This window comes from Streptomyces sp. Xyl84 (genome assembly GCF_059731885.1).
The window spans coordinates 914,049-1,369,685 of the sequence record NZ_AP029182.1; the positions used below are offsets into that span (position 1 = coordinate 914,049).

Below are 455,637 nucleotides of genomic sequence, written 5' to 3' on the forward strand. Positions count from 1 at the left end.
GCGCCCGCGCGACCTGCACCCGTTCGTGCCGCTGACCGGTGCCCGGCACCACGCCCCCTCCACCCCGGGCGACCTGCTGTTCCACCTGCGGGCCCGGCGCATGGACCTCTGTTTCGAGCTGGCCCAGCTGATCGGCGAACGCCTGCGCGGCGCCGCCACCGTGGTGGACGAGGTGCACGGCTTCAAGTCCTTCGACGAACGCGACCTGCTCGGCTTCGTCGACGGCAGCGAGAACCCGGAGGGCCGGCCGGCCGCCGACGCCGTCCTCGTCGGCGAGGAGGACCCCGGTTTCGCAGGCGGCAGCTACGTCGTCGTCCAGAAGTACCTGCACGACCTCACGGCCTGGAAGGCGCTGCCCACCGAGGAGCAGGAGAGGGTCATCGGCCGCTCGAAGGCGGACAACGTCGAGATGGCCGACGACGTCAAACCCGCCGACTCCCATGTCGCCCTCACCACGATCACCGGCGAGGACGGCACCGAACACAAGATCGTCCGGGACAACATGCCCTTCGGACGGGTCGGGGCGGGCGAGTTCGGCACCTACTTCATCGGGTACGCGCGCACGCCCGCGGTGACCGAGCAGATGCTGCGGAACATGTTCCTCGGCGACCGGCCCGGCGTGCACGACCGGATCCTCGACTTCTCGACCGCGGTCACCGGCTGCCTCTTCCACGTACCCACCGCCGACTTCCTCGACGATCCGCCGCCCGCGCCGGCGGCCGCAGCCTCCGTCCCGGAGGGCTCCCCGGGCATCGGCGGTCTCGAAGGGCGCTGACGTCCTGGTGTGCACCGACGAGGCCGAGGAGCGGCGCCGGGCAGCGGCGGGGCGGCCTGCCGCCGCCGGTCGCTGCCGGCGCCGGCCGGGGTGACACCCCAGCGCCTCGCCGCCTCGGTCGAGATCGTCCTGCCCGCGCCGGCCGCGGGGTGGCTGTGGCGCACCAGGCGCTGAGACGGACCCGCGGGCGCAGGGCCGAGCCGGATCGGCCGGGGGTGCGCCCGGGCGGAGGAGGCGGGCGTCAGGGCTGCCGGACTCGCGTGCCGGGCGCCGGGCGGGACGGCTGCGCGTAGGGGGCGCTCGGTCGCGTGCCACGGCGTCGGTCCGGCGTCCGTCACGTCCGCTCCCGGGCCCCCGGACGCCGACTGAGAGTGCGCGGGCCGGGGTACCCGGTGGCCCGTCCTGCCGGCCTCGGGGCGAAGGGATTGTGGTCATGGCTGACGACACGAGCGGCTCCGTCCGCGACGAGGCGCGGCCCGCGGACCCGCAGGCACGGGCCTACGCGGACCCGGCCCCGGTGGGCCTCGCCGGGTTCGCGCTCACCACGCTGCTGCTGTCCATCATCAACACCGGCCTCCTCAAGGAGAACGGGGCGATCCTCCCGGTGCTCGCCGTCGCGGCGTTCTACGGCGGCATCGCGCAGTTCGTCGGGGGACTGTTCGAGTTCCGGCGCGGCAACACCTTCGGCGCGACGGCGTTCATGTCCTACGGCGCCTTCTGGCTGACCTACTGGTGGCTCGTGCAGCACCTCGCCGTCGCCGGGGACGTGCACAACGCCCTCGGGCTCTACCTGCTCGGCTGGGGCATCTTCACCGCCTACATGGCGGTGGCCGCGCTGCGGGTCAGCCTCGCCGTGCTGACGGTGCTGGTGCTGCTCACGCTCACCTACATCTTCCTGGCCGTCGGGGCGTTCCTCGGCGGGGCGCCGCCGCACGTGATGACGCAGGTCGGCGGCTGGCTCGGCATCGCGACCGGGCTCACCGCCTGGTACGCCTCGGCGGCGGCCGTCATCAACGCCACGCACCGGCGGACGCTGCTGCCGACCGGCCCGCGCTGAGAAACGGCCCCCGGCCGGGCGCACGGCGGCGGCGCGACCCCTCGTACGCCGGGGCCGGGGCGCCCCGGCGTACGAGGGGTCGTGGCCCGGGTACGGGGGCCGGCCGGGACACAGGCCGGCCCCGGCCCGGACGCGGGACCCGGCCTGGACACAAGACGGCCCGGGCCCGGCCAGGGCGCAGGACGGACTTGATCCGGGTACGCGGCGATCGGGACCGGGGCGCTCGCGGCGGCAGCGGCCGGTGCACCTCGCGGTGCACCGGTCCGGCGGGGCGTACCGCGCGCCTACGCCACCGCCTCCGCGCCGTCGGTGACGGGCCCCGCCGCCACCGGCCCGGCCGCGACCGGCGGTGCGCCGGCCGGCTGCTGCTCCCCTTCCGTGGACGGGTCCCCCTCCGTGGACCGGTCCCCCTCCTGCGGCTCTCCCCCGGGCCGCTCCTCCGCCCGCTGTCCGGCCTGGTGGCGCTGCTGGGCGAACTGCGTGCGGTACAGCTGCGCGTAGCGGCCGTCCGCCGCCAGGAGTTCGTCGTGCGTGCCGCGTTCGACGACCGTGCCCGCCTCCACGACGAGGATGAGGTCGGCCGCGCGCACCGTGGACAGCCGGTGGGCGATCACCACCGCGGTGCGGTCCGCCAGGGCCTCGGTCAGGGCCTCCTGGACCGCTGCCTCCGAGGTGTTGTCGAGGTGCGCGGTGGCCTCGTCGAGGATGACGACCCGCTGGCGGGCCAGCAGCAGCCGGGCGATCGTCATCCGCTGTCGCTCGCCGCCGGACAGCCGGTAGCCGCGTTCACCGACGACGGTGTCCAGGCCGTCGGGCAGCGAGCGGACGAGGTCGTCGAGGCGGGAGCGGCGCAGGGCGTCCCACAGTTCTCCGTCGGTGGCGCCGGGGCGGGCCAGCAGCAGGTTGGCGCGCACCGAGTCGTGGAAGAGGTGGCCGTCCTGGGTGACCATGCCGAGGGTGGCGCGCAAGGTGGCGGCGCTCAGGTCGCGCACGTCGACGCCGCCGATGCGCACGGCGCCCTCGTCGACGTCGTACAGGCGCGGCAGCAGTTGGGCGATGGTCGACTTGCCGGCGCCGGAGGATCCCACGAGGGCGACGGTCTGTCCGGGTTCGGCGCGGAAGGAGACGCCGTGCAGGACCTCGGCGCCGCCCCGGGTGTCCAGGCTCGCGACCTCCTCCAGGGAGGCGAGGGAGACCTTGTCGGCGGACGGGTAGCCGAAGCGGACGCCGTCGAACTCCACCGCGACCGGGCCCTCGGGCACCTCACGGGCGTCCGGCTTCTCCTCGATGAGCGGCCGGAGGTCGAGGACCTCGAAGACCCGCTCGAAGCTGACGAGGGCGCTCATCACCTCCACGCGCGCCCCGGCGAGCGCGGTGAGCGGCGCGTACAGACGGGTCAGCAGCAGGGCGAGGGAGACGACGGCGCCCGGCTCCAGGGTGCCGCGCAGGGCGAACCAGCCGCCGAGCCCGTAGACCAGGGCCAGGGCGAGCGAGGAGACGAGGGTCAGGGAGGTGATGAAGGCGGACTGGGCCGTCGCCGTGCGGATGCCGATGTCGCGGACCCGGCGGGCGCGGGCGGCGAACTCCGCCGATTCCTCCTCGGGGCGGCCGAAGAGCTTGACGAGGGTGGCGCCGGGGGCCGAGAACCGCTCGGTCATACGGGTGCCCATCGCCGCGTTGAGGGTGGCCGCCTCGCGCTGCATGCGGGCCATGCGGCTGCCCATCCGGCGGGCCGGGATCACGAACACCGGCAGCAGCACGAGGGCGAGGAGGGTGATCTGCCAGGACAGGGTGAGCATCACGGCGAGCGTGAGCAGCAGCGTGACCACGTTGCTCACCACTCCGGACAGGGTGTTGCTGAAGGCGCGCTGGGCGCCGATGACGTCGTTGTTGAGGCGGGAGACGAGCGCGCCGGTGCGGGTGCGGGTGAAGAAGGCGACGGGCATGCGCTGCACGTGGTCGAAGACCGCCGTGCGCAGGTCGAGGATGAGCCCTTCGCCGAGTGTCGCGGACAGGCGTCTGCCGAGGATGCCGAGCGCCGCCTCGGCCACCGCGATGGCCGCGATCAGCAGGGCGAGGTGAACGACGGTGGCCCGGTCGCCGCGCGAGACGATCGCGTCGACGACTCGTCCGGCCAGGACCGGGGTGGCCACGGCGAGCAGGGCGGTCACCACTCCGAGGGCGACGAAGCGGGCGATGCGGCGGCGGTGGGGGCGGGCGAAGGCACCGATGCGGCGCAGCGTCTGGCGGGCGAAGGGGCGGCGCTCCTGCTGGGCGTTCATCACGCTGTGCAGCTGCGTCCAGGCGGTGGTCTCCATACTCATGAGGAGAACCTAGGACCTCAAGCAACGTTGAGGTCAACACCGGGCCGCGGGGGCGGGGGCGCACGGGCGCGCCCGGGACGCCGGCCGGTTGGCTCCCGGGCTCCGGCGGCGTGCGCCCCGGGCACCGGTCAGGTACGAACTACCCTTGCGCATGGGGCAGGATGAGCGGTCGCGCATCCGAAAATCGAGCAGGTGATCACGTGACGCAGCATCGCCCACGGCCGTGGACGGCCACCCATCGTGCAGACGCTCTGCGCGGAGGCGGCCGGTGAACCGCGCCGTGACCCTGGACGATCTGGTCCTCGCCGGGATCTCGGTGGCGGCGGGGGTGGCGGTGGCCTTCCTGTCGCGCACGCTGCTGCTCTGGCTGGCCCGGCACGCCAAGCGGACCCGCTGGAGCGGTGACGACGTCATCGTGGACGCGCTGCGCACGGTGGTGCCGTGGGCGGCCATCGCGGGCGGCGTGGCGGGTGCGGCGGCGGTCCTGCCGCTGACCCGGGCCACCCGGCACCATGTGCACCAGGCGCTGACCGTGTTCCTGATCCTGGTGGTCACGCTCTCCGCGGCGCGGGTGATCGCCGGGCTGGTGCGGACGGTCACGCAGTCACGCTCCGGGGTGGCCGGGTCGGCCACGATCTTCGTCAACATCACCCGGATACTGGTCCTGGCGATCGGTTTCCTGGTGATGCTCCAGACCCTGGGCATCTCCATCGCCCCGCTGCTCACCGCCCTGGGCGTGGGCGGTCTCGCGGTCGCGCTGGCCCTGCAGGACACCCTCGCCAACCTGTTCGCCGGGGTCCACATACTCGCCTCCAAGACGGTGCAGCCGGGCGACTACATCCGGCTGAGCACCGGCGAGGAGGGCTATGTGGAGGACATCAACTGGCGCCAGACGACGGTCCGCCAGCTCTCCAACAACCTGGTCGTCATCCCCAACGGGCAGCTCGCCAAGACGAACATGACCAACTTCACCCGGCCCGAGCAGCGGCTGACGATCCTGGTGCAGGCGGGCGTGGGCTACGACAGCGACCTGGAGCACGTCGAACGGGTGACCCTGGAGGTGGTCGCCGAGGTGATGCACGAGATCACCGGGGCGCTGCCCGAGCACGAGCCCGCCCTGCGCTTCCACACCTTCGGGGACTCGCGGATCGGCTTCACCGTGATCCTCGGCGTCGGCGAGTTCAGCGACCAGTACCGGATCAAGCACGAGTTCATCAAGCGGCTGCACCGGCGCTACCGCCGGGAGGGCATCAGCATCCCGGCCCCGACCCGGACGGTGGCGCTCCAGCAGAGCCCGGTGGTCATACCGCAGCCACGCGGCGCGGGGGACGGCGCGGTCTCGGCGTAGGAGCCGGATCCGGACGGGGTGCCCGCGCGGACGGGTCCTCGCGCGGAGAGCGTCCGGGTGGGTGCCGCACCGGCCGGCGCGCGCACGGAATGGGATCCGGACGGGGTGCCCGCACGGCCGGGGTCGCGGGTGGGCGCCACACCGGCGGGGTCCCGCACGCAGAGGGTGCACGCACGCAGGGGGTGCCGCATGGGCGGGTCCCCGCGCGAACGCGATCGGGCGGTGCCGCGGGGGCGGGATCCGGCCCGTCGGCCGTGTGGCGGCCGGATCCGGCGCGGACCCCTGTCGAGCCGAGGCCGATCACGAGATATCTTGATGTCGAGCAATGTTGCAGACGTGGAGCGGAGCACCCGGTGACTGACTCGACCATCATCTACACACACACTGACGAGGCCCCGGCCCTGGCGACGTATTCCTTCCTGCCGGTGGTCCGGGCGTACGCCTCGCAGGCGGGTGTGGCTGTGGAGACCCGTGACATCTCGCTGGCCGGGCGCATCATCGCGGTGTTCCCCGAGTACCTGAACGAGGACCAGCGGATCCCCGACGCGCTGTCCGAGCTGGGCGAGCTGGCCAAGACGCCCGAGGCCAACATCATCAAGCTGCCGAACATCTCGGCGTCCATCCCGCAGCTCAAGGCCGCCGTCGCCGAGCTGCAGGGCCAGGGCTACGCGCTGCCGGACTACCCGGACGACCCGAAGACCGACGAGGAGCGCGAGATCCGCGCCCGCTACGACAAGGTCAAGGGCTCTGCGGTCAACCCGGTCCTGCGTGAGGGCAACTCCGACCGCCGCGCCCCGGCCTCGGTGAAGAACTACGCCAAGACCCACCCGCACCGCATGGGTGCCTGGACCGGCGAGTCCAAGACGAACGTGGCGACCATGGGCGTCGACGACTTCCGCTCCACCGAGAAGTCCGTCGTCATCGCCGAGGACGGCGCGCTGCGCATCGAGCTGAAGGGCGACGACGGCTCCACCACGGTGCTGCGCGAGTCGGTGCCGGTGCTCGAGGGCGAGGTCGTCGACGCGTCCGTGATGCGGGTGGCCGCGCTGCGCGAGTTCCTCACCGCGCAGGTGGCCCGGGCCAAGGCGGAGGGCGTGCTGTTCTCCGTGCACCTGAAGGCCACGATGATGAAGGTCTCCGACCCGATCATCTTCGGTCACGTGGTGCGCGCCTTCTTCCCGAAGACGTTCGCGAAGTACGGCGAGACGTTCGCCGCGGCCGGCCTGACCCCGAACGACGGTCTGGGCGGCATCTTCAAGGGCCTGGAGAGCCTGTCCGAGGGCGCCGAGATCAAGGCGTCCTTCGACGCCGAGCTGGCCGAGGGCCCGGAGCTGGCCATGGTCGACTCCGACAAGGGCATCACCAACCTGCACGTGCCCTCCGACGTGATCGTGGACGCGTCCATGCCGGCCATGATCCGCACCTCGGGCCACATGTGGGGCCCCGACGGCCAGGAGCACGACACCCTCGCCGTCCTGCCGGACTCCTCCTACGCGGGCGTCTACCAGGCCGTCCTCGACGACTGCCGCGCCCACGGCGCCTACGACCCGTCCACCATGGGTTCCGTCCCGAACGTCGGTCTGATGGCGCAGAAGGCCGAGGAGTACGGCAGCCACGACAAGACGTTCGAGATCCCGGTCACCGGCACGGTCCGCCTCGTGGACCAGGCCGGCGAGGTCGTGATCGAGCAGGCCGTCTCGGCCGGTGACATCTTCCGCGCCTGCCAGACCAAGGACGCCCCGATCCGCGACTGGGTGAAGCTGGCCGTCACCCGCGCCCGCGCCACCGGCGACCCGGCCGTCTTCTGGCTGGACGCGACCCGCGCGCACGACGCCAACCTGATCGCCAAGGTCGAGCAGTACCTGCCGGAGCACGACACCGAGGGCCTGGAGATCAAGATCCTGTCCCCGGTGGAGGCGACCAAGCTGTCGGTGGAGCGCATCCGCCGCGGCGAGAACACCATCTCCGTCACCGGCAACGTGCTGCGCGACTACCTGACCGACCTGTTCCCGATCCTGGAGCTGGGCACCAGCGCCAAGATGCTGTCGGTGGTCCCGCTGATGGCGGGCGGCGGCCTCTTCGAGACCGGCGCCGGCGGTTCCGCGCCCAAGCACGTGCAGCAGCTGGTCAAGGAGAACTACCTGCGCTGGGACTCCCTGGGCGAGTTCTTCGCGCTGGTGCCGTCCTTCGAGCAGTACGCCGAGGCCACGGGCAACACCCGGGCCAAGGTCCTCGCCGACACCCTCGACCGCGCCACGGCGACCTTCCTCAACGAGGACAAGTCCCCGACCCGTCGCGTCGGCGGCATCGACAACCGCGGCAGCCACTTCTACCTCTCCCTGTACTGGGCGCAGGAGCTGGCCGGGCAGACCGACGACGCCGGCCTCGCCAAGGCGTTCGCGCCGCTGGCCGAGGCCCTCGCGGCGAACGAGCAGAAGATCGTCGACGAGCTGATCGCCGCCCAGGGCAAGCCGGCGGACATCGGCGGCTACTACCAGCCCGACCCGGCCAAGGCCGCCGAGGTGATGCGTCCGTCGGCCACCTGGAACGAGACGCTGGCGTCCCTCGGCTGACCCGGGTGACACCCCGGACCTGACGGTCCGCCCGCTCCGCCCCGGCCCGCACCACGCGGGCCGGGGCGGAGCCGTCCGCGGCACCCGTACGGAGCGCACCGGGACGACCGGTGCGGTGCCGTCACCGCCCCGGCAGCGACGCGGTCACCGCCACGCGCCGACGGACGCGCCGCGCGCCGGGACCACGGGCACGCGGCCGGACACCAGGAGGGACGCGGACACCGGGAGGGACGCGGACACCGAACCGGCCGCGGCGCCGTCGGCGGAGGCGGTGCGCACCGTCACCGGTCCCCCGCACGGCCGCACGGCTGGAGCACTCCCACGCGACAAGCGCTCCCGTCGCGGTGAGGGTGGATGTATGACGCAGGAGATCACGACGCCCTCACCCGACCGGGTGGCTCCGCGGCCCGCCGCCCGGGTCGTGCCGATCACCGCGGAACCTCCGGCCCCCTCACCGCCCCCGGTGCGGGAGTGGCCCGCACTGGACCTGGACGGCCCGGAGTTCGACCCGATACTCGCCGCGCTGATGCGCGAGGGACCGATCACCCGAATACGGCTGCCCCACGGTGAGGGCTGGGCGTGGCTGGCCACCCGCTACGACGACGTGAAGCTGATCACGAACGACCCGCGGTTCAGCCGTGCCGAGGTCACCGGCCGCCAGGTGACGCGGCTGGCCCCGCACTTCAAGCCGCGTCCCGGTTCGCTCGCCTGGGCCGACCAGCCCGACCACAACCGGCTGCGCAGGGCGGTCGCCGGCGCATTCACCGTCGGCGCGATGAAGCGGCTGCGGCCCCGCGCGCAGGAACTCCTGGACGCGCTCCTGGAGCCGGTGCTGCGCGCCGGACCGCCCGCGGACCTGGTGGAGCGGGTCCTGGAACCCTTCCCGATCGCGGTGGTCGCGGAGGTGATGGGGGTGCCGCCCGCCGAACGGGAGCAGGTGCACACCTGGACCCGGCAGATCATCTCCATGTGCGGGGGCGCCGATGCCGCCGACCGCGCCAAGGAGGGCATGTACGGGTGGATCGCGCGGACGATCCGGGCGCGCCGGGACAGCGGCGGCCAGGACGTGCTGTCGCTGCTGGGCGCGGCCGTGGGGCGGGGCGACATCAGCGAGGACGAAGCGGTAGGCCTGGCCGGGCCGCTGCAGATCGGCGGCGAGGCCGTCACCCACAACTGCGGGCAGATGCTGTACCTGCTGCTGACCCGGCCGGAGCTGATGGGGCGGATGCGGCAGCGGCCCGCCGGGCGCGGGGCGGTCCTGGACGAACTGCTGCGCCACATCCCGCACCGCAGCACCGTGGGCCTGGCCCGGATCGCCCTGGAGGACGTCGAGCTGCACGGCGTGCGCATCGCCGCGGGTGATCCCGTCTACGTCTCCTACCTGGCCGCCAACCGTGACCCGGCGGTCTTCCCCGACCCGGACACCATCGACCCCGACCGGGACCCCAACCCGCACCTGGCCTTCGGCAACGGCCCGCACTACTGCACCGGCGCGGTCCTCGCCCGGCTGCAGACCGAACTGCTCGTGGACACCCTGCTCGACCGGCTGCCGGGGCTGCGGCTGGCGGTGCCGCCAGGCGACGTCGTCTGGCGGCGCAGGACGATGATCCGCGGCCCGCAGAACCTGCCGGTCACCTGGTGAGGACCGTCCCGGGCGTCCCCGCGCGGCTCACGCCCGCAGCCACTCGGTGACCACCACGTCCGACCCCGTGCGCAGCCGCAGCGCGAACGGGCCGGCGGGCGGCGCCTGGGAGGCGAAGCGGCCCAGGTCGTCGGCGGTGAGCCGGGCGCCGGGCCGGGGGCCGTGCAGCACCTCGATCCGGGCCGGCTGCGGCGGCATCACCTGCCCCAGCAGGCCGTCCCCGCTGACCTCCACGTCGACGGTCAGGTCACCCGCCTGGAAGGTCAGCATCCGCGGCACCTCCCCGGAGCCCCTGACCGGAAGGGCGTCGAGCAGCGAGTCGAAGGTCAGCTCGGCGATCCGGGCGTCGAGGTCGTGCAGCGCGTAGGCCTCCACGGCGAGTTGGCGCAGCTCGTCCGGGACCGGGTCGAGGACGGCGGCGGCCTGCCGCAGTTCCTCCTCCAGCAGGCCCTGTGCCGCCTCCGTGACGTCACCGCCCTCGCGGTCGTGGTCGTGGTTGCCGGTGCGGTCGTTCACGAGGTCCCCCGTGCGTCGTCGAGTCGTGCGCGCAGGCGCCGCAGGCAGCGCTGGCGCAGAGGTCCGATGCTGCCCACGGCGACACCGAGCGCGGCCGAGACCTCCTGGTAGCTGGGCGGCGGCGAGGCCATCAGGACCCGCAGCAACTGGCGGCAGCGGTCGCCGAGTCTCTCGAACTCCTGCCACAGCCGCCGGATCCGCTCGCTCTGCGCCGCGGCCTCCTCGGCGTCGAGCAGCGACTGCTCGGGCGCCCCGACCTCGCTGACCCCGTCGAGCAGGTGCGGGTCGTCGGTCACCGTCAGCCGGCTCAGGCTCCGCAGCGTCCTGAGACATTCGTTGCGGGCGGTGCTCGCCAGCCACGAGCCCGCCTTGTCGGGTTCCCTGATCCGGCCGAGGTGCTGGGCGAAGCGGAACCAGACGGTCTGGTACACCTCGTGCCCGTCGGCGTCGGAGAGCCGGTGGGCGCGCACCACCGACCAGACCAGCGGGCTCAGCCCCTCCACCAGTGCTTTCCAGGCCGCAGCGTCACCGTCGACCGCGGACTGGACGAGCACGCCGACATCTGCACGGTCCACCGATCCACCCCTCGTGTACGGCCTGTCATCGTACGCCGTGGAGGGGAGCGTTCCGGTTCTCATACCGGCGGAGCCGGCCGCCGGACGGGGACCGGCCGCCAGGTGGGCGGGCGCAGCGCCGGTACGTGCGCCCCGCGCACCTCCGCGTACTCCCGGTTGGCGGCGAGGAGCCGGCGGCGGGCGGCTCTCGGGTCGCGTTCCCCGTGGGCCGTCATGTGGGCGGCGACCATGGCGGCGGCCACGGGGGCGGCGAAGGAGGTGCCGCTCCAGTGCGCGTACCCGTCGAACATCACCTGGTCCGGCTTGGCCGGGGTCCTGTCGCCGTCCTCGCTCAACAGGCCCGCGTGCCGGGGCCACTGGCAGGTGCAGGCGTACCGGAAGCCGAACCGGCAGGCGTCGTAGGTGGAGTGCCGGTAGACGTACGGCACGGGCGTCTCGAAGCCGGTGAGGGCGCTGGTGAGGCGCTCACCGGGGGCGTACGCCTTCACCCAGTGGCCGTGGTTGCTGAAGCAGGCGCCGTGTTCGCCGTCGCCGCGCAGCGCGCCGACCGACAGCACCGAGTCCTCGTAGCCGGGCCGGTCGGCGTAGGCCGCGGGCCAGAACGGCGTGGCACTGGAGTTGTTGCCGGCGGCGGCGACCAGGAGGGTGCCCCGTTCGCGCAGTTCCCGCATGAAGGCGTCCACGCCGAGCAGGCCGTCGGTGCGGCCGTTGGAGGTGCCGGCGGAGAGGCTGATGATGTCGGGCCAGCCGCCGGCGTCGACGGCCTCGAACAGCCGGTGCCCGAACTCGGACTCCAGGACGGCGCCGGCGTCGTTGAGGCTGCCCCGGACGGTGATGTCGGTGTTGGGGGCGACCGCGGCGACCAGTCCGGCGATGAACGTGCCGTGCCCGACGTACTGTTCCAGGACGCCGTCGTCGTCGGTCTCCCGGACCTGGCGGTCGCCGCGGACGCGGGCCAGCAGCGGCACGGCGCCGTGGTCGTGCATGAGTCCGGTGTCGACGACGAGGACGTCCACGGCGGTGTCCGCGTCGTACGGGGTCCGGTCGGGGGCGGGGTTGGTGCCCGCGGCGCGCGGTGCGGGCACCGGCTCGTCGCCGGGGCAGGCGTTGACCGCGATGGACACCACGTGGTTGCGGCTGACCAGCCGCCGTCCGGCGCGTCCCTCGTGCTCGCGCAGGGCACGCAGCGCGTGCGCGACGGCGAGGTCGCCGCCGGGGTCGCCCTCCCCGGGGTCGCCCACCTGGATCCGCGTGACGCCCGTGCGGTTGGCCGGGGGGCCCGCCCGGCGCACCCGGTCGGCGGTCAGGTCGGGCGCCGCGGCGAAGTGGGTGCGCACCGTGTCCTCGACCAGGTGGGCCTCCTCGCCGTCGCGGGCGAGGACCACGCCCTTCTCGTAGAGGAACTCGGCGGAGTCGTCCGGGCCCATCGCCAGCGGGACGTGGGGCATCGAGCGCTGGATCTGCGCGAACTGCTCGTGGAAACGCTGTGGTGCCATGGCGCGCGTGTCCTCCCGTCGGGACGGTGTCGTCAGTCAGAGCCGCGGGGGCCCCGGTTGATACAGCGGGCGGGGTGCCAGAGCCCTGGGACGCGGTTCCGGGGCCGCTCGAGGACCACTACCATCCGGTAGGTGACAGCGGGAAGCGAATCGGTGCTCGACCTGCTGCCGATGGTGTTCGCCGACCCCGGCGAGGCGCTGGCGCGGGCCCGTGCGCTGCTCGACTCCCGTCCCTCGTCGCTGCACGCGTCGGTGGCGCACCAGGTGATCGGTATCTGGCAGCGGGACTTCGGCGATCTGCGGCTTGCCCTGCGGCACCTGCGCCGGGCCCGGGACCTGGCGGCGCGGGCGGAGTCGGCCGAGCGGGAGGCCGACGTGCTGGCCACGCTCGGGGTGGCGCTGGTGCACGCGGGGCGCACCCGGCAGGGGCTCGCGGCGTTCGAGCGGGGTGTGGCGCGCGGGACCGGGCACACCCGGGCGCGGGTCAGGTACCGGCGGGCGTACGTGTGGTGGGTGCTGGGGCGGCACCGGGAGGCGCTGGAGGACGTGCGCCGCGCGGTGGGGGTGCTGCGCCAGGCCGACGACGTGATCTGGACGGCGCGGGCGCTGACGCTGCGGGCCACCGTGCACCTGGCGCTGGGCGCGGTGGAGCGGGCGGACGCCGACTTCACCGCGGCCGAGGCGCTGTGGGACACCACCGGCCAGGAACACGACAAGGCGGACGCCGTGGAGAGCCGCGGTCTGGCGGCGTTCCGCCGCGGTGACGTGCCGGCGGCGCTGCGGCTGCTCGACGAGGCCGAGGAGCGGTACGCCAAGCTGGGCACGCCGACGTTCATGCTGAACATCCGGCGCTGCGAGGTGCTGATGGCGGCCGGGCTGGCGCCGGAGGCGCTGGCCGAGGCGGACGCGGCGATCGCCGAACTCGACCGGCTGGGCGGGCAGTCGACCCGTAAGGCGGAGCTGCTGCTGGCGGCGGCGCGCGCGGCGCGGCTGGCCGACGACCCGCACACGGCGATCACCCGCGCGGCGGAGGCGGTCCGGTTGTTCGGCGGGCAGCGGCGTGCCTGGTGGGCGGCGCACGCCCGGCTGGTGCTGCTGGAGGCGCGGGCCGCCACCGGGCGCCGGTCCGGGCGGCTGGTCGCGGACGCGGCGGCGGTGGCCGGGCAGCTGGCGGCGTTCGGTTCGCCGGCCGCGCCCGAGGCGGCGCTGCTGGCGGGCCGGATCGCGCTCGCCCTGGGCCGCTCCGCGGAGGCCGAGCGGCATCTGGCGGTCGCCGCGCGCAGCCGGCGCGGCGGGCCGCCACTGGCCCGGATGACGGGCTGGGCCGCGCAGGCGCTGCGGGCGCGGGCGGCCGGCTCGGGCCGGGGTGTGCTGGAGGCGTGCCGGCGCGGTCTCGACGTGCTCGACGACCACAGGATGACGCTGGGCGCCTCCGAGCTGCGGGCCCGGGCGACCGCGCAGGGCGCCGAACTGGCCGCGCTGGCCCAGCAGGCGGCGCTGGCCTCCGGCAGCCCGCGGCGGCTGCTGGTGTGGAGCGAACGCTGGCGGGCCACCGTGCTGGCCGCTCCGCCCACCCGGCCGCCCGCCGATCCGGCGCTGCTCAGCGGTCTGACCGCGTTCCGTGAGATCGCGGCCCGTGCGCAGGAGGCCCGGCAGGACGGTCATCCGGTGACCGCCCTGGAGCGCGAGCAGCGGCGCCTGGAGCGCGAGATCCGTTCCCGCACCCTGCACCTGCGCGGCGAGGCACCGGGCGGCGGTGACCGCTTCGCGCCCGCCCGGCTGCTGGAGCGGCTCGGGGACGGGTACCTGGTCGAACTGGCCGTGCTGGACGGGCGGGTGCACGTGCTGCTGTGCGGGCAGGGGCGGGTACGGCGGTTCGAGGCGGGGCGGCTCGCGGACGCGGTGACGGAGGCCGAGCACGTGCAGGCGGGCCTGCGGCGGCTGGCGCACCCCGGCGCGGCGGCCCGGCTGCCGCTGGTGGAGGCGGCCGGCCGCCGCCTGGAGGAGCTGCTGCTCGGCCCGGCCGCCCGGCAGCTGGGTTCCGGTCCGGTCGTGGTGGTGCCGCCGGGTTCGCTGCACCGGGTGCCGTGGGCGCTGCTGCCGTCGCTGCGCGAGCGGGTGCTGAGCGTGTCCCCGTCGGCGGGCAGCTGGCTGCGGGCCCGCGAGACCGCGCCGCCGCCGGTCGGCCGCCCGGTGCTGGTGCGCGGCCCGGGGCTCGCGACCGGCGGCGCCGAGGTGGCGGAGCTGGCCGGCCGGTACGGGACGGCGACCGTGCTGGAGGAGGGCGCGGCGCACGTTTCGCGGGTGCTGCGGGAGCTGGACGGTGCCGCGCTCGCGCACATCGCCGCGCACGGCACCTTCCGCGCGGACAGCCCGCTGTTCTCGTCGCTGACGATGGCGGACGGTCCGCTCATCGTGCACGACTTCGAGCGCCTGGACCGCAGCCCTTACCGGATCATCCTGTCCTGCTGCGACACGGCCCGGTTCGCCTCGGTCGGCGCGGACGAACTGCTCGGTCTGGTCACCGCGCTGCTGCCGCTGGGCACGGCCGGGGTGGTGGCGTGCAGCGCGCCCGTCAACGACGAGGCGGTGGTGCCGCTGATGCTCGCGCTGCACAAGGGCATCGGTGCCGGGCTCTCCCTGGCCGAGGCGTTGCGCGACGCCCGGGCCGCCGTGCCCGGCGACGCGACGCACCAGGCGACCGGGTGGGCGTTCTCCGCGTTCGGCGCCGCCTGAACGGGACCGCCCGGCGGGACGGGCGGAGCGCCGGGCGGGGACGGCGGCGGACGGGCCGGTCCGGCCGGCGCCGCGGTTTCAGGGCCGGCCGGACCGCCGGGCGCGGTCCGCGTGGGCGGCCCAGTCGAGGATCGGGACGGCCGCGCCGGCCGCCTCCTGGCCCCGGCAGCGGGCGTGGTGGCGGCGGGCGGTCCCGGCCAGGTCGAGGTGGGTGCCGAAGGCCGGGTGCGCGGTGAGGCGCCGGGCGTGGTCCCACAGGGCGGGGTGGTCCGCGACGCGGTGCACGGCACGGGCGTCGAGGTGGTGGCGGTGCACGGTGTCGAGCTGGACGAGGGTGACCCACAGCGTCACGTCGGCGGCGGTGAGCCGGGGGCCCGCGACGTGGTCGTGGTCCCTCAGCCGGTGCTCCAGTTCGTCCAGGGCGCCGAACAGGACGTCGAGCGCCCCGGCGCGTTCCGCGGGATCGCCGTCCGCGCGCCCGGCGCGCTGGGCGGCCTCCTCGACACCCTGCGCGCACAACCGCTCGACGGCCTCGACGTCGTTCCACGGGCCGGCGTCGGCGTCCGCATCGGCGCCGCGGGGGTACAGGGCGGCGCGGCCGTCGCCGAAGTGACGGTCCAGGTCGCGCGTGATGTCGGGGGCGTGGGTGCTGACGATCCGGCCCGACCAGCCGTCGCTGAGGACCGGCGCGAGGGCCGGTCCCGGGTGGCGGTGGGCACTCGCGTCGTAGAGCGGGCGCAGGGCCGAGTGCCCGCCGTCCGGGCCGTCCGGCACGGCCGGCAGGAACGTCACCGGACAGCTGTCCCCGATACCGAGCAGGCTGTGCGTGACGGCGATGGCCAGTCCCTGCGGGCAGGCCGTGGACAGGTGGAGGCGGTAGCGGCCGGGCACGGCGTAGTGGCCGCTGCGCGCGTCCCGGCCGATGCGCCCCCGGAAGGCCGGTGCGGGGCGGGTGGCGGGACGGGCGGCCTGCGGTGTGACGGACATGGGTCTCCCCGGGTACGGGCACGCGCGGGCGCACGCGCCGCGGAAGCGGTGTGGAAGCGTGGAACCGGGCCCCGGCCCTGCGGACCTGGGGCGTCCGGCTCAGCGGAGGGCGCCGAGGGCGCTGAGCGGGGTGGGGGCGGCGAGCACGCCCGAGGCGGTGGCGCGTGCGCCGAGGGCGCTGCACACGCGCAGCAGGTCGATGTGGCGGCGCGAGGTGAGCAGGGGCGAGGCGAGCGGCGGCCCGCCGAGCGGGGAACGCGGGCTGCCCGGGAGCGCGCCGGGCGGGGAAGGCACGCCGCGCGGGGGCAGGCCACGCGGGGGCGCGCCGGGCGCGGGCGACGGCCGGGACGTACGGCTCGCACGGCCGGTCACCGGCTCAAGGCGCCTCATGATTCCCTACCCGTTCACTAGGATTCCTCTCTGGAGTGTCGGGCCGCCCGGAGCCGCAGTCAAGGGGGCGTCCACCGGGCGGCGGGTGCGCGCCGGTTCCGGGCTCTCCCCAGGGAAGCACCGCACCCGGACCGCCTTGGTCCGAGCGGCTGTTCCGGTCCCGGACCGCTCCGCAGGGCGGCGCGGGAGTCCGTCCCCCGCTCGGCTACTGTCGGCGCCACCCCCGTTCACTCCGCGATCCGGCCGGCCGAGCCGCGGCCGGTTCGTCCCACGGAAGACGCGAGACGCCCACGCATGCACACGCCATCATCGACACCGGAAGCGGAACGGGCCGGCGGGACGTCCGTCCGGATCGGCGCCCTCGTGCCGCTCACCCGGCCCGGCTGGACCGAGGCGGGCCGGCACCTGCTCGCCGGCCTCGAACTGGCCGTGCGGGACGTCAACGACGCGGGCGGGATCGCCGGAAGGCCCCTCGAACTGCTGGTCCGGGACACCGCCGCCGATCCCGGCAGGGCCGCGGAAGCCGTGGACGAGCTGGCCCGCCTGGGCGTGGCCGCCCTGGCGGGCGAGTACCACAGCGTCGTCGCCCGTGCCGCCGCCGCCAGGGCCGACGCCCTGCGCGTGCCGTTCCTGTGCTCGTCGGCCGTTCTCGACGCGCTCACCGAACAGCCCACGGACTGGGTCGCGCGGCTGCCCCCGGCGCAGTCCCACGGCTGGCGGATCTTCGCGGACTTCCTCCTCGGTGCGGGCCACAGCCGTATCGCCGTGGCGGCCGAGCCGAGCGTCTACTGGGCGTCCGGCACCCGCATCCTGCGGGACCGTCTCACCCCGCGCGGCGGCACGGTCGTCGAACTCGACGTGCGCGCGCTCACCCCGGCGGCGCTGTGCGACGGACTCGCCGGCAGCGGCGCGACGGCCCTGCTCCTCCTGGCCGGCCACCCGGAACCGGCGGTGCCCCTCGTCCGGGCCGTACGCCGTGACCCGCGCCTGGCCGGTGTCCTGATCGGGGCTCCGGCCGGGCAGCCGGAGTTCACGGGATGGGCGGCCTCGCTGGGTGAGGACGGCGCCGCGGTCCCGTTCCTGCGCTACCTGCCCGAGCGCTTCGGCCCCCTCGGCGCACGCGTCGGGACGGCGCTGCGCGAGCGGTTGGCCGCCGCCCCGTCGTTCGTCGCCTTCGAGGGCTACGACACGATCGCCGTCCTCGCCGACGTGCTGCGCTCCCACGGCCCGGACGACCGGGCGCGCACCGTCGCGGCCTGGCCGCACGTCGCGGTCGAGGGCACCCGCGGGCCGATCCGGTTCTCCCGCGCACCGGGCATCGGCGTGTGGCAGTGGCAGTGGGCGCCGGTCCAGGTCGTCGACCGGGACCCGGCGGAACCGGACCGCTTCCGGATCCTCCACACCGGCTGAGGCGTTGCCGGCGAGGAGCGAGCCCGGCAACGGCCGGGAGGCGGTTCCGGACACCTCCGGAACCGCCTCCCGGGCCCCGGGCGCGGCCCTCGCCGTGAGCCGGGGTCGCGCGGGCCGACCGGATCACCGTGCCGCCGGCCGCCCCGCGCCTTGCCCTCCCAGGCCGCTATCGCAGGACGGTGATCCGGTCGGCGGCCGGGGGCGCGATCGGGCTGGTCGCCGACGAGTTGGCCGTCAGGTAGTCGTTGAACGCCTTCAGGTCGTCCGCGCCGACGAGCGGGTTCCTGCCCTTGCCGAGTTCGGTGAAGCCGTCGCCGCCGCCCGCGAGGAAGGAGTTCATGGCCACCCGGTACGTGGCGGCCGGGTCGATCGGCGTCCCGTTCAGCCGGACGGAGCCGGTGACGACGCGGGCCGCGCCCGACCGGGTGAGGTCCAGGGTGTAGGTGAGTCCCCGCGAGACCTGAAGGATCTTCGGTGAGGCCTCGTTCGGGCCGCTGACCTGCTGCTGGAGCGCGGTGACCAGCTGAGCGCCCGTGAGGTCGACCAGGTTCACCGTGTTGCTGAACGGCTGGACCGTGAAGGCCTCCCCGTACGTCACGACGCCGTCGCCCTCGCTCCCGCTCGCCTTGTGGACGAGGTCGGAGCGGATGCCGCCGGGGTTCATCAGCGCCAACGCGGCCTCGGGGTCGAGCGACTTGGCGTGCGCGAGCTGGGCGTCCGCGATCAGGTCGCCGAGCGGGGATTCGGGAGTGGTCGCCCCCCGTCCGTCGATGTCGCCGGAGATGTAGCCGACGGGCCGGTCGGCCACCGGCGCGGCCAGCGCGTTCCAGCGCGAGATGAGTGCCGTCATGTCGGCGGCCTTCGGCTGGGTACGGCTCACCACGTGGTTCGCCGACTTCACGCCGGTACGGACGATGTCCTGCGTACGGCGGTCATAGGTCAGCGTCGTGTCGGTGTACAGCTTGCCGTACGAGGACGCCGAGGTGACCATGCGCGGCCGGCCCGACGGGTCGGGGATCGTGCACACGTACGCCTGGTGCGTGTGGCCGGTGACCAGGGCGTCGACCTTGGGCGTGATGTTCTTGGCGATGTCGACGATCGGCCCGGAGATGCCGTCGCCGGCGCCCGGGGAGTCGCAGTCGTAGTCGTACGAGGCGGAGGCGGGCCGGCCGCCCTCGTGGATGAGCGCGACGATCGACTTGACGCCCTGCCTGTCGAGGACGTCGGCGTACTTGTTGACGGTCTCGGCCTCGTCGTGGAACTTCAGGCCCTTGACGCCCTCGGCGGTGACGATGTCCGGCGTGCCCTCCAGTGTCACGCCGATGAAGCCGATCTTGACGCCGTTGTGCTTCCACACCCAGTAGGGCTTGAGGATCGGCTTGCCGGTCTTCTCGTCCGTCACATTGGCCGCGAGATACGGGTAGTCGGCGCCCTCGAAGGTCCGGCCGGGCTCGTAGCAGCCGTCCTTGGGGTGGCAGCCGCCGTTCTGCATGCGGGCGAGTTCCGTCGCGCCCTCGTCGAACTCGTGGTTGCCGACGCTCGTCACGTCCAGGTCGAGCTTGTTCATCGCCTCGACGGTCGGCTCGTCGTGGAACAGGCCCGACAGGAGGGGGCTCGCACCGATCAGGTCACCGGCCGCGGCCGTGACGCTGTACGGGTGGCCCTTGCGCGCCGTACGCAGCGAGGACGCCAGGTACTCGACGCCACCCGCGTCGGTCTTCCTCGTCGTGCCGTCCGGCCCGGTCTCGGTGACCTGCCCGGAGGAACCGGCGGGCGGCTCCAGGTTCCCGTGGAAGTCGTTGAACGACAGCAACTGGACATCGACCGTGGGCCCGCCGTGCCCGTGGCGGTGGGCTGCCGGGGCGCCGTCCGCGGGCGCGGCCGCCGCGCTCAGCGCACCGGCCGTGACCAGAGCCGCCACGGCTCCGAGTATCCGGTGGGCGCGGCGTCTTGGCCGGATCGGGTGGGTCATGGGCTCCCCTGTGTGAGTACGAGGCTGTTCAGGCTGTGCGGAGCCTATGTTCAACGCGCGTAGCGCAACAGGGGGTCACTGATCACGAACAGGTTGCACCGGGCTTCCCGCACAAGACACGCCACTCCCCGGGGGGGCCCGGGGAGTGGCGCCGTCCCGGCTCTCTGTTCCGCGGCCGGAGGGCTGGAGGGCCGACGGTCGGCGAGAGCGCTGGTGCGGGGCGCATTGAGACGGCGTACAGAGCGTCTTCAGAGCGGGCGGAAACAATGGCCGGACACGAACGCTGCTCGGCCGTCGGGAGAGTTATGTCCGCCGTACTTGTGCACCCGCAGGCGTCCGACACCCTGTCCGCCACCGGGTTGAGGGCGATGCTCCAGGAGCTGGAACCCGGGTCGGTGTCCCTGGTCGGCTCGGCGGCCGACGCGGACGTCGTCGTGTACGCCTCGCACGCGGTGACCGGCACCGAGCTGAGCCGGCTGCGGGAGCAGGCGGAGCGGTGCCGCGCGAAGCACGTCCTGGTGGTCGGGGAGATACCGGCCATCTGCCTGCACAACCTGGTCACCTGCCGCATCCACGGGGTACTGAGCCGGGCCGAGACCGACGGCGCGCTCATCGACCGCGCCGTGCACTGCGCGCACAACGGCGAGGGGATCTTCCCGCCGTCGCTCCAGGGGTCCCTGGTCGTTCAGCTCGGCCAGCTCCAGGAGAAGGTGCTGGAACCGGCGGGCCAGACCCTCATGGGGCTCAATCCGCGCGACATCGAAGTGCTGCGGCTGGTCTCGGAGGGGCTGTGTACGAGCGAGATCGCCGTCAAACTCGCCTACTCGGAGCGCACCGTGAAGAACTCGGTGCGCTCCGTCATTTCGCACCTGGGGGCCCGCAACCGCGCGCAGGCGGTGGCCCGGGCGCTCCGGGAGGGCCTGATCTGACCCCGTCCCGCGAGCCCGTCCGGGCCTTCCCGCCCGCGGGCCTCCCGGCCGGCCGTCCTGCCCGGTGGCCCTCCCCGCCCGGTGGGCCCCGGTCAGGAGCCGCACGGGCGGGCCCCGGCCGGAAGCCCTCAGCAGTCGCCCAGCAGGCGGCTGCACTCGGCGCCCCCGGGGGCGCCGAGTCCCTCGAAGACCTCCTGGGCGGACCGCCACGCCTCGCGGGCGCCCGCCCGGTCGTCGGTGGCCGCGCGCAGCCTGCCGATCCAGACCAGCGCCTGCGCGTGCCGGTAGCCGTCGCCCAGGCTCTGGTACAGGGCGTCGGCCCGGTGCAGGTACCGCTCGGCGTCCCGGACGCTGCCCCGGGTCAGGTACACCTGGCCGAGGTGCATCATGGCGTCCGCCTCGCCGCGCGGGTAGCCGGACTTGTGCCAGTGGCCCATCGCGCGTTGCAGCGCGTCCGTCGCACGGCCCGGGTTCCCGGCCGCCATCAGGGCGCGGCCCAGCGCGCTGAGGGCCCAGGCGGTGCCCCAGTGGTCGTCGGCCCGCTGGTAGGCGCGGCGGGCCGTCTCGTAGGCGTGCGCGGCCTGGGCGGGGCGTCCGGTCCGCAGGTACAGGTCGCCGAGCGGCACGAGCACGGTGCCCAGTTGCCAGTCCTCGCCCGTCCGCTGGAACTCCGCCGCCGCGCGGACCAGTTGTTTGCGCGCGCGGCGGTAGTGGCGCAGGTACAGGTGGGCGAGGCCGGAGGCGGCCCGGATCTGCGCCTGCCCCTCGCGGGACTGCGCCCGGCGCGCCGCCGAGGCGCCCACCCGGAGCGAACGCAGCCACAGGGACCAGTTCTTGTGCAGGTAGAACCAGGAGGTCAGGGCCACCGGGATGCGCCAGGCCAGGTCGTACTGGCCGCAGTTCAGCGCCAGTTCGCTGATGGCGACCAGGCTGTGCTGGTGGGCGGTGAGCCAGCGCACGGCGCCGCGCCGGTCGGTGGGGCCGCCGGTGGACCAGGGGGTGGGCTGGGCGGGCAGGAGGTCCCGCACCGGGCGCGGCGCGATCAGAGCGCTCGCCTCGCCGACCGCGTGCAGCGTCCAGCGCAGCAGGCGCAGGCGGGCCCCGGCGAGTTCCTCCTCGGTGAGCAGCGCCTCGGCCTCCTCGCGGGCGAACTCGCCCAGCAGGTCGTGGAACCGGTAACGGTCCGGGCCGGCCTCGGTGAGCAGGGTGTTCGCGGTCAGCTCGGCGAGGATCGCGGCCGACTCGCGGGCGGAACGGTTCAGCAGGGCGCCGGCCGCCCGGAGGTCGATGTGCGTGCCGGGGAACAGGCCCAGCAGGCGGAAGGCCTCCCGCGCCCGCGGCGACAGTTCCTCGACGGAGGCGCGGAAGACGGTGCGCAGGTCGACGCCGGTGTCCGGCAGGCCGGAGGAGAGCACGTCGAGCCGGTTGCCGCCGGCCCGCACCCGCTCCAGCAGTTCGCTCAGCGGCATCCCCGGGCTGCTGACCACGCGGTTGCCGATGACGGCGACCGCGAGCGGCAACCCGGCGCAGTACCGGACGAGTTCGTCCGCCGCGGCGGGTTCCGGGCGGGTGCGGCCGACGCCCGCGCAGGCGTCCAGGAGCTCGCGGGCCCCTTCGTGGCTCATCGGTCCGAGGAAGAGGGCGTGCGCGCCGTTGCGCACCACCAGGGTGTCGAGGCGGCGGCGGCTGGTGACGAGTGTGGCGCAGCCCGCCCCGGTCGGCAGCAGCGGCAGCACCTGCTCGGTGGAGTGTGCGTCGTCCAGCAGCACGAGGAGCCTGCGGTCCTTGGTCAGGGACCGGAACAGGGCGGATCGGGCGGTGCCGGTGAGCGGTATCCGGTCCGGGGCGACGCCGAGCGCCACGAGGAAGTCGTAGAGCGCCTCGCCCGCGCTGAGCGGCGGCGCGCCGGGGTGGAACCCCCGCAGTTCGACGTGGAGACAGCCGTCGGGGAACTCCTCGAGGGTCCGGTGCGCCCACTCCATCGCCAGCGTCGTCTTGCCCGTACCGGCGCTGCCCGTCACGAGACACAGCCGCGGCCCCTCCCCGGCCGCCGTCAACACCTCCCCGAGCCGCGCCAGTTCCCTCTCCCGCCCGACGAACCGCCCGGCTCGCGGCGGCAGCTGGCGCATGTCGGCCCCGTGGCCGGAGCCGGCCGCCGGTGCGTGCGCGGGGGCTTCGGGGGGCGAGGAGGCGACGGGGGCGACGGGGGCGGCGGACCGGTGAGGTGCGGCGCATTCACCGGATGCGGCCGGCGCCGACGCCGGTGCCGCCGGCACGCCGGGCGCCGCCGGGCCGGCCTGTCCGCCGAAGACCGCGGGCGCGGCAGGCGTGCCGGGCAGTCTTGCGCCGGCCGGCCCGGGCACCCGTAACGCGCTGCCCTCGCGCAGTTGCCGGTACAGCTCGCGCAGCCGGGCCCCGGGCCGCACCGCCAGCTCCGCGCGCAGACGGCGGTCGAGGCGTTCGTAGAGGCGCATGGCCTCGTCGCGCTGGCCGCCGCGTTCGAGCGCGGTCATCATCAGGGCGTGCGCGGACTCGCGCAGCGGGTGGTCGCGTATGACCTGCGTCAGCTCCTGGACAACGATGTCGGTGCGGTCCAGGCCCGTCATCAGCCGCGCGTAGTCCTCGACGGCCGACAGCCGCAGCGCGGTCAGCCGTTCCCGCTCCGCCTGCGCGAACGGCCCTGGCACACCCTGGAGCGGGGTTCCGCGCCACAGGTCGAGCGCCGCGCGGAACTGCCGGGCGGCGGCGTCGGGATCGCGGTCGCGGAGGGTCCTGGCCAGCGCGCACAGGTCGAGGAACCCGGTGCTGTCCAGGTGGGCGGGCGGCAGCCGCAGGCAGTAGCCCCCGGCGACCGTGGCCAGCACGCCGTCGGTGGCGCGCTGCTTGTGCCCGGGGTCCAACTGCTTGCGGAGGGCCGCGATGTACGTGTGCAGGTTGCCGCTCGCGTTGCCGGGCAGTTCCTCGCCCCACACCGCGTCCATCAGCTGTTCCTTGGAGACCACGCTGCCGCAGGGGCTGGCGAGGCGCACGAGCACCGCCTGCCGCAAGGGCGGCCCGGAGCTGTGCCGGACCCCGTCGACCTCGACGGTGAGGGAACCCAGGACGCCGATCCGCACCGCTGTCGCCGGCGCATGTGCCGTGGTGGCCGCGGTCCCGCTCGCGCCGGTCGCCGCCTGAGCATCCCTGAGCCGGTAGGCCACGCGCATCCCCCATCGTCGCGTACGAACGGACGGTGGCGCCGCAACCAGGCGTCCGCTCTTACCGTGAGCAGGCCCGCGCCGGTCACGCGCGGGCCTCACGCCCTGGCGATGCTGGTCGTGCACCTGCCAGGAAGAGGTGCTACCACTGTTAGCAGGAACTAGCCTACCAGGCCCGTCACTTGATCCCCCTGTTCCGCGCGATCCGGGTGATGCGCGCGCTCCGTGCGATCCGGCAGCCGCCTCCTTCCAGATGATCCGTCCGGTCCCGCCCACGTGATCCGCCGGGCCCCGCTCACGTGATCGGTTCCGTCCCCCTCACCGCCGACAGGATGTGCGGCCAGGCGGCCGCGCCGAGCGCCGCGTCGGACGCGGGGTCCCCGCCGAGCGCGTACAGCGGCTCCCCCGCCAGGGCCGGCTCGCCCGGCAGCAGCGGATGGTGGCCGGCCCGGGGGGCGCCGACCACCGTGGCCTCACGTCCGTGCGCGCGCAGCCTGCGCTGAAGCTCCCCGGCGTACGTCAGCGACGGCCACATCGCGTCCGCCCCGCCCGCCACCAGCACCACCCGCGCCGCCGTCCGCTCCACCGGGATCGCCGCGGCGGCCGCCCGCGCCGCGAACGTGCGCGCGCTGTGCTCGTACAGCGCCCGGAAGGCCGCGGGCCCCGGTCCGCCCGGTTGCGGCAGATACGCCGTGTCGTAGGGGGTGAACGCCAGCGGCGTACCGCCGTGACGCCAGGAGGAGCGGAAGGGGTACGCGCGGCCGTCCGTGCCGGGGCCGAGGTTCGCCCACACCACCGAGGTCGGCGAGAGCGCCACCACCGCCGCCACCCGCGGATCGTGCACCGCGAGCAGCAGCGCCGCCTCCGCGCCCTTCGACTCGCCCAGCACGCTCACCCGCCGCGCCCCGCGCCCGGTCAGCAGGTCCACGGCGGCCGTGAAGGTCTCCAGGCCGACCTCGCAGATGCCGGGCGGCTGGCCGGGGCCGCCGAACCAGCGGACGGACAGCGCCGCCAGCCCCTCGGCGGCCAGCAGCCGGCACCGCTCCCCGGCGATCTCGCCGCCCGAGCCGCCGAGCACCAGGACGGCCCTGTCACTGCCGCCCTCGGGCTCGACGAGCACGCCCTCCCACGGCTCGGTGAGGGCCAGGGTGGTGAGGTTTCCCGGTGCCGCTGCCCGGGCCCGTTCCGCCGCTCCCGCTCCTCCGGACATCAGGCGAGCTTCGGCATGACCTGCGAGGCGAACAGGCGGAGGCTGGGTTCCATCGTCGCCAGCGTCTGGCCGCCGAAGTCCACCTGCCACAGCATCGTGTCGGCGTGCAGCTGGGACGAGAGGTGCTGCGCCCGTTCCAGCACCTGCTCCGGGGAGCCGACGACCGCCGTGCCCACGCTGCGGAAGTCGTCGATGCGCATGGTGCGCAGCACCTGGCCCATCGCCTCGTACGTCGGGTAGTCCTTGGAGGTGGTGCCGCTCCAGTCCTCCGCTGACTCCGCCCACACCGTGAGGTATTCGCGCAGCAGCGGATCGGCCACGCGGTAGGCCTCCTCGTCGGTCTCGGCGACGAACAGCGGGACGCTGACGGCGACCCGCGGCCGGGCGTCAGGGCCGTGCGTCGAGCGGAAGGTCTCCAGGTAGACCTCGACCATCTCCCGGGTGCCCGCCAGGGCTTCCTTGTGCGGCGGCGGCGTCACGAGCAGTCCGAAGCCCTGCTCGCCGATCCAGGCGAAGCTCTGCCGTGAGCGTACCGCGGCCACCCACACCGGAGGGTGCGGGCGCTGCTCGGGGCGCGGCAGGCTGGTGGCGCGGCGGAAGGCGAAGTACGGGTTCTCCTCGTCCACCGACTCCTCGGTCCACAGCCTGCGTACGGCGGTGACCGTCGCCTGGAAGCGGGCCCGCGACTCGTCCATCGGGATGCCGAACGCCTCGAACTCGTAGGGCAGCCAGGCACGGGCGTAGCCGACGTCGAGGCGGCCCCCGCTGATGGCGTCGACCATGGCGGTCTGGGCGGCGATCTGGACCGGGTGGTGGAAGGACGCCTGGATCGCGCCGGTCATCAGCCGGATGGTGCTGGTGCGCGCGGCGACGGCGGACAGGAAGCCGAGCGGGTCGGGGCAGTAACCGCCGTAGTCGCGCAGGTAGTGCTCGGTCATCTTCACGTAGTGCAGGCCCTCGTCCTCGGCGATGCGCGAGAGCGTCAGCACGTCCCGGAAGTAGTCGCGCGCCGAGCGGACCGCGGGTCGGCAGTCGGGCAGCAACGAGATGCCGTGCTTCATGGTCAGCCTCCGATGGTAGTGACGCCGGCCGTTCGTCCGGTCGACGAGGGTTCCCGCCGCGAACGGGCCAGGAGCAGGAAGGTCCACCGCGCGCCCGCCAGCGGCAGGACGAGCGCGACGGCCTGGAACAGGGCCGTGTCGACCGCGGTGGTGAGGAGCGTCGCGGCGGGGGCGACGCGCGGGGAGCGCCGGGCCTGCGGTCCGCGGCAGCCCAGTGCCGCGAGCAGCAGGGCGCAGCCCCAGCCGGCCACCGGGCCCGCCCGGTCCAGGGCGGTGGCCACCGCGACCCCGAACACGGCGGCCTGCTCGGCCCAGGCCGCGAGCAGGCCGAGCGCGAGCGGTACGAGAGGCGGCCAGGTTCCGGCGCCCGGGAGCGCGGACGCGTGGCGCATCCAGGCGCTGCGTTGCAGGGCGGCCCACTGTGAGACGGGGGGCTGTGCGTCCGTGTCCCGCCGTACGGCGGCGAGTTCGCCGAGCGTGCCGCACAGCAGGGCGGCGCAGGCCAGTTCCCCGGCACCGACGAGCAGCCCGCCGGGCAGCAGCTGCCAGGCCCGGCCGCAGAGCCGGAACGGGTCGCCGGCGCCCCGCGGCGAGGTGAGCGCCCACCATGCGCCGGTCAGCGCGAGCGCGGCCAGCGGCGGAGCGAATCGCGCGGCCCACCGCGCGGCCGGCGAGCGTGTGTCCGCGCGGCCCGCCGTACCCGCGCGATCGGCCAGGCCCGCGCGGACGGCCGGGACCGCCCAGCAGGCGAGGACCAGCAGCGGCGGTACGGCGCCGGCGGTCACCGTGCGCCCTCCGTCCTCGCCCGCGACACGGCCCGGTGGTGCAGCCAGGCGCGCAGGTTGAACAGCACGTGGCCGAGTACCGGCGCAAGCACGGTGCCGGTCACGGCCACCGCCACGGTGGCCGCCAGCGACAGGGGGAGCTTCGCCAGCACCTGGTTCCAGCCGAAGAACAGGTGGGCCAGGCCGAAGGCCAGCACGCCCAGGGCCAGTGCCGCCAGGCGCAGCACCGGGGCGTGGGCGCGCAGCGCCACGTCGTACCAGACGCCGCGGAACACCGTCTCCTCCACCACGGCGGCGGACAGTGTCCACGCCGGACCGGCCGGCAGCCGCCGGTCCTTCGCGCTGGGCCGCCACGCCCCGTCGCGCTCCTGCCGGGACGGGGCGGCGACGGCCTCCCGCCCCGGCGCGGCGCCGGGCCCGCGCCCGGGTCCTTCGCGCCCCGTGGCGCGCGTCCGCGCCAGCGCCCGCAGCACCGCCCGGTCGCCGGCCGTCGCCACCAGCGCCACCGCGCCGCCCGCGGCGATCGCCGCGGCCACCCGCCACGGCTGCGGCAGGGACGGCGCCGCGCGCCACAGCACGGCGGGTCCCTGGACCAGCAGCCCGCCCGCCGTGACCGCCGCGCCGAGGGCGACGTAGACCGGGAGCATCGGCGTACCCCGGTCGTCGAGGTAGCGGTTGTGCACGGCCCCCGCCAGGTTCAGCGTCGCGAGTGCGCAGAGCGCGAGGCCGGTGAGCAGGTAGAGCCGCAGCTCAGGGGTAAGGGTGAGGGGCAGCACCGTGGAAGCCTCCGTAGGCGGCGAACCGGGGGTGGGCGGCCGGTGGTGCGGCCGGCAGCGGCAGCACCAGGGTGCCGGTCGAGAACACCCGCACCACGGTGAAGCCCAGCGCGCGGACGTCTGCGGTGGTCAGGTCGGCGAAGTACAGGTCCTTGCCGCCGGCGCGGTAGGCGTCGACGAGCGCGGCGATCTGCTCGCGCCGCGGCCGGGTGTCGTCAGCCGGCAGATCGCTCGCGGCGGCCTCCTCGCAGGCGGCGAAGCGGTCCTCGACCTCCTTGGCGCCTCCGGCCGCCGCGTAGCTGCCGACGTTGGCCTCCAGGTCGTAGAAGTCCTCCCGGGCCTCCTCCGCCGGGCCGGGTCCGGCAGGGCCGTGGTCGATGCGCTTCTCCACCGCGAGCCATCCGGCCAGCCACCGCACGCCCGCCGCCTCCAGCAGCGCCCGGTACATCGTGTCGGCCAGCCTGGTGCCGCTGCCGAGGCCGACCGCGATCTGCGGCACGAGGCCAGGGGGGCGCCGCAGCAGGCAGGCCACCGTGAAGCCGGGCAGGTCGGGGTTGGTCAGCAGGTGGAACTCCGGCGGGAGGTCACCGCGCGGGAAGGCCTCGCGCACCAGGTCGTCGATGATCCGGGTGCGCCGGTCGCCGCGTATGCGCACGCTGGGCCGGGTGCCGTGCCAGTGGCCGATGGCCGAGTCGATCTGCACGGCCTCCGAGAGCGCGGCGGCCAGCGCCGCGTCGGGGTCGGTGTGCGCGGCGGCGCCGGTGGTGACGGCGGGCGCCAGCCAGGGTTCGTCGTCGCGCGGCACGTAGCCGAGGAAGTACCACTGGGCGGGGATCAGCCCGCTGAACCGCCCCAGCAGCGAGGGGAGCCGCACCCAGCCCATCTCGGCGTCCGGGTCGAACCGGTCGAAGAGGAAGCCCTTCGCCCGGTGCTGTTCCGCGGTGAAGAGCGTCAACTGCTCCTCGGTCGGGACCCGTTCGCCGGCCGCGGTCAGCTCCCGGTGGCTGGCGTAGCGCACCGGGAAGCGGTCCTCCAGGGGCGCGACGTTGCAGGCGTAGCGTTCGAGGGATTCGGCGAGCACCCGGATCCGCGCCTCGAACGGCTCCGTGCCGAAGCCGCCGAGGTGGAAGCTGCCGGCCTTCGGCGCGGGCAGGTCCTGGAGCAGGTGTACGCCGGTGAGGTCGGCGCTCGCGATGATCATGCGCGGGTCGCTGCGGCTGCGGGTGAGGTGGTCGAGCACCGGGACGATGCCGCACAGCCCGCCGTGCACACGGCGGCGGAGCGCCTCGGCGCGCTGCATCTCGTCCTGCCGGACGTTCAGCGCGAGCGGCACGGACGACGGCTCAGACATCGAGCCACGCCCTCGGGTCGTAGTACAGCGGGGAGTCGTCGCGTTCGGCCACCGTGCCGCAGCCGACGCAGCCGGGCAGCGGCAGCACCTCGTTGTAGGCGATCTCCATCGTCGGAAGGTGCATGCCCAGCACCTTCTCCACGGTGAACGCGGTTCCGGTGTGCAGGTAGTTGACGGCTTCCAGGGCCAGGTGGGAGGCGAGCAGCGAGGTGACCGGCGCGGCCACCGGCGGGGTGCCCGGGCGGACGGCGCCGCGGGCCAGGGCCTCCTTGTAGCGCACGTAGGACGCCTTCTCGCGCAGGTTCATCACCACGCGGGTCTCGAAGCACTCGTAACAGGCGGAGCGGCCCGGCACCACGGTGGGGCCCGCGAAGACGTACGGTCCGTCGACGGCGCCGTGCAGCCAGGTGATGCCGAGCCGGGCGGCGAGCCGGTTGAACACCTGGAAGCGCTGCGGGTCGATCACGGTGGCGGTCAGCACCGCGTACGCGCCGCGCCAGGGTTCGAACTCGTCGGCGAGCGCGCGCAGTCGCAGCCCGTCGTGGACGACGGCCGGGTCGACGCCCGCGAGCCGGCGCACCAGCGGGTCGTCCGCGTCCGGGCGCACGACGGGCAGCCCGTGCCCGTCGCCGAGCGCGTCACGCACGGAAGCGGTCACTTCCGGATCGCCCAGGAGCAGCACCTGGGTGGCGTGCTCGGCCGGTGCGGTCCGGCCGAGCGCGGACACGTCGTCGAGGTAGGCGTCGAGCGCGCTGCGGGGCTCTTCCCGCAGCACTCCCAGTTCCGCGAGGTGGCCGGTCAGGGCCTCGACCTCGGCCGGGGTGACACCGTGGCGCACGGCGAGTTCCGCGGGGGACGCGGTGCCGTCCAGGCCGGTGACGAGGGCGAGCAGTTTCCCGCCGCCGCCCTCGTCCGTGACGGTGCGGGACTCCATGTTCCATATGCCCGTTCGGAACTCCACGATGTCCGGACTGTGCCCGATCACCGTGACCGATCGGCTTACTCGGGGATTCTTTCCCGTCACCGAGAAACCTCCAGTCCGTAAAGGTGAGTTGTTCGTTCGGTCGAATGTCGTGCGGACCGGATGACGGACCGGATACGAATCACAGGGGAAGGCCGACAAGAATGGTGTGGAGCAGGGTCTCCAGCACTCCGTCGATACCGAGGGCGGCGTTCGCCTCGTCGTCGTAATAGCCGGAGAAGTCGGTGGCGGCCAGGTGCGCTCCGGTCACCGCGAGGTGGATGTTCTGTGACAGCGCGCCGCACTCGTGGAAGACGAAGCGCATGCCGCGCGGCCCGTACTTGCGCATGGACCGCCAGGGGCGGGCGACCAGCAGGATCACCGCGGCGGCGTCCCGCGGGTGCGGGCCGCCCGGGGCGTCCTGCAGCGCGTCGAGCAGCGCGGACAGGCCCTCCGGTCCGGTGTGGGCGGCGAGCGCGTCGCGTTCCGGCAGGTAGCGGTGGACGCCGGGCGGCACGCCGTCCACCCGGGAGGCGGCCACCCACACCTGGACCGGGCGCAGTCCGCCGGCGCTGGGCACGGCGTGGAAGGCCCCGGCCAGGGGCACGCCGTCGGCGGTGCGGACCTCGGCGTCGGCCGTGCGGCCCGCGCCGTGCCGCAGCAGCGCCGCCAGCTGTCCGGCGGCGAGCGGTCCGGCGGCGAAGTCCCGTTCGCTGCGCCTGCGTTCGACCACCTCGGTCAGCGGCTCCGTGAGCGGCGCCGACGGCGGCAGGGCGGTCAGCGCCTCGGCCGGCACCTGCTCGGCGCCCTGGTGGGCCCAGCACATCGCGAGCGGGTCGGAGGAGTACGCCGAGATCGACAGCTGTGTCTGACGGTCCCACCGCCGCAGGCGGGAGGCGACCAGGAACTCCTCGGCGACGCGCGGCAGCCGGGGGTCGTCGGCGTTGTCGGCGCGGAAGGAGTGCGTACGCAGCCCCACGCCGCCGGCCTCGGGGGCGCGTGAGCGGCGCGCGGTGGCCAGCACGGCGGCGCGGGAGAGGGAGGGCGAGGCGGAAACCGGGTCGGTCACGGGCACTCTTTCCTCAGCACGGACGATCCTTCTTCGAGAAGACCTACGAGGTGCGCCGGGCCGTCTCGCGGACCTGCGCCCAGGCCGGCGGTACGGCAGCGGACGGACCCGGGCGGGGACCGGGGCACTCGGCCGCCGGCCCCCGCCCGGCGATCACGGGGCCGAGACTCAGCCGCGGCGGCGCACGACGGCGCCACAGCAGGAGGAGCAGGCACCCGGCACGACGACCTCGCGGTCGTCGCGCTTCTCGCTGGCGGTGGTGGTCGTGATCTTCATGGGGACCTCCTGTTGGTGAATGCCCGGTAAAGGCTTTCCAAGGAAAGGACCAAGGGCTTCCCATGTGGCCGGCGATGAAATGCACCGACCTGGTTCCAGCCCTTGCCATGCACGGCCGGGAAAGCCGTGAGGCGCTCCGGCCGCCGTCAGGCAACCACAGCCCGCGGCGGGCGAACAATGGGCCTTGGGTGCATCGGATTCTGCACCGATGAACAGTGTTAGCAGCGGTGGTCGGAAAGATTGAATAGCTGACGGTGCCGGCTTCCCCGCCCACCGGAAGGAGAAAGATGACGACCAGCGCGCGCAACTCGCACGCGGACGCCCCCGGAGCTTCCCCGGACGCTCCCGAAGCACCCTTCGGTCCCGAATGGGCGGCCGACCCGCACCCCGCGTACGCGCGGCTGCGCGCCGAGGGGCCGGTGCGGCGCGTCCGCGTCCGCGAGGGCCTCGAACCCTGGGTGGTCAGCCGGTACGCGGACGTCAAGGCGATGCTGGGCGACCCGCGTCTGAGCACCGACCCGGCCGTCGCCGCGGATTCCGTGCGCGAGGCCATCGGCCGCGGCCGGCCCGAGGAGAAGGTGTCGCTGCTCGGCCGCCACCTGCTGAGCACCGACCCGCCGGAGCACACCTCGATGCGGCGCCTGATGTCCCGGGCGATGACACCGCGGCGCACCGCCGCGCTGGAGGAGCCGGTGCGCCGTCGGGCCGGGGCGCTCCTCGACGCGGCCGCCGGCCGGGACCGCTTCGACCTGCTCGACGAGTACGCCGTGCCGCTCGCCGTCGACGTGGTGTGCCGGCTGCTCGGCGTGCCGGAGGAGATGACGGAGCCCTTCCTCACCTGCGCGCGGTCGTTCTCCCGCGCCGAACTCGACGAGGGCGACGCCTTCGCCGAGGCAGCCGACGCGCTGGGCGAGCACCTGGTGCCCTGGCTGCTCGGCGCCCGCGAGCGCGGCGGCGACAGCCTGGTGGGGCTGCTGGCGTCGGGCGAGGGCGAGGAGGAACTCGACCCGCACCGGCTCATCGACGTCGTCTACCACCTGTTCTTCTCCGGCTACGAGTCCAGCGCCTACTTCGTGTGCAACACCGCCCTGCTCCTGCTCACCCACCCCGAGCAGCGCCGGCAGGTGCGGGAGAAGCCGGAGCTGATGGAAGCGGTGGTCGAGGAGGCGCTGCGCCTGGAGGGCTCGGTGAAGGTGCCCACGTGGCGGTTCGCCAACCAGGACTTCGACCTGGCGGGCGCCCCGGTGCGGCGCGGGGACGCCGTGCTGGCGCTGCTCAACTCGGCGGGCCGCGACCCCGAGGTGGTGGACGACCCCGACAGCTTCCGGCTCGACCGTCCCTCCTGCCCGCACCTGGCGTTCAGCCACGGCATCCACCACTGCCTGGGCGCCGCCGTCGGCCGGCTGGAGAGCCGCGTGGCCCTGTCCGCCCTCTTCGGGCGCTTTGCCGGCATACGTCTCGCGGTACCGGCCGGGGAACTCTCCTGGCGGGACAACCTGATGATGCGCGGGGTGACCGCGCTGCCCGTCGTGCCGGGCCCGGACGGGGGGATCGCGCCGTGACCGCCGTCCCCGCCCTCCGCTCCACCTGGGTCAACCGGGGCCACGAGGCGTTCCCCGCGACCATGGCGGACCACGAGCACGCGGCGCTGGGCGAACTGCTCGCGCTGTACAACCCGATCGGCGGCCCCATCACCAAGGTCTTCACCGAACTCGGCGGCCCCGGACCGCTGCACAGCAACGTCGCCACCGCCTCGTTCAGCAGCATCGACCGGCTGCTGCGGCGGCTGACCGGCGTGCCCTCGCTCGACCCCGGCACCCAGGACAGCATCAGCGCGGGCGGCAAGGGCTACTCGCTCTTCGACATGTTCGCCTCCAGCGCGGGCGAGACCGTCGAGCGGGTGATCGGCTCACTGCGCGGCACCGGCGACACGGAGCAGCGCTTCGGCACGTACGACGAGCTGCGCAGGGCGGGCGTGCCGTGCATGGCCCCGGACCGCATACCGCTGTTCTCCGCCGCCCAGTACGCGCGCCCCGGTTTCCTCTACGAGCCGTTCACGCGCGCCACGCCCGTCAGCTGGAGCCGCGGCCACCGTCTGGTCTCCGGCGACGAGGTGTGGGTGCCGACCCAGCTGGTGGAGCTGGTCCACCTGATGGAGCCCGGCGAGGCGTCCATCGGCTACGCCTCCTCCGGCGGCCTCAGCAGCCACGTCACCCGGGAGGCCGCGATCTACCACGGGGTGCGCGAGCTGGTCGAGCGCGACGCGACCAACCTGCGCTGGTACCTGCGGGTGCCGCCGGACCGGGTCACCGTCACCACCGCCCCGCGCAGCCACCGCCTGCGCACGCTGCTCGCGGAACTGGCGACGCACAACGAGCCGGTGGAGCTGCTCCACCACTCCCTGGACATCCCGGAGATCCCCGTCTTCACCGCGCTGCGCGTGGAGCCCTGGCGGCACCGGTTCGCGTTCTGCGCCGGCGCCGGTGCCGACCTCGACGCGGAGACGGCGCTCGCGGAGGCCATCGGGGAGTTCGGGCAGTCCGAACGCATTCTGCGCTCCTCGTTCCTCGCCCCCGACCGCCCCGTCTCGCAGCTGTTCGCCCGCCAGTTCGGCATGGCCCCCGACGCGCCGCTCACGGACATGCTCACCTACGTGCAGGCCATGGGCTACTACGGCAACCGCGAGCTGCGCGGGCTGCTGGCCGCACACCGCCACGGCGGCGAGGAGGTCGCCCTCGCGGACCTCGGCGCGGCGCCGCAGCACCACGGGGACGGTCCCGCCGACGCCGCCCGGCTCGCCGCGCTGTGCACCGTGCTCGAACGCCACGGCATCGACCCGGTCGTCCTCGACCGCACCCCCGAGGGGCTGTCCCACCTGCGGCTGATGCGGGTGTTCGCGCCCGAGCTGACCCAGCCGTTCCTCCAGTCCCGCCCGATGCTCGGCCATCCCCGCTTCGGGCGGGTGCGCGACCTGCTGGGGGACCGCTCGCCGCTGACCGGCGAGCCGCAGGCGTCCCCGCCCCTGCCCTACCCCTGACCCGCGCCGCCCGCGCCGGCGCGCGCGACGGCCCCACGAGCTCCGGCCGGGACCCTCCGGCCGGGGGCGCGTTTCCACGCGCTGTTTCCTGTCCGACCGTCAGACCGACACGAGGGAGCCAGGTACGTATGAACCTGTCCACCGCTCAAGTGCCCACGGAGAAGTGGAGCACCAACCCCGAGAGCCAGGCCCTGCTGGCCGCGTCCTGCTGCTGCTCTTCCGTCCTGTGCTGCTGCTGCTGCGGCGTGGCGACCGGCATGAGCGCGGTCCGCACCACCGAGGCGGAGCTCGTCCCGGCCGGCCGGTGAGACCACCGTGCGGGCCCCCTCCCCGGGGCCCGCACGACCACGCCGGGCACGGCATCCCGCACGCCCCGTCCGGCCCCCGGTCCCAGCCGCCCACCCCGCAGAAGGCACCCATGACCTCCTACACGCTCAATCCCCACCTGCGTTTCCTGCGGCGCACCGACGACGAGGTGCTGATCAGCCGCGGCAGCCGCTCGATCCACTCGGAGCTGCTGCGCGACGACGCGGGCGGCGGCGTCCTCGCCGACCTCCTCGAACGGCTGCGCACCCCGGCCGACGCACAGGCGCTCACCGAATGGGCCCGCGAGCACGCGCCCGGTGCGCGGCTCGACATCCCCGCCGTCCTCGCCCACCTCGCCGGCAAGGGCATCGTGGTCCCGGCCGGCGCCGACCCCGCCCACACCCATCTCCGTACGGTGTTCCCGGCCCCCACGGGTACGCCGGAGCCGTCCGTTGCGGTCACGGTCGTGGGGGACGGCGCGCTCGCCGCCACCCTCGTGCGGCAGCTGTCCGCCTCCGGTCTCACGGCGGCCGGTGCCACGGTCCGCGAGGCACCGCTCCCGGCACCGGACGAGGTGCCCGAGGAGCTGTTCGCCGGCGCGGGCTTCGTCGTCGTGGCCCTCGACCGGCCCGACTCGACCCTGCTGCACGCCCTCAACGACACGGCGCTGCGCGGCAAGACACCCTGGATGCCGGTGTACTTCGACGGCGGCGAGGGCGTCGTCGGCCCGACCCACGTGCCCGGCGAGAGCGCCTGCCACCTGGAGTTCGAGCTGCTGACCGACTCCTCCGTCGGCTTCAACGGCCACGTCCTGGAGCTGCGGCACGGCGCCGACGCGTACGGCCCGACCGCCGCCGCCCCGCCGCACCAGCTGGAGATCGTCTCCGGCCTCGCCGTCGAGGCGCTCCTGGCACACCTGGCGGGCGGCGAACGGATCACCGCCGCGCGCGCCGTGCGGTTCGACTTCGAGCGCATGGAGATCGACTACCAGGACGTGATGCGGCTGCCGCGCTGCCCGGCCTGCGGCCCGCAACGCGCCCCCTACCGCAACCCGTTCCTGTGACAGGAGCCACCATGGAGACCGCGTTCCCCCCGGCCGGCCGGGGCGGCGTACCGCTGGACGAGACGCCGGTGCCGGACCCGGCCAAGACGCTGGTGCTGCGGCCCTCACCGTCCGCCGCACACCAGCAACGGCTCACCGCCCGCACCCCCGACCCGGCGGAGTTCTTCCACGTCAACTCCGCCCTGTCCCCCACCGGCGCGCACAACACGCCGCTGGACGAGGACCGTCTCCACGAGGTCATGACGTGGTTCCACGGCAGCGCCTTCGCCCCGCACGAGGACGAATGGGACCCGCACGAGGCGCAGGCGGGCGGCGCCGTGCTGCCCGCGGCCGCCGTGCGCGCGGCCTGGAACGTGGAGCTGCCCGGCTCGCTCGGCGAGGACGGCGACGAACTGCTCTACGGGACCGATCTGATGCTCCTGCTGCACGGCAGGCTCTACCGCTGGTTCCCCGGCCGCGACTGGCTGTTCACCGACTCCCGGCACCCCGAGGAGAGTGTCGCCGCGATCCGGGACTGCCTCCTGCCGTCGCACGCCTCCCGGGGTCCTGGGGCCGAGGCCCTGCTGTTCGTGGTGGGCGTCGCCCCGCGCCTGACCGCTCTGCAGGGGCCGCGCGGTTACCGCAGGATGCTGGTCACCGCGGGCCGTCTCACCGACCGGCTGACGCGCGCGGTCGCCGAAGCGGTCGGCGCGGCCCCGCCCGTGCTCCTGGACTTCTACGACGACCGGCTGCACCGGCTGCTCGGCCTCGACGGGGTGGAGCGAGCGGTGCAGGCCGTCGTGCCGCTGCCGTGGCCGGACCGGGCGGAACAGCACTCGCCCCGTGCCGCCGGCGCACCCGGAGCGCCCGGACTACCGGGAACATCCGACGCCCCCGACACCCATGACGCACCCGACGCAGGAAGCAGCCGATGACGACCGCCGACGAGCTCGACACCCTGCTGGCCGGCCTGTCCCGACGGGACCGCGACGCGGTCGCCGCGCTGCTGCGCCCCGCGCTGCGGGAGCGCGAGCGCACCGGCGACCGCGCGGCCCTCGACGTCGTGTCCATGGCCCACCGGGCGCTGAACGCCCCGGAGACCATGGCCGACAAGGTGAGCGCACGCGCCGCGCCGGCCCCGCAGGTGCTGCCGGTGCGCGCCGGACGGGCCGAGGTGGCCTTTCCCGGCGAACTGCCCAAGCTGACCCACCTGTTGCAGGACGTGCTGGCGGCCCGCGCCTCGCGCCGGGACTTCGCGGGCCGGCCGCTCGCCCTGGAGGACGTCGCCGGCCTGCTCGCCCACTCCTACGGCGTCCGCGGCACCACCGCGGCGTACAACAGCCCCTCGTTCCCCACCCGTTACGCCCCCAGCGCGGGCGGCGTCCAGTCCACCGACATCTACGTGATCGTCAACGACGTCACGGGCGTCGCGCCGGGCGCGTACCTGTACGCCCCGCAGGACGGCGGCGCGCTGCGCCTGCTCAACCGGGGCGACATGCGCCGTCTCGTCGTCGAGGCGTGCCCGGACACCGAGTGGATGTACAGCGCGGGCGCGGTGCTCGTCCTGGCCGGTTCGCTCTCCCGCGGCCGGTGGAAGTACGGCGACCGCTCCTACTGCTTCGCCCACCTCGACGCCGGGTTCGTCGGCGAGAACCTCTATCTGTGCGCCGCCTCGCTCGGCCTGCGCATCTGCGCGGTGGCGGGCTTCGACGCGGACCGTGTCGGCGGCGTCCTCGGCCTCGACGGCAAACAGGACATCCCGCTGCTGCTCATGCCGGTCGGCACACGCGCCTGACCGGGCCCCTCCGCGGCCCCCGCCCGGCCCCCGATCCGCCCCCGCGGCCCTGCACTCCCCCGCCAGGGCCGCGGGGGCCTTGCCGCACGCTCACCCCGCACCCCCGCTCACCCCCGCCTGGGGCACCCTCCGCCGGCCCGCGGCCCACCCCTCACACCCGCCCGGCGGCCCCCCTGCGCGAGCCGCCGCCCACCGCTCACCCCCGCTCCCCGGCGCCCTCCCCGAGCCCGGTGGCGGACGCCGCCGTGCGCTCCTCGCCGGCCTTCTCCTCCAGGCGTCCGCGCCGCACCAGCACCAGCGACAGCAGGCAGCCGAACAGCAGCACCCCGGCACCGCTGTACTCCGCCACGTGCAGCCCCCGCACGAAGGCCTGGTCGGCCGCGTGCGCCACCTTCGCGGGCAGGTCGGCCCCACCGAGCCGGGTGCCGCCGGCGAGCCGGTCGACGTACCCGGCGCGCTCGCCCGCCGGGACACCGAGCGAGGCGAGCCGGTGGCCGAGGTCGCGGTTCATCTGCGCGGTCAGCACCGAGCCGAGGACCGCCACCCCGATGACCCCGCCGAGTTCCCGCAGGGTGTTGCTGGAGGCCGACGCGAGCCCCGCCCGCTCGGCCGGCACCCGGGCGAGCGCCGTGGCGGTGATGGGCGTGAGCACGAGGCCCATGCCCAGGCCGATCACCGGCAGCAGCCACCAGTACGAACGGAACGAGGCGTCCGCGCCAAACCGCGCCATCATGGCCATCGCGAACGCCGACACCAGCAGCCCCGCCGTCATCGGGTACCCGGCGCCGAACCGCCCGGCGATCCAGCCCGCCAGCGGGGTCACGGCGGCCACGACCACCATCGCGGGCATGACGACCAGGCCCGCGCCGGTCGCCGACCAGCCCAGCACCTGCTGGAGCCACAGGCTCAGGAAGTACAGCACCGAGAACATGCCGAGGTAGAGGAAGAGGCCGTTGAGCAGGGCGCCGGTGAACAACCGGTCGCGGAACATGGCGAGGTCGAGCATGGGGCTGCGCACCTTGCGCTCCACCAGCACGAACAGCGGCAGCGCGACAGCGGCCAGCACATAGCCGCCGACGACGTACGGGTCGGTCCAGCCGCGCACCGGACCCTCGATGGTGGCGTACACCGCCGCGCCGGTCATCAGCACGCCGAGCAGCTGCCCGGCCGGGTCGAGCCCGCGGCCGGCACGGTCGGCGGACTCGGGGACGAGCAGGAGGCCGCCGACGAGTCCGATCAGCGCGACCGGCACGTTGAGCCAGAAGACCCACGCCCACCCGAGGTGGTCGACGACGGGCCCGCCGACGATCGGGCCGACGCCCAGGCCGAGCCCTGAGACACCGGCCCAGATGCCGATCGCCACGGCCCGTTCGCGTTCGTCGGTGTAGATTTGGCGGATGATCGACAGCGTGCCGGGCATGAACGCGGCGGCCCCCGCGCCCTGCAGCACCCGGCCCGCGACGAGGACCCCGACATGACCGGCCAGCGCGCACACCGCCGAGCCCGCCCCGAACAGCAGCAGCCCGGCCAGGAACACCTTGCGGCGCCCGAAGAGGTCACCGATCGTGCCGGCCGTCAGCATGAGCGCGGCGAGGCTGAGACTGTAGCCGTCGACGATCCACTGCAGGTCGCTGATGCCCGCGTCCAGCTCCCGCTGCAGACTGGGCAACGCCACGTTGACGACGGTATTGTCGAGCATCGCCATGAACAGGGACACGCACAGGACGAGCAGCGCCGCCGTGCGGCGGCCGCGGCTCAGCGGGGCTCCGGCGGTGTCCGGCGCGGGTGCGGGCGCGCTCACGCTGCGGGGGTCGGGATGAACGGCGGGCATGATCACTCCAATACGTCTGCGTCGGCCGGGCGCCGTACGCGCCCGGCACTCGGTGGGAACGGGATGAGGTCATCGCGATGACGCGCCGGTCACCCGGGGGCACCGCCCGTCGCGCCGTGCCCCTGTCGGCCGCGGCGATCACGCGCTGCGCCCGGGAGCTGATCGAGGACGACGGGCTGGAGTCCCTGTCGATGCGCCGGCTCGCCGAGCGCCTGGACACCCAGGCCGCCTCGCTGTACCGGCACGTGCACAACAAGGAGGAGCTGGTCGACCTGGTGGCCGACTCGCTCTTCGGCGACTTCGAGCCGACCGTCGAGCACGGTCCCGACGACGACTGGCGCTCGTACCTGACCCGGGTGGCCACCACCTACCGCGCGTTCCTCCTGGACCACAAGGACGCCGAGCGCGTCGTGGCCGGCCGGTTCGCCGTCGGCAAGAACCTGGTGCGGCTGATGGAGCCGATGCTGGAGACGCTGCGGACCGCCGGCCTGAACGAGCGCGACTCCGCGTACGTGCTGTACCTGGTGGTCGTCCACGTGCAGGGTTTCGTGCTGCACGAGAAGGCACCGCTGTCCGCGTCCAACGCGGCGGGCCTGAGCCGGGAGCTGGTCCTCACGACCACCCGTGACCTGCTCGAACACTTCCCGGACGAGGAGTTCGCGCGGGTCCGCGAGGCGGCACCGTACCTGGCCGAGCCGGGCCTGGACGCGCGGTTCCGCTACGGGCTGGACCTGCTGCTCGACGGGCTGGCGCTGCGGATCGCGGAGTCCGGCGCGGCGTGAGCCGCCCCGCCGCGCACCGGGCGATGCGCGGCGGCAGCGGGTCATCGGCGCCATCGCCGGTTCTGCCGCCGCTCCTGCTGCGCCTGTGCCCGGGCCTGCTCCCGGGCCTGCTGGCGTTCGCGCTGCGCCCGGTCGCGTTCGGCCTCCTCGGCGGCGCGGCGCTCGTCGCGCAACTCCTCTGCCTGGCGCCGGAGTTCGTCGCGCTCGCGCTGCTCCACGTCACGGCGGGCCCGTTCCTCCGGATCGCCCTGCCACGGCCACCTCATGGTTCCTCCCCACCTGAACCCGTGTCGAACTCAAGCCGACGCCGTGTCGCGCTGCTGCCGATCGATGCCGACCAGAGGGGTCTGTCGTGCTCGTGGAACCGAGGCTAGCATCATGTGCGAACAGTGTTAGCAGGCTCGGTGCGAACGTCTCGAATCCGCCGCCCAGGAGGCACTCCATGACCCCGTCGAACGGATACGATCAGGCCCAACTCCCCCCGCACGTAAGGCTGATGAGCCTGGTCGCGGGCAAGTGGATGGCGCAGCCGATCATCGCGCTCGCCGAACTCGACGTCGCGGAGGCGCTCGCGGACGGTCCCCTGGACACCCACGGTCTCGCCGCGCGGGTCGGCGCCGACGCCGACGCCCTGGAGCGGATCCTGCGCGCCGCCGCCTGCCTGGGCGTGGTGGCACGCGACCCCGACGGCGGGGGCTGGCGCACCACGGAGGTGGGCGAGAAGCTCCGCGCGGGCGTGCCCAACAGCCTGCGCGACTTCGCCCTGTTCATGGGCGACCCGGCGACGATGGCCTCCTTCGCCGCGCTCACCGACACCGTACGGGGCAACGGCCCCGGCTTCGACCGGGTGCACGGCCGCCCGTTGTTCGAACACCTGGAGCAGGCACCCGAGTTGGCGCGCCGCTACCAGGGTGCCTGGGGCCCGCTGACGGCGGAACTCGCCGAAGACGTGACGAAGGACTACGACTTCAGCCGCTACCGGGTCCTCGCCGACGTCGGCGGCGGCAACGGCGAGCTGCTCGCCGGGCTGCTCACCGCGCTCCCCGAGGCCCGCGGGATCCTCATCGACCGCCCCGACGCCCTGGACACCGCGCGCGCCCGGCTCGCCGGCGGTCCCCTGGCCTCCCGGATCACCTTCCGCCCGATCGGTGAACTCCCGGCCGGCGCCGACGCCTACGTGCTCAAGAACGTGCTGCACTGCTACGGCGACGACGCCTGCGCCGAGCTGCTCGCGGAGGTCGCCGCCGCGATGCGGGGCCGGGAGGACGCGCGGCTGGTCCTGATCGAGACGGTCGTCGCCGAGGACGACCGGTTCGACTGGGCGAAGTTCATCGACATCGAGGTGATGGCGAACAACGGCGGACGCGAGCGCACCCGCGCCGAGTGGCACGCACTGCTCCGGCGGGCGGGCTTCGCACTCACCTCGGTGACGCCCACCACTCCGCCGCAGAGCGTGATCGAGGCGCGCCTGGCCTGACGGTGGCCGAACACAGCCTCACCGGACTCAGGGCCGGTCCGGCAGCCCCCCTCATGCGAGAAGGGCCCTCGCGGACTCTCGCCCGCGAAGACCCTTCACACCGTCGGGACGACAGGATTTGAACCTGCGACCCCTTGACCCCCAGTCAAGTGCGCTACCAAGCTGCGCCACGTCCCGGTGCGTCCGTACGGTGTCCCGTGTGAACGCGCGGGTCAACACTACCGCACGCGCGTGACTGCTCTCAGCCGGTGCGGGTGCCCGCGCGGGGGGCGGCTTCGCCTGCGGGCTCGGTCTCGGCGTCGACGTCGTTGGCGTAGGCGAGGAAGTCGTCGACCATGCGGTGGAACAGGGTGGCGAGCCGGCGCAGTTCGTCGGCGGACCAGCCGGACAGGGCGGCCTCCATGCCGCGGGCACCGACCTCGCGGACCCGGGCGATGGCGTCCCGGCCCTGCTCGGTGAGCCGGATGCGCTGGGCCCTGCGGTCGTCCGGGTCGGGGACGCGGGTGACGTACCCGGACTTCTCCAGTTGCTGCACGGTGCGGGTGACGTGGGAGGCTTCCACGCCGAGGCGGTGGGCCAGCTCGCCGGGCCGCAGCGGCTCCGAGTCGGCGATCTGGCGCAGCAGCGCCACCGCGGCACGGTCCAGCGGGACCCCGGCCAGGCCCATCAGCTTCTCGTGCTGCCGGGCCCGCGTGCTCAGGTACGTGATCCGGGTGAGAGCGCGCTCGATCTCGGCCACTTCGGGCGAGACGGGTCCGGGGGGCGAGGATGCTGTGGACATACCCCCAGTTTACCATATCGTTGCGTTACTCAACTAATTCGCGAGTGCACGCGCGGTGAGCGCCCACCGCCGGCCGGTCCTTCCTGCGCCGTCGCCCCACCACGGCGCCCACCCCGGACGCCGTGCCCCCGCACTCCCCCGGCCGCGCCGGGGAAGCTTCCCGAGCGCAATCACGGTGGCGGCCGGCACCGCGCCCGCAGGACGGTCCCCCGGGACGTCCCCGCCGTCCCCGGGACGCGGGGACGGCATCGCCGGCGGCCGGCCCGGACACGCTGGGCGGCAGGTGATCACGGCACGTGGTCACGGAACGACAGCCCGGAGGTTTCCATGATCCGACGGACCCTCACCGGCGGCCTGCTGGCCACGGTCGCGATGCTCGCGCTCGTGCCCGCCGCCGCCGATGCCGCCCCGGCCGCCCCCGCCCCGCGCGCCGCGGCCTCGGCGACCGCCCCGAACCCGCTCCCCGGCCGGGCTCTCCCGCCCGCACACCGCGTCAACCACACGGCCACGCACAGGCGTTCGCACCACCCCCTCGGCCGGGTGGTCACCCACCGCGCGTCGCTGAACGTCCGCTCCGGCCCGGGCACCCGCTACCGCGTGATCGGCGTACGGCACGCGGGCCGGCTGGTGGCGCTCAGGTGCCGGACGTACGGGTCCCGGGTGCACGGCACGCACCAGTGGTACCGGCTCGCCCACGTACGCGGCTACGTCTCCGCCCACTACGTACGGGTGGTGCGCGGCACCGTGCCGTGGTGCTGACGCGGCTCGCCGCACGCACCCGGTGACACGACCGCCCGGCGCGGGGACCCCGTGGCCCCCGCGCCGGGCCCGCGCCGCGCCGGGGCCCGCCGGACGCGGCCGCGCGCCCCGGCGCACCCGGACGCGGCCGCACCTCCGCACGCCCCCGGCTCACCGTCCTCACACCTTCCGGATGTGTGGCGGCACGCCGGGCCAGGGAAACCATCCGAACATCCGGGGTGAAACACCCGAAGCGGGAACGGAGTCGGGAGCAGCGAGATGCGGCAGCCCCAAGAAGCGGCAGCGTCCCCCGTGCCGCTGGTGGCGACCCTGCGCGAACTGAGGGACCGTACGGGCCTGAGCCTGGCGGCGCTCGCCACGCGCACCCCCTACAGCAAGTCCGCCTGGCACCGCTACCTCAGCGGGGCCAAGCACCCGCCCCGCTCGGCCGTGGAGGCCCTGGCCCGTCTCGCGGGCGCCGACCCCGCCCCGGTGCTGGCCCTGTGGGAAGCCGCGGACGGCACCGGACCCGCCGTACCCGCCCAGCGCGGGGCCGCCCAGGGCGGGGCCGCAGTACCGGGCGCGCCCGGCGGGTCCGGCCGCCCGCCCGTCCGGCGGCGCCGGCTGCCGCTGCTGCCGGCGCTCACCCTGCTGACCGCGGCCGCCGCGGTCGCCACCGCCCTGGCCGCGTCCTCGCGCGGCGCCTCGCCGGGCTCACGGGCGGCGTTCACCCCCATGCGCTGCCACGGCCGCTCCTGCGAAGGCGCGTTGCCCGGCGCCTCCGCCTGCGGGCGGGACGCGCAGACCAGGAGCACCGTGTCCGACGCGACGTACACGGTACGGCTGCGCTGGTCACCGTCCTGCCACACCGCCTGGTCGCAGGTCGGCGTGCGGGGCGCGGTGGCCCGGGAGATCTCCGTACGGGCCGGTGAGGACGTGCTGTCGGCCGCCTACCCCGCCGGGGACACCGCGAGTGACACCAGTCCGATGCTGGCCGCCTCCTCGCCGCGCGGGGTGGAGGCGTGCGCCGAGGTGAACGGTGAGGTGGCCTGCACCGGCCTGGACGCCGATGCGGGCGGTGAGCCGTGATCCGCGCCCGGGTGCCCGGCGCCGCACCGGTTCGCGGCCCGTCGCGGCCCGTCCCCGCGGGCGCTGCCGCCGCGGGCGACCCCGCCGCACGGAACGCGGCCGCCCGGCCTGCCCGGCGGCCGGCGCGCGGGCGAGGGGCCTACTTGATGACCGCGTTGGCCACCACCACGATCAGGCCGAACAGGGCGTCCACCACGCCCGTGGCCAGCACGATCGCCCAGCGGCGCCCCGCCCATCGCGCCGAGAGCAGCCCCAGCACGAACAGCAGCGCGATGTTGAAGACGAACGCCGGATACTCCACTCCCTCCGCGGACCACCAGCCCCAGCCCGCGCCGGCGAGGATCAGCACCGTGGGCAGCATGGCCACGACCAGCGGCCACTCCGCGGCGAGCGCCCGCAGCGCCTCGCCGCGCCGGCGCGGACCGCGCTCGGCGATGTAGTGGGAGTAACCGTGCGCCAGGGCCGAGGCGAACGCGGTCACCAGCAGCCAGGCCGCGTCGTAGCGGCGGGCGCCCGGCGAGCTGTGCCCGTACTCGGTCAGCGCCGCGACCATGGCGCTGGCCACCACGGCGCCGTAGACCCCGCCGAAGAGCAGGAGGGACCGCGTGTCGTCGTGCGCGGGCCGTCCGGGGACGGCCGTCGCGGGGTCCGCCATGGGCTGCTCGCTTCCCGGGCGTACGAGGACGGATCCTCCCCACGATCACCCGAAGCACCGGCCCCCGCCACTCCACGGCCGCCTGCACCGCATCGCTGCGGCCACCACACCCCGCCTCCGGCCTCATGGGGTCCCCACCCCGCGACGAAGTGTCCGGGCGTCCGGGCCGATCCCCCACACTCTGTCCAGATCGCCGGGGCGCGGGGGCCCATTAGGGTCCGTGCATGGACCGCAGCTTCGTTCTCCACGTGCCCGGTGTTCTCGATGCCGAGCTGACTCCCGAGCCGCTCGCCCCCGGGCAGATCGTCTCCGGCTCGCCCGAGGTGACCGGGAAGGTCGTCTGGGAGTCGGCGGACGGCCGTCAGGCGCGCGGGATCTGGCAGATCACGCCCGGGGTCGTCACCGACACCGAGGCGGACGAACTGTTCGTCGTGGTCAGCGGGTCGGCGACCATCGAGGTGGAGGGCGGCCCGACCCTGCGCGTCGGCCCCGGGGACATGGCGGTGCTGCGCGAGGGCGACCGTACGACGTGGACGGTGCACGAGACGCTGCGCAAGGTGTACGCCGTCAACCTCTGAGCGGGGACGCCCCGGAGCCGGCGGGACCCGGGGGGCGCGCAGCACCGGGCGGCGGGACCCGCCCGGGTCCGGCGCGGGTCGTGACGCGGGCCGTCTGCCTGCGGCGCGGGTCACCGGGCGGCGGGCTGCGCCGGCAGGCCGGACACGTGCCGTGGCGAGACGGTCCCGGTGACGGCCCGGCGCGCCGCCGCTCTCACGCGCCGCGCCAGACGTTCGCGAAGGCGGCCTCCTCGATGGCGCGGCGCCGGCGCACCGCCTCCAGCTCCATCACGGCGTCGTGCACGGTGGCGAGCACGGTGAGGACCGCGTCGTCGGTGACCGCCGGCTCGTCGGGGGTGATCTCGTCGCGGATCCCGGCCGCCGCGGCCAGCGCCAGCAGCACCGGCTCGTCCGCGGCCCAGCGGAACGCCGCCCGCCGCCGCGCCTCGGTGTCGCCGAGGACGGTGCGCGAGCCGCGGAAGGGCAGCCGGCGGGTGCGCTCCCACGTCACCTGCCCCTCCTCCTCCAGCGCCGCCAGGTAGGCCGGGGCCAGGCCGCGACCGCGCCGCCACAGCCAGTCCGGCAACGATTCGTAGGGGGCCTCGCGCAGGAGTGCGGCGGCGGCCTCGTCCAGGAGGCGGTCACCGAGCCGGGTTCGCGGCCGGGGCAGGATCCGGCCGCCGCCGTCCAGCCCGATCGCCTCCGCCCGGAGCAGGTCGTACGCCTCCGCCCCCGCCAGGGCGAGCGCGAGGTCCCCGCGCTCCACGGGCCGGGCGGACGCCACGTCCAGGGCGACGATCATCAGGTCACGCGGTGTGCTCATGAGGCTCCCCGTCGAAGGGCGTGTCCGGCCCCGCGCCGCCGGGCGACCGGCGCGGGACGTGGCGCCTGGTGATGCCGTACCCGGCCGACTGTAGCGCGGCGGGAGCGGCTGGGAACGGGGAGCGAGGCCGGGCGAGGGAGCGGACCCGCACCGGCAGGCGGCACGGGACCGGCGGACGGGACCGGACCGGCAGACAGGGCCGGACCGGGCCGGACCACGGATCCCGCCGGAGCCAGGGCCCGCGCCGGGCCGGGCCGGCCACGGTCAGGTCCGAATGTTAGAACAAAGTATTGACACCGCGCTGCCGCGAGCCCTACACCTGGGGACGGCGGGCTCCCGGCCCCGCCCGCCCTCCCCCGACGGGGTCGATCCCTACCCGCCGTGTCCCGGCCTACCCCTGACGCGGCCGAAGACCTGCCTGCGCCGGCCCGCCCCTGCGCCCCCGTCCCTCCGCCCCTCCTCCGCCGACCGCCCATCGCCCATCGCCCCCCGTTATCTTTTTCGCGGTCCTGCAAGAGGGCCGCTGGCCTCCGGGCCCGGCATGACTGTTGCCCCCTGTCGATCGGATGACCTGGGGGGTGGTGTCACCGGGTCCGAGGGGTGCCGTCGGAGACGCTGATCAGAGGTCCGACCACCGTCCTGCCGGGCGCAATGCCCGGCCGCTCGCGGGCGGCAGGTCTGCATAACGTGGCTGCGCGAGAACGGCTCCCGACCCTGGGGCCGGCACGCATCGACGCATGTGGGGGCACGGTGATCAGCATCGACGGGGTGGACGTCTTCCTGGGCCTGGACGTCGGCAAGCAGACGCATCACGGACACGGTCTGACCCCGGCCGGGAAGACGGTCTTCGACAAGGCGTTGCCGAACAGCGAACCAAAGCTGCGGGCCGTCTTCGACAAGCTCAAGACCAAGTTCGGCACCGTCCTGGTGGTCGTGGACCAGCCCGCCTCCATCGGCGCCCTGCCGCTGACCGTCGCCCGGGACACCGGCTGCCAGGTCGCCTACCTGCCCGGCCTGGCAATGCGCAGGATCGCCGACCTCTACCCCGGCGAGGCCAAGACCGACGCGAAGGACGCCGCCGTCATCGCGGACGCCGCCCGCACCATGCCCCACACCCTGCGCACCCTCGACCTGACCGACGAGGCCACCGCCGAGCTGACCATGCTGGTCGGCTTCGACCAGGACCTCGCCGGCGAGGCCAACCGCACCTCCAACCGCATCCGCGGCCTGCTCACCCAGTTCCACCCCAGCCTCGAACGCGTCCTCGGCCCCCGCCTGGACCACCAGGCCGTCACCTGGCTCCTCGAGCGCTACGGATCCCCGCAGGCCCTGCGCAAGGCAGGCCGCCGCAGGCTGGTCGAGATCGTCCGTCCGAGGGCACCGCGGATGGCCGAGCGGCTGGTCGACGACATCTTCACCGCACTCGACGAACAGACCGTCACCGTCCCCGGCACCGGCACTCTCGACGTGATCGTCCCGTCGCTGGCGAAGTCGCTGGCCGCCGTCCACGAACAACGCCGGGCCCTTCAGGCCAGGATCGAAGCCCTGCTGGAGGCCCACCCTCTTTCCGAGGTCCTGACGTCGATGCCCGGCATCGGAGTCAGGACCGCCGCAGTCCTCCTGACCACCGTCGGTGACGGCAGCAGCTTTCCCACCGCCGCCCACCTGGCCTCCTACGCCGGCCTCGCCCCGGCAACCCGGCAGTCCGGCACGTCGATCCATGGTGAACACGCCCCCAGAGGCGGGAACCGGCAGCTGAAACGGGCGATGTTCCTCTCCGCGTTCGCAGCCCTCCACGATCCCGCCTCCCGCACCTACTACGACCGCTGCCGAGCCCGCGGCAAGACCCACACCCAGGCCCTCCTCCGCCTCGCCCGCCACCGCATCAGCGTCCTGTTCGCCATGCTCCGCGACGGAACCTTCTACGAACCGAGGAACCCTCGACTCGCTTGACGAAAGACATAGAGGCACCCCCCCCCGCCGACCGCCGACCGCCTGAACGGAGCCCCGCCGTGCGCCTCCTGAACGGAGCCCTCCCTTGAGCGTCCGCATCCCCGGCCTCACCTCGGGCGGAGTCCGGCACCCCTGCGCCGTGGCCGAGGCGGCCGAGCGCCGGGTGCGCCGCCCGTTGGCCGGGAACAGCGGACGGCTGCTGATCGTGGCCGCCGGCCGTCCCGCGCGCGGCGCGCCCGGTGCCGGGGAGCGCGGCCTCGCCCTGGCCGACCGCGCCGGGCTGCCGGAGCGCCTGTGCGCGCCCCTGTCCCGGCCCGGTGTCGACGGAGTGCGCGCCTGCGCCGACATACTGGAGGACCTGCTGCTCCTCGGCGCACTCGACGGCAAGGTGGTCATGGGCTGCATGAACCGCGGTGGTCCGGCGGGCGCGTCCTTCGAGACGGACGACCGCTTCACCGGCGAGCGCGCCCGCGACGTCGCCCGGCTCCGCTTCGGCGCCGGCGAACTGCTGCCGCGCATCGACTACGACGGCCCCGGCTCGCCGGCCGCCACGGAGTCCGCGGCACGGACGGTGGACGAGATGGCCGTGGCGCGCCTGCGGGTGTTCGTCGAGCCGTTCATCTCGCGCCGGGTGGACGGCAGGATCGTCGACGACCTGTCCGCCGGGGCCGTCACCCGTCCCCTCGCCATCGCCTCCGGCCTGGGCGGCACCTCCGCGTGCACCTGGCGGAAGGTGCCGGTCACGGCGGACCCGGACGACATGGCCGAGGTCCTGGCGACCTCCACCCTGTCCGCCGTGCTGCTGGGCGGGAAGGTCGGTGACGACCAGGAGAGGTCCTACGCGCGCCGGCGGAAGGCGCTGCGGCTGCCCGCCGTCCAGGAGCTGGTCGTGGGCCGTTCACCGCTCTGCCCCGCGAAGGGCGGTGCCGAGGACGCGGTCGACACCGCCGTGAGCCTGCTGTGACGAGGAGGGACCGCACCCGATGACCCGCACGCCCCCGCGCCCCGGACCCACCGGGCCCGACCGACCCACCGGATCTGACCGACCCACCGGACCGGACGAACCCACCGGCTCCGCAGACCTCACCGGACCTGACGGCCCGGCCGGCCCGGCAACCCCGACCGGACCTGACCGACCCACCGGCCCCGCCGGCCCCACCCGATCTGACGGCCCGACCGGCCCGGCGAGTCCGTACCACCTCCGGGCCGGCCGGGCTGCCCACGGCCCCTACGCGGTGCACGTCACCCCCGAGTCCGCCGGCTGGGGCCACTGCTCCCTCCGGGTCCTGGAGCTGGCGCCGGGCGGCTCGCACACCTTCGACACCGGCGACAGCGAGTGGATCGTGCTGCCGCTGAGCGGGGGCTGCGCGGTCGCCTGCGCCGGCGCCTCGGGCCACGACACGTTCGCGCTCACCGGCCGGGCGAGCGTGTTCAGCGGCGTGAGCGACTTCGCCTACGTGCCCCGGGACGCCCGGACGACCGTCTCGTCCGCCGGCGGCGGGCGCTTCGCGCTCACCGGCGCCCGCTGCACCCGGCGCCTGCCCGCCCGCTACGGTGCGGCCTGCGGTGTTCCGGTCGAACTGCGCGGCAGCGGCCCGTGCTCCCGCCAGGTCAACAACTTCGCCGCCGCGGGGGTGTGGGACTGTGACGCCCTGATCGCCGTCGAGGTGCTCACCCCGGGCGGCAACTGGTCGTCGTACCCGCCGCACAAGCACGACGAGCACCGGCCCGGCGCGGAGTCGCTCCTGGAGGAGATCTACTACTTCGAGTTCGCCGGCCACGACGGCACCCCCGGTCTGGGCTACCAGCGGGTCTCCCCGTCGGGGCCCGGCCGGGACACGGACGTGCTGGCCGAGGTGCGCGACGGCGACGTGGTGCTGATCCCGGACGGCTGGCACGGTCCGTCGATGGCCGTGCCCGGCCACCACATGTACTACCTCAACGTCATGGCGGGCCCCGGCACCGAACGCGCCTGGCTGATCCGGGACCACCCCGACCACGCCTGGATCCGCGGCACCTGGCCCGGACAGCCCGTCGACCCGCGACTTCCCCTCTACTCGGCACCGGAGCAGACCCCGTGACCCACAGCCACCCCTCCCGTCCCGGCCCCGGCCACAGCCCCGGGTCCGGCCCCGGCACCCGCACCTGCCGTCTGACGGTCGCCCAGGCGCTGATCCGCTTCCTCGCCGCCCAGTACACCGAGCGCGACGGGGTACGGCAGCGGCTGATCGCCGGCACCTGGGGCATCTTCGGCCACGGGAACGTGGCCGGGATCGGCCAGGCACTCGTCGAGCACGCGGACGTGATGCCGTTCCACCAGGGCCGCAACGAACAGGCGATGGTGCACGCGGCCGTCGCCTTCGCCCGGCAGCGCGGCCGGCTGTCCGCCCAGGCGGTCACGACGTCCATCGGCCCCGGTGCCACCAACCTCGTCACGGGGGCGGCCCTGGCCACCGTCAACCGCCTGCCCGTCCTGCTGCTGCCCGGCGACTACTTCGCCACGCACCCCGCCGACCCGCTGCTGCAGCAACTGGAGCACCCGACGGCGGCGGACGTGTCCGTCAACGACACCCTGCGCCCGGTCTCCCGCTTCTTCGACCGCGTCACCCGTCCCGAGGCGCTGGTGCCGTCCGCGCTGAACGCCGTGCGCGTCCTGACCGACCCGGCCGAGACCGGCGCCGTCACGCTCGCGCTGCCGCAGGACGTCCAGGCGGAGGCCCACGACTGGCCGGAGGAGTTCTTCGCCGAACGCGTGTGGCGGATCCGGCGGCCCGCCCCCGACCCGGCCGAACTCGCCGACGCGGTCGCGGCGATCAGGTCCGCCGCCCGCCCGCTGATCGTCGCGGGCGGCGGCGTCCACCACAGCGCGGCCGAGGACGCGCTGCGGGCGCTCGCCGACGCCACCGGCATCCCGGTCGCCTCCACGCAGGCCGGCAAGGGCTCGCTGCGGTACGACCACCCGGCCGACCTCGGCGGGATCGGGCACACCGGCACGGCGGTCAGCGACGACCTGGCCCGCAGCGCCGACCTCGTCATCGGTGTCGGCACCCGCTACACGGACTTCACCACCGCCTCCGGCACGCTCTTCCAGCACCCGCACATCCGTTTCGTCAACCTGAACATCACCGCGTTCGACGCGCACAAGATGGCGGCGGCCACCCTCGTCTGCGACGCGCGGGCCGGTCTCGCCGCGCTCGTCGACGCGCTGGCCGGGCACCGTGTCGACCCCGCCTACGAGGGCGAGTACCGCGCCGGGAAGGAGCGGTGGCAGCGGGTGACGGAGGCCGCCTTCGCCGCCCCCGACGACAGCGCGGTGCCCACGCAGGCCCAGGTCCTCGGCGCCCTGGACGCGGTGGTGGGCGACGAGGACGTGGTGATCAACGCGGCCGGTTCGCTCCCCGGCGACCTGCACAGACTGTGGCGGGCCCGCTCACCGCGCCAGTACCACCTGGAGTACGGCTACTCCTGCATGGGCTACGAGATCCCGGCCGCCGTCGGCGTGCAGCAGGCGGCGCCGGACACGCCGGTGTGGGCCCTGGTCGGCGACGGCACCTACCTGATGATGCCGACCGAGATCGTCACGGCCGTCCAGGAGGATCTGCCCGTCAAACTGCTGCTGGTCCAGAACCACGGGTACGCCTCCATCGGCGGCCTGTCGGAGTCGGTGGGCGCCGAACGCTTCGGCACCGCCTACCGCCACCGCGCCCCCGACGGCTCCTTCACCGGCGCCCCGCTCCCGGTCGACCTCGCCGCCAACGCCGCCAGCCTCGGCATGGACGTCCTGCGCGCCAAGACCGTGGGCGAGCTGCGCGCGGCACTGCGCACGGCTCGCGCCGCCCACCGCCCGACCTGCGTGTACGTCGAGACGGACACCGGCACAGCGGCGGCGGCTGCCGCGCCGCCCGCCGAGGCCTGGTGGGACGTCCCGGTGGCCGAGGTGGCTGCCCGCGAGGCCGCCGTCGAGGCCCGCAAGCGCTACGAGCAGGAGGTCACCGCCCGCCGCCGCCCCCTGTAGGACGCCGGCTCCTCCCCCGCCCGCCATGTCACCCGGCCGCGGCCGTGACCGCGGGCCCCGCCGCCGGTTGACCAGGTGACCGGTCGGATCGGTGAGGCACGGGAGGACGGCGGCATGGACAGCGGTACGGAGGCGGGTACGGAGCACGGGTTCGTCAGCCGGCGGCGTTTCCTGGAGGCGTCGGCCGTCTCCTTCGCCGCGGTGTCCCCGGTCGCGGCGCCCGCCGCCCGGGCGTCCGCCGCGGACGGGGACACGCGGCTGCTGACGTACCGGGAGGCGACCGGCGGGTCGGTCACCGCGCACGCGGACGGGCAGGTGCTGATCGCCGAGGTGCAGGGCGTGCTGTGGCGGGTGCCGCGCGCGGGCGGTGCGGCCGAGCGGCTGACCGGCTGGGAGCTGGAGGCGACCCGCCCCGCCCTGTCACCGGACGGCCGGAACCTCGCCCTGTGCGGCTACGCGGACGGCGCCTTCCACCTGTGGACGATGCGGCCCGACGGCAGCGGGCTGCGCCGGCTCACCGACGGCCCGTGGGACGACCGCGCGGTGGCCTGGTCGCCCGACGGCACGCGGCTGGCGTTCTCCTCCGAGCGCGGCGGCGACCCGGTGGCCGGCGGCTCGTTCGGCCTGTGGACCCTCGACGTGGGCAGCTCCCGGCTGACCCGGGTGACGAGCGGCCCCTTCGAGGACTACGACCCGGCCTGGTCGCCGGACGGGCGGACGCTGGTGTGCGTGCGCGCCGCCCACACGCCCGACGGCGGCAACGACGGCGGGCTTTCCCTGGTCCGGGTGTCCCTCGCGGACGGCACGGCGCGGCCGGTGCGGACCGTCACCACGGGCCGTCTGCTGTGCCCCGCGGTGTCCCCCGGGGGCCGGATCGCCTGGCTGCGGCTGTCCGGTGCCGGCGGCCCGCCGTCCCTCCCGCCGTCCCGCGCGGAGCTGCTGGTGGACGGTCAGGTGGTCGCGGCGGGCGAGGACCTGGCCGCGGCGCCGCCGTGCTGGCTGGGCGAGGACCGTCTCGTCCACGTGGCCGACGGGCGCATCCGGATCCGCACCCTGACCACCGGCTCCGTCACGGACATCCCCTTCACCGCCCGGATGCCGGTGCCCGCGCCGCGCCGCCGCGGCGTGCGCCGGACGGCAGAAGGAACCGGTTCCGCGCCGGTGCGCGGGCTGCACCGGCCGGTGCTCTCCCCCGACGGCAGCCAGGTGGCGTACGCGGCGCTCAACTCGCTGTGGCTGCGGCCCGCCGGCGGCCCCGGCGCACCGCGCGAGCTGGTCCGGGCCTCCGACGTGCACTACGTGCAGATGCCGGCCTGGTCCCCCGACGGGCGCTCCGTGCTGTACTGCACCGACCGCGACGGGCTGCCCGCGGTGCGCAGGGTCCGCGTGGACGGCTCGGCGGACGAGGCGGTGACCGGCACCGGACGCCTGTCGCCCGCGCCGTCGCCGGACGGCACGCACCTGGCCTGCCTCGACGTCACCGGCGGCCTGCTGGTGCGGGACCTGGCCACCGGCCGGGAGCGGACCGTGGCGCGTCCGCTCGCCACCGACGGCCCGCCCGGCGCCCCCACCTGGTCACCGGACGGGCGGTACGTGGCGTTCTGCGACCGCAACCGGCTCAACCACCGCTTCCGCGAGGGCTACAACGTCATCCGTGTCGTCGACGTCCGCACCGGCACCGAGCGCCGCCACCTGCCCGCCGCGCACCAGTCGCTGTCGGACCGGGTCGCGGCCGGGCCGGTCTGGTCACCCGACGGCCACGGGATGGCGTTCGTCGCCGAGTCCGTCCTGTGGCTGCTGCCGGTCACGCCCGACGGCACCCCCGCGGGCCGCGCCCGCCGGCTCACCGACGAGCCGGCCGACCATCCGAGCTGGGCGGCCGACTCCCGCACGCTCCTGTACCTTTCGTGCGGGCGCCTGCGGCTGCTCCGCCTCGACGACACCCGCACGCCGGTGCGGGCGCGCACCCTGCCCGCCGCGCCGCCCGCCCGCCGCCGTGCGCCCGGCGGACGGGAACCGCTGCGCGTGCACGCCGGGCAGTTGTGGGACGGCACCGACGGCGGACCGCGCCAGGACGTGGACATCCTGGTCCGGGGCGAGCGGATCACCGCCGTCGAACCGCACCGCGCCCGCCGGCCGGGCCACCGCACGCTCGACGCCTCCGCCCACACGGTCCTCCCCGGCCTGTTCGACAGCCACACCCACCCCTACCAGGCCACCTACGGCGCCCGGCAGAACCTGACCGCGCTCGCCTACGGCATCACCACCACCGCCTGCATGGGCGGTCCGCTGTACGAGACGGTACGGCTGCGCGAGGCGACCGGTTCCGGAGCCTGCCTGGGCCCGCGCTCCCTGGCCTGCGCCGAACTGATCGACGGCTCCCGCACCGCCTACAGCATGGGCCGCGCCCACCGCACCGAGAGCGGCGTGCGGCGCACACTGGAGCGGGCCGCCGCCCTGGACGTCGACTTCGTCAAGACCTACGTACGGGCCCCCGGCCGGTACATGGCGCTGGCCGCCGAGGCCGCGCACCGCCTGGGCGTGCCGTGCGGCAGCCACCTGTGCGCGCCGGGCCGGGCCGCGGGCCAGGACCTGACCACCCATCTCCAGGCCACGCAACGGCTGCCGTACGGCCATGCCACCACCCCGCTCGGCCACATCCACCAGGACCTGGTCGAGCAGTACGCCGACGGCGACTTCGCCATGATCATGACGCCGTTCAGCGCGCAGTTCCTGCTCGGCGCGGATCCGGCGCTCGCCGACGACCCCCGGGTGGACGTCCTCATGCCGCCCTGGGACGTGGCCGCCGTCCACGAGCGTGCCCGCACCCGGCCCACCGGCCCTGAACTGGCTGCGCTGTCACTGGAGTTCGAGGACTACCGGCGGCTGGCCGCGCACGGTGCCCGGCTCGCCCTGGGCACCGACTCGCCCCTGGTGCCGGTCGGTCTCTCGCTCCACCTGGCCCTGCGCGGACTGCACGCCCACGGTTTCACCGCGGCGCAGGCCCTGCACACGGCGACCACCGTCCCGGCCCGGCTCTTCGGCCTCGCCCGGGACCTCGGCACGGTCGAGGCGGGCAAGCTGGCCGAGCTGACGGTGGTCGGCGGCGACCCGTTCACCGACTTCGCCACGCTCGTCGACACGGTCGCCGTGGTGCGGGGCGGTGTGCCTCACCGCCGTGCCGACCTGGTCGCCCGGCGCCGCGGGACCGCTCAGGCGCGGGCGTAGCCCGTCACAGACGCGGCCCACGAAGAAGGCGAGGGCCTTCCCGGACCGGTCCGGGAAGGCCCTCGCTCAGTGCTCCGCGGAGCCTGTACGGCGGGAGGGGGCGGGGTCTCAGACCCAGTCGTCGCCCGCGGTGATCTGCCAGTACGTGCCGGTGTTGATGCGCACGGCGACCTTTCCGTCCGTGGTGTGGACCCACAGGTCGGCCTTGGCGTCGTTGTCGGCGTCGGCGAAGAGCAGCTCTCCCTTGGGGCGGCCGAGGAAGTTGCTCCAGCCGGCGCTCCAGTCCTTGCCGCCGTCCCAGTACGTCCCCGTGTTCGTGCGCACGGCGATCTTCCCGTCCGTGCCGTGCACGATCAGATCGGCCTTGCCGTCACCGTTGACGTCCGCGAAGTACAGCCGCCCCTTGCCCTCCTGGCCGAGGAAGTTGCTCCACCCCGCGCTCCAGTCCTTGCCGCCGTCCCAGTACGTCCCCGTGTTCGTCCGCACGGCGATCTTCCCGTCCGTGCCGTGCACGATCAGATCGGCCTTGCCGTCACCGTTGACGTCCGCGAAGTACAGCCGCCCCTTGCCCTCCTGGCCGAGGAAGTTGCTCCACCCCGCGCTCCAGTCCTTGCCGCCGTCCCAGTACGTCCCCGTGTTCGTCCGCACGGCGATCTTCCCGTCCGTGCCGTGCACGATCAGGTCCGCCCTGCCGTCACCGTTGACGTCCGCGAAGTACAGCCGCCCCTTGCCCTCCTGGCCGAGGAAGTTGCTCCACCCCGCGCTCCAGCGGACGCCGTCGTTGAACCGGTAGTAGGGGTCGCCCGGCTTCACCGCGATCTTGCCGCTCTTGGCGGTGCGCACGGTGATGACGCCGTCGGCGCCCAGGACGACGAGGTCGCTCAGTCCGTCGCCGTTGACGTCGGCCGCGTACAGGACCTCCCGCAGGCGGTCCCTGGCCTCCTTGGCCCATGCCTGGACCGCGCTGTCGTCGACCCGCCCGGACACCGCGCCGGTGCGGGTCTCCGCCGGGTCCTGGCCGAAGCATCCGCCCTGCCAGGAGCGGCTGTTGACGGCGACGAGCTCGACCGTGCCGTCCTCCTTCTCCCGGAGCAGCGGCCCGCCGGCGTCACCGGCGCAGATCGCGTCCCCGTTGCGGCCGGTGATCGTCAGCTGGTCGCTGTCCGCGGCGTCGACGCCGAAGACACCGGTGTGCTGCTTGAGCGGTGACCACTCGGTCCTGGTGCGGCCGAAGCCGACGGCCTTGAGGGTCTCCCCCGCGCCGGCCGGCGTGGTGGCGAAGGCGACCGGGGTGATGCCCGTGGTCGGCTGCGCCAGCCGGGCCATGACCAGGTCGCGTCCCTGGTACGGCACGAGTTCGGTGATCTCGGTGACGAGGCCGCCGGTGGCCGTGAGGTCGGGGCGGCCGACCGTGACCTTGGTGGCCTTGGCGGGCTTCCCGGCGGCGGGAACGGCGCCGGAGGCCGGGTCGTCCACGAAGCAGGAGGCCGCGGTGACGACCCACCGGGGATCGACCAGGGCGCCGGAGCAGGCACGTTCGCCGTCGCCTATGTCGATCCGGGCGGTGAAGGCGTAGGCGTTGTCGGCGGCGTCGCCGGTGACGGCCTGGGCGTTCGGGACGGTGAGCGCACCGCACGCGACGGTGACCGCGAGCAGAGTGCTCGTCAGGGCCGCGCGAGAACGGGATCTTGACATGGTGGAGCCTCCCCGGAGGTCGTACGAAGTGCTGACGGATGGACGGACCAGGACGTGCTGACGGCGGTCCGCGGACGCGTGCGTGCGGGACGCGGCCGGGCGGGGGCCGCCGCCGGGAGCATCCGCCGGAGGCGGATCGTGCCGGGAAGGCGGATCAGCCGGTGACGCGGATCTCGACGAGGACCGAGCGCAGGCCCGTGTCGCCGGACTCGCCGACCGGGGTGAGGTCGTTGGCGGGCGCGTTGACGACCGTGTTCTTGCCTTCCGCGGTCAGCGTGGCCTTCACCGGGTGGTTCTGGGTCCAGATGCTGAACGTGTCGGGCAACTCCAGCGTGAGGTAGCCGGACTTGGCGTTGGTCTTGAAGCAGAAGAGGCCCTTGCGGGACTCGATCGCGATGTTCGACGCGCCGCTGCACTCGTTCAGGGACGTCACGTCGGTGAGCCAGACGTGTCCGTCGCCGCGCTTGAGGGTGACCCCGCGGTCCTGCTGCACCTGGGCGGCGCCCGGGTAGTCGAAGTCCTCCACCAGACTCGGCACGTCGCCCGCGGCGGTGCTCGTGGCGGCGGACGTGGTGGTCTGCGGAAGGGCCAGCGCGGTGGCGCCGAGGCCCATCACCAGGGCGGCCGTCAGACCACCCAGCAGCACCTTGCGGGCGGGGGTTATCGCCATGGGTTCCTCTCAGAGTGCGGCGTGCGGAGCGTATGTGAAGGCGGAGTAATCGCCTCGTCGAGCTGAAGTAAAGCACATGTAAGATCCGTAAATAAGTGTGCTCCGGCGTCACCACCTGCGGTTATAGGGCTTCCTGACGTACTGCCACCACCTGCCGGCAGCCGCGGGGCCTGGCTGCTCCGTCTTCCGCGAGAGCCCGGGGACGAGGGACATGGACTCCTGTGTCCGGCCCCGCCAGGGGTGTTCCGCCGGAGTCCGGTCACCGATCCATGAAGGACCGTCAGGTGAAACAACCATCACGCCCGATACGACCCGGGCACAGCCGCAGACCGCGACGGGGCGGGCCGGCGCGCGGAGCGGGCCTGCGGGCCGCCTGCGCGACCGTACTGTCCGTCACGCTCACGGGAACCCTCCTGAGCGCCTCCCCGGCCGTCGCGGCCGACCCCCAGCCGGACGCCAACCGCGGCCTGGTGGTCGGATACTGGCTCGGGGGCGGCACCGGCATCAAGGAAGCGGCCGAGAAGGCGCTCGTGGGCACGGACGACGACGTCCGGCAGTTCCTCACGGACGCGCCCGCGATCCAGGAGATCGACGACCGCGTGGACGTCTCCCGCGTGGTGAACGCCGGCGGACCCGCCGTGCGGGAGGCCGCGAAGAAGGCGCTGGCCGGCACCCCGGCCGATGTCGAGACCTTCCTCGACGAGGGCTGGAAGACGGCGGACGAGCAGGACCTGCGGGTGCAGGCCACCCGGGTCGTGAACTTCGGCGGCCCCGGCGTCCAGGACGCCGGCAAGAAGGCCCTGCAGGGCACCTCCGCGGACCTCAAGCAGTTCCTGCGGATCGACCAGTACAAGGCGCAGCAGACCGACGAACGCGTCGAGGTCAGCAAGCTCTACAACAGCGGCGGCCCGAACGTGAAGGCCGCCGCCAAGCTCGCGCTGCGCGGCACCCCCGACGACGTCGTCGAGTTCCTCGAGGTCGGCCAGTTCGTCGCGCGCAACCGCGACCAGGAACGCGCCACGATCGAGCAGCTGATCGAGCAGGCCGAGAAGGCCGGCAAGCAGGCCGAGCGCGCCACCGACGAGGCCGAGGAGGCGTCCGGCAAGGCCATCGCCGCCGCGGCGCTCGCCGAGGAGGCCGCGCAGAAGGCGGCCCAGGAGACACAGGCCGCGAAGAACGACGCCCAGCGCGCGTCGCTGAAGGCCGGTCAGGCCGCCGACGCCGCCCGGGCCGCGGCCGCCGCCGCGCAGCAGGCGATCGGCGCGGCCGACGCGGCCAACCGCTCGGCCCGCAGGGCGTCGCTGGCCGCGGCGCAGACCGCGAACGCGGCGGCGGCGGCGGCCGAGGCCGCGAGCCGCGCCTCGAACGCGGCGTACGCCGCGAGCAAGGACAAGAACAACGCGCAGGCCGCCCGGGACCGGGCCGCCGAGGCGCGCAAGGCGGGGGCGCTGGCCAAGAAGTCCGCGCAGGCCGCCGAGCAGGCCGGCAAGGCCTCGCTCGCCGCCGCGGACGCGGCGGCCGCCTCCCGCAGCGCCACCGGGAACGCGAACAAGGCGGCCGCCGCGGCGGACGAGGCGGCCGACTACGCCGAGGCCGCCGGAGGCAGCGCGGCCGAGGCCCGGGCCGCCGCCGCGGAGACCCGCCGGCACGCCGCCGAGGCCAACCGCGCCGCCAACGCAGCCGAGGCGCTGGCCCGCAAGTCGGCCGCGGCGGCCATGGAGGCCCGTGACGCGGCGAACTCCGCCGCCGCGCACGCGAACAGTGCCGCCGACGCGGCCGACGCGGCCGCCGAACACGCCGGTGAGGCCGCCGACCAGGCGGCGGAGGCGGTCAAGCAGGCCGCCGCCGCCAAGGCCGCCGCCGACGACGCCACCAAGGCGGTGGCGACCGCGCAGAAGACCTTCGACATCGCGCGGGAGGTCGAGACCGAGGATCTCAACACCCGCACGAACGCGGGCGTCGAGGCCGCCATGACGCAGAAGGCCTCGGCCGACGGCTTCACCGTCGACGTGTCCCGCTCGGTCATCGAGGGCCAGGCGATCACGGACGACACCCGGGCCCTGGCCGCCGAGGCGGCCCAGCCGGGGGCGGACCCGGCCGCGCTGGCCGCCAAGGGCCGCGCCGTCGCGCTGCGGGCGATGAAGTACTTCGGTTCCTGGCGCAAGGACGCCGCCGCCCAGGCCCTGTCCGGCACCGATGCCGACGTGGTCGAGTACCTGCGCACCGGCTGGGACAAGGCCGTGGCCGACGAGACCCGTCAGCAGGTCGCCGACCTCGCCACGGACAGCCCCTACGAGGCGGTGCGCACCGCCGCCGCCGAGGCCCTGAACGGCACCGACCAGCAGATCCGCGACTTCTACACCACCGGGCAGCACCAGGCCGCCAACGCCGACTACCGCGTCGCCGTCACCAAGCTCGCCAACGACGGCGGGCCCGGTGTCAAGGAGGGCGCCAAGAAGGCCCTGGCGGACGGGGGCACGCAGGCCCTGCTCGACTTCCTCGACAAGGGACAGTACGAGGCCCAGCAGGCCGACGAGCGGGTGGCCGCCACGCAGCAGTACAACGCGGGCGGGCCCGAGGTCAGGTCCGCGGCCAAGATCGCCCTGGCCGCCCCCGCCGACCAGCTCCACCAGTTCGTCGAGGCGGGCCAGTTCATGGCCGCCCGCAAGGACGCCCTCGCCGACACGCACGTCGCCCAGATGCAGCGGCTCATCGCCGAGGGCCAGGAGATCGCGGCCACCGCCCGCAAGAACAGCGCCCTCGCCGCGCAGGCCGCCGCCGAGGCGCAGCACGCCTCGGCCGACGCCGACAAGGCCAAGAAGGACGCCGAGCAGAGCGCCAGGGACGCCGCGGGTTACGCCGCCGACGCCGATGCCGCCGCCGACCGGGCCGAGACCAGTGCCCAGCAGGCCAAGGCGTCCGCGACCACCGCACGGGCCGCCGCCGACCGCGCCGCCCGGGACGCCGCCGCGGCCGAGGAGTCCGCCGCGCAGGCGGAGTTCTCCGCCGACTACGCGCGCACCTCCGCCTACGAGGCCAAGCAGGCGAGCGACCGGGCCCAGGCCGACGCGGTGGCCGCCGGGAAGAGCTCGGAGGAGGCCGGCAAGGAGGCCGCCGCGGCCTGGAAGGACGTGGTGACCAAGCGCCAGGCCGAGGAGGCCGAAGCGCGGCGCGCCGCCGCGGAACGGCGCAAGAAGGAGGAGGAGAGCAAGCCCAAGTGCTACATCCCGGTCAACCGGGACAGCCTCCCGCCGTGCGCGCTGGCCGGCCAGGAACTCGTGTTCCCCACGATCGACCCGACGATGAAGGAGTTCGCCTGGGAGATCCTCGGCCTCAACGACGCCAAGGACTGCGCGAAGAACCCCAGTCTCGGCAAGTGCGCCCTGGCGGCCATGAACTTCCTGCCCGTCGGCAAGCTCAAGCTCCTCAAGAAGTCGGTCGAGGGCGTGGAGGGCGCGATCGACAGCAGCCGTGCCGCGCGCATGGCCCAGAAGTGCGCCGAGTGCTTCCTCGCGGGCACCGGGGTCCTCATGGCGGACCGCTCGGTGAAGGACATCGAGTCCGTCCGGGTCGGCGACCGGGTGCTGGCAACGGACCCGGTGACCGGGCTGACCGGCCCGCGCAGGGTCACCGACCTGATCGTCACCGAGCACGACAAGTACTTCACGGAGCTGGGCGTCTCCACCCCGCGCGGCCGGGAGAAGCTGACTGCCACGGAGGAACACCCCTTCTGGTCGCCGTCCGAGGGCAGGTGGACGGCGGCGGCCGACCTGCGGCCGGGCATGACGCTCAGGACCGACGGCGGGGACACCGTCACGGTCCGGGACAGCCGGTTCTACAGCGGCTTCGCACGGACCTACAACCTCACGGTCGAAGGCCTGCACTCGTACTACGTGCTGGCCGGCGGCACCCCCGTCCTGGTCCACAACAGCCGGTGCCTGATCGCCGACGTCCTCGGTCCCAAGGGTGAGAAGCTGTGGCTCCCCAAGGGCCGCAAGGCCGTCGCGACGGCCAACAACCTCAAGGGATGGGTGTACGAGATCAAGAAGAGCGAGGCCGTCGCCAACGGGCTCAGCGACAAGGTCACCTACGTCCGGGTCATGGATCCGGTCACGAAGGGCAAGTTCCAGTACCCGAACGGGTACGTGGAATACTTGAACGCCGCGGGACAGACCGTGCACCCGCTGACCGGCCGGGCCGACATCGCGAAGTCCGATCCCTACTACCACATCCCGATCCCGTGATCTCCATCGAAGAACTGTTCACCGGCACCGCGGACGTCACGCGGGCGGATCCCTTCGACTGGGACCCGCTGCGGGAGGAAGCCGCGCTCCAGGAGGTGCACCTCCTGGACTGCAGGGTGTCGCCTCCCACGGGCCGTGCGGGACTGCTCCTGGACATGCGCACCGCCCTCCAGTACGACACGGGCAACGCCGCTCTCCTGGTGGTCCGCGGACTGCACACGTTCCGGTGGGTGGAGGAGCCGCTGGAACGCACGCTGCTCCCCTTCGCCATCATGAACAGCGTGCCCTCGGTGGCCAGGAGGCAATGGCGGATGGACATCGGCCTCTTCCCGGACGGTGAGCTTTCCCTCTCCGGCACGGCGGCCGAGTTCCATCTCCTGCAGGCCGCGGGGATCCCGGAGGGCCTGCCGGACTACTCCGAGCACCGGCTGGACGAGATCCGCGCGGATCTCCCCTGGTGGGATTCCGGCTGCACGGTCCTGCAGTCGTCCACCACGAGCACCACCTGACGGGAACGGCGGGGGTGGGCATCTGGCCTCCGGCCGGGTCGCCCACCCCCGTCCGTCCCCCGCGGCCGCGTCAGGAACGGGTCAGCTCGGCGGCCAGGCGGCGCAGGGCCGTGCGGTTGGCGCGCCGCATCACGGTCCGCACCACGGGGGCCAGCAGCCGGTCGGCGAGCGGAGCGCGCCGCCAGGCGTACGTGAACGTGACGCGGCTCGCGCCGTCGCCGAGCGGCTCGATGGTGTAGGTGCCCTGGGCCAGCCGCCGGCCGGCCGCGCTGACGTTGCGTTCGACCAGGCGCCGCGGGGCGTCCGCCTCGACGGTCTCGATGGTCACCTCGGTCCTCGCGCCGGCCAGTGCGGCGGTGACCGTGGCGCGGGACCCGACACCCCGGGCCGGGCCGTCGCAGCGCCAGCCGGAGAGGTAGTGGTCGGTGAAGCGCTCGTGGTGCGCCATGACCTCGAGGAACTCGTAGACCTGCTCGGGCGTCCGCGGCACGCCGATCGACACGGTGACAGGCTGCATGGGCCCCACCGTAGCGGCGGGCCGGGCCCGCGGATACGGGCGTGACGCGGCGAACGCTCCGTCCGGCCCGTTTTCCGGAAACGATCGAGGGCCGGTCCCGGATTGCTCCGGAATCGGCCCCGACCTGCGACTCCTACGAGTCGGGACGACAGGATTTGAACCTGCGACCCCTTGACCCCCAAAAAACCGACGCCCAGTTCGTTCCGTCCATCCAGTCCACACGATCCGGCGAACGTCCAGGTCAGCGGTGTGCCGTTCAGTCTGTGCGACAGCGTGTGTGACACGGTCACACCCTCGGGAAGTACTCACCAAAGGTCACGAGAAGGACCAGGAAGGCTGCGCTTGGCATGGTTGATTCTCGGGTCATCAAAGCGCGTAGCGCCCGCTTAAATGATCTACGTGGCCTTGCGTCGGGCCTCCCGACTTACTGCGCGCGAAGGTCGCCAGGTCCTTGCCACTGCGGGAGCACCGTCGTGAAGCCGTATTCCTTGGCTACCTGCTCAAGCTCGGTCGTCCACGGCTTGTCGCGAAGCACTTCGTTGAATGCCAGCATGGCGAAGTGGAAGATCCACAGGCAGTACAGGGGGCACTGCACCATCTCCTCGTGGATCGGCTTCTGGCTGACCTCGAAGGAACCCTCGCCGGTGTCTCGGAAGAACATCTGGGCGCCGGTGAGCGTCGGGTGCGTGAAGCGGGACTCGACCGTGTAGAAGCTCCACACGTTGGTCAGACCGTAGCCTTTGATGAGGGTTTCGATCTTCGCCAGGCGCTCGTTCGGATCCGCTGGGATGGTCTTGTTGACCACCTCTACGGTCTCCGCCATCACCTTGTAAGCGTCCTTGTAGCGGTCCTTCATCCCATCCGCCTTCAGAGCCTTCGCAAGCTGGATCTGATCGCCGCGGAGCTTACGGTTGTAGATGTCACCTATCCGGTCGCCTTGATCGGCGCACCATCGGAGGGTGACCGCGTACTCCAGTGCGCTTCGCCGGTTCGGCGATGCCGCCCCACACGCGCCGGCCGTGTGCAGGGTCAGGATCGCACGGACCTGATGCGCCACATTGAAGAAGAGTCCCCAGCCGATGACTGCCGCTCGGTTCATGGGATCGATGTGTCTGTGGAGATCGCTGGAGATCACGTTTTCGAGACGGAGCAGGCCGTCCCTCGCATCAGGTTCAGTCACCGCGTCATCATCGCGAACCAGCGACCGCCACCGCTATGAGGTTCCCGAAAGCGGTCAATGCGTGCGCTCGTTGTCAGTGGCTCGGAGATGGCGAGGCCGTCGATGAATGTTGTGGCGTCGTTCCCTGGGCGTTCGAACCTTGAGAGAACAGGCCCAGCCAAGCACCCAGTATGAGAAGTCCGACCACGATGATGCCCGTGGCCGACTTTTTCGCCGACTTCGCCTTGCCCGTAGACCGGTTCACCCAGTGACCGGCCCGATAGTACTGACCAGGACGCCCTGCCACCTGTACACCTCCGAAACCATCTGTACGACGGACTGCCCGCCGCGGTCACAGAGTGTCGCAGTCCCGTGCAGGGCTCGGCACCAGATAGGTCGAGACTGTCTGATAACCGACACCACCCATGTCAAGATCGCATCCCATCAGCCGAGAAGTTCCCCGAGCTTGTCCGAGCCGGCCCTGAGGCTCTGCGGGTCGGGGTGGACGTAGACGCCCTTAGTGAAGGACAGGCCGCTGTGCCCGGACCAGGCGGAGACCACGGTGGTGGGAACGGCATTGTTGGCCATCCAGGACAGGCAGGCGTGGCGAGCATCGTAGAGACGAACTCGATGGACGCCGGCTTCCTCCATGAGCCGGTGCGCTCGACGACGGAGCTGATCGGTCTTGAATGGACGGCCAAGCTCATCGACACCGACATAGCCGCTGTCCTCGTAAGATCCCCTGCTGCCAGGCGCTCCTTCGCCTGGAGCGATCGAAACTGCACCAAAGCTCCCCGCACCGGACTCGGCAGCGGCAGACGCGTCGGCCGTTGTGTGTCTTGGGCTCCTTCTCAACGACGATATTTCAGGTCATCTCACCAACTGTCTCGCTTCCTTCTGATCAATCTAGTTGGCCAGTTGCGGCGCCGAGATGGGACGGATGCTGGGTTGGGAGTGGCAGGGCGAGCTTCTTCGAGCGTTCGCAGCCGCTGCCAGGCGGTCTCCCATGCAGCGGCTTGTTCTTCGGGAAGACCACACGCTTGCAGATAGATGCCTACCGTCTTCCACGACCTGGGCATGGTCTTCCGGTTGAGCAGCGCACTGATGGTCCCGGGCGAAACGGGTGAGGCGGCTCGCCGACTCACCTCCGGGATGGTCCAGCCGTTGACTGCTCTGACGCTGGCCAGTGCTTCGATGAAGGCTCGCGGTGTGTGACAGTTGTCCGGCTGAGGCCAGAGCGCGTCAGTGGCGCGGTAGGCCCGGACGGCAGCGGCAGGATCGAAAGCGGGGTTGTCCGCCAGAATGATGCGTCCCGCTGCGTTGCGGGCGCGTCTCTGCGGAATGGGTCGCCCTTGCGCCGCGAGATTGCGTCTGAGCTGCTGGTAGATGGCGTCTAGGTCCAACTCACGAGCAGGACCACGGATGCCCTCGCGGACAAGGCGCAGGAGTTCTCCTGTGAAGGCTGTGTACGTTTCGCCAGGTGGAGCCAGGGCTACGCCGTTCTCCGGCGAGGCCGCCAAAAGGTAGCTTCCATCAACCTCAGCCTGGTCGGCCAGGAGATCCTGCCCGCTCATCGTTCCGAGGGCTCGACCACTCATGCAGCAATCAAGGATGATCACGTGTCGCTGGGCTCGCGAATCCATGAGGATTTCGCGGAGTGCCTGGTACGGAACTCCTGTGTGGCTGCGACCCTGCACTGAGCCTGGCAAACCCAGGAAGAGTTCACCCCGACCGTCGAGAAGGCCGTGCCCTGCGAAGTACACCAGGAGCGTGTCCTCGGCCTCATCGGCCGCGCGGCTTATCGGGTCGAGCAGGTCATGGGAGGTACCGGGTTCAGCCACGACCGTGCAGTGCCCGGGGGGCAATTCCCACGAGAGTGGGCTCGCCAGGACCGCCGCAAGATCCCTGAGATTGTTCACCACGGCCGGCAGGGACTCAAGCTTCGCGTAGGAGCTGACGCCCGCAAGAACGGCCCGTGAGAGAGCTGGGTCGGGTAGTGCACTCATGACGGGGAAGAGGTCTCGTCCGTCTGCTCCAACGCGTCCACCAGCCGACGGACCTCATCCTCGGTCGCGTCCGTCAGACTGATCTCTACAGCGCCACGCCTGATGATGATCTTCGGAGGCCGGGGGCGGGTCTGCCGCCAGGTCACGAGGGAGAGAGCGAACGATGCCGCACTCCACCCGTTGCTCGTGATCAGTCCAAGACTGTCGATCAGACCACCCATGGATCCGGGTGCCGCAGCCTCTGCGTGCAGCGAGACCGTAGCCGTTCGCCGAACGGCCGGCTCTTGACGCAACCATCCATCTAGCGACCGAAGCTCTTCCTCTTGTCGCTCGCTCTCGATCCGAATCACAACGTGCATTCATCCCCCTGACCGTGGTCGCGATGAACCTCCCACAGCGGCATCCTGCCCTCTGAGCGGCGTAGACCACCTGCACAACCGGACACTTTGGCTGATGCCATACGGTGATGGCTGATCGCCACCAGGGCTTCACGACAGCGCGTGGAAACAATCAAGGGCCCTGCCTCACCGTGGTGAAACAGGGCCCTCATCTGCGACTTTGGAGCGAACTCCTAGTCGGGACGACAGGATTTGAACCTGCGACCCCTTGACCCCCAGTCAAGTGCGCTACCAAGCTGCGCCACGTCCCGACGCGCTCACGTGCGGTGACCCGCGTGATCGCGTGAACGTCACTTTACCGCACGTCGGGGGCCGAGCCGAAGGGGGCGCTCGGGCGGGGCGGGCGGTGGGGGGCAGAATCGCACCATGAGCAGCACACCCTCCGGCCGGGCGGCCGGCGCACGTGACCGGGACAGCGAGGGGCGGGCGCGCAACGCCCGGCCCCGGGACGGCCTGGGGCGCCCCCTGCCCTACGGCGCCGACGGGGTGCCCCGGCAGCCCGAGGGCCTGGTGCGCACGCCCGCGGAGACGGTCGCGGAGGCGCAGGAGCTGCTGGACTCGGGCAGGCCGTTCCACGCGCACGAGGTGTTCGAGGACGCCTGGAAGTCGCGGCCCGCGCAGGAACGCGGTCTGTGGCGCGGGCTGGCCCAGCTGGCGGTGGGGCTGACCCATGCCGCCCGGGGCAACGTCACCGGCGGCGCCCGGCTGCTGCGGCGCGGGGCGGGCGCGGTGCGGGAGTGGACGGCGGACACGGGCGAGCGGGAGCCGCACGGCCTCGACCTGGCCGGTCTCGTCGCCTGGGCGCAGGAACTGGCCGCCGCCGTGGAGAGCGGGGCGGCGGCCCCCGTGGACGCGGCCGCACGGGCACCCCGGCTGAGGCGCGGGGCGTAGGCGGAAACCCGGCGGTGGGCGCCGGTGGGACCGGAGGCGGCGGGCCCAGCGGGGCGGCGGGCGCGGCGGGGCGCGGGGCGGGCTGCCGTGCGTGGGACCGGATGGCCGGTGTGCGGGCGGGCGGCCGCCGCGTCGGGCCGGCGGTGCGTGCGCCGGGCCGGTGTGCCGGGACGCCGGTGTGGTGCGGGCAAGGGTGTACGGGGGGCCGCCCGTGCCTGCGGACCGGGCGGCCGGTGTGCGAAGGCCGGCCGGTGCGCCAGGGCCGGGAGGCCCGGGCGTGGGGGGGGCGGGTGGCCGGTGCGGGGGTCGTCGGTGGCCTGCGGCAGACTCGGGGCGTGCGGAAGATTCATGTCATCGGTATCGGTGCGGGCGACCCCGACCAGCTCACGCTTCAGGCGGTCAGGGCGCTGCGCGACACGGACGTGTTCTTCGTCCTGGACAAGGGCGAGGTGACGGCGGACCTGGTGCGGCTGCGCCGCGACATCCTCCGCACGCACCTGCCGGCGGGCGGCTACCGGGTGGTGGAGGCGCGGGACCCGGAGCGGGACCGTGCCGCGGACGGCGCGGCGTACTCCCCGGCGGTCGGGCAGTGGCGCGGCGCCCGCGCCGGCATCTACGAGCGGCTGATCGCCGAGGAGCTGGGTGAGGACGCGACCGGCGCGTTCCTGGTCTGGGGCGACCCCGCGCTGTACGACAGCACGCTCGGGATCCTCCAGGAGGTGCTGGCGCGCGGGTCGGTCGCCTTCACGTACGACGTCGTGCCCGGCATCAGCAGCGTCTCCGCCCTGGCGGCCCGCCACCGCACCGGGCTGAACCGGATCGCCCGTCCCGTGCAGATCACCACGGGCCGGCGGCTCGCCGAGGGGTTCCCGGAGGGCGTGGACGACGTGGTGGTGATGCTCGACGCCCACCGGACGTTCCGGCGGTACGCCGACCAGGACATCGACATCTACTGGGGCGCGTACCTCGGCACCCCGGACGAGATCCTGGCCTGCGGCCCCATCGCCGAGACCGCCCCGCGCATCGAGCGGCTGCGTGCCGAGGCCCGGGAACGCAAGGGCTGGATCATGGACACGTATCTGCTGCGCCGCAGGCCGAAGGGGTAGGGGCGCCCGCGGCGGGGGCGGGGGTGCGGTCCGGGTGCCGCCGGGGCGTGCGGCGGCCCACCTCGTGCTCGGCCAGGGTGCCCACCTCCCAGCCGGCGTCGCGGCAGGCGGCGATCAGGCCGGGCAGGGCGCCGAGCGCGGCGTGCCAGCAGCCCGGCGCCGAGGCGTGGTCCGTGTCGTGCAGGAGGACCGTGCCGCCGCCGCGCAGGTCCGCCCGGACGCAGGCCCGCACGGTGTCCGCGGTGGCGTCCGCCGTCCAGTCCCGGCCCCAGGCCGACCACAGCACGGGCCGCAGCCCGAGGCGCCGGGCGGCCGTCCAGCGGCCCGCGGTGAGGATGCCGTAGGGAGGGCGGTACCACAGGGGCCGCCGGCCGGTGAGGTCGTGCACGACGCGGACCGCGCGCGCGGTCTCCCGCAGGTCCCGGCCGGGGGCGGGCAGCCACGGGCGGCTGTGGGTCCAGCCGTGCACACCGAGTTCGTGCCCGCGGGCGGTGACGGCGCGGGTGAGCGCGGGGTGGCGCGCGGCGCTCTCCCCGAGCACGAAGAAGGTGGCGCGCACGCCGAGCCGCTCCAGGGCGTCCAGGAAGTACGGCGTGGTCTCGGGGTCGGGGCCGTCGTCGAAGGTGAGGGCGACGTGGTCGGGCCTGCCGTGGCCGGCCAGGCGCGGGAAGCAGCGGGAGCGCAGGCGCGGCAGCCACGTGGCGGCGGGGACGATGTGCGCGGCCGCCACGGCGGACACGACGGCCGGCACCGCGAGGGCCGCGGCCGTGAGCGGCGGGACACCCGCGGCCCGCGCGCCGGCGCCCCCGGCCCCGGTCCCGGTCCCATTCCCGCGCCGTCCTGTTCCCCGGTCGCTCACCCGGCTCACCCGAACCGTGCGGCCAGGCGCCGGTACAGGCCGGGCGCGGCGCCGCGGACCCGGCCGGGCAGCCGGGTCCAGCCGGGGACGTAGACCTCGTCCCGCCCGCGCGTGACCGCCTCCCAGACGGCGTCGGCGACCCGGGCCGCCGGCACGGGCCTGGGACGCGACCGGCGGTACGGTACGCCGCGGCGGTCGAAGAACGGGGTGTCCACCACGCCGGGCACCACGTGGCTGATGCCGACGCCGGTGCCGCGCAGTTCGTAGCGGACGGCGTCGGCGAAGGCGCCCAGGGCGGCCTTGGCGGCGGAGTAGACGGCCTCGTCGCGCACCCCGACCGTCCCGGCCAGGGAACCGATGATGACCACCCGGCCGGCGCCCTGTCCCACCATGTGCGGCAGCAGCAGCCGGACCAGGTGCACGGTGGCGAGCACGTTGACGTCGAACACCTCGTCGATGGCGGGCTGCGGCATCGTGCTGAACGGTCCCGCCCAGCCGATGCCGGCGCCGGCCACGAGGAGGTCGACCCGGCCGACGCGGTCGAGTGCGAACTCGGCGAGCCGGCGCTCGGCCCCCGGCCCGGACAGGTCCGCCGGATAGGCCAGCGCGGAGGTGCCCCGGGCGACCTCTTCCAGCCGTGCGCGGTCGCGCCCGTTGAGCACCATCCGCCAGCCGCCCTCCGCCGCGAGCCGCCGCGCGACGGCCGCGCCGATCCCGGAGGAGGCGCCGGTGACCAGCGCGCCCCCGCCCGTGGGCGTGCCGTCGGCGCTCCTGCGGCGCTCGGCGCCCTGCGTCGCCGGTGCCCCGGCGCTCGTCCCGGAGCCGGACCGTGGGCGGGAAGGGGCTTGGGTCATGGGGGCGCACCTCTGGATCGACGGGCCCGGGGCCGCCGGTGCGGCCCCGGTGGTCCGGGACGGCCATGCCGGGCGTGGAGTATCCCGGCGGCCGGGTCCGAAACGCGGGACGGGCTGGGGCGTGTCGGTTCGTTTGACTGCGGTGGGTGAGGGTTACTCACTTCCAGTGTCGTCCGAAACGCCCGCGCCGCCACCGCTGCCCGCCGCCCGGGGTCCCGTGACCGGGGCCGGGCGGGAGCCCTCGGCCGCCCCGGGGACCGGCCCGGCCGCCGCCGGCGGTCCCGCCCCCGCACAGGGCTCCGTCACCGGGGCGGGGCGGCTGCTCGTGGTGAGCGCCAGCATGGGATCCGGGCACGACACGGTGGCCGCGGAACTGGCCCGCCGGGCCCGCGCCGCCGGCGGCCGGGCCGAGGTCGTCGACGTGCTGGAGCTGCTGCCGCTCGGCCTGGGCGCAGGGCTGCGCGCGGGCTACCAGGGCGCCGTCCGGCACTGTCCGTGGGTCTACTCCGGTGTCTACGACCTCTTCCTGCGGCCCGGTCCCCGGCCCCGCCCGAGCGGCACGCCGCTGGCGCGGCTGGCGGGGGACGCGCTGATGGCGCTGGTGCGCGAGACGTGCCCCGACGTGGTGGTGTCCGTGTTCCATCTGGCGGCCCAGCTCACCGGGCATCTGCGGGCGCGCGGGACGCTGCGGGTGCCCAGCGCGGTGGTCGTGGTCGACTTCGCCGTGCACCGCCAGTGGCTGCACCCGGGCAACGACCTGCACCTGTGTCTGACGGACGAGGCCGCGCGGGAGGTGCGCCGGGGCCTGGGCCGTCCGGCGCGGGCGACGGGGCCGGTGGTGGACCCGGCCTTCTTCGCGCGGGGGGCGGGGGCGGCCGAGTGGCGGGACCGGTTCGCGCGGCAGGCGCCGGGACGTCCGGCGGTGCTGGTCTCCGCGGGTGCCTGGGGGGCGGGTGCGCGGCTGCCCCGTACCGCTCGGCTGCTCGCGGCGCACGGTTTCCTGCCCGTCGTTCTGTGCGGGCGCAACGAACGGCTGCGGCGGGCCCTGTCCGGCGTGCCGGGTGTGCTGACCCCCGGCTGGGTGACGGACATGCCGGAGCTGCTGCACGCCTGTGCCGCGCTGGTGGACAACGCGGCCGGGCAGACCGCCGTCCAGGCGCTCGCCGCGGGCCTGCCGGTCGTCGGCTACCGGCCGCTGCCGGGGCACGGGGCGGAGGGTGTCCGCACGATGGCCGGTCTCGGGGTGTCCGACCACGCCGGGGACGAGATGGGTCTGGTGCGGTCCCTGGCCCGCCTCACCGCGCAGGGTCCGGAGCGGGAGCGGCGGATCGCGGCGGGGCGCGCGCTGTTCGGGACGGACGCGCTGACGGAGGTCGTACGCCTGCGCGGGTGACCGCAGGCCCGGCACCCGCGCCTCCTCGCCCCCCTCTCGCCCTCCCCGTCGTCCTCACGCGGGCTCACGCCGTCGTCCTCACGCGGTCACGCTCACGCCGTCGCCGTCCCGGTCCCGCCGGAGCGGACACGGTCCGGGCGCCTCACGTGGTCCACGTCCCCGCGGTCCTCGGCGTCCTCGCCGGGCGTGGCGGCGAACCGGGCGTGGGCCACGGGTGCGGCCGTGTCGGGGGAGACGGCGACCCGCATGCCCGGCAGGCTACGCCTGGAACAGGGACATGCCGAGCAGGAGGGCGCAGACGAACAGGGCGGCCGCACCGACGACGGCGACCAGGCGGGAGTGGCGCCGCAGCGAGGTGCGCAGACCGGGACGGCGCGGGGGCACCCGGTGGACGGTGGTGTTCCAGCCGGTGTCCATCCCCGGGACCTGCGGGTGCGCGGCGGCCCGGTCGGGCACCGCCCGCCCGGGGCCCGGGTGGGGCGCGGCGGCGGGGTAGGGCTCGTGGGCGAGGCCCGGCTGCTCGGGCGGCAGCGGTTCCGGTGCGCCGCGCCAGGCGCCGCTGCGGAACCAGTCCGCCGTCTGCCGGGCCGTGGGCCGCTCCTCGGGGCTCTTGGCGAGCAGGCTCAGCAGGTACGCCTCGAAGGCGGGGGGCAGCGCGGCACCGCGCTGGTGCGGGGGTACGGGCGGGGAGTCGACGTGCTGGTACAGCAGCCCGGTGGCGGTGTCCGACTCGAACGGCGGGCGGCCCACGGCCAGTTGGTAGAGGACGCAGCCGAGCGAGTACATGTCGGAGGCCGAGGACGCCGGGGTGCCGATGGCACGTTCGGGCGCCAGGTACAGCCCGGTGCCGACGATCTGGCCGGTCGTGGTGAGGCCGGCCGACGGATCGTCGACGAACCGCGCGATGCCGAAGTCGCCGATGCGGACGGTGCCGTCGCGGTCGCTCAGCAGATTGCCGGGCTTGATGTCGCGGTGCACGATGCCCTGGGCGTGCGCGGCGGCCAGGCCCTCGGCCGCCTGCTCGGCCACCTGGGCCAGCCGCTCGGGCGTGAGCGGGCCCCCGGCGGACAGCTCCCCGGAGAGGCTGTCGCCGTCGACCAGTTCCATGACGAGGAAGCAGCGGTGCTCCCAGGTGCCGAAGTCGAGCGTGCCCACCACATGGGGGTGGTTGAGCCGGGCGGAGGTCTGCGCCTCCAGCCGGAAGCGCGCCTCCGCGGAGGCGTCGGCCAGGTCGCTCAACAGCAGTTTGACCGCGACGGGCCGGCCGAGCACCTCGTCCTGGGCCCGCCAGACCTCGCCCATCCCGCCCCGCCCGATGACCGCGTGGAGCCGGTACCGATCCGCCACCAGCACCTGTAGACCGCCCTCAATCCCCGTAGCCACCAATGTCCCCGCAATCCCCCCGCACGAGCCCCGCCCCGCGGGCGGGCACGGCCGCAGCCGGGCACCGCTACCGGGGCGCGGCAACCGGCCCATCTTAACGATCACTTGGCCTTCCGCCGACCGGCGCCTTACCTGCGGCCACGGCCGACGGATCACGACGATCGTGACCTGCAGGGCCCTTACGGGTGAAAAGCGGAACATCCCACTTCGTACCAGTATGTAGAACTGATCATGTATGTCATCGTCGCCGTGACCCACTGATCCACTCAGGAAGGGTGAGGACGACCTTGGACCCACTGACCTGGCTGCTCATCCCACTGGCGACCGCGATCATGGCCGCCCTGTGGGGCTGTTGCGCGGGGCGCACCCGGCGCGCCGACGACTGGACCAACGTGCAGCGCTACGACCGTCTGCGGGCGGCCCTGGCCCGCGCGACCGCCTCGGCCTCCACCACCCCGTCGGTCCCCTGCCGCTGACGGGACCCCTGGGGCCGGTCGTCCGGATCACGCCCTAGCCGAGCAGCAGCTGCACTCCCCCGACGACCGTCGCCGCGATCACCAGCCGCTCGAAGAGCCGCTGGTCGATCCGGTCGGCGGCCCACCGGCCGAACACGGCGCCGGGCACGACGAAGACCACGAGCACCGCGTCCAGCAGCAGCGAACGGCCGTCGATCAGCCCGAGACCCACGCTGAACGGCACCTTGGAGACGTTGACGATCAGGAAGAAGAAGGCCGACGTCCCGAGGAAGCCGAGCTTGCGGAAGCCGGCCGAGAGCAGGTACATCGACATCACCGGCCCGCCCGCGTTGGCGACCATGGTGGTGAAGCCGCCGAGGACACCGTAGGAGCGGGCCTTGAGGCGGCCGGCGCGGGTGGTGACCGCGCCGGGTTCCTCCTGCTGCGCGGCCGCCCTGCGCCGCACCACCGTGACGGCGGCCATCAGCAGCAGGATGGCACCGATCGAGATCCGCACGACGCCGTCGTCGGCCCGCAGCAGGAACAGGGTGCCGACGACCACTCCGGCCGCGACCGCCGGGAACAGCCGCCACAGCGTGGGCCAGTGGGCGTGCCGCCGGTAGGTCAGTACGGCCAGCACGTCTCCGGCGATCAGCACCGGCAGCAGCACCCCGGTCGAGGCGCGCGCCGGGAGGACGGCCGCGAAGATCGCGAGGCTGACCGTGTTGGCCCCGCTGACGGCGGTCTTGGAGAAGCCGGCCAGCAGGGCCGCGGACGCCAGCGCGGCGAAGGCCCAGCCGGATATGTGCCACAGAGTCATCGTGTCCATGCGGAGACCGATGGTAGGTCCGGGCAGGATCCGGTGGTAAGCGGCGTCTCGCCAGGTGGTCCCGTGACCTGCGGGGCGCGGGCGGCTGAGGTGAGTGAGGTGTCGAGGTGACGCAGGCTCAGGCGGCCGGTGCGCCCGCCGCGGAGCGCTCGCGTCGCGCCGTCACGGCGTCGCGCCGTCACGGCGTCGCACCGTCCCGACCACGCCGTCCCGCTTCCCCGCCGCCCCGCGTCAGGCGTACCGCGCCCGCAGTTCCCGCTTGAGCACCTTCATGCTGGGCCCGAGCGGCAGCGCGTCGGTGAACTCCACGCGGCGCGGGTACTTGTGGCGGCCCAGCCGCTCCTTGGCCCACGCGGTGACGGCGGCGGCGTCCGCCCGGGCGCCGGGGGCCGGGACGACGACCGCGCACACCTCCTCGCCGTGCAGTTCGTCGGGCAGGCCGATGACCGCGACCTGCGCGATGTCGGGGTGGCGCAGCAGCACCTCCTCCACCTCGCGCGGATAGACGTTGTAGCCGCCGCGGATGACGACGTCCTTCTTGCGGTCGACGATGCTGAGGAAGCCCTCGTCGTCCTTGGTGCCGAGGTCACCGGTGCGGAACCAGCCGTCGACCAGGGCCTCGGCGGTGGCCTCGGGACGGCCGAGGTAGCCGGAGAAGACGTTGTGGCCGCGGACGACGACCTCGCCCAGTTCGCCCGGGGGCAGGAGTTCGACGCGGTCCTCGGTCTCGGCGCGGGCGATCTCCACGTCCACGCCCCACAGCGGGTGGCCGATGCTGCCGGGCTTCGCGCCGAACACCGGCTGGTTGACGGCGGCCGCCGGGGAGGTCTCCGACAGCCCGTACCCCTCGTAGATCTTCGCCCCGAACGCCGCCTCGAACCGTTCGAGCACCGCGACGGGCAGCGAGGCTCCGCCGGAGACGCACACGCGCAGCTCCGGCAGGACGTCGGCGCCGGCCGCCGCGGCGGCCAGGGAGACGAACATCGTGGGCACGCCGTGGAAGGTGTTGACGCCCTCCTTCACCATCAGCTCGATCGCGCGGGCCGCGTCGAAGCGGGGCAGCAGGACGAGGGTCGCCCCGGCCCGCCAGGTGGAGTTCATCGACACCGTCTGCCCGAAGGCGTGGAAGAGCGGCAGCGCGCCGAGGGCGACGTCGTCGGGGCGGATGTCGTTGGCGTCGAAGGCGTTGACGGTGGCGTTCATCACCAGGTTGAAGTGGCTGAGCACGGCGCCCTTGGGGACACCGGTGGTGCCGCTGGTGTAGAAGACGACGGCGGGGTCGTCGGCGGACCGGGTGACGTAGGACGCCGGCGGCTGGGCGTCGGCCGCCAGTGCCTCCAGTTCGGCGCCGAGCGTGACGACCCTCACCCCGGCGGCGCGGGCGGCGGCGGTGCCGGTCTCCGCCTGCGCCGGATGGCACAGGAGCAAGGCGGCGCCGCTGTCCTTCAGGACGTGCTCGGCCTCGGCCGCCGAGAGCAGCAGGTGGACGGGGACGACGACCGCGCCGGCCGCCGCGATCGCGTAGTACGCCTGCGGGAACTCGGCGGTGTTCGGCGCCATCAGGGCGACCCTGTCACCCGGCCGGATCCCGAGCCCGGCGAGCGCCCCGGCCTGCGCGCGGGCCCGCTGCCACACCTGGGCGAAGGTGAGCCGCAGGTCGCCTTCGACGAGGGCGGTCCGGTCGGGGCGGCGCCGGGCGTTCTCGGCGAGGATGGCGGCGACGGAGAGGGTTGCCATGGGGGGTACTTCCTTACAGGTGCGGCTTCGTTGCTGCGGTGGGGGGGCGCGGCGTGTTCCGGCGCGGGGGTACGGCCGGTTCCGTCGCGGCGCCGGGGGTTTCCGGCACGCGCGGGGGTGCCCGGCACGGGGGCCCGGAGACGTGCCTGCCGGCCGGGCGGGTCTAGGGACGCTCGACGAGCAGGGCGCTGCCCTGTCCCACGCCCACGCACATCGTGGCCAGGCCGCGGGCCGCGCCGGTGCGGTCCATGCGGTGCAGCAGCGTGGTGAGGATGCGGGCGCCGGAGCAGCCGAGCGGGTGGCCGAGGGCGATGGCGCCGCCGCTCGGGTTGACCAGGTCCTCGTCGATGCCGAGCTGGTCGACGCAGGCGAGGGCCTGGGCGGCGAACGCCTCGTTGAACTCGGCCTCCTCGATGTCGCCGATCCCCCATCCGGCGCGGGCCAGCGCCTTGCGGGTGGCGGGGACGGGGCCGATGCCCATGACGTCGGGGTGGACCCCCGCGGAGGCGCCGGCGACGTAGCGGCCCAGGGACCGCAGGCCCAGGTCGTTCAGCGCCTCCTCGCTGACCAGGAGGAGACCGGCGGCCCCGTCGTTCATCGGGGAGGCGTTGCCCGCCGTGACCGTGCCGTCCGCGCGGAAGACGGGCTTCAGCCGGGCGAGCTTGTCGTAGGAGGTGTCCTCGCGGATGCACTCGTCGCGGTCGACGACCGTACCGTCGGGGCGCTTCACGGGCAGGAGTTCGGCGTCGAAGTGACCCTCGGCGCGTGCCCGGGCGGCGCGCCGGTGGCTGCGCAGCGCGAACGCGTCCTGGCGGTCGCGCGCGATGCCGTACCGCGCGGCGACCTGCTCGGCGGTCTCGCCCATGGAGAGCAGCCCGTGCAGGTCCTTCATCGCCGGGTTGACCAGGCGCCAGCCGAGCCGGGTGTCGTACGTCTCGATGCGGTGCGGCAGCGCCTCGTCCGGGCGGGGCAGCACGAAGGGGGCGCGGCTCATCGACTCGGAGCCGCCCGCGAGCACGACGTCGGCCTCGCCCGCGGCGATGGTGCGTGCGGCGGTGGTGACGGCCTCCAGGCCGGAGGCGCAGAGCCGGTTGACGGTGGCGCCGGGCACGGACTCGGGGAGCCCGGCGAGCAGGGCGGCCATCCGGGCGACGTTGCGGTTGTCCTCGCCGGCCTGGTTGGCGGCGCCCCAGTAGACGTCGTCGACGCGGGCCGGGTCGAGGGCGGGCACGCCGTCGACCAGGGCGCGGATCACCGCCGCGGCGAGGTCGTCGGGGCGTACGGAGGACAGGGTCCCGCGCAGCTTGCCGATCGGGGTGCGGCGGGCGGCCGCGAAGTGGACGGGACGCACGGCAGGACTCCTCGAAGGGCTCGTACGGCCGGACGGTACGCGCGGGGTCACCGCTCGTTCCCGGACGACCATTAATTAGCACTGCTAGTTTCGGACTATAGACCGCGGACCGGCCCGCTGGGAAGATCCCCTCCGGGCCCGCCGACGCCGCAGGAGGAGACATGGCCGACACCCGCGAGCACGTCCTCGCCGGAACCCGGGGCACCCTGTGCGTCCACGAGTGGCCGCATCCGCGCCCGCGCTTCCTCGCGGTGCTCGTCCACGGCTACGGCGAGCACGCCGGGCGCTACGAGGAGGTGGCGGACGTGCTCCGCGGGCTCGGCGCGGCCGTCCACGCGCCCGACCACGTGGGGCACGGGAAGTCGGCGGGCGAGCGCGTGGTCGTCGAGGACTTCGAGGACGTGGTGAGCGACGTGCACGCCGTGGCGGACCTCGCCCGGTCCGCGCACCCGCGCCTGCCGCTGGTCCTGGTCGGCCACTCCATGGGCGGCCTGGTCGCGGCCCGCTACGCCCAGCGCCACGGCGGCGAGCCGGCCGCGCTCGTGCTGTCCGGCCCGGTCATCGGCGCCTGGGAGCTGCCCGGGCGGCTGCTCGCCCTGGACGAGATCCCCGACCGGCCGATCAGTCCGGCGGCGCTCTCCCGGGACCCGGCGGTCGGCGCGGCGTACGCGGCGGACCCGCTGGTGTGGCACGGCCCGATGAAGCGGCCGACGGTGGAGGCGTTCGCGCGCACCCTGCGGACCGTCGCGGAGGGCGGTGACGTCGGCCGGCTGCCCGTGCTGTGGCTGCACGGGGACGACGACCGGCTGGTGCCGCTCGCCGGGAGCCGGACCGGCGTGGAAAAGCTCACCGGCGGCCCGGCCGGGGCCGGCGGCGACCTGACCGAGCGGATCTGTCCCGGGGCCCGGCACGAGGTCTTCCTGGAGACCAACCGGGCGGAGGTCTTCGCGGACGTGACGGCCTTCCTGGACCGGGTCCTGCCCCGCTGAGGACCGCCCACGGGGGCGTCGTGACCGGGACCGTCCGCGGGGGCACCTGTCCGGTTTGCGGGAGCACGCGCCGGGCACCCGCTCGGTACCGCCAAGACGACCCCACGAGGGAGAACCACCGCATGACTGTCGTGAAGAGCACGATTCCCGAGTCGGCACGCCAGGTCACCGGGGAGGCACTGCAGAGCACCCTGGTGGATCTTCTCGGGCTCTCGTTGATCGGTAAGCAGGCGCACTGGAACATCGTGGGACCCCGGTTCCGCTCGATCCACCTGCAACTGGACGAGGTGGTGGCGGCGGCCCGCGAGTTCGCCGACACCGTCGCGGAGCGCTCCTCGGCGCTCGGCCTGCCTCCGGACGGCCGTCCGGAGACGATCGCCTCCGCGTTCACGCTGCCCGGCCCCAAGGACGGCTGGGTGCGCGACACCGACGTCGTCGAGGTGATGATCGAGGCGCTGGAGGCCGCCATCGCCCGGCTGCGCGAGCGCATCGAGGCGACGGAGAAGCCCGACCCGGTCACCCAGGACCTGCTGATCACGATCACCGCCGAGCTGGAGAAGCAGCGGTGGATGTTCGCCGCGGAGAACGTCTCCCGCGACGACTGAGCGGTGAGGGCCAGGGGCCACGATGAGTGACACCACGCGCGCCGTCCGCGCGCCCGGCGCCGGGGAGAAGGACGAGAAGGACGACCGGCGCGCGGGGGCGGTGCTGCGGGAGCTGGTCGGGCGGCACGGCGAGACCTTCGCGCAGGAGGCCGGCATCACCCTGAGGGACACCCCGCAGCCGCTCTACCGGCTGCTGGTGCTCGCCGTGCTGCTCAGCGCCCGCATCCGCGGGTCGGTCGCCGTCGCGGCGGCCCGGGAGCTGTCCGGCGCCGGACTGCGCGACCCGCGCCGCATGGCCGCCGCGGGCCGGCGGGCGCGGGTGGACGCGCTGGGCCGCGGCGGCTACCGGCGCTACGACGAACGCACCGCCACCCAGCTCGGCGAAGGCGCCGAGCTGGTCACCGGACGCTGGGGCGGTGACCTGCGCCGCCTGCGCGCGGAGGCCGACGGCGAGGTGGCGGCGCTGCGCGGACTGCTGCAGGAGGTACCGGGGCTCGGTCCGGCCGGCGCGGACATCTTCCTGCGGGAGGTCCAGGGGGTGTGGCCCGAGGTCGCCCCCTTCCTGGACGCCAAGGCGCTGTCCGGCGCCGAACGCCTCGGTCTGCCGCCCGACCCGGGCCGGCTGACCGCCCTCGCGGGCGGCACGGCCCCGGAGGTCCTCGCGGCGGCACTCATACGCGCGGCGCTCGACAAAAAGGCGGCCGGCTCAGCCGGCTGACCAGGCCGGGCACGCCCTGCGGCCGCACCGGCCCCGGACAGGCGCCTCAGCCGCGCGGCAACGGCAGGCCGAGGAGGCGGCTGATGGTCCGCAGGACGCCGTTGTCGTTGTTGGAGGGCGCCAGGTGGCGGGCCCGGCGGATCACGTCGGGGTGGGCGTTGGCCATGGCGAAGGACCAGTCGGCGGCGTCCAGCATCTCCAGGTCGTTGAGGTAGTCACCGAACACCAGGGTCTGCGCGGGCGTGATGCCCAGGTCCCGCTGGAGACGGCGCACCGCCGCGCCCTTGTCGGCGGTGCGGTTCATGACGTCGACCCAGTGCTCGCCGGAGACGACGACCTGGTGGGTGGCGGCGAACGGTGCCAGGGCCGGGGCGGTGGTGCGCTCGGCCGCTCCGAAGTCGAAGACGGCCACCTTGATGACGTCGTCGTCGACGGCGGCGGCGTCCGCCACGACCTCGTGCCGTACGTAGTACTTGCGGACCTCCGCGAGGAACGCCTCGTCGGACCGCTCCACGTAGGCGGACCGCTTGCCGCAGATCACGGCGCCCACGTCCGCGCCCCTGGCGGCCAGCTCCCGCACGGCCGACACGAGCCGGGCGGCCACGGCGGGCGCCAGCGGGTCCGAGCTGAGTTCCTCGCCGTCCCGGACGACGTACGTGCCGTTCTCGGCGATGAAGACCATGCCCTCGTCCGCACCGGCGAACTGCTCGGCCAGCGTGGCGTACTGGCGTCCGCTCGCCGGGCTGAACAGCACACCGCGGCGGCGCAGCTCGGCCAGGACCGGCCACAGGCCCGCGGGCATCCGTTTGGCGTCGTCGAGGAGCGTGCCGTCCATGTCGGTGACGATCAGCCGTATGCCCGCCGGTCCGGCGGGGTCCCCGGGGCGGCTGCCGGGGACGGTGAGCAGGGGCGAGGGAGTGGTGGACATGTCCCGGTTCCTGTGGGGGCGCGGGTGCGCCGGACGGGTGGCGGAGCGGCGGGAACAGCCGGAACGGCTCCCCCCGCCGACCACCGAGACAAACACGTCCCCCCGCCGCCGGGCAAACGCCGCCGGCGGCCGGCCGGAGTGCCGCCGGGCCGCGACGGCCGCGGCCCCGGGCGGGCGGGTGCGTCGATTCCCGGGACAGGGTGATCTTCGCGCGGCACAATGGCGGGGACTGCGCGGCCTGCGCCGTGCCGTCGGCGGACATGCACCAGCGGACAGGAACCAGGAGTGCGGACGTGAGCGAGAGCAGCACCCCGACGGGCGGGTCGCCGAGGCTGAACACCGGGGTGGCGCACAACGCGCGGGTCTGGAACTACTGGATCGGCGGCAAGGACAACTACGAGGTGGACCAGCAGGTCGGCGAACACGTGGCCGGCATGTTCCCGGTGATCCGCGAGGTCGCGCGCGCGGACCGCGAGTTCCTGGGGCGGGCGGTGCGCTTCCTGACCGCCGAGCGCGGCATACGGCAGTTCCTCGACATCGGCACCGGGCTGCCGACCGTCGACAACACCCATGAGATAGCCCAGCGCCTGGCTCCCGAAGCGCGCATCGTGTACGTCGACAACGACCCGATCGTCCTCGCCCACGCGCGCACCCTGCTGACCAGTACCCCCGCGGGCGCCACCGCCTACATCGACGCGGACGTGCACGACCCGGAGGCCATCGTCGAGCGGGCCGCGGCCACGCTGGACCTCGGCCGGCCCGTCGCCGTGATGATGCTCGGCATCCTGAACTTCGTCCTGGACACCGACAAGGCGCGCGACATCGTCCGCCGTGTCATGGCGGCGGTCCCGTCGGGCAGCTACCTGGTCCTCACCCACCCCACCGTCGACGCCGACCTCGGCGGCGAGGGCAACGTGGGTGCCATGGCGTTCTGGAACGAGAACGCCACTCCCCCGATCACCGCCCGTCCGCGGGCCGAGGTCGCCGCCTTCCTGGACGGTCTCGACCTGGTCGAGCCGGGTCTGGTGCCGTGCTCGCGGTGGCGGCCCGGGGCCGAGGCCCCCGCCGTGGTGCCGCAGTTCGGCGCGGTGGCCGTGAAGCCCTGACCCGGGCGGCGCGGCGGCACCTGCGCCGCACGCCCCGAGGCAGCCCCATGGAGTACGTATGACCACCCTCGCCGACCCCGTGCCGGGCGGTCGCCCCGGCGAAGTGGAGCGGGCCGGCGCGCTCGCCGGTGAACTGGCCGGGCGGGGCGTGCACGGCGTCGTCCTGGCCTACGTGGACACCGCCGGGATCACCCGGGTCAAGACGGTGCCCGTCGCGCGGCTGCCCGACGCGGTGGCGTGGGGCGTGGGCATGTCCCCGGTGTTCGACACCTTCCTCTCCGACGACTCGGTCGTCACCACGGACGTCCTGGGCTCCCCGGACGGCGACCTGCGGCTCTACCCCGACCTCGACCGTCTGGTGGCGCTGGCCGCTCAGCCCGGCTGGGCCTGGGCGCCCGTCGACCGGATCACGCAGGACGGCGCACGGCATCCGGGGTGCGGCCGTACCGTCCTGCGCCGGATCACGGCGCACGCGCGGCGGCGGCACGGGATCACGTTCAAGGCGGCCGTCGAGATCGAGTGGGTGCTCGGCCGGGGGACGGCGCCGCGGGGCGCGTTCGAACCGGCCGTCTCCGGTCCGGCGTACGGAGCCGTCCGGCAGGTCGAGGTGAGCGACTACGGCGCCGACCTGCTGGCGGCGCTCGCGGCGCAGGACGTGGAGGTCGAGCAGTTCCACCCCGAGTACGCGGCCGGGCAGTTCGAGGTGTCGGTGGGCGCCCTGGACCCGGTGGCGGCGGCCGACCGGAGCGTGCTGGTGCGGCAGACCGTGCGGGCCGTGGCCCAGCGGCACGGGCTGCGGGTCTCCTTCGCCCCGGCCGTCCTCGCCGAGGGCGTCGGCAACGGCGGGCACGTCCACCTGTCCGCCTGGCGGGACGGCTCCAACCTGCACGCCGGCGGCACCGGCCGGTACGGCATGACGGCCGAGGCGGAGTCCTTCGCCGCCGGGCTGCTCGCCCGCCTGCCCGCGCTGACGGCGGTGACCGCGCCGAGCCCCGCCGGCTATCTGCGGCTGCGGCCCTCCCAGTGGGCCGGGGTGTTCACCGCGTGGGGGCGGGAGACCCGCGAGTGCGCGCTGCGCGTCGTCACCGGGACGCTCGGCGTGCGCGAGCGGGCCTCGAACCTGGAGGTCAAGCCGGTCGACCTCGCGGCCAACCCGTACCTGGCGCTGGGCGCCCTGATCGCCGCCGGTCTGGACGGCATCGCCTCCCGCGCCCCGCTGCCCGAGGAGACCACCGGCGATCCCGCGCGGCTCGACGCGGCGACCGCCGCGGCCCGGGGCGTACGGCGCCTGCCGGTGTCCCTGGCCGAGGCGGTCGAGGCGTTCCGCCGGGACACCCTGCTGCGTGACGCCCTCGGGCCGGTCCTGGCCGACGCGGTGACCGCCGTGCGCCGGGGCGAGATCGCGGCCGTCGACGGACTGGACGACGAGCAGGTGGCCGCGGCCTACCGCTGGAGGTACTGAATGGGCGGGCCGACGGACGCGGGCACGGATGCCGGTACGGGCGCGGGGACGGACGCCGGAACAGGCACGGGTGCGGGGACGGTCCCGGGAACAGGCGCGGACGCGGGGACGGTCGCAGGTACGGGCGCGAGGACGGGTGCGGGTGCCGGGCGGATCGGCGAGGTGCTCGGTGCGCTGCCGCTCGTGGACCACCACTGCCACGGCGTGGTCACCGCCGGTCTGGACCGGACGGCCTTCGAGTCCCTGCTCACCGAAGGCCCCGGGTGGCCGGACAGCGGCATCTCGGCCTTCGACAGCCCGGTCGGCGTGGCCGTGCGCCGCCACTGCGCCCCGGTCCTGGACCTGCCCCGGCACGCCCCGGCCGCGCAGTACCTCCAGCGCCGGGCGGAGCTGGGCGCCGACGAGGTCAACCGGCGTTTCCTGAAGGCCGCGGGCACGGCCGTGCTGTGCGTCGACACCGGCTACGCGCCCGAACGGCTGACCACCCCGGCCCAGTTGGCGGAGCCGGCGCGGGCGGCGGCCTACGAGGTCGTACGGCTGGAGAGCGTCGCCGAGGCGGTGGCCGCGGGCGGGGTGGAGGCGGGCGAGTACGGCGCCGCGGTGCGCGCGGCCGCGCAGGAGGCCGTACGGCGGCCCGGGGTGGTCGCGGTGAAGTCGGTGGCCGCCTACCGCACCGGATTCCTGCTGGACCCGGCCCGCCCCACGGACGAGGAGGTCACGCGGGCGGCGGCCGGGTGGCTGACCGGGTCCCGCGGGCGCCCCGGCGGGCGTGCGGGCCGGCGGCTGGAGGATCCCGTGCTCGTACGGCACCTGCTGTGGACGGCCGTCGACCTCGGGCTGCCGCTGCAACTGCACACCGGGTTCGGCGACGACGACCTGCGTCTGCACCGCGCCGATCCCGCGCTCCTCACCGACTGGCTGCACCTGACGGCCGGCACGGTCCCCGTGATGCTGCTGCACTGCTGGCCCTACCAGCGGCAGGCCGCCTACCTCGCCGCCGTCTTCGAGCAGGTGTACCTCGATGTCGGCCTGGCCCTGCACCACGTGGGTCCCGCGCGGGCCGGTGCCGTCCTGGCCGAGGCCCTGGAGATCACCCCGTTCCGCAAACTGCTGTACAGCTCCGACGCCTGCGGTCTGGCCGAGTTCCACCACCTCGGCGCGGTCGCCTTCCGGCAGGGCATGACGGGGCTGCTGCGGGAAAGGGTGGAAGCCGACGAGCTGAGCCTCGCCGACGCGCTGCGGATCGCCCGCTGGACGGGGCGGGACAACGCCCTGCGGGTCTACGGGCTCGCCGGAACTCCCCATCCGGAACCACTGAAAGTATGATCAAACAATGTCTGACATGACCGAGATCACGCCCGGTTGGCTGACCACCGATGAACTGGAGTCGGCGCGCGCCCGCATGCCGATCCTGTACGTCGAGGCGGTGCCGGTGCGCGTCGACGACAGCGGCGAAGTGACCAGCATCGGCCTGCTGCTGCGCATCGGCCCGGACGGGACGGTCAGCCGGACCCTGGTCTCCGGCCGGGTGCTCCACCACGAGCGGGTACGGGACGCGTTGCTGCGCCATCTGGAGAAGGACCTCGGGCCGGTGGCGCTGCCCCGGGTCCCGGCCTCGCTCCAGCCGTTCACCGTGGCCGAGTACTTCCCGACGGCGGGCGTCACGCCGTACCACGACCCGCGCCAGCACGCCGTGTCGCTCGCCTACATCGTCCCGGTCGCCGGTGACTGCCGGCCCCGGCAGGACGCCCTGGACCTGGTGTGGTTCACGCCGCAGGAGGCGGCCTCCGGGGCGGTCCAGAGCGAGATGCCGGGCGGGCAGGGGGTGCTGCTGAAGCAGGCACTCGCTCACGTGGGGCACGCCTGACGCGCACCGGACCGTGACGGTCACCGGCACCGGGGGCGGCCGCCCCCGGCCGCACCGCCCGGTGCGCCGCGGACGGACACAGGTGGGCGGTGACGGGTGGACGGTCGCCGGCGGGCGGTCACCGGCCGGCGCTCACAGGTGGGCGGCGCGGTGGGTGGGGCGGCCGTTCACCACGGTGAGCACCACCGGGAGCCGGGCCAGGTCGGCGTCGGCGACGTCGAGGGGGTTGTCCGCGAGGACGGTGAGATCGGCCCGGTGCCCGACGGCCGGCCGGCCCGCCAGGTCCTCCTCCCCCGCGACCCACGCCGGAGCGAGGGTGATGCCCTGCAGCGCCTGGAGCGGCGTCAGCGCCTGCTCGGGCCCGTGCGGCGGCAGGGAGAGGTCGCCGGGACGGCGGTGGCGCGCGCCCGCCATGACGCCCAGCGGCGGGAAGGGCGCGATGGGCCAGTCGGAGCCCAGGACGACCCGTGCACCGGCCTGCCACAGGTCCCGGCAGCGGAAGGCCCGCGAGGCACGCTCCTCGCCGAGCCGCCTCGACCAGTTGTCGGTGTGGTCGGCGCGGGTGTACTCGCAGCAGTGGGTGGGCTGCATCGAGGCCGCCACCCCGAGCCGGGCGAAGCGCGCCACCGTGTCGTCGGGAACGGTCTCGATGTGCTCCACCCGGTGGCGTACCGGCGCCCCGCCCGCGGCCTGCGCCTTCTCCACCGAGTCCAGCACGTGCCGCACCGCCGCGTCGCCGATGGCGTGGGTCGCCGTGGGCACCCCGGCCCGGTGCAGTTCGCCGACCACCCGGCTGTACTGGTCGGGGTCGGGCCAGAAGGCGTGCACGGACTCGCCGTGGCAGTCGGGACGCTCCAGCCAGGCGGTGCCGTTGTCGATGGTGCCGTCCATGAACATCTTGACCCCGGCGACCCGCCACAGGGTGCCGCCGGTGCCCTGGAGCCGGACGAGTCCGGCCACCGCGTCCGCGTCGGCGCCCGGCTGGCACCAGGGCGCCACCCGAAGCCGCAGCGGCAGGGCGTCCTCGGCCTCCAGCGCGCCGAGGATCGCCAGGGTCGCGCCGTTGGCGTCCATGGCGTGACCGCCGGTCAGGCCGGCTGCCGCCATCTCGCGCAGCACCTCCCCGGTGCGCGCCCGCACCTCTTCCTCCGTGGGCTTGGGCGCCACTGCCTCGACGAGTTCGCAGGCGGCGTCCTCCAGCAGCAGACCCGTGGGACGGCCCGCGTCGTCGCAGACGATCTCGGCGGCCTGCTCGAACCGCCGGGGCCCGTCGACGCCCGCCAGTTCCAGCGCCCGGGCGCTGGCCAGCACGGAGTGGCCGTCGAACAGGTCGATCAGGGCGGGGACGCCGTCGAGGACCGGGCCGAGGGAGGCGGCGCCGACGGGCGCGTCGCCGAAGGCGTTCGGGTCCAGGCCCCAGCCGTGCAGCCAGGCCCCGGGCGCGAGCGTCGCGGCCCGCTCGGCGAGCGCCGCCCGTACGGCCGTCAGGTCGCGGCAGCCGGAGAGGTCCACGCCCATGGTGCGCTCGGCGCCGGAGACGGGGTGGATGTGCGCGTCGGTGAAGCCCGCGGTGACCACCGCGCCCTTCAGGTCGATCACCGTGGTCGCCGGTCCGGCCAGCGCGCGGACCTCCCGGTCCTGCCCGAGGTGCGTGATGCGTCCGCCGCCCGCGGCCAGCGCGGTGTGCGGCAGGAGCGAGCCCGTGCCCGGGTCGAGCAGCCGGGCGGAGAGCAGGACGAGATCGGGAGACACGGGGTCGCTCCTTCGGAACTGGTGGTGCGGGGGGCGGTGCTGAGGTGCGGTGGTGCGTGCTGGGGCGGCCGGCCGGGCGTCAGGATCGCGCCGCGGCGGCGTCGCGAGGTCCGTCCTCGCGCTACGGCTCCGTACGGGAAGCAGGCCCGGTGTCCGCTGGGGCCGCCGCTTTCCCGGCCGGGTGGACGAGGGTGCCCGCCGGCAGGCCCAGGGCGCGTTCCGCCGTGGCGGCGGCCATACCGCTCACCGCCGGCCTGCGCCTGGAGACACGGGAGTTGGCGTGCGCCCCGAGCCCGTCGAGGACGACCAGGATCTGCACGACCGCGACCAGCACGTCGTCCGTGCGGAACTCGCCCGCGGCGACTCCCTCCCGGATGACGTCCCCGAGCCGTCCGCGCCAGGCGGCCTCCTGCTCGTCGACCCGGTCGCGCAGCACCGGCCGGTAGCGGCTGAGGTGCCGGGCGTTGATCCACAGCCGGCTCATCGCGTCGTAGGCGTCCCCCACCGTGCGGGCGAGGAAGCGCGCGAGGTGCTCCGTGGGCGTGCCCTCGGGCCGCTCGGGCGGGATCAGGGTGTCCAGTTCGCCGGTCGCGGCGCTGCCGAAGGCCTCGGCCACCAGGTCGTCCGCGGACGGGAAGTAGTGGCTGATCAGGCCCGGACGGACGTCGAGTTCCTCACCGATCCGGCGCAGGGTGATGCACTCCAGGCCCTCGGTCAGCGCGATCGCCGCGGCGGCGTCGACGATTTCCGCACGTCGCGTGGCCGGGTCTTTGCGAATTCGTTTACGGCTGACGCTTGACGACATACCGCGGATGTTATTGAGTGACCGACCAATAAGCAAGCCGCCGTCAGCCCCTCGGAGTGACAATGGTGTCCACGACCCCCGGCCCGAACCCGGACGTCGACGACTGTCCCGGTCCACCCCCGTCCGCGGAACGTTCCGCCCGGGTCGAGGCGCACGGCATCGATCACATCCCGGACAGCGAACGCCGGGGCCGTCCACGGGAGTTGTTCTCCGTGTGGGCCGCTGCCAACGTGAACTACCTCAGTCTGGTGGTCGGCGGCGCGCTGGTCCTGACGGGCCTGAGTCTGTGGCAGTCGCTCGCGGTGATCGTGGTGGGCAACGCGTTCTGGCTGCTGACCGGCGTCCTGGCCGTCTCGGGGCCCGCGGCGGGCACGCCGAGCGAGGTGATCACCCGGGCGATGTACGGGATCCGCGGCAACCGCGTCAACAACGCCGTCGTCGGCTGGCTGATCTCCGTCTGCTACTTCGCGCTCAACCTCGCCGCCGCCGCGACGGCCGCCTTCTCCCTCGTCGGCAAGGCCGGCCTGCCGGTGAACACCGGCGTCGAGATCGTGATCGTGGTGGCCGTCGCGGCGCTGACGCTGACCATCAGTGTCTACGGCCACGCGCTGATCATGAAGCTGTACCTCCCGATCACCCTGGTCCTCACCGCGGCCTTCATCGGTGTGGCCGTCGCCGTGACCGGCCACACCGACTTCTCCTACGTCCCCGATCAGCCGCTGACCGGCCGGAGCCTGTGGGCCGCCGTGCTCGCCGGGGTCGCCCTCGTGGCCTCGGGTCCGCTGTCGTACACCACCAGTGCGGACTTCTCCCGCTACCTGCCCCGCACCACCTCCGCGAAGGCGATCGTGGGCTGGACGGCCCTGGGCGGCTTCCTGCCGGGCACCGCGGTGTGCGCGCTGGGTGCCTTCGCCGCGACCGCGGTCGACATGACGGACCCGCAGAGCGCGCTGCAGAAGATCCTCCCGTCCTGGTTCGACCCGGTCTTCCTGCTGGCGCTGATCCTCGGCACGATCGCCGTCAACGCCCTGACCGCCTACAGCGCGGGCCTCGCGCTCCAGGCCGTGGGCGTGCGCATCCGCCGCTCCCTCAGCGTGCTCGTCGACGGCGCCGTCTCGGTCTCCCTGACGCTGCACGCGCTGCTCGTGTCCGACTTCCTCGACACCGTGAACAACGTCCTGCAGCTCACCGTCGCGCTGCTCGGCCCCAGCATGGCCGTCTACGCCACCGACATCCTGCTGCGCCGCAACCGCTACGACGGCCCCGCCCTGATGGACGAGACGCCGGGCGGCCCCTTCTGGTACACGGGCGGCGTGAACCGGGCGGGCGCCGTCGCGGTCGTCGCGGGCACCGCCGTGGCCTCGCTGTGCGTGAACACCCTGTACTACACCGGGCCGGTGGCGACCGCCCTGGGCGGCGTGGACCTCGCCCTGCCGGTGGGCCTCGTGGTCGCCGCGGTGCTCTACGCCGCCCTGACGCGCGGGACGGCGGGCCTCGCCCGCACGCGCTAGACGGCCGGCCCGAAGCCCTGTCCGGCAGGCCCAGGCCGGAAGTTCCCCGCAGAGCCCCCGCCGGTCAGGGCCGTCGCCGGTGAGGCCGTCGTCGTTCACGGCCGTCAACGTTCAAGACCGTCGACGTTCAAGGCCGTCGACATCCACGGCTTTCGATCAAGGCCCTCGATGTTCAGGGCAGCAGCCGCTGTTCCTTGGCGACGGCCACGGCGCCGGCGCGGGTGTCGACGCCGAGTTTGTCGTAGATGCGCCCCAGGTGCGTCTTGACCGTCGCCTCGCTCAGGAAGAGGGCCCTGGCGATGTCCCGGTTGGTCAGCCCCCGGGCCAGCTGCCCGAGGATGTCGCGCTCGCGGTCGGTGAGTCCGGGGCGCGGGCTGCGCATGCGGGCCATGACCCGGTGGGCGACGGGTGCGGACAGGGCTGTGCGGCCGGCGGCGGCGCTGTGGATGGCCGTGAACAGCTCGTCGGGGCGTTCGGCCTTGAGCAGGTAGCCGGTGGCCCCCGCCTCGATGGCGCGGGTGATGTCCGCGTCCGTGTCGTACGTGGTCAGGACCAGGACGTGCACCCGGCCGCCGGAAGCGGCGGTGATCCGGCGGGTGGCCTCGACGCCGTCCATCCCCTCCCCCAGCTGCAGATCCATGAGGACCACGTCGGGGGTGAGCTTCGCGGCGAGCGCGACGGCCTCCGCCCCGCTGTCCGCCTCGCCCACCACCTCGATGCCCGGGGCGCTGCCCAGCAGGGCCCGCAGACCGGCGCGGACCACCGCGTGATCGTCACAGAGGACGATCCGTACGGCCCCGGCGGACTCGGCGGGTCCGGCGGACGTGCGGGGCGCGGTGGAGGGGCGGGGCGAGGCCGTTCCGCCGGGGTCGGCGCTTTCGCCGGGTCCGGTGGATCCGCCGAGGCAGATGGATCGGTCGGGACCGGTGGATCCATCAGGTCCGGTGGAGCCGGCGGGGCCGGTGGAGCCGTCGGGGCTGGCGGATTCGTCGGGTCCGGTGGATCGGTCGAGTTCGGTGGATCGGTCGGGTTCGGGGCGGGTCACGGTGCGGGGACCTCCACTGTGCTGGGGGTGGGACGGAGGGGTACGGCGGCGGAGACGACGGTGCCGTCACCGGGCGCCGACTCGACGGTGAGGGTGCCGCCCAGCTGGCCGACCCGGGCGCGGATCGCGGGCAGGCCGTGCCCCCGTACCCCGGACGCCCGCTCCGGCAGGGCCGAGGTGTCCAGGCCGCGGCCGTCGTCGGCCACGTCCAGGCGGACCTGGTCCTCCAGGTAGGTGAGGGTGAGGGCTGCCCGGGTGGCGCCGGAGTGCTCGCGGACGTTGGCGAGGGCGCCCTGCGCGATGCGCAGCAGTGCGGACTGCACCCGGTCCGGCAGGCCGGACGGTCCCGGGGTGCCGTCGACGAGGCAGGTCACGGTGCGTTCCGCCGTGCTCTCACGGGAGGCGAGGCCGCGCAGCGCCGCTTCCAGGCCGCCGCCCTCGGCGAGATCGGCCGGGGCCAGGTCGTGCACGAACCGGCGGGCCTCGGTGAGGCTGCTCTCGGCGATCGCGGCGGCCGTGCGCACATGGGCCTGCGCCTGCCGCGGGTCGGTGTGCCACACCAGGTCTGCTGCCTGGAGGAGCATCCGCTGACTGGACAGGCTCTGGGCGAGGGTGTCGTGGATCTCCATGGACAGCCGCTGGCGCTCGGCGAGGGTGCCCTCGCGGCGCTCGGTGGCGGCCAGTTCGCGGCGGGTGCGCACCAGGTCGCGGATCAGGGCGGCCTGGCTGGCCGCCTGCCGGTCCATGTGGGTGAGGACCGCGGTGGCCAGGAGGGCGACGGCCGGCGGTGCGACCACCAGGTCGACGTCGACGCGGTCGGCCAGCCGCACCTGCGCGACGACCACGAAGAGGGTGAGGAACGCCACCAGCGCGTACGCGGCGCGCGCGGGGAGGATCCGCAGGGCGGTGTAGAACAGCGGCACAGCGCACCAGGCGAAACTGGGTGCCAGGGCGACCAGCACGGCCCACACCGCGACCAGCGCGCCCAGCCACAGCAGGGCCCTCCCGGGCGGTCGGCCGGGGCCGCGGACGGACCCGGCGGAAGCCGCCGGTACCACTGATGCCACCGAAGCACCCGATGCCACCGAAGCAGCCGGAGGCGCTGATGCGGCCGAAGCAGCCGAAGATGCGGCGGACGGCCCCTGGAGCGCGGGGCGAGCCCCTCCGGGGTGGGCCGCCGCCGCCCCGGCCGACGCGGCCGTCGTCCTGGGCACCGGGGCGGCCGCCCCCGCCGCCGTTCGGCGGCCGACGACGTAGAGCAGGGCCAGCACACCCGCCAGCGCCAGGACGGCGGGCACCTGGGGCTGGGCGCCGTGCCGCTGCACGTAGCGGGCCAGGGCGGAGAGCAGCAGCAGGAAGAACGCCAGATGGATGACGAGCGCGAGCCTGCGCGCCTCACCGTCGGCGCTCTTCGGACGGGCCGGGGAGGTTCGGCTCCTGGACGGCATGGACGGCATGGGCTGCTCCTCCCGGCCGGGACTTCGGGACGTACGGACTTGGCTGCCGAGCTGGGCGAGCACCGACATTGTCGCCCCGGCCGCACCCGCCGGGGTCAACCGATCGGATGACCCCGGTGTCCACCGTCCTGCTCGCCGGGACCAGCCGGTACGCCGACGGGTGCGCGGTGCGGGCGGGGTGAGGCTGGAGGCACAGCGCAGGAAGCGCTGCGCCCCCCGCACCGCGGGGGCCGGGCCGCGACGCCGGCCGGGCCAGCCGGGGCGGGAGGGACGCGAGACTACCGGGGAGTTGCCCGCATGCAGCACAAGGCCAAGAAGTTCTCCACCCGCGCCAAGCTCGTCACCTCGGTGGCGGCCGTGGCCGCGGTCGGTGCCGGTGTGGCCGGCGCGGTCTCCGCGTCCGCCGGCACCCCGGCCGCCGCCCCGGCCGCGGCCGTCGCCGCGGTGAAGGGGAAGGCCACGACCACCAGCACCCACCTGACGGTCGACGCCGCCACCGACGCGGCCGAGGCGGCTCTGAAGGCCGCGCGGAAGGAGGGCCAGCGGGTGAGCGTCGCGGTGGTGGACCGCAACGGCAACACGATCGTCACCCTGCGCGGCGACGGTGCCGGCCCGCAGTCGTACGAGTCCGCGGTGAAGAAGGCGTACACGGCGGTCTCCTGGAACGCGCCCACCTCGCAGCTGGTCAAGCGCCTGGAGTCGGCGCCCACCCTGAAGGACATCCCGGGCACCCTGTTCCTGGCGGGCGGCGCCCCGGTGGCGTACGACAACGCTCCGATCGCGGGCATCGGTGTGGCGGGCGCGCCCTCCGGTGACCTGGACGAGAAGTTCGCCCGGGCCGGCGCCGAGGCGATCGCCGACGGCCGCTGACCGGGTCGCTCGTCCCGCCCGGATGAGCGGCGGCCCCGTCCGGGGCCGCTCGGTGGCGGCGCACGGGGTCCCCGCCCCGCGCGCCGCCACACTGTCTCCGGGCCCTCGCCGTCCCGTCGTCACCGTCACCCCGTGGAGGAGTTCCGCCGTGGCCAAGAAGTCACTTTCCCCTGCCGACCGCGCCCTGCTGGAGGCCGCGCGCGGCGGCGACGTCCCCGCCGTCCGCGCGGCCCTGGCAGCGGGCGCGGGCCTGGAGGCCCGCGACGAGGAGGGCCGCACGCCACTGCTGCTGGCGGCCCTCGCCGACCAGGTGCCCGCGGCCGAGGTGCTGGTCGGGGCGGGCGCGGACGTGAACGCGCAGGACGACCGGCAGGACAGTGCCTGGCTGGCCACCGGGGTGACCGGCAGCGTGGCGATGATGCGGGCGCTGCTGCCCGGCGGCCCGGACGTGAGCCTGACCAACCGGTTCGGCGGGGTCTCGGTGATCCCGGCCGCCGAACGCGGACACGTGGCGTACGTGCGGGCGGTCCTGGCCGAGACCGACGTCGACGTGAACCACGTCAACCGGCTCGGCTGGACGGCCCTGCTGGAGGCGGTGATCCTCGGCGACGGCGGACGCACCCACCAGGAGGTCGTGGAGGTGCTGCTCGCGGCGGGCGCCGACCCGCTGCTGCCGGACGCCGAGGGCGTCACGGCCCGCGTCCACGCCGAGCGCCGCGGCTTCCGCGGGATCGCCGCCGTGCTGCTGGCGGTCGAGGGGCGGACGGCCTCGCGGGGCGAGGAGGCCGGCGCGTGAGGCGGCGGCGCCCGGCGGCCGTCGGGTGCGCGCTCCTCGCGGCCGTGGCCGTGCTGGCCGGGTGTGCGCCGGACGGTGCGGCCGGCTCCCCCGCCGTGCCCGCCCGCTCGGCCGCACCGCGAACCGGACCGGGACCGGGCCACACGGGCGGTCCGGATCGTTCCGCCGCCCCGGCCGCACCGCTGCCGCACGGGGCCCTGCTGGTGACCGACTTCGGCGCCGACACGGTGACCTTCGTCGACCCGGCACGGCACGGGGGCGCGGCCGGCATCGGCTCGGTGACGGTCGGCACGGCCCCGTACGGCATCGCGCTCGGCGACGACGGCACGGCCTGGGTGGCGACGGCCGAGGGTGTCGCGGCGGTGGACACCCTCACCCGGCGGCGCGTCGCGCTGATTCCGTACCGAACGGACACGGGCCCGGTGACCACCGGGGAGTACCGGGGCGGCGGCATGGGCATCGCGCTGTCGCCGGACGGCGCGCACGTGTACGCCGGGGTGAACGTCCCCGGCGGCGACGGCGCCCTGGAGGTGATCGACGCGCGGCGCCGCGCGGTGGTGCGGACCGTGCCGGTGGGACGCCGTCCCTTCGACGTGGACGTCTCCCCCGACGGCCGCCGCGTCTACGTCACCGGTCACGACTCCTTCGACGTCACGGCCGTCGACACCGGCACCTGGGCCGGACGCCGCATCGAGGTGGCCCCCTACGGCACCGAAGGCGGCCTCGGCTCCTGGCTCAAGCCGCACTACGCCGCCGTACGCCCGTCCGACGGCGCCCTGCTGCTGCCCTTCGAGGGCGAACGCCTCGCGGTCGCCGACCCCCGCACCGGGCGGGTGCGCATCGAGCCGATGACCGCCGGCACCCACCAGCACGGCGTCACGGCCGGTGCCGACGGCACGCTCTACGTGGTCGGCACCGGGCCGGTCGATCCGTCCCGGGACGGCGGGCCGTCCCTGACCGTGCGCTCGCCCGGCGGCCACGAGCGCGTCATTCCGCTCGACGGGCCGCACGAGGACGTCGCCCTGTCGGCGGACGGACGCACCGCCTACGTGTCGGGCGGTTTCACCCGCGCCGGGTACTGGGACGGCCTCAGCGCCGTCGACCTCGGCACGGGCCACGTCACGCGCCTGGCGGCCGGTCACCGCCCGCTGGGGATCGCCGTGCTGTAGCGAACGCGCGGTGCAGGTCGTGCAGCCGGCCGGCCAGCGCCGGTGCGGGCCCCCGCACCTCCAGGCCGGGCACCACGTCCAGGACGGGCGTGCAGCGCACCGGGGACGGCGGCACACCGAGGTCGGCCAGCCACCGCGTCAACTGCGCGGCGGAGTGGGCGTACACGACGGGACCCAGGCCGGCCCAGCCGTGGGCGGCCGCGCACATCGGGCAGTGCTCGCCCGAGGTGAAGACGGTGGCCGCGGCCCGCTCGTCCTCGGTGAGGTGGGCCGTGGCCCAGCGGACCAGCTCGAACTCCGGGTGCCGGGTCCGGTCGCCGAGGCTACGGACGCGGTTGCGGTCCTCCGCCAGGACCCGCCCGTCGGCGCCGACCAGGAGTGAGCCGAAGGGCTCGTCCCCGGCGCGCAGTGCCTCGGCCGCCAGCTCGACGGCACGTTCCAGGTGGGGCATGTCGTCGGCCGTCGGTGCGGCCGGGTCCCTGCCCGGTCCGGTGGGGCGGGTTTCCCGTTCGGTCGGGTTCACGGCTCTCCTTCAGGCTGCGGTGGGGGCGCCCGTGACGCGGCGCTCGCCGCCGTTGCGTTCCTGCCAGAGCCGGTACACGTCGACGGCGGCGTCGCGCGGCTCGTGCCGCATCGGCAGCCGGCGCTCGTCCCAGTCCTTGGCGAACTCGTCGTAGAAGGTGTCGAGTTCGAAGTACTTGCGGTCGTCCACGTAGTGCGGCTCGTAGGCGTCCCGGGTGGTGAGGAAGACGACCTCGTCGGGCGAACAGTAGTAGAGCGCCCCGAGGCACATCGGGCACGGCTGGGCGAGGACGTAGATGGTGGTACCGACCAGGTGCTCGGTGCCGAGCCGGGTGCACGCCTCGCGGATGGCGAGGATCTCGGCGTGCGCGGTGGGGTCGTCGGTCTGGGCGACCCGGTTGGCGCTCTCGGCCAGGATCTCGCCGTCCTTGACGATGACGGTCGCGAACGGGCGTCCGCCCTCGGTGACGTTGCGGCGGGCGATGTCGATGGTGTGCTGTGCGAAGTCCATCGGGGGTGTCCTTCCGGTCCTTGGGGGATGAGCGGCGGGCCGGGGCGGGCCCGCGGGGGCGGCCGGTGCGCCCCTGCCCGCCGCTCGGGTGGGACGGGCGGGGTCGTCAGAAGGGCTTGGTGGGCAGGTACTTGCCGTCCAGGGTGATCACGGCACGCTCGCCGCCCTCGGGGTCGGCGACCTTCTTCACGTCCAGCCGGAAGTTGATCGCGGAGATGATGCCGTCGCCGAACTGCTCGTGCACGAGTGCCTTGAGCGTGGTGCCGTACACCTGGAGCATCTCGTAGAAGCGGTAGATGGTCGGGTCGGTGGGGACGCCGCCGGGGATGGAGCCGCGGGTCGGGATGGTCCGCAGCAGCATCGCGGCGTCGTCGTCCAGGCCGAGCAGTTCCGCGACGGCCTCCGCGGCCTGCTCGGGGAGGGCGTGCTGGCCGAGCACGGCGGCGGTCACGAAGGCGACGGAGAGGCCGGCCGCGTCCGCGATCTGCTGCCAGCTGAGGTCCTTGCGGGTCTTGGCCTCGACCGCGGCGGCGGCGAGTGCCTGACGGGCGGCGGGGTCGAACTGGGCGTGCACCATGAGGGAAGGTCCTTCCTGGGTTCAAGGGTGGGGGAACACCCGGTCGGCCGCGAGACGACGACAGCGACGGCGACGGCGACGGCATCGACGGTGACCGGGACGCGGAGGGGCGGGCGGGGTCCACGGGGCGTTCGCCTGCCGCGGGGCCCGGCCGGGGTCAGGCCGCGGACGTGGCGGAGCGCGGGTCCGGGGCGGGGTGCGGCGCCGTGGGCCGGGCCGGGACGGAGTGCGGCTGCGGGGTGACGGTCTCGACGGCGCCGGTGGCGATGTCGTAGACCCAGCCGTGGGTGGTGAGGGTGCCCTCGGCCAGGGCGCGGGCCACCGAGGGGAGGGTGGCCAGGTTCGCGAGCTGGGCGAGCACGTTCTGGCGCACCAGGGCGGCGACGTCACCGCGAGCGGGGGTACGGGCCCGGGAGGCGTCCGCGTGCCGCAGCCACCGGTCGACCGCCGGGACCCCGCTCAGGTCGTGCGCCTCGGCCAGCGCGGTCATCGCACCGCAGCCGGCGTGCCCGCACACCACGGCGTCGCGGACGCCCAGCACGGCGACGGCGTACTCGATGCTCGCCGCGACCGCGTCCGGGCCCGGCGCGTGGGCCGGGACCAGGTTGCCCGCGGTGCGGACGACGAACAGCTCGCCCGGCTCGCTCGTCGTGATCAGTTCCGGGACGACGCGGGCGTCGGAGCAGCCGATGAACAGCGTGTGCGGCGCGTGGGTCCCGGCGAGGTGGGCGAACAGGTCCGCCTTGGCCGGGTGGATGTCCCGCTGGAATCGCGTGACGCCCTCGGTGAGGTCGCGCATGGGTCACTCCCTTCGTGGATAGCGGCCCGTCGGGCTCGATGCATCCACCTTGCATGACCTGTGCCTATAGCGTCCAAGACGCATCACTCATGACTTCTATCGGTCATATCTATAATCGTGCTCATGGCTCTGGAACTGCGACATCTGCGCTACCTGCTGGCCGTCGCCGAGCACGGCAGCTTCACCCGCGCCGCCGAGGAGCTGCGCATCTCCCAGCCGACGCTGTCCCAGCAGGTCAGGCAGCTGGAAAGGACGGTGGGAGTGCAACTGCTCGACCGCACCGGCCGCAGCATGCGGCTCACCGACGCGGGCGAGACGTACGCGCGCCACGCCCGGCGGGCCCTGCGGGACCTGGCGGCCGCCCAGCGTGCCGTCCAGGACGTCCAGGACCTCACCCGCGGCCACCTGCGCCTGGCCGTGACGCCGACGTTCACCGCGTACCTGGTGGGCCCGCTGGTCGCCGAACTGCACGGGCGCCACCCCGGAATCACCCTGGACGTCAGGGAGATGACCCAGGACCGCATCGAGTCGGCGCTCCTCGCCGACGACATCGACCTGGGCATCGCCTTCGCCGGCGCCCACCTGCCCGGCATCACCGCGGCGACCTTGTTCACGGAGACCCTCAGCCTGGTCACCGGCGCGCACCGCCCGGAGGACGGACCGCCGGCGCCGCTCCCCGTGCACAGCCTGATGGAGCATCAGCTGGCGCTGCTGAGCGGTGACTTCGCCACCCGGGGGCACATCGACGCCCATCTAGAGGCCCACGGCGTGCGCCCGCGCATCGCGGTCGAGGCCAACTCCATCCAGGCCCTGGTCGAGATCGTGCGCCGCACGGCGATCGTCACGGTGCTGCCCGACGCCATCACCCACGACCACCCCCACCTCACCCCGGTGCCCCTCGAACCGGCCCTGCCCGCGCGCACGGTCACCCTGCTGCGCCGCGGGGGCGGTTACGAGAGCGCCGCCGCCCGGGCCTTCACCCGCCTCACCCACGCCCTGGTGCGCGCCCGCGGCTACGCCGACGCCCGCCCCTGAAGGACCCGCGGCACCCATGAGGATCCCGGGACTCGTCCCGGCCGGACGACCCGCGCGTCTCGCGCCTCTCACCTGACCAGGAACTTCACCGGCCCGAAGCGATCGGCGCCGCTCTCGAAGAACCGATCCGCCTCACTACCCGGAGCGGCCGCCCCCTCGCCGCCGCAGCCCGCCCACACCTGTCGCCGGACGGCCACGACAGCGGATCCGCGCCCTGCACGGGCCACGTCAGGGCGGCCCGCCGGGCCGCCCTGAACACCGGGCGGGGTCTTCCTCGCACCCCCTCGGAGATCCCTGGTCAGCAGGGCTTCATGGAGCTGCCCTTGTCGTTGATCCAGTCAGGCAGGCTGGCCCAGTGCTCCCTGGGACCCATCTTCATCACGGCGCCCCCGTAACCCTCCTTCTCGTAGAGGCAGTAGTTCCCGCCGGTGTTGTTGACGAAGGACGAGATCTTGTTGTCCATCACGGGGAACCCCTCCTTGAGGATGTCCGGCACGCTGAAGCTGGGCCCCACCAGCGCCACGCCGTACCCCTTGTAGTTGTTGTCCACCCAGAAACACACATTGGCGGCGATCTGCTTGCTGCAAGAACCGTCACCTTCACCGATCCACTGGTACTGGACGTCCGCCAACGACGATCCCGCGAACCCGAGGCCCAGGGCCGCCGCGGCGGCTCCGACGACGCCGATACGGGCGATACCCCTGGAAATCCTGGCCATGTCATCTCCGATTCACTGACGCGATACGCCCACCCGTCAGCGTGCGGTGCCCGTCGAGATCCGTACCGGCCTCCGGCCACCCGCGGCGGGTGAACCCTACGTACGTGCAACGGAGTTCGGGACGCGCAAGGTTCAGTGGCCTCCGTTCCCGACGGCCACAGGACCACGTCCGGCGGTGCGGCGCTCCCGGCACGTCCCGGCGTGCTGCGCGCCCCGCGCCCTGTGCCGGGCCCGATGGCCCTCACCCGCCGGCACCGGCCCAGGAGCCCGGTCCCCGACGCGCCCCCACCGGTCCCCGGAAAATAACGAGGACCGGCTTCGGATCGCTCCGAAACCGGCCCTGATCTGCGACTCTCGCGAGTCGGGACGACAGGATTTGAACCTGCGACCCCTTGACCCCCAGTCAAGTGCGCTACCAAGCTGCGCCACGTCCCGTTGCCCGTTTGACCTGGGGTTTCCCCTGGCCGAACGCGCAGGAAAACCATACCGCACTCGGGTCGGTGGTCGCGCACGCCTTTTCCCGCGGGCGGGGCACCGGGGCGTCGCCTCGGGACGCCGGGGCCGTCGGCCCGTACACAGCACACGTCCGGGAACAGGCGTCCGGGAGCGCGTGCCGGGGGGCACGTGTCCGGCAGCACTTGACCTCAAGTTTGCTTGAGGTTGCACGATCGTCGCCATGACCACCACCGAAGAACGCGGGCGCACCCACGGGTACGCCGACCTGCCCCGGCTGATGGGGCTGATGACGGGTGACGAGAAGCACGGGCCCGCGGCCACGTCCACGCTGGACGTGCTCTGGGTCCTGTACGACCGGGTGCTCCGCGTCGGCCCGGGGAGCGAGGACGATCCCGGGCGCGACCGGTTCCTGCTGTCCAAGGGACACGGCCCGATGGCCTACTACGCGGTTCTCGCCGCCCGGGGTTTCGTGCCGGTGGAGTGGCTGCCGGGCTTCGGCTCCTACGTCTCCCCGCTCGGACACCATCCGGACCGGACCCTGGTGCCGGGCGTGGAGATCGGCAGCGGCTCGCTGGGGCACGGGCTGCCCCTCGCCGTCGGCACGGCCCTCGGTCTGCGCGCCCAGGGGCTGGACGAGCCCCGGGTGTGGGTGCTGACCGGCGACGCCGAGCTGGACGAGGGGAGCAACCACGAGGCGATCGCCTTCGCCGGTCCGGCCGGACTCGAACAGCTGCACACCGTGGTCGTCGACAACGGCTCCGCGAGCCATGCCCGGCCGGGCGGGATCGCCGCCCGTTTCGAGGCCGCGGGCTGGTCGGCGGTGACCGTCGACGGCCGCGACCACGAGGCGCTGTACGCCGCGTTCACCGCGCCGCATCCGGGCCGCCCGCACGTGGTGGTGGCGCGGGTGGAGCCGAAGACCCCCTGACGCGGCCACCGGGCGCTTCCCGGGCGCCACGGCCGCCTCACGCACTCTGCGGCCTCCCGGCCTCTCCGGCCCTCCGAACCCGCTCCGGCCCTCTCGGACCTCCCCGGCCTCCCGCGGCTACCGGGCACGCGGCCGCCCTGTGCCCCGTGCCCTCTCCGCCCCTCCCCCGCCTCCCGTCCCGACACAGAAGGACCCGATCCCCATGGACACCATGCGTGACCGTTTCGCCCCCGTCGTCTCCCGTCTGCTCGACGAGGATCCACGGGTGGCGGTCGTCCTCGCCGAGATCGGCAAGGACGCGTTCGCCGCCGCCCGGCAGCGGCACCCCGACCGGGTGATCAACGTGGGCATCCGCGAGCAGCTCCTCGTCGGGGCCGGGGCGGGCCTGGCGCTGACCGGTATGCGGCCGGTGCTGCACACCTTCGCCAGCTTCCTCGTGGAGCGCCCCTTCGAGCAGGTCAAACTGGATCTGGGACACCAGGGGGCCGGCGCGGTGCTGGTGAGCGCGGCCGCCTCGTTCGACTGGCCCGCCGGCGGCTACACCCACATGGCGCCCGGTGACGTGGCCCTGCTCGACACCCTGGACGGCTGGACGGTCCACGTGCCCGGGCACCCGGACGAGGCCGAGACCCTGCTGCGGCACGCGGTCGCGGCGGGAGAGGACAAGGTGTACGTACGGCTGTCCGTGCAGTCGAACGCGCACGGACGACCGGTGGACGGCGAGCACTTCGTGACGGTGCGCGAGGGCCGTTCCGGGGTCGTGGTCGCCGTCGGGCCCCTGCTCGACGCGGTGCTCGGCGCCACGGAGGGCCTGGACGTCACCGTGCTGTACGCGACGACCGTGCGGCCCTTCGACACGGCGGCCCTGCGCCGGGCCACCCGCTCGGCCGGCACCGACGTGGTCCTCGTCGAGCCGTACCTGGCGGGCACCTCGACGGCGGCGGCGAACGACGCGCTCCACGACGTCCCCCACCGGGTCCTGGGCCTGGGGGTGGGCCGCGCCGAACTACGGCGGTACGGCACCGTCGAGGAGCATGCCGCGGCGCACGGCCTGGACGCCCCGTCCCTGCGGGAGCGGATCTCCACGTTCCTCGCGCCGGGCGCCGGGAACGCCTGAGCGGCGGGCGCCGCGGCCGCCGGGGCGGCGGGCTCGGAGAGCGCCGCGGTCAGCTCCGCGCCGGATGTGCCCGCCCGGCCCGCGGCCCGCGTCCGTCGGCGCGTACGAGGCCGCGTATCGCGGGGACCGCGAGCAGCGCGACCGGGACCACGAGGCTCATCACCGCGGACACCAGCAGGACGTGCCCCGCGCCGAGCAGGGAGGCGGACGGTCCGGCGAGGGCCTGGCCCACGGGCATCATGGCGAGGGAGCCCGCCACGTCGTAGGCGTGGATGCGGTTGAGGACGTCGGAGGGGACCTGCGTCTGGACGCTGGTCGCCCACATCACGCCCCAGAACGCCTGTCCGGCTCCCGCGACGGCGGCTCCCGCGGCCATGCACCCCACCCCGAGACCGGCTCCGACGGCCGCCGGGAACCAGACGAACGCGAACAGGGCGACCGCCCCGGCGCGCAGCATCCGCCGCGGGCGCAGCCGCAGCGCGAGGAACCCGCCGACGACGGTGCCCGCGCCGAGGGCGGAGTTGATCAGGCCGTAGGCTCGGGGGCCGTGCTGCTGGACCACCTCGGTGGCCACCAGCGGGACGGTCGGCCCCCACACGGCGATCATGTAGAGGCACCAGATCGCGATGACACCCCACAGCCACGTCCGTGCTCGGAACTCCCGCCAGCCCTCGGCCAGGTCGGCCTTGAAGGTGCCCTGCCCGTGACCGGCCGCAGGCCGGCTGCCGGGTCTCGGCGGCGGCAGTCTGAGCAGCAGCAGGCACAGGGCGCTGATCGCGTAGGTGGCTCCATGGGCGGCGAAGACCCCGCCGGGCGAGGCGAAGCCCACGAGGAGGCCGGCGACGGCGGGGCCCGCGAGCTGGGCGGCGGACTCGGCGATCCGTATCGCGCCGTTGGCGCCCTGGATGTCGGTGGCGAGGCGCGGCACCGTACTGGCCACACCGGGCTGGAAGACGGCGCCCGCCACGCCGTTGACCACGCCGATGAGGCAGATCTCCCAGAGCACCACGTGCCCGGAGAAGAACAGGACCGCGGCTGCGGACTGGGTGCCCAGGCGCACCAGGTCGGCGCCGATCATCAGTCTGCGGGTGCTGAAGCGGTCGGCGATGACGCCGCCGAAGACCACGAGCCCGGCGAAGGCGGCCGCGGTCGAGGCCATGGCGAGGCCCACCGCGCCCGCGCCGTACCCGTGCTGCAACAGGCCCGCGGCCAGTGCGACAGGCAGCATGGTGTCGCCGAGCCGGGCGACGGCGCGGGCGACGAAGAACAGCGCGAAGTCCCGCGACCAGACCGGCCGCGCCGCACCGACCGCCGGCCCAGCCCCGGCCGGCGCACCCACCGCAACGCCTGCCGGACCGTCCGCCCTGGCCGCCACCGCCGTCTCGGCGGTCCCCGCCGGTCCCGCCGCCTCGGCTGTCCCCGCCGTCTCCTCCCCCGGCGACGACCGCCCTGACGCCCCTGTCATTCCTTCGACGCTCCCCTCCCCGGCCGGCGCCGCCGCGCCTGCGGCGCAGCGGGGGGCGAGGCCCCCTCCCGCGCCCGCCCTCCCCGTCCTGCGGATCATGCCACGGCCCACTGACAACGCCCGAGGGGTTTTTCACCCCTGGGCGGGCAGCCCGAGTCCGGGGTGGGCCTCCAGGAGCCGGTCCGGGGCCGCCTGGCGCCAGGAGTCGGCGAGGATGTCGCGCAGTTCGCCCTCGTCCTCCAGTGCCGCGAGGCGGACCCTCACCCAGGCGAACTGGGCCTCGTGACGGGCGATCCAGAACTTCCCCGGCTCCGCCAGGACCAGTTCGTCGCGCTCGTCCTTGGGACAGCGCACGGCGACGGAGGTCTCGTCCTCCGGCAGCGTGGCGAACATCTTGCCCGCGACGCGGAAGGTGGGCATGCTCCAGGCGGTCTTCTCCGTCGTGTCCGGCAGGGACAGGGCGATACGGCGTACGTCTTCGGCATCCTGCATGTCCGGCACGCTAGCCGCTCCCAGTGACAGTCACCCCGGCAGCGGACCGGCCGCTCGCAGCCGCTTGCAGTAGATCGTCGTCGGGCGCAGTGTCCCCGCCGGGTCTTCCGCGTAGTCCGGGATCACCCCGACCCGCGCCCAGCCGGCCGACCGGTACAGATGCTCCGCCGGGCTGCCGGTCTCGGTGTCCAGGTGCAGCAGGGTGATGCCCGCCGCCGCGGCCGCCTCCTCCGCGACGGCCAGCAGCCTGCGGCCCAGGCCCTGGCCGCGGGCGCGCCGGTGCACCATGAGCTTGACCAGCTCGGCCCGGTGGCGGCTGTTGGGTTTGTCGGGGAAGGCGAGGCTGACGGTCCCGGTGACCCGGCCGTCCGTGTCGTACGCCGCCCACACCGCCAGCCGGCCCGCCGCCACGCCGGCCGACCGCTCCTGCCACCAGGCGACCGCGTCGGCCCGGCCCAGGGGTGCGAGGAAACCGACGGAGGCGCCGCCCGCCACCGTGTCGGTCAGCAGCTCCGCCAACTCCTCCACGCGCGCGTCGAGTTCGGCGGCGTCCAGCCGGGCCGTGGTCACCGTCACGGGCGCACCACCGCCGCCCCGGACCGCGTTCTCCACGCCTTCCGTCCTTTCCGCGTTCTGGACGCCTTGCGAGTCCTGGACGCCCGCCGGGGCCGCGGCGCCTTCGAAGTCCTCCACGTGTGCCCTCTCCGCCATGTCCGGGAAGCTACCCCGGACAGGAAACACCCGTGTTACGGAACGCTCACCGCAGGAAGCAGGAGGCAGAAGGCAGGAGGCAGATGCGGCGGCAGGAGCGGCAGCGGAGGCGGGCGCAGGTAGCGGGGGCGGGCCTCTCCTGAGACCGCACCGCTAGGTCCTGTCGTCACATTCCCGTCGTCCGCCCGGAGGGCGGGCCTCGCGGCGTCAGGTGCGTGCTCTCGGCGTGCCGGGCCCAGACCCTCGTACTGGACGTACTCGGGTCCGGGCCCGGTGCGGCGAGAGTGCGTGCATGGCGTCGCGATGCAGGCGGGAATGTGACGACAGGGCCTAGTGTCCGGCCGCCTCTCCCAGCGCGTCCAGCACCGGGCGGATCAGCGGGTGCTCCTCGGCGCCCCGGCGCACCGCGGCGAAGACCCGGCGCGTGGGCGCCACACCGTCCACGGGGCGCACGACCACGCCCGTCAGGTCCATGCCGCGCAGCGCGGAGCGCGGGACGAGGGCCACGCCCGCGTCGGCCGCGGCGAGCGCGACGACCGCCCGGAAGTCGTCGGAGGAGTGTTCGAGGCGGGGCTGGAAGCCGGCGCTCTCGCAGGCCAGGACGACCACGTCGTGGCACGGATTGCCGGGGTAGGGGCCGATCCAGGGGTCCTTCGCCAGTTCCGCGAGCGGGATCTCGGAGGTGTCGGCCATGCGGTGGGTGACCGGGACGACCGCGTCGAACGGTTCGGCGTACAGCGGGACGTGGGTGAGGCGGGGGTCGTCGGCGGGCGGCGCCCCGCGGTACTCGACGGCGACCGCCACGTCGACCTGCCGGTCCAGCACCATGGGCAGGCTCGCGTCGCCCTCCGCGTCCTGGACCCGGATCCGGATGCCGGGTGCCGTCCCGGCCAGGCGGGACACGGCGGGCGCAACGACCTCGGCGATGCCGGTGGCGAAGGCCGCGACCGTGACGGTGCCGGCGTCGCCCGACCCGTAGGCGGCCAGTTCGGCCTCCGCCCGCTCCAGCTGGGCCAGCACCGCGTTGGTGTGGTTCAGCAGGATCTCGCCCGCCGGGGTCAGCCGTACGCCCTTGGCGCCGCGTTCCACCAGCCGGTGGCCGGTCTCCTGCTCCAGGGCGGTCAGCTGCTGGGAGACCGCCGAGGGTGTCAGGTAGAGCGCGGCGGCAGCCGCCGTCACCGTACGGTGGTCGGCCACCGCCCGCAGGATGTGCAGCCGCCGCGCTTCGATCATGGGCCGATTATCGCAAGCTCACCGCTCACCGGACACGCGGGCCCGGTCAGCGGTCTGCCCCACCGGCCCGGCCGCCCGACGGGCCCGACCGGCCCAGCCGCCCGATCCCGTCGGCCGCCCGGTCCCGGCCGGGCGCCGCGGGGGCCGGTGGGGCGCCGGGAGCGGCGTCGGCTTCGGTGAGGCCCGGCGCCCCGGTCGCCCGGCCGGGGGCCCGGTTGTCCTCCCGGCCGACCAGCCGCCCGGCGACCCCGGCGGCTGCGCGGCGGCTGCGCTCCGCTCAGCCGCCTCCGCTCAGCCCCCTCCGCTCAGCCCTCCAGCTCCGCGCGAGCCGCGACGAACGCGTCCACCGCGCGGTTCACGTCGGCCGTCGAGTGCGCGGCGGAGAGCTGCACCCGGATCCGGGCCTGCCCCTGCGGCACCACCGGGTACGAGAAGCCGATCACGTACACGCCCCGCTCCAGCAGCAGCTCCGCCAGCCGGCCCGCCTTCGCCGCGTCGCCGATCATCACGGGCGCGATGGCGTGGTCGCCGGGGAGGACGTCGAAGCCCTCCGCGGTCATCCGGGAACGGAAGAGCGCGGTGTTCTCCGCCAGCCGCACCCGCAGGTCGTCGGCCGACTCCAGCAGGTCGAGCACCTTCAGGGAGGCCGCCGCGATCACCGGGGCGAGGGTGTTGGAGAAGAGGTACGGCCGCGAGCGCTGGCGCAGCAGGGCGACGATCTCGGCGCGGGCGGCGACGTAGCCGCCGGACGCCCCGCCGAGCGCCTTGCCGAGGGTGCCGGTGATGATGTCGACGCGGTCCATGACGCCGTGCAGTTCGGGGGTGCCGCGTCCGCCGGGGCCGACGAAGCCGACGGCGTGCGAGTCGTCGACCATGACCATCGCGCCGTAGCGGTCGGCCAGGTCGCAGATCTCGTGCAGCGGGGCGACGTAGCCGTCCATCGAGAAGACGCCGTCGGTGACGACGAGCTTGCGGCGCGCGCCGCCCTCGTCCGCCTCCTTCAGCTGCCGCTCCAGGTCGGCCATGTCACGGTTGGCGTAGCGGAAGCGGCGGGCCTTGGACAGGCGGATGCCGTCGATGATGGAGGCGTGGTTGAGGGCGTCGGAGATGACCGCGTCCTCCGCGCCGAGCAGCGTCTCGAAGACACCGCCGTTGGCGTCGAAGCAGGAGGAGTACAGGATCGTGTCCTCCTGGCCGAGGAACGCCGACAGCCGGGCCTCCAGTTCCTTGTGCACCTCCTGCGTGCCGCAGATGAAGCGCACGGAGGCCATGCCGTAGCCCCAGCGGTCCAGGGCCTGGTGGGCGGCGGCGACGACGTCGGGGTGGTCGGCGAGGCCCAGGTAGTTGTTGGCGCAGAAGTTGAGGACCTCGCCGGGCCGGCCGCCCGCGGTGACCTCGACGGTCGCCGACTGGGGGGTGCCGATGACGCGCTCGGGCTTGTGCAGACCGGCGGCGCGGATCTCGTCGAGGGTGGCGCGCAGGTCGTCGCGGACGGAGGTGAACATCCAAGACTCCATGGGGGTGAGAGGGCGAGTGGGCCGAAGGGGGGCGCCCGGGCCGGGGCGGCGGCGCGCGAAGGCCCGGAGGGCTGGACACGGTCGCTGCGCCGGGACAGGCTCCCCGCGGGGTGCGGAAGCCTTGCCCGGCCCAGGCTCCCGTGCCCTGGAGGCGGACCGGGCCGGGGGTCAGGCGGTCCAGTCCAGGATGACCTTGCCGCCCCTGCCGCTCGCGGCGTCCGCGAAGGCCGCCTCGAAGTCGGTGTGGCCGTAACGGCCGGTGATCACCGGGGCGAGGTCGAGGCCGCCCTCCAGCAGCACCGACATGGCGTACCAGGTCTCGAACATCTCCCGGCCGTAGATGCCCTTGACGGTGATCATCGACGTGACGATGCGGGCCCAGTCGACCGGGAACTCCTCGGACGGCAGGCCCAGCATGGCGATCCGGCCGCCGTGCGTCATGTTGGCGATCATGTCGCGCATCGCCTCGGGACGGCCGGACATCTCCAGGCCGATGTCGAAGCCCTCGCGCAGGCCGAGCGCGCGCTGGCCCTCGGCGATGGTGGTCCCGGCGACGTTGAGCGCGAGGCTCACGCCGATCTTGCGGGCCAGTTCCAGGCGCTCCTCGCTCACGTCGGTGATCACGACGTTGCGCGCGCCGGCGTGCCGCGCGACCGCAGCCGCCATCAGGCCGATGGGCCCGGCACCGGTGATCAGCACGTCCTCGCCGACCAGCGGGAAGGACAGAGCGGTGTGCACGGCGTTGCCGAACGGATCGAAGATCGCGGCGATGTCGAGGTCGACGGGGACGCGGTGCACCCACACGTTGCCGGCCGGCAGGGCGACGTACTCGGCGAAGGCGCCGTCGCGGCCCACGCCCAGACCGACGGTGGCCCGGCACAGGTGGCGGCGCCCGGCCAGGCAGTTGCGGCACTTGCCGCACACCAGGTGGCCCTCGCCGCTGACCCGGTCACCGGTCTTGATCTCGGTGACGTCGCGGCCGGTGGCGACGACCTCGCCGACGAACTCGTGACCGACCACGAGCGGGGTGCGGATGGCCTGCTGCGCCCAGCCGTCCCAGGCCCGGATGTGCAGGTCGGTACCGCAGATGCCGGTCCGCAGGACCTTGATCAGTACGTCACCGGGCCCGACGGCGGGCTCGGGCACGTCCGCGAGCCAGAGCCCGGGCTCCGCCTTCTCCTTGACCAGCGCCTTCACGCAACGGCTCCTGTGAGTCGGGCCCGGCCCGGGTCCGGCGCACGCCGAAGGGACCCGCATCCGGGACGAGGGGGTGGAATCACCAGGCAATCTGCCGTACGCGGGGTGCGCCGGTCCATCGAGGATTTCTTAATCACGGCCACAGCTTTCCTTCACGCCGTCCGGAAGCGGCCCACGACACGGCCGGGCCGTCGGGGTCCCTGACCGGTTCAGCCCGGCGGCGGACCCCCGCGATCCCTGACGGTTCCGCTCGCCGGCGGACTCTCGGGGTCGCTGACGGGTTCAGCCCGGCGGCGGACCCCCGGGATCCCTGACCGGTTCAGGCCGGCGACAGGCCGTCGGGGCCGTCCACCGCCTCGCGCCGCCGCAGCCGCCGGCTCAGTTCGTCCGCCGCCGCCTTGATGGTGCCGAGTCCTTCCCGGCCCCACGGCCGCGGCTCGACGTCGACGACGCACACCGTGCCCAGCACCATGCCCGCGCTGTCGAGGAGCGGGGCCCCGAGGTAGGACCGGATGCCGAACTCGTCGACGACCGCGTTGCCCGCGAAGCGCGGGTAGTCACGGACGTCCTCCAGCACCAGCGCCTTGCCCCGGGCCAGCACGTGGGGGCAGAACCCGTGGTCGCGGGCCAGGCGGCGGCCCAGTTCGCGTCGGATCCCCTCACCTCCCGCCGCCTCGCCGGGACCGGCCGGTCCCACCGCTGCGACCGGCGCCGGCGCGTCCACGTCCAGGACGTCACGGGACGGCCGGTGCAGGCCGGCGAAGAACTGTCCTTGCTCGCCGGGGAAGTTGACCATGGCGTAGGGCGCGCGGGTGCGGCCGGCGAGCCGGTCCGCGAAGGCGTCGAGAGCCGGTTCGGCCCGCTCGCCCAGCCCCAGCCGGCGCAACCGCCGGGCCCGGGCGGGCCCTTCCTTGTCCTCCGGGGTGAGCAGCAGGCGACCTGCCGGGCGGGGCGGGTCGTAGGTCATGACCGGGCTCCGGCGCTGCGGGCGTGTGTCGGGTACGGGCGTGTCATGTACGGGCTCCGGGACGGGGTGCGGTCGGGCATCACAGGTGGGCGCCGTGGCTCGGCGCGGGCGCGGGCGCGTGGGAGATGAGGTGGCGTACGAGGGTCAGCAGGGTCTGGACGCCCGAACTGGAGATGCGGGCGTCGCAGCGCACGACGGGGATCTCCGGGTCGAGGTCGAGCGCGGCGCGGACCTCCTGCGGGGCGTAACGGTGGGCACCGTCGAACTCGTTGACGGCGACGATGAAGGCGAGGCCGCGCCGCTCGAAGAAGTCGACGGCGGCGAAGCACTCCTCCAGGCGGCGGGTGTCGGCGAGGATCACCGCGCCGAGGGCGCCCTCCGACAGCTCGTCCCACATGAACCAGAACCGCTCCTGGCCGGGTGTGCCGAACAGGTACAGCACGTGCCGCGGATCGAGGGTGATGCGTCCGAAGTCCATCGCCACGGTCGTCTCGGCCTTGTTCTCGACGCCGTCGAGGCTGTCCGTGTCCGCGCCCGCCGTCGTGAGCAGCTCCTCCGTGCTGAGCGGCGCGATCTCGCTCACGGCGCCGACGAAGGTCGTCTTGCCCACCCCGAACCCGCCCGCCACCAGGATCTTGAGCGCGGTGGGGAAGGGATCGGTGCGGCCCTCGCGGCCGTCCGCACGGCCGTCGTCGTAGTCAGAGCTGTCGTCGTAGTCCATCGAGCACTGCCTCCAGAAGAGCCCGGTCGGTGGGGTGGTGGTGGGTGACGGGCGGTTTGGTGGTCAGGGCGCCGCAGTCGACCAGGTCGGAGAGCAGCACTTTGGCCACCGCCGCCGGCAGCTTCAGGTGGGCGGCCACCTCGGCCACCGAGACCGGGCACAGGCACAGGTCGAGTGCCTGGCCGTGCTCGGGTCCGAGGTAGCCCAGAGGCGTCACCCCGGTCGCCATCACCTGCGACATGAGGTCGAGCGCGACACTGGGCCGGGTACGGCCGTTGCTGACCGTGAAGGGGCGCACCAGCCGCCCGGCCGCGTCGTCGAGCCAGGGCCCGTCACCGGCCGTCGCCGCGCTCAAGGCCTCAGCGCCGGGGGTTCGGCGCTGTGCTGCCGGGGCGCGGTCACCAGGTAGGGGCGGACGCTCTTGACCAGCATCGCCATCTCGTATCCGAGCACCGCCGCGTCGGCCTCCCGGCCGGCGAGCACGGCGAGGCAGGTGCCGGATCCTGCGGTGGTGACGAACAGCAGGGTCGAGTCGAGTTCGACGACGACCTGCCGTACGTCGCCGCCGTCGCCGAAGCGGATGCCGGCGCTGCGGCCGAGGGAGTAGAGGCCGGAGGCCAGCGCGGCCATGTGGTCGGCGCTGTCGGGGTCGAGGCCGTGCACGGACTTGACCAGCCCGTCGCAGGACAGCAGGACCGCGCTGGTCGTGTGCGGTACGCGCTGCACGAGGCCGCTCATCAGCCAGTCGAGGTCGGAAACATGGCCGGTCGGCGCATCGCTCGCCATGGTGGATCGACTCCTTGGGGTACGAAGGTCTGCGGGACCGCCGGGGGCGGGGGTAGGGGCGAGAGGGGGAGCGGTGAGGGGTGCGGGGGTGGTCATCCGGCGGGTGCGCTCCCGTCGTGGCGTACGGCCGGTGACGCGGGCTGCGGCCGAGCCGGTGACGGCGGGACCGGTGACGCGGCCTGTGACGGGCCCGGGTCCGGGGGCGGCGCGAGGCCCGGTCCGGGTGAGCCGTCGGGTTCCTCGTCCGCGGGCGGATCCTGCGGTGCGTGCGCGCCCGCCGGGGCGGACCCACGCAGCTCCGGCGAGGCCCACGGCTCCGGGGAGACCCACGGCTCCGGGGAGACCCACGGGTCCGGGGAGGCCGCGGCGGACGGGATGCCGGGACCGGCCGGGGATACCGCGTCCGGCAGGAGCGGAGCCCGGCGTTGCCGGGTCTCGGCGAGTCCGATACCGCGCTGGAAGGCGGCCATCAGACCGGGGTCGTGGCCCGCGACGTCCTCGCTGTCCTGACGGGGCGCCGCCGGGCCGCCGCGCAACTGGGGCACGATGTGCTGCTGCGCGCGGCGCCGGGGCAGCTGGGGCGGCAGGTCCATGGTGCCGCGCACCATGCCGTCCCCGCGCGGAACGGGCAGGGTCCCCGCGTGTTCGGCGACGGCGGCCCGGTCCTCGGGACGGATGCCGGGCACCGCCTCCGCCGGGTTCGCCCGCCCCTGCCCGGCACCGCGCCGCGGCAGGGGCGCGGGCCCGTCGCCCCCGCCGGGCGGGGCGTACGGCCCGGCCGCGGAAGTGCCGTCGGCCCGGGACGGGAGAGCCGAACGCGGGCGACCGCCCCCGGGCGGTACGGGGGTCCCGGAACCCTCCTGCCCGGGCGGTACGACGGTCAGGCTGCTGCCGTCCTGCCCGGAGGACGCGGTGGGTGCGGCGGGCGCGAGGGCGTCCTGCCCGGAGGGCGCGAAGGCCACGCTGCCGTCCTGCCCGGCCTGCCCCGAGGCCACCAGGCCGTGGGGCCCCAAGGGAGCAGGGACCGCGAGGGCGTCGCGTCCAGAAGGCACGGGCGCCACGCTGCCGTCCTGCCCGGGCGGTACGGAGGCCGCCGAGGTGTCGTGCCCGGGCGGCACGACGGTCAGGGCGGCCTCGTGTCCGGAGGGTGCAGGGTGCGCGTGGGCGGGAGGCGCGGCGGGAGCGGTCGGGTACGGCGGCGGTACCGGAGCCTGCGGCCCTCCGCTCGCCGCGTCCGCTCGCGCCTCGGCGCCCGGTGGCACGTCCGCACCCGGGAGCCTTTCGGCACCGGCTCGCGTCTGCGGGTCCCGGGGAACCTGCGCACCCGGCCGGACCCCGGCCCCGCCGTCCGGGGCGGCGAGTGCCGGCCCCGCTGACCCGGCCCCCGTCCCCGCCTCTCCCGCTGCTCCTGCCCCGGTCTCCGCACCGAGCAGTGCCTGCGGCACCACGAGCACGGCCTGCACACCGCCGTAGATGTTGGTCTGCAGCCGGACGGTGATCCCGTGCCGCCGGGCGAGCTGGGACACAACGAACAGCCCGATACGGCCGTCCGCGAGCAGGCTGGCCACGTTGACCTGGTCCGGGTCGGCCAGCAGGGCGTTCATCCGCACCTGTTCGCCGACCGGCATGCCCAGCCCCCGGTCCTCCACCTCCACGGCGAGCCCGGAGGTCACGAGGCCCGCGCGCAGCAGGACCTGGGTGTGCGGTGCGGAGAACACCGTGGCGTTCTCGACGAGTTCGGCCAGCAGGTGGATGACGTCGGCGACGGCGTGGCCGCGCAGCCGGCCGTCGATCGGCGGGACGAGCTTGACCCGCGAGTACTGCTCGACCTCGGCGATGGCGGAGCGCAGCACCTCGGTCATGGAGACGGGGTGGCTCCACTGGCGGCGGGAGACGGCACCGCCGAGGACGGCGAGGTTCTCGGCGTGGCGGCGGATGCGGGTGGCGAGGTGGTCGACGTGGAAGAGGCCCTTGAGCAGCTCGGGGTCCTCGATCTCGTTCTCCAGCTCGTCGAGGATGGAGATCTCGCGGTGCACCAGGGACTGCAGGCGCCGGGCGAGGTTGAGGAAGACCTCCAGCTTCTGTTCGCTGCCCGCCTGGCTGGAGAGCTGGGCGGCCTGCACGACGGCGGTGACCGCGCCCTCGTGGACGCGGGCCAGGTCAGCGGCGAGCAGGTCGAACTCGTCGGCGTCGGCGGGCGGATTGCCGCACGGTGTGCGCTGCGGCGGGGCCTCGCCGTGCCGCAGGGAATCGACGAGCGCGTGCAGGTCGGCTTCGCGGCGCGCGGTGCTGCGGCGCAGCGCGCCGAGACGCTCGTGCACGGACCTGGCCGCACGCCCGGCGGCGACGGCGGCGGCCGCGATGCCCGTGAGCGTCACCGCCAGCGCCCCGGCGAGCACCGCCCACAGGGCGGGACCGGGCCGTGCGCCGGTGGAGCGCACCGTGAAGAGCACGGCCGCGCCCGCGCCGAGTGCCACCGCGACCGGCGGCAGCACCGCGAGGCGCAGCAGTCGGGGCCGTATGCGGGTCTCGGGCAGCGAGGGGACGGGGCGGGCGACCGGCCGTCCGTGCCGTCCGCCCTCACGGCGGTCTGCACGGGCGGCCGGTGCGCGGAGGTGAGACATCTGTTCCTCGTACTGGTCCGTCGGGCCTGGGGGCTCGCGCGGGGGCGCGAGCGGGCATGTGCCATCGCTGTGCCGGTCGGCCAGGCCATGGAGAGCGCCTCTACGTCGTCCGGCGGACACTCACAGTAGTCACCGATGCATCATGTGCGATGAGCAGTCGGCGAAATCCCCCGGGGAGCGTCCCGCTCTGGTATGAGGCGTCGTACGGCAGACCGAAAACCCGGCCTCGGCGCCCGGCCCGCGGCCGGAGCGTCGGCTGTCCGGTGCCGCGCCGCAGGGCCCGGCCGTGGTCCAGTCGGCCGCGGCGGGCCCTGTCCAGGCGGAGGACCGCAAACCCGCCGGATTGGTCTAGTCCCATTTTGGTCCAGACCATTGACCCACCCGGTGCGCGGGCGCTATCCCATACGCATCAACTCCTCTCCCCCGTAAGGGAATCGGCGAACTCCCCACCTCCTCACACCGGGACTGACATGAGACTCATGCGTTCCTTCCGCGCGGTCCTCACCGCGGCCGTCACCACGGCGGCCTCGGTCGGCCTCGCCCTGACGGGCACCGGCACGGCACAGGCGGCGACACCGCTGCCCGCCCACGTCTTCGCCCCCTACTTCGAGGCCTGGACCGGCGAGAGCCCGGCCGCCCTGGCCGCCCAGTCCGGTGCCAAACACCTGACGATGGCGTTCCTCCAGACCGCCTCCAAGGGCTCCTGCACGCCGTACTGGAACGGCGACAGCGGCATGCCGGTCTCCTCCTCGACCTTCGGCAGCGACATCAAGACGATCCAGGCCAACGGCGGGGACGTCATCCCGTCCTTCGGCGGCTACACGGCCGACACCACGGGCACCGAGATCGCCGACAGCTGCACCGACGTCCAGCAGATCGCCGCCGCGTACGAGAAGGTCATCACGACCTACGACATCTCACGGCTCGACATGGACATCGAGGCCGACTCCATCGACAACGCCGCCGGCATCGACCGCCGCAACAAGGCGATCAAGCTGGTCCAGGACTGGGCGGCGGCCAACGGGCGCAAGGTGGAGTTCTCCTACACCGTGCCGACCACCACCCACGGCCTGGCCGACAACGGCGTCAAGCTGCTGCAGAACGCGGTGAGCAACGGCACCCGGGTCGACGTCGTCAACCTCATGACGTTCGACTACTACGACAACCAGTCCCACGACATGGCGAAGGACACCCAGACCGCCGCCCAGGGCCTGGTCGACACGCTCGCCCAGCTCTACCCGAACAAGACCTCCGCGCAGCTGTGGAGCATGGTCGGCATCACCGAGATGCCCGGCGTCGACGACTTCGGACCGGCCGAGACCTTCAGCCTGGCCAACGCCACGACGGTCTACAACTGGGCCGTCTCCAAGGGCATCAACATGCTGTCCTTCTGGGCGCTCCAGCGTGACAACGGCAGTTGCGCGGGCGGCGCCGCCGCCGACAACTGCTCGGGCATCCAGCAGAACACCTGGGACTTCTCCCACATCTTCGAGCCGTTCACCAGCGGCAGCACCGCCCCGGCCGACGACTTCTCGGTGACGCTCGGCTCCTCCTCCGGGACCGTGACGGCGGGCCAGTCCACCACCGCCACGGTGAAGACGGCCGTGACCAAGGGCAAGGCGCAGACGGTCAACCTGAGCGTCAGCGGCGCCCCCGCGGGTGTCACCGCCTCGCTCAGCCCGGCCTCGGTCACGGCGGGCGGATCCGCGACGCTGACCCTCGCCACCACCTCGGCCGCGGTCTCGGGCACCTACACCCTCACCGTCACCGGTTCCAGCGCCTCCGGCAGCCACTCGGCGACGTACGCGCTGACCGTCACCGGCGGCAACGGCAACCAGTGCACCGCCGCCCCGTGGTCGAAGTCCGCGGTGTACACCGGCGGCCAGCAGGTCTCGTACAAGGGCCACAACTGGAAGGCCAAGTGGTGGACGACGGGCGAGGAGCCCGGCACCACCGGCGAGTGGGGCGTCTGGCAGGACCTCGGCGCCTGCTGATCCCCGCCCCGCACATGAGCTGAGCGGCCCGGAGTCCGCCCCGACGGGCGCGGTCCCCGGGCCGCTCGCGCGCGCCACGGCTCTCGGCGGCGCCGGACCTCGACGAGACCAGCAGCACCGGGCCTGCGCCGGACGAGCACCGCCGGGGCTTCGCCGGATCAGTACCGCTGGGCCTTCGTCAGGCGTGCCGTCAGCTTCTCCTCCTCCGACCGGCGGCTGAAGGCGATCGGCTGCTCCTTCTTGCCCGGTTCCAGGTCCTGCGCCCCGACGTACCGGGTCTCGGCCACCTTGCCGCCGGCGTCGACGAAGTCGATCTGAACGGCGTACGACGCCTTGCGGTCGGTCTTGTTGGTGATGGTGACCAGGACGGCGAGCACCCCTCCGGTGCGGTCCCTGGGCAGCCCGGTCACACCGACCTCGGAGACGGCGTTGCCCCTGCCGTGCACGCCCTTCAGTTCCTTCTCGGCCGCCGCGGCGGAGCGGGCGGTGTCCGCCGACACCGACGCCTCGAACGCGGAGGCGCGCGCCTCGGCGGAGGACGCCGCCGCCGAGGCCGACGCGCGGGCGGAGGAAACCGCCGCCGACGCGGACGAGGCGAGCGCGGAGGGCAGCGTCCCGGCGGAGAAGGACGCCGTGTCCGGCGCGCTCGGGGTGCGCGCGGACCCCGAGCCGTTGCCGTTGCCGTTGCCGTTGCCGCCACCGCATCCGGTCAGCGTGCCGGCCGCCAGCATGCAGGTCAGTACGGCCACCGCCAGGGCGATGGGGCGCGGCCCGGCGAGGCCTGCGCGAGGCGGGAGATGCATGGCCCGTCCTTCGGGTGGGGGGAGTCCTGACCTCATCGTCGGCGCTGTCCACGCGGCGCGCGACCCGGCCGCCGCCGGCCCGGTGACACCGGACCCCGCACCCCCCGTCCGGGCGGGCTCAGTTCTTGCGGGCCACGATGATGTCCCGGTTGATCGCCTGGTCCACTCGGTGGACGAAGCCCTGGTACGCCTCGGAGTCGCGGACGGTGAACCCGTGGCCGGCGAGGATCCCGGCCAGTTGCTCCCGCCCGGCCACCAGCGTGTTCCAGGAGATGCCGATGGCGCCGCCGGGCCGCAGCAGGGGCTCCCACACCGGGACGGCCGCGGCCAGCAGGTCGACGGGGCTGCGCGACAGCCGGCCCGCGTTGCCGCCGCCGTGCGGGCGGCTGCCGTGCTGCACGCCGTACGGGGCGTCGGTGACGATCAGGTCGAACTCGCCGCGGCGGAAGAAGTCACCGCTTCTGAGCGTGTCCGCGTTGACCACCGTGACGTCGATGGTGCTGCCCTCGCGGTACAGCTCCTTGGACGCCCCGAGGCCGACCTGCAGCCGCCGTCCCAGGGTCGCCTTGTTGCGGCGGACGGTCCCCGTCTCGGCGTGGTGCTTGAGCCTGCTGTTCTTCAGCCAGGTGCGGAAGAACGCCGAGTACGCGTCGAAGTCCTTGGGGTCGATGTCCAGCCCGCTGGCGTCCATGCCGTACATGACCGCCTGGTTGAGCGTGGTGCCGCGGCCGCACATCGGGTCGAACAGCCGCATCTCGCCGGTCAGCAGCCCGCCCGGCGTGTCCGTCGCCAGCGCGGTCACGTTCACCAGGAGCCGGGTGAAGTCCTCGTTCGTCTTGCCCGCGTACTTCTGGATGGTGAGCAGGTCGCTGCTGAACAGGTCGAGGGGCTTCTTGACGACCGGGCGCAGCACGTCCGGCTGCTCGACGGCGAAGAGGGCGTACAGCGAGGACAGGTTCGACAGCAGGCGGACCGCGGTGTCCGACAGCGGCTCGGCGGTGAAGGTGACGTAGGGCACGCCGCCGATCTCGGTGACGGCGACGTCGTGGACACCGCCGTCGATCACGGTCTCGCCGAACGCCCGGAGTTCCGCCATGGCCAGGGCGGGCGCGGAGCGGGCGTACACCCGGTTGTGCGAGGGCGAGACGAGAAACCCGTACCTGCTCATGTGCTTTCGGATCCTGCTTTCGAGTGGCTTCCGGCGACGGCCGCGGTGGTACTGACACCCGGGGTGCGGCCCTGCTCGGAGCCGGTCGGTGACGCACCGACTTTACCCGAGCCGCCCGGGCCGGGGCGGGGGCACCGGCCCGGGCGGACCCGGTCAGCCGCGACGGGCGAAGGTGCGCTCGAAGCGGTGGAAGGCGGTCTCCTGACGCCACTCGAGGCGGGCCTTCAGGCTGGAGTCCAGCAGACGGCGGCAGGCGGCGCCCGGCCGGTCGACGCCCGGCCGCGTGCCGCGGCAGGCGGCCGCGGCCACGTACCCGGAGCGGGTGGGGTTGCCCCGCCACAGGCTCGCGCCCGGTGCGAAGGCGTACTCCAGGGAGGCGCGCGCCAGGTCCTTCAGCTCCGCGTAGCCCAGCGCGTAGGTCCGGGCGGCGTACGCGTACTCGTGGGTGATGTCGATGCGGCTCACGCCGGGGTCGTCGGTGGCGAGGACGACCGGTACGCCGTAGCGGCGGTAGGTGCCGAAGGGGTGGTCGGCGCCCTTGACGCCGAGGATCTGGGCGTTGCTGGAGAAGGGCACCTCGACGGCGGTCTCCCGGGCGGCCATGGTGCGGGCGGTGCGCTGCCAGTCGTCCTCGTGGACCAGGTCGACGCCGTGGCCGATGCGTTCGGCACCGGCGACGTCCACCGCCTCCTTGATGTGGAACTTCAGGTCCTCGGGCTTGACCAGGCCCGGCCACAGTTCCCCGGCGTGGAGGGTGAGGTGGGCGTGCGGGTAGACGCCGCGCAGGTACTTGAGCATGCGCATCTGCAGGCTGTAGTTGCGCAGGGAGCTGTCCCAGTCCTCGGGCTGGACCAGGTTGACCGCGACGTAGCGGTGGTCGCGCTCGGCCAGGCGCATGCCGAGCGCCATCTGGGTGAAGACCCGCACCGGTGAACCGCCGCGCGAGACCTGGGAGATCCAGCGTACGGTCAGCGCGCAGCCGGGCCGTGCCGCGGTGGTGCCGCAGTGCTCGGTGGTGCGGAACTCGGCGTCGGAGTCGTCGGTCTCCCTGCCCGCCTCGGCCACCAGCCGGTCGAGTCCGCCGCCCGCCGCGAGCCTGCGGTGCAGGGCGGCGAGGTCGTCGTCCCAGCCGACCTGGTCGGCGAGCTTCTTCGCGCTCTCCGAGGCGGGGGTGACCATGGTCTCCAGGTAGAACTGGTTCTGGGCGGCCGCGTGGTCGGCCACGTCGGCGAGCAGCTTGCCGCGGTGCCGCCAGGACACCTCGCCGAACTTGCCGAAGGTGTCGAAGAAGTGGTCGTGGCCGTTGCCGCCGGGCGGGAAGTCCTGCATGGACCAGGCGCGCACGATCGCGTCGCGGAAGGCCTTGTCGGTGCGGGCGTCGGCGGCGGGGCGGGTGCCCGGCCCGCAGGGCGGGGTCCTGGCCGTCATCGTCGCGGTCTCCACGCACAGCCCGTCCTCGGCGGCCAGTTCGATGAGGTACTCCGTGGTGACCGCGCCGGAGAGGTGGTTGTGCAGGTCGCCGCCCTTGGGCATGCGCTCGAAGAAGCGGCGCAGAGCCTTGGGGTCGCGGCGGATCGAGCGCAGGTACGCGTCGGTGGCGGCCTCCGCCGGGGGCGTGGGCGGTCGTACGGCCGCGGTACCGCCGTCGGCCCGGGCGGGCAGCGGGCGGGCGACGGCGGGCGAGGCCGGGGACACGACGAGGGCGGACAGCGCCGTGAGGCACACGAGACCTGACGTGGCCAGGCTCCTGCGTCGGCGCCCGGACCTGGTGGGTTCGGTATTCACGCCTGCATCATCACGAGCCCGGGCGGCCGGGGTCCGGCGAGCGCGCGGAGATCCACTCGACAGGGTGACGGGGTGTCGGATGCGCGCGGCCCGCCCCTTCGGAGGCAGGGGGCCTGCTTCCTGTGTGCGCCGTGCCGGAAGGCGGCCGCGGCCGGCGGTCCCCCGGCGTTGTCAGTGGTGCTCCGTAGAGTGGAACCACCATCCGAACGGACCGGATTCCCTGCCGGGTTGCGCGAGCCCGGCATGCGACGTCCACCGGCGGAGGAGGGCGTTCCGTGCTGTGCGCGGCGACCGTTCGTCACCGGTTCACGCAGACGCCCGACGACTTGACCAGGCCGAGACACCAACAGGCATGCCTCCACGGAGGAAGCCGCTTCCCCCAGGGCACCGCACGCGGCCCGCGGGGAAGACGAACGGAAGGGAACCGACGCGATGAGCGCAACGGTGAAGGACCGCCTCAAGAAGCACTTCGTGAACCACGTTGCTCTCGTCATCGACAAGTCCGGTTCGATGAGGGGCCATTCGGAGCAGCTCATCCGCGTGGTGGACGAGTTCGTGAAGGGGTTGCAGGAGGAGTCCGACCGGCTCGGCCACGAGACCCGGATCAGTCTCTACGCCTTCGACCACCTGGTGGAGAACCTGGTGTGGGACATGGACGTGAAGCACCTGCCGTCCATGCGCGGCCTGTACACGGTGGAGAACGGCGCGACCGCGCTGATCCAGGCGTCCGTGAAGGCGCTGGACGACCTCGGCCACATATGGGAGGAGTACGGCGAGCACAGCTTCCTCCAGGTCGTCGTCACCGACGGCGAGGAGAACGCGTCCGGCGCGGACACCACGGGCTCGCGCCACGATCACCTTCCCGACGGCCGCGCCGTCCTCGACACCTGGCGCGACCGGATCACCCGGAAGATGAACAGCCTCCCCGATCACTGGACCTCGGCCATCATGGTGCCGAACTCCCTGGCCAAGCGCACCGCCCAGCAGTACGGCTTCCCGACGGGCAACATCTCGATCTGGGACGCCGACTCGGCGCAGGGCGTCGAAGAGGCGATCGGCACCGTCAAGTCGGCCGCCACGAGGTTCCTGCGCGACCGCGAGCAGGGCGTGCGCGGAACCAGGAACCTCTTCGCGATGGGGCAGGACCTGAGCACGGACGACGTGAAGTCCAGCCTCCAGTCCCTCGGCGCCGGCAAGTACGTGCTGATCCCGGTGGACCGGCAGACGTCGATCCGTGACTTCGTCACCAGTGCCGGGCACCCGTACCGGACCGGCTGCGCCTTCTACGAGCTGTCCAAGCGGGAGAAGATCCAGGCCGGCAAGAAGATCGCCGTGGCGGAGAAGGACCCCGCCACCGGCCGGACGACCGGGAAGGTCTTCACCGGCCCCGCGGCCCGGCAGCTCCTCGGCCTGCCGCAGACGGAGGTCACGGTGACCCCCGGGAGCAACGCGGCGTACACCGTGTTCGTCCAGTCGACCTCGGTCAACCGGAAACTGGTCCCCGGGACCAAGCTGCTCGTGCTCCTGTAGGAGGCACGGGTCCCCCGGGCGGGAGGGCGCGGGCCGGCCCGGGGAGATCCGCGCGGGTGCGCCGTCCGGGCGCTCCTCACCCTCGGACGGATCGGCCCCGGATGCGGACGTCGATCCGGGGAGGGCGGACGCGGTCACCGAGCCCGTCCCCGGCGGGCGTCACCTCTCGCCCGCGAGGTCCAGGTCGCCCTTGCTCGTCTCCGCGATGTCCTGGGCGATCCGGGGACGGCGCCACGGGTGCGCGATCGGCCCGGACACCGCCCGCCACCACGCCTCGCCCGGCAGCTCTCCGGCCGGCTCGAACGGCTCGCCCGGCCGCGGGAACGCCACCGCCTGGCCGGCCTCCTCGGCCGCGTCCTTCGTCCACTCCCCCGGCTCCGCCCACGGGTGCGGTGCCAGGTTGAAGGTGCCCCAGTGGATCGGCAGCAGCACACCGCCCGGGCCGCCTCCCTGGAGGTCCAGGTGCGCCCGCACCGCTTCCGCGGGGGTCATGTGGATGTCGGGCCAGAACTCCGCGTAGGCGCCGAGCTGGATCATCGTGACGTCGAAGGGGCCGTGGTCGGCGCCGATGTCCTTGAACCCGTCGAAGTAGCCGGTGTCACCGCTGTGGTAGACGCGGTGCTCGTCGCCCGCGACGGCCCAGGAGGCCCACAGGGTGTGCTGGGTGTTGCGCAGGCCCCGGCCGCAGAAGTGCCGGGCGGGGGTCGCGGTCAGGGTGAGTCCGCCGACCTTGGTCGCCTCGTGCCAGTCCAGTTCGCGCAGGCGGCCGGCCGGGACGCCCCAGTGTTCGAGGTGGGCGCCGACGCCGAGCGGCACGGCGAAGAGGGTGTCCGTGCCCGCCAGCGCCTTGATCGTGGGCATGTCCAGGTGGTCGTAGTGGTCGTGGGAGATGACCACCACGTCGACCCGGCCGAGCGCGGCCAGCGGCAGGGGCACCGGGTGCAGCCGGCGTGGGCCCGCGAAGGGGAACGGGGAGCAGCGTTCGCCCCACACGGGGTCGAAGAGCACCCGGTGCCCGTCGATCTCCACGAGGACGCTGGAGTGCCCCAGCCACGTCACCCGCAGTCCGGTGGCCGCGGGGCGGGCCAGGTCCGCGTAGGTGGTGGCGTGCACCGGGATGTCGCCCTGCGGGGAGCGGCGTACGCGCTGCTCCTTGTCGAAGTAGAGCTTGGCGAAGTCCCACGGGGAGCCCGACGGCCGCGTCCGCGCCTCGCCTCCGGGATTCTGGAAGACGCCGTCCTTGAAATGGGGGGAGCGGCGGATCCGCGCCATGCGCGCCCCGCCTGGGTCCACACCGAAGGCCTCGGGCCGCAGGGCGCGCAGCCCGGAACTCGAGGGACGGAAGCCGGCCACGTTACCTCCAGGTGGGGTCGGTCAGGTTTTCCATTATGGAGGGCCGCCGGGCGGCTCACCGGCCGCCCGGGGGCCGTCACGGGCAGCCGGCCGGGCACACACCTTGCCCGCACGGCAAGACCCATTAGGGTGACCGCGTGGCGAGAATGCGGTTGAGCGTGGCGGAGCGGCGCGAGGAGTTGCTGCGGGCCGCCATCGGCCAGATCGAGGCACGGGGTGTGGCGGCCGTGCGGATCGCCGACGTGGCCGCGGTGCTCGGCGTGAGCAACGCGCTGGTGCTCTATCACTTCTCCACCAAGGAGAACCTCGTGGCCGCCGCGTTCGCCCGGGCGGCCGAGGACGACCTCGCGCACCTGCGCGCGCTGCTCGGCCGGCGCACCACGGCGCTGCGCAGGCTGCGCGCCGCGCTGCGCTGGTACGCGCCCACCGGCAGTGCCAAGGGCTGGCGGCTGTGGGTGGAGGGGTGGGCCGCCGCGCTGCGGGAGCCGGCCCTGCGGAAGGTGGCCCGGGACCTCGACCGGCAGTGGAAGGCGGCCCTCACCGAGGTCGTGGCCCAGGGGGTGGCCGCAGGCGAGTTCCGCTGCCCGGACCCCGAGGGCACGGCCCTGCGCCTGACGGCCCTGCTGGACGGCCTCGCCGTGCAGCTGACCTGCTACGGCGGTACGGTCTCGCGCACCCGCGCCCTGGAGTGGGTCGACGAGGCCCTGGCCCGCGAACTGAACGTGGAGCGGCGGGCGTTGACCACCGCGGCGCGCTGACCGCCCACCGCCCGCCCCGGCCCGCCCCTGCGGGCGCCCACCTCGTGACGCGGCCCGGCGGGCGCACACCCCCTGGAACGGCACCCCCGGGAAACGGCCGGCGCCCCCGTCAGGCCACCGACGCGATCCGTGTCCTGATGTCGTCCGGGGACAGGGTGCCCTTGGCCGTCACGTCGTCCCCCGAGGACTGACCGCGCAGCCGGCGGCCGATCCACGGGACCAGGTACTCGCGGGCCCAGTGGACGTCGTCGCGGCGGATGTCCAGGGTGCCGCGCGGCGGCAGCGGCGGCCAGGGCTGCTCCGGGTCGGCCGGGACGTCGACGCCGAGGACCTGGCCGGCCCGCAGCGCGACGCGGGTGTGCCCCTCGGGAGACAGGTGCAGCCGGTCGTGGTCCCAGGCCCGGCGGTCCTGCACGGTCTTCAGGGACCACAGGTCGAGCACCGGGCAGCCGTACCGGTCGGCGATGGCCCGCACATGCCCGTTGTACGTCGCGATCTTGCCGCGCAGGTGCTTGAGCACGGGCACGCCGCGGGTGTCGAAGCCGGTGGTGACCATCACGGTCCCGGCCGCGGAGGCGAGCCGGGCGACCGCCTTCTCGAACCGCTCGGCCACGTCGTCCGGGTCGGTGCCGGGACGGATGATGTCGTTGCCGCCCGCACAGAAGGAGACCAGGTCGGGGGCCAGCTCGACGGCCCGCGGAACCTGGTCCGCCACGATCTGGTCGAGCAGCTTCCCGCGCACGGCGAGGTTCGTGTACCGGAAGTCGCCCTCGGGTCGCCGGTCGGCGAGCAGGACCGCGAACCGGTCGGCCCAGCCGACGAACGCCCCGTCGGGGCCGGGGTCTCCGACGCCTTCGGTGAAGCTGTCCCCCACCGCCACGTACGACCCGATCACTGATCTGCTGTCACTCTTCGAATCGTCTGCCACGTCGGCCCATGATTCACCTTCCAATGTGACCTACGCGACCGTAGGCAGGGGTTGACGGTCGGTGAGAAAGGCCACTTCAACATCATCTCGCACACGGGAATACGGGCGGCGACGGGAAGCACACGGCGGTCCGCGGGAAGAGAACGGGGTTCTCGACGACCGGCATCGAAGGCCCGCCCCGCCCCCCTCGATGACCCACGTCACCCCGCCCCCGCGCACGATGTTGCCCCAGGCAGCCATGTCGTATCGTCGGGACCGCGCCCGCCGACGCGCCGTGCGGCGGGGCCGAGAGGGAGGAGTCCCCGTGACGCAGCAGGTCCCGTCGACCGAGCCGGAGCTGACCGGAGTGCGCAACTTCCGTGACGTGGGCGGACTGCCGACCGTGGACGGGCGGCGGGTGCGGCACGGGGTGCTGTTCCGCAGCGGGCATCTCGCGCACGCGACCTCCGAGGACGCCGCCTTCCTCGCCTCCCTCGGCCTGCACACCGTCTTCGACTTCCGCAACGCGGCCGACAAAAAGCTGGAGGGGCCGGACGTCGAGCTGCCCGGCGTGCGCAACGTGAGCATGCCGCTGAGCGACCCGGCCGACGGCGCCGAGTTCTGGAAGATGGTCCGCGACGGCGACCTCGACCAGTTGCGGGCGATCCTGGACGACGGCAAGGGCGTCGCCCGGATGACCGCCTCCTACCGCACCATCGTCACGCAGCGCACCGCCGAGCACTCCCAGGTGCTGCACGCGCTCGCCGAGGACAGCCTCCCGGCCCTGATGCACTGCGCCGCGGGCAAGGACCGGGCCGGACTGTCGATCGCCGTGACGCTGCTCGCCCTGGGCGTGGAGCGGGAGGCGATCACCGCGGACTACCTGGAGTCCAACGCCCGGCACCGCCGCTACAAGGTGCGCCGCAGCGGCTCGTCCGCCGCGGCCTACTCCCCCGAGGTGATGGAGCTGCTCAGCCCGCTGTTCGAGGCGCGCGCCGAGTACCTGACGGCGGCCCTGGAGACCATCGAGGAGACCTGGGGCGGGGTCGACGCCTACCTGGAGCGGGGGCTGCGGCTCGCCCCCGCGACCAGGCAGCGGCTGCGCGAGCGGCTGCTGGACTGAGAACTCCGCACAGAACGGGCGCCCGGCCCGCGACGCATGGCACGCAGGCTCGCGGCGTTGCCGCAGCTCTGCGCCCGGTGGCGTGCGGCGGGCCGCGTCACTTGGCGCCGACCTCGAACAGCAGCCACACGAAGGCGGCGAAGAGGTGTCCGACGGCGATGTAGATGATCAGCCGGACCCAGAGGGCACGCGGGAACTTCTCCTCCATGTCGGTCATGACATCTCTCCGGTGTGTGGGCCCAGGCACAGCGCGGCCGTGGGACTCTGCAGCAGGGTGTGGACGAAGAGCAGCTCGAGCCCGTCCGGGTCCTCGGCGGCGATGCGGTGCGGGGTCAGCGAGTCGAAGTGCGCGCTGTCCCCGGGGGCGAGCAGGTGGGTGGTGTCGCCCAGGCGCAGCCGCAGCCGCCCCTTGAGGACGTACAGCCACTCCTCGCCGGGGTGGACCCGTACGATGTCGCCCTGGGAGCCGTACGGCACCCGCACCCGCAGGGTCTGCATACCGCGCCCGGAGGAACCGGCCTGGTAGTAGGTCCAGCCGCCGGCCCGGGTGGGTTCCATGTCCGCGCCGCGCACGATCGCGTCCCGGTCGGCGACGCTCTCGCCGAGCAGTTCGGAGACGGTCGTACCGTAGACACGGGCGAGTGCCAGCAGCATCGGCAGTGAGGGCTGGCGCTGTCCCGTCTCCAGGCGGGAGAGGTGCGCGGGCGACAGCCCGGCGGCGCCGGCCGCGGCCTCCAGGGTGAGGGAGGCACGGCGGCGGAGCGCGCGCAGCTGGGGCGCGACGGTGGGCAGGTTCTCGGCCTGTCCCGCCGGTGGCCCGGACTCGGGAGTGCTCATGCCTCCATTGAGCCGCAGGCTTGCCCCTGGGGCAAATTTCTTGCCTCAGAGGCAAACCGCACGGCGCCGCCGTTCTCCGGAGCGCCTACCGGTTGGCCACCGCCTGCTTGACCAGCGTCTTTCCGAAGTCCCACATGAGTCCGCCACCGTGCGCGTCGTCCATCACGGCGGTGAAGGCGTCCACGAACCGGTCGACGTCCTGCTCGCCGATGACGAGCGGCGGGATCAGCTTGATCACCTCCAGGTGGTCACCGGAGACCTGGGTGAGGATCCGGTGGCGCTGGAGCAGCGGGACGACCACCATCTGCGCGAACAGGCCCTTGCGGGCGGCCTGGAGCATGGTCCAGCGGCCGCGCAGCTTCAGCGACCTGGGCCTGCCGAACTCGATGCCGATCATCAGGCCCCGGCCGCGGACGTCGGCGAGCAGTTCGTACTTGTCGGTCAGCGCCGCCAGGCGGGACCTGAGCAGGTCGCCGGTGGCCCGCGCGTTGGCGACGATCTGCTCGTTCTCCATGACGGACAGGACGGCGAGGCCCGCGGCCATGGCCTGGGCGTTGGACCCGAAGCTCGCCGAGTGCACCAGGACCCGGTCGATGGAGGAGTAGACCTTCTTGAAGATCCAGTCCCTGCCGAGGGTCGCGCTCACCGGGACGTAGCCGCCCGACAGGGCCTTGGCCACGCACACCAGGTCCGGCTCGACGCCGTCCTCGTGCTGGTAGGCGTAGAAGTCGCCGGTGCGGCCGAGGCCGGTCTGCACCTCGTCGGCGATGAGCAGGGCCTTGTGCCGGTGCAGCAGCTCCTGCGCGGCCCGCAGGTAGCCGGGCGGTGTCTCGTGCACGCCCTTGCCCTGGATCGGCTCCACGATCAGGGCGGCCACGTCGCCCTTCTTCAGCTCGCGGGCGAGCGCGTCCAGGTCGCCGAGCGGGACCGCGGTGTCGGGCAGCAGCGGGGCGAAGCCGTCCCGGAAGCCCTCCTCGCCGTTCACGGACAGCGAGCCGGTGGTCAGCCCGTGGAAGGCGTGCTCGCAGTGCAGGATCCGCGGTTTCCCGGTGGCGCGGCGGGCGAACTTGAGCGCGGTCTCCACCGCCTCGGTGCCGCTGTTGCCGAAGAACACCCGGTCCAGGTGCGGGCTGTGCGTGAGCAGCCGCTCCGCCAGCAGGCCGGGCAGCGGCTGGCAGTCGAAGCGGGTGAGGTCGGCGAGCTGGGCGTCCAGCACGTCGTGCAGGGCCTTGCGGACGACGGGGTGGTGCCGGCCGAGGCCCATCACCCCGAACCCGGCGAGCATGTCCAGGTAGTCGTTGCCGTCGGCGTCCCAGAAATGCGCGCCCTCGGCCCGTTCGTAGACCTTGTCGAAACCGATGGTGTGCAGCATGCGCGGCAGCTGGTGGTTCAGGTGCTTGCTGTGCAGCTCGTAGCGCTCGGCGCCGCGCTCGGCCAGGAGGGCGCCGAGGTCGAACTCCGTGGTCATTCAGTTTTCTCCTTGACTGCCATGACGTCCCCGGCCGCGTCGGCGGCCTCGCCGGGCGCGGCGGGTTGCTGCGCCGGTACGGTCCCGGTCGCCGCCGGTACGGTCCCGGTCTGTTCCCGTGCGGCCAGGGAGGCGCTGATCCGTCCGGCGATCTCGACGGGGGTGAGACCGATGTCGGCCAGCACCTCCGCGCGCTTGGCGTGCGCGAGGAACTGCTCCGGGATGCCGAACCGCCGCACCGGTACGTCCACTTCGGCGTCACCCAGGGCCAGCGCCACCGCGGAGCCGACGCCGGCGGCGCGGCTGTTGTCCTCGACCACGGCCACCAGCCGGTGCCCGGCGGCCAGGCCGGGCAGCGCCGGGTCGACGGGCTTCACCCAGCGGGGGTCGACGACCGTGCAGCCGATGCCGCGCGCCCGGAGCAGCTCGGCCGCCCGCAGGCACACCGGCGCCATCACGCCGACGGCCACCAGCAGCACCTCGGGCCGCTCCGCCCGGTGCAGCACGTCCATGCCGCCCACCCGGTCGACGGCCGGGATCCTGGGGCCGGCCGACTCCTTCGGGAAGCGCACCAGCGTCGGCGCGTCGTCCACGGCGACCGCCTCGCGCAACTGGGCGCGCAACTGGTCGGCGTCGCGCGGCGCGGCGATCCTCAGCCCGGGCACGACCTGGAGGACGGACATGTCCCACATGCCGTTGTGGGAGGCACCGTCGACGCCGGTCACCCCGGCGCGGTCCAGGACGAAGGTGACGCCGCAGCGGTGCAGGGCCACGTCCATGAGCAGCTGGTCGAAGGCACGGTTGAGGAAGGTGGCGTAGACGGCGACGACCGGGTGCAGGCCGCCGGTGGCCAGGCCGGCCGCCGAGACCGCGGCGTGCTGCTCGGCGATGCCGACGTCCCACACCCGGTCGGGGAACCGCTCGGCGAACTTGCCGAGACCCACCGGGTGCAGCATGGCCGCCGTGACGGCCACGACGTCCTCGCGTTCCTCACCGATCCGCACGATCTCGTCGCCGAACACGGACGTCCAGGACGGCCCGCCGGACGGGGCGAGAGGGGCGCAGGTGAGCGGGTCCATCGCGCCGACGGTGTGGAAGTGGTCCTCCTCGTTCGCGAGGGCCGGTTCGTAGCCGCGGCCCTTCTCGGTCAGGCAGTGCACGAGGACCGGCCCGTGGAAGCGTTTGGCGCGGCGCAGCGCCGACTCCAGGGCGCGCAGGTCGTGGCCGTCGATCGGGCCGAGGTACTTCAGGCCCAGGTCCTCGAACATGCCCTGCGGGGCGAAGGCGTCCTTGAAGCCCTTCTTCGCGCCGTGCAGCGACTCGTAGAGGGTGCCGCCGACGACGGGTGTGCGCTGGAGCACGTCCTTGCCCCAGGCCAGGACCTTCTCGTAGCCGTCGGTGGTGCGCAGGGCGGCCAGGTGGTTGGCGAGGCCGCCGATGGTCGGCGCGTAGGAGCGCTCGTTGTCGTTGACGACGATGATGAGCGGCCGGTCGCGGGCGGCGGCGATGTTGTTGAGCGCCTCCCAGGCCATGCCGCCGGTCAGCGCGCCGTCCCCGATGACGGCGACGACATGCCCCTCGCCGCCTCGTACCTGCCGCGCCTTGGCGAGCCCGTCGGCCCAGCCGAGCGCGGTGGAGGCGTGACTGTTCTCGATGACGTCGTGCTCGGACTCCTCGCGGGAGGGGTACCCGGACAGGCCGCCCTTGCTCCGCAGCTTGGAGAAGTCCTGACGCCCGGTCAGCATTTTGTGCACGTAACTCTGGTGGCCGGTGTCCCACAGGATGCGGTCCACCGGTGAATCGAAGACCCGGTGCAGGGCGACGGTGAGTTCCACCACCCCCAGGTTGGGCCCGAGATGACCGCCGGTCCTGGCCACCGCCTGCACCAGGAAGTCACGTATCTCCTCGGACAGTTCGCCGAGTTCCGCCTCGGACAGCGCCTTCAGGTCACGTGGTCCCCGGATGTTCTCCAGAATGGTCACGCTGGGCCCCCTCTCGGTCCGTGCCGTACGTCAACTCACCGTCACGGTCGGTGTTCCCGTGGCGGTCGGGGCGTCTGCCGCGACGCCGTCGGCCTCCATCCGCTCGGCGAGCTTCATCGCCTCTTCGATCAGGGTCTCCACGATCTTCGACTCGGGCACCGTCTTGATGACCTCGCCCTTGACGAAGATCTGCCCCTTGCCGTTGCCCGACGCCACACCCAGATCAGCCTCACGCGCCTCACCGGGACCGTTGACCACACACCCCATCACGGCCACCCGCAACGGAACCTCCATACCCGTCAGCCCCGCCGTGACCTCCTCCGCCAGCTTGTACACATCCACCTGCGCACGCCCGCACGACGGACACGAGACGATCTCCAGCCCCCGCTGCCGCAGCCCCAGCGACTGAAGGATCTGCAAGCCGACCTTGACCTCCTCCACCGGAGGCGCCGACAACGACACCCGGATCGTGTCACCGATCCCCTGCGACAGCAGCGCACCGAACGCCACCGCCGACTTGATCGTGCCCTGGAACGCCGGACCCGCCTCCGTCACACCCAGATGCAGCGGATACTCGCACTGCTCCGCCAGCTGCCGGTACGCCTCGATCATCACGACCGGATCGTTGTGCTTCACCGAGATCTTGATGTCCCGGAAACCATGCTCCTCGAACAGCGACGCCTCCCACAGCGCCGACTCCACCAGCGCCTCCGGCGTCGCCTTCCCGTACTTCTGCAGCAGCCGCCGGTCCAGCGACCCCGCGTTCACCCCGATCCGGATCGGCGTCCCACGGTCCTTCGCCGCCTTCGCGATCTCCCGCACCTGATCATCGAACTTCTTGATGTTCCCCGGATTCACCCGCACCGCCGCACACCCCGCCTCGATCGCGGCGAACACGTACTTCGGCTGGAAATGAATGTCCGCGATCACCGGAATCTGCGACTTCCGCGCGATCGTCGCCAGCGCGTCCGCATCGTCCTGCGTCGGACACGCCACCCGCACGATCTGACAGCCCGACGCCGTCAGCTCCGCGATCTGCTGCAACGTCGCACCGATGTCCGACGTACGCGTCGTCGTCATCGACTGCACCGACACCGGGGCCCCGCCCCCGACGGCCACCGGCCCGACCTGGATCCGCCGCGACACGCGTCGCTCGGCGACCGGCCGGGCCGGTACCTCGGGAAGGCCCAAGGAAACGGCCGTCATCGTGTCAGTCCCGGTTTCCGGAGACGGTCTCGCGCATGGCGCGCAGGGACTCCTTGAGGGACCCCATGGTGGCCAGGACGGCGGTGGGCTCGTAACCGCAGTGCGCCATGCAGTTGGCGCAGCGCGGGTCCTTGCCGCGGCCGTACTTGTCCCAGTCGGTCTTCTCGATGAGTTCGCGGTACGTCGGGACGTAGCCGTCGCTCATCAGGTAGCAGGGGCGCTGCCAGCCGAAGAGCGAGTAGTTGGGGATCGCCCAGGCGGTGCACGGGAAGTCGACCTTGCCCTCGAGGAAGTCGAGGAACAGCGGCGAGTGGTTGAGCCGCCAGCGCAGCCGGTTGCCGCCCGAGAAGGCCTTCCTGAACAGCTCGCGGGTCTGCTCGACGCCGAGGAAGTGCTCCTGGTCGGGCGCCTTCTCGTAGGCGTAGGCGGGCGAGATCATCATCTCGTCGACCTTGAGGTCGTCGTTGAGGAAGTTGAGGACCTCGATGATGGTCTGCGGGGTGTCGGTGTTGAAGAAGGTGGAGTTGGTGGTCACCCGGAAGCCGCGCCGCTTGGCCTCCTTGATGGCCGCCACGGCCTCGTCGAACACGCCTTCCTTGGCCACCGACTCGTCGTGCCGCTCGCGCAGGCCGTCGATGTGCACGGCGAAGGCGAAGTAGGGGGACGGCTTGAACTTGTCCATCTTCTTGCGCAGCAGCATGGCGTTGGTGCACAGGAAGACGTACTTCCGCTTGGCCACCAACTGGCGCACGATCTCGTCGATGTGAGGGTGCATCAGGGGCTCTCCGCCCGCGATGGACACCATCGGCGCACCCGACTCGAGCACCGCGCCCACGGCCTGGGCGACCGGCATGCGCTGCTTGAGCACTCCGGCCGGGTGCTGGATCTTGCCGCAGCCCTCGCACTTGAGGTTGCAGGCGAAGAGCGGCTCGAGCTCCACGATCAGCGGGAACTTGTCCCGCTTGCGCAGCTTCTGTTCGGCCAGATATGTAGCGACCTTGATGGACTGGCGCAGTGGCATGGCCATCTGGCTCACCTCCTGGGGAGCAGCACATTACGGTGCCATTCGAAGAAAGTAGGAAGGACGGCGCGGAGAACGCGGACGGCGGATATGCCGCCGCGCACCGTGCCGATGCGTACGAGTTCGTGTTCCGGGGCGTCCACGACCACCCGGACGGCCGCGACCGGGCGCTCGCCGGCGCGGACGGCGGTCAGCAGCGTGGCCGCCGACTCCATGTCGACCGCGATCGCGCCGGTGGCGCGCAGATCGGACCGCTCGGGACCGCGCACCACGTGGTCGGAGCCGGTGACGGGTCCGGTGTGGACGGTGCGGCCGGGCAGCGCGCGGGCGAGTTCCTTCACCAGCAGTTCGGTGCCGACGCAGGCGACGGTCCCGCGCGGGTCCCGGGTCTCCTCGGCGACGACGAGGTCGCCGGGGTGCATGCCCGGCGCGAGGCCGGCGCAGAAGCCCGTGGCCAGCACGGCGGCCCGGGCCAGCGCGGGCCCGGCGAGGGCCCGGGTGACGGAGCGTTCCGCCGCCCGGGGGCCCATGCCGGTGCGCAGGATGTCCACCGGCCCTTCGGCCTGGTGCCGCTCCGGCCCGCCCCCCGCGCGCCGGCCCGCCCGCCGCGCGCCGCGGTCGCCGCTGCGCAGGGCGAGGTGCTCGATGCCGAGCGCGCAGGCGATCAGCAGCGGGTCCGGGGCGGGCTGGGTGCTCATCAGCTGCCCTGCGCCTCGACGCGGGGCCGGTCGCCCGGCGTCTTGCCGGCGAAGGGATCACCGTGGACGTAGCGGCCGAGCGCGGTGAGCGGGAACACCTGCCGGTACAGGTGGTAGTTGATGGAGAAGTCCCAGGGGAAGCCGGTGCCGGTGAAGTACGGTTCGTCCCACGAGCCGTCCTCCCGCTGGGTGCCGGCCAGCCACTGGATGCCGCGCTCGACCGCCTTGGACTCCCGCTCCCCCGCCGCGAGCAGGGCCATCAGCGCCCACGCGGTCTGCGAGGCGGTGGAGGCGCCCTTGCCGCTCCACTCCCTGCTGTACCGGTAGGAGCGCAGGTCCTCGCCCCAGCCGCCGTCGTCGTTCTGCACGCGCTCCAGCCAGGCCACCGCGCGGCGGATCGCCGGGTGGGAGCCGGGCAGGCCGGCCGCGGTCAGCGCGGGTACGACGGAGCCGGTGCCGTAGATGTAGTTGACGCCCCAGCGGCCGAACCACGAGCCGTCCGCCTCCTGTTCGGCGAGCAGCCACTGGATGCCGCGCCGGGTCCGCGGGTCGTGGGACAGGCCCTCGACGGCGAGCATCTCCACCACGTGCGCGGTGACGTCGGCAGAGGGCGGGTCGATGACCTCGCCGAAGTCGCAGAACGGCAGGCGGTTGGGGAAGGGGCTGGTGTTGTCGACGTCGAACGCGCCCCAGGCGCCGTTCTTCGACTGCATCCCGAGGTTCCAGCGCACGCCCCGGCCGATGGCCTTGTCGACGCGTTCCGGGTCGTGGTGGCGGACCCGGCGCAGCGCGAGGACCACCTCGGCGGTGTCGTCGATGTCGGGGTAGTTGTCGTTGTGGAACTCGAACGCCCAGCCGCCCGGCGGCAGTCCGGGGCGGCGCACCGACCAGTCGCCGGGGCGCACGATCTGCTCACCGAGCATCCAGTCCGCGGCCTTCACCAGCTGCGGGTGGTCTGCGGGCAGACCGGCGTCGGCGAGCGCGATGGTGGCCAGGCAGGTGTCCCACACCGGGGACTGGCAGGCCTCGATCATCCGGGCGCCGTCCTCGCGCCGGACCGCGAAGCGGTCCAGCGACTCCAGGCCCGCGCGCATCACCGGGTGGTTGAGGTCGTAGCCCATCAGGTGCAGGGCGATGACGGAGTAGACGGCGGGCGGCTGGATGCCGCCCCAGCAGCCGTCGTTCTCCTGCCGTTCGATGATCCAGCGCACGGCGGTGTTCATCGCGGCCCTGCGCAGCCGCTTCGGCGCGACCTTGCGGAAGACCTGCAGGCCCTTGTCCAGGCGCTGGAAGACGCCGTCCCAGCTCGCCGCCGGGGCGAGCGGCCGGGGCGGGTTGGGGCGCCGCGGGTCGGTGTGCAGCTCGTCCAGCGGGAACGGCGCGGGGCGCACCGGGCGCTTGGCCGAGACGATGGTGAGCGGCACGATGGTCTGCCGGGCCCAGCAGCCGAAGTCGTAGATGTTGAGCGGCATCCAGTCGGGGAACCAGATCAGCTCCGGCGGCATCTCCGGCAGGTCTTCCCACTTCCACCAGCCGAACAGGGCGAGCCAGATCCGGGTGAAGACGCGGGAGGCGGCGATGCCGCCCTGCGCGCGGATCCAGGCCGACGCCTTCGCCATGTGCGGCGCGTCCGGCGCATCGCCGGCCAGGCGGAGGGCGACGTAGGCCTCGATGGTGGTGGACAGTTCGCCGGGGCCGCCGTAGAAGGTGGCCCAGGTGCCGTCCTCGCGCTGCTCGCCGCGGATGAAGAGCGCGGCGGCGCGGGTGGTCTCCTCGTCGGCGATGTTCAGGAACTGGCGCAGGAGCAGGTCCTCGGCGTCCATCGTGACGTTCGTCTCGAGGTCGCCCTTCCACCAGCCCTCGGCGTCCTGCTGCGCGAGCAGGAAGTCGGTGGCACGCCGGGTGGCGTGTGCGGCGGCTTCTTGTACCCCGGCCGTCACGGGGGTGGTGAGTACGCTTTCGCTGGCCGCGGCAGCGCGGGTCGGCAGTGCGGCCCCGGTGCTTCCGTCGGTCGTCGCTGTCATGGCTTCCCCTTCGTGCAGTCGTGCAAGTCGTGCTGCTGTGGGTCCGCCGTCGACCGGTGCCTGAAACCTTTCGGCACCGGCCGGCGACTACGCGAGGGTGGTTCCGATAGTGATCATCTCTTTCGTACGACGACGAAGTCGGCGAGCGCCGTGAACGCGGACCTGACCCGGTCGGGCATGTTCACGGAGTCGAGGGCTTCGATGGCGATGGTGTGCTGGCGGCGCGCCTCCTGGGCGGTCCACTCCCGGCCGCCCGCCTCCTCGATGAGCGCGGCGCGGGCCGCGAACTCCTCCTCGGAGAAGTTCGCGAAGTCGCTGCTCTTGGCGTCGGCGGCGAGGATCTCGCCGAGCCGCTCGGAGGCGTCGCCGCCCGCCGCGAGTGCGGCCACCACCGGCAGGGACTTCTTGCGCTGGCGCAGGTCGCTCCAGGTCTGTTTGCCGGTGGCCTCCGGGTCGCCCCAGATGCCGAGGAGGTCGTCGACGGCCTGGAAGGCCAGGCCGAGGTGGTGGCCGTACTTCTCGAGCGTGTCGGCGGTCGCGTCGTCGGCGCCGCCGAGCACCGCGCCGATGGAGCAGGCGCAGGCGAGCAGGGCGCCGGTCTTGTTGCCCTCCATCTCCAGGCACTCGGCGACGCTGACCCGGTCGCGGTGCTCGTAGGAGATGTCCTGCGCCTGGCCGTCGATCAGGGCGCGGGTGGCGGTGGTCAGGCGTCGGGCGGCGCGGCCGGCCTCGACGGTGCCCAGCTCCAGCAGGACCTCGTTGGCGAGGGCGAACAGGGCGTCGCCGACGAGGATGGCCTGGGCGGGGCCGTGCACCTTCCAGACGGTGTCGCGGTGGCGGCGCTGTTCGTCGCCGTCCATGAGGTCGTCGTGCAGCAGGGAGAAGTTGTGGACGAGTTCGACGGCGACCGCGCCGGGCACTCCGGCCTCGGGCGCGGCGCCGGTGACCTCGGCGGAGAGCACCGCGAGGGCGGGGCGCACGGCCTTGCCGCCGTCGCCGTCCGCCGGGTTGCCGGCGGCGTCGATCCAGCCGAAGTGGTAGGCGGCGACGGTGTCCATCGGAGGGGCCAGGCGGTCCACGGCCTCCCGCAGGACCGGAGTGGCCAGGGTCCGTCCGCGCTCCAACAGCGCGGTCACGTCCACCGCGGTCTGCCGAGCGGCCGGGGGCACAGTGGGCACAGTCTCTCCTCTTGTCGCGGTACCGGCGGTGCGGGGACCCGCGGTGGGCTGGTGGGCGGCCTTCACCGGATCCCCCCTCGCTGGGCGGCGCCGGTCTCTCCCGGTTGTCGGCCGGGACCCCGGGGGGTGTCCCCGGGGAAGGTGCGGGGGGCCGCCTCCTGCGCAGCGAAGAGGCGGCTCGGGCGGGGCCGGCCCAGGGCGCGCAGGGCGGCGTCCGCCGCGCTCACGCCGCTGCGGACGGCGCTCTCCATGGTCGCGGGCCACCCGGTGGCGGTCCACGCGCCGGCCAGGTACAGGCCGGGTGCCTTGGTGCGGGCGCCGGGGCGCAGCCGGCCCACGCCGGGGACGGGGGCGAACGTCGCCGTGCGCTCCCGGGTCACGAAGAAGTCCTTCACCTCGGCGCCGCGCGCCCGCGGCAGCAGCCTCCGCAGCTCGGGCAGGTAGCGCTCGCGCAGTACGGCGACGGGGGCGTCGATCTCGTCGTGGGCCACCGACTGGGACAGGGCGAGGTACTGGCCCTGGCGCAGTCCGGAGGCCTCGGTGCGGTCGAAGACCCACTGCACCGGTGTGCCGAGGGCGGCGACGAAGGGCCGGGCGAGGACCTTGCGGTCGTAGACGACGTGCACGTTCAGGATCGGGGCCGTGCCGATGTCGAGCAGCCGTTCGGGGGCGTCGAGGGCGCCGGGCGGCAGCAGGCCGTGGGCCTCGCGCTGGGGCACGGCGAGGACGACCGTGTCGGCCTGGAGCGTCTCGCCGGGAACCTGGACGCTCCAGCCGCCGTTGTCGTTGGTGGAGACGGAGGTGACGCGTGTACGGACCTCGGTACGGACGCCCGCGGAGTCGAGCGCCTTGCGGGCGAGGCGGTCGTGCAGTTCGCCCAGCGGGACGCGGGCCCAGCCGATGTCGGCCGCGCCCGGGTCGGACAGCAGACCGGTCTTGAACACCATCGCGGCCAGCCCCAGTGAGGCGTCGGAGGCGACCGCGTTGAGGGTGGCGACCCCCACGAGGTCCCACAGTGCCTCGACGGCACGGGCCGACTGGCCGTGCTCGGCCAGCCAGCTCCCGAAGTTCTGGGAGTCCAGGGCGGGGTCGGCCGGGTCCAGTGCCTTGAGGGCGAGTGCGGCGCGGCCGACGCGGGCGCGCTCGGCGAGCGAGAGGTGCGGGTAGGTGGCCAGGCTGCGCCCGAGGTGCAGGGGCACGGGCAGTGCGTCGCGGCGCAGTCTGCCGAGCCGGCGTCCCTCGGGTCTGCCGGCGTCGAGGACGGGCACGTCGAGCCGGTCCTGCAGCGGGGCGAGCGCGGCGCCGTCGATCCGTTCGAGGAACCAGCGGTAGGCGGTGCAGCAGCGCAGGTAGACGTGCTGTCCGTTGTCGACGGTGAGGTCGCCGCGCCGGAAGGAGAAGGCGAGGCCGCCAAGGCGCGGCCGGCCTTCGATGAGCGTCACGCGCACCCCGGCGTCGGCGAGCGCGAGCGCGGCGGTCACCCCGGCGAGGCCGCCGCCGACGACGACGGCGTGCCGCCCCGGCACCGCCGCCGCGAGTGGTCCGCCCGGTCGCGTCCCGTCCGTCATCGTGCGCCCTCCCCTGTCCGTCCGCCGCGGTGGGCGCGTGCTCCCCGGCCTGCCGTCGCCGTCAGTGACGCCGTGGGGCGGTGCGGGGTTGCCCGCGGTTCGTCGCCCTGCTGCTGTTCGTGGTCGGCCGGGGCCATCAGGCGCGCCTCCTGACGGCCTGCCGGGTCACGTGCCGGGTGTCCAGGCCGGACAGGCCGCGCACGGCGACGTAGGCCTTCTCCCGGCCGGGCAGGGAGACCCGGCCGCGCAGCACGGCCTCGGGTTCGCGTGCGATGCGGTCGAGCAGGCGGCGGTAGATGCCGGCCATGGCGGCGACGCAGGCGCCGCTGCGCCGGTCCAGCATGGGCAGCAGCTGGTAGCCCTCGGCGAACAAGGCGCGGGCGCGGCGCACTTCGAAGTGGACGAGGCCGGCGAAGTCGGAGCCCTCCGGCGGGGTGGGCCCGTCGAAACCGGCCGAGCAGCCGAACTTGGCGAGGTCGTCGGCGGGCAGGTAGGTGCGGCCCCCCTCGGCGTCCTCGCGCACGTCGCGCAGGATGTTGGTCAGTTGCAGCGCCAGGCCCAGCGTGTCGGCGTACTCGGGGGCGCGCTCGGCGCCGCGCGCGCCGGGCTCGGTGCCGAACACGCCGAGGGAGAGCCGTCCGATGGCGCCGGCGACGCACCGGCAGTAGACCTTCAGGTCGTCCCAGGTCTCGTAGGTCTCGCCGCGGACGTCCGCGAGGACGCCGTCGATGAGTTCGTCCAGGCCGCCGAGCGGGATCGGGAAGGTGCGGGCCGCGTGCGCGAGCGCGACGGCGACGGGATCGGTGTCGTCGTCCTCGACCGCGCCGTCGCGGATCCGGCCGAGCAGGACCCGCGTGTCCTGGAGCCGGGCTTCCTTGACGTCGTCCGCCAGCGCGCCGTCGCCGATGTCGTCGACGCGCCGCGAGAACGCGTACAGCGCCGACATGGCGCGCCGCTTGGGCGCCGGCAGCAGCCGGATGCCGTAGGCGAAGTTGCGGGCCTGCTGTCCGGTGACGGCCTCGCAGTAGCTGTAGGCGGCGAGTACCGGTGCGGACGCGTGCTGTTCCGACTCCACGGCCCGGATCACCCCTCTCCTCGCAGAGTCACGCCCACCTCGCGCAGCAACTGGACCTTGCCGGGCTTGGGCGGGCCGGGAAGTACGTCGTGTTCGGCGGCGGCGATCGCGCGGAGCGCCGCCCTCCCCCCCGCCACGAACCCCGCGAGCAGCAGCTTCAGCCTGCCGTGGACGCTACCCACCAGGGGGGCGCCTTCATTCAGGAGTTCACGGGCGCGTTCGGCTTCGTACGCGACCAGTGCGCGCACCGACGCGCCCGCGGTGGGCGTGGCGAGGTCCGCCTCCTGGACGTGAAAGCGTTTCATGTCCGAGGCGGGCAGATAGATGCGGTCGCGTCCGAGGTCCTCCGCGACGTCCTGGAGGTGCTCGACGATCTGCAGGGCGGTGCAGACCGCGTCGGAGCGGCGGATCCGCTCGGGGGTCGAGGTGCCGGTGACAGCGAGGACGAGACGGCCGACGGGGTTGGCGGACAGCTCGCAGTAGGCCAGCAGGTCGTCGTAGGTCTCGTACCGGGTGACGAGCTGGTCCTGGCGGTTGGCGGCGATCAGCCCGAGGAACGGCTCGGGGGTCAGTGCGCGGCGGCGGACGGTGGGCTGCAGGCGGCGCAGCAGGGGGTGGCGCGGGGTGCCGTCGAAGACGCGGCGCAGGTCGGCCTCGAAGGCGTCCAGGAGGACGAGGCGGTCCTCGGCCTCCTCGGGCGGGACGCCGAGCAGCCGTGCGTCGGCGCCGCCGGGGGCCAGGTCGCCGTCGCCGATGTCGTCGACCAGACGTGCGAAGCCGTAGACGGCCATCAGGTCGGTGCGCCAGGCGCGGGGCAGGAAGAACGGTGCCACGGGGAAGTTCTCACCCGCGGCCTTGTCGAGTGTGGCGCGTTCCGGGTCGAGCGCCGTGGTCGCCCCGGTCATCGTCCGCTGCCCGGCGCATGGACGGCACATGCTGCGGTGAGCAGGGGAGTTTCCGTAGCCATTGCCGTCACATCTCCCGTTCTACACTGCCGACCCGACACACACTATTTCGGACACGCCGCCCGGCCCTCCGGGCAGCGGCCCTGGCGGAGGGTGTCGCGCATTATCTCCCCACATGCCGCTTTCCGGGACCGGTACAGCTTACGTTGTACAACGATGCGGGTCGCAGGGGGGGTGTCCTGCACATCACAACAACACACCGATCCCGTTCAAGATTCCTAAGCGGCGTAGGAGTTGACGGTTCCTTTACGGACGAAGGGGCCCCGCCGGAAGAGTTCCGGCGGGGCCCCGCCACCGCGTCGTCTATTTACCCGTGAACTTCTCGTACTCCTTGAGCACCTCGCCGGTGGGCCCGTCCATCCGCAGTTCCCCGCGTTCCAGCCACAGCACCCGGTCGCAGGTGTCCCGGATCGACTTGTTGTTGTGGCTCACCAGGAACACGGTGCCCGCTTCCTTGCGCAGCTCGCGGATGCGTTCCTCCGAGCGCTGCTGGAACTTGCGGTCGCCGGTGGCCAGCGCCTCGTCGATCATGAGGACGTCGTGGTCCTTGGCGGCGGCGATGGAGAACCGCAGCCGCGCCGCCATGCCGGAGGAGTACGTCCGCATCGGCAGCGTGATGAAGTCGCCCTTCTCGTTGATGCCCGAGAAGTCCACGATCTCCTGGTAGCGCGCCTTGATCTCCTCGCGGGACATCCCCATGGCCAGGCCGCCGAGGATGACGTTGCGCTCGCCGGTGAGGTCGTTCATCAGCGCCGCGTTCACGCCGAGCAGGGACGGCTGGCCGTCGGTGTAGACCTTGCCCCTCTCGGCCGGGAGCAGGCCCGCGATGGCCCGCAGCAGGGTGGACTTGCCCGAACCGTTGGAACCGATCAGACCGATGGCCTCGCCGCGGTAGGCGACGAAGGAGACGCCCTTGACGGCGTGCACCTTGCGCACCCCGCGCGCCGAGTCGTCCGAGCCCCGCTTCAGGATCCGGCTCAGGGCCGCGGTGGCGCTGCCCCTGCCGCTCTTCGCGCCGTTGACGCGGTAGACGATGTGCAGCTCGTCCGCGATGACGGTGGGGATCCGGGACCCGCCCTCGCGCGCGGTGTCCGGGCCGCTGTTGTGCTCAGCCACGTCCGTACCTCTCCTCGGCCTTCCAGAAGTACACGAAACCGCCGGCGAAGAAGACCACGGCCCACAGCAGGGCGACGGCCCAGACGTGCGGCGGGAGGTGCGAGGCACCGTAGCCGTCGATCAGCGCGAAGCGCATCAGGTCCATGTAGACGGCGGCAGGGTTGACCTGCATCAGCCGGATGAACCACTCCGGCCTGCCCTTGAGCATGCTGTCGATGGAGAACATCACGCCGGACGCGTACATCCAGGTCCGCATGATGAACGGCATCAGCTGGGCGAGGTCGGGCGTCTTGGCGCCCATCCTGGCCACGATCAGCGACAGGCCCGTGTTGAACAGGAACTGCAGCACCAGCGCCGGGACGATCAGCAGCCAGGACATGGCGGGGAGGCTGCCGAAGGCGATGACCATGACGAACAGCACGATCATCGAGAACAGCAGCTGCTGGAGCTGCTGCAGCGCGAAGGAGACCGGCAGCGAGGCCCGCGGGAAGTGCAGCGCCCGCACCAGGCCCAGGTTGCCGGAGATGGCGCGGACGCCGGCCATGACCGAGTTCTGCGTGAAGGTGAAGACGAACACGCCGGTGACCAGGAACGGCAGGTAGGTGTCGTGCGACAGGCCGCGGTTGGCCTTGAGGATGACACCGAAGATGAAGTAGTACACGGCCGCGTTCAGCAGCGGCGTCACCACCTGCCAGAGCTGGCCGAGCTTGGCCTGGCTGTACTGGGCGGTCAGCTTCGCCTGGGAGAAGGCGAGGATGAAGTGGCGCCTGCCCCACAGCTGGCGTACGTACTCGATGAGCGTGGGCCGGGCGCCGCTGACGGACAGGCCGTACTTGGCGGCGAGCCGGTCCGCCGGAAGGCCCTCGTCGGGCGGCGAAGCCGCGCCGAGGGCGACAGGGCCGTCATGCGTTGTCTCACTCACAAGGGAATACTTTCGTCTTCGAGATGCGCAGCCTGTGCGGATGGACGGGCATGGCACGGGCACCGGCCGGGTGCGGCCGGTGCCGCCGGGCAACGAGCTTGTCAGATGACCGGCGGCCGGCCCAGCCGGGTGAGCCGCCACACGGTACGCCACCGCATGGGCCGGCGCGGTCCGCACGGCGTGGCCCAGCCTTCCCGGAACCCGCCGAACCAGGCCTTCAGGGCCGGGCGCGAGGGGCGCCGGGCGAGGGTGAGGAGCATCCACACCCCCAGGTAGACCGGGACGAGCGGGGCCGGCAGGTTGCGGCGGGCCAGCCAGACCCGGTTGCGGGCGACCATGCGGTGGTAGACCGCGTGCCGCGAGGGCGCGGTCGTGGGGTGGTACAGCACCATGTCGGACCGGTAGCCGATCATCCAGCCCGCGTCGAGGGCCCGCCACGCCAGGTCGGTCTCCTCATGGGCGTAGAAGAACTCGTCCGGCAACCCGCCGACCTCGGCGAAGACCTTCGTGCGGACGGCGTTCGCCCCGCCCAGGAAGGTGGTGACCCGGGAGGAGCGCATCGGGTCGGAGGCCCGCAGCCGCGGCACGTGGCGGCGCTGGGTGAGGCCGGTCTCGGGATCGGCGATGCGGAAGCTGATGATGCCCAGCTTCTCGTCGGCGGTGAAGGCGCGGCGGCACAGCTCGGCGGTGTCGGTGCGCGCCAGCAGACCGTCGTCGTCGAGGAAGAGCAGGATGTCGACGTCGGTGCCGCCGGGGCCGAAGGCCTCGATGCCGACGTTGCGCCCGCCGGGGATGCCGAGGTTCTCCGGCAGCTCGATCGTCCGGACGCCCTCGGGGACGTCCGGGACGGGCGAGCCGTTGCCGACGACGACGACCTCGACGGGGTCGCCGTCCTGCTCGGCCACCGAGTCGAGCAGCGCGCGCAGCTCGTCGGGGCGGTTGCCCATCGTGATGACGACGGCCCCGACCTTCGGCGAGGTGGCCATGCCGCTCACCGCAGCCTGCTGGAGGCGAGGACGGACACCAGGTGCAGCAGGGTCTGCAGGAGCGCGATGCCGGCCAGGACGGCCGTGCCGAGCCGGGTGAAGAACAGGTCGCCCCGTATCTGGTCCACGATCGCGAGGACCAGGATCAGCAGGGACGCCTCCATACCCAGGATCAGCCGGTGGAACTTGAGCGCGGCGGCTGCCCGGCGGGCCAGCGCCACGCCGGAGGAGCGCGGTTCGGCGGCGCTCTCCTTGACCGGGGGCAGTCCGCCCTGGTGGCGGGCGACGCCGACCAGGTCCGTCTCCGCCTTGATCAGGATGGCGCCGAGCGCGGCCAGGGTGCCCAGGAAGGCCCACAGCCAGTCGATCCGTCCGCTCCCCCACAGGTCGGCGGCGCGCAGTCCGAGGCCGACCAGGACGGCCGCGTCGGTCAGGTAGGCGCCGACCCGGTCCAGGTAGACCCCGCCGAGCGAGAACTGCTGCTTCCAGCGGGCCACCTCGCCGTCGACGCAGTCCAGCAGCAGGTAGAGCTGGACCGCGACGACGCCGAGCACCGCGCCCCACACGCCCGGCACCAGCAGGGCCGGGGCGGCGAGGACACCGCACACCGTCATCAGGTACGTGAGCTGGTTGGGCGTGACCTTGGTGTTCACCAGGTAGCGGTCGACCCGCAGGGACACCTCACGCATGTAGAGGCGTCCCATCCAGTGCTCACCGCTGCGCCGGTCCTTGACCCCCACGGGGTGCACGACCGGTCTGAGTTCAGCTACCGATGGCCTTGACATAGTCGGCGTAGGCGTCCTTGATCTGTTCGGTCTTGAGGTCGAGGTGTTCGAGGATCGTGTAGCGGCCGGGACGGGTCTCCGGGGCGAACTCCACGGCACGGACGAACTCGTCCACCGTGAAGCCGATGTCCTGCGGCAGCACCGGCAGCCCGTGCCGGCGCAGCACCCCGGCCATCAGCGCCGACTCCTCGACGGCGCCCCGCAGGTGCATCGCGAAGGCCGCGCCCATCCCGCACTGTTCGCCGTGGCTCGCGGCGCGCTGGGGGAACAGCAGGTCGAAGGCGTGGTTGATCTCGTGGCAGGAGCCGGAGGCGGGACGCGAGTCGCCCGAGACGGACATCGCGACGCCGGTGAGGACCAGTGCCTCGGCCAGCACCTGGAGGAAGCCGCCGTCGGCGATGCCGCCGGGGTGGCGCAGCACCGCCTCGCCCGCCTGCCGGGCCATGGCGGCGGCCAGGCCGTCGATCTTCTCGCCGTTCACCCGGTGGGCCAGTTCCCAGTCCGCGACCGCGTTGATGTTGGAGACGGCGTCGCCGATGCCCGAGCGGACGAAGCGGGCCGGGGCCTCGCGGATGACGTCCAGGTCGATGACGACGGCGATCGGGTTGGGCACGCCGTAGGAGCCGCGGCCGGCGTCGTTGTCGAGGGTGGCGACCGGGGAGCACAGGCCGTCGTGCGCGAGGTTGGTGGGCACGGCCACCAGGGGCAGGCCGACGCGGGCCGCCGCGAACTTCGCGCAGTCGATGATCTTTCCGCCGCCCAGGCCGACGACGGCGTCGTAGTGGCCGCTCTTCATCTCGCCGGCCAGCCGGATCGCGTCGTCCAGGGTGCCGCCGCCGACCTCGTACCAGGTGGCGCCGGGCAGGGTGGGGGCGACCCGCTCGCGCAGCCGGGCGCCCGAGCCGCCGCTGACGGCGACGGCGAGCCGGCCGGAGTGCGAGACCCGCTCGTCGGCGAGGACGCAGGCCAGGTCGTCCAGGGCGCCCGGGCGGATGTCGACGGCGACCGGCGAGGGGATCAGCCGGGTCAGTAGCGGCACGCGATCTCCCGTCCCCTGGCGAGGTCGTCGTGGTTGTCGATCTCGACCCAGTCGACCTCGCCGATCGGTGCGACGTCGATGCGGAAGCCGCGGTCGACCAGCTCCTGGTAGCCGTCCTCGTAGTAGAGCTGCGGGTCGCGCTCGAAGGTGGCCTTGAGCGCGTCGGCCAGGTCGGCGGCGGCCTCCCCCTCGATGAGGGTGACACCGATGTACTCGCCGGTCGCCTCGGCGGGGTCCATCAGCTTGGTGATGCGCCGCACACCGGTGGCGGGGTCGACGACGACCTTCATCTCCTCGTCGGCCAGCGTCTTGACGGTGTCCAGGGCGAGGATGATCCGCTTGCCGTCGCCGCGGGCGGCGAGCAGCGTCTTCTCCACGGAGACCGGGTGGACGGTGTCGCCGTTGGCGAGGATCACGCCGTCCGCGAGGGCGTCACGGCCGCACCACAGCGAGTAGGCGTTGTTCCACTCCTCGGCCTTGTCGTTGTCGATGAGCGTGAGCTTGAGGCCGTACTTCTGCTCCAGGGCCGCCTTGCGCTCGTACACGGCCTCCTTGCGGTAGCCGACGATGACACCGGCCTCGCTCAGACCGATCTCGGCGAAGTTGGCGAGGGTGAGGTCGAGGACGGTGAGCCCGTCGGAACCGTCCTCTATGCCCGCGGGCCCGACCGGCACCAGCGCCTTGGGCAGGGTGTCGGTGTAGGGGCGCAGACGCCGTCCGGCGCCGGCCGCCAGCACGAGGCCGATCATGCGGGTTCTCCTTCGTCGTGTACGGCGGGCGCGCCGCCCTTGTGGGCGGCCACCCAGAAGCGGATGCTCTCGGCGAGCACCACGACGGCCACGAGCACGGCGATGACCGTGAGCGCGGCCTTGAACTGCGCGGCGGTGAGCAGCGCCGCCAGTACGGTGACGAGCAGCGTCCGCCCTTCCTGCCCCCCGATGGCGCGCACCAGACGGGCCGGCGGCGCTCCGGCGTCACCGCGGATGCGGTACACCGTGTCGTAGTGATGGTAGGCGACGGCCGCCACCAGCCCGAAAGCCGCCGGCAGGGCCCCGTGCACGTCGGCGCGGGCCGCCAGGACCAGGACGGTTCCGTACTCCGCGGCCCGGAACAGCGGCGGGACCAGCCAGTCCAGGGCACCCTTGAGGGGGCGGGCGAGGGCGAGCGCCGAGGTGAGGACGTAGACCAGGGCGCCGGCGACGGGCCACAGGCCGCCGAAGCCGGTGAGGGCACAGCAGGCCACGACGGCGACGCCGCCGAGCAGGGCGACGGCGGGTGCGGTGACGGCGGGCAGCCCGCGGGCGGGCCCGCGCAGGGCGCGGGCGAGGCCCGCGCCGAGCGGCCCGTTGTCCGCGAGGTCCGCGAGCGCCTGCGCGGCCCGGTCGGTGCGGCGTGCCTTGCGGGTCACCGAGCGCAGCACGCGGCCCGCCGTGGTGTACGTCGCCGCGAAGGCGCAGCCGGCGAGCAGGACGTAGAAGGTGATGCGGGGGGTGGTGGCGGCCGTCAGGACGGCGATCAGGGCCCAGCGTTCCCCGATGGGCAGGACGATCATGCGGCGCAGCCAGACCGTCCAGCCGACGCTGTCGAGCTTGTCGGAGAGGGCGGCGGTGGGGCTGGTGTTGGCGGTGGCGTCGTGGTTGGCCTCGTTGAAGGAGAAGTCCACGACGTGCCGGCAGGTCTGCAGGACCATGGCGCCCAGCGCGAGGGCCCATACGTCGTCATGGCCGCCGCCGCGGGCCGCGCCGAGGGCGAGTCCGGCGTAGTAGGCGTACTCCTTGGCCCGGTCGAAGGTGGCGTCGAGCCAGGCGCCGAGGGTGGAGTACTGCAGCGAGTAGCGGGCGAGCTGGCCGTCGGTGCAGTCCAGGACGAACGAGGCGATGAGGAGCACGCCGGCGGCGACGAAGCCGGCGCGGGTGCCGGTGGCGGCGCAGCCGGCCGCTATGAGCGCGGTGAGCAGGGAGGCGGTGGTGACCTGGTTGGGGGTCAGGCCGCGGCGGGCGCACCAGCGGGCGATGAAGCGCGAGTACGGGCTGATGAAGAACGTGGTGAAGAAGCCGTCGCGGGCCTTGACGGCCGACTTGAGGCGGACGGCCTCGTCGTCGACGGCGGCGACGGCCTGCCGCGCCTCGTTGCGGGCCTGCGGGTCGGCCGGGACGACGGCGACGAGACTGCCGAGTTCGGGGTGGTGCACGGCGGTGCCGTCGGCGCGCAGGGCGGCGACGACGCGGTCGGCGACGCTGTCCACGGCGAGCGCGGTGCCGCCGCCCGCGGTGTTCTCCCGGGCCAGGGCGCGGACCAGGGCCTGGCGGCCGGCCGGCTGCGCGGTGACGGCGCCGGGGACGGCGGCGAGCGGGAAGCGGGGGTCGGTCAGGCCCAGGCGCAGGGCGTGGGTGTGCCCGACGAAGCGGGCGTCGACGACGGCGACCCGCTCCTCGCTCGGCACCCGGGCCAGCACGGCCTCGGCGTCACCGACGTCGGCGGCGGGGCGCACGTCGAAGCCGAGGGCCCGCAGATCGGCCTCGATCGACGATCCGGGGACCGGCTGGCCGGTGAGGATGGCGGTCGACAACCGAACTCACTCCCTGGTGCCGACGCGGGGGCGCCGGTCATGTGCATGGTGGAGGGGTGCCGCTTGCCCCGGGGCGGCCGGGCGGCATGTCGGCAGAGGCTATCGGATGCCGGGAAGCCCGCGTTCACCGCCCGTTCACGGGCCGATCGACGTCATCTGCCGCAGCCTGCGCCGAGATCATCATCGGTGATCGGGGCGCCGCCTCACAAACTCCGCACCAGATCGGACATTCACCGCGAACGCGCGGCGCGGGCGGTGCGGGGACGGCGGGGCGAGGGACGGAAGGGGGCCGGGCGGCACGGCGGGCCACGGCTGAACGGTGGGTGGGCGGTGGTGGCAGGCGGTTGGCGGACGGTGCGGGAGGCGGCGGGCGGGGCGGCACCGTCCCGGCCGCCGGGCGCCGGGCCGGTCACGGCATCGCCGCCCGCCGCGGGGCCGCCCGCCGTCCTGCCACCCCCGCGCCGTCTGCCCCCCGCCCGGCGACGCGCCCGCCGACACGCGGTGCCGCCTCTGCCGAAACGTTCTGACCTGCGGATCGTTTGCGCAGGTCAGGGCACATGACAACGGTGTTCAGTGCCGCGTTGCCCCATACCCCCCACCCGTAGTTGACTGGGTCCCGCCCGGCGGGGATCCGGGCGGGACCCACGAGGACGGAGAGGCTGATGGGGGCCGGTCACGACCACGGGCACGCGCACGGCGCCACCGGCACGGCGGCGGCCGCCCACCGCGGCACGCTGCGCATCGCGCTGTCGATCACGCTCGCCGTCATGGTGGTGGAGATCATCGGCGGCGTGCTCGCGGACTCCCTCGCGCTGGTGGCCGACGCCACCCACATGGCGACGGACGCCCTCGGCCTGGGCATGGCGCTGCTCGCCATCCACTTCGCGAACCGGCCGCCGAGCGGAAACCGCACGTTCGGCTACGCCCGCGCCGAGATCCTGGCCGCGCTCGCCAACTGCCTGCTGCTGCTCGGAGTGGGCGGGTACGTCCTGTACGAGGCGGTGCAGCGGTTCGTGCAGCCCGCCGAGACGCACGGCGGGCTGATGATCGTGTTCGGTCTGATCGGCCTGGTGGCGAACTCCGTCTCCCTGGCCCTGCTCATGCGCGGCCAGCGCGAGAGCCTGAACGTGCGCGGAGCGTTCCTGGAGGTGGCCGCGGACGCGGTCGGCTCGCTGGCCGTGATGGTCTCGGCGGCGGTCATCCTGCTCACCGGCTGGCAGGCCGCCGACCCGATCGCCTCCCTGGCCATCGGCCTGCTGATCGTGCCGCGCACGGTCAAGCTGCTGCGCGAGACCCTGGACGTGCTGCTGGAGGCGGCCCCGAAGAACGTCGACATGGACGACGTGCGGGCGCACATCCTGGCGCTGGACGGCGTCGAGGACGTGCACGACCTGCACGCCTGGACGATCACCTCCGGGCTTCCGGTCCTGTCCGCGCACGTGGTGGTCAGTTCCGAGGTACTGAGCGCGGTCGGTCACGAAAAGCTGCTGCACGAACTGCAGGGCTGCCTCGGCCACCACTTCGACGTGGAACACTGCACCTTCCAGCTGGAGCCCGGCGGGCATGCCGAGCACGAGGCGCGTCTGTGCCACTGAGCGCCCTTTCGGCCCCCGGTCCGCCGGGGTGCCCGGACGGTTCCGGTGGCGTCCGGCAGGGCACGATCAGTAACCGGGTCCCTCTTGCGGTGACCGTCCGGTGACCGCCGCGCCCGCCCCGGGCGCGGTGCCGCGGGGACATGCGGGTACCCGGGAAGTGCCGGGAGTGCCGGTTCCGTGCGGCAGACTTGGGGCTCGAGGACCGATGCGAAGGATGGGTATGCCGATCACACCTGCCACCGCGACGCACAGCTCGTCGAACGGCACCGCGGACGCGATCTTGCTGGAACTCGTCGACGAGGGCGGCGTGACGATCGGCACCGCGGAGAAGCTCGCCGCGCACCAGCCGCCGGGGCAGCTGCACCGCGCCTTCTCCGTGTTCCTCTTCGACGAGCAGGGCCGCCTGCTGCTCCAGCAGCGGGCGCTGGGCAAGTACCACTCCCCCGGTGTGTGGTCCAACACCTGCTGCGGCCACCCCTACCCCGGCGAGGCGCCCTTCGCGGCGGCGGCCCGGCGGACGTACGAGGAGCTGGGCGTCTCCCCGACGCTGCTCGCCGAGGCGGGCACCGTCCGCTACAACCACCCGGACCCCGCGTCGGGCCTGGTGGAGCAGGAGTTCAACCACCTCTTCGTCGGCCTGGTGCAGTCCCCGCTGCGGCCGGACCCGGAGGAGATCGCCGACACCGTGTTCGTGGCGCCCGGGGAACTGGCCGCGCGGCACGCGCGCGACCCGTTCTCCGCGTGGTTCATGACCGTGCTCGACGCGGCCCGCCCGGCGATCAGGGAGCTGACCGGCCCCGCGGGCTGGTGAGCCCGGCCGGGGTCCTCGCGGCCCCTTTCCCGGGGTGTAGTCAATACACCTGGGGCGCGGGGGTGAGCGGCAGGGCGGCCCAGATCACCTTGCCGCCGCCGGCCGTGTGCTCGACGTCGCAGACGCCGCCCGCCTCCCGCGCGATCTCGCGGACGAGCAGCAGCCCGCGGCCGCCGGTGCGGCCGTGGTCGGTCTCCAGCGCGGTCGGCCGGTAGGGGTGGCCGTCCTCGACGGAGACCCGCAGCCAGTCGGCACCGACGGCGACCTCCACGGCGAGCATCGGCGACAGCACCGCCGCGTGCCGGACGGCGTTGGTGACCAGCTCGGACACGATCAGCAGCAGGCCGTGGACCAGGTCGCCCGAGGCGGGTACGCCCTGGCGGCGCAGCAGGTCGCGCACGGCGTGCCGGGCCTGCGGCACGGAGGCGTCGACCGCGGGAGCGGTGAACCGCCAGACACCCTCGTACGGCATCGGGGCCGGCGGGGGCGGCGGCGCGCCGTCCAGGGGGGCCGGCGGAGGCGGCGGCACGCCGTCCAGCGGGGCCGCTGTACCGCCTGCTGGGCGCGGGCCGTCCCCACGCCCGTGGTCGTCCATCGTCCGGTCGCCACCCTCGCGCTCGATTGTCACCACACGACGAGTGTTGGTACCGCGGCGCGCGACCCCAAGGACTGAACGCAAGTCGGCCGGTTCCCGGCCCTTTCCGATCGTTTCAGTCGTCCACGGCCCCGACCTGGACCGGTTCTGCTCGACCGGCGCCGCGTTTGCGAACTTTTCGGGTTGTACGGGTTCCCTCCGCGGCCCGGCCGTGATCGAACGCGCGATCGAGCCGATAGCATCCGGCCATGGAGCCGCAGCTGCTGCACGACGTCACCGACGCGGTCGCCACCGTCGTCGTCCACCATCCGGCCAAGCGCAACGCGATGACGACGGCCATGTGGCGGGCGCTGCCGCCGCTCCTGGACCGCCTGGCGGCCGACCCGGGCGTACGGGTGCTGGTGCTGACGGGCGCGGAGGGGACGTTCTGCGCCGGTGCGGACATCTCCACGCTGCGCGAGTCGCCCGCCGAGGCGCAGGAACTCGCCGTGCTCGCCGAGGAGGCGCTCGCCGCCTTCCCCAGACCGACCCTGGCCGCCGTGCGCGGGCACTGCGTCGGCGGCGGCGCGCAGCTCGCGGCCGCCTGTGACCTGCGGTTCGCCGAGGAGGGCGCGCTGTTCGGGGTGACGCCCGCCAGACTCGGGATCGTCTATCCCGCCTCCGCGACCCGCCGGCTGGTGTCCCTGGTGGGCCCGGCCACCGCCAAGTACCTGCTGTTCTCCGGCGAGCTGATCGGCGCGCGGCGGGCGCTGCGCACCGGGCTGGTCGACGAGGTGCTGCCCGAGGGCGGACTGGACGACCGTGTCGCGGAGTTCACCCGCCTCCTGACCGTGCGCTCGCCGCTGACGCAGGCGGCGGCCAAGGAGTTCGCGGACGGCCGCACGGACCGCGACGCCCACTGGGCCGCCCAGGCTCGCGGCAGCGGCGACACCGCCGAGGGCGTCGCCGCGTTCCTGGAACGCCGGGCGCCGCGCTTCACCTGGAGTGCCGAGTAGGGGCGGGGAGCGCGGGCCGGGGCATGGCGCGCGTGCTCTACCGGAGGTAGGGGCGGCTGTCGGCGCGGAACTTCTCCACGAGGTGGGCAGGGGCCTTCTGCGGGGAGCCCGCGTCGTAGGGCGGCTGGGGGTCGTACTCGGTGAGGAGCTGGACGGCCTGGGCCGTCTCGTCGCCCGCGATGCGGCCGAGCAGGGTGAGGCCCATGTCGATGCCGGAGGAGACGCCCGCGGCGGTGACGTACTTGCCGTCGGTGACCACCCGCTCGCCGGTGGGCTGGGCGCCGAGCGAGGCGAGGTGGTCGAGGGCCAGCCAGTGCGAGGTGGCGCGCCGGCCGCGCAGGAGTCCGGCCGCGCCCAGCAGCAGGGAGCCGGTGCACACGGAGGTGGTCCAGGTGCTGGTGGCGTCGGCGGCGCGCAGCCAGTCGAGGAGGGCCGCGTCGTCCATCCGCGCCCGCTGTCCGGGACCGCCGGGAACGACCACGATGTCGGGGGACGGTACGTCGGCGAGGGTGCGGTCGGCGGTCAGGGCGAGGTTCCCGGTGTCCGTGCGCACCGGTCCGGTCCGCTCGGCGACGAAGACGGTGTCCGCGCCGGGCAGGCGGCCCAGCGTCTCGTAGGGGCCGACGGCGTCGAGCGCGGTGAAGCGGTCGTAGAGGACGATGGCGATCTGCATGGTCTTCCCTTCGGTGAGCCGCACGGTGCGGCCGCGGCCGGTGAACGGCCGGGGGGTGCGCGGCGGACGGTCGGCGGGCCGCACGGGGAGCGCGGGGAGCGCCGTGGAGAGGAGGTCAGATGCTGGCGTGCGCCGGGCGGAAGCGGCGCCGGTACTCCGCCGGTGACGCGCCGAGCGTGCGCAGGAAGGCGCGCCGCATGGCCTCGGGCGTGCCGTAGCCGCTGGCGCGGGCGATCTGCGCGATGCCGTCGGCGGTGTCCTCCAGCAGCCGCCGGGCGTGTTCCAGGCGGACCCGGTCGACGTACCGGCCCGGGGACATGCCCGTCTCGGCCTGGAAGGCGCGGGCGAAGTGGCGCGGGGAGAGGGCGGCGCGGGCGGCGAGCGCCTCGACGGTCAGGTCGCCGGCAGGGTGCTCGGTGATCCACTGCTGGACGTCCCTGAGCGGCTCGCGGTGGGCGGTCTGCGCGGTGAGCTGCGCGCTGAACTGCGCCTGGTTTCCGGGTCTGCGCAGGAAGACCACCAGGTGGCGGGCGACGGTGAGCGCGGTGTCGCGGCCCAGGTCCTCCTCGACGAGCGCGAGGGCCAGGTCGATGCCCGCGGTGACACCGGCCGAGGTGGCCACGTGGCCGTCCCGTACGAAGATCGGGTCGGCCTCGACCCGGACCGCGGGATGGTCGCGGGCGAGTTTCGCGCAGTACGCCCAGTGCGTGGTGGCCCGGCGCCCGTCCAGCAGACCCGCCTCGGCCAGCAGGATCGCGCCGGTGCACACCGAGACCAGCCGGGCCGCGCGCGGGCCGTGCGCGCGCACCCACTCGACCAGGAGCGGATCCGGCCGACGGGTGCCCTCGCCGCCGGGGACGAGGAGGGTGTGCGCCCGGGGCGCGCCGGTGAGCGCGGTGTCCGGTATGAGACTCAGGCCGCTGGAGGTGCGCACCGGGGCGCCGTCCAGCGAGGCCGTACGGAGCCGGTAGGAGCCCGGGGTGTGCTTCTCGGCTCCGGCGAACACCTCCAGGGGGCCGGTGACGTCCAGGCTCTGCACGCCGTCGAAGAGGACGACGAGAACGGTTCGCTGCGCCATGCCGTCGATTCTGGGCGGGCGCGACGGTGGCCGCAACGACGGGTTTCCCACCTTTCCGGCCATGCGGCCGCCGGGCCGGCCGGGCCGCGGGCGCCCGGTTCCGCCGTGGCGACGCGCCCGCCGGGGACCGCCCTGATCCCCGGATGTCGGTGCCGCCTGCCACAATTGCGGCGCAACCCGAAGTGGAGAAGGCGGTACCGGAACGTGACGACACCCGGGTCCCTCGCAGCAGGGTCCATCGAAGGCAGGATCGCCGAGGAACTCGGCGTCAGGGAGCGGCAGGTCAGGGCCGCCGTGGAGTTGCTCGACGGCGGTTCGACGGTGCCCTTCATCGCCCGCTACCGCAAGGAAGCGACCGAGATGCTCGACGATGCGCAGCTGCGCACGCTCGAGGAACGGCTGCGCTATCTGCGGGAGCTGGAGGACCGGCGGGCCGCGATCCTGGACTCCGTGCGCGAGCAGGGCAAGCTCACCGGTGAACTGGAGGCGCGGATCCGGGGCGCCGAGACCAAGGCGCGGCTGGAGGACATCTACCTTCCGTTCAAGCCGAAGCGGAGGACCAAGGCGCAGATCGCGCGGGAGGCGGGCCTGGAGCCGCTGGCCGACGGCCTGCTGGGCGACCCGGGCGTGGAGCCGCTGGCCGCGGCGGCGGCCTTCGTGGACGCGGACAAGGGGGTGGCCGATCCGCAGGCCGCGCTCGACGGGGCCCGCGCGATCCTCACCGAGCGGTTCTCCGAGGACGCCGACCTGATCGGCGAGGTCCGCGAACGCATGTGGACGCGCGGGCGGCTGGCCGCGAAGGTGCGCGAGGGCAAGGAGGAGGCGGGCGCGAAGTTCGCCGACTACTTCGACTTCGCCGAGCCGTTCACCGAGCTTCCCTCGCACCGGATCCTGGCGATGCTGCGCGGCGAGAAGGAAGAGGTCCTCGACCTCGTCCTGGAACCCGAGGAGCCCACCGACGGCCCGTCGTCGTACGAGGCGATCGTGGCGCACCGCTTCGGCATCGCGGACCGCGGCCGGCCCGCCGACAAGTGGCTCACCGACACGGTCCGCTGGGCCTGGCGCACCCGGATCCTCGTCCACCTCGGCATCGACCTGCGGCTGCGGCTGCGGACGGCCGCCGAGGACGAGGCGGTGAACGTGTTCGCGGCCAACCTGCGTGACCTGCTGCTGGCCGCCCCGGCGGGCACCCGCGCGACGCTGGGCCTGGACCCGGGCTTCCGTACGGGTGTGAAGGTCGCCGTGGTCGACGCGACCGGCAAGGTCGTCGCCACGGACGTCATCCACCCGCACGTCCCGGCCAACAAGTGGGACGCGGCCATCGCCACGCTGGCGCGCCTGGCCCGGGAGCACGCGGTCGAACTGGTCGCGATCGGCAACGGCACGGCGTCCAGGGAGACCGACAAGCTCGCCGGTGACCTGATCACCAGGCACCCGGAGCTGAAGCTCACCAAGGTGATGGTGTCCGAGGCGGGCGCGTCCGTGTACTCCGCCTCCGCGTACGCCTCGCAGGAGCTGCCCGGGATGGACGTGTCGCTGCGCGGCGCCGTGTCCATCGCGCGCCGGCTGCAGGACCCGCTGGCCGAGCTGGTGAAGATCGACCCGAAGTCGATCGGTGTCGGCCAGTACCAGCACGACCTGTCCGAGGTGAAGCTGTCCCGCTCCCTGGACGCGGTGGTCGAGGACTGTGTGAACGGTGTCGGGGTGGACGTCAACACCGCGTCCGTGCCGCTGCTCTCGCGGGTCTCCGGCATCACCGGCTCGCTCGCCGAGAACATCGTGGCGCACCGCGACGCCAACGGCCCGTTCACCTCGCGCGCCCAGCTGAAGAAGGTCTCGCGGCTCGGTCCGAAGGCCTACGAGCAGTGCGCGGGCTTCCTCCGCATCCGCGGCGGCGACGACCCGCTGGACGCCTCCAGCGTGCACCCGGAGGCGTACCCGGTGGTGCGCCGGATGGTGAAGACCACCGGCCAGGAGGTGGCCTCCCTCGTCGGGAACACGGGTGTGCTGCGCTCGCTGCGGCCGGCCGACTTCGTCGACGACACGTTCGGCCTGCCCACGGTCACCGACATCCTCAAGGAACTGGAGAAGCCGGGGCGCGACCCGCGGCCCGCCTTCAGGACGGCCACCTTCAAGGAGGGCGTGGAGAAGATCTCCGACCTGTCCTCGGGAATGGTCCTGGAAGGCGTCGTGACGAACGTGGCGGCGTTCGGCGCGTTCGTGGACGTCGGTGTGCACCAGGACGGTCTGGTGCACGTGTCGGCGATGTCGAAGACCTTCGTCAAGGACCCGCGGGACGTGGTCAAGCCCGGCGACATCGTCAAGGTGAAGGTGCTGGACGTCGACATCCCGCGCAAGCGGATCTCGCTGACCCTGCGCCTGGACGACGAGGCGGCGCCGCAGGACCGTCAGGGACAGGGCGGCGGCGGTGAGCCGCGCCGGCGCGGCGGCCGGCCGCCGCAGCAGCGCCAGGGCCGCGGTGGCGGCGGTGGCGGTGGCGGTGCGGGCGGCTCGCGTCAGGCGCCGGCGCCGGCCAACAGCGCCATGGCGGACGCGCTGCGCCGGGCCGGTCTGCTGGACTCGGACAAGGGCCGTAGCTGACGTACCGCGGGCCCGGCCCCCGCGTGGTGCGGTGGGCCGGGCCCGGTGGCCGCGTCGCGGCGGTCCGCCGTCCGGCGCGCGTCACTGCCGGGGACGCGCGGGCGGGACGGGCGCCGTGGACGGGGCCGCTATCGCGGAGTCTGGCCGGGCGGCAGCGCGGAGTGCGGCCGTGGGGAGGCGTTCCGCGCCCCGGGGCCGGGCTCGAAGGCGCCCGACGGCTGCCCCGTCCGCATCACCTGGTCGAGTTCGCGCCGTATGCTCGTGGCCGCGTCACGGACGCGCGCGGGTACGTCACCGCGCTCCGCGACCAGCTGGTGGTAGATGGGGGCGTCCTGGAACATGGGCAACCATGCCTTTCTGTCTGCGGCTTCACTCCGGTGGGCAACGGTTGCCGAGTGTAAGGCCCCCTGGCCGAGGCGCCCGTGGCCGCCTCCGGGCAGGTACCGGACAAGGGCGTGCCGACCGGGCCGGGTCCTGACCTGACGGGATCCGGGTCCCGGCCTGACGACCGGGCCCGGGTTCGCGCCGTCACCGACGCCCGGGCCGCCGAACCTCTGGGGCGTGTTTCGAAAGTGGCGCTGTCCGCCCGGAGGGCGGGCCCCGCGGCGTCCGGTGCGTGTGATCGCGAGGCGGAGGGTCGTCCTCGTACCGGGCGTACGTGGTCGATCCCGGCAACGCGGCGAGCGCGCGTGCCAGGCGTCGCGGGACAACACACCACCTAGTGTTCCGTCACCTTGCCATCGGCCACTTCCAGGTGGCGGGTGGTCCGCACCGCCTGGAGCATGCGGCGGTCGTGGGTGACCAGGAGGAGGGTGCCCTCGTAGGCGTCGAGGGCGGACTCCAGTTGCTCGATGGCCGGCAGGTCGAGGTGGTTGGTCGGCTCGTCCAGGACGAGCAGGTTGACGCCCCTGCCCTGGAGCAGGGCGAGCGCGGCCCGCGTGCGCTCGCCCGGTGAGAGGGTCGCCGCGGGCCGCAGTACGTGGTCCGCCTTCAGGCCGAACTTGGCGAGCAGGGTGCGCACCTCCGCCGGTTCGGTGTCCGGGACCGCCGCGCGGAAGGCGTCCAGGAGCGACTCGGAGCCGTGGAACAGGCGGCGGGCCTGGTCGACCTCGCCGACCAGGACTCCGGAGCCCACGGCCGCGTGCCCCGCGTCCAGCGGGAGGCGGCCGAGCAGGGCCGCCAGCAGGGTGGACTTACCCGCCCCGTTGGCCCCGGTGACCGCCACCCGGTCCGCCCAGTCGATCTGGAGGGAGACGGGGCCGAGCACGAACGGGCCGCGCCGCACCTCCGCGTCGCGCAGGGTGGCGACGACCGCGCCCGAACGGGGGGCCGCCGCGATCTCCATGCGCAGCTCCCACTCCTTGCGGGGCTCCTCGACGGTCTCCAGGCGTTCGATCATGCGCTGGGTCTGGCGGGCCTTGGCGGCCTGCTTCTCGCTGGCCTCGCTGCGGAACTTGCGGCCGATCTTGTCGTTGTCGTTGCCGGCCTTGCGGCGGGCGTTCTTGACGCCCTTGTCCATCCAGGCCCGCTGGGTCTGCGCGCGCTCCTGGAGGGCCGCCTTCTTGTCGGCGTACTCCTCGTAGTCGTCGCGGGCGTGCCGGCGGGCGACCTCGCGCTCCTCCAGGTAGGCCGCGTAACCACCGCCGAAGAGGTTGACCCGGCCCTGGGCCAGGTCGAGTTCGAGGACCTTGGTGACGGTGCGGGTGAGGAACTCGCGGTCGTGGCTGACGACGACCGTCCCGGCGCGCAGGCCGGTGACGAAGCGTTCGAGACGTTCCAGGCCGTCGAGGTCGAGGTCGTTGGTCGGCTCGTCGAGGAGGAAGACGTCGTAGCGGGACAGGAGCAGGGAGGCGAGTCCGGCGCGGGCCGCCTGGCCGCCGGACAGCGACGTCATCGCCTGGTCCAGGTCGACGGCCAGGCCCAGCGAGCCGGCGGTCTCCTCGGCCCGTTCGTCGAGGTCGGCGCCGCCCAGGCCGAGCCAGCGCTCCAGGGCGCTCGCGTAGGTGTCGTCCGCGCCGGGGGCGCCGTCGACGAGGGCCTGGGTGGCCTCGTCCATGGCCCGCTGGGCGTCGGCGACGCCGGTGCGGCGGGCCAGGAACTCCCGGACGGTCTCGCCGGGGCGGCGCTCCGGCTCCTGGGGCAGGTGGCCGACGGTCGCGGTCGGCGGGGAGAGAGTGAGTTCGCCCTGCTCGGGGGTGTGCAGGCGGGCGAGGATGCGCAGCAGCGTGGACTTGCCCGCGCCGTTGGCACCGACGAGACCGATCACGTCCCCGGGCGCGACGACGAGGTCGAGCCCGGAGAAGAGCGCGCGGTCGCCGTGTCCGGCGGCGAGGTTCTTGGCGACGAGGGTGGCAGTCATCAGACCGCCGATCTTAGGTCCTCCCGTTCCGGTCGTGCGGGCCCGCGGCGGCCGGGACGGGCGGGCGGGGCCGGTCCTGGCACCGTCGGCTACGGTCCCCGTATGGACACTGGAGTGAACGGTGACGTGGTGGTGGTCGGCGGCGGGGTCATAGGACTGACGACCGCCGTGGTGCTGGCCGAGGGCGGCCGGCGGGTGCGGGTGTGGACGCGGGAGCCCGCCGAGCGGACGACCTCGGCCGTCGCCGGCGGTCTGTGGTGGCCGTACCGGATCGAGCCGGAGTCGCTCGTCGGTGACTGGGCACTGCGGTCCTTCGCCGTGTACGAGGAGCTGGCGGCCCGGCCGCAGGAGACCGGCGTGCGGATGGTCGAGGGAGTGCACGGCGGGACCCGGCCGGAGCAGCTCGGGCCGTGGGCCGCGCAGGTGCCCGGACTGCGCCCGGCGCACCCCGGGGAGTACGCGGGGACGGCGCTGTGGGCGCGGCTGCCGCTGGTCGACATGTCGGTTCATCTGCCGTGGCTGCGGGAGCGGCTGCGGGCTGCGGGCGGTGCGGTTCAGGAGCGGACGGTGACGGACCTGGCCGCCGTGGACGCCCCGGTGGTCGTGAACTGCGCGGGGCTGGGCGCCCGCGACCTGGTGCCGGATCCGGAGGTGTATCCGGTGCGCGGTCAGCTCGTCGTCGTGGAGAACCCGGGGATCACGACCTGGCTGACCGCCGTCGACGACGTCTCGGCGTCCTCCACCTACTTCATTCCGCAGCCGGGCGGTCTGCTGCTCGGCGGTACGGCCGAGGAGGACTCCTGGTCGCGGGAGCCGGATCCGCGGGTGGCCGAGCGGATCGTCGCACGGTGCGCGGCGCTGCGGCCGGAGATCGCCGGTGCGCGGGTGCTGGAGCACCGGGTCGGGCTGCGCCCGGCCCGCCGCTCGGGTGTGCGGCTGGAGCGGACGGCGCTCGCGGACGGGCGTGCGCTGGTGCACAACTACGGCCACGGCGGCGCCGGGGTCACCGTGGCCTGGGGCTGTGCGCGGCAGGCGGCCGGGCTTGTCCTCCCGGCCGCCTGACCTGCTCGTCGCCGCCGCTTCAGCGCCGTGTCACCGCCCGGGCAGCGGGTGCGCGGGGCGCTGTGCGCGTACGCCGTCCAGCGGCCGGGGCGCCGGGGCGGACGGCGTCACGGCGGTGGCGGACGGGGTGCTGCCCGCCGTGGCGGCGGCGAACGCCGCCGCGCCACCGGCCAGCGGGACCCTGGCCGAGGTGTGCGCCAGGTCGAGGGTGAGCGTCGGGGTGGTGGACGGCGGGTCGATGAGGTCCTTGTCGGTGCCCGCGACGATCAGCGCCAGGCGGTGGCCCCGGGGCACGACGTGGTCGGTCGGCGCCAGGTCCAGGGTGAGGGTGTACGCCTTGCCCGGGACCAGCGGGCCGCCCTTGCCGTCGGGGGTGTGGTGGCCGAGGTCGGCCCAGCCGCGGCTGAGGACCGTGAAGCCGACCTGGGTCGTCTTCGCCGCCGTCTCCTTGTAGCAGGCGCTGTCGCCCGCCGTGCTCGCGCCCCAGCAGGTGCGGTCGGCGAGGGTGGTGATGCCCTCGGCGGCGTCGGCGTAGTCCCGGATGGTGTCGGGTCCGAGGTCGACGAGGACGGCGGACAGGTGGGCGCTCGTGGTGGTGGACGTCGCTCGGACGGTGACCTCGGAGGAGCCGGACAGCCGCAGGTCGCGGCGGAGCGGCCCGGTGACGAACCCGGCCTTGTCCGGGGTCGCGGTGTCGATCCGCGCGGCCCAGTCCGTCTCGCTCAGCTTCGGGTCGTCGGTGAACGTCTCGGTGCCGTGCGCCGGGCGCAGGCCGAGGCTGCCGACGCCGGCCCGGGTGCCGGGCGCGGGGCGCAGCGTGGCCGTCGCGGTGCCGCGCGGCGGCCAGACGGCGGAGGTCACCCACTGGTCGGGCCGGCGTTCGATGTCGGCCATGGGCTCGCGGTCGACGCCGTTGCGGTAGCCGAGGAGTTCGTGGTCGAACCAGCGGTGCAGGGTGTCGACCCAGGCGCCGCGGCGGTAGTCGAAGGGGTCGACGTGGCCGGTCTGGGAGAGCCAGATCTTGCGCTGCACGCCGTTCTTCGCGAGGGCGTCCCACCACTGGCCGAAGTTCTTGGTGCGCACGTTGAGGTCCTGCATGCCGTGGACGAGGAAGACGCTCGCCCTGACCTTGGCCGCGTCCTTCACGTAGTCGCGCTCGGTCCACAGGGGCGTCCAGTCGCCGGTGCGCGGGGCGCCGTCGACGAGCTTCTTCTGCACGGCGGCGCAGTGGGCGTGGGCGGCGTCGCTCTCCACCGCGTCGGAGAGCCAGTCGGGGCCCGAGCCGTACAGCGGGGCGCCCTGGGCGAAGTAGTAGTCGTACCAGGAGGAGATGGCGCTGATCGGCACGATGGTCTTCAGGCCCTGGACGCCGGTGGCGGCCACGCCGTTGGCGATGGTGCCGTCCCAGCTCTTGCCGATCATGCCGGTCCTCCCGTCGGTCCAGCCGGCCTCGACCGGGGTGGAGCCGGTGCGGGTGGTGTAGGCGCGGGCCCGGCCGTTCAGCCAGTCGACGACGGCCTTGGCGGACTGGACGTCGGAGCGGCCGCCGACGTCGACGCAGCCGTCGGAGCGGTTGGTGCCGGCGAGGTCGACGCCGACGACGGCGTAGCCGCGGGGCACGAAGTAGTTGTCGTAGAACAGCGGCATCTGCACGACGCGGCCGTCGGCGTCGTAGGTCTTCAGCTGGCTCTCGTTGCCGCGCCCGCAGCAGGAGTAGTACGGGCTGGCGTCCATGATGACGGGCACCTTCCGGCCCTGCAGGGCCGCTTCGCGGGGCCGGACGATGTCGGCGGCGACGCGGTCGCTGTGCCCGTCGCCGTCGCCGTCGAGGCCGGTGTCGACCCAGACGGACTCGCGGACGGCGTTCGTGTAGGAGTAGACGGGGCGGCTCTCGCGCGGGGCCGGGCCGTCGTGCGGCGCGGCGTGCGCCGCCGGGCTGAGGAGTGCGGTCGCCAGGACGGCGACGACCGTCAGGGCGATCGATCTCCAGGTCGTCATGCGCGTGCTGTTCGGCATGAGCGGGACGGTACAGGGGGCAACTGCCGTGCAGAAGGGGGAAACTGACGTGTTGCCGGGGCGGAGGGGACAGCAGGGGCGGAAGGGGCACCGCGGGGGTGCGGGAGTGCACGCGAGTGCCCGGCCGCGCACGGGAGCTGCTTCCCTCGTGACGGCCGAATGGCGATCATGTGACAGCAGTGACCATGGACATGCCTGGGTCGCCGGGGACTCAATAGGCTCCGAACAGACTTCGTTCCCCTAGGACTTGGAGCTGACGTGCACCGCAGAATCATCGTGCCGGGCACTCTGGCGGCGGCCTCCCTGTTGCTGGCGATCCCGGCGTCGGCCGCGAGCCACTCCCCCGGCGCACCGGGCATCGGCGACCCCTACTACCCCGACTACGGCAACGGCGGCTACGACGTCTCCCACTACGACCTGCGGCTGACGTACCAGCCCGCGACGGACGAGCTGGAGGGCACGGCGACGATCTCGGCGCGCACCACGCAGGACCTGTCCAGCTTCGACCTGGACTTCCTGCTGGACGTCAGCGAGGTACGGGTCAACGGGACGAAGGCGGCCTTCACCACCGCGCGCCAGCACGAGCTGGTCGTCACACCGAGGAGCCCGCTGGCGAAGGGCACGCCGGTCACGGTGGTCGTCCGCTACCGCGGGGTGCCGTCGACGAAGAGCGCCTACGGGTTCTCCACCTGGCACCGCACCCCCGACGGCGCGGTCGCGGCCGACGAGCCCGAGGCCGCCTGGTGGTGGTTCCCGAGCAACGACCACCCCAGCGACAAGGCCACCTACGACGTGTCGGTGGCGGTCCCGGACGGCACCCAGGCGATCTCCAACGGCACCCTCCAGTCGGTCTCCTCGAAGCTGGGCTGGACCCGCTACAACTGGCGCCAGAACAAGCCGCAGGCGACCTACCTGTCCACGCTGGCGCTCGGGAAGTTCGACATCACCACCGGTACGTCCGAGGGCGGTGTCCCGGTGATCAACGCCTACAGCAAGGACCTCGGCGACAACGACGGGGCGGCCCGCGCGAGCGTGGAGCGCACCGGGGAGCTGGTCGACTGGCTGAGCGGCTATTTCGGGCCGTATCCGTTCAGCTCGGCGGGCGGGTACGTGCCGAACACGACGACCGGGTACGCGCTGGAGACCCAGTCACGCGTCTACTACAGCCCGAAGCAGTTCGCGAACGGCTCGAACACCTCCGTCGTGGTGCACGAGCTGGCCCACCAGTGGTACGGGGACAGCGTGTCCCTCAAGGGCTGGAAGGACATCTGGATCAACGAGGGCTTCGCGCGGTACGCGCAGTGGCTGTGGTCCGAGCACGAGGGCGAGGGCACCACGCAGGAGCTGGCGGACTACGTGTACGCCTCGCACCCGGCCGACGACGCCTTCTGGACGGTGAAGCCGGGTGACCCGGGTCCGGACAACCAGTTCGACGCGGCGGTCTACGACCGGGGGGCCGTCGCCATCCAGGCGCTGCGCAACGCGATCGGCGACCGGGCGTTCTTCGCCCTGCTGAAGGGGTGGCCCCAGCAGCACGCCTACGGCAACGCCTCCGTGGCCGACTTCCAGAAGTACGCCGAGCAGGTCTCCGGCAAGCCGCTGGCCGCGCTCTTCGACACCTGGCTGTTCCAGCCGGTGAAGCCGGCCGCCCCCGCCGCGCGCGCGGCCTCCTTCGCCGCGGCACCGGCGGCGGCCCCGGCGCAGCCGAGGTCGTGGAAGAAGATCGAGGCGACGAACTCCGTCCACGCCAGGTGAGCACCGGCCGGACCGCTGCGCACCGGCGCGGTCCGGCCCCTGGACGGTGGCCGTGCGGCCGGGCCCGGCCGAACCTGCGGCGAGCCGGGCCCGGCCGGCCTCGATCACCTCGCACCGGCCGGGACGCCGGGTGAACCGCTACTTCGTGAGGGAGGGGGCCTCGGCGGACTGCTGTGTGACGCGGCGGCGGACGCCGAACCAGCCGCCGACCAGGAGCACCGCGATCAGCGGGATCAGGAAGAGGGTCTTGCGGCCCACGTCCGGGTCGTTCCACATCAGGCCGAGGCAGGCCAGCAGGAAGGCGATCGTGGCGATCTCGGTGACCGGGCTGCCGGGCAGGCGGAAGTGCGGCCGGTCGACCAGGCCCGCCTTCGCCCGGCGGACGAAGACCAGGTGGCAGATCATGATGATCACCCAGGTGCTGACGATGCCGAGCGAGGCGACGTTCAGCACGATCTCGAAGGCCTGGCTGGGCACCAGGTAGTTCAGGCCGACGCCGAGCACGCAGACCGCGCAGGTCAGCAGGATGCCGCCGTAGGGCACCTGGCTGCGGCTCATCACGCGGGTGAACTTCGGCGCCGAGCCCGCCATCGCCATGGAGCGCAGGATGCGGCCGGTGGAGTACAGGCCGGAGTTCAGCGAGGACATGGCGGCGGTGAGGACCACCAGGTTCATGACGTCACCGGCCGCGGGGACGCCGATCTTCGACAGGACGGTGACGAAGGGGCTCTCGTCGCCCGAGTAGACCGAGCCGGGCAGCAGCAGGGCGAGCAGGACGACCGAGCCGACGTAGAACAGGGCGACCCGCCACATGATCGAGTTCACCGCGCGCGGGACGACCTTCTCGGGCTCGGCGGTCTCGCCGGCGGCGACGCCGACCAGTTCCAGGGCGGCGTACGCGAAGATCACGCCCTGCATGACGAGGACCACCGGCATGGCGCCGTGCGGGAGCAGTCCGCCGTGGTCGCTGATCACGCTGAGGCCCGGTGTCGCGCCGTCCACCTTGTGCTGGGTGGCCAGCAGGAAGATGCCGATCAGCATGAACGCGACCAGCGTGGCCACCTTGACGATCGCGAACCAGAACTCCATCTCACCGAAGATCTTCACCGAGATCAGGTTCACGGTGAGGACGACGGCGAGGGCGATCAGCGCCAGCACCCACTGCGGGACGGGCGTGAAGAAGCTCCAGTAGTGCGTGTACAGCGCGATGGCGGTGATGTCGGCGATGCCGGTCGTCGACCAGTTCAGGAAGTACATCCAGCCGGCGACGTAGGCGCCCTTCTCGCCGAGGAACTCGCGCGCGTACGACACGAAGGATCCGGACGAGGGGCGGTACAGGACCAGCTCGCCCAGGGCGCGCACGACGAAGAACGCGAAGACGCCGCAGACCAGGTAGGTCAGCGCCAGCGCCGGTCCCGCCGAGTGCAGCCGGCCGCCGGCGCCCAGGAAGAGGCCGGTGCCGATCGCGCCGCCGATGGCGATCATGTTGACGTGGCGGTGCTTGAGGTCCTTGCTGTAACCGGCGTCGCCCGCGTCGGCGGGGGTCGCGGTCGCCCGGGGACGGTCGGCGACCTGTTCCGTGTGCACGGAGTCCTTGCTCACGCGGTGGTATCCACTCTCTGGGGGCCGAGCGGGGTGCGCCCGGGTGTCCGTACGATTCCGGCGTGCACCACTGGGTACGCGGTACAGACCAGGCAAGCAGCTTCCCAGAGAGATCAGCTGCCATGCGATGGCGTACGTCACAGAGGGGGACTTCTCACACTATCCACGCAGATCGGTCACCCGCTTTCACACGACTGGTGAGACAGCGATACTGCTGCACATGACGACGACCGACACCGGCGAGCCGGTCCTCACCATCGACGAGCTGGCCGCGCGGGCCGGCGTCACGGTGCGCACGGTGCGGTTCTACGCCGGCCGGGGCCTGCTGCCGCCGCCCGCGATCGGTCCGCGCCGGGTGGGCCACTACGGCCGGGACCACCTCGCGCGGCTGGCGCTGATCGAGGAGATGCAGCACCAGGGCATGACGCTCGCGGCGATCGAACGCCATCTGCGCCTGCTCCCGCCCGGCCTCAGCCCGCACGACCTGGCCGTGCAGCGCGCGGTGGTCGCCTCCTGGGCACCGGAGAGCATGGAGATGCTCTCACGGCCGGAACTGGAGCGGCGCGCCGGCCGGCCGCTCACCGACGAGGACGTGGAGCGGCTGGCGGCGATGAGCGTGCTGGCGCGGGAGGACGACTCCTTCCGCGTCGACGCCGGGCTGCTGCGGCTCGGGGTGGAGCTGCTCGACGTACCGCTGTCCGAGGAGACCGTGCTCGCGGCCCGTACGGCGCTGATCGACCACGCGCGGGCGGCGGCGCGCGAACTGTCGGGGCTGCTGCGCGACGCGGTGGCCGAACGCGGCACGAAGGACGTGAAGTCCCTGTCCGCCCATATGCACCCCTTGGTGGTGCAGGCGCTGCTGACCACCTTCCAGCGGTCGCTGAAGGAGGAGCTGCGGGAGTGGGTCGGCTCCCCCGAGGCGGACGCCGGGCCCGGGCCCCGGGCCGGTGAGCATCGAGCCGAGGCCCGGGCGGACGAGGCGCGGGAGGCCCGGGCGGAGGATGCCCCCAAGGAGGGCGCGCCGCCGGGCACGCCCTCCGCCTGAGCCGTGGCTCAGCGCTGGTCGGTGAAGGTCTCCCCCCTCTCCGCCTTGGCGACCAGCAGGGCGGGCGGGGTGAACCGCTCGCCGTAGCGCTCGGCCAGTTCGCGCGCGCGGGCCACGAAGCCGGGCAGACCGGTCGCTCCCCCGGTGCCGCCGTCGTAGCCGTTGATGTACTGCAGGACGCCCCCGGTCCACCCGGGGAAGCCGATGCCGAAGACCGAGCCGATGTTGGCGTCGGCGACGGAGGTCAGGACGCCCTCCTCCAGGAGGCGGACCGTGTCCAGCGCCTCGGAGAAGAGCATCCGCTCCTGCATGTCGCGGAACGGGATCTCGTGCCCCGCCTTGGTGAAGTGTTCGCGCAGGCCCGGCCACAGGCCGGCGCGCCGGCCGTCGTCGCCGTACTCGTAGAAGCCCGCGCCGCCGCTGCGGCCGGTGCGGCCGAACTCGTCGACCATGCGGTCGATGACGGCCTCGGCGGGGTGCATGACCCAGGTGCCGCCCGCCTCCTCGACGGCCCGCTTCGACTCGCGCCGGATCTTGCGGGGCAGGGTGAGGGTCAGCTCGTCCATGAGCGAGAGCACCTTGGCCGGGTAGCCGGCCTGGGCCGCCGCCTGCTCGACGGAGGCGGGCTCGATGCCCTCGCCCACCATGGCGACGCCCTCGTTGATGAAGTGGCCGATCACCCGGGAGGTGAAGAAGCCGCGCGAGTCGTTGACGACGATCGGCGTCTTGTTGATCTGCCGGACCAGGTCGAAGGCGCGGGCCAGGGCCTCCTCGCCGGTGCGCTCGCCCTTGATGATCTCCACCAGGGGCATCTTGTCGACGGGCGAGAAGAAGTGCAGCCCGATGAAGTCGCCCTGCCGCTGCACGCCCTCGGCGAGTGCGGTGATGGGCAGTGTGGAGGTGTTGGAGCACAGCAGCGCGTCCGGGGCGACGACGTGCTCGATCTCCTGGAACACCTTGTGCTTGAGCGCCGTGTCCTCGAAGACCGCCTCGATCACCGCGTCACAGCCCGCGAGGTCGGCGGCGTCGGCGGTGGGCGTGATGCGGGCGAGCAGCGCGTCCGCCTTCTCCTGGCTGGTACGGCCCCGGGAGACGGCCTTGGCGCACAGCTTCTCGGAGTAGCCCCTGCCCTTGACGGCGGCCTCCAGGGAGACGTCCTTGAGGACGACCTCGATGCCCGCGCGGGCGCAGGCGTAGGCGATGCCCGCACCCATCATCCCGGCGCCGAGCACGGCCACCTTGCGGACCGGGCGGGGCTCGACGCCCCGGGGGCGGTTGGCACCGGAGTTGACCGCCTGGAGGTCGAAGAAGAACGCCTGGATCATGTTCTTCGAGGTCTGCCCGGCGGCCAGCTCGACGAAGTAGCGGGCTTCGATGACCTGGGCGGTCTCGAAGTCGACCTGGGCGCCCTCGACGGCGGCGGCCATGATGTTGCGCGGCGCGGGGTAGGGCGCGCCGCCCGTCTGCTTGCGCAGGTTGGCCGGGAAGGCGGGCAGGTTGGCGGCGAACTTCGGGTGGGACGGGGTGCCGCCGGGGATGCGGTAGCCGGGCCGGTCCCAGGGCTGGGCGGACTCGGGGTGGGCGTCGATGAAGGCGCGGGCCTTGGCGAGCATGTCCTCGCGGGTGTCGGCGACCTCGTCGACCAGGCCGTTCTCCAGGGCGCGGCGCGGGTTGTACTGGGTGCCCTGGAGGAGCACCTTCAGCAGGGCGTCGGTGATGCCGAGCATCCGGACGGTGCGGACGACTCCGCCGCCGCCGGGCAGCAGGCCGAGGGTGACCTCGGGGCAGCCGATCTTGGAGCCCGGGGCGTCCAGGGCGACGCGGTGGTGGCAGGCGAGGGCGATCTCGTAGCCGCCGCCGAGGGCCGCGCCGTTCATCGCGGCGACGACGGGCTTGCCGAGCGTCTCGATGCGGCGCAGGTCGCGCTTGATCGCCATGCCGCCGTCGAAGAGGTCCTGGGCGGTCTCGGGGGTGACGCGGATCAGGTCGCGCAGGTCGCCGCCGGCGAAGAACGTCTTCTTGGCGGAGGTGACGATGACGCCGCGGACGGTGTCCTTCTCGGCCTCCAGACGGTCCGCGACCGCGGCGAGCGAGGTGCGGAACGCCTGGTTCATGGTGTTCGCGGACTGGTCCGGGTCGTCGAGGACGAGGGTGACGACACCGGTGTCGTCCTGTTCCCAGCGGATGGTGGTGGACTCGGTGGTCATGAGGAGGGGCTCCAGGTGATCCGTCGGGAGGGGGTCAGATGCGCTCGACGATGGTGGCGATGCCCATGCCGCCGCCCACGCACAGGGTGGCGAGGCCGTACCGCTTGTCCTGGCGCTCCAGTTCGTCGACGAGGGTGCCGAGGATCATCGCGCCGGTGGCGCCGAGGGGGTGGCCCAGCGCGATGGCGCCGCCGTTGACGTTGACCTTGTCCAGGCTCAGGCCCATGTCCTTCACGAAGCGCAGCACGACCGCCGCGAAGGCCTCGTTGATCTCGACCAGGTCGATGTCGTCGATGCTCAGGCCGGCCTTGGCGAGCGCCTTGCGGGTGGCCGGGGCGGGCCCGGTGAGCATGATGGTGGGCTCGGAGCCGGAGACGGCGGCGGAGACGATCCGCGCCCGCGGGGTGAGGCCGTGACGCTCCCCGACCTCCCGCGAGCCGATGGCGACCAGGGAGGCGCCGTCGACGATGCCGGAGGAGTTGCCCGCGTGGTGGACGTGGTCGATCTTCTCCACCCAGTGGTACTTCTGGAGCGCCACGGCGTCGAAGCCGCCGAGTTCGCCGATGTCGGCGAAGGACGGCTTGAGCTTCGCCAGCGAGTCGGCGGTGGTGCCGGGGCGCGGGTGCTCGTCGTGGTCGAGGACGGTGAGGCCGCTGCGGTCCTTCACCGGCACCACGGAGCGCTCGAAGCGGCCCTCCTTCCAGGCGGTGGCCGCGCGCTCCTGGGACAGGGCCGCGTACTCGTCCACGTCGCGGCGGGAGAAGCCCTCGATGGTGGCGATGAGGTCGGCGCCGATGCCCTGGGGCACGAAGTTGGTGGCCAGGTTGGTCATCGGGTCGTTGAACCAGGCGCCGCCGTCCGAGGCCATCGGCACCCGGGACATCGACTCGACGCCGCCCGCCAGGACCAGGTCCTCCCAGCCGGAGCGCACCTTGGCGGCGGCGAGGTTGACGGCTTCCAGGCCCGAGGCGCAGAAGCGGTTCTCCTGTACGCCGGCGACGGTGTCCGGGAGTCCCGCGGCGATGGCGGCGATGCGGGCGATGTCGGAGCCCTGGTCGCCGACGGGGCCGACGACCCCGAGCACGATGTCGTCCACGGCGGCCGGGTCGAGGTCCGGGAAGCGGCGGCGGATCTCGTGGATGAGGCCGACGACCAGGTCGACGGGCTTCGTGCCGTGCAGGGCGCCGTTCGCCTTGCCGCGTCCGCGGGGGGTGCGGATCGCGTCGTACACGTACGCTTCGGTGGTCACTGGCAGGCCTTTCACTGAGGGGTGTCCCGGGGGACTGTCGGGGGCCGGGTCGCCGGCGTGGTCGTCTCGGGCGGGGTGGTCGCGGACGGGGCGGACAGGATGGGTATGTCCCAGTCGCGGGCCACCGCATCGGCGCCCGCGCCGGGGCGGGCGGGGGCGGTGCGCACGGTGGTGGGGGTCGCGGAGAAGCGGGGCGCGGGCGCCGGCTGGGTGATGCCGCCGTGGTCGGTGAAGGTGCCGCGGGCGGCGAGGTGCGGGTGGTGCGGGGCCTCGCGCAGCGACAGCACGGGCGCCACGCAGGCGTCGGAGTCCTCGAACACGGCGGTCCACTCGTCGCGGGTGCGGGCGCGGAAACGGGCGGCGATCGCCTCGCGCAGCTCGCCCCAGCGGGCCGTGTCGTCGCGCGCCGGCACCTGGCCGGGGACGCCGAGGAGGTCCATGAACTCGGCGTAGAAGCGCGGCTCCAGGGCGCCGACGGCCATGTGGCGTCCGTCGGCGGTCTCGTAGGTGCCGTAGAAGGGGCAGCCGCCGTCCAGGAGGTTGGCGGCGCGCCGGTCCTGCCAGGCGCCGGCGGCGAGCAGGCCGTGGATCATCGTGGAGAGGTGGGCGGTGCCGTCGACGATGGCGGCGTCGACGACCTGTCCGGTGCCGGTCGCGCGCGCGTGGTGGAGGGCGGCGAGGACGCCGACGACGAGGTAGAGGGAGCCGCCGGCGTAGTCGCCGAGCAGGTTGGCGGGGACGGCGGGGGGCCGGTCCGCGTCGCCGATCATGCCGAGCGCGCCGGTGACGGCGATGTAGGCGATGTCGTGTCCCGCGCGCGGGGCGAGCGGGCCGTCCTGGCCCCAGCCGGTCATCCGGCCGTAGACGAGGCGGGGGTTGCGGGCGTGGCAGGCGTCGGGGCCGACGCCGAGGCGTTCGGCCACGCCGGGACGGTAGCCCTCGACGAGGATGTCGGCGCGGGCGGCCAGGTCGAGGACGCGGGCGGGGCCGTCCGGGGACTTCAGGTCGACGACCACCGAACGCTTGTTGCGGTGGGTCGGGTCGGCGGCCGGGTCGATCCCGAGGCCGGCGCCGCCGGGGCGGTCGACCCGGACCACGTCGGCCCCCAGGTCGGCCAGGAGCATGGCGGCGAAGGGGCCGGGGCCGATGCCGGCCAGCTCGACCACGCGGACGCCGCTCAGCGGGCCGTCGCTCCCGGGCGCCTGTGCCGTTGCCATCCCAGCCCCCTTGCTGTGACACAACCGATGTAACACCGATGATGCTAAGAACGCGCCGCACCGGGCACAAGCCCTGAACGAGCGAGCGCTTAGCCGAGGGTCCGGCCGAGGCGTGCCGCCCGCCGCCGCGGGGGGGGGGCCGCCCGCCGCCACCCGCACCGCCGGTCGCCACTCCTTCACGCTAGCCTCGGTCACCGACAGTGGCACGGGATCACGGTCCGGCGGGGCGAGGGATGCCGCGGGCGGGCGGCGCGGGGCGGCATGAGCAGACCAGGAGTGTCATGAGCGGGGCGAAAAAGACGGAACGTCCGTACGACATCGTGCTCTTCGGGGCCACCGGTTTCGTAGGGGCCCTCACCGCCCGGTACCTGGCCGCGCACGCCCCCGAGGGGCTGCGCTGGGCCGTCGCGGGCCGCAGCGAGCGCCGGCTGGAGGAGCTGCGGGAGCGGCTGCCCGGCGGCGCGGGCGCCGGGGTGCTGCGGGCCGACGCGGCCGACCCGGCGTCGTTGCGTGAACTGGCCCGGCACACGCGCGTGCTGGCCACGGCCGTGGGCCCCTACGTGACCCATGGCGAGGAACTGGTCGCCGCCTGCGCGGACAGCGGCACCGACTACCTGGACCTCACCGGTGAGCCCGAGTTCGTCGACCTGGTGTACGTCCGGCACGACACGCGCGCGCGGGAGACCGGCGCACGCCTGGTGCACGCCTGCGGGTTCGACTCGGTACCGCACGACCTGGGCGTGTACGTCACCGTGCGGGAGCTGCCCGAGGGGGTGCCCCTGACGGTGGACGGGTTCGTCCGGGTGGACGCGGCCTTCTCCGGCGGGACGCTGGCCTCGGCGCTCAACCAGTTCGCCCGTCCCCTGCGGCTGCGGGCGGCCGCCCGTGACCGCGCGCGGCACGAGCCGCGGCTGCCGGGGCGGCGGGTGTCCGCGCCGGTGGGCGCGCCCCGGTTCGCGGCGGAGGCCGGCGCCTGGGCGCTGCCGCTGCCGACCCTCGACCCGCAGATCGTCGCGCGCTCGGCGCGGGCGCTGGAACGGTACGGTCCCGACTTCCGCTACCGCCACTACGCGGCCGTCCGGCACCTGCCCGTCGCCCTCGGCGGGGTCGCCGCCGTCGGTACGCTCGCGGCGGTCGCCCAACTGCCACCGGCCCGGCGCTGGTTGTCCGGCCGGCTCAGCCCCGGACAGGGCCCGAGCCCTGAGCGGCGGGCCAGGAGCTGGTTCTCGGCGCGCTTCGTGGGCGAGGGCGGCGGCCGGCGGGTGCGCACCGAGGTGGCGGGCGGGGACCCCGGGTACGACGAGACGGCGAAGATGTTCGCGGAATCGGCCCTGTGCCTCGCCCTGGACGAGCTGCCGGCGACGGCGGGCCAGGTGACGACGGCCGTCGCCATGGGCGACGCGCTGGTGCGGCGGCTGCGCGACGCGGGGATCACGCTCCGGACGAGCGTGGCGAGGCAGTAGGGGCCGGTGCGGCGGCGCCCGTGCGGGCTCAGGCCGGCCGCGTCGGGTCCGTGGTCTTCCTCGGCGTCGGGTCCGCGGCTTCCCTCAGTGCGCGGCGGCACAGGGCGTCGGCCCTGCGGGTCGTCTCCGGCAGCCGGTAGGAGGGGGTGAGGGCGAGGGTGTGCGCGCAGGCGTTGTCCAGGGTCACCCGGTGGCCCACGGAGACGAAGACGGGTTTGACGCCGTCGCGTGTGCGCAGCGCGCGGCCGACCTCCTCCCGGCCGTCGGCCAGGAGCGGCGCGACGCTGCCGCGCGGGGCGGCCGGGTCGTCGTGGGTGAAGATGAAGGGGTTCTTCGCGACCCCGATGACCGGCAGCCCGGTCAGTACGCCGAGGTGACTGGCGAGGCCGAAGCGGCGGGGGTGGGCGAGGCCGTAGCCGTCGCAGACGACCAGTCCGGGCTCCCGGTCCAGGGCGGCGAGGGCGGCCAGCACCGTGGGAATCTCACGGAAGGCCAGCAGACCGGGGACGTACGGGAAGGAGATCCGGCCCACCGCGGTGGCCTCGGCCACCACCCGGAGGGTGGCCGCGTCCAGCACGACGGCCGCCGCGGCCACCACGTCCCGCTCGTCGTCGTAGGCCACGTCGACGCCCGTGACGTGGCCCGTCCCCGGCTCCGGGCCGCGCTCGTCCAGCACCACCCGGGCCCGCAGCTCGTCCTGCACGGCCAGGGCCTGCGCCTCGGTCGCGGGCCAGCCTTCGGGGATGCCCACGGTCGTCGTGATCGTCATGACGGACGAGCGTACGACGCGTGCGGCGGCACGGGGACGCGGGGACCCGCCCGGCCGTGCGGACCCGTGGGCGAGGGGCGGACCCGTGTGCGGGGGGCGGGCCGTCGGGCCGGGGCCCGCGGTCCGGTGGCCTGGCGGGCGGGGCGGGCTCGCGGTTCGTACCGTCCGTACTCCGTACGTCCGTACCGGGGCGGGCCCGTCCCGCTCGCGGGCTCGGCTCAGTGCTTGCCCAGGGCCTGCTGGAGCTGCTGCTTGTTCATGTCCGAGCGGCCGTGGATGTTGCGCCGCTTGGCCTCCTCGTACAGCTGGTCGTAGGTGGGTCCCTCGGAGCCCCGGCCCGAGCGCTGGCCGCCGCGCCTGCCCGAGGACATGTCCTGCGTGGAGGTGCGGCTCGCGGTCTTGGACTCGCCGGAACGCGCGCGCTCCTTGTTCACCGTGCGCGCGGCGATCTCCTTGGCGCGGCCGTTGCTCTCCCCCCGGTCCTGCGCGCTCTCCTTGATGTGCTCGTACTGGCGCTCCCGCTTGGAGCTGGAACCGCGTGGCATACCGTTCACTTCCTCTCTGTCAAGGAACGGATACCCGCATCCTGGAACAGTTCGTCATATCAGGCGATATTCAATCCTCCAGTCGAGCGATACGGCCCGTCTCACCGGATGCCCAGCAGCCGCCGTCCCAGGCGCAGTCCACGGTGTCGTACGAACCGGCGTCGACCGTGCGCCAGCTCCGGCCGCCGTCGGTGGTGAGGTCGGTTCCGGTCGGGCCTACGGCGAGGGCGCTCGCGCGTGTGTGCGGGAGCCAGGCGGCGCCGGAGCGGTAGGCCGGCGGCGGCGTGGCCGAGGGTCGCCAGGTACGGCCGCCGTCGGCGGTGGTGGCGGAGGCGTCCGGCGACGCCTGGCCGGGACGGTAGTCGCCGCCGACCGCGAGCCCGTGTGCCCGGTCCCGGAAGGCGAGCGCGAAGACGCCCTTGGCGGGGTCGCCCGCCGGGAGCGGCGCGTCGGCGGCCCGCCAGGTCAGCCCGCGGTCCGCGGAGTGCAGCACGCGCGCGCGTGCGCCTCCCCCGGTGGCGAGCCAGACGTCCCGCGGCCCGGCGGTGACCAGGCACTGGCCGCTCGCGGCGAATCCGGCCTCGCCGGGCTGCGCGGCCGGCATGCCACGGTCGGGCAGGACCTTCCAGGAGCGCCCGCCGTCACTGGTGGACAGGGCGCGGAACTTGCCGTTCACCGGGTCGCTCACGGCCAGGCCGTGCCGGTGGTCGAAGAAGGCGAGGCAGTCGTAGAAGGCACCGGCGTCGGTGTTGCGGAAGGACTCCGTCCAGGTGGCTCCGCCGTCTTCGGTGCGGTAGACGCGTGAGGCTTCGCCCTCGCCGATGGCCAGGACCACGGCCCGCCGCGCGTCGAACGCCTCGATGTCGCGGAACTCCAGGTCCGCCGCGCCGGCCGGCGAGACGTTCCGCCAGGAGGCGCCGCCGTCGGTGGTCCGCAGCACGGTGCCGCCGGTGCCGGCCACCCAGGCGGTGCGGCGGCTCACGGCGGACAGGCCGCGGAAGCGGACGTCGGGCGTGCCGCCGTCCTTGAGCCGCCACTGCGGCGCGTTGGGGCGGTGCGCGTGGGGGCCGCCGTGCACCGGACCGGCCGCCTGTGCGGGCACCGCCGCCAGCACGGCGAGCACCACCGCCCCCACGAGCCCGGCCGACCGGCGGCCGGCGCGGAGGGCCGGGGCGGCCGGGCGGGTCACGGACTCCGCGGGTGCTGTGGGCCGTGTCCCGGTCGCGGAGCGCGCGCCACCCGCCCCACCGGCCCCGCTCGTCCGGTCCGTCCGGTCCGTCCGGATCACCGGACTCACCCGGCCCGCCCCGATCATCCGGCCCGTCCGGATCATCGGGCTCGTCCGGCCCGTCCGTCGCTTCGTTCCCCAGCGCCTCAGCTTCATGGCGGGCGAAGCTAGCCCACTCCCCCGGCGGCGTCCAGACTGCCCCGGGGCCCCAACTTCCCCCCGCCCGTACGGAAGGAGGGCCGCGCGCGGATCCAGTGGTCCGCCGCGCGGTCCACCGCACCGCCTCCGGGCAGCCGCGGAACGGTCGCCCGGAAGCGGTGCCCTGAACGGACACCCGGAGCGGCCCACGGACGCACCGCGTGCGGTCCCGGCGATCCGTCGGCGGCCCGCGGCCGCCGCCCGCCGGAGACACTCGTCACTTCCGTGCATGAACGCGGTGACCGAGGTCACTCGCTTCTCGTGTGCACTGAACGGCTGATTCAGTCGTCTCTTCCAGTGCCCGGTGTCCCGGCTTCATCCACCCGGACGTGTCCCCAGCCGTCAGACGTCACAAGGGAGCAAGGCGTTGTCCACCGTCATCGAGCAGACCGTCGAGGCGCGCCTGGTCGCCGCCGCGCCGCGGATGCCCAGCATTCCCGCAACGATGCACTACGACCTGAGCGACCCGTTCGCGGTCCGCATGTCGTTCCCCGCCCCCGCCACCCTGGAAGGCGTGGAGGTCTGCTGGACGTTCGCCCGCGACCTGCTGGCGGCCGGGATGCAGGAGCCGGAGGGACACGGGGACGTCCGGGTGCGGCCGTACGGCTACGACCGCACCGTCCTGGAGTTCCACGCCCCGGAGGGCACCGCGGTGGTGCACGTCCGCAGCGGTGAGATCCGGCGGTTCCTCCAGGCCACCAGCGAACTGGTGCCCGTCGGCTCCGAACACCGCCAGCTCGACCTCGACCACGACCTGGCCGTGCTCATGGGGGACGCCTGCTAGGGCGTGCTTCGAAAGTGGCGCTGTCCGCCCGGAGGGCGGGCCTCGCGGCGTCTGGTGCGTGTGATCGCAAGGCGGAGGGTCGTCCTCGTACCGGGCGTACGTGGACGATCCCGACAACGCGACGAGCGCGCGTGCCAGGCGTCGCGGGGCAGGCGGGACTTTCGAAGCACGCCCTAGGCCCGGCGGATGTCCGAGGGGGCTCCGGGCCGGCCGTAGGTCAGGTCGCCCGGGTCGACGGCTCCGGGGACGGGCACGTCCGCCGCAGCGCGCTCCGGATCTCTCGGACGACCGTGCGCAGGGCGGGGTCCGCCGCCGCGCTGCGTTCGGTCAGTTCCTCGAGCCGTTCCTCCAGTTCCAGTTCCCCGGCGGGCCGCCGGTGGTGGCCGCCGTCCCCGCCGCCGGGCAGGACGGTGCGCAGCCCGGCGGCCGACGCGAGGACGACGACGGCCGCGTCCCGCGCGGAGACCTCCGCGGCGGAGCGCGCGCCGTCGAACGCCTGCCGCGCCCCGGCCCGCAGCGCGTCCGCGACGTCGGCGCGTTCCAGGGTGTGCCCGGTGACCGGCAGCACCCCGAGCCGGCGCCGTCTCCGTACGCGCAGGCACCCCTCGGCGGCCAGTTGGTCCCGTACGGCCGTCAGGGTGTACCCGGCCCACAGGGTCACCCAGGTCCCCCAGGGGCGGGGCCGTGACTCACGGACGAGTTCGAGCAGGCCGTCCAGCACCGCGTCCCCGGTGGCGGCGTCGAGGTCGACGGGGGTCGCGACGCCGTCGTCGTCGACGAGCAGTCCGCGCTGGGCCAGCTCGGTGAGGGCGCCCGCCCGGACCAGGTGCTGCGGGCGGGCGGTCCAGGCGGCCCCTTCCGGTGCGGGGTCCGGGTCCCAGGCCAGCAGACAGAGCCGGGCGGGCAGCGAGAACCGGTCGGGGGCGGACGGATCACGTGTCACGGGCGAGCCGTCGGGCATGGGCCGGATGACCTCCTTCACGCAGGGGGCGCGGGGCCCGCCCGGAAAGCCGTTGACAGCCGTACCCGCCACTCCTACGGTGTACGACGTCCCTGTTGCCGCCGATCGGAGAAGGACGTTGCTCGTCTGAGGTCCTGAGACACCGCGTCACACCGCACAGGTGTGTGCGTCGCGTGCGACCTCGGCGTCGAGCCGTCCCGGAGGAAGTCGGCCCAGGGCTTTTCTCATGCCCGGTGGAGCCCGTCCTACACGGTGCCCGTCGTCTCGCGGTGTCCAGAAACGCGTGTGCCCCTGACCGCCGCACAAGCAACCGCGAGGCGCCCATGTCCGCATCCCTCACCTGCACCTCCCTGTCCTTCGCCTGGCCCGACGGCACCCCCGTCCTCACCGGGCTCGACATCGCCTTCGGCCCGGGCCGCACCGGCCTCGTCGGGGCCAACGGATCGGGAAAGTCCACCCTGTTGAAACTGATCGCGGGTGAACTGACCCCGTCCGACGGCGTCGTCCGCACGGCCGGCGAGATCGGTCACCTCCCGCAGAACGTCACCCTGGACACCGCGCTCCGGGTCGACCAGGCCCTCGGCATCGCCCGGCGGCGGGCGGCACTGCACGCCATCGAGGCGGGCGACGCGTCCGAGGAGCACTTCGAGACCGTCGGCGACGACTGGGACGTCGAAGAACGCGCCCTGGCCACCCTCGGTGAACTCGGCCTCGGCCACATCGGTCTGGACCGCACGGTCGGCGAGGTGTCCGGCGGCGAGTCGGTGCTGCTGCGGCTGGCCGCGCTGCTGCTGCGCCGGCCCGACGTGCTGCTGCTGGACGAGCCGACCAACAACCTCGACCTGTACGCGCGGCGGCGGCTGTACGCGACCGTCTCCGCCTGGCCCGGCACACTGGTCGTGGTCAGCCACGACCGCGAACTGCTGGAGCTGGCCGACCAGATCGCCGACCTGCGGGCAGGCCGGGTCACCTGGTACGGCGGCAACTTCTCGGCGTACGAGGAGGCCCTCGCCGTCGAACAGGAGGCCGCCGAGCGGATGGTCCGCGTCGCCGGGGCCGACCTGCGCAAGCAGAAGCGCGAACTGGCCGACGCACACGTCAAACTGTCCCGCCGCAAGCGGTACGGCCAGAAGATGTACGACACCAAGCGCGAACCCCGGGCGGTGATGAAGCAGCGCAGACGCACGGCGCAGGAGTCCGCGGGCAAGCACCGCATCATGCACGAGGAGAAGCTCGCCGAGGCCAGGGAACGGCTCGACGAGGCGGTGGAGGCGGTGCGCGAGGACGACGAGATCCGCGTCGAGCTGCCGTACACGGCGGTCCCGCCGGGCCGTACCGTCCTGACCCTGCGCCACCTGCAACTGGCGTACGGCGCACAGGTGCGCGGCGGACTCGACGTGCACGGCCCGGAGCGCGTCGCGCTGCTCGGCCGCAACGGCGCCGGGAAGACGACCCTGCTGCGCACGGTGGCCGGGGAACTGGCGCCGGTGTCAGGGGAGGCGGAGGTACACGTTCCGCTGAGGTTCCTGCCGCAGCGGCTCGACGTCCTCGACGGCGACCTGAGCATCGCCGAGAACGTGGCCCGCCTCGCGCCGGGCGCCACGGAGAACCTGATCCGGGCCCGTCTGGCTCGCTTCCTGTTCCGGGGCGCCCGGGCCGACCAGAAGGCGGCGACCCTGTCCGGCGGGGAACGCTTCCGGGCAACGCTGGCCGCGCTCGTGCTCGCCGAACCCGCGCCGCAGCTGCTGCTGCTCGACGAGCCGACGAACAACCTCGACATGGCGAGCGTGCGCCGGCTGACGGCCGCCCTGGAGTCGTACGAGGGGGCGCTGCTCGTGGCCTGCCACGACGTGCCGTTCCTGGATTCCATCGGCATCACCCGGTGGCTGCTGCTGGAGGAGGGGGAGCTGAAGGAGACCACACGGGAGGCGATCGTGGAACTGGCGTAGCCCGCCTGCCCCCTGCGGGGGACGGAAGGGTGTGACGTGGCTCTCGGTGCCGCCGCGGGAGCGGTGCGGTCGGCGGCCCTCCCCCAGCGCCGGGACCTGCGCCTTGCACAGCCGCGCACGACCGGTCGGCCTCCCGGGGCCGGTGACCTGATCAGTGATCTTTACGGCCCCCTTAACCTACGGGTTCGTAACCTACGGGTTCGTAGCCTACGATCCCGTAGGTTCAAGCCGTCGGACCGGCACCGCTCGCCGGTTCGGCTCGTCGTCCCCCGCCGGTTTCCCGTCTCCCTCAGTTCCGCTGTTCCCCGCCGGCCCCGCCCGGCACGCGCGTCCCCTGGAGCAACCTTGACGATCACCTCCCCTCACCTCGGCAGTTCGTCCGCCTGGACCGACGCACGGATGCTGTACGCGCTGGAGGAGGTGGTCGAGAAGGAACTCGACCGGCACCTGCGGGTCGCCAAGGACTGGATGCCGCACGAGTACGTCCCCTGGGGCGACGGCCGCAACTTCCCCGGTCTCTTCGCGGACGGCGAGGCCTGGGACAAGGAACAGTCGAAGGTGACGGAGATCGGCCGGATCGCCCTCGTCGTCAACCTGCTGACCGAGGACAACCTCCCCAGCTACCACCACGAGATCGCCACGCTCTTCGGCCGTGACGGCGCCTGGGGCACGTGGGTGCACCGCTGGACCGCCGAGGAGGGCCGGCACGGCATCGTGATGCGCGACTACCTGCTCGCCTCGCGCGCGGTCGACCCGGACAAGCTGGAGCGGTTCCGGATGGCGCACATGAGCGAGGGCTTCGAGTCCGACAACAGTCACTCGATGCTGCACTCGGTCGCCTACGTCGCCTTCCAGGAACTGGCCACCCGCATCTCGCACCGCAACACCGGCCACCAGTCGGGCGACCCGGTCTGCGACCGCATGCTGGCGCGCATCGCGACCGACGAGAACCTGCACATGATCTTCTACCGCAATCTGCTGAAGGCGGCCTTCGAGATCGCGCCCGACCTCACCATGCAGGCGGTGCGGGACGTCGTGGTCAATTTCCGCATGCCGGGCCACGGCATCCCCGGCTTCGAACGGGCCGCCGCCCAGATGGCCATCGGCGAGGTCTACAACCTGCGCATCCACCACGACGACGTGCTCCAGCCGGTGCTGCGCTTCCTGAAGATCATGGAGATCGACGGGCTGGGCCCCGAGGGCCGGCAGGCGCAGGAGGAACTGGGCATGTTCATGGGCGGGCTCGACGCCGAGGCCACGACGTTCGACGAGCGGCTGGCGGCGCGCAAGGCGCGGATGGCGGCGCGAGCGAGCGCCTGACCGGTCACCGGCGCACGACGCCGGATCGCCGGCGGACGGGGGCTGCGGCCCCATGGCGCACGACACCGGATCGCCGGCGGGCAGGGCCGAGGCGTCGGCGGGTGAGGGCTGATCGCCGGCGGGCAGGTCCGGATCACCGGCGGACGGGTCCGGGAACGGCCGAAGCTGTGCGGTGGCCCGCTCGCTAGCGGGCCGTTCGCCGCAGGCTCTGCCGTTCCTTCTCGGACAGGCCGCCCCAGACGCCGAAGCGTTCGTCGTTGGCCAGCGCGTACTCCAGGCAGGCCGGGCGCATCTCGCACAGGGCGCAGATGCGCTTCGCCTCGCGCACGGAACTGCCCGGCTCGGGGAAGAAGAAGTCGCCCCCGGTCTGTGCGCACAGGGCCTGGGCCTGCCAGGCGGGGGCGGCCGGGGTGATCGTCTCGATGTGCATGAGCCAGATCGTGCCGGGCGGCGAAAAACGTTCGATCAACGCGCGATCAACACCGCCTCCGGGAGCGCCCTCCCCCGGATGATCCGCCGGGGGCGGCCCGTGCGCACGGCGGCGCGCGGAGCCGGCGCCTTCGGGCAGCGATCGCCGGTGGGCGGTGCGAGACTCGGCAGAGCAGGCAACGGGTCCCTTCGAAGGAGGGCGACGATGCTCACCACCCGTTACGTGGACGGCGCTCCGAACTGGATCGATGTCGCCACCCCCGACATCGACGGCGCTCGTTCCTTCTACGCCGGGCTCTTCGGCTGGGACTTCCGCTCCGCGGGCCCCGACGCCGGCGGCTACGGCTTCTTCCAGCTCGACGGCAGGGTCGTGGCCGGCGGCATGCAGGTGACGGCGGAGCAGGTTCCGCCGTCGTGGACCGTGTACTTCCGGTGCGGCGACGCACAGGCCACCGCGAAGGCCGCCGAGGAGGCGCACGGCAGAGTGCTGGTCGGGCCCGTGGACGTGATGGACCAGGGGCGCGTGGCGCTCCTCGCCGACCGGGCGGGTGTGACCTTCGGCCTCTGGCAGCCGGGGCAGCGCAAGGGCCTGGACGCCGCCGGTGAGCCGGGCTCGCTGTGCTGGGTCGAGCTGTACACGCCGGACCTCGCGGCGGCGGCCGCGTTCTACCACCGGGTGCTCGGGCTGGAGACCTCGGCGGTCTCGTTCCCCGGCGGCTCCTACACCTGCGCCAATCCCGCCGCCGGCGGGGAGGAGGCCATGTTCGGCGGCATCGTCCCGCTGGGCGACGACCCGGTCGAGGCGGCTGCGGGGGCGGCCGGGGCCCACTGGCTGCCGTACTTCGACGTCGCGGACGCGGACGCCGTCGTCGAGCGGGCACGTGACCTGGGCGGTACGGTCCGCATGGCGGCCACCGACATCCCGGGCGTCGGCCGCGTGGCCCGGCTCGCCGACCCGCACGGCGCCCGCTTCGCGGTCCTCAGGGCGGCGCCGCGGCAGCAGGCCTGAGCCAGGGCGTGGCCGCACGGTGCATGCGGGCTATGCCGAGGCCCGTCGGATCAAGGTGGTGGGCAGGACGGTGCCGCGCCGGACGTCCTCCGTCCGTCGGCCGGGCGCCGTGGAGTTCGGGGCGTGGCGGTCGCGCAGCAGGAGGCGGGCCATCAGGCGGCCCATCTCCTCGATGTCCTGACGGACGGTCGTCAGCGGCGGATCGGTCTGCTCGGCGAGGGGCAGCATGTCGTCGAACCCGACGACCGCGACGTCCTCGGGCACCCGCAGTCCGCGTTCGCGCAGGACGCGCAGGGCGCCCGCGGCACTCAGGTCGTTCGCGGCGAACACGGCGTCCAGGCCGGGCAGCCGGTCGAGGAGTTCACGCATGGCGCGCTCGCCCCCGGCGGGCGTGAAGTCGCTCACCGCGACCAGCCCCGGGTCGTCGTCGCCCATGACGTCGCGGAAGCCTTCGAGCCGGTCCGCCGCCGAGGTCTGGTCCAGCGGCCCGGAGATGTGGGCGATCCGCCTGCGGCCGAGTCGGGTCAGATGCCGTACGGCCGTGCGGGCACCGCCCCTGTTGTCGCTGTCGACGTACACCGCCTCCCGAGTGCCGTCGCTCCAGCCGGGCCGGCCGCCGAACACGGTCGGCACACCGGCGCGCTGGATCAGGCCGGGCAGCGGGTCGTCGAGGTGGAGCGAGAAGACCAGCGCGCCGTCGACGTGACCGCCGGCGAGATAGCGCCCGACCCGGGCGTGGTCCTCGCGGCCTTCCGTGAGCAGCAGCACGAGCTGTGCGTCGTGGGCCGTCAGTTCCTTGCTGATCCCGCGCAGTTGCAGCGCGAAGAAGGGGTCGGCGAAGACGCGTGTCTCCGGTTCGGCGATGACGACGGCGACGGCGTCGTGCCGCTTGGTCACCAGGCTGCGGGCCGCCTGGTTGGGGACGTACCCGAGTTCCTCCACCGCCTGCCGGACCCGCGCGGCGAGCGGCTCGCGCACGCCCTCCCCGCCGTTGACCACCCGGGACACGGTGGCCCGGGACACACCCGCCCGCGCGGCCACGGCCTCCAGCGTCGGACGCGGCGCTGTCTCGCTCACTTCGGGGCTCCTCACAAGCGGCTGCGGCACAGGATAGCCCCGCGCCCGCCACCGGATGAGAGCGCTCTCCTTGCCTGGAACCGTCCGGGCCGGCCGGCGCCCCGACCGGGTCCTGTGGGTCCGGGCCCGGGCGGCGGCCCTCCCGGCCAGGTCCACGACCATCCGGAGGAGTCACGGCCCGGGTTCTCCCCGCGCCCGGACGAGCCGGGCCCGGACGGACGGCGGTTCGACTCCGGGTGCATGGGGTCCGGGCCCACCGCGCCTCGGACGGACGACGTCTCCTGCCGCGGCATCCGGAGCTAGGAGTTGCAGCGCTCCTCGGGGCCGAGGGCCCTGCCGTCGGCCGATCAGGTGACGGCCGGGCCCTCCTGCTCCTTGCGTGCTCTGGCCCGGCTCGGCTGCACCCGCTTCGGCTCGCCCGGCATCTTCGGGTACTCGGGCGGGTAGGGCAGGTCGCCGAGGCCGTGGTCGCGTTCGTCCCGGGCGGCGAGGTCCAGCAGCGCCTCCAGCGAGAACGCGTGGTCGTCCATGTCGGCGTGCACGTCCCCGGCCTCGGCGAACCGGGCGGGCATGGTCGTGATGTCGAAGTCGCGGGGCTGGGCGACGCCGGCCTCCTCCCAGCGCAGCGGCGCCGAGACGGGGGCGTGCGGGCGGGGGCGTACCGAGTAGGCGGAGGCGATGGTGCGGTCGCGGGCGGTCTGGTTGTAGTCGACGAAGATGCGGGCGCCGCGCTCCTCCTTCCACCACTTGGTGGTCACCTGCTGCGGCATCCGGCGCTCCAGCTCCCGGCCGACCGCGATGGCGGCCCGCCGTACCTGGGTGAACGTCCAGCGGGGCTCGATGGGGACGAAGACGTGCAGGCCGCGTCCGCCGGAGGTCTTGGGCCAGCCGCGCAGGCCGCCGAAGTCCTCCAGGACGGCGCGCAGTTCACCGGCGGCGCGGACGGCGTCGGCGTAGTCGGTGCCGGGCTGCGGGTCCAGGTCGATGCGCAGTTCGTCGGGGTGTTCGACGTCGTCGCGCCGCACCGGCCAGGGGTGGAAGGTGAGGGTGCCGTACTGGGCCGCCCAGACGACCGCCGCCTGCTCGGTGGGGCACATCTCGTCGGCGCTGCGGCCGCTGGGGAAGGTGATGTGGGCGGTCGGGATCCAGTCGGGCATGCCCTTGGGCGCCCGCTTCTGGAAGAACCACTCGCCCTCGATGCCGTCCGGGTAGCGCTCCAGGGTGGTGGGCCGCTCCCGCAGGGCGCGCAGGATCCCGGGGGCGACCGCCTGGTAGTACCGGGCGACGTCCAGCTTGGTGTACCCGTGCTCCGGGAAGAAGACCTTGTCCGGGCTGGACAGCCTGACGGTCCGGCCGGCCACGTCGAGTTCCACCGCATCGCCCATGCGAGCCACGGTAGGCGTCCCCCGCCCACCTCGCACACCGGGCGAAAGGTGCCGCGGGCGCGCAGAATCGCTGGCATGGATCTTCCCGTGATGCCGCCCGTGAAGCCGATGCTCGCCAAGCCGGTGGCGAAGATCCCGCCGGGCATGCAGTACGAGGCGAAGTGGGACGGGTTCCGGGCGATCGTGTTCCGCGACGGCGACGAGGTCGAACTGGGCAGCCGTACGGGCAAGCCGCTGACCAGGTACTTTCCCGAACTGGTGGCGGCGCTCAGGGAGCGGCTGCCCGGCAGGTGCGTGCTGGACGGGGAGATCGTGATCGCCCGGGAGGGACGGCTGGACTTCGACGCGCTGACCGAGCGGATCCACCCGGCCGACTCGCGGGTGCGGACGCTGGCCGAGCGGACCCCGTCCTCGTTCGTCGCCTTCGACCTGCTCGCGCTGGACGGCGAGTCGCTGCTGGACGTGCCGCTGACCGACCGCAGGGCGCTGCTGGTCAGGGCGCTCCAGGGGGTGCGTGCGCCGGTGCACGTGGCGCCCGCGACGACGGACATCGAGGTGGCGCGGCAGTGGTTCGAGCAGTACGAGGGAGCGGGTCTGGACGGGGTGATCGCCAAGCCCCCGGGACTGCGCTACCTCCAGGACGAGCGGGCCATGTTCAAGATCAAGCACGAGCGGACGGCGGACGTGGTGGTCGCCGGCTACCGCCTCCACAAGAGCGGTCCCGTCGTCGGCTCGCTGCTGCTCGGCCTCTACGACGACCGGGGCACCCTCCAGCACATCGGGGTGTCGGCGGCCTTCCCGATGAAGCGGCGCGCGGAGCTGATCGAGGAGCTGGCGCCGCTGCGGATGGACGACACGACCGGGCATCCGTGGGCCGCGTGGTCCCAGGAGGCGGCCCACGAGTCGGCGCGGCTGCCGGGCGCGCCGAGCCGCTGGTCGGGCAAGAAGGACCTGTCCTGGGTGCCGCTGCGGCCGGAGCGGGTGGCGGAGGTGGCGTACGACCACATGGAGAACGGGGCGCGGTTCCGGCACACGGCGCGCTTCCGGCGCTGGCGCCCGGACCGCACCCCGGGCAGTTGCACGTACGCCCAGCTGGAGGAGCCCGTCCGCTACGACCTCGCCGAGATCCTGGGCTCCGGGCCGTGAGCCGGGCTCGGCCGGGCGGGGCCGGGCGGGCGCGAGGAGGCGTGAGGTCTTCGCGGCTCAGGGGCTCATGAGGACCTTGACCGCGCCGTCCTGCTTGCGCTGGAACATCTCGTACGCGTGCGGCGCCTCGGTGAGCGGCACCCGGTGGGTGGCGAAGTCGTCGACGCCGAGCGGGTCCTCGTCGGTGAGGTAGGGCAGGATGTCGTCGGTCCAGCGGCGGACGTTGGCCTGGCCCATGCGGATCTGGAGCTGCTTGTCGAACATGGTGAGCAGCGGCAGCGGGTCGGCAGCACCGCCGTAGACGCCCGAGAGGGAGATGGTGCCGCCGCGGCGGACCAGGTCGATCGCGGTGTACAGGGCGGTGAGCCGGTCCACGCTGAAGCGTTCGGCCAGCGGTCCGCTCAGGGCGCGCGGCATGATCGCGGCGGTCTGCTGGACGAGCCGGGCGACGTGGCTGCCGTGTGCCTCGGTGCCGACCGCGTCGATCACCGCGTCGGGGCCCCGCCCGTCGGTCTCGTCGTGGATCGCGGCGACCAGTTCCTTCTCGCTGTCGAAGTCGCGCAGGTCGTAGGTCTCCACCCCGCGGCGCCTGGCGCGGTCCAGGCGTTCGGTGACCAGGTCCACCCCGAACACCCGACCGGCGCCGCGGGCCAGGGCGACCCGGCAGGCCATGTCGCCGATCGGGCCGAGGCCGAGCACGGCGACGGTGCCGCCGCGCGGGACGTCGGCGTAGGCGACCGCCTGCCAGGCGGTGGGCAGCACGTCGGAGAGGTAGACGAAGCGGTCGTCGGCCGGTCCCTCGGGCACCTTGATCGGACCGTACTGGGCCTGCGGCACCCGCAGGTACTCGGCCTGGGCGCCCGGGACCGCACCGTACAGGCGGGTGTAGCCGAACAGCGCGGCGCCCATGTGCTCGCTGGTGACCTGGGTGGTCTCGCATTGGGTCTGCAGACCGGTGGAGCACATGACGCAGTGGCCGCAGGAGATCTGGAACGGGACGACCACCCGGTCGCCGGGCCGGAGATTCGTCACCTCGGGACCGACCTCCTCGACGATGCCCATCGGTTCGTGGCCGAGGATGTCGCCGGGGGTCATGAACGGGGTGAGCACCTCGTACAGGTGCAGGTCGGAGCCGCACAGCCCGGACGAGGTGACCCGGATGACGGCGTCCGTCGGCTCCTGGATCCTCGGGTCGGGGACGTCGTCCACCCGGACGTCGCGCTTGCCCTGCCAGGTCACTGCCTTCATCGTGTCGCGCCCCTTCCGTCACGCTCCGGTGCCTTGACGGACGGCCGGGTACCCGGGCCCGGACGGGCGAACCCGGCGGGGCGGCCCTGCGGGTGCGGGCGCTCCGCGGGTCAGGGACGTGCGGCGGCCGGTTCCGGCGGGTTGCGCAGGCCCTCGGCCGCGTCCGCGACGCGCCGGATGAGGTCGAAGAACTGGGCCTGCTCCGCCGCGCTGAGCGGGCCCAGGAAGACCTGGTTCATCCGGGCGGTGCGCACGGTGAGCCGGCGGTGGGTGCGTTCCCCCTCGTCGGTGAGGCGGAGCAGGAAGCGGCGGCCGTCCTGCGGGTCGCGGACCTTGTCGAGCAGGCCGCGGCGGCCGAGCCGGCTGATGACCTCGGCGATGGTGGACCGGTCCAGGCCCACCCGCTCCCCCACGGTGCGCTGGTCGAGGCCCGGTTCGGCGACGAGCGCGTTGAGGACCGCGAACTGGGGCGAGGTGATCTCCTCGGAGACCATCGTGTTCCACAGCAGGTAGTGGGCCTGCTGGAGCCGGCGGGCCAGGTGCCCGGGGTGCGTCGTGAGGTCCACCGCGGCCATGTGCGCTCCTCGGGGTAGGTCTGCCGGTGCGGCCCTGCGTGGTCGCACGTACGTCGCCGTAGCTGCGTCGTCGTAGCCGCGTGGCCGTACGCACAACTTCGTACGCACATCTTGGTACACGTCTTCGTGCACACGTCCCCTCGGACGCGTTTCGGCGCCCGCTTTTTCGTCCGTACACTGAACAACATCGCTCGCTCCCCCTCCGCTGTCCCTGGTACAGCCCCTTTCCACCGCGCTCTTGACGGCTCGCCCCGCCGGTGGCAGCGTGAGGACACCTTCGCCGAATTGCTCAGTGCCCTGACTATCTGCCTCGGCACGGGTCGGTGACGCTCGGCAGAGATGAGGCTTGTTTTCGATGGACAAGGTGGTAGCGACGGCCGCGGAGGCGGTGGCCGACGTACCGGACGGCGCGTCGCTGGCGGTGGGCGGTTTCGGGCTGAGCGGTGTGCCGGACGTACTGATCCGGGCGCTGTACGAGCGCGGCGTGGGCGGCCTGTCGGTGGTGTCGAACAACTGCGGGGCGATGGAGTCCGGGCTGGCGGTGCTGCTGGCGGCGGGCCGCATCGCCCGGGTGACCGGCTCCTACATCGGCGCGAACAAGGAGTTCGCCCGGCAGTACCTGGCCGGTGAGCTGGAGGTCGAGCTGATCCCGCAGGGCACGCTGGCCGAGCGGCTGCGCGCGGGCGGGGCCGGGATCCCCGCCTTCTACACCCCCGCCGGGGTGGGCACGCAGGTCGCCGAGGGCGGACTGCCCTGGCGCTACGACGGCTCCGGCGGGGTCGCGGTGGCCTCCGCGCCGAAGGAGGTCCGCGAGTTCGACGGCACCGAGTACGTGCTGGAGCGCGGCATCCGCACCGACTTCGCGCTGGTCCGGGCGGCGCGGGGCGACCGGCACGGCAACCTCGTCTTCAACCGGTCCGCCCGCAACTTCAACCCGCCGGCCGCCATGGCCGGCAAGGTGACGATCGCGGAGGTGGAGGAGCTGGTCGAGCCCGGCGCACTCGACCCGGACGCGGTGCACCTGCCGGGGATCTTCGTGCAGCGCGTGGTCGCGCTGAGCCCGGAGCAGGCCGCCGACAAGAAGATCGAGAAGCGGACGGTGTCCGTGCCCGGTACGCGAGGGACGGTGGGCGCCTGATGGCGTGGACACGTGAGGAGATGGCCGCCCGGGCGGCGCGCGAACTGCGTGACGGGCAGTACGTCAACCTGGGCATCGGACTGCCGACGCTGATCCCCAACCACCTGCCGCCGGGTGTGGAGGTGGTCCTGGAGTCGGAGAACGGCATCCTGGGCACCGGCCCGTACCCGGCCGAGGAACAGGTCGATCCGGACCTGATCAACGCGGGCAAGGAGACCGTCACGGTCCTGCCGGGCGCCTCGTTCTTCGACTCGGCGCTGTCCTTCGCGATGATCCGCGGCGGCCACATCGACGTCGCCGTGCTCGGGGCCATGCAGGTCTCGCAGACCGGCGACCTGGCGAACTGGGCCGTGCCGGGCAGGATGGTCACCGGGATCGGCGGGGCGATGGACCTCGTGCACGGTGCCCGCACGGTCGTCGTCGTGATGACGCACACCGCCAAGGACGGCTCCCCGAAGATCGTCCGGGAGTGCACGCTGCCGCTGACCGGCAAGCGCTGCGTGCACCGGATCATCACCGACCTCGGCGTCCTGGACGTCACCGGTGACGGACTGGCACTCGTGGAGACCGCGCCCGGTGTGAGCGTCGAGGAGATCGTCCGCAGGACCGGCGCCGAGCTGACCGGCACGGAGGAACGCAGGTGAAGGACGTCCACCTGACCGACGCCGTGCGCACCCCGTTCGGCAAGTACGGCGGCGCCCTCGCGGGCGTGCGCCCGGACGACCTGGCCGCCCACGCCCTGCGCGGGCTCCTCGCCCGGACACCCGGCCCGGCCCCGGCCCGGATCGACGACGTCCTCCGGTGCCGCCTCGCCGGCACCGTCGCGCACCAGCTCGCCCGCAAGGGCTCCGGAACCGGCGTCGCCATCCTCCGCGTCGGCGCCGGCCAGGGCCTCGCCCTCGTCCTCGAACGCTGAGAGCCGCGCACCCCCATGCCGTCCGGAGCTCTCAAGGAAGCGCCAGGTACCCCATGACCCTCACCCAGCACGACATCGACCAGGAGATCGCGGCCGAGCACGCCGCGTACGAGAAGCGGCTCGCCGCCGGCGCGCCGGTCGAGCACCACCCGCGCCGCGACTACGCGCCCTACCGCTCCTCGGTGCTGCGCCACCCCCGGCAGCCGCTGGTCGCCATCGACGTCGGCAAGGACCCGGAGCTGGTGGAGCTGACCTCGCCCGCCTTCGGGGAGCGGGACGTCACCGAGACCGACAACGACCTCACCCGGCAGCACACCGGGGAGCCGGTCGGGGAACGGATCACCGTGTCGGGCCGGCTCCTCGACCGGGCCGGCCGCCCGGTGCGCGGCCAGCTCATCGAGATCTGGCAGGCCAACTCCGCGGGCCGCTACGCCCACCAGCGCGAGCAGCACGACGCCCCGCTCGACCCGAACTTCACGGGCGTCGGCCGCACCCTGACCGATGCCGAGGGCCGCTACCGCTTCACCACCGTCCAGCCGGGCCCGTACCCGTGGCGCAACCACGTCAACGCCTGGCGGCCCGCGCACATCCACTTCTCCGTCTTCGGCTCGGCCTTCACCCAGCGGCTCGTGACGCAGATGTACTTCCCGAACGACCCGCTCTTCCCCTACGACCCGATCCTGCAGTCCGTGACGGACGACGCCGCCCGGCAGCGGCTGGTCGCCGCCTACGACCACAGCCTGTCGGTGCCGGAGTTCTCGCTCGGCTACCACTGGGACATCGTGCTGGACGGCCCGGCCGCCACCTGGCTCGAAGAAGGACGCTGACCTGCCATGACGAAGACCGACACGAGCGGCCCCGAGGGCGTCGCGCAGGGCCTGCCGCCCACGCCGTCGCACACCGTGGGCCCCTTCTACGGCTATGCCCTGCCCTTCCGCGGCGGCGAGGACATCGCGCCCGCCGGACATCCGGACACGGTCACCGTGCACGGCCGCGTGTACGACGGCGAGGGGCGCCCGCTGCCCGACGCGCTGGTGGAGCTGTGGGGACCTGACCCGGCCGGCGAGCTGCCCGCCGTCGACGGCTCGATGCGGCGCGATGCGGCCTCCGGCGGGTTCCTCGGCCGCAACGGCGTGGAGTTCACCGGCTTCGGGCGGATCCAGACGGACGCGGACGGCCACTGGTACGCGCGGACCCTGCGGCCGGGCGCGCGCGGGCACAACGCCCCGTACATCAGTGTGTGCGTGTTCGCGCGCGGCCTGCTGGTCCACCTGTTCACCCGGATCTACCTGCCCGGCGACGAGGCCGCCCTGGCCGCCGATCCGCTGCTCGCCCGGCTGGACCAGGAGCGGCGCGCCACGCTGATCGCGGCGCCGGAGGACAGCGGGGCGTACCGTTTCGACATCCGCCTTCAGGGCGAGGGCGAGACGGTCTTCCTGGAGTTCCGGTGACACCCTCCACGCCACAGCCCACCGGCCCCGGCCACGACACCGGCACCGGTCACGACACCGATCCGGACTCCGGGCTGCTCGGGCCCGGGTGGGCCGCCTCCGCCGCCGCGTGCGGGACGAGCGACACCGCCTTCCTGCGGGCGCTGCTCGACGCCGAGGCCGCACTCACCCGGGCGCAGGCCTCGCTCGGCCTCGCCCCCGGGGCCGCGGCCGACGCCGTGGCCCGGGCCGCGGATCCCGCCCGCTTCGACGTGCGCGCGCTCGCCGAGCGCGCCCGCGGCGGCGGCAACCCCGTGATCCCCCTGGTCGCGGACCTGACCGCGGCGGTGGGCGAGGAGTACGGCGCCTACGTCCACCGGGGTGCGACCAGCCAGGACATCATGGACACGGCGGCGATGCTGGTCGCCGCCCGCACCCTCGACGTGGTCCTGGCCGACCTGGCCCGCACCGAAGCGGCGCTGGCCCGGCTGGCCGCCGCCCACCGTGACACCGTCATGCCCGGCCGGACCCTCACCCAGCACGCCGTGCCGACCACCTTCGGGCTCAAGGCGGCCGGCTGGCGGTCGCTGGTCCTCGACGCCCGGGACCGTGCCGCCGGCGTCCGCGCCGCGCTGCCCGCCCAACTGGGCGGCGCGGCGGGGACGCTGGCGGCCTTCTCCGCGTACGGTGCCGCCGACCCGACCGCGCTCGCGGCGACCTACGCCCGTGAGCTGGGCCTGCGTGAGCCGCTGCTGCCCTGGCACACCCTGCGCACCCCGGTCGCCGACCTGGCCGGGTGCCTCGCCTTCACGGCGGGGGCGCTGGGGAAGGCGGCGGCGGACGTGCTGGTCCTGTGCCGTACCGAGATCGCGGAGCTGGCGGAGGGCAGCGGCGGCGGCTCCTCCGCCATGCCGCACAAGGCGAACCCCGTGCGCGCCACCCTGATCGCGGCCGCCGCCCGCCGCGCCCCGCAGCTCGCCGCCACGCTGTACGCCTCGATGGCGGCCGAGGACGAGCGGCCCGCGGGCGCCTGGCACGCCGAGTGGGAGCCGCTGCGCGACCTGCTGCGGCTGGTCGGCGGCGCGGCCCGCGACGCGGCGGAGCTGACCGGGGGGCTGCGGGTGGACGCGGACGCCATGCGGGCGCACCTCGGCCTGACCCACGGGCTGATCGTCTCCGAGCGGCTGTCGGCCGAGCTGACCCCGCTGCTCGGCCGGGCCCGCGCCAGGAAACTGCTCACCGAACTCGCCCGCCGGGCCTGCACCGAGGGCCGCGACCTCGGTGAACTCCTGGCCGAAGAACCCGAGTTGCGGGGCGTCGACCTGACGGCGCCCACCGACCCGACCCGCGGCACCGGCTCCGCCGGAGCCCTGACCGACCGCGCTCTGGAGCGACGTTGACCCTGAACCACCGTCTCGAAGGCCCCGCCTCGGCCCCCGCCCTGCTGCTCGGTCCGTCCCTGGGGACGTCGTACGCCCTGTGGGACGAGGTCGCGCCCGAGCTGGCCGTCTCGCACCGGGTGGTCCGCTGGGACCTGCCGGGGCACGGCGGCTCGGCGGCGGACCTCGTTACGGCCGGCGCGACCGTCGGCGACCTCGCCTCCTTGGTGCTGGCGCTCGCGGACTCGCTGGGCGTCGAGCGGTTCGCGTACGCGGGGGTGTCGCTGGGCGGCGCGGTGGGACTCCACCTGGCCGTGCACCGTCCCGAGCGTCTGACGTCGCTGGCGGTGATCTGCTCCTCGGCCCACTTCGGCGGTGCGCGGGCGTGGCGGGAGCGGGCCGAGCGGGTCCGCCGCGAGGGTCTTCAGTGGCTGGTGGAGAGCGCGAACTCCCGCTGGTTCGCCGGGGACTTCACGGTGCCGGGGCTGATCCGCGACCACCGGGACGCCGATCCTGCGGCCTACGCCGCCTGTTGCGACGCGCTGGCCGCCTTCGACCTGACCGGCCGGCTGTCCGGGATCACCGTGCCCACGCTGCTGATCGCGGGCCGCCAGGACCCGGCCACGCCGCCCGCGCACCTGCGGGAGATCGCCGACGCGGTGCCCGGCGCGGCCCTGGTGGAGGTGCCGGGCGCCTCGCACCTGGCGCCCGCACAGTGTCCGCAGGCCGTCCTGACCGCTCTGCGCACCCAGCTCGACGGCCCGGTCCCGCGGGGCATGCGGGTGCGGCGGGCGGTGCTGGGCGACGACCATGTGGACCGGGCGCAGGACCGGCAGACGCCGTTCACCGCCCGGTTCCAGGACTTCATCTCCCGCTACGCCTGGGGCGAGATCTGGACCGATCCGACGCTGAGCCGGCGCGAGCGCAGCATGATCACCATGACGGCGCTGGTGGCGCACGGCCACCACGACGAGCTGGCGATGCACGTTCGGGCGGCGCGGCGCAACGGGCTGACGCCCGAGGAGATCGGCGCGGTGCTGCTGCAGAGTGCCGTGTACTGCGGGGTTCCGGCGGCCAACTCGGCGTTCGCGGTGGCGCAGCGGGTCCTGGCCGAGGAACCCGCCGAGCGGCCGCGCCCCGGTCCCGGCGCGCGGGCCGCCGGGCCGGTCGGAGAGGAGCCAGCCTAGGCCCTGTCGTCAAATTCCCGCCTGCCTCGCGACGCCATGCACGCACTCTCGCCGCACCGGGCCCAGACCCGAGTACGTCCAGTACGAGGGTCAGGGCCCGGCACGCCGAGAGCACGCACCTGACGCCGCGAGGCCCGCCCTCCGGGCGGACGACGGGAATTGAACGACAGGACCTAGAGGTCCGGCGCGAAGTCCGGCGCGGAGCGCACCTGGTGGAGCCTGCCGAGCGGTCCGGACAGGGGTCCGGCGAGGAGCCTGCCCGCGGTGCGGGCAGGGGTCCGGCGAGGGGGCCGTCGGAGGGGGTCCGGGCGGCCGTTCCCCCGGGTGGCAGCGGCCCGCCGGAGGGGCGCCGGTGGGTGCGCCGGGTCCGCCCGCCGCGCTACCGCAGCCCGCGCCCCGACTCCAGGACCTCTCGCGCCTGGGCCGCCAGGCCGTCCGCGCCGCACGAACGGGCCAGGGCCAGGCCCTTGTTCAGCTCCGCGACGGAACGCGAGGCGATGCCGTACTCGACGCGGGCGGCGGCGTGCTCGTACTGGCAGGGCGAGGCCTCCAGGTAGGTGACGGCCTGGGCGGCCAGACCGACCGCGCGCTGCCCGGTCTCCAGCGCGGCCGCGCAGCGCAGCGCCTCTCCTATGGCGGTGTCGGTGCCGAACCGCTCGGCCTGGCGCCGGACGTCGGCGGCGAGCCGTGCCGCCCGGCCGGGCTCCTCGGTGGCCAGGGCACGGGCCAGGTCGGCCGCCCAGGGAACCATGACCGGGTTGTGGTGGCCGCGGACGGCCGCAGCCTTCTCGGCGGCCTCCAGTTCGGCCACGCCCTCCCTGGTGCGGCCGGCGGCGAGCAGCAGCCTGCCGCGGACGCTGCGCGGGTCGGGGATCACGATGGTGGCCGGGTAGGGCGGGGCGAACCCGTAGCGCTCGGCGATCTCCCAGGCCTCCTCGACGTGGCCGCGGGCGAGCAGGGTGTCCACGAGGTTGCAGGTGGCGGTCCAGTACAGGGGGAGTCCGCGGCCGACCCGCTCGGCGATGCGCAGCGACTCGCGCAGGGCCGCCTCCGCCTCGCGCAGCCGGCCGCGCCTGCGGTGGCCGAGGCCGACGTAGGCGTGGGCGAGCGCGAGGTGGCCGCCGTTCCAGTGGGCGCTCTCGTAGGCCCGCAGGGCTTCGTTGTAGAGGGTCTCGGCGCGGTCCAGGCGGTCGCTGTAGGCGTAGGCGCTGGCGAGCATCAGCAGCAGTTCGATGCCCCACTCGGCGTCGGTCCAGCCGAGGCCGGGGGCGAGGCGGCCGTTGACGAGGGCGCGGTCGCACAGTTCGACGACCTCTTCGGCGTTCTCGCCGCGGGCCATGGCGTCGAAGCCGCGCAGGATCAGCAGGGCTCGCTCGGAGTTGTCCCGCCCGGTGCAGCCGGCGGCGAGTTCGGCGAGCCGTTCGGAGCGGTCGGGGGTGATGGTCTCGCCGGTGTGCAGGCCCTCCCACATGTACTGGACGGCGTGCAGCCGCAGCCGGACGGGGCCCGGGGCGTGGCGGGCGGCCTCCGCCTCGATGGTGCGGACGGCCTCCTCCAGCTGGTTGTTGTGCAGCAGCGCCTGGGAGAGCCGCCAGACCGCGTCCACCCGGATGCCGCCGTCCAGGCCGGGCATGCTCAGCGCCAGCTGGAGGTGGTCGATGGTGGTGGCGGGGGCGGTGAGCAGGGTCGCGCAGCCCAGTTCGTACAGGACGCGTGCGTGCACGTCGGGGGTGGGCGGCTCCAGCAGGGCCCGCTCCAGGCAGCGGCGGGCCGCGTCGGGGGCGCCGACGGCGAGGTGTTCGCGGGCGGCCTGGCGCAGCTGCTCGACGAGTTCCTCGTCGTCGTCCGGGTGGACTTCGAGCAGGTGCCGGGAAGCGGCCGCGGCGCCGAGGCCGCAGTCGGCGACGACCTGGGCGGCGATGCCGTGCATGGCAGTGCGCAGGGCGTCGGGGATGGAGTTGTAGACGGCGGTGGCGATGAGCGGGTGCACGAACTCCAGGTCGCCGGCGCCGCCCCGCGTGCTCGCCGGGTCGGGTTCGGTGAGGATGCGGGCGCCGCGCAGCAGGTCGGCGCAGCGCACCGCGTCCTGGTGGTCCATGGTCGCGAGCCGGGCGACGAGGTCGACGGAGATGCCGGTGCCCAGGATGGCGGCGGCCCAGGCGAACCGGGTGGCGTCGATGCCGAGTTCTTCGAGGCGGGCGACGAGTCCGCCGCCGCGGGCGGTGCGGTTCAGCTCGCGCAGCTCCCCGGCGTGCGCCTCGACGGGTTCCAGTTCGCTGTCGCGCACCTTGGCGAGGAGTTCGACGGTGTCGTAGGGGTTGCCGCCGGTGACCGCCCACACCTCGCGGCAGAAGGGGGCGTCGGCGTGCGTGCCGAGGGTGGTGCGGGTGAGGTGGGCGGTGGCGTCGGGGGACAGGGAGCTGAGGGTGTGGACGCCCGCGGCGGCGGCGACGGTCTCCAGCAGCCGGGCGCCGTCCCCGCTCACCTCGCCGGGGCGGCGGGTCACCACGAGGAGGACGGACAGCTCGTCGAGGCGTTCGGCGAAGACGGCGAGCCAGCGCAGGCTCTCCTCGTCGGCCCAGTGGGCGTCGTCGACCAGGAGCACGAGCGGCCAGTCGCGGGAGGCCAGCCGGCTCACCGCGTCGACCAGGCCCTCGCACACGCTGCGCGGGTCGGCCTGCCCCTCGCCGGGTTCCGCTATGCCGAGGGCCGGTCCCGCGATGCCGTACCACTCACCGAGGTACTCGCGGGCCTCTTCGGGCATCAGCGACAGCAGCGCGGGCTGCAGCAGTTGGCGTACCACGTTGAACGGGACGGAGCGCAGGATCTCGCCGCCGCGCGCCGACCACACCGTGCAGCCGCGCTCCTCGGCGATGCGGCGGGTCTCGGCCAGCAGGGCGGTCTTGCCGAGCCCGGCCTCGCCCTGCAGGACCAGCAGTCCGCCGCAGGACGCGCGGTCGGCGCACAGGTCCTCCACCGCGCGCAGGATGGTGGTGACTTCCTCGTCGCGCTCCCACAGGGAGGCCGAGGCGGCCGCTGTCGGCCGTCCCTCCGTCATCCCGCTACCTCCCCAAGTCGCCCGAACGACGTACGGGTGCCGAGCCTAGCCGCCGGGCCGCCCGAACGGAGGCCGGACCGGGCAGCTCTTCCCGTGACGGGTGACGTGCGGTGCGGCCGGGCGACGGGGCGCTCCCGTGACCTGCGGGGGAAAGCACGACATGTCAACAGACGTGCCGGGCAAGGGCGGTGGCGGTGAAGCAGAGCCCTCTCATACCGCTTTCACGGACGCCTCATACGGTGGGGGCATGACGCAGGTGACTCCCCCCGGGTGGTACCCCGACCCCGGGCAGACAAGTGACGGTCCCGCCACCGAGCGCTGGTGGGACGGCAAGACGTGGACGGACCGGACGCGCCCCGCCGGATCGGCCGCCGCATGGGGTCCGCCGGCGCAGCCCCCGGCCCAGGCGGCGTACCCGGCACCGCAGGGTGATCCGCAGGCCCCGATACCCCCGGGGCAGCCCGGTCCTCCCGGGTATCCGGGCCCTGCGGCGTACCCGGGGTACCCGGGCTACCCGGGGCAGCCGCCGGCCCGTCCGCGCCGCGGGCTGCGCACGGGCATCGCCGTCGCGGTGACCGCCGCGGTGCTGGCCAGCATCGGGGTGGGCGTGTACGCGCTGAGCAAGGACGACGGCGGGGGCGGTGACCGGGCGGGGTCCTGGCAGGACCGGGGCCGGCAGGGCGGCCCCGGCGACCGGGAGGGCTCCGGCGGCCGGGGCGGTCCGTTCGGCGCGCCGGGCGGGAGCGGCGGCTCGGACGGGTCCGGCGGACCGGACGGCCCGGGCGGGTCCGACGGATCCGGCGGGTCGGGAGGTTCCGGGGGCACCGGCGGGTCCGAGGCGCCGAAGATCAGGAGCGGTTCGGTGCCCGATCCGGCCAACGGCATCAGCCTGCCCGTGCCGGACGGCTGGTACGGGCAGCAGATCGGCGTGGGCGCCCAGATCACCTCCGACGCCGCCTACAAGTGCCCCGGCGACACCTCCAAGTCCTGCACCAAGGGCGGCGCGTACTCGGCGCCCGCGATGGTGCTGGGCACCCGGGGCAGCACCGCCGAGGAGGTCGCCAAGGCCGACATCGCGGCGAACGCCGAGGAGTCCTACGGCGGCAAGACCTACGGCGCGATCACCTCGCACCAGGTCCTCGCCTCCGAGGCGGTCACGGTGGCCGGGCAGAAGGGCTACCTGGTCCGCTGGAAGGCGGTCACCAGCAAGGGCGCCGACGGGCTGGTCGAGTCGCTGGCCTTCCCGTCCCCGGCGAACCCCGGGCGGCTGGTCGTGGTGCGCTTCGGCGTGGACGCCGACCAGCAGCAGTCCGTGCTCGACGAGATCACCCGGGGGATCAAGGTGTCCTCGGGCGGCGGCAGCGGCCAGAACGTCTGAGGCGCCGCCGTGGATGTCGGCCGGGCCGGGTTCCTCTCCGCTCCGGAGGAACCCGGCCCGGCCGGGAGTGCGCCGCCCCCGTCCCCACGGTGCGGCGCGCACAGGTCACCGTCCAGTCATCCCGTGGACGGCGGCCTGAGTCCTGTGGTGAGGCCGAGCGCGGGCAGCACGGCGGCCTCCACGAACCGGACCATGTAGTCCGCGTCCGCGTACGTCCCCTCCAGCACGGGACGGATGCGCAGGACGCCGAACATCTGCGCGGGCACATACGCCAGCGCCGGATTGTCAGCCTCGACCTCTCCGCGCTCGACCCCGCGCCGCAGGATCTCCCGCAGCGCGGCGATCTCCGGCTCCACGACGGTCTCGCGCAGCGCCTGCTTCAGCTCCGGGTCCTGCATGATCGCGTGACCGAGGGCCTGCAGGAGCCGGGTGTCCTTGCCGGACCACTCCCCTGCGGCCCGGGCGGCCTGCCGGAGGTCCTCGGCGAGCGAGCCGGTGTCGATGCCGCCGAAGCGGGTGCGCCGGTTCGCGCGCAGGGCGGCCACCACGAACTGCGGCTTGTTCTTCCACTGCCGGTAGAGCGTGGACTTGCTGCAGCGCGTGCTGGCGGCGACGCCCTCCATGGTGACGGCGTCGTACCCGCACTCGCGGATCTGTTCGAGGACGGCGTCGAAGAACTCCCGCTCACGCTCGGGCGTGATCTTGGAGCGGCGCGAGGCGACAACCGTGTCCGGTCCGTCCGCGGCCTGCGACGTCATCGCTCTTCTCCTCGCTGTCGCTCGTGCCCCGGAACGGCTCCAGCCGCCCTCGGGTGCGCTTCGTCTCGTGTGTGAGAGACCTCAACCGATACGCCAGTGTACCGGTACTCCATCGTATCGGTACACTGGCGTATCGGTACGATGTCGTATCGATGCTCCCGGCGCGGTCACCGCTCGCGTACCGGTCGGCACCACCCATACGGCAACACAAGGCATCACCCGCACGCGAAGGGGCCGGGGCATGACATCCCGAAACGAGGCCGCCGCCGCGGAGCCCACGAGGCCCGCGCGGCCCGCACTCGTGCGCGAGCTGCTGCTCGTCGCGGGCCTGTTCCTCGTCTACAAGGTGGGGCGCCAACTGGCCGCCGACCACACCGGCGAGGCCTTCCGCAACGCGCACCACGTGTGGCACCTGGAACGGGCGCTCCACCTGCCCGGCGAGGGCGCGGTGCAGTCCCTGCTGCTGCACGGCGACACCCTGGTCCGCGTCGCGAACACCTACTACGCCACCGTGCACTTCCCGGCCACCGTCGGCCTGCTCGTCTGGCTCTACCTGCGCCGTCCCGCGCACTACGTCTGGACCCGCCGGGCCCTGGCCGCGCTGACCGCCGCAGCCCTGGTGCTGCATCTCACGTTCCCGCTGGCCCCGCCGCGCATGCTCGCCGCCACCGGTCTGGTCGACACCGCGCACGTCTACGGGCCCTCGGTCTACGGGCCGCCGAAGACGGACCACCTGTCGAACCAGTTCGCGGCCATGCCCTCGCTGCACTTCGGCTGGGCCCTGATGGTGGCCGTCGCGCTGATCGCCGCCACCCGCTCGCGCTGGCGCTGGCTGTGGCTGCTGCACCCGCTGCTGACCCTGCTGGTGATCGTGGGCACCGCCAACCACTACTGGCTCGACTCGGTCGCGGCGACCGCTCTGCTCGGCGTCGCCCTGGTCGCGCTCCCGCTGCCACACCGCCGTCCGGTGACCGTCGCGCTGGGCCGGCAGCGGCCCGCGCCGGCCGAGGAGAACGGCACCCTCGTCGGAGCGGTCCGATGAACGCCGCGCTGCTCGCCGTGGTCCTCTCGCTCTTCTCCGCCGTCGCCTACGCCGCCGCGGCCGTCGCCCAGGAACGGCTCGCCTCGCGGGCGGCCGCGGGCACCGGCGCGCTCGGGCTGCTGCGCCGCGGCGCCTGGTGGTGGTCGGTCGCCCTGAACGGGTCGGCGGCCCTGCTGCACGTGGTCGCCCTCAAGTACGGCCCGCTGACCGTGGTCCAGCCGCTCGGCGCGCTCACGCTGGTGGCCGCCGTGCCCATGGGGGCACGCCTGGCGGGCCGGCGGGTCGTCGCCGCCGAGTGGCGGGGCACCGCGTGCACCCTGCTCGGGCTGGGCGCGCTGCTGCTGGCCGCCTCCGGACCCGCGCCGCAGCAGGTGCTGAGCCCCGCCGAGGCACTGGCGGTCGCGGGGGCCACGGCGGTCCTGATCGGTGCCCTGTCCCGTCCCGGGGCCCGGCCGGGCCTGCGGCACGCGACCGCCTCCGGCGTCGCCTCGGGCGTGGCGTCCGCGCTCACCCAGACCGTGACCGTGGCCGCGACGGACCACACCGGGCCGCTGCTGAGCGCGCGCGTGATCATCGTGGCGCTGCTGGTCGCGGCGTTCGCGACGGGCGGGCTGCTGCTCTCGCAGACCGCCTACCGGGGCGGCCTGGGCGCGCCGCTCGCGGTGGTGACGCTGACGAACCCGGTGGCCGCCGCACTGATCGGCCTGACCCTGCTGGGCCAGGGACTGCAGGGCGGCGTACGGGGTGTGCTGCTCGCGCTCGCGGGAGCGGCGTTCGCCGCCTGGGGCGTGGTCGAACTGTCGCGGGCGGCCCCGCAGCCGCATCCCGCGGAGGGGGCACCCGGCCTCGCGGAAGGCGCACCCGCGCACCCGGAGGACGCGTCCCCGGCCGACGCCGCGTCCGCGGCCGGACCCGGGCCCGTGTCCCTGCCAGGGCCCGCGTCCGCGACCGAACCGGCACCCGGGCGGGCGTCGGGGCCGCAGCCCGCGTCCGCACCCGGTCCCGCCCCCGTCGGCGTGCCCGCGCAGGACGGCGCCGACGAGACACACCCCGTGGCCGCCGTCCTCGCCCTGGAGCCGGAGGGGGCGTCCCGGGAACCGCTGCTGCTGCCGCTGCACGTTCCCCTGCCCGGGCCCCTGCCCTCCGGGCCGGAGCACCTGACCGCGCTCTGAAGGGCCGCCGCGGCCGCGGCCCGTGCCGGGTCAGCCCCAGCCGCGCGAGTCCTGCTTGAGGGCCGTGTCGACGGTCAGCGCCGTCGCCACCACCAGGCTCAGCAGCGGCTCGGGCAGCTGGTAGTGGATCTGCAGGACGTAGTTGTCGGCCGTGGTGAACATCGTCTTGGCCAGGCCCTCCCACGTCTTGGTGATCCGGGCCACCTCGTTGTCGGCGTGGTCGACGATCGCGAAGTTCCAGGCGCGCCAGTTCTCCGCCTTGATCGCCCCGACCTGCTGCCCGTTCGCGTTCATCGCGAAGTTGATCTTGCCGAAGACGTTCTGCTGGACGATCTCGCCGACCTCCGAGCCGTCCGGGCGCGAGACGATCACCCGCGACTTGACGAACTTCGCGGGCCGGGTGAGCACGAGCTGCGGCTGCCCGTGACCGTCGCGGATCTCCAGCCGGTGGGTCATGAACTGGTCCAGGCTGGAGACGAACCGCAGGGCCTTGCGCAGCGTGCTCTGGCCGATCTCGGTGACGGCGCCGATCTGGTTGCCGTTCTGGTCGAAGACCTTGTACTCGTTGGTCAGCTCGATCAGCTTGGCCTTCTGGTTCACCACGAGGACCGGCTCGCTGAACAGGGTGCCGCCGCCGACGCCGCCGGGGGCGACGCCGGCCTGCTGCTGCACCTGACGCTGCACGCGCGCGTCGGGACCGGCCGGCCCGCCCGGCACCTGCTGGGCCGCGGGGGCCTGCTGGGCGGCGTGGGTGTGCTCGGTCCACTGCGCGCCGTCCCAGTAGCGCAGCGTCTGCGCCGCCCCGTGGGGGTCCGGGTACCAGCCTGCAGGGGTGTTCGAATGCGTGGTCACCGGGGCACACTACCGCGAGCCGGCCGGAAAGCAACCGCTGTCTGCCCTGCGGTCAGCCGGCCGCGATCGCCGGATCGCTCACCCCCGGCAGGCCGTTCTCGACGTGACCGGCGAACCGCCGCAGGAAGGACGGATCCGCGCCGGAGGTGACGGTCAGGTCGTACCAGCGCTCGCTCGCCGCCAGCACGGCCCGCCGGCGCACCGTCGCGCCCGGCTGGACCTGGACCGTCGTCCGGCCCCCGCCGTAGCCGTCCGTCACCGCCAGATCCACCGCCTTCGAACCCCTGTTGGTGAAGGTCAGCTCGATGTCGTCGCCGGCCGGCCGCGCGGTGACCTCGGGGCCGGCCGTCCTGCCGGGTCCCTTGAAGACGCGCAGGAAGCCGTTGGGACCGTGCACGCTCAGGTCGTACGAGCCCCCGGAGTAGACCGAGTTCCAGGTGTCCGAGACGGTCTTGCCGGCCTCGGTGGTGTAGGTCCAGGGGCCGTCGGAGCGGCTGCCCGAGGTGACCAGGAAGGCGGCTCCGGCCTGCGCGCCCGAGGCGAAGGTGAGCGTGTACTTCCCGGCCGCCGCGTCCACCGAACCGTCCACCACGGGGGCGTACTTGAGCGGGCGCGTCGGCCGCCGTCCGGGCTCCTGACGGGGCAGGGAACCCTGGGCCGGCGGGGCCGGCACGTAGTCGGGGTGCCGGTTGTGGTCCCGGGGCGCGTATCCGGCGGTGTCCGGCAGGGAGACGAGGGCGGTGTCCTCGCCGGAGAAGTCGAACGCCGCGGTCAGGTCGCCGCAGACCGCCCGCCGCCAGGGCGAGATGTTCGGCTCCTGCACCCCGAAGCGGCGCTCCATGAACCGGATGACCGAGGTGTGGTCGAACGTCTCGGAGCAGACGAAGCCGCCCTTGCTCCACGGTGAGATCACCAGCATCGGCACGCGCTGGCCGAGTCCGTAGGGACCGGCCACGTGGCCGGCGTCGCCCTTGAACAGGTCGAGGCCCGCGTCGACCGTGGACAGGCCCTGGCCGGCGGAGGCCGGCGGGAAGGGCGGGACGAGGTGGTCGAAGAAGCCGTCGTTCTCGTCGTAGGTCAGGAACAGGGCGGTCCTCGCCCACACCGCCGGGTCGGCGGTCAGCGCGTCGATGACCTGGGAGACGTACCAGGCGCCGTAGTTCGCGGGCCAGTTGGGGTGCTCGGAGAAGGCCTCGGGGGCGACGATCCAGGAGACCTGCGGCAGCTTCCCGCCCTTGACGTCGGCTCTGAGACGGTCGAAGAAGCCCTCGCCGGTGCGGGCGTCGGTGCCGGTGCGGGCCTTGTCGTACAGCGGGTCGCCGGGCTTGGCGCCGCGGTACTGGTTGAAGTACAGCAGCGAGTTGTCGCCGTAGTTGCCGCGGTAGGCGTCGTTGATCCAGCCCCAGCCGCCGGCGGCGTCGAGCCCGTCACCGACGTCCTGGTAGATCTTCCAGGACACGCCCGCCTTCTCCAGGCGCTCGGGGTACGTCGTCCAGCTGTAGCCCGCCTCCTCGTTGCCGAGGACGGGGCCCCCGCCCTTGCCGTCGTTGCCGGTGTGGCCCGTCCACAGGTAGTAGCGGTTGGGGTCGGTGGAGCCGATGAGCGAGCAGTGGTAGGCGTCGCAGACGGTGAACGCGTCGGCGAGCGCGTAGTGGAACGGGATGTCCTTGCGGGTCAGGTACGCCATCGTCGTCGTCCCCTTGGACGGCACCCACTGGTCGTAGCGGCCCCGGTCGTGCGCGGCGTGCCCGTCGTTCCAGCCGTGCGGGAGGTCCTGGACGAAGGCCAGGCCCAGGTCGTCGGCGTCGGGGCGGAAGGGCAGCACCTCCTTGCCCGCGCCGTTGGTCTGGTGCCACACCGGTTTGCCGTTCGGCAGCGGCACCGGGCGCGGGTCGCCGAAGCCCCGGACGCCGCGGAGGGTGCCGAAGTAGTGGTCGAAGGACCGGTTCTCCTGCATGAGGACGACGATGTGCTCGACGTCCTCGATCGATCCGGTGCGGCGGTGGGCGGGCAGGGCCGCCGCGCGCTGGATGCTGCCGGACAGCGCGGTGAACGCGGTGGTCGCGCCCGCTATCTGCAGGAAGCGGCGCCGGTTGACCTCGGGGGTGGGTGACGGCATGGGGGTCCTCTCATCCTCGTGCACGGACGGCCGGAACGGGTGAGTGCTGCGCGCAGCGAGTGTTCCAAGAGCACCGAACGTGAGGGAAGGGTGCGGTGACGTCCATGTGAAAGTCAGGGGACCGGCGTGCGGAGGGCGGGAGCCGGCCGGGTGGCCGGCTCCCGGTTGGCTGCCGGCCGGCGCCTCGCGCGGGACGCCGGCCGGGGTTCCGACGGCCGCTCAGGAGGTCGCGTACGCCTCCACCTCGCTGAACTGCCCGGCCGGCCAGCCCGTGTTGCCGGTGACCGTCAGCCGCAGCCAGCGCAGGGCGGTCCCGGCCGGCAGGGCGACGGTGACGCTGTTGCCGGTCGCCGGGTCGAAGCGGTAGCCCTGTGCGCCCGCCACCGTGGTGTAGTTCGCGCCGTCGGTGCTGCCCAGGACCGCGACGGTCTGGGTCCGGGCGCCCCAGGCGGCGGACGGCGGGAGCTTCAGCACCAGCCGGCGCACGGTCTGGCTCGATCCGAGGTCGACGGTGAGGGACTGCGGGAAGGCATTGTTGGCCGACTCCCAGTAGCTGTTCGCGTCCCCGTCGACCGCCTTGCCCGGCGTGTAGACGTCCTGGGAGCCGGTGGCGGTGGCCGGACGGCCCTTGGCGAGGTTGCGGTTCGGGTCGGGAGCCGGGTTGCCCTGGCCGGGCTGCGGCCAGGTGGAGCAGTCCTCCCAGGTGCCGGCCCAGCCCGAGTTGCCGCCGCCGTCGGTGAGCGCGAAGCTGCCCGAGCCGGACGGGAAGGGGCAGTTGTAGACGCCGGCGGAACCCACACCGGTGGCGGTGACGCTCCGGAACGTCGCCGCGCCCTGCGCCTCGGCCTGGACGACGACCGTGCCGGTGTTGCGCACCGTGGCGCCGTCCACGGTGACGCCCTTCACCGGGTACCCGTGACCGCCGCCCGAGACGAACTCGAAGGCGCTGTAGGGGCTGTCGATGACGGTGGTGCCGGTGATGTTCACGGTCGCGTTGATCGCGCTGTCGTAGGAGTCGACGCGCAGCGCGCCCATCGGGTGGTTCCAGTTGGGGTTCATGGCGCCCGCGCGCACCAGGGTGTTGCCGGCGACCGTGATCGTCCCGGCGAGCGGGTTGAAGGGGTCCATGAACTTCTGGTTGGAGATGGCGATGCCGCTGCCGAGGGCGTTGGTGTCGGAGACCAGGTTGTCGGAGACCGTGATGTCGGTGCCGCCGTAGATCGCGATGCCGTTGGCGAGGTTGGGCTGCGAGATGGTGTTGTGCTCGAAGCTGCTGTCCGTGTCGGGTGCGTACAGGGACCACATGGCGAGGGAGTCGTCGCCCTGGTTGCGCAGGAAGTTGTCGCGGACCCGTACGCCCCTGGCGTTGCCGTTGAGGTTGAGGCCGTCGGCGGTGGTGTCGAGGATGCGGTTGCCCTCGACGACGAGGTTGTCGTTGTTCCCGGTCAGCCACAGGCCGCACTTGAGGTGCTGGATCCACATGCCGGAGACGCTGGAGCCCGGCCCGAGCGAGCCGTTGACGAAGTTGTCGGGGCTGCCGTCGTTGCGCTCGGTGACCTCGCCGATGACCGCGAAGTCCTTGAGGTGCACGCCGCCCGAGGAGCTGCCCTGGTTGATGAAGCTGGAGCTGTGCACGACGGAGTACCAGCTGCCCGCGCCCTGGAGGGTGACGTTCTGCACGCCGCCGAGCGAGGAGGTGAGCCGGTAGTCGCCCGGCGGGATCCACACCACTCCGCCCTGGGCGGCGTTGACGGCGTCGCGGAAGGCCTGGGTGGAGTCGCCCTGTCCGCTGGGGTCGGCGCCCTTGGAGACGACGGAGACCGATCCGGCCGGCTGGGCGGCGGCCGGCGCCACCTGTTCGAAGTCGGCCACGTCCACGGTGACCTGGACGTTCGCCGCCTCCAGGGTGATCTTGTCACCGGCCTGGACGTTCTGCCCGAGCAGCAGCCGGGCGTTGTCGAAGAAGTGGTGGGTCTTGGCTCCGGTGATCCAGCCGGTGTCGACGTAGGAGTACTTGGAGGTGACGGTGAGGGTCTTGGCGAGCCGGGTGCCGTTGACGTACACGTTGAGGGTGCCGGACTGGCCGTCGGGCACGTTGTAGGCGACGTTCAGGGCGTTGGCGGCGCGCGGTGCGGTGAACTCCACCCGCTGTCCGGTGGTGAGCCGGACGGCCTGGCGGCCCGACGCCTCCGAGGCGAGGGTGCCCTGCGTGTAGTCGGGGCCGATCTTCGTGCCGGTGGTGGCGGCGGACTCGGCCTCGACGGAGGTGAAGGGGAGGGTGGCGCCCGCGGCGGCGTGGGCGGCGGGGGCCCCGAGGGTGACGAGCATGCCGGCGGCGAGGGCGACGGTGGCCGCGAGGGCCGGCAGGCGGCGGACGGATCTGGGCGTGCTGGTGCCGTGCATGTGCTGATCCCTTCGTGGTGGGGGTGCGGGGATAGCGCTGTGCGGATCGGCGGCCGGGGCCCGGCGTCGAGTGGTCCGGGCGCAGTGCCCCGGTGCCGCGCGCCTTCAGGCGCGCAGCCAGGCCGCCGTGTCCTGCGGGAGGCGGCCGGCCTCGTCGAGGGGGCCGCTGGCCAGCAGGAGTCGGGTGTGGGCGGGGAGTGCGGCGGGGGCGCCGGACAGGTTGACCACGCAGGCCGTCCCGTCGGCGCGGGTGAAGGCGAGGACGCCGTCGGGGCCGTCCAGCCAGGTGAGGGGGGCGTCGCCGAAGGCCGGGCGCAGCCGGATCGCCTCGCGGTACAGGGCGAGCATGGAGGCGGGGTCGCGCTGCTGGAGGTCGACGGCGTGGTCGGCCCAGCCGGCCGGCTGCGGCAGCCACGGCTCCCGGGCCGCCTCGGTCCCGAACCCGGCGTGGGGCGCGTCGGCGGACCAGGGCAGCGGGACCCGGCAGCCGTCGCGGCCCGGGTCGGTGCCGCCGGAGCGTACGTGCATCGGGTCCTCGATGCGGTCGACGGGGATGTCCGCCTCGGGCAGGCCCAGCTCCTCGCCCTGGTAGACGTAGACGGCGCCGGGCAGGGCCAGGGAGAGCAGGGCCGCCGCGCGGGCGCGCCGGGTGCCGAGGGCGAGGTCGGTGGGGGTGCCGAAGGCCTTGGTGGCGAAGTCGAAGCCGGTGTCCGCGCGGCCGTAGCGGGTGACGGTGCGGGTGACGTCGTGGTTGCACAGCACCCAGGTGGCGGGGGCTCCCACGGGTGCGTGTTCGGCCAGCGTCTCGTCGATGGAGGTGCGCAGCCGGGCGGCGTCCCAGGGGCAGGCCATGAAGGAGAAGTTGAAGGCGGAGTGCAGTTCGTCGGGACGCAGGTAGCGGGCGAAGCGTTCGCTGTCGGGGAGCCACACCTCGCCGACGAAGACGCCGCCGTACTCGTCGGCGACGCGGCGCCAGGAGCGGTAGATGTCGTGCAGTTCGTCCCGGTCGACGTACGGGTGCGGGTCGCTTCCCTCGGCGAGGTCGGGCAGGCGGGGGTCCTTGGCGGGCAGGGCGGCCGAGTCGATGCGGACGCCGGCGACGCCCCGCTCGAACCAGAACCGCAGGATGTCCTCGTGTTCCTGGCGCACGGCCGGGTGCGCCCAGTTGAGGTCGGGCTGCTCGGGTGCGAACAGGTGGAGGTACCAGGCGCCGTCGGGCAGCCGGGTCCAGGCCGGGCCGCCGAACTCGGAGGTCCAGTCGTTGGGCGGGAGTTCGCCGTGGGCGCCGCGGCCGGGACGGAAGTGGAACAGCTCGCGCTCGGCGCCGCCGGCCCGCGCGGCCCGGAACCAGGGGTGCTGGTCGGAGACGTGGTTGGGCACGATGTCGACGATGGTGCGGATGCCCAGCTCCCGGGCCTCGGCGATGAGTTTCTCCGCCTCGGCGAGGGTGCCGAAGGCGGGGTCGATCGCCCGGTAGTCGGCGACGTCGTAGCCGCCGTCCTTCATCGGGGACAGGTACCAGGGGTTGAACCACAGGGCGTCCACGCCGAGTCCGGCGAGGTAGGGCAGGCGGGCGCGGACGCCGGCGAGGTCCCCGGTGCCGTCGCCGTCGCCGTCGGCGAAGCTGCGGACGTACACCTGGTAGATCACGGCGGAGCGCCACCAGGCGTGGTCGTCACGGCTGTTCCGGGCAGGGGTGGGCTGTCCCACGGTGCGTGCCTTTCTGTGTCGGTCGGCGGGAAGGGTGGGCGGGCGGTGTCAGCCCTTGGTGCTGCCCGCGCTGATCCCGGCGATGATGTGCCGCTGGAAGACGAGGAAGAGGGCGACCATCGGGATGCTGGCGATCACCATCGCGGCGATGAGCACGGTCAGCTGGATGTTCTGCGAGAGCTGGACGAGGGCCACGCTGATGGGCTGCTTGTCGGTGTCGGAGAAGACCATCAGCGGCCACAGGAAGTCCTGCCAGACGGCGACCAGCGCGAAGATCGACACCACGCCGAGCACGGGCCGTGACATGGGCAGCACGATCGACCACAGGGTGCGCAGTTTTCCGGCGCCGTCGATCTCGGCGGCCTCCAGCACGTCGCGCGGTATCTGGTCGAAGAACCGCTTGAGCAGGTAGAGGTTGAACGCGTTGGCGGCGGCCGGGAGCCAGATGGCGAGGGGGTCGTTGAGCAGGCTGGTGTGGATCAGCGGCAGGTCGGCGACGGTCAGGTACTTCGGTACGACCAGGGCCTGCGCGGGCACCATCAGGGTGGCGAGGATGCCGCCGAGGATCACCTTGCCGAAGGCGGGGCGCAGCCGGGACAGGGCGTAGGCGGCGGCCGTGCACAACACCAGCTGGCAGGCCCAGGCGCCGGCCGCCTGCACGAAGGTGTTCCACAGGTGCCGGGGCAGTTGCATCAGGTCCCAGGCGTCGGTGTAGGCGCTCAGGTGCCAGTGCTGCGGTACGAGGGTGGGCGGGGTCTGCGCCACCTCGTCCGGTGATTTCAGGGCGCCGGTCACCATCCAGTAGACGGGGAAGAGGAAGGCGAGTGTGAACAGCAGGACCACGCCGGTGAAGACGGTCCAGTAGAGGGCCTTGCCGCGGGGGCGGGCCAGGGCCGCCGGGGAGAGGAGGGTACGGGTGCTGCTCATGCGTCCTCCTCGCCGGAGCCGGAGCGGGTCAGCCGCAGGTAGCCGGCGGAGAACAGGCCGAGCAGTACGAGCAGCATGACGCTGAGGGCGCAGGCGCCGCCGAAGTCGTTGTAGAGGAAGGCGTACTTGTAGATGAGGTAGAGGACGGTGACCGTGGCGCTCTCGGGGCCGCCGCCGGTGATCACGAACGGTTCGGTGAAGACCTGCATGGTCGCGATGATCTGGAGCAGCATCAGCATCAGGATCACGAACCGGGTCTGCGGGACGGTGACGTGCCGGATGCGCTGGAGCAGGCCCGCGCCGTCCAGTTCGGCGGCCTCGTACAGCTCGCCGGGGATGGACTGCAGGGCGGCCAGGTAGATGAGGACGGTGCCGCCGAGGTTGGCCCAGGTGGCGACGAGGACCAGGGAGACCAGGGCGGTGTCGGCGCCGTTGGTCCAGTTCGAGGTGGGCAGGTGCAGGGCGCGCAGCGCCTCGTTGGCGAGGCCGGCGCCGGGGTCGTAGAACCACTTCCACAGCAGGGCGCTGACCACGGGCGGGATCATCACCGGCAGGTAGACGACGACCCGGAAGAAGGCCTTGGCGTGCCTGAGTTCGTTCAGGACGAGGGCCAGCACGAAGGGGACGGCGAAGCCGATCAGCAGGGCGAGTGCGGTGAAGGTGAGGGTGTTGCGCCAGGCCGCGCCGAACTCGGGGTCGTGCAGGACGTGGGTGAAGTTGGCGGTGCCGACCCACTGGGGTGCCTGGCCGGGGGTGTACTTCTGGAAGGCGATCACGACGGCGCGGATCGCCGGGTACCAGGAGAACAGGGCGAAGCAGATCAGGCCGCCGAGCAGGAAGGCGTAGGCACGGGCCTGTTCGGCGAGGCGGCGCCGTCTGCGCTCCCGGGCGCGGGGCGGCGCCGGCAGGGGGTGGACGGCGACCGCCTGGGCGGGCCGCCGCTCGGCCGTCTTGGTCATGGCGGGTCAGCTCCGTGCCAGGATGCCGTCGATCTTGCCGGAGGCGTCCTCGAGGAGCTGGTCGATGTCGGCGTCCTTCTTGGTCAGGACGGCGGAGACCACGCCGTCCAGGACGGAGTAGATCTGCTGTGCGCTGGGCGGCTCGACCTTCAGCCGAAGGCTCTGGTTGCCTTCCAGGAAGGAGCGGTAGTTCTCGACGGGCACGTTGGCGTTGGCCTTCTTGACCTGCTGGTCGGTGGCGTCGGCGGCGCCGGTGAACAGGCGGGGTTCGGGCAGGCCGACGGGTGCGTCGTTCTTCTTGGCGCGGGCGTAGTCGCCGAGGAAGCCCTTGCCGGGGGTGAGGAACATGTGGTCGAGCCACTTCAGGCCGGCCCGGATCTGGGCGGGCGTGTCCTTCTTGTTGAACATGTAGCCGTCGCCGCCGACGAGGGTGCCCTTGCCGCCGGGCATGGGGGCGAGGGCGAGGTCCTTGTAGTTGCCGCCCTTCTCCTTGACCAGGATCGGGATGTTGTCCGGGGCGGAGAGGTACATGCCGAGCTTGCCGGAACCCATCATCTGCTGGGCGTCGTTGATGACGAGGAGCTGCTTGCTGCCCATGGAGTCGTCGCTCCAGCGCATGTCGTGCAGGTTCTGCAGGACCGCACGTCCCTCGGGGGTGTCGACGTTCGCCTTCTTGCCGTCGGCGCTGACGACGTCGCCGCCCTGGGAGTACAGCTCGGCGGTGAAGTGCCAGCCGCCCTGGTTCTGGGCGCTGTAGTCGGCGTAGCCGACGGTGCCGCCGCCGAGTGCGGCGATCCTCCTGGCGTCGGCGCGGACCTCCTCCCAGGTCGTGGGCGGCTTGTCGGGGTCGAGGCCGGCCTTCTGGAAGAGCTTCCTGTTGTAGATCAGGCCCATCGAGTAGCCGGTGCGCGGGACGCCGTAGATCTTGCCGTCCACGGTGTAGATGTCGCGCAGCTGCTTCTGGAGGGTGCCGTAGCTCTTCAGCTCCTTGACGTACGGGGTGAGGTCGGCGGCCTGGCCGGTGGAGACGACGTGCTTGACGTCGGTGAAGTACGTGTAGAAGACGTCCTCCATCTGCCCGCCGGCCAGTTTCGCGTCGAACGTCTTGGGGTCCTCGCAGGGGAACGCGTCGTGCGTGACGACGTCGATGTCCGGGTGCTGCTTCTCGAAGGACGCCACGTCCTCCTCGAAGAACTTCCGGTCGGTCCTCGCGCTCTTGGGCGGCTCGCAGTTGACCGTGATGCGGGTCTTGCCGTTCGCGGAGGCGTCGTCGTCGGAACCGCACGACGTCACGGCGAGGGCAAGGGAGCAGACGCCGATCGCGGCGACGGCATGGCGGAACCCGGTGCTTCTCATCGGTGGACCCCTCTGGACAGGAGCGGTGGGCGTCGCACACTCAAGCACCGAGGGCAGCACTGCGCAAGATGTCGCGCGGAAACTGAAATTATTTGACAGCGCACCGGTTCCCTGGGACGGGCGCGGAGGCTCCCGGTCCGTCAGGGGCGGGGGGCCTGCGCGGTGGAGCCGCGGACCACCAGTTCCGGCTCGAACAGAAGCTCGTCGGCGGGGACGGCACTGCCGCCGATCTGCGCGTTGAGCAGTTCCACGGCGGCCTTGCCCATGGACTCGATGGGCTGGCGGACGGTGGTCAGGGGCGGCTCCGTGCAGTTCATCAGCGCGGAGTCGTCGTAGCCCACGACGGAGATCCGGGAGGGGACGTCGAGTCCGCGGCGGCGCGCGGCACGCACGACGCCCAGGGCGAGCGGGTCGCTGGCGCAGATGAACCCGGTGACACCCCGGTCGATGAGCTTGGCCGCCGCGGCGTGGCCGCCCTCGATGGAGAAGATGGCGCGGGCGACGAACTCGTCGGGCAGCTCGGCGCCGAAGGCGCGGGCCGCCGCCAGTTTGCGGGCCGAGGGCACGTGGTCGCCGGGCCCGAGGACGAGGCCGATCCGCTCGTGCCCCAGGGAGACCAGGTGCCGCCAGGCCTGTTCCACGGCCACCGCGTCGTCGCAGGACACCGCGGGGAAGCCGAGGTGTCCGATGCCCGCGTTGACCAGTACGACGGGGATGTTGCGGTCGGCCAGGAGCCGGTAGTGGTCGTGCGGCGCGTCCGACTGGGCGTACAGCCCGCCGGCGAAGACGACCCCGGAGACCTGCTGCTGGAGCAGCAGCTCGACGTAGTCGGCCTCGGACACCCCGCCCTTGGTCTGGGTGCACAGCACCGGGGTGAGGCCGAGCTGGGCGAGGGCCCCGCCGATGACCTCGGCGAAGGCGGGGAAGATGGGGTTCTGCAGCTCGGGCAGGACCAGGCCGACCAGCCGGGCGCGCTCGCCGCGCAGTTGCGTGGGCCGCTCGTAGCCGAGCACGTCCAGCGCGGACAGGACCGCCTGCCGGGTGGCTTCGGAGACTCCGGGTTTGCTGTTGAGCACCCGGCTGACCGTGGCCTCGCTGACCCCGACCTTCTTCGCCACTTCCGCAAGTCGTCGCGTCATGCACGCAAGGCTAGCGCAAGAATCGCAACTGGCTTGCGTAAAGATTCCGGCCACCGGCAGGCCGGTGACGTGCGCACCGTACGCGCCTGTACTTGCTGTGCGGGTGCCCGGAACGCGGCCGTGCGGTGACCGGCGTGCGCGACTACACGCGGCTCGTCGTCGCCGTGTCCGACGACAGCCGCTGGGCGAGGTAGATCGGCAGGACCGACAGGAGCACCAGGACGGCCGCCACGACGTTGACCACGGGGGCCTGGCGCGGCCTGGTCATGTTGCCGAAGATCCACACCGGCAGTGTCTCCACACCGGGCCCGGCCGTGAAGGTGGTCACCACGATCTCGTCGAAGGACAGCGCGAAGGACAGCAGCGCGCCCGCGAGCAGCGCCGAACGCACCAGCGGGAAGGTGACGTCGGCGAAGGCGCGGAAGGTGTGGGCGCCCAGGTCCATCGCCGCCTCCTCGTAGGAGGTGGTGGTGCGCCGCAGCCGGGCGACGACGTTGTTGAAGACGACGACGACGCAGAACGTGGCGTGCCCGACGACCACGGTGAACAGGCCGAGTCCCACGCCGAGCGGGGCGAGCACCGTGGAGAAGGCGGAGTTGAGGGCGATGCCGGTCACGATGCCGGGCAGCGCGATCGGCAGCACGACGACGAAGGAGACGGCGCCGCGGCCGAAGAAGCGGTGCCGGGCCACGGCGAAGGCGATGAGCGTGCCGAGGACCAGGGCGATCGCGGTCGCGCCGAGGCCCGCCTTCACCGACACCCACAGGGCCGCGCGGGCCCCGGAGCTGTGCCACGCCGCCGCCCACCAGCGCAGGGTCAGCCCCGGGGGCGGCCAGCTCGCGCTGCGGTCGGGGTTGAGGGAGTTGACGAGGACCAGCAGCAGCGGGACGTAGATGACCGCGAAGCCGAGCCCGGCGGCGACGCGGAGCGCGATGCGCGCCCGGCGGGAGAGCTGCATGACGTGGGAACACCCCCTGGGACGGCGGTTCACAGGCTGCTGAGGGCACCGGTGCGGCGCATCGCGAGCAGGTAGAGGACGATGACGGCCACGGGGACGGTGCCCAGCGCGGCCGCCATGGGCAGGTCGAGTTCGATGTCGGAGTAGACGAGATTGCCGATCAGCTGGGTCTTGCCGCCGACGATCTGCACGGTGATGTAGTCGCCGAGGCTGAGGGAGAAGGTGAAGACCGATCCGGCGGCGACCGACGGCAGCACCATGGGCAGCACCACCGACCGGAAGGTCCTCGAGGGCCGGGCGCCGAGGTCGGCCGAGGCGTCGAGCAGGCCCGCGGGCAGCCGCTCCAGTGCGGTGTGCACGGGCAGGATCATGTACGGCAGCCACAGGTACGTCAGGGTCAGCACCGTCGCGGGCAGCCCGAACCCGGGGCCGGTCAGCCCGAACGGTTCCAGCACCCAGTCGGCGAGCCCGCCCCGGGAGAGGATCAGCCGCCAGGCGTACACCTTGACCAGGTAACTCGCCCACAGCGGGGTGAGGATGGCCACCACCAGCAGCGGACGCCACCGGGGCCGGGCGACGCGCGCGGTGTAGAACGCGAGCGGGAAGGCGATCACCGCGCACAGGGCGGTGACCGCGAGGGCGACACCGACGCTGCGCACGATCACCTGCCGGTAGACCGGGGTGGTCAGCAGGGCGTGGAAGTTGTCCGCGGACCAGACCTTGACGACCGCGGAGGTGAAGGTGTCCGTCGTCCAGAAGGCGGAGACGAACAGCACGCTCAGGGAGCCGAGGTAGAGCACGGTGAGCCACAGCAGCGGGGCGGTCAGCAGCAGCGAGAGCCTGAGCCGGGGACGGCGGTGCAGCGCCCCGGCCAGCCGCCGGGCTGCCCCCGGCCCGGCCCGGCGTGCCGCGCTCTGTGCGGTGGCGGTCATGGCTCAGCCCTTGATCTCGGTCCAGGCCCGCACCCACTGGGCGTAGGGCACGCACTTCACGTCCGTACGGCCGTCCAGGCACTGCTCGATGGGGGTGTTCCAGAAGGCGATCCGCTTCCAGTACCCCGTGTCGGCGGCGTGGTAGGTGGTGCAGAATCCATGGTCACTGGTGTGCTGGCACGCCGCGGCGTTGGCGGGTGCCTCGCCGAAGTACTCGGCGACCTGGGCGTTGACCTTCGGGGAGACGATCCAGTCGAGCCATTTGTAGGCGCAGTTGGGGTGTTCGGCCTTGGCGGAGACCATCCAGGTGTCGGACCAGCCCGTCGAGCCCTCCTCGGGGACGAACGCCTTGACCCGGGCGCCCTCGGAGGCGGCGAGGTTGGCGATGACCTGCCAGGTGGTGCCGATCACGGAGTCGCCGCTCTTGAAGGCGGAGACCTCCTTGAGATAGTCGCCCCAGTACTCGCCGACGCTGGAGTTCTGCTTCTTCAGCAGGGCCACGGCCGCGTCGAACTGCTTGCGGTCCAGGGCGTAGGGGTCCTTGATCTTCAGCTCGGGCCGGGTGGCCTTCAGGTAGAGGGCGGCGTCGGCGATGTAGATGGGCGAGTCGTAGGCGGTGACGTGCCCCTTGTACGCCGCCGCGCCGTCGAAGACGGCCGACCACGAGGTGGGGGCGGGCTTCACCTTGTCCGTGTTGTACATGAGCAGGTTGGCGCCGCGGCCGTGCGGGATGCCGTACGCCTTGCCCTTGACGGAGTTCCAGGGCTGCATCTTCAGGTCGGGGAAGATGCCGCTGTAGTTGGGCACGAGCGCGGTGTTGACGGGGGCGGCGTCGCCGGAGGCGATCAGGCGCAGGGAGGCGTCCCCGGAGGCCGACACCGCGTCGTACTGGCCCGTCTTCATCAGTTTGACCATCTCGTCGGAGCTGGCGGCCACCTTGGAGCGGACCTGGCAGCCGGTCTGCCGTTCGAAGCCGCTGACCCAGTCGGCCTTGGGGTCGTTCGAGCCGTCCTCGACGTACCCGGCCCAGGCGATCAGGTCGACCTGGCCCTCGGTGCGGCCCAGGTGGGCGGGTGCCTCGAGGTCGGGCGGGTTCAGGCCGTCGCCGGAGGAGCCGCCTTCGCCGGAGGAGCCGCAGGCCGTCGCGGCCAGCAGGATCGCGGCGGCGGCCGTGGCGAGCAGGGTGCGGGCGGGTCGCATGACGTGCCTCCCAGGGGACGGGAACGGTTCAGACGGCGCCGGGGACCTGGACGGTGTGCCGGCGGTGCCAGGACAGGCGGACCCTGGTGCCGCGGTAGGCGGCGACGTCCTCGGCGGAGGACTCCAGGTTCTGCTGGAGTGCGGTGAGCCGGCCGCCGGCGTCGAGGTCGACCAGGAAGCGGGTGGAGTCGCCGAGGTAGACGACCTCGGCGACGGTCCCTGTCGCGGTCGCGTGTCCGGCGTCGTCCGCGAGGGCGGCCTCCTTGCGCACGCGGATCTTCTCGGGCCGGATGCTGTGGACGCCGCCGGTGCCGAGGATCCGCCGGGCGGCCTCGCCCTGGAGCAGGTTGGAGGTGCCGACGAAGGAGGCGACGAAGGCGGTCGCCGGCCGCTCGTAGATCTCGGCGGGGGTGCCGACCTGTTCGACGCGGCCCTCGCGGAAGACGGCGATGCGGTCGCTCATGGTCAGCGCCTCCTGCTGGTCGTGGGTGACCAGGACGAAGGTGATGCCGACGTCGCGCTGGAGCGTCTTGAGTTCGACCTGCATCCGCTCGCGCAGCTTCAGGTCGAGGGCGCCGAGCGGTTCGTCGAGCAGCAGGACGCGGGGCCGGCCGACCAGGGCCCGGGCGAGGGCCACCCGCTGGCGCTGGCCGCCGGACAGGGCCGCCGGGCGCCGCTTGCCGTAGCCGTCCAGGCCGACCTCGGTGAGCGCCTTGCGGGCCCGCACCAGCCGCTCCGCCTTGGGCACCTTGCGGACCTTGAGGCCGTAGGCGACGTTCTGTTCGACCGTCATGTGCGGGAAGAGCGCGTAGTCCTGGAAGACGGTGTGGACGTCGCGTTCGAAGGGGGCGAGGTCCGTGACGTCCTGTCCGCCGAGCGCGACGCTGCCGCCGGTGGGCGTCTCGAAACCGGCGATCAGGCGCAGGATGGTGGTCTTGCCCGAGCCCGACGGGCCGAGCAGGGAGAAGAACTCCCCGTCCGCCACCTCCAGATCGACCCCGGCCACCGCGGTCGTCTCGCCGAACGTCTTGCGCAGGCCCTGCAGCCGGATCGCGCTTCCCTCCATGCGGGAACCTTTCTGGCGCTCACGAACGTTGCACGGAAACATATGAAGTCATAGTTCAAAGCTCAAGACCGCCTCCGGGCAAAGCTTGGGTCAACGGGCGAGGTGGTGGCCTTGGAACAGCAGATGGGGGCGCACGCGGCGGTGTTCGCGCCGGTGGAGAGCCGGGCGCGGGTGGAGACGGTGGTGCGCCGGATCGGTGACGCCATAGAGCTGGGGCTGCTGGCCGACGGGGAGCAGCTGCCCGGCGAGACCGTCCTCGCGGGCCGGCTCGGGGTGTCCACGGTGACGCTGCGGGAGGCGCTGATGGCGCTGCGGCAGCAGGGCCTGGTGACGACCCGGCGCGGCCGCGGCGGCGGCAGCTTCGTCTCCCGGCCCGAACTCCCCGGCGCCCAGCGGCTGCGGGCCCGGCTGAGCGGCTGGAGCACCGAGGAGCTGCGCGACCTCGGGGACCACTGGGCCGCCCTGTCGGGCGCCTCGGCCCGGCTCGCCGCCCAGCGCACGGCGCCGGAGGACCTGACGCCCCTGCACCGCTCGGTCGAGGAGCTGACGTCCGCGGCCGAGGCGGCGGCACGCAGCCGGGTGTACGGCCGTTTCCACGTCGAACTGGCGGCCGCGGCCCAGTCCGCCCGGCTCACCCGCGAACAGGTCGCGCTCCAGCGGGAGATCGGCGCGCTGCTGTGTCTCGTGTTGGACGACGACGAATATCGTGAAGAAGTCGCGGTCCGCCATCGCCGTCTGGTCCGCGCCGTGCAGGATGGCGCCGGTGAGGCCGCCGGTACGTCGGCCGAGCGGTGCGTCCGGGAGTCGGCGGCGCGGCTGATCGCGCTGCGGCTGGCTCGCTGAGCGCTGCCCGGCGCCGCAGGCCTTCGGTCCTGTCCGCTGGAGGGCGCCATGAGCAGGGGTCCAGGGCTCGCCGTGGCGGCGGCGGCCGACGGCAGCCGCGCCGAGGAGCACGTCGCCGCGCTGGTGGGCCGCGCCCTGGAGGCGGTGTTCGAGGCGGTCGCCGAGACCCGCGCCGACGCGACGGTGCTGCTGGGGCGGCTGCGGGAGCGGGGGCGGCGTCCGGTCAGCGCGGACCTCGCCGCGCTGCGGCCCGCGCTGCACCTGCGGCTGGGCCGCGCCGGGCTGGTGTCCGGTGTGGGCTTCATCGCCGCCCCCGGGCTGCTGGCCGACGTGCCGGGGTGGCTGGAGTGGTGGCAGAGCACCGCCGAGGGCGGGGTGCGGCCGCTGCTGGTGGACCTGGATCCGGGCCGGTCGGCGTACGCGGACTACACGCACTGGGACTGGTTCGCGCTCCCGCGCGACACCGGCCTGCGGGCCGTGGCCGGACCCTACGTCGACTACCTCTGCTCGGACGAGTACAGCCTGACGCTGTCCGCCCCGGTGCGGGTGGGCGGCGGCTTCGCCGGGGTCGCCGCGGCGGACGTGTACCTGCGGCACTTCGAGGCGGCGGTGCTGCCGCTGCTGCGCCGCCTCCCGCGTGCCGCGCACCTGGTGAACGCGCGCGGGCGGGTGGCCGCCTCCGCGGATCCGGCGCATCTGGCCGGATCCCTCACCCGGGGCCCGGACTTCGCGGCGGTGATCGAGGGCACGCACGGCGTCGACCACGGCGGCCTGCGGCTGGTGCCGTGCCGGGGCGTGCCGCTCGTCCTCGTGGTGAGCGGACGGCAGGAGGGCGGGTGCGCGGAGGGCGGCCTGGGCCGCCCGGCGCCGTCGGCGACCTGAACGCCGACGGTGCCGGGTCAGGCCTCGGAGTCCGGCACCACGCTGAGGTGACCGGACGGACGGCGGGCGCGGCGCGGCCCGCGCGCGGCCGGAGCGGTACGGCGCGCGTCGCGCAGCACCAGGGTGAGCCGGGTGTACCCGAGGTCCCGCAGCGTCTCGGGGGTCTCCTCGACCACCCGGCAGTCGGTGGTGCCCCAGCGGGGGTCGGGGTGCAGCAGCGGGCGGACGGCGCCGTCGGAGCGGGTGGCCGCGGGGCCGACCGCGCGGATCCAGTGCGGCAGGCCGTGCCGGTAGGCGGCCTCCATGATGGGGTCCTGGGCGATGTCCCGGCGGATGGCCTGCAGCCCGTGGTCGGGGCCGCGGCACTCCACGGCGGCCGCGAACTGCGCCAGCATCGGCAGGCACCAGCGGGCCTCGTGGTCGCCGAGGACCGTGCCGGCGTCCGGGTGGAACAGGACGAAACGCAGGAAGTTGTCGCCCGGCATGGCCGACGGGTGCGGGCCGACGCCCCGGAAGAGCGAGGTGTAGGCGCTGTTGGTGAGGATCACGTCCCAGCGGTGGTCGACGACGAAGGACGGGAAGGAGACGGCCTCCAGGAGCGCGGCGTAGTCCTGCAGGTAGGCCTGCGCCTCGGGACGGACGGGAACGGGCCGCGGCGCCGGCCGCTGCCCTCCTGCCTGAAATGCCATCGGGAGGTCACCCCTCTTGCCTCTGCGGCCTTCACGCGGCGCCTTGATCCTGCTGCTCAGCGGCATGCCATGTCAACTATCGTGGCATTTCATGACGGTTGACGGCTGGAATTGGCCACAGTTGTGGCGAGACCTGGATACGGGTTCGGGCGACGGGCTACTCTCCGGGAAGTTCACGGCACCCCGCCCCGTGAGAAGCCTGTGAGAGACGTAGGAGATCTGTCGGTGACGGACGGCATCGAGGATCCGGGCACCACGGCGTCGGTCGTACTGCCGGCGGTGGTCACGCGTGTCACCGCGCTCGCCGACCGGCTCGGCGTACCCCAGGCGGAGGTCTTCGCCATCGACCGCCTCTCCACGGCCTGCGGCGTGCCCCCGGACGTGGTCAAGGCGCTGCTGAGCGGGCGGAGCGCGGGCGAACCGGACGTGCAGGCGCGGTTCCTGCAACGGCTCGACCTGCTGCGCCGCACCCGGCTCAAACCGAACGGCCGGCGCTACACGCAGCAGGAGATCGCGGACGGCGCGGGCATGTCCCGCCAGCAGGCGGGTGCCCTCATCAACGGCGACCGGCGCCCCACCATGGAGCACTGCGACGCCCTCCAGCGGTTCTTCCGCGTCCACGCGGGGTTCCTCACCGCGGAGGACCCCGAAGCGCTCGCGGGCGCCCTGCAGCGCACCGAGCAGGAGTTGCTGCAACGCCTCGCCGACCGCGAACGGGAGGCCGCGGCAGCCGACGGCGACGCGCTGGAGCGGCTGCTGCAGAACCACGGCGTCCGCGGCATCGCCTGGCGCGCCGCCCAACTGCCCACGGACCAGCACCGGGACAAGGTCGCCGAGTGGCTGGACATGCTCCTGGAGAGCGTCAGACGGCCCGAGGAGTGATCCCGCGCGCCGCCTCGGAGCGGGTCACGCGAAGCCACGGCCGCGGGGCCCTGCCGGTGGGGCCGACGCCCCTGCTGCGGGTGGCGGCGACGGCCGTGCGCGCAGGGGTCTCGCTGCGCTGAGTGGGCGAACCGGCGCTCGGCACGGGGGCATTGTCAGTGGGGGACGGCAAGCTGGAGGGTGCGCCGCCGTTGTGCGCAGGCGTACCGCGCCGCCCGGGCGACCGGGGGCGTGCGTGACCGTGTGCCGCCGAAACCGGGGAGAGCGTCCCATGCCGACCGCCGTCCTGACCGATCACGAACGCACCGCCGTCCAGGCCTACCTGCGGCTGCTGCACACCGTGCGCGCCGCCTTCGACGGGCCACCGGCCGCCGGACGGCCGCCCCTTGTCCCGCCCGCGGTCCTCGCCGAGGCGGAACAGGCCCTGTCCCGCGCCGGTCTCGCGGGCAACGAGGAGGAGTTCTTCCGGCTGCTGCACGAGTGGTGCCCACCGGTGCCGTGACCGGCCGCGAGGGGCCCGGCCGGTCCCGCTCTGCCGGCACTCCCGCTCCCGGACGGCACGGGCGCCCGCGGGGCGGGGCGGGCCACGGGGCGGGGGCCGCCGGGTGCGGGCAGGGCGCGGGGCGCGAGCCGGACGCGGGGCGCAAGCCGGGCCTGGCGGGAGCCAAACGCGAGTCGGGCGCAAGTCGGGCCGGGGCGAGCCCGGCAGGACGGAGCGCGGGCTGGGGGCACAGGCGGGTCAGGGCAGCGCGCAAACCGGGCCTGGCGGGAGCCGGGTGCGAGCCGGGCCGGGCGCGAGCCGCGTAGGGGTCGGGCCGGACGCATGCCGGACCGGGCGCGGGCCGTGAACGAACCGGGCCGCGCGCAAGCCAGGCACGGCGCAGGCCGGGCCAGGCGCAGGCCGGACTGGGGGCCGCCGTGACCGGTCGGCGCGCCCCGGTCCGGGCCCCTCGCCGGGGTTTCAGGGGACCGGCACCGTCACCGCCGTCGCCAGCAGGCCCGCCCGTACGGTCCAGCGGCCGTCGAAACGGGTGACGCGGTGCTCGCCCAGCAGGGGGCCGGGGACCAGGAGCCGGGCCTGGAAGGAGCCGGTGAGCGGGGTGCCGCCGTCCGTGCGGATGTCCACGTCGGCCTCCTCGAAGTCCAGCCACGCGCCGGTCAGCGGGAACCACGCCTTGTACACGGACTCCTTGGCGCTGAACAGCAGCCTGGACCAGTGGACGTCGGGCCGCCGGCCGGCCAGCAGGTCCAGCCGGCGCCGCTCGTCGGGCAGCGTGACGGCGGGCAGGACCTCTTCCGGGAGCGCCGCGTGGGGCTCGGCGTCGATGCCCAGGGAGGCCACGTCGGTGGCCCGGGCCAGCGCGGCGGCGTAGTAGCCGTCGCAGTGGGTCATGCTGCCGACCAGTCCCGCCGGCCAGCGCGGGGCGCCCCGCTCACCGGGCAGGACGGGCTGCCGCGGTACGCCGAGCTTCTCCATGGCGCGGCGCGCGCACTCCCGCACGGCGGCGAACTCGCGGCGCCGCTTGGCGACCGCGCGCACCACGACCGCCTGTTCCTCGGGGTGGAGCGTGGCGCGGCCGGCTTCCTCGGCGCCGTACGTCTCCACCGCCACCACCGCGTCCGGCAGCAGCTCATCGATCACCGGTCGTGTCCTCCATCGGCAGTACGCGGCGCAGCCTGCCCGGTGGTCCGGGGCGCTCGCGCCACTCGCGGGGGTATCCCACCGACACCTCCTCGAAACGGACGCCCTCGTGCCAGGTGGTCCGCGGTATGTGGAGGTGTCCGTAGACCATGGCGGTCGCACGGAACCTGCGGTGCCAGTCGGCGGTCAGCCGGGTGCCGCACCACATGGCGAACTCGGGGTACCGGAGGATGTCCATCGGGTGCCGGTCCAGCGGATAGTGGTTGACGAGCACGGTGGGCAGGTCCTCGGGCAGCGCGCCGAGCCGCCGCTCGGTCTCGGCGACCCGCGCCCGGCACCAGGCCTCCCGGCTCGGGTAGGGGTCGGGGTGCAGCAGGTACTCGTCGTTGCAGACGATGCCGGTGCCGTGCGCGTAGGCGAGGCCCTCCTCCTTGGTGGCGCAGCCCTGCGGCAGGAACGAGTAGTCGTACAGGAGGAACAGCGGTGCCACGGCCGCCGGGCCGCCGGGTCCGGACCAGACGGGGTAGGGGTCCTCGGGCGTCGTCACGTCCAGTGCGCGGCACAGGTCGACCAGGTGCTCGTAGCGGGCCTCCCCGCGCAGGGTGACGGTGTCGCGCGGGTGGGTCCACAGTTCGTGGTTGCCGGGCGCCCAGATCACCTTGCGGAAGCGGCTCGCGAGCGTCTTCAGGGCCCAGCGGATGTCGGTGACGGTCTCCGCGACGTCTCCCGCGACGATCAGCCAGTCGTCCTCCGAGCCCGGCACGGTCCGCTCGACCAGGGCCCGGTTCTCGCGGTAGCCGATGTGCAGGTCGCTGATGGCGAGCAGCCGCCCGGAACCACCGCTCGTCGCCGTCACCTCGTGCCCCCCGTCAGCCGCTCGACGCGCACCACCACAACACACCCGGCCGCGTACGGACAAGGAGGGGCCCGGTATCCGGCCACGGCGGTGGCCGGATCCGGCGTACGCGCAGAACGGACCGTCACCTTCGCGGCCCCGGGTGACCTCCGGATTTCTCCTCCGGACTTTTTCCCCCGGATTTTTTTCCCGGTGGGTGTATCAGGCCCCGCGTCAGCGACTCTCAAAGGTGGGGGACGCGGGGAGCACGGGGGAACCACGGGGGACGGGGGGCGGGGCGGTCGGTCGCCGGACGGGGGAGCGGCCGGCCGCCCCGGCGCGTGCTCCGCGCCCGACTACGTCAGGTAGGCCAGGCCCGGGTGGACCCGGACGTACTCCTCGACAAGAGTGCGGGCCACGGTCACGGAGTCGACCAGCGGGTGCAGGGCGAAGGCCTTCACCGCCGTCGCGCGCGAGCCGGAGTCGGCCGCGGCGAGCACCTCGCGTTCGACCGCCTTGACCGCGCAGACCAGCCCGGTGGCGTGGCCGGGCAGCGGCTCGGCCGCCACCGGGTGCGCGCCGTTGGCGTCGACGAGGCAGGGCACCTCGATCACCGCCTCGGAGTCCAGCGCCGCCAGCGTGCCGCGGTTGCGGACGTTGAGGATGAGGGTGGTGCGTTCGTCGCGGGCGACGGCCCGCATCAGGGCGAGGGCGACCTTCTCGTAGCCGCCGGAGAGGTCGTCGGCCTCCCGCTCGCCCGCCCCGGCGGCCTCCCTGTTCTCCGCCATGTAGGTGGCCTCGCGCTCGGCGCGGGTACGGTTCCAGGCGTCCAGCGCGGGGGCGTCGGGGGCGCGCAGTTCCTCGTAGAACCGGGCCTGCTGCTCGTGCAGGAAGGCCCCGCGCGTCCGGTCCGCGCGCCGGTAGGCGCGCACGGCCTCGCGGCCGAAGTAGTAGTAGTGCAGGTACTCGTTGGGGATCGCGCCCAGGGACCGCAGCCATTCGGCGCCGAAGAGCCGGCCCTCCTCGAAGGAGCCGAGCAGGCCGGGATCGGCGAGCAGGCGCGGGAGTTCGTCCCGGCCCGCGACCCGCAGACCGCGCACCCAGCCGAGGTGGTTGAGCCCGACGTAGTCGATCCACGCCTCCCGCGGGTCCGCGCCGAGCACCCGGGCGATACGGCGGCCCAGGCCGACCGGTGAGTCGCAGATGCCGATGACCCGGTCGCCGAGGTGGCGGGACATGGCCTCGGTGACGAGTCCGGCGGGGTTGGTGAAGTTGATGACCCAGGCGTCGGGTGCGAGGCGGGCCACCCTCCGGGCGATGTCCACGGCGACGGGAACGGTGCGCAGCCCGTAGGCGATCCCGCCCGCGCCGACGGTCTCCTGGCCGAGCACGCCCTGCGCGAGCGCCACCCGTTCGTCGTTCGCCCGCCCTTCCAGACCGCCCACCCGGATCGCCGAGAACACGAAATCGGCGCCGCGCAGCGCCTCGTCCAGGTCGGTGGTGGCCCGCACCCGGGGGGCGTCGGACACCGCGGCGGCCTGCTCGGCCAGGACCCGGGTGATCGCGGAGAGCCGTCCGGCGTCGAGGTCGTGCAGTACGACCTCGGTGACCCGGCCCTCGGCCCGGTCCGCGAGCAGCGCCCCGTACACGAGCGGCACCCGGAACCCGCCGCCGCCCAGAATCGTCAGCCTCACCCTCGCACCTCTCGCCACGGCCCTGCCCGGCCGCTCTGTCCACCACCCGGCCGGTGCCCGCACCTCACGCACCCTACTCGGCACCCGCCGCCCGCCCGCGAACCCCCGCCGCCCCGGCCCCGGCCCGGCCGGCCCCACGGCCCTCCCCCGCGCCGGTCTCTCGCCGTGCGCGAGCCGGAAACCGCTGACCCCGTGCCCGATACGTGATTCCATTCGAATCCCCACCCACCCCCTACGTATCGGCAGGGACCTGATGAGACGTCAACTGTTCGCCCTGGCCGTCCTGTCGGCGGCCGTCACGCTCGGTGCGGCGACCTCCGCGGCGGCGGCCGGACCGGCCTGGCAGGAGACCGGCACCTCGCACGTCGACTCGCTGAGCGGCAGTCAGGGACTCGCCAGCCGCGCGGACGGCTCGCTGGTGTACCGGGGCCTCGCCTCGGTCCCGCTGGACCTGCGCGTCAAGGGCTGGAACCACGTCGGCGACCCGGACATCGCGCAGGGCGACGTCTTCGACGCCTACCAGGGCGCGGACTCGGCGACGTCCAAGATGTTCGCCGTGACCACCCCGGACGGCAAGCGCTACGAGTACGTCCACCCGCTCGACGCGGGCGAGAAGGTGAACAACTCCTTCGCCGCCGTCTCGCCCGACGGGCAGTGGCTGGTGTCGGGCGAGTGGGGCGACCAGAACCGGCTCCAGGTCTTCCCCGCCCCGCTGCTCAACCCCTCCACACCGCGCACCGGCGGCACCCTGCCGCAGGCCCCGCAGATCAGCCTCGACAAGCCCGTACGGGACATCCAGGGCTGCGACTTCGTCGACGACACCCGGCTGCTGTGCGCGTCGGACGACGGTTCGAGGACGCTGTTCCCCGAGGACCGGCCGCTGCTCCAGGTGGACCTGGAGCACAAGCTGGACGGCGGCCCGGTGACCGGGCACGTCTCCAGCCTCTTCGGGCTGCCGCAACGCAGCGTCTGCTCCGGCACGTTCGAGGCGGAGGGCGTCGACTACGACGCCTCCCGCGGCACCCTGCGCACGGAGGTCGTCCCGCCGAGCGTGTGCAAGGTTGCGACGACGGTGTACGCGTACCGCCTCGGATAGGCGGACCGGCGGACCCATCGGACGGCGGCGGCGCCGGACCCGCCGCCGTCCGCGTCTCCGGGCGCGGGCGCGTCCGGGCGTGAGCGAACCCGTGCGCGGACGCTCCAGGCACAGGGAAGCCCAGGCGCGGGGCGGGCGCGAGCGAAACCGCACGAGGGCGCGTCCCGGCGCGAGCGAACCCGCCACAGGCGGGTCCCGGCGCGGGCGCACTCAGCCGTTCCGGGCACGGGCGTGCGCCCCCGCCCTCACCCCTCACCCGGCACCCGGCACCCGGCACCCGGCACCCGGCCGCCACCTTCCCCGGCGTCCCCGCCGCACCCCGGCCCCGCCCGCTCCTCGCCCCCGGACGGCCCGTATTCTCCCCGCTCCTCCCCCTTCTCCCCCTTCATCGGCTGAACTCCCCGGCCCTCGCGCGACTTTCTTTGCTTCAACTCTTGACGACCGGGGTGGCCGAGAGCACATTGGCGGCGCACCCACCGCCTGAGAGCGCTCTCAGAACGTCCGTTCCCACCGACTCCCCACCCGTGAGGCTCCCATGAGCGATCCTTCCGGCACCTTCGCCGACGTCCCCGTCGGCTCCCCCCGCAGACGGCGGCGCCCGGCGCGCCGCGCCCTCGTCGCGGTCCTCGGCACGCTCGGTCTGGCAGCGGCTCTCGCCACCGCGGCGACCCTTCCCGCGGACGCCTCGGCGCCCGCTCCCCCTTCCGGCTGGACGCAGGTCTTCCTCGACGACTTCAACGGCGCCGCCGGCTCCGGTGTCAACACCGCCGACTGGCAGTACGACACCGGGACGTCGTACCCGGGCGGTGCGGCCAACTGGGGCACCGGCGAGGTCGAGTCGATGACCTCGTCCACCAGCAACGTCGCGCTCGACGGCAGCGGCAACCTGCTCATCACCCCTCGCCGGGACGCCTCCGGCCACTGGACCTCGGGCCGGATCGAGACCACCCGCACCGACTTCCAGCCCCCGGCCGGCGGCAAGCTGCGCGTGCAGTCCCGCATCCAGCTGCCGAACGTCACCGGCGCGGCCGCCAAGGGCTACTGGCCGGCCTTCTGGATGCTGGGCTCGCCCTTCCGGGGCAACTACTGGAACTGGCCCGGCGTCGGCGAGCTGGACATCATGGAGAACGTCCAGGGCCTCAACACCGACTGGGCGACGATGCACTGCGGCACCAGCCCGGGCGGCCCCTGCAACGAGACGACCGGCATCGGCGGTTCCACCGCCTGCCCCGGCGCCACCTGCCAGGCCGGCTTCCACACGTACGCGATGGAGTGGGACCGGTCCACCAGCCCCGAGCAGATCCGCTTCTCCGTCGACAACGTCACCTTCCACACCGTGAGGGCCGATCAGGTCGACGCGACGACCTGGGCGAACGCCACGAACCACGGCTTCTTCGTCATCCTGAACGTGGCCATGGGCGGCGGCTTCCCCGGCGCGTTCGGCGGCGGCCCGGACAGCGGTACCGAGCCCGGCCACTCCATGGTGGTGGACTACGTGCAGGTGCTGCGCTCCTCGGGCGGCGGGGACGGCGGCACCACTCCCCCGCCCACCGGCAACCGCGACGCCTACAGCCCCGTACAGGCCGAGTCGTACGACGGCCAGAGCGGGGTGAACACCGAGGCGACCACCGACTCCGGCGGCGGCCAGGACATCGGGTCGATCGCCAACGGCGACTGGGCCCTCTACAAGGGCGTCAACTTCGGTTCGAGCGCGGCCAGGCAGTTCTACGCGCGGGTCGCGAGCGGGGCCGCGGGCGGCGTCAGCGGCCTGGTCGAGGTACGCCTGGACAGCCGGAACAACGCGCCGGTGGGGAGTTTCGCGCTGGCGAACACCGGGGGCTGGCAGTCGTGGCGGACGGTTCCGGCGAACATCAGCGCGGTGACCGGCACGCACGACGTCTACCTCACCTTCACCAGTGGCCAGCCGGCCGACTTCGTGAACGTCAACTGGTTCGACTTCGGCCACTGAGCGCCGTCGCTCACCACTGCTTTCGCCGGGGCCCCGCACGGCGTGCGGGGCCCCGGCCTGTTCCGGCGCGCGATCCGTCGCCGGGTCAGCGCAGTTCGGCCCGGAAGGCCACGGGGGTCTGGCCCGTGTGCAGGTGGAAGAATTTCGAGAAGTTGGCCGCGTCCGGGAAGCCCACCGCGGCGCCGACGCGGCCGATGGGGAGCCCGGTGTGGGCGAGGAGGCGCTTGGCCTCCAGGATCACCCGTTTGTCGATGAAGCCCTTGGGGGTCTCGCCGGTGGCGGCCCGCACGGCGCGCACGAGGGTGCGGCGGGAGTAGCCGAGGGCGTCGGCGTAGGCGCTGACGCTGTGGTTGGTGGTGAAGCCCTGCTCGACCGCGTCGCGGAACAGGGTGAAGGTGGTGTCGGCCTGCTGCCGCGCCGCCTCCGCCGAGCTGGCCGCGAGATGGGCCAGGCGGAGCAGGAACGCGGTCAGCGAGTGCCGCAGCACCGCGGTGTGCAGGCTCAGCGGCAGGGTGGCGGTGTCCTCGTACTCGCGGCGCAGTTGGGCGAGCGCCGCCTTCAGCGCCTCGCGCCGGGCCGCGTCCGGGTGCAGCAGCGGCGGCAGGTCGTAGCGGTACAGGCCGGTGGCCTCGACGGTGGCGCGGGGCAGGAACCCGGGCTGCATGGTGAGGACGGTTCCGCGGTACTCGTCCGTGCGGGAGAAGCGATGGGCCTGTCCGGGGCGGATCCACAGCACGTCGCCGGCGGCGGCCTGGTACTCGGCGAAGTCGACCATGTGCCGGACGGGGCCGTCGTCGAAGAGCATGACGACGTGGAAGTCGATGCGGTGGACACGGTGGAGAGGAGCCTCGGAGTGCCAGGTGTGTCCGGCGCCCATGGGGCCGATCTGCAGTCCGACGCCGCCGAGGCTGAGGTCGACCGGGAAGGGGAAGGTCCGGATCCCCTCGTCCGCCCCCGCACCGCCGCCGCCGGTGCCTGCGCCTCCGCCACTGCCCGCGCCGGTGCCCCCGCCGCTCCCGGCACCTCTTCCCGTGCCCTCGGCGCCCTCAGCGCCCTCATGGGTGATTGCGTCCGCCATGTCCTTCTCGTACCGCCTTGACCGCCCACCGGGCGGACCGAGTGATCCAACCGTGTCCCACTTTCACCACAGGCTGACACACAGAGACCTTCCGGCAAAAAAGTCTGACTTTTAAGTTCGAACACGTCCGGCAGCAATCCAGCTTCTTCCGAGGACTTCTTGAAGATGAACGAGCAGACAACCGTGCCCTTCGAGTGGACCGACCTCGACCGGCGTGCCGTCGACACCGCCCGCCTGCTGGCGGCCGATGCCGTGCAGAAGGTCGGCAACGGGCACCCCGGCACCGCGATGGCGCTGGCCCCGGCCGCCTACACGATCTTTCAGAAGCTGATGCGGCACGACCCGTCCGACCCGGAGTGGACTGGCCGTGACCGCTTCGTCCTCTCCCCCGGCCACACCTCGCTGACGCTGTACACCCAGCTCTTCCTCGCGGGGTACGAGCTGGAGCTGGACGACCTGAAGGCGTTCCGCACCTACGGTTCGAAGACGCCCGGTCACCCTGAGTACGGTCACACGGCTGGTGTGGAGACCACCACCGGCCCGCTCGGCCAGGGCGCCGCGATGGCGGTCGGCATGGCGATGGCCGCCCGCTACGAGCGCGGCCTGTTCGACCCGGACGCGCCCGAGGGCACCTCGCCCTTCGACCACACCGTCTGGGCGATCGTCTCCGACGGCGACCTGGAGGAGGGCGTCTCCGCGGAGGCCTCCTCGCTGGCCGGGCACCAGAAGCTCGGCAACCTGGTCTTCCTCTACGACGACAACCACATCTCCATCGAGGGCGACACCGCCACCGCCTTCTCCGAGGACGTGCTGAAGCGCTACGAGGCCTACGGCTGGCACACCCAGCGCGTCGAGCCGGACGAGAACGGCGACATCGACGTCCACGCCCTGTACGCGGCGCTGTCGGCCGCCAGGGCCGAGACGTCCCGTCCCTCGATCGTGGCGATGCGCACGATCATCGCCTGGCCCGCCCCGAACGCGCAGAACACCGAGGCCTCGCACGGCTCGGCGCTCGGCGCCGACGAGATCGCCGCCACCAAGCGCGTCCTCGGCTTCGACCCGGAGCAGTCCTTCCAGGTGGAGGACGCCGTCCTCGCGCACACGCGGCGGGCCCTGGACCGGGGCGCCGAGGCGCACGCCGCCTGGGACAAGCAGCTCGACAAGTGGCGCGGCGCCCAGCCGGAGCGGGCCGCGCTGCTCGACCGGATCGTGGCCGGCAAGCTGCCCGAGAACTGGCAGGACGCGCTGCCGGTGTTCGAGGAGGGCAAGTCCCTCGCCACCCGCGCCGCCTCCGGGAAGGTGCTCCAGGCGCTCGGCGGGGTGCTGCCCGAGCTGTGGGGCGGCTCCGCCGACCTGGCCGGCTCGAACAACACCACGATCGACAAGACGTCGTCGTTCCTGCCCGCGGGCAACCCGCTGCCGGAGGCGAGCCCCTACGGCCGCACGGTCCACTTCGGCATCCGCGAGTTCTCCATGGCCGCGGAGATGAACGGCATCGCCCTGCACGGCAACACGCGCATCTACGGCGGCACCTTCCTGGTGTTCTCCGACTACATGCGCAACGCGGTGCGCCTGTCCGCGCTGATGCAGCTGCCGGTGACGTACGTGTGGACGCACGACTCCATCGGCCTGGGCGAGGACGGCCCCACCCACCAGCCCGTCGAGCACCTGGCCTCGCTGCGCGCCATCCCCGGCCTGAACGTGGTCCGCCCCGCCGACGCCAACGAGACCGCCATCGCCTGGGCGGAGATCCTGGAGCGGCACGCCACCCGCCCGGCCCCGCACGGCCTGGTGCTCACCCGCCAGGGCGTGCCGACGTACGCGCCGAACCCGGACGCGGCCAAGGGCGGCTACGTCCTGGCGGAGGCCTCCACCGGCACCCCGGAGGTGATCCTGATCGCCACCGGCTCCGAGGTGCAGCTCGCCGTGGCCGCCCGCGAGACGCTGGAGGCGGAGGGGACCGCCACCCGCGTGGTGTCGATGCCATCCGTGGAGTGGTTCGAGGAGCAGCCGCGCGAGTACCGCGAGCGGGTGCTGCCGCCGTCGGTGCGGGCGCGGGTCGCCGTGGAGGCCGGCATCAATCTCACGTGGTACCGCTTCACAGGTGACGCAGGGCGCATCGTCTCCCTCGAACACTTCGGTGCCTCCGCCGACGCCGCGACCCTGTTCGCCGAGTACGGCTTCACCCCCGAGAACGTCGCCGCAGCGGCCCGCGCCTCGCTGGCCGCCGCGCGCGCATGATCCGCACGCAACAAGGAAGATGATCACTGTGAGCGAAGCAACCGCGACCGCCGGAGCGCTGGGGCGCCTGTCCGAGCAGGGCGTGTCGATCTGGCTGGACGACCTGTCGCGGCGCCGGATCGACTCCGGCAACCTGGCCGGGCTGCTGGAGGACAAGCACGTCGTGGGCGTCACCACGAACCCGTCGATCTTCCAGGCCGCCATCGGCTCCGGCGAGGGCTACGAGGAGCAGCTGGCCGACCTGGCCGTGCGCGGCGTCACGGTCGAGGAGGCCGTGCGCATGATGACCACCGCCGACGTGCGGGCCGCCGCCGACGTGCTGCGCGGTGTCCACGACGCGACCGGCGGCCGGGACGGCCGGGTCTCCATCGAGGTCGACCCGCGCCTGGCCCACGACACGGCGGCGACCGTCGCCGAGGCCCGCCAGCTGGCCTGGCTGGTGGACCGCCCGAACGTGATGATCAAGATTCCCGCCACCCGTGCGGGTCTGCCGGCCATCACGGAGGTCGTCGGAGCGGGTATCAGTGTCAATGTGACGCTGATCTTCTCCCTGGAGCGCTACCGCGAGGTCATGGACGCCTACCTCGCCGGCCTGGAGAAGGCGCGTGCCGCGGGCCTGGACCTGTCGCTGATCCACTCCGTCGCCTCCTTCTTCGTCTCCCGGGTGGACTCCGAGATCGACAAGCGGCTGACCCTGCTGGGCACCGACGAGGCGCTGGCGCTCAAGGGCAGGGCGGCGCTGGCGAACGCCCGGCTGGCCTACGAGGCGTACGAGCAGGTGTTCGGTTCCGTGGGCGGCGCGACCCGGCCGGGCGAGCGCTTCGCCACGCTCGCGGAGGCGGGCGCGAACGCGCAGCGTCCCCTGTGGGCGTCGACCGGGGTGAAGGATCCGGCGTACAAGGACACCCTGTACGTGGACGAGCTGGTCGCCCCGGGCACGGTGAACACCATGCCGGAGGCCACGCTGAACGCCACCGCCGACCACGGCGAGATCACCGGGGACACGGTGACCGGCGGTTACGAGCAGGCCCGCGCGGACCTCGCGGCGGTCGGGCGGCTGGGGATCTCCTACGAAGAGGTCGTCCAGCAGCTCGAGGACGAGGGTGTCGCCAAGTTCGAGACGGCCTGGCAAGACCTGCTGGACGCGGTCACGAAGTCCTTGAACAGCAAGGGAGCTGACGCGGAATGAGCAAGAAGCCCGCCGAGCCGGCGGCGAGCCCGTCGCCGGACGCCGGGGCCGAGGAGCCGAGCCCCAAGGCCATGCAGTCCACCGCACCGGCCCCCGCGGCCACCGCGCCGAAGACACCCGGGACGAAGGCGGCGCCCGCCGCCGTGCGCGTCCCGGTCGTCCCGGCCGCCGACTGGGTGAACCCGCTGCGCGACGCGCGGGACCGCCGGCTGCCCAGGATCGCGGGCCCCTCCGGGCTCGTCATCTTCGGCGTCACCGGCGACCTGTCCCGCAAGAAGCTGATGCCGGCCGTCTACGACCTGGCCAACCGCGGCCTGCTGCCGCCGGGCTTCTCGCTGGTCGGCTTCGCCCGCCGGGACTGGGAGAACCAGGACTTCGCGCAGGTGGTGCACGACGCGGTCAAGGAGCACGCGCGCACCCCCTTCCGCGAGGAGGTCTGGCAGCAGCTCGCCGAGGGCATGCGGTTCATCCCCGGTGACTTCGACGACGACACCGCGTTCAAGCAGCTGCGCGGGGCGGTGGAGGAGCTGGACGCCTCCCGGGGCACCGGCGGCAACTTCGCCTTCTACCTCTCGGTACCGCCGAAGTTCTTCCCCAAGGTCGTGCAGCAGCTGAAGAAGCACGGTCTGGCGGAGGGGCCGGACGGGGCCTGGCGGCGCGCGGTCATCGAGAAGCCGTTCGGCCACGACCTGGCCAGCGCCCGCGAGCTGAACCGGATCGTGCACGAGGTCTTCGACCCGGAGCAGGTCTTCCGCATCGACCACTACCTGGGCAAGGAGACTGTCCAGAACATCCTGGCGCTGCGCTTCGCCAACCAGATGTACGAGCCGATCTGGAACCGGTCGTACGTCGACCACGTGCAGATCACCATGGCCGAGGACATCGGCATCGGCGGCCGGGCCGGGTACTACGACGGCATCGGCGCCGCCCGTGACGTCATCCAGAACCACCTGCTCCAGCTGATGGCGCTCACCGCGATGGAGGAACCCATCGCGTTCGACGCGGAGGCGCTGCTCACCGAGAAGCTGAAGGTGCTCAAGTCGGTGCGGCTGCCCGAGGACCTGGGCGCCCACACCGTGCGCGCCCAGTACGCCGAGGGCTGGCAGGGCGGCGCGAAGGTGCCCGGCTACCTCCAGGAGGAGGGCATCGACCCGCAGTCGAAGACCGACACCTACGCGGCGGTCAAGCTGGGGATCGACAACCGCCGCTGGGCCGGGGTGCCGTTCTACCTGCGCACCGGCAAGCGGCTGGGCCGCCGGGTCACCGAGATCGCGGTGGTCTTCAAGCGGGCGCCGCACTCCCCGTTCGACTCCACGGCCACCGAGGAGCTGGGCGAGAACGCCATCGTGATCCGCGTCCAGCCGGACGAGGGCATGACGGTCCGGTTCGGCTCGAAGGTGCCGGGCACCTCCATGGAGATCCGGGACGTGACGATGGACTTCGCCTACGGCGAGTCCTTCACGGAGTCCAGCCCGGAGGCGTACGAACGCCTCATCCTGGACGTGCTGCTCGGTGACGCGAACCTGTTCCCCCGTCACCAGGAAGTGGAAGAGTCCTGGAAGATCCTCGACCCGATCGAGGGCTACTGGGACGAGCACGGCAGGCCCGCCCAGTACCCGTCGGGCACCTGGGGTCCGCGGGAAGCCGACGAGATGCTCGCACGAGACGGACGGAGCTGGCGCAGGCCATGAAGATCGACCTGACCGACACCACGGCAAGCAAGATCAACAAGGCGCTGGTGCAGGGCCGCCGCGCCATCGGCACGCCCGCCGTGGGCATGGTCCTGACGATGGTGATCGTCGCGGACGAGGAGAACGCCTACGACTCGATCAAGGCGGCCGAGGACGCCTCGCGCGAGCACCCCTCGCGCACCCTGGTCGTGATCAAGCGGCACGCGCGCACCCTGCGCGACCGCACTCACTCGCGGCTGGACGCCGAGGTCCGGGTCGGCTCGGAGGCCGGCACCGGCGAGACGGTGGTGCTGCGCACCTACGGCGAGGTCTCCGACCACGCCGACTCGGTGGTCCTGCCGCTGCTGCTGCCGGACGCGCCGGTGGTGGTGTGGTGGCCGGTGGAGGCGCCCGACAACCCCGCCGCGGACCCGCTGGGCGCGCTGGCCCAGCGCCGGATCACCGACCTGTACGCCTTCGAGAAGCCGCTGGAGGTCCTCGAGACCCGGGCGCGCCACTACGCCCCCGGCGACACCGACCTCGCCTGGACCCGGCTCACGCTGTGGCGTTCGATGCTCGCCGCGGCGCTGGACCAGGCCCGGGTGCGGGTGACCTCTGCGGCCGTGGAGGCCGAGGCGGAGAACCCGAGCGCCGAGCTGCTGGCCCGCTGGCTCGAGGCCCGCCTCGGCGTCACCGTGGACCGGGTCGGCAGCGCCGGCCCGTTCGTGACGGCCGTGCGCCTGGGCACCGCCGACGGCGAGATCGTCATCGACCGGCCCGAGGGACCGCTGGCCACGCTGAGCCTGCCCGGCCAGCCCTCGCGCACCCTGGCCCTCAAGGTCCGTCCCACCTCCGAACTCATCGCCGAGGAGCTGCGCCGCCTCGACGCCGACGAGATGTACGCCGTGGCCCTGCGGGGCGACGGGATCAAGGAGACCGTCTGACATGTCCGACACCCCCAAGCTGACCCGGCGTCCCGAGTGGACCGCGCTGGAGGACCACCGCGCCCAGTGGCAGCCGCACCTGCGGGAGCTGTTCGCCGAGGACCCCTCCCGCGCGGAGCGCTACACCGTGCGCGTCGGTGATCTGCGCATCGACTACTCCAAGCACCTGGTCACCGACGAGACCCTGCGGCTGCTGCGCGAACTGGCCAAGGCCACGGACGTGTTCGGGCTGCGCGACGCCATGTTCCGCGGTGAGAAGATCAACATCACCGAGAACCGGGCCGTGCTGCACACCGCGCTGCGCGCCGCGCGGGACGCGGTGATCGAGGTCGACGGCGAGAACGTGGTGCCGAAGGTGCACGCGGTCCTCGACAAGATGGCCGCCTTCGCCGAGCGGGTCCGCTCCGGTGAGTGGACCGGCCACACCGGCAAGCGCATCCGCAACATCGTCAACATCGGCATCGGCGGCTCCGACCTGGGCCCGGCGATGGCGTACGAGGTGCTGCGGTCCTACACCGACCGCGACCTGACGGTGCGGTTCGTCTCCAACGTCGACGGCGCCGACCTGCACGAGGCGACCCGCGACCTGGACCCGGCCGAGACGCTGTTCATCGTGGCGTCCAAGACGTTCACGACGATCGAGACGATCACCAACGCCACCTCGGCGCGCGACTGGCTGCTCAGGGGGCTGGGGGGCGAGGACAAGGCGGTCGCCAAGCACTTCGTGGCGTTGTCGACGAACGCGGAGAAGGTCACCGCGTTCGGTATCGACGTCGACAACATGTTCGAGTTCTGGGACTGGGTCGGCGGCCGGTACTCGTACGACTCCGCGATCGGCCTGTCCCTGATGATCGCGATCGGCCCGGACCGCTTCCGCGAGATGCTGGACGGCTTCCGCATCGTCGACGACCACTTCCGCAACGCGCCCGCCGAGGCCAACGCCCCGCTGATCCTGGGCCTGCTGGGCATCTGGTACGGCAACTTCTTCGACGCGCAGACGCACGCGGTCCTGCCGTACTCGCACTACCTGTCGAAGTTCACCGCCTACCTCCAGCAGCTCGACATGGAGTCCAACGGCAAGTCGGTCCAGCGCGACGGCGAACCGGTCGAGTGGCAGACCGGCCCGGTGGTCTGGGGCACCCCCGGCACCAACGGGCAGCACGCCTACTACCAGCTCATCCACCAGGGCACCAAGCTCATCCCGGCCGACCTGATCGGCTTCGCCAACCCGGTGGCCGAGCTGAGCGGCGAACTCAAGGCCCAGCACGACCTGCTCATGGCCAACCTGTTCGCCCAGGGCCAGGCGCTGGCCTTCGGCAAGACCGCCGACGAGGTGCGCGCCGAGGGTGTGCCCGAGGAGCAGGTCACGCACCGCACCTTCCACGGCAACCACCCGACCACGACCCTCCTGGCCGCCGAGCTGACCCCGTCGGTCCTCGGCCAGCTGATCGCCCTCTACGAGCACAAGGTGTTCGTCCAGGGTGCCGTGTGGAACATCGACTCCTTCGACCAGTGGGGCGTGGAACTCGGCAAGGTGCTGGCCAAGCGCGTCGAGCCCGCGCTCACCGAGGGCGCCGAAGTGCCCGGCCTCGACCCCTCCACCGCCGCCCTCGTGGCCGCCTACCGCGAACTGAAGGAAGTGAACTGACATGGCAGCGACGCAGTTGGGCCTGATCGGTCTCGGCAAGATGGGCGGCAACATGCGGGAACGCCTCCGCAACGCCGGCCTCACGGTCGTCGGGTACGACCGCAACCCCGAGGTCTCCGACGTCCCCAGCATGGTCGACCTCGTCGACCGGCTCGACGGGCCGCGCGCGATCTGGGTGATGGTCCCGGCCGGCGGTGCCACGCAGCACGTCATCGACCAGCTGGCGACCCTGCTCAAGCCCGGCGACCTCGTCATCGACGGCGGCAACTCCCGCTGGACGGACGACGAGAAGCACGCCAAGCAGCTCCACGCGCGGGGCATCGGCTTCGTCGACGCGGGCGTCTCCGGCGGGGTGTGGGGCCTCAAGAACGGCTACGCGCTCATGGTCGGCGGCGACAAGGAGCACGTCGACCGCCTGAAGCCGGTCTTCGACGCGCTCAAGCCCGAGGGCCCCTACGGATACGTCCACGCGGGCAGGGTCGGCGCGGGCCACTTCGCGAAGATGGTCCACAACGGCATCGAGTACGCGATGATGCAGGCCTACGCCGAGGGCTGGGAGCTGCTCGAGAAGGTCGACTCCGTGGACAACGTCCGCGAGGTCTTCCGCTCCTGGCAGGAGGGGACCGTCATCCGGTCCTGGCTGCTGGACCTCGCGGTCAACGCCCTCGACGACGACGAGCACCTGGAGAAGCTGCGCGGCTTCGCGGAGGACTCCGGCGAGGGCCGGTGGACCGTCGAGGCGGCCATCGACAACGCCGTGCCGCTCCCCGCGATCACGGCGTCCCTGTTCGCGCGGTTCGCCTCCCGCCAGGAGGACTCGCCGCAGATGAAGATGATCGCCGCGCTGCGCAACCAGTTCGGCGGCCACGCCGTCGAGTCGGCGAAGAAGGACTGATCCGTCGTGGGGGACCTTCTCCTGGTCCGCCACGGTGAGACGGAGTGGAGCCTGTCGGGACAGCACACCAGCCGGACCGACCTGCCCCTCACCCACCACGGCGAGGAACAGGCCAAGCTGCTCGCTCCGCTCCTCACCGGACGGACCTACGCACGCGTGCTCACCAGCCCGCTGAGCCGGGCCGTGCGCACCGCCGAACTCGCGGGCCTGACCGGCGCCGAGGCGGACGCCGACCTGCACGAGTGGGACTACGGCGGCTACGAGGGCGTGACCACCGCCGAGATACACCGCACCCGGCCCCGCTGGGACCTGTGGACCGACGGGGTGCCGCCGGGTGCCGACGGCACCCCGGGCGAGTCCCCCGAGGACGTCGGCCGCCGCGCCGACCGGGTGCTCGACCGGGTCGCCGCGGACCTCGCCCGCGACGACGGTGACGTGGTCCTGGTCGCGCACGCCCACTTCCTGCGGGTGCTGACGGCCCGCAGGCTGGGCCTGCCGCCCGCCGAGGGACGCCTGTTCCAGCTCGCCACGGGCACGGTCAGCCGGCTCTCCACGGAGCACGACCGTCCGGTGATCGCGGAATGGAACACCAGGCCGTAGCCCGGCCTGTCACATCGGTACGAAGGGCCCCGGTCGCGCACCGGGGCCCTTCTCCGTGCGGCCCGGGAGGCGTCCCGCGGACCGGGGCCGGCCGCGCCGGGCGCGAGGGCGCGCGGGTCAGTCCGCGCCGGGCGCCCGCGGGATCCCGTACGCCCGCTCGACCCGCAGGCGCAGCACCAGGCGCCGGTCGCGGACCATCGCGGCGCGGAAGTCGTCCCAGTCGGGGTGTTCGCCCAGGACGTCGCGGTAGAGGCGGACCAGTTCCCCGACGGTCTCGTCGTGCGGGTCCGCGGCGACCGGCGTCAGTTCGGCGCTGCCCTCGACGACCGTGTAGGCGCGCCGGTCGGCGCTGGTGACGTGGTAGGAGACGCGCGGGTCCCGGCGCGCGTTGCGGGTCTTGGCGCGGTCGTCGGTGACCGAGACACGCAGGACCCGCTCGTGCGGATCGTAGGCGTGGCTGACGTTCGACAGCTGCGGCCGGCCGTCGCGCTTGAGGGTGACCAGCACGCCGCCGTGCCCTTCGGTGAGCAGGGTGAGCAGAGCGGGGTCCGGGGCGGGCTTCGTGTCCTGGGGGTCCTGAGTCATGGCTGTATCGATATCCCGCGACCGTCCTGTCCATCCCCTCGCCTCTCCTCCGCTGCCCGTGGCCGCCGTCCGCGGGCGCGTGGCCGGCCGTGCGACCGACCGCCCGTAGACAGTGTCTACGCTCTCCTGGTAGACACTGTCCATGGATCAAGCCGAGAAGAACCCGGGCGGCCTGCGCGAGCGGCTGGTCGACGTCGGGGTGGAACTGGTGGCCTCCCAGGGGGCGCAGACGCTCACCCTGCGGGAGATCGCCCGCCGTGCGGGCGTCTCGCACGGCGCGCCGCGCCGCCACTTCCCCACCCATCTGCACCTGCTGTCCGCCATCGCGCGCCGCGGCTTCGAGGACCTGGCCGGGCGGGCCCGTGCGGCGACCGGGGACGGCACGGCGCCCCCGCGCGCCCAGCTCACCGCACTGGCCCGGGTCTATCTGGACTTCGCCCTCGGCGAGCGCGGCATGTACGAGCTGATGTTCCGTCACGACCTGCTGGAGAGCGGGCACCTGGGCCTGCGCGAGACGAGCCTGCCGCTGTTCGCGTCCCTGGTGGACCTGGTCGGCCGGGCCCGCCCCGGGGCCGACGCCCGCGCGGTCGCCGGTTCGCTGTGGGCCGGCCTGCACGGCACGGCCCAGCTGTGGGGCTGGGGCAGTCTCCAGCTCGCCACCGGCGCCGACGACGTCGAGCGCGTGCTGCGCACGACACTCGACGCCCACCTCGGCGCGGAGGACCGCGGATGACCCGCGCGCAACTGCTGACGCTGGTGAGCAGCGTGGCCGGAGCGGTGATCGTCGCCCTGGACGGCACGGTCCTCACCGTCGCGCAGCCCACGCTGCGCCGGGACCTGGACGCCTCGTACGCCCAGGTCCAGTGGACCAGCACCGGGTACCTCGTGGCGGTGGCGAGCCTGCTGGTGTTCGCCGGGCGGCTCGGGGACCGGTACGGGCACCGGCGGCTGTTCACCGTGGGGATGCTCGGCTTCGCGGCCACGTCGGCGGGCATCGGGCTCGCGCCCGGCATCGGCTGGGTGATCGCCCTGCGGACCGCCCAGGGTGTGTGCGGGGCGCTGCTGCAACCGGCCACGCTGGGGCTGCTGCGGGCGCGGTTCCCCGCCGACCGGCTCGGGACGCCGCTGGCGGTGCGCACCGGCGCGATCGGGGTGGCGGCAGCGGCCGGGCCGCTGCTGGGCGGTGCGCTGGTGGCCGGGCCGGGCTGGCGGGCGGTGTTCTTCCTGAACGTCGCACCGGCCCTCGCCTTCGGCCTGCTCGCGCTCGCCCTCCCCCGCCCCGTGCCCTCCCCCACGGTCCGCCGCCGGGTCCCAGGTGCGGGGCTCGACCTGCCCGGCGCGCTGCTGCTCGCACTCGCCCTCGGCTGCGCCGTGCACACCCTGGTCGCGCTGCCGGAGCCCGGCGGTGCGGGACCGGCCGGGCCCGTCGTCGCCTTCGTGGCCGTGCTGGGGCTCGTCGCCGGGGTTCTCCTCGTCCGGCACGAGCGCCGCGCCGCCGATCCGCTGCTGCCGCCGGACGTCATCGGTTCCGCCGCGGTCGGTGCCGCGGTCGCCGTCCTGGTGGCCGCGTCGGCGGCGCTGTCCGGGACGCTGTTCGTCGCCACGTACGTCCTCCAGGACACCCTGGGCCTCGACCCGTTCCAGAGTGCTCTGCGCAGCCTGCCGCTGGCCGCGCTGATGGTGCTCGCGGCCCCCGCCGCCCCGCTGCTGGTGCGCCGCGCCGGGGCCCGCCGGACGACCGCGACCGCGATGGCCGTGCTGGCGGCGGGCGTGCTGGTGCTCACCCGGGCCACGGGCGCCGTCGCGCTGTGCGGGGGCTTCGCGCTGCTCGGGGCCGGGTTCGGCACGGTGATGGTCACGGCGACGCAGGTCGTCGTGCGCGAGGCGGCCGTGGCCTTCGCGGGCGTCGCGGGCGGGTTGCAGCAGACCGCGATGAACGTCGGGCCCGCCCTGGGCGTGGCGGCGGCGACCGCGCTGCGCGGGCTCGGCGGCGGCGCGGGGCTGCCGCTGGCCGCTCTGGCCTGCGTGGCCGCCGCCGGGGCGCTCGCGGCCCGCGCGCTGCCGGAACACACCGGCCCGCGCGCCGGGCCGGCGTCCGGTCACGAGGCGCGGTCCACGGCGTCCAGGCGGGGCAGGCGGTGGCCGGGCCGCTCCCGCTTGGTGCGCCGGTAGGCGATGTCGTTCACGCAGGACGGGAAGCGAGGTGGGTGATCCACGACGCCGGGTCCCGACGGGTCCGGGAGTGCGGGATGGTCCCCGATCGCCGGCCCGACGGGTCTGGGAGCGCGGGGCAGTTCACGATCGCCGGGGCCCGGACGGGCCTGGGCTGCGCGGTTGTTCACGACCGCCGGGCGGGGCGGGCTGGGGCGGCCGGGCACGGGGGCCGGCCGGTCACCGTGCCCGGCCGCCCGCGTCGGCCCCCATGGACCTACGGTCAGGGGTGGGTCACGATCGCCGGTCGCCACGGGCACGTATGCGCGAGATGCCCACGATCATCGGATCCGATGGCCCAGCGGGCGCGGGATGTTCACCCCCGCCGACCGCGAGGGCCGTGCCCCCGGGGCGGGGCGGTTCACGCGCGCCGGGGCAGGATCCCGGCCGCCGCCACCGGTACGGCGGCCAGCACCAGCCAGGGCACGGCCGGCGGCAGGCCGGAGTCCAGGAGGCTGCCGCTCGCCGCGCTGCCGAGCAGCACGATCAGTCCGGAGACCGAGGACAACGCCCCGGTGTACAGGCCGAGCCGTCCCTCTTCGGCGAGGTCGGGTACCCAGGCCCGCGCGACCGGCGCGACGGCCATCTGCCCCAGGCTGAGCAGGACGACGAACCCGGCCGCGGGAAGCAGTCCGGGCGTACCGGTCCACCCGGCCGGCCGGGCCGCCGCCACCACCGCGAACCCGGCGCCGATCACCACCAGCCCGCCCGCCATGGCGCGGCGCGGGGTCAGCCGCCGTCCCGCCCACCGGGTGAGGGGCAGTTGCACGGTCACCGCGAGCAGCGACGACAGGGCGAACAGCCAGGCCAGCGGCGCCTGCGAACCGGCGGCGCGCTCCACCTCTGCGGGCAGGGCGAGGTAGAGCTGGTTGCAGGCGAGCAGACAGGCGCCGTGGGCGCAGCACAGGGCGAGGAAGCGGCGGTTGCGCAGCAGCGTCCGCACGCCGCCGCGTGCCCGGGTGCGGGGGCGCCCGGGGATGTGCTGCGGCAGCAGCCGGGCGTGCCCGGCGAGGACGAGCACGAAGACCGCGGCGCCGGCCAGGCAGGCGGTGCGGAAGTCCACCGCCAGCAGCAGCGCGCCGAGCAGCGGTCCGGCGAACGCCCCGATCTGCCCGGACACCGCGAACAGTGCCAGGACCCGGGTGCGGTCGCCGCCGCCCGCCTCCTCCCGGGCGACGGCCTGCCGGGCCACCTCCGACTCGACGGCCGGTGAGAACAGCGCGGCGGCGAACCCGATGAGCAGCACGGATGTGATGACCGACCAGGTGCGTTCGGCGTGGGCGAGCCAGCAGAACCCGGCGACGCGCAGCGCGCAGCCGGCCAGGACGACCGGCCGGACGCCGAAGCGGTCGGTGAGCGCCCCGCCGACGACGAACAGACCCTGCTGGCTGAAGGTCCGCAGGCCCAGCACCAGACCGACCAGCCAGCCCGCCATGCCGATGGCCTGTCCGAGGTGTTCGGCGAGGAAGGGAAGGACGGCGAAGAAGCCGATGTTGAAGGCGAGTTGGGTCCAGATCAGCAGCCGGAGCAGGGGTGGCAGCGGGATGCGTCCGGGGGCGGGGCGCAGGGCGGTGAGCAAGGTGGTCATCGCGCTCCCGCCCCTCCAGGGGGGGTGTCCGACTCCGCTGTGGCAGACGGTTGTCGGGCGGCTGACCGCCGGGGGCGCGGGCGTGGGGTGCCTCGCAGTCCTCCGGCCGCGGTCACCGCGAGGGCGCCCAGCAGGGCGAGTACGGCGGCGGGGGCGAGCACCGCCCAGGGGGCGCGTTCGGCGTACGGCTGGTTCTCGGCGAGCAGCAGGCCCCACTCGGGGGACGGGGGCTGGGCGCCGAGCCCGAGGAAGCCGAGGGAGGCCAGGGCGAGGGCGACCCCGGGCAGTCGGAGCAGGGCGTGCCGGGTGACGGCCGGGAGGACGGCGGGCAGCAGGTGGCGGCGCAGCAGGTGGAGGCGGCCGGCGCCCAGGCCGCGGGTGGCGGCGAGGTGGAGGGCGACGCGTTCCTGCCGCAGCAGGGCGGAGGTGTGGGCGGCGAGTGGCGCCCAGGCGACGGCGGCCACGGCGAGCGCGGGGGTGGCGGGGCCGCTGCCCCAGACGGCGGTGGTGAGGAGGGCGGCGAGGACGGGCGGGACCGCGTTGGCGGTGTCGACGAGCGGCCCGGACAGCCGGGGCAGCAGTCCGAGCAGGACGCCTGCGAGCAGGCAGGCCGCACTGATCGCGAGGGCGAGCAGCACGGTGTCCAGGGCTCCGTGTCCGACGCGGGCGAGCAGGTCGCGGCCGAGCGCGTCGGTGCCGAACGGGTGCCGGAGCGAGGGGGCCCGCAGCCGTTCGGTGGTGTTCAGGGCGAGCGGGTCGCGCGGCAGGCCGGGCAGGACGACGGCGAGCAGCAGGCCGCCGTGCAGAAGCGGGAGGGCGCGGCGGGCGCGCGGCCGGGGCGGGTGCAGGGTGGGCAGGGCGCCGTCGCGCACGGCGGGGCCGGTGAGCAGGCGGGCCGCGAGGCGGGCGGCCGGGGAGGCGGCGGCCGCGAGGAGGACGAGGACGAGGGCGCCTGCCTGGAGCACGGGCAGGTCCTGGGCGAGAGCGGCCTGGAGGGTGGTGCGGCCGAGCCCGGGGATGTCGAAGACCTGCTCGACGGCGACGGCTCCGCCGGTCAGCCCGACGGCGAACAGCCCGAGGTTGGGCAGGAGGCCGGGCAGGCAGCGGTGCAGGGCGTGGCGGGCGACGCGGCGGCCCGGCAGGCCGCGCGCGGCGGCGGCCTTCGCCCAGGGTTCGGCGAACGCGCCTGGCAGCAGGTCGTCCAGGAGCCGTCCGAGCACGGCTCCTGCGGGCAGGCCGAGGGCGAGCGCGGGCAGCACGGTCCAGCGGGGGCCGTACCAGCCGAGCGCGGGCAGCCAGCCGAGCTGCACCCCGACCACGGTGGCGAGCACGGAGGCGGTGAGGAACTCGGGCAGCGCGGCGAGCATCGCGGACGCCGATCCCCCGCCGGGCCCGCGCAGCGCACGCGCGCGGGCGCCCCGGCGCAGGGTGGGGGCGCACACGAGCGCGGCGGTGGCGACGGCGACGGCCAGCGCCACCGCCATCAGCAGCAGCGACGCGCTCAGGGCCCGCAGCACGGCAGGGGTGACCGCCTCCCCCGACAGCCACGACCGCCCGGCGTCCGCGCGCACCAGCCCGCCGAGCCAGTGCGCGAGGAGCCGCAGCGGGCCGTCGTCCAGACCGAGCCGGTCGCGGATGTCGGCGAGCACCTCGGGGGTGGGGTCGCGGTCCGCCGAGCGGGCCTTGAGGACGGTGAGCGCCGGGTCGGTGCGCGTCAGCCAGGGCAGCAGGCCGATGCCGCCCAGCAGGGCGGCGGCGATCCCGGCCCGCCACACGACGGCTCCCAGGACGCCCCGGAGCCGGCCCGGACGGCCGCCCCCGCCGCGACCGGTCCGGCCGGCGCCGTCTCCGCCGACGCCGTTTCCGTTGACGTCATCGCCGCCGGCGGCGCCGTTGCCGGCGGCGCCGTTCCCTGTGGTTCTGAGCCGCCCGCCGCCGGTGGTCCCGGCGGCGCTGTTCCCGGTGGTCGCCATGGTCTCAGCGGCGGGTTCCGGTGCCGACGAGGACCCGCTCGTACGGGTCGAGGAGCACGCCCTTCACCGAGGTGGCGACGCCGGTGATGACACGCTGGTGGACGAGCGGGACCACGGCGTCGGTGGCGAGGACCGCCGCCTCGGCCGCCATGGCGGCGTCCTGGCGTCCTGCGCTGTCGGCGGTCCCCTCGGCCTTCGCCACCGCCCGGTCGACTCCGCGGTCGCACAGCCGGGCCAGGTTGTATCCGCCGTCGCAGGTGTAGTCGCTCGCGAGCACCGCGACGGGGTCGCCCGTGTCGACGAGGGTGTTGCGGGCGAGCACGACGCCGTCGAACCTGCCCGCCAGCGCGTCGGTCTCCAGCCGCGAGTACTCCCGTACGACCAGCTCGACCTGGAACCCGGCCTTCTCCAGTTGCTGCTCGATCACCTGGGCGGCCTCGGGGAGTTCGGGCCGGTTGTCGTAGGTGGCGAGGGTGACCTTGGCCCCGCCGGGCGCCGCGGCCCGCGCCCTGCCCGCCGGACGGAGGCGCTTGCCCTCGGCCCAGGTGACGGCGGGTCCGTAGATCCCGGTACCGGCGTCGGCATGGCCCTCGTACACCCCGCGGGCGAGCGCGGAGGTGTCCACGGCGGCACGCGCGGCGGCACGCAGCGCCGGGTCCTTGAACGGTCCCGAGCCACTGTTGAGCAGCAGGGCCGTGGTGCGGGTGGTGGCGGTCTCCCGGCGGGTCGCCGCGTCGAGGGTGGCGGCCTGGGCGACCGGGACCGCCTCGGCGACGTCGACCTGGCCGGTGCGCAGCGCGTTGGCGCGTGCGGTGCCGTCGGCGACGAAGCGCGCGTCGACCCCGGAGGCCTGGGCGCGGCCTCCCCAGTAGTCGTCGAACCGGTCGAGCGTGGCGGACGTGCTGCCGTGGACCTCGGTGAGTTCGAACGGTCCGGTGCCGGTACCGACCGGGTCCACCCGCCCGTCCTTGCCGCCGTACGCGTCGGGGGACAGCACGGCCAGGCTCGGGCTGGACAGCCGCAGCGGGAGTACGGGGTCGGCGTCGCGGGTGGTGACGCGGACCCGGTCGCGGCCCTCGGGCCGGGCGGTGAGGGTGACGCCGGCCAGGGCGGCGGGCGCGGGCCTGGCCCGGGTGGCGTGGGTGAGGGCGGCGGCGACGGCGGACGGGGTGACCTGGGTGCCGTCCTGGAAGGCGGCCTCGCGCAGGGTGAACAGCCAGGTGCGGTCGTTCTCGCGCCGCCAGGACCGGGCGAGCGCGGGGGCGGCCGCCCCGTTGGCGTCGAGTGCGGTCAGGCCCTCGGTGACGCCGAGCCGGCTGAGGATCGTGGCGTCCGCGCCGTACGGCGAGAGGTTCTCGGCGGGCGGGAAGGCGAGTGCGACGCGCAGGCGCGTACCGCTCTCGGCGCCGCCGGAACCACCGCTCGCGCCGCCGTCACCGGAGGCGAAGCAGGCGGACAGAAGCGGGGTGAGCAGGAGGGCGGCGAGCAGCCGGGGGCGGGGGAAGGCCCGGTGCGCGCGGCGGGCGGGGCGCTGGGAGCGGGGAGGGCGACGGTGCGGCATGGTCCTCGTTCTGGAACTTGTGCTGAGGGCTGAGCCGGCAGACTACATGAAAATGATTTCCATGAGCTTCCCGGGGTGCAGGCCGTCGCCGCGTCACACCATGGGCACTTCGAAGTGCACGATCCCCTGCCCGCCGCCGCGATCCTCCCGCTCGTCGTGCACGACCTTGCCGAGGGACCGCCAGAACGCTTCCGCGCCGGGGACGGCCGGGTCGGTGTGCAGGTAGACGGAGCGGTAGCCGCCGTCGGCCGCCGCGAACGCGAGCAGTTCCCCGACGAGCCGCCGGGCCAGGCCGCGCCTGCGGTGCTCGGGGCGGACGTAGACGCGGCGCAGCTGCGCGGTCTCCCCGCAGGGGTAGCGCTCGGCGAGGTGGCGGGGGTTGGGCGGGTGCGCGGGACCGCGCGCGTCGAGGGCGGCGGTGCCGACGACGTCGCCCGCGGCGCCGTCGACCGCGACCAGCAGGGTGTGCCGGGCGGGGGCGAGGTAGGCGGCGGCCGGGTCGATGATGTCGCCGTGCCAGCGGGGCACGTAGCCGGTGCCGAAGTCGCAGTACACGGTGTCGAGCATCACCGCACGGGCGCCCTCCAGATCACCGGGTTCCGCGGGTCGGATGCTGTAGTCACACTCATGCACCTGCACATCATATGCATCAAGGACCGAGCCGGTCCCGGGGGGACGAAGACCGTGCCCGGCGGGCGTCCGCGGCATGCCAAGATGATGTCCTGACACTCACTCACCACGGTTCTCCCGGTGGCGGGTTGCGAGCCCAGGACGGAGCCAGGCAGCGATGACCTCCCCCAGCAGCGGCGGCGGCGCCCTCGCGCGCGAGATAGACACCAGCAAGCCCCACCCGGCCCGGATGTACGACTACTTCCTCGGCGGCAAGGACCACTACGAGGTCGACCAGCAGGCCGCCGAGCAGTTCATGAAGGCGGCACCGGAGGTGCGGGCGGGGGTCCTCGCCAACCGGCGCTTCATGCACCGCGCCGTGCGGCACGTCGTCGGCGAGGGCGGTGTCCGGCAGATCCTCGACGTGGGCACGGGCCTGCCCACGGAACCGAACGTGCACCAGATCGCCCACGCCATCGCCCCGGACACCCGCATCGCCTACGTCGACAACGACCCGATCGTCAGCACGCACTCGATGGCCCTGCTGGAGGGCACCGGCACCTCCGTGGTCCTGGCCGACCTGCGGGACCCGCGCGCCGTCCTGGACCACCCCGAGGTGCGCCGGGTGATCGACTTCGGCCAACCGGTGGCGCTGCTCCTGGTGGCCGTCGTGCACTTCCTCGCCGACGCGGACGACCCCGACGGCGTCGTGGCCATCCTGCGCGACGCGCTGCCCGTCGGCTCCTACCTCGTCCTGTCGCACGCCACGGGGGACGTCCACGAGGACCGGCGCGAGGACGCGGCGGCCGTCTACCGGCGCGCCACCGCCTCCCTGAACCTGCGCCCGCACGCCCGGGTGCTGGACTTCTTCGGCGACTTCACCCTGGTCGAGCCGGGCCTGGTGAAGGTCACCGACTGGCGTCCCGACGAGGCCCCCGAGGCCGGTGCGCCGCCGATCGGCATCTACGGCGCAGTGGCCCGCAAGGACCGCTGACCCGCCCCACCGCCGCTGCCGGCACCTGGGCTGCCCCCTCCCGGTGGGGCGGGAGGGGGACAGCGCGGGGATCACCGGTGTCAGCCGGTGACTCCGAGGGCGCCGAGCAGCATCGGCAAGGAGGCGTGCAACTCGCGTTGCCAGTAGGGCCAGCCGTGTGTTCCCGGGCCGTAGAAGTGCGTGGTCAGGTGGTGTGCGCCCACACGCTTCAGCTCGGCGGCGAGGGCGTGGTTCTGGCGGTTGAAGTCGGCCTCCAGGTCGCTGGTGCGGCCCGGCGGGTCCAGCGGGCCGGTGGTGCCGTCCCCGCACGACAGGTAGACGGGGAGCGCCCTGAGCCTCCCGGCGAGGTGGAACGGGTCGTGCGCCTGCCAGATGCGGCGCTGTGCGACCGGGTCGCCCCACACCCGCAGCGGATCGTCGCCCTGGCCGGCGAAGAACCCCATGATGCGCGCAACCGACTCGTCGTTCAGCAGCGGGTGGGCCGAGCCCGAGTAGGCGGCGACCGCCCTGAACATGCCCGGGTGGCGGGCGGCGTAGAGCAGCGCGCCCTGGCCTCCCATCGACAGGCCGGCCACCACACGGTCGGGGCCCGCGCCCCAGTCACGCTCCAGGAGGCGGCGCAGCTCCACGGTGTGGAACGTCTCCCAGGCCGGGTCGCCGCCCCGGCCGTCGTTCCACCAGTCGCTGTACCAGCCGTTCCAGCCGGCCTCGGGCATGACGACGAGCACGTGGCGCAGGCCGTCGATCCGCGCGACGTCGGTCATGGCCGTCCACGACGTGTAGTCCCCGCAGCAGCCGTGCAGGAGCCACAGCGTGGGCCAGTGCCGGTGGCGGTCGCCGGGGTCCCAGCCGTCGGGGGTGAGCAGCCGGACCTCGACCGTCCGGCCGCCCAGGGCCGCCGAGCGCACCGCCAGGTCGACCTGGCGGTCGGCGACCTGGGTGAGGCCCACGACCTCGGCGCCGCGCGGGCCCGGCGAACGGGGATCGCCGGCTGCCTCTGCCTGCCTGGCGCCCGCGGCACGCGTGGCGGGCGCGGCAGCCGTCGCGGCAGGGGCGGCAGCCGTCGCAGGCGCTCCGGGCGGGGCGCCAGTGGCGGTCGAGGCAGCCGTCGCAGGCGCTCCGGGCGGGGCGCCCGTGGCCGACGCCGGGCCCGTCGGCGCGAGGAGGAGCAGGACGGCGGCGAGGGCGAGCACGCCATGGGTTCGCAGGCGGGGGCGGAGGCGGGTGGACAGACGGGTGCGGGAGCGGGTTCTCGGACGGGACTCGACGGCCGGGTTCGTCTGGGTGGCGGGCACGGCGGCTCCTGCGGTGGGCTCGATGCTGCATGAACGTTTCGACAGGGGCGGGCGTCAGTGCCTGCGGGGCAGGATCATCAGGGCGTCTCCGACGGGCCGTTCACCGGCGGCGTCGGAGGGGTCGTTGAGGACCTTGCCGCCGATCACCATGGTGGTCGAGCCGCCGCCGTCGAGGTTCACCGCGTCACGCAGTCCGAGCGCCCTGGCGACGCCGGCGCTCTCGGCGATGCTGAGGCCCAGTGAGGCGGTACTGCGCCCGTCGGCGGTGACGAGCACGGTACGGCCCGCGGCGTCCACCCCGGCCAGCGTGCGCGGGTTGCGCTTGTGCACCCAGCCGTAGTACCAGCTCGGGTCGCCCGGGTGCACCATGCCGTCGGTCGCGGGAGTGATGTGGATCCTGCCGTCGCGGACCAGTTCGGGCCCGGCGTTCACGATGTCGGTCCTGGGCGACGGCGAGACGCGGTGCCCCTGCTCGTCCCGCAGGGTCGTCGCGACGCGCAGGTGGCCGCCGACGCGGGCGAGGCCGCTCAGTTCGGCGACGCGCCGGCCGGTCGCCTGGACGGAGCTGCCGCCGGACGGCAGCGGTCCGCCGCGCGGCGAACGCACCTCGACGACCCGGTGACGGGCGTCCATGACGGCCTCCAGCCCCTCGCCCGCCGGGGTGCTCGGCCCGAAGTCGGTTGTGAAGGCCACGAGTTCGTCGGGATTGGTGCAGGTGACGTCGTGCAGCGGGGCGGAGGTCGGCAGGTCGCCCGGACCGCCGCCGCAGTTCCTGATCAGGCCGGGCACCCGGTTGATGCCGCTCAACCGCAGCGAGGCGTCCCGCCCGGTGACGCTTCCCTGCCAGGTGAGCCGGGCGATCTGCGTCCGCCGGCCGTCGTCGTGCACCACCAGACTGGGGCGCCCGCTCACCGGTTCGCTCAGCAGCCGTCCGTCGTAGACGCCCACGCCCGCCGGGTCGCCCGGAGCGCCCGCGGCCGGGTCCAGGACGAAGAAGCCGGCGTTCACCGCCGCGGTCGCGCCCGCCTCCTCCGACAGCCGGCTGGTCGTCTCGCGGCTCTCCAGGTCCGGGCCGTACGACGCCTGGAGACTGCCGTCGAACCGCGACGGGTCGATGGTGAGCACGTCGATGTGCCAGGGGCCCCTGGCCGAGGAGTCGCCGTCCCAGCCGGTGTACACGGCCGATCCGGTGTACCCGGCGGCCCTCAGCCGTGTCCGTTCGGCCGTCGCGGCCGACTGCGAGCCGAACGAGCCGACGCGCACTCGCCAGCCGAGGGTTCCTCCGGCGTAGTCGGCCGCCCCAGGGGTCCGCACTTCCTCCGCGCGGGCCCGGAAACCGTGCCGCACGAGGTCCGCGGCCAGATCCTGCGCGCTGGCCTCCTCCTTGAGGACGGCGGGCGGTGCGTCCGGGTCGGGCGAGCCGGCACCGCCGGGGATGGTCACCTCGACCGTCCAGGACAGCGCCGGGGCGTCCTCGCCGCGCACGATGCGGGTGAGGGTGACACCCGGCTGAAGGGTCGTCGTGGTACGGGTCTCGGTCAGGTCCGCGGGGCCCAGGGGCAGGACGTGCCCGCCCCGCTGCGTTCCCGGGGGCGCCGCCGTGGACGCCTGCGCCGGCAGGGCGCCGAACATGACGAGGACGCCGAGCACAGCACCCGCACCGCACACTCTCTTCTTCACTCTGCACCGCCTGTGGGAAGGGATGTCGAAGATGGGGCAGAAGTTCGTCGCAACGGCCCTTCCCCGGGACGGTCACGACCATGCGCGGCGTCGAACGCCGGTCGCGGGACGCCGGACGCCGGTCGCGGGTCGCCGGTCGCGGGAGGTCGCCGAGTCGCAGCGGCTCGGCTCGACTCCGCTCGGCTCGTCCACTCGGCACCCGACGCCGGGTGCCGGGCGCCGGACACAGATGCCGGGCGCCGCATGCCGGATGCCGAGCGCCGTGCCGTCCCGGCGGGGCGTTCCGCCGGTACGGCACGGCCGCACCGCGCCCGCCGCACCAGGTGACCGGGAGGGGAGCCGGCCGGGCCCGGTGCGGCGGACGGGGTGTCACCTCACGCCGTGTGCAGTGTCAGCCCGTACCGCCCGAGGATCTCGTTCACCGGCTGGAACCACGTCTCGCCGCCGGAGCTGCAGTTGCCCCAACCGCCGGACGTGACGCCCTGGGCCTGGTCGCCGCTGATGAACGAGCCGCCGGAGTCGCCGGGTTCGGCGCAGACGTTGGTCTTGGTCATCTGGTGGACGGCGCCCTCGCTGTAGTTGACCGTCTCGTTCTTGGCGAGGACGGTGCCGCAGTGCCAGTGCGAGGTCGAGCCGGAGCGGCAGATCGACGCGCCGACCGGGGCCTCGGCCGAGCCGCGGACCAGCTGGTCGGAGACGGTCCCCCAGCCGAGCACGACCGGTACGGTCCACCAGCCGCTGCCCACACTGACCCAGGCGTAGTCGTTGTCGGGGAACGAGGAGCCCTGGAAGGTGCCGACGTAGGAGTGGTCCCAGCCGCTGACACCCATGCCGGGCCGGCCGCAGTGCCCGGCCGTGACGAAGCCGCCGTACACCGAGAAGCCGATGGAGCAGCGGACGTTGCCCGTGTAGTACGGGTCGCCGCCCACGGTTCCGGCGGCCAGCGTGCGCGGGGCCTGACGGGTCTCCTCCACGGTCACCGGACCGGCGGCGCGGGCGCGGGCGAGGAACTTCCTGACATCGTTGTCGCCCTTGTGTGCGGCGACCACGGTGACGGTGACCGCCCCGGCGCGCGGGTCCACGTGCCAGCCGCTGACCCCCTTCGGGGCGCGCAGCGCGTCCAACGCAGCCTTCGTCGCGTCCAGTCGGCTTTCCGTGTGGCGGGTGTGCACGGTCCGGGCCCCGGTGGCCTCCACCGCCGTGCGGCGGGTGTCGTCGGTGAGGGCGACCACCAGGGCATCGCTCTTCGGGTCGAACCACGAGCCGCCGTACGCCGCTCCGGCGGCCTTGCGCGCGGCCTGTTCGACCGTGCGCGCCGATGCCTCCGCGGCGAGGCGGGCCTTCGCCTGGCGTTCCGTCAGGTGCAGGTCGTGCCGGAGGGCGGAGACGAGGGCCGCGGACGCCGGGGCGCCGGCGGCGGAGGGGGCGGGAAGGCCGTGGGTGGGGGCGGACGGGGTGGCGGCCGTCGCCCGGCCGCCGCTCAGGCCGGCGGCCGCGGTGGCCAGCAGGACCGCCCCGGTCAGGGCGGCGCGCAGAACTGTCGTGCGTCTCATGTGGGTTGCTGCCTCTCGTCGTTCCGGTCACGACGGGACCTCGCCCCCTCGTGACGGTGGGGGTGGAGCGGAAGGGCACGCGGAGTGAGAGCGCTCTCAAAGGGGGTGCAGGGAAGAGGGTAGCCGGGGAGATAGATCAGGTCCATGCCAAGTTTAGGGACCTGTGCAGATCTTCTCGGCGTACGATCCGCGACGACCCCGCGCGCCGCGCCGCGCCCCGCCACCACACGCGACACATGCCGCCGGCAGGCGGTGCGCGCGACGAGGACACCGCAGATGAACGATCCGTCCCCCTCCTTCGAGTACCTGCCCGGCTCACCCGACTCCCCCGTCGTGCTGCACGTCCCGCACTCCTCACGGACCGTCCCGGCCGCCGTCCGGCGGGACATCACGCTCGACGACGCCGCCCTCGCCAGCGAACTGGACCACATCACCGACGCCCACACCGCCGACATCGCGGCGGCCGCCGCCGAGCGCTGCGCCGTCACCCCGTGGCGTTTCGTGAACCGCCTCTCGCGGCTGGTGACCGACCCCGAGCGCTTCCCCGACGAGCGCGAGGAGATGCTGGCCGTCGGCATGGGCGCCGTGTACACCCGCACCACGCACGGGGAGGAACTGCGCCCGGCCTCGTTCGACGGACGCCCCCTCGTGGAGCGGTACTTCCGCCCGTACGCCGCCGCCATGACCGAGGCGGTCGGCGAGCGGCTGGCGGCCGTGGGCCGGGCCGTGATCATCGACGTGCACTCGTACCCGGCCGAACGCCTCCCCTACGAGTTGCACGGCGACGGGCCGCGCCCCGCGGTCTGCCTCGGCAGCGACGGCTTCCACACCCCGGCCCGCCTCCTGGACCAGGCCGCGAAGGCCTTCGAAGGGATCGGCGACCTGGGGGTCGACAGCCCGTTCCAGGGCGCCTACGTACCGCTGGAGTACTACGGGACCGACCGCCGGGTCGGCGCGCTGATGATCGAGATCCGGCGGGACGGGTACATGCGCGAGCCCGGCGGCCCGGCCGACGGCCCTCGGGTGCGGGCGCTCGCCGACGCGCTGGCGCGGCTCGTCGACGCCGTGAGTACGGTCTGAGGCCGCCCGGGCCGCCGGAGGGGAACCGGCCCTTGCACCCCGGCCGGCCACGTGCTCGGCCGGCGTCCTTGACCGTGCGTGCACGAGATCGATTCCTTCAGTGCCCGTCTCGCGCGCGTCGGCTTCCTGCACCGCCGGTCGTGACGGAAGGTTACCGCTGGGGCCGACTTCAGATGCGATGCCCCGGTTGGGAAGGGAGTGCTTCCATGGTGGATGAGCCGATCCTGGTGCTCGCCGCGACGGGCGGACAGGGCGGGGCCGTGACCGACGCGCTGCTGAGCCGCGGGGCCCGGATCAGGGCGCTGGTCCGCGACCCCGGCCGGGAGTCCGCGCGGGAACTGGCCGGGCAGGGCGTCGACGTGGTGGCGGGCTCCCTGAGCGATCGCGATTCGCTCGCCGCGGCGATGAGGGGGGTGGCCGGTGTCTTCGCGTTCACCACGCCGTTCGAGGCCGGTGTCGAGGCGGAGGTGGGTCAGGGGCGGGCGATCCTCTCCGCCGCCGCACGGGAACGCGTTCCGCACCTGGTGTTCAGCTCGGTCGCCGGGGCCGACCAGGACAGCGGGGTACCGCATTTCGAGAGCAAGGCCCGCATCGAGGCGGAACTGGCGGCGGGCGATGTCCCGTACACGATCCTCGGGCCGACGTACTTCTTCGACAACGCGCTCGGTGGAGCCCGGCGCATCCTCGACGGCGTCCTCGACCTGCCGCTGCCGCCCGACCGGCCGTTGCAGCAGCTCGCCCGCCCCGACCTCGGCGCGTTCGCCGCGAAGGTGCTGCTCGACCCTTCTCCGTACGTGGGGCAGCGCATCGAACTGGCCGGCGACGCACCCACGCCCTCGCGGATGGCGGCTGCGCTCGGCGCCACGCTCGGACGGGAGGTCCGTCATGAGTACGTACCGCTTTCGGCCATCGACAACGCTGACATGCACGCCATGTGGGCGTTCCTGAACGGGCCCGGCTATCGCGTCGACATCCCCGCCCTCCATGCGGCTCACCCGGACATCCACTGGACCGGCTTCGCCGACTGGGCACACCGCACCTTGGCGAGCGCCCGCTGACCCACGTCCTGGAAGCGGAGTTCCCGGACACCGTCTCGGGGACCGGGCGGTGCCGACACACCGGCACTCCGCTGACGGTTGTCGTCGGCCCTGCTCGCCCGGCTGACCGGCGAGGCCTCGGATCCCGGGCGGATTGCGGACGGATCCCGGAGGGATCCCGGGCAACCGAATCCGCCGGAACGGTGGTCCGGAGGGCGAGGGAGGGTGCTTGATGAGGGCCGAACAAGAGGCCCAGTTCCAGGAGTTCGTCTCAGCGCGGTGGTCCCGTCCGGTCCGGACCGCGTACCTGCTCACCGGCGATGTGCACCACGCCGAAGACCTGACGCGGACGGCGCCGGCCAAGGCGTACCGCTCATGACGGCATGTCTCACGCAGCGACAGCCCGGAGGCGTACGTCCGGCGGATGCTGGTCAACTGCAACAGCGACCGGTTCCGCAAGCGGCGGGTGAGGGAGGCTCTCCCCGCGGTGCCGCCGGAGGTGGCCGGGCACGACGAGGCCGTCTCGTGGACCGACGAGCGCAGAGCCCTGCTCGCGGCCCTGGCCGGACTGCCGCGGAAGCAGCGGGCGGTGATCAAGACAAGAACTACGACAAGCGGCTGCCGTAGCGCCACCCGGCCGGGGCGGCGTGCGGGGGGCCTCTCCTACAGCGCGCCCCGCAGGTGCCGCAGCAGCGTCTCGAAGTCGGTCCAGCCCTCTGCCGACTCGCCGTCCCCCAGCGGGCAGTAGTAGCCCGGCCTGGCCGCGGCGCCGAGCCGTACGGGGGCGGCGGTGAGCGGCGGGCGGGCGGCGATGTCGGCGTGGTCCCCGTGGTCGGTCAATCGGTCCTTCGGCCAGTGCCGTCCGGATGAGCCTGGCCGCCTCGCCGCGGCGGACGAGCGTGCCACGACCGAACGGCCAGGTGCTGGCGTAGTCGCCAGGGAAGATCTGGCCTTCCTGGCACGGTCGCCGGTCATGACTAGTGCGGTGGGTTCGCGCCGTGAAGGTGACGCGCCGAACGCGCCCGCGCCCCATTCGACGGCGAGCTGTTCGTCGCCGGGAGCTCAGGAGTACCGGCGGACGGGCTTACCTCTGCTTGCATGACCGGAGTTCCTGAACTTCGTCTGTGAGGACCACGAGGCGCTCCTGCTCGACAGGCGGCACTATATAACCCGTAGTCTCGGCATTTGCTCGAAATTCGTCCGGAAGTACGACGTGGTGCCTGCGAGCGTAGAACGAGAGGTCACCACGCCATACCCACTCCCCGTCCGTCAACAGTGACCCTCCACCTATGATGCTTGCGCCCGAGCCGAGGACGTCATCGACGACGCCCATGGAGGAAAAGAGAATGTGTCCACCACGGAGATAAGAGGCGATCTCCCCCTCGTTCGCCTGAGGCACGTCGGCCACGAACGAACGGATGCTGTCAGTGGCCTGCGAACACGACGGCCAGAGCTCACGATAGAAACCGAGGACCTTCACCGTGACACTCCAGTACCCATCGTCGTCGCGGAGTCCGGCCAGCAGGTCGCCCAGAGTTTCGAGGGGTGACTCGGAGTCGCACGCTCAGTTGGAGAACCCGGCATGGGTCAGGGGGTGAGAACTTCCACTCGCGCCCCGCGCTCGTTCAGCCAGATCTCAAGGTCCTGGCCACTGACCTCTCGCACACCTTCTGCCCACGCTACGCGGGCAGGGCCGAAAACGGTGCCCGTCATCCCTTCGACGGTGCTGCGGTCGTCCAGGAACACCTTGAAGGAGGTCTCCCGAACGGTCGCATGGGCCAGGTCTGCCCCGTACAACTTGGTCTCCAGCAGGGCCGCGCCCTCCAGCTTGCTCCCTCGCAGGCTTGCCCCGGTAGCGTCGGCCCCCCAGAGCTCCGCACTGCCCAGGTCCGCGTCGTCCAGGTTCGCTCCGGCCAAGGAGGCTTCGTCGAGAACAGCCTTCACGAGGCTGGCGCCAGAGAGGTCGGCTTCGGCGAGGACGGCCCCCTCGAGATGGGCGCGATAGAGGTCACAGCCGGAGAGATTGGCTTTGCGAAGGACCGTCTCCGTCAACAAACCTCCCCCGGTGTCCGAGGATCTTGAGGTCCTCGGACACGGTGAACGGTGGTGCTCTCAACTCGTCCCTGGCGTAGTACTGAGCAAGGTACACAGCCGCCACGGTGCTGAGGTCAGTTCGCCTCTCTGTCCACAGTGTCCAGCACCGCGGGGTCAACCTCCACGATGGGTTCTGGTGCAAGATTGGCCTGCCAAGTACGCAGCGGCACGCGCCGCAACTCGAAGTCGGCCACTCCGTTCTCCACGAAGAACACACCGCCGCGTTCGTACAGCACAACGAGCGGCTCATAGGGATCCGGCAGGTCCGGGAGCTTCATCTCAGTGGATTCACGAAGTGCGGCCCAGTGCACGGCTGCACGGCACATGCGGCGGGCGACGAATTCCGGCACGTTTCCGTTGGTGAACTCATCCAGCCGTTCGATCAACCCGGGATCGGCACGGACCAAGGGGTCGACGCGTTCCGCGATGTCGAAGAAGGGCCAGCGTTCACTGCCGCCCAGGTACTCCACCCACAGGGCAGCTCGCCGAAGGAATTCACGCATCAGCAGGGTGCGAGATGCGGAATTCCTGTCTCCTGCGGCGTAGTCGCTCCAGTTGATGGCGGTCAATCGATTGACCATCGACTCCGCCGAACCCGTTCGCGTCACAGGTTCAGTCCCTTCTTGATCGCGTCGACCAGCAAATCAACGTTTGAGAGGTCGTCCAGGATAGGCTCGGCAGGGGGCTCGATTCCAATCCTCCGCCAATGGCTCAGCGCACCCACACCTTCAGTGACCATCGGAGTCGCCCTGAGTGCTGCGGGCGCAACGTCGTGTGCACCGATGAGGCTGTGATCGCTGAGGTAAGCAGAGTCGCCCTCCCACACGCGCGGATCCAACGATCGGTACGGCATGCCCATTTCCATGAGCTTGTTCTCGACGTACTCATGGGCCACATGATTGCGGAACTGCGCCTGCTCCATGTCGCTGAGCTTGTTGGCCTCAGCCTTCTTCCACAGGTCCGCGATCTGGCTGTCAGGGGTGAAGAAGACATTGTGCCGCATGACGCCCAGCTCGGTCTCAACGTTGTGTCGCTGGAGGAAGAGGTTCTCCTTGGCTGTCTGAATCACCGAGGGCTTCATGCCGGTGTTCTCGGCGATGGTTTCCACGTTGCCCCTGCTCGACAACGGGTCACGCATGTCCTCGTAGAATCGGAGTGCCTTGGCATCCTCGTCAATGGGGTTCTGGGCGTAGTGCACTTCTTCGCCCTTGTAGTGACCCCAGTTGTCAGCTCCGTGCGGGCCATGGTCCGCGTCCAGCACACCGGGTCGATCGTCGGCGTGGAGACGAGCCAAGTCGTCGGCATTCTGGCCCGTTGCGCCCGGCTCCCCGGCGTGTGCCGGATCGTGCCCGCCAGTGTTCGGGAAGGAGTGTCCCGGAGTATCGCCCGAGCCATGGCCTGTGACATGGCCGTCGGTCGACTCCCCGCCGGTACTTTCTCCGTGTCCCGGGGTTCCGGAGGACTCGTGGCTGACGTGCCCACCTCCGGCGTGCGAAGAACCGTGCCCGCTACCCCCTCCAACGGGTGCCGAAGCCCCGTCACGAGCCGAGGGGACGTGCCCCTGTGCCCCTCCGCGAACATGGTTTTCCGCGGGCAGCGACGCCCCGTGGCCGCCGCCATTGACCGGGGCATGTGATCCGTTCCCGGCATGGACGACGTTCTCCGCGTTATCGCCGCCCACATGCGCCGGCACTGGCTGGTCCGCATGGACCGGCGTGTGCGGCGGCGAGGCAATGTGCGACGGCTCAGAGAGCCGCGCCGCACGTTCCGCGGCCGAGGACTCGACCGGGATCGGGTCCGGGTGCGGCTTGCCCTCCGGGGAGAGCATGGTGCCGTCTTCGTGGAGGACCGAGCCGTCCGGGTAGCGGACGGACTTGTCCGAGATGGTGACCGGGGCGTGCGTCTCCGGGATCTTGGGCGAATCCGCGCCGTGGAGGAAGTCCTCGGCGGCACCGGAATGGAGTTCCCTCAGGCCCGCCATCATGTCGCCGACCTTGAGCTTGGCGAAGCCCGCGCCCTTGCCGACGTAGGTCATGGGGTCCACGAGCCGCCCGGTCTTGCCGAAGGCGTTCGCGACCTTGGCGGCACGGCCGGCCGCGGAGGCCGCCTCGCCCGCCTCGCCGGTCCTGGCGGCCAGGGAACCGGCCTTGCCGAGCTTGAGGAGAGAGCCGGCGCCGACGGTGAGGACGTTGAAGGCGACGGTGCCGCCCGCGCGGGACGGGTTCGTCCCCCACTCGTCGTAGGCGATGAGGGACTTGCCGAAGTCGCGCAGGGCCTTCTTCTGGCGGTCGGTGTCGCTGTGGTCCGCCGGACCGAACATCTTGTCCATGGCCCAGTCGTAGAGCGTCATGACGTACGCGCTCACACCGCCGAAGACGTCCCCGATACCCTCCCATGTCTTGGTGAAGGTGTTCCAGTCGAAGACGTTGACCATGTGACCCAGGCCCTTGAGGGTGCCCCAGACACCGTCGACGAAGAAGCCCTTGACGGCGCCGCCCACATTGCGCTTCGTCCACTGCCAGGCGGCGGCCAGGCCGGTGTACTCGCGCTCGTCGACCTTGCCCCAGGGCGTGTCGTCGGCCTTGGCCGCGTCCTCGGCGTCGAAGCCGTACATACCCTTCTGTGCGAGCCGTCGTCGGCGATCCAGCGCGTACCGCCGACCTGGCCGTCGATCTTCGTGGCGGTCGAGCGCTCGAGTTCCTGGAACTCGCCCCAGACCCGGCCGATCTCGTGGACCAGGTGCGTTTTCTTGGCGATGTTCTTCTGGTCTTTCCGCCAGTCGTCGTCGTCCTCGATCGACTTGCGGAAGGCGGCCGCCTCACTCCTCAGCTGATCCATGCGCTGGACGAGCGGCCGGGCGTCCTTGGCGAAGGCCGGCAGGGCGACGCTGACGGTCTCCAGCTTCTCCGCGAGGGTGTCGGCCTTGTCCCGGACCGGGATGGTGGTGTGGAAGAGCTGGTCGGCTTCCGGGGCCGTGTAGCAGGACACCAGTCCCTGGAAGTCGTTGTGGACGTCCCGGCCGGTGTCACGGATGTCGGACGCGGCCTTCTTCAGCGCGCCGGCGTCCTTCTCCAACTGGTCGAGGTCACCACTGAATTCGGGTATCTGGCTGAGGTCGCCGATCACTTGCCTCTGTCCCCCTCCGCCTTGACCGGAGGGAGCTTCGGGTCCGGGACGGCGTCGTGCTGGGCGTTGGCCGCCATCGTCAGGTCACCGGCGACGTACTCCGCGGTGGCCTCCGCCGCTCCGCCGATCGACTTGGCGGCGCGGGCGGGGAGATAGCGCAGGTCGTCGAACGTCTTGTCCGCGAACTCCTGCAGCGCGGCAGCGACAGGGCCCGGCGTACCGCTCTTGGGCGCCACTCCCGGGGCCATCGTGCCCGCCGACTTGGCGGCGCTCTCCAGGCCCTTGGTGTAGGCCGTGAACGCATCCTCGAACTTCCCTGTCCCCGGTCTTGCCGAGGACGCCGCGGACGGATTCGACTTGGATATCCCACTCGGACACGTATGACCCCGTTGTGTGTTCCGTCGACCGATGCCGCCGGTCGGCGCCGCCGGGCGATGCCGTCGACCGCGGCCCCCGCCCCCGAACTGCTCGCACATGTCTACCAAATGGCTCGCGAGGCGCACAAAGCGGTTAGCCAGTCGACAGCGAGCCCGCGACCGGACCGTGCGGCTCGCTGCCGGTTCGTGGCGATGCCGCAGCACCTTCCGCCACGAGACGCCGGTGGGCTCCTTGGGCCTGGCCCGAGCACGCACCACCACCCCAGGCGGCCAAGAAAGCGGCGCGGAAGAAGCTCGACGCACAGCCCGCCGTCAGTCGACGGAAGCCACCCTCGATCGGCGTACGAACAGATTCAGCCGATCACTGCGGGTACTAGAGGCGCTACGCTGCGCATTCAGGGAGCCTTGAGCGTCACCAGCAGCTTCGAACACACAACGAGGGCCGCGACCGTAAGGTCGAGGCCCTCGTTTCCGTATCACTGCAGCTGGTATACAGCTGGTCTCTGTGTCCGAGGGGGGACTTGAACCCCCACGCCCGATAAAGGGCACTAGCACCTCAAGCTAGCGCGTCTGCCATTCCGCCACCCGGACCAGGTGTCTGCCGTCCGCGCGTGTTCCCCGCGGCGACATGGACAACCATACCAAGGTTTCGGGGTGCGTTTCACCTGCGTTTTTCCCGCCCCCGCCGGGCCCGGGCCGTGGCCGCCGCGCTGGTGGAGGCGGGGCGCGAGGGGGATCCTCGAACGCCGTCCTCGTCCCGTCCGGGTGCGCGGAGACGGGCGAGTACGCGCTCCGGGCGGTGATCGTGGCGATCACCGAGCGGTACGGCGTACGGCCGCGCGGGCCGAACATCTGCGGCTGCCACTCGACCTGGCAGGACCCGTGCGCGGCCTTCTGCACGCCGTACGACGCGAAGGGGGTGCCGCGCTGACCTCGCGGTCCGGTGGGATCGGCAGGCGATCCCGGGCCTCACGCGGACCACGAGGACGGCTGTGCCGGCGATCGCGGACCTCGGCAGCGAGTCCGACCTGGACGAGGACGACCCGCTGACCTGGTTCGGCGAGGATCGCCCCCGATCGCCCCCCGGTGCGTCGCGAGGCACCTGGAGGCCGTCAAGGACGGGCGGGCCTTCGTGGCGGCGGCCCGCGCGACGGTGCCGAAGAAGCCGGTGGTGGTCCTCGATGCGGGCGGTAGGGCGGCGGGGCGCGGGCCGCGGGCTCGCCCACCGCAGCCCTCGCGGGCGACGGCGTCGTCTACGGCGGCATCCCGCGTCAGGCGACATCCGGGCACCGGGCCTGACCGGCATGCTGGAGTACGCGCGCTCTGCCGGTGCTGCCCGCGCCGAGGGGCGACGACATCGTCGTCACCGGAGGCCGGTCAGTACCTCTTCGGCTGCTGCTGCGCCGGCCGGGGCGGGGCGGCGCGCGTCCGGTGGGGGCCGAGCCGGGCACCGCGTCCTGACGGAGCCGCCGGGACGCGGAAGGCGGGGCCCTTCCCGTGGCTGGGCGAGGGTCCCGTCTCCCGTCGTACGCGGGCGGCGGCGCGGCCCCGGCGGTGGGGCCGCCGGGTCACCCGCGGCGCAGGGCGGCCAGGTTCTCGTAGCCGATCCGCGCGTGGGTCAGTGACTGGGCCGGGTCGGTGGCGCTGGGCGCGTTGTCCTGCTCGACCATGGGGTTGTGGTGGTTGCGGTGGCCCACGCGGGAGAAGAACGCCGTGTAGTCGATGACGCCGGTGCCGAACGGGACCATGGCGTAGCCCTGCCCGCTGGTGGTGTCGACGACGCCGTCCTTGGCGTGGAACAGCGGGTAGCGCCGGTCGTGGCGGGTGACCAGGCCGGCCGGGTCGAACACGTTCTGCCGGGTGGAGCCGTCGTGGGCGGTGTACGTGCGGAACTTGTACTGGGCCACGTGCGCCCAGAAGATGTCCATCTCCAGCCAGACCAGCTTCGGGTCGGTGACGGACAGGAAGTATTCCAGCTTGCGGATGCCGGAGGAGCGGGTGGGCCGGCCCTGGGCGTCGAGCGGTCCGCCGTCGAGCAGGAACCCGTAGGCGGCGTCGTGGTTGTGGGTGTACAGCTTGATCCCGGCCCGGCGGGCGATCTCGCCCAGGGCGTGCCACTTGTCGGCGGCCACGTCCCAGTCGGCCTTGTAGGAGCTGCTGGTCGGGTCGCCGCCGGTGCCCATGTGGTCCATGCCGAGGATGTTCGCGATCTCCAGGTGCTTCTTGAAGGTGTCCAGGTCCGCGGGGGTGAGCGGCCAGGAGCCCGGGATGAAGCCGTGGTTGCCCTGGGCGCGCAGCCCGTACTCGTCGAGCCAGCGGCGCAGCAGCCGGGCGCCCGCGGCGGTCTCCAGGTTCGCGCCGCCGGGCGCGTTGGGGTGCTGGCCGTAGCCGGCGAACTCGACCTGCCGGTACCCGAAGCGCGCCAGCTGTGCGAAGACGGCGCGGAATCCGGAGGGCAGGCTGGTGGAGAGCGGGTCGCGGCCGGTGGCGTCGCGGACGGTGTAGAGGATGATGCCGCGCTTGTCGGCGGGGACCAGGGCCTGGCCTGCGCCCTGGCCGGGACCGGGGACCAGGCCGGGGCCCGGTTCGGCCGCCTGGACGGGGGCGGCCCCGAGGACGGGTGCGGCGAGCGCGCCGGCTGCCACGGCGGTGCAGGTGCTCAGGAAGCCGCGGCGGCCGATGCCGAGGCTGCGGCGCAGCCGCTCGTCGGTGCCGGGGCCGGTGGGCTGGATGTCGTTCACGGGTGCCTCTTTCCGGGCTGGTGGGCGGTGGTGCCGGGGGTGCCGGACGGGCCGGGTGTGCGGAGTCCGGCGAGGTCGAGCAGGAGTGACTTCACGTCGGTGGCCGCGAGGCGGCCGCCGACGGCGCGGGGGGTGGAGCAGATGAGGAGCGGACCTTCGTCGTCGCTCGCGGGGAGGCGGCCGTGGCTGCCGCGGACCGGGGAGGCGTCGAGGGGGACGACCGCCATGCGGTAGCGCAGGCCGAGTTTCTTGCGGGCCAGGGCGGTGGCCGCCTTGACCTTCACGTACGGGTCGTGCGGGTCCATGAACAGCTCGGCCGGGTCGTAGCCGGGTTTGCGGTGGATCTCGACGAGCCGGGCGAAGTCGGGGGCGCGGTCGTCGTCGAGCCAGTAGTAGTACGTGAACCAGGCGTCGGGTGCGGCGACGGCGACGAGTTCGCCGGAGCGCGGGTGGTCGAGGTGGTGGGCCTTCTTTCCCTCGTCGTCCAGGAGGAGGCCGAGGCCGGGCAGGCCGTCGAGCGCCGCCCGGGTGGCCGCGAGGTCCTCGGGGCGGCGCACGTAGACGTGGGCGATCTGGTGGTCGGCGACGGCGAAGGCGCGGGAGGCCGTCGGGTCGAGGTACTCCATGCCGTCCTGGGTGTGCACCTCCAGCAGTCCGGCGCGGCGCAGGGCCCGGTTGATGTGGACGGGCCGGTCGGCGCGGGTGATGCCGTACTCGGACAGCGCGACGACGGTACGGCCCTCGGCGCGGGCGTCGGCGAGGAGGGGGGCCAGGGCGGCGTCGAGGTCGGCGGCGGCCTTCAGGGAGCGCGGGTCGTCGGGGCCGTGGCGCTGGAGGTCGTAGTCGAGGTGCGGGAGGTAGCTGAGGGTGAGGTCGGGTCGGCGGGTGCGGTTGATGTGGCGGGTGGCGTCGATGATCCACCGGCTGGAGACGAGGTCGGCGCCCGGCCCCCAGAAGTGGAACAGCGGGAAGGTGCCGAGGCGTTCGGTGAGTTCGTCGTGCAGGGCGGGCGGCCGGGTGTAGCAGTCGGGTTCCTTGCGGCCGTCGGCGTGGTAGACGGGGCGCGGGGTGACGGTGAAGTCGGTGTCGGCGCCCATGGCGTACCACCAGCAGATGTTGGCGACGGTGTAACCGGGGTGCGCGCGGCGGGCCGCGTCCCACAGCTTGTCGCCGGCCACGAGGCCGTTGTGCTGGCGCCACAGCAGGACGTCGCCGAGTTCGCGGAAGTACCAGCCGTTGCCGACGATGCCGTGTTCGGCGGGTGTCGTGCCGGTCAGGAAGGTGGACTGGGCGGCGCAGGTGACGGCGGGCAGGACGGTGCCGAGCGGGGCGTGGGAGCCGGAGTCGGCGAGGGCCCGCAGGTGGGGCATGTGGTCGAGCAGGCGCGGGGTGAGTCCGACGACGTCCAGGACGAGCAGCGGGGTGGGTCCTGCGGGGCGGGTCATGGCAGTTCCTTCAGGCCGAGGTCGGTCAGCAGGTCGCGGGCCAGGGCGAGTTCGGCGGCGATGCCGTCGGCGAGCTGGGCGCGGGCGCGGGGCCGCAGTGCGGCCGGCAGGGCCTGCCAGGTGTAGGTCTCGACCTCCAGGTGGCGGGTGAGCGGGTGCGGGCCGCCGGCCAGCCGGGTCAGGGCGCTCTTCAGGACGGGCAGGGTGGAGGTGAGGGGTGCGGCGGGGGCGGCGTGCAGGGGGACGTGGAAGTGGGCGCGCCAGGGCACCCCGTCGGGGAGGGCGCCGGGGTGCAGGGCTTCACCGAGGTCGTCGGTGCCGAGCGGCCCGTTCGGGGTGCGGGCGCGGGTCTGGTGCAGGAAGCGGGGCTCGGCGAAGGCGGCGAGGGCCGCGCGCACCTCGGGGCGGTGCGGCTGTTCGGCGTGCAGGGCGGCGGACAGCTGGGACTTGACGACGGGCACGCCGGCCGCGGTCAGGGCGTCGAGAGCGGTGTGCGGGTCCTCGAAGGAGGTGGCGAGGTGGCAGGTGTCGACGCAGATGCCGATGCGGTCGCGGCCGATCGCGGTGAGCGGGGCGATGGCGTCGCGCGTGGTCTCGACGACGCAGCCGGGCTCGGGTTCCAGGCCGATGCGCAGCGAGCGCCCGGTGAGGTCCTGGAGGGCGTCGAGGCGGTCGGCGAGGGTGCGCAGGGCGGTGCGGGCGCGGGTGGCGCGTGCCTCGTCGTGGGCGGTGCGCCAGGCGAGCGGCAGGGTGGAGACGGTGCCCTCGGTGACGTCGTCGGGCAGCAGGGCGGCGAGGACGCGGGCGAGGGCGGTGGTGTGCTCGAGGCGTTCGGGGTCGGCCCAGTCGGGCCGGTACACGCGGTACTTGACCCGCTGGGCGCCGAAGCCCTCGTAGGGGAAGCCGTTGAGGGTGACGACCTCCAGGCCGCACCGGTCGAGTGCGGTGCGCAGGCCGCGCAGGGCGGAGGGGTCGGTGACGAGGGTGCGGGCGGCGTCGCGGGCGAGCCAGAGGCCGATGCCGAGCCGGTCGCGGCCCAGGCGGCGGCGGACGGGCTCGCAGTGGTCGCGGAGCTGGGCGAGGACGCCGTCGAGGGTTTCGGCGGGGTGGACGTTGGTGCAGTAGGCGAGGTAGACGGTGGAGCCGTCGGGGTGCCGGAACCGCATGGCTCACTCCCCGCCGCGCAGCACGGAGTTGCCCTCGTGGGTGGCGCCGGGTGCGGTGACGTCGAGGGCGAGGCGTCCGCTGAGGCCGTAGAAGGCGACCGGGTTGCGCCACAGCACCCGGTCGACGTCGTCCTCGGTGAAGCCCTCGGCGAGCATCAGGTCGGCGACCTTGCGGGTCTTGAGCGGGTCGCTGCGGCCCCAGTCGGCGGCCGAGTTGACCAGGACCTTCTCGGGGCCGTACTCCCGCAGCAGGGCGACCATGCGGGTCTCGTCCATCTTGGTGTCCGGATAGACGGAGAAGCCGAGCCAGCAGCCGCTGTCCTTGGCCTCCTTGACGGTGGTCTCGTTGAGGTGGTCGACCAGGACGCGGTCGGCGGGCAGCGCTGACTCGGCGACGGCGTCGAGGGTGCGGCGCAGTCCGGCGAGCTTGTCGCGGTGCGGGGTGTGGACGAGCGCGGGCAGGCCGTGGTCGGCGGCGAGCTGGAGCTGGGCGGCGAGGGCGGTGTCCTCGGCGGGTGTCATGGAGTCGTAGCCGATCTCACCGACGGCGACGACGCGGTCCTTGGCGAGGTAGCGGGGCAGTTCGCCGAGGACGGGGACGCAGCGCGGGTCGTTCGCCTCCTTGGGGTTCAGGGCGAGGGCGCAGTGGTGGGCGATGCCGTACTGGGCGGCGCGGAAGGGTTCCCAGCCCAGGAGGGAGTCGAAGTAGTCGTGGAAGGAGGCGGGTGAGGTGCGGGGCTGGCCGAGCCAGAAGGCGGGTTCGACGACGGCGCGGACACCGGCGGCGTGCAGGGCCTCGTAGTCGTCGGTGGTCCTGGACGTCATGTGGATGTGGGGGTCGAGGATGCGCATCAGGACTCCTTGCCGTGGGGGTCGTCCGGGGCCGGGCGCGGGATGTCGCCGGGCGTGCCGGGCCCGGGGGGTGCGGTGTCCGGATCGGTCAGGGCCAGGACGCGGTGCAGGTCCTCGGGGACGGCGCGGCCGGCGGCGATGCGTTCGGCCGCGTAGTCGCCGAGCATGCGGGCGAGTTCGGCGTCGCCGCGGGCGCGCCGGCCGAGGCCGCTGACGTGGGCCACGGGGACGCCGGTGAACAGGCACTTCAGGACGGCGTGCCGCCAGGCGTGCGGGCCCAGGTGCCGGGCGGCGTACGGGCCGACGGCGGCGGCGAGCAGGCGGGTGTCGTTGGTGCGCAGCGCGTCCTCGACGAGGGGCAGGGCGTCGGGGCCGGGCACCAGGTGGTCCAGGGCGTGCAGCACGGCGCGGCGCTCGTCGGCGGTGCCCTGGCGGTAGACGCGGGTCAGGGCGTGCGGGTCGGCGCGGGCGGCGCGCAGGATGAGGACCCGGGCGGCGTCGGCGTGGGCCGGTCCGCAGCGGCGGCCCGCCTCGGCCAGGCGCAGTTCCCACACGGAGATCGGTCCGTGGCCGCCGGGGTGGGCGGCGGCTTCGTCGAGCGCCTGGCCGAGCCAGGCGCGGGCGGCACCGGTCAGCGCGGCGGGGAGGGTGTGCGGATCCGCGGCGGGGAGGGTGTGCGGGTCGGCGGACGCGGCGGGCGCGGCGCCCGCCGGGGTGCCGGGGGCGGGGTGCGGGCGGGTCATCGGGGGCTCCCTTCGGGGGCGGCGGCGGGTGCCCGCCGGGAGGCGGGCGTGGGGGCGTGCCCTCCCGCGTGGGCGGCGGCGCGGCGCAGGAACGGCAGGGAGAGTCCGGCGTGGTGCGGGCCGGCGTGCGAGTGGCGGGGCAGTTCCACGACGGTCAGGCCCGTGTAGCCGGTGGCGGCCAGGGCCGCGAGGACGGGCGGGAAGTCGATCTCGCCGTCCCCGAGGGGCAGGTGCTCGTGGACGCCGCGGCGCATGTCCTCGATCTGGACGTGCCGCAGCCAGGGGGCGGCGGCCCGCACGCACTCGGCCGGCGGGAGCGGTTCGAGGCACTGGCAGTGGCCGATGTCGAGGGTGAGACCGAGGTGGCCGGGGTCGCCGAGGATGCGGCGCAGCCGGTGGAAGTCCGCGAGGGTGGCCAGGAGGTGACCGGGTTCGGGTTCGACGGCGAGCGGGACGCCGGCCGCGCCGGCGGCGTCCAGGACGGGGGCCAGCGCCTCGGCCAGCCGCTTCCAGGCCGTGTCCTCGTCGGTGCCGGGCGGGAGAGGGCCGCTGAAGCAGTGCACGGCGTGGGCACCGAGGTCGATGGCGACGCGCACGGCCCGCAGCAGCAGGTCCGCGCGCTGGGCGCGGTCGTCCGGGTCGGCGTCCAGCAGCGAGGGGCCGTGCTTGCGGCGCGGGTCGAGCACGTAACGGGCGCCCGTCTCCACCGTGACCCGCAGGCCGAGGGTGTCCAGCCGGTGCGCGGCCTTGCGGGTGCGGGCGGCGAGGTGCGGGGCGAGCGGGTCGAGGTGCATGTGGTCGAGGGTCAGTCCGACGCCGTCGTAGCCGAGGTCGGCCAGGAGGGCGAGGGCGTCGTCGAGGCGGAGGTCGGCGAGGCCGTTGGTGCCGTAGCCGAAACGCAGGTCCCCCGGGGCCGTGGGGCGCGGCGTGGAGGTCGTGTGCCGGGTCATGTGACGCTCACCTTCCTCGCGAGGCGGCGGGCCGGCGGGGCCAGGGCGGCCGTGAGCAGGGCGGTGGCCGGTGCGCCCGCGCGGGCGGTCAGCGCCGACTGGAGCGGGATCGTGGCCCGGACGCCGCTGCCGACGGCGCGTTGCAGCAGGGGCGGTGAGGGGTTGAGGGCGGCGTGGAGGTAGGGGCGCAGGGAGGTGGCGGCGTAGGCGGCGGTGGCGCAGGCGGCGGCCAGGGCGGCCACGGGGCGGGACCGGGCCGCGGCGGTGCGGGGCGGGGGGCCGGGCGGACGGTGCAGGAGGGCGGTCAGCGCGGTGGTGGCGGCCAGCGCCGCCAGGGGGACGCCCGGTGCGCCGCCGCTGGTCTCGCGGCGGGACACCGCGGTGACCGCGAGGGTGTGGGTGGCGAGCAGGGCGGCCGGCCGGAGGGCGGGGCGGGTGCGGCCGGTGGTGGCGGCGGCGCCCAGGAGCAGGTCGAGTCCGCGGGCGGCGGCCATCGCGAGCGGCCCGGCCGGGGTGCGCTTGAGGCCCAGGTCGTACGCCCAGACGGTGGCGGCGAGCGGTGCGGCGACCGCCAGCGCGGGGCGTCCCGCGCCGGCCGCCGCGGCCAGGCCCGCCGTGGTGAGGGCGCAGGCCGCGGCGAGAGCCGCCCGGGGGCGGACGCGGCCGGAGGGCAGCGGGCGGTGCGGGCGTTCCCTGGCGTCCTCGGCGCGGTCGGCCCAGTCGTTGAGGGCCATCCCGGCCTCGTACAGGCACAGCGAGGAGCCGACCGCGAGGAGGGTGCGGGGGCCGGCCCGCCCGGCGGCGGCCGCGCCCGCCAGGGCGTCACCGGGAACGGTGAGGACGGCGGGCAGCCGCAGCAGCTCGGCCCAGGCCCGCCCCCGCCCGGCACCGCGCGCACCGCCACCGCCACCGCCACCGCCACCGCCACCGCCACCGCCACCGCCCGGAGCCTCGCTCACCTCCGGGGCACCGCCCGTGGCCCGCCCGGCGTTCACGGGCGTTCCCCCGGCCGCGCGTCCGGCGTTCGCAGACACTCGGCGAGGCGGGCCAGGCCGGCGTACTGCTCGGTCAGGCCTGCCGGGCCGTCGCCCACGGGGTCCTTGAAGTAGAAGCCCAGTTCCCGCAGCGGGCCGGACAGGCCCGCCTCGTGGGCGCGGGCGACGATGCGGGCGAGGTCCAGGACCAGGGGGGCGGCCAGGGCGGAGTCGCAGCCCTGCCAGATGGTCTGCAGCACCATGCGGGTGCCGAGGAAGCCGTCAAAGGCGATGTGGTCCCAGGCGGTCTTCCAGTCGCCGAGCGCGGGGACGTCGTCGATGTGGACCTCGCCCTGCGGGATGTGGCCGAGGGTGTCGGCCAGGACGCGTTCCTTGCCGGCGTTCTTGGCCGCGGCGGCGGCCGGGTCGGCCAGGGCGGCGCCGTCACCGCCGCCCAGCAGGTTCGTGCCCGACCAGGCCCGCACGGCCAGCGAGCGCTGCGCGAACATCGGGCCGAGCACGGCACGGAGCAGGGTCTGGCCGGTCTTGCCGTCACGGCCCGCGTGGGGCAGGCCGCTCGCCCGCGCCGGCCCGGCCAGCGCGGGGTGGTGCAGGCCGGTGGACGGGGTGAAGTTGACGTACGGGCAGCCCGCGCGCAGGGCCGCCGCCGCGTACAGGGAACTCGGCGGCAGGGCCGTGCCGGTGGGCGGCGGTTCGGTGGAGGCCACGTTCACCACCACCGCGCGGGCCGCACCGGTGCGCCGTACGAAGGCCTCGATGTCGGCGGCGAAGGCGGCGGTCAGCTCCTCCTCGTCCCGGTGGTCGCCGGGCAGCGGGCCGCCGGTCGTGATCTCCCGGTCGGCGGCGGCGAGTTCGGCGGTCACCGCGGTGGTGACGCCGTACGGCAGGACCCCCGCGGCGGTCAGTGCCTCGGCGCGTTTGGGCAGCGGGCAGTCCGTGGTGTCGTGGCCACCGAAGACCAGGGAGGACAGGGGCGGCAGGCCGGTGCCGGTGAAGAGCGGGGTCTCGGTGAGCAGGCCCGTGGGCGGGTGCAGCCGTGCGGCGAGGGCGGCGCAGCCCGCGACGACGGTCGTGGCGACGGAGCCGCGCGCCCCGATCAGCCAGACGCCGACGGGACGGTGGGGGAAGGACGCGGACATGGGCAGCCTCCTGTCGCGGGACGCCGGAAGAGACGGAAAAGACGGAGAAGGGAAAGACGGAAGAGAGGGTGTGGGGGCCGCGGGGGTGTGCGGCGGTGGGACGGCGGGCGGGGGTCCGGCGTCCCCCGCCCGCCGCCGTTCAGTGGCCCCGCGCGGCGCGCGCCGCGGGCAGTTCCCTGATCCGGATGTCGCGGAAGGACACCTGGTCGTCGGGTCCGTGGTTCTGGATGCCGATGTGTCCGTCGGTCAGGCTCCGGGCCGGGTCGGTGTTGGTGAAATCGTTGATCCGGACGCCGTTGAGGAACACCCGCAGGTGTTCGCCCTCGACGCGGATCTCGTACGTGTTCCACTCCCCCGGCGGGTTCAGCGCGCGGTCGCGCCGGGTCAGGTCCGCGGACCGGAACCCGTAGACGGAGCCGGTGGTCTTCTCGGGCACGTCGGTGGCGTCGATCTGGATCTCGTACCCCTTGTCCACCGCCGACCAGGGGTCGTCCGAGGCCGGGAAGCCCACGAACACACCGGAGTTGTCGTCGCCGGCCACCCTCCAGTCCAGCTTCAGGGAGTAGGAGGAGAAGCCGGAGGCCGCGTACCAGAGCAGGCCCATGCCGCCGGACGACGTCAGCGTGCCGTCGTCGTCCAGGGCGAAGGTGCCCGGGCCCGCCTGCCGCCATCCGCCGAGGGAGGCGGCCGTGCCGTCGAAGAGCGGACGGTAGCCGTTCTCCGGGCGGCAGTCGGCCCTGGCGTCGCCGGTGGCGTACCGGATCCCGCCGAGCAGGTGGGCGCGGAAGGCGGGGTCGGCGTAGGACTCCTTGGTGTGGCCGCCGCCGGTGTAGAAGGCGCGGCCGCCCCGGTAGGCCTGGCACCAGGCGATCGGGTGGTCGCCGTTCATGGTGCCGCCGGTGTACGACGACTCGTCCAGGGAGGCCAGGACGTGCACCTTCTCGCGCGGGTCGGTGCGGTAGTCGTACCACTCGTCGGTGCGGTTCCAGACCGGGGGCAGGTGCGAGGTCGCCGGGTGGGCGCGGTCCTCGACGTTCACCCGGGCCGGCTGGATCGCCGGGTGGGAGCGGAACCAGGCGCCGACGAGGCCGCCGTAGAACGCCCAGTCGTACTCGGTGTCGGCGGCGGCGTGGATGCCGACGTAGCCGCCGCCCTGGCGGATGTATCCCTCGAAGGCCTTCTGCTGCCGTGCGTCGAGCACGTCCCCGGTGGTCGACAGGAACACGACCGCCCGGTAGCGGCGCAGGTTGGCCGGGGTGAAGGCCCCCGCGTCCTCGGTGGCGTCGACGGCGAAGCCGCGCTGTGCGGCCAGTTCCCGGACGGCCGCGATGCCCTCGGGGATGGAGTCGTGCCGGAAACCGGCGGTCCTGGAGAAGACCAGGAGGCGTGCGCCGTCGTCGCCGGGGTGCGCGGCGGCGGGGGCGGACAGGGAGCCGAGCAGCAGGGCCGTGCCCGTGACGGCCGTCGCGAGGCGGCCGGTGGAGTGCTTCATGTGTCCTCCCCTCAGCCGGTGGTGAAGACGAAGTCGTCCACGTCGAACAGGGCTCCGGTGCCGCCCCTGAAGACGAGGTAGAGGGTGGTGGTGCCCCTGGGGGCGCGGGTGAGGCCGGCGCTGACGTCCTGGAAGGTCTCCCAGCCGCCGGTGACCGGCACGGTGGCCTTGCCGAGCAGGGTGCCCTGGGGGGAACCGGCCCGGATCTCTAGGGTGCCGCCCGCGCCGCCGGAGGAGATCCGCGCGGTGATCTTCTCGGCGTTGCTCAGGACGTAGGGCGTGAAGGAGATCCAGTCGCCGTCGCCGATGTCGCCGACCGTCTTGCCGCCGTGGGCGCTCGCCCTGGCGATGACGGAGACGCCCGAGGAGTCGCCGAAGTGCTCTGCCTGCCGGTGGCGGGGCTGGGTGACGTTGCGGTCGTGGGTGGTCAGCGGGGCCTGGCCGCCGCCTCCGTTGTCGGTGTACTGGGCGTCGAACACGCCGAAGATGTTGGCGTTCTCGTCGTGGCCGCCGTCGGCGCTGGTCTGGATGGTGCCGGAGCAGCCCTGCGCGGAGGTCAGCGGGTGGCCGTGGGTGTCGTGGCCGAGGACGAAGGTGACGGTGACCTTCGAGCAGTCGACGGCCCGGCCGTCCTCGGGGTCGGTGACCTTCACCTTGAACGGTACGGCGTCGCCGAAGCCGAACAGCTGGCCGTCCTCCGGGAGTTGCAGGGTCACCTGGGGCGCGGTGTTGCCGACGACGATCTGTGTGCTCGCGCTGCCGGTGCGCCCGGAGGGGTCCTTCGCGGTCAGGGTCGCGGTGTAGGTGCCGTTCTTCTTGTACTTGTGCGTGGGGTTCGCCGTCGTGGCGGTGGCGCCGTCGCCGAAGTCCCAGCGGTAGGTGAGCGCGTCGCCGTCCTGGTCGCTGGTGCCCGCCGAGGAGAAGGCGACCTTCATCGGTGCCTGTCCCGAGGTGCGGTCGGCCGCCGCCCGGGCGACCGGGGAGTGGCCGTCGGTGGCGTTCTCGATGCGGTACAGGCCGGAGTTGTCGTCGCCGCCGAACCAGGAGGTGCCGTAGTCGAGGACGTACAGCGCGCCGTCCGGGCCGAAGGCCATGTCCATCACCTGGGTGCCGGTCCAGGGGACGGGGTCGATGGACCGCACGGTGCCGTCGTCGTCGCTGGAGATGCGCTTGATCCAGCGGCGGCCGAACTCACCGGCGAAGAAGTCGCCGTCGTAGGCCTCGGGGAACTTCACGGGCGAGTCGAGCGCGGGGTCGTAGTGGTAGACGGGGCCGCCCATCGGGGACTCGGAGCCGTCGCCGAACTCGGGCACGGACGGGCCGTCGTAGGGGATCCAGGCGGGCTGGGCGGGTGGCAGGTCGGTCAGGCCGGTGTTGTGCGGGGAGGTGTTCTTCGGGGCGTCGCAGTCGAAGCTCGCGCCGGACGTCCTGGTCGCGAAGTCGTAGTCGACGTAGGCGTCGTTGGCGCCGGTGCAGTAGGGCCAGCCGAAGTTGCCGGGGCCGGTGACGCGGGCGAACTCGACCTGGCCCGCCGGTCCGCGCCCGGGGTCGGCGGCGCCCGCGTCGGGGCCGTAGTCGCCGACGTAGAGGATGCCGGTCTTCTTGTCGACGCTGAAGCGGAAGGGGTTGCGGAAGCCCATCGCGTAGATCTCGGGCCTGGTCCTCGCCGTGCCCGGCGCGAAGAGGTTGCCGTCCGGGATCGTGTAGGAACCGTCCGCCTCGACCTTGATGCGCAGGATCTTGCCGCGCAGGTCGTCGGTGTTGCCGGCCGAACGCTGGGCGTCGAAGGCGGGGTTGCGGTCGGGGCGCTCGTCCAGGGGGGAGTATCCGTCCGACTGGAACGGGTTGGAGTCGTCGCCGGTCGACAGGTACAGGTTGCCCGCCGCGTCGAAGTCGATGTCGCCGCCGACGTGGCAGCAGATGCCGCGGGAGGTCTGGACGTCCAGGATCTTCTTCTCGCTGGCCGTGTCCAGGGTGCCGTCCGTCTTCAGCACGAAGCGGGAGAGGCGGTTGACGCCGTCGAAGGGCGCGAAGTCCGCGGCGGTGCCGGTCTCGGGGGCGTCGCCCGCGGGGGTGCTGAGCGGCGGCGCGTAGTAGAGGTACACGAACCGGTTGGTGGTGAAGTCCGGGTCGACGCCGACGCCTTGGAGGCCTTCCTCGTCGTGGGAGTACACGGCGAGCCGGCCGGCGACGCGGGTGTTGCCGGCCGCGTCGGTGAGGCGCAGCGTGCCGTCACGGGAGGTGTGCAGGACGGAGCGGTCGGGCAGGACGGCGAGCGACATGGGCTCACCGACCTCGGCCGCGCCCTGGGCGAGGGTGACCTGCTGGAAGTCCTCGCCGGCGGCGGTTTTGGCGGTGCCGGCGACGGCTGCGCCGGTCTGGGGTGTGGCGAGGGTCAGGGACGCGCCTGCCAGCAGGGCGCCGCCGAGCAGCGCGACCGCCTTGCGGAAGGCCGGGCGTCGTCGTCGGGCGGTGGCGGGCTCGCCGGGACCGGTGGTGCGGGTGGTGCGGTCGTTCCCGTGCACGGATGCCTCCATCGATGGGGCCGGTTGTACGGGCGGGTGCGTGCGCCGGGATGCGCCGTCATCCCGGAGGGGGGAAGAGGTCAGTTGCCGAACGCCGCGTCGAAGGAGGCGGACGGCGGCTCGAAGTCGTAGGCCTTCAGGCGGGTCAGTGCCTCGGGGGCGCCCTGGAGCCGGTCCATGCCGGCGTCCTCCCACTCGACGGAGACGGGGCCCGCGTACCCGATGGAGCGCAGCATCCGGAACACGTCCTCCCAGGGGACGTCCCCGTGTCCGGCCGACACGAAGTCCCAGCCGCGGCGCGGGTCGCCCCACGGCAGGTGGGAGCCGAGCCGGCCGTTGCGCCCGTCGAGCCGGGTGCGGGCCTCCTTGCAGTCGACGTGGTAGATCCGGTCGCGGAAGTCCCACAGGAAGCCGACCGGGTCGAGGTCCTGCCACACGAAGTGCGAGGGGTCGAAGTTCAGGCCGAAGGCGGGCCGGTGGCCGACGGCCTGGAGGGCGCGGTGGGTGGTCCAGTAGTCGTAGGCGATCTCGCTGGGGTGGACCTCGTGCGCGAACCGCACGCCCTCGGCGTCGAAGACGTCGAGGACCGGGTTCCAGCGGGTGGCGAAGTCCTCGTAGCCGCGTTCGATCATGGGCTCGGGGGCGGGCGGGAACATGGCGACCAGGTGCCAGATGGCGGAGCCGGTGAACCCGATGACGGTGTCGACGCCGAAGGCGGCGGCGGCCCGCGCGGTGTCCTTCATCCGTGCGGCGGCCCGCTGCCGTACGCCCTCCGGGTCGCCGTCGCCCCACACCGGGGCGGGCAGGATCGCCCGGTGGCGTTCGTCGATGATGGCGTCACAGACGGCCTGGCCGACCAGGTGGTTTGAGACGGCCCAGCACTTCAGGCCGTATTTTTCGAGCAGCTCGTGCCGGGAGGCCAGGTAGGCGGGGTCGGCGAGGGCCTTGTCAACCTCGAAGTGGTCGCCCCAGCAGGCGAGTTCGAGGCCGTCGTAGCCGAAGTCGCGGGCGAGGCGGCAGACCTCTTCCAGGGGCAGGTCGGCCCACTGGCCGGTGAAGAGCGTGAACGGGCGCGGCATCTGGCTGGCCTCCTCAGAGTGCTACGGGGGTGTAGACGGAGTTCTTGGCGGCGCTCTCCTCGACGGCGGCGAGCACCCGCTGCACCTGGAGCCCGTCGGCGAAGGACGGCTCGGCGCCGGTGCCCCGGGCGACCGCGTGGACCAGGTCGCGGGCCTGGTGGACGAAGGTGTGCTCGTAGCCCAGGCCGTGGCCCGGCGGCCACCAGGCCTCCAGGTAGGGGTGGCCGGGTTCGGTGACCAGGATGCGGCGGAACCCGGCGTGCTCCCCGGGCTCGGTGCCGTCGTGGAACCACAGTTCGTTGAGCCGCTCCAGGTCGAAGGCGAGGGAGCCGCGCCCGCCGTTGAGTTCGATGCGCAGGGCGTTCTTTCGGCCGGTGGCGTAGCGGGTGGCCTCGAAGGAGGCGAGGGCGCCGGAGCCGAACCGGCCGGTGAACACGGCGGCGTCGTCCACGGTGACCTGCCCGGTGCGGACGGCCGGGGCGGCCGCGGTGGCGGGGGCCGGGGCGGCGGTGAGGCCGGTGCCGGCGGACACGGGCAGCGGCCGTTCCCGGACGAAGGTCTCGGTGAGCGCGGAGACACCGGCCAGGTTCTCGCCCGCCAGGTACTGCGCGAGGTCGACGATGTGCGCGCCCAGGTCGCCGAGCGCCCCGGACCCGGCGAGTTCCCTGCGCAGCCGCCAGGTCAGCGGGAAGCCGGGGTCGACCAGCCAGTCCTGGAGGTAGGTGACCCGCACGTGGCGCAGGGTGCCGAGTCTGCCCTCGGCGACCATCCGCCGGGCCAGCGCGGTGGCCGGGACGCGGCGGTAGTTGAAGCCGACCATGGCCACCTGGCCGCGCGCGCGGGCGGCCTCGGCGGCCCGGGCCATCTCCTCGGCCTCGGCGACCGTGTTCGCGAGCGGCTTCTCGCACAGGACGTGCTTGCCCGCGGCCAGCGCGGCCAGCGCGATCTCGGCGTGGCTGTCGCCGGGCGTGCAGATGTCGACGAGGTCGATGTCGTCGCGGGCGATCAGGTCCCGCCAGTCGGTCTCGGCACCGGCCCAGCCGTACCGGTCGGCGGCGGCGCGCACGGCGGCCGCGTCCCGGCCGCAGACCGCGGCGAGCACCGGGCGCCGGGGCAGGTCGAAGACGCGGCCCACGGTGCGCCAGCCCTGGGAGTGGGCGGCGCCCATGAAGGCGTAGCCGACCATGCCGACGCGCAGCGCCGGCTTCGTCCCCGCCGCGTCGTCTGACTGCTGCGGCTGTCCCATACGGAGGTCCTCCTCGTCGTCGTGCCACGGTGGGGGGTCGGTCGGTCCCGGCCCACCGGCGATGCCCGGGGCCCGGTGGCCGGGCGCCGGCCGTCTCGGACCGGCCGGCTCACCTGAAACCGGTGGACATGTACTGGTCGACGTTGGTCTTGTCCACGACGGCCGAGTAGAGCGTGATCGACGACGGGATCTCGTACTCGGCGAGGCCGCCGACGCCCTTGCCCTGGCCCAGGGCGCGGGCGAGGTCGATCGCCGAGGCGGCCATGGTCGGCGGGTACAGGACGGTCGCCTTCAGGACCCCGTTGTCCTGCTTGATGGCCTGGAAGGCGGTGAGGGCGCCCGCGCCGCCGACCATCAGGAAGCCGTCGCGCCCGGCCTGCTCGATGGCGCGCAGCGCGCCCACGCCCTGGTCGTCGTCGTGGTTCCACAGGGCGTCGAACTCCGGCTGGGCCTGGAGCAGTTGGGCCATCTTGGCCTGGCCGGACTCGACGGTGAACTCGGCGGCCTGGCGGGCCACCTTCCTGATGTTCGGGTAGTTCTTCAGGGCGTCGTCGAAGCCCTGGCTGCGCTGCTTGGTCAGCTCCAGGTTGTCCAGGCCGGCGAGTTCGACGACGCGCGCACCGGCCTTGCCCCTGAGTTTCTCGCCGATGTAGTGACCGGCGTTGAGTCCCATGCCGTAGTTGTCGCCGCCGATCCAGCAGCGGTAGGCCTGCGGGGTGTTGAAGACCCGGTCGAGGTTGACCACGGGGATGCCGGCGCGCATCGCCTTCAGGCCGGCCTGGGTGAGCGCCTTGCCGTCGGCGGGCAGTACCACCAGCACGTCGACCTTCTTGTTGATCAGCGTCTCGATCTGGCCGATCTGCGCGGCGGTGTCGTTGGAGCCCTCGGTGATCTCCAGGCTGACGTCGGAGTACTTGCGGGCGCGGCCCTTGGCCTGGTCGTTGATGGCGTTGAGCCAGCCGTGGTCGGCCTGGGGGCCGGCGAAGCCGATGGTGACGTGCTTGCCGGGTTCGCCGTCGGCGGCCGGCCGGCCGCTGCCGGCCGGTTTCTCGTCCTTGGTCTCGTTGCTGGTGCAGCCGGTGAGGAGGGCACCGGTGGACACGGCGGCGGCCGTGAAGAGCAGCCCTCTGCGACTCGTCAGTGGTGACATGGCGGTGAACCCTTTCCTCGTCAGGTCGTGCTCGCGGTACGGCGCTGGACCAGCACGGCGGCGACGATGATCGCTCCCTTGGCGATCTGCTGGACGTCGCTCTGCAGGTTGTTCAGCGCGAAGATGTCGGTGATCGTGGTGAAGATCAGGACGCCGAGCACCGAGCCGGTGATGGTGCCGCGCCCGCCGCTGAGCAGGGTGCCGCCGATGATCGCGGCCGCGATCGCGTCCAGCTCGTACAGGTTGCCGTTGGTGTTCTGGCCCGATCCGGACAGGACGATCAGCAGGAAGGCGGCGATGCCGCAGCACAGCCCGGACAGCAGGTAGAGGTAGAGCCGCTGGCGGCGCACGTCGATGCCGGCCAGCCGGGCCGCTTCCGAATTGCCCCCGACCGCGATGGTGCGGCGGCCGAAGGTGGTGCGGTTGAGCACCAGCCAGCCGATGACCGTGACGGCTGCGAAGACCAGGACCAGCGGGGGGACGCCGAGCACGTAGGAGCCGCGTTCGCCCAGGTCGAGGACGCTCCCGACGGTGACGATCTGGGTGCGGCCGTCGGTGATCTGGAGGGCCAGGCCGCGCGCGGAGGCCAGCATGGCGAGGGTGGCGATGAAGGGGACCATCCCGCCGTAGGCGACGAGGAGTCCGTTGACCAGGCCGCAGCCGAGCCCGACCAGGACGGCGGTGAGCAGGATGCCGCCGAACCCGTACTCCTGGGTGGCCACCGTGGTCGCCCAGACCGAGGAGAGGGCGACGATCGCGCCGACGGACAGGTCGATGCCGCCGGAGGTGATGACGAAGGTCATGCCGACGGTGACGACCCCGATGACGGACGCCTGGGTGAGGACCAGTTGCAGGTTGCGGGTGTCGAGGAACTCGTCGGGTCTGGTGAGTCCGCCGATCAGGACGAGCACGGCGAGCACCCCGAGGAGGGAGAGCGTGCGGACGTCGGCGCGGACCGGCAGCCGGCGCCGGCCGGGCGGAGTGCTCGCGGTCGCGGTCGTCCTGCCGGTGCCGCCCCGGGGCGGGGACACGTGCTGCGTCATGACGCCGGGCTCCCTTCACTGGCCACGGGGTGTGCGTCCATCACGAGGTCGAGTACGCGGTGCTCGTCGAGGTCACGGGCGGGCGCGGTGTGCACGACGCGTCCCTCGCGCAGCACCAGGACACGGTCGGCCAGGCCCAGCACCTCGGACACCTCGCTGGAGACCAGCAGCACCCCCAGGCCCTCGTCGGCCAGCCGCCGGACGACCGCGTACAGCTCGGCGCGGGCGCCGACGTCGACGCCGCGGGTGGGTTCGTCCAGCAGCAGCACGCGGCAGCCGCGCAGCAGCCACCGGGCCAGGACGGCCTTCTGCTGGTTGCCGCCGGAGAGGGTGCGCACGGGCACGGCCGGGTCGTCGGGCCGCAGCGACAGTTCGCGGGTGGCGGCGTGGGCGGCGCCGCGTTCGGCGCCGCGGTCGATCCAGCCGCCGCGCGAGAAGCGGGACAGCGTGGAGACGGACACGTTGCGGGTGACGGACTCCAGCATCAGCAGGGCCTGCGCCTTGCGTTCCTCGGGGGCGAGCCCGAGGCCCGCGCGGACGGCGGCGCGCACACTGCCGGGGCGCACCGGCCGCCCGCCGACCAGGACCTGACCGGCGGTGGGCCTGCGGGCGCCGTAGACGGTCTCCAGGATCTCCGAGCGCCCGGAGCCCACCAGCCCGGCGAGACCGACGATCTCCCCCGGCCGGACGGTCAGGTCCAGCGGCGCGAACTCGCCCTCGCGGGCGAGCCCCCGCACCTCGAGGACCGGCTCGCCGGCGGGAGCGGCGTCCGGCCGCCGGGGGAAGACGTACTCGACGTCGCGGCCCGTCATCAGCGCGACCACCTCGCGGGTCGGCGTGGTCCTCGCGGCGAGGCCGCCCGCCACCGCCCGGCCGTCCTTGAGGACGGTGACCCGGTCGCCGATGCGGCGGATCTCCTCCAGCCGGTGCGAGATGTACACGACGGCGACGCCCTGCGCGGTGAGGGCGGCGACGACGCGGAAGAGGTTGTCGACCTCCTCGGGGTCGAGGGCGGCGGACGGTTCGTCCATGACGATCAGCCGTACGTCGTGGGAGAGCGCCCGCGCCATGGAAACGATCTGCTGCTGCGCGGCGGACAGTTCCCCCACCGGGCGCGCCGGGTCGATCTCGGGATGGCCGAGCCGTTCGAGCAGCCCGGCGGTCGCCGTGCGGGCCGCTCGGCCGCGGACGACGAAGCCGGCCGCCGTGGGCTCGTGGCCGAGGTGGACGTTCTCGGCTACGGACAGGTGCTCCACCAGGTCGAGTTCCTGGTAGATGGTAGCGATGCCGAGGCGCATGGCGGCGATCGGCGAGCGCAGGACGACCGGCTCGCCGCGCCAGCGGACGGTTCCGGTGTCGGGCTGGTGTGCGCCGGCCAGGATCTTGATCAGGGTGGACTTGCCGGCGCCGTTCTGGCCCAGCAGGCAGTGCACTTCACCGGCCTCGACGTCGAGGTCGACGCCGTCCAGGGCCCGGACTCCGGGGAACGACTTGGTGATGCCGGTCATGCTGAGCAGCGGTGGTTCTGATGCCATGTGTGTTCCCCTCGGCGGGCGGGGCGCGGGCCGGTCTCAGGGTGGAAGCGCTTACCGGGTGGGTGGATGGGTGTGTTCGGGTGCGCGGGTGGGGCAGGGGGTGCCGGGGGGACGAATAGGCGGGCGGGCGGGTGCTCGGGGGGGGAGTGGGTCCGTCTGCGGGCTGAGGAGCGGGTGTTCGTGGCGTGTGCTGGGGAGGGGGGCTCGGAGGCGGGGGCCGGTGAGCGGGTGTCAGGAGCCGTGGGCCGGGGAGCGGGTGCGGCCCGGGACCGTGTTCACGTCACGTCACGTCACGGCAGGGCAGGACAGGGCAGGGGCGAGGCGGTGCGGGGCGCGGCGGGCGGTGCGGGTGGGGCGTCGGGGTGGCGGCCGGGCTTACGCGGGTGAGAACAGGTGGTCGCTGATCAGGCGGGCCGCGCCGATGATCCCGGCGGCCGGCCCCAACTCTCCGAGCACGATGGGGAGGTTGCCGGTCGCCAGGGGCAGCGACTGGCGGTAGACCTGGGTGCGGATCGCGGCGAGCAGGGTGTGGCCCAGGCCGGTGACCCCGCCGCCGATCACCACCAGGCCGGGGTTGAAGAAGGAGACGAGCCCGGCGATGACCTGGCCCGTGCGGGTGCCGCCCTCCCGGATGAGGTCGAGCGAGGTGGCGTCGCCCGCGGCGGCCGCTGCGGCGACGTCGACGGCGCTGAGCGTGCCGTGGGCCGCCAGCCGGGCGGCGAGTTCGGCGGACCGGCCCTGCCCGGCCGCCTCCAGGGCGTCCCGGGCGAGGGCCGCACCGCTGAAGTGGGCCTCCAGACAGCCCCGGTTGCCGCAGGCACAGGGGCGGCCGTCGGGCACGGCCTGGATGTGGCCGATGTCGCCGGCGCTGCCCGTCGTGCCCCGGTGCACCTCACCGCCGGCGACGATGCCGCAGCCGATGCCGGTGCCGATCTTGACGCAGAGGAAGTCGCCCACGGAGCGTGCCACGCCCGCGTGCTGCTCCCCCATCGCCATGAGGTTCACGTCGTTGTCGACCATGACCGGGCAGCCGAGTTCCTGGCTGAGCGCCTCGCGCACCGGGAAGCCGTCCCAGCCGGGCATGATCGGGGGCGCGACCGGGACGCCCTCGGGGAAGCGGACGGGGCCCGGGACACCGATCCCGGCACCGTCGTACCCCTCGGCGAGCCCGGACGCCCGGAGCTTGGCCGCCAGGGCGAGGACCTGTTCGAAGACCGCGACCGGCCCTTCGCGCACGTCCATCGGCTGGTTGAGGTGGCCCAGCACCTCCAGTTCGGCGTTGGTGACGGCGACATCGACGGAGGTCGCGCCGATGTCGACGCCCAGGAAGCGCAGGGTGGGCGCCAGCCGGACGTTGTGGGAGCGGCGGCCGCCGCGTGAGGCGGCGAGGCCGTCGGCGACGACCAGTCCCGTCTCCAGGAGCCGGTCCACCTCCACGGCCAGTTTGGACCGGGAGAGGTCGACCTGGTCGCCGAGCTGGGCGCGGGAGCTGGGGCCGGAGTCGCGCAGCAGCCTCAGCAACCGGGCCTGGTGAGTGTTGGCGGGTCGTGCCGTCATGCGTCTCACGTGCCCCTCCCCGCCTCAATTCGGCCGTTCGTTCCGGGCTTTCGAGTGGAACGTAGCAGTGACCGCCGAAGCTGGGAAGAAGCTGTGCACGAATTGCCGTCGACTTTTCCCATTCACAGGACAAAGAGCGGCGGCGCGGCCCACGGGCACCGGGGCGTACGGGCGTGGTGACCGGGGACCACGGGGAGCCGACGCGCCCGCGAGGGCCGTAATGGGACCAAGGGTGGCCGGTCGGCACGGACCGCGGGACGCGCCGCTCCGCACGCCGAGGCCGGCAGGGACCGCGGGGCGCAGGACACCGCACGCCGGGGCCGTCGCGTACCGCGGGCTCAGGACTCCGCGCGCCGGGGCCGTGGCGTACCTCGGGTGCTCAGGACTCCGTGTGTTCGTGGTACGACCGGCGGGTGTGTTCGGTGTGTTCGCGCATCAGGCGGGCGGCGCGCTGCTCGTCGTGGCGGGCGATCGCGTCGATGAGGTCGCGGTGCCCGACCCACGACTGGCCGCCGCGCTGCCGGGCCACCGGCGTGTAGTACCAGCGCACCCGGCGGTCCACCTGCGCGGCCAGCTCGGCGAGGACGACGTTGCCCGCCAGGTCCATGAGGCGGGCGTGGAAACGGGCGTTGAGGGCGACGGCGGTGTCCACGTCGTCGTCGGCGACGGCCTGCTCGCCCTGCGCGCACAGCTCCCGGAGGGCCGCGACACCGGCGTCGTCCGCGTGCACCGCGGCCAGCCGGGCCGCCTCGGCCTCCAGCAGCGTACGGACGGTGAGGAGCTGGTCGGCTTCCTCCTCGGTGGGCTCGTGCACGAATGCGCCCTGGGCGGGCCGCAGATCGACCCACCCCTCGGTGTTCAGCCGTTGCAGCGCCTCGCGCACCGGCTGCCGGGAGACACCGAGGTGGCCGGCGAGTTCGCTCTCGACCAGGTGCTGGCCCGGCTGGAGCGCGCGGGTGGTGATGAGTTCAAGCAGCGCCTCGTAGACGCGGTCGCGCAGCGGTCCGGGGCGTTCGAGCCGGGGCACGGCTCCCTGCGGCAGTCCGGTCGACAACTTCGCGGTCCCTCCTCGGCGGCCCCTGCACAGCGGACGGAGGCGGGACACCGCCACCGGTGCGGCGATCCGGCGCAGCGGATCATCGCGGTCCCGTGTGGATTGTCTTTCGTCTACAGTCTACGGCGCACACGCGCCCGCAGACCCGGCGAAGACACGCGAAGACGTAGGGAGACGCACGAAGACGCGCCGCATCCGGCCCGAGCACCCGTCCCCGCCGCCCAGGTCGCCCGGGCCGCCCCGTTCGCCCGGGTTTCCCGGGCCGCCGCCGATGCTCCGGGCCCGCCGGGCCGGCCGGTGATCCTCCCTCCCGGCCGGCCCCGCGCCTCACGGGCAGCGCACGACCTGCCCCGCGTAGGAGAGGTTGCCGCCGAAGCCGAACAGGAGCACCGGGTCACCGGTCCGCACCTCGCCCCGCTCGATCAGTTTGGACAGGGCCAGCGGAATGCTGGCGGCCGAGGTGTTGCCGGACTCGCAGACGTCGCGGGCGACGACCGCGCCGGCCGCGCCGAGCCGGTCGGCGAGCGGTTCGATGATCCGCAGGTTCGCCTGGTGCAGGACGACGGCGGCGAGGTCCTCGGGTGCGATGCCCGCCCGCTCGCAGGTCTGCCGGGCGAGCGGCGGCAGGCGGGTGGTGGCCCACCGGTAGACGCTCTGTCCCTCCTGGGCGAACCGCGGGGGCGTGCCCTCGATCCGTACCGCGTGTCCCATCTCGGGCACGGAACCCCACAGCACCGGCCCGATTCCCGCGCTCTCGCCCGGCGCGCAGGCCTCGACCACGGCGGCCCCGGCCCCGTCGCCGACGAGGACGCAGGTGGTGCGGTCGCTCCAGTCGGTGACGTCGGACATCTTGTCGGCGCCGATGACCAGGGCGCGGGTCGCGGCCCCCGCGCGCACGGTGTGGTCCGCGGTGGCCAGCGCGTGGGTGAAGCCGGCGCACACGACGTTGACGTCCATCGCGGCGGGGCTCGGGACGCCGAGGCGGGCCGCGACGCGGGCGGCGGTGTTGGGGGAACGGTCCACGGCCGTGGAGGTGGCGACCAGGACCAGGTCGATGTCGGCCGGCGTGCGCCCGGCGGCCGCGAGCGCCTTCGCCGCGGCGTGCGCGGCGAGTTCGTCGACCGGCTCGTCGGGCCCGGCGATGTGCCGGGTGCGGATGCCCACGCGGCTGGTGATCCATGCGTCGCTGGTGTCGACCAGGGCGGCCAGGTCCTCGTTGGTGAGCACCTTGGCGGGCTGGTAGTGGCCGACGGCGGCGATGCGCGAGCCGTTCATGGGAGGGTCCCCCTCGTTGCCTTGGGTTGCGGGTTCACCAGTCTGATCAGTGACCCACGGGTAGGACGGCAGGCGAAGCCACAGGAAACACCCGCCGGCCTTGTCGCCTTCCGTCAGACCTGGTTCCGCGCGGACGTGCACGCGCGGAGCCGCTCTCGGGCCTACGCGGCACGACCGGGCCGGTTCGGCCCGGCACCGCGTGCGTGCACTGCGGCGACCGCGTCGAGGTGTGCCCCACGGGCACGCTGTCGTTCCGGCCGGAGTTCGGCCTGCGGGCGGCGGGTACCTGGGACGGAGTCCGGGCAGACGGAGACGGCCACGGTGTGCGCGTACTGCGCACTGGGCTGCAACCTCACGCTCCACGTGCAGGACAATGAGATCGTCGAGGTCACCTCGCCGCACGACGGCCCGGTGACCCACGGCAACCTCCGCATCAAGGGCCGCTTCGGCCACCAGCACGTACAGAACCGGGGCTGATCAGGACAATGGGACGAGTCACGGAACGACGCAAGGTGCTCCGCATCCGGGACGGGGCCGTCTCCGCCCGCCCGGACACGCTGGTGGCCGAGGAGCCCCTGGAGATCCGGCTCAACGGCAGGCAGCTCGCCATCACCATGCGCACCCCGGGCGACGACTTCGCGCTGGCCGCGGGCTTCCTGGTCAGCGAGGGCGTGCTGGGCGCGGCGTCGGACCTGGTGAACATCGTGTACTGCGCCGGCGCGACCGCGGACGGGGCCAACACGTACAACGTGGTGGACGTGAGGACGGCGCCGGACGTCGTCCTGCCCGACATCACCCTCGAACGCAACGTCTACACCACCTCCTCCTGCGGCCTGTGCGGCAAGGCCAGCCTGGACGCGGTCCGTACGACGGCCCGCTGGCCGATCGCCGACGAGCCCCCGGTGCGCGTCACACCCGGCCTGCTCACGAGCCTGCCCGACCGGCTGCGCGCGGCCCAGCGGGTCTTCGACCGGACCGGCGGCCTGCACGCGGCGGCCCTGTTCTCCGAGGACGGTGAGCTGCTGGACATACGGGAGGACGTGGGCCGGCACAACGCGGTCGACAAGCTCATCGGCCGCGCCCTGCAGAACGGCGACCTGCCGCTGTCCCGCACGATCCTGCTGGTGTCCGGCCGGGCCTCCTTCGAACTGGCACAGAAGGCCGTGATGGCGGGCATCCCGGTCCTGGCGGCGGTCTCAGCACCGTCCTCGCTGGCCGTGGACCTGGCCGCGGAGACCGGACTGACCCTGGTGGGCTTCCTGCGGGGCGCCTCCATGAACGTGTACGCGGGCGAGGAGCGCATCGCCCTGCGGACCCCGGCGGCCCAGGGCTGACCGGTGGTCCGGGGCGGCCCTGGGCCGCCCGGCGACGGACTCCTCCCGCGACACGGCGACGAGGCCCCGGCCGACGGGGAGCGCCCCCTGCCCCGCGGGGCCCCGCCGCGCCGTTCCACCCCTGCGTCCCGGCGGACGCGCCGCCGCCCGCGTCCCGACGTACCGGCCCATCGCCCGCAGCCAGGCGTAGGCGCCGGCGCGCACCCGGCCTATCGGCCCCGTCGGTGTGCGCCCGGCGTGCCGCCCCTGCGCCTGCGCCCCGGCGTGCGCGCCGCTTCGCTCCGCGGCGCCCATCACGTCACTTCTGACGTGCTCACCACGGTCGCGCCCGGGCGTGCATCCCGCGGTCACCGGGGACGAGCGTCGTGGACGCCGGGTGTCCGCGCGGTCGTCACTCCCTGGTGCCCGACACCCGGACCAGCAGGTCCATGAAGACGTCGCGTTCCTCCGGCGACAGCGGTGCGAGCAGCGTCGCGTTGGCCTCGCGGGCCGCCAGCTCGCAGCGTGCCAGCAGCCGGGCGCCCTGGGCGGTGAGGGAGACCGCGTTCTTGCGCCGGTCGGCGGGGTCGGGCTCGCGCAGGACGTGACCGGCGGCCTGGAGGTCGTTGAGGACGCCGACCAGGTCCTTGGGGTCGAGCCCCACACCGCGCCCGAGGTCGGCCTGGGCGACGGGACCGAGGTCGCGGACCGCGGAGAGCACCACGTGGTGCCACATCTTCAGCCCCTCCGCGGCGAGCGCCTCGGCGACCAGCCCCCTCCCTCGCGCGGCGGCCCGGCCGAGGAGCCAGCTGGGCAGGGAACGGATCTCGGCGAGGGGTGCTTCGGCGTCGGGCATGGCGGCAGCCTAGCGAAAAAACCGTTGGACTTCCCAATGAACGGAGCTTACCGTTGGGACTCCCAATGAATCTTCGGTGAGCGCGGCGGACCCCGCCCCTCCCGTCCTTCCTGCCTGTGGAGGTGCGATGCGCCGCGTGCGGTACGAATCGACCGGTGGCCCCCTCTTCGTCGAAGAGGTGCCCGTGCCCGAGCCGGGTCCCGGCGAAGTCCTCGTGCGCTGTGCGGCCGTCGGGGTCACCCTGCCCGTCGTCCGCAAGGTCACCGAGGCCGCCGAGCCGATCCCGCTGGGCGGGGAGGTCGCCGGTGAGGTGACGGCCGTCGGCGCGGCCGTCACCCGTTTCCGGCCCGGCGACCGCGTCACCGGACTCTGCTTCGGGCACGGTTACGCCGACTTCGCCCTGCTGCAGGAGGCCATGGCCTCCCCCGTGCCCGGCGGCGCCTCCTTCACCGAGGCGGTCGCCCTGGTCCGCAGCGGCCTCGTCGCCCTCGGCGCCCTGGACGCCGCACGGCTGGAGCGGGGCGAGTCGGTGCTCGTGACGGCGGCGGCCGGCGGCGTGGGGCACCTCGCGGTCCAGCTCGCCCGGGTGCGGGGCGCGGCCCGGGTCGTGGGGGCGGTGTCCGACCCGGCCAAGGCGGACTTCGTCCGCCGCCTGGGGGCCGACGAGGTCGTCCACTACGGCGACGACGACTGGGGCGACCCGGTCGACTGCGTCCTCGACGCGGTCGGCGGAGACCTCCTGCCCCCGGCGGTCGCCGCGCTCGCCCCGGGCGGACGGCTGGTGGCCTACAGCTCGGGCGGCGGGACGATCCGGGCGTACGACCTGCTCGTCGGCGCCAGGTCGGTGACCGGTTTCCAGATGGCCCGCATCGCCCGCGAACAGCCCGAGCTGTACGAGGGCCGGCGGCTGGAGCTGTGGCGGCTGTTCGAACAGGGGCTGGTGCGGCTCGCCGTGCACGCGGAGTTCGCGCTCCAGGACGCGGCGCGGGCGCACGAGGCGATCGAGGGGCACCGCAACCTCGGCAAGGTGGTGCTGCGGCCCTGAACGGAGCCCGCGGCGGTCACCGGGACGGCATCGCCGCGCCGGACGCACCCGAGGGGGCGGGGCACCGTGTCGGCCTCACCGTGACCGCGTCGCAGCGCCGGCCTCACCGAGGGCGGACGCCGCGCCGGCCTCACCGAGGGCAGGACGCCGTGGCAGCCTCACGGCCTCACCGACGGCGGGACGCCGTGGCAGCCTCACCGACGGCGGGACGCCGTGGCAGCCTCACCGACGGCGGGACACCGTGGCGGCCTCACCGAGGGCGGGACGCCGTGGCGGCCGTGCCGGCCCGGGTCGGTGACGCCGCGGGCACACCCGCGGGGGCCGCGCCTTCCCGCCCTTCCACGGCGTCCTCCTCACCGGTGTTCCCCGCCGGAACCTCCGCCTCGCCGGTGTCCGCCGGCCGGGCGTCCCCCTCCGGAGCGTCCCCCTCCGGGTCGTGCGACCTCCGCTTGGCGATCACCGCGCACACCATGAGCTGCATCTGGTGGAAGAGCATCAGCGGCAGCACGGCCAGCGAGGCATGGACGCCGAACAGGACGCTCGCCATGGGCAGGCCGGAGGCGAGGGACTTCTTGGAACCGGCGAACTGGATCGCGATCCGGTCCTGCCGCCCGAAGCCCAGCGCCTTGGCGCCGTACCAGGTCAGGGCGAGCATCACGGCGAGCAGCACGGCCTCCACGACGAGCAGGCCACCCAGGCGCAGCGGGCTGACCTGGTGCCAGATGCCGCGCACCATGCCCTCGCTGAACGCGGTGTAGACGACGAGCAGGATCGAGCCGCGGTCGACGAGTCCGAGCACCTTCTTGTGCCGGGCCACGAAGCCCCCGATCCACGGCCGCAGCAGTTGCCCCGCGACGAACGGCACGAGCAGTTGCAGCACGATGGTGACCAGCGAGTGCGCCGAGAAGCCGCCGCCGCTGCTGCCGAGCAGCGCCGCGGCGAGCAGCGGGGTGAGGACGATCCCGACCAGCGAGGAGAAGGAACCCGCGCAGATCGCGGCGGGCACGTTGCCCCGGGCGATGGAGGTGAAGGCGATCGACGACTGGATGGTAGAGGGCACGAGGGTGAGGAACAGCAGTCCCTGGTAGAGCGGCTGGTCGAGCAGGACCGGGACCAGTCCGCGGGCGGCCGTGCCCAGCAGCGGGAAGACCACGAAGGTGCAGGCCAGGACGGTGACGTGGAGCCGCCAGTGCTTGAGCCCGTCCAGCGCCTCACGGGTGGAGAGGCGGGCGCCGTAGAGGAAGAACAGGAAGGCGATGGCGGCGGTGGAGGCGCCGGAGGCCACGTGGGCGGCCCCGCCGCGGGCCGGCAGCAGCGCGGCCAGGCCCACCGTCGCCAGCAGCAGCACGATGTACGGGTCGATCGGCATCCAGCTCGGCCAGCGCAGGCGTTTCACGGTGCTCCACTTGCTCGTCCGTCTTGATCAGTCGTCTTGATCAGTCGTCTTGATCACTGGTCTTGATCAGTTGTCTTGATCGTTCTTCTTGCCCGTCCACTCGTCCGTGGCGCGTGCGACGGCGGGGGCGGGGAACCGCCGGCTCCCCGCTCCATCGTCCTCCACCCCCCGGCGATCGGGAATCCGTCATACCGCTCTCACTGTCATCACGTCCCGTGATGACCAGGCGCTAGCCTGGGCCCCGTGTACGACCCCGCTCACCTGCGCACCTTCCTGGCCGTCTCGCAGACGCTCAGCTTCACCCAGGCGGCCCGGCGGCTCGGGCTGCGCCAGTCGACCGTCAGCCAGCACGTGCGACGGCTGGAGGACGCCACCGGACGGCTGCTGTTCACCCGCGACACGCACTCGGTCGAACTGACCGAGGACGGTGAGGCCATGCTGGGCTTCGCCCGCCGGATCCTGGAGGTGCACGAGCAGGCGACGGCGTTCTTCACCGGCACCCGGGTGCGCGGCCGGCTCCGTTTCGGCGCGTCGGAGGACTTCGTGCTGACCCGGCTGCCGGAGATCCTGGAGGGTTTCCGCTACGGGCATCCCGAGGTCGACCTGGAGCTGACCGTGGAGCTGTCGGGCACTCTGCACGAGCAACTGGCCGCCGGGAAACTGGATCTGGTGCTGGCCAAGCGGCGCCCCCAGGACCCGCGGGGGGAACCGGTGTGGCAGGACCGTCTGGTGTGGATCGGCGCGGAGCGGCTGCGGCTGGACCCGGACCGGCCGGTGCCGCTCATCGTCTATCCGCCGCCGGGCATCACCCGGGCGCTCGCCTTCGAGGCCCTGGAACGGCAGGGACGCCCGTGGCGCGTCGCGTGCACCAGCGGGAGTCTCAACGGGCTGATCGCCGCCGCCCGTGCGGGGCTCGGCGTGATGGCCCACTCGCGCGGGCTGATCCCGCCCGGCCTGGTCCGCGTCCCGGAGCGGGCCGGGCTGCCGGAACTGGGCGGGGTCGACTTCGTCCTGGTCCACGGCCGCCACCGCCCCTCCGCCCAGCACGCGGCCGACGCCCTGGCCGAGGCGATCCTGGCGGGCGGCGAGCACCTGCACCGCCGCTGACCAGGCCCGCCCGCCGCGGGCCGGGCCGGTGGCCGTCGGCACCGGGACGGCTCCTGCGGTGCCGGGGACGGGCGGCCGCCCCGGCACCGCAGCAGGCGGCGGGTGGCGGCGGGGCGGGCGCAGGACGGATGCCGCGCAGGTGCCCCGCCGGGTCCCGGCCGCCCCCGGCCGCCGTCGGGGGTCGTACAGATTCGGTGGAGATACCGGCACCGAAACTTACTGAACCGTAAGGAATTCTGTCCGACCCTTCCCCATGTGCGCGTATTTTCCGACGCTGACCTGGGCCGACGTGAGCAGCCCTCGCTTTTGGCCCCCCTCCCGGCCCGTGGCCCCGTGGGGTAGCTTTCACGGCCTGTGCGGAGCGTCACCAGCGCACCGGAGGCCAACCGGACCGAGCCGGACTGAGAGCGGGAGCGGGGTTTGCGCGAGTTCACCAGCCCTCCGTCGACGTCGGCACCGCCGGTGGGCGGCCTGGCCGACGCCGTGTTCCAGCATGCCCAGGACGACCCGGGGCGCATCGCGCTCGGCCGCAAGGACGGCAGCGGCGAGTGGCGCGAGGTGACCGCCGCCGAGTTCCGCGACGAGGTGCTCGCCCTCGCCAAGGGCCTGCTCGCCCAGGGCATCCGCTTCGGCGACCGGGTCGCCATCATGTCCCGCACCCGCTACGAGTGGACCCTCTTCGACTTCGCGCTGTGGACCATCGGCGCCCAGGTGGTGCCGGTCTACCCCACCTCCTCGGCCGAGCAGTGCTTCTGGATGCTCTACGACGCCGAGGTGTCGGCGGCGATCGTCGAGCACGAGGACCACGCCATGACGATCGCCACCGTCATCGACCGGCTGCCGCGCCTGGGCCGGCTGTGGCAGCTCGACTCGGGGGCCGTGCAGGAGCTGTACGACGCGGGCGCGCACATCGAGGACGACGTGGTGCACCGGCACCGCGAGGCGGTGACACCGGAGTCGGTCGCCACGGTGATCTACACCTCCGGCACCACCGGCCGCCCCAAGGGCTGTGTCCTGACCCACGGCAACTTCATGACCGAGGCGGACACGGTCATCGACCGGTGGCAGCCGGTGTTCCGCTCCCGCCGGGGGGACGAGGCGGCCACGCTGCTGTTCCTGCCGCTCGCACACGTCTTCGGCCGCATGGTGGAGGTGGCCGCGATCCGCGGCCGGGTCCGCTTCGGCCACCAGCCGCAACTGCACGCCGCCGCGCTGCTGCCGGACCTCCAGGCGTTCCGGCCGACGTTCATCCTCGCGGTGCCGTACATCTTCGAGAAGGTGTTCAACGCGGCCCGGCGCAAGGCCGAGGCCGAGGGCCGCGAGGGCCCCTTCGAGAAGGCCGTGGACATCGCCGTGAAGTACGCGGACGCCATCGAGGCGAAGGCGTGGGGCGTCGGCCCCGGCCCGTCGGCCGCGCTGCGGATGCAGCACCAGCTCTTCGACAAGCTGGTGTACTCCAAGGTGCGCGCGGCGATGGGCGGCCGGATCCGCAACGCCATGTCCGGCGGCTCGGGCATGGACCGGCGGCTGGGGCTGTTCTTCGCGGGCGCGGGCGTGCAGATCTACGAGGGCTACGGCCTGACCGAGTCGACGGCAGCCGCCACCGCCAACCCTCCCGAGCGCACCCGTTACGGCACCGTGGGGCAGCCGATCCCCGGGGTCACCGTGCACATCGCCGACGACGGCGAGGTCTGGCTGCGCGGCGGCAACGTCTTCCAGGGCTATCTGAACAACCCGAAGGCCACCGACCAGACGCTGCACGACGGCTGGCTGGCCACCGGTGACCTCGGCGCCCTCGACGAGGACGGCTACCTCACCATCACCGGGCGCAAGAAGGAGATCCTGGTGACCTCCGGCGGCAAGAGCGTGGCGCCGGGCGTGCTGGAGGAGCGGGTGCGCGACCATCCGCTGGTCTCGCAGTGCATCGTCGTCGGCAACGACCGTCCCTACATCGCCGCCCTGGTCACCCTCGACCACGAGGCCGTCGAGCACTGGCTGAAGATGCGGAACAAGCCGAAGCCGACACCGGCCGAGCTGGTGCACGACCCGGATCTGGAGACCGAGGTGCGGCGCGCGGTGGTCGCCGCGAACACGCTGGTGTCCCAGGCGGAGTCCATCCGCACCTTCCGCATCCTCGCCCAGCCCTTCACCGAGGAGCACGGCCTGCTGACGCCGTCCCTGAAGCTGAAGCGCAAGGCGATCGAGAACGCGTACGCGGCCGAGGTCGAGGCGCTGTACCGGGCTTAGAGCTGCGGGACGGCCGGACGGAGGGGGCAGGAATGCGCCGACGCCCGTGATCGTTGACCATAGGAGTACCACTTCGACGACAACCGAAGGATCAACAGCTCGTGAGCAGCCAGGTCCCCACGATCATCCTCAACAACGATGTCGAGATGCCCCAGCTGGGCTTCGGCGTCTGGCAGGTGCCGGACGACGAGGCCGAGCGCGCGGTCACCACCGCCCTGGAGGCCGGGTACCGCAGCATCGACACAGCGGCGATCTACGGCAACGAGGAGGGCACGGGCAAGGCCATCGCCGCCTCCGGCCTCCCGCGCGAGGACGTCTTCGTCACCACCAAGCTCTGGAACGGCGACCAGGGGTACGACAGCACCCTGCGCGCCTTCGACGCGTCCCTGGCCAAGCTCGGCCTGGACTACGTCGACCTGTACCTGATCCACTGGCCGCTGCCGGCCCGCGGCACGTACGTCGACACGTACAAGGCGTTCGAGAAGCTGCTCGCCGACGGCCGGGTCCGGGCGATCGGCACGTCCAACTTCCTGCCCGAGCACCTGCGGCAGCTGACCGCCGAGACGTCCGTGGTCCCGGCGGTCAACCAGATCGAGCTGCACCCGCACCTGCAGCAGCGCGCCGCCCGCGAGTTCCACGCGGAGCAGGGCATCGCCACCGAGGCCTGGTCGCCGCTGGGCCAGGGCAAGGGCCTGCTGGAGGTCCCGGCGATCGTGGCGATCGCGCAGAAGCACGGACGCACCCCGGCCCAGGTCGTGCTGCGCTGGCACCTCCAGCTCGGCAACATCGTCATCCCGAAGTCCGTGACGCCGTCCCGGATCCAGGAGAACATCCAGGTCTTCGACTTCACCCTGGACGACGAGGACCTCGCGGCGATCAGCGCGCTGAACGAGGACCGGCGGCTGGGCCCGGACCCGGCCACGTTCGACGTGGTCTGAGCCGGGGGCCCGTCCGGCGGGCCCGCCGCACCGGGTGCCCCGCCCCCGCCTGCCCGGCGGGGGCGGGGTACCGGCCTTTCCGGCGGGTGTCCTGGAGACCGGGAAGATCCCGGCACCGCAGTCTTGACGCGCACATGGCCAAGGGGCCACCTTGTATCGCACCCGGTCAGGAAAGTTTCCTAACAGAAGGGTTCCCCCCACCGTGCGCACACGAACACTGGCCCTCGCCGCCGCCTCCGGAGCCGCCCTGCTCGCCGCGGGCGTGCTCCCCGCCCACGCCTCCGGCGCGACCGGCACCGCCGCGCCCCGCTCCGCCCAGGAGGGCTCGGTCAGCGCGGCCGACCTGCTCGCCAAGGTGAAGTCCTGCCAGCAGATCTCCAACGGCAAGTACCGGACCGACGAGGAGACCTCGGCCACCGTCCCCGTGTGCGGCAAGAACGGCGCGGTGTTCTGGAAGGCCGACATGGACATCGACTGCGACGGACAGCGCACCGCCAACTGCAACGAGGACCGCGACCCCTGGTACCAGGACGACACGAGGTTCCACCAGTCCGACGGCAAGCCGCTCAAGGCCGAGTCGCTGCCCTACGTCGTGGTCCCCAGCTCCAGCGGCATCTGGAACTACGCCGACTCCGGCATCAAGGGCGGCGGTGTGGTCGCCGTCGTCTACGGCAACAAGGTCGAGTACGCCGTCGTCGGCGACACCGGACCGGACAAGATCATCGGCGAGGCGTCGTACGCCACCGCCAAGGCCCTCGGTATCGACCCCGACCCGGAGACCGGCGGGGCGGACTCCGGGGTGACGTACATCCTGTTCAAGGACGCGAAGGCGTCCCCCATCGAGAGCCACAGCGCGGCCGTCACCCTCGGCGACAAGCTCGCCAGGCAGTTCCTCGCCGCGAACTGACCCGCGCGGGACGGGGCGGGCGGGTCAGCCGGTACGGACGGCCGTGTACACGGTGTGCGCCTTCAGCACGAAGACGTCCTTCCTGCGGTGCACGCTCGCCTCGTCCTCGGGGTCCAGCAGCCGGTCGAGGGTGGCCCGGTCCTCCGCGTCGAGTCCGTCCGCCGGCCCTTCGCGCAGCCGGCCGAGGGTGGCGGCGACATAGGCGCGGGCCGGTCCGGAGAGCGGGGCGGGCAGGTCCAGCAGGAAGCTGCGGGTGCCGGTGGGCCTGAGACCCGCCGAGGCCAGCAGTCGCGGCCAGTCCTCGGTCTCCGCCACGGAGTCCGGCAGGTCCTCGCGCATCCGCGTGAACCACTCCGCCTCGACCGCGTCCAGGCGGGCGTGCAGCCCGGGGCGGCCCAGGCCGATGTCCCGGGGCAGGTAACGGGCGGGCAGACCGCCCTCCAGCAGCGCGAGGGTGCCGCCGGGCGCCAGCCGCTCGGCGAACGCGGCGAGGGCGGCGCGCTGGTCGCCGAGGTGGTGCAGGCTGTTGCTGGCCCACAGGAGGTCGGCCGGGTAGTCCAGCTCGGAGAGGGCGCCGGGCAGTTCGCCGGTGACCGTGGTGAAGCGGTCGGCGACGCCGAGCCGGGCGGCACGGGCGGCGGCCCGCTCCAGCAGCGGAGCGGAGCCGTCCACCGCCACCACCCGGGCGTCCGGGAAGGTCTCGGCGAACAGGCAGGAGACGACGCCCGGACCGCTGCCCGCGTCCACGATCAGACCGGGGCCGGCCGCCTCCCGGGCCAGCCAGGTCATCGCCTGCCGGTACAGCGGGGTGAAGAGTTCCGCCTGCGACTCCAGCAGCGGGGCCATCACGGCCCAGTCCAGGTCCGCGTGGCCGTGGTGGTGGCCCTGGTGTCCGCCGGACGCGTGGTCGCCGTGGCGGTGGTCCTCGTGTCCGCCGGGCGCGTGGGCGCCCTGGGGGTCGTGCCGGTGCGGACCCTGGTGGCCCTGGTGCTCCTGCGCCATGGTGATCAGCCTCTCGTCTCGGTGCGGCCAGCGTGCGCCGCCGCACCGCACAGAGGCCAGTTCCCTTGCCGGGACAGCAAAGAAGACCTTACGGAATTCCCTGTTCGGCGTGGGGAGGCACCGCCTGGGACCCCGGCGCCTCGAAAGGGACCGGGGCCCGGCCCGGAAGGCGCGGCCGGGCGAAACGGCCGCACCTCGCCCGGACCGGGCCCCGGCGGAACACCTATGCCGCGCCCGTCACGACAGCGGCGGATAGGCGTTCTGCATCAGCTGCTGGAACTGGGCGGAGAACCAGTGCCCGGCCAGCGGCGCGTTCGGCAGCGCGCCCGAGGGGTTGTTGCCGTTGCGCGCGTTGCCCCCGTACGTCGGGTCGCACATCCGGTCGAAGCCCTTGCCCTCGTCGTTGGAGACGGCGGAGCTGGCCCCGTCCGACTCACCCGGCGGCTTGACCCACACGTAGGCGTCGATCCCGGCGGCCGGGGAGGCGGTCGGCCGTTCACCGAGGCCCGCACCGCTCTGGTTGCACCAGTTGCCCACGTGGATGCGGCGGTCGATGCGGCCGCCGTCGACGTAGGCGTCCACCGAGGTCAGCGGTCCGGCGCCGGCGGGCCGCGCGGAGCCGCCCCAGCCGTTGCGGGAGGTGTCGATCAGCATGCCGAGACCGGAGTCGAAGCCTGCCGCCACGAGCTTGTCCCGCAGCGCCTGCGCGAACGACTGCTCGTCCACGTACTGGTTCCAGTCCACCCACTTGGACTGGCGCACCGTCTGCCCGTTGACGTTGTCGGTGACCTTGAAGTACGGCTCCTTGGTGGGGCTGTAGTTGGCCGTGTTGACGATGAACCCGGCCACGTCGTGGACGCTCGCGCCGTTGCTCGTCGCGGTCTTCAGGAACTCCGTGACGGACGGGCCGAGGTTGGAGTCCCAGCCCAGCCAGCCGTGGTGGCCGGCGTCGATGTAGTTGTAGACGTTCGGGACGGCGCCGAGCTTGTCCAGGGCGTAGCCGACGCCCTTCTCGTAGTTGCCGTTGGACTTCATGGTCACGCAGGCGTCGGTGGTGGTGTTGGTGCCGCCGGCGTTGGTGACCAGGTTGGGCAGCGAGTCGGGCTCGATGACCGTGGCGATGCGCAGGCCCGCGTACTTGGGGTCGGACAGGATCGACGCGATGGGGTCGATGTACTGGGTCTTGTACTTGTCGAGGTCGGTGGGGCCGAGTTCGCCGTTGGAGGCGAGGGCCGCGCAGTCGCGTCCGGGCAGGTCGTAGACGACCAGCTGGACGACGAGTTCGCCGGAGCCCTTCTGCTTGAGGGCCTCGTCGAGGTGGGCGCGCAGACCCATGCCGCCGTTGACGCCCTCGATGGCGGCGATGCGGTCGAGCCAGACGGCGGTGGGCTGGTTCGCGATGCGGCTGCCGCCCGGTTCGGCGGCGGCGTGCGCGGACCACTCGGGGTTCACGTAGACCTTGGCGCCGTCGTACGGGTTGGCGGCCCGGCCGCCCGGGTCGGTGGTGCCGCCGCCCGGGTCCGTCGTGCCGCCGCCCGGGTCGGTGGTGCCGCCGTCGACGTTGCAGGTCACGCCGTCGAGGGTGAAGGTGGCCGGGACGGCGTTGGTGCCGCTGTAGGTGCCCTGGAACCCGAAGGCCGCGCTGGATCCGGTGGCGAGGGTGCCGTTGTAGCTCTCGTTGGCGGCGGTGACGGCGGCGCCGCTCTGGGTGATCTTCGCGTTCCAGCCGCTGGTGACCTTCTGGTCGCCCGCGTAGGACCACTTCAGGGTCCAGGCCGACTTGGCGGGGCCGTTGTTGGTGACGGTGACGGCGGCCGTGAAGCCGGAGCTCCACTGGTTCTGCACCTGGTAGTCGACGGTGCAGGGTGCGGCGGCCGCGCCGGCGCTGGCGGGTGCGGCGGTGAGCGCCATGCCCGTGCCCCCGGCGACGAGGGTCAGGGCGGCGAGCATCGCTGTTCTGCTGCGGCTCATGAGTGGGGAATCCTCCGGTAGAAGGGAAGGACTGACCTGCTGGGATGCCTGATGTGCCGGTGGTGCTGCTGTGCCGTTGTGCCCGTGTTGCCGATGTTCCGGTGGTGCCGTTGTGCCCGTGTTGCCGATGTTCCGGTGGTGCCGTTGTGCCGGTGGTGCCGTTGTGCCTGACGTGCGGGAAGGGAGTCAGGGGGCGAGGGCGCGCAGGTGGTCGCGCAGCCCGGTGCCGTACGCCGTGGGCGTACCGCCGTAGTCGCTGATCAGGGACGGGCCGGAGGAACAGTCCCAGGTGTTCCAGGTCCAGCCGAGGTAGGACAGGCCGTGGTCGTCGAACCACTTCATGACCCGGTCCACGAACCCGTGGGAGCAGGTGTTCTCGCCGATCTCGCCCGCCACCAGCGGCACCTGGGCCGCGACGGGGGTGAGCGTGGAGTCCCAGCAGCTCTCACTGGCACAGGTGTTGAAGTTGTAGACGTGGTAGGCGGCGGCCAGATTGCCCGCCGGGTCCTCGGGCCGGTGGGTCAGCCACTGGCTCAGGTCGTTGGAGTAGGCGAGCCCGCCGGCCAGGATCACGTTCTTCGCCCCGGTGCCGCGTACGGCGTCGACCAGGTCCTGCATGCCGGCCACCTCGTAGCCGATGCCCGGGCAGGTGCCGCCGTCGCGCCAGCACGTCCAGGCGTCGGCGGCGCTGGAGGTGGCGCGGTCCGGGTAGGGCTCGTTGAACAGGTCGAAGGCGACGGCCTGGTCGTCCTTGAAGGCGCCGGCGACCGACGACCAGAACGACGGGCTGTACCGGGCGTCGGGCATCGGTTTCTGGCAGGTGGCGTGCACGTCGGAGCAGCCCGCCGAGTTCCCGGTGTACTGGCCCTCGGTCCAGTGCAGTTCGACGACCGGGGTCATGCCGTGCGCCTCGACACGGGCCACCAGCTGCTTGACCGCGTCGATGTACCGCTCGCCCGCGTACGCGGGGTCCACGTTGGAAAGTCCCAGCCAGCACTCCTCGTTGAGGGGGATGCGGACGGCGTTCGCCCTCCAGCCGGCGATCGCCCCGACGGCGGCGTCGTCGACGGGGCCGTCGAAGATGCCACGGCCCTGGACGCACATGAACTCGCCGCCGGAGCGGTTGACGCCGAGCAGCCGGCGCGGGGTGCCGTCGGCGGTGACGAGCCGGTTGCCGCTCACGTGCAGGGCGGGTGCCCGGCCGTCACCGGCCGGCGGGGGGTCCGTCGGCGGGCCGGTCGGATCCGGGTCGACGTTGCAGACGACCCCGTTGAGCCGGAACGTGGCCGGTGCGGGGCCGCTCCCCGGCGAGGTGGCGAGGAAGCCGGCAGCGACGCTCGCGCCGGTGCCGAGCGAGCCGTTCCAGCTCTCGTTCCGCGCGGTCACCTCCGTGCCGGACTGGGACCACTTCGCGTTCCAGCCGCCGGTGACCTCCTGGCCGTCGGCGAGGTCGAAGGTCAGACGCCAGCCGGTCAGCGGCGCACGGTTGTCGGTGAGGATGACGGCGCCCTGGAAGCCGGTGCCCCACTGGCCGGTGACGGAGTACTCCACCGTGCACGCGGGGGCGGCGCCCTGCGCCGAGGCCACCGGGACGACCACGCTCGCGGCGAGCGCGACCGCTCCGGCGGCGGCTAAGAACACTGAACGCGGGGGGTGTCGCATGAGCGACTCCTTGCAGACCGGGCGCGTCATGGCGGACGCGCCGACTGATGGAACCGCTCCCACTGGTGCGAGTGAAGGTAGCGCCAAGCGCCGGTGAAGGCCAGGGGGCTTCCTGACTTTCGGCGGATTTCCCCGGCCCCGGCCCGGCGGAGGGGTCCCGAATCTTTTTCGCCCCCTCAAGGACTTGACCGTTCCCTGACAGGTCCGCACTATGGGAGCGCTCCCACTGGTCAGGTCTTGTCGCACCTCCCCGCTTCCCCCGCTCCACCTCTCCGTTCCTCCCCGCTCCTCCCCGTCTTCCGAGCCGCAAGGAGAGGACCGTTCATGCACCCACCTGACGGGCGGCGCCGCGCGCCGCCCCGCGCGGCGCGACCGGTTGCGGACCGGGGCGGACAGCGCCCCGGCCATGGGTTCGTACGCGGAGCCACTCGCCCAAGTCCCCGCTGACGGCTCCGCGTACGGCGCGGGGCGCGTGCCGGCCCAGGCACGCGCCCCGCACACGCCGGCGGCGCGAAGGCCGCTGCCGGCCCGCGCCTCGCGCACGCCGAGCCGGCCCGGACCGGCTCCGGGCCGTGGAAACGACCTCCCGTTCCGCGCCCCGCGCGGACCGGCGGGGGGGCGGTACGGCTCCCGGTCACCGGGCGCCGGTCGCCCCGTCGCCCGGGGTCGTGGACTCAGCCCGTGACTGCTCTGCGGTACGCGCGCAGGCGGAAGACCGGGTCGGGCCGCGGGCGGTCCTGGTCGGGCAGGGCCGCCAGCCGGGCCGCGAAGGCGTCGGCGAGCGGGCCGCCCGGCGGCAGCGTCATGAACCAGCCGCGCCGCAGGTCGGCGATGGTACGGCGGGGGCTGCGGCCCTGGCCGGCGCCGCGGAACTCCGCCGCCCCGGCCGGTACCAGGCCGTACGCCACGGCGTACCCCGTGACGAGAGCGTCCGCGTCCGGGGCGGGGCTGGGCGGCCGGGAGGCGAGCACGGCGTCGATGTCGCTGCCCACGTTGTGCGCGGCGGCCTTGCCGACCGTGGTGACGTACACCCCGCCGGGGCGCAGCACGCGGGCGCACTCGGCGACGACGGCGCGCGCGTCGGCGTCGCTCGGTGCGAGGTGGAGCAGCCAGACGCTGGTGACCGCGTCGAAGCAGCCGTCGGGGAAGGGCAGCCGCCGGGCGTCGGCGCGCACGACGGCGCCGGGCAGGCGCTCGGCGGCCCTGCGGGTCATGGCCGGCGCCAGGTCGACGCCGGTCACCCGGGCCGCGGGCCGGCCGGCTGCGAGGCGGCGGGTCACGATGCCGGTGCCGCAGCCGGTGTCCAGCAGGTCCCGGACGTCCGCGGGCAGCAGGCCGAGGACCGCCCCGGCCGCGGCGGCGGCCCGGGGTTCGCCGCCGCGGGCGCTGTCGTAGCGTTCGGCTTCCTGGTCGTAGTCCAGCACGCGGTCCCCCCGCCCCGTCCGGCCCGGTTCAGTGCGCTCCGTGGACCGGGGCCAGTTCCTGCACCCGGTGGGCGAGCCGGAAGTCCAGCTCGGTGACCGCGCCGCCCGCGCTGTGCGTGTTCACGGCGAGGGAGACGGTGTTGTAGCCGAGGGTCAGGTCGGAGTGGTGGTCCAGCTCTTCCTGCACCTGGGCGATGTGCACCACCATCGCGGTCGCCGCGAAGTGCGAGCCGAGCCGGTAGGAGCGGGTGAGGCGGTCCCCGTCGAGGGACCAGCCGGGCAGTTCCGCCAGCCGGTCCTCGATCTCCTTCTGGGACAGCGGTGCGACGGGCATGGGCCGGCTCCCTTCCTGGGCACCGCCGGGCGGCGCGCTCCTGTGGTGACGGTGTGCGGGCCCACCGGGCCGGGCGCCCGGTCGGCCTGCGCTGTTCAGCCTGCCACAGGAAGGCCGCCGGGTCCCGGGCCGGACGCGGGCCCGGGCTCAGCCGGGGAGGGATCCGGCCGCCAGGTCGTCGGCCAGCGCGGCGATCCGGGCCCGCCCCTCCACGCGCTCCACCCAGCTGTGCGGCAGGCCGTGGTCGCCGTGGCGGGCGCCGAGGATGTTGCCGCAGACCGACCCGGTCGAGTCGCTGTCGCCCGAGTGGTTGACGGCCAGCAGCAGGGCGTTCTCGACGCCGGAGGCGGCGAGGGCCGCGTAGACGCCGATGGCCAGGGCCTCCTCGGCGACCCAGCCGGCGCCGAGCCGTTCGACGTGTTCCGCGCTCGGGGTGCCTTCGGCGGCCAGGTCGAGCGCCTGGGTGAGGGCGGCGCTGGTCTCCTCGTGGCCGGTGTGGCGGCCGAGCAGGCGCAGCGCGCGCAGCGCCGCTCCCTCGACGGAGTCCCCGGCGACGAGGCAGGCGATGAGCGCGGCGAAGGCGCCGGCCGCGTAGTAGCCGGTGGGGTGGCCGTGGGTCATCTGGGCGCAGCGGGCGGCGCTGTCGAAGGCCTCTTCGGGGGTGGCGCCGGTGAGGCCGAAGGGCGCCGAGCGCATCACCGCGCCGCAGCCCTTGGAGTCGGGGTTGATGGGTCCGGGCGGGCCGAGCACGGCGGCCGGGTCGGGGACGAGGTCGAGGGCGAGCCCGGACAGGCAGGCGTTGCCGGGCGCGCGGCGGGAGTACAGCCAGGCCTCGGTGACCAGGCCGCCGCGCGGGCCCTCGTAGCCGCCGCCGGCGGGCCGGGCGAGTTCGCTCTCCTGCGGTCCGGTGCGGCGCTGGGTCTCCAGCCAGCGTTCGTAGGCCCAGCGCACCATCCGGAAGCCCCCGCTGCCCAGCCGGGGGCCGTGGCCGTACTGCCGGGCCTGGCGGATGCCCTCGGCGGTGAACAGGGTCATCTGGGTGTCGTCGCTGATCAGGGCGACCGATCCGGCGTCGGCCGAGGCGGTGACCAGGCCGGTGAGGCCGCGCGGGCCGTGGGTGGCGCGGATGCGGTCCAGGGCGTTGAACTCGATCGGGTAGCCGAGAGCGTCCCCGACGGCCCCGCCCAGCAGACAGCCGCGCACCCTGGCCCGGTACACGGCCGTCGCCTCCCCGGACGGCTTCCACAGCTCGCTCATGCGCCCACTCCTCCACAGCGGTTCGACTACGGTCGTACGTATGACCATTCTCGCGACCGGTGACGTCCTGATTCCCACCGCCCCCGCCGGCCGCGGCGCGGGGCCGCTGCTGCGGGCCTGGCGGGAGCGGCGGCGGATCAGCCAGCTGGAGCTGGCGCTGCGCGCCGACTCCTCGGCCCGGCACATCAGTTTCATCGAGACGGGCCGGTCCCGGCCGAGCGAGGAGATGGTGCTGCGGCTGGCCGAACACCTGGAGGTTCCGGTGCGGGAGCGCAACGCGCTGCTGCTGGCGGCCGGTTACGCGCCGCGCTATCCGGAGACGCCGCTGGACGACCCGGCGCTGGGCGCGCTGCGCGAGGGCCTCGAACGGCTGATCCGGGGCTACGAGCCGTATCCGGCGCTGGTGGTCGACGCGGTGTACGACGTGGTGACGGCCAACCGGGGTGTGGCGATGCTCCTGGAGGGTGTTCCGGAGGAGCTGCTCGTCCCGCCGCTGAATGCGATGCGGCTGACCCTGCACCCCGAGGGGCTGGCGCCGCGCATCCGCAATCTGCGCGAGTGGCGGGGGCATCTGCTGGCGCAGATGGAGCGGCAGATCGCGCTGCACCGCTCGCCGGCGCTGCGGGAGCTGTACGAGGAGGTGGCGGGCTATCCGCTGCCGGAGGCGGCCGCGGGGGCGGTGCCGGACGAGGCGGCCGGCGAGGTGCCGTACTTCGCGCTGCCGATGCGGATCGAGCACGAGGGCCAGGTGCTGTCGTTCGTGTCCTCGATCTCCACGTTCAACACGCCGATGGACGTGACGGTGGCGGAGCTGGCGATCGAGACGTTCCTGCCGGCCGACCCGGCGACCGTGAAGTACCTTCATTCGATGATGCCTTGACCGGGTGTGACACACTGCTGCGCGGATGTCGGCGCGCGTGGGGAGGCGTGGCGTGAGTGAGCGGCGGCCCGCGCCCACCGTGGGTCAGGTGGTGCTCGGCAGGAGGCTGCAGGAGCTGCGCGACGCGGCCGGTCTCAGCCGTGAGGAGGCCGCCCGGGTGCTGCGGGTGGCCGCCGCGACCGTGCGGCGCATGGAGCTGGCCGAGGTCTCGCTGAAGATCCCGTACGTGCAGGTGCTGCTGGCGACGTACGGGGTGGACGAGGAGGAGGCGGCCACCTTCGTGCGGCTGGCCGAGGAGGCCAACGAGCCGGGCTGGTGGCAGCGGTACCACGACGTGCTGCCGGAGTGGTTCAGCCTGTACGTGAGCCTGGAGGGCGCGGCCCGGCTGATCCGTTCCTACGAGCCGCATTTCGTGCCGGGTCTGCTGCAGACGGAGGAGTACGCGCGTGCCGTGCTGGAGGCCGGCACGGTCGGGCAGAGGGGCCCGGACGCGATCGAGCGGCACGTGTCGCTGCGCATGGCCCGGCAGGCGCTGCTGGAGCGGCCGGACCCGCCGCACCTGTGGGTGATCGTCGAGGAGACGGTGCTGCGGCGGCCGGTGAGCATCCGCGGCGAGGTGATGCGCGGGCAGCTGGACAAACTGCTGGAGTACACCGAGCGGGACCGGGTGACGGTGCAGGTCGCGGAGTTCGCGGACGGCCCGCATCCGGGGACGTACGCCCCGTTCTCCCTGTTCCGCTTCGCCGAGCCGGAGCTGCCCGACCTGGTCTACACCGAGTACCTGACCGGCGCGCTGTACCTGGACTCGCGCAAGGAGGTCTCCGCGCACCTGGAGGTCCTCGACCACATGATCGCCCGTGCCGCCACGGCCGAACGCACCCGGCAGCTGCTGCGGGAGTGCCGCGAGAGCTACTGACCAGACGACCGAGGAGCAGTCACCGCATGACCGGATCCGAGACCGCGCCCGTCCGTGTCGACACCAGCCGTCCGCATCCGGCGCGGGTCTACGACTGGTGGCTGGGCGGCAAGGACAACTACCCGGTGGACGAGGAGCTGGCCCGCCGGATCCTCGCGGTGGACGACACGGTCGTCCGCGGGGCGCGCGCCAACCGCCGGTTCATGCACCGGGCGACCCGGGTGGCCGCCGAGGCGGGCGTGCGGCAGTTCCTGGACATCGGCACCGGCATCCCGACGGAGCCCAATCTGCACCAGGTGGCCCAGCGGGTCGCGCCCGGGGCGCGGATCGTGTACGCGGACAACGACCCGATCGTGCTGCGGCACGCCGAGGCGCTGCTGCACGGTTCCGCGGAGGGCGGCACCGACTACGTGCACGCCGACGTCCGCGACCCGGAGCGGATCCTGCGGCTGGCCGCCGGCTCCCTGGACTTCACGCGGCCGGTGGCCCTGTCGCTGGTCGCGCTCACCCACTACCTCTCGGACGACACCGACGACGTGCACGGCCTGCTGGGGCACTACGTCGACGCGCTCGCCCCCGGCAGTCATCTGATCGTGTCCCAGGTGACCGCGGACCTGAATCCACAGGCGGTCGGGAAGGCCGCCGCCCTGTTCCGCCGGGGCGGCACGCCCTTCTTCCCGCGCTCCCTGGCCGAGTTCTCGCGTTTCTTCACGGGGCTGCGGCTGCTGGGACCGGGGATCATCCCGGTGACCGGGTGGCGGCCGGAGCCGGAGGACGTGGCGGCCCAGGCGGAGGGCATCGTGCCGGTGTACGCGGGGGTGGCGGTCAAGGACTGACCGGCGGGCGAACGCCGAGGCGGCGGACGCGGGGGCCGCGGACGCGGGGGCGGCGGACGCGGGGCGCGGGACGGGCTGCGGGAGGGACCGGACGGCGGCCGGGGCCGGACGGCGGTCAAGGGCCGGCCGGGCGGAGAACCGGTCCGGACGGCCGCTGGGGGCCGCGGCCCGTCTGCACGCGGAGCCCGGACAGCGACCGGCGGCCGCGCTGTGCCGAGGGCCGGGCCGGGGCCGGCTGCGGCGGGGGCACGGCTGCGGTCGAGGTGGCCGGGGCCGGGTCAGGCGGATCCGCCCTTGGGGTTGCGCTCGTCCCGGTCCTCGTCGACGATCTCCGCGTCCACCACGCCCTCCTCCTCCTGCGTGCCGGTGTGCCGGCCCATGCCCTCGCCGTCCTCCGCCGGGTGCGGGCGGTCCTGGGCGGCCTCGGCGTACATGGCCTGCCCCATCTTCTGGCTGACCGCGGCGAGCTTGTCGACGCCGGTGCGCAGGGCGGTGGTGTCCGTGTCGCCTTCCAGCAGGCCCTTCACCTCGGCGGCGGCCGACTCGACCTCGCTCCTCGTCCCGGCCGGTATCCGGTCGCCGTTGTCGCGGAGGAACTTCTCGGTCTGGTAGACGAGTTGCTCGGCCTGGTTGCGGGTCTCGGCGGCCTCGCGGCGGGTGCGGTCCTCCTCGGCGTACTGCTCCGCCTCGCGCATCATGCGGTCGATGTCGTTCTTGGGCAGGGCGGAGCCGCCGGTCACGGTCATCTTCTGCTCGCGGCCGGTGGCCAGGTCCTTGGCGGAGACGTGCATGATCCCGTCGGCGTCGATGTCGAAGGCCACCTCGATCTGCGGCACCCCGCGCGGGGCGGGCGGCAGCCCGGTGAGGTCGAAGACGCCGAGCTTCTTGTTGTACGCGGCGATCTCACGTTCGCCCTGGTAGACCTGGATGCCGACCGAGGGCTGGTTGTCGGTCGCGGTGGTGAAGATCTCCGAACGCCGCGTCGGGATCGTCGTGTTGCGCTCGATCAGCTTCGTCATGATGCCGCCCTTGGTCTCGATGCCCAGGGACAGCGGGGTGACGTCCAGGAGCAGGACGTCCTTCACGTCGCCGCGGATCACACCCGCCTGGAGGGCGGCGCCCACGGCGACCACCTCGTCGGGGTTGACGCCCTTGTGCGGGTCCTTGCCGGTGAGTTCGCGCACCAGGCCGGTGACGGCGGGCATCCGGGTGGAGCCGCCGACGAGGATCACGTGGTCGATGGCGGAGAGCTTGACGCCCGCGTCGTCCACGGCCTGGTGGAAGGGCTTCTTGCAGCGCTCCAGCAGGTCGGCGGTGAGTTCCTGGAACTGGGCCCGGGTGAGCTTCTCCTCCAGGTGCAGCGGGCCTTCGGCGGAGGCGGTGATGTACGGCAGGTTGATCGAGGTCTCCGTCGACGAGGACAGCTCGATCTTCGCCTTCTCCGCGGCCTCGCGCAGCCGCTGCACCGCCATCCTGTCGTTGCCCAGGTCGATGCCGTACTGCCCTTTGAACCGTGTGACCAGGTGGTCGACGATCCGCTGGTCCCAGTCGTCGCCGCCCAGGTGCGTGTCGCCGTTGGTGGCCTTGACCTCGATGACTCCGTCGCCGATCTCCAGCAGGGAGACGTCGAAGGTGCCGCCGCCGAGGTCGAAGACGAGCACGGTCTGCTCCTCGCCCCGGTCCAGTCCGTAGGCGAGGGCGGCGGCCGTGGGCTCGTTGATGATCCGCAGCACTTTCAGGCCGGCCACCTCCCCGGCCTCCTTCGTCGCCTGCCGCTGGGCGTCGTCGAAGTACGCCGGCACGGTGATCACCGCGTCCGTGACGTCCTCACCGAGGTAGGCCTCCGCGTCCCGCTTCAGCTTCTGCAGCACCCGCGCGGACAGCTCCTGCGCCCGGTAGCGGGTGCCGTCGACGGAGCCCTGCTCGGGGAAGCGCCAGTGCGCGTCGCCCATGTGGCGTTTGACGGAGCGGGCGGTGCGGTCCACGTTCGTCACCGCCTGCCGTTTGGCGACCTCGCCGACGAGCACCTCGCCGCTCTTGGCGAACGCCACGACCGACGGGGTGGTCCGCGCGCCCTCCGCGTTGGCGACGACGGTGGGTTCGCCGCCCTCCAGGACGGCCACCACCGAGTTCGTCGTCCCCAGATCGATCCCGACCGCACGTGCCATGGCCGTCCCCTTTCCGCCTCTTCCCTGCGGGTACCCAGGCGGGCGGGGAAACACGACGGCGCCGCACCCCTCGCGTGAGCGGGGTGCGGCGCCGCGGTTCGTTCTCGCCGGGTCAGGCGAGCTTGGCGTCCAGGGTGATCGCCGTGCCGGTCAGGGCCTGGCTGACCGGGCAGTTCTTCTTGGCGTCCTCGGCGGCGGCGGCGAACGCGTCGTCGTCGATGCCGGGGACGGTGCCCTCGACGGTCAGGTGGATGCCGGTGATGCCCTCACCCGGCTGGAAGGTGACGTCGGCCTTGGTGCGGATGCTGGTGGGCGGGGTGCCGGCACCGGCCAGGCCGTGCGACAGCGCCATGGAGAAGCAGCTGGAGTGGGCGGCGGCGATCAGTTCCTCGGGGCTGGTCTTCCCGTTGGCCTGTTCGGCGCGCGACGGCCACGACACCGGCTGCTCGCCGATGCCGGAGGAGTCGAAGGTGACGACGCCCTTGCCCTCGAGCAGGTTGCCTTCCCAGACGGTGTGAGCGGTGCGCGTGGTTGCCACGGTGTGTTCCATACCTTTCGCCTAGGTGCCCGGTTCCCGGGTTCCATCGCCCCCATCCGATCACATCCGCGCGGCACGTACCCGGTGAACGGCGTGTACCGGGGGGCGTTGCGCCCCGGACTGCCGCGGCGGGCCGGGTGCGATCAGGCGGCCCGCTCCTCGGCCGGGGCCGGGCGGGGCACCTGGGGGCCGCCGGCGGCCTCGCGCAGCCAGCGGCGCAGCACCCGGTGGACCTCCTCCGCGCCGACGAGGTCCGCGCCGTCCTCGGCGGGCGCCGAGCAGACCAGCGGCGACAGCAGGAAGGGGCGGCCCTGCGCCCCGCCGAGGCCGCCGTGCGAGCCGATCTGCTCCTCGAAGGCGAGGACCTCGCCGTCGGCCGGGTCGTAACTGGAGTTGACCATGATGTCCGCGGTGTGCGGGAAGGAGTCGGTGCGGCGGACGGCGTCGGCCGCGCCGGGCCCGAACGCGGCCAGCGGCCCGGGGTCGGTGTCGAGGTCGGCCAGCGGTGTCTGCGCGCCGCGCGCGCCGAGCACCACCGCGCCGTGCTCCTCGCTGCGCACGAGCAGGAAGCCGATGCCGGGGTGGTTGGCGAGGGTGGGCAGCAGAGCGGGGTGGCGGGCGTCGATCTCCTCCCGGCTCATGCGGTGCGGCACGTCCGGGAAGGAGACCAGGCCGAGGTTGCCCGAGGCCAGCACGACGGGCTCGGAGCGGCGGCCCGTGCCCGCGTGCCGCTCACCCGGCTCCTCGACGGGGCGGCGCAGCGCGGCCCGTACGGCGGCCCGTGCCTCGGCGCCGCTGCGGGTCCGCCCGGCCTTGCGGGGCACGTGCAGTCCGCAGCCGGCCCGGACCAGGTCGCCGAGGGTGAGGCCGTAGCGTGCGTGGAAGGTCTCGCCGGGGCTCTGGCCGTGGTCGGACAGGACGACGATCCGGTACGGACGCGGGGCGTGCTCGGCGACGTTCTCGATCAGCGCGAGCGCGCGGTCCAGGCGCCGCAGCACCTTGGCCGCGTCCCGGCTGTGCGGCCCGGAGTGGTGGGCGACCTCGTCGTAGGCGACCAGGTCGGCGTAGACGGCGGTGCGGCCGGCGAGCAGGTCGCCCATGACGGCGGCCACCACCACGTCCCGTTCGACAACGGTCGCGAAGGCGCGCACGAGCGGGTAGAGGCCGCCGCGCGAGACGCGGGGGCGCTGCCCGCGGAAACGGGCGCGGAGCGACTCGCCGATCTCGCGGGCGACCTCCGCGCCGAAGGACAGCGCGGTGCGCACCGCGTTGGCGGGGTCGGAGAAGTAGGCGAAGTAGCCCGCGCGGGAACGGTTGTCCCGGCCGCGGCGCGCGGAGACGGACAGGACGAGGGCGAGTTCGTCGGCACCGCCGCTGAACAGGTTGCCGCGGCTGGCGCCGTCGGCGGTGAGCAGTCCGCCGTCGCGGGTGCGTTCGACGGCCCTGCGCTGGAGTTCCACCGCGCTGGCGGGGCGGTTGCACACCATCACCTCGCCGGTCTCCTTCTCGTACCAGCGGAAGGCGGGGACGTCGTGGTTGCTGCCGTGCAGGATGCCGAGCTGGCTGGCGCCGGTCTGGCTGGACCAGTCGGTGCGCCAGGGCGTGAGGCGGTGGGTGGGCGGCTGCGCGGGCAGGGGACGGCCGGTGGCTGTGACACGGCCGGTGGCGGTGGCAGGGCGGGGCACGGTGGCGGCGCGGGTCGCGGTGGCACGGGCTGGCGCACCGGCGTCGGTGCCGGTGCTCGCGCCGGTGACGGTGCCCGTGCCGGCGCTGGTGTCCGCGTCGGCGCCGGTGTCCGCGCTGATGCCGAGCCAGCGGGCGACGGTCGGCATCAGCCCGCCGGCCACGGCGTCCCGCAGGACGTCGTGGCCGACGCCGTCGAGCTGGACGACGACCGTGCCGGGCGTCGTCGAGCAGGGCGGCTGCCGTCTGCGGCGGCGGTCGGCGAGCCGGTGGAGCCGGCGCCGGTAGGCCTCGTCGTCACGGACGGCGAGGGCGCCGCCGGTGGCGGAGGCCACCGCGGACATCACGGCGGCCACGATGACCGCGGTCTCGGGCGCGGCCTGCGGATGCCCGGAGGGGTTGACGCGCAGGGCGAGCAGGAGCAGCGAGCCGTTCAGGAAGAACACCAGCAGGCCGAGGACCAGGGCGGGCACGAGCAGCAGCAGCCGGACCAGCAGCGGCCACACGACCGCCGACAGGACACCGAAGGCGCCCGCGCCGAGGGCCGCGGTCACGGCGACGGTGGTGGCGCTGTCGCCGTCGGCGGACTGGAGCCGGAAGTCCGGCAGGATCCCGGCGAGCAGCAGCATCGTGACCGTGGAGACGGCCCACACCGTGACACTCCGACCCGCCTGACTGGCGGCCCGCCGCCACCACCCGCCTCGCACTCCCGCACCTCACGTCCCGGCCCGGTCGTCCGCACGGGCCCGCTCCAGCTTGTCACACGCCCAGCGCGCCGCCGGTCCGCCCGCCCACGGGGCGACAGGAGGCACCAGGGGGCCGCAGGGGCGCCCGGATCACCGGGCGGGTGCCGGCCGGGGCGGCTACCGGCCGTCGTAGCCCGCTGTCGGCATGGACAGACGGCGGTGGACGCGGGCCTTCATCTGGGCGTCGTAGGACGGCTCGGCGCAGCCGACCGTCTCCACACGGACGCCGCGCCGGGCGCACTCCGCGGTGAACTCCTCGACGGAGGACAGCGCCCGCTCCAGCACCCGGCGGCTGGGGGCGACGAACAGGTCGACGCCCGGCCGGACGCCGTCCCACAGGGCGCGGTGGTCGATGCGCAGCCCCCGTACGAGAAGCTCGCGCGCGATCACGTAGCCGTGCTCGGCCGCCCAGCGGGCGCACATCGCGTACTGACTGCGGGAGTCCACGAGGAAGGGGTCCTCGTTCAGCTCCTCCAGGGGGGTCAGGCTGGCGATCGCCGTCACGCGGACCGGCGTCGCGGCGGTCCGGCCGCGGGCGTCCCGCACATGTCCCATGGAGTCTCCCTCACCTCCGGGTTCCGGCCGCCGACACTACCCCTGCACGTAGGCTCAGGGGGAGTCGCGCGAAGGAGGCAAAGAAGGTGCCGGTGGAGATCACCTGGTGGGGTCACGCGACGTGCACGGTCGAGGATTCGGGCGTGCGTGTGCTGACCGATCCGCTGTTCGCCCGCCGCCTCGCGCACCTGCGGCGGCGCCGCGGCGCGCTGCCGCCGCCGGGCGCCCGGCAGGCGGACGTGGTGCTCGTCTCCCATCTGCACGCCGACCATCTGCACGTCCCCTCGCTGGCCCGGCTCGCCCCGGGCACCCGGCTGCTGGTGCCGCGGGGGGCGCCGCGGGCGGTGCCGGGCCTGCGGCGGCTCACCGGACTGCGGATGACCGAGGTGACGCCCGGGGACCGGGTCGAGGTCGGCGGGCTGGTCGTCCGCGTGGTGCCCGCCCGCCACGACGGGCGGCGGCTGCCGGTCGGACCGCACCGCTCACCGGCGCTCGGTTACGTCGTGGAGGGCGCCGCCCGGACGTACTTCGCCGGGGACACCGGCCTGTTCGAGACGATGGCCGAGGAGGTCGGGCCGGTGGACGTGGCACTGCTGCCGGTGGGCGGCTGGGGGCCGTACCTCGGCGAGGGGCACCTGGACGCGGAGCGGGCGGCGCACGCGCTGGCCCGGCTCGCGCCGCGCAGCGCCGTACCGGTGCACTACGGCACGTACTGGCCGATCGGGATGGACGCCGTGCGCCCCCACGAGTTCCATGCGCCGGGCGAGGAGTTCGTGCGCCATGCGGCGCTGCGCGCGCCGGGGGTGGCGGTGCACCGGCTCGGGCACGGGGAGAGTGTGCGGCTGGAGGTCGCCCGGTGATACGGCTCGCCGCCGCCGTGACGACGGTGGTGCCGCCGGAGTCCACGCAGCAGGCGCTCGGCTATCCGTCGCTGTTCCTGCTGGTGCTGGTCGGGGCGCTGGTCCCGGTGGTGCCGACGGGGGCGCTGGTCAGTTCGGCGGCGGTGGTGGCCGTGCACCAGACGGCACCCTTCTCGCTCGCACTGGTGTTCGTGACGGCGTCGCTGGCCGCCTTCCTCGGGGACGCCGCGCTGTACTGGCTGGGCCGGCGCGGGCTCCGCTCGAAGAACGGTTCGCGCTGGCTGGCGGCGATCCGCTCGCGCGCGCCGGAGGAGCGGCTCGCGCAGGCGCAGGAGAAGCTCGGCGAGCACGGCGTCGCGGTGCTGGTGCTCTCGCGTCTGGTCCCGGCCGGGCGCATACCGGTGATGCTGGCCTGCCTGCTGGCCGGCTGGCCGCTGCGCCGCTTCTCCCGCGGTAACCTGCCCGCCTGTCTGGCCTGGGCGGTGACGTACCAGGTGATCGGCATCCTCGGCGGTTCGCTGTTCCCTGAGCCGTGGGAGGGCGTGGTCGCCGCGATCGCCCTGACGGTGCTGGTCGGCGCGGCCCCGGGCGTGTGGCGCAGGATCCGCCGGTCGGCCCCGGCGCACCGCTCGAACTGACCCGCCGCGGCACGTCGCTCCCGGCCGCCCGGGGCGCGGAGCCGCGAACGCGGCGGGCGCCCGGCTCGGACTCCTCTGGTGTCCGCGGCTCTCAGTCCAGCACCCGGGACGCGCCCACCGGGAGGTCCCACAGGTCCTCCCGGGCCAGGCCCGCCTTGTCCCAGGCCACCCGGACACGGGTGAGCGGTTCCAGGACCGGTTCCGCGGACAGCACGAACGTGCCCCAGTGCATCGGGGCCATCCGGCGCGCGCCGAGGTCCTGGGCGGCCCGGACCGCTTCCTCCGGGTCGCAGTGGACGTCGCTGAGCCACCAGCGGGGGTCGTAGGCGCCGATGGGGAGCAGGGCGAGGTCGATGCCGGGGTAGCGGCGGCCGATCCGGGAGAACCAGTGGCCGTAGCCCGTGTCCCCGGCGAAGTAGACGCGCTGTCCGTCGGGGGCGGTGAGCACCCAGCCGCCCCACAGGCTGCGGCAGGTGTCGGTGAGGGTGCGCTTGGACCAGTGGTGGGCGGGGACGAAGTCGATGCGGACCCCGTCGAGCCGGGCCGCCTCCCACCAGTCCAGCTCGGTGACGCGGGTGAACCGCCTGCGCCGGAACCAGCGGCCGAGCCCGGCCGGGACGAACACCGGCGTGTCGCGCGGGAGTCTGCGCAGGGTGGGGGCGTCGAGGTGGTCGTAGTGGTTGTGGCTGATGACGACCGCGTCGACGGGCGGGAGGGCCTCCCAGGCGACGCCGACGGGGGTGATGCGGGCGGGGGTGCCGACGATCCGGCGCGACCACACCGGGTCGGTCAGCACGGTCAGCCCGCCGATCCGCACGACCCAGCTGGCGTGCCCCGCCCAGGTGACGGCGACGGTGCGGCTGTCCACACGCGGCAGCGGGCCCGGCTCGTAGGGCAGCAGGGGGATGTCGGCCAGCCCCTCCTTGCCCGGCCGGACCGCGCCCTCCCTGGCGAACCGGGCGAAGGCCTTCAGACCGGGCAGCGGGGCGGTGAGCCGGTCGTGGAAGGCGCGCGGCCACACCCGCCGCTCCCCCAGCGGGCGCGGTTCGGCCAGCGGCGGGAACGGCGCGGCCGGGGAGGCGAGCGCGGCGGGGGCCGCAGGGCCGTCGGCCTCCCGGACGCCCACGGCCGGGGGGCCGGGCGGAGGCGGAGTGAGGGCGGAGGCGGTCGGGGCGGTGGAGGGAGGCGCGGTGGTGGAGGGGGACGCGCTGGTGACGGAGGGGGGCGGGGTGGGGGGCGCGGTCGGGGTCGGCTCGGACTGCTGCGTCATCGATGAGGCTCCCATCGCCGGGCATCGTCACGGAGATCGTCGAAGACCGACCTCAAGGAGATCAACGCGCTGCGCACGTGCGGCAGTTCCAACGGCTCCGGGGACAGCAGGCAGCGCGCCCGCTCCTCGTCCGTGCCGCCGAGCAGGTCGGCGCCGGCCAGCCGTACGCGCAACGCGCCGAGGTCGTCCCCGAAGCGGTGGCCGCCCGGCGCCCTCAGCCCCGTGCGGGCACTGAGGAACTCCTCCAGTTCCTGTGCGTCGCCGACCCCGTGGGCGGCGAGCGCGGGGCGCAGCGGACCGAGGTCGGCGTAGAGGTGGCGCCCGGCCTGCGGCGGCCGGGCCAGCGCGCCGGCGGCGACGACCGCGCCGTGCACGGCGCGGGCCAGGCGCGCGTGCAGGCGCACGGTGGCGGCCAGACGCGTGGTGACGGGCTCGGGTTCGTCCAGGGCGTAGCCGGCAGCGGCGGCGACGGGCTCGGCGACGCGGGCGTCCAGGGCGGTGAGGATGTCGAGCACGCGTGCGTGCAGCGCGTCGCCTCTCGCGCCGTCCGGGAAGCGGGCGACCGCGGCGGGCCAGCCCGAGGGCAGGAAGGCACCGGCGAGGTCGGTGACGACGGTGACCCGGTCGGGCAGCATCTCGGCGGGGCTGAGCAGCACCGTCTCGTGCGGTGCGTGCACGGTGTCGCGCCACGTCTCGTCGCTGACCAGGTGCAGGCCCTCGCCCGCCGCCGCCTCGGCGGTCTCGTGCAGCAGCTCCGGCGGTGCCACGGTCGCGGTCGGGTCGTCGGCGACCGCCAGCACCAGCAGCCGCGGGTCGCCGCCCTCCGCGCGGACCCTGCGCACCGTCTCCAGCAGCGCGTACGGGTCGGGTACGCCGCCGCACTCGGCCGGTGTCGCCACGGGGAAGGCGGGCCTGCCGAGCAGGCGTGCGGAGGGCACCCACCAGGCGGCGCACGGCCGGGGCACGAGGACGTCGCCGCCGAGGGCGGCGGTCAGGGCGAGCAGGAGGGCGGGCGCGCCGGGTGCGACGGCCACCCGGTCGGGCGTGGTGGCCAGGCCGCGCCGCTGCCAGTAGCCGGCCGCCGCGGCCAGGAGCGCGGCGCCTCCGCCGATCGGCCGCTCCGCGCGCCGTCCGGCGGAGGCGGCGAGCGCGGCGGACAGTTCCGGCAGGACGGGCAGTCCGTCGTCGGGCAGCGCGGAGGGCCCGTAGCGGACGGGACCGTGCCCCTCACCGCGCATGCGACCCGGGCCGCGTCCGTCACGGGGGCCGTGGCCGGAGTCGTGGCCCGGGCCGCCGTTGCCGGGGCCGGTGCCGGAGTCCTGGCTCGGGCCGCCGTCGCCGGGACCGGGGCCGGAGTCGTGGCCCGCGCCGCCATTGCCGGGGCCGGTGCCGGAGTCCTGGCTCGGGCCGCCGAAACCGGAGTCTGGGTCGCGGCCGCAGTCCTGGCCCGGACGGTCGTGACCGGGACCTGGGTCGTTGCCGCCCGAGCCCTGGCCCGGGCCGCCGTGAGCGGAGCCGGGGCCTTGGCCGCCGTCCCGGCCCGGACCGCCGTGAGCCGGGCCCGGGCCGTGGCCTTCGGGGGCCGTCCGCCGCATGGGTACCTCCGCGCAGTCCCTGGTGCCGTGCCGTGCCGCCGGTCCGTACGGGCACGGGTACGGGGGCCGCGCCCGGCGCCCACCGCGGCACCCCGCGCCGCGGCCCGGTCCACCGCCGGCCCCGGTGCGGGTACGGCCTCCGGTCCGTCCCGGGGCCGGTCCGGTGGCCGGGGTCCGCGCGGGGCGGTGGGTCCGGCCCCGGGCCGGACCGTGCCCGCGGCAGCCGTGGCCGCCGCCGGTGGCGGGTCCGTCCGTACGGCGAGCGCCGGTGCTGCGGTCTCCGTGGGCGCCGTGCCCTCGGCGTGCGAGTACCCCGGCCCGTGCCGTTCCATGGCAGGCGGGCCGGACCGTGCCGGTCACAGGGGGCCGCGGCCGGCCCGGCGACCGGGGTGGGGGCGGGTTCGGGAGGTCCATGCGGTGTCCCGCGGCCCGGTCAGCCGTCCGCTCGCCTGCGCCGCCACACGCGGTGCGCGGCGCCGCAGAGCGCGATGGCGATGAGGGTCCCGCCGCCGATCAGCGCGGGCAGCGACGCGGTGAACGAGCCGCCCGTACCGGCCTGCACGCCGTGTTCGGCGGCCGACCCCGCACAGGACCCGCCCCTCGTCCACGCGCCGTCCCCGTCCCCGCCGCCGTCGTCGCTCCCGCCCTCGCCGCCGCGGTCGCGGTCGGTGCAGCCCGAGCCGGGGTCGCGGGTGGCCTGGCCGTGCGGGCTCGGGTCCCGGCCCGGGGCGCGGGTGGCCTCGTCCCGGCCCGGTTCGCGCGAACCGTCAATACGGGCGGGTGTGCGCGAGGGCGACGCCTGCGCCGTCTGGTCGCGGCCGGGGGTTGCCGCGGAGGTGCCGTGGGAGGGGTCGTACGAGGCGGTGCCCGCGAGCGGGCCGTAGGACGGGTCGCCGGCCCGGCTGCTGGAGGGCGCCCCGTCCTGGAGGGGGCGCGGGGAAGCCCCGATGAGGGCCGGGTCGTGCGCCAGCGCGTCCCGCAGCAGCGGGTCATCGGCGGGGTCGAGGAGTCCGTCGCCGGGAGCGGAGGCCCGGGGCGCCGGAGCGGCCAGGGCGGGGGCGTACGCCGGGCCGGTCCCGGCCGCGGCAGCCCCCGGGAGGGCATCGCCGCGCACCGGTCCGGCCGCCCCCGCGCTCCTGGGCCCCGGTGCACGGACCGCACCGCCGAGGTAGGCCTGTACACGGGTGTTCACCGGGCTGTTCACGTGGGCCGCGGGGCCGGCCGCGTCGGCCGCCGCGACGGCCGACGCGGCGGAGCCCGCTATGAGGGCGGCCAGGGCGGCGGCGGACAGGGCGCGGGGGGCGGTACGGCGCATGGGCGGAACTCCTCGGACCGGCGGTCGGCGGACGGCACGTCGCGCGTGTCTTCCCCGCCATCACAGCCCCCCGGGTCGCGGGCCGCGCGCGGCCGAGCCCCATTCGCGGGACGGCGGCGGCCTATCGGGTGATCTGTCATCCGGCGCGGACAGGCCGTGTCGGTTCCGTGTGCACGGGTACGCGGCAGCCACCCCGACCGATCTGGAGGGAGACATGCAGCGAGGCAGTGACCGGCTGAGTGTCCACCGTGACGACGAGATGAAGCACGAACTGCAGGGACTGCTCCGGTCCGGCCATCCCACGCGCAGCGAGGAGTGGCACGACCCGGAGCCGACCGCCGAGGACGACCCCGAGGTCTGGGGCGGCCCGGTGGCACCGGGCGGTTCCCGGGCCTCCCTGGAGACCGTCCGCCTTGAGCTGGCCAGGATCCTTGGCCGCAGCGCCTTCCCCGCGGGCCCGTCCGAACTGGCGCGCGTGCTGCGCCGCAAGAACGCGCCCGACGCGCTGGTCGACGCGCTGGAGCGGTTGCCGCGCAAGGCGCAGTACGCCAACGTCCAGGAGCTGGCCAAGGAACTGACCCACACCGAGCGGCCCGCGCGCGAGGACCGCGCGTAGGCCCGGCCCGGGCCGACGCACGCCGGGACACCCCCGGCCGACCGCGAACCGTCCTCCCTGGTACGGGGGCGACCCGTGTACGAGGGCGGCCCCGTTCACGAGGACGACGAAAGGACTCCGAACCATCATGCGCATCGCTTTTCTGACGGCACCCGAGGGCGTGGAGCAGGTCGAGCTGACCGAGCCCTGGAAGGCGGCGAAGGACGCCGGGCACGAACCCGTGCTGGTGTCCACGGCGCCCGGCGAGATCCAGGCGTTCGACCACCTGGACAAGGCGGACACGTTCCCGGTCGACGAGGTCGTCGGGAACACCTCGGCCGACTCCTTCGGCGGGCTGGTCCTGCCGGGCGGCGTGGCCAACCCCGACTTCCTGCGCACGGACGAGAAGGCCGTCGCGTTCGTGAAGGACTTCTTCCAGCAGGGCAGGCCGGTCGCGGCCATCTGCCACGCGCCCTGGACGCTGGTCGAGGCGGACGTCGTACGCGACCGCGTCCTGACCTCCTGGCCGAGCCTGCGGACGGACATCCGCAACGCGGGCGGCACCTGGGTCGACGAGCAGGTGAAGATCTGCGAGGGCGGCCCGAACAAGCTGATCACCAGCCGCAAGCCGGACGACCTGAAGGCGTTCTGCGAAGCCTTCCTGGACGTGTTCGGGCATCAGAGCGGCTGACCGGCCCGCGGCCGGCCGCCCGCCCCGGCGAGCACGGTCAGTCCGGGCCGGCCGGCCCGGCAGCTCCGACCGTGGGAGGCGGCAGCCCCGGCAGCCGGGGAATGCAGCCGAGGAAGAACGAACAGGTGCCCGTCGGCCCGCCGCAGGAAGCGGGCCGACGGGCGCGACTGTGACCTCTGAACTGTGACCGCTGACGGGTGTGTGGCCGGTGGCCGACGGGGGCGACCGGGGCGCGGGGGGGTGCCTCTATTGTCTTTCGTCAAGCGATGCGGGGGCTCCTCGGTTCGTAGAAGGTTCCGTCGCGGAGCATGGCGAAGAGGACGCTGATGCGGTGGCGGGCGAGGCGGAGGAGGGCCTGGGTGTGGGTTTTGCCGCGGGTTCGGCAGCGGTCGTAGTAGGTGCGGGAGGCGGGATCGTGCAGGGCCGCGAACGCGGAGAGGAACATCGCCCGTTTCAGCTGCCGGTTGCCGCCTCTGGGGGCGTGTTCGCCGTGGATCGAGGTGCCGGACTGCCGGGTTGCCGGGGCGAGGCCGGCGTAGGAGGCGAGGTGGGCGGCGGTGGGAAAGCTGCTGCCGTCGCCGACGGTGGTCAGGAGGACTGCGGCGGTCCTGACTCCGATGCCGGGCATCGAGGTCAGGACCTGGGAAAGAGGGTGGGTCTCCAGCAGGGCTTCGATCCTGGCCTCCAGGGCCCGGCGTTGTTCGTGGACGGCGGCCAGCGACTTCGCCAGCGACGGGACGATCACGTCGAGAGTGCCGGTGCCGGGGACGGTGACGGTCTGTTCGTCGAGTGCGGTGAAGATGTCGTCGACCAGCCGCTCGGCCATCCGCGGTGCCCTCGGACGGACGATCTCGACCAGCCTGCGGCGGCCTGCCTTGCGCAGGGCCTGCGGGGATCCGTAGCGCTCGAGGAGCCAGGTGACGGCCTGGTGGTCCAGGCGGGGGCCGAGGACGCGTTCGAGGCTGGGGTGGAACTGGGTGAGCAGGCCGCGGATGCGGTTGGAGGTGCGGTTGGCCTCGCCGGCGAGGTCCTGGTCGAAGCCGACCAGCATGGTCAGCTCGGCGGTGGCCTCGTCGGTCAGGTCGAGGGTGCGCAGGGTGTGGGGCATGGTGCGGGCGGCGTCCGCGATGACGGCGGCGTCCTTCGCGTCGGTCTTGGCCTCGCCGGGGTAGAGGTCGGCGATCCTGCGCATTGCCAGGCCGGGCAGGTAGGCGACCTGGCAGCCGGTGTCCCGGGCGACGGTCAGCGGCAGGGCGCCGATGGAGGCGGGCTGGTCCACGACCACCAGGACGGTGCCGAACTTGGTCTTGAGCTTGTCGAAGACGGCCCGCAGCTTTGGTTCGCTGTTCGGCAACGCCTTGTCGAAGACCGTCTTCCCGGCCGGGGTCAGACCGTGTCCGTGATGCGTCTGCTTGCCGACGTCCAGGCCCAGGAAGACGTCCACCCCGTCGATGCTGATCACCGTGCCCCCACATGCGTCGATGCGTGCCGGCCCCAGGGTCGGGAGCCGTTCTCGCGCAGCCACGTTATGCAGACCTGCCGCCCGCGAGCGGCCGGGCATTGCGCCCGGCAGGACGGTGGTCGGACCTCTGATCAGCGTCTCCGACGGCACCCCTCGGACCCGGTGACACCACCCCCCAGGTCATCCGATCGACAGGGGGCAACAGTCATGCCGGGCCCGGAGGCCAGCGGCCCTCTTGCAGGACCGCGAAAAAGATAACGGGGCGGGATTCCTCCCGCTGCCGCCGACACCGGACGCCCGCCCCCGCCTTCAGCGGCCCGGGGTCGCCGACCCCCCGCCGCAGCGTTCCCTGGCCCCCTCGCGGGTGCGGCCCGCGGCCACGGGACGCCGCGGGTTGCGGCGCAGGTACTCGCCCTCGAGCTGCGCCATGCGCTCGTTGTGGATGCGCAGCGCGTCGTTGGAGCCGTACAGCAGGGTGTCGTGGCGCGTGCGGTGGATGGTCTCCAGCTCCTTCATGAGCTGCTGGTCGTCCAGCCGTCCCGGGTCGACTCCGGTCATGGTGGTGCCCCGCTCGTCGTGTCCGTCCATGCCTCCCGGGTACCCGCCCCGCGCGCACTGCCACCGGACGGCACCCCGGGAGGGAGCCATGGATCTCGCCTTTCTGCATCCACTGTACGAACACCCGGGCCCCTGGGCCTCCGTGTACGTCGACACGTCCCGGCACACGGAGGACACCGCCCACGAGCTGCACCTGACGGCCCAGGCGATGGCGCGGGAGCTGGCGCGGCGCGGCGCCGACGAGGCGACCTGCCGGGCGGTCGGGGCGGCCGTGGAGGAGCTGCGCCACTCCCCCGACCCGCACGGGCGGGCCTTCTTCGCCCGGACCGGGACGGTGGTGCTCGCCCCGCGTCTGGCGCGCCCGCCGCAGGGCGGCAGCCGGGCGGAGTGGGGTCCGCTGCCGCGGGTGGGGCCGCTGCTGGACCTGGCGGGCGAGGACCCGGTCGCGATCGTCGCCTACGTCGACCGCAAGGGGGCCGACTTCGAGCTGCGCAGCGCGCTGGGCCGGCGGGAGGCGGGTGCGGTGGCGGGCCGGCGGTGGCCCGTGCACCCCACGAGCGGTCCCGACTGGTCGGAGCGGCACTTCCAGCTGAAGGTCGAGAACACCTGGGAGCACAACGCCGCCGAGATCGCCGACGCGCTCAGCGTCTGCCAGGAGGAGACCCGGGCCGATCTGCTGATCCTGGTGGGTGAGCAGCGGGAACGGCACGAGGTGCGCGGGCGTCTGCCGCGCCGGTTGCACGACCGGGTCGTGGAGGCGACGCACGGCTTCGGAAGCAGGCTGCTGGACGAGGACGTGGAGCAGTTGCGCGCCGAGCACGTACGCGACCGGATCGACGGCGAACTGGACCGGTTCCGGGCCGCCCGCGCACCCGACGGGGAGGGCCGGTCCGGCGCGGTGGAGGGGGTGCCCGCGCTGGTGGAGGCGGCCCGCGAGCACCGGCTGGAGGAGCTGCTGATCCGTCCCGAGGCGGCGGACGCCCACCGTGAGGTGTGGATCGGCGAGGACCCCGACCAGCTGGCCGCGCGCCGTACGGAACTGAAGGCGCTCGGCGAGCAGCACGCGTGGTCCACGCGGGCCGACGACGCGCTGATCCGCTCCGCGGTGACGACGGACGCCGCCGCCCTCTCCCTGACCCCGGTGGCGCCGCTCATGGAGGAGGACGCACCGGCCGGAGGTCTGGGCGCGATCCTCCGCTGGAGGTGAGCCGCCGGCGGGCCGCGGTAGGTGAGCCGCCGACAGCCTGCCCGCGGCCGTCCGGTGGGGGCTTACCGGGCCCGTTCCACCCGGCGTTCGTCCCAGACCGGTTCGGGGGTCTCGCGGACCCGGCCGTCGCTGCCGAAGACCAGGTAGCGGTCGAAGGAGCGGGCGAACCAGCGGTCGTGGGTGACGGCGAGGACCGTGCCCTCGTAGGCTTCGAGGCCTTCCTGGAGCGCTTCGGCGGACTCCAGGTCGAGGTTGTCGGTGGGCTCGTCCAGGAGGAGGGCGGTGGCGCCCGCCAGTTCCAGCAGCAGGATCTGGAAGCGGGCCTGCTGGCCGCCGGAGAGCCGGTCGAAGGCCTGCTCGGCCTGCCCGGTCAGCTCGTAGCGGCGCAGCCGGGACATCGCGGCCCCCCGGTCCTGGGCGTGCTCCTTCCACAGGATGTCCAGGAGGGTGCGGCCCTCCAGTTCCGGGTGGGCGTGGGTCTGGGCGAAGTGGCCGGGCACCACCCGGGCGCCGAGCTTCCACGCACCGGTGTGCGCCACGTCGCCGCCCGCGAGCAGGCGCAGGAAGTGCGACTTGCCGGAGCCGTTGGAGCCGAGCACCGCGACCCGTTCGCCGTAGAAGACCTCCAGGTCGAACGGTTTCATGAGACCGGTCAGCTCCAGGCCCTGGCAGGTGACGGCCCGCACGCCGGTGCGGCCGCCCTTCAGGCGCATCCGGATGTCCTGCTCGCGGGGCGGCTCGGGCGGCGGGCCGGTCTCCTCGAACTTGCGCAGCCGGGTCTGTGCGGCCTGGTAGCGGGAGGCCATCTCGTGGCTGACGGCGGCGGCCTGGCGCAGGTTGAGCACCAGCTTCTTCAGCTGCGCGTGCTTCTCGTCCCAGCGGCGGCGCAACTCCTCGAAGCGGGCGAAGCGTTCGCGCCGGGCCTCGTGGTAGGTGGCGAAGCCGGCGCCGTGCACCCAGGCGTCGGCGCCGGCCGGGCCGGGTTCGACCGAGACGATCTTCTCGGCGGCCCGCGCGAGCAGTTCGCGGTCGTGGGAGACGAACAGGACGGTCTTGCGGGTCTCCCGCAGCCGCTCCTCCAGCCAGCGCTTGCCCGGCACGTCGAGGTAGTTGTCGGGCTCGTCCAGCAGCAGCACCTCGTCGGTGCCGCGCAGCAGCGCCTCCAGGACCAGCCGTTTCTGCTCGCCGCCCGACAGGGTGCGCACCTGCCGCCACTGCGCCTTCTCGTAGGGCACGCCCAGCGCGGCCGTGGTGCACATGTCCCACAGCGTCTCGGCCTCGTAGCCGCGGGCCTCGGCCCAGTCGGCGAGCGCCTGGGCGTAGCGCAGCTGGGCGGCCTCGTCGTCGACGGTCATGAGGGCGTGCTCGGCCGCGTCGACGGCGCGCGCGGCCTGCTGGATGCGCGATGGGGCGACCGAGACGAGCAGGTCGCGTACGGTCGTCTCGTCGCGTACGGAACCCACGAACTGCCGCATCACGCCGAGGCCGCCGTTGACGGTGACGGTACCGCCGTGCGGTTTCAGCTCGCCGGAGATCAGGCGCAGGAGGGTCGTCTTGCCCGCGCCGTTGGGTCCGACGAGGGCCACCACGGCTCCCTCCCCCACCCGGAAGGACACGTCGCCGAGCAGCGCCCTCCCGTCGGGCAGGTAGTACTCCAGGTGCGCGGCTTCCAGATGTCCCATGGTCCCGCATTCTCCCGGCGGCCCCCCGACCGCGGCAAACCCTTATCGCCCCGGCCCGGTACGGCGGCGCCCGCCCGGTGCGCGGGCCGGCGGCGGCTCCCCCGGGAGGGCGCCCGGCGTCGCTCCCGCCTGTCCGCTCATCCGGCGTCGACGGGCCGTCCCGTCGGGCCTCCCGCGCGTGCCGGGGTCACGACGGCGCCCGCCCAGGTCAGCGCCGTCCAGCCGGCCTCGGGCGTGCCCTCGAGGATCACCACGCCGGTGTTGCGCAGCGGGTGGGCGGCGGCGAACCGGGCGTCGAGGTTGCGGGCGCGCACCGCGGTCCACAGGCGGATGGCCGCGCCGTGACTGACCATGGCGACGGTCCGCAGGCCGCCGGCCGCGGCCTCGGCGACGACGGCGTCGTACCGGGCCAGCGCCTCGGTGCCGCTCTCCCCGCCCGGCCCCGGCATCCGCAGGTCGCGCCGGCCGTCGGCCCAGGCCAGGACCGTGCGCATGTAGCGCTGTCCGCGTTCGGAGTCGCCGGGTTCCAGTTCCAGGTCCCCGGCGGACACCTCGCGGATGCCGTCGCGGACGATCACGTCGAGTCCGCGGGCGGCGGCGAGCGGGGCGGCGGTGAGCTGGGTGCGCACCAGAGGGGAGGCGTAGAGGGCGTCGATGTCCTCGTCGGCGAGCGCCTCGGGCAGCGCGGCGGCCTGCCGGGTGCCGAGTTCGGTCAGGCCTGGTCCCGGGACGGCGGTGTCCAGCAGGGAGTGGACGTTGGACGGGGTCTCGCCGTGGCGGACGAGCAGCAGGCGCATAGGAGGTTCCCGGGTGGCTCAGGCGCGGTGTGCCGTGCGCGCACGGTCGTGTACGACCCGCGCACAAGAAACGGCCGCTTCAGGGTAACGGTGCCTGTATGAGCCCTGATGTCGACCTCACCGCCCCGGCCAGCGCGCCGGGCAGCGCTGCCCGCACCGCCCTGACCCGCCTGCTGGCCGCCGACTCGTGGCTGTTCCGGGCGGCCGCGGGACGCCGCTGGCCCGGCGCCGAGCCGGTGCTGCCCCGGCTGAGCCGCAGCGCCAACCACGGGGTGCTGTGGTTCGCGACGGCGGCGGCGGTCGCGGCGAGCCGCACCCCGCGCGCCCGCCGTGCCGCGGTGCGGGGCCTGGCCTCGCTGAGCCTGGCCTCGCTGACCGTCAACACGCTCGGCAAGCGTTCGGTGCGCCGGCCGCGGCCCTCCCTGGACCCGGTGCCGCTGGTGCGCCGGCTGGGGCGGCAGCCGATCACCACGTCCTTCCCGTCCGGCCACGCCGCCTCGGCCGCCGCCTTCGCGACCGGTGTCGCCCTGGAGTCCCCGGCGTGGGGCGCGGCGGTGGCCCCGCTGGCCTTCTCGGTGGCGGCCTCCCGCGTCTACACGGGCGTCCACTTCCCGAGCGACGTGCTGGCGGGCGCGGCCCTGGGCGCGGGGGCCGCGTTCGCCGTACGGGCGCTGGTGCCGGCCCGCGCCCAGATCGTGCCGCCGGCCCGGCCGCGGGCCGACGTGCCGGCGCTCCCGGAGGGCGAGGGCCTGGTCCTCGTGGCGAACAACGCCTCCGGCACCGCGGAGCGGGCCCGGGCCCTGCGGGACGTGCTGCCGAAGGCGGAGGTGGTCGAGTGCGAGCCGGAGGGCATACCGGACGCGCTGGAGGAGGCCGCGGGCCGGGCCCGGGTGCTCGGCGTGTGCGGCGGCGACGGCACCGTGAACACCGCCGCCGGGACCGCGCTGCGCCACGGCCTGCCGCTCGCCGTGCTGCCGGGCGGCACGCTCAACCACTTCGCCTACGACCTCGGGGTGGAGGACGCCCGCGATCTGGGCCGGGCGGTGGCGGAGGGCCAGGGTGTCCGGGTGGACGTGGGCCGCTTCAGTTCCGGGCGCGGGGAAGGTGTCTTCCTCAACACCTTCAGCCTCGGGGTGTACCCGGAGCTGGTGCGTGAGCGCGAACGCTGGACGGACCGGATCGGCGGCTGGCCCGCGGGGGTGCTGGCGGCGGTGCGGGTGCTGCGGGCGGACCGCCATCCGGTGGAGGCGGAGGTCCAGGGCCGCCGCCGCCCGCTGTGGCTGCTGTTCGCCGGCAACGGCACCTACCACCGCATGGGCCTGGCGCCGGGCCGCCGGCTCGACCTGGCCGACGGGATGCTCGACGTCCGGGTGGTGCACGGGGGCCGCCGGCCCGCCCTGCGGCTGCTGTCGGCCGCGTTCGCCGGCCCGCTGACCCGGTCCCCCGCGCACGCGGCCGTCCAGCTGCCCCGGCTGCGCCTGAACGGCCTGGCGCCGGGGACGCTCCTCGCCTACGACGGTGAGGTCACCGAGGTGGAGGGCGAGGTGCGCGTGGAGAAGCTGCCCGGGGCGCTGACGGTGTACCGCCCGCTGCCGCCCGAGCGGCCGGCCGGCGGATTCCTGATGCCCCGTCAGTCCGCATCGTAATACGCGGGTCTCATCATTCGGCATGCGCGCGTACCGTGATCCGTACCGACCCGGGGCCGCGCGGCCCGTTCGGGCGGCAGGTGACGAGAAGGGGTACCGCCATGCCGAAACCGCAGGAGACGGCCGTCTACACGCACGGGCACCACGAGTCCGTGCTGCGCTCGCACACCTGGCGCACCGCCGCCAACTCGGCGGCCTACCTGCTCGGCTCACTCAAGCCCCACATGAAGGTCCTGGACATCGGCTGCGGTCCGGGCACCATCACCGCCGACCTGGCGGAACTGGTCCCCGGCGGGCACGTGACGGGCGTCGACCGGGCGCCGGGCGTCCTGGAGCAGGCCCGCGCCACGGCGGCCGCGCGGGGACTGGAGAACGTCGACTTCGCGGTGGCGGACGTGCACGCCCTGGACTACCCGGACGACACGTTCTGCGTGGTCCACGCCCACCAGGTGCTCCAGCACGTCGGCGACCCGGTGGCGGCGCTGCGCGAGATGCGCCGGGTGACGAAGCCCGGCGGGTTCGTCGCGGTCCGGGACGCGGACTACGCGGCGATGACCTGGTACCCGCAGGTGCCGGGCCTGGACGACTGGCTGGAGCTGTACCGGCGGGTGGCCCGCGCCAACGGCGGGGAACCGGACGCCGGCCGCCGGCTGCGCTCCTGGGCGCTGCGGGCGGGGTTCACGGAGCCCCAGGTCACGGCCGGCTCCAGCACCTGGACGTACGCCACCCGGGACGAGCGGGAGTGGTGGAGCGGGCTGTGGGCCGACCGCACGGTGGCGTCCGCCTACGCCGAGCGGGCCACCGGGGGCGGCCACGCCACCGAGGAGCGGCTGCGGGCGGTGTCCGGGGCGTGGCGCGAGTGGGGCGGGCGGGAGGACGGCTGGTTCGCGGTCCTGCACGGGGAGATCCTGTGCCGCAAGGAGGACCCCGCGGACGCCGTCCCCGCCTGAGAACGGCCGGGGCGAGCCGACGGGGATGCCTGATTCCTGCTTTCCGGGAAACCCGGGGAGCAGGAGGTCATGATGGTTCCCATTCTGCTCGTTCTGCTTCTCGCGATCGTCCTCTTCGGGCTCGGCTTCGCCGTGAAGGTGCTGTGGTGGATAGCACTGGCGGTGCTGGTCGTCTGGCTGCTCGGGTTCCTGGTCCGCGGGACGTCCGCGTCCGGTGGCCGGGGCCGCTGGTACAGGTGGTAGGGGAGAAAAGGGGATTCCGGTGAAAGGGATCTGCTGAAAGGGGTTCCGTCGGAAGAGAAAAAGAGTGAAGGAATCCCTTCAGAAAGGAATCCCCTCACTCCCGGGGAAGCAGCGGTCCCAGCGGCCCGAGGTCCAGGTTCAGGTCCTCGGGCCGCAGTCCGTAGCGATCCCGCAACTCCGCCATGCGGTCCTCCAGCAGCATCAGCGTCAGACCGATGCGCTCCTCCTGCTCCTCCGTCAGGTCCCCCACGTCGAAGCGGCGCAGCGCCTGCCGCTCCATGAGCTGGCGCAGCAGTTCGACCACCGTGAGGACGAGTTTCACCAGGTCCCGCTCCACCGTGTCGGGTTCAAGTTCGAGATGCTTGCGCGCGGTCACGAGGGCTCCTCCAGGGCCTCGAAGGGAGAGGGCACTTGTACGTTCACCGAGCTGATCAGCGCGTTCAGGTCGATGCGGACGAGGTCCACGTCGGCGATGCGCAGGGTGACGTCGCCCGTGATCACGACGCCGCCGGCCAGAAGCCGGTCGAGCAGGTCGACCAGGGCGACCTCACGGCGTTCCACGACCGTCATGCCCGCTCCCCCCGCGGCGACGGGGGTACGGTGCCGGCGCGCGGCCCGGCCGCACCTTCCCCTGCGCTCTCCCCAGGATCGCGCTCCGCGCCTTCCCCGGGATTTTCCGCCGCTGCTTCGCCGGGGTTTCCCTCCGCGCTCTCCCCGGCGAAGGAGTACGCCGCCCAGGGGCCCGTGAGTTCCACCCGCAGTCCGGGTGCGTCGTCCTTCGTGCGGTCCACCAGTTCCACGAATTCCTCGGAATGGGTGCGCGGCACCAGATAGGCCGCGTTGAGCACATTGCGCCCGGCGGCACCGGAGAGCGCGGGATTCTGCGGCGCGTGCAGCCGCGATTCCTCGGCGAACGCCGACAGTTTCGCGTGCAGCCGCGTGGCGAACGTCTCGGCGCGCTCCCACAGGTCCTCGTGGGCCCGGGTCTCCTGCCGGCGCCGGCGCAGATAGTCACGGCCGGACGCGGGTTTGCCCGCGGGCGCGGAGACCGCCGCCTCCTCGCGCCGCTCGGGCTCCAGGTACACCTTGACGCCCCACTCCACTCGCCCCTGGAGACGCTCCAGGGCGCGGCGGAAGTGCTCCTCCCGGGACTCGATCATCGCGCGCACCCCGCTGTCGTCCCGGAAGACGGTGGCCAGCCGGAGCGGCAGCGGGGTCGTGACGACGGTGAGCGCGTCGATGACGCCCTGGTGGGCGCGGGCGGTGGCGGCGAGCCAGTCCAGGTCCTCCAGGCGGGCGCGCAGCGCCTCCTCGGAGAAGTCCCGTTCCGGTACCTCGCTGACGACGGCGATCAGGCCGTGGTGCGCCAGCGGTTTGGCCGGCGCGCCCGCGACGCCGGTCAACTGCGCCTGCAGGGGCGCCCCGAGGGGGCGGCAGACGGCGTAGACGTACCGCAGTCCGGTCATGGTGCCTCCTTGGGGGCGGTACGGCCCGCACGCTCGGTGCGCTCGGTGGGGCCTGCGGTGCCCGCGCTCGCGCCGGTGCCGCTGCCCCGTTCCAGTCCCAGCTCCTCCAGCCGGGCCAGCCGCTCGCGCAACTCGGCGTTCTCCCGCGCGAGTTCGTCGCGGCGGGCCCGGGAGGAGAGGGCGGGATCGCTCTCCCACCAGTCGATGCCCATCTCCTTGGCCTTGTCGACCGAGGCGACGACGAGCCGGAGTTTGATCGTGAGGAGTTCGATGTCGAGCAGGTTGATCCGGATGTCACCGGCGATGACGACACCCTTGTCGAGCACCCGTTCCAGGATGTCGGCCAGGTTGGCTCCGCTGCTCGGGCCGTACGGTTCCGGCAGCCTGCTCGGCATCGTCATCGACGGCTCCCGCCCTCGGCGTACTCGTACTCGGCCTCGTCCTCGTCGTCCTCGGGCTCGGGCCGGCCCTTGTGTCCGCCTTCGGGCTCCTCGTCGTCCTCGTACTCCTCGTCGTCCTCGTACTCGCCCTCCTCGTCGTACGGCTCCTCCTCGTCCTCCGCTTCCTCGTCCTCGTCGTACTCGTCCTGCGGCTCCCCGCCGTCCTCCTCCGCTTCCTCGTCCTCGCCCTCGTCGTACTCGTCCTCCGGCTCCCCGCCGTTCTCCTCCTCGTCCTCGCGGTCCTCGCCCTCCGGCTCCCCGGCGTTCTCCTCTTCTTCCTCCGCCACCGCGTCGTCGTGGCTGCGGACGACCTCGCCGTCGCGGATCTCACCGCGCCAGCCGTCCTCCGCCTCGCCCTTGAGGGTGATGAAGCGGGCGAAGTTCTTCAGGTCGAGCCGGGCGCGGCGGCCCTGGGACCGCCAGATGTTGCCCGTCTTCTCGAACAGACCGCTGGGGTAGTACTCGATGACGAGCAGGACGCGGGTGAGGTCGTCGTCGAGGCGGTGGAAGGACACGACGCCCTTCGTGGTGCCCTTGGCGCCCTCGGAGGTCCACTGGATGCGGTAGTCGGGGATCTGCTCGGTGGTGTGCGCCTTCCAGCTGCGGCTCGACCAGAAGATCTTCGCCTGCCAGTCGGAGTGGGTGTCGTCGGCGCGGCTCGCGCTCTTGACCCCCTTGGCGAAGGTGCTGAAGTCCTGGAACCGGGTCCACTGGTCGTAGGCGGTGCGGCGGGAGACGCCGACGTCGACGGACTCGATGATGACGGTGGGCTTGTTCCCGCTGCCGCTCTTGCGGGAGCCCTTGCCGCCGCCGAGGCCCTTGACCGCGCCCATCACCTTGTCCTTGGCGTGCGAGGCGCCGAGTTCCAGGACGGAGCGCACCGGTCCCTTCCCCTCGGCGATCTTCCGGCCGCCTTCGAGGGCGAGTTTCGCGAAGCCGGGGCTGTTGCCCTCGGCGATGTCGTTGAGCTTCCCGGTGGTCTCGCCGAGCTTGCGGCCGAAACCGGCGAGCAGCCGCTCGGCCTGGGCGGTGAGGTACTCCTGCGCCTCCCCCTTGAGCCGGTCGGCGGCCTCGCTGTGGGCGAGATCGGTCAGCGGACTCTTCTTGGCCGCGCCGCCCGCGGCCTTGCCGGCCGCGGAGGTCACGGATCCGAGGGCTTCGGTCATCGGTCACCGCCACCCTTCGCCGCCCTGCGGGCCGGCGTCGTCTTCCTCGCGGCCGCCTTCTTGCCGGCCGCCGTCCTCGGGGCCTCCGCCGTCTTCCTGGCGGGGGCCTTCTTCGCCGCCTTCCTGGCCGGTGCGCCGGGCGCGCCGGACTGTGTCTTCTTCCCAGCCGCCCCGGCGGTCTTCCCCGCACCCGCCTCGGCGGTCCTCTTCGCGGGCGCCTTCTTCGCGGGCGCCTTCTTCGCGGGAGCCTTCCGCTCCTGGGCCCTCTTCTCCGGGGCCTTCCGCGCGGGCCGCTCACGGTCGCGCTCCCGACCGGACGCGTCCTCGGAGCCGGGTTCCTCGCCGGCCTCACGGCCCTCCCGGTCCTCGTACCCGTCCCCGAACTCCTCCTCGTCCTCGGCCTCGGACTCGTCGTCGTTCCCGCCGGCGTGCTCGTCCTCGCGCGCGTCGCCGGACCCGTCCTCGGAGTCCTCGCCGGCCCGCCGTCCGCCGCCGTCACGGGACGTGCGTCCGCCGCCCCCGGGGACGACGCCGGCCACTTCGTCGCGGACCTGTGCCGTACGGCTGTGCAGCCGGTCAGCGAGTGCGGTCATCTGCCGCTCGACCATCGCCCCGGAGGCCGCCTTGCCGACACCCCGCAGGTCCTGGCGCAACTGGTCGCCGATCTCCTTGAACTGGGGGTTGTCCTTCAGCTGCTGGTTGACCAGGTCGGCTATCGCGCGCGGCCCGAGGTTCAGCTTCTTGCCCGCGACCATGCTGCCGACGGCCAGGGCGAGTTTCGCCTTCTTCGTACGTCCCAGCAGGTAGCCGGCGCCTACCGCGAGACCGAGTCCCATCCGATTCATCGTGCCGTCCCCTCACCCGTCCCCGCGCCACCGCGCAGGCCGATCTCCAGCCGGTCCAGCAGGGCGTCCTCCTCCCGGTCGAACTCCTCCTCGGTGATCTCCTGCGCCTCCAGACGCTCCTCCAGCCGTGCCAGCTCGGCCCGTACCGCGGCCGGGTCGTAGTAGATGCGCTCCGCCTCGCGCAGCACCTGTCTGACCGCCCAGGCGCTGCCGCGCGCCGGGGCGAACGGCAGCAGCAGCACCTCCGAGATCAGTCCCATGACGTCACTCCGCTCCCGCGTCGGCCCCCGCCGCGCTGCCCGCCGGCTCGGCCGGGCCGGGCTCGACGAAGCTGTAGGGCGGCAACGGGCCGTTGACGCGCAGTTCGAGATGGGGCATGTCCTTGCGGGCCTGCTCCACGGCCTCCAGGAAACCGGCCGCCTCGTCACGGCCGACCAGGAAGGAGGCGTTGACGAGCCAGCCGGTGGACTCCGGGCCCGCGCTGACCGCCGCCGCGTGCGGTTCGACGGCCCGCACCACCAGGTCGCCGTCCTCGGCCTCCCGTGCCTTGACGGCCGCCGCGACCAGCTCGCCGAGCCTGATCTTGTCCTCGTACGTTCCGCCACCGGCCTGCCGGTTGGCCTCGGCCTGGGCCCTGATCTCCGGGTTCTCGGACATCACGCGGTGCAGGACCGCCTCTTCCACGTGGCTGCCCTTGACGTTGTACTCGACCTTGCCGTCCAGGGCCCGCAGGCGTTCCCTGTAGTGCTCGGCGCGCTCGGTGAGCACCGAGGTGACGGACTCGTCGTCCGGGGCCACGCTGCCGAAGCGCATGGGCAGCACACAGCCCTCCGCGCCGGCCGCGCCGAGCACGTTCTGGTGGGCGAGCAGGTCCCTGCGCTTGGGTCGCAGCCCCTCGGGCGCGTCGCTGACCACGGCGGCCAGCTCGCCCGCCGTCAGGACACGGACCGGCAGGGGCGGGTCGCCGACACCGGCGAGGTCCTCGGGCAGCGCGGGGTGCGCGGCCGCTGTGATGCCGTAGACGTAAGTGCTCACTCCTGCTCCTCCTTCCTGCGCGCCGAAGAGGTCCTGCGCGGCCGCTGCCGGGACTCGGACTCGCCCGCGCTCTCGGAGCGGGCCTGCTTGAAGGCGTCGGAGACGGTCTGGGCGGCACCGGACAGCGCGCCCTTGGACTTGCCGCGTGCGCCGGACTCGGTGACCTCACCGACGATCTCGGGCAGGCCCGGGCTCTTGCGCGGCCCCGCCTCCAGGTCGAGCCGGTTGCAGGCCTCGGCGAAGCGCAGATACGTGTCGACGCTGGCGACGACGACGCGCACGTCGATCTTGAGGATCTCGATGCCGACCAGGGACACCCTCACGAACGCGTCGATCACCAGCCCCCTGTCGAGGACGAGCTCCAGTACGTCGTAGAGGCCGCTGCTGCCGCCTCCACCGCCGGACGTCTGTGCCGGGACAACGGTCATGCCGACCGTGCCTCCTTGTCTGTGAGTGGATATGTGTGCGGGTCTGTACGTGCTTCCGTGCTTGGTTCGGTGTGGGGGGTGTGTCTCCGTACGACCGCCGGTGCGACCCGGGGCGGGCGGCCTACCGGCCGCCGGACCTGTGTGCGTCGGCCCGGCCCCGTTCGTAGCGGCTCAGCCGCCGGTACCCGTCGAGCTGCCCCTCGGGGTCGAGTTCGACCAGGTAGCTCGCCATCAGACTCATCGTGTCGGGCACCCGGGCGAGTTCGAGCACCTCCACCTCCAGGGACCAGCCGTCCTCGGTCCGCTCGAAACTCGTGACGGACTCCGGGGTCAGACCGGTCAGCTCCGCGAACTGGGCGCGCGCCTCGCGCAGCACCTGCATCGGACGGGGCCGCCGCGCGGTCGCACGGTCGTCGTGGTCGTCGTCGATCTCGTCCTCGCGCTCGTGGTCTTCGTCGTCGCGCTCGTACTCGGTTTCCTCGTCGTCGCGCTCGTCATCGCTTTCGTCGTCGCCGCGGGTCTCGCCGCGGTCGTCACCGTTCTCCCTGTGTGACTGTCGTGGTGGGTGTGCTTTACGGGTCTTGTGAGCCTTCTGAGGCTCAGGGTCGTCGTGTCTGCTCTGGGGCTTGCGTGTTTCCTGCGGCTCTTCTGAGTCGTCTGTGTTCGCCATGGCCACCTCTTCCTCTCCGTGTGGCCGCAGGTTCGTTGGCCAAACCTCAACCGAGCAGTGCGTCCAGCCGCCGCCGGGCCGGCCCCAGGGAGCGGCCCCGTCCCGGCACATCGGCCCACGGCCGCGTCCGTGCCTGGTCGGCGGCGTCGGCGATGGTCCAGCGCCGCGGGCCGAGAGCGGGGTCGTCGAGCTGGTCCCAGGAGAGGGGGACGGCCACGGGCGCGCCCGGCCTGGCCCGGACCGCGTAGGGCGCGACGGCGGTCTGCGCGTACCCGTTGCGCTGGACGTCCAGGTAGAGGCGGTCGCCCCGGTCCTTCTTGCGGGCGGCGGTGGTGAGGCGGTCGGGGTGGCGGGCGGCCAGCAGCCCGGCGACGTCCCGGGCGAACTCGCGCACCGGGTCGTGGCCGAGCCGGCCGTCGAGCGGCACGATCACGTGCAGTCCGCGCGATCCCGTGGTCATGAGCGCGCAGGGCAGCCCCAGCTCGTCGAGGAGTCCGCCCGTCAGCCGGGCCGCCGTGCGCACGGCTTCGAAGTCGCCGTCGGCCGGGTCGAGGTCGAAGACCATCCGGTCCGGCCGCTCGACGCCGGGGGCGCGCGACAGCCAGCGGTGCGGGGTCAGACAGGCCTGGTCCGCGAGGTACACCAGGGTCGCTGCGTCGTCGCAGACGGTGTGCGTGACCGTGCCGCCCTCTTTGGCGACTTCCACGCGGGTGATCCACCCCGGATAGTGCTCCGGCGTGTTCTTCTGCATGAACACGGGACCGTCCAGCCCGTCCGGGTGGCGCTCCAGCATCAGGGGACGGCCGCGCAGGTGCGGCAGCATGAAGCGGGCGACGCTGCGGTAGTACTCCGCGAGGTCGCCCTTCGTGTACTCCCGGTCGCCGTGCGCGCCGTCGGCGTGCTCCCTCCCGGAGCCGGCGGGGAAGAGAACCTTGTCCGGCCGGTGCACCTCGACGGTGCGCCGGCCGGCCCGTACGGTGCGCGCGTCACCGCTCACCGCACCACCGCCTCTTCCACCAGCAGCCGGGCGGAGGCGGCGATGGACTCCGCGTCGATGCCGGCGGCGTGCAGCTGCTCGGCGGGCGTGGCGGAGCCGGGCATGGACCGGACGGCGAGCCGGACCAGCCGGGGCACCGGCCGCCCGTCGAGGAAGGCGTCCAGGACCGCGTCGCCGATACCGCCCTCCTCCCGGTGGTCCTCGACCGTGAGCAGGCACCCGGTGTCCTCGGCGGCCTTGCGCAGCGTGACCCGGTCGACGGGCTTGACGGAGTACAGGTCGACGACCCGCACGGCGATGCCCTCCTCGCCGAGGGCGTCGGCGGCGGTCAGCGCCTCGTGCAGGGTGACACCCGCGGCGACGATCGTCAGCCGGTCCTCGGCGGAGGAGCGCAGCACCTTGCTGCCGCCGACCGGGAACTCCTCGTCGGGCCCGTACAGCACCGGGCTCTCGCCGCGCGAGGTGCGCAGGTAGCGGATGCCCTCCAGGCCGGCCATGGCGGCGACGAGCTTCGCGGTCTGGTTGGCGTCGCACGGGTACAGCACGGTCGAGCCGTGCACCGTCCGCATCATGGCCAGGTCCTCCAGACCCATCTGGCTGGGCCCGTCCTGGCCGATCGACACGCCCGAGTGCGAGCCGTTGAGGTTGATCCCGGAGCCGCTGACGGAGGCCATGCGGACGAAGTCGTGGGCGCGGGTCAGGAACGCGGCGAAGGTGGAGGCGTACGGCACCCAGCCGCGCCGGGCCATCCCGACCGCCGTCGCCACCATCTGCTGTTCGGCGATGTAGCACTCGAAGTAGCGCTCGGGGTGTTCCTTGGCGAAGAACTCCGAGCGGGTGGAGTCGCCGACCTCGCCGTCCAGGGCCACCACGTCGCCCCGTGCGGTGCCGAGCGCGGCGAGGGCCCTGCCGTAGGCGTCGCGCGTGGCGACCTGCTCGCCCCGCTCCCAGCGGGGCAGTTCGAGGCTGCCGTCCCCGACGGCGTGCAGCGAGCGCACGGACGGCGGCTCGTGCACGCGGACGCGCAGATCGCGTACACCGCCGAGTTCCTCGATCGCCTCGTCGGCGTCCTTGACCGGCTTTCCGTGCAGTCCCTCGCGGTCCTCGGTGGCCCTGACGCCCTTGCCCTTGAGGGTGCGGGCGATGATGGCGGTCGGCTGCCCCTTGGTGGAGACCGCCTCGCCGTAGGCCCGGTCGATCGCTTCCACGTCGTGGCCGTCGATCTCGACCGTGTGCCAGTCGAAGGCGCGGAAGCGGCGGGCGTAGGCGTCCAGGTCGTGGCCGTGGCGGGTGGGGCCGCGCTGGCCGAGCCGGTTGACGTCCACGATCACGGTCAGGTTGTCCAGGTGCTCGTACCCGGCGTGCTCGGCGGCCTCCCAGATCGAGCCCTCGGCCATCTCGCTGTCGCCGCACAGCACCCACACCCGGTAGTCGGCGTGGTCGAGGCGCTTGCCCGCCAGCGCGATGCCGACGCCGATGGGCAGGCCCTGGCCGAGTGAGCCGGTGGCCGTCTCCACCCAGGGCAGCCGCTGCGGCGTGGGGTGCCCTTCGAGGCGGCTGCCCAGCTTGCGGAAAGTGAGCAGTTCGCCGTCGTCCACGGCGCCGGCGGCCTTGTAGGCGGAGTACAGCAGCGGGGAGGCGTGGCCCTTGGAGAGGACGAAGCGGTCGTTCCCGGGGTGCTCGGGCCGGTCGAAGTCGTAGCGCAGGTGATGGGCGAGGAGTACGGCCATCAGGTCTGCGGCGGACATGGACGACGTGGGATGCCCGGATCCCGCCGCCGCGGCCGCCCGCACGCTGTCGACGCGCAACTGCTGGGCCAGGTCGACGAGTTCGGCGTGGTTCATGAGTCTCCTTCCGCTGGGATGTCGGCACGTTTGACGGGCCCGGGGGCCGGATGGTGTCCGTGCTGTCCGGCGGCCTCGTGACCCGGCCGGTTCTCCACGGGCTCCGGGCCCGGCTGATTCCTGGCGGGCTCCGGACCCGGCTGATTCTTCGCGGGCTCCGGGCCCGGCTGATTCTTCGCGGGCTCCGGGCCCGGCTGATTCCTGGCGGGCTCCGGACCCGGCTGGTTCTTCGCGGGCTCCGGACCGGGCGAGTTCTTGGCGGGTCCGGGGGCCGGGCCGCCCCGCGTGGCCCGTGGGCCCGGGGACCGCGGCGCCGGTTCCGCGCCCGCCAGCTGCATCTTCTCCGTGGTGTCGATGATGTCCGTGATCCTTTCGCTCGTCGGCTCGCCTGCCGGTTCCGCGTCCGCTCCCCCGCGCGTACCCGCGTCCGCCGCCGCTCCCTCCTGCGGGCCGCCGCCCACCCGCGCCAGCTCGGGCGACGCCGTGTCCAGGGGCACGGACCAGGACCGTACGAGCCCCAACTGGACGGCCTGGCGCGGCAGTACGCCGTCCAGCAGCCAGTCGGCCGCCACGCGGACCCGGTTGCCCGGCATGGCGGCCAGGTGGTAGCCACGCGTCACCGCGGCGGCCGGCGGACCGGACAGGGCGAGGCCCAGCGGGTTCGCGGCGGCCCGCGCTCCGCCGAGGTCCACGACGAATCCCAGGTCCCGGTGCCGGTAGGGGCGCCGCGCGCAGGCCCCGAGCGAGGCGGCGACGTTGATCGCGGCGATCCGGCCGTGCCGCCAGGCGTGCTGGGCGGTCATCGGGGTGAAGCCGCCGGGGTGGTACATGTCCGGCACGGCCGCCGCGTCGCCGCAGGCGAACACCTCGGGCCGCCCCGGCACCTGGAGGTAGGGGTCCACCACGATCCGCCCGCGTTCCAGCGGCTGCCCGGTGCCCTCCACCAGCGGGTCGGGCCGTACGCCCACGCACCACACCAGGGTCCGGGTGGGCACGAACTCACCGTCGGTGAGCAGCACGCCCTCGTGCGTGGCCTCCCGCACGGAGGTGCCCATGCGGACGTCCACGCCGCGCTGCCGCAGCACCCGGTCCGCGGTGCGCGAGAGCCGTTCGTCCAGCTCGGGCAGGACGCGGGGGGCGACGTCCAGGAGCATCCAGCGCGGCCGCATCCCCCGGCGCAGCGGGTGCCGGCGCACCTGCGCGTCGGTGTACATCTTCCCGTGCGCGGCGACCTCGGTGCCCGTGTAGCCCGCCCCGACCACGACGAAGGTGCAGCGGGCGGCGCACTCCTCGCGGTCCTCGGACGCCGCCGCCAGTTCCATCTGCCGGGTCACGTGGTCGCGCAGATAGAGCGCCTCGGGCAGCCCGCGGAAGCCGTGCGCGTGCTCGGCGACACCGGGGACGGGCAGCAGCTTGTTGACGCTGCCGACCGCCAGCACCAGCCGGTCGTAGCCGAGCGCGCCGCGGTCCCCCTCGGGGCCGGTGAAGTGCACCGTGCGCGCGTCGAGGTCGACGCGGCCGGCCTCGCCGAGGACCAGGCGGACGCCGGGCAGACCGGCGGAGAGGGAGACCGCGACACGGCGCGGTTCCAGGACGCCCGCGGCCACCTGGGGCAGCAGCGGCAGGTACAGGAAGTAGTCGGTCGGGTTCAGGACGGTGACGTCGGCCCTGTTCCGTGACATCCGGGACAGGGTGCGGGCGGCGTGATAGCCGGCGAAGCCGGCGCCGACGATCACGATGCGGGGTCGACTCACGGTTCGCCTCCGGCGCTGTCGCGTACCTGGTGCGGAACCCTCCGCGTCCCCCGGGCCCGGGCACCCAAACGTGAGCCGGGGCCGGGAGGCGGGCCTGAGCCGGGGCCGGGGCGCGCACGTCGGCCCGGAGCGGGACGCGGCAGGCCGCCGCCGGTTTCCGGCCCCGCCGCCGGGTACTCGGGACCGCGATCCCGCCCACCCTGTCGTGGAGGTCCCGCCCATGCCCGAGTACGGCTACTTCCTGTCCTGCGAGCAGTACGGCCCCGCCGATCTGGTGGAGCAGGCCAGAATGGCCGAGCAGGCCGGTTTCCAGGCCCTGTGGATCTCCGACCACTACCACCCGTGGAACGACGCGCAGGGCCAGAGCGCGTTCGTGTGGTCGGTGATCGGCGCGCTGTCCGAGGCGGTGTCGCTGCCGGTCGAGACGGCCGTCACCTGTCCGACGGTGCGGATGCATCCGGCTGTGGTGGCGCAGGCCGCCGCGACCAGCGCGGTGATGACCGAGGGACGGTTCCGGCTCGGCGTCGGCAGCGGGGAGGCCCTGAACGAGCACATCCTGGGCGACCGGTGGCCACCGGCACACGTGCGTCTGGAGATGCTGGAGGAGGCGATCCAGGTGATGCGCCGGCTGTTCACCGGCGAGGAGGTCGACCACCACGGCACGTACTACACCGTGGAGAACGCGCGCCTCTACACCGTCCCCGACGAACCGGTGCCCATCGACGTCTCCGGGTTCGGTCCCAAGGCCACCGCGCTCGCCGCCCGCGTGGGCGACGGGTACATCACGATGATGCCGGACGAGGAGATGGTCACGCAGTACCGCAAGGGCGGGGGCGGGGCCAAGCTCGTCAGCGGCGGCACGAAGGTGTGCTTCGGGCACGACCGCGACGAGTGCGTCCGCACCGTGCGCGAGCTGTGGTACAACGAGCAGCTGCCCGGCGAGATGGGCCAGGTGCTGCCCACGCCCCGCCACTTCGAGCAGTTGGAACCTCTGGTCACCGAGGACATGGTCCGCGAGAACGTGGTGTGCGGGGACGACGCGGACCAGCACGTGGCCACGCTGAAGGAGTTCGCCGACGCGGGCTTCGACCGGGTCTACGTCAACCAGATCGGGGCCGACCAGCGCGGCTTCTTCGACTTCTACCGCACGAAGGTGCTGCCGCAACTGCCGTAGCGGCGGCCCGGGCCGTCACCACGGCGGCCCGCGCACACGAGGGCGCCCGCACGGTCAGGTGCGAGCGCCGTCGTGCGCGTGCGGCCGGTTCAGAAATCGTGCTCCGAACCCTGCGGGCGGGACGCGCCCGGCGCACGGGGCGGGCTCTGCGGCATCGGCGGCACGGGCGGTGCCGGGGGCACCGGCGGCTGCGCGGACATCCGGGACGCGGCGCCCCCCGGCATCGCGGACCCGGCGGCCCGGCCGGGAGCCGCGGGGCCGGACGCGGCGGGCCGGGCCGCGCGGCGCAGCGCGTAGGCGGCCGCGCCGAGGACCGCCGCGGTGATCAGTGCGGCGGCCCAGCCGGGCAGTCCGACGGCGAGGGCCAGACCGGCGGCGAGCGCCACGGCCGCGCCCGCGTACAGCGCGACGGCGCCCGACGCGGCGTACAGCAGGGCCGTGCGGCGCTGCCTGCGGGTCTGCTCGCGCAGCTCGTCGCGCACCGTCTCGCGCGCCACCTGCGCCAGTTCCTCCACCAGGTGCTTGTCCAGATGTTCCAGGTGGTCCAGGTGGTCCGGTCGTTTCGGATTCTCCAGTTGCTCCGAGCGTTCCATGCCCCGCGAGTACCCGAACAGGCGTACGCAACACGGCAGTACGGCCCGGGCGCGGCGATCAACGTGACGATCACCCCGGGCCCGTCGCCCAACTAGGCTTTCGGGTATGGAGATTCTGGGAACCAGCCTGCGCGTGTGCGTCGACGACCTGGAAACCGCGGTCCCCTTCTACGAACGTCTGGCGGGCGCCAGAGCCCTCCGGTTCGAGCGCGGCGGGGTGGAGGTGGCCGCCGTCGGCTGCTTCCTGCTGATGAGCGGGCCCGAGGCCGAGCTGGAGGTGCTGCGCAAGGTGGCGGCGACCATCGCCGTCACCGACGTCGACGAGGCCCAGCGGGTGCTGACCGGGCTGGGTGCCCGCGTCGTGGCGGGCCCGGTCGCGACGCCCGGGGGCCGCAATCTGATCGCCGTCCATCCGGACGGGTCGGTGTACGAGTACGTGGACCGCCGCGGCTGATCCTCACGCGGGCCGCATCCGGAAGTCGTAGCGCCGCGGCGGTGGCCCGCCCGCCACCCGCTCCCACAGCCGGCCGATCCGCTCGTCGCCCTCCCGCAGGTCGGCGACCTCGAAGCCGTCCTCGAAGACCGCCCGGGCCCGGTCGCGGTCCCCCTCCGCGAGCAGCAGCTCCGCTTCCAGCAGCCGGAACCGGCCCTGCTCCCGGATCGCCGGGAACAGCCGGTCCCACACGGCGCGGGCGCCGGCCGTCCGGCCGGTCCTCAGCAGTGCCTCGATCGTCTCCCGGCCGAGCGCGGCGGTGGCGGCGGTCCACTGCTCGCCCTGGTCGCGCCGCTCGTGGCACAGGTCGTCGAAGGCCTCGGCGTACCGGTCGGCGGCCCGTTCGTGGTGGCCGCTCTCCTGGTCGGCGACGGCCAGGCAGCGCAGCAACGGCCAGAGGGACGGGGCGAGTTCGAGCGCGCGCTCCCAGCTGCGCACCGCCTGCGCGCGATCCCCGGCGTGCCACTGGGCGACCCCGAGGTGGTACTCGGCGAGCGGTGTGGCGGGTGCCGTCTCCAGCAGGTCGCGCCAGTGCGGGGCGACCAGGCTCTCGCCGGGCGGGCCGGCCCGGCGCGGCTCGGGGAAGGAGCCGGTGCGCAGCAGTTCCCGCCAGGGCTGCTGCGCGGCTGTGATCGTGGACCCGGGAAACGGCGTGCCGGGCAGTTTCCAGCCGCCGCGCAGCACTTCGAGGGCGCCCCAGCCGGATCCGGTGGCGAGGACCTCGTCCGGTTCGGCGTCGGCGTACGGCCGCCAGGCGGCGTGGGCGGCCTCGACGTCCGCGCGCGGCAGGACGGCCTCCAGCCGCTCCTCGGTGCGCCGTACGGCGCTCTCCCAGTCCCCCGCCGGCGGCGGTGCGTCGAGCGGGCCGTAGGACTCCAGCCAGGCCACCTCGCTCTCCGCCTCCAGCCGGACGTGCTCCAGTTGGGTGCGGGCGAGTCCGGCCTGGATCTCGCAGTAGCCGCCGGTGCCGGGCTCGGTGAGCCACTGCTGCCAGCGGCGCCCGCCGGGGCCGGTGCCCCAGACGAACAGTTTGCGGCCGCGCAGCACGTCGGTGGAGGTCTGCACGAGACCGGTGCCGTCCTCGTCCAGCGCGGCGATCCAGCGGCGCCGTCCGGCCGGCACCTCGTAGAAGTAGTCGGCCGCGTACGGGCTGTTGAGGGGGTAGGTGCGGTCGGCGCCGTCGTGCACGGGGACCGGGACGCGGCGCAGCCTGCGTTCGTAGCTGAAGTGCCAGGCCTCTTCGGCGGGCGCGAGGATCCTGCGTTCCTCGGGGACGGCGGTGTTGGACCACCAGTAGGCGGGGACCGGCCGTTCGTGCGGGTTGCGGACGCGGACGCCGACGTGCAGGAAGTCGGAGCCGTCGGGCAGCCACAGGTCGACCTGGAAGGGCAGGTCGCGCAGTCGTTCCCACTCCCACAGGCGCAGCATGACCCCGCCGTCGGGGGCGGGGACGCGGGCGGCGTGCAGGGGCGCGCAGGAGAGGGTGGTGTGGCCGGTGGCCCCGATGTTCCATTCGATGCCGCCGGAGAACCAGGCTCCGTTGAGGGCGAAGTCGGCGGGCTGGAACACCGGGTTGCGGTACAGGAGTTCGCGGCCGGCGGGCTTGTGGACGAGGGAGGCGATCCGGCCGCCGAGGCCCGGCAGGACGGTGGCGCGCAGCCGGTCGTTCTCCAGGACGAGGGCGTCGATCCCGGTGGGCCGGCGTGTTCTGCCGTAGCCGTCGCGGATCCGGGCGGGCAGCACACTGCGCAGCGGGGCGTAGCCGAGCTGCCGGGCCATGTCGTGCGGCAGACCGGCCCTGTCCCGGTCCTCGATGCGGTGGGCCTCGTCGAGCGGTCGCAGCGCGGGCAGCGGGTTGTCGGGGCCCAGGGGCGCGGCGGGGAGCGTCAGTACCTCGCGTCGGATCGTCGTCACGATCACCATGGAAGCCGGTCGCCGGGGAGCTGACCAGGGGCACCGGCGGTCAGGATTGCGCAAAGGCGCCCGCCGGGCCGCCGCGTCCGGCGGGCGGAAATGCGGTGGGCGGGCCCGCCGGGGCGACGTAGGGTCGGTCCTTCGACCATGTCCGCGGTGACGCGCCGGTGCGCTGGTGTGCCGGGGCGGTGGCGAAGGAGCACGAGAAGCGATGAGTGAGCAGCACACCTACCGGGTCATCGTCCGGGGTACCTGGGCCGGGCTGACCGAGGAGGCGCGGGCGCGGCTGCTCGCCGAGGCCGCCGACCACGGGATGATGAGCATGCGGTTCACCGAGGAGGGGACGCTGTCCTACGAGGCGGCGCCGCTGAAGCACTTCTCGATGCGCTTCGTCGTGGTGTCGGACGCCCGGGACGGCGAGGAGATGGCGGCGGCCGTCGCGGAGGACCGGGCCGAGAGCACCCTGCGCGGCCTCGGCTACGGTTTCGGCGAGCTGAGGTCGACCGTCACCGACCTCGACACCATGAAGGTCAACCGGAAGTCCGCGTCCCGGCGGTGAGCGCCCAGCGTTCGTGGTCCCGCCACGCCCCGTCGACGTACAGCATGTCCGGGGAGTAGCCCTCCAGGCGGAAGCCGCAGGAGCGGGCGAGCGCGATGGATGCGGTGTTGCCCGGCTGGACGTTGATCTCCAGCCGGTGCAGTCCCATCGGTCCGAAGGCGTGCCCGATGACGAGGGTCAGGGCCTCTCTCATCAGTCCGCGTCCGGCGGCGTGCGCGAAGGCGCCGTAGCCGAGCGCGCCGGAGAGGAAGGCGCCCCGGACGATGTTGTTGATGTTGATGAAACCGGCGAGGCCGCCGCCGGGCTTCTCGCAGACGAGGAAGCCGGCCCTGTCCTGCCCGTCGATCAGCCGCCCCGCGTAGGCGGTGTAGGCCTCGGCCGTGGCGGGCGGGAAGAGCCACGGGCGGTGCAGCTCCGCGCTCTCGCGGACCCGGGCGGTGAACTCGGGGCCGTCCTCCTGGGTGAAGGGGCGGATGCCCGTGCGGGGCCCCTCGGCGAGGTAGCGGGACGCGGTGTGCGGCATGCCGTCACCTTACGCGAGGCGCCCTGACGTCCGGCCCGGTGTCAGTCCTGCACGACGGGCAGTTGCAGTACCCCGGTGTCCTCTGGGGAGCTGACCACGGTGACCGGCTTGACGCCGCGGTTGCCGAAGTAGGCGTCGTCACTGGCCGCGATCACGAACCGCAGCCGGTGCCCCTGCTCGAAGCGGTGCACGATGCCCGGCAGGGTGACGGTGAAGGGACGGGTCACGTCGGGCACGCGGACGGGGGCGACGAGCCGGTGCACGAGGGTGCGGGTGCCGTCGGGCGCCTCGTCGTACAGCTTGGCGAACAGGACGAGGTGGTCGGCGGCGTCGGCCGAGCGCTGGGTGCGCTCCGCCGTCGGGGAGTGCACCCGCAGGGTGGCTCGGGGTGCGCCGACGACGTCGGTGGCCTGGCTCAGCGGCTCGCTGGTCCAGGCGAGGTGGGTGCCGGCGAGGTCGTAGGGGGCGGGGTCGGGAAGGTTGATGATGCCCGCCAGCGAGCTTTCCGAATGGCTGGTGGGGACGAGCCAGTTGGTGTAGGTGCGGCTGCCGGAGGTGACCTCGTCGCGTCGGTCGACGAGTCTGCCGTCGCCGGAGAGGTACAGCGTCCGGCCGGGTGCGGGAAGGCGGTCGGCGCTCGCGTAGGTGTGACCGGGGTCGGTGATCCAGTCGCGGTAGTAGGCGAAGTCGGGTCCGGTGCCGGTGTCCTGGTCGCGGTGCAGGTAGCGGTCGAACCAGGCGAGGACGCGCCTGCCGACGTAGCTGGTCTCCAGGTTGCCCTGGGCGAGGTTCAGTTCGCCGGCGGCCGGGTCGGTCATTCCTCCGCTGTGGCCCCAGGACTGCCAGATCATCTTCGTCTCGGTGCCCTGTGCCTTGAGAGTCCGGTAGGTGGCGGTGGCCTCGTTGAGGTTGAAGAGGCTGTCGGCCTGGCCCTGGACGAGCAGGGTGGGTGCTTTCACCCGGTCGAGGTAGGAGACCGGGGAGACGCTGTGCGCGTAGGAGAGCAGGCGCCGGGTCGCGTCCTCGGGGTAGCGGCCCGAGTCGAGGGTGCGGACGGTGTCGCAGGCCCGGGTCACGAAGTGCAGGCAGGTGAGGGAGTTGATCCGGGAGGGGTCGAGGGCGGGCTGGGTGAGCGGCTGGCTCTCGCCCATGAGGTAGAAGCCGTTGGTCCACTGCCATTTGAAGGCGCCGGGCAGGTCCGGGGCGCCGGCGGCATTGCCGGGGTCGAGGGAGTAGGCGAGGTCGTTCCAGGTGATCATCGGGACGAGGGCGTCGACCCGGTGGTCCACGGCGGCGGTGGCCAGTTGCACGGCGCCGCCGTAGGAGCCGCCGATCATGCCGACGCGCGGGTCGCCCGTGCCGTCGAGGGTGACGTAGTCGGCGCGGGTGCCGTCGTCGGCGGCGCGTCGGCCGCCGAGGAAGTCGATCAGCTGGGAGGCGGCCCGGCCGTCGATGTCCGGGTCGTCGAGGGAGACCAGGCAGCCCGACTTCCCGAAGCCGAGGCCGGAGTAGACGAGCGAGACGTATCCGCGCTGGGCGAAGGCCTTGCCGATGGCGTCGGTCGAGCCGTCGTCCTTGCTCCCGCCGAAGCCGTTGGTGGCGAGCACGGCGGGCGCGGGGTGCGCGTGGTCGGCGCCGGCCGGCCGGTACAGGTCGGCGTCCACGGTGCAGGTGCGTTCACCCGCCCGGACGGTGAACTTCAGCGGCGTCACGCCGTACTGGCCGCCGGCCGCCGCGGGGGCGGTGAGCGCCAGGGGCGCGCTCAGCGCGGCTGCGAGTGAGACGACGAGGGCGGCGCGGGTTCTGGGCGCACGACGGGACACGAGACCTCCACACTGAGGGCGAGCGACTACCGGCAACCCGTCTTGGAACTGCGGACAGAACCGGGCCCCGGCGGGCGGCGCCCACTTCTGTCCGCATCTCTTACCAACCGGTAAGTAACCGGTCGGCAGCCATGGTGTGACACGTGTCGGACCGCGTCAATCGGTGCGACGGAGCTTTCTTGACGGAGATTCGGTGAACGGCGGGCGGGGCCCGCGCCTCAGCGTAGGGCGGGCCTGTCCAGCGTCAGCGTCCCCGCCCGGGCATCGAGTTCGGCGGTGACCCCGAAGGGGATCGTCGAGGCGCCCGCGCAGTGTCCGAACCCGAAGTCCTCGGCGACGGGCACGCCGAGCGGGCCGAGCCGGTCCGCCAGCAGCGCCCGCACCCGGCCGGGGGCGCCGCACTCCTCCCACGAGCCCAGCAGCACCCCGGCGACGCCCTCCAGCCAGCCGGCGCGCAGCAGTTGGGTCAGGTAGCGGTCCAGGCGGTACGTCTCCTCGCCCACGTCCTCCAGGCACAGCAGGCCGCCGCCCGCCGAGGGCCGCGCGTGCGGGGTGCCGAGGTCGGCGGCGAGCAGGGCGAGGCAGCCGCCGAGCGTCACCCCCCTGGCCCGCCCGGGGACCAGGGCCGTGCCACCGGAGGAGATCACGCGGACCGTCTCCGGGGCGAACAGGGTCGCCTTGAGGTGTTCCTGCGCCCGGGCGTTCTTGATGAAGTCGGCACCGGCCGCCATCGGACCGTGCAGGGTGACCAGGCCCAGCCGCACGGCGAAGGCCTCGTGCAGCGCGGTGATGTCGCTGAAGCCGACGAACACCTTGGGCCCCGCCGCGCGCATCGCCTCCCAGTCGAGCAGGTCGGCCATCCGCTGCACGCCGTAGCCGCCCCGGGCACACAGCACCGCGTCCACCGACGGGTCGCACCACGCCTGCTGCAGGTCGGCGGCCCGGTCGGCGTCGGCGCCCGCCAGATAGGTGAACTCAGGGTGCCGGTCCAGCACATGGGGCGCCACCACGGGGTCCAGGTCCCAGCCGCGCAGCACGTCGAGACCGGCCTGCAGGCGTTCCTCCGGGACGGGACCGCTGGGGGCGACGACGGCGACGCGGGCGCCGGGGGCGAGCCGGGCGGGACGCACGAGCTCCTTCACGTGCCCAGCTCCAGCACCGGCAGACCGGCCGGATCGAGTCCGAACACCTGGGCGTACAGGGAGAGTTCGGCCTCCAGGGCGCGGACCATGGTGGCGGCGCGGCGGAATCCGTGCCCCTCGCCCTCGAAGGTGAGGTAGGCGTGCGGCACGTCGCGCCCCTTCAGCCGGGCCAGGAACCGCTCGCACTGCACCGGCGGGCAGATCACGTCGTCCAGCCCCTGGAGCAGCAGGAACGGCGCCGTGATCCGGTCGGCGTGCTCGGCGGGCGAGCGCTGCGCGTACCGCTCGGGCACCTCGGCGAGCGGGCCGACCAGGCTCTCCAGGTACTGCGACTCGAAGTCGTGGGTCTCCCCCGAGCCCCACCCCGTCAGGTCGAGGACCGGGTAGAGGATCGTGCCGCAGGCGTAGACGTCGGTGCCGGCCAGGGAGGCCGCGGTGGTCCAGCCGCCCGCGCTGCCGCCGCGGATCGCCAGCCGGTCGCGGTCCGCGGTGCCCTCGTCGGCGAGGGCGAGCGCGACGGCCGCGCAGTCCTCGACGTCGACGACGCCCCACTGCTCGCGCAGCCGCTCGCGGTACTCACGGCCGTACCCCGTCGAGCCGCCGTAGTTCACCTCGGCGACGCCGATGCCGCGCGAGGTGAAGTAGGCGATCTCCAGGTCGAGGACGAGCGGGGACCGGCTGGTGGGGCCGCCGTGCGCCCACACGACGTACGGGGGCAGCTCACCGGCGGGCGCGGCGCACTCCGGGTGGTGCGGCGGGTAGATGTGCGCGTGCACGTCACGGCCACCCGGGCCGGTGAAGGTGCGCACCCGCGGTCGTGGGTAGTAGGCGGGGTCGACCGGGTCGCGGTGGGCGGCGCCGATCACCCGGGCCCGGCCGGTGCGGGTGTCCAGCTCGACGACCTCGTGGGAGCCGCGCGGTCCGGCGCCGACGGCGACGACGCGTTCGCCGTGCACCGCGAGCGTGGCGTCGAACTCCCCCCAGGGGCCCGCCGCGTCGACGACCTCGCCCGTCTCCGGGTCGAGTATGCCGAGGGCGGTGGCGCCGCGACCGTGCACGACGGCCACGAGACCGGTCTCCAGCGGGGCGAACCAGCGCTGCCCGAGCTTCCACAGCGGCCCGCCGAACTCCTCCTCGCGCGGGCACAGCGGGTGCCCGTCGCGGTAGAGGTTCCACCAGCCGCCGCGGTCGCTCGCGTACAGCAGGGAGCCGTCGGCCGCCCACTCCGCCTGGGCCACGGACTCCTCCGGGCCGCCGGCGAGGGTGCGGGGCGCGGTGAGGCGGCCGTCCCCGTCCACCTCGGCCACCACGAGTTCCGTACCGTCCCAGGGCATCCTGGGGTGGTCCCAGGCCAGCCACGCGGCCCGCCGTCCGTCGGGCGACAGCCTCGGTCCGGTCACGAACCGGTGGCGCTCCGCGGTCAGTTCACGCACCGCGCCGCGGTCCCCGGCCGCCGAGCCGTCCAGCGGTACGGCGACGGGCACGCGCCGGACGTCGGTGGGGCCCTCGCCGGTGAACTCCTCCATCACGCACCAGACTTCACCGCGTTCCGCCCGCACCTGCGGTTCCGCCCAGCGCAGTCCGCCGCCCACCGACGACAGGGGGGTGAGCGGCACCGGCTCGCCCGCGCCGGGCTGCCAGCGGTAGAGCCGCTGGTCGGCGAAGTGCACGAAGACAACGAGCACCGCGCCGTCCGCGACCGTCCCGGCCCAGGGGCGGCCGCCGTACTCGATGACCCTGCTGCGCACGTTCCACGGCGGCGGCAGCACGGACTCCTCGCCACCGTCGGCGCGCCGCCGCACGAGTGCCCGGCGGCCGCCCTCGGCGGGCCTGGGCTCGGTCCACCACACCTCGTCGCCGACGAAGTCCACGAACTCCGGCTTGCCGTCGTGCGCGGCGGCCAGGGCCGCGTCGATCGGCGAGGGCCAGGAACCGTACGGCAGGGTCTGCACTGTTTCCTTCTCCCAACTCGCTCAGGACGTCCGCAGGAAGCGGTCGAGCACGCGGACACCGAAGTGCAGCGCATCGACGGGGACGCGTTCGTCGACTCCGTGGAACAGGGCGTCGTAGTCGAAGCCCTCGGGCAGCTTCAGCGGCGAGAAGCCGTAGCCGGTGATGCCGAGCCGCGAGAACTGCTTGGCGTCGGTGCCGCCCGCCATGCAGTACGGCACGACGTGTCCCTCGGGCGCGAACTCCTCGACGGCGGCCCGCATCGCGGCGAACGTCGGCGAGTCGACCGGCGCCTGGATCGCCACCTCGCGGTGGTGGAACTCCCAGTCCACGTCCGGGCCGGTCAGCAGGTCCAGGGTCGCGCGGAACTCCTCCTCGCCGCCGGGCAGGTACCGTCCGTCGACGTGGGCGACGGCCTCGCCCGGGATGACGTTCACCTTGTAACCGGCGTCCAGCATGGTCGGGTTGGCGCTGTTGCGCAGCGTCGCCTCCACCAGCCGGGCGGCGGGGCCGAGCTTGTCGAGCAGCGCATCCACGGTGTGCGGGTCGGCCTCCAGGCCGTACAGGGCGGCGAGTTCGTCGAGCGCGGCGCGGACGGTCGGGGTGAGCCGCAGGGGCCACTGGTGGGCGCCGATCCGGGCGAGAGCCGCGGCGAGCCGGGTCACCGCGTTCTCCTTGTTGACGCGGGAGCCGTGCCCCGCCCGGCCGCGCGCGGTCAGCTTCAGCCAGGCGGTGCCGCGTTCCCCGGCGGCGATCGGGTAGATCTGCCGGCCGGCGCCGTCGTGGAAGGTGTACGCCCCGGACTCGCTGATGCCCTCGGTGCAGCCCTCGAACAGCTCGGGGTGCTCGTCGGCCAGGAAGCCCGAGCCGTCCTCGGCGCTGGCCTCCTCGTCGGCGGTGAACGCCACCACGAGGTCCCGGCGCGGCCGCAGGCCCTGCCGGGCCCAGGAGCGGATCACCGAGAGGATCATCGCGTCCATGTTCTTCATGTCGACCGCGCCCCGGCCCCACACCACACCGTCGCGGACCTCCCCGGAGAAGGGGTGCACGCTCCAGTCGGCGGCCTGCGCAGGCACCACGTCCAGATGACCGTGGACGAGCAGTGCGGGCGCCGAGGGGTCGGTGCCCTCGACCCGGGCGACGACGTTGGTCCGGCCCGGTGTGCGCTCCAGCAGCACCGGTTCCAGCCCCGCTCCGGCCAGCTGCTCGGCGGCGTACTCGGCGGCCGGACGCTCCCGGCAGTCGCCGCCGCCCCGGTTGGTGGTGTCGATCCGGATCAGCTCGGAGGTGAACCGGACGACCTCGTCCAGTGCCTGCGCGTCAGCCATACTGCTCCTCGATGGCGGCCGAGGCGATCGTGGTGACCGCCTTGAAGGTGCGGATTCCCTCGTACATCGTGGCGCTGGTGTAGACGACCTTGCGCTCACCGGCGCGCGCCACGCCGGGGACCACGGTGGCGGCCATGGCCAGGTGCTCGGCGTCGAACTCCACCGCGACGGTGAACGGGCCGCCCTGCACGGGCTCGCCCCGCACCGCCAGGGACGCGGCCTTCGCCGCGGCCGCGCGGATGTCGGCGGCGGTACGGGCCGGCGTCCGGCACACCGCCGCGTACCGCGACACATGGTCCTTGACCGCGACCTTCAGCGCCTCGGGCGCGTAGCCCAGCGCGTCCTCACAGGCCACGTCGTCGCCGGTGACGAGAACCACGGGCACCCCGTACTCGGCGACGACGTGCGCGTTGAGCAGCCCCTCACTGGCCCGTACGTCGTTCACCCACACGCCGGTGATGGAGTTGGCGAGGTAGGTGTGCGCGAGGACGCCCTCCGTCCCGGCGCCGGCGTGGTAGCCGACGAAGGCGATGCCGTCGACGTCGCCGTGCTGCACGCCCTCCACCATGGACAGTGACTTGTGGCGCCCGGTGAGCATCTGCGCCCGCTCGTCCAGCTCCTCCAGCAGCAGGTTGCGCATGGTCCAGTGCGCCTCGTTGACGAGGACCTCGTCCGCGCCTCCGTCGAAGAACCCGAGCACGGCCGCGTTGACGTCCGAGGTGAACATCGACCGGCACCGCTCCCACTGCGGTGTCCCCGGCAGCACGTCGGCGGGCCAGGTCACACCGGTGGCGCCTTCCATGTCGGCGCTGATGAGGATCTTCATGGGGCGCCACGTTACGCGTAGGCGAGGCGCCCCGGAACTGCCTCACGCCGAGTTGTCCGCAGTGATGGCGCCACCGGACCAAGGTCACTAGGTTTAAACTCGAACTCCCGAACGGGAGTTCACCCATAAGAAGGAGCTTGCTTCCGTGGCGTCTCACCGTCGACCCAAAAAGCCCAGCCGCACGCGCGTGACCGTGCTGACCACCGCGGCCGCCGCCGCCGTCGCGATCAGCGCGCAGGCGGCCAACGCGGCTCCGAGTGAGAAGCCGAGCAAGGACGAGGTCAAGTCCAAGGTCGACAAGCTCTACGAGCAGGCGGAGCAGGCCACCGAGAAGTACAACGGGGCCAAGGAGAAGCAGCAGAGGCTCCAGAAGGAGATCTCCACCATCCAGGACAACGTCGCCCGCGGTCAGCAGGAGCTGAACAAGCTGCGCGACGGCCTCGGTTCGATGGCGGCCGGCCAGTACCGCTCCGGCGGCATCGACCCGTCCCTCCAGCTCTTCCTCTCCTCCCACCCGGACGACTACCTGGACCGGGCCGCCACCCTCGACCAGGTCAGCGGCCAGCAGGCCGACGCGCTGAAGAAGATCCAGGACAAGCAGCGCCGGCTCGCCCAGCAGCGGGCCGAGGCCACCGCCAAGCTCAAGGACCTCGCCGCCACCCGCACCGAACTGGGCAGCAAGAAGAAGGAGGTCCAGGGCAAGCTCGCCGAGGCACGGCAGTTGCTCAACACGCTCACCGCCAAGGAGAAGCAGCAGCTCGCCGCCGCCGAGCAGACCCGCGCCACCCGGGGCACCGAGCGGGTCTCCATGGGCAAGATCACCCCGGGCAGCGGCCACGCGGGCGCCGCCTTCGCCGCCGCCCAGAGCAAGATCGGCAGCCCGTACGACTACGGCCACAACGGCCCGTCCACCTTCGACTGCTCGGGCCTGACCTCCTGGGCGTACGCGCAGGCCAACGTCTCCATACCGCGCACCTCCGAGGCACAGGCCAACATCGGCCAGCGCATCTACTCGCAGAGCCAGCTCCAGGTGGGCGACCTGGTCTTCTTCTACGGCGACCTGCACCACGTCGGCCTCTACGCCGGCAAGGGCATGGTCCTGCACGCCCCGCACAGCGGAGCTTTCGTGCGCTACGAGTCGATGGGCAACATGCCCTACCAGTTCGGCGTCCGCGTCTGAGGCGGCGTCAGGGGGACTCACCGGCGCATGCGCCAGCCGTCTGACGCTACGTCAGAATCAGGTATCTGGCGTAGCGTCAGTGCTTCGCCGCGGCGGTCAGGCGACCGTCTGGGACGCGGCGGCGTCGGGGCGCAGATCGGCCAGGGTGAGCCGGTGGGCGGGGGCGTGGGGCAGGGCGGTGCTGCTGGTGGTGCTCAGGTCCGGGCCCACGTGGAGGAGTTCCCCCGGCTCCATGAGACGCCACTCGGGGTTCTCGTCCATGCGTTCGCTCGCCACCACCACGGCGGGCTTCCCTGCCAGGTTCTGCGAGTGGACCCGCATGCGTCCCCGGCTGCCGCTGTGGTCGAGATGGCGGCCGCCGTGCGGTCCCCCCGCGGGACGTCGCAGCACGTACAGCTCGTGGGTGTCCGGGTAGCGCAGCGCCCACAGACCGCCCGGGGTGATGAGGACGAGGTTGAGGGCGTAGACGGGCAGGTGCGCGGCGACCCAGCGGGCGGCGTGTCCGATGCCGGCGGTGATGTCACCGCCGTGGTCGCGGATCTCCCGGGTGATGAGGGCGAAGAACCGCTCGGAGTCGGTGTCGCCGCGGACCAGCGCCCGGTCCTGCCCCAGGTGCCGGTCGAGCCGGCCGAGGTCCTCGATGACCCCGTTGTGCGCGAACAGCCGTCCCTCCTGCTCGAAGGGATGGGTGTTGCGGGTGTCCAGGCTGCCCGTGGAGGCGTAGCGGACGTGCGCGAGGAAGGTGGTGGACTCGACCTCCCGGGCCTCTTCGGCGAAGGCGCGGTCCTCGTACGCGGCGATCGGGGCCTTGTCCACGTGCGGGGTGCCGTCCGGGGCGAAGTAGCCGAGGCCCGTGCCGTCGGGGTCGTGGCGGCTCTGCCGGCTGAGGCTGTCGGGCGCGTCCAGGAGCCAGAAGGTGGCGTGGCTGCGTTGCGGGGCACTGCTGAGGCCGAACAGACGGCACATCGGGTACCTCCTCGGTCAGTGGCGGCCCGGGGTGCGCGGGTTCTTGGTCTCCGCGCCGTGGGCGAATCCGCCTGCGTCGTCGGCGCTGCGGTGCGGCTCGTGCTGCTTGTCCAGGCGGGGCAGGACGCGGCGCAGGTCGGCCAGGAGCAGGTCGGCGAGGTCGTGGCTGAAGCCGTTGCGGACCACGATCCGCAGGGCCGCCAGGTCGGTGCGGTTCTTCGGGAAGGTGTACGCGGGCACCAGCCAGCCGCTCTCGCGCAGGGCCGCGGAGACGTCGAAGACGCTGTAGTGGTCGATGCCGTCCCGCATCCGGAAGGCGAAGACGGGGATGTCGCTGCCGTCGGTGATCAGCTCGAACGGCCCGAGTCCGGCGATCTCGGCGGCGAGCCGGGTGGCGACGTCCCGGCAGGTCTGCTGGACCCGCCGGTAGCCGTCGAAGCCGAGGCGCAGGAAGTTGTAGTACTGGGCGACGACCTGCGCGCCGGGCCGGGAGAAGTTCAGCGCGAAGGTCGGCATGTCGCCGCCGAGGTAGTTGACGTGGAAGACGAGGTCGTCGGGGAGGGCGTCCTTGTCCCGCCACAGGGCCCAGCCGACACCCGGCATGACCAGGCCGTACTTGTGGCCGGAGGTGTTGATGGAGGCGACCCGCGGCAGCCGGAAGTCCCACGGGAGGTCCGGGTCGAGGAAGGGGGCGATCATCGCGCCGGACGCGCCGTCGACGTGGACGGGGATGTCCACTCCGGTGCGGGCCTGGAGGTCGTCCAGGGCGGCGACGATGCCGGCGACGGGCTCGTAGCTGCCGTCGAAGGTGGAGCCGAGGACGGCGACGACCCCGATGGTGTTCTCGTCGCACAGTTCGACGGCCTTCTCGGGGGTCAGGTGGTAGCGGTCCCCCTCCATCGGCACGTAGCGCGGCTCGACCTCGAAGTAGTCGGCGAACTTCTCCCAGCAGATCTGGACGTTGATGCCCATGACCAGGTTGGGCCGGTCGGCCGGCTTGCCCTGCGCGCGCCGCCGGTGCTGCCAGCGGCGCTTGAGCGCGAGCCCGCCCAGCATCGCGGCCTCGCTGGACCCGGTGGTGGAGCAGCCCACCGCGTGCCGGGGATCCTCGGCGTGCCAGAGGCGGGCGAGCATGTGGACGCACCGGGTCTCGAGTTCCGCGGTCTGCGGGTACTCGTCCTTGTCGATCATGTTCTTCTCGGCGCACTCGTCCATCAGCCGCCGGGCCTCCGGCTCGGCCCAGGTGGAGACGAAGGTGGCGAGGTTCTGCCGGGCGTTGCCGTCGAGCATCAGCTCGTCGTGGACGATCTGGTAGGCCGTGTCCGGTTCCATCTCCCCCGACGGCATCGCGTACCGCGGAACCTTCAGCGGTTCCCGGCTGAAGACCGGGTTGACCATCAGGTCCCGGCTCCTGCCGCGGTCGTCACGGGGGTGCCTCACCGTCATGCGCGCTCCGTCCTCGGCCTGTCGTCAGCCTGTCCTCGGCCGGTTCCCGGCCTGTCGTCGGCGTACCGGTACCCGGAAACGCCGGGTGGATCCTCGTGTCACCGCTCCAGGAAGTCGAACAGCTCCTCCCAGCGGCGGGTGATGGTGGCGGGGTCGAAGCGCCGCACACTGCGCAGCGCCTGTTCCCCCATCGCGTCCCGCAGGTGTTCGTCGGACATCAACCGGACGAGGTGGCGGGCGAGTTCGGTGGTGTTGCCGGGCCGGGCGAGCAGTCCGTCCTCGTCGTGGGTGACGATCTCCCGGACGCCGGGCGCGCAGTCGAACGCGACGCACGGCACCCCGCTCGCCATCGCCTCCAGCAGCACCAGCGGGAAGCCCTCGCCGCGGGAGGACTGGACGAAGACGGAGGAGGCGCGCAGCGCCCCGGGCACGTCGTCGGTCTGCCCGGCGAAGTCCACCGAGTCCTCGATGCCCAGCTCGGCGCACTGCCGGCGCAGCTCCGCCTCGGACTCCCCCCTGCCGTAGATCCGCAGGGTCCAGCCGGGCTGCTGCGGGGCGGCCTCCGCCCAGGCGTCCAGCAGCAGGTCGACGCCCTTCTCGTGGGAGAGCCGGCCGATGCTCGCGACGACCTTCTCGGTGCGCGGGGAGGGGGTGCCGGGCTCGATGGGCAGCGGGTTCGGCATGAAGCCGAGGTTGTTCATGCCCTCGCCGACCCAGCGGTCGGCGTCCTCCTGGGTGAGGGCGAGGAGCCGGTCGACGTCCGCGTAGTACTTCTTGACCCGGGCGAAGCGGGACGACTTGCGGGCCGTCTCGAAGGACTCGTGGGTCATGCCGATGACGGTGTGCCCGGCGGTGTCCGCGAGGGCCACCCACTCCATCGCCCAGACCTGGGTGACGATGATCACCGCACCGGGCGAGGCGGCGCGGAACAGGGCCGTGAGCCGTCCGGCGGCGGCACGCATGTGGGCGTCGTGGCGGCGCAGGGCGGGGTCGGCGGAGCCGAGCAGGCGGCGCGGCCGGGGGCGGCCCGGGGGCCGGCGGGCGTACAGCGTGACCGTGCGGAACGGGGGGTTCTCGCCGAGGTCCATCGGGTGGCCCGCCGGTGCGACACCGGCGATGGTGACCCGGTGGCCGCGCTCGGCCAGCAGCCTGGCGAGCTGGGCCTGCCAGCGGCCCACGCCGCCGAGTTCGTTGACCTCGTTGGCCACGAAGAAGATGTCGCGCTGGGTCATCGGGCCTCTCCCGCGGGGCCGAAGAAACGGTCCACGATCTGCGCCGCGGCGTCCCCGCGGTCGTACTCGCCGTACTTGTCCACGAACTCCTTCAGCCGGGCCTCGTACGTCGTGTGCACGGCGGTCAGGTCGCCGAGCGCGGCGAAGAGGTCCTCCGGGGTGCGCGGCACGGGGCCGGGCGCCTCGGCGAGCAGGTCGAAGTAGGTGCCGCGGGTGTCCTCGGCGTACTCCTCCCAGTCGTGGACGTAGAACACGATGGGGCGCTGGAGCAGCGCGTAGTCGAACATCACCGAGGAGTAGTCGGTGATCAGGGCGTCGGCGAGCAGCATCAGCGGGGTGATGTCCGGTTCCGCGCTGACGTCGATGACGCGTCCGGCCACCGAGGGGGGCAGGGTGAGCCGGTTGAGGTAGTGCGCGCGCACCAGCAGGACGTGGTCGTCGCCGAAGCGGTCGGCGTACTCCTCGACGTCGAAGGGGAACGCGAAGTCCCGTACCCGGCCGTCGGGGTGGGCGCGGAACGTCGGCGCGTACAGCAGCACCCGCTTGCCGGGGTCGATGCCCAGGCGTTCGGCCAGCCGCCGTGCCTGCGGGTCGGGTGCGTCCGACTCGCGTGCCCGCACGAGGGCGTCGTTGCGCGGGTAGCCGGTGCGCAGCAGTTTGTGCTCGGGGATGCGGTAGGCGCGGGCGAGGGTGCGCACGTCGTGCTCGCCGCGGACCACGAAGTGGTCGAACCGGTCCAGGGCCTGCTGGTAGGAGCGCTGCTCCTGCTCGGACTGCATCCGGTGGGTGGGCTCGTCGAAGCCCATCCGCTTGAGCGCGGAGCCGTGCCAGGTCTGGATGTACGTCGTCTCGGGGCGCTTGGCCAGGCGCAGCGGGTAGCCCTGGTTGTCGATCCAGTACTCGGCCTGGGCGAGCGCCTTCAGGTACCGCCACGACCAGCGGCGCACCAGCTCCGCGTCCTCGGGGAAGCCCTTGGGCCGGTCGCCGGCGTAGGACCAGACGGCGGTGATGGGCACGCCGCGGCGGCGCAGCTCCTCGTAGATCGCGCGGGGGCTGTCGCTGTACTGCTTGCCGAGGTGGCTCTCGAAGACGACGGTGCCCTTGCGGACGGGGAGCTTGCTCAGCATGCGGTCGTAGACCTGGAGCTTGCGGGTGCCGGAGTTCAGGTCGCGGCGCACGGCGCGCAGCTTGCGGTAGGCGCCCTTGGCGGCGCGCGCGGGGCGGCCGTGCAGGTTGCGCTGGACGGCGGCGCGGCCCCTGCGGGCGGCCTGGCCGTGCTGGGCGAGCCGGAAGGCGAGGTGGCCCTTGGCGGACACCTGGGCCTCGATGCGGTCGGCCATCAGCCTCGTCAGGCGCGGCCGGACCGGGAGGGCCTCGGCGTGCTCCAGGTCGACGGTGCCGACGGTGAGGCGGCTGGTGGTCCGCGCGCCGTCCGCGGTCAGGTGCAGCCGGACGTCCCAGACGTCGTCGATGATGCCGAGCGGGCGCAGGCGCCGGGTCAGGGGCACCTCGGCCCGCCAGGCGATCGTGTCGCCCTCGTGGGTGACGGCGGCGACCGGGAACCGGAAGGTCTGCAGGCTGCGCCGCCGGGCCCGGAACTCCAGCTCGGCGGTGAGCTTCGCACCGGGGGCGACGGTGCGCAGCGGGTTGACGATCGCGCCCGCGAGCCGTACGTCGCCGCCGTCCACGGCGTATTCGGTGAGCTGGTTGCGCAGGAACATCTGGTTCAGCCGTTTGGCGTGGTAGCCGAGGCTGGTGACGTCCAGGACGGAGCGCATGTCCGGGTCGTCGAGGTAGCGGTCGGTCCAGTAGATCCGGCCGTCTCGCTCGACCAGCGGGGTGGCGATCTTCTGCCGGTTGATCAGGGTGTCGATGGCCGGCATCAGGTCCGCCCAGTCCTCGCGCAGCAGCAGCTGGGCGCAGATGGCGTGGACGCGGTCCAGCTCGGCGTAGGCGGCCTCGGGGAAGTCCTGGACGTACCCGCGGGCCAGCTCGGCGAAGCCGTGCCGGTAGTCGTCGTCGAGGAAGGGCAGTTCCCGCAGGTAGAGCACGAGGTCGTGCTTGAGGAACTTGATGTCCTTCCACAGCTTCAGCCTGTCCTGGCCCTGGCGCCCCAGGAGGGCGTCGATACGGCGGTGGATCTCGACCCGGTCGGCGAAGTTCCTGATCTCGCCGCGGCGGTTGCTGATCGACTTGGCCTCGGTCTTCTCCACGACGTTCCAGTGGTAGACCGTGTTCGGGATGAGGGTGATGCGCCGCGCGGCCAGGTAGGCCTGGGCGGAGAAGAGCAGGTCCTCGTAGTGGATGCCGCGCGGGAAGACGAGGTCGTTGCCGAGGAGGAAGTCGCGCCGGTAGCACTTGTTGGTCGACAGCGTGTCGAAGACGAACAGGTCCGGCAGCTCGGCGACGGAGTCCAGGGTGCGGGTGCTGCGGTACAGCCACGGGTACCAGGCGACCCGCTTGCCGTGCCGGTTGTCCGTGTACACGCGCACGCAGAGGCCGGAGACGAGGTCGGCGCCGGTGCGGTCGGCGGCCTCGACCATGTTGCGGCACGCGTTGCGCTCCAGCGTGTCGTCGCTGTCCAGGAACATCACGTAGCGGCCGCGGGCGACCTTGACGCCCTCGTTGCGGGGCTCTCCGCAGCCGCCGCTGTTCTCCGCGAGCCGGATCGCGCGGACCTTGCCCGGGTGGGCCGCGGCGAGCGCCTGCGCGACCCCGTAGGAGCCGTCCGTCGAGCAGTCGTCGGCGATGACGACCTCGACGTTGCGCAGAGTTTGCTCCAGAACGGAACCGACGGCCGCCGGAAGACGCTCTTCGTCGTTGTAGACGATGACGACAACGCTGACGTCCGGTTCGGGCGCGACGCTCGACACGGCCACCTCTCGTCTCTGTACGGTGGGGGATGCGGTGGGGGTGAACGTCACCCTACAGGCTGTAGGGACCACCCCTGCGCCCCACCCCTTCTGCAAACTACGTCAATGCGACAATACGCCGCCCCCCTGACACGCTGAGCTGGGGCGGGGCGGCGGTGGCCGGCAGTTCGCGGGCCCGGAACGCCCGGTTCACCGGACAGGAGCTGCGGGCCGGGGCGCGGGCCGCGGCGGCGCGGGACCAGGATGTCAGGGCGTGACCGCTCAGCCTGGGGCAGGGCCGCTGTGGGTGCGGCCGGGGATGGCCTGACCGGGGATGGCCGGGCTGCGGTGGCTAGACCGGAGCACCGGGCCGCGACCGGGAAGACCCGGGGCACCGGACCCGACTGCGAGACCGGGTTCACCGGGCCGCTCACGAGCCCGATGTGCGGCGAACCCGGGAACCGGCTCGCGCGGCGAGGCGGTGTGCACTCCGGCGTCCCGGTGGCCCGTCGGCCGGCGGGCACGGGGCGCGCAGGGCCGCCGGTGCGCCCCTGGGACACCACGCGCCCCGTGCCCCGGCGCGCCCCGCCGCCCGTGCCCCGGCGCGCCCCGCCGCCGGTGCGCTCAGTCCTCGTGGCCGAGCTGGAGGTCGCGTTCGGTGCGTCCGCCGCCCGCGACCTGGAGCACCGTGGCGACCGGCGGGTAGCCGGCCGCGATCACGGTGTACTCGCCGGAGGACAGGTCCACGAACCGGAACGATCCGTCGGGTCCGGTGGTGAGCGTGTCGACGACGTTGCCCGCCGCGTCGAGCAGCGTCACGCGCGCGTCCTCGACGGGCCGTCCCGCGCTCGCCCGCACGGTGCCGCGCAGGACGGCGCCGCCCGCCAGTTCCACGTCCTGGCGGGTCTCGCGGGAGGCCTGCACGCTGACGGGCAGCGCGGCCGGGCGGAAGGCGGGCGCGCTGGCGGCGAGGGTGTACTCCCCCGCGACCAGTTCGGTGATGACGTAGCCGCCCTCGCGTCCGCTGCGGGTGCTGGCGACGACCTCGCCGTGCACGTTGGTGAGGGTGACGGTCGCGTCGCGCACCGGCGTGCCGTCCGCGGTGCACACACTGCCCGCGAGACGTCCGGCGCCGCCGAGGACGACGTCGAGTTCGACGGGCCGCTCGCCGACGGTCACGGAGACCGCCTGCGGCTGGTGCCCGCCGGCCGCGGCGATCAGGACGTACGAGCCGGTGCCCGGCGTGGACAGCGCGTACCGCCCGTCCTCGCCGCTGGCGCCCCGTCCGATCTGCTGTCCGCCGACGTCGATCAGGGTGAGCGCGGCGCGCGGCACGACGGTCCCGTCCGCGTGCTGCACCGTGCCGCAGACGGGGACTCCGGCCGGGTACGGCGCCCGCGACGGCGGCACGGTGTGGTTCAGGGGCGCCGGCTCGGTCTCGAAGGCGGCCGGGGCGGGGGCGTTGTGGGACACCAGCGGTTTCTCCTTGAGGAAGAAGGCGATGATCAGGCCGAGGACGAGCACCGGCACGAGGTAGAGGAAGATCCGCGGCATCGCGTCGGCGTACGCCTGGATGTAGGCGTCGCGCAGCGCCGGCGGCAGCGCGTGCACCACCTGCGGGGTGATCGACTCGGGGTCGGGGAGGGCGGCGCCCGCGCGCGCGGGCAGGCGGTCGCGCAGGGCGGCGGCGAGCCGGTCGGCGAAGAGGGTGCCGAAGACGGCCGCGCCGACGCTCCCGCCGATCTGGCGGAAGTAGTTGTTGGCGCTGGTCGCGGTGCCGAGGTCGGCGGGGCGCACGGAGTTCTGCACGGCCAGCACGAGGACGGGCATCACCAGGCCGATGCCCGCGCCGAGGACGGCCATCCAGATGCTGTACTCCAGCCGGGAGGTGTCGACCTCCAGCCGGGACAGCAGCCACATGCCGACGACGGACAGGGCGGAGCCGAGCAGCGGGTGGATCTTGTAGCGGCCGGTGTGGCTGATGAGCTGCCCGGAGACGATGGACGCCACCACGATGCCGCCCATCATGGGCAGCATGAGCAGCCCGGACTCGGTGGCGGAGGCGCCGTCGACCATCTGCAGGAAGGTCGGCAGGTAGCTGGCCGCGCCGAACAGGGCGACGCCGACGACCAGGCCGACCAGGCCGCTGATGTTGAAGACGGAGTCGCGAAAGAGCCGCAGCGGGATGAGGGGTTCGGCGGCGAAGCGTTCGGCGACGGCGAAGAGGACGGCCGCGACGGCGGCGCCCGCGCCCAGGCCGAGGATGACGCGCGATCCCCAGGCGTACTCGGTGCCGCCCCAGCTGGTCAGCAGCACCGCGCACGTCGAGGCGGTGCCGAGCAGCAGCGTGCCGAGGATGTCGAAGCGTGCCTTGACCCGCGGCCTGGGCAGCTTCAGTACGACGGTGACGACCGCGAAGGTGACCAGGCCGAAGGGCACGTTGATGTAGAAGCACCACCGCCAGGAGAGGTGGTCGGTGAAGTACCCGCCGAGCAGGGGGCCGGCGACGGAGGCGAGGCCGAAGGCGGCGCCGATGAGCCCCATGAACCGGCCGCGCTGCCGGGGCGGCACGATGTCCGCGATGATGGCCTGCACGCCGATCATCAGGCCGCCGGCGCCGAGCCCCTGTACGGCGCGGAAGGCGATCAGCTGGTCCATGGTCCCGGCCCGCCCGGCCAGTGCGGAGCCGATGACGAAGACCGCGATGGCGAACTGGAAGACCCCCTTGCGGCCCACCAGGTCGCCGAGCTTGCCGTAGACGGGCAGTCCCACGGTGGCCGTGAGCAGGTAGGCGGTGATCGCCCAGGACATCTTGTCCAGGCCGTGCAGCTCCCCGACGACCTTGGGGAGCGCGGTGGCGACGATCATCTGGTCCAGGGCGGCCAGGAGCAGCGCGAGCATGAGTCCGACGAAGACCAGCCGGACCCGGCGGGGGCTGAGCGGGTCGGCGCCGGCCGGGAGCACGGCGGTGCTCCCGGCGGGCGCGGGGCGGGTCTCCGGTGGCGCCGCGACCGGTTCGTCCTGCACCAGAGTGATCCCGCCCACTTGACCCTCTCCCTCGTCGCACTGGCGCGCAGATTCCGCGCGCAAAGCGACAACTACGGACAGCCCGCGGGGTTACGGCGCGAGGCGGGGCGGTGGGGAGATCACCCGAACCGGTGACGCGGCCAACGGGGGCCGCTACCGGGTCAGTTGCGGGGCGGGACTACTTCTCGACCTCGGTGGCGAGCCGGGCGAGCAGGGCGTCGTAGATCCGGCCGAGGCCCTTGGGGGCGAACGTCTTCTCGAAGAAGCCGCCGATGCCGCCCGCGCCCTGCCAGGTGGTGGTGACGACGACGCGGGACCTGCCCTCGCCGGCCGGGGTGACCCGCCAGGTGGTGACCATGGAGGAGTTGCGGTCCTTCTCGACCAGTTCGCCGTCGGTGGGCTCGCTCACCTCCAGCAGGCAGTCGCGGACGCGCTTGCTGGTGGCCTGGAGCTTCCAGTGGACGAGGGTGCCCTCGCCGTCGCCGCCCTCGCGCACCTCGTACTCGCTGAAGTGCTCGGGCAGCAGCCGCTCGCGGGTGCCGCTGTAGTCGGCGAGGGCGTCGAACACCTTCTCCGCGTCCGCCGCGACGACCCGCTCCGTAGTGGCCTCGACCTGCGCCATGGGGTTCCTCCAGGACATCCGTTCTCAGGGTTGGGGCAAGCCAACCACCCCGCTCCCCGGGGCCCCAAATCGGGGTGCGGCAAGTGATCGGACCCGGTGCGGCGGACGGTCGCGGACGACTCCGGAACGGGTCCGCCGCGGTCATCCGCACGATCATGGGAACGTGTGTTCTATTCTGTGAGGAGTGCTACCGAGGAGGCGTCATGCGCTGGGACAACCTCACAGCGGACTCCGGGAACACCGGGGAGTCCGGACACTCCGGGGACACCGGACACAGCCGGGCCGACGCCGCGCTCTTCGGCGCGGACGCGGTCACCACCCGCACGTTCGACACGCCCGAGTTCCGCGGGATCACCTTCCACGAGGTCCGGGCCCGCTCGATCATCAACCGGGTCCCCGGGGCCTCCCGCATGCCGTTCGAATGGACGGTCAACCCCTACCGGGGCTGCACGCACGCGTGCGTCTACTGTTTCGCCCGCAAGACGCACAGCTACCTGGACCTGGACACCGGTCTCGGCTTCGACACCCAGATCGTGGTCAAGGTGAACGCGCCCGAGCTGCTGCGCCACCAGCTCGCCGCGCGCCGCTGGCAGGGCGAGCACATCGCGATGGGCACCAACGTCGACTGCTACCAGCGCGCCGAGGGCCGCTACCGCCTGATGCCCGGCATCATCTCCGCGCTGACCGAACGCGCGAACCCCTTCTCGATCCTGACCAAGGGCACGCTGATCCTGCGCGACCTGGACCTGCTGGTGCGGGCAGCCGAGGTCACCGACGTGGGCATCTCCGTCTCCGTGGGCTTCACCGACCACGAGCTGTGGCGCACGGTGGAGCCGGGCACACCGGCACCCGAGCGCCGCCTGGACGTCGTACGCACCCTCGGGGAGCACGGCATCGGCTGCGGGGTGCTGATGGCGCCGGTGATCCCCTTCCTCGGCGACCACCCCGCGCAACTGCGGGCGACGGTGCGGGCCATCGCGGCGGCGGGGGCCACCTCCGTCACCCCGCTCACCCTGCACCTGCGGCCCGGCGCCCGGGAGTGGTACATGGCGTGGCTGGAGCAGCACCACCCGCACCTGGTGCGGCGCTACGAGCGGCTGTACGCCGACGGCGCCTACGCGCCCAAGTGGTACCAGCGCCGGATCACCCGTCAGGTGCACGAGCTGGCCGAGGAGTACGGGATCGGCCCCGCGCGCCCGGGCGCGGCGCGGCGCATCCGGCCGCAGGCGCCGCCACTCGGCCAGGACTCCCCCGGACCGGCCCCCGCGCCGGCGCCGGCACCCCCCGAACCGGTCCAGCTCTCGCTCCTCTGAGACCGTCCCTCCGGGACCGCCGGGACGCCGCGGGTGATCGCCCGGCAGCGGGACGCCACAGGTGATCACCCCGGCGCCGGGGCGGCCGCCGGGAGGCCGGGGGCCGTCGCCGGCGCACCGGGGATCGTTCGAGCGCATCGGTCAGCCCATTCGGGTCAACAGCCCCCGGTTCGCGTTCTTCCGGGGGTGCTTTCCGGGACGATGCGGCGAGGATCGCGGGACGCGCGGTCCGCAGCCTCTCCGTCCTGGGAGGACGCATGAGAACACGCGCTGCCGTGCTGTGCGGTGCCGCACTCGTCGTGGCCGGTACCGTCACCGCCGTCCCCGCCGACGCGCGCACACCGCACCCCGCAGCCGCCGCCCGAGCCGCCGCGATCAGCTGGAAGAAGTGCGGCACCACCGACCATCCGACGCTCCAGTGCGGCACGGTGAAGGTGCCGCTGGACCACCGGCGGCCGTCCGGACGGCAGATCACACTGGCGCTGTCCCGCGTCCCGCACACCGCGAAGACGTACCAGGGGCCGCTGCTGGTCAACCCGGGCGGCCCCGGCGGCAGCGGGCTCTCCCTCGCCCCCTTCGTCGCCTCCGCGCTGCCGGGGGCGGTCGCGGCCCAGTACGACGTCATCGGTTTCGACCCGCGCGGGGTGGGCCGGAGCAGCCCCGCGCTGGACTGCGCGCCCGGGCACTTCAGGACCGTGCGCCCGGACTCGGTGCCCGCCACCGCCGCGCTCGAACAGGCCAACCTCGCGCGCGTGCGCTCCTTCGCCGCCGCCTGCGCGAAGAAGTACGCGAGCGTGCTGCCGTACATCGGCACCGTCGACGCCGTCCAGGACATGGACGCCGTCCGCCGGGCCCTGGGCGCCCGGAAGATCAACTACTTCGGCTACTCCTACGGCACCTACCTCGGCGCGGTGTACGCCAAGCTGTTCCCCGGGCGGGTGCGGCGGCTGGTGCTGGACTCGGTCGTGGACCCGAGCGGGATCTGGTACGACGACAACCTCCGGCAGGACCAGGCCTTCGACGACCGCCACCGCGCGTTCATGGCCTGGGTCGCCCGCAACGACGCGGCCTACCACCTGGGCACCGACCCGGCCCGGGTCGAGGACGCGTGGTACACGATGCGGTCGGCGCTCGCCGGGAAACCCGCGGCGGGCAGGGTCGGCGCCTCCGAACTGGAGGACACCTTCGTCCCCGGCGGCTACTACAACGGCTACTGGCCCTATCTGGCCCAGGCGTTCGCCGCGTACGTGAAGGACCACAGGACCGGCCCGCTCGTCCAGGCCTACGAGGACTTCGGCGCCGTCGACGCCGCCGCCGGCAACGGCTACAGCGTCTACTCCTCGGTGCAGTGCCGTGACGCCGCCTGGCCGCGCGAGTGGCGGCAGTGGCGCGAGGACACCTGGGCGATGTACGACAAGGCACCGTTCATGGCCTGGAACAACACCTGGTACAACGCGCCGTGCGCGTTCTGGCCGGGCGCGGCCGCGCGGCCGGTGGACATCGCCAACCGCGACCTGCCGCCGGTGCTGCTGTTCCAGGCGACCGACGACGCCGCCACCCCGTACGAGGGCGGCGTACGGGTGCACCGGTTGCTGGCGGGCTCCAGCCTGGTCGTCGAGCAGGGCGGCGGCAACCACGGCATCACCCTGAGCGGGAACGCGTGCCTGGACGCGTACTTGTCGGCGTACCTGGGCAACGGCACGGTGCCGCGCGGTGCGGCCGACGGGGCCGACGGGGCCGGCGGGGCCGACGCCGTCTGCCGGAAGGCGCCCGACCCGAAGCCGCTGAGCGCCAGGGCCTCGGCCGCGGCGCCGCCGCGCGGCACCGGCGCGGCCCGCGGGGCGGCCCTGCACGACCTGGTCCGCTTCCGGCGCTGAGGCGTTGGGGCCCCTCGGGGGCGGGGGCGGGGGCGGGCCTGACTGTCAGAGCCATGGTCCACCATGGGGGCATGAGCGAACTGACCAGGATCCCCGCCCCCGAGGGCGTCGCCCCCGCAGCCCAGTACTCCCATGTCGTCCTGGGCACCGGCCGGTTCGTCGCCGTCTCGGGCCAGCTCGCCCTGGACGAGAAGGGCGCGCTCGTCGGGGAGGGCGATCCGGCGGCCCAGGCCCGCCAGGTCTTCGAAAACCTCCGCCGCTGCCTGTCGGCGGCCGGCGCGACCTTCGACGACGTCGTCAAACTCACCTATTTCGTCACCGACATGACCCACCTGCCGGCCATCCGCGAGGCCCGCGCCGCCCACATACCCGACGACCGCCTCCCCGCCTGCTCGGCCGTCCAGGTCGCCGCCCTGGTCCACCCGGAGTTCCTGATGGAGATCGAGGCGTTCGCGGTGGTGGGCGGGTGAGGGCTGCCGGCGTGCGGGAGACGGCGCCGGCCGGCTGCGACGGGAACACCCGCGCCCGGTGTCTCTTCCGACGCGCGGGTTTCCGCGGTGATGGTGCCCAGTTCTCCTTCGAGGCGGACGGCCTCGCCGTGCCCGGGGTGCGGTACGTCGGGGAGCTGCCCGGCCGAGCGGGCGCTCCCGCTGCTTCACCGCTGCTTCGGGAGCCGGGCCAGTGCGTGGACGGCCGCCTCGGCGAGGGCCGGGTGGGCGAGGGCCTCGTCGAGCACCGGACGGGCGCGGGCGTCACCGAGCGCGCCGAGGCCCTCCACGCAGGCGAGCGCCACCCGGCGGTAGGGATCGTGCGGGCGCAGCCGCCGGCGCAGCGTGGTGATCAGCGCGGGCACCGACTCGGGGGCCCGCAGGGCGACGAGGAGGCGCACCGGGTGCAGGGCGTAGGCGACGCGCAGTTCGTTGGTGGCGAGAGCCGCCGCCGCGCGGGCCGTGCGGGGGTCACCGAGGCGGGCCAGGGCGTGCGCGGCGCTGGCGCAGCGCGGGGGGTCACGGTGGTTGAGGAGCAGGACGAGGGACTCGAAGGCCCGGCGGTCGCCCGCGGTCCCCAGCCGGAAGGCGGCCAGTTCCCTGGCCCACAGCGGCCGCCCCGCGGCGGTGAGGACACCGGCCAGTTCGTCGAGGTCCTGCGTCGCCACGAGCTGCCGGTACTCCGCCGTCCCGCCCGACTCCTGCCGTAAACGCTCCGTGAGTGATCGCAACTCTTCGTCCACGAGGGCCACCTTAGAGGCGTGACCGGCCGTGCGGGAGCCGCCTCGCAAACTCGGGGACCCTCGTCCCTGGCGCGCTCGTTACCCACGGGTTAATCTCAGACGAGCGAGCCACCGCTCGCACCGACTCGCAGTGGCCTGGTGACGCAGCCACCGCGAGTGCTGTCGGTCCGGCACCGGTTCCCGGTGCCCCCGGTGCTTCGGGTACCGCTGGTACCACCGGCACCGGTGTACGACCCGGCTCGGGGACAGAGCCGGCCGGTACCGCGCCGTGCGGGCGTGTGCGCGCCCGCGGCAACGGCACCCGGGCGTGTGCGCACGCAGCCCGGCAGCACCCGCACCCTCTCCTTCCGCACCCGGTGCGCCAACGGCGCACCGGGCCGCGCTCCCAGTCGTCACCCCTCATTCCTGGAGTCCCGCGATGGCCGCTCCCCTCTCCGACACACCCGCCTGCCCGCTGAAGACCGTGGCCGTCATCGGTCTCGGCACCATGGGCACCGGCATCACCGAAGTCCTGGCCCGCGCCGGCCGCGAGGTCGTCGGCATCGACATCAGCGAAGCGGCGGCCGCCCGGTCCGTCGCCGCCCTGGAGGCCTCGACCGCCCACGCGGTGGCGCGCGGACGCCTGACCGAGCAGGAGCGCGCGGACGTCCTCGCCCGCGTGCGCACCTGTGCCGACCTGACCGCCGCGGCCGACGCCGACCTGGTCATCGAGGTGGCACCGGAGTCGTACGAGATCAAGCACCGGATCTTCCGCGAACTGGACGCCGTGGTGCGCCCCGAGACGATCCTGGCGACCGGCACCAACGCCCTGTCGGTGACCCGCCTGGCCGCGGACTCGGCCCGCCCCGAGCGCGTGCTCGGCCTGCACTTCTTCAACCCGGCCCCGGCCATGAAGCTGGTCGAGGTCGTCTCCTCGGTGCTGACCGCGCCGCAGGCCGTCGCCGCCGTCACCGACCTCGCCGTCGAACTGGGCAAGGAGCCGGTCGCGGTCGGCGACCGGCCCGGGTTCGTCGCCGACGGGCTGCTGTTCGGCTACCTCAACCAAGCCGCCGCGATGTACGAGGCCAAGTACGCCTCCCGGGAGGACATCGACGCCGCGATGCGGCTCGGCTGCGGGCTGCCGATGGGCCCGCTGGCGCTGCTCGACCTGATCGGCGTCGACACCGCCCGGACGGTGCTGGAGGCCATGTACGCCGAGTCCCGTGACCGGCTGCACGCCCCCGCGCCGGTCCTCAAGCAGCTCAGCGAGGCGGGTCTGACCGGCCGCAAGGCGGGCCGCGGCTTCTACACCTACGCCTCGGCGGGCAGCGGCACGGTGGTGCGGGACGCGCTCACCCCGCTGGACGGCGACGCCCTCGTCCCGGGCCGGTCCGTCCGCGCTGTCGGGGTGGCCGGCTCGGGCACCATGGCCTCCGGCATCGCGGAGGTGTTCGCGAAGGCCGGGTACGAGGTGGTGCTCGCCGCGCGCAGCGCCGAGAAGGCACAGGCCGCCAAGGCCCGCATCGGCAGGTCCCTTTCGCGCTCCGTCGACAAGGGCCGGCTGTCCGCCGAGGCCGCGGCTCGGACCCTGGACCGGATCACGGCCACCGGCACGTACGACGACTTCGCCGACGTGGACCTGGCCGTGGAGGCGGTCGCCGAGGACCTGGCCGTCAAGCAGCAGTTGTTCGGCACGCTGGACAAGGTCTGCAAGCCGGGCGCGGTGCTGGCCACCACCACCTCCTCGCTGCCGGTGGTCGCCTGCGCCCGTGCCACCTCGCGCCCGCAGGACGTGATCGGCATGCACTTCTTCAATCCGGCCCCGGCCATGAAGCTGGTCGAGGTGGTGCGTACGGTGCTGACCGCCGACGACGTCCACGCCACCGTCCGCGAGGTGTGCGCCACGATCGGCAAGCACGCGGTGGACTGCGGGGACCGGGCCGGGTTCATCGTCAACGCCCTGCTGTTCCCGTACCTCAACAACGCGATCAAGATGGTGCAGGAGCACTACGCCTCGCTGGACGACATCGACGCGGCGATGAAGCTGGGCGGCGGCTACCCGATGGGGCCCTTCGAGCTGCTGGACGTGGTCGGCCTGGACGTCTCGCTGGCCATCGAGAAGGTCCTGCACCACGAGTTCCGCGAGCCGGGCCTGGCCCCGGCGCCCCTCCTGGAGCACCTGGTGGCCGCGGGCTGCCTCGGCCGCAAGACGGGCCGCGGCTTCCGCGAACATGCCCGCCGCTGACCGGCCGGGCGAGCGGGCCGGCCAGTGGCCGGGTGGCCGGTTCCAGGAGGGCGCCGAGTGGGGCGGTCTGCTCGAACCGGCGACCCCGCCCCCGGTCACCGGGCCCGGCGAAGGCCGGGCACCCGCGCACCGGGCTGCGCGTATGCAGTACGTTCGGGTCATGCCCCAGCCCGCCAAGTCCTCACGTACACCCGCCGCGCCCGACGCTCCGGAGAGCGCCGCCGGCTCCCGCGCCGCCGCCCAGCGGCTCAAAATGCGCCGGGAACTGGCCGCCGCGGCCATGGAGCTGTTCGCGACCAAGGGGTACGAGGCGACCACGGTCGACGAGATCGCCGCGGCGGCCGGGGTCGCCCGCCGCACCTTCTTCCGCCACTTCCGCTCCAAGGAAGAGGCGATCTTCCCCGACCACGACGACACGCTCGTCCGCGCGGAGGCCGTCCTCAACGCCGCCCCGGCGCACGAGCACCCGCTCGACACGGTCTGCCGCGGCATCAAAGAGGTCATGAAGATGTACGCGGCCCGGCCGGAGATCTCGGTCGCCCGCTACAGGCTGACCCGCGAGGTGCCGACGCTGCGCGAGGCGGAGATCGCCTCGGTGGCCCGCTACGAGCGCCTGTTCACCCGGTATCTGCTGGGCCACTTCGACGAGCGCGCGCACGCGGACGACGCCAACGACGACCCGCTGCTGGCCGAGGTCGCCGCCTCGGCGGTGGTCACCGCGCACAACCACGTGCTGCGGCGCTGGCTGCGGGCGGACGGCCAGGGCGACGTGGAGGCGCAGCTCGACCACGCCTTCGCGATCGTCCGCAAGACCTTCGGGACGGGGATCGGGGCGGGCCGCTCCACGGCCGGTGCGGCGGCCCGGCCGGCCGCCGCCCCTCCCGCGGCGGTCTCCCGGCAGGGCGAGGTCCTGGTCACCGTGGCCCGCACCGACGCGCCGCTGGACGAGGTCATGCGGACCATCGAGGAGGCGCTGAAGGAGCGCTGAGCACCGCCCTCCCCTTCGGCACGCACCACGGCTCCGGCACCGCACCCACCACGGGCTCCGGCACCGTCGGGCACCCTCCCGCGCGCCCCTGACGGCCACGCCACCGTCGGCGCGCGGCGTTCACGGCCACCCTTCGGGGTGGCCGTTTCGGCATGTCAGAGGCGCTTTTCGCCCGCCTTTCCGGGCCCGTTCGATCGATCATCGCTCATCTGTCGCGTAAAGATTTCGTCTGAGCGAAAGTTGTGGCACTCAGTGCCTTGTCAGCTGACACGCGGTGTCATACGTTGAAGGTGTCCGGGCGACCGGCACGCAGCGACCGCACCGCGTGCCGACTGTCCCGGCGGGCCCCGCCCGCACGCCCGGACGCCTGCGTCACAGGCATCTTCCGCGCCACAAAGCGCCGCCACGCACCACTCGCCGCACCGCCGGCACCCCGCCGAACCGACGGCACCCGCCCCGAACCCCAGCAGCACCCACCCCGCACCGACGAACCCTCAGCGCCCCTGACCCTCACAGGGCCGCTCACCGCCGGAGGCAACACCGTGACCGTGAAGGACATCCTGGACGCGATCCAGTCGAAGGACGCCACGTCCGCCGATTTCGCCGCCCTGCCGCTCCCCGAGTCGTACCGCGCGATCACCGTGCACAAGGACGAGACGGAGATGTTCGCGGGTCTGGAGACCCGCGACAAGGACCCGCGCAAGTCGCTGCACCTGGACGACGTGCCGCTGCCCGAACTGGGCCCGGGCGAGGCCCTGGTGGCCGTCATGGCCTCCTCGGTGAACTACAACTCCGTGTGGACCTCGATCTTCGAGCCCCTGTCGACGTTCGGTTTCCTGGAGCGCTACGGCAAGGTCAGCGAACTTACCAGGCGGCACGACCTGCCGTACCACATCATCGGATCCGACCTCGCGGGCGTGGTCCTGCGCACCGGCCCCGGCGTCAACGCCTGGCAGCCCGGCGACGAGGTCGTCGCGCACTGCCTCTCCGTCGAGCTGGAGTCCTCCGACGGGCACAACGACACCATGCTCGACCCCGAGCAGCGCATCTGGGGCTTCGAGACGAACTTCGGCGGCCTCGCCGAGATCGCCCTCGTCAAGTCCAACCAGCTGATGCCCAAGCCGGACCACCTCAGCTGGGAGGAGGCCGCAGCGCCCGGCCTGGTCAACTCCACCGCCTACCGCCAGCTCGTCTCCCGCAACGGCGCCGGCATGAAGCAGGGCGACAACGTGCTCATCTGGGGCGCGAGCGGTGGTCTCGGCTCGTACGCCACCCAGTTCGCGCTGGCCGGCGGCGCCAACCCGATCTGCGTGGTCTCCTCGCCGCAGAAGGCGGACATCTGCCGGTCGATGGGCGCCGAGGCGATCATCGACCGCAACGCCGAGGGCTACCGGTTCTGGAAGGACGAGAACACCCAGGACCCCAAGGAGTGGAAGCGCTTCGGCAAGCGCATCCGCGAACTCACCGGCGGCGAGGACATCGACATCGTCTTCGAGCACCCCGGCCGCGAGACCTTCGGCGCGAGCGTCTACGTCACCCGCAAGGGCGGCACCATCACCACGTGCGCCTCGACCTCGGGCTACATGCACCAGTACGACAACCGCTACCTGTGGATGTCCCTGAAGCGCATCATCGGCTCCCACTTCGCCAACTACCGCGAGGCATGGGAGGCCAACCGTCTCATCGCCAAGGGCAGGATCCACCCGACGCTGTCGAAGGTGTACTCCCTGGAGGACACCGGGCAGGCCGCCCACGACGTGCACCGCAACGTCCACCAGGGCAAGGTCGGCGTGCTGTGCATGGCCCCCGAGGAGGGGCTGGGCGTGCGCGACGAGGAGATGCGCGCGCGGCACCTCGACGCCATCAACCGCTTCCGCGACATCTGAGACACCCGGAGGCAGAGATGACTGAGCGTCGGACAGTGCCCGCGGCGCAGGGCGCGCCGGTGTCGCAGGAGACGAAGACAGGGGAGCGCGGCGACCGCGGGCCGGGGAACACCGGCACCGGCGCGGAGCGCCCCGCGCCGCGGGCGCGAAGGGACAGGGACCGGCCGTGGCTCATGCGCACCTACGCCGGCCACTCCACCGCCGAGGCGTCCAACGAGCTGTACCGGCGCAACCTCGCCAAGGGGCAGACGGGTCTGTCGGTCGCCTTCGACCTGCCGACCCAGACCGGGTACGACTCCGACCACGTCCTCGCCCGCGGCGAGGTCGGCCGGGTCGGGGTGCCGGTCGCGCACCTGGGTGACATGCGCAGGCTGTTCCAGGACATCCCCCTGGAGCAGATGAACACCTCGATGACGATCAACGCTACGGCCATGTGGCTGCTGGCGCTCTACCAGGTCGTCGCCGAGGAGCAGGGCGCCGACGTCAGCAAGCTCCAGGGCACGACCCAGAACGACATCGTCAAGGAGTACCTGTCCCGGGGCACGCACGTCTTCCCGCCGGGTCCGTCGCTGCGCCTGACGACCGACATGATCGCGTACACGGTCTCCCACCTCCCGAAGTGGAACCCGATCAACATCTGCAGCTACCACCTGCAGGAGGCCGGGGCCACGCCGGTGCAGGAGATCGCCTACGCGATGTCCACCGCGATCGCCGTCCTGGACGCCGTGCGCGACAGCGGCCAGGTGCCGCCGGAGCGCATGGGCGACGTCGTCGGGCGCATCTCCTTCTTCGTGAACGCGGGCGTCCGCTTCGTCGAGGAGATGTGCAAGATGCGCGCCTTCGGGCGGATCTGGGACAGGATCACGCTGGAGCGCTACGGCATCGAGGACCCCAGACACCGCCGCTTCCGCTACGGCGTCCAGGTCAACTCCCTGGGGCTGACGGAGGCTCAGCCGGAGAACAACGTCCAGCGGATCGTGCTGGAGATGCTGGCCGTCACCCTCTCCAAGGACGCCCGCGCGCGTGCCGTGCAGCTGCCGGCCTGGAACGAGGCCCTGGGTCTGCCCCGCCCCTGGGACCAGCAGTGGTCGCTGCGCATCCAGCAGGTGCTGGCGCACGAGAGCGACCTGCTGGAGTACGAGGACATCTTCGAGGGTTCGCACGTCGTCGAGGCGAAGGTCGCGACGCTCGTCGAGGAGTCCCTGGCCGAGATCGAGCGGATTCAGGAGATGGGCGGCGCGATGGCCGCCGTCGAGTCCGGCTACCTCAAGTCGCAGCTCGTCTCCTCGCACGCCGAGCGCCGCGCCCGTATCGAGTCCGGTCAGGAGAAGATCGTGGGCGTCAACATCTTCGAGACGACCGAGCCCAGTCCCCTGACCGCGGATCTCGGCACAGCCGTCCAGACGGTCGACCCGGCTGTCGAGGCCCGTGTCATCGCCTCGCTGCGGCACTGGCGCGACACCCGCTACCAGCCGCCCTTCAACCATCCGCGCCCGTGCAAGGCGCTGGAGAAGCTGAAGGAGGCCGCCAAGGGCACCGACAACCTCATGGAGGCCACCCTGGAGTGCGCCCGCGCCGGAGTCACCACCGGCGAGTGGGCCGGGGCCCTGCGGGAGGTGTTCGGCGAGTTCCGCGCGCCGACGGGCGTCTCGTCCGCGCCGGTCGCGATCACCGCGGCGGAGGGCTCGGCGCTGCACGACGTGCGCCGCAAGGTGGACGCCACCGCCCGCGACCTCGGCGTCGGCAAGCTGCGCTTCCTGGTCGGCAAGCCGGGCCTGGACGGGCACTCCAACGGCGCCGAGCAGATCGCGGTGCGGGCCCGCGACGCCGGGTTCGAGGTGGTCTACCAGGGCATCCGGCTGACCCCCGAGCAGATCGTGGACGCGGCCCTGGCCGAGGACGTGCACGCGGTCGGCCTGTCCATCCTCTCCGGCTCGCACGCGCAACTGGTGCCGGACGTGCTGGAGCGGCTGCGTGTGGCCGGTGCCACAGACATCCCGGTGATCGCCGGTGGCATCATCCCTGGCGGTGACGCCGAACAGCTGAGGGCCGCCGGAGTGGCCGCGGTGTTCACCCCGAAGGACTTCGACATCACCGGCATCATCGGCCGCATCGTGGACGAGATCCGCACAGCGAACAAGCTCGACCCCCTGGAGGTCCCCGCATGACCAGCCCCGCTCCCCAGGCCAACCGACTGCGCCCGCGGCGCTCCTGCCTGGCCGTACCGGGCAGCAATCCCCGCTTCCTGGAGAAGGCGCAGGGTCTGCCCGCCGACCAGGTCTTCCTGGACCTGGAGGACGCGTGCGCGCCGCTGGCCAAGCCCGAGGCGCGGCACACCATCGTCAAGTTCCTCAACGAGGGCGACTGGAGCGGCAAGACGCGGGTGGTCCGGGTCAACGACTGGACGACCGAGTGGACGTACCGCGACGTCGTCACCGTCGTCGAGGGCGCCGGCCAGAACCTGGACTGCATCATGCTGCCCAAGGTGCAGAGCGCCCAGCAGGTCGTGGCGCTCGACCTGCTGCTGACGCAGATCGAGAAGACCATGGGCTTCGAGGTGGGCCGCATCGGCATCGAGGCGCAGATCGAGAACGCGCGGGGCCTGAACAACGTCAACGAGATCGCCGCCGCCTCGCCGCGCACCGAGACGATCATCTTCGGCCCGGCCGACTTCATGGCCTCCATCAACATGAAGACGCTGGTCGTGGGCGAGCAGCCGCCCGGCTACCCGGCGGACGCCTACCACTACATCCTGATGAAGATCCTGATGGCGGCCCGTGCCCACGACCTCCAGGCGATCGACGGCCCCTACCTGCAGATCCGCAACGTGGACGGCTTCCGGGAGGTCGCGCAGCGCGCCGCGGCGCTGGGGTTCGACGGCAAGTGGGTGCTGCACCCCGGTCAGGTGGAGGCCGCCAACGAGGTCTTCTCGCCCTCCCAGGAGGACTACGACCACGCCGAGCTGATCCTGGACGCCTACGAGTACTGCACCTCCGAGGCCGGCGGCAAGAAGGGCTCGGCGATGCTCGGCGACGAGATGATCGACGAGGCCAGCCGCAAGATGGCGCTGGTCGTGGCGGGCAAGGGCCGCGCCGCCGGCATGCGGCGCACCAGCAAGTTCGAGATCCCGGAGGGCTGAGCGCGATGCAGTTCGGACGCACCTACGAGGAGTTCGAGGTCGGCGCGGTCTACAAGCACTGGCCCGGCAAGACGGTCACCGAGTACGACGACCACCTCTTCTGCCTGCTCACCATGAACCACCACCCGCTCCACCTGGACGCGCACTACGCCGGGGAGACGACGGACTTCGGCAAGAACGTGGTGGTCGGGAACTACGTCTACTCCCTGCTGCTCGGCATGAGCGTCCCCGACGTGTCCGGCAAGGCGATCGCGAACCTGGAGATCGAATCGCTCAGGCACGTGGCGCCGACCTTCCACGGCGACACCCTCTACGGCGAGACGACCGTGCTGGACAAGTGGCCGTCGAAGTCCAAGGACGACCGCGGCATCGTGCACGTCGAGACCCGGGGCTACAAGCAGGACGGCACGGTGGTGTGCGTCTTCCGCCGCAAGGTGATGGTGCCGACCGGGACGTACATCAAGGAACGCGGCGGCGAGCAGCCGGGCCGCCCCGAACCCGAGGAACAGGGGAAGAAGTAGATGAGCCGTCTCGCCCAGACCCACGGTCTCACCGACGTCCAGCAGGAGATCGTCTCCACCGTGCGGGACTTCGTCGACAAGGAGATCATCCCGGTCGCGACCGAGCTGGAGCACCGCGACGAGTACCCGCAGCAGATCGTGGACGGCCTCAAGGAGCTGGGCCTTTTCGGTCTGATGATCCCCGAGGAGTACGGGGGGCTGGGCGAGTCGCTGCTGACGTACGCGCTGTGCGTGGAGGAGATCGCGCGCGGCTGGATGTCGGTGTCCGGCATCATCAACACCCACTTCATCGTCGCGTACATGCTCAAGCAGCACGGCACGCAGGAGCAGAAGGACCACTTCCTGCCGAGGATGGCCCTCGGCGAGGTCCGGGGCGCCTTCTCGATGTCGGAGCCGGCCCTGGGCTCGGACGTGTCGGCGATCACCTCGAAGGCGGTGCGGGACGGCGAGGAGTACGTCCTGACCGGCCAGAAGATGTGGCTGACCAACGGCGGCACGTCCTCGCTGGTCGCGGTGCTGGTCCGCAGTGAGGAGGGTCACCCGGAGGGGACGGCCCCGCACAAGTCGATGACGACCTTCCTGGTGGAGAAGGAGCCCGGCTCCGGTGAGGTGCGGCCCGGCCTGACCATCCCCGGCAAGATCGACAAGATGGGCTACAAGGGCGTCGACACCACCGAGCTGATCATGGACGGCCTGCGGGTTCCGGCCGACCGGGTGCTCGGCGGGGTCACCGGCCGCGGCTTCTACCAGATGATGGACGGGGTCGAGGTCGGCCGGGTGAACGTGGCGGCCCGCGGCTGCGGTGTCGCCCAGCGCGCCTTCGAGCTGGGCGTGCGCTACGCGCAGCAGCGGCACACCTTCGGCAAGCCGATCGCCCAGCACCAGGCCATTCAGTTCAAACTCGCGGAGATGGCCACCAAGGTCGAGGCCGCCCATGCCATGATGGTGAACGCGGCCCGGAAGAAGGATTCCGGCCAGCGCAATGACCTTGAGGCGGGCATGGCGAAGTACCTGGCCTCCGAATACTGCAAGGAGGTCGTCGAGGACGCCTTCCGCATCCACGGCGGCTACGGCTTCTCGAAGGAGTACGAGATCGAGCGCCTCTACCGCGAGGCCCCGATGCTGCTCATCGGTGAAGGTACCGCCGAGATCCAGAAAATGATCATCGGCCGCCGGCTGCTCGAGGAGTATCGGTTCCAAGGCTGAATGTCCGCATACGGGGTGTTTTCTCCGAGAAGAAGATCACACCCCGTCAGCGGTCTTCGGCCGTCGACTCGGCTTCCCGGCTTACCCAGTTGTGGCCCTTAACCGCTACGATCGCGGAAAGCCGCCGTCCCCCGTCGAGAGCGCGGCATCATCCGCTACGAAGGTCATCCATGCCCCACAGCCAAACCTCTGCACCTCGCGACAGCCTCGCCGGCGTACGCCTCGCGCGCGGAGCATCGCCGTGGCTTCTGCCGACCGTCGCCACCGCAGCCGTCAGCCTGGTCCGCGCCCGCCGCTCGGGCGTGGCCAAGGCAGTAGCCGTCCCCGCCACCGCGCTCGCGGCGGGGATGCTGTGGTTCTTCCGCGACCCCGAGCGCGAGATCACCCCGGGCCGGGTCGTCTCGCCCGCCGACGGTGTGGTGCAGAGCATCATGCCGTGGAAGGACGGCCGCACCCGCGTCGCGATCTTCATGAGCCCGCTGAACGTCCACGTCAACCGCGCCCCGCTCTCCGGCACGGTCACGTCGGTCGAGCACGTTCCCGGCGGGTTCGTTCCGGCGTTCAACAAGGAGAGCGAGAACAACGAGCGGGTCGTCTGGCACTTCGACACCGAACTCGGCGACATCGAGATGATCCAGATCGCCGGCGCGGTGGCCCGCCGCATCGTCCCCTATCTCCCGTCGGGCACCAAGGTCGAGCAGGGCGAGCGGATCGGCCTGATCCGCTTCGGCTCGCGCGTCGACCTCTACCTGCCCGAGGGCGTGGAGGTCGCGGTCGAGGTCGGCCAGAAGACCGTGGCTGGGGTGACTCGCATTGACCGTGATTGATCCCGAGACCCAGGCCGGCTGGGTACCCGAGGCCGACGACATGGACGACGAGGAGGAGATGCCCCTCTCGCTGCGCCTGTCGATAGCGGACACCCTCACTCTGGGCAACGCCACGTGCGGGTTCATGGCGGTGTACTTCACCACCACCGGCATCCTGATCCCGCACCTCACCGGCAGCCAGGAGTCGGGCATGGCCCGGCACAGCGCCGCCACGGCGGTCATCCTGATGCTGTGCGCGGCGGTCTTCGACCTGTTCGACGGGCTGGTCGCGCGCAAGCTGCGCTCCTCCCCCATGGGAGCGGAGCTGGACAACCTCTCCGACCTGATCAGCTTCGGCCTCGCCCCGGCCTACTTCGTGCTGGTCTACGGCATGGTCGCCGACGACGCCCACCAGCGGATGGCGGCGCTCGGCGCGATCGTCGTACTCCTCGCGGTCGTCCTGCGGCTGGCGAGATTCTCCTGCGTGACGATGAAGGACGGCGTGTTCCAGGGCATGCCCTCGCCGTTCGGCGCACTGACGGTGGTCTCCGTCGTCCTGCTGGAGCTGCCCTTCGTGGCGACGCTGCTGGCGATCCTCGGCACGGCGTGGCTGATGGTGAGCCGCGTGGAGTACCCCAAGCCGCGCGGCCGTCTCGCGGTGGCGATGCTCTCCTGGATCGTGCTGTCGATGGGCCTGCTGGCCGCCTGGGCCTTCGACGCCCCGAGCGGTCAGCTGCTGCTGCAGACCGGCTGCGCGCTCCAGCTGGTGATGGGCGCGGTGATCCCGCTGTTCGCCACGGCCCGCCGGGTGAACAACTTCCGCGACAACCGGCGCGAGGCACGGGCGGCGCAGCTCCCGTAACCCCTCGGCACACGGAAGGGCCCCGGAACCGTACGGTTCCGGGGCCCTTCCGTTCGTCCGCCGCCGGCCGGGTCAGCGCAGGAAGTGCTCGCCGATGCGCTCGGCCACCCGCTCCAGGATCGGCCCGGCGTCCGCGATGCACTTCGCCACGTCCGGCTCGATGTCCGTGAGCGCGTAGGCCCGGCGGATCCCGGCCCGGCCCAGCACCTCGGGGGCGAGCGCGAGCCGCCCGCACACCGCGACGACCTCCTTGTCCGCCGCGCGGGCGGCGGCGGCGACTCCGGCCGGGGCCTTGCCGTGCAGGGTCTGCTCGTCCAGCGAACCCTCACCGGTGATCACCAGGGAGGCCCGCTCCAGCGCGGGCGTGAAACCGAGCACGTCGAGCATGACCTCGATCCCGGCCCGGAACCGGGCACCGAGGATGAGCGCCCCGTACCCGATACCGCCCGCGGCACCGGCGCCGGGCGAGGCGGCGTACTCGGCGGCCCTGGCCCCGATCGTCCCCTGCAGCACCTTCGCGTAGTGCGCCAGGGCCGCGTCCAGCGTCTCCACGTCCTCGGGCGAGGCGCCCTTCTGCGGCCCGTAGACCGCCGCGGCGCCCTTGGGCCCGGTCAGCGGGTTGTCGACGTCGCTGGCGAGCACGAACTCCACCCCGGCGAGCCGCGGGTCGAGCGCGGACAGGTCCGCGTGCGCCAGGTCCGCCAGCCCCCCGCCGCCGGGCGCGACCGGCTCCCCGTCGGCCCGCAGGAACCGCGCGCCGAGCGCGCTGAGCATGCCCGCGCCGCCGTCGGTGGTCGCACTGCCGCCGACCCCGAACACGATCGTCCGCGCGCCCGCCTCCAGAGCGGCCCGCAGCAGCTCACCCGAGCCGTACGTGGAGGCCGTCAGCGGCGCGAAGACACCGGCCGGAAGCCGCTGCAGCCCGCTGGCCTCGGCCATCTCCACGACCGCGGTGTCACCGCGCAGCGCGAACGCGGCCGTCACCTCGTCGCCGAGGGGGCCGGTGACCCGTACCTCACGGCGCTCGAACCCGGCCGCGACCGCCGCGTCCACGGTGCCGTCACCGCCGTCGGCCACGGGGAGCGCCTCGACCTCCAGGTCCGGCACGACCCTGCGCAGCCCGGCCGTCACCCGCTCGGCGACCTGCACGGCCGTCAGCGAGCCCTTGAACTTGTCCGCGGCAACCAGCACCCTGCGGGTGCCGTGCACTGCAGCGTCCGCCACCTTGCATCCCCTTGCTCTCCGGGCCCCGCACGTCAGGGGGCCAGCCGCGCCGCTGTGACCATAACCGGCGACGCCCCCCGCCGTCATGCCCCGCCCGCTCCCTGAGAAGCGGCGGGCCCTGGCCGAGCAGCAGCCCGGGCAGCACCGGGCCGCCCCGGGAAGCACCTGCCCCGGCGGGCACCGGACCTCCCGGGAGGCTCCGCGACCACGCCCGCCCCTCCCCCGGTTGCCCTTACCCTTCCTGGATGACCACTGCGGACTACGCCACCTACATCGCCGGCCTGCCCCGTGTGCTCGCCGGTGCCGCCGCCCTCTTCCGAGACGCCCAGGGGCGGGTGCTGCTCGTCGAGCCGAACTACCGGGAGGGCTGGGCGCTGCCGGGCGGCACGGTCGAATCGGACACCGGGGAGAGCCCGCGCCAGGGCGCCCGCCGCGAGACGCTGGAGGAGATCGGCCTCGACCGCCCGCTCGGGCGGCTGCTCGCGGTGGACTGGGTGCCCGGCACCGGACGCCCGCCGCTGGTGGCGTACCTCTACGACGGCGGGGTCCTCGCGGAGGAGGATCTCAAGGCGATCCGGCTCCAGGAGGAGGAACTGCTGTCCTGGCGCCTGGTGGCGCGCGACGACCTCGCCGCCCATCTGGCGGGCTCGCTGGGCCGGCGGGTCCTGGCCGCCCTGGACGTGCTCACCGAGGGCGCGGGCACCGCGGAACTGGAGAACGGGTACCGCGTGGGCTGACCGCGCCGCGCTCCTTCCCCCCGCCGGCCCCGTCAGGCCCGTACCCCTGACAAGGGTTCGCCGGGCCCGGCCGCCCGCCCTACCCTCGGACCCATGGCCAAGCCCCTCGTCGCCCTCCTCAGCGGAGCCGGTGTCTCCACCGACTCCGGCATCCCGGACTACCGCGGCCCCGACGGGCTGTGGCGCAAGGACCCCGAGGCCGAGAAGCTCGTGACCTACGCGTACTACATGGGCGATCCGGAGATCCGGCGGCGGTCCTGGCGGATGCGGCGCGAGAACCGGACGCTGGGGGCCGAGCCGAACGCCGCGCACCGGGCAGTGGCCGAGCTTGAGCGCTCCGGGGTGCCCGTCCGTGTGATCACCCAGAACGTGGACGGGCTGCACCAGCTCGCCGGGATGCCCGCCCGCAAGGTCGTCGAACTGCACGGCACGGTACGTCACTTCGTGTGCACCAGCTGTCACGTCCGCGGGCCCATGGAGGACGCCCTCGCCCGTGTCGAGGCCGGCGAGGACGATCCGCCCTGCCGGGAGTGCGGCGGCATCCTCAAGTCGGCCACGGTGATGTTCGGCGAGCGCCTCGACCCGGTCGTGCTGGGTGAGGCGGTCGCCATCGCCAAGGCCTGCCAGGTGTTCATCGCCGTGGGGACGAGCCTGCGGGTGCACCCCGCCGCCGGGCTCGCCCGGGTCGCCGCCGACCACGGCGCCCGGCTCGTCGTCGTCAACGCCGAACCGACGCCGTACGACGACATCGCCGACGAGGTGATCCGCGAACCCATCGGCACCTCGCTGCCCGCCCTGCTGGACCGGCTGCGCGACGAGAGCGCCCCGGACCTGTAGTAGGGGCCGGAAAGACCTCTAGAAGAGGCCGGCGCCCTGTTCGAAGTGGAGCAGCCGGCGTTTACGGGCGAGGCCGCCGCCGTAGCCGGTGAGGCTGCCGTTCGCCCCGATGACGCGGTGGCACGGGACGATGATGCCGATGGGGTTCTTGCCGTTGGCCAGGCCGACGGCGCGGGAGGCCTGGGGGTTGCCGAGGGCGTGGGCGAGTTCGCCGTACGTACGGGTCTCGCCGTAGGGGATCGCGCGCAGTTGCTCCCACACGCGGCGCTGGAAGGGGGTTCCGGTCAGGCGCAGCGGCAGGGTGAACTCCGTGCGGCGGCCCGCGAAGTACGCGTCGAGCTGCTCCGCCGCCTCCGCGAAGGCGCCGTCCTGCGGTTCGCCGAAGGTCTCCTGGGCCGGCCGGTGGCGCTGGTCGGTCATGTACAGGCCGCACAGGACGCCGTCCTCGGCGACGAGCGTGAGCGGGCCGTAGGGGCTGTCGATGACGGTGTGCTGCTTCATGGCGAACGTCCTCAGACGGGAAGGAAGTTGATGGGGTGACTGTCCGTGGCCCACAGGTACTGCACGGCGTAGGCCCGCCAGGGACGCCACGCCGCGGCCCGCGCGGTGAGGGCGGCCGGGGTGGACGGCAGGCCCAGTTCGCGGGCGGCGCGGCGGATGCCGAGGTCGGTGGGGAGGAAGGCGTCGGGGTCGCCGAGGGCGCGCATCGCGATGACGTCGGCGGTCCAGGGGCCGAAGCCGGGCAGCGCCAGCAGGTCGGCGCGGGTCTGGGCCCAGTCGCTCTCCACCCCCAGCTGGAGGGTGCGGTCGGCCAGCCGCTGGACGAGGGTGGTGAAGGTGGTGCGCCGGCTGCGGGGCATGGCCAGCGACTCGGGGTCGACGGCGGCCAGCGACTCGGGGGCCGGGAAGAGGTGGGTGAGGCCGCCGTCGGGGTCGTCGACCGGCTCACCGTGGGCGGTGACGAGGCGGGCCGCGTGGGTGCGGGCGGCGGCCGTGGAGACCTGCTGGCCGAGGACGGCCCGGACGGCGAACTCGGCCTCGTCGACGGTGCGCGGCACCCGCCGGCCGGGGGCCTTGGCGACCAGGGGTGCCAGGACGGGGTCGGCGCGCAGCTGGTCGTCGACGGCGACCGGGTCGGCGTCCAGGTCGAGCATGCGGCGGCAGCGGCTGATGGCCACGGGCAGGTCGCGCAGGTCGCTGAGGGTGAGCCGGCAGGCGATGTGGTCCGGGTGCGGTGTGAGGGCGGTGATGCCGTGGCCGTAGGGCAGGCGCAGCGTGCGTCGGAAGGCGCCGTCGCGCCACTCCTCGACGCCGGGTACGGCGGTCGCCGCGAGGTGACCGAAGAGGTTGTCCGGGTTGAGCGGGGCGCGGAAGGGGAGGCGGAGAAAGAGGGCGCCGGGCGTGACGGCGGGCGCCCTGCCCGGGGCGGGCTGCCTGGGCGTGCGGCCGCGCAGCTCGCTGGGGGTGAGGGCGAAGACCTCGCGCACGGTGTCGTTGAAGGCGCGGATCGAGGCGAAGCCCGCGGCGAAGGCGATCTCCGCCATCGGCAGGGCGGTGGTCTCGATCAGCAGCCGGGCGGTCTGGGCGCGCTGGGCGCGGGCGAGCGCGAGCGGGCCCGCGCCGAGTTCGGCGAGGAGCTGGCGTTCGATCTGGCGGGTGCTGTAGCCGAGACGGGCGGCGAGGCCGGGGACGCCGTCGCGGTCCACGACGCCGTCGGCGATGAGCCGCATGGCGCGGGCCACCAGGTCGGCGCGCCGGTTCCACTCCGGTGAGCCGGGGCTGGTGTCGGGGCGGCAGCGTTTGCACGCCCGGAACCCGGCCTGCTGGCAGGAGGCCGCGCTCGGCAGGAACGTCATGTTCTCCGGCTTGGGCGGCACCGCGGGACAACTGGGCCGGCAGTAGATGCGGGTGGTCAGGACGGCGGTGAAGAACCAGCCGTCGAATCGTGCGTCCTTGGACTGGACGGCGCGGACACAGCGTGCACGGTCGGTGTGCATCCCCTTCTGCATGCGTCCAGGATCCTGCATCCGCCGACCGGTCGCTGGCGGGAATCCGACATGACCCTTGCGTGTCCTGGGCGGCTCCGGATCGCCTTGGCGAACTTTTCACCGTATTTCGGTGTGCGCATCGGCAACCCGGGCTCCCCATTTTGCATCCTGGTTGGTGCTGGGGGTGTTCGCAGGGTCTGCCCGGGGACGCACCAGCTTCTTGGTTTTCGGACGGCAGCCGCCGGTGCGGCGTGCCGCTACGGGAAGGTGGCCGCGTGGCGCTGACTGGTGCGACGTTCTTCTTCGTTCTCGTCGTCGCGACGGTCCTCGCGATGATCGGAACGGTCGCGGTGTGGTCCAAGGTGCGCGGGCCGCGACCGGTGCGCTGGCTGGTGCACGGCGCGATGATCGCCCTGTGCCAGCTCACCGCCATCACCGTGGTGGCGACCTGGATAAACAACAGCTACGGGCTGTACGCCTCCTGGCAGGACCTGCTGGGCACGACCAGCAGCGCGAACGCGGACGCGATGCCCGGCCCGCCGGTGAGCCGCGCCAAGTTCAACCACGGGACGCGCGACGGCGTGCTCGACACGTACTTCCGCGGCAGCCGCTCGACCCTGTCGGGCCAGGTCCTGGTGTGGACGCCGCCGCAGTACAAGGAGCCCGCCTACCGCAAGAAGCGGTTCCCGGTGCTGATCCTCATGCACGGCGTCCCCGGTTCGCCTCAGTCCTGGCTGGAGCACGGCGGGATGCCCGGGGACTTCGAGAAACTGATGAACCAGCGGAAGGTGCACCCCTTCATCCTGGTGATGCCGGTGATCGACCCGGGCAGCGTGGACACGGACTGCAGCGACCTTCCCGACCGCAAGGTGGCGACCTGGCTCGCGTACGACGTCCCCGACCTGGTCCGGCACAAGTTCCGTACCCTGCGCGGGAGTCGGGGCTGGGGCGTGATGGGCTACTCGACCGGCGGGTACTGCGCCGCGAAACTGCCGCTGCAGTACCCCAAGATCTTCGGTGCGGGTGCCGCCATCGACCCCGACCCGCTGACCGGCGACAACGCGGTCCTGCCCGACCCCAAGCTGCGCCGGGCCAACACGCCGGCCGATCTCGTCGTCGGTTCCACGGCCCGGGTCAGCCTGTTCCTCGCCACCTCGCGCCAGGACCGGGTCAGCCCGCCCGCCTCCATCGAGAAGTTCCTGGCGGCGTCGGCGGCGTCCTCGGTGCAGGTGCGCACCCAGTTGCTGCCCACCGGCGGGCACAACTACCACACGTTCGCGGCGTCGTACCCGCTGGCCTTCCACTGGCTGGGCGCGTGGCTGTCGGCGCCGAAGTAGGGACGGGCTGGAGCCGGCCCGTCGCAAATCCCGTCGCGAAGGCCGGCCCGTCGTGGGGCGGGCCGGTCGTGGAAGCGGGCCGGTCCGGGAGGCCGCACGGTCAGGTGGACGCCTGGTCGCTGTCCTTGAGCGCGCCCCAGCCGTGCCAGCGGTCGACCTCGATCCGGGCACTGAACCGGGCCCGGACCCGGTCCGGGTAGGGCCCGCCGGTGTAGTGCCGGGCGATGCGGTCGATGTCGGCGAGGCCCTCGTCCTCGCGCAGTCCGGTGACCCGGCCGATCAGAGTGACGTGCGTGTACCAGTCGTCCCCGGCGAGAACGGTGAGGGTGACGCGGGGGTCGCGGCGCAGGTGCTTGAGGCGTACGCGGCCCTCGTCCAGGCTGATCAGCACGCGTCCGTCGTCGTCCCAGAGGTACCAGGTGGGGGTGGACACCGGAGCGCCGTCGGCGCGCAGGGTGGCCATGACGCAGGGGTTGGGCCGGCGCAGCAGGGCGACGGCCTCGGCGGGCAGCGGGGGCTTGGACACGGGGCAGCTCCTCTGAGGATCGGCTGGTGGGCCGGCGGGCCACCGGCCGGGGGCGGCGGGCCGCTCGTCGCCGGCCGGCTCGTGGGCGGCGGCCCCGCGGTGCCGGGCCGGTGGACCGCTCGTCGGGGAGATCATGGTGCCTCGCCGGCCGTCCGCGGCGGCGGACACGCGGGACGGGTCCGCCCGGAGCGGTTCCGCCCGCCGGGCCGCCGGTGGCGGCGCGGGCGGCCGGGGAGTCAGCCGAGTCGCGCGGCGAACGCCTGATAGGCCTGCTCGTCGAAGAGGACGAACCTGACCTCCTCGACCGAGGTCCTGGCCTCCCGTACCGCCCGGACGGCGATCCGGGCCGCGTCGTCGAGCGGCCAGCGGTAGACGCCGGTGGAGATCGCCGGGAAGGCGACCGTACGGGCGCCCAGTTCGTCGGCGACCCGCAGGGACTCGCGGTAGCAGGACGCCAGGGGCGACGGGTCGCTGCCCGGTCCCTGGTACACCGGACCGACGGTGTGGATCACCCAGCGGGCGTCCAGCGCACCCGCGGTGGTGGCCACGGCCCGGCCGGTGGGCAGGCCCTTGCCGTACCTGGAGGCGCGCAGCGCACGGCACTCCTCCAGGATGGCGGGCCCGCCGCGCCGGTGGATGGCGCCGTCGACGCCCCCTCCGCCGAGCAGGGAGGAGTTGGCGGCGTTGACGAGGGCGTCGGCGCGCTGCCGGGTGATGTCGCCGCGGACCAGGGTGATGGCGGGCCCGGGGGCGGCGCCGGGAGAGTGGGTCATGTCTGTCTCAGCCTCCTCCAGACCGCCTTGGCGGCGTTGTGTCCGGACATGCCGTGCACCCCGGGACCCGGCGGGGTGGCCGAGGAGCAGATGAAGACGGCCGGGTGCGGGGTGTGGTACGGGAACAGGGTGAGCCTGGGCCGGAGCAGGATCTGGAGTCCGGAGACCGCGCCGGAGGCGATGTCGCCGCCGACGTAGTTGGCGTTGCGTGCGGCGAGTTGGGGCGGTCCGGCGGTGGCACGGGCGAGGACGCGGTCACGGAACCCCGGTGCGTAGCGCTCCAGTTGGCGTTCGACGGCGTCGGTGAGGTCGCCGTCCCAGCGGGCCGGCACATGGCCGTACGCCCAGAAGACGTGCTTGCCCGCGGGGGCCCGGGTGGGGTCGACGACGGTGGGCTGGACGGTGATGAGGAAGGGTCTGCGGGGTGCGCGGCCCTCGCGGGAGGCGGCGCGCAGCGCGGTGCCGATCTCGGCGCTGTCCGCGCCGATCTGCACGGTGCCGGCGACGCGGGGTTCCTCGGCGGTCCACGGGACGGGGCCGTCCAGCGCGTAGTCGATCTTGAAGACGCCGGGGCCGTACCGGAACGAGTCGTAGTAGCGGCCGAGGCCCGCGATGCGGGCCAGGGCGGTGGGCGAGGTGTCGAAGACGTAGGCCCGGGCGGGCGGCAGGTCGTCGAGGCGCTTGACCTCGTAGTCGGTGTGCACGGCGCCGCCGAGGTCCTGGAGGTAGCCGGCGAGGGCGTCGGAGATCGCCTGCGAGCCGCCGCGGGCGAGCGGCCAGCCGCGGGCGTGCGCCGCCAGTGCGAAGACCAGGCCGATGGCGCCGGTGGCGAAGCCGCCGAGCGGCGCCATCACGTGGGCGACGAGGCCGGCGAAGAGCGTCTTGGCCCGCTCGTCGCGGAAGCGGCGGGTCAGCCAGGTCGAGGGCGGCAGCCCGGCCAGTCCGAAGCGGGCGAGGGTGACCGGGTCGCGGGGCAGCGCGGTCAGCGGCAGGGACATGAAGTCGCGGGCCAGGGTGTCCCAGTGGGGCAGGAACGGCTCGACCAGCCTGCGGTACGCGCCGGCGTCACGCGGTCCGAACGACGCGGCCGTCTCGGCGACGGAGCGGGCCAGGACGGCGGCTGTGCCGTCGGGGAAGGGGTGGGCCATGGGCAGCTCGGGGTGGAGCCAGCGCAGGCCGTAGCGGTCCAGGGGCAGGGCACGGAAGGCGGGCGAGTTGACGGCGAGGGGGTGGGCGGCGGAGCACGGGTCGTGCCGGAAGCCGGGGAGGGTCAGCTCCTCGGTGCGGGCACCGCCGCCGACGGTGTCACGGGCCTCGAACACGGCTGTGGAGAAGCCGCGGCGGGCCAGCTCCACGGCGGCGGTCAGGCCGTTCGGTCCCGCTCCCACCACCACGACATCGAGCATCGACGGCACCTTCGGACCCCTTCGTCAGCCGATGGCCACGCGGACCTGTCGTCCGGGCCAGGATATGCCGCCGGGCCCGCACCGCGGACCGCAGGGCGCCCCCGGCAAAGGGCGCGGGCCACTGCCGGGGGTGGGGCGGTGACGGGGACGCCGCTGACCGACGGACGCCGTGGTCGCCGGCCAGGGGCCCGGCGTCCACGGAGGGAAACGGTCCGGGCGGCCGGTGTACGGATCACTCCGGTGGCGTGAGGACGCCGGTCACCCGCCGGGCGGTGGCCGTGTCCCTCGCGGCCGTGAACGGCAGGGCGTTGCCGCCGGTGATGCGGAACGGCTCGCCGGTGAGGGTCAGGTGGGTGCCGCCCGCCTCCTCGACGAGGAGCAGGCCCGCCGCGTGGTCCCAGGCCGCTTCCCAGGTGAAAGCGGTCGCGTCCGACTCGCCGCGGGCGACGGCGAGATACTCCAGGCCCGCCGAGCCGCAGGGGCGGGGCGCGAACCCGTCCGTCCACAGACCGCGCAGGGCGCGCTTTTGCGCGTCGGTCGTGTAGTCGGGGTGGGAGGTGGCCACGTGCAGCGCGCGGCCCGGCTCGGGCGTGCCGGCGCGCAGCGGTTCGCCGTCGAGGCGGGCACCGCGGCCGCGTACGGCTGTGGCGAGTCGGTCGAGGGCCGGCGCGTAGGTCCAGGAGGCCAGCACCGCCCCGCGCAGGGTGAGGGCGATCAGTGTGCAGAAGCCGGGGTCGCCGTGGACGAACTGGCGGGTGCCGTCCACCGGGTCGACGATCCAGACCGGGACGTCACCGCCTATCGCCCCGTACACCGCCGGGTCGGCGTGCACCGCCTCCTCGCCGACGACGAGGGAGCCGGGCAGCAGGGCGGCGAGCGTGTCGGTCAGGTACCGCTCGGCGAGCCGGTCGGCGTCGGTGACCAGGTCGTGCGGCCCGGACTTCTGGTCGATCTCGTGCTCCGCGAGCCGGCGGAAGCGGGGCATGATCTCGGCCGCGGCGGCCTTGCGGAGCGCCTCCTCCACGTCGGCCGAGCGGTCCGCGAGAAACTCTTCGATGGTTTCCGTCTCTTCGATCATGTCCCCATGAGAGCACGCGCCTGTGACAACGCCCGCCCGCAGGGTGCACACCGGGTGGAATCGGCGTGAACACCCGGGGCCGGGGCCCGCCTGGCGGGGCCCGGCCCCGGGCCCTGCGGCCGGGCCCGGTGGCGGGGTCCGGTGGCGGGGTCCGCTCCCGTGCCGCTCAGCGGCCCACCGCGTACCCCTGCATCCCGCGCGGGTTCGCCGCCGCCGACAGGACGCCGGTGCTCGGGTCCCGGGCGACCGCGCACAGGCGGCCCTCGGACCAGGCGTCGCCGACCGTGACGTCATGGCCGCGGCGGCGCAGCCCGGCGACGACCTCCGGGTCGGTGCGGGACTCCACGGTGACGGAGCCGGGGCGCATGCCGCGCGGGTAGAAGGATCCCGGGAAGGCGTCGGTGTGCCAGTTCGGGGCGTCGACGGCGCCTTGGAGGTCCGGGCCGCCGCGGACGGCGGAGCGCAGGGCGACCGCCAGGAAGAAGTGCACCTGCCACTGGTCCTGCTGGTCGCCGCCGGGCGTGCCGAAGGCCAGGACGGGCTCGCCGTCCCGCAGTGCGAGCGACGGGCTGAGGGTGGTGCGCGGGCGGCGGCCGGGGGTCAGCGTGTTCGGCAGGCCCTCCTCCAGCCAGGTCATCTGCAGCCGGGTGCCGAGCGGGAAGCCGAGTCCGGGCACGACGGGGTTGGACTGGAGCCAGCCGCCGCTGGGTGTGGCGGCGACCATGTTGCCCCAGCGGTCGACGACGTCGAGGTGGCAGGTGTCGCCGCGGGTGGCGCCGTCGGCACGGACCACGGGCTCGCCGGGCACGGGTGACACGGGCGGCTTGGCGACCGTCGGCTCGCCGACGCCCAGGGCGTCGTGGTCGCCCTCGTCCGCGGCGATCCGGTGGGCGTGCGCGCTCAGCCGCGGGGTACGCCCGCCGGGGCTGCCCGGGCGGAGGTCGTAGGAGGCCTCGTCGCCGATCAGCGCGCGCCGCCCGGCGTTGTACCGCGCGGAGAGCAGGTCGGCGAGCGGTACGCCGGCCGCGTCCCCGTACCAGGCCTCGCGGTCGGCCATGGCGAGCTTGCAGCCCTCGACGAGCAGGTGGACGTAGTCCGCGGACCCGTAGGGGGGCAGTTCGGGCGGGAGCAGGGCGAGTTGCTGGAGGAAGGCCGGTCCCTGGCTCCAGGGGCCCGCCTTGCACAGGGTCCAGCCGTTCCAGTCGTAGGTCACCGGGGCTTCGTAGGACGCGGACCAGCCGGCGAGGTCGGCGGCGGTGAGGGTCCCGGCGTGGTGCTCGCCGCTGGTGTCCAGCGTGGGCCGCCGGGCCTGGCGCACCAGTGCCTCGGCGATGAAGCCGGACCGCCACACCTCGCGCGCGGCGTCGATCCGTGCCTCCCGGCCGCCGGCCCCCGCCGTCTCGGCGAGCAGCCGCTTCCAGGTGGCGGCCAGGCCGGGGTTGCGCAGCAGTTCGCCGGGCCGGGGCGGCCGGCCGCCGGGCAGGTACACCTCGGCCGACGAGGTCCACTCGGTCTCGAACAGTTCCCGTACGGTCTCCACGGTCGCCCCGACGCGTTCCACGGGCGCGTGGCCGTGCTCGGCGTACCCGATGGCGTACCGCAGGACGTCGTCGAGGCTCTTGGTGCCGTGATCGCGCAGCAGCAGCATCCACGCGTCGAAGGCGCCCGGGACGGCGGCGGCGAGCGGTCCGGTGCCCGGCACGAGGTCGAGGCCGAGCCCCCGGTAGTGCGCGGCCGTGGCCCCGGCCGGCGCCACCCCCTGCCCGCACAGCACCCGTACCTCACCGCCGGCCGGTGCGAGCAGGATGGGGACCTCGCCGGCCGGCCCGTTCAGGTGCGGCTCCACGACGTGCAGCACGAACGCGCCGGCGACGGCCGCGTCGTAGGCGTTGCCGCCGCCCTCCAGCGCGGCCATCGCCGACTGGGAGGCCAGCCAGTGGGTGGAGGACACCATTCCGAAGGTGCCCTGGAGGGTGGGGCGCGTCGTGAAGCGCATGTCTGACCTGACCTCGGTGTCGTGGGCGTCGGGACCGGGCGGAGCCGCCGTCGGGTTCCCCGTCTGCCCGCGATGCTCCCCGCACGCGCGGCCCGGGACACCCGTGGAGGGCACCGGTCTCGCGGGGCCCGGGTACCCGGCGCCCTGGTTCCGCCCTGTCCCCCGTGAGAGCTACGCGCAGGTGTCCACTGTGAGGTGACGCTTCCCGATCACCGTTTCCCTAGCGTTCGGTGCAGCCGCGGAGCCCTTGCCGCGGACCGGACGAGGTACCGGAAACGGGACCCGCGAGAAAGAGTCGTCATGAAACTGGTGTGGCAGATCCTGGCCGTGGTGGCGGTCAGTGCGGTCGGCGGTCAGCTCGTCAACGCGGTACAGGACAACGCGTGGCTCTCCCTGCTCCTGGGCGGTCTGGCGGCCGTGATTTCGGTGCTGGTCTACCGGTGGGTCGTCGGGCGCACCGAGGGGCGCCCGGTCACGGAGCTGGCCCGGCAGGGGGCGCAGGGGGCGCTGCTGCGGGGCCTGGTCATCGGCGTCGTGTGGTTCGCGTGCGTCATCGCGAACCTCTACTTCCTCGGGGACTACAAGGTCCACGGCTCCGGCTCGCTGACCGGCGCGGTGGCGCTGGTCGGCTTCATGGCCGGTGCCGCCGTCACGGAGGAACTGATGTTCCGCGGCCTGCTCTTCCGGCTCGTCGAGCGGGGAACGGGCACGTACGTCGCGCTCGTGCTGTCCGGCGTGGTGTTCGGCGCGAGCCACCTGCTCAACGAGGACGCCACCGTCCTGGGTGCCGTCGCCATCGCCATCGAGGCCGGGGGCACGCTCGCCGCCGCCTACATCGCCACCCGCTCGCTGTGGCTGCCGATCGGCCTGCACTTCGGCTGGAACTTCGCGGAGTCCGGCATCTTCGGCACGGAGGTCTCCGGCAACGGCGCCACCCACGGACTGCTGGACGCCTCGACGTCGGGCAGCAAGCTGATCACGGGCGGCGAGTTCGGTCCGGAGGCCAGTGTGTACTCGGTGGTGTTCGGTGCGCTGCTGACGATCGTCTTCCTGTGGCTGGCCCACCGGCGCGGCACCATCGTCCCCCGCCGGCGGACCGAGCGCGTCGACGCCCTGGCTACACTCGCCCGGTGATGAGCCTTCAGGGGGCCCGCCAGGCATGGCACCGGCTCGACGTCACGGTCCGCGACCTCCCGCTCGGGATCCTGTTCCTGCTCGCGTCGTTCCTGCCGGGACTGCGCGGCCACGGCACGGAGGTCGGGGACCTGCCGACCCGCCCCTTCGACGCGCTCGCCGCCGTCGTCCTCACGCTCGAATGCCTGCCGCTCGCGGTGCGCCGGCGGTGGCCGGCCGTCTGTCTCGCCCTGGTGGCGGGCGGCTTCGCTCTCGACCAGCTGCGCGGCTACCACTCGAGCGCCGGCACCACCCTGCCCCTCGTGCTGATCAGCGCGGGATCCCATCTGGAACACCGCAGGCGCACCACCGCTGTCCTCCTCTCCGTGGCGTACGTGCCGCTGGCGGTCGCGCTCTCCCGGCTCGGTTCGGGCCGCGAGACGCCCGACGAGTTCGTGACGTTCTACCTGGTGCTGGCGCTGGCCTGGGGCGCCGGGGCGTGGCTGCGGTCCACCCGGGCCGCCGAGGCCGAGCGCCGCGAGCGCGTCGCGGAGCAGACCCGCACCGCCGAACGCGCCCGGATCGCACGGGAGTTGCACGACGTGGTCACCCACCATGTCACCGCCATGGTGGTGCAGGCCGAGGCCGCCCGCTACCTGACGGCCGCGCCCGAGCGGCTCGAGCAGTCCCTGACGGCCGTCAGCGACACCGGCCGCCGCGCCCTCACCGACCTGCGCCACCTGCTCGACCTGCTCAACCCGGGCCACGGCGCCGGGCAGGGCACCGAGCACGGTACGGGCGCCGGCGCGGCGGGGGCCAAGGAGCCCAGGACACCGGCCGTCGGCAGGGTCCTCACGCTCGTCGAGCAGACCCGCCGGGCCGGGCAGCCCGTGGACTTCACCGAGGAGGGCACACCCCCGGCGTCGACCGGGAGCGCCGACCTCGTCGCCTACCGGGTGGTGCAGGAGGCGCTGACCAACGCCCTCAAGTACGCTCACGGCAGCCGGACTTCCGTCCAGGTGCGGCACGGCGAAAGGGAGATCACCGTGGAGGTCAGCACGGACGGGACCGGTTCGCGCACCGCCGCCGCGATCGGCAGCGGACGGGGCCTGGCCGGTCTGCGCGAACGCGTCGGCGTCCTGGGCGGCGACTTCACCGCCGGCGGCGGAGCGGACGGCGGCTTCACCGTGCGGGCGCGCATCCCCGCCGGCAGGACCTCGTGAGCGCACCGATCCGGGTCCTGGTCTGCGACGACCAGATGCTGGTCCGCACCGGCCTGGTCACCATCATCGGCGCGCAGTCCGACATGGAGGTGGCGGGCGAGTGCGCAGACGGGCGCACCGGCGTCGAACTCGCCCGCACGGTGCGGCCGGACGTCGTCGTGATGGACATCCGCATGCCGGTCCTCGACGGCCTGGAAGCCACCCGTCTGCTGGCCGGCGCCGGGGTGGCCCACCCCGTGAAGGTCCTCGTGGTGACCACGTTCAACCTGGACGAGTACGTCTACGAGGCACTGCGCGCCGGCGCCAGCGGCTTCCTCCTCAAGGACGCCCCGCCGGACCGGCTGCTGCACGGCATCCGGACCGTGGCCACCGGCGCGGCCCTCCTGGACCCCGAGGTGACCCGCCGGCTCGTGGGACGCTACGCCGCGCGCATCCGGCCCGCCGAGAGCACCTCCCGCGACATCCCGCTCACCCCCCGCGAACTGGAGGTGCTGCGCCTCATCGCGGACGGCCTGTCCAACAGCGAGATCGCCGCGGCACTCGTCATCAGCCAGGAGACGGTCAAGACCTTCGTCTCCCGCATCCTCGCCAAACTCCAGCTCCGCGACCGCGTCCAGGCCGTCGTCTACGCCTATCGGCACGGCCTGGCGACCTGACCGGCCGACCTGACCCGGCCGACCTGACCTGGTCCGGCTCACGGGCCGCCCCCGCACGAGCCCCCGCCTCACAGCCCGTTCCCGGCCAGACCCCGCCCCACGACCCGCTCGTGGCCAGCCCCCTCCTCACGACCCGTTCCGCACGATGGCGCGGGCGTTGCGCACGGCGGCGCGGTTGCGCTCGCGGATCCGGTCCAGTTCTGCGCGGTGCCCGGCGATGACGCGCCGCTGCGCGCGGACGTCGGCGGCGTGCACGGCGGGGACGTAGCCCGTGCGCAGCTTGCAGCGGGCATCGGCGACCGCCGTCCGCTTCTCCGGGTCCGAGGGCTCGTCCGGGGCGCGGCCGTCGCCGAGCAGCCGCCGCCTCAGCTCCTCCTCCTGGCGGTCGTCGCCCTTCTGCGCGTCCTGCGGCGTGGCGTAGTGGTGGCCCGCCCGGCTCATGCAGGCCGACCACATCCGGTCGGCGTGCTTCCAGGCCGGGTCCTCCTGCGCCCGGCGCCGGCTCTCGGAGAGCAGGGTCAGGAACGGGTCCGGTGCGGCGCGGCGGTCGGTGCCGTAGATGCGCAGGTCGGCCTGGCCCAGGCAGCCCTGGGCCGGGATCCGGTGGCCGTGGACGCTCGTCGGGTCGTCGCCGAAGCCGGCGCCGGTGAGCGCCAGGTACTCGGGGAGCGTCCACTTCCTGTCCCGTGCGGCGTGCTCGTACGCGGCGGCCGGGCCCCGGTAGCCGTGGACCGCGGCCTCCTCGGGGTCCTGGATCCCGTAGCGGTGGGCGTCGTCGGAGACGATCACCAGCGCGAAGGTCCTCGTCCGGCCGGCCGGGCGCCGCGGCCACGCCGGCGGCCGGGCGGGGTCCAGGTCGCGCAGGCTGTCGAACCCGAGGCCGCGCATGCACCGTGCGGCGAGGGTCCAGCGGGCGGTGTTCACGGTGCGCGTCTCGGCGGGGGTCATGTCGTAGGCGTCCAGCGGCTGGAAGCCGACGGTGCCGGCCGCCGCGGACCCGGCGGCCGGGGCCCGGGTGCCGGACCGGTCACCGGCCGCCGAGAGCCCGAGGCAGACGGTGAGGACCAGGGCGAGGGGGGTGGCTCTGCGCATCCGGCCAGCCCATCAGGCGCGGTTCGGCGGGACTGTGATGGAAGCCATACTTCCGGGTCACAGGCGCATCACGGGTACGCGTCCCCGGATGCGCCCGGGGACGCGTCACCGGTGGGCCTGACCGGCGGGATCACCGGGGTGCGTCACCGGCCCGCGGCGCGGCGGGCCGGGAACACGGCGGCCGGCCCGGGCGTTGTCCCCTGCGGCAGCAAGGGAGGCCCGGGAAAGTGCACGGTGAGTACAAGGTGCCCGGCGGCAAGCTCGTCGTCGTGGACGTGGAGTCCGAGGACGGCGTGTTGCGGCGGGTGCGCGTGGCGGGCGACTTCTTCCTGGAGCCCGACGAGGCACTCGACGCGGTCAACGGCGCGCTGGAGGGCGCCCCGGCCGACACCGACGCGGCGGGGCTCGCCGCGCGGATCGACGCGGCCCTGCCCGAGGGCACCGTCATGTACGGGCTGACCTCGGAGGGCGTCGGGATCGCGGTGCGCCGCGCGCTGGCCCGTGCCACCGACTGGACCGACTACGACTGGCAGCTGATCCACGAGGGCCCGCAGTCCCCCGCCCTGCACATGGCGCTGGACGAGGTGCTGACCGCCGAGGTCGCCGCGGGCCGCCGCCCGCCGACCCTGCGGGTGTGGGAGTGGGCCTCCCCCGCGGTGATCATCGGCAGCTTCCAGTCGCTGCGCAACGAGGTGGACGCCGACGGCGCCGCCCGGCACGGGGTCGAGGTGGTGCGCCGCATCTCCGGCGGCGGCGCGATGTTCGTCGAGCCGGGCAACACGATCACGTACTCGCTTTCGGTGCCCGAGTCGCTCGTGCAGGGGCTGTCCTTCCAGGACAGCTACGCGTATCTGGACGACTGGGTGCTGGGCGCCCTCGGTGACATGGGCATCCGGGCCTGGTACCAGCCGCTGAACGACATCGCCACCGACCAGGGCAAGATCGCGGGCGCCGCGCAGAAGCGGATCGTCGGTCCCGGCGGCGGGCCCGGCGCCGTCCTGCACCACGTGACCATGTCCTACGACATCGACGCCGACAAGATGCTCGACGTGCTGCGGATCGGGCGGGAGAAGCTGTCCGACAAGGGCACGAAGAGCGCCAAGAAGCGGGTGGACCCGCTGCGCCGGCAGACCGGCCTGGCCCGCGAGACCGTCATCGAGCGGATGATCGAGTCCTTCGACGGGCGGTACGGACTGACGGACGGGAAGGTCACCGCCGGGGAACTCGCCCGCGCCCAGGAACTGGCGCGCACCAAGTTCGGCACGCCCCAGTGGACGGCGCGCGTCCCCTGACACCCCCGCCCGGGCGTCCTCCGCGCGCCCGGGCTGCGTCGGCCGCGTGAGCGCGCGAGCACGGAGCGAGTTGGCACTTCCGCCGCACAGGCGGGCGTGTGACACTGTCGTCCCGTCCACACTGCGGACGGTCCCCGCATCGTCCGTTCCCCCACACGAGAAGTGTGCCGTGCGTGATCTTCCCCTGCCGCTCGCACTCACCGCGCGGCTGAGCCCGGTCGTCGTACTCGCCTGTGCGGGCTGGGCGTTGACGTCCGGCCCGTTCGCCGCCCCGCCCGCCGACGGGCACGGCGCGGCCGGGCAGGGGGCCGGCGGCACCGGCACCCGGTCGGCCTCGTCGAACGGTTCCTCCCAGGTCCCCGGGGCGTCCTCGGCGACGGCCGCGGCCGACCGGCCGAAGACGTACACGTCGGCCCCGGCGCCCTGCACCGCCGTCTCCACGAAGACCGTCACCGCGCTGGTGCCTGGTGCGAAGACGGCGGGCAAGGAGATCGCGTCGACGGACGAGAGCGTGCGCCGCACCTGTTCGTGGAACGCGCTCAAGGGCTACGACTACCGCTGGCTCGACGTGTCGTTCGAGGTGATGCGGTCGGACGAGGCGGCCACCGCCGCCTACCAGCAGCGCACAGGTGAGAAGAGCGGTGGCGGAGCGGTCCCGGGCCTCGGTGACGCCGCGTACTCGGTGGTGAACCTCACCACCGAGGACAAGCAGCAGACCCGAGAGGGCGTGGTGCTGGTCCGGGCCGCCAACGCGCTGGTGGTGGTGACGTACAACGGCAGCGACTTCGAGACGAAGAAGGCGCCCGCCACGGACGTGATCAACAAGGGCGCGATCAAGGCCGCCAGGGAGGCGGTGGCGGCGCTCGTGAACAGCGGGGGCGGCCAGGGGAACTGACCGCCCCGTCCAGGTGCCCTCCCGTCCACGCCTGCCCCGGCCGGCAGCGTCCCGCAGGGCCGCCTTCTCCGTCCGCCGCGCCCGGCCCTGTCCGCCACGCCTCAGCGGGCGGCGGACCGGTCCCGCAGGGCGGGCAGCGACAGCAGCAGGTACAGCACGGCCGACGTGCCCAGGCCCACCGCCCAGCCGTAGTCGGCCAGCGGCTTCAGGGCCGCGACGGGCCGGCCGTCGACCAGCGGGTGGAAGTCCGCGCCGCCGACGGCCAGGACGCCCCCCGCGACGAAGGCGGTGACCGCCCGCCAGTTCCAGCCGCCCGCGTACCAGTAGCGCCCGCCCGGGCGGTACAGGTCACCGAGGTCGAGCCGGGAGCGGCGCAGGATCCAGTAGTCGGCGACGAGGATGCCCGCGACCGTGCCGAGCAGCCCGCCGACCAGACCGAGCCAGGTGAAGATGTAGCCCTGCGGGTCGGAGTAGAGCTTCCACGGGCAGATCACCACGGCGAGGACGGCCGTGACGAGCGCCCCGGTGCGGAAACTCACCTTGCGCGGGGCGACGTTGGAGAAGTCGAAGGCCGGGGAGACCAGATTGGCGGCGATGTTCACCGACAGGGTCGCCACCAGCACGGTCACCAGCGCGTACAGCAGCCCCACCGTGCTGTCCGTCTTCGCCGCCAACTGCACCGGATCCCAGACGGGCCGGCCGTAGACGGCCTGCGACCCGGAGGTCACCAGGACCGACAGGAACGCGAACAGCGTCATGGTCGTGGGCAGGCCGAGCGCCTGGCCCCAGGTCTGCGCCCGCTGGCTCCTGCCGTAGCGCGTGAAGTCGGGGATGTTCAGGGACAGCGTCGACCAGAAACCGATCATGCCCATCAGCGACGGCGCGAACAGTTTCCAGAAGTCCGCTCCCCAGCCGAGCCGGGAGGGCTGGTCGAACAGCGGGCCGAAGCCGCCGGCCTTGGCACTCATCCACCACAGCATCACCAGCGCGCCGACGAGGACGAAGGGCGCCGCCCAGTTCTCGAAGCGGCGGATGGTGTCCATGCCCCGGTGGATGACGGCGACCTGGATCGCCCAGAAGAGGGCGAACGACAGCCACATCGTCCAGGCGTACCCGCCGGCCCCGGTGGCGTGCGTCCAGCCGTCCCCGATCAGTTTCCCGGCCAGGAAGTAGATCGCCTCGCCGCCGATCCAGGTCTGGATGCCGAACCAGCCGCACGCCACCAACGCCCGTACGACAGCAGGCAGGTTGGCGCCGCGCACCCCGAAGGAGGCACGGGCGAAGACCGGGAAGGGGATGCCGTACTTGGGTCCCGCGTGGCCGGTGAGCAGCATCGGGACGAGCACGATCAGGTTGGCCACGGCGATGGTGAACACCGCCTGCTTCCAGTCCATGCCGACGGCGATCAGTCCGGAGGCGAGGGTCCAGGAGGCGGTGTTGTGGGCCATGCCGACCCACAGTGCGGAGAAGTTGTACGTGGTCCAGGTGCGCCGTGCCACGGGGACCGGGAGCAGGTCGGCGTTGGCGTAGGGGCCGCTGGGCGGTGGAGTGCCGGGGGCGATCTCCACGCGCCCGTCGGGGAGGGTGACCTGGGCGGTCGGCGGTATGCCCGCGGGTGCGGTGTCGGTCATGGACGCCCCGATCGAGAAGGGGTGCTCGGCTGTCCGGGGTTGACGACGGGGATGACCTCTCGGCCGTACGCGTCGATCACGGCTTCCCGCGCGTCGTGCATGGCGTACACGGCGAACTGGTCCACGCCCAGTTCGCGCAGCGCGTTCAGCTTCTCGATGTGCTGTGCGACCGGTCCGATCACGCAGAACCGGTCGACGATCTCGTCGGGCACGAACGCGGTGTCCGGGTTGCCGCTGCGCCCGTGGTGCGCGTAGTCGTAGCCCTGGCGGGACTTGATGTAGTCGGTGAGGGCGTCGGGTACGGCGGCGGAGTGCTCGCCGTAGCGGGCGACCAGGTCGGCGACGTGGTTGCCGACCATGCCGCCGAACCACCGGCACTGCTCACGGGCGTGGGCGAGCGCCTCGGGCGAGTCGTCGGCGGTGACGTAGGCGGGCGCGGCCACGCACACCTTCACCTCGGCCGGGTCGCGTCCGGCGGCGACGGCGGCGTCCTTCACCGCCTTGACCATGTACTCGGTGAGGTACAGGTCGGCGAGCTGGAGGATGAAGCCGTCGGCCTCCTCGCCCGCCATCTTCAGGGCCTTGGGCCCGTACGCGGCCATCCAGACGGGCACTTCGGCGCCCGGGCCGACCCAGGGGAAGCGGACGACCGTGCCGCCGCCGAGGTCGGCCTCCTCCCCCCTGCCCAGCGCCCGGATGACCTTCATGGCCTCGCTGATGCGGGCCAGCGTGTCGGGCTTGCGGCCGGCCACGCGCATCGCGGAGTCGCCGCGGCCGATGCCGCACACCGTGCGGTTGCCGAACATGTCGTTGAGGGTGGCGAAGGTGGAGGCGGTGACCTCCCAGGTGCGGGTGCCCGGGTTGGTGACCATCGGGCCGACCGTCAGGTGCTGGGTCCGGGCGAGGATCTGGCTGTGGATGACGAAGGGTTCCTGCCACAGCACGGCGGAGTCGAAGGTCCAGCCGTAGCGGAAGCCGTTGTGTTCGGCGCGCTGCATCAGGCTGATGACGCGCGAGGCCGGCGGGTCGGTCTGCAGGACGAGTCCGAAGTCCATGGGCGCCGCTCCTAGTCGAGGTACTGGCAGGTGGAGCGCGGGGTGTAGACGCCGTGGCCGGCGCGTCCGGTGTACTCCCGCTCGGTGATGACGGGCTCGCCGCGCGAGAGCACGGTCTCGACGCGGCCGGTGACCCGCTTGCCCTCGTACGCCGAGTAGTCGACGTTCATGTGGTGTGTCGCCGCGGACAGGACCTGCTCGGCGTGCGGGTCGTAGACGACGACATCGGCGTCGGCGCCCGGGGCGATGGTGCCCTTCTTCGGGTACAGGCCGAACATGCGGGCCGGGGCGGCGCAGGCGATCTCGATCCAGCGGCGGCGCGAGATGTGCCCGTCGACGACGGCCTGGTGGAGCAGGTCCATGCGGTTCTCCACGCCCGGCAGCCCGTTGGGGATCTTGGAGAAGTCGCCGCGGCCCAGCTCCTTCTGGCCGGTGAAGCAGAAGGGGCAGTGGTCGGTGGAGACCACCTGGAGGTCGTCGGTGCGCAGGCCCCGCCACAGGGCCGCCTGGTGGTCCTTGGCGCGCAGGGGCGTGCTGCACACGTACTTCGCGCCCTCGAAGTCCGGTTCGGCGAGATTGTCGGTGGACAGGAACAGGTACTGCGGGCAGGTCTCGCCGAAGACGGGCAGCCCCTCGTCGCGCGCCCGGGTCAGCTCGGCGACCGCCTCGCGCGCCGAGACGTGCACGACGTACAGCGGGGCGCCCGCCACCTGGGCGAGCCGGATCGCGCGGTGGGTGGCCTCGGCCTCCAGGAGCGCCTTGCGGACCTCGCCGTGGTGGCGCGGGTCGCTCTCGCCGCGGGCGAGGGCCTGGGCGACCAGGACGTCGATGGCGATGCCGTTCTCGGCGTGCATCATGATCAGCCCGCCGTTGCCGGCGGCGCGCTGCATGGCGCGCAGGATCTGCCCGTCGTCGCTGTAGAACACACCGGGGTAGGCCATGAACTGCTTGAAGGAGGTCACGCCTTCCTCCACCAGCAGGTCCATCTCCTTGAGCGTGTCCTCGTTCACGTCGGAGACGATCATGTGGAAGCCGTAGTCGACGGCGCAGTTGCCCTCGGCCTTGGCGTGCCAGGCGTCCAGGCCCTCGCGCAGGGTGCCGCCCTTGGACTGGATCGCGAAGTCGACGATGGTGGTCGTGCCGCCCCAGGCCGCGGCCCGGGTGCCGGTCTCGAAGGTGTCCGAGGCGTAGGTGCCGCCGAAGGGCATCTCCATGTGGGTGTGTCCGTCGACGCCGCCCGGGATGACGTACTTGCCGGTGGCGTCGACGGTCCGCTCGGCGGTGAACGCCTCGGCGGCGGGGGTGCCGGACGCGGCGAGGGCGGCGATGCGGCCGTCCTCGATCAGGACGTCGGCGTGCATCTCGTCGGCGGCGGTGATGACGAGGCCGCCGCGGATGACGGTACGGCTGCTCATGCTCCCACTCCTTGCAGGTGGACGTTCCGGGTCAGGGGGCGGTCAGCGGCGTGTACGCGCCCGGCGCCCGGTCGCGGTAGAACTGCCAGCGGTCGCGCACCTCGCGGAGCTTGGCCAGGTCCAGGTCGCGGACGACGAGTTCGGGTTCCTTGTCGCTCGCCACCTCGCCGACGAACCGCGCCTCGGGGTCCACGAAGTACGACGTCCCGTAGAAGTCGTCGTCCCCGTACTCCTCGACGCCGACGCGGTTGATGGCGCCGACGAAGTACTCGTTGGCGACGGCCGCCGCCGGCTGTTCGAGCTGCCACAGGTAGCCGGACAGGCCGCGTGAGGTGGCCGACGGGTTGAAGACGATCTCCGCGCCGGCGAGGCCGAGCGCCCGCCAGCCCTCGGGGAAGTGCCGGTCGTAGCAGATGTAGACGCCGACCTTGCCGACGGCGGTCTCGAAGACGGGCCAGCCGCTGTTGCCGGGCCGGAAGTAGAACTTCTCCCAGAAGCCGTGCACCTGCGGGATGTGGGTCTTGCGGTACTTGCCCAGGTAGGAGCCGTCCGCGTCGATCACGGCGGCGGTGTTGTAGAGGACCCCCGGCTGCTCCTCCTCGTACATCGGCAGGACGAGGACGATGCCCAGTTCCCGGGCGAGCGCCTGGAAGCGGCGGACGGTGGGGCCCTCGGGGATCTGTTCGGCGTACGCGTAGAAGGCGGGGTCCTGGACCTGGCAGAAGTACGGTCCGTAGAACAGCTCCTGGAAGCAGAGGACCTGGGCGCCCTGGGCCGCCGCGTCGCGCACCGCCTGCTCGTGCGCCGTGATCATGGACTCCTTGTCGCCGGTCCAGGCGGTCTGGAAGAGGGCGGCACGGATCACTCGGCTCATCGGAACCTCCGCTGCTGGGTCGGTGTGCGGTGAGCGTAGGGAGGGGGCGGGCCCGGTTTTGAGGTGCACGGTGTCACGTCCCCGGGGGTGCTGCGTGCCACCGTGTCACCCTGGCGCCTTCCCATGCCTCACCGCCCTTGCCGTCCGCCGCTCGTCATGCCGCTCGCGTGTCTGCGTCCCCGGCGCGCCCCGTCCCGCGTCCTCGCGTCCTGCCCCGCTCACTGCTGCTGCGCGTCGTGCGCGAGGAGCGCGATGTGCACCGAGGCGGCCTGTTCGAAGTCGTCGAGATCGACTCCGAGGCGGCTCTGTATGGCTTCCAGGCGGCGGTAGAGCGCGGGCCGCGATACGTGGTGCAGGCGGGCGGTGCGGGACTTGTTGCGGCCGGTGGCGAGGTAGGTGCGCAGCACGTCCAGCAGGTCCTGCGCGGTGCCGCACAGCAGCCCGTCCAGCTCCCGCTCGGCGAAGGACTGCACCTGCGGGTCGTCGCGCAGCAGCCGGACCAGCCCGCGCAGGTGGACGTCCTTCAGCCGGACCACGGCCGGCAGGTCCCGGGCGGAGGCGGCGTCCCCCACGGCGTCGGCCACATGCCGTGCCTCCCGCAGCCCGGCGGGTACGTCGTCCCAGCCCGCGCGGGCCTCCCCGGCCGCCACGACCGGCCCGGCGTACGGGGCGCCGGTGCCCGGGGGTGCCTGGTCAGGACCGCCGTGTCCCGGGCCCGTGCACGGCCCGCCCGTCCCCGCCCGCAGCCGGGTCGCGAAGTGGGCGGTGAGGGCTTCGGCGTCCTGGTCCCGGGGCAGGCTGAGCAGGACGGCGGTGAGGCCGGGGGACGCTCCGGCGGCCAGGCCGGGCAGGCCCAGCAGCCGCAGCAGCCGGTCGAGTCGGGCCGGGTCGGCGTCCCGTACGAACAGCGGCACGAAGGTGCGGCGGTTGACCGGGAGGCCGGCCGCCCGGGCCCGGGGCAGCAGCTGCCGGGCGGGCACGGCCTCGCCGATCAGGTCGGTCAGCAGGCTCCGCGCGGACTGTTCCTCCCAGGAGCCGCCCGCGGCGGCGCCGAGCATCCGGTGCAGGACCAGGGCCTCGGCGGCGCGGTCGGCCAGGAGCCGTCCGGCGGCGGCGTCCCCGCGGTGGCCGCAGAGCACGATCCGGCCCCATCTCTCGCCGCGGCCGCCGAGTTCGGCGCGGATCCAGCCGTCGCCCTCGCTGCGGCCGGCCTGCCGGGCGATGCGCTCCCAGTCGCGCAGGACGTCGTCCACCGCGGAGCGTTCCCCGGCGGTGGCGAGGACCCGGTGGGCGAGGTTGGTGACGACGACGGGGCAGGCGCTGTGCCGGGCGATCTCGTCGAGCAGCGCCTGGAGCGGGGCGCCGGCGGTGATCAGGGCGGTGAGGGCGGTGCGCACGGCCTCCGAGAGGCTGACCGAGGCGAACTTCCTGCGCACCAGCCGGGACTGGACCTCCTCGGTCAGTTCGGCGAACGGGAAGGGCCGGTGCAGGACGACCAGCGGCAGCCCGCACCGCTCGGCGGCCCGGCGCATCACCTCGGGCGGCGCGGGGAAGGCCCGCCCGAGGCCCAGGACCACGGCCGCGGCCTCCGCGCGGTGCAGGGAGCGGATGTACTCGGCCTGTTTCTCCTCGTCCCCGGCGAGCAGCACGCCGGTGGTGAGCACCATCTCGCCGCCGCTGAGCATCACGCCGACGTCCGCTGCCTCGGCGACGTGCACCCAGCGCACGGGCCGGTCGAGCCGGCCCGCGCCGGCCACCACCTCGGGCTCCCCGGCGAGCACGCGCTCCAGGGCGAGCACCTGGCGGACGGACAGGGCGGAGGGAACACGTGGGGCGGGCAGGCCGGTCTCCGGCGCGGGGCGGGCGGCCGGTCCCGGGCGGTCCGGTCCCCGGGGGCCGGGGGCGGCCGGTCCCGGGCGGCCGGGGGCGGCCGGGGTTCGGTCCGAGGCGGTGGTCATGGGCGGCACTCCCCTCTTCTCGCCTCTCGCTGCGGAATGCGCCCCGGGCGCGCCCTCAGTGGGCGGCGCGCAGGGCGTCCGCCAGGATCGTGGCCCCCTCCTCGGCCTCGGCGACGGTCAGGGACAGCGGCGGGGCGATGCGCAGCGCGCTGGTGTCGTGGCCGCCGCCCTTGCCGATGAGGAGGCCGCCTTCCCGGGCCGCCTCCAGCACGGCTGCCGCGGCCCGCGGGTCGGCCTCGTCGGTGCCGGGCCGGACCAGTTCGACACCGATCATGAGCCCGCGTCCGCGTACCTCCCGTACGCCGGGCAGCCCGGCGGCGACGGCCCGCAGCCGCTCGATGAGCAGTCCGCCGACCCGCCGGGCGTTGCCCTGGAGGTCGTGTTCGAGGAGGTGGTTGAGGTTGGCGAGGGCCGCGGCCATGGTGATCTGGGTGCCGCCGAACGTGGAGATGCTGTTGGCGTCCAGGCAGTTCATGATCTCGGCGCGGGCGACGACCCCGCCGACGGACATGCCGTTGCCGATGCCCTTGGCGAAGGTGACGATGTCCGGCGGCCCGCTGCGTCCGTGCGCCTGCCAGCCCCAGAAGTGGTCGCCGGTGCGGCCCCAGCCGGTCTGCACCTCGTCGGCGATCCACAGGATGCCGTGTTTCTTCAGGACGTCCCGGAAGGCGGCGTACAGGCCGTCGGGCGGGGAGGTGAAGCCGCCGACCCCCTGGACGGGTTCGGCGATGAGCGCGGCGGGCGGGCGGGTGTGCCCGAGGAGGTCCTCGAGGTCGTCGACGCAGGCCGCGATGAACGCCGCGTCGTCCAGGTGCGCGAAGGGGCCGCGGGTGCGGACGCCGCCGTGGACGTACAGCGTCTGCAGCGGGGACAGGGAGCTGGGCGACCAGGAGCGGTTGCCGGTGATGCCGACCGTGCTGAAGGAGCGGCCGTGGTAGCTGTTGCGCATGGCCAGGAGCGTGTTGCTGCGCCGGTACGCCGTCGCCAGCAGCAGCGCGGTGTCGTTGGCCTCGGTGCCCGAGGTGGTGAAGAAGACCCGCGCGTCCGGGATGCCGCTCAACCGGGCGATGCGCTCGGCCAGTTCGACCATCGGACGGTTGAGGTAGAGGGTCGAGGAGTGGATGATCCGGGCGGCCTGCTCGCTCACCGCCTTGGTGACCTCGGGCAGCGCGTGCGCGGTCATGGTGGTCAGGATGCCGCCGAAGAAGTCCAGGTAGCGGCGGCCCTGGGCGTCCCAGACGTGGCGGCCCTCGCCGTGGGTGATCTCCAGCGGGTCCTCGTAGTAGAGGGCGAGCCAGTCGGGCAGCACGGCCCGGTGACGGTCGTACAGGTCGTTCACGGCTGCACCAGCCCTTCGTAGGCGTCGGGGCGGCGGTCGCGGTAGAAGGCCCACTGCTGCCGCACCTCTTCGATGAGGTCGAGGTCGAGGTCGCGGACGACCAGTTCCTCTCCGGCGTCACCGGCGACGTCGCCGACGAACTGCCCGCGCGGATCGACGAAGTACGACGTCCCGTAGAAGTCGTTGTCGCCGTACTCCTCGCGGCCCACGCGGTTGATCGCGGCGACGAAGTACTCGTTGGCGACGGCCGCGGCGGGCTGCTCCAGCCGCCACAGGTGGGAGGACAGACCGCGGTGGGTGGCGGACGGGTTGTAGACGAGCTGGGCGCCGTTGAGTCCGAGCTGCCGCCAGCCCTCGGGGAAGTGGCGGTCGTAGCAGATGTAGACGCCGACCCGGCCCACGGCGGTGTCGAAGACCGGCCAGCCGAGGTTGCCGGGCTTGAAGTAGTACTTCTCCCAGAAACCCTTGACCTGCGGGATGTGGTGCTTGCGGTACTTGCCGAGATAGCTGCCGTCGGCGTCGATCACGGCGGCGGTGTTGTAGTAGAAACCGGACTGCTCGACCTCGAAGACCGGGGCGACGACGACCATCCCGGTCTCCCGGGCGAGGTCCCGCATCCGGCGCACGGTCGGCCCGTCCGGGACCGGTTCGGCCCAGCGGTAGTGCTCCGGTTCCTGCACCTGGCAGAAGTAGGGCGCGTTGAAGACTTCCTGGAACCCGATGATCCGGGCACCGCGCCGGGCCGCCTCGCGGGCGTGCTCCTCGTGCTTGGCGACCATGGACTCGGTGTCGCCGGTCCAGGTGGCCTGGACCAGGGCCGCGCGGACGACATTGGCCATGAGCTGCTCCTTCGACGTACGTCAGAGCCTCTACGCCCGTAGAACACACGTAGAGGCACGAACGTAAGCCTCCCCGGCCGCCTTGCCAAGACCATCGGCGTGAACCCGCGGAGTCGATCCTGTTTCACACTCCGCTGGGTGAGCCCCGAGGCCGGGCGGCGGGGGGCCCGCCCGGACCCGTGCCCGCCGCCGGGCCGGCCGGCGCCCGACGTGCCCGGACCCGCGGAACATGCAACCGTGGGCATGAGCCCCGCGCACCCGGTTACCCGGCGGGAGCCACCCGTCAGCGAAGGAACGGAAAGCGATGACCAGCGGCTTCGTCGGCCCGGAGGGCGATCGCGACCCCTTCGGCGAATTCTTCGCCCGGTTCTTCGGCGGCACCCGCCCCGGTCCCCGGCACGTCGACATCGGCAGGCTCCTGAGCCAGCCCGCCCGGGAACTCGTCAAGGGCGCGGCGCAGTACGCCGCCGACCACGGCAGCCGGGACCTGGACACCGAGCACCTGCTGCGCGCGGCGCTCGCCACGGAACCCACCCGCAGTCTGCTCAGCAGGTCGGGCGCGGACCCCGACTCGCTCGCCACGCAGATCGACGAGCGGTCCGGACCCGTGCAGAGCCCGCCGGGCGAGGCTCCACCGCCCACGGCGCTCTCCCTCACCCCGGCCGTCAAGCGCGCCCTGCTGGACGCGCACGACATGGCGCGGGCCAGCGGCGCCGGTTACATCGGCCCCGAGCACGTGCTCAGCGCCCTGGCGATGAACCCCGACTCGGCGGCCGGGCACATCCTGAACGCGGCCCGGTTCGCCGCCTCCGGCCTGCCGCCCGAGGCCCCGGACACGACCGCCCCGCCGGGCCCCGAGCGGCAGCAGCGCTCCACCGGCACGCCCACCCTCGACAAGTACGGGCGCGACCTGACCGACATGGCCCGCCAGGGCCGGATCGACCCGGTGATCGGCCGCGACCAGGAGATCGAACAGACCATCGAGGTGCTCTCCCGGCGAGGGAAGAACAACCCCGTGCTGATCGGTGACGCGGGCGTCGGCAAGACGGCCATCGTCGAGGGGCTCGCGCAGCGCATCGCCGACGGCGACGTGCCCGACATCCTGCTGGGCCGCCGCGTGGTGGCCCTGGACCTGACGGGCGTGGTCGCCGGCACCCGCTACCGGGGCGACTTCGAGGAGCGGCTGAACAACATCGTCACCGAAATCCGCACCCACTCCGAACACCTGATCGTCTTCATCGACGAGCTGCACACCGTGGTCGGCGCGGGCGGCGGCGGTGAGGGCGGTTCCATGGACGCGGGCAACATCCTCAAGCCCGCGCTGGCCCGCGGTGAGCTGCACATCGTGGGCGCGACCACCCTGGAGGAGTACCGGCGGATCGAGAAGGACGCGGCGCTGGCCCGCCGCTTCCAGCCGATCCTGGTGCCCGAGCCGACCGTCGCCGACGCGATCGAGATCCTGCGCGGGCTGCGCGACCGCTACGAGGCCCACCACCAGGTGCGCTACACCGACGAGGCCCTGGTCGCGGCCGTGGGACTGTCCGACCGGTATCTGACCGACCGGCGGCTGCCGGACAAGGCGATCGACCTGATCGACCAGGCGGGCGCCCGGGTACGGCTGCGGGCCCGGACCAAGGGCACGGACGTACGGGCCATGGAACGCGAGGTCGAACAGCTCGCCTGCGACAAGGACCAGGCGGTCGCGGACGAGCAGTACGAACAGGCCACGCAGTTGCGCGACCGCATCAGCGAGCTGAAGCAGCGCATCGCCCTGGCGGGCGGCAGCGAGGAGGCCGACGAGGGGCAGCACCTGGAGGTGACCGCCGAGGCCATCGCCGAGGTGGTGTCCCGGCAGACCGGCATCCCCGTCAGCAGCCTGACCCAGGAGGAGAAGGAGCGCCTGCTCGGCCTGGAGGAGCACCTGCACCGGCGGGTCGTCGGCCAGGAGGAGGCCGTCGCCGTGGTCGCCGAGGCGGTGCTGCGCTCACGCGCCGGTCTGGCCAGCCCCGACCGGCCGATCGGCAGCTTCCTGTTCCTCGGCCCGACCGGCGTCGGCAAGACCGAACTGGCCCGTGCCCTGGCCGAGGCGCTGTTCGGCAGCGAGGACCGGATGGTCCGCCTGGACATGAGCGAGTACCAGGAACGGCACACCGTCAGCCGCCTGGTGGGCGCCCCGCCCGGCTACGTCGGCCACGAGGAGGCCGGCCAGCTCACCGAGGTCGTGCGCCGGCACCCGTACTCGCTGCTGCTGCTCGACGAGGTGGAGAAGGCGCACCCGGACGTCTTCAACATCCTGCTCCAGGTCCTGGACGACGGGCGGCTCACCGACTCCCAGGGCCGCACGGTGGACTTCACCAACACCGTCATCGTGATGACCAGCAACCTCGGTTCCGAGGCGATCACCCGGCGCGGTGCCGGGATCGGGTTCGGCGCGGGCGGCGCGGAGGCGGACGAGGAGGCGCGGCGCGAGCAGATCCTGCGCCCGCTGCGGGAGCACTTCCGGCCCGAGTTCCTCAACCGCATCGACGAGATCGTCGTCTTCCGCCAGCTCACCGCCGAGCAGTTGCGGCAGATCACCGACCTGCTGCTGGAGAAGACCCGGCGGCTGCTGCACGCGCAGGGCGTGGCCGTGGAGTTCACCGACGCGGCCGTGGACTGGCTGGCGCAGCGCGGCTACCAGCCGGAGTACGGCGCCCGTCCGCTGCGCCGCACCATCCAGCGCGAGGTGGACAACCAGCTCTCCCGGCTGCTCCTGGACGGGCGGGTCGGCGAGGGCAGCCGGGTCACGGTGGACGCGGAGGACGGCCGGCTCGCCTTCCGCCCGCAGGGCGGGGAGCCCGCCCCGGCACCCACCGGGTGACGACGGCGCCGGGCGCCGGGGGCGGGCCTCAGCGGTGAGGCCAGCCCCCGGTGCCCGGATGCGCACGGACCGCTCCCGGCGCCCCGCGCGTGCGCCCGGAGCGCTTCCCGCCGCCCCGCCTGTGTACGGGCCGTTCCCGGCGTCCCGCGTGCGTACGGACGGTCCGTCGGACGGCAGGCTCATCAGGCCTGACGGACGGCGTGCGGACGCTGTGGGACCGAGCGGACGGCGTACGGACGGCTACGGGGTGGGCGGACGGCGTACGGACGGCTACGGGGTGGGCGGACGGCGTACAGGCGTACGGGGCCGGCTGGACGGCGTGCGCGCGCTGTGGACCGAGCGGACGGCGTACGGGCCCTACGGGGCCGGGTGGACGACCATCGCCGAGCCGCCGCCCCTGCGCACCTTCTCCGCCGCCGCCAGCCACCTGCCGTCCGGCAGCCGCTGCACGCCGGTGGCCGCGCCGATCTCCGGGTTGAGCTTGAAGGAGTGCCCGATCGCCTCCAGTTGCTTGCGCAGCGGGCTGTCGTAGAGGGCGGGTTCGAGTTCGGTCTGGGCCGCGTTGCGCTGGCTGGCGCGGGGCGCGGCGATGGCGTCGACGAGCGGCAGGTGCCGGTCGAGGAACCCGGTCAGCGTCTGCAGCACGGTGGTGATGATGGTCGCGCCGCCGGGCGAACCGAGCGCCACCACCGGCCGGTTGTGCCCGTCCAGCACGATCGTCGGGGAGATCGACGACCGGGGGCGCTTGCCCGGCCCCGGCAGGTTCGGGTCGTGCACGGCCGGGTTGGCCGGCGCGAAGGAGAAGTCCGTCAGCTCGTTGTTGAGCAGGAAGCCCCGGCCCGGGACGGTGATGCCGCTGCCGCCGGTCTGTTCGATGGTGAGGGTGTAGGAGACGACGTTGCCCCAACGGTCGGCGGTCGTCAGGTGCGTGGTGTTCTCGCCCTCGTACGTCGTCGGCGCGGCCGTCCCGCCGGTGCCGCAGGCGGCGGGCCGGCTCGGGTCGCCGGGCGCGAGCGGGCTGGTGAGGACCGCGTCGTCCTTGATGAGGCAGGCGCGGGAGTCGGCGAACCGCTGGGAGAGCAGGCCGCGGGTGGGGACGTTCTCGAAGGACGGGTCACCGACCCAGCGCCCGCGGTCGGCGAAGGCGATGCGGCTCGCCTCGATGTAGTGGTGCAGGTACTGCGCCTCGCTCGCCCTGGAGAGGTTGGTCCGCTCCAGGATGTTCAGCGCCTCGCCGACGGTGGTGCCGCCGGAGGAGGAGGGCGCGATGGAGTACACGTTCAGACCGCGGTACGAAGTGCGCGTGGGTGCCTGGAGCTTGGCGCGGTAGACCGCGAGGTCCTTCTCGGCGAGTTTGCCCGGCCGGGCGTTCCAGCCCGAACCGGGGTCGACGGGCGGGTGGTTGACCGTGTCGACGATCTCGTCGCCGAGGTCGCCGTGGTAGACGGCACCGACGCCCTTCCTGGCCAGCTCCTCGTAGGTGCGGGCGAGGTCGGGGTTCTTGAAGGTCGAGCCGACGACGGGGAGCCGCCCGCCCGGCAGGAACAGCTTCGCGGTGTCCGGGAAGTAGCGGAAGCGGGTCTCGTTGGACGCCGTCTGCGAGCGGAAGGTGTCGTCGACGGTGAAACCGTCGCGGGCGAGGCGCTCCGCGGGCTTCAGCACCGTCCCGAGCCGCTTGCTGCCCCACTCGTCGAGGGCCTTCTGCCAGGTGGCGGGGGTGCCCGGGGTGCCGACGCTCAGGCCGCTGGTGACGGCGGCGTCGAAGGAGAGCGGCTTGCCGCCTTCCGTGAAGAGGTCCTCGTCGGCGCTGAGCGGCGCGGTCTCCCGGCCGTCGATGGTGTGCACCGTGCGGGACCTGGCGTCGTAGTAGACGAAGTAGCCGCCTCCGCCGATGCCGGCGGAGTAGGGCTCGGTGACGCCGAGGGCGGCGGCGGTGGCCACGGCCGCGTCGACGGCGTTGCCGCCCTTCTTCAGCACCTCGATGCCGGCGGCGGAGGCGTCCGCGTCGACGCTCGCGACGGCACCGCCGTAGCCGGCGGCCACGGGAACCTTCCGGGCCGGTTCCGGCCCCGCGTCCGGGTGCGCGGCGGGCGGTGCCGCCGCTCCCACCGACACCACTGCGGCCGAGACCGCCAGGACCGTGAGTTTCCGTACTCCGGGACGACGCATCCGCACCTCCAGTCAGAGACCGTCCGCGCAGCCTATTGCATTGCCATGATCCCGTCAGGACCGTCCGACCACGGTACCGCCGCAGCCGGATCCGCGCCTCGCCCGCCGGCCCGTACGGCCTCGGCGTGGTCGAACTCGTGGCCGATCTGAGGGGGGCGGCCCGGGCGCCGCTCCCGGGACCGGTACGTGGCGGTCTCCCGCCGAGCACAACCCGCCCGGCGCGCAGCTGACCTTCTCCTCGCCTGCGGACGACCCGGAGTGGCTGTCCGTACCGCCGCGCGAGCAGTGATCTCCGGCTGCCGCCGGCCGGGTATGGCTCTGTGGACCGCTGCCCCCTGAGACGGTCGCGAACGCCACATCGTAGTCGAGGTTCGGCCCGATGCGTCCTCCGGTGGGGAGGAATGCCCGCAGTCCGCGGCCCCCGGGGAAGGCGACCGGCGGCTTTGCGGGGTTGCTGCAATCTCCGCCCTCGCGCGGGTCTCAGCCCTCCGCGACCTCCGCGTAGAGCTGGGAGAGTTCCGGTACGCCCTCCTCGGCCCACGCGTGCCCGGCCTCCACGACGACGATCTCCCGGCCGGAGGCGAGCCGTACGACCGGGTTCCCGTTCGGACACAACTCCCAGACCGCGCTCGGCACCGTGCGCACGATGACCGTGCCCAGGTACAGCCCGGCGTCGGTGCCGAGCCGGCCCGCCGTCTCGGCGTCGTCCCGCCAGCGCGGCAGCAGCTGGTCGAGCGCCTCCAGGGAGGCGGCCGACCCGTCGAGGCGGACACCGGCCTCGGAGGCCAGGGCGCGCAACTGTTCGCAGGTGGAAAAAAGCTCGGCGAGATCCGCCGGGGTCGGAGAGCCGTCGCCCGCGGAGACGACGGTGACGCCGACCTCGGGTGCGTGCTTCTTGCGCCGGTTGCCCGTGAAGCGGAAGGCCATGCACTCAGCGTGGCACCGCGACCACGGGACGCGCCACAGGGGCGACGGCCCGAACCGCCGTGGAACCGGCGCGGCCCGAACCGCCATGGACCGGCAATGCCCCGGGCGCACGCCGGCCGACGCGTGGAGTGTGCGGGGTCTGCGGGGCGTACGCCGGGCGCCCGCCTGCGTGGCCGGAAGAGGCGCGTACGCGGGGCGCGCGGTCGGGAGCGACGCGTGCAGAGGGCGCGCGCCCGGGTGGTGCGCGGTCGTGCGCCTACACGTCCAGGTCGACCACCACGGGGGCGTGGTCGGACGCGCCCTTGCCCTTGCGCTCCTCACGGTCCACGTAGGCGTCGGTGACGGCCTTGGCGAAGGGCTCGTTGCCGTACACCAGGTCGATGCGCATGCCGCGGTTCTTGGGGAAGCAGAGCTGGCGGTAGTCCCAGTAGGTGAAGGGGTGGTCGTACTTCAGGGGCCGGGGCACCACGTCGGCGAGGCCCGCCTCGCGCAGGGAGGCGAGGGCGGCGCGCTCGGCCGGGGTGACGTGGGTGGCGCCCTCGAAGGCCGAGCGGTCGTAGACGTCGTCGTCCGTCGGCGCGACGTTGTAGTCGCCGAGGACGGCGAACGGGCGGCTGCCGGACGCGTCGCCCGCGACGGCCGCCCTCAGCGCCTCGAACCACTGCAGTTTGTAGGCGTAGTGCGGGTGGTCGACCTCACGCCCGTTGGGCACGTAGACCGACCAGACGCGGACCGGGCCGCAGGTCGCGGAGAGGGCGCGGGGTTCGTGCGCCCCGTCGTAGCCCGGGTCGCCGGGCAGGCCCTTGACCACGTCCTCCAGACCCACCCGGGAGAGGACCGCCACGCCGTTCCACCGGCCGGTGGCGTGGACCGCCGCCTCGTAGCCCAGCTCGCGCAGCGGGTCGAACGGGAACTGGTCCTCGGCGATCTTGGCCTCCTGGAGGCACAGCACGTCGGTGCCGCTGCTCTCCAGCCAGGCGAGCAGCCGCGGGAGGCGGGCGGTGATCGAGTTCACGTTCCAGGTCGCGATGCGCATGCCTCACAACCTACCGGGCGGCACTGACAGCCCCCCGCCGGACGGCCCCTCCCCGTCTGCCCAGCCGGTGCCTCACACGTCGGCGGAGTCCCCCGGGGTCAGCCGCAGGTGCTCGGCGCCGCCCAGGGTGCCGATCTGGTGGTCGTAGATCGGGCGGGCGAGGTCGGTCAGGAGCGCGTCGTGGATGTCGTACGCCCGCCGCGGCTCGACCTCCCTGACGTAGTCGATCACTTCCGCGATCTTGTTCCAGGGCGCCATGACCGGGAGCATCAGGGTCTCCACGGGCCGGCCGGGCACCGTGAGGGCGTCACCGGGGTGGAAGACCTTGCCGCCGTCGATCAGGTAGCCGACGTTGGTGATGCGCGGGATGTCCGGGTGGATCACGGCGTGCAGCTCGCCGTGCACCTGTACGTCGAAGCCGGCGGCGGTGAAGGTGTCGCCGTGGCCGACGGTGTGCACGCGGCCCGGGAAGGCCGCCGAGATCTTCTCCGCCACCGCCTTCAGGCTCCAGATCTCGGCACCCGGGTTCGCCTCCAGGGCGGCCCGCAGCCGGGACTCGTCGAAGTGGTCCATGTGCTCGTGCGTGATCAGGACGGCCTCGGCGCCGACCGCGGCGTCCTCCTCGCTGAAGGCGCCGGGGTCGATGACGAGCGTACGGCCGTCCTTCTCCAGGCGGACACAGGCGTGCGACTTCTTCGTGAGCTTCATGCGCCCCATCTTGCCGCGCACGCCGGGCACACGGCCTGCCCAGGGGGGTGCTCCTGGTGCCCGGCTGGACGATCACCGCGCACGCCGCGGGCCCGCCGCCCGTGCGGTGCCGCTCTGTGGACTCCGTAGGAGCGGTGTCACCCCGTAGGGGTGTCACTCCGTGAGAGTCGTCTCCTCCTGTATGACCCGCTGGGCCACACGGAAGGCGCTGCCCGCGGCGGGCATGCCGCAGTAGACCGCGGTCTGGAGCAGCACCTCCTTGATCTCGTCCGGGGTGAGGCCGTTGCGCAGGGCGGCCCGGGTGTGGGCGGCCAGGTCCTCCAGGTGACCGCCGGCGGCCAGGGCGGTGAGCGCGACGCAGCTGCGGGTGCGCCGGTCCAGACCGGGGCGGTCCCAGACACCGCCCCAGGTGGAGCGGGTGAGGAACTCCTGGAAGTCCCCCGAGAACTCGTCGGCCTGCTCCAGCTCCCGGTCCACGTGCGCGTCGCCGAGCACCTCGCGCCGGATCTTGAGACCGGTGTCGTACGGGTCCGGCCGGCCCGTGGGCTGCGGCGGCACCGCCGCCGGGGCGATCTCGGCGATCGGCGCGCTCGGCGGAGTCTGCGGCGGTGGGGCCAGCACGGGCTTGGCCGGGGCCGCGACGATCGCCATCTGCCCGGTGCTGGACTCGAAGGCGGGCTGCCAGGCCGTGGAGAAGTGCCGAACCAGCAGGTCGGTCACGGCGGCGGGCTGCTCCACCGGGACCAGGTGGGAGGCGCCGGGCACGACGGCCAGACGGGCGTCCGGGATGCCGGCGACCAGCGTACGGGCCTCGGCGGGGCCGGTGACCTGGTCGTCGGAACCGACCAGGACCAGCGTGGGCACGCCGACCCGGCCGAGTTCGGCACGGACGTCGAAGGAGGCCAGCGCCTCGCAGGCGGCGATGTAGCAGCCGGGATCGGTGGTGCGGACCATCTGCACGGCCCAGTCGGTGATCGCGGGCTGGGCAGCGGCGAACCCGGCGGTGAACCAGCGGTCCGGGGACGTACGGGCGATGGGGTCCAGCCCGTTCGTCCGGACGATCACCCCGCGCTGGCGGAACTCGTCCGCCGTGCCGAAGCGCGGCGAGGCCGCGATCAGAGCGAGGGAGGCGAGGCGCTCCGGGTGGCGCAGGGCCAGCTCGACGCCGATCGCGCCGCCGAGCGCGCAGCCTGCGTAGCCGAAGCGCTGCACGCCGAGCCCTTCGAGGGTGGCCAGCAGCCGGGAGGTCAGGTCCCCCACCGAACCGGCCGGATGGGCGGGCGCGCCGCCGTGTCCCGGCAGGTCGAACCGGAAGACACGCCACTGCTTCGTCAGCTCCGGAACCTGCCGGTCCCACATGTGCCAGGTGGTACCCAGTGAGGGACCGAGGATCAGGACGGGAGCCTCTTCCGGCCCGTCAAAGCGGTATTGCAGGGTGTTCGACGGTGTCTCACTCACGCCCCAGACCCTCTCACGTCTCACAAAATCTCACACAGCCGGGGGAAACCAGCGGCTCGATGCACCTGCGGCTCGACTCCTCGGGCACTGTCGGCGGCCTCATCGGTCGAGTCTGATCCTCTCAGTGTGCACGTGCGCCTTGACGCAGCGTGTCCTGCCGGCCGCGCTCTCACACTGTCCTCACGTCGACGCGCTGCTGCCTTCACCAGCACAGCTGTCAGCTGTGCGGAGGTCTTCCACGTCTGGCTTCACGTACCACTTTTTCGTGGTCTTCACGCTCGTATGCCCGGCCCACCGGGTGAGGATGTGGTCCGGAAAACTTGAGGTGAGACCCATTTCCTGGCTCATCGCCATGCATGTGGGTGCCCAGGGAGACAAACGGGCGTCACGGCCGACAGGCCGCCCTTTCAATCCGGTCGCTCCGGCCTTCGCCAACACCCTGCGGGACGCGACCGGCGTCCTCCTCGGCCGACTCCGGCTCACTCGCGACCGGGTGGGGCTGGTCGTGCGGGACGCGGGCCTGACGGATCGGCCGGTGGGCGACTCGTGGTGGAACGCTCCCTGTCAGCCGACCTGCTGCGCCTTGATCGGGTCGCTCACCCGAACCGTCCCGGCTGCACGGACGTCCAGGCAGACACCGAGCACGATGCCGGGGTCCGCCGGGAGTTCGTGGACGGTCGAAGTACGCGTCAGCCGGCCCGGAGACCGACCGCCAGCGTCAGTTCAAGGACCCGGTGTGGCGACGCGAGATCCGGAAAGAGCTCCCGCAGCTGCGCCATCCGGTACCGGACTGTCTGGGGATGGACGAACAACGCCGCCGCCACCTCGTCCCGCCTGCCCTGGTGCAGCAGCCACGCCCGCAACGTCTCCTCCAGCCGCCGCGCGGTCGCGACAGACAAGGTCCGCAACGGTGCGAGGGCTCGGGCACGCAGGTCTGCGAACGCGTCCACGTCGGCGCTCAGCACCAGCTCGGGCAGGTGGTCCTCGGTGTCGCGAACATCGGAGGAGAGGGAGCGCGCGCGTACGGCTCGTGCGTACGAGGCGGACGCACGAGTCCATGGCCGGGCCGGGCCGACCACTGCGGTGCGGTCGGTCAGCTGCCGCAAGAGATGTGACCGGTCGGCATCGGGGACGAGCAGCACACCGGTGGCGTCCGGCAGATCGTCGAGGACGAGGGTGCCCGGGTCGAGCGCCCGGTAGGCAGGCCGGGCCTGGGCGGCGGGCAGCAGGACCGCCGTCAGCGAATCCGGAGGCTGCCACCCGGCCCGTTGAGCGGAGGCCAGCAACACGTCCGGGCTCGCGCCCGCGAGGAGGTCGCGGGCCAGATGTTCCAGGTGGCGCTCCTGGGCCCTGCCCCGGGCGGCCAGTTCGTCGGCGTGGCCCGCGGCGCTCGCGGCGGAGAGCTCGTCGATGTAGGCGAAGGTCAGCTCGGCGAACTTGGCCACCTCGGCGGCGGGCAGACCTGCGGACACGGCACCCGCTGCCAGGCATCGCCAGGCCACGCGGGCGCCGACGCGGTAGGCGCTGAGCAGGGCGTCCATCGAACGTCCGTCGCGCACCTCGCCGCGGCCCAGCTCGTAGGCTGCGTCGCCGGCGTCGCCGCCCGTGGCGTTCCCGCTCGCGAGGTCCAGGTAGTGCCCCAGGGCGGTGCGGACGGCTCGGCGGATGGTGGCGCCCATGTGGCCCGACAGGGCGTTGGCGTAGGAGGGGACCTCGTCGATGATCGCCTGGACGACCTCGTCGGCGGTGGTCTTCAGCGCGGCCCTCAGTGCGGTGACCGTCGTCTCGTCCAGGGCCAGTTCGCTGGCCCTTCGGATTGCATGGCTCACGTCTTTGTTCCCTGCGAACAATTCAGCCGACCAGATTTACGTCCTGCGGTCAGGACTTTACGCCTTGAGGCGCAGCAAGCTGGAGTCATGACGAGTGCAGCCCTCCGCAGCAGGGCGTGGAAACTGCTGGAGATGGTCACGACGCCGCTGCTGCCGTCGGACTACCTCGACCTGGTCAGCCCACTGCGTGCGGGGGCTGACCTGCGGGGGCGCATCGAGGCCGTGCACCCCGAGACGCGTGACGCCGCGACTGTCGTGATCAGGCCGGGACGGGGCTGGCGCGGCCACACAGCCGGTCAGTACGTGCGGATCGGGGTCGACGTCGACGGGGTGCGCCTGTGGCGTGCCTACTCCATCACCTCGCCGACGAACCGCCAGGACGGCCGCGTCACGATCACCGTGAAGGCGATCCCGGACGGCAAGGTCAGCAACCACCTGGTCCGCAGGGCGAAACCGGGCATGCTGGTCCAGCTCGACCAGGCGACCGGTGACTTCGTGCTGCCGCAGGCCAAGCCCGCCAAGGTGCTCTTCCTGACGGCCGGAAGCGGCATCACGCCCGTGATGGGCATGCTGCGCGACATGGAGTTCGACGACGTCGTCATGGTCCACTGCGCACCCCAGCCGCACGACGTGATCTTCCGCAGCGAGCTGCACGACCTGGTCGCGGCCGAGAAGCTGCGGCTCACCGAGGTGCACACCGCCACCGACGGCATGCTCGACATCGCCCGTCTCGACGAACTCGTGCCCGACTGGGCCGAGCGCGAGACCTGGGCTTGCGGGCCCGCCGGCCTGCTCGACGCGGCCGAAAAGCACTGGAGCGAGCACGGCGTACAAGAGCGCCTGCACACCGAACGCTTCCGCCCCGGCATCGTCGTCGCCGGCGACGGAGGCGAGGTCACGTTCAGCGCCACCGGCAGGACCGTCGACGCGGACGGCGCCACGCCGTTGCTGGACATCGGCGAGGAGGCCGGCGTGCTCATGCCCTCGGGGTGCCGTATGGGCATCTGCTTCGGCTGCATCACGCCGCTCAAGGCGGGCGCCGTCCGCGACCTGCGCACCGGCGAGATCACCGAGGCCGAGCCGGGCGTCCTCATCCAGACCTGCGTGTCCGCCGCAGCGGGCCCCTGCGACATCGAACGGTAGGAGCACTTTGACCGCCATCGACCCCACCGACCACCTGACCGCGGAGCAGATCGAGGACCTCGGCCGTGAGCTGGACGCGATCCGCGACGCGGTGATCGCCGGCCGCGGGGAGAAAGACGCCGCCTACATCCGTAAGGTCATCTCGGCGCAGCGCAAGCTCGAGCTGGTCAGCAGGGGCGTGCTGCTGTTCTCGGTCTTCCCGCCGGCGTGGCTGCTCGGCACCGCCGGCCTGTCCGTGGCGAAGATCATGGACAACATGGAGATCGGCCACAACATCCTGCACGGCCAGTGGGACTGGATGCGGGATCCGAAGATCCACTCCACCACCTGGGAATGGGATCACGTCTCGCCGGCTGACCAGTGGAAGCACTCGCACAACGAGCTGCACCACACGTACACCAACGTGATCGGCAAGGACAACGACCTCGGCTACGGCATCATGCGCGTCGACGAGGACCAGAAGTGGCACCCGTTCCACCTCGGCCAGCCGCTGTGGAACTTCATCAACGCCTGCTTCTTCGAGTACGGCATCGCAGCTTACGACCTGGAGCTCGGCAAGAACCTGGACAAGCGGCGCCGCAAGAACCCGGAGTTCCGCGCGCGGGCCAAGGCCGTGGGCCGCAAGATCCGCAAGCAGGTGCTCAAGGATTACGTGATCCACCCGCTGCTGTCGGGCCCGTCGTTCCTCCCCACGCTCGCCGCCACGTTCACCGCGAACCTGGTCCGCAACATCTGGTCCCACTCGGTGATCATGTGCGGGCACTTCCCCGAGGGCGTGCAGGTCTTCGAGCGCCGGTCGATCAAAGGCGAGACACGCGGCCAGTGGTACCTGCGCCAGATGATGGGCTCGGCGAACATCAGCGGCAGCAGGGCCATGCACTTCATGACCGGCAACCTGTCGCATCAGATCGAGCACCACCTGTTCCCGGACCTGCCGAGCAACCGGTACGCCGAGGTCGCGGTGAAGGTGCGCGCGCTGTTCGAGAAGTACGAGCTTGAGTACGTCACCGGACCGCTGCCCAAGCAGGTGTTCTCCGCGTGGCGCAAGGTCTTCCGGCTCTCACTGCCGAACAGGAAGCCCGAGGTCAGGACGCCGAACCGTGAGCAGGAGCTCGTCGCCGCCTGATCATTACAAGCGCCTGGCTCACGAACCCGAGGTCAGGCGCCCTTGTCCGCAGGCTCCGGAGTGGCCACGCACTCCACGTGATGCGTCGGGACCCCGAAGCTTTCCAGCGCGGCATGCTCGAAGCACCACTGGCGGGCAAGCTCCTCGAAGTGCGGACCGTGGATCTTCCCGGCAACGGTGTCCGCGTTCTCGTCCCACACCCGGTCGGCCCGGCCGACCACCGGTTCCGGTTCGTGCCGCTGCATCAGCATCCGGTGCAGTCGTACGACCGGTTCGGCGATCCGGAAGACGCCGCGCCTGTCCCGTACGGCGTCCTCGACCTGTTCAAGCAGGCCGATGCCCTGGAGCCTGTAGGGCAGGTGCGCCAGGGCGCTATTCGCCCGGCCCAGTGCCCCCGCGATCTCCGACCGCCGGTGGTGTCCCGCGCTCACCACGGCCAAGAGGACCCGCACGCCCGGTCCGCCTCTCGCGGGCCCGAGGTCCCCAGGGGTCCCATGCACCCGGGACGAATCCAGACTTCCTCGCGCGAGACCACGGCAATGCCGTCCAGACCCTTGAGTCCGCCCCCGCTGTGTGCCAGCCTCCTTTTCCACAACAGCAAACATTTTGTCTGGAATTTCGAACACTTTTCGTCGGAGAGCGACAAGTGTGATCACCTCCTCCGGGAGATCGCGAGTGCTGACCGCACAGGTGTGACCCGTTGAGCGCTCCCTCCCCGAGGAAGGCCGACTTGGCCGGGGGGCGACGGACGGCCCCGGTGTTTCCCGGAGCCGGCCAACTGCGCCACGCCTTCCGACGGTGAACCAGCCCCTGCTCCCGCGCATGCGCGGGTGCCCGGGTGAACCACCCCATGCACCCCCGCCGGCTCCACCCCCACGAGCAGCCCGTTTCAGGAGGTCCACGGACGATGCCCGCACACATTCCCCCCGCACGACGAAGGCTGTGTCATCTGGCGCGCCGGTCGAGGACGTCGGCGCTCATGGCGGCCGGCGCCCTTCTCGCGCTCGCGCTCCCCCTGGTCGTCGTCGGCACGGCCCAGCCCGCGGCCGCGCTGGGCAACGGCCTGGCCCTGACGCCACAGATGGGATTCAACGACTGGAACGCCTACGGCTGCAACGTCTCCGAGTCGCTCATCAAGTCCACCGCACAGGCGATGCACACCAACGGCATGCAGGCGGCGGGCTACACGTACGTCAACATCGACGACTGCTGGATGACGCACTCCCGGGACTCCTCGGGCCGGCTGGTTCCCGATCCGGCGAAGTTCCCGGACGGCATCAAGGGGACCGCCGACTACGTCCACTCGCTCGGCCTCAAGCTGGGCATCTACGAGGACGCCGGCACCGCCACCTGCGCCGGCTACCCCGGCAGTCTCGGTCACGAGACCACCGACGCCCAGTCCTTCGCCTCCTGGGGCGTCGACTACCTGAAGTACGACAACTGCAACAACAACGGGGTGGCCGCGCAGTCCCGCTACACCGCGATGCGCGACGCCCTCGCCGCGACCGGCCGGCCCATCCTGTACAGCCTGTGCAACTGGGGCCAGGACAAGGTGTGGACCTGGGGCGCGGACGTCGGCAACAGCTGGCGCACCACCGGGGACATCACCGCCAGCTACTCCAGCATGCTCTCGATCTTCCACTCCAACGTGGGCCTGGCCTCCTACGCCGGCCCCGGCCACTGGAACGACCCGGACATGCTGGAGGTCGGCAACAGCGGCCTGTCGGACACCGAGGCCCGCTCGGAGTTCAGCCTGTGGGCGGAGATGGCGGCCCCGCTCATCGCCGGCACGAACCTGACCTCCGCCTCCTCCACCACGTTGGCCACCTACACCAACTCCCGTGTGATCGCGGTGGACCAGGACCCGCTGGGCAGGCAGGGAACCATGGTTTCCTCGTCGAACGGCCTGGACGTCCTGGCCAAACCGCTCGCGAACGGTGACGTGTCCGTCGCGCTGTTCAACGAGACCGGATCGACCGCGGCCATCAGCACCACCGCGAGCGCGGTCGGCAAGACCGGCGCCGCAGGCTACACGCTGACCGACCTGTGGTCCGGGGCGACGTCGACCACCTCGGGCACGATCAGCGCGTCGGTCCCGGCACACGGGGTTGTCATGTACAGGATGTCCGGAGGCAGCGGCACCGGCGACGGAACCACCACGGGCGAGATCCACGCGGTGGGCGCCGGCAAGTGCCTCGACGTGCCCGGCTCGGCCACCACCGCAGGCACCCAGGTCGAGATCTGGACCTGCGGCGGTGGAGCCAACCAACTCTGGACGCACACCTCGTCCCAGCAACTGACCGTCTACTCGGGCAACTCCCGGATGTGCCTGGACGCCTACGACAACCAGACCGCGCCCGGCACCAAGGCGGAGATCTGGCAGTGCAACGGCCAGGCCAACCAGCAGTGGAGGATCAACTCCGACGGCACCATCACCGGAGTCCAGTCCGGACTCTGCCTGGACGTCACCGGAGCCTCCACCGCCAACGGGGCCCTGACCGCACTGTGGACGTGCAACGGACAGAACAACCAGCGGTGGAGCCTGAGTTGAGCCTGCCAGAACGCTCGTAGGGATCGCCCGGGCCGGGCGCCGACCCCTGGAGCCCGGCCCGGCGGCACATCGTTCCCCCGCTCGTCGCCCCGCGGCGCCGTGCACGCCCGATCCCGCTGCCACCCGTGTGGACGGACCCGACCGGCAAGGGCCGGCGCCGCTGGACGATGCGCTGGAAGGCGCCACTGAACGCCTTCCAGATCGCCTCCGCGAGCGTTTCCGGCGGCCCGTGCGTCCGAGTGACTCGACCGCCACTCACCGTTTCCAGCCGATCAGTGCTGGGGGCGCGGACGCGGGTGGAACCGGGGGCGCCCCGGGGCGGACGTGCCCGAAGCGAGCTGGCCGATCTCGACGCGCGTCCTGATGGCGCGGACCACTTCGGTCAGCCCGAGGATGATGGCCATGACGCCCACCACGAGGGTGAGGGTCGCGATCGAGGCGAACGGCATGACGATCATCACGACGCCGGCCAGAGCACCGATGATCCCGAAGGCGACATGCCAGTCGCGGCCCGGCATGGCCGGGGCGGAGGCCGCAGCGGCCGTCTCCGTGGTGCCGCGCAGCAGCCAGCTGAAGCCGATCCACAGGGCGAGCAGGAGGACCGACTCCAGGGTGCCGCGGAAGCAGATCAGTCCCAGCAGGATGGAGACTGCGCCGGTGATGAAGTGCAGGACACGAAGGTGCCGTGGGACGTGGGTGCCGAAGGCGGCGGCGAGTTGGAAGACGCCTGTGGCCAGTAGGTAGACGCCGAAAAGAATGCCGACGACCCGTAGGGTCGCGCCCGGCCAGACCAGGGCGACGACGCCGAGGGCGATGGTGGCGAGGCCCATCGTGAGCAGGATCTGCCAGCCCATGTTCGCCAGGGCGGCCATGCCGTCGGCCAGGGGGCTCTCTTCTGGTCCGGTGCCGCGTGGCGGAACGGGCCTTGGGGAATCGGTGGGGGATGTCATGGCACCTGCCTCCTTCTTGAAGCAGCGCTGTTCGCATCGGTGCATGTCCGCCGGCACCCGACCACGCCGCACGTGCGTGTCGGTCGCGCTGACGTCGGTACTCATGCGTGGGGGGTGATGACGGCGCGTCCTCGGATCTTGCCGTCGTGCAGGAGCTGGTACGCCTCGGCGGCGCGTTCCAACGGAAAGTGTTCGACCAGCACCCTGATCTTTTCCTGCTGGGCGAGAGTGATCACTTCCATCAGTTCGGGGAGGGTGCCCCAGTAGGGCGAGGCGACCGAGCACTCGTGCGGCGGGCTGGTGAAGTTGACGGGCAGGGCTCCGCCGCCGAGGCCGACGATGGTCAGGTGGCCGAGCACCCTGGCCACCTGGGCAGCCATCCGCAGCGTCGGGTCGATGCCGACCATGTCCAGCACCAGTTCGGCGCCCTGCTGCCCCGTCAGGTCTCTGATGCGCGCGACCGCCTCGTCGCCCGGGGGAAGCGCTTCGTCGGCTCCCATGTGCTTGGCGGTTTCCCGCTTGCCGGAGTCGGTGTCCACGGCGACGACGGTGGTTGCCGTGGTGAGCGCGCGCAGGATCTGGATGGTCACCTGGCCGAGACCGCCGGCCCCGATGACGACCGCGGTCGAGCCCGGTCCCAGCAGGTGCAGTGACCGTTTGACGGCGTGGTAACTGGTCAGTCCGGCGTCGCTGAGGGGAGCGGCCTGGCGGGGATCGAGGGAGCCCAGGGGAATCAGGTACCGCGGGCCGGGGACGAGCAGGTACTCGGCCATTCCGCCGTCGTGACCGCCTCCCAGGCCCGGGCCCTGCCCCCCGAGCCTCTGGCAGTAGTTCTCCCGCCCCTGGCGGCAGGCGGCACAGATGCCACAGCCCCAGGAGCCGTAGACGATCACAGGGTCCCCGGGTGTGAACCCGGTGACGCCCGGTCCGAGCCGTTCCACCCATCCGGCGTTCTCGTGGCCGAGGGTGAAGGGCAGTTCGGTGGCGAGCCCTCGTGGTGGCCCGGGTGCCTCCATGATGTGCAGATCGGAGTGGCACGCACCGGCGCCTGCGACCTTCACCAGAACCTGCCCCGGTCCGGCCTCGGGCACCGGCACCTCGCGCAGCTCCGGCGGTTTCCGCCAGCCGACGAGTTGAAAAGCCCGCATGGATCCCTCACACACGTCTGGTCAGTCGCGGATGCCGTCGATGTCGACCAGGACGTGCCGCGGTCCCCGGAAGATCTGGTTGTGCCGGTACGGTGGCGGGTCCTGGACGAGCCGGGGGTTGTCCACCCGGCGGACGAACTCGCCGACCGCCACCTGGACCTCGAGCCGGGCGAGCGGGGCGCCGAAGCAGAAGTGGATGCCCTGGCTGAATCCGAGGTGCTGGTTGTCGGGGCGTTCGAAGTCGAGTTCGTCGGGGTCGGTGAACCGTTGCGGGTCGCGGTTGGCCGAGCCGTACGCCAGGAAGATCGGCGCCCCCTTGGGGATGGTGGTGCCGGCGATGTCGATGTCCTCCAGAGCGGAACGGGTGTGCCAGAACTGCACCGACGACTCGAAGCGCAGCAGTTCCTCCACCGCGGGCACGATCAGTTCCGGCCGGCGGCGCAGCTCGTCCATCGCGTCGGGGTGCCGTAGCAGGGTGAGGACGCTGTGGGCGATCAGGTTGACCGTGGTCTCGTGCCCCGCGAAGATCAGGAGCAGGGCGTTGCTCGCGAGCACGCCCTTGGTCATCCGTCCTTCCTGGCCGTCCTCGTTCACCAAGGCTGAGAGCATGCCCGGACCGGGCCGGCCGGCGTACCGGTCGAGCAGCTCGGCTGCGAACCGCCCGAAGTCCTGCACGGCTTGCCGGGCCCCGGCCAGCCGGCTCCGGACCTCTTCGGAGGCGGCCTCGGGGCCGAAGTCCAGGGCGTCCAGGGCCGTTTCTATCCAGTGGTGGAAGCGCGGCTCGTCCTCCAGCGGCACGCCCAGAACCTTGCAGATCACCGTCACCGGCAGGGGGTAGGCGAAGTCGTCGACGGCATCGATCCGGGTCTTGCCCCTCATGCCGTCCAGGAGGCCGTCCACGAGGCGGCGGATGTCGGGTTCCAGGTCGGAGATCAGGTGAGGCGCATGGGGCGGGCCGGCGAAGTGCGGCATCATCGTGCGGCGGTCCCGGTCGTGTTCGGGTGGATCGCAGCTGATGATGTTCGGCTCTGTCAGCACCTCCCTGATCGGCTCGGCCGCCTGCTCCCCCGAGTCCTCGTCACGGGCCGCGGCCGGAGCGGGGCGCTTTCGTGGATCCGAACTCACCCGGGGGTCGTGGAGCAGCGTGACGATTTCCTGGTAGGTGCTGACGACGTAGGTGCCGTCCGGCTGGCGCGCCACCGGTGTCTTGCGGAGTTCCTCGTAGAAGGGGTACGGGTTGGCGCGGTTGGCGTAGCGCAGGGCCTGCTGCCAAGGGGTTTCCTCGACCACGAGGCTCCCCTCCTTCTTCCTGTCGGTGCTGTCCGCTTGCACGCTCGGCCCGCCGGACCGGGTCAGTGGCGCCGGGGCCGGAACTCGGCCGTCCGCTCGCTCGGGGCATGGCCGGTCAGGACGACATCGGGGATCGCCGTCGGGACCCGGGGGTCCGGGAACTCGGCCGGCATCGGTTTCATGTCGGGCGGCTGGTCCCAGCCCGGCGGCGGGGGCGGGAACGGACCGGACTGCTCGATCAGCTTCCCGTAGTACTCCAGCCACTTGCCGTGGTCGAAAGCCACGGCGGCGACAATGCGGCCCCGGTGCCCGTAAGCGGCGGCAAAACGCCGGTCGGCCACGGACCCCTGGGTGAAGACGATCTCGTCGCCGAAAGGCGGCACGCCGACGGACTTGATGTTCACGCCGAACTGACCGGACCAGAACCCGGGCAGCAGCAGGTGCGGACGGTAGTGGGGTTCGAGGTTCACCATGTTGTGGGCCGCGGCCTGGGCACCGAGCACGGCGTTGTCCCAGTGCTCCATCGCGAGGAACTGGTACTCGTACAGCACATGCGGAGCGCGCGCCACGTCCCCTGCCACAAAGATGCTGTCGGTGACCACGCCGTTGATGTCGAAGGCGCGTCCCCCGGCGTCGCACCCCACCCCCCAGAACCCGGCCGCCAGCCCGGCGCCCTCCAGCCACTCCACGTTGCGGATCGACCCCAGCGAGGCCACGACCACATCGGCATCCACGGTGGATCCGTCCGACAGATGTGCCCGCCGTACGTGCCCGCCGGAGTCGCCCTCCAGCGACGACACGCCCAGCCCACAGCGCAGGTCCACACCGTGATCGCGCTGCAGCTGCGCGGCGATCTCCCCGATCACCCCGCCCAGCGCACCGACCAGCGGCGCCGAACCCCGTTCGACGACGGTCACCGGGAGGTCGAGCTCCCGGCAGACCGAGGCCACCTCCGAGCCGATGAACCCGGCGCCGATCACCAGCACCCGCGACGGCGGCTCTGCCAGCTCCTTCTGCAACTGTGCGGCATCATCACGCGAGCGAATCGTGTGTACCCCGTCCAGGGCGGCCTCGTCCGGGTCGGGCCACTGCCGCGCGCGGGTGCCCGTGGCGATCAGCAACCGGTCGTACGGCACCTGCTCTCCATTGGCCAGACGCACCTGTTTGGCGGCCCGGTCCAGCCCGACAGCGGCTACCCCGAGCCGCCAGTCCGCATCCACTTCCCGCATACGGGGCAGCTTCGTGTGGTCGGCCGGCACCCAGCCCTTGAGCACCTGCTTGGACAGCGGCGGACGGTCGTACGGCTCGTACGGCTCATCCCCGATGATGGTCAGGGAACCGGTGAAGCCCTCCTCACGCAAAGACTCCGCGGCCCGCAGCCCAGCCAGGGAAGCCCCCACGATGACGATCCGGCCGCCGGCCCGGAACGCGCGCACCAGCTCCGCGACCGTAGCCCGCAAAGTCATGGCGCCTCGCCCCGTTCCTCGCCGTCCGAGCGGCCGATCATGATCGCCTGCACCGGGCACGCCGCAGCGGCTCGCTCGACCTGCAGGCGCCGCTCGTCATCAGGGTTCGGCTCATAGGTGAGCGCCTCCTGACCGTTCAGCCGGAAGACCTCGTGCGCAAGGTACACACACTGTGCGTAGCCCTGACATCTGTTCAGGTCCACGACGATTCGCATGGGCGGACTCCTTCGGGCAGGCGCGCTTCTCAGGAGGCAGGAGACTCCCCCGACGTGCGGCCCCGTGATGGACCGCACGTCGTCACGCTCAGTTGATTTCTCGATCAGTGGCTGCCACCACCGTGGCCTCCCCCACCACCGCCATAGCCGCCATGGTCACCGCCGCCGTAACCACCGTGATCGCCGCCATAGCCGCCGTGGTCACCGCCGCCGTAACCACCGTGGTCACCGCGACCGCCATAGCCGCCGTGGTCGCCGCCATAGCCACCGTGGTCACCGCCATAGCCACCGTGGTCACCGCCATAGCCACCGTGGTCACCGCCATAGCCACCGTGGTCACCGCCATAGCCACCGTGGTCACCGCCATAGCCGTAACCGTCGTCATCGTCGTCGCTCCACCAGCCGTGACCGCCGTGATCGCTGCTGTAGGAGCTGTCGTAGCCATGTTCCGAGGCGAAGGCGCTGCCCGCCGTGCCGATCGCCGCTGCACCGGTCAGCAGCAGGCCCGAAGCGGACAACGCGACCAGACGCCGAATGCGCTGAGTTCGCATGGGAATACCTTTCGTCTCCATCGTCTTTCGCGGGTCCCGTCAGGGAGGCGCGAGGCGGATGGCCGTCGCCGGGCCCGACAGCGGGGAACGGCGCGGTTCTCAGGTGTCACCGCAGCGGTATGGAAAGAACGACCTCTTCACCGGTCTCTCCCGGCGCCCTGAGCATCATTCACTTGATCGGGCGTGGTGACTCGGGAGGCCGGGAAGCCTGTGAGCCCAAGGCACAGGGCGTGTCGTTCGCTGCGGCCTCGCTCAGAAAGCCTAGTCCCGCTTGCGCTGCACGGCATGTCGAGCGAAACCCTGCGTGGCCGGTCAGCAGTGACAAGGGGCGATATGCGGGCGGGATGAAATGACCGCACAGTGAAATGCATGGTCGTGCGAGCGCGATGGGTGGACCAGGACCAGCAGAACCGGTGGCTGGTGTCGATCCCGATTGCGCTGATCGTGCTGATCACGGTCGCCGACGTCCCCTCCCCCACCAGCATCCACCTCGGGCCGCTCCTGGTGATCGCTCCCGCTCTCGCGCCGTCCTTCGCCGGGCCGAGGACCACCGCGGCGGTCGGTGCCCTCGCCGTCGCCGCCCAGGTCTTCATCGCGGGCCTGCACGGCGGGCTGACCACCAGCAACCATCTGGCCCAGATCGCCGCGCTGGCCCTGCTGTCGGTGCTGATCGTGCTGTTCACCACGGTCCGCGAACGCCGCCGCCACCTGCTGGCCCGCGCGCTATCGGTGTCCGAGGCCGCCCAACGCGCCCTCCTACGCCCTCTGCCGGAACGTATCGGAGCACTGCAGATCGCCTGCCGCTATCTGGCCGCCGAGGAAGAGACACAGATCGGCGGCGACCTCTACACCGCAACCCGCGCCGACCACACCACCCGCCTGCTGATCGGTGACGTACGCGGCAAAGGTCTGGCCGCGGTCGGTGAAGCCGCCCTCCTGCTCAGCGCCTTCCGCCTCACCGCCGCCGGCCACCCGAGCCTGCCCGGTCTCGCCACCACCCTGGACAACCACGTCCACCGCTACCTCACCGACTTCTCCGCCACCGACGACGAGACGGGCGAACACTTCATCACCGCGCTCTTCCTCGACCTGCCGGACGACGAACCCCTTGCCCGTCTGACCAACTGCGGGCACCCCCCACCCCTGCTCCTGCGGCCGGGCCAGGAGCCCCGGCCGATCGCCGCCGATGCGGCGCCGCCCCTGGGCGTGCGCCTCACCTCGGCCAACCCTCACGTTGAGACCACCGTGCCCTTCGACACCGGAGACACCCTGCTGCTGTACACCGACGGCGTGATCGAGGCCCGCGACACCTCCGGTGCCTTCTACCCGCTGACCGAGCGCGCAGCTCGCTGGGCCCACTGCCCTCCGACCGCACTGGTCAAGCACCTGCGCCGCGACTTGCTCACTCACACCGGAGGTCGCCTGGACGACGACGCCGCCCTCGTCGCAGTCCACCGCGTCCCGCACCTTCACAAGACATCAGACATGATCTGATCCATCGATTCGCGTGTCGCACGGCCGTCAGACGCGGCCAGGGACGCTCATGCCGTTCGAAGGCCAGGCTCCGGCCAGTCCGTAACGGAATTCCTGCAGCGCCGGTGCGGCGGGCGTGCTTCGGCAGCACCGCGGGGCGGAAGGTGCCCGGCCGGTCCCGGGGCCCCGCACGATGACGGTGCCGACCTCCGTCATCATCTTCTCGGGCACTCCACGCCGCCCTCTACGGAGACCTGGGATCTCACTGGCTGTAGGAACCAGGCCGTCGAACACGGCGCGAGACTCGGCATCGATGTCGACGTCTCCCCCGCAATGCCCAGGTCAAGGACTTCTCCATCCTGCCCAGGCGACGGGTCGTGGAACGAAGCCTCGGATGGATCATGATGCACCGCCGACTCGCCCGCGACTACGAAACCAGACCCGGGCACTCCGAGAGCATGATCCCTGATGTGCGGCGCCCGGCTGTGAACGCGGGAACGGGCTCCGGCTCAACTTCTGTGATGTCGCTCCCGAGCCACGAACGCGGCAAGTCTCGCGTTGGGGTCGCCGGTCAAGTGGTGCTCGGATCGTCCGGCGGGCCAGGTCGAGATTCCGTCGCCCACCCACCGTGGCACTACGTGGAAGTGAAGGTGCGGCACCGACTGTTCCGATCCCGGGCCGCCGGCGCTCAGGATGTTGACTCCGGAGGCGTCCAAGGCGCTCCTCATGGCCGCGGCCACGCGCTGGACCAGTGCCATCGTCGCAGCGAGGACGTCGTGCGGGGTGTCGAAGACGTCCGCGTAGTGCTGTGTGGGGATGACGAGAGTGTGCCCAGGCGCCAATGGATCCAGCGGGGGGAAGGCGCAGGCCCCGTCTTCACGAGCCACCCAGTGCGCCGCGTCGTCACGTATGAGTCCACAGAATGTGCAGTCCACGGGCTGACCCTGCCACAGGCGCCAGGCAGCTCGCCCGGCGACCAACCGCTCCCGGCTCGCAGAAGTTGAGCCAGAACCACTACTCGCGTACACAGCCACGGCGCCCTTTACTCCGGACCAGGGTCCCGGAGAGGGCTGCGGGGCCGCAGTCTTCACACTCCACCGTCCCGGGGAAGCACCCGGCCGCCGGCACCCTCCTCGCCGTCCTGGACCTCGCAGGTCTCCGTCCAGCGGGGTCGCGTCCGTGGTCTCGCAGGTGACCACCGGGCGGTCACCGGTCCATGCCGGGTACCACGGCGCGCCGGTCAGGACGCCGCGCCCGCTGAGCCAGTGCGTCGGCGCGAAGGTCTGTCGTCACTCGGTCGGGAGGCCGGTGTGAGCGGCCAGGCGTTCCAGGAGGCGGGAGAGCGCTGCACGGTCTCGCGGGTCGAGCGGTTCCGTCAGCTCTCCGTCGAGTGCCTCAGCGAGGCCATGTGCCGTGTCGAGCAGGCGGTTGCCGTCGTCGGTGAGGGTCAGGCGCTGCCGACGGCGATCCGCGGGATCGCGTACGCGCTTGATCGCGCCGAGCGTTTCCAGGTGGTCGGCGAGCTGGACGACCAGGCTGGGCGCCACCCGCATGACGCCGGCCAGTTCGAGCTGCGACTCGGCGCCCTTGATCCGGAGAACGCTGAGCAGGGCGACGTGCTTGGGCTTCAGGTCGAGCACGGCCAGCCGTTCGGTGTAGCGGGCTTCCTGCCAGGCTCCGAGCACCCCGAGCCGGAAGGTGACGGTGTTCACCGGCGAACGCGCCTCTCTCTCGACCATGCCGGCAATGATAGCGTACAGAAATGATTCGAAGTTTGAATGGTTCTCGTCGCGAACTGATTCTCCGCCTCGTGAACGTGTTGGTGGCGGCCGGCTCAGCGGCATTCGGCGTGCTGGCCCTGCTCGCTCCAACGGCGTTCCCGGGCGCCACCGGGGGAACAGGCCCCGAGCTCTTCGCCGAGATGTACGGCGTCCGCTCCCTGTTGATCGCGGCGGCGCTGACCTGGCTCGCCGTCACCGGGCGTGACCTGTACCCGATGCTTCTGCTGGCCGGCGCCGTCCAACTCGCCGACCTCGCCATCAATGCCGGCGCCCACTCCCCCGCCACGCTCCCCGGCCCCGCCCTGGCCGCCGCCGTCCACCTCGTCTCCGCCTACCTCCTGCACCCACCCGGCGCCGGCGAGCGCGGCACATCCGGCCGGTGAAAGCTCACGTCGCCACGGTCGCCGACCTGACGAACCTCCCCCTGGCCAGAGCGCCGGCCGAAGGGCTCGCAGAAAACCAGCAGCAGGCGGGCCGGACGGGTGGCCCGCGCCCGCCATGCTGTCGGTGACAACGAACACACCGGCCAGGCGCGAAGGCTGTGGGGTGGCGCCTCAAGCGGCGGCCGTGACGGCATCGCCCTGGTCAACGCCGGCGGGTCAGGGCGCTGGCAGGCGGTCGCCGGACAGCCCCGGCAACGGCTCATCTCCCCGCAGCCCGAAATCTGCTCGGTGGGGACTGTTCGGTTCTGGGCCGGCGTCCGATGCAGGGGTGGCCGGCGGTGTGACCGGACTCCCGGGCCCGAAGACCTGGGGAGGTGGAGCATGGTCCCCCTGGTCATGACGGGGCTGTGGCGGCGCAATCCGGTGCGCCGCCGCTCGGACATGGCTGAAGGACGGATCGGTCTGGTGACGGCCCTGGCCCTCGCGGTCCTGGCACCGCTGACCGGGTGGCTGACCGCCTGGCGCACCGAAGCGGTCCCGGCGCTGCGGGCAAAGGATCGCAGTCAGGCCGGAACGTGCTGAGCCCGGCGGGTCCCGCCTTCACCGGCTGCGTCGACGGGCATGACGGGGCAGGATGGTCACAAGGACGGACGCCATGCGGCGGCGCCATAGACGAGTGCAGACCCTCCATGTCGAGCGGAGTGGTGTTGACATGGCCGAACCAGCACAGCACCTGCCCTGGCGGCGCATCCCCGAGGACGTGGTCGGCACGGCCGTCACGGCGGCACGGGCCGCCGGACGTACGGCTCGCCACCCGAAGTCCACGATGAATCGCGCACGCCACCTGCCCGGCATGATGCCCGCGTTGGCACAGGCGGTGAAGCCGATCCTGACCGGACGCAAGGACGACTGGCGTGGCGAATACGCCTACACCCTCGGTGAGCAGGCGTTCGTCTACGGGTTCCCGTACATCTACAACGCGCAGCTGAGGCACGACTGGGTGACGCAGCCGCGTAATCCGGCGACGGTCCCCTACGCGCCCGTCAACCATTTCTGGCACGCCGAGCGGTTGCTGGACGCGACCTACCGCGACGGCGGGTGTCCGAACAATGACACCCTGTATTCGGCTGCCTGGGTGTATCTCGGCAGTGAGCCGGTCATCCTCTCCCATCCGGACATGAGCGATCGCTACTTCACCTTCGAGCTCGTCGGGATCACCTCCGACAACTTCGACTACGTAGGTCAGCGCACCACCGGATCCGGCGCGGGCAGCTTCGCCCTTCTCGGCCCGGGCTGGAAGGGAAAGCTTCCCGCCGGGGTGCGGCGCGTGAAGGAGGCGCCCAGCCCCTGGGTGCTCGTACTCGGTCGCACCCTCGTCGGCGGCCCGGACGACGTGCCACGCGTCCGGGCACTGCAGGAGCAGTACCGCCTCCTCCCGCTCAGCCTGTACGGCAAGCCGGACGCGGAGGTCCCCGAGAACCGTGACGTGCTGACCCCGACCCCGGCGGCGGAGGACCCTCTGGGACCGTGGAAGACACTGAACGCGATGCTGGCCGAGAATCCCCCGCCGTCCCACCACGACGTTCTTCTCCAGCAGTTCGCCCAGATCGGCGTGGGACCCGGCCTCGACGTCGAAGCACAGCCCGACGTGATCAGGCAGAGCCTGATCCGGGCCGCTGCCGTCGGCACGTCCATGCTCAGGCAGCAGACCCTCAGCGGCGACTGGGCCCACCTCGTCAACGGGTGGCGCTACCCGCCCCCGCAGATGGGACGCTTCGGCGACGACTTCCTCAAACGCGCCGCCGACCAGTCGCTGCTCGGCGTCGCCGCCAACGATCCGGCCGAAGCGGTCTACTTGCTCAACTTCGAAGACGCCGAAGGCAACAAGCTGGTCTCCGGAGGCCGGTATCGACTGCGCTTCGCCATGGACGCGCTGCCGCCGGTCGACGCCTTCTGGTCACTGACCGCTTACGGCGAGGACATGAACCTCATCCCCAACCCGGCCGGCCGCTACTCGGTGGGCGACCGCAGCACGGGTCTGCAGTGGGACGGGGACGGCGGACTGACCATCCACCTGCAGGATGAGCCGCCCGGCCAGGGCATGGAAGCCAACTGGTTGCCCACCGCGAAGGACGGCACGTGGTTCGTGGCTCTTCGCATGTACCGGCCCCGCCCCGAGGCGATCGACGCCACCTGGGAGTGCCCGCCACTGGCCCGCGTCGGCTGACGCTTTCGCGACGGTCCGGGCGCCGGCGGCCTCGGTGACGCGCAGTGAGGGGCGGCATGCTTCCGGCGTACCGCTCCGGACGGAGTGCGCCAGGCGCACAGCGGCAGGACCGAAGTACACAGGCCGCGAACGTCCGACCCTTGTGGGGCGAGACAGGAAGAAGTGGACGTGAGTAATCACGCGAACGTCCACACGCCCCTCACTCGGCCCCCGTCACACCCCACCTGGAGCCACTCCCAGCGTCGAAGTGCGGCCAGAACGACCTCGTCACAAACACCGGGTGGTGCCGGGGGCGTGAGGTGCCAGCGGGCATACCGGCTTGTGCCAGACCCACGTGCCCGCCGGCGGGACCCTGCCCAAGGCCCCGGGGCAGGTCATCGTCCAGGGCGGAGACCTCGGCACGTGGGTGGAGGCGTGCATCATGCCGGTCAGCGGGGTGCCGGGGTGCTGGGGTGAGGTGCGCTTCCCTGACGTGGCGCCGACGATGCCGTGGCTGCCCTTGTGACCGAGCGGGACGAGCGTCGCCTCGTCGGACTCCTCGAGCACGCCGTGACTGTCGGTATTCACTCGGACGGGTGACGTGAAGGGGCAGTGGAGTGGACCTGCGGGTGGCATGAGCAGGGGGACCTTCGCACCCATGCGGGTGTGCCCCGGAAGGAGGACATCGTGTTCCGCCATTCGACACGTACGTTCATAGTGGGTCTGTGCGCGCTGGCCGCGGCCGCGCCTGCGGCACCGGCTCTCGCCGGGGGTGCACCGCCCCCGGCACCGCACACCACCGCCCGGGCTCTGCGCACGCAGACGCTCGCCGACCTGGCTACCGCCATGAAGGGCGAGGCGTACGCCTACGCCGCCTACAGCCTTTTCGCCGCCGAGGCCGACCGCCAGGGCCTGCCGGCCGTCGGCAGGCTCTTCCGGAGCACGGCGCAGACCGAGCTGAACGAGCACCTGCGCGAGGCGGCCACCCTGGCCGGGACCGTCGGAACGAACGCGGCCAACCTGCGCCAGGCCATCAGCGGCGAGACCTACGAGCACCAGATCATGTACCGCCGCTTCGCCGAGCAGGCCCGTGCGGACGGGGACCTTCAGGCCGCGAAACTCTTCAGCGAGATCACCGTGGACGAGGGGCGTCACCGTGACGCCTTCCGCACAGCCCTCACGGCCGTGACCACCGGCCGCGGCGCCATCCCCTCGCCCTGGAAGGCCGACGTGGTGGCAGTGCCCGCCGGGTTGCCGAAGGTGAAGGCCGCCCGCACCAAGGCCAACCTGGACACCGCCCTGCACGGCGAGGCACTGGCTCACGCCAGATACATGCTCTTCGCCGCCCACGCCCGGCAGACCGGCAACACCGCCCTGGCCCGCCTGTGGGAGGGCACCGCCGGGGTGGAACTGCACGAGCACCTCGCCGGCGAGGCCGTCCTGGCCGGCCTGGTCCACACGACGAAGACGAACCTGCGCACAGCCGTCACCGGCGAGCGCAAAGAGGCCACCACCGTGTACCCGACATTCGCCGAGCGCGCCACCGCCGTCGGTGACACCGCCGCCGCGGGCTACTTCCGCAACACCGCAGCCGACGAGACCAAGCACGCCGCCGCCTACAAGCAGGCACTCGACCAGCTGCGCTGACCACCCCCGCCGCCCGAAGACCGGCGACCCGCACCGCGAGGCAGTCCGGTCCGGCCCCACCCCCGTCGGCCGGACCGGACACGGCGCCCGAGGGCGCTACGGCCGATGATCCGAGCGCCTGTCGCGAAGTCGCCGGCGTGGGCCGCACCGGCCAGGGCCTGTGCGCAGGGGTTCCGTCCGAGTCGCCGGGCGTGGAGGAGTGGGGTCACCCGATCGTCCGGGAGCGGACCGTCACCGAAGATGGCGTCCGCAGGCCCGCCGAGCTCTGCCCGTCTGCCCCGCCCGGCCCGTTACATCGACCGACGCCACTCGTGACCGGCACGCGCGTGCACCGTCTGTCCGGCCCTGGAGCAGGGCCGGACGCCCCCTGCCGCCGGAGACGGGAGCACGGTGTGATGGAGGGAAACCGAACCGATCGTCGCCGACTGACCGGCCGGCCCGAGGTACGTCATGAATGACCGCCCTGCCACTGCAGCACGCGAACACCGCCTGACCGCGGCGGTCGACCCGGCACGGCTCGAACCCGTCCTGCTGGCCGTCACCGCGACGGCCTTGACTGCCGGCGGCGTCGCCTGGCTCGTTGGTGCCACCAGCCTCGCCGGCCTCCTCTGGGCACTGGGGACCCTGTCGGCCGTCGTGCCCGCGGCGGGCTGGGTGCTCGTCGCCTTGCGCCACGGACGCGCGGGGGTCGATCTCATCGCCGTGCTCGCGCTCGGCGGCACCCTGGCCGTCCACGAGTACCTGGCCGGCGCGCTGATCGCCCTGATGCTCGCCACCGGCCGCACCCTGGAGTCAGCCGCCCGGCGCCGCGCCTCCCACGACCTGCATACCCTGCTGGAGCACGCACCCCGCTCTGCCCGCCGTCGCACCGAAGCCGGTGTGGCGACGGTACCCCTGGGCGAGGTCGCCCCCGGGGACCTGCTCGTCGTCGGAGCGGGTGAGGTGATCCCGGTCGACGGCCGCGTGGAGAACGCCACCGCCGTCCTCGACGAGTCCGTCCTCACCGGCGAACCACGGCAGGCCGAGCGCGCGCAGGGCGAGAAGGTGCGCAGCGGCGTGGTGAACGCCGGAGGCGCCTTCGAACTGCGCGCCACCGCCACCGAGCAGGAAAGCACCTACGCGGGGATCGTGCGGCTGGCCCAGCAGGCCGGAGCCGAGTCGGCACCCGTGGTACGTCTGACCGACCGCTACGCTGTCTGGTTCCTGCCCTTGTCTCTCGCGGTGGCGGGCCTGGCCTGGCTGGCCAGCGGTTCCCCGGTACGTGCGGTCGCCGTCCTTGTGGTCGCCACTCCCTGCCCACTGCTGCTGGCCGCACCGGTCGCTATCGTCTCCGGTCTGTCCCGGGCCTCCCGCCTCGGCGTGGTCATACGTGATGGCGGCGCACTGGAGAATCTCGGCCGCGCACGCACACTTTTGCTGGACAAGACCGGCACTCTCACCCGGGGACGCCCCCGGGTCCTCGACGTGATCGCCGCCTTCGACGTCAAACCCAGCGAAGTGCTCCGGCTGGCGGCCTCCCTCGACCAGTACTCACCGCATGTCCTGGCCCAGGCCATCGTGGAAACCGCCCGGGAGCGCAAGCTGGAGCTGTCGGTCCCTGCCGATGTCACGGAAGAGCCCGGCCGGGGCGCCACCGGCACCGTGGACGGGCACCGGGCCTTCATCGGCCGCCTCGGCCCGAGGGATGCTCGACCGTCCTGGGCCAGGGCGGTCGAGAACCGCGCTCTCCTCGACGGTGCGGCCATCGCCTGGCTCACGATCGACGGCCGGCCGGCCGGAGCACTGCTCTTGCTCGACCCGCTGCGCCAGGACGCGCCGAGGACGCTGCGGCACCTGCGGGGCGCGGGCATCGAGCGCCTGCTGATGCTCACCGGCGACCGCGCCGCACCCGCCCACGAGGTCGCCGCCGTGCTCGGCCTGGACGACGTACGCGCGGAACTGAGCCCTGCCGACAAGGTCTCCGCCGTACGCGCCGAACGCGAACGGGCGGTCACCGTGATGGTCGGTGACGGCGTCAACGACGCCCCCGCCCTCGCCGCCGCCGACGTCGGCGTCGCCATGGGCGCCCGCGGCTCCACCGCCTCCTCGGAAGCCGCCGACGTCGTGCTGACCACCGACCGCGTCGACCGCCTCGCCGACGCCGTCACCATCGCCCAACGCGCCCGTCGCATCGCCGTCCAGAGCGCCCTCGGCGGCATGCTGATGTCACTGGCCGCCATGGGCGCGGCCGCCTTCGGTCTGCTCCCGCCCGCCGCCGGCGCCCTGCTCCAGGAAGGCATCGACGTCGCCGTCATCCTCAACGCCCTTCGCGCCCTGCGTGTCGGCCAGGGCGCACGGCCGGGCCTGACCCCCGCCGCCGAGACCCTCATCCACCGCTTCGCCGCCGAACACGACGACCTCCAGGACGTCCTCGAATCCGTACGTGCCGCAGCCGACCGCCTCTCCGACACCCCCGGCCCCCAGGCCCTGGCGGCTGTGCAGGAGACACACCGGCTGCTCACCGAACGACTGCTGCCCCATGAGTACGCCGAGGAGCACCAGCTCTACCCCGCCCTCGCACCGGCACTCGGCGGGCCGGAGGCCACCGCCACCATGAGCCGCGCCCACACCGAGATCGAACGGCTCTCCCGCCGCATCACCACTCACCTGGAACTAGCCCACGACGGCGGCCTGGCCCCCGAACAGGTCGACGACCTGCGCTCCTGTCTCTACGGCCTCAACACCGTGCTGCGCCTGCACTTCACCCAGGAAGAGGAGAACTACTTCTCCCTGGCTCCCTGACCGGCCGGAGCCGGCCGGTCAGGGAGCCGGCCCACACGAGGCGCCGGTTCAGACACGCACCAGCGGTGACCTGCCCAGAATGGGCGGCCCGGAGCGGCTTCTGTGGCTTCTGCAGCTTCTGTGACCTCTCGGCGCGGTAGCTCGATCGTGCGGGTCGGTATGCCCACACGCTCCGCCGGGCTCCTCGTCGCCCCCTGTCCGGTCAGGTGTCCCAAGTCCACTCGGTGACCTCCGGGAGGTCGACGCCGTGCTCGCGGATCCAGGTGTGGTGGCGCAGGCGTACGTCCTCCATGCGCTGGCGTACGGCGGCGGCGCGCACGGCGAGACCGGGGACGCGGTCGATGACGTCCATGACGAGGCGGTAGCGGTCCAGGTCGTTGCCGACCACCATGTCGAACGGGGTGGTCGTCGTGCCGACCTCCTTGTAGCCGCGCACGTGCAGGTGATGGTGGCCGGTGCGCCGGTAGGTCAGGCGGTGGATCAGCCACGGGTAGCCGTGGTAGCCGAAGATCACCGGCTTGTCCGCGGTGAACAGGCCGTCGTACTCGAAGTCGCTCATGCCGTGGGGGTGTTCCTCGCTGGGCAGCAGCCGGGCGATGTCCACGACGTTGACCACGCGCACGGCCAGCTCGGGCAGGTGGTGGCGGAGCAACTGGGCGGCGGCCAGCACCTCCTGGGTGGGTACGTCGCCCGCGCAGGCCAGGACGACGTCGGGTTCGCGGGTGCCGTCCTCGGTGCCGGCCCAGTCCCAGACCCCGGCGCCGCGGGCGCAGTGCACCTTGGCCTGGTCCATGGGCAGCCAGTCGAAACAGGGCTGCTTGCCCGCGACGATCACGTTGACGTAGTCGCGGCTGCGCAGGGCGTGGTCGGCCACCGACAGCAGGGTGTTGGCGTCCGGCGGGAAGTAGACCCGGACCGCCTCCGGGCTCTTGTTGAGGATGTGGTCGACGAAGCCCGGGTCCTGGTGGGAGAAGCCGTTGTGGTCCTGACGCCACACGTGTGAGGTGAGCAGGTAGTTGAGGGAGGCGATGGGGGCCCGCCAGGGCAGGCGGCGGGTGGTGCGCAGCCACTTGATGTGCTGGTTGACCATCGAGTCGACGATGTGCACGAACGCCTCGTAGCAGGAGAACAGTCCGTGTCGGCCGGTGAGGAGGTAGCCCTCCAGCCAGCCCTGGCAGGTGTGTTCGGAAAGGATCTCCATGACCCGGCCGTGCCGGTCGAGGTGTTCGTCGACGTCCAGCGTCCTCGCCTGCCATGCTTTGCCGCTGGCCTCGTAGACGGCCTGGAGGCGGTTGGAGGCGGTCTCGTCGGGGCCGACGAGGCGGAAGTCGCGGCGGCCGGCGGTCGCGGCCATGACGTCCTGGAGCAGGTCGCCGAGGACACGGGTCGGTTCGTGCACCGTCGCGCCGGGCCTGTCGACCTCGACGGCGTGCTTCTCCAGCGGTGGCAGGGGCAGCTCGCGCAGCAGCAGTCCGCCGTTCGCGTGCGGGGTGGCTCCGAGTCGCCGGGAGTCTGCCGGGATGCACGCGAGTACGTCCGCGCGGGGCCTGCCGTGTTCGTCGAACAGCTCCTCGGGGCGGTACGAGCGCAGCCACTCCTCCAGCAGCCGCAGGTGCTCGGGGTTGTCGCGGACGGCGGCCAGCGGGACCTGGTGGGAGCGCCAGGTGCCCTCCACGGGCAGGCCGTCGACCTCGGCGGGTCCGGTCCAGCCCTTGGGGGTGCGCAGGACGAGCACCGGCCAGCGGGGCCGCTCGGTGGCGCCCTCCTCACGGGCGGCGTGCTGGATGGCGGTGATCCGGTCGGCGGCGGTGTCCAGTGCGGCGGCCAGGGCCTGGTGGACGGCGAGCGGTTCGTCGCCGGTGACGTGGATCGGGTCGTGACCGTAGCCCCTCAGCAGGTCGTCGAGCTCGGCCTCGGGCAGCCGGGCGAGCACCGTCGGGTTGGCGATCTTGTAGCCGTTGAGGTGGAGGATCGGCAGCACCGCTCCGTCGTCGACCGGGTCGAGGAACTTGTTCGAGTGCCAGGACGCGGCCAGCGGCCCGGTCTCCGCCTCGCCGTCGCCGATCACGCAGGCGACCAGCAGACCGGGGTTGTCGAGGGCGGCGCCGTAGGCGTGCGAAAGGGAGTAGCCGAGCTCGCCGCCCTCGTGGATCGAACCCGGTGTCTCGGGTGCGACGTGGCTGGGCACTCCGCCGGGAAAGGAGAACTGCCGGAACAGCCGCGCCATGCCGGCCGCGTCCCGGGTGACATCCGGATACGTCTGCGTGTACGTGCCTTCCAGCCAGGAGTTGGCCAGCACGGCAGGCCCGCCGTGTCCGGGCCCCCAGATGCACAGCGCGTCCAGGTCACGCGCGCGGATGAGACGGTTGAGGTGGGTGTGGACGAGGTTGAGGCCGGGCGAGGTGCCCCAGTGGCCGAGCAGGCGCGGCTTGACGTGCTCGGGGCGCAGCGGCTCGGTCAGCAGTGGGTTGGCCAGGAGGTAGATCTGGCCGACGGAGAGGTAGTTCGCGGCACGCCAGTGGGCGTCCAGTGACCTCAGCTCGCCCTCCGCCAGAGGGGCGCGCGCCTGCCGCGTGTCGACGGACATGGAGGTTCCTTTCCCTGTCGGTGCAGAGGCCGGGCGGGTCGTCGGTACCGGTCCCCCATGTGTCCCATCCTCCGCCGGTCGGTCGGGTGCCCGCACGGGCCGACCGTGTTCACAGGGCCGATCGGCCGAAGGCAGCGCCGACTCGCCCCGGCGCCACGGTGGTGCCGGTGACACGGTCACTTCGATCCGGTGCCGGTGGCACGTGGCACGCAGGCATCGCTTCTGCGCGGAGGGCGAGACGGACGTCTGGGGTGACGGCGCCGTGGCCGGGTCATGCCGGCGTGCCGTTCCCTTCACCACGGCCCGCAACCGGCCCCCGACGGGGACCGGCCTCCGGCACCAGCGCGACGACGGCGCCACCCCTGCCCGGGCGCCCTGTGGTTCGTCGCGTCCCGTCTTCCGGCAGGAGCGGTGGCGGCCCCTGGGATCGTGGAGTTTCATCGAGTCGGTGTGCCGGCACGGCCCGGGGATGATCGTCCGCGTCAGCCGCCCCGGGCACCGTGACGTTCCCCCTCCATCGAAGCGGGTCCGTGCCCGTCGTCGGCGACCGCGACGGGCACCACGGCGACCGGGCAGGGCGAGTGGTGCAGGACGGTGTGGGCGACCCCGCCGAGTTGGAGCCCGGGGTGCCCCGCACGACGGCAGGCTCCGACCACCAGCAGATCGGCATCGCACGCGGCGTCCAGAAGCACGCGCCGGGCCGGTCCCTCCACGAGGCGGCGCTGCACCTTCACGTCTGGACGGATGTCCCGCAGCGCCGCCTCCAGAGCTTCGGCGGCCTGGTGCTCGTACACATGCCGTTGCCCGTCCCCATGCGCGGACACCCTGGTGATCAGCGCGTGGTCGATCTTCTCGTGCGCGGGGCGCCGCCAGGCCCGGACCGCCTCCAGCACGGCCCCGCGCCTCCCGGCCTCGTCCGCGGCGAAGGTCACCGCCGCCGAAGCGGCCGCGCCCCCGACGCCGACGACGACGCGGCCGTGCGCCGGTACGCGGAGGACCTGTTCGTCGTGATTGCCACGGACCACGATCACAGGGCAGCCGACGTGCCCCGCCACCCACAAGCCGACCGATCCGAGCAGGATGGCGGGGGCACTCCCCCGGCCCCGGCTGCCCACGACCAGGGCCGAGGCGTTCTTGCTCTCGCCCAGAAGTGCATACTCCGGTGATTCGGGGAGGATGGCCGTGCTGATCGACAGGTCGGCCTGACGGTGGCGGGCGCGGCGCACGGCACCCCGGACGATCAGTTCGACGAGTTCCTCGGCGTCCGGGCTGCTCGGCTCTCCCGCGAGCTCAGCACCCTCGTAGCGCTCCCACAGGGGGGCGTACACCAGGCGCAGTGGCAGCCGGCGCAGGACGGCTTCGTCGGCCGCCCAGTCGACGGCCCGCAGACTGGGTGCGGAGCCGTCCACACCGACGACCAGTGGCAGGACCGCCGTCCTTGCCTCCCCGCCGTCCGGGCCGCCCTCCGCCGGCGATGCGTTCATGACGTGGGCACCTCGGATCGGACCGGGAGTCGGCGTTCAGCCAGGTGCGACGACCGCGACGGGGACAGGTGCGCGGTGCGACTCGACCTGGGCCGCATACCGCCCTGTGCCGGTACCGAACAGCCTGCGCCGGCGGTGCGCGACGACCGGTCGAGCCGTCCACAGCGGGCGGACGGCAGAAGCCGGGTCGCGCAGGCGCAGCGCACGTCCTCGGCCGCCTCGACGTCCGGGGCGTACTTCTGCCGCCAGGACGGGATGTCCCGGTCACCTAGGCGGACTCCCCCGCCGACGACGACTCGAGCAGTCCGGCGTCTTCGAACTGGGGGCGTGCGAAGCAGGGGGGCGGGTACCGGCCGCATCGCGTGCCGCGATGCGGTACGGCGCACGGGCGCGAAGGCGAACCGGGCCATGCCCTCGTGCGCAGCCCGCAGCCGCATTGCCTGCGTGCTCGCCACCTGGGGCGAACCGTCAAGGCCCGTCCTGCCGGCACGCGACATGGTCTCCACCTCCTGTTGCGGGTACGGACGGGCACCGTCGGCCCGCGTCCGACCCGCCCTCTCACCGTGCTACGGCCGGTTCCTGCCCAGCAGGGGCCGAACGGCCCCGAGGCAGTCCGAGCGTCCTGTCTCCGCCTGGCAGGAGTGTTGCCCGCGTCGTGGACCGCCGAGGACAGGGTTCGCATGCATTCCGGCCTTCGTCACTCGCCCGTGTCACCGCATAGACGTTCGCGCCCCCCCTTCGGTGCGCCCGAGCCATGACCGGGCTCCGTGTGACGGGCATCGGGGAATCGTGCTCACGGGCCGCCTCCCGGCTGCCCGCGCGGCCCACCAGGGTCCTTCCGCTCGATCTCGGCGGGAGAGGGCAGCGGCCTTCGGCGCGTGCTCCGACGGGGCACACCGTGCGCTCCGTCCTGGTCGGGTTCAAGCTGGAGAGAGATCGCCGGACGGGCAACGGCCCCGTCAAGGCCAGGCCGGTGACGCCTGGGGCCGGAAACCGTGACACGCCGCTGTGGTGCGACACGCGTGGTCACGACGTGCTGACGCAAAAGGGAGAACGATCATGCGGGTGGGAGTGCTGACCGGGGGTGGCGACTGCCCCGGTCTCAATGCGGTGATCCGCAGTGTCGTCCGCAAAGGCACGCAGGAGCACGCCTGGACGTTCGTGGGGATCGCGGACGGATGGGCCGGCGCGGTCAGGGACGTGACGGTGCCCTTGGACGTACCGGCCGTGCGCGGGATCCTCCCGCTCGGCGGCACGATCCTCGGTTCCTCCCGCACCAACCCCTTGCGGCTTGAGGACGGCATCGACCGCGTCAAGGGCACCCTCAGTGCGCACAGGATCGATGCCCTGGTCGTCATCGGCGGCGAGGACACCCTCAGCGTCGCGACCGTCCTGTCCGACGCGGGAGTCGACCTGGTCGGCGTGCCCAAGACCATCGACAACGACGTGGGCGGCACCGACTACACCTTCGGCTTCAACACCGCCGTCGGCATCGCGACCGAAGCCATCGACCGTCTGCACACCACCGCGGAGTCCCACAAGCGCACACTGGTCGTCGAGGTGATGGGACGCCACTCCGGCTGGATCGCTCTGCATGCCGGTGTCGCCGGGGGAGCGAGTGCCATCCTCATCCCGGAAGTGGAGTTCGATCTCGATCAGGTGTGTGCCTGGGTGGAGAAGCGTTTCGAGATCAACTACGCGCCGATCGTCGTCGTCGCGGAGGGGGCCGTGCCCAAGGCCGGACAGATGGTCGTCAGGGACGAGTCACGCGATGAATTCGGGCACGTGCGCCTCTCCGGGATCGGTGACTGGCTGGCCCGGCAGATCGAGCACCGCACCGAGAAGGAGGCCCGCACGACGGTCCTCGGTCACGTCCAGCGTGGAGGCACGCCGAGCGCGTACGACCGGTGGCTCGCGACACGTTTCGGGCTGAACGCCGTGGACGCGGTCAGGGACGGTGATTTCGGCACGATGACAGCCCTGCGGGGCACGGACATCACACGTATCCCGCTCGCCGACGCGACGAAGGCGACCAAGCGGGTCCCGCAGGATCTGTACACGGAGTTCGACGTGTTCTTCGGCACCTGAGAGCGTTCCGCGGGTGTCACGTGTGCGGGACGATGACCACGGGGCAGCGGGAATGGTGCAGGACGGCGTGAGCTACGGGGCCCAGCTGCCGCTCGGCCGCGCGCGGGCTGGAGTGCCGGCCCAGGACCAGAAGGTCAGCCCGGTGCGAGGACTGCGTCAGGGCGTAGGCCGGGTGGAGGAGTACGACATCGGGAAACACCGGAACTGCCGGGTACCTGTCCTGCCGGCTCCGGAGCACGTCGGACAGCTGTTGCACCTCCTGGTCCTCCCATGCCGCCCGGTCCTCTTCGGGCACTGCGGCCGCCGTCCACGAGGCATGGCCGGGCAGCGCCCAGGCGTGCACGGCCCGCAAGCGGGCGCCACGCAGCCGGGCGGCGCCGAACGCGAACTCCAGGGGCGGCTCGGCCGGCTGTCGCGCGCTTACGCCCACGGCCACCTCGGCCTCGTGCGCTGCCGCGGCCCGGGCCGGAGGCACGACCGCCACCGCGCAGGACGCGGTGCCCGCCGTCGCCAGAGCCGTCGAGCCCACGACCAGGCCGTCGAAGCCGCCGTCCCCGCGAGCCCCGACGACAAGCAGCTCGGACGTCTCGGAGGCCGCGAGCAACGCGTTCGCGGCTGTATCGGCGACCTGGGCGCCGTGCACCACCACACGGGGGTAGCGACTGGCCAGGCATGTCTTCGCACGTCGCAGCAGTTCCTCACCTGTCGGCTGCCATGAGAAGGCGACGGGTTCACGGACGGGATCGCCGGCGAGGGGAAGCGCGGCGTGCACAAGACGGAGTTCGAGGCCGAGCGAAGCTGCCTCCCTTGCGGCCCACTCGGCTGCGACGAGACTGTCTCCGGAGCTGTCGATCCCGGCTACGACGGAGCGCTTCATCCTGTGCTCCTTCCCGGCACCGCCTCGTCCGGCCGGACGAGGCGCTTCCTTTACTCGGCCGAGGTCTCCCTCTGCTGACGGGCGTCCTCCCTGCCATTGTGAGGGGACGGCTACGGCGGCACCCCCCGGAGGCCGGCCGTGGCGCCACAGCGGGCAAGGCTCGCACCCGTCCCGCTGGCTCCGGCGACCGCGGCCCCGGCCGCCGGGGCCCCTCGCCGCTCGGTTGGCCCGCCGCAGCGGACTGGGCTCGGCGCTTGCCACCTTCGCCGCGGTCGGGCGGTCGGCTGGCTGCCGCGCTCTGCGCCGGCGTCGGGGGTGCGCGGGTTCCACCGCCGCCTCGCAGGCGGCGGACGTCGTCCTCACCACCGGCCGTGTGGACCGGCCGGCCGACGCGTCGGCGATCTCCCTGCAGGTGCTGCGCACGGCCGTACGCAGCACCCTCGGGCATGCCGATGTCCGTGGCCGCCGTGGACGCGGCTGTCACCCCACGGCCGCGGCGGTGACCGATGCGGCGGAGGTCCTCACTCGGGCCGTACCAGGCTGCACGTCTCGCCCGGCCGGACGCGGACGGACCTGTCCCGCAGCCGGACTTCGATGGGTGAACGGTCGGAAGGCGGTACGGCGATCTCCAGCCGGCCGTGCTCCAGGCGGAGCCGCACGCCCCAGTGCCCCCGGTAGCGCAGACGGAATCCGTAGGACGACAGCTCCGGCAGCGGCACGGGGTCGAGCCGGACGGCGCCGTCCCGGGTCTCCAGGCCGGGCAGCCCCCGCTGGACGAGGTCGAGCGTGCCGGCCATGGCTCCCAGGTGGACGCCCTCACCGGTGGTGCCGCCCTGGACGTCGGCGATGTCGCCGCGCAGCGCCTCCTGGACGAAGGTCCATGCCTCGGCGCGGCGGGCGCGGGCCAGGATCCAGCCGTGCACCAGCCCGCTGAGGGTGGACCCGTGACTGGTGCGGGCCAGGTAGTAGTCGACGCAGCGCTGCCACGTCCCCTCGTCGAGACGGTGCCCCAGGCGGCCGAAGAGCTCCTGGAGTTCGGCCGGTGAGAACAGGTAACCGAGCATCAGCAGGTCCGCCTGTTTGGACGCCTTGTAGCGGTTGACGGTGTCGCCCTCGGCCTCCAGGATCCGGTCCAGGCGGCGGATGTCGCCGTAGCGTGCGCGGTAGCCGGCCCAGTCGAGTTCGGCCAGGTCACCGTAGCCCTCGAACTGGCTGAAGACTCCGTCGTGGCAGGGCACGTACAGCGTGCGGGACACCTCTCCCCACCGCGCCGACTCGTCCTCGTCCACTCCGAGTCGCTCCAGCAGTTCCCGGCGGCGCGGCTCGGGCAGGGAGGTCAGGGTGCGCAGGGCCTGGGTGAGCACCCAGGCGGCGGTGACGTTGGTGTAGGTGTTGTCGTCCAGGCCGGGCCGCCCGGCGTCCGGGTAGGCGTCGTGGTACTCGTCCGGTCCCACCACCCCCCGGATGCGGTGCCGGCCGAGGTGTGCGTCCCAGTGTGCCGAGTCCGCCCAGAAGCGGGCGATCTGCACCAGCATCTCGGCGCCCTGGGTGTGCAGGAAACCGGTGTCCCCCGTCGCCTCGCAGTACTGCACCACGTTGTAGGCGATGGCCGACCCGACGTGCCGTTGCAGGTGGGAGTGGTCGGGCAGCCAGCGTCCCGACCGGGGGTTGAGGTGCAGCCGCTGGGTCTCCTCGCGGCCGTCGCTGCCGCTCTGCCAGGGGTACATCGCTCCGCGCCGGCCGACCGCCCGCGCCGCCGTGCAGGCCGGTCCCAGACGCCGGTACCGGTACTGCAGCAGGGCGCGCGACACCTCGGGCAGGTGCAGGTTCAGGAACGGCAGGACGAACAACTCGTCCCAGAAGACGTGCCCGCGGTACGCCTCCCCGTGCAGACCCCGGGCCGGTACGCCCACGTCCCGGTCGGCGGTGTGCGGGGAGAGGGTCTGCAGCACGTGGAAGAGGTGGAGGCGCAGGATGCGGCCCGGCTCCCCGGGGACGTCGATGCCGGCCCGGTGCCAGAGCCGGGCCCACGCGGCCCGGTGGGCCGCCAGCAGTTCGTCGAAGCACGGCGCGGCGAGTACCCGGTCGATCGCGGCGCGCAGCGGATCACTGATGGCCGGGTCGTGGGAGGTGTGCAGGGCCGCGGTCTTGTCGACGGTGACGGGGCGGCCGGGCGTCAGGCGCAGGGTCAGGTGCTGGACCGCGCGGGGGTGCTCGTGCCGGGTGGAGACGGTGGCGCCGTGGGTGGAGACGGCGGAGCCCTCCTCGCCGGTCAGACGGGCGGCCAGCCCGATGCGGATGTCGGACGTGCGGGTCCGGCAGCGCAGCCAGACCGTGCCGGGCACGGCGGTGCCGGTGTGCACGTGGGTGAGGTGGCGGCCGTCGAGGTCCCGGTAACGCGGGACGCCGGCGTTGGTGACTCCCCCGTCGATCGCCGCCTCCACCCGCAGCTCCACCGGGCCGCCCTCGGCCGTGAACTCGGTGCGCAGGGCCGCCAGGTACGGATCGCCCATGTGCACGATCCGCTGCTGGCGAACAGTCAGCGCCCGGGCCCCTCCGAGACCGTAGCGGGTCCGGCGCTCCAGCACGCCCGCGCCCAGGTGGAGGACCTGCCGGTGCTCCAGCACGGGCGCCGTGTCCGGGGTGAGCCAGGAGGCGCCGGCCGGGCGGAAGCGCAATGGCAGCCAGTTCGGGAGGTTGACCAGATCCTCGTTCTCCACCTGCCGGCCGGCGATGTGGGAGACGAGCCGGTTGTAGCAGCCGGCCCCATAGGTGCCGGGATAGTGGACCTCGTCCGCGTCACACTCCGGAAGGGCTCCGCGGGTGGCGAAACATCCGTTGCCGAGGGTGCACAGTGCCTCCCGCAGCCGCTCCTGCGCGGGGTCGTAACCGTCGTACTCCCAGGTCCCGGCCGTCACCGTCGCCACGGGGCCGTCACACCCGGTGCGGTACCACCGCGACCGGGCACGGCGCGTGATGCAGCAGCGCGTGGGCCGTCCGGCCCAGTTGGAGCCCGGCGTGTCCGGCCGTGCGCCGCGCCCCCACGACCACCAGATCGGCGGCGGCGGCCCGGTCCACGAGAACCCTGTGCGCCGGGCCCTCGACCGTGGCCCCGCGCACGCGCACCGCCGGATGGTCGGTCATCGCCTCGCGCAGCAGATCGTCCAGGAAGGCGGCGGCCCGCTCCTCGTCGGGGTGGACGCCCTCCTCCTCCGGCAGAGAGGCGTCCGCCCCCGTCAGAGGTCGGCGCCAGGCCCGCACGACGTCGAGGACACAGCCGCGGACTTCGGCCTCGTGGAACGCGAAGCGCACCGCCTCACCACCGGCCTCGGGGGCACCGGCGCCGAGCAGGATCCGCTCGTGGGTGCCCGTCAGCCCCGCCGTGTCGCCCCGGACCACGATCACGGGGCAGTGCGCCCGAGCAGCTACCGCCAGGCCGACCGAACCCAGGAGCAGTCCCTTCAGTTCGCCGCGTCCACGCGAGCCGGTGACCAGGGCAGCGGCGCTGTCGTCCGCTTCCAACAGGGCTGCGACCGGGTCCTCGGGGAGGATGTTCGTGGAGACCTTCACATCGGGATTGCGCCGTCGCGCCCGCTCCGTGGCCGTACCGACCACGTTCTGTGCCATCACCTGCCCGGAAGGCCGCTTCGTGTCCGCCACCGGGGGAGCGCCCTCGTAGCGTTCCCAGCGGGAGGCGTACACCAGTCGTAGCGGCAGGCCGTGCCTGGCGGCCTCGTCCACCGCCCAGTCGACCGCCGTCAGGCTCGGGCCCGATCCGTCCACACCCACTACCAGGGGCAGCTCCATCCCTACCGCCACCTCTTCCTCGGATTGCCACGTCGAGCGGCAAGACGTTCCGTATCTCACCGTCGCACCCGGGACGGTACGACGCGAGGGCGGGTCGGCCCCATTCCTCGCTCTCCACGGGCCGCTGGGCCCTTCGGCGCCGACGGTGCGGGACCTTGCCCTCGCGGAAATGCGGCTGCCGGAGACCGGGCAGCCCGACGCTTCCCTCGCCCGGCTCCACCCCGCGATGGCCAGGAGCCAGGTGGACCGAGCACGACCGGACGTCGGTCATGGAGCACGTCCACATGGTGTTCCGTCCCGGGCACGGGGCGCGGGGAGGCCGAGCGCCGGGGCGACCGGTCGCAGAGGTGCTGGAGATCGTGTGACTGCGCGCCCGGCAGGCAGGCTACGGACGGGCCGGCCGCCTGTCACCGCCGTGGCGCACACGCCGGAGTCCGGGCCGCTGCCGCCTCCGGCCCCACGGGGTCTTGTGGCCGTACGGCCGGGACGTTCGGCTCTGGCGACGGCCAGCGGACCCCGCGCACCGTGGGAGCAGCAGGACACCTTCTCGGGAGTGATCACGATGGAAGCCAAGCGTTGGACCGTGCAGATCTACATCACCGAGGACGGCGACGAGACGCACGCACGCGCCGTGCTCACGACCCGCGACACTTCGGCGGTCACGGGCCGCGGCGCGGCCCGGCGCAATCCTGTCGACCGGCCCGTACCCGAGATCGGCGACGAACTGGCCGCCGGTCGGGCACTGGAGGACCTCGCCTCCCGGCTGAACGCCGTGGCCGCCGGCGACCTCCTCGCCACGTCCGGCCCCGTCCGCGCCTGACGGCGGCGTCCCGGCGGCCCGTCGATCACCGCCGCGGCCATGGTCGCGCCACCGGTACGCACGCCGGCGGCGCGACCAGCTCGTCGGCAGGCGTGTCACCGTTCGGGCCGGCCGAGGCTCTGCCGCAGCACGCCCAGCCGACGCCGGTACTCGTCCTCGTCGATCTCGCCGCGGGCGAAGCGCTCGGCCAGCAGCTGTTCGGGGGCGGGGCGTGCCTGGCCGCCGTGAGCCTGTGACTGTCCGGCACCGCGGTTCAGGGAGCGGATCAGCAGGACTCCGCCTGCGACCAGCAGCACCCAGAAGACCAGGGTCCCCACGCTCATGACGAACCAGCCCCAGCCCGGGCCGCCATGGAACCAGAACATCTTCACCACCCGCTCCCCGCCCGGATATCGGTACGCCGGCGCCCCTCTGTCACCGGGGGCACGCCCGGCAGGGCCCACTGCCCACCGTCGCATCCCCCGGCGGGCCGCGCGAGGGCTGTTCGGCCTTGTCCGGGCCCGCGCGGAGCCGTCCCCCCGCGCCGCCCCCGTGCGCGGGGGCGCCCTGCTCCCCCTTCCCGGGTGCCTGGGCCGAGCAGGCCCACGGCGCCCCTCAGCAGGTGGCGCTGCCCAGTGAGACGTCCCGGACGTCAGCCGTGCGGCACGACCGCCACGGGAGCGAGGGCGTGGTGCAGGACGCCATGGGCGACAGGGCCGATATGGGTGCCGAACGGCCCCGGGCGCGGACGCCGTCCCACCACGACCAAGGACGCGCAGCACGACGCCTCGACCAGGAACTGCGCGGCGTTGCCGGTCCGCGCGTCTTCGATCACCTCGATGTCCGGGTACTTCTGCCGCCATGGGCGCAGGACCTCGGCCAGGACAGCGGCCGAGTCCCTGGCGGCCGGGGCATGCAGCTCCGCACCGGCCACCGGGGTGCGCCCGATGCAAGTCCGCCAAGTCTGCGGGTTCCAGCCGTGGAGCACCCGCAGTGGCACCCTCCGGCGCCCTGCCGCCGCGAAAGCGAACTGGATCAGGCCGTCGTCCGGGACGGCTGTGTCGAGACCGAGTACGACTGGCTGACGGGCAACCCGGGCGAGCGAGCCGTGCGCCGGCCGCCTCTCATGATCGTCCGCGAGGCGTTCGCCGCCGTCGGGGCCGGGCCGGCCGGCCCGGACGAGTACCACGGGCCGTTCGGCGTGCGCCACGACGGACAGACCGACGGATCCCACGAGGAACCCGTCCAACCCGCCGAGGGCGCGCGAGCCGAGAACCAGGAGTTCGGCCCCGCTCACGTTCCCGCAGAGCACCTCGACAGGACGGCCGGGAAGAGACGCGGCGGTCACTTCCACCCGCGAGTGGCGCCGCCGCACGCCCTCGCCCACGTCCCTGAGCATCTCTCCTGCCTGGTCCCGGAGGGCGTCGACGCCGGGAATCGGCGCCTGTTCCAGGGGCTGCCAGACGTGAACCAGTCTCAGCGGCGCCCCGAGGAGCTCTGCTTCCCCTGCCGCCCACTCGGCGGCGGCCCGGCTCTCACGGGAACCGTCGATGCCGGCCACCACGGCACGCATGTCCTCTGCCTCCTCCGGCCTGAGCGCGAGGTCCTTCCTTCACGGTGTCCGACGGACGCCGCGAGGAGGAGAGCCGAACGGCTCGGAAGACGGCCCGAGCGGCCCCGCCCCGGCGGCAGGGACGGCACGTCCCCCAAGGGGATGCTCCGCCTCGGCCGCTCGGTACCGGTCGGCCCTACCACGGCCGGGCCGGGCCGCCGACGCTGGGAGAGGCAACCGAGGGCGGGGACGAGGAGAACGGCCCGCTGCCGGGCCGGTCCCGGCGGGTGAGCGCGATGTCGGATGTGACCACCACGGACCTGTACGAGGTGACGATGGCGCTGTCCTACCTGCGTGAGGGGATGGACGGTGCCGCGACGTTCAGTCTGTTCGTCCGTGACCTGCCGCCCGAGCGCGGGTTCCTCGTGAGCGCCGGGGCCGAGCCCGCGCTGGACTTCCTGGCCGGTTTCGACGTCACCTGCGCCGACGTGCGCGACTTCGCCGCCGCTCTGGGCCGTCCGCCACAGGACCTCGCGAGCCTGTGCGGCCTGCGCTTCCGGGGCGAGGTGAGGGCCGTTCCCGAGGGACGCGTGGTGTTCTCGGGTGAGCCCCTGCTGGAGGTCACCGCGCCGATCGCTCAGGCACAGCTGGTGGAGACGTTCCTGCTCAACCAGGTCACCCACCAGACGGGCGTCGCCTCCAAGGCCGCGCGCTGCGTCCTGGCGGCGGCCGGCCGCCCGGTGATCGACTTCTCGTTGCGCCGTACCCACGGCGTCTCGGCCGGTCTCCAGGCGGCCAGGGTCGGGGCCATCGCCGGATTCGCGGGGACCAGCGACGTCGCCGCAGCGGTCCGGTGGGGGCTTCCTGCGTCCGGCACGATGGCGCACTCCTACATCGAGGCGTTCCCTGACGAGGAGAGCGCGTTCCGCGCCTTCGCCCGCGCCCATCCCGGCCCGGTCACTCTTCTCGTGGACACCTACGACACGCTCCACGGTGTACGGACGGCTGCCCGCGTCCTGCGGGACATCGGCCACCCGTCCGGCTGCGCTGTGCGTCTGGACAGCGGGGACCTCGACGAGCTGTCCCGCCGTTCCCGGCGGATCCTGGACGCCGCGGGTCTCGGCGAAGTCCGTATCGTCGCCAGTGGCGGCCTCGACGAGTACGGCGTGGACGCGCTGGTGCGTTCCGGGGCCCCCATAGACGCCTACGCGGTCGGCACACGTGTCGGCACCTCGGCGGACGCCCCCTACCTCGACTCCGCCTACAAGCTGGTGGAGTACGACGGCCGGCCGGTCATGAAGCTGTCGTCGGCCAAGGTCACGACACCGGGCCGCAAGCAGATCCACCGCCGCCCGGGCGCCCCGGACCTTGTCGCGCTGCTCGACGAGCCCGGCCCCACGAGCGCGGAACCCCTCCTGCGCACCGTGATGCGTGACGGCCGGCGCACCGGCCCGCCCGACACCCTTCCCGAGGCGCACGCGCGTCTGGTCCAGGACCTCGCCGCGCTGCCCGAAGGCGCCCTCCGTCTGCGCTCACCCACCCCGCCGGTGCCGGAGTACTCGTCGTGTCTGACGCATCTGACGGCGGCCCTCCGCGAGCGTCTCGCCGCACGCACCGGTGGTGTGGTTGAAGGGACGACACGAAGCAGACTCTGAACCGAACGGAGGCTGCGGGCCCACGGGCGGGAGGAGCGGACCGCGGCTCGACGCCCCGACGGGGCCCTGGCGTCGCCGGGGCACGGCATCAGGGGCCGCGCAGCCAGTCGTCGAGTGCACCGTGACCGGTGCCGTCGTCGAGGTGCACGTGCGAATCGTCGATGCGGTGGGTGAGCCTGTCGACCACGTCGACCACGCCGTCGACCTGCCGGGTCATCGACACGGCGACCTCGGTGTCGCTCCTGCGTTCCAGGCGGCCGTCCAGAGTGACGACGCCCTCGGCCACCGAGACCGCGATGCTGCGCGGTGCGGCTCCCAGGGTGTTCACCAGCACCTCTCGGATGACCTCCTCGCGGATGTCGGGGTCCGGTCGCAGGAACACCTGCAGCAGGTCCCGCCGGGTGACGATGCCGACGAGCCGGTCCTCGTCGTCGATCACCGGCAGCCGCTCGACCTGGCGCTCGGCCATGGTCCGGGCAGCCTCCACGATGGTTTCGTCGGCGTGCACGGTGACCGGTGGCTGCGTCATCAGCTGCCCGGCCGTGCGGGCCTTCGCCTTGACCGCCTGGCGCCGGGCGGTCATCGTGAGCAGGGCCCGGAAGTGTCGCCCCGGCTCACGCGAACCGGTTTCGAGCACCTGGCGCGTCATCAGGTCCGTCTCCGAGACCACGCCGATGACGTGCTCGTCGTCGTCCACGACCGGAAGGCCGCTGATCCGATGCTCGTCGAGCATGCGCGCGACCTCCTTGAACGGAGTGCCGTACTGGGCCCGGACGACGTCGTCCGTCATCACGGAACCGACCTTGTCGTGTTTCATGCCCGTTCCTCCTCGGCCCCGTCGGTACGGACGTCAGCTTCCCGGACCGGCTTCGTGTCTCGGACGTCTTGAGCATCCTGCGGCGGGCGGCCGCGGCCCAGGGCCTGTCCGGTGCCACCTGCCGGGCCGGTGGGCCCAAGCGGGAGGGGAACCTTCGGCCGGTGCGGCGTGGCGGGAGGCAGGGGGGGGCTGCCGCCCTCATACCGGCTGCTGTGGACTCACACCCTCTCGGGGACCACGGCGACAGGGCACGGCGAGTGATGCAGGACGGCGTGGGAGACCCGGCCGAGCTGGAGCCCGAAGCGCCCCGAACGGCGGCGGGCCCCGACCACCAGCAAGTCGGCCTGCTGAGCCGCGCCCAGGAGCACCCTGTGGGCCGGCCCCTCCACCGTGCGGCGCCGCACCTTCGCATCCGGGGGCAGATCGCGCAGCGCCGCCTCCAGGCCCTCGACGGCCCGCTCCTCGTACAGGTGCTCGGGCCCTCCGGCGAGCAGCGGGTGGTCGATCGTCTCGTGCGCGGGGCACCTCCAGGCCCGTACCGCGTGCAGTTCCGCCCCGCGCAGCCCGGCCTCCTGAGCGGCGAACTGCACCGCTGCCGCCGACCGGTCCCCGACTCCTACGACGACCCGTCCGTGCACCGCCGCGCGGACCTGGTTGTCGTTGCTGCCCCGCACCACGAACACCGGGCAATCGGCGTACGCGGCCACGAACAGACTGACCGACCCCAGCAGCAGGTTCACCACACCGCTGCGGCCGCGGCTGCCCACGACCAGGGCAGAGGCGTTCTTGCCCTCCCGGACCAGCGCGTACGCGGGTTCCTCGGGCAGGGCGGCCATACTGATCGGAAGGCCGGCCTGCCGGAGGCGAGCACGGCGGGCGCCGGCCCGGACGATGTCCTCGGCCGGCACCCGCGCATCCGGCTTGCCGAACTCCCGGGCCAGCGCGGAGCCTTCATAGCGCTCCCACAGCGAGGCGTGCACCACCCGCAGCGGTACCGCACGCAGAGCGGCCTCATCGGCCGCCCAGTCGACCGCCCGGAGACTGGACTCCGAGCCGTCCACACCGACGACCAGGGGAAGGTCCATCGTTCTCATGCTCCCATGCGTGTGTCTTCGAGCCGTTCAGCCGTGTGCCACGACTGCCACCGGGGCACTGGCGTGGTGCAGGACGGCGTGCGTGGTGTGCCCGATGTGCGGCGGCAGCGAGGTGCGGCGAAGCCGCCGGCCCACCACGACGAGGGAAGCGCACCGGGACGCCGCGACCAGCAGCTCGGCAGCACTGCCCGAACGCGACTCCCCGACGACCTCGACGTGCGGGTACCCCTCCCGCCAGGAGCGCAGCACGGCCGTCAGGCCGGCGGCTCGGCTCACCGCGAGTGATCCGAAGAGGTCGGCGTCCACGGGCGCGCCGTAGCCGAAGCAGGCGGGCGGGTACCAGCCGTGCACGACCTTCAGCGGGGTGTCGCGGCGCCGGGCCGCCTCGAAGGCGAACCGGAGCAGACCCTCGTCCGGGTGACCTGTGTCCAGCCCCAGTACGACGGGCCGGAAGGCGGTCGCGGCGGACGGGATGCCCACGGGGTCCGTCTCGTGCTCGTCCGCGCCCTGCTCACCGGCGCGGACCGAGACGACCGGGCTCGCGGCGCGCGCCAGGACCGCCAGGCCGACCGAGCCGGCCAGGAACCCCCCGACCCCTCCCAGGGCACGCGAACCGAGCACGAGCAGCTCCGCGTCCCCGGCGACCTCGGCGAGCACTTCTGCCGGGACGCCGTGCAGTTCCTCGGTGGTCACCTCGACGCCGGGGTGACGCAGCCGCAGGCCCTGGAGGGTGTCGTGGAGCGCCTTCTCGCTCCACTGCCGCCGCGTGTGCCCGTCCAGGAGCCGCGTCAGCGCGAGGGGTTCGGACACGGGTTCACACACGTGTACGAGCGTGACGGTCGTGCCCATGAGCCGGGCCTCGCGCGCCGCCCATTCGGCGGCGGCCCTGCTCCCGGATGATCCGTCGAGGCCGACGGCGACGGTGCGGGACATGCCCTCCACCTCCTGCACGTGCTCCCTCCAGAGCATGCGCTGCCCACCCGCCGAGCGGGCAGGGGCCGCAAGTCCCCGGTTCGCGCCGTTCGACCCGCCCGTACCGGGAGAACGGCGCCGGGCGCAGGCGGGGAGGGCGCGCCCGGCTGGCAGGGTTCTGCTCCGCCCGGCAGCGTGGAGACAGGGCACTTCGACGTTCCAGTGAGGTGATCATGCAGTCCTCGGAACCTGAACCGCGGGTGGTCGTGGGTGTGGACGGTTCGCCGTCGTCGTACGCCGCACTGCGCTGGGCGGTGCGGTACGCGCGGCTGGTGGGCGGTGTCGTGGAGACGATCCACGCCTGGGACACGCCGTCGGACGTCGGCTGGACGGGACCGGCGATCGATCCCGAATTCGATCTGGAGCAGGCCCGGGAGCGGTTCGCCGAAGAGCTGGACAGCGTCTTCGCGGATCAGCAGCGCCCGGCCGGCCTGCGGGAGCATCTCGTGGAAGGCGACCCGTCCGAGGTGCTCATCCGCGCCTCGCAGGGCGCGGAGGTCCTCGTCGTCGGCAGTCGCGGACGTGGCGCCTTCCGCCGGGCGATGCTGGGTTCGGTCAGCCAGCGTTGCGCCCAGCACGCGGCCTGTCCGGTCGTGGTGGTCCGCCAGGACCATGACCGAGCGCACTGACCGTCGCGCCGGGGTCTTCGCGGGGCGTCGCACCATGGAGGCCTGGTCGTCGCCGCGCAGAGCGGCGAGTGTGGTGCCCAGCGCGTCGGCCCGGCGCGGGACGGTCGCGGTCGCCGGGTCGGACGGTCGCTGTTCCAGGTGGCGGAGGTACGGCCGGAAGTCCCGGCCGGCAGGGTCGCAGGGTCGTACGGCGCGGCTTTCCGGCCGGCCGTCGGGCGCCGAAGGGCACCGGACCTCGGGCTGCGGTCCGCCGACAGGTCAGCTCTCTGCCGACGCCTGCGTACCGCCGACGGGGACGCACCACACCAGCGCGGTTCCACCACCTTCAGGAGTGGTGATCTCCAGGCCGCCGCCCAGTTTCCGGGCGCGCTCTTCCATGTTGGCCAGGCCGCTGCGGCGGCCGCCGGGCGGGATCCCCCTGCCGTTGTCGACGACCGTGAGGCGCACGGTCCTGCCGTCGGTCTCCAGTACCGCTTCGGCGCGGTTCGCGTGGGCGTGCCGAGCGATGTTGGTCAGGGCCTCGGCCAGGACGGCGACCACGTGGTCCGCGGTCTCCCCCGGGACGTGGGTGTCGAGCAGCCCTTCCATCCGCACACCGGGGGCGAAGCCCAGGACGGGCGTGGCCTGCCCGATCACCTGCACCACCCGTGCCCGCAGGCCGGGGGCCGCTTCGTCGTCGTGGGTGTGCAGCCCGAAGATCGTCGACCTGATGATCTTTATGGTCTCGTCCAGGTCGTCGACCGCCCGCAGGACCCGCTCCTTGGCGCCCTCGTGGCCGATGAAGCGGCCCGCGCTCTGCAGCGTCATCCCGGTGGCGAACAGCCGTTGGATGGCCAGGTCGTGCAGATCCCGGGCGATGCGGTCGCGGTCCTCCAGCAGGGCGATCTGTTCGGCGTCCTTGCGGCGTTCGGCCAGTTCCATGGCGAGCGCGGCCTGCGCGGCGAAACCCTTCAGCGTCTCCAGTTCCTGGCCGGAGAAGTCGCCGGCGCTCGTCTCGCGGGCCAGCAACAGGACCCCGCGGACGTGCTCACCGGAGCCGATGGGAACGGCCACCGCCGGTCCCAGGCCGGCGAACCGCGGCGGCCCGGCCGTCACACGCTCGTCGTGCGCGACGTCCGGACTGCTCACAGGAGTGCCGGTGGCGAACGCGTGGCCGGTGAGAGTGCCTTCCACGGGCAGCACCAGCCCGCGGTGTTTCTCCGCCTGCCGGCCGATGGCCAGTTCGACGGTGAGGGTCCGGGTGTTCGGCACGGGCGCGGACATGACCGCCAGAGCGGCCCCCGTGATCTCCCGGGCGCGCTCCGTGATCAGTCCCAGGACGTCCGCCTGAGCGGCCCCCGACATGAGGCTGCGGGTGATCTCTTCGTTCGTCCGCAGCCAACGTTCACGCAGCCGGGACTCCTCGTAGAGCCGCGCGTTGTCGATGGCCACGCCGGCCGCCACCGCCAGTGTGGACAGCACGGACTCGTCCTCGTCGTCGAATTCGCCGCCGCCACGCTTCTCCGTCAGGTACAGGTTGCCGAACACCTGGTCGCGCACCCGGATCGGGACACCGACGAAGGTGCTCATCGCGGGGTGGTGGGGCGGGAAGCCGTACGACGAAGGGTGTTCGCTCAGCTCGGCCAGACGCAGCGGCTCCGGGTTGCGGATCAGTTCGCCCAGGATGCCGTGGCCCTCCGGATAGGAACCGATCCGGGCGATGTCCTCTTCGCGGACCCCGACCGTGTGGAACGCCGTCAGACGTCTGCCGTCCGGCCCGATCACGCCCAGAGCCGCGTACTCCGCGTCGACCAGGACCGCGGCGGCCTTCACGATGCGGTGCAGCACCTGCGTCAGGTCCAGCTCCCGGCCGACGGAGAGCACGGCCTCCAGCAGACTGTGCACCCGGTCCCTCGTGCCCCGGGCGGCGTCCAGGCGCGCCTGGAGTTCCTCCAGCAGTTCGTCCAGCCTCAGCTGCGGCAGCCGCACACGGGCCGTCCGGGCCTTGTCGAACTGCTCTGAGTTTCCCACCGGTCACCCTCCAACTCCCGCGCCTGCCGGGAGCCGCTCCGCTCATCTCCACATTAGAGCGTCGTCTCCACATCCGGGCGTGTCCGGGGTTGACGCCGTCCGCCCGCAGTGCGGCCCCGCGGCGCCTGCGATCGCAAGGCGGGAGGGGCGGTTCCCGCCCTGGTTCAGCGGTGATCGTCACGCGGCCGGTCACGGGCCTGTGTGGCGATGACGGCGGCCTGGATGCGCCGCTCCACGCCGAGCTTGGCGAGCAGCCGGGAGATGTGGTTCTTGACCGTCTTCTCGGCCAGGTAGAGGCGCTGTCCGATCTGGCGGTTGGTGAGCCCCTCCCCGATCAGGGCGAGGATCTCCCGTTCCCGGTCGGTCAGGCCGGGCAGCGCGTCCGGCTTCTCCTCCTGCTGCGGCCCGCCCCGCAGCCGGGCCATCAGTCTGGTGGTGGCGCTCGGATCGAGCAGCGACTGGCCGCGGGCCACGGTGCGCACGGCGGAGACCAGGTCGGAGCCGTGGATCTGCTTCAGCACGTACCCGGACGCGCCCGCCATGATCGAGTCCAGCAGCGCCTCCTCGTCGTCGAACGAGGTCAGCATCAGGCAGGCGAGTTCGGGCAGAGCGGATCGCAGTTCCCGGCACACGCTCACACCGTCGCCGTCCGGCAGCCGTACGTCGAGCACCGCCACGTCCGGACGCAGGGCGGGAACGCGCACCAGCGCCTGCTGGGCGGTCCCGGCCTCGCCGACCACCTCGATGTCCGGTTCGTCCTCCAGCAGGTCGTGCACCCCCCGCCGCACCACCTCGTGGTCGTCGAGGAGGAACACCCGGATCGGGCGCCCGGGTTCGGTCTGCTCGCTGTGCGCCATCGGTCACTCCTTGTGGTGCGGTCGGTCGCCCATAGCAGTCCTGCCCCGGAGCCGGACGGACGTCCGGGGCCGCTCGGCCCGGCCCGGAGCCCGCACGTCGGACGAAAGGCGCACCCCGGCCCGCCTCCGCTCACGACCGATGGCCGTACGCCCTTCCTACGGTGGCGGCGGCGCGGTCGACCAGGTCGGGCAGCGCCGAACGGACGGCTTCGCTCATGCCTGTGCCGAGTCCCACGTCCGCCACCTCCACCGCGTGCACCACGAGTTCCCGCGGAAGCCTGTCCAGAGCCTGGGCCAGGGCAAAACATTCCCCGAGACCGAGGGCGTGGGTGCTCGCCGAGGCCGTCGCGTCCGTCGCCGCTTCGGCGACCGACAGCGTGTGCAGCCGACCGGGCCGGGCCGGGCGTCCGCGAACCGCTTCCACCACCACGACCGTGTCGGCGCCCGACCACAGATCGAGCATCCGCCCCACCTCGCCGTCACTGACCGTGAGCACCGTGCCGCCGGGAACCCGCCCGCGCAGCGCCTCCACCACGGCCGGTCCGACGCCGTCGTCACGGCGGAAGATGTTTCCCACACCGACCACCACGACGCGGCCGGTCACGCGCGTTCCACGGTGAGGTCGAGGAAGTGGGCGGCACAGGAGATGCACGGGTCGTGGTTGCGGACGGCCCGTTCGCACAGCCGGGTGAGCTCCTCGTCCTCGGCGGCCGGGCCGGGCTCGTCCAGGCGCGCCTGGACGAGCCTGCGCAGATCCTCCTCGATGGCCGACTGGTTCTGGGCGGTGGGCGGGATGATGCGGGCGGCCGCGAGGGTGCCGTCCCCGGCCACGTCGTAGCGGTGGTAGAGCAGCCCGCGGGGCGCTTCGGTGGCGCCCGTGCCGACCCCGTTCCGCGGCCGGACATCGATGGCCGGCCGGTCCGGGGGCTCATAGCCGTCGATGATCAGCAGCGCTTCCTCGATGGCGTGCACCACTTCCACCGCGCGCACGACGATGCTGCGGAAGGGGTTGCGGCAGACGGAGTCGACGAGTCCGGCTTCCCGGGCGGCCTCGGCCGCCACGGGGTGCAGCCAACGGTTGTTCAGGGCGAAGCGGGCCAGTGGGCCGGTCAGGTAGCGGCGCCCTTCGAGGGTGGCCGCCAGGGCGGTGGAGTGGGGCACCTGTTCTTCGTGTACGTACTGTTCGAAGTCGGCCACGGGGAAGGCGCGGGGCAGGGGACCCGGTCCGCTTCCCCTGTCCCCGGCAGCCGGGTCCCCGGCGTGGGGGGCCGGCAGGACGGAGGGGGTTCCCGAGTCGACGGCGTAGCGGCCGGGATCGCTCAGGGCGAGCAGAGCGTAGTCGCACGACGCCTCGGGGAAGTCGAATGCGGCCACCCAGCGCACGGTCTCCAGCGCGTCCTCGCGGACCTGCCGCAGTCGTCCGGCCAGCGCGTGCAGCTCATGGGGCGCGGGGGTCCGGTAGAAACCGCCGACGCGTACGTTGACAGGGTGGACGGACCGGCCGCCCAACTGCTCCAGGATCGCGTTGCCCGCCTGTTTGATCCTGAGACCGCGCTCCACCGCGGCCCGGTCCTCCCGGGCGAGTTCGACCGCGCTCGGGTGGCCGAGGAAGTCGGGAGCGTGCAGCAGGTGGATGTGCAGGGTGTGGCTCTCGATCCACTCCCCGCAGTACAGCAGACGCCGCAGCTGGGCGAGCGGGCCGTCCACGGTCACGCCGCACGCGTTCTCGATCGCCCGGCAGGCACTCATCTGGTACGCCACCGGGCAGATGCCGCAGATCCGGGCGGTGATGTCCGGTGGCTCGGTGTGTCCGCGGCCGACGAGGAACGCCTCGAAGAAGCGCGGGGGTTCGTAGATGCGCAACCGCGCCTCGGCGACCGAGCCGTCGTGGATGCGCAGGTGAAGGGCGCCTTCCCCTTCCACACGGGCCAGTGCGTCCAGCCGCAGTACGCGAGATCCGCGATGGCTCATGCGGGCCCCTCCGGGGTGGTGTCCTGCTCTGCCTGGAGCCTGTCCTGTGCCTCTGCCGTGAGCTCGGCTACGGGGCCATGCTCCGGCGCGGCGGCGTTGAACGTGCGGAAGACACGCAGGATGTCGCGCTCACTCATCCCGTCGTGGCGCAGTTCTCGGACCATCGAGCGCAGGTTGGGACGGCCGGTCGGCCCGAAGCAGCCGTAACAGCCACGTCCGTATGCCGGGCAGAGCGCGCCGCATCCGGCGTGGGTCACCGGGCCCAGGCAGGGTGTGCCGTGGGCCACGGTGATGCAGGTGGTGCCGCGCCTCTTGCACTCGAAGCACACGCTGTGGCCGGGAATACAGGGTTTGCGGCCGACGAGGCAGGCGGTGACGACCTCCAGGAGCTGGCGGCGGTCGATGGGGCAGCCGCGCAGTTCGAAGTCGACCGGCACGTGCGCCGAGATGGCGGTCGAGGTTTCGAGTGTGGAGATGTACTCCGGACGGGCGTAGACGGCGGCCCTGAACTCGGCGACGTCCCCGAAGTTGCGCAACGCCTGGATGCCGCCGGCGGTGGCACAGGCCCCGATGGTCACCAGGCGCCGGGAGATGCGCCGGACGTGCCGGATCCGCTCGGCGTCCTCCGGGGTGGTGATGGACCCTTCGACCAGGGAGAGGTCGTAGGGGCCCCGGCCCGCGAGCTCGGCGCGCTCCCCGTCGGGGCCCTCGGCGGCGGACATCTCCAGGAAGTGCTCGATACGCACCCGGTCGGTGAGGGCGAGCAGTTCGTCCTCGCAGTTGAGCAGGGTCAGCTGGCAGCCGTCGCAGGAGGCGAACTTCCACACGGCCAGTGCCGGACGGTGATCGGTGTCCGGTCCGTTGTCGGTGTCCATGTCACAGCTCCCGTACGGCGAGAAGCGGGGCGGCGCGGTCATAGGCGACGACCGGGCCGTCGCGGCACAGCAGCATCGGGCCGAGCTGGCAGTGGCCGCAGTGGCCGGTGGCACAGCGCATGGTGCGTTCCAGCGACACCTGGACGTGGTGCGGCGGGACACCCCGGTCGGTCAGGGCACGCGCGGTGTGGCGGATCATGACTTCCGGGCCGCACACGAACGCGCGGGTGCGGGCCGGCTCGAGGGTGAACCGGTTCAGGAGCGCCGTGACGACGCCCACCTCACCGGACCAGCCGGGCAGAGGCCGGTCGACGGTCACCGCCACCGCGGCCTGCCCGCCCCAGCTCCCGGTCTCCTCCCCGTAGACCAGGTCGGCGGGGGTGCGGGCGCCCACCAGTACGTGGAGCCTGCCGTATGCCGCGGGCCGGTCCAGGATCGCGTGCACCACCGGCCGAAGCGGGGCCAGTCCGATGC

The 455,637-nt window shown here is 73.3% G+C and carries 387 protein-coding genes, 4 tRNA genes and 7 pseudogenes (2 of these 398 running past the window's edge); 149 read left to right on the forward strand and 249 right to left on the reverse strand.

All coding sequences use genetic code 11. The features are described 5' to 3' along the window. On the forward strand, positions 1–775 hold the 3' portion of the coding sequence (locus tag AC6I72_RS03910; protein WP_497999468.1) for a Dyp-type peroxidase. The gene continues 212 nt to the left of window position 1, outside the view; only the last 775 of its 987 coding nucleotides appear in the window; its start codon lies off the left edge, out of view; its stop codon occupies positions 773–775. A 433-nt stretch (positions 776–1,208) separates the two neighbouring features. Then, positions 1,209–1,832: an acetate uptake transporter gene (locus tag AC6I72_RS03915; RefSeq protein WP_497999469.1), complete on the forward strand. Its 624-nt coding sequence runs from the start codon at positions 1,209–1,211 to the stop codon at positions 1,830–1,832. Positions 1,833–2,116: 284 nt separating this feature from the next. Here the strand turns inward: AC6I72_RS03915 and AC6I72_RS03920 are convergent, their stop codons facing one another. After that, complete coding sequence (locus tag AC6I72_RS03920; RefSeq protein ID WP_497999470.1) at positions 2,117–4,156, reverse strand: ABC transporter ATP-binding protein; 2,040 nt, start codon at positions 4,154–4,156, stop codon at positions 2,117–2,119. Between the two features lie 268 nt (positions 4,157–4,424). Between AC6I72_RS03920 and AC6I72_RS03925 the strand changes: the two genes are divergently transcribed. The 3 genes from AC6I72_RS03925 (at position 4,425) to AC6I72_RS03935 (ending at position 9,719) form a co-directional block, all read left to right on the forward strand. Next, positions 4,425–5,504, forward strand: a complete 1,080-nt coding sequence (locus tag AC6I72_RS03925; RefSeq protein ID WP_497999471.1) for a mechanosensitive ion channel family protein — start codon at positions 4,425–4,427, stop codon at positions 5,502–5,504. Positions 5,505–5,857: 353 nt separating this feature from the next. Beyond that, positions 5,858–8,077: an NADP-dependent isocitrate dehydrogenase gene (locus tag AC6I72_RS03930; protein WP_497999472.1), complete on the forward strand. Its 2,220-nt coding sequence runs from the start codon at positions 5,858–5,860 to the stop codon at positions 8,075–8,077. A gap of 358 nt (positions 8,078–8,435) precedes the next feature. After that, positions 8,436–9,719, forward strand: coding sequence for a cytochrome P450 (locus AC6I72_RS03935; RefSeq protein ID WP_497999473.1), 1,284 nt, complete (start codon positions 8,436–8,438; stop codon positions 9,717–9,719). 27 nt (positions 9,720–9,746) lie between these two features. Here the strand turns inward: AC6I72_RS03935 and AC6I72_RS03940 are convergent, their stop codons facing one another. The 3 genes from AC6I72_RS03940 to AC6I72_RS03950 all read right to left on the reverse strand — a co-directional run bounded on the left by AC6I72_RS03940 (position 9,747) and on the right by AC6I72_RS03950 (position 12,306). Then, the gene (locus AC6I72_RS03940; RefSeq protein WP_498004581.1) at positions 9,747–10,166 is read right to left on the reverse strand and encodes a hypothetical protein; all 420 of its coding nucleotides are present in this window, start codon (positions 10,164–10,166) and stop codon (positions 9,747–9,749) included. A 65-nt stretch (positions 10,167–10,231) separates the two neighbouring features. Next, complete coding sequence (locus AC6I72_RS03945; RefSeq protein WP_366726099.1) at positions 10,232–10,873, reverse strand: RNA polymerase sigma factor; 642 nt, start codon at positions 10,871–10,873, stop codon at positions 10,232–10,234. Beyond that, positions 10,870–12,306, reverse strand: a complete 1,437-nt coding sequence (locus AC6I72_RS03950; protein ID WP_497999474.1) for a S8/S53 family peptidase — start codon at positions 12,304–12,306, stop codon at positions 10,870–10,872. The genes AC6I72_RS03945 and AC6I72_RS03950 overlap by 4 nt, the downstream gene beginning before the upstream one ends. 171 nt (positions 12,307–12,477) lie before the next feature. Between AC6I72_RS03950 and AC6I72_RS03955 the strand changes: the two genes are divergently transcribed. Further along, complete coding sequence (locus AC6I72_RS03955) at positions 12,478–15,042, forward strand: CHAT domain-containing protein (RefSeq protein ID WP_498004582.1); 2,565 nt, start codon at positions 12,478–12,480, stop codon at positions 15,040–15,042. A gap of 78 nt (positions 15,043–15,120) precedes the next feature. On the opposite strand, the gene AC6I72_RS03960 is transcribed toward AC6I72_RS03955, so the two are convergent. Together AC6I72_RS03960 and AC6I72_RS03965 are read right to left on the reverse strand one after the other, a co-directional pair. Next, positions 15,121–16,029 (reverse strand): glutathione S-transferase C-terminal domain-containing protein, encoded by a 909-nt coding sequence (locus AC6I72_RS03960; protein WP_497999475.1) that lies wholly within the window; start codon positions 16,027–16,029, stop codon positions 15,121–15,123. 99 nt (positions 16,030–16,128) lie between these two features. Next, positions 16,129–16,419 (reverse strand): hypothetical protein, encoded by a 291-nt coding sequence (locus tag AC6I72_RS03965; RefSeq protein WP_497999476.1) that lies wholly within the window; start codon positions 16,417–16,419, stop codon positions 16,129–16,131. A gap of 294 nt (positions 16,420–16,713) precedes the next feature. On the opposite strand from AC6I72_RS03965, the gene AC6I72_RS03970 reads away from it, so the two are divergent. Further along, complete coding sequence (locus AC6I72_RS03970; RefSeq protein ID WP_497999477.1) at positions 16,714–17,829, forward strand: ABC transporter substrate-binding protein; 1,116 nt, start codon at positions 16,714–16,716, stop codon at positions 17,827–17,829. Between the two features lie 166 nt (positions 17,830–17,995). Here AC6I72_RS03970 and AC6I72_RS03975 read toward each other — a convergent pair whose 3' ends face one another. Continuing rightward, positions 17,996–19,801: a bifunctional metallophosphatase/5'-nucleotidase gene (locus AC6I72_RS03975; protein WP_497999478.1), complete on the reverse strand. Its 1,806-nt coding sequence runs from the start codon at positions 19,799–19,801 to the stop codon at positions 17,996–17,998. A gap of 305 nt (positions 19,802–20,106) precedes the next feature. Here AC6I72_RS03975 and AC6I72_RS03980 point away from each other — a divergent pair, with 305 nt between their 5' ends. Beyond that, on the forward strand, positions 20,107–20,730 hold the full coding sequence (locus AC6I72_RS03980) for a helix-turn-helix transcriptional regulator (protein ID WP_497999479.1): 624 nt from the start codon (positions 20,107–20,109) through the stop codon (positions 20,728–20,730). A gap of 128 nt (positions 20,731–20,858) precedes the next feature. Here the strand turns inward: AC6I72_RS03980 and AC6I72_RS03985 are convergent, their stop codons facing one another. From AC6I72_RS03985 to AC6I72_RS04020, 8 genes are all read right to left on the reverse strand, one after another. Then, entirely contained in the window at positions 20,859–23,936 is a 3,078-nt protein-coding gene (locus AC6I72_RS03985) for an AfsR/SARP family transcriptional regulator (protein WP_497999480.1), read from the reverse strand. A 286-nt stretch (positions 23,937–24,222) separates the two neighbouring features. Beyond that, positions 24,223–25,137 carry an acyl-CoA thioester hydrolase/BAAT C-terminal domain-containing protein gene (locus AC6I72_RS03990; protein WP_497999481.1) on the reverse strand — a complete coding sequence of 305 codons (915 nt, stop codon included), beginning with the start codon at positions 25,135–25,137 and terminating at the stop codon, positions 24,223–24,225. Further along, positions 25,137–26,198, reverse strand: a complete 1,062-nt coding sequence (locus AC6I72_RS03995) for an LLM class flavin-dependent oxidoreductase (protein WP_497999482.1) — start codon at positions 26,196–26,198, stop codon at positions 25,137–25,139. The genes AC6I72_RS03990 and AC6I72_RS03995 overlap by 1 nt, the downstream gene beginning before the upstream one ends. Before the next feature lie 2 nt (positions 26,199–26,200). Beyond that, positions 26,201–26,983, reverse strand: coding sequence for a hypothetical protein (locus tag AC6I72_RS04000; protein WP_497999483.1), 783 nt, complete (start codon positions 26,981–26,983; stop codon positions 26,201–26,203). After that, positions 26,980–27,759, reverse strand: a complete 780-nt coding sequence (locus tag AC6I72_RS04005) for a CPBP family intramembrane glutamic endopeptidase (protein ID WP_497999484.1) — start codon at positions 27,757–27,759, stop codon at positions 26,980–26,982. Before AC6I72_RS04005 ends, AC6I72_RS04000 begins: the two co-directional genes overlap by 4 nt. Continuing rightward, the gene (locus AC6I72_RS04010; protein ID WP_497999485.1) at positions 27,734–29,110 is read right to left on the reverse strand and encodes a YcaO-like family protein; all 1,377 of its coding nucleotides are present in this window, start codon (positions 29,108–29,110) and stop codon (positions 27,734–27,736) included. The genes AC6I72_RS04005 and AC6I72_RS04010 overlap by 26 nt, the downstream gene beginning before the upstream one ends. Further along, the gene (locus AC6I72_RS04015; protein WP_497999486.1) at positions 29,103–30,071 is read right to left on the reverse strand and encodes a TOMM precursor leader peptide-binding protein; all 969 of its coding nucleotides are present in this window, start codon (positions 30,069–30,071) and stop codon (positions 29,103–29,105) included. The genes AC6I72_RS04010 and AC6I72_RS04015 overlap by 8 nt, the downstream gene beginning before the upstream one ends. Before the next feature lie 142 nt (positions 30,072–30,213). Next, entirely contained in the window at positions 30,214–31,140 is a 927-nt protein-coding gene (locus AC6I72_RS04020; RefSeq protein ID WP_497999487.1) for a SagB/ThcOx family dehydrogenase, read from the reverse strand. A 563-nt stretch (positions 31,141–31,703) separates the two neighbouring features. On the opposite strand from AC6I72_RS04020, the gene AC6I72_RS04025 reads away from it, so the two are divergent. The 6 genes from AC6I72_RS04025 (at position 31,704) to AC6I72_RS04050 (ending at position 37,596) form a co-directional block, all read left to right on the forward strand. Then, positions 31,704–32,978 (forward strand): cytochrome P450, encoded by a 1,275-nt coding sequence (locus AC6I72_RS04025; RefSeq protein WP_497999488.1) that lies wholly within the window; start codon positions 31,704–31,706, stop codon positions 32,976–32,978. After that, positions 32,975–34,453, forward strand: a complete 1,479-nt coding sequence (locus AC6I72_RS04030) for a YcaO-like family protein (protein WP_497999489.1) — start codon at positions 32,975–32,977, stop codon at positions 34,451–34,453. The genes AC6I72_RS04025 and AC6I72_RS04030 overlap by 4 nt, the downstream gene beginning before the upstream one ends. A 128-nt stretch (positions 34,454–34,581) precedes the next feature. Further along, complete coding sequence (locus tag AC6I72_RS04035; protein ID WP_158771689.1) at positions 34,582–34,761, forward strand: hypothetical protein; 180 nt, start codon at positions 34,582–34,584, stop codon at positions 34,759–34,761. A 110-nt stretch (positions 34,762–34,871) separates the two neighbouring features. Next, positions 34,872–35,822 carry a TOMM precursor leader peptide-binding protein gene (locus AC6I72_RS04040; protein WP_497999490.1) on the forward strand — a complete coding sequence of 317 codons (951 nt, stop codon included), beginning with the start codon at positions 34,872–34,874 and terminating at the stop codon, positions 35,820–35,822. A gap of 11 nt (positions 35,823–35,833) precedes the next feature. Beyond that, the gene (locus AC6I72_RS04045) at positions 35,834–36,736 is read left to right on the forward strand and encodes a nitroreductase family protein (RefSeq protein ID WP_497999491.1); all 903 of its coding nucleotides are present in this window, start codon (positions 35,834–35,836) and stop codon (positions 36,734–36,736) included. Next, the gene (locus tag AC6I72_RS04050; protein WP_497999492.1) at positions 36,733–37,596 is read left to right on the forward strand and encodes a SagB family peptide dehydrogenase; all 864 of its coding nucleotides are present in this window, start codon (positions 36,733–36,735) and stop codon (positions 37,594–37,596) included. The genes AC6I72_RS04045 and AC6I72_RS04050 overlap by 4 nt, the downstream gene beginning before the upstream one ends. Positions 37,597–37,792: 196 nt before the next feature. Here the strand turns inward: AC6I72_RS04050 and AC6I72_RS04055 are convergent, their stop codons facing one another. Beyond that, positions 37,793–39,427, reverse strand: coding sequence for an MFS transporter (locus AC6I72_RS04055; RefSeq protein ID WP_497999493.1), 1,635 nt, complete (start codon positions 39,425–39,427; stop codon positions 37,793–37,795). Positions 39,428–39,543: 116 nt separating this feature from the next. On the opposite strand from AC6I72_RS04055, the gene AC6I72_RS04060 reads away from it, so the two are divergent. Next, positions 39,544–40,209, forward strand: coding sequence for a TetR/AcrR family transcriptional regulator C-terminal domain-containing protein (locus AC6I72_RS04060; protein ID WP_497999494.1), 666 nt, complete (start codon positions 39,544–39,546; stop codon positions 40,207–40,209). Between the two features lie 41 nt (positions 40,210–40,250). On the opposite strand, the gene AC6I72_RS04065 is transcribed toward AC6I72_RS04060, so the two are convergent. Next, positions 40,251–40,475 carry a hypothetical protein gene (locus tag AC6I72_RS04065; RefSeq protein WP_037862261.1) on the reverse strand — a complete coding sequence of 75 codons (225 nt, stop codon included), beginning with the start codon at positions 40,473–40,475 and terminating at the stop codon, positions 40,251–40,253. 230 nt (positions 40,476–40,705) lie between these two features. On the opposite strand from AC6I72_RS04065, the gene AC6I72_RS04070 reads away from it, so the two are divergent. Continuing rightward, entirely contained in the window at positions 40,706–41,686 is a 981-nt protein-coding gene (locus AC6I72_RS04070) for a methyltransferase (protein WP_497999495.1), read from the forward strand. A 103-nt stretch (positions 41,687–41,789) separates the two neighbouring features. Here AC6I72_RS04070 and AC6I72_RS04075 read toward each other — a convergent pair. Together AC6I72_RS04075 and AC6I72_RS04080 are read right to left on the reverse strand one after the other, a co-directional pair. Continuing rightward, positions 41,790–41,863: transfer RNA gene (locus tag AC6I72_RS04075), tRNA-Pro, on the reverse strand. Positions 41,864–41,927: 64 nt separating this feature from the next. Further along, positions 41,928–42,467 (reverse strand): MarR family winged helix-turn-helix transcriptional regulator, encoded by a 540-nt coding sequence (locus tag AC6I72_RS04080; RefSeq protein ID WP_497999496.1) that lies wholly within the window; start codon positions 42,465–42,467, stop codon positions 41,928–41,930. Positions 42,468–42,794: 327 nt separating this feature from the next. On the opposite strand from AC6I72_RS04080, the gene AC6I72_RS04085 reads away from it, so the two are divergent. Together AC6I72_RS04085 and AC6I72_RS04090 are read left to right on the forward strand one after the other, a co-directional pair. Further along, positions 42,795–43,226, forward strand: a complete 432-nt coding sequence (locus tag AC6I72_RS04085; protein ID WP_497999497.1) for an SH3 domain-containing protein — start codon at positions 42,795–42,797, stop codon at positions 43,224–43,226. A gap of 258 nt (positions 43,227–43,484) precedes the next feature. Beyond that, positions 43,485–44,294, forward strand: coding sequence for a helix-turn-helix domain-containing protein (locus AC6I72_RS04090; protein WP_497999498.1), 810 nt, complete (start codon positions 43,485–43,487; stop codon positions 44,292–44,294). Between the two features lie 139 nt (positions 44,295–44,433). Here the strand turns inward: AC6I72_RS04090 and AC6I72_RS04095 are convergent, their stop codons facing one another. Beyond that, positions 44,434–44,949 (reverse strand): hypothetical protein, encoded by a 516-nt coding sequence (locus AC6I72_RS04095; RefSeq protein ID WP_497999499.1) that lies wholly within the window; start codon positions 44,947–44,949, stop codon positions 44,434–44,436. Between the two features lie 224 nt (positions 44,950–45,173). On the opposite strand from AC6I72_RS04095, the gene AC6I72_RS04100 reads away from it, so the two are divergent. Further along, positions 45,174–45,527, forward strand: coding sequence for a cupin domain-containing protein (locus AC6I72_RS04100; RefSeq protein WP_497999500.1), 354 nt, complete (start codon positions 45,174–45,176; stop codon positions 45,525–45,527). 193 nt (positions 45,528–45,720) lie between these two features. Here the strand turns inward: AC6I72_RS04100 and AC6I72_RS04105 are convergent, their stop codons facing one another. Beyond that, positions 45,721–46,329, reverse strand: a complete 609-nt coding sequence (locus AC6I72_RS04105; protein WP_497999501.1) for a GPP34 family phosphoprotein — start codon at positions 46,327–46,329, stop codon at positions 45,721–45,723. A gap of 750 nt (positions 46,330–47,079) precedes the next feature. On the opposite strand from AC6I72_RS04105, the gene AC6I72_RS04110 reads away from it, so the two are divergent. The 5 genes and pseudogenes from AC6I72_RS04110 to AC6I72_RS04130 all read left to right on the forward strand — a co-directional run bounded on the left by AC6I72_RS04110 (position 47,080) and on the right by AC6I72_RS04130 (position 55,525). Then, positions 47,080–48,282, forward strand: a complete 1,203-nt coding sequence (locus AC6I72_RS04110) for an IS110 family RNA-guided transposase (protein ID WP_497999502.1) — start codon at positions 47,080–47,082, stop codon at positions 48,280–48,282. A gap of 85 nt (positions 48,283–48,367) precedes the next feature. Next, entirely contained in the window at positions 48,368–49,246 is an 879-nt protein-coding gene (locus AC6I72_RS04115) for a Cgl0159 family (beta/alpha)8-fold protein (protein ID WP_497999503.1), read from the forward strand. Between the two features lie 229 nt (positions 49,247–49,475). Further along, a pseudogene (iolB, locus tag AC6I72_RS04120) lies at positions 49,476–50,363 on the forward strand (5-deoxy-glucuronate isomerase); the annotation flags it as partial. A gap of 71 nt (positions 50,364–50,434) precedes the next feature. Then, positions 50,435–52,297: a 3D-(3,5/4)-trihydroxycyclohexane-1,2-dione acylhydrolase (decyclizing) gene (gene iolD, locus AC6I72_RS04125; RefSeq protein ID WP_498004583.1), complete on the forward strand. Its 1,863-nt coding sequence runs from the start codon at positions 50,435–50,437 to the stop codon at positions 52,295–52,297. Between the two features lie 114 nt (positions 52,298–52,411). Beyond that, the gene (locus AC6I72_RS04130; protein WP_497999504.1) at positions 52,412–55,525 is read left to right on the forward strand and encodes an amidohydrolase family protein; all 3,114 of its coding nucleotides are present in this window, start codon (positions 52,412–52,414) and stop codon (positions 55,523–55,525) included. Between the two features lie 108 nt (positions 55,526–55,633). On the opposite strand, the gene AC6I72_RS04135 is transcribed toward AC6I72_RS04130, so the two are convergent. Together AC6I72_RS04135 and AC6I72_RS04140 are read right to left on the reverse strand one after the other, a co-directional pair. Beyond that, positions 55,634–57,220: an FG-GAP-like repeat-containing protein gene (locus AC6I72_RS04135; protein ID WP_497999505.1), complete on the reverse strand. Its 1,587-nt coding sequence runs from the start codon at positions 57,218–57,220 to the stop codon at positions 55,634–55,636. A gap of 154 nt (positions 57,221–57,374) precedes the next feature. Beyond that, positions 57,375–57,890, reverse strand: a complete 516-nt coding sequence (locus tag AC6I72_RS04140; protein ID WP_497999506.1) for a hypothetical protein — start codon at positions 57,888–57,890, stop codon at positions 57,375–57,377. 284 nt (positions 57,891–58,174) lie between these two features. On the opposite strand from AC6I72_RS04140, the gene AC6I72_RS04145 reads away from it, so the two are divergent. Next, complete coding sequence (locus AC6I72_RS04145; protein ID WP_497999507.1) at positions 58,175–62,134, forward strand: polymorphic toxin-type HINT domain-containing protein; 3,960 nt, start codon at positions 58,175–58,177, stop codon at positions 62,132–62,134. After that, a complete protein-coding gene (locus tag AC6I72_RS04150; protein ID WP_497999508.1) occupies positions 62,131–62,643 on the forward strand; it encodes a hypothetical protein in 513 nt (170 codons plus the stop codon). The genes AC6I72_RS04145 and AC6I72_RS04150 overlap by 4 nt, the downstream gene beginning before the upstream one ends. Before the next feature lie 70 nt (positions 62,644–62,713). Here the strand turns inward: AC6I72_RS04150 and AC6I72_RS04155 are convergent, their stop codons facing one another. From AC6I72_RS04155 to AC6I72_RS04180, 6 genes are all read right to left on the reverse strand, one after another. Further along, positions 62,714–63,160 carry an SRPBCC family protein gene (locus AC6I72_RS04155; protein ID WP_497999509.1) on the reverse strand — a complete coding sequence of 149 codons (447 nt, stop codon included), beginning with the start codon at positions 63,158–63,160 and terminating at the stop codon, positions 62,714–62,716. 424 nt (positions 63,161–63,584) lie between these two features. Then, positions 63,585–64,340 (reverse strand): DUF5677 domain-containing protein, encoded by a 756-nt coding sequence (locus AC6I72_RS04160; RefSeq protein WP_497999510.1) that lies wholly within the window; start codon positions 64,338–64,340, stop codon positions 63,585–63,587. A gap of 423 nt (positions 64,341–64,763) precedes the next feature. Next, positions 64,764–65,174: a tyrosine-type recombinase/integrase gene (locus AC6I72_RS04165; RefSeq protein WP_497999511.1), complete on the reverse strand. Its 411-nt coding sequence runs from the start codon at positions 65,172–65,174 to the stop codon at positions 64,764–64,766. Positions 65,175–65,194: 20 nt separating this feature from the next. Further along, positions 65,195–66,325, reverse strand: a complete 1,131-nt coding sequence (locus tag AC6I72_RS04170; RefSeq protein WP_497999512.1) for a caspase family protein — start codon at positions 66,323–66,325, stop codon at positions 65,195–65,197. Beyond that, positions 66,322–66,684, reverse strand: a complete 363-nt coding sequence (locus AC6I72_RS04175; RefSeq protein WP_497999513.1) for an effector-associated constant component EACC1 — start codon at positions 66,682–66,684, stop codon at positions 66,322–66,324. The genes AC6I72_RS04170 and AC6I72_RS04175 overlap by 4 nt, the downstream gene beginning before the upstream one ends. Positions 66,685–66,900: 216 nt before the next feature. Beyond that, positions 66,901–66,974 (reverse strand) — tRNA-Pro (locus AC6I72_RS04180). A 115-nt stretch (positions 66,975–67,089) separates the two neighbouring features. Between AC6I72_RS04180 and AC6I72_RS04185 the strand changes: the two genes are divergently transcribed. After that, complete coding sequence (locus AC6I72_RS04185) at positions 67,090–67,614, forward strand: DUF309 domain-containing protein (RefSeq protein ID WP_497999514.1); 525 nt, start codon at positions 67,090–67,092, stop codon at positions 67,612–67,614. Positions 67,615–67,949: 335 nt separating this feature from the next. Further along, positions 67,950–68,720: a precorrin-6A synthase (deacetylating) gene (gene cobF, locus AC6I72_RS04190; protein ID WP_497999515.1), complete on the forward strand. Its 771-nt coding sequence runs from the start codon at positions 67,950–67,952 to the stop codon at positions 68,718–68,720. On the opposite strand, the gene AC6I72_RS04195 is transcribed toward cobF, so the two are convergent. Both AC6I72_RS04195 and AC6I72_RS04200 read right to left on the reverse strand, forming a co-directional pair. Beyond that, positions 68,680–69,459: a polysaccharide deacetylase family protein gene (locus AC6I72_RS04195; protein ID WP_497999516.1), complete on the reverse strand. Its 780-nt coding sequence runs from the start codon at positions 69,457–69,459 to the stop codon at positions 68,680–68,682. The genes cobF and AC6I72_RS04195 overlap by 41 nt on opposite strands. 125 nt (positions 69,460–69,584) lie before the next feature. Next, the gene (locus tag AC6I72_RS04200) at positions 69,585–70,433 is read right to left on the reverse strand and encodes an SDR family NAD(P)-dependent oxidoreductase (RefSeq protein ID WP_497999517.1); all 849 of its coding nucleotides are present in this window, start codon (positions 70,431–70,433) and stop codon (positions 69,585–69,587) included. A 340-nt stretch (positions 70,434–70,773) separates the two neighbouring features. On the opposite strand from AC6I72_RS04200, the gene AC6I72_RS04205 reads away from it, so the two are divergent. Beyond that, the gene (locus AC6I72_RS04205; protein WP_498004584.1) at positions 70,774–71,826 is read left to right on the forward strand and encodes an MGDG synthase family glycosyltransferase; all 1,053 of its coding nucleotides are present in this window, start codon (positions 70,774–70,776) and stop codon (positions 71,824–71,826) included. Between the two features lie 92 nt (positions 71,827–71,918). Here AC6I72_RS04205 and AC6I72_RS04210 read toward each other — a convergent pair whose 3' ends face one another. Together AC6I72_RS04210 and AC6I72_RS04215 are read right to left on the reverse strand one after the other, a co-directional pair. After that, positions 71,919–72,074 (reverse strand): hypothetical protein, encoded by a 156-nt coding sequence (locus tag AC6I72_RS04210; protein ID WP_497999518.1) that lies wholly within the window; start codon positions 72,072–72,074, stop codon positions 71,919–71,921. 10 nt (positions 72,075–72,084) lie between these two features. Next, positions 72,085–73,179 (reverse strand): serine/threonine-protein kinase, encoded by a 1,095-nt coding sequence (locus AC6I72_RS04215; protein ID WP_497999519.1) that lies wholly within the window; start codon positions 73,177–73,179, stop codon positions 72,085–72,087. Between the two features lie 317 nt (positions 73,180–73,496). Between AC6I72_RS04215 and AC6I72_RS04220 the strand changes: the two genes are divergently transcribed. Beyond that, positions 73,497–73,685: a hypothetical protein gene (locus AC6I72_RS04220; RefSeq protein ID WP_037864573.1), complete on the forward strand. Its 189-nt coding sequence runs from the start codon at positions 73,497–73,499 to the stop codon at positions 73,683–73,685. A 34-nt stretch (positions 73,686–73,719) separates the two neighbouring features. Here AC6I72_RS04220 and AC6I72_RS04225 read toward each other — a convergent pair whose 3' ends face one another. The 3 genes from AC6I72_RS04225 to AC6I72_RS04235 all read right to left on the reverse strand — a co-directional run bounded on the left by AC6I72_RS04225 (position 73,720) and on the right by AC6I72_RS04235 (position 77,581). Next, entirely contained in the window at positions 73,720–74,493 is a 774-nt protein-coding gene (locus AC6I72_RS04225) for a sulfite exporter TauE/SafE family protein (protein ID WP_497999520.1), read from the reverse strand. 231 nt (positions 74,494–74,724) lie between these two features. Beyond that, positions 74,725–76,230, reverse strand: coding sequence for a long-chain-fatty-acid--CoA ligase (locus AC6I72_RS04230; protein ID WP_497999521.1), 1,506 nt, complete (start codon positions 76,228–76,230; stop codon positions 74,725–74,727). A 163-nt stretch (positions 76,231–76,393) separates the two neighbouring features. After that, positions 76,394–77,581 carry a thiolase family protein gene (locus tag AC6I72_RS04235; protein WP_497999522.1) on the reverse strand — a complete coding sequence of 396 codons (1,188 nt, stop codon included), beginning with the start codon at positions 77,579–77,581 and terminating at the stop codon, positions 76,394–76,396. A 161-nt stretch (positions 77,582–77,742) separates the two neighbouring features. On the opposite strand from AC6I72_RS04235, the gene AC6I72_RS04240 reads away from it, so the two are divergent. From AC6I72_RS04240 to AC6I72_RS04250, 3 genes are all read left to right on the forward strand, one after another. Next, the gene (locus AC6I72_RS04240) at positions 77,743–78,570 is read left to right on the forward strand and encodes an alpha/beta fold hydrolase (protein ID WP_497999523.1); all 828 of its coding nucleotides are present in this window, start codon (positions 77,743–77,745) and stop codon (positions 78,568–78,570) included. 122 nt (positions 78,571–78,692) lie between these two features. Next, positions 78,693–79,175, forward strand: coding sequence for a Dps family protein (locus AC6I72_RS04245; protein ID WP_366726155.1), 483 nt, complete (start codon positions 78,693–78,695; stop codon positions 79,173–79,175). A gap of 22 nt (positions 79,176–79,197) precedes the next feature. Then, positions 79,198–79,893 carry an endonuclease gene (locus AC6I72_RS04250; protein WP_497999524.1) on the forward strand — a complete coding sequence of 232 codons (696 nt, stop codon included), beginning with the start codon at positions 79,198–79,200 and terminating at the stop codon, positions 79,891–79,893. A gap of 46 nt (positions 79,894–79,939) precedes the next feature. Here the strand turns inward: AC6I72_RS04250 and AC6I72_RS04255 are convergent, their stop codons facing one another. Beyond that, complete coding sequence (locus AC6I72_RS04255; protein ID WP_497999525.1) at positions 79,940–80,821, reverse strand: Cof-type HAD-IIB family hydrolase; 882 nt, start codon at positions 80,819–80,821, stop codon at positions 79,940–79,942. Between the two features lie 293 nt (positions 80,822–81,114). Here AC6I72_RS04255 and AC6I72_RS04260 point away from each other — a divergent pair, with 293 nt between their 5' ends. From AC6I72_RS04260 to AC6I72_RS04275, 4 genes are read left to right on the forward strand one after another with little or no spacing between them, the layout of a single operon-like run. Next, a complete protein-coding gene (locus tag AC6I72_RS04260; protein ID WP_497999526.1) occupies positions 81,115–81,927 on the forward strand; it encodes an SAM-dependent methyltransferase in 813 nt (270 codons plus the stop codon). A 58-nt stretch (positions 81,928–81,985) separates the two neighbouring features. Continuing rightward, positions 81,986–83,389: a type I glutamate--ammonia ligase gene (locus AC6I72_RS04265; RefSeq protein ID WP_497999527.1), complete on the forward strand. Its 1,404-nt coding sequence runs from the start codon at positions 81,986–81,988 to the stop codon at positions 83,387–83,389. Continuing rightward, positions 83,390–84,715, forward strand: a complete 1,326-nt coding sequence (locus AC6I72_RS04270) for an amidohydrolase family protein (RefSeq protein ID WP_497999528.1) — start codon at positions 83,390–83,392, stop codon at positions 84,713–84,715. It begins immediately after the preceding gene. 16 nt (positions 84,716–84,731) lie between these two features. Then, positions 84,732–85,256, forward strand: a complete 525-nt coding sequence (locus AC6I72_RS04275) for an NUDIX hydrolase family protein (protein ID WP_498004585.1) — start codon at positions 84,732–84,734, stop codon at positions 85,254–85,256. 132 nt (positions 85,257–85,388) lie between these two features. On the opposite strand, the gene AC6I72_RS04280 is transcribed toward AC6I72_RS04275, so the two are convergent. After that, entirely contained in the window at positions 85,389–87,008 is a 1,620-nt protein-coding gene (locus tag AC6I72_RS04280; protein WP_497999529.1) for an amidohydrolase, read from the reverse strand. Between the two features lie 121 nt (positions 87,009–87,129). Then, positions 87,130–87,813, reverse strand: a complete 684-nt coding sequence (locus tag AC6I72_RS04285) for a TetR/AcrR family transcriptional regulator (RefSeq protein ID WP_497999530.1) — start codon at positions 87,811–87,813, stop codon at positions 87,130–87,132. A gap of 62 nt (positions 87,814–87,875) precedes the next feature. On the opposite strand from AC6I72_RS04285, the gene AC6I72_RS04290 reads away from it, so the two are divergent. Beyond that, on the forward strand, positions 87,876–89,324 hold the full coding sequence (locus AC6I72_RS04290; RefSeq protein WP_497999531.1) for a purine-cytosine permease family protein: 1,449 nt from the start codon (positions 87,876–87,878) through the stop codon (positions 89,322–89,324). Between the two features lie 172 nt (positions 89,325–89,496). Here AC6I72_RS04290 and AC6I72_RS04295 read toward each other — a convergent pair whose 3' ends face one another. Further along, complete coding sequence (locus AC6I72_RS04295) at positions 89,497–90,111, reverse strand: response regulator (RefSeq protein WP_498004586.1); 615 nt, start codon at positions 90,109–90,111, stop codon at positions 89,497–89,499. A gap of 254 nt (positions 90,112–90,365) precedes the next feature. After that, the gene (locus AC6I72_RS04300) at positions 90,366–91,826 is read right to left on the reverse strand and encodes a sensor histidine kinase (protein WP_497999532.1); all 1,461 of its coding nucleotides are present in this window, start codon (positions 91,824–91,826) and stop codon (positions 90,366–90,368) included. 297 nt (positions 91,827–92,123) lie between these two features. Here AC6I72_RS04300 and AC6I72_RS04305 point away from each other — a divergent pair, with 297 nt between their 5' ends. From AC6I72_RS04305 to AC6I72_RS04315, 3 genes are all read left to right on the forward strand, one after another. Beyond that, on the forward strand, positions 92,124–92,696 hold the full coding sequence (locus AC6I72_RS04305; protein ID WP_497999533.1) for a GlcG/HbpS family heme-binding protein: 573 nt from the start codon (positions 92,124–92,126) through the stop codon (positions 92,694–92,696). A 148-nt stretch (positions 92,697–92,844) separates the two neighbouring features. Further along, complete coding sequence (locus tag AC6I72_RS04310) at positions 92,845–93,492, forward strand: ankyrin repeat domain-containing protein (protein WP_497999534.1); 648 nt, start codon at positions 92,845–92,847, stop codon at positions 93,490–93,492. Further along, positions 93,489–94,661 (forward strand): YncE family protein, encoded by a 1,173-nt coding sequence (locus AC6I72_RS04315; RefSeq protein ID WP_497999535.1) that lies wholly within the window; start codon positions 93,489–93,491, stop codon positions 94,659–94,661. The genes AC6I72_RS04310 and AC6I72_RS04315 overlap by 4 nt, the downstream gene beginning before the upstream one ends. Here the strand turns inward: AC6I72_RS04315 and AC6I72_RS04320 are convergent. The 4 genes from AC6I72_RS04320 to AC6I72_RS04335 form a co-directional block, all read right to left on the reverse strand. Continuing rightward, entirely contained in the window at positions 94,612–95,112 is a 501-nt protein-coding gene (locus tag AC6I72_RS04320) for a nucleoside deaminase (protein ID WP_498004587.1), read from the reverse strand. The two genes, AC6I72_RS04315 and AC6I72_RS04320, sit on opposite strands and share 50 nt — an antisense overlap. An 81-nt stretch (positions 95,113–95,193) precedes the next feature. After that, positions 95,194–95,694 carry a nucleoside deaminase gene (locus tag AC6I72_RS04325; RefSeq protein ID WP_497999536.1) on the reverse strand — a complete coding sequence of 167 codons (501 nt, stop codon included), beginning with the start codon at positions 95,692–95,694 and terminating at the stop codon, positions 95,194–95,196. 106 nt (positions 95,695–95,800) lie between these two features. Beyond that, entirely contained in the window at positions 95,801–96,271 is a 471-nt protein-coding gene (gene cynS / locus AC6I72_RS04330) for a cyanase (RefSeq protein WP_497999537.1), read from the reverse strand. A gap of 157 nt (positions 96,272–96,428) precedes the next feature. After that, positions 96,429–97,070 carry a carbonic anhydrase gene (locus AC6I72_RS04335; protein ID WP_497999538.1) on the reverse strand — a complete coding sequence of 214 codons (642 nt, stop codon included), beginning with the start codon at positions 97,068–97,070 and terminating at the stop codon, positions 96,429–96,431. A gap of 123 nt (positions 97,071–97,193) precedes the next feature. On the opposite strand from AC6I72_RS04335, the gene cynR reads away from it, so the two are divergent. Further along, positions 97,194–98,105: a transcriptional regulator CynR gene (gene cynR, locus AC6I72_RS04340; protein WP_497999539.1), complete on the forward strand. Its 912-nt coding sequence runs from the start codon at positions 97,194–97,196 to the stop codon at positions 98,103–98,105. Between the two features lie 298 nt (positions 98,106–98,403). Here the strand turns inward: cynR and AC6I72_RS04345 are convergent, their stop codons facing one another. After that, positions 98,404–98,823, reverse strand: a complete 420-nt coding sequence (locus AC6I72_RS04345; protein ID WP_497999540.1) for a peptidase inhibitor family I36 protein — start codon at positions 98,821–98,823, stop codon at positions 98,404–98,406. A gap of 361 nt (positions 98,824–99,184) precedes the next feature. Then, positions 99,185–99,258 (reverse strand) — tRNA-Pro (locus AC6I72_RS04350). A 241-nt stretch (positions 99,259–99,499) separates the two neighbouring features. Between AC6I72_RS04350 and AC6I72_RS04355 the strand changes: the two genes are divergently transcribed. Both AC6I72_RS04355 and AC6I72_RS04360 read left to right on the forward strand, forming a co-directional pair. Continuing rightward, the gene (locus AC6I72_RS04355) at positions 99,500–100,207 is read left to right on the forward strand and encodes a thiamine pyrophosphate-binding protein (RefSeq protein ID WP_497999541.1); all 708 of its coding nucleotides are present in this window, start codon (positions 99,500–99,502) and stop codon (positions 100,205–100,207) included. Between the two features lie 202 nt (positions 100,208–100,409). Then, the gene (locus tag AC6I72_RS04360; RefSeq protein ID WP_497999542.1) at positions 100,410–101,324 is read left to right on the forward strand and encodes a transketolase family protein; all 915 of its coding nucleotides are present in this window, start codon (positions 100,410–100,412) and stop codon (positions 101,322–101,324) included. 49 nt (positions 101,325–101,373) lie between these two features. On the opposite strand, the gene AC6I72_RS04365 is transcribed toward AC6I72_RS04360, so the two are convergent. The 11 genes and pseudogenes from AC6I72_RS04365 to AC6I72_RS04415 all read right to left on the reverse strand — a co-directional run. After that, positions 101,374–102,663 carry an MFS transporter gene (locus tag AC6I72_RS04365; protein WP_497999543.1) on the reverse strand — a complete coding sequence of 430 codons (1,290 nt, stop codon included), beginning with the start codon at positions 102,661–102,663 and terminating at the stop codon, positions 101,374–101,376. A 258-nt stretch (positions 102,664–102,921) separates the two neighbouring features. Next, positions 102,922–103,281 (reverse strand): MmcQ/YjbR family DNA-binding protein, encoded by a 360-nt coding sequence (locus tag AC6I72_RS04370; protein WP_497999544.1) that lies wholly within the window; start codon positions 103,279–103,281, stop codon positions 102,922–102,924. 30 nt (positions 103,282–103,311) lie between these two features. After that, positions 103,312–103,851: a GNAT family N-acetyltransferase gene (locus AC6I72_RS04375; RefSeq protein ID WP_498004588.1), complete on the reverse strand. Its 540-nt coding sequence runs from the start codon at positions 103,849–103,851 to the stop codon at positions 103,312–103,314. A 471-nt stretch (positions 103,852–104,322) separates the two neighbouring features. Next, entirely contained in the window at positions 104,323–105,225 is a 903-nt protein-coding gene (locus tag AC6I72_RS04380) for a LysR family transcriptional regulator (protein ID WP_497999545.1), read from the reverse strand. A gap of 305 nt (positions 105,226–105,530) precedes the next feature. After that, entirely contained in the window at positions 105,531–106,730 is a 1,200-nt protein-coding gene (locus AC6I72_RS04385; RefSeq protein ID WP_497999546.1) for a glycine C-acetyltransferase, read from the reverse strand. A 180-nt stretch (positions 106,731–106,910) separates the two neighbouring features. Then, on the reverse strand, positions 106,911–107,939 hold the full coding sequence (gene tdh / locus AC6I72_RS04390) for an L-threonine 3-dehydrogenase (protein ID WP_497999547.1): 1,029 nt from the start codon (positions 107,937–107,939) through the stop codon (positions 106,911–106,913). Between the two features lie 319 nt (positions 107,940–108,258). Then, positions 108,259–108,906 (reverse strand): GAF domain-containing protein, encoded by a 648-nt coding sequence (locus tag AC6I72_RS04395; protein ID WP_497999548.1) that lies wholly within the window; start codon positions 108,904–108,906, stop codon positions 108,259–108,261. Between the two features lie 79 nt (positions 108,907–108,985). Continuing rightward, complete coding sequence (locus AC6I72_RS04400; protein ID WP_497999549.1) at positions 108,986–109,627, reverse strand: GTP-binding protein; 642 nt, start codon at positions 109,625–109,627, stop codon at positions 108,986–108,988. Continuing rightward, on the reverse strand, positions 109,605–109,982 hold the full coding sequence (locus AC6I72_RS04405; protein ID WP_037864035.1) for a DUF742 domain-containing protein: 378 nt from the start codon (positions 109,980–109,982) through the stop codon (positions 109,605–109,607). Before AC6I72_RS04405 ends, AC6I72_RS04400 begins: the two co-directional genes overlap by 23 nt. Next, positions 109,979–110,413, reverse strand: a complete 435-nt coding sequence (locus AC6I72_RS04410) for a roadblock/LC7 domain-containing protein (protein ID WP_037864036.1) — start codon at positions 110,411–110,413, stop codon at positions 109,979–109,981. The genes AC6I72_RS04405 and AC6I72_RS04410 overlap by 4 nt, the downstream gene beginning before the upstream one ends. Positions 110,414–111,411: 998 nt before the next feature. Continuing rightward, positions 111,412–113,037: pseudogene (locus AC6I72_RS04415) on the reverse strand (sensor histidine kinase); the annotation flags it as partial. 470 nt (positions 113,038–113,507) lie between these two features. Here AC6I72_RS04415 and AC6I72_RS04420 point away from each other — a divergent pair. After that, a complete protein-coding gene (locus tag AC6I72_RS04420; RefSeq protein WP_497999550.1) occupies positions 113,508–115,031 on the forward strand; it encodes a chitinase in 1,524 nt (507 codons plus the stop codon). A gap of 158 nt (positions 115,032–115,189) precedes the next feature. Here AC6I72_RS04420 and AC6I72_RS04425 read toward each other — a convergent pair whose 3' ends face one another. The 3 genes from AC6I72_RS04425 to AC6I72_RS04435 form a co-directional block, all read right to left on the reverse strand. Then, positions 115,190–115,834, reverse strand: a complete 645-nt coding sequence (locus AC6I72_RS04425) for a hypothetical protein (protein WP_497999551.1) — start codon at positions 115,832–115,834, stop codon at positions 115,190–115,192. Positions 115,835–115,952: 118 nt separating this feature from the next. Continuing rightward, positions 115,953–117,002, reverse strand: a complete 1,050-nt coding sequence (locus AC6I72_RS04430) for a TRM11 family SAM-dependent methyltransferase (RefSeq protein ID WP_497999552.1) — start codon at positions 117,000–117,002, stop codon at positions 115,953–115,955. A gap of 153 nt (positions 117,003–117,155) precedes the next feature. Further along, on the reverse strand, positions 117,156–118,787 hold the full coding sequence (locus tag AC6I72_RS04435) for an adenosine deaminase family protein (protein ID WP_497999553.1): 1,632 nt from the start codon (positions 118,785–118,787) through the stop codon (positions 117,156–117,158). A gap of 432 nt (positions 118,788–119,219) precedes the next feature. Between AC6I72_RS04435 and AC6I72_RS04440 the strand changes: the two genes are divergently transcribed. Beyond that, positions 119,220–120,317 carry a vWA domain-containing protein gene (locus tag AC6I72_RS04440; RefSeq protein ID WP_497999554.1) on the forward strand — a complete coding sequence of 366 codons (1,098 nt, stop codon included), beginning with the start codon at positions 119,220–119,222 and terminating at the stop codon, positions 120,315–120,317. 159 nt (positions 120,318–120,476) lie between these two features. Here AC6I72_RS04440 and AC6I72_RS04445 read toward each other — a convergent pair whose 3' ends face one another. Next, complete coding sequence (locus AC6I72_RS04445) at positions 120,477–121,670, reverse strand: MBL fold metallo-hydrolase (RefSeq protein WP_497999555.1); 1,194 nt, start codon at positions 121,668–121,670, stop codon at positions 120,477–120,479. Positions 121,671–121,816: 146 nt separating this feature from the next. Here AC6I72_RS04445 and AC6I72_RS04450 point away from each other — a divergent pair, with 146 nt between their 5' ends. Further along, a complete protein-coding gene (locus tag AC6I72_RS04450) occupies positions 121,817–122,428 on the forward strand; it encodes a TetR/AcrR family transcriptional regulator (RefSeq protein WP_498004589.1) in 612 nt (203 codons plus the stop codon). Positions 122,429–122,537: 109 nt separating this feature from the next. On the opposite strand, the gene AC6I72_RS04455 is transcribed toward AC6I72_RS04450, so the two are convergent. After that, a complete protein-coding gene (locus AC6I72_RS04455; protein ID WP_037864073.1) occupies positions 122,538–123,323 on the reverse strand; it encodes an SGNH/GDSL hydrolase family protein in 786 nt (261 codons plus the stop codon). Positions 123,324–123,660: 337 nt separating this feature from the next. On the opposite strand from AC6I72_RS04455, the gene AC6I72_RS04460 reads away from it, so the two are divergent. After that, entirely contained in the window at positions 123,661–124,458 is a 798-nt protein-coding gene (locus tag AC6I72_RS04460; RefSeq protein ID WP_497999556.1) for a tyrosine-protein phosphatase, read from the forward strand. A 97-nt stretch (positions 124,459–124,555) separates the two neighbouring features. Here AC6I72_RS04460 and AC6I72_RS04465 read toward each other — a convergent pair whose 3' ends face one another. The 19 genes from AC6I72_RS04465 to AC6I72_RS04555 all read right to left on the reverse strand — a co-directional run bounded on the left by AC6I72_RS04465 (position 124,556) and on the right by AC6I72_RS04555 (position 145,897). Beyond that, positions 124,556–124,675: a DUF6126 family protein gene (locus tag AC6I72_RS04465; protein ID WP_037864074.1), complete on the reverse strand. Its 120-nt coding sequence runs from the start codon at positions 124,673–124,675 to the stop codon at positions 124,556–124,558. Continuing rightward, the gene (locus tag AC6I72_RS04470; RefSeq protein ID WP_497999557.1) at positions 124,672–125,295 is read right to left on the reverse strand and encodes a helix-turn-helix domain-containing protein; all 624 of its coding nucleotides are present in this window, start codon (positions 125,293–125,295) and stop codon (positions 124,672–124,674) included. Before AC6I72_RS04470 ends, AC6I72_RS04465 begins: the two co-directional genes overlap by 4 nt. An 85-nt stretch (positions 125,296–125,380) precedes the next feature. After that, on the reverse strand, positions 125,381–126,763 hold the full coding sequence (locus tag AC6I72_RS04475) for an aspartate aminotransferase family protein (RefSeq protein WP_497999558.1): 1,383 nt from the start codon (positions 126,761–126,763) through the stop codon (positions 125,381–125,383). Beyond that, complete coding sequence (gene dxs / locus AC6I72_RS04480; protein WP_497999559.1) at positions 126,760–128,745, reverse strand: 1-deoxy-D-xylulose-5-phosphate synthase; 1,986 nt, start codon at positions 128,743–128,745, stop codon at positions 126,760–126,762. The genes AC6I72_RS04475 and dxs overlap by 4 nt, the downstream gene beginning before the upstream one ends. Before the next feature lie 30 nt (positions 128,746–128,775). Continuing rightward, positions 128,776–129,951 (reverse strand): flavodoxin-dependent (E)-4-hydroxy-3-methylbut-2-enyl-diphosphate synthase, encoded by a 1,176-nt coding sequence (gene ispG / locus AC6I72_RS04485; protein ID WP_497999560.1) that lies wholly within the window; start codon positions 129,949–129,951, stop codon positions 128,776–128,778. A 4-nt stretch (positions 129,952–129,955) separates the two neighbouring features. Next, positions 129,956–130,978 carry an adenosyl-hopene transferase HpnH gene (gene hpnH, locus AC6I72_RS04490; protein ID WP_037863097.1) on the reverse strand — a complete coding sequence of 341 codons (1,023 nt, stop codon included), beginning with the start codon at positions 130,976–130,978 and terminating at the stop codon, positions 129,956–129,958. Between the two features lie 5 nt (positions 130,979–130,983). Continuing rightward, on the reverse strand, positions 130,984–131,670 hold the full coding sequence (locus AC6I72_RS04495; protein WP_497999561.1) for a 5'-methylthioadenosine/S-adenosylhomocysteine nucleosidase family protein: 687 nt from the start codon (positions 131,668–131,670) through the stop codon (positions 130,984–130,986). Then, a complete protein-coding gene (gene shc, locus AC6I72_RS04500) occupies positions 131,670–133,694 on the reverse strand; it encodes a squalene--hopene cyclase (RefSeq protein ID WP_497999562.1) in 2,025 nt (674 codons plus the stop codon). The genes AC6I72_RS04495 and shc overlap by 1 nt, the downstream gene beginning before the upstream one ends. Before the next feature lie 113 nt (positions 133,695–133,807). Then, positions 133,808–134,938 carry a polyprenyl synthetase family protein gene (locus AC6I72_RS04505; RefSeq protein WP_078884366.1) on the reverse strand — a complete coding sequence of 377 codons (1,131 nt, stop codon included), beginning with the start codon at positions 134,936–134,938 and terminating at the stop codon, positions 133,808–133,810. Beyond that, complete coding sequence (gene hpnE / locus AC6I72_RS04510) at positions 134,935–136,440, reverse strand: hydroxysqualene dehydroxylase HpnE (RefSeq protein ID WP_497999563.1); 1,506 nt, start codon at positions 136,438–136,440, stop codon at positions 134,935–134,937. Before hpnE ends, AC6I72_RS04505 begins: the two co-directional genes overlap by 4 nt. Positions 136,441–136,576: 136 nt before the next feature. Continuing rightward, the gene (gene hpnD, locus AC6I72_RS04515; protein ID WP_497999564.1) at positions 136,577–137,527 is read right to left on the reverse strand and encodes a presqualene diphosphate synthase HpnD; all 951 of its coding nucleotides are present in this window, start codon (positions 137,525–137,527) and stop codon (positions 136,577–136,579) included. Continuing rightward, positions 137,524–138,420 carry a squalene synthase HpnC gene (hpnC, locus tag AC6I72_RS04520; RefSeq protein ID WP_497999565.1) on the reverse strand — a complete coding sequence of 299 codons (897 nt, stop codon included), beginning with the start codon at positions 138,418–138,420 and terminating at the stop codon, positions 137,524–137,526. Before hpnC ends, hpnD begins: the two co-directional genes overlap by 4 nt. Before the next feature lie 363 nt (positions 138,421–138,783). Then, complete coding sequence (locus AC6I72_RS04525; RefSeq protein WP_497999566.1) at positions 138,784–139,596, reverse strand: ABC transporter ATP-binding protein; 813 nt, start codon at positions 139,594–139,596, stop codon at positions 138,784–138,786. After that, complete coding sequence (locus AC6I72_RS04530; RefSeq protein WP_037863109.1) at positions 139,589–140,518, reverse strand: ABC transporter permease; 930 nt, start codon at positions 140,516–140,518, stop codon at positions 139,589–139,591. Before AC6I72_RS04530 ends, AC6I72_RS04525 begins: the two co-directional genes overlap by 8 nt. A 101-nt stretch (positions 140,519–140,619) precedes the next feature. Further along, on the reverse strand, positions 140,620–141,504 hold the full coding sequence (locus AC6I72_RS04535) for a glycosyltransferase family 2 protein (RefSeq protein WP_497999567.1): 885 nt from the start codon (positions 141,502–141,504) through the stop codon (positions 140,620–140,622). A 5-nt stretch (positions 141,505–141,509) separates the two neighbouring features. After that, positions 141,510–142,253, reverse strand: coding sequence for a CDP-alcohol phosphatidyltransferase family protein (locus tag AC6I72_RS04540; protein WP_497999568.1), 744 nt, complete (start codon positions 142,251–142,253; stop codon positions 141,510–141,512). Between the two features lie 13 nt (positions 142,254–142,266). Next, positions 142,267–143,328: an iron-containing alcohol dehydrogenase family protein gene (locus AC6I72_RS04545; RefSeq protein WP_037863119.1), complete on the reverse strand. Its 1,062-nt coding sequence runs from the start codon at positions 143,326–143,328 to the stop codon at positions 142,267–142,269. Then, on the reverse strand, positions 143,316–144,077 hold the full coding sequence (locus AC6I72_RS04550; protein WP_497999569.1) for a phosphocholine cytidylyltransferase family protein: 762 nt from the start codon (positions 144,075–144,077) through the stop codon (positions 143,316–143,318). The genes AC6I72_RS04545 and AC6I72_RS04550 overlap by 13 nt, the downstream gene beginning before the upstream one ends. Beyond that, on the reverse strand, positions 144,074–145,897 hold the full coding sequence (locus AC6I72_RS04555; RefSeq protein WP_497999570.1) for a DUF5941 domain-containing protein: 1,824 nt from the start codon (positions 145,895–145,897) through the stop codon (positions 144,074–144,076). The genes AC6I72_RS04550 and AC6I72_RS04555 overlap by 4 nt, the downstream gene beginning before the upstream one ends. Positions 145,898–146,559: 662 nt before the next feature. Between AC6I72_RS04555 and AC6I72_RS04560 the strand changes: the two genes are divergently transcribed. Together AC6I72_RS04560 and idi are read left to right on the forward strand one after the other, a co-directional pair. Further along, positions 146,560–147,492 carry a cation diffusion facilitator family transporter gene (locus tag AC6I72_RS04560; protein ID WP_497999571.1) on the forward strand — a complete coding sequence of 311 codons (933 nt, stop codon included), beginning with the start codon at positions 146,560–146,562 and terminating at the stop codon, positions 147,490–147,492. A 220-nt stretch (positions 147,493–147,712) separates the two neighbouring features. After that, positions 147,713–148,303 carry an isopentenyl-diphosphate Delta-isomerase gene (idi, locus tag AC6I72_RS04565; RefSeq protein WP_497999572.1) on the forward strand — a complete coding sequence of 197 codons (591 nt, stop codon included), beginning with the start codon at positions 147,713–147,715 and terminating at the stop codon, positions 148,301–148,303. Positions 148,304–148,343: 40 nt separating this feature from the next. On the opposite strand, the gene AC6I72_RS04570 is transcribed toward idi, so the two are convergent. Next, positions 148,344–148,898, reverse strand: coding sequence for an ATP-binding protein (locus tag AC6I72_RS04570; RefSeq protein ID WP_498004590.1), 555 nt, complete (start codon positions 148,896–148,898; stop codon positions 148,344–148,346). A gap of 248 nt (positions 148,899–149,146) precedes the next feature. On the opposite strand from AC6I72_RS04570, the gene AC6I72_RS04575 reads away from it, so the two are divergent. Then, positions 149,147–149,893 (forward strand): enoyl-CoA hydratase/isomerase family protein, encoded by a 747-nt coding sequence (locus AC6I72_RS04575; RefSeq protein ID WP_497999573.1) that lies wholly within the window; start codon positions 149,147–149,149, stop codon positions 149,891–149,893. 37 nt (positions 149,894–149,930) lie between these two features. On the opposite strand, the gene AC6I72_RS04580 is transcribed toward AC6I72_RS04575, so the two are convergent. Together AC6I72_RS04580 and AC6I72_RS04585 are read right to left on the reverse strand one after the other, a co-directional pair. After that, positions 149,931–150,566 (reverse strand): DJ-1/PfpI family protein, encoded by a 636-nt coding sequence (locus AC6I72_RS04580; RefSeq protein ID WP_497999574.1) that lies wholly within the window; start codon positions 150,564–150,566, stop codon positions 149,931–149,933. Positions 150,567–150,681: 115 nt separating this feature from the next. Continuing rightward, a complete protein-coding gene (locus AC6I72_RS04585) occupies positions 150,682–151,644 on the reverse strand; it encodes a GlxA family transcriptional regulator (protein ID WP_497999575.1) in 963 nt (320 codons plus the stop codon). Positions 151,645–151,848: 204 nt separating this feature from the next. Between AC6I72_RS04585 and AC6I72_RS04590 the strand changes: the two genes are divergently transcribed. Beyond that, positions 151,849–154,245: a Tex family protein gene (locus tag AC6I72_RS04590; RefSeq protein ID WP_497999576.1), complete on the forward strand. Its 2,397-nt coding sequence runs from the start codon at positions 151,849–151,851 to the stop codon at positions 154,243–154,245. Between the two features lie 128 nt (positions 154,246–154,373). Here the strand turns inward: AC6I72_RS04590 and AC6I72_RS04595 are convergent, their stop codons facing one another. Together AC6I72_RS04595 and AC6I72_RS04600 are read right to left on the reverse strand one after the other, a co-directional pair. Beyond that, positions 154,374–154,586, reverse strand: a complete 213-nt coding sequence (locus tag AC6I72_RS04595; protein WP_366728039.1) for a hypothetical protein — start codon at positions 154,584–154,586, stop codon at positions 154,374–154,376. A gap of 377 nt (positions 154,587–154,963) precedes the next feature. Next, complete coding sequence (locus tag AC6I72_RS04600; protein ID WP_497999577.1) at positions 154,964–156,604, reverse strand: ABC-F family ATP-binding cassette domain-containing protein; 1,641 nt, start codon at positions 156,602–156,604, stop codon at positions 154,964–154,966. A gap of 102 nt (positions 156,605–156,706) precedes the next feature. Here AC6I72_RS04600 and AC6I72_RS04605 point away from each other — a divergent pair, with 102 nt between their 5' ends. Beyond that, positions 156,707–157,666, forward strand: a complete 960-nt coding sequence (locus AC6I72_RS04605; RefSeq protein WP_497999578.1) for an NAD(P)/FAD-dependent oxidoreductase — start codon at positions 156,707–156,709, stop codon at positions 157,664–157,666. A 30-nt stretch (positions 157,667–157,696) separates the two neighbouring features. Here AC6I72_RS04605 and AC6I72_RS04610 read toward each other — a convergent pair whose 3' ends face one another. After that, positions 157,697–159,682 carry a Xaa-Pro dipeptidyl-peptidase gene (locus AC6I72_RS04610; protein ID WP_497999579.1) on the reverse strand — a complete coding sequence of 662 codons (1,986 nt, stop codon included), beginning with the start codon at positions 159,680–159,682 and terminating at the stop codon, positions 157,697–157,699. A 258-nt stretch (positions 159,683–159,940) separates the two neighbouring features. Here AC6I72_RS04610 and AC6I72_RS04615 point away from each other — a divergent pair, with 258 nt between their 5' ends. Beyond that, a complete protein-coding gene (locus AC6I72_RS04615; protein WP_497999580.1) occupies positions 159,941–161,437 on the forward strand; it encodes a M1 family metallopeptidase in 1,497 nt (498 codons plus the stop codon). A 138-nt stretch (positions 161,438–161,575) separates the two neighbouring features. Here AC6I72_RS04615 and AC6I72_RS04620 read toward each other — a convergent pair whose 3' ends face one another. Then, complete coding sequence (locus tag AC6I72_RS04620) at positions 161,576–163,039, reverse strand: amino acid permease (protein ID WP_497999581.1); 1,464 nt, start codon at positions 163,037–163,039, stop codon at positions 161,576–161,578. Positions 163,040–163,259: 220 nt separating this feature from the next. Here AC6I72_RS04620 and AC6I72_RS04625 point away from each other — a divergent pair, with 220 nt between their 5' ends. Then, on the forward strand, positions 163,260–164,084 hold the full coding sequence (locus tag AC6I72_RS04625; RefSeq protein WP_497999582.1) for a MerR family transcriptional regulator: 825 nt from the start codon (positions 163,260–163,262) through the stop codon (positions 164,082–164,084). Positions 164,085–164,092: 8 nt separating this feature from the next. Here AC6I72_RS04625 and AC6I72_RS04630 read toward each other — a convergent pair whose 3' ends face one another. From AC6I72_RS04630 to AC6I72_RS04640, 3 genes are read right to left on the reverse strand one after another with little or no spacing between them, the layout of a single operon-like run. After that, positions 164,093–166,291 carry a 3-hydroxyacyl-CoA dehydrogenase NAD-binding domain-containing protein gene (locus AC6I72_RS04630; RefSeq protein ID WP_497999583.1) on the reverse strand — a complete coding sequence of 733 codons (2,199 nt, stop codon included), beginning with the start codon at positions 166,289–166,291 and terminating at the stop codon, positions 164,093–164,095. Between the two features lie 34 nt (positions 166,292–166,325). Continuing rightward, on the reverse strand, positions 166,326–167,540 hold the full coding sequence (locus AC6I72_RS04635) for an acetyl-CoA C-acetyltransferase (protein ID WP_497999584.1): 1,215 nt from the start codon (positions 167,538–167,540) through the stop codon (positions 166,326–166,328). Between the two features lie 11 nt (positions 167,541–167,551). Next, a complete protein-coding gene (locus AC6I72_RS04640; protein WP_497999585.1) occupies positions 167,552–168,757 on the reverse strand; it encodes a CaiB/BaiF CoA transferase family protein in 1,206 nt (401 codons plus the stop codon). Between the two features lie 281 nt (positions 168,758–169,038). Here AC6I72_RS04640 and AC6I72_RS04645 point away from each other — a divergent pair, with 281 nt between their 5' ends. Continuing rightward, a complete protein-coding gene (locus AC6I72_RS04645) occupies positions 169,039–170,220 on the forward strand; it encodes a saccharopine dehydrogenase family protein (RefSeq protein ID WP_497999586.1) in 1,182 nt (393 codons plus the stop codon). A gap of 28 nt (positions 170,221–170,248) precedes the next feature. On the opposite strand, the gene AC6I72_RS04650 is transcribed toward AC6I72_RS04645, so the two are convergent. From AC6I72_RS04650 to AC6I72_RS04660, 3 genes are all read right to left on the reverse strand, one after another. Then, on the reverse strand, positions 170,249–170,989 hold the full coding sequence (locus AC6I72_RS04650; protein WP_497999587.1) for an endonuclease V: 741 nt from the start codon (positions 170,987–170,989) through the stop codon (positions 170,249–170,251). Positions 170,990–171,207: 218 nt separating this feature from the next. Next, entirely contained in the window at positions 171,208–171,534 is a 327-nt protein-coding gene (locus AC6I72_RS04655; protein WP_497999588.1) for a plasmid stabilization protein, read from the reverse strand. 70 nt (positions 171,535–171,604) lie between these two features. Beyond that, positions 171,605–172,723 carry a WD40/YVTN/BNR-like repeat-containing protein gene (locus AC6I72_RS04660; RefSeq protein WP_497999589.1) on the reverse strand — a complete coding sequence of 373 codons (1,119 nt, stop codon included), beginning with the start codon at positions 172,721–172,723 and terminating at the stop codon, positions 171,605–171,607. Between the two features lie 604 nt (positions 172,724–173,327). Here AC6I72_RS04660 and ssgD point away from each other — a divergent pair. Beyond that, complete coding sequence (ssgD, locus tag AC6I72_RS04665; protein ID WP_497999590.1) at positions 173,328–173,744, forward strand: spore wall synthesis regulator SsgD; 417 nt, start codon at positions 173,328–173,330, stop codon at positions 173,742–173,744. Positions 173,745–173,961: 217 nt separating this feature from the next. Here the strand turns inward: ssgD and AC6I72_RS04670 are convergent, their stop codons facing one another. Next, positions 173,962–174,705 (reverse strand): GOLPH3/VPS74 family protein, encoded by a 744-nt coding sequence (locus AC6I72_RS04670; RefSeq protein WP_497999591.1) that lies wholly within the window; start codon positions 174,703–174,705, stop codon positions 173,962–173,964. A gap of 323 nt (positions 174,706–175,028) precedes the next feature. On the opposite strand from AC6I72_RS04670, the gene AC6I72_RS04675 reads away from it, so the two are divergent. Together AC6I72_RS04675 and AC6I72_RS04680 are read left to right on the forward strand one after the other, a co-directional pair. Continuing rightward, positions 175,029–176,654, forward strand: a complete 1,626-nt coding sequence (locus tag AC6I72_RS04675; RefSeq protein WP_497999592.1) for an ABC-F family ATP-binding cassette domain-containing protein — start codon at positions 175,029–175,031, stop codon at positions 176,652–176,654. Positions 176,655–176,999: 345 nt separating this feature from the next. Beyond that, complete coding sequence (locus AC6I72_RS04680) at positions 177,000–177,974, forward strand: acyl-ACP desaturase (protein ID WP_497999593.1); 975 nt, start codon at positions 177,000–177,002, stop codon at positions 177,972–177,974. A 184-nt stretch (positions 177,975–178,158) separates the two neighbouring features. Here AC6I72_RS04680 and AC6I72_RS04685 read toward each other — a convergent pair whose 3' ends face one another. Beyond that, a complete protein-coding gene (locus AC6I72_RS04685; RefSeq protein ID WP_497999594.1) occupies positions 178,159–178,404 on the reverse strand; it encodes a WhiB family transcriptional regulator in 246 nt (81 codons plus the stop codon). 204 nt (positions 178,405–178,608) lie between these two features. Between AC6I72_RS04685 and AC6I72_RS04690 the strand changes: the two genes are divergently transcribed. After that, the gene (locus tag AC6I72_RS04690; RefSeq protein ID WP_497999595.1) at positions 178,609–179,412 is read left to right on the forward strand and encodes a VOC family protein; all 804 of its coding nucleotides are present in this window, start codon (positions 178,609–178,611) and stop codon (positions 179,410–179,412) included. A gap of 30 nt (positions 179,413–179,442) precedes the next feature. Here the strand turns inward: AC6I72_RS04690 and AC6I72_RS04695 are convergent, their stop codons facing one another. Both AC6I72_RS04695 and ligD (AC6I72_RS04700) read right to left on the reverse strand, forming a co-directional pair. Then, positions 179,443–180,489, reverse strand: a complete 1,047-nt coding sequence (locus tag AC6I72_RS04695) for a LacI family DNA-binding transcriptional regulator (protein ID WP_497999596.1) — start codon at positions 180,487–180,489, stop codon at positions 179,443–179,445. 347 nt (positions 180,490–180,836) lie between these two features. Then, entirely contained in the window at positions 180,837–181,874 is a 1,038-nt protein-coding gene (gene ligD, locus AC6I72_RS04700; protein WP_497999597.1) for a non-homologous end-joining DNA ligase, read from the reverse strand. 75 nt (positions 181,875–181,949) lie between these two features. Between ligD (AC6I72_RS04700) and AC6I72_RS04705 the strand changes: the two genes are divergently transcribed. Continuing rightward, entirely contained in the window at positions 181,950–183,020 is a 1,071-nt protein-coding gene (locus tag AC6I72_RS04705) for an ATP-dependent DNA ligase (RefSeq protein ID WP_497999598.1), read from the forward strand. Positions 183,021–183,077: 57 nt separating this feature from the next. Here the strand turns inward: AC6I72_RS04705 and AC6I72_RS04710 are convergent, their stop codons facing one another. Together AC6I72_RS04710 and AC6I72_RS04715 are read right to left on the reverse strand one after the other, a co-directional pair. Further along, the gene (locus AC6I72_RS04710; RefSeq protein ID WP_497999599.1) at positions 183,078–184,268 is read right to left on the reverse strand and encodes a zinc-dependent alcohol dehydrogenase; all 1,191 of its coding nucleotides are present in this window, start codon (positions 184,266–184,268) and stop codon (positions 183,078–183,080) included. Between the two features lie 110 nt (positions 184,269–184,378). Continuing rightward, on the reverse strand, positions 184,379–184,843 hold the full coding sequence (locus tag AC6I72_RS04715) for a MarR family winged helix-turn-helix transcriptional regulator (RefSeq protein WP_497999600.1): 465 nt from the start codon (positions 184,841–184,843) through the stop codon (positions 184,379–184,381). A gap of 355 nt (positions 184,844–185,198) precedes the next feature. Between AC6I72_RS04715 and AC6I72_RS04720 the strand changes: the two genes are divergently transcribed. From AC6I72_RS04720 to pcaDC (AC6I72_RS04750), 7 genes are all read left to right on the forward strand, one after another. Further along, a complete protein-coding gene (locus AC6I72_RS04720; RefSeq protein WP_497999601.1) occupies positions 185,199–185,981 on the forward strand; it encodes a CoA transferase subunit A in 783 nt (260 codons plus the stop codon). Further along, positions 185,981–186,625 (forward strand): CoA transferase subunit B, encoded by a 645-nt coding sequence (locus tag AC6I72_RS04725; RefSeq protein WP_497999602.1) that lies wholly within the window; start codon positions 185,981–185,983, stop codon positions 186,623–186,625. Before AC6I72_RS04720 ends, AC6I72_RS04725 begins: the two co-directional genes overlap by 1 nt. Then, positions 186,622–186,897: a thiolase family protein gene (locus AC6I72_RS04730; RefSeq protein ID WP_497999603.1), complete on the forward strand. Its 276-nt coding sequence runs from the start codon at positions 186,622–186,624 to the stop codon at positions 186,895–186,897. Before AC6I72_RS04725 ends, AC6I72_RS04730 begins: the two co-directional genes overlap by 4 nt. Before the next feature lie 53 nt (positions 186,898–186,950). Beyond that, a complete protein-coding gene (pcaH, locus tag AC6I72_RS04735) occupies positions 186,951–187,724 on the forward strand; it encodes a protocatechuate 3,4-dioxygenase subunit beta (protein ID WP_497999604.1) in 774 nt (257 codons plus the stop codon). Between the two features lie 6 nt (positions 187,725–187,730). Continuing rightward, positions 187,731–188,348 (forward strand): protocatechuate 3,4-dioxygenase subunit alpha, encoded by a 618-nt coding sequence (gene pcaG / locus AC6I72_RS04740; protein ID WP_497999605.1) that lies wholly within the window; start codon positions 187,731–187,733, stop codon positions 188,346–188,348. A 74-nt stretch (positions 188,349–188,422) separates the two neighbouring features. Beyond that, complete coding sequence (gene pcaB / locus AC6I72_RS04745; protein WP_498004591.1) at positions 188,423–189,727, forward strand: 3-carboxy-cis,cis-muconate cycloisomerase; 1,305 nt, start codon at positions 188,423–188,425, stop codon at positions 189,725–189,727. Continuing rightward, positions 189,724–190,893, forward strand: a complete 1,170-nt coding sequence (pcaDC, locus tag AC6I72_RS04750) for a bifunctional 3-oxoadipate enol-lactonase/4-carboxymuconolactone decarboxylase PcaDC (protein WP_497999606.1) — start codon at positions 189,724–189,726, stop codon at positions 190,891–190,893. Before pcaB ends, pcaDC (AC6I72_RS04750) begins: the two co-directional genes overlap by 4 nt. Positions 190,894–191,272: 379 nt before the next feature. On the opposite strand, the gene AC6I72_RS04755 is transcribed toward pcaDC (AC6I72_RS04750), so the two are convergent. After that, positions 191,273–193,951 carry an ATP-binding protein gene (locus AC6I72_RS04755; protein ID WP_497999607.1) on the reverse strand — a complete coding sequence of 893 codons (2,679 nt, stop codon included), beginning with the start codon at positions 193,949–193,951 and terminating at the stop codon, positions 191,273–191,275. Between the two features lie 247 nt (positions 193,952–194,198). Between AC6I72_RS04755 and AC6I72_RS04760 the strand changes: the two genes are divergently transcribed. After that, complete coding sequence (locus tag AC6I72_RS04760) at positions 194,199–195,329, forward strand: DUF2510 domain-containing protein (RefSeq protein ID WP_497999608.1); 1,131 nt, start codon at positions 194,199–194,201, stop codon at positions 195,327–195,329. Positions 195,330–195,445: 116 nt separating this feature from the next. Here AC6I72_RS04760 and AC6I72_RS04765 read toward each other — a convergent pair whose 3' ends face one another. Beyond that, entirely contained in the window at positions 195,446–196,087 is a 642-nt protein-coding gene (locus tag AC6I72_RS04765; protein WP_497999609.1) for a TetR/AcrR family transcriptional regulator, read from the reverse strand. A gap of 241 nt (positions 196,088–196,328) precedes the next feature. Between AC6I72_RS04765 and AC6I72_RS04770 the strand changes: the two genes are divergently transcribed. Next, complete coding sequence (locus AC6I72_RS04770) at positions 196,329–197,129, forward strand: phosphatase PAP2 family protein (protein ID WP_497999610.1); 801 nt, start codon at positions 196,329–196,331, stop codon at positions 197,127–197,129. Continuing rightward, positions 197,126–198,301 carry a DMT family protein gene (locus AC6I72_RS04775; RefSeq protein ID WP_497999611.1) on the forward strand — a complete coding sequence of 392 codons (1,176 nt, stop codon included), beginning with the start codon at positions 197,126–197,128 and terminating at the stop codon, positions 198,299–198,301. Before AC6I72_RS04770 ends, AC6I72_RS04775 begins: the two co-directional genes overlap by 4 nt. Before the next feature lie 30 nt (positions 198,302–198,331). Here the strand turns inward: AC6I72_RS04775 and AC6I72_RS04780 are convergent, their stop codons facing one another. From AC6I72_RS04780 to AC6I72_RS04835, 12 genes are all read right to left on the reverse strand, one after another. Then, positions 198,332–199,153, reverse strand: coding sequence for an LURP-one-related family protein (locus AC6I72_RS04780; protein ID WP_497999612.1), 822 nt, complete (start codon positions 199,151–199,153; stop codon positions 198,332–198,334). 52 nt (positions 199,154–199,205) lie between these two features. Next, entirely contained in the window at positions 199,206–201,272 is a 2,067-nt protein-coding gene (locus tag AC6I72_RS04785; protein WP_497999613.1) for a phosphocholine-specific phospholipase C, read from the reverse strand. Between the two features lie 219 nt (positions 201,273–201,491). Continuing rightward, positions 201,492–203,675: a discoidin domain-containing protein gene (locus AC6I72_RS04790; protein WP_497999614.1), complete on the reverse strand. Its 2,184-nt coding sequence runs from the start codon at positions 203,673–203,675 to the stop codon at positions 201,492–201,494. A gap of 105 nt (positions 203,676–203,780) precedes the next feature. Then, on the reverse strand, positions 203,781–205,385 hold the full coding sequence (locus AC6I72_RS04795) for a glycoside hydrolase family 13 protein (protein WP_497999615.1): 1,605 nt from the start codon (positions 205,383–205,385) through the stop codon (positions 203,781–203,783). A 48-nt stretch (positions 205,386–205,433) separates the two neighbouring features. Beyond that, entirely contained in the window at positions 205,434–206,312 is an 879-nt protein-coding gene (locus tag AC6I72_RS04800) for a carbohydrate ABC transporter permease (protein ID WP_497999616.1), read from the reverse strand. Next, the gene (locus tag AC6I72_RS04805) at positions 206,309–207,271 is read right to left on the reverse strand and encodes a carbohydrate ABC transporter permease (protein ID WP_497999617.1); all 963 of its coding nucleotides are present in this window, start codon (positions 207,269–207,271) and stop codon (positions 206,309–206,311) included. Before AC6I72_RS04805 ends, AC6I72_RS04800 begins: the two co-directional genes overlap by 4 nt. 6 nt (positions 207,272–207,277) lie before the next feature. Next, entirely contained in the window at positions 207,278–208,627 is a 1,350-nt protein-coding gene (locus AC6I72_RS04810) for an ABC transporter substrate-binding protein (protein WP_497999618.1), read from the reverse strand. A gap of 140 nt (positions 208,628–208,767) precedes the next feature. Continuing rightward, entirely contained in the window at positions 208,768–209,766 is a 999-nt protein-coding gene (locus tag AC6I72_RS04815; protein ID WP_497999619.1) for a LacI family DNA-binding transcriptional regulator, read from the reverse strand. A gap of 142 nt (positions 209,767–209,908) precedes the next feature. Further along, positions 209,909–210,724 (reverse strand): ABC transporter permease, encoded by an 816-nt coding sequence (locus AC6I72_RS04820; RefSeq protein ID WP_497999620.1) that lies wholly within the window; start codon positions 210,722–210,724, stop codon positions 209,909–209,911. Between the two features lie 29 nt (positions 210,725–210,753). Continuing rightward, on the reverse strand, positions 210,754–211,656 hold the full coding sequence (locus AC6I72_RS04825) for an ABC transporter permease (protein WP_497999621.1): 903 nt from the start codon (positions 211,654–211,656) through the stop codon (positions 210,754–210,756). A 3-nt stretch (positions 211,657–211,659) separates the two neighbouring features. Next, positions 211,660–212,856, reverse strand: a complete 1,197-nt coding sequence (locus tag AC6I72_RS04830; RefSeq protein ID WP_497999622.1) for an ABC transporter substrate-binding protein — start codon at positions 212,854–212,856, stop codon at positions 211,660–211,662. 28 nt (positions 212,857–212,884) lie between these two features. Further along, a complete protein-coding gene (locus tag AC6I72_RS04835; protein ID WP_497999623.1) occupies positions 212,885–213,922 on the reverse strand; it encodes an ABC transporter ATP-binding protein in 1,038 nt (345 codons plus the stop codon). 123 nt (positions 213,923–214,045) lie between these two features. Here AC6I72_RS04835 and AC6I72_RS04840 point away from each other — a divergent pair, with 123 nt between their 5' ends. Then, entirely contained in the window at positions 214,046–214,765 is a 720-nt protein-coding gene (locus AC6I72_RS04840) for a FadR/GntR family transcriptional regulator (RefSeq protein WP_498004592.1), read from the forward strand. A 48-nt stretch (positions 214,766–214,813) separates the two neighbouring features. Next, positions 214,814–215,647, forward strand: coding sequence for a PDC sensor domain-containing protein (locus tag AC6I72_RS04845; RefSeq protein ID WP_497999624.1), 834 nt, complete (start codon positions 214,814–214,816; stop codon positions 215,645–215,647). A gap of 17 nt (positions 215,648–215,664) precedes the next feature. Here the strand turns inward: AC6I72_RS04845 and AC6I72_RS04850 are convergent, their stop codons facing one another. Further along, the gene (locus AC6I72_RS04850) at positions 215,665–216,336 is read right to left on the reverse strand and encodes an MmyB family transcriptional regulator (RefSeq protein WP_497999625.1); all 672 of its coding nucleotides are present in this window, start codon (positions 216,334–216,336) and stop codon (positions 215,665–215,667) included. A gap of 225 nt (positions 216,337–216,561) precedes the next feature. On the opposite strand from AC6I72_RS04850, the gene AC6I72_RS04855 reads away from it, so the two are divergent. Both AC6I72_RS04855 and AC6I72_RS04860 read left to right on the forward strand, forming a co-directional pair. Next, complete coding sequence (locus tag AC6I72_RS04855; RefSeq protein ID WP_497999626.1) at positions 216,562–217,218, forward strand: helix-turn-helix domain-containing protein; 657 nt, start codon at positions 216,562–216,564, stop codon at positions 217,216–217,218. Positions 217,219–217,489: 271 nt separating this feature from the next. Further along, positions 217,490–217,720 (forward strand): hypothetical protein, encoded by a 231-nt coding sequence (locus AC6I72_RS04860; RefSeq protein ID WP_366728743.1) that lies wholly within the window; start codon positions 217,490–217,492, stop codon positions 217,718–217,720. 459 nt (positions 217,721–218,179) lie between these two features. Here the strand turns inward: AC6I72_RS04860 and AC6I72_RS04865 are convergent, their stop codons facing one another. The 3 genes from AC6I72_RS04865 to AC6I72_RS04875 all read right to left on the reverse strand — a co-directional run bounded on the left by AC6I72_RS04865 (position 218,180) and on the right by AC6I72_RS04875 (position 221,389). Then, a complete protein-coding gene (locus AC6I72_RS04865; protein WP_497999627.1) occupies positions 218,180–218,860 on the reverse strand; it encodes a 4'-phosphopantetheinyl transferase family protein in 681 nt (226 codons plus the stop codon). Further along, positions 218,850–219,716 (reverse strand): metallophosphoesterase family protein, encoded by an 867-nt coding sequence (locus AC6I72_RS04870; protein ID WP_497999628.1) that lies wholly within the window; start codon positions 219,714–219,716, stop codon positions 218,850–218,852. The genes AC6I72_RS04865 and AC6I72_RS04870 overlap by 11 nt, the downstream gene beginning before the upstream one ends. A 335-nt stretch (positions 219,717–220,051) precedes the next feature. After that, positions 220,052–221,389, reverse strand: a complete 1,338-nt coding sequence (locus AC6I72_RS04875) for a 6-phospho-beta-glucosidase (protein ID WP_497999629.1) — start codon at positions 221,387–221,389, stop codon at positions 220,052–220,054. 253 nt (positions 221,390–221,642) lie between these two features. Here AC6I72_RS04875 and AC6I72_RS04880 point away from each other — a divergent pair, with 253 nt between their 5' ends. Further along, positions 221,643–222,485 carry a hypothetical protein gene (locus tag AC6I72_RS04880; protein ID WP_497999630.1) on the forward strand — a complete coding sequence of 281 codons (843 nt, stop codon included), beginning with the start codon at positions 221,643–221,645 and terminating at the stop codon, positions 222,483–222,485. A 535-nt stretch (positions 222,486–223,020) separates the two neighbouring features. Beyond that, positions 223,021–224,454 (forward strand): glycoside hydrolase family 16 protein, encoded by a 1,434-nt coding sequence (locus AC6I72_RS04885; RefSeq protein ID WP_497999631.1) that lies wholly within the window; start codon positions 223,021–223,023, stop codon positions 224,452–224,454. 85 nt (positions 224,455–224,539) lie between these two features. On the opposite strand, the gene AC6I72_RS04890 is transcribed toward AC6I72_RS04885, so the two are convergent. Beyond that, positions 224,540–225,532 carry a helix-turn-helix domain-containing protein gene (locus AC6I72_RS04890; protein ID WP_497999632.1) on the reverse strand — a complete coding sequence of 331 codons (993 nt, stop codon included), beginning with the start codon at positions 225,530–225,532 and terminating at the stop codon, positions 224,540–224,542. Between the two features lie 165 nt (positions 225,533–225,697). Between AC6I72_RS04890 and tkt the strand changes: the two genes are divergently transcribed. From tkt to AC6I72_RS04925, 7 genes are all read left to right on the forward strand, one after another. Continuing rightward, positions 225,698–227,773, forward strand: coding sequence for a transketolase (gene tkt, locus AC6I72_RS04895; protein WP_497999633.1), 2,076 nt, complete (start codon positions 225,698–225,700; stop codon positions 227,771–227,773). Positions 227,774–227,792: 19 nt separating this feature from the next. Beyond that, complete coding sequence (tal, locus tag AC6I72_RS04900; RefSeq protein ID WP_497999634.1) at positions 227,793–228,962, forward strand: transaldolase; 1,170 nt, start codon at positions 227,793–227,795, stop codon at positions 228,960–228,962. 71 nt (positions 228,963–229,033) lie between these two features. Beyond that, positions 229,034–230,653, forward strand: a complete 1,620-nt coding sequence (zwf, locus tag AC6I72_RS04905) for a glucose-6-phosphate dehydrogenase (RefSeq protein WP_498004593.1) — start codon at positions 229,034–229,036, stop codon at positions 230,651–230,653. Beyond that, positions 230,650–231,576 (forward strand): glucose-6-phosphate dehydrogenase assembly protein OpcA, encoded by a 927-nt coding sequence (gene opcA, locus AC6I72_RS04910; RefSeq protein WP_497999635.1) that lies wholly within the window; start codon positions 230,650–230,652, stop codon positions 231,574–231,576. Before zwf ends, opcA begins: the two co-directional genes overlap by 4 nt. 1 nt (position 231,577) lies before the next feature. Next, positions 231,578–233,224 carry a glucose-6-phosphate isomerase gene (gene pgi / locus AC6I72_RS04915; RefSeq protein WP_497999636.1) on the forward strand — a complete coding sequence of 549 codons (1,647 nt, stop codon included), beginning with the start codon at positions 231,578–231,580 and terminating at the stop codon, positions 233,222–233,224. A gap of 1 nt (position 233,225) precedes the next feature. Next, positions 233,226–234,119 carry a phosphogluconate dehydrogenase (NAD(+)-dependent, decarboxylating) gene (gene gnd / locus AC6I72_RS04920; protein WP_497999637.1) on the forward strand — a complete coding sequence of 298 codons (894 nt, stop codon included), beginning with the start codon at positions 233,226–233,228 and terminating at the stop codon, positions 234,117–234,119. A 6-nt stretch (positions 234,120–234,125) separates the two neighbouring features. Beyond that, the gene (locus tag AC6I72_RS04925; RefSeq protein WP_497999638.1) at positions 234,126–234,719 is read left to right on the forward strand and encodes a histidine phosphatase family protein; all 594 of its coding nucleotides are present in this window, start codon (positions 234,126–234,128) and stop codon (positions 234,717–234,719) included. A 117-nt stretch (positions 234,720–234,836) separates the two neighbouring features. Here AC6I72_RS04925 and AC6I72_RS04930 read toward each other — a convergent pair whose 3' ends face one another. Next, a complete protein-coding gene (locus tag AC6I72_RS04930; RefSeq protein ID WP_497999639.1) occupies positions 234,837–235,304 on the reverse strand; it encodes a TIGR03618 family F420-dependent PPOX class oxidoreductase in 468 nt (155 codons plus the stop codon). A gap of 142 nt (positions 235,305–235,446) precedes the next feature. Here AC6I72_RS04930 and AC6I72_RS04935 point away from each other — a divergent pair, with 142 nt between their 5' ends. Continuing rightward, positions 235,447–236,037: a TetR/AcrR family transcriptional regulator gene (locus tag AC6I72_RS04935; RefSeq protein WP_497999640.1), complete on the forward strand. Its 591-nt coding sequence runs from the start codon at positions 235,447–235,449 to the stop codon at positions 236,035–236,037. Then, positions 236,034–237,476, forward strand: a complete 1,443-nt coding sequence (locus AC6I72_RS04940; protein ID WP_497999641.1) for an MFS transporter — start codon at positions 236,034–236,036, stop codon at positions 237,474–237,476. The genes AC6I72_RS04935 and AC6I72_RS04940 overlap by 4 nt, the downstream gene beginning before the upstream one ends. A 400-nt stretch (positions 237,477–237,876) precedes the next feature. Here AC6I72_RS04940 and AC6I72_RS04945 read toward each other — a convergent pair whose 3' ends face one another. From AC6I72_RS04945 to AC6I72_RS04960, 4 genes are all read right to left on the reverse strand, one after another. Beyond that, positions 237,877–239,103: an MFS transporter gene (locus AC6I72_RS04945; protein WP_497999642.1), complete on the reverse strand. Its 1,227-nt coding sequence runs from the start codon at positions 239,101–239,103 to the stop codon at positions 237,877–237,879. Further along, a complete protein-coding gene (locus tag AC6I72_RS04950; RefSeq protein ID WP_497999643.1) occupies positions 239,100–241,076 on the reverse strand; it encodes an ABC transporter permease subunit in 1,977 nt (658 codons plus the stop codon). Before AC6I72_RS04950 ends, AC6I72_RS04945 begins: the two co-directional genes overlap by 4 nt. A 4-nt stretch (positions 241,077–241,080) precedes the next feature. Then, entirely contained in the window at positions 241,081–242,637 is a 1,557-nt protein-coding gene (locus AC6I72_RS04955) for an ABC transporter substrate-binding protein (protein WP_497999644.1), read from the reverse strand. A gap of 93 nt (positions 242,638–242,730) precedes the next feature. After that, positions 242,731–243,204 (reverse strand): GNAT family N-acetyltransferase, encoded by a 474-nt coding sequence (locus tag AC6I72_RS04960; protein WP_498004594.1) that lies wholly within the window; start codon positions 243,202–243,204, stop codon positions 242,731–242,733. A gap of 220 nt (positions 243,205–243,424) precedes the next feature. Between AC6I72_RS04960 and AC6I72_RS04965 the strand changes: the two genes are divergently transcribed. Next, positions 243,425–244,240, forward strand: a complete 816-nt coding sequence (locus tag AC6I72_RS04965) for an SAM-dependent methyltransferase (RefSeq protein ID WP_497999645.1) — start codon at positions 243,425–243,427, stop codon at positions 244,238–244,240. A gap of 80 nt (positions 244,241–244,320) precedes the next feature. Here AC6I72_RS04965 and AC6I72_RS04970 read toward each other — a convergent pair whose 3' ends face one another. From AC6I72_RS04970 to AC6I72_RS04980, 3 genes are all read right to left on the reverse strand, one after another. Continuing rightward, positions 244,321–245,472, reverse strand: coding sequence for an alpha/beta hydrolase (locus tag AC6I72_RS04970; RefSeq protein ID WP_498004595.1), 1,152 nt, complete (start codon positions 245,470–245,472; stop codon positions 244,321–244,323). A gap of 117 nt (positions 245,473–245,589) precedes the next feature. Further along, positions 245,590–247,167, reverse strand: coding sequence for a phosphodiester glycosidase family protein (locus tag AC6I72_RS04975; protein WP_498004596.1), 1,578 nt, complete (start codon positions 247,165–247,167; stop codon positions 245,590–245,592). Positions 247,168–247,589: 422 nt separating this feature from the next. Next, positions 247,590–248,768 carry a S1 family peptidase gene (locus AC6I72_RS04980; RefSeq protein WP_497999646.1) on the reverse strand — a complete coding sequence of 393 codons (1,179 nt, stop codon included), beginning with the start codon at positions 248,766–248,768 and terminating at the stop codon, positions 247,590–247,592. A gap of 276 nt (positions 248,769–249,044) precedes the next feature. Here AC6I72_RS04980 and AC6I72_RS04985 point away from each other — a divergent pair, with 276 nt between their 5' ends. The 3 genes and pseudogenes from AC6I72_RS04985 to AC6I72_RS04995 form a co-directional block, all read left to right on the forward strand. Continuing rightward, complete coding sequence (locus AC6I72_RS04985) at positions 249,045–249,848, forward strand: N-formylglutamate amidohydrolase (protein WP_497999647.1); 804 nt, start codon at positions 249,045–249,047, stop codon at positions 249,846–249,848. A gap of 206 nt (positions 249,849–250,054) precedes the next feature. Further along, a complete protein-coding gene (locus AC6I72_RS04990) occupies positions 250,055–250,906 on the forward strand; it encodes an NmrA/HSCARG family protein (RefSeq protein ID WP_497999648.1) in 852 nt (283 codons plus the stop codon). Positions 250,907–251,117: 211 nt separating this feature from the next. Then, positions 251,118–251,489, forward strand: a pseudogene (locus tag AC6I72_RS04995) (sigma factor); the annotation flags it as partial. A 59-nt stretch (positions 251,490–251,548) separates the two neighbouring features. Here the strand turns inward: AC6I72_RS04995 and AC6I72_RS05000 are convergent. From AC6I72_RS05000 to AC6I72_RS05030, 7 genes are all read right to left on the reverse strand, one after another. Then, the gene (locus AC6I72_RS05000; protein WP_497999649.1) at positions 251,549–251,725 is read right to left on the reverse strand and encodes a DUF6177 family protein; all 177 of its coding nucleotides are present in this window, start codon (positions 251,723–251,725) and stop codon (positions 251,549–251,551) included. 244 nt (positions 251,726–251,969) lie between these two features. Next, positions 251,970–252,365, reverse strand: coding sequence for a hypothetical protein (locus AC6I72_RS05005; protein ID WP_497999650.1), 396 nt, complete (start codon positions 252,363–252,365; stop codon positions 251,970–251,972). A 107-nt stretch (positions 252,366–252,472) separates the two neighbouring features. Further along, complete coding sequence (locus AC6I72_RS05010) at positions 252,473–252,937, reverse strand: pentapeptide repeat-containing protein (protein WP_497999651.1); 465 nt, start codon at positions 252,935–252,937, stop codon at positions 252,473–252,475. 116 nt (positions 252,938–253,053) lie between these two features. Continuing rightward, positions 253,054–253,548, reverse strand: a complete 495-nt coding sequence (locus AC6I72_RS05015) for a hypothetical protein (RefSeq protein WP_497999652.1) — start codon at positions 253,546–253,548, stop codon at positions 253,054–253,056. A gap of 35 nt (positions 253,549–253,583) precedes the next feature. Then, positions 253,584–255,593: a hypothetical protein gene (locus AC6I72_RS05020; RefSeq protein WP_497999653.1), complete on the reverse strand. Its 2,010-nt coding sequence runs from the start codon at positions 255,591–255,593 to the stop codon at positions 253,584–253,586. Between the two features lie 508 nt (positions 255,594–256,101). Then, positions 256,102–256,581 (reverse strand): DUF6507 family protein, encoded by a 480-nt coding sequence (locus AC6I72_RS05025; protein WP_497999654.1) that lies wholly within the window; start codon positions 256,579–256,581, stop codon positions 256,102–256,104. Positions 256,582–256,988: 407 nt separating this feature from the next. Further along, positions 256,989–257,073, reverse strand: a tRNA-Leu gene (locus tag AC6I72_RS05030). Positions 257,074–257,171: 98 nt separating this feature from the next. On the opposite strand from AC6I72_RS05030, the pseudogene AC6I72_RS05035 reads away from it, so the two are divergent. Next, positions 257,172–257,856, forward strand: a pseudogene (locus AC6I72_RS05035) (acetate--CoA ligase family protein); the annotation flags it as partial. 194 nt (positions 257,857–258,050) lie between these two features. Here AC6I72_RS05035 and AC6I72_RS05040 read toward each other — a convergent pair. The 18 genes from AC6I72_RS05040 to AC6I72_RS05125 form a co-directional block, all read right to left on the reverse strand. Continuing rightward, complete coding sequence (locus AC6I72_RS05040) at positions 258,051–259,223, reverse strand: sugar phosphate isomerase/epimerase family protein (RefSeq protein WP_497999655.1); 1,173 nt, start codon at positions 259,221–259,223, stop codon at positions 258,051–258,053. Continuing rightward, positions 259,220–260,668 (reverse strand): alkaline phosphatase family protein, encoded by a 1,449-nt coding sequence (locus tag AC6I72_RS05045; protein WP_497999656.1) that lies wholly within the window; start codon positions 260,666–260,668, stop codon positions 259,220–259,222. The genes AC6I72_RS05040 and AC6I72_RS05045 overlap by 4 nt, the downstream gene beginning before the upstream one ends. Next, complete coding sequence (gene eboE / locus AC6I72_RS05050; protein WP_497999657.1) at positions 260,665–261,834, reverse strand: metabolite traffic protein EboE; 1,170 nt, start codon at positions 261,832–261,834, stop codon at positions 260,665–260,667. Before eboE ends, AC6I72_RS05045 begins: the two co-directional genes overlap by 4 nt. Positions 261,835–261,837: 3 nt before the next feature. Continuing rightward, a complete protein-coding gene (locus AC6I72_RS05055; RefSeq protein ID WP_497999658.1) occupies positions 261,838–262,686 on the reverse strand; it encodes a TatD family hydrolase in 849 nt (282 codons plus the stop codon). Next, the gene (locus AC6I72_RS05060; RefSeq protein ID WP_497999659.1) at positions 262,686–263,429 is read right to left on the reverse strand and encodes an EboA domain-containing protein; all 744 of its coding nucleotides are present in this window, start codon (positions 263,427–263,429) and stop codon (positions 262,686–262,688) included. The genes AC6I72_RS05055 and AC6I72_RS05060 overlap by 1 nt, the downstream gene beginning before the upstream one ends. After that, positions 263,426–264,379: a sugar phosphate isomerase/epimerase family protein gene (locus AC6I72_RS05065; protein ID WP_497999660.1), complete on the reverse strand. Its 954-nt coding sequence runs from the start codon at positions 264,377–264,379 to the stop codon at positions 263,426–263,428. The genes AC6I72_RS05060 and AC6I72_RS05065 overlap by 4 nt, the downstream gene beginning before the upstream one ends. Beyond that, a complete protein-coding gene (locus AC6I72_RS05070) occupies positions 264,376–265,374 on the reverse strand; it encodes an SCO3242 family prenyltransferase (RefSeq protein WP_497999661.1) in 999 nt (332 codons plus the stop codon). Before AC6I72_RS05070 ends, AC6I72_RS05065 begins: the two co-directional genes overlap by 4 nt. Next, positions 265,371–266,513 (reverse strand): inositol-3-phosphate synthase, encoded by a 1,143-nt coding sequence (locus AC6I72_RS05075; protein ID WP_497999662.1) that lies wholly within the window; start codon positions 266,511–266,513, stop codon positions 265,371–265,373. Before AC6I72_RS05075 ends, AC6I72_RS05070 begins: the two co-directional genes overlap by 4 nt. Before the next feature lie 139 nt (positions 266,514–266,652). Beyond that, positions 266,653–268,005, reverse strand: coding sequence for a ThuA domain-containing protein (locus tag AC6I72_RS05080; protein ID WP_497999663.1), 1,353 nt, complete (start codon positions 268,003–268,005; stop codon positions 266,653–266,655). An 11-nt stretch (positions 268,006–268,016) separates the two neighbouring features. Next, positions 268,017–270,530 carry a PQQ-dependent sugar dehydrogenase gene (locus tag AC6I72_RS05085; RefSeq protein ID WP_497999664.1) on the reverse strand — a complete coding sequence of 838 codons (2,514 nt, stop codon included), beginning with the start codon at positions 270,528–270,530 and terminating at the stop codon, positions 268,017–268,019. An 80-nt stretch (positions 270,531–270,610) separates the two neighbouring features. Further along, positions 270,611–271,609, reverse strand: a complete 999-nt coding sequence (locus AC6I72_RS05090) for a sugar phosphate isomerase/epimerase family protein (RefSeq protein WP_497999665.1) — start codon at positions 271,607–271,609, stop codon at positions 270,611–270,613. Positions 271,610–271,622: 13 nt separating this feature from the next. Continuing rightward, on the reverse strand, positions 271,623–272,855 hold the full coding sequence (locus AC6I72_RS05095; RefSeq protein WP_497999666.1) for a Gfo/Idh/MocA family protein: 1,233 nt from the start codon (positions 272,853–272,855) through the stop codon (positions 271,623–271,625). Positions 272,856–272,964: 109 nt separating this feature from the next. Continuing rightward, positions 272,965–274,005, reverse strand: a complete 1,041-nt coding sequence (locus tag AC6I72_RS05100; RefSeq protein ID WP_497999667.1) for a substrate-binding domain-containing protein — start codon at positions 274,003–274,005, stop codon at positions 272,965–272,967. A 20-nt stretch (positions 274,006–274,025) separates the two neighbouring features. Further along, the gene (locus tag AC6I72_RS05105; RefSeq protein WP_497999668.1) at positions 274,026–275,048 is read right to left on the reverse strand and encodes an ABC transporter permease; all 1,023 of its coding nucleotides are present in this window, start codon (positions 275,046–275,048) and stop codon (positions 274,026–274,028) included. After that, positions 275,045–276,583 (reverse strand): sugar ABC transporter ATP-binding protein, encoded by a 1,539-nt coding sequence (locus AC6I72_RS05110; RefSeq protein ID WP_497999669.1) that lies wholly within the window; start codon positions 276,581–276,583, stop codon positions 275,045–275,047. The genes AC6I72_RS05105 and AC6I72_RS05110 overlap by 4 nt, the downstream gene beginning before the upstream one ends. Before the next feature lie 375 nt (positions 276,584–276,958). Then, positions 276,959–278,140: an ROK family transcriptional regulator gene (locus AC6I72_RS05115; RefSeq protein WP_497999670.1), complete on the reverse strand. Its 1,182-nt coding sequence runs from the start codon at positions 278,138–278,140 to the stop codon at positions 276,959–276,961. 379 nt (positions 278,141–278,519) lie between these two features. Continuing rightward, positions 278,520–279,194 carry a GntR family transcriptional regulator gene (locus tag AC6I72_RS05120; RefSeq protein ID WP_497999671.1) on the reverse strand — a complete coding sequence of 225 codons (675 nt, stop codon included), beginning with the start codon at positions 279,192–279,194 and terminating at the stop codon, positions 278,520–278,522. Positions 279,195–279,521: 327 nt separating this feature from the next. Beyond that, a complete protein-coding gene (locus AC6I72_RS05125) occupies positions 279,522–280,469 on the reverse strand; it encodes a beta-ketoacyl-ACP synthase III (protein ID WP_037858266.1) in 948 nt (315 codons plus the stop codon). A gap of 194 nt (positions 280,470–280,663) precedes the next feature. On the opposite strand from AC6I72_RS05125, the pseudogene AC6I72_RS05130 reads away from it, so the two are divergent. Both AC6I72_RS05130 and fdhD read left to right on the forward strand, forming a co-directional pair. Beyond that, positions 280,664–280,946, forward strand: a pseudogene (locus AC6I72_RS05130) (2Fe-2S iron-sulfur cluster-binding protein); the annotation flags it as partial. Positions 280,947–280,954: 8 nt separating this feature from the next. After that, positions 280,955–281,803 (forward strand): formate dehydrogenase accessory sulfurtransferase FdhD, encoded by an 849-nt coding sequence (fdhD, locus tag AC6I72_RS05135; RefSeq protein WP_497999672.1) that lies wholly within the window; start codon positions 280,955–280,957, stop codon positions 281,801–281,803. Between the two features lie 391 nt (positions 281,804–282,194). Here fdhD and AC6I72_RS05140 read toward each other — a convergent pair whose 3' ends face one another. Continuing rightward, complete coding sequence (locus AC6I72_RS05140) at positions 282,195–282,638, reverse strand: MarR family winged helix-turn-helix transcriptional regulator (protein ID WP_497999673.1); 444 nt, start codon at positions 282,636–282,638, stop codon at positions 282,195–282,197. A gap of 127 nt (positions 282,639–282,765) precedes the next feature. Here AC6I72_RS05140 and AC6I72_RS05145 point away from each other — a divergent pair, with 127 nt between their 5' ends. After that, the gene (locus tag AC6I72_RS05145; protein ID WP_497999674.1) at positions 282,766–283,683 is read left to right on the forward strand and encodes a quinone oxidoreductase family protein; all 918 of its coding nucleotides are present in this window, start codon (positions 282,766–282,768) and stop codon (positions 283,681–283,683) included. A 250-nt stretch (positions 283,684–283,933) separates the two neighbouring features. Here the strand turns inward: AC6I72_RS05145 and AC6I72_RS05150 are convergent, their stop codons facing one another. Beyond that, positions 283,934–285,079 carry a bile acid:sodium symporter family protein gene (locus AC6I72_RS05150; RefSeq protein ID WP_497999675.1) on the reverse strand — a complete coding sequence of 382 codons (1,146 nt, stop codon included), beginning with the start codon at positions 285,077–285,079 and terminating at the stop codon, positions 283,934–283,936. A gap of 243 nt (positions 285,080–285,322) precedes the next feature. Between AC6I72_RS05150 and AC6I72_RS05155 the strand changes: the two genes are divergently transcribed. From AC6I72_RS05155 to AC6I72_RS05170, 4 genes are all read left to right on the forward strand, one after another. After that, the gene (locus tag AC6I72_RS05155) at positions 285,323–286,186 is read left to right on the forward strand and encodes a LysR substrate-binding domain-containing protein (protein ID WP_497999676.1); all 864 of its coding nucleotides are present in this window, start codon (positions 285,323–285,325) and stop codon (positions 286,184–286,186) included. Between the two features lie 420 nt (positions 286,187–286,606). After that, complete coding sequence (locus AC6I72_RS05160; RefSeq protein WP_497999677.1) at positions 286,607–288,433, forward strand: AMP-dependent synthetase/ligase; 1,827 nt, start codon at positions 286,607–286,609, stop codon at positions 288,431–288,433. Positions 288,434–288,534: 101 nt separating this feature from the next. Then, positions 288,535–289,371 (forward strand): aldo/keto reductase, encoded by an 837-nt coding sequence (locus AC6I72_RS05165; RefSeq protein WP_497999678.1) that lies wholly within the window; start codon positions 288,535–288,537, stop codon positions 289,369–289,371. Between the two features lie 202 nt (positions 289,372–289,573). Next, on the forward strand, positions 289,574–290,278 hold the full coding sequence (locus AC6I72_RS05170) for a glycoside hydrolase family 75 protein (RefSeq protein WP_497999679.1): 705 nt from the start codon (positions 289,574–289,576) through the stop codon (positions 290,276–290,278). A 24-nt stretch (positions 290,279–290,302) separates the two neighbouring features. On the opposite strand, the gene AC6I72_RS05175 is transcribed toward AC6I72_RS05170, so the two are convergent. The 6 genes from AC6I72_RS05175 to AC6I72_RS05200 form a co-directional block, all read right to left on the reverse strand. Next, positions 290,303–291,280: a methyltransferase gene (locus AC6I72_RS05175; RefSeq protein ID WP_497999680.1), complete on the reverse strand. Its 978-nt coding sequence runs from the start codon at positions 291,278–291,280 to the stop codon at positions 290,303–290,305. 237 nt (positions 291,281–291,517) lie between these two features. Further along, positions 291,518–293,251: a glycoside hydrolase family 6 protein gene (locus AC6I72_RS05180; RefSeq protein ID WP_497999681.1), complete on the reverse strand. Its 1,734-nt coding sequence runs from the start codon at positions 293,249–293,251 to the stop codon at positions 291,518–291,520. 186 nt (positions 293,252–293,437) lie between these two features. Next, positions 293,438–294,913, reverse strand: coding sequence for a cellulose binding domain-containing protein (locus tag AC6I72_RS05185; RefSeq protein ID WP_497999682.1), 1,476 nt, complete (start codon positions 294,911–294,913; stop codon positions 293,438–293,440). A gap of 674 nt (positions 294,914–295,587) precedes the next feature. Further along, entirely contained in the window at positions 295,588–296,337 is a 750-nt protein-coding gene (locus AC6I72_RS05190; RefSeq protein ID WP_497999683.1) for a class I SAM-dependent methyltransferase, read from the reverse strand. A 28-nt stretch (positions 296,338–296,365) separates the two neighbouring features. After that, positions 296,366–296,671: a 4a-hydroxytetrahydrobiopterin dehydratase gene (locus AC6I72_RS05195; RefSeq protein ID WP_366726971.1), complete on the reverse strand. Its 306-nt coding sequence runs from the start codon at positions 296,669–296,671 to the stop codon at positions 296,366–296,368. A gap of 147 nt (positions 296,672–296,818) precedes the next feature. Next, positions 296,819–297,928, reverse strand: a complete 1,110-nt coding sequence (locus tag AC6I72_RS05200) for an ADP-ribosylglycohydrolase family protein (RefSeq protein WP_497999684.1) — start codon at positions 297,926–297,928, stop codon at positions 296,819–296,821. Between the two features lie 40 nt (positions 297,929–297,968). On the opposite strand from AC6I72_RS05200, the gene AC6I72_RS05205 reads away from it, so the two are divergent. Genes AC6I72_RS05205 through AC6I72_RS05215 form a run of 3 tightly spaced genes read left to right on the forward strand, consistent with a single transcriptional unit; the run spans position 297,969 to position 300,560 of the window. Then, positions 297,969–298,808 carry a helix-turn-helix domain-containing protein gene (locus AC6I72_RS05205; protein WP_497999685.1) on the forward strand — a complete coding sequence of 280 codons (840 nt, stop codon included), beginning with the start codon at positions 297,969–297,971 and terminating at the stop codon, positions 298,806–298,808. A 52-nt stretch (positions 298,809–298,860) separates the two neighbouring features. Continuing rightward, entirely contained in the window at positions 298,861–299,724 is an 864-nt protein-coding gene (locus AC6I72_RS05210) for a Sco1979 family transcriptional regulator (RefSeq protein WP_497999686.1), read from the forward strand. A 26-nt stretch (positions 299,725–299,750) separates the two neighbouring features. Then, positions 299,751–300,560, forward strand: coding sequence for an SAM-dependent methyltransferase (locus tag AC6I72_RS05215; protein WP_497999687.1), 810 nt, complete (start codon positions 299,751–299,753; stop codon positions 300,558–300,560). A 278-nt stretch (positions 300,561–300,838) separates the two neighbouring features. On the opposite strand, the gene dnaK is transcribed toward AC6I72_RS05215, so the two are convergent. The 4 genes from dnaK to AC6I72_RS05235 all read right to left on the reverse strand — a co-directional run bounded on the left by dnaK (position 300,839) and on the right by AC6I72_RS05235 (position 306,250). Continuing rightward, entirely contained in the window at positions 300,839–302,728 is a 1,890-nt protein-coding gene (dnaK, locus tag AC6I72_RS05220; protein ID WP_497999688.1) for a molecular chaperone DnaK, read from the reverse strand. Positions 302,729–302,840: 112 nt separating this feature from the next. After that, positions 302,841–303,266 carry an OsmC family protein gene (locus AC6I72_RS05225; RefSeq protein ID WP_497999689.1) on the reverse strand — a complete coding sequence of 142 codons (426 nt, stop codon included), beginning with the start codon at positions 303,264–303,266 and terminating at the stop codon, positions 302,841–302,843. 143 nt (positions 303,267–303,409) lie between these two features. After that, positions 303,410–305,602, reverse strand: a complete 2,193-nt coding sequence (locus tag AC6I72_RS05230) for an alkaline phosphatase family protein (RefSeq protein ID WP_497999690.1) — start codon at positions 305,600–305,602, stop codon at positions 303,410–303,412. Between the two features lie 210 nt (positions 305,603–305,812). Beyond that, the gene (locus AC6I72_RS05235) at positions 305,813–306,250 is read right to left on the reverse strand and encodes a hypothetical protein (protein WP_366726964.1); all 438 of its coding nucleotides are present in this window, start codon (positions 306,248–306,250) and stop codon (positions 305,813–305,815) included. An 86-nt stretch (positions 306,251–306,336) separates the two neighbouring features. On the opposite strand from AC6I72_RS05235, the gene AC6I72_RS05240 reads away from it, so the two are divergent. Both AC6I72_RS05240 and AC6I72_RS05245 read left to right on the forward strand, forming a co-directional pair. Continuing rightward, on the forward strand, positions 306,337–307,110 hold the full coding sequence (locus AC6I72_RS05240) for an MBL fold metallo-hydrolase (RefSeq protein WP_497999691.1): 774 nt from the start codon (positions 306,337–306,339) through the stop codon (positions 307,108–307,110). Continuing rightward, complete coding sequence (locus AC6I72_RS05245) at positions 307,107–307,748, forward strand: DedA family protein (protein ID WP_497999692.1); 642 nt, start codon at positions 307,107–307,109, stop codon at positions 307,746–307,748. Before AC6I72_RS05240 ends, AC6I72_RS05245 begins: the two co-directional genes overlap by 4 nt. A gap of 91 nt (positions 307,749–307,839) precedes the next feature. Here the strand turns inward: AC6I72_RS05245 and AC6I72_RS05250 are convergent, their stop codons facing one another. The 3 genes from AC6I72_RS05250 to AC6I72_RS05260 form a co-directional block, all read right to left on the reverse strand. Then, the gene (locus AC6I72_RS05250; protein WP_497999693.1) at positions 307,840–309,018 is read right to left on the reverse strand and encodes an MBL fold metallo-hydrolase; all 1,179 of its coding nucleotides are present in this window, start codon (positions 309,016–309,018) and stop codon (positions 307,840–307,842) included. Further along, positions 309,015–310,256 (reverse strand): aminotransferase class I/II-fold pyridoxal phosphate-dependent enzyme, encoded by a 1,242-nt coding sequence (locus AC6I72_RS05255; protein WP_498004597.1) that lies wholly within the window; start codon positions 310,254–310,256, stop codon positions 309,015–309,017. Before AC6I72_RS05255 ends, AC6I72_RS05250 begins: the two co-directional genes overlap by 4 nt. Positions 310,257–311,046: 790 nt before the next feature. Further along, positions 311,047–311,928, reverse strand: a complete 882-nt coding sequence (locus tag AC6I72_RS05260; protein WP_497999694.1) for a hypothetical protein — start codon at positions 311,926–311,928, stop codon at positions 311,047–311,049. 214 nt (positions 311,929–312,142) lie between these two features. On the opposite strand from AC6I72_RS05260, the gene AC6I72_RS05265 reads away from it, so the two are divergent. Both AC6I72_RS05265 and AC6I72_RS05270 read left to right on the forward strand, forming a co-directional pair. Then, on the forward strand, positions 312,143–312,544 hold the full coding sequence (locus tag AC6I72_RS05265; protein WP_497999695.1) for a DUF2795 domain-containing protein: 402 nt from the start codon (positions 312,143–312,145) through the stop codon (positions 312,542–312,544). A 127-nt stretch (positions 312,545–312,671) separates the two neighbouring features. Next, on the forward strand, positions 312,672–313,214 hold the full coding sequence (locus AC6I72_RS05270) for a type 1 glutamine amidotransferase domain-containing protein (protein ID WP_497999696.1): 543 nt from the start codon (positions 312,672–312,674) through the stop codon (positions 313,212–313,214). Between the two features lie 259 nt (positions 313,215–313,473). Here AC6I72_RS05270 and AC6I72_RS05275 read toward each other — a convergent pair whose 3' ends face one another. Beyond that, on the reverse strand, positions 313,474–314,676 hold the full coding sequence (locus AC6I72_RS05275) for an IS110 family RNA-guided transposase (protein ID WP_497999697.1): 1,203 nt from the start codon (positions 314,674–314,676) through the stop codon (positions 313,474–313,476). Positions 314,677–314,985: 309 nt separating this feature from the next. Then, positions 314,986–315,264, reverse strand: a complete 279-nt coding sequence (locus tag AC6I72_RS05280) for a DUF6158 family protein (RefSeq protein WP_366726957.1) — start codon at positions 315,262–315,264, stop codon at positions 314,986–314,988. 58 nt (positions 315,265–315,322) lie between these two features. Here AC6I72_RS05280 and AC6I72_RS05285 point away from each other — a divergent pair, with 58 nt between their 5' ends. Beyond that, positions 315,323–316,441: a baeRF2 domain-containing protein gene (locus tag AC6I72_RS05285; protein ID WP_497999698.1), complete on the forward strand. Its 1,119-nt coding sequence runs from the start codon at positions 315,323–315,325 to the stop codon at positions 316,439–316,441. A 62-nt stretch (positions 316,442–316,503) separates the two neighbouring features. Here the strand turns inward: AC6I72_RS05285 and AC6I72_RS05290 are convergent, their stop codons facing one another. Together AC6I72_RS05290 and AC6I72_RS05295 are read right to left on the reverse strand one after the other, a co-directional pair. After that, complete coding sequence (locus AC6I72_RS05290) at positions 316,504–318,123, reverse strand: ABC-F family ATP-binding cassette domain-containing protein (protein WP_497999699.1); 1,620 nt, start codon at positions 318,121–318,123, stop codon at positions 316,504–316,506. Positions 318,124–318,260: 137 nt separating this feature from the next. Further along, complete coding sequence (locus AC6I72_RS05295; protein ID WP_497999700.1) at positions 318,261–318,920, reverse strand: histidine phosphatase family protein; 660 nt, start codon at positions 318,918–318,920, stop codon at positions 318,261–318,263. 98 nt (positions 318,921–319,018) lie between these two features. Here AC6I72_RS05295 and AC6I72_RS05300 point away from each other — a divergent pair, with 98 nt between their 5' ends. The 3 genes from AC6I72_RS05300 (at position 319,019) to AC6I72_RS05310 (ending at position 321,759) form a co-directional block, all read left to right on the forward strand. Next, a complete protein-coding gene (locus AC6I72_RS05300; protein WP_497999701.1) occupies positions 319,019–320,566 on the forward strand; it encodes a bifunctional phosphatase PAP2/diacylglycerol kinase family protein in 1,548 nt (515 codons plus the stop codon). Positions 320,567–320,667: 101 nt separating this feature from the next. After that, the gene (locus AC6I72_RS05305; protein WP_497999702.1) at positions 320,668–321,516 is read left to right on the forward strand and encodes a class I SAM-dependent methyltransferase; all 849 of its coding nucleotides are present in this window, start codon (positions 320,668–320,670) and stop codon (positions 321,514–321,516) included. A 72-nt stretch (positions 321,517–321,588) separates the two neighbouring features. Continuing rightward, positions 321,589–321,759, forward strand: coding sequence for a hydrophobic protein (locus tag AC6I72_RS05310; protein ID WP_498004598.1), 171 nt, complete (start codon positions 321,589–321,591; stop codon positions 321,757–321,759). Positions 321,760–321,853: 94 nt separating this feature from the next. On the opposite strand, the gene AC6I72_RS05315 is transcribed toward AC6I72_RS05310, so the two are convergent. The 10 genes from AC6I72_RS05315 to AC6I72_RS05360 all read right to left on the reverse strand — a co-directional run bounded on the left by AC6I72_RS05315 (position 321,854) and on the right by AC6I72_RS05360 (position 327,569). Continuing rightward, complete coding sequence (locus tag AC6I72_RS05315) at positions 321,854–322,135, reverse strand: gas vesicle protein K (protein WP_037858205.1); 282 nt, start codon at positions 322,133–322,135, stop codon at positions 321,854–321,856. Beyond that, positions 322,132–322,329 (reverse strand): gas vesicle protein, encoded by a 198-nt coding sequence (locus AC6I72_RS05320; RefSeq protein ID WP_497999703.1) that lies wholly within the window; start codon positions 322,327–322,329, stop codon positions 322,132–322,134. Before AC6I72_RS05320 ends, AC6I72_RS05315 begins: the two co-directional genes overlap by 4 nt. Further along, positions 322,326–323,225 carry a GvpL/GvpF family gas vesicle protein gene (locus tag AC6I72_RS05325; RefSeq protein ID WP_497999704.1) on the reverse strand — a complete coding sequence of 300 codons (900 nt, stop codon included), beginning with the start codon at positions 323,223–323,225 and terminating at the stop codon, positions 322,326–322,328. The genes AC6I72_RS05320 and AC6I72_RS05325 overlap by 4 nt, the downstream gene beginning before the upstream one ends. Beyond that, on the reverse strand, positions 323,222–323,626 hold the full coding sequence (locus tag AC6I72_RS05330; RefSeq protein ID WP_497999705.1) for a gas vesicle protein: 405 nt from the start codon (positions 323,624–323,626) through the stop codon (positions 323,222–323,224). The genes AC6I72_RS05325 and AC6I72_RS05330 overlap by 4 nt, the downstream gene beginning before the upstream one ends. Next, complete coding sequence (locus tag AC6I72_RS05335) at positions 323,623–324,831, reverse strand: SRPBCC family protein (RefSeq protein ID WP_497999706.1); 1,209 nt, start codon at positions 324,829–324,831, stop codon at positions 323,623–323,625. Before AC6I72_RS05335 ends, AC6I72_RS05330 begins: the two co-directional genes overlap by 4 nt. Further along, positions 324,828–325,667 carry a DNA primase gene (locus AC6I72_RS05340; RefSeq protein WP_497999707.1) on the reverse strand — a complete coding sequence of 280 codons (840 nt, stop codon included), beginning with the start codon at positions 325,665–325,667 and terminating at the stop codon, positions 324,828–324,830. The genes AC6I72_RS05335 and AC6I72_RS05340 overlap by 4 nt, the downstream gene beginning before the upstream one ends. Before the next feature lie 5 nt (positions 325,668–325,672). Then, positions 325,673–325,936 (reverse strand): gas vesicle protein GvpG, encoded by a 264-nt coding sequence (locus AC6I72_RS05345; protein ID WP_497999708.1) that lies wholly within the window; start codon positions 325,934–325,936, stop codon positions 325,673–325,675. A 4-nt stretch (positions 325,937–325,940) separates the two neighbouring features. Further along, positions 325,941–326,711, reverse strand: a complete 771-nt coding sequence (locus AC6I72_RS05350) for a GvpL/GvpF family gas vesicle protein (RefSeq protein ID WP_497999709.1) — start codon at positions 326,709–326,711, stop codon at positions 325,941–325,943. Next, positions 326,708–327,139: a gas vesicle structural protein GvpA gene (locus AC6I72_RS05355; RefSeq protein ID WP_497999710.1), complete on the reverse strand. Its 432-nt coding sequence runs from the start codon at positions 327,137–327,139 to the stop codon at positions 326,708–326,710. Before AC6I72_RS05355 ends, AC6I72_RS05350 begins: the two co-directional genes overlap by 4 nt. A gap of 121 nt (positions 327,140–327,260) precedes the next feature. Beyond that, positions 327,261–327,569 (reverse strand): gas vesicle protein GvpO, encoded by a 309-nt coding sequence (locus AC6I72_RS05360; protein WP_498004599.1) that lies wholly within the window; start codon positions 327,567–327,569, stop codon positions 327,261–327,263. Here AC6I72_RS05360 and AC6I72_RS05365 point away from each other — a divergent pair. After that, positions 327,555–327,692, forward strand: a complete 138-nt coding sequence (locus AC6I72_RS05365) for a hypothetical protein (RefSeq protein WP_498004876.1) — start codon at positions 327,555–327,557, stop codon at positions 327,690–327,692. The genes AC6I72_RS05360 and AC6I72_RS05365 overlap by 15 nt on opposite strands. A 163-nt stretch (positions 327,693–327,855) precedes the next feature. Here the strand turns inward: AC6I72_RS05365 and ligD (AC6I72_RS05370) are convergent, their stop codons facing one another. Genes ligD (AC6I72_RS05370) through AC6I72_RS05380 form a run of 3 tightly spaced genes read right to left on the reverse strand, consistent with a single transcriptional unit; the run spans position 327,856 to position 332,404 of the window. Further along, positions 327,856–328,806 carry a non-homologous end-joining DNA ligase gene (gene ligD, locus AC6I72_RS05370; protein WP_497999711.1) on the reverse strand — a complete coding sequence of 317 codons (951 nt, stop codon included), beginning with the start codon at positions 328,804–328,806 and terminating at the stop codon, positions 327,856–327,858. Next, a complete protein-coding gene (locus tag AC6I72_RS05375) occupies positions 328,803–330,650 on the reverse strand; it encodes a transketolase (protein ID WP_497999712.1) in 1,848 nt (615 codons plus the stop codon). The genes ligD (AC6I72_RS05370) and AC6I72_RS05375 overlap by 4 nt, the downstream gene beginning before the upstream one ends. After that, complete coding sequence (locus AC6I72_RS05380; protein WP_497999713.1) at positions 330,647–332,404, reverse strand: NAD(P)/FAD-dependent oxidoreductase; 1,758 nt, start codon at positions 332,402–332,404, stop codon at positions 330,647–330,649. Before AC6I72_RS05380 ends, AC6I72_RS05375 begins: the two co-directional genes overlap by 4 nt. A 220-nt stretch (positions 332,405–332,624) precedes the next feature. Here AC6I72_RS05380 and AC6I72_RS05385 point away from each other — a divergent pair, with 220 nt between their 5' ends. Continuing rightward, on the forward strand, positions 332,625–333,578 hold the full coding sequence (locus AC6I72_RS05385; RefSeq protein WP_497999714.1) for an LLM class F420-dependent oxidoreductase: 954 nt from the start codon (positions 332,625–332,627) through the stop codon (positions 333,576–333,578). A gap of 89 nt (positions 333,579–333,667) precedes the next feature. On the opposite strand, the gene AC6I72_RS05390 is transcribed toward AC6I72_RS05385, so the two are convergent. Next, entirely contained in the window at positions 333,668–334,171 is a 504-nt protein-coding gene (locus AC6I72_RS05390; RefSeq protein WP_497999715.1) for a phage holin family protein, read from the reverse strand. A 106-nt stretch (positions 334,172–334,277) separates the two neighbouring features. On the opposite strand from AC6I72_RS05390, the gene AC6I72_RS05395 reads away from it, so the two are divergent. Next, the gene (locus AC6I72_RS05395) at positions 334,278–334,625 is read left to right on the forward strand and encodes a VOC family protein (protein ID WP_497999716.1); all 348 of its coding nucleotides are present in this window, start codon (positions 334,278–334,280) and stop codon (positions 334,623–334,625) included. A gap of 3 nt (positions 334,626–334,628) precedes the next feature. On the opposite strand, the gene AC6I72_RS05400 is transcribed toward AC6I72_RS05395, so the two are convergent. Continuing rightward, positions 334,629–336,587, reverse strand: coding sequence for a DUF5107 domain-containing protein (locus tag AC6I72_RS05400; RefSeq protein ID WP_497999717.1), 1,959 nt, complete (start codon positions 336,585–336,587; stop codon positions 334,629–334,631). A 202-nt stretch (positions 336,588–336,789) separates the two neighbouring features. Between AC6I72_RS05400 and AC6I72_RS05405 the strand changes: the two genes are divergently transcribed. After that, a complete protein-coding gene (locus AC6I72_RS05405) occupies positions 336,790–337,137 on the forward strand; it encodes a DUF6204 family protein (protein WP_037858184.1) in 348 nt (115 codons plus the stop codon). On the opposite strand, the gene AC6I72_RS05410 is transcribed toward AC6I72_RS05405, so the two are convergent. The 6 genes from AC6I72_RS05410 to AC6I72_RS05435 all read right to left on the reverse strand — a co-directional run bounded on the left by AC6I72_RS05410 (position 337,109) and on the right by AC6I72_RS05435 (position 344,729). Then, positions 337,109–337,660, reverse strand: coding sequence for a GNAT family N-acetyltransferase (locus tag AC6I72_RS05410; protein ID WP_497999718.1), 552 nt, complete (start codon positions 337,658–337,660; stop codon positions 337,109–337,111). The genes AC6I72_RS05405 and AC6I72_RS05410 overlap by 29 nt on opposite strands. A 41-nt stretch (positions 337,661–337,701) precedes the next feature. Then, positions 337,702–339,483, reverse strand: coding sequence for a CocE/NonD family hydrolase (locus tag AC6I72_RS05415; RefSeq protein ID WP_497999719.1), 1,782 nt, complete (start codon positions 339,481–339,483; stop codon positions 337,702–337,704). Between the two features lie 218 nt (positions 339,484–339,701). Then, a complete protein-coding gene (locus AC6I72_RS05420) occupies positions 339,702–340,625 on the reverse strand; it encodes a S66 peptidase family protein (protein ID WP_497999720.1) in 924 nt (307 codons plus the stop codon). Beyond that, on the reverse strand, positions 340,622–342,577 hold the full coding sequence (locus AC6I72_RS05425; protein ID WP_497999721.1) for an LpqB family beta-propeller domain-containing protein: 1,956 nt from the start codon (positions 342,575–342,577) through the stop codon (positions 340,622–340,624). Before AC6I72_RS05425 ends, AC6I72_RS05420 begins: the two co-directional genes overlap by 4 nt. A 21-nt stretch (positions 342,578–342,598) precedes the next feature. Continuing rightward, positions 342,599–343,903, reverse strand: coding sequence for a M20/M25/M40 family metallo-hydrolase (locus AC6I72_RS05430; protein WP_497999722.1), 1,305 nt, complete (start codon positions 343,901–343,903; stop codon positions 342,599–342,601). Then, the gene (locus tag AC6I72_RS05435; RefSeq protein WP_497999723.1) at positions 343,896–344,729 is read right to left on the reverse strand and encodes a M55 family metallopeptidase; all 834 of its coding nucleotides are present in this window, start codon (positions 344,727–344,729) and stop codon (positions 343,896–343,898) included. Before AC6I72_RS05435 ends, AC6I72_RS05430 begins: the two co-directional genes overlap by 8 nt. A gap of 145 nt (positions 344,730–344,874) precedes the next feature. Here AC6I72_RS05435 and AC6I72_RS05440 point away from each other — a divergent pair, with 145 nt between their 5' ends. Further along, positions 344,875–345,909, forward strand: coding sequence for a C40 family peptidase (locus AC6I72_RS05440; protein WP_497999724.1), 1,035 nt, complete (start codon positions 344,875–344,877; stop codon positions 345,907–345,909). A 96-nt stretch (positions 345,910–346,005) separates the two neighbouring features. Here the strand turns inward: AC6I72_RS05440 and AC6I72_RS05445 are convergent, their stop codons facing one another. The 6 genes from AC6I72_RS05445 to AC6I72_RS05470 form a co-directional block, all read right to left on the reverse strand. After that, a complete protein-coding gene (locus tag AC6I72_RS05445) occupies positions 346,006–346,875 on the reverse strand; it encodes a class II glutamine amidotransferase (RefSeq protein WP_497999725.1) in 870 nt (289 codons plus the stop codon). Positions 346,876–346,890: 15 nt separating this feature from the next. Further along, on the reverse strand, positions 346,891–348,321 hold the full coding sequence (gene gad / locus AC6I72_RS05450; RefSeq protein WP_497999726.1) for a glutamate decarboxylase: 1,431 nt from the start codon (positions 348,319–348,321) through the stop codon (positions 346,891–346,893). Positions 348,322–348,419: 98 nt separating this feature from the next. Then, positions 348,420–349,553: a glycosyltransferase gene (locus AC6I72_RS05455; RefSeq protein ID WP_497999727.1), complete on the reverse strand. Its 1,134-nt coding sequence runs from the start codon at positions 349,551–349,553 to the stop codon at positions 348,420–348,422. After that, positions 349,550–352,432, reverse strand: a complete 2,883-nt coding sequence (locus tag AC6I72_RS05460) for a bifunctional glycosyltransferase/CDP-glycerol:glycerophosphate glycerophosphotransferase (protein WP_497999728.1) — start codon at positions 352,430–352,432, stop codon at positions 349,550–349,552. Before AC6I72_RS05460 ends, AC6I72_RS05455 begins: the two co-directional genes overlap by 4 nt. Before the next feature lie 597 nt (positions 352,433–353,029). After that, positions 353,030–355,450, reverse strand: coding sequence for an MFS transporter (locus tag AC6I72_RS05465; protein WP_497999729.1), 2,421 nt, complete (start codon positions 355,448–355,450; stop codon positions 353,030–353,032). Between the two features lie 160 nt (positions 355,451–355,610). Beyond that, the gene (locus tag AC6I72_RS05470; RefSeq protein WP_037861121.1) at positions 355,611–356,054 is read right to left on the reverse strand and encodes an SRPBCC family protein; all 444 of its coding nucleotides are present in this window, start codon (positions 356,052–356,054) and stop codon (positions 355,611–355,613) included. A 203-nt stretch (positions 356,055–356,257) separates the two neighbouring features. Between AC6I72_RS05470 and AC6I72_RS05475 the strand changes: the two genes are divergently transcribed. The 3 genes from AC6I72_RS05475 to AC6I72_RS05485 all read left to right on the forward strand — a co-directional run bounded on the left by AC6I72_RS05475 (position 356,258) and on the right by AC6I72_RS05485 (position 359,714). Next, positions 356,258–357,367 (forward strand): Rv2578c family radical SAM protein, encoded by a 1,110-nt coding sequence (locus AC6I72_RS05475; RefSeq protein ID WP_497999730.1) that lies wholly within the window; start codon positions 356,258–356,260, stop codon positions 357,365–357,367. A 257-nt stretch (positions 357,368–357,624) separates the two neighbouring features. Then, complete coding sequence (locus tag AC6I72_RS05480; RefSeq protein ID WP_497999731.1) at positions 357,625–359,244, forward strand: alpha/beta hydrolase; 1,620 nt, start codon at positions 357,625–357,627, stop codon at positions 359,242–359,244. A gap of 71 nt (positions 359,245–359,315) precedes the next feature. Beyond that, positions 359,316–359,714 (forward strand): RidA family protein, encoded by a 399-nt coding sequence (locus AC6I72_RS05485; RefSeq protein ID WP_497999732.1) that lies wholly within the window; start codon positions 359,316–359,318, stop codon positions 359,712–359,714. 185 nt (positions 359,715–359,899) lie between these two features. Here the strand turns inward: AC6I72_RS05485 and AC6I72_RS05490 are convergent, their stop codons facing one another. Continuing rightward, positions 359,900–360,475 (reverse strand): adenylosuccinate lyase, encoded by a 576-nt coding sequence (locus AC6I72_RS05490; protein ID WP_037861126.1) that lies wholly within the window; start codon positions 360,473–360,475, stop codon positions 359,900–359,902. A 418-nt stretch (positions 360,476–360,893) separates the two neighbouring features. Here AC6I72_RS05490 and AC6I72_RS05495 point away from each other — a divergent pair, with 418 nt between their 5' ends. The 9 genes from AC6I72_RS05495 (at position 360,894) to pssA (ending at position 372,107) form a co-directional block, all read left to right on the forward strand. Beyond that, positions 360,894–362,699 carry a 3-hydroxyacyl-CoA dehydrogenase family protein gene (locus AC6I72_RS05495; protein WP_497999733.1) on the forward strand — a complete coding sequence of 602 codons (1,806 nt, stop codon included), beginning with the start codon at positions 360,894–360,896 and terminating at the stop codon, positions 362,697–362,699. A gap of 160 nt (positions 362,700–362,859) precedes the next feature. Next, on the forward strand, positions 362,860–363,687 hold the full coding sequence (locus tag AC6I72_RS05500) for a TetR family transcriptional regulator (protein ID WP_497999734.1): 828 nt from the start codon (positions 362,860–362,862) through the stop codon (positions 363,685–363,687). A gap of 548 nt (positions 363,688–364,235) precedes the next feature. Next, entirely contained in the window at positions 364,236–365,573 is a 1,338-nt protein-coding gene (gene ccrA, locus AC6I72_RS05505; protein ID WP_498004600.1) for a crotonyl-CoA carboxylase/reductase, read from the forward strand. A 59-nt stretch (positions 365,574–365,632) separates the two neighbouring features. Then, positions 365,633–367,741: a protein meaA gene (locus AC6I72_RS05510; protein ID WP_498004601.1), complete on the forward strand. Its 2,109-nt coding sequence runs from the start codon at positions 365,633–365,635 to the stop codon at positions 367,739–367,741. Then, complete coding sequence (locus AC6I72_RS05515) at positions 367,738–368,712, forward strand: HpcH/HpaI aldolase/citrate lyase family protein (protein ID WP_497999735.1); 975 nt, start codon at positions 367,738–367,740, stop codon at positions 368,710–368,712. Before AC6I72_RS05510 ends, AC6I72_RS05515 begins: the two co-directional genes overlap by 4 nt. Positions 368,713–368,717: 5 nt before the next feature. Beyond that, positions 368,718–369,233 carry a MaoC family dehydratase gene (locus AC6I72_RS05520; RefSeq protein ID WP_497999736.1) on the forward strand — a complete coding sequence of 172 codons (516 nt, stop codon included), beginning with the start codon at positions 368,718–368,720 and terminating at the stop codon, positions 369,231–369,233. Continuing rightward, positions 369,234–370,439 (forward strand): acyl-CoA dehydrogenase family protein, encoded by a 1,206-nt coding sequence (locus AC6I72_RS05525; RefSeq protein ID WP_497999737.1) that lies wholly within the window; start codon positions 369,234–369,236, stop codon positions 370,437–370,439. A gap of 170 nt (positions 370,440–370,609) precedes the next feature. Further along, positions 370,610–371,266 carry a phosphatidylserine decarboxylase gene (locus tag AC6I72_RS05530; protein WP_497999738.1) on the forward strand — a complete coding sequence of 219 codons (657 nt, stop codon included), beginning with the start codon at positions 370,610–370,612 and terminating at the stop codon, positions 371,264–371,266. A 40-nt stretch (positions 371,267–371,306) separates the two neighbouring features. Continuing rightward, positions 371,307–372,107, forward strand: a complete 801-nt coding sequence (gene pssA, locus AC6I72_RS05535) for a CDP-diacylglycerol--serine O-phosphatidyltransferase (RefSeq protein WP_037861186.1) — start codon at positions 371,307–371,309, stop codon at positions 372,105–372,107. 72 nt (positions 372,108–372,179) lie between these two features. On the opposite strand, the gene AC6I72_RS05540 is transcribed toward pssA, so the two are convergent. Continuing rightward, positions 372,180–373,298, reverse strand: coding sequence for a glycerate kinase (locus AC6I72_RS05540; RefSeq protein ID WP_498004602.1), 1,119 nt, complete (start codon positions 373,296–373,298; stop codon positions 372,180–372,182). Positions 373,299–373,576: 278 nt separating this feature from the next. Between AC6I72_RS05540 and AC6I72_RS05545 the strand changes: the two genes are divergently transcribed. Together AC6I72_RS05545 and AC6I72_RS05550 are read left to right on the forward strand one after the other, a co-directional pair. Continuing rightward, positions 373,577–374,068, forward strand: a complete 492-nt coding sequence (locus AC6I72_RS05545) for an NUDIX domain-containing protein (protein ID WP_497999739.1) — start codon at positions 373,577–373,579, stop codon at positions 374,066–374,068. Positions 374,069–374,161: 93 nt separating this feature from the next. Next, the gene (locus AC6I72_RS05550; RefSeq protein ID WP_497999740.1) at positions 374,162–374,905 is read left to right on the forward strand and encodes an SIR2 family NAD-dependent protein deacylase; all 744 of its coding nucleotides are present in this window, start codon (positions 374,162–374,164) and stop codon (positions 374,903–374,905) included. 18 nt (positions 374,906–374,923) lie between these two features. Here AC6I72_RS05550 and AC6I72_RS05555 read toward each other — a convergent pair whose 3' ends face one another. Further along, positions 374,924–375,406, reverse strand: a complete 483-nt coding sequence (locus AC6I72_RS05555) for a methylated-DNA--[protein]-cysteine S-methyltransferase (RefSeq protein ID WP_497999741.1) — start codon at positions 375,404–375,406, stop codon at positions 374,924–374,926. A gap of 11 nt (positions 375,407–375,417) precedes the next feature. Then, positions 375,418–376,914: an AlkA N-terminal domain-containing protein gene (locus AC6I72_RS05560; RefSeq protein WP_497999742.1), complete on the reverse strand. Its 1,497-nt coding sequence runs from the start codon at positions 376,912–376,914 to the stop codon at positions 375,418–375,420. A 254-nt stretch (positions 376,915–377,168) separates the two neighbouring features. Here AC6I72_RS05560 and AC6I72_RS05565 point away from each other — a divergent pair, with 254 nt between their 5' ends. After that, a complete protein-coding gene (locus tag AC6I72_RS05565; RefSeq protein ID WP_497999743.1) occupies positions 377,169–378,230 on the forward strand; it encodes an alpha/beta hydrolase in 1,062 nt (353 codons plus the stop codon). Between the two features lie 100 nt (positions 378,231–378,330). Here the strand turns inward: AC6I72_RS05565 and AC6I72_RS05570 are convergent, their stop codons facing one another. The 5 genes from AC6I72_RS05570 to AC6I72_RS05590 form a co-directional block, all read right to left on the reverse strand. Further along, positions 378,331–378,756, reverse strand: a complete 426-nt coding sequence (locus AC6I72_RS05570; RefSeq protein WP_497999744.1) for a PPOX class F420-dependent oxidoreductase — start codon at positions 378,754–378,756, stop codon at positions 378,331–378,333. A 236-nt stretch (positions 378,757–378,992) separates the two neighbouring features. Continuing rightward, positions 378,993–379,529: an O-acetyl-ADP-ribose deacetylase gene (locus AC6I72_RS05575; protein WP_497999745.1), complete on the reverse strand. Its 537-nt coding sequence runs from the start codon at positions 379,527–379,529 to the stop codon at positions 378,993–378,995. Further along, complete coding sequence (locus tag AC6I72_RS05580; RefSeq protein ID WP_497999746.1) at positions 379,526–380,935, reverse strand: phytoene desaturase family protein; 1,410 nt, start codon at positions 380,933–380,935, stop codon at positions 379,526–379,528. The genes AC6I72_RS05575 and AC6I72_RS05580 overlap by 4 nt, the downstream gene beginning before the upstream one ends. Positions 380,936–381,167: 232 nt before the next feature. Further along, complete coding sequence (locus tag AC6I72_RS05585) at positions 381,168–382,013, reverse strand: inositol monophosphatase family protein (RefSeq protein ID WP_497999747.1); 846 nt, start codon at positions 382,011–382,013, stop codon at positions 381,168–381,170. Between the two features lie 166 nt (positions 382,014–382,179). Continuing rightward, on the reverse strand, positions 382,180–384,009 hold the full coding sequence (locus AC6I72_RS05590) for a gamma-glutamyltransferase family protein (protein ID WP_497999748.1): 1,830 nt from the start codon (positions 384,007–384,009) through the stop codon (positions 382,180–382,182). A gap of 300 nt (positions 384,010–384,309) precedes the next feature. Between AC6I72_RS05590 and AC6I72_RS05595 the strand changes: the two genes are divergently transcribed. From AC6I72_RS05595 to AC6I72_RS05605, 3 genes are read left to right on the forward strand one after another with little or no spacing between them, the layout of a single operon-like run. Then, a complete protein-coding gene (locus AC6I72_RS05595) occupies positions 384,310–385,143 on the forward strand; it encodes a CPBP family intramembrane glutamic endopeptidase (RefSeq protein ID WP_497999749.1) in 834 nt (277 codons plus the stop codon). Further along, positions 385,143–386,345, forward strand: coding sequence for a sensor histidine kinase (locus AC6I72_RS05600; RefSeq protein ID WP_497999750.1), 1,203 nt, complete (start codon positions 385,143–385,145; stop codon positions 386,343–386,345). Before AC6I72_RS05595 ends, AC6I72_RS05600 begins: the two co-directional genes overlap by 1 nt. Continuing rightward, a complete protein-coding gene (locus tag AC6I72_RS05605) occupies positions 386,342–387,001 on the forward strand; it encodes a response regulator (protein WP_497999751.1) in 660 nt (219 codons plus the stop codon). Before AC6I72_RS05600 ends, AC6I72_RS05605 begins: the two co-directional genes overlap by 4 nt. 126 nt (positions 387,002–387,127) lie before the next feature. Here AC6I72_RS05605 and AC6I72_RS05610 read toward each other — a convergent pair whose 3' ends face one another. After that, positions 387,128–388,093, reverse strand: a complete 966-nt coding sequence (locus AC6I72_RS05610) for a hypothetical protein (protein WP_497999752.1) — start codon at positions 388,091–388,093, stop codon at positions 387,128–387,130. A 227-nt stretch (positions 388,094–388,320) separates the two neighbouring features. Here AC6I72_RS05610 and lplAB point away from each other — a divergent pair, with 227 nt between their 5' ends. Both lplAB and AC6I72_RS05620 read left to right on the forward strand, forming a co-directional pair. Then, entirely contained in the window at positions 388,321–389,385 is a 1,065-nt protein-coding gene (gene lplAB, locus AC6I72_RS05615) for a lipoate-protein ligase LplAB (protein ID WP_497999753.1), read from the forward strand. Between the two features lie 169 nt (positions 389,386–389,554). Further along, complete coding sequence (locus AC6I72_RS05620; RefSeq protein WP_497999754.1) at positions 389,555–390,280, forward strand: hypothetical protein; 726 nt, start codon at positions 389,555–389,557, stop codon at positions 390,278–390,280. Positions 390,281–390,381: 101 nt separating this feature from the next. Here AC6I72_RS05620 and AC6I72_RS05625 read toward each other — a convergent pair whose 3' ends face one another. The 7 genes from AC6I72_RS05625 to AC6I72_RS05655 all read right to left on the reverse strand — a co-directional run bounded on the left by AC6I72_RS05625 (position 390,382) and on the right by AC6I72_RS05655 (position 399,391). Beyond that, entirely contained in the window at positions 390,382–391,911 is a 1,530-nt protein-coding gene (locus AC6I72_RS05625) for an NCS1 family nucleobase:cation symporter-1 (RefSeq protein ID WP_497999755.1), read from the reverse strand. Beyond that, on the reverse strand, positions 391,908–392,966 hold the full coding sequence (locus tag AC6I72_RS05630) for a TIGR03842 family LLM class F420-dependent oxidoreductase (RefSeq protein ID WP_497999756.1): 1,059 nt from the start codon (positions 392,964–392,966) through the stop codon (positions 391,908–391,910). The genes AC6I72_RS05625 and AC6I72_RS05630 overlap by 4 nt, the downstream gene beginning before the upstream one ends. Positions 392,967–392,977: 11 nt before the next feature. After that, complete coding sequence (gene hydA / locus AC6I72_RS05635; protein ID WP_497999757.1) at positions 392,978–394,381, reverse strand: dihydropyrimidinase; 1,404 nt, start codon at positions 394,379–394,381, stop codon at positions 392,978–392,980. A gap of 31 nt (positions 394,382–394,412) precedes the next feature. Next, on the reverse strand, positions 394,413–395,255 hold the full coding sequence (locus AC6I72_RS05640) for a nitrilase-related carbon-nitrogen hydrolase (RefSeq protein ID WP_497999758.1): 843 nt from the start codon (positions 395,253–395,255) through the stop codon (positions 394,413–394,415). Positions 395,256–395,473: 218 nt separating this feature from the next. Beyond that, a complete protein-coding gene (locus AC6I72_RS05645; RefSeq protein WP_497999759.1) occupies positions 395,474–397,213 on the reverse strand; it encodes a PucR family transcriptional regulator in 1,740 nt (579 codons plus the stop codon). 55 nt (positions 397,214–397,268) lie between these two features. Further along, on the reverse strand, positions 397,269–398,552 hold the full coding sequence (locus AC6I72_RS05650) for an aspartate aminotransferase family protein (RefSeq protein ID WP_497999760.1): 1,284 nt from the start codon (positions 398,550–398,552) through the stop codon (positions 397,269–397,271). Continuing rightward, positions 398,549–399,391: a nitrilase-related carbon-nitrogen hydrolase gene (locus tag AC6I72_RS05655; protein WP_497999761.1), complete on the reverse strand. Its 843-nt coding sequence runs from the start codon at positions 399,389–399,391 to the stop codon at positions 398,549–398,551. The genes AC6I72_RS05650 and AC6I72_RS05655 overlap by 4 nt, the downstream gene beginning before the upstream one ends. A gap of 304 nt (positions 399,392–399,695) precedes the next feature. Here AC6I72_RS05655 and AC6I72_RS05660 point away from each other — a divergent pair, with 304 nt between their 5' ends. Then, the gene (locus tag AC6I72_RS05660) at positions 399,696–402,251 is read left to right on the forward strand and encodes an ATP-dependent Clp protease ATP-binding subunit (protein WP_497999762.1); all 2,556 of its coding nucleotides are present in this window, start codon (positions 399,696–399,698) and stop codon (positions 402,249–402,251) included. Between the two features lie 357 nt (positions 402,252–402,608). On the opposite strand, the gene ggt is transcribed toward AC6I72_RS05660, so the two are convergent. The 6 genes from ggt to AC6I72_RS05690 form a co-directional block, all read right to left on the reverse strand. Further along, positions 402,609–404,420, reverse strand: a complete 1,812-nt coding sequence (gene ggt / locus AC6I72_RS05665; RefSeq protein WP_497999763.1) for a gamma-glutamyltransferase — start codon at positions 404,418–404,420, stop codon at positions 402,609–402,611. A gap of 480 nt (positions 404,421–404,900) precedes the next feature. After that, positions 404,901–405,347: a DUF6278 family protein gene (locus AC6I72_RS05670; protein ID WP_497999764.1), complete on the reverse strand. Its 447-nt coding sequence runs from the start codon at positions 405,345–405,347 to the stop codon at positions 404,901–404,903. 256 nt (positions 405,348–405,603) lie between these two features. Next, entirely contained in the window at positions 405,604–406,383 is a 780-nt protein-coding gene (locus tag AC6I72_RS05675) for an exodeoxyribonuclease III (protein WP_497999765.1), read from the reverse strand. Between the two features lie 72 nt (positions 406,384–406,455). After that, positions 406,456–407,091, reverse strand: a complete 636-nt coding sequence (locus tag AC6I72_RS05680; RefSeq protein WP_497999766.1) for an MBL fold metallo-hydrolase — start codon at positions 407,089–407,091, stop codon at positions 406,456–406,458. 153 nt (positions 407,092–407,244) lie between these two features. Then, positions 407,245–408,549 carry a bifunctional 3-oxoadipate enol-lactonase/4-carboxymuconolactone decarboxylase PcaDC gene (gene pcaDC, locus AC6I72_RS05685; RefSeq protein ID WP_497999767.1) on the reverse strand — a complete coding sequence of 435 codons (1,305 nt, stop codon included), beginning with the start codon at positions 408,547–408,549 and terminating at the stop codon, positions 407,245–407,247. A 689-nt stretch (positions 408,550–409,238) separates the two neighbouring features. After that, positions 409,239–410,378, reverse strand: a complete 1,140-nt coding sequence (locus tag AC6I72_RS05690; RefSeq protein WP_497999768.1) for a PucR family transcriptional regulator — start codon at positions 410,376–410,378, stop codon at positions 409,239–409,241. A 132-nt stretch (positions 410,379–410,510) separates the two neighbouring features. On the opposite strand from AC6I72_RS05690, the gene AC6I72_RS05695 reads away from it, so the two are divergent. Both AC6I72_RS05695 and AC6I72_RS05700 read left to right on the forward strand, forming a co-directional pair. Then, entirely contained in the window at positions 410,511–411,521 is a 1,011-nt protein-coding gene (locus tag AC6I72_RS05695; RefSeq protein WP_498004603.1) for a ferredoxin reductase, read from the forward strand. Positions 411,522–411,528: 7 nt separating this feature from the next. Further along, positions 411,529–412,647, forward strand: a complete 1,119-nt coding sequence (locus tag AC6I72_RS05700) for a fatty acid desaturase family protein (RefSeq protein ID WP_497999769.1) — start codon at positions 411,529–411,531, stop codon at positions 412,645–412,647. Between the two features lie 32 nt (positions 412,648–412,679). On the opposite strand, the gene AC6I72_RS05705 is transcribed toward AC6I72_RS05700, so the two are convergent. Continuing rightward, the gene (locus AC6I72_RS05705; protein WP_497999770.1) at positions 412,680–413,099 is read right to left on the reverse strand and encodes a hypothetical protein; all 420 of its coding nucleotides are present in this window, start codon (positions 413,097–413,099) and stop codon (positions 412,680–412,682) included. A gap of 527 nt (positions 413,100–413,626) precedes the next feature. Here AC6I72_RS05705 and AC6I72_RS05710 point away from each other — a divergent pair. Then, positions 413,627–415,198 carry a glycoside hydrolase family 27 protein gene (locus AC6I72_RS05710; RefSeq protein WP_497999771.1) on the forward strand — a complete coding sequence of 524 codons (1,572 nt, stop codon included), beginning with the start codon at positions 413,627–413,629 and terminating at the stop codon, positions 415,196–415,198. Positions 415,199–415,470: 272 nt separating this feature from the next. On the opposite strand, the gene AC6I72_RS05715 is transcribed toward AC6I72_RS05710, so the two are convergent. From AC6I72_RS05715 to AC6I72_RS05740, 6 genes are all read right to left on the reverse strand, one after another. Next, positions 415,471–416,148, reverse strand: coding sequence for an HdeD family acid-resistance protein (locus tag AC6I72_RS05715; protein ID WP_497999772.1), 678 nt, complete (start codon positions 416,146–416,148; stop codon positions 415,471–415,473). A gap of 101 nt (positions 416,149–416,249) precedes the next feature. After that, positions 416,250–417,296: an NAD(P)-dependent alcohol dehydrogenase gene (locus AC6I72_RS05720; RefSeq protein ID WP_497999773.1), complete on the reverse strand. Its 1,047-nt coding sequence runs from the start codon at positions 417,294–417,296 to the stop codon at positions 416,250–416,252. Between the two features lie 21 nt (positions 417,297–417,317). Beyond that, positions 417,318–418,586 carry a cytochrome P450 gene (locus tag AC6I72_RS05725; RefSeq protein ID WP_497999774.1) on the reverse strand — a complete coding sequence of 423 codons (1,269 nt, stop codon included), beginning with the start codon at positions 418,584–418,586 and terminating at the stop codon, positions 417,318–417,320. A 62-nt stretch (positions 418,587–418,648) separates the two neighbouring features. After that, complete coding sequence (locus tag AC6I72_RS05730) at positions 418,649–420,052, reverse strand: NAD(P)/FAD-dependent oxidoreductase (protein ID WP_497999775.1); 1,404 nt, start codon at positions 420,050–420,052, stop codon at positions 418,649–418,651. Beyond that, entirely contained in the window at positions 420,049–420,267 is a 219-nt protein-coding gene (locus AC6I72_RS05735) for a ferredoxin (protein ID WP_497999776.1), read from the reverse strand. Before AC6I72_RS05735 ends, AC6I72_RS05730 begins: the two co-directional genes overlap by 4 nt. A 104-nt stretch (positions 420,268–420,371) precedes the next feature. Then, entirely contained in the window at positions 420,372–420,818 is a 447-nt protein-coding gene (locus AC6I72_RS05740; RefSeq protein WP_497999777.1) for a hypothetical protein, read from the reverse strand. Positions 420,819–421,187: 369 nt separating this feature from the next. On the opposite strand from AC6I72_RS05740, the gene AC6I72_RS05745 reads away from it, so the two are divergent. Beyond that, positions 421,188–422,312: a PP2C family protein-serine/threonine phosphatase gene (locus AC6I72_RS05745; RefSeq protein WP_497999778.1), complete on the forward strand. Its 1,125-nt coding sequence runs from the start codon at positions 421,188–421,190 to the stop codon at positions 422,310–422,312. Positions 422,313–422,409: 97 nt separating this feature from the next. Here the strand turns inward: AC6I72_RS05745 and AC6I72_RS05750 are convergent. Beyond that, a pseudogene (locus tag AC6I72_RS05750) lies at positions 422,410–422,540 on the reverse strand (transposase); the annotation flags it as partial. Positions 422,541–422,647: 107 nt separating this feature from the next. Here AC6I72_RS05750 and AC6I72_RS05755 point away from each other — a divergent pair. Next, positions 422,648–422,755, forward strand: a pseudogene (locus AC6I72_RS05755) (IS5 family transposase); the annotation flags it as partial. Positions 422,756–422,800: 45 nt separating this feature from the next. Here AC6I72_RS05755 and AC6I72_RS05760 read toward each other — a convergent pair. Then, positions 422,801–423,490 (reverse strand): HIT family protein, encoded by a 690-nt coding sequence (locus AC6I72_RS05760; RefSeq protein ID WP_497999779.1) that lies wholly within the window; start codon positions 423,488–423,490, stop codon positions 422,801–422,803. Between the two features lie 90 nt (positions 423,491–423,580). Further along, positions 423,581–424,030 (reverse strand): MarR family winged helix-turn-helix transcriptional regulator, encoded by a 450-nt coding sequence (locus AC6I72_RS05765; protein ID WP_497999780.1) that lies wholly within the window; start codon positions 424,028–424,030, stop codon positions 423,581–423,583. Between the two features lie 71 nt (positions 424,031–424,101). Here AC6I72_RS05765 and AC6I72_RS05770 point away from each other — a divergent pair, with 71 nt between their 5' ends. The 3 genes from AC6I72_RS05770 to AC6I72_RS05780 all read left to right on the forward strand — a co-directional run bounded on the left by AC6I72_RS05770 (position 424,102) and on the right by AC6I72_RS05780 (position 426,682). Then, entirely contained in the window at positions 424,102–424,455 is a 354-nt protein-coding gene (locus tag AC6I72_RS05770; protein ID WP_497999781.1) for a hypothetical protein, read from the forward strand. Positions 424,456–424,836: 381 nt separating this feature from the next. Beyond that, positions 424,837–425,037 carry a hypothetical protein gene (locus AC6I72_RS05775; RefSeq protein WP_497999782.1) on the forward strand — a complete coding sequence of 67 codons (201 nt, stop codon included), beginning with the start codon at positions 424,837–424,839 and terminating at the stop codon, positions 425,035–425,037. Positions 425,038–425,167: 130 nt separating this feature from the next. Next, positions 425,168–426,682 (forward strand): DUF1254 domain-containing protein, encoded by a 1,515-nt coding sequence (locus AC6I72_RS05780; protein ID WP_497999783.1) that lies wholly within the window; start codon positions 425,168–425,170, stop codon positions 426,680–426,682. Positions 426,683–426,949: 267 nt separating this feature from the next. Here AC6I72_RS05780 and AC6I72_RS05785 read toward each other — a convergent pair whose 3' ends face one another. Next, positions 426,950–427,228, reverse strand: a complete 279-nt coding sequence (locus AC6I72_RS05785) for a hypothetical protein (protein ID WP_497999784.1) — start codon at positions 427,226–427,228, stop codon at positions 426,950–426,952. Between the two features lie 120 nt (positions 427,229–427,348). On the opposite strand from AC6I72_RS05785, the gene AC6I72_RS05790 reads away from it, so the two are divergent. Both AC6I72_RS05790 and AC6I72_RS05795 read left to right on the forward strand, forming a co-directional pair. Beyond that, positions 427,349–428,308, forward strand: a complete 960-nt coding sequence (locus AC6I72_RS05790) for a ferritin family protein (RefSeq protein WP_497999785.1) — start codon at positions 427,349–427,351, stop codon at positions 428,306–428,308. Positions 428,309–428,758: 450 nt separating this feature from the next. Continuing rightward, the gene (locus tag AC6I72_RS05795) at positions 428,759–431,089 is read left to right on the forward strand and encodes a heavy metal translocating P-type ATPase (RefSeq protein ID WP_497999786.1); all 2,331 of its coding nucleotides are present in this window, start codon (positions 428,759–428,761) and stop codon (positions 431,087–431,089) included. 202 nt (positions 431,090–431,291) lie between these two features. Here the strand turns inward: AC6I72_RS05795 and AC6I72_RS05800 are convergent, their stop codons facing one another. Both AC6I72_RS05800 and AC6I72_RS05805 read right to left on the reverse strand, forming a co-directional pair. Beyond that, the gene (locus AC6I72_RS05800) at positions 431,292–433,676 is read right to left on the reverse strand and encodes a phosphoketolase family protein (RefSeq protein WP_497999787.1); all 2,385 of its coding nucleotides are present in this window, start codon (positions 433,674–433,676) and stop codon (positions 431,292–431,294) included. A gap of 482 nt (positions 433,677–434,158) precedes the next feature. Beyond that, the gene (locus AC6I72_RS05805; protein ID WP_497999788.1) at positions 434,159–435,160 is read right to left on the reverse strand and encodes a universal stress protein; all 1,002 of its coding nucleotides are present in this window, start codon (positions 435,158–435,160) and stop codon (positions 434,159–434,161) included. 1,059 nt (positions 435,161–436,219) lie between these two features. On the opposite strand from AC6I72_RS05805, the gene AC6I72_RS05810 reads away from it, so the two are divergent. Next, positions 436,220–437,248, forward strand: a complete 1,029-nt coding sequence (locus AC6I72_RS05810; protein ID WP_497999789.1) for a 6-phosphofructokinase — start codon at positions 436,220–436,222, stop codon at positions 437,246–437,248. Between the two features lie 16 nt (positions 437,249–437,264). Here the strand turns inward: AC6I72_RS05810 and AC6I72_RS05815 are convergent, their stop codons facing one another. From AC6I72_RS05815 to AC6I72_RS05825, 3 genes are all read right to left on the reverse strand, one after another. Then, positions 437,265–438,125 (reverse strand): universal stress protein, encoded by an 861-nt coding sequence (locus tag AC6I72_RS05815; RefSeq protein ID WP_497999790.1) that lies wholly within the window; start codon positions 438,123–438,125, stop codon positions 437,265–437,267. Positions 438,126–438,646: 521 nt separating this feature from the next. After that, a complete protein-coding gene (locus AC6I72_RS05820) occupies positions 438,647–441,043 on the reverse strand; it encodes a glycoside hydrolase family 65 protein (RefSeq protein WP_498004604.1) in 2,397 nt (798 codons plus the stop codon). Between the two features lie 16 nt (positions 441,044–441,059). After that, on the reverse strand, positions 441,060–441,932 hold the full coding sequence (locus AC6I72_RS05825; protein ID WP_497999791.1) for a universal stress protein: 873 nt from the start codon (positions 441,930–441,932) through the stop codon (positions 441,060–441,062). A gap of 562 nt (positions 441,933–442,494) precedes the next feature. On the opposite strand from AC6I72_RS05825, the gene AC6I72_RS05830 reads away from it, so the two are divergent. Continuing rightward, positions 442,495–442,752, forward strand: a complete 258-nt coding sequence (locus AC6I72_RS05830) for a DUF1876 domain-containing protein (RefSeq protein ID WP_497999792.1) — start codon at positions 442,495–442,497, stop codon at positions 442,750–442,752. A gap of 95 nt (positions 442,753–442,847) precedes the next feature. Here the strand turns inward: AC6I72_RS05830 and AC6I72_RS05835 are convergent, their stop codons facing one another. Beyond that, on the reverse strand, positions 442,848–443,117 hold the full coding sequence (locus AC6I72_RS05835; RefSeq protein WP_498004605.1) for an SHOCT domain-containing protein: 270 nt from the start codon (positions 443,115–443,117) through the stop codon (positions 442,848–442,850). A 266-nt stretch (positions 443,118–443,383) separates the two neighbouring features. Continuing rightward, positions 443,384–444,304, reverse strand: a complete 921-nt coding sequence (locus AC6I72_RS05840) for a universal stress protein (RefSeq protein WP_497999793.1) — start codon at positions 444,302–444,304, stop codon at positions 443,384–443,386. Between the two features lie 275 nt (positions 444,305–444,579). On the opposite strand from AC6I72_RS05840, the gene AC6I72_RS05845 reads away from it, so the two are divergent. Continuing rightward, complete coding sequence (locus tag AC6I72_RS05845) at positions 444,580–445,938, forward strand: nicotinate phosphoribosyltransferase (protein WP_497999794.1); 1,359 nt, start codon at positions 444,580–444,582, stop codon at positions 445,936–445,938. 88 nt (positions 445,939–446,026) lie between these two features. On the opposite strand, the gene AC6I72_RS05850 is transcribed toward AC6I72_RS05845, so the two are convergent. The 3 genes from AC6I72_RS05850 to AC6I72_RS05860 form a co-directional block, all read right to left on the reverse strand. Then, the gene (locus AC6I72_RS05850) at positions 446,027–446,755 is read right to left on the reverse strand and encodes a CBS domain-containing protein (RefSeq protein ID WP_497999795.1); all 729 of its coding nucleotides are present in this window, start codon (positions 446,753–446,755) and stop codon (positions 446,027–446,029) included. Positions 446,756–446,973: 218 nt separating this feature from the next. Continuing rightward, the gene (locus AC6I72_RS05855; RefSeq protein WP_497999796.1) at positions 446,974–447,840 is read right to left on the reverse strand and encodes a universal stress protein; all 867 of its coding nucleotides are present in this window, start codon (positions 447,838–447,840) and stop codon (positions 446,974–446,976) included. A 36-nt stretch (positions 447,841–447,876) separates the two neighbouring features. Beyond that, the gene (locus AC6I72_RS05860) at positions 447,877–448,782 is read right to left on the reverse strand and encodes a universal stress protein (RefSeq protein WP_498004606.1); all 906 of its coding nucleotides are present in this window, start codon (positions 448,780–448,782) and stop codon (positions 447,877–447,879) included. A gap of 212 nt (positions 448,783–448,994) precedes the next feature. Between AC6I72_RS05860 and AC6I72_RS05865 the strand changes: the two genes are divergently transcribed. Then, entirely contained in the window at positions 448,995–449,450 is a 456-nt protein-coding gene (locus tag AC6I72_RS05865) for a universal stress protein (RefSeq protein WP_497999797.1), read from the forward strand. A 258-nt stretch (positions 449,451–449,708) separates the two neighbouring features. Here the strand turns inward: AC6I72_RS05865 and AC6I72_RS05870 are convergent, their stop codons facing one another. From AC6I72_RS05870 to AC6I72_RS05895, 6 genes are all read right to left on the reverse strand, one after another. Then, positions 449,709–451,460, reverse strand: coding sequence for a sensor histidine kinase (locus tag AC6I72_RS05870; protein WP_497999798.1), 1,752 nt, complete (start codon positions 451,458–451,460; stop codon positions 449,709–449,711). Between the two features lie 164 nt (positions 451,461–451,624). Then, the gene (locus AC6I72_RS05875; protein ID WP_497999799.1) at positions 451,625–452,317 is read right to left on the reverse strand and encodes a response regulator; all 693 of its coding nucleotides are present in this window, start codon (positions 452,315–452,317) and stop codon (positions 451,625–451,627) included. A 130-nt stretch (positions 452,318–452,447) separates the two neighbouring features. After that, positions 452,448–452,921 (reverse strand): hydrogenase maturation protease, encoded by a 474-nt coding sequence (locus tag AC6I72_RS05880; RefSeq protein WP_497999800.1) that lies wholly within the window; start codon positions 452,919–452,921, stop codon positions 452,448–452,450. Continuing rightward, positions 452,918–454,288, reverse strand: a complete 1,371-nt coding sequence (locus AC6I72_RS05885) for a Ni/Fe hydrogenase subunit alpha (protein WP_497999801.1) — start codon at positions 454,286–454,288, stop codon at positions 452,918–452,920. Before AC6I72_RS05885 ends, AC6I72_RS05880 begins: the two co-directional genes overlap by 4 nt. Then, positions 454,285–455,163, reverse strand: a complete 879-nt coding sequence (locus AC6I72_RS05890) for an NADH-quinone oxidoreductase subunit B family protein (protein WP_497999802.1) — start codon at positions 455,161–455,163, stop codon at positions 454,285–454,287. Before AC6I72_RS05890 ends, AC6I72_RS05885 begins: the two co-directional genes overlap by 4 nt. Position 455,164: 1 nt before the next feature. After that, a protein-coding gene (locus AC6I72_RS05895) for an FAD/NAD(P)-binding protein (RefSeq protein WP_497999803.1) crosses the window boundary here: on the reverse strand, positions 455,165–455,637 show its 3' portion. Its footprint extends 346 nt past the window's final position; 473 of the gene's 819 nt are visible here — the last part of the coding sequence; the start codon falls outside the window, past its right edge; the stop codon is at positions 455,165–455,167.

Coding starts and splice junctions, on each gene's coding strand:
- AC6I72_RS03915 (WP_497999469.1), top strand. CDS start 1,209: ATGGCTGACGACACGAGCGGCTCCGTCCGCGACGAGGCGCGGCCCGCG.
- AC6I72_RS03920 (WP_497999470.1), bottom strand. CDS start 4,156: ATGAGTATGGAGACCACCGCCTGGACGCAGCTGCACAGCGTGATGAAC.
- AC6I72_RS03935 (WP_497999473.1), top strand. CDS start 8,436: ATGACGCAGGAGATCACGACGCCCTCACCCGACCGGGTGGCTCCGCGG.
- AC6I72_RS03945 (WP_366726099.1), bottom strand. CDS start 10,873: ATGAGAACCGGAACGCTCCCCTCCACGGCGTACGATGACAGGCCGTAC.
- AC6I72_RS03950 (WP_497999474.1), bottom strand. CDS start 12,306: ATGGCACCACAGCGTTTCCACGAGCAGTTCGCGCAGATCCAGCGCTCG.
- AC6I72_RS03955 (WP_498004582.1), top strand. CDS start 12,478: ATGGTGTTCGCCGACCCCGGCGAGGCGCTGGCGCGGGCCCGTGCGCTG.
- AC6I72_RS03960 (WP_497999475.1), bottom strand. CDS start 16,029: ATGTCCGTCACACCGCAGGCCGCCCGTCCCGCCACCCGCCCCGCACCG.
- AC6I72_RS03965 (WP_497999476.1), bottom strand. CDS start 16,419: ATGAGGCGCCTTGAGCCGGTGACCGGCCGTGCGAGCCGTACGTCCCGG.
- AC6I72_RS03970 (WP_497999477.1), top strand. CDS start 16,714: ATGCACACGCCATCATCGACACCGGAAGCGGAACGGGCCGGCGGGACG.
- AC6I72_RS03975 (WP_497999478.1), bottom strand. CDS start 19,801: ATGACCCACCCGATCCGGCCAAGACGCCGCGCCCACCGGATACTCGGA.
- AC6I72_RS03980 (WP_497999479.1), top strand. CDS start 20,107: ATGTCCGCCGTACTTGTGCACCCGCAGGCGTCCGACACCCTGTCCGCC.
- AC6I72_RS03985 (WP_497999480.1), bottom strand. CDS start 23,936: ATGCGCGTGGCCTACCGGCTCAGGGATGCTCAGGCGGCGACCGGCGCG.
- AC6I72_RS03990 (WP_497999481.1), bottom strand. CDS start 25,137: ATGTCCGGAGGAGCGGGAGCGGCGGAACGGGCCCGGGCAGCGGCACCG.
- AC6I72_RS03995 (WP_497999482.1), bottom strand. CDS start 26,198: ATGAAGCACGGCATCTCGTTGCTGCCCGACTGCCGACCCGCGGTCCGC.
- AC6I72_RS04010 (WP_497999485.1), bottom strand. CDS start 29,110: ATGTCTGAGCCGTCGTCCGTGCCGCTCGCGCTGAACGTCCGGCAGGAC.
- AC6I72_RS04025 (WP_497999488.1), top strand. CDS start 31,704: ATGACGACCAGCGCGCGCAACTCGCACGCGGACGCCCCCGGAGCTTCC.
- AC6I72_RS04035 (WP_158771689.1), top strand. CDS start 34,582: ATGAACCTGTCCACCGCTCAAGTGCCCACGGAGAAGTGGAGCACCAAC.
- AC6I72_RS04040 (WP_497999490.1), top strand. CDS start 34,872: ATGACCTCCTACACGCTCAATCCCCACCTGCGTTTCCTGCGGCGCACC.
- AC6I72_RS04045 (WP_497999491.1), top strand. CDS start 35,834: ATGGAGACCGCGTTCCCCCCGGCCGGCCGGGGCGGCGTACCGCTGGAC.
- AC6I72_RS04050 (WP_497999492.1), top strand. CDS start 36,733: ATGACGACCGCCGACGAGCTCGACACCCTGCTGGCCGGCCTGTCCCGA.
- AC6I72_RS04055 (WP_497999493.1), bottom strand. CDS start 39,427: ATGCCCGCCGTTCATCCCGACCCCCGCAGCGTGAGCGCGCCCGCACCC.
- AC6I72_RS04065 (WP_037862261.1), bottom strand. CDS start 40,475: ATGAGGTGGCCGTGGCAGGGCGATCCGGAGGAACGGGCCCGCCGTGAC.
- AC6I72_RS04070 (WP_497999495.1), top strand. CDS start 40,706: ATGAGCCTGGTCGCGGGCAAGTGGATGGCGCAGCCGATCATCGCGCTC.
- AC6I72_RS04080 (WP_497999496.1), bottom strand. CDS start 42,467: ATGTCCACAGCATCCTCGCCCCCCGGACCCGTCTCGCCCGAAGTGGCC.
- AC6I72_RS04085 (WP_497999497.1), top strand. CDS start 42,795: ATGATCCGACGGACCCTCACCGGCGGCCTGCTGGCCACGGTCGCGATG.
- AC6I72_RS04090 (WP_497999498.1), top strand. CDS start 43,485: ATGCGGCAGCCCCAAGAAGCGGCAGCGTCCCCCGTGCCGCTGGTGGCG.
- AC6I72_RS04095 (WP_497999499.1), bottom strand. CDS start 44,949: ATGGCGGACCCCGCGACGGCCGTCCCCGGACGGCCCGCGCACGACGAC.
- AC6I72_RS04100 (WP_497999500.1), top strand. CDS start 45,174: ATGGACCGCAGCTTCGTTCTCCACGTGCCCGGTGTTCTCGATGCCGAG.
- AC6I72_RS04105 (WP_497999501.1), bottom strand. CDS start 46,329: ATGAGCACACCGCGTGACCTGATGATCGTCGCCCTGGACGTGGCGTCC.
- AC6I72_RS04130 (WP_497999504.1), top strand. CDS start 52,412: ATGGACAGCGGTACGGAGGCGGGTACGGAGCACGGGTTCGTCAGCCGG.
- AC6I72_RS04135 (WP_497999505.1), bottom strand. CDS start 57,220: ATGTCAAGATCCCGTTCTCGCGCGGCCCTGACGAGCACTCTGCTCGCG.
- AC6I72_RS04140 (WP_497999506.1), bottom strand. CDS start 57,890: ATGGCGATAACCCCCGCCCGCAAGGTGCTGCTGGGTGGTCTGACGGCC.
- AC6I72_RS04155 (WP_497999509.1), bottom strand. CDS start 63,160: ATGCAGCCTGTCACCGTGTCGATCGGCGTGCCGCGGACGCCCGAGCAG.
- AC6I72_RS04170 (WP_497999512.1), bottom strand. CDS start 66,325: ATGAGTGCACTACCCGACCCAGCTCTCTCACGGGCCGTTCTTGCGGGC.
- AC6I72_RS04175 (WP_497999513.1), bottom strand. CDS start 66,684: ATGCACGTTGTGATTCGGATCGAGAGCGAGCGACAAGAGGAAGAGCTT.
- AC6I72_RS04185 (WP_497999514.1), top strand. CDS start 67,090: ATGAGCAGCACACCCTCCGGCCGGGCGGCCGGCGCACGTGACCGGGAC.
- AC6I72_RS04200 (WP_497999517.1), bottom strand. CDS start 70,433: ATGACCCAAGCCCCTTCCCGCCCACGGTCCGGCTCCGGGACGAGCGCC.
- AC6I72_RS04205 (WP_498004584.1), top strand. CDS start 70,774: ATGGGATCCGGGCACGACACGGTGGCCGCGGAACTGGCCCGCCGGGCC.
- AC6I72_RS04210 (WP_497999518.1), bottom strand. CDS start 72,074: ATGCGGGTCGCCGTCTCCCCCGACACGGCCGCACCCGTGGCCCACGCC.
- AC6I72_RS04225 (WP_497999520.1), bottom strand. CDS start 74,493: ATGGACACGATGACTCTGTGGCACATATCCGGCTGGGCCTTCGCCGCG.
- AC6I72_RS04230 (WP_497999521.1), bottom strand. CDS start 76,230: ATGGCAACCCTCTCCGTCGCCGCCATCCTCGCCGAGAACGCCCGGCGC.
- AC6I72_RS04240 (WP_497999523.1), top strand. CDS start 77,743: ATGGCCGACACCCGCGAGCACGTCCTCGCCGGAACCCGGGGCACCCTG.
- AC6I72_RS04245 (WP_366726155.1), top strand. CDS start 78,693: ATGACTGTCGTGAAGAGCACGATTCCCGAGTCGGCACGCCAGGTCACC.
- AC6I72_RS04250 (WP_497999524.1), top strand. CDS start 79,198: ATGAGTGACACCACGCGCGCCGTCCGCGCGCCCGGCGCCGGGGAGAAG.
- AC6I72_RS04255 (WP_497999525.1), bottom strand. CDS start 80,821: ATGTCCACCACTCCCTCGCCCCTGCTCACCGTCCCCGGCAGCCGCCCC.
- AC6I72_RS04265 (WP_497999527.1), top strand. CDS start 81,986: ATGACCACCCTCGCCGACCCCGTGCCGGGCGGTCGCCCCGGCGAAGTG.
- AC6I72_RS04270 (WP_497999528.1), top strand. CDS start 83,390: ATGGGCGGGCCGACGGACGCGGGCACGGATGCCGGTACGGGCGCGGGG.
- AC6I72_RS04275 (WP_498004585.1), top strand. CDS start 84,732: ATGACCGAGATCACGCCCGGTTGGCTGACCACCGATGAACTGGAGTCG.
- AC6I72_RS04285 (WP_497999530.1), bottom strand. CDS start 87,813: ATGTCGTCAAGCGTCAGCCGTAAACGAATTCGCAAAGACCCGGCCACG.
- AC6I72_RS04290 (WP_497999531.1), top strand. CDS start 87,876: ATGGTGTCCACGACCCCCGGCCCGAACCCGGACGTCGACGACTGTCCC.
- AC6I72_RS04300 (WP_497999532.1), bottom strand. CDS start 91,826: ATGCCGTCCATGCCGTCCAGGAGCCGAACCTCCCCGGCCCGTCCGAAG.
- AC6I72_RS04305 (WP_497999533.1), top strand. CDS start 92,124: ATGCAGCACAAGGCCAAGAAGTTCTCCACCCGCGCCAAGCTCGTCACC.
- AC6I72_RS04320 (WP_498004587.1), bottom strand. CDS start 95,112: ATGCCCCACCTGGAACGTGCCGTCGAGCTGGCGGCCGAGGCACTGCGC.
- AC6I72_RS04325 (WP_497999536.1), bottom strand. CDS start 95,694: ATGGACTTCGCACAGCACACCATCGACATCGCCCGCCGCAACGTCACC.
- cynS (WP_497999537.1), bottom strand. CDS start 96,271: ATGGTGCACGCCCAGTTCGACCCCGCCGCCCGTCAGGCACTCGCCGCC.
- AC6I72_RS04335 (WP_497999538.1), bottom strand. CDS start 97,070: ATGCGCGACCTCACCGAGGGCGTCACGCGATTCCAGCGGGACATCCAC.
- cynR (WP_497999539.1), top strand. CDS start 97,194: ATGGCTCTGGAACTGCGACATCTGCGCTACCTGCTGGCCGTCGCCGAG.
- AC6I72_RS04345 (WP_497999540.1), bottom strand. CDS start 98,823: ATGGCCAGGATTTCCAGGGGTATCGCCCGTATCGGCGTCGTCGGAGCC.
- AC6I72_RS04355 (WP_497999541.1), top strand. CDS start 99,500: ATGACCACCACCGAAGAACGCGGGCGCACCCACGGGTACGCCGACCTG.
- AC6I72_RS04360 (WP_497999542.1), top strand. CDS start 100,410: ATGGACACCATGCGTGACCGTTTCGCCCCCGTCGTCTCCCGTCTGCTC.
- AC6I72_RS04370 (WP_497999544.1), bottom strand. CDS start 103,281: ATGCAGGATGCCGAAGACGTACGCCGTATCGCCCTGTCCCTGCCGGAC.
- AC6I72_RS04380 (WP_497999545.1), bottom strand. CDS start 105,225: ATGATCGAAGCGCGGCGGCTGCACATCCTGCGGGCGGTGGCCGACCAC.
- AC6I72_RS04385 (WP_497999546.1), bottom strand. CDS start 106,730: ATGTTCACCTCCGTCCGCGACGACCTGCGCGCCACCCTCGACGAGATC.
- AC6I72_RS04395 (WP_497999548.1), bottom strand. CDS start 108,906: ATGACCTACGACCCGCCCCGCCCGGCAGGTCGCCTGCTGCTCACCCCG.
- AC6I72_RS04400 (WP_497999549.1), bottom strand. CDS start 109,627: ATGGACTACGACGACAGCTCTGACTACGACGACGGCCGTGCGGACGGC.
- AC6I72_RS04410 (WP_037864036.1), bottom strand. CDS start 110,413: ATGGCGAGCGATGCGCCGACCGGCCATGTTTCCGACCTCGACTGGCTG.
- AC6I72_RS04420 (WP_497999550.1), top strand. CDS start 113,508: ATGAGACTCATGCGTTCCTTCCGCGCGGTCCTCACCGCGGCCGTCACC.
- AC6I72_RS04425 (WP_497999551.1), bottom strand. CDS start 115,834: ATGCATCTCCCGCCTCGCGCAGGCCTCGCCGGGCCGCGCCCCATCGCC.
- AC6I72_RS04430 (WP_497999552.1), bottom strand. CDS start 117,002: ATGAGCAGGTACGGGTTTCTCGTCTCGCCCTCGCACAACCGGGTGTAC.
- AC6I72_RS04440 (WP_497999554.1), top strand. CDS start 119,220: ATGAGCGCAACGGTGAAGGACCGCCTCAAGAAGCACTTCGTGAACCAC.
- AC6I72_RS04450 (WP_498004589.1), top strand. CDS start 121,817: ATGCGGTTGAGCGTGGCGGAGCGGCGCGAGGAGTTGCTGCGGGCCGCC.
- AC6I72_RS04465 (WP_037864074.1), bottom strand. CDS start 124,675: ATGACCGACATGGAGGAGAAGTTCCCGCGTGCCCTCTGGGTCCGGCTG.
- AC6I72_RS04470 (WP_497999557.1), bottom strand. CDS start 125,295: ATGAGCACTCCCGAGTCCGGGCCACCGGCGGGACAGGCCGAGAACCTG.
- AC6I72_RS04475 (WP_497999558.1), bottom strand. CDS start 126,763: ATGACCACGGAGTTCGACCTCGGCGCCCTCCTGGCCGAGCGCGGCGCC.
- ispG (WP_497999560.1), bottom strand. CDS start 129,951: ATGACGGCCGTTTCCTTGGGCCTTCCCGAGGTACCGGCCCGGCCGGTC.
- hpnH (WP_037863097.1), bottom strand. CDS start 130,978: ATGGCCATGCCACTGCGCCAGTCCATCAAGGTCGCTACATATCTGGCC.
- AC6I72_RS04495 (WP_497999561.1), bottom strand. CDS start 131,670: ATGAGCACCCAGCCCGCCCCGGACCCGCTGCTGATCGCCTGCGCGCTC.
- shc (WP_497999562.1), bottom strand. CDS start 133,694: ATGACAGCGACGACCGACGGAAGCACCGGGGCCGCACTGCCGACCCGC.
- hpnE (WP_497999563.1), bottom strand. CDS start 136,440: ATGACGGACGGGACGCGACCGGGCGGACCACTCGCGGCGGCGGTGCCG.
- hpnC (WP_497999565.1), bottom strand. CDS start 138,420: ATGACCGGGGCGACCACGGCGCTCGACCCGGAACGCGCCACACTCGAC.
- AC6I72_RS04535 (WP_497999567.1), bottom strand. CDS start 141,504: ATGGCCACCTCGCCGAAGGTCGGGGCCGTCGTCATCACGATGGGCAAC.
- AC6I72_RS04550 (WP_497999569.1), bottom strand. CDS start 144,077: ATGATCGGCCTCGTGCTGGCGGCCGGCGCCGGACGGCGTCTGCGCCCC.
- AC6I72_RS04560 (WP_497999571.1), top strand. CDS start 146,560: ATGGGGGCCGGTCACGACCACGGGCACGCGCACGGCGCCACCGGCACG.
- idi (WP_497999572.1), top strand. CDS start 147,713: ATGCCGATCACACCTGCCACCGCGACGCACAGCTCGTCGAACGGCACC.
- AC6I72_RS04570 (WP_498004590.1), bottom strand. CDS start 148,898: ATGGACGACCACGGGCGTGGGGACGGCCCGCGCCCAGCAGGCGGTACA.
- AC6I72_RS04575 (WP_497999573.1), top strand. CDS start 149,147: ATGGAGCCGCAGCTGCTGCACGACGTCACCGACGCGGTCGCCACCGTC.
- AC6I72_RS04580 (WP_497999574.1), bottom strand. CDS start 150,566: ATGCAGATCGCCATCGTCCTCTACGACCGCTTCACCGCGCTCGACGCC.
- AC6I72_RS04585 (WP_497999575.1), bottom strand. CDS start 151,644: ATGGCGCAGCGAACCGTTCTCGTCGTCCTCTTCGACGGCGTGCAGAGC.
- AC6I72_RS04595 (WP_366728039.1), bottom strand. CDS start 154,586: ATGTTCCAGGACGCCCCCATCTACCACCAGCTGGTCGCGGAGCGCGGT.
- AC6I72_RS04600 (WP_497999577.1), bottom strand. CDS start 156,604: ATGACTGCCACCCTCGTCGCCAAGAACCTCGCCGCCGGACACGGCGAC.
- AC6I72_RS04605 (WP_497999578.1), top strand. CDS start 156,707: ATGGACACTGGAGTGAACGGTGACGTGGTGGTGGTCGGCGGCGGGGTC.
- AC6I72_RS04610 (WP_497999579.1), bottom strand. CDS start 159,682: ATGCCGAACAGCACGCGCATGACGACCTGGAGATCGATCGCCCTGACG.
- AC6I72_RS04625 (WP_497999582.1), top strand. CDS start 163,260: ATGACGACGACCGACACCGGCGAGCCGGTCCTCACCATCGACGAGCTG.
- AC6I72_RS04630 (WP_497999583.1), bottom strand. CDS start 166,291: ATGACCACCGAGTCCACCACCATCCGCTGGGAACAGGACGACACCGGT.
- AC6I72_RS04640 (WP_497999585.1), bottom strand. CDS start 168,757: ATGGCAACGGCACAGGCGCCCGGGAGCGACGGCCCGCTGAGCGGCGTC.
- AC6I72_RS04645 (WP_497999586.1), top strand. CDS start 169,039: ATGAGCGGGGCGAAAAAGACGGAACGTCCGTACGACATCGTGCTCTTC.
- AC6I72_RS04650 (WP_497999587.1), bottom strand. CDS start 170,989: ATGACGATCACGACGACCGTGGGCATCCCCGAAGGCTGGCCCGCGACC.
- AC6I72_RS04655 (WP_497999588.1), bottom strand. CDS start 171,534: ATGCCACGCGGTTCCAGCTCCAAGCGGGAGCGCCAGTACGAGCACATC.
- AC6I72_RS04670 (WP_497999591.1), bottom strand. CDS start 174,705: ATGCCCGACGGCTCGCCCGTGACACGTGATCCGTCCGCCCCCGACCGG.
- AC6I72_RS04675 (WP_497999592.1), top strand. CDS start 175,029: ATGTCCGCATCCCTCACCTGCACCTCCCTGTCCTTCGCCTGGCCCGAC.
- AC6I72_RS04685 (WP_497999594.1), bottom strand. CDS start 178,404: ATGCACATCGAGACGATCACCCCGGCCGCCCCCGCCTGGCAGGCCCAG.
- AC6I72_RS04690 (WP_497999595.1), top strand. CDS start 178,609: ATGCTCACCACCCGTTACGTGGACGGCGCTCCGAACTGGATCGATGTC.
- ligD (WP_497999597.1), bottom strand. CDS start 181,874: ATGGGCGATGCGGTGGAACTCGACGTGGCCGGCCGGACCGTCAGGCTG.
- AC6I72_RS04705 (WP_497999598.1), top strand. CDS start 181,950: ATGGATCTTCCCGTGATGCCGCCCGTGAAGCCGATGCTCGCCAAGCCG.
- AC6I72_RS04710 (WP_497999599.1), bottom strand. CDS start 184,268: ATGAAGGCAGTGACCTGGCAGGGCAAGCGCGACGTCCGGGTGGACGAC.
- AC6I72_RS04715 (WP_497999600.1), bottom strand. CDS start 184,843: ATGGCCGCGGTGGACCTCACGACGCACCCCGGGCACCTGGCCCGCCGG.
- AC6I72_RS04720 (WP_497999601.1), top strand. CDS start 185,199: ATGGACAAGGTGGTAGCGACGGCCGCGGAGGCGGTGGCCGACGTACCG.
- AC6I72_RS04725 (WP_497999602.1), top strand. CDS start 185,981: ATGGCGTGGACACGTGAGGAGATGGCCGCCCGGGCGGCGCGCGAACTG.
- pcaH (WP_497999604.1), top strand. CDS start 186,951: ATGACCCTCACCCAGCACGACATCGACCAGGAGATCGCGGCCGAGCAC.
- pcaG (WP_497999605.1), top strand. CDS start 187,731: ATGACGAAGACCGACACGAGCGGCCCCGAGGGCGTCGCGCAGGGCCTG.
- AC6I72_RS04755 (WP_497999607.1), bottom strand. CDS start 193,951: ATGACGGAGGGACGGCCGACAGCGGCCGCCTCGGCCTCCCTGTGGGAG.
- AC6I72_RS04760 (WP_497999608.1), top strand. CDS start 194,199: ATGACGCAGGTGACTCCCCCCGGGTGGTACCCCGACCCCGGGCAGACA.
- AC6I72_RS04765 (WP_497999609.1), bottom strand. CDS start 196,087: ATGACGTCGCAGGCCGCGGACGGACCGGACACGGTTGTCGCCTCGCGC.
- AC6I72_RS04770 (WP_497999610.1), top strand. CDS start 196,329: ATGACATCCCGAAACGAGGCCGCCGCCGCGGAGCCCACGAGGCCCGCG.
- AC6I72_RS04775 (WP_497999611.1), top strand. CDS start 197,126: ATGAACGCCGCGCTGCTCGCCGTGGTCCTCTCGCTCTTCTCCGCCGTC.
- AC6I72_RS04785 (WP_497999613.1), bottom strand. CDS start 201,272: ATGCCGTCACCCACCCCCGAGGTCAACCGGCGCCGCTTCCTGCAGATA.
- AC6I72_RS04790 (WP_497999614.1), bottom strand. CDS start 203,675: ATGCACGGCACCAGCACGCCCAGATCCGTCCGCCGCCTGCCGGCCCTC.
- AC6I72_RS04800 (WP_497999616.1), bottom strand. CDS start 206,312: ATGAGCAGCACCCGTACCCTCCTCTCCCCGGCGGCCCTGGCCCGCCCC.
- AC6I72_RS04805 (WP_497999617.1), bottom strand. CDS start 207,271: ATGACCAAGACGGCCGAGCGGCGGCCCGCCCAGGCGGTCGCCGTCCAC.
- AC6I72_RS04810 (WP_497999618.1), bottom strand. CDS start 208,627: ATGAGAAGCACCGGGTTCCGCCATGCCGTCGCCGCGATCGGCGTCTGC.
- AC6I72_RS04815 (WP_497999619.1), bottom strand. CDS start 209,766: ATGACGCGACGACTTGCGGAAGTGGCGAAGAAGGTCGGGGTCAGCGAG.
- AC6I72_RS04820 (WP_497999620.1), bottom strand. CDS start 210,724: ATGCAGCTCTCCCGCCGGGCGCGCATCGCGCTCCGCGTCGCCGCCGGG.
- AC6I72_RS04825 (WP_497999621.1), bottom strand. CDS start 211,656: ATGACCGCCACCGCACAGAGCGCGGCACGCCGGGCCGGGCCGGGGGCA.
- AC6I72_RS04830 (WP_497999622.1), bottom strand. CDS start 212,856: ATGCGACCCGCCCGCACCCTGCTCGCCACGGCCGCCGCCGCGATCCTG.
- AC6I72_RS04835 (WP_497999623.1), bottom strand. CDS start 213,922: ATGGAGGGAAGCGCGATCCGGCTGCAGGGCCTGCGCAAGACGTTCGGC.
- AC6I72_RS04840 (WP_498004592.1), top strand. CDS start 214,046: ATGGGGGCGCACGCGGCGGTGTTCGCGCCGGTGGAGAGCCGGGCGCGG.
- AC6I72_RS04845 (WP_497999624.1), top strand. CDS start 214,814: ATGAGCAGGGGTCCAGGGCTCGCCGTGGCGGCGGCGGCCGACGGCAGC.
- AC6I72_RS04850 (WP_497999625.1), bottom strand. CDS start 216,336: ATGGCATTTCAGGCAGGAGGGCAGCGGCCGGCGCCGCGGCCCGTTCCC.
- AC6I72_RS04860 (WP_366728743.1), top strand. CDS start 217,490: ATGCCGACCGCCGTCCTGACCGATCACGAACGCACCGCCGTCCAGGCC.
- AC6I72_RS04880 (WP_497999630.1), top strand. CDS start 221,643: ATGAGACGTCAACTGTTCGCCCTGGCCGTCCTGTCGGCGGCCGTCACG.
- AC6I72_RS04885 (WP_497999631.1), top strand. CDS start 223,021: ATGAGCGATCCTTCCGGCACCTTCGCCGACGTCCCCGTCGGCTCCCCC.
- AC6I72_RS04890 (WP_497999632.1), bottom strand. CDS start 225,532: ATGGCGGACGCAATCACCCATGAGGGCGCTGAGGGCGCCGAGGGCACG.
- tkt (WP_497999633.1), top strand. CDS start 225,698: ATGAACGAGCAGACAACCGTGCCCTTCGAGTGGACCGACCTCGACCGG.
- tal (WP_497999634.1), top strand. CDS start 227,793: ATGATCACTGTGAGCGAAGCAACCGCGACCGCCGGAGCGCTGGGGCGC.
- zwf (WP_498004593.1), top strand. CDS start 229,034: ATGCAGTCCACCGCACCGGCCCCCGCGGCCACCGCGCCGAAGACACCC.
- opcA (WP_497999635.1), top strand. CDS start 230,650: ATGAAGATCGACCTGACCGACACCACGGCAAGCAAGATCAACAAGGCG.
- pgi (WP_497999636.1), top strand. CDS start 231,578: ATGTCCGACACCCCCAAGCTGACCCGGCGTCCCGAGTGGACCGCGCTG.
- gnd (WP_497999637.1), top strand. CDS start 233,226: ATGGCAGCGACGCAGTTGGGCCTGATCGGTCTCGGCAAGATGGGCGGC.
- AC6I72_RS04930 (WP_497999639.1), bottom strand. CDS start 235,304: ATGACTCAGGACCCCCAGGACACGAAGCCCGCCCCGGACCCCGCTCTG.
- AC6I72_RS04935 (WP_497999640.1), top strand. CDS start 235,447: ATGGATCAAGCCGAGAAGAACCCGGGCGGCCTGCGCGAGCGGCTGGTC.
- AC6I72_RS04940 (WP_497999641.1), top strand. CDS start 236,034: ATGACCCGCGCGCAACTGCTGACGCTGGTGAGCAGCGTGGCCGGAGCG.
- AC6I72_RS04945 (WP_497999642.1), bottom strand. CDS start 239,103: ATGACCACCTTGCTCACCGCCCTGCGCCCCGCCCCCGGACGCATCCCG.
- AC6I72_RS04950 (WP_497999643.1), bottom strand. CDS start 241,076: ATGGCGACCACCGGGAACAGCGCCGCCGGGACCACCGGCGGCGGGCGG.
- AC6I72_RS04955 (WP_497999644.1), bottom strand. CDS start 242,637: ATGCCGCACCGTCGCCCTCCCCGCTCCCAGCGCCCCGCCCGCCGCGCG.
- AC6I72_RS04960 (WP_498004594.1), bottom strand. CDS start 243,204: ATGCTCGACACCGTGTACTGCGACTTCGGCACCGGCTACGTGCCCCGC.
- AC6I72_RS04965 (WP_497999645.1), top strand. CDS start 243,425: ATGACCTCCCCCAGCAGCGGCGGCGGCGCCCTCGCGCGCGAGATAGAC.
- AC6I72_RS04975 (WP_498004596.1), bottom strand. CDS start 247,167: ATGTTCGGCGCCCTGCCGGCGCAGGCGTCCACGGCGGCGCCCCCGGGA.
- AC6I72_RS04980 (WP_497999646.1), bottom strand. CDS start 248,768: ATGAGACGCACGACAGTTCTGCGCGCCGCCCTGACCGGGGCGGTCCTG.
- AC6I72_RS04985 (WP_497999647.1), top strand. CDS start 249,045: ATGAACGATCCGTCCCCCTCCTTCGAGTACCTGCCCGGCTCACCCGAC.
- AC6I72_RS04990 (WP_497999648.1), top strand. CDS start 250,055: ATGGTGGATGAGCCGATCCTGGTGCTCGCCGCGACGGGCGGACAGGGC.
- AC6I72_RS05020 (WP_497999653.1), bottom strand. CDS start 255,593: ATGTACGGCTTCGACGCCGAGGACGCGGCCAAGGCCGACGACACGCCC.
- AC6I72_RS05025 (WP_497999654.1), bottom strand. CDS start 256,581: ATGTGCGAGCAGTTCGGGGGCGGGGGCCGCGGTCGACGGCATCGCCCG.
- AC6I72_RS05045 (WP_497999656.1), bottom strand. CDS start 260,668: ATGACCCGCCCCGCAGGACCCACCCCGCTGCTCGTCCTGGACGTCGTC.
- eboE (WP_497999657.1), bottom strand. CDS start 261,834: ATGCGGTTCCGGCACCCCGACGGCTCCACCGTCTACCTCGCCTACTGC.
- AC6I72_RS05055 (WP_497999658.1), bottom strand. CDS start 262,686: ATGCGCATCCTCGACCCCCACATCCACATGACGTCCAGGACCACCGAC.
- AC6I72_RS05060 (WP_497999659.1), bottom strand. CDS start 263,429: ATGACCCGCCCGCACCCCGCCCCCGGCACCCCGGCGGGCGCCGCGCCC.
- AC6I72_RS05065 (WP_497999660.1), bottom strand. CDS start 264,379: ATGACCCGGCACACGACCTCCACGCCGCGCCCCACGGCCCCGGGGGAC.
- AC6I72_RS05075 (WP_497999662.1), bottom strand. CDS start 266,513: ATGTCCGCGTCCTTCCCCCACCGTCCCGTCGGCGTCTGGCTGATCGGG.
- AC6I72_RS05080 (WP_497999663.1), bottom strand. CDS start 268,005: ATGAAGCACTCCACCGGCCGCCTCGCGACGGCCGTCACGGGCACGGCC.
- AC6I72_RS05090 (WP_497999665.1), bottom strand. CDS start 271,609: ATGCCGCGCCCGTTCACGCTCTTCACCGGCCAGTGGGCCGACCTGCCC.
- AC6I72_RS05095 (WP_497999666.1), bottom strand. CDS start 272,855: ATGGGACAGCCGCAGCAGTCAGACGACGCGGCGGGGACGAAGCCGGCG.
- AC6I72_RS05100 (WP_497999667.1), bottom strand. CDS start 274,005: ATGTCACCACTGACGAGTCGCAGAGGGCTGCTCTTCACGGCCGCCGCC.
- AC6I72_RS05105 (WP_497999668.1), bottom strand. CDS start 275,048: ATGACGCAGCACGTGTCCCCGCCCCGGGGCGGCACCGGCAGGACGACC.
- AC6I72_RS05110 (WP_497999669.1), bottom strand. CDS start 276,583: ATGGCATCAGAACCACCGCTGCTCAGCATGACCGGCATCACCAAGTCG.
- AC6I72_RS05115 (WP_497999670.1), bottom strand. CDS start 278,140: ATGACGGCACGACCCGCCAACACTCACCAGGCCCGGTTGCTGAGGCTG.
- AC6I72_RS05125 (WP_037858266.1), bottom strand. CDS start 280,469: ATGAACGGCTCGCGCATCGCCGCCGTCGGCCACTACCAGCCCGCCAAG.
- fdhD (WP_497999672.1), top strand. CDS start 280,955: ATGGGACGAGTCACGGAACGACGCAAGGTGCTCCGCATCCGGGACGGG.
- AC6I72_RS05140 (WP_497999673.1), bottom strand. CDS start 282,638: ATGCCCGACGCCGAAGCACCCCTCGCCGAGATCCGTTCCCTGCCCAGC.
- AC6I72_RS05145 (WP_497999674.1), top strand. CDS start 282,766: ATGCGCCGCGTGCGGTACGAATCGACCGGTGGCCCCCTCTTCGTCGAA.
- AC6I72_RS05175 (WP_497999680.1), bottom strand. CDS start 291,280: ATGGCGCAGGAGCACCAGGGCCACCAGGGTCCGCACCGGCACGACCCC.
- AC6I72_RS05180 (WP_497999681.1), bottom strand. CDS start 293,251: ATGAGCCGCAGCAGAACAGCGATGCTCGCCGCCCTGACCCTCGTCGCC.
- AC6I72_RS05185 (WP_497999682.1), bottom strand. CDS start 294,913: ATGCGACACCCCCCGCGTTCAGTGTTCTTAGCCGCCGCCGGAGCGGTC.
- AC6I72_RS05195 (WP_366726971.1), bottom strand. CDS start 296,671: ATGCCCGTCGCACCGCTGTCCCAGAAGGAGATCGAGGACCGGCTGGCG.
- AC6I72_RS05200 (WP_497999684.1), bottom strand. CDS start 297,928: ATGAGCGAGCTGTGGAAGCCGTCCGGGGAGGCGACGGCCGTGTACCGG.
- AC6I72_RS05205 (WP_497999685.1), top strand. CDS start 297,969: ATGACCATTCTCGCGACCGGTGACGTCCTGATTCCCACCGCCCCCGCC.
- AC6I72_RS05215 (WP_497999687.1), top strand. CDS start 299,751: ATGACCGGATCCGAGACCGCGCCCGTCCGTGTCGACACCAGCCGTCCG.
- dnaK (WP_497999688.1), bottom strand. CDS start 302,728: ATGGCACGTGCGGTCGGGATCGATCTGGGGACGACGAACTCGGTGGTG.
- AC6I72_RS05235 (WP_366726964.1), bottom strand. CDS start 306,250: ATGGGACATGTGCGGGACGCCCGCGGCCGGACCGCCGCGACGCCGGTC.
- AC6I72_RS05250 (WP_497999693.1), bottom strand. CDS start 309,018: ATGACGCAGCAGTCCGAGCCGACCCCGACCGCGCCCCCCACCCCGCCC.
- AC6I72_RS05255 (WP_498004597.1), bottom strand. CDS start 310,256: ATGCGCGGTGAGGGGCACGGTCCCGTCCGCTACGGGCCCTCCGCGCTG.
- AC6I72_RS05260 (WP_497999694.1), bottom strand. CDS start 311,928: ATGCGCCGTACCGCCCCCCGCGCCCTGTCCGCCGCCGCCCTGGCCGCC.
- AC6I72_RS05265 (WP_497999695.1), top strand. CDS start 312,143: ATGCAGCGAGGCAGTGACCGGCTGAGTGTCCACCGTGACGACGAGATG.
- AC6I72_RS05270 (WP_497999696.1), top strand. CDS start 312,672: ATGCGCATCGCTTTTCTGACGGCACCCGAGGGCGTGGAGCAGGTCGAG.
- AC6I72_RS05280 (WP_366726957.1), bottom strand. CDS start 315,264: ATGGACGGACACGACGAGCGGGGCACCACCATGACCGGAGTCGACCCG.
- AC6I72_RS05285 (WP_497999698.1), top strand. CDS start 315,323: ATGGATCTCGCCTTTCTGCATCCACTGTACGAACACCCGGGCCCCTGG.
- AC6I72_RS05290 (WP_497999699.1), bottom strand. CDS start 318,123: ATGGGACATCTGGAAGCCGCGCACCTGGAGTACTACCTGCCCGACGGG.
- AC6I72_RS05295 (WP_497999700.1), bottom strand. CDS start 318,920: ATGCGCCTGCTGCTCGTCCGCCACGGCGAGACCCCGTCCAACGTCCAC.
- AC6I72_RS05300 (WP_497999701.1), top strand. CDS start 319,019: ATGAGCCCTGATGTCGACCTCACCGCCCCGGCCAGCGCGCCGGGCAGC.
- AC6I72_RS05305 (WP_497999702.1), top strand. CDS start 320,668: ATGCCGAAACCGCAGGAGACGGCCGTCTACACGCACGGGCACCACGAG.
- AC6I72_RS05310 (WP_498004598.1), top strand. CDS start 321,589: ATGGTTCCCATTCTGCTCGTTCTGCTTCTCGCGATCGTCCTCTTCGGG.
- AC6I72_RS05320 (WP_497999703.1), bottom strand. CDS start 322,329: ATGACGGTCGTGGAACGCCGTGAGGTCGCCCTGGTCGACCTGCTCGAC.
- AC6I72_RS05325 (WP_497999704.1), bottom strand. CDS start 323,225: ATGACCGGACTGCGGTACGTCTACGCCGTCTGCCGCCCCCTCGGGGCG.
- AC6I72_RS05330 (WP_497999705.1), bottom strand. CDS start 323,626: ATGACGATGCCGAGCAGGCTGCCGGAACCGTACGGCCCGAGCAGCGGA.
- AC6I72_RS05335 (WP_497999706.1), bottom strand. CDS start 324,831: ATGACCGAAGCCCTCGGATCCGTGACCTCCGCGGCCGGCAAGGCCGCG.
- AC6I72_RS05340 (WP_497999707.1), bottom strand. CDS start 325,667: ATGGGACTCGGTCTCGCGGTAGGCGCCGGCTACCTGCTGGGACGTACG.
- AC6I72_RS05345 (WP_497999708.1), bottom strand. CDS start 325,936: ATGGGACTGATCTCGGAGGTGCTGCTGCTGCCGTTCGCCCCGGCGCGC.
- AC6I72_RS05355 (WP_497999710.1), bottom strand. CDS start 327,139: ATGACCGTTGTCCCGGCACAGACGTCCGGCGGTGGAGGCGGCAGCAGC.
- AC6I72_RS05375 (WP_497999712.1), bottom strand. CDS start 330,650: ATGAACCACGCCGAACTCGTCGACCTGGCCCAGCAGTTGCGCGTCGAC.
- AC6I72_RS05385 (WP_497999714.1), top strand. CDS start 332,625: ATGCCCGAGTACGGCTACTTCCTGTCCTGCGAGCAGTACGGCCCCGCC.
- AC6I72_RS05390 (WP_497999715.1), bottom strand. CDS start 334,171: ATGGAACGCTCGGAGCAACTGGAGAATCCGAAACGACCGGACCACCTG.
- AC6I72_RS05395 (WP_497999716.1), top strand. CDS start 334,278: ATGGAGATTCTGGGAACCAGCCTGCGCGTGTGCGTCGACGACCTGGAA.
- AC6I72_RS05400 (WP_497999717.1), bottom strand. CDS start 336,587: ATGGTGATCGTGACGACGATCCGACGCGAGGTACTGACGCTCCCCGCC.
- AC6I72_RS05405 (WP_037858184.1), top strand. CDS start 336,790: ATGAGTGAGCAGCACACCTACCGGGTCATCGTCCGGGGTACCTGGGCC.
- AC6I72_RS05410 (WP_497999718.1), bottom strand. CDS start 337,660: ATGCCGCACACCGCGTCCCGCTACCTCGCCGAGGGGCCCCGCACGGGC.
- AC6I72_RS05430 (WP_497999722.1), bottom strand. CDS start 343,903: ATGGCTGACGCGCAGGCACTGGACGAGGTCGTCCGGTTCACCTCCGAG.
- AC6I72_RS05435 (WP_497999723.1), bottom strand. CDS start 344,729: ATGAAGATCCTCATCAGCGCCGACATGGAAGGCGCCACCGGTGTGACC.
- AC6I72_RS05445 (WP_497999725.1), bottom strand. CDS start 346,875: ATGTGCCGTCTGTTCGGCCTCAGCAGTGCCCCGCAACGCAGCCACGCC.
- gad (WP_497999726.1), bottom strand. CDS start 348,321: ATGACGGTGAGGCACCCCCGTGACGACCGCGGCAGGAGCCGGGACCTG.
- AC6I72_RS05455 (WP_497999727.1), bottom strand. CDS start 349,553: ATGACCCAGCGCGACATCTTCTTCGTGGCCAACGAGGTCAACGAACTC.
- AC6I72_RS05470 (WP_037861121.1), bottom strand. CDS start 356,054: ATGGCGCAGGTCGAGGCCACTACGGAGCGGGTCGTCGCGGCGGACGCG.
- AC6I72_RS05475 (WP_497999730.1), top strand. CDS start 356,258: ATGCGCTGGGACAACCTCACAGCGGACTCCGGGAACACCGGGGAGTCC.
- AC6I72_RS05480 (WP_497999731.1), top strand. CDS start 357,625: ATGAGAACACGCGCTGCCGTGCTGTGCGGTGCCGCACTCGTCGTGGCC.
- AC6I72_RS05485 (WP_497999732.1), top strand. CDS start 359,316: ATGAGCGAACTGACCAGGATCCCCGCCCCCGAGGGCGTCGCCCCCGCA.
- AC6I72_RS05495 (WP_497999733.1), top strand. CDS start 360,894: ATGGCCGCTCCCCTCTCCGACACACCCGCCTGCCCGCTGAAGACCGTG.
- AC6I72_RS05500 (WP_497999734.1), top strand. CDS start 362,860: ATGCCCCAGCCCGCCAAGTCCTCACGTACACCCGCCGCGCCCGACGCT.
- AC6I72_RS05515 (WP_497999735.1), top strand. CDS start 367,738: ATGACCAGCCCCGCTCCCCAGGCCAACCGACTGCGCCCGCGGCGCTCC.
- AC6I72_RS05520 (WP_497999736.1), top strand. CDS start 368,718: ATGCAGTTCGGACGCACCTACGAGGAGTTCGAGGTCGGCGCGGTCTAC.
- AC6I72_RS05525 (WP_497999737.1), top strand. CDS start 369,234: ATGAGCCGTCTCGCCCAGACCCACGGTCTCACCGACGTCCAGCAGGAG.
- AC6I72_RS05530 (WP_497999738.1), top strand. CDS start 370,610: ATGCCCCACAGCCAAACCTCTGCACCTCGCGACAGCCTCGCCGGCGTA.
- pssA (WP_037861186.1), top strand. CDS start 371,307: ATGGACGACGAGGAGGAGATGCCCCTCTCGCTGCGCCTGTCGATAGCG.
- AC6I72_RS05545 (WP_497999739.1), top strand. CDS start 373,577: ATGACCACTGCGGACTACGCCACCTACATCGCCGGCCTGCCCCGTGTG.
- AC6I72_RS05550 (WP_497999740.1), top strand. CDS start 374,162: ATGGCCAAGCCCCTCGTCGCCCTCCTCAGCGGAGCCGGTGTCTCCACC.
- AC6I72_RS05555 (WP_497999741.1), bottom strand. CDS start 375,406: ATGAAGCAGCACACCGTCATCGACAGCCCCTACGGCCCGCTCACGCTC.
- AC6I72_RS05560 (WP_497999742.1), bottom strand. CDS start 376,914: ATGCAGAAGGGGATGCACACCGACCGTGCACGCTGTGTCCGCGCCGTC.
- AC6I72_RS05575 (WP_497999745.1), bottom strand. CDS start 379,529: ATGACCCACTCTCCCGGCGCCGCCCCCGGGCCCGCCATCACCCTGGTC.
- AC6I72_RS05580 (WP_497999746.1), bottom strand. CDS start 380,935: ATGCTCGATGTCGTGGTGGTGGGAGCGGGACCGAACGGCCTGACCGCC.
- AC6I72_RS05585 (WP_497999747.1), bottom strand. CDS start 382,013: ATGATCGAAGAGACGGAAACCATCGAAGAGTTTCTCGCGGACCGCTCG.
- AC6I72_RS05590 (WP_497999748.1), bottom strand. CDS start 384,009: ATGCGCTTCACGACGCGCCCCACCCTCCAGGGCACCTTCGGAATGGTG.
- AC6I72_RS05595 (WP_497999749.1), top strand. CDS start 384,310: ATGAAACTGGTGTGGCAGATCCTGGCCGTGGTGGCGGTCAGTGCGGTC.
- AC6I72_RS05600 (WP_497999750.1), top strand. CDS start 385,143: ATGAGCCTTCAGGGGGCCCGCCAGGCATGGCACCGGCTCGACGTCACG.
- AC6I72_RS05610 (WP_497999752.1), bottom strand. CDS start 388,093: ATGCGCAGAGCCACCCCCCTCGCCCTGGTCCTCACCGTCTGCCTCGGG.
- AC6I72_RS05625 (WP_497999755.1), bottom strand. CDS start 391,911: ATGACCGACACCGCACCCGCGGGCATACCGCCGACCGCCCAGGTCACC.
- AC6I72_RS05630 (WP_497999756.1), bottom strand. CDS start 392,966: ATGGACTTCGGACTCGTCCTGCAGACCGACCCGCCGGCCTCGCGCGTC.
- hydA (WP_497999757.1), bottom strand. CDS start 394,381: ATGAGCAGCCGTACCGTCATCCGCGGCGGCCTCGTCATCACCGCCGCC.
- AC6I72_RS05640 (WP_497999758.1), bottom strand. CDS start 395,255: ATGAGCCGAGTGATCCGTGCCGCCCTCTTCCAGACCGCCTGGACCGGC.
- AC6I72_RS05645 (WP_497999759.1), bottom strand. CDS start 397,213: ATGACCACCGCCTCGGACCGAACCCCGGCCGCCCCCGGCCGCCCGGGA.
- AC6I72_RS05655 (WP_497999761.1), bottom strand. CDS start 399,391: ATGGCCAATGTCGTCCGCGCGGCCCTGGTCCAGGCCACCTGGACCGGC.
- AC6I72_RS05660 (WP_497999762.1), top strand. CDS start 399,696: ATGACCAGCGGCTTCGTCGGCCCGGAGGGCGATCGCGACCCCTTCGGC.
- ggt (WP_497999763.1), bottom strand. CDS start 404,420: ATGCGTCGTCCCGGAGTACGGAAACTCACGGTCCTGGCGGTCTCGGCC.
- AC6I72_RS05670 (WP_497999764.1), bottom strand. CDS start 405,347: ATGGCCTTCCGCTTCACGGGCAACCGGCGCAAGAAGCACGCACCCGAG.
- AC6I72_RS05675 (WP_497999765.1), bottom strand. CDS start 406,383: ATGCGCATCGCGACCTGGAACGTGAACTCGATCACCGCCCGCCTCCCG.
- AC6I72_RS05680 (WP_497999766.1), bottom strand. CDS start 407,091: ATGAAGCTCACGAAGAAGTCGCACGCCTGTGTCCGCCTGGAGAAGGAC.
- AC6I72_RS05695 (WP_498004603.1), top strand. CDS start 410,511: ATGGTCACGACGCCGCTGCTGCCGTCGGACTACCTCGACCTGGTCAGC.
- AC6I72_RS05710 (WP_497999771.1), top strand. CDS start 413,627: ATGGCGGCCGGCGCCCTTCTCGCGCTCGCGCTCCCCCTGGTCGTCGTC.
- AC6I72_RS05715 (WP_497999772.1), bottom strand. CDS start 416,148: ATGACATCCCCCACCGATTCCCCAAGGCCCGTTCCGCCACGCGGCACC.
- AC6I72_RS05720 (WP_497999773.1), bottom strand. CDS start 417,296: ATGCGGGCTTTTCAACTCGTCGGCTGGCGGAAACCGCCGGAGCTGCGC.
- AC6I72_RS05730 (WP_497999775.1), bottom strand. CDS start 420,052: ATGACTTTGCGGGCTACGGTCGCGGAGCTGGTGCGCGCGTTCCGGGCC.
- AC6I72_RS05735 (WP_497999776.1), bottom strand. CDS start 420,267: ATGCGAATCGTCGTGGACCTGAACAGATGTCAGGGCTACGCACAGTGT.
- AC6I72_RS05740 (WP_497999777.1), bottom strand. CDS start 420,818: ATGCGAACTCAGCGCATTCGGCGTCTGGTCGCGTTGTCCGCTTCGGGC.
- AC6I72_RS05745 (WP_497999778.1), top strand. CDS start 421,188: ATGGTCGTGCGAGCGCGATGGGTGGACCAGGACCAGCAGAACCGGTGG.
- AC6I72_RS05765 (WP_497999780.1), bottom strand. CDS start 424,030: ATGGTCGAGAGAGAGGCGCGTTCGCCGGTGAACACCGTCACCTTCCGG.
- AC6I72_RS05775 (WP_497999782.1), top strand. CDS start 424,837: ATGGTCCCCCTGGTCATGACGGGGCTGTGGCGGCGCAATCCGGTGCGC.
- AC6I72_RS05780 (WP_497999783.1), top strand. CDS start 425,168: ATGGCCGAACCAGCACAGCACCTGCCCTGGCGGCGCATCCCCGAGGAC.
- AC6I72_RS05795 (WP_497999786.1), top strand. CDS start 428,759: ATGAATGACCGCCCTGCCACTGCAGCACGCGAACACCGCCTGACCGCG.
- AC6I72_RS05800 (WP_497999787.1), bottom strand. CDS start 433,676: ATGTCCGTCGACACGCGGCAGGCGCGCGCCCCTCTGGCGGAGGGCGAG.
- AC6I72_RS05805 (WP_497999788.1), bottom strand. CDS start 435,160: ATGAACGCATCGCCGGCGGAGGGCGGCCCGGACGGCGGGGAGGCAAGG.
- AC6I72_RS05810 (WP_497999789.1), top strand. CDS start 436,220: ATGCGGGTGGGAGTGCTGACCGGGGGTGGCGACTGCCCCGGTCTCAAT.
- AC6I72_RS05815 (WP_497999790.1), bottom strand. CDS start 438,125: ATGAAGCGCTCCGTCGTAGCCGGGATCGACAGCTCCGGAGACAGTCTC.
- AC6I72_RS05825 (WP_497999791.1), bottom strand. CDS start 441,932: ATGGAGCTGCCCCTGGTAGTGGGTGTGGACGGATCGGGCCCGAGCCTG.
- AC6I72_RS05830 (WP_497999792.1), top strand. CDS start 442,495: ATGGAAGCCAAGCGTTGGACCGTGCAGATCTACATCACCGAGGACGGC.
- AC6I72_RS05835 (WP_498004605.1), bottom strand. CDS start 443,117: ATGTTCTGGTTCCATGGCGGCCCGGGCTGGGGCTGGTTCGTCATGAGC.
- AC6I72_RS05840 (WP_497999793.1), bottom strand. CDS start 444,304: ATGCGTGCCGTGGTGGCCGGCATCGACGGTTCCCGTGAGAGCCGGGCC.
- AC6I72_RS05845 (WP_497999794.1), top strand. CDS start 444,580: ATGTCGGATGTGACCACCACGGACCTGTACGAGGTGACGATGGCGCTG.
- AC6I72_RS05850 (WP_497999795.1), bottom strand. CDS start 446,755: ATGAAACACGACAAGGTCGGTTCCGTGATGACGGACGACGTCGTCCGG.
- AC6I72_RS05855 (WP_497999796.1), bottom strand. CDS start 447,840: ATGGACCTTCCCCTGGTCGTCGGTGTGGACGGCTCGGAGTCCAGTCTC.
- AC6I72_RS05860 (WP_498004606.1), bottom strand. CDS start 448,782: ATGTCCCGCACCGTCGCCGTCGGCCTCGACGGATCATCCGGGAGCAGG.
- AC6I72_RS05865 (WP_497999797.1), top strand. CDS start 448,995: ATGCAGTCCTCGGAACCTGAACCGCGGGTGGTCGTGGGTGTGGACGGT.
- AC6I72_RS05875 (WP_497999799.1), bottom strand. CDS start 452,317: ATGGCGCACAGCGAGCAGACCGAACCCGGGCGCCCGATCCGGGTGTTC.
- AC6I72_RS05885 (WP_497999801.1), bottom strand. CDS start 454,288: ATGAGCCATCGCGGATCTCGCGTACTGCGGCTGGACGCACTGGCCCGT.
- AC6I72_RS05890 (WP_497999802.1), bottom strand. CDS start 455,163: ATGGACACCGACAACGGACCGGACACCGATCACCGTCCGGCACTGGCC.